The 452,998-nt window shown below is 61.3% G+C and carries 436 protein-coding genes, 9 tRNA genes, 1 pseudogene and 1 riboswitch (2 of these 447 cut by a window edge); of the genes and pseudogenes, 256 read left to right on the top strand and 190 right to left on the bottom strand.

Translation table 11 applies throughout. The annotated features are described in order from the left end of the window. Both GNP00_RS03905 and GNP00_RS03900 read left to right on the top strand, forming a co-directional pair. A protein-coding gene (locus tag GNP00_RS03905) for a SulP family inorganic anion transporter (RefSeq protein ID WP_011580123.1) crosses the window boundary here: on the top strand, positions 1–659 show its end. The gene continues 826 nt to the left of window position 1, outside the view; 659 of the gene's 1,485 nt are visible here — the last part of the coding sequence; its start codon lies off the left edge, out of view; it ends in the stop codon at positions 657–659. A 10-nt stretch (positions 660–669) separates the two neighbouring features. After that, positions 670–1,521, top strand: a complete 852-nt coding sequence (locus tag GNP00_RS03900) for a universal stress protein (RefSeq protein WP_011580124.1) — start codon at positions 670–672, stop codon at positions 1,519–1,521. 53 nt (positions 1,522–1,574) lie between these two features. On the opposite strand, the gene GNP00_RS03895 is transcribed toward GNP00_RS03900, so the two are convergent. From GNP00_RS03895 to GNP00_RS03860, 8 genes are all read right to left on the bottom strand, one after another. Continuing rightward, entirely contained in the window at positions 1,575–3,467 is a 1,893-nt protein-coding gene (locus GNP00_RS03895) for a bifunctional sugar phosphate isomerase/epimerase/4-hydroxyphenylpyruvate dioxygenase family protein (protein ID WP_011580125.1), read from the bottom strand. A gap of 22 nt (positions 3,468–3,489) precedes the next feature. After that, positions 3,490–4,296, bottom strand: coding sequence for a sugar phosphate isomerase/epimerase family protein (locus GNP00_RS03890; RefSeq protein ID WP_011580126.1), 807 nt, complete (start codon positions 4,294–4,296; stop codon positions 3,490–3,492). 25 nt (positions 4,297–4,321) lie between these two features. After that, entirely contained in the window at positions 4,322–5,062 is a 741-nt protein-coding gene (locus GNP00_RS03885) for an SDR family NAD(P)-dependent oxidoreductase (protein WP_011580127.1), read from the bottom strand. 14 nt (positions 5,063–5,076) lie between these two features. Continuing rightward, positions 5,077–5,979 (bottom strand): NAD-dependent epimerase/dehydratase family protein, encoded by a 903-nt coding sequence (locus tag GNP00_RS03880; RefSeq protein ID WP_011580128.1) that lies wholly within the window; start codon positions 5,977–5,979, stop codon positions 5,077–5,079. Positions 5,980–6,015: 36 nt separating this feature from the next. Further along, positions 6,016–6,717 (bottom strand): hypothetical protein, encoded by a 702-nt coding sequence (locus GNP00_RS03875; protein ID WP_011580129.1) that lies wholly within the window; start codon positions 6,715–6,717, stop codon positions 6,016–6,018. A gap of 36 nt (positions 6,718–6,753) precedes the next feature. Next, complete coding sequence (locus tag GNP00_RS03870) at positions 6,754–7,965, bottom strand: TRAP transporter large permease (RefSeq protein ID WP_246259248.1); 1,212 nt, start codon at positions 7,963–7,965, stop codon at positions 6,754–6,756. A gap of 62 nt (positions 7,966–8,027) precedes the next feature. After that, on the bottom strand, positions 8,028–8,498 hold the full coding sequence (locus GNP00_RS03865) for a TRAP transporter small permease (RefSeq protein ID WP_011580131.1): 471 nt from the start codon (positions 8,496–8,498) through the stop codon (positions 8,028–8,030). 2 nt (positions 8,499–8,500) lie between these two features. Beyond that, a complete protein-coding gene (locus GNP00_RS03860; RefSeq protein ID WP_011580132.1) occupies positions 8,501–9,487 on the bottom strand; it encodes a TRAP transporter substrate-binding protein in 987 nt (328 codons plus the stop codon). A gap of 304 nt (positions 9,488–9,791) precedes the next feature. Here GNP00_RS03860 and GNP00_RS03855 point away from each other — a divergent pair, with 304 nt between their 5' ends. The 6 genes from GNP00_RS03855 to GNP00_RS03815 all read left to right on the top strand — a co-directional run bounded on the left by GNP00_RS03855 (position 9,792) and on the right by GNP00_RS03815 (position 27,020). Then, positions 9,792–10,481, top strand: coding sequence for a GntR family transcriptional regulator (locus tag GNP00_RS03855; protein WP_011580133.1), 690 nt, complete (start codon positions 9,792–9,794; stop codon positions 10,479–10,481). A gap of 549 nt (positions 10,482–11,030) precedes the next feature. Next, on the top strand, positions 11,031–19,883 hold the full coding sequence (locus GNP00_RS23270; RefSeq protein ID WP_011580134.1) for a peroxidase family protein: 8,853 nt from the start codon (positions 11,031–11,033) through the stop codon (positions 19,881–19,883). Between the two features lie 62 nt (positions 19,884–19,945). Further along, positions 19,946–21,724 (top strand): type I secretion system permease/ATPase, encoded by a 1,779-nt coding sequence (locus tag GNP00_RS03830; RefSeq protein WP_011580135.1) that lies wholly within the window; start codon positions 19,946–19,948, stop codon positions 21,722–21,724. Then, on the top strand, positions 21,721–24,108 hold the full coding sequence (locus GNP00_RS03825) for a calcium-binding protein (RefSeq protein ID WP_011580136.1): 2,388 nt from the start codon (positions 21,721–21,723) through the stop codon (positions 24,106–24,108). Before GNP00_RS03830 ends, GNP00_RS03825 begins: the two co-directional genes overlap by 4 nt. 10 nt (positions 24,109–24,118) lie before the next feature. Continuing rightward, positions 24,119–25,420, top strand: a complete 1,302-nt coding sequence (locus GNP00_RS03820) for an HlyD family type I secretion periplasmic adaptor subunit (protein WP_011580137.1) — start codon at positions 24,119–24,121, stop codon at positions 25,418–25,420. Positions 25,421–25,535: 115 nt separating this feature from the next. After that, a complete protein-coding gene (locus GNP00_RS03815; RefSeq protein WP_011580138.1) occupies positions 25,536–27,020 on the top strand; it encodes a sensor histidine kinase in 1,485 nt (494 codons plus the stop codon). Between the two features lie 8 nt (positions 27,021–27,028). On the opposite strand, the gene GNP00_RS03810 is transcribed toward GNP00_RS03815, so the two are convergent. After that, complete coding sequence (locus tag GNP00_RS03810) at positions 27,029–27,727, bottom strand: response regulator (protein WP_246259209.1); 699 nt, start codon at positions 27,725–27,727, stop codon at positions 27,029–27,031. A 163-nt stretch (positions 27,728–27,890) separates the two neighbouring features. Beyond that, positions 27,891–28,808 carry a LysR family transcriptional regulator gene (locus tag GNP00_RS03805; RefSeq protein ID WP_011580141.1) on the bottom strand — a complete coding sequence of 306 codons (918 nt, stop codon included), beginning with the start codon at positions 28,806–28,808 and terminating at the stop codon, positions 27,891–27,893. A 119-nt stretch (positions 28,809–28,927) separates the two neighbouring features. Between GNP00_RS03805 and GNP00_RS03800 the strand changes: the two genes are divergently transcribed. Beyond that, positions 28,928–29,800, top strand: coding sequence for a polysaccharide deacetylase family protein (locus tag GNP00_RS03800; RefSeq protein WP_011580142.1), 873 nt, complete (start codon positions 28,928–28,930; stop codon positions 29,798–29,800). A gap of 46 nt (positions 29,801–29,846) precedes the next feature. Beyond that, on the top strand, positions 29,847–30,737 hold the full coding sequence (locus GNP00_RS03795) for a helix-turn-helix transcriptional regulator (protein WP_011580143.1): 891 nt from the start codon (positions 29,847–29,849) through the stop codon (positions 30,735–30,737). Positions 30,738–30,744: 7 nt separating this feature from the next. Here the strand turns inward: GNP00_RS03795 and GNP00_RS03790 are convergent, their stop codons facing one another. After that, a complete protein-coding gene (locus GNP00_RS03790; RefSeq protein ID WP_011580144.1) occupies positions 30,745–32,529 on the bottom strand; it encodes a thiamine pyrophosphate-binding protein in 1,785 nt (594 codons plus the stop codon). 250 nt (positions 32,530–32,779) lie between these two features. On the opposite strand from GNP00_RS03790, the gene GNP00_RS03785 reads away from it, so the two are divergent. From GNP00_RS03785 to hpaR, 9 genes are all read left to right on the top strand, one after another. Next, positions 32,780–33,280, top strand: coding sequence for a thiamine pyrophosphate-binding protein (locus GNP00_RS03785; protein WP_157038019.1), 501 nt, complete (start codon positions 32,780–32,782; stop codon positions 33,278–33,280). Between the two features lies 1 nt (position 33,281). Continuing rightward, entirely contained in the window at positions 33,282–33,851 is a 570-nt protein-coding gene (locus tag GNP00_RS03780; RefSeq protein ID WP_011580146.1) for a thiamine pyrophosphate-dependent enzyme, read from the top strand. Positions 33,852–33,863: 12 nt separating this feature from the next. Beyond that, positions 33,864–35,366 carry an aldehyde dehydrogenase gene (locus GNP00_RS03775; protein WP_011580147.1) on the top strand — a complete coding sequence of 501 codons (1,503 nt, stop codon included), beginning with the start codon at positions 33,864–33,866 and terminating at the stop codon, positions 35,364–35,366. 3 nt (positions 35,367–35,369) lie between these two features. After that, positions 35,370–35,936: a carboxymuconolactone decarboxylase family protein gene (locus GNP00_RS03770; protein ID WP_011580148.1), complete on the top strand. Its 567-nt coding sequence runs from the start codon at positions 35,370–35,372 to the stop codon at positions 35,934–35,936. Between the two features lie 251 nt (positions 35,937–36,187). Next, positions 36,188–37,174, top strand: coding sequence for an ABC transporter substrate-binding protein (locus GNP00_RS03765; RefSeq protein WP_011580149.1), 987 nt, complete (start codon positions 36,188–36,190; stop codon positions 37,172–37,174). 76 nt (positions 37,175–37,250) lie between these two features. Continuing rightward, on the top strand, positions 37,251–38,060 hold the full coding sequence (locus GNP00_RS03760; RefSeq protein WP_011580150.1) for an ABC transporter ATP-binding protein: 810 nt from the start codon (positions 37,251–37,253) through the stop codon (positions 38,058–38,060). 60 nt (positions 38,061–38,120) lie between these two features. Beyond that, entirely contained in the window at positions 38,121–38,897 is a 777-nt protein-coding gene (locus GNP00_RS03755) for an ABC transporter permease (protein WP_011580151.1), read from the top strand. Between the two features lie 8 nt (positions 38,898–38,905). Then, on the top strand, positions 38,906–39,739 hold the full coding sequence (locus tag GNP00_RS03750) for an ABC transporter permease (protein WP_011580152.1): 834 nt from the start codon (positions 38,906–38,908) through the stop codon (positions 39,737–39,739). A gap of 162 nt (positions 39,740–39,901) precedes the next feature. Next, the gene (gene hpaR / locus GNP00_RS03745) at positions 39,902–40,456 is read left to right on the top strand and encodes a homoprotocatechuate degradation operon regulator HpaR (RefSeq protein ID WP_011580153.1); all 555 of its coding nucleotides are present in this window, start codon (positions 39,902–39,904) and stop codon (positions 40,454–40,456) included. A 138-nt stretch (positions 40,457–40,594) separates the two neighbouring features. Here hpaR and GNP00_RS23550 read toward each other — a convergent pair whose 3' ends face one another. Beyond that, positions 40,595–40,717, bottom strand: a complete 123-nt coding sequence (locus tag GNP00_RS23550) for a hypothetical protein (RefSeq protein ID WP_281352113.1) — start codon at positions 40,715–40,717, stop codon at positions 40,595–40,597. On the opposite strand from GNP00_RS23550, the gene GNP00_RS03740 reads away from it, so the two are divergent. Next, positions 40,716–41,474 (top strand): siderophore-interacting protein, encoded by a 759-nt coding sequence (locus tag GNP00_RS03740; RefSeq protein WP_281354943.1) that lies wholly within the window; start codon positions 40,716–40,718, stop codon positions 41,472–41,474. The two genes, GNP00_RS23550 and GNP00_RS03740, sit on opposite strands and share 2 nt — an antisense overlap. Positions 41,475–41,569: 95 nt before the next feature. Here GNP00_RS03740 and GNP00_RS03735 read toward each other — a convergent pair whose 3' ends face one another. From GNP00_RS03735 to GNP00_RS03705, 7 genes are all read right to left on the bottom strand, one after another. After that, complete coding sequence (locus GNP00_RS03735; protein WP_011580155.1) at positions 41,570–42,580, bottom strand: substrate-binding domain-containing protein; 1,011 nt, start codon at positions 42,578–42,580, stop codon at positions 41,570–41,572. Positions 42,581–43,147: 567 nt separating this feature from the next. Further along, positions 43,148–44,281: an FAD-dependent monooxygenase gene (locus tag GNP00_RS03730; protein WP_011580156.1), complete on the bottom strand. Its 1,134-nt coding sequence runs from the start codon at positions 44,279–44,281 to the stop codon at positions 43,148–43,150. A 37-nt stretch (positions 44,282–44,318) separates the two neighbouring features. Then, complete coding sequence (locus tag GNP00_RS03725) at positions 44,319–45,131, bottom strand: ABC transporter permease (RefSeq protein WP_207634017.1); 813 nt, start codon at positions 45,129–45,131, stop codon at positions 44,319–44,321. Between the two features lie 90 nt (positions 45,132–45,221). Then, positions 45,222–46,181 carry an ABC transporter substrate-binding protein gene (locus GNP00_RS03720; protein ID WP_246259210.1) on the bottom strand — a complete coding sequence of 320 codons (960 nt, stop codon included), beginning with the start codon at positions 46,179–46,181 and terminating at the stop codon, positions 45,222–45,224. 56 nt (positions 46,182–46,237) lie between these two features. Further along, positions 46,238–47,014 carry an ABC transporter ATP-binding protein gene (locus tag GNP00_RS03715; RefSeq protein WP_041544513.1) on the bottom strand — a complete coding sequence of 259 codons (777 nt, stop codon included), beginning with the start codon at positions 47,012–47,014 and terminating at the stop codon, positions 46,238–46,240. Then, complete coding sequence (locus tag GNP00_RS03710) at positions 47,004–47,303, bottom strand: hypothetical protein (RefSeq protein WP_011580160.1); 300 nt, start codon at positions 47,301–47,303, stop codon at positions 47,004–47,006. Before GNP00_RS03710 ends, GNP00_RS03715 begins: the two co-directional genes overlap by 11 nt. 178 nt (positions 47,304–47,481) lie before the next feature. Continuing rightward, positions 47,482–48,312, bottom strand: coding sequence for an IclR family transcriptional regulator (locus GNP00_RS03705; protein ID WP_011580161.1), 831 nt, complete (start codon positions 48,310–48,312; stop codon positions 47,482–47,484). A 282-nt stretch (positions 48,313–48,594) separates the two neighbouring features. On the opposite strand from GNP00_RS03705, the gene GNP00_RS03700 reads away from it, so the two are divergent. From GNP00_RS03700 to GNP00_RS03670, 7 genes are read left to right on the top strand one after another with little or no spacing between them, the layout of a single operon-like run. Next, on the top strand, positions 48,595–49,164 hold the full coding sequence (locus tag GNP00_RS03700) for a cupin domain-containing protein (protein WP_011580162.1): 570 nt from the start codon (positions 48,595–48,597) through the stop codon (positions 49,162–49,164). A gap of 59 nt (positions 49,165–49,223) precedes the next feature. Next, complete coding sequence (locus GNP00_RS03695) at positions 49,224–50,072, top strand: alpha/beta fold hydrolase (protein ID WP_011580163.1); 849 nt, start codon at positions 49,224–49,226, stop codon at positions 50,070–50,072. Beyond that, positions 50,069–50,989 (top strand): VOC family protein, encoded by a 921-nt coding sequence (locus tag GNP00_RS03690; protein ID WP_011580164.1) that lies wholly within the window; start codon positions 50,069–50,071, stop codon positions 50,987–50,989. The genes GNP00_RS03695 and GNP00_RS03690 overlap by 4 nt, the downstream gene beginning before the upstream one ends. After that, positions 50,986–51,774, top strand: a complete 789-nt coding sequence (locus tag GNP00_RS03685) for an SDR family oxidoreductase (protein ID WP_011580165.1) — start codon at positions 50,986–50,988, stop codon at positions 51,772–51,774. The genes GNP00_RS03690 and GNP00_RS03685 overlap by 4 nt, the downstream gene beginning before the upstream one ends. 23 nt (positions 51,775–51,797) lie before the next feature. Further along, complete coding sequence (locus GNP00_RS03680; protein ID WP_011580166.1) at positions 51,798–53,471, top strand: thiamine pyrophosphate-binding protein; 1,674 nt, start codon at positions 51,798–51,800, stop codon at positions 53,469–53,471. 5 nt (positions 53,472–53,476) lie between these two features. Further along, positions 53,477–54,289: an aspartate dehydrogenase gene (locus GNP00_RS03675; protein ID WP_011580167.1), complete on the top strand. Its 813-nt coding sequence runs from the start codon at positions 53,477–53,479 to the stop codon at positions 54,287–54,289. Next, positions 54,286–55,785: an aldehyde dehydrogenase gene (locus GNP00_RS03670; protein WP_011580168.1), complete on the top strand. Its 1,500-nt coding sequence runs from the start codon at positions 54,286–54,288 to the stop codon at positions 55,783–55,785. Before GNP00_RS03675 ends, GNP00_RS03670 begins: the two co-directional genes overlap by 4 nt. A 189-nt stretch (positions 55,786–55,974) precedes the next feature. Here GNP00_RS03670 and GNP00_RS03665 read toward each other — a convergent pair whose 3' ends face one another. The 4 genes from GNP00_RS03665 to GNP00_RS03650 all read right to left on the bottom strand — a co-directional run bounded on the left by GNP00_RS03665 (position 55,975) and on the right by GNP00_RS03650 (position 61,283). Then, a complete protein-coding gene (locus GNP00_RS03665; protein ID WP_011580169.1) occupies positions 55,975–57,048 on the bottom strand; it encodes an ABC transporter ATP-binding protein in 1,074 nt (357 codons plus the stop codon). A gap of 19 nt (positions 57,049–57,067) precedes the next feature. Then, positions 57,068–58,783: an ABC transporter permease gene (locus GNP00_RS03660; protein WP_011580170.1), complete on the bottom strand. Its 1,716-nt coding sequence runs from the start codon at positions 58,781–58,783 to the stop codon at positions 57,068–57,070. Between the two features lie 63 nt (positions 58,784–58,846). Beyond that, positions 58,847–59,902, bottom strand: coding sequence for an ABC transporter substrate-binding protein (locus GNP00_RS03655; RefSeq protein ID WP_011580171.1), 1,056 nt, complete (start codon positions 59,900–59,902; stop codon positions 58,847–58,849). A 133-nt stretch (positions 59,903–60,035) separates the two neighbouring features. Further along, positions 60,036–61,283 (bottom strand): M24 family metallopeptidase, encoded by a 1,248-nt coding sequence (locus GNP00_RS03650; RefSeq protein WP_011580172.1) that lies wholly within the window; start codon positions 61,281–61,283, stop codon positions 60,036–60,038. A 171-nt stretch (positions 61,284–61,454) separates the two neighbouring features. Here GNP00_RS03650 and GNP00_RS03645 point away from each other — a divergent pair, with 171 nt between their 5' ends. Beyond that, positions 61,455–62,198, top strand: coding sequence for a GntR family transcriptional regulator (locus tag GNP00_RS03645; protein ID WP_011580173.1), 744 nt, complete (start codon positions 61,455–61,457; stop codon positions 62,196–62,198). Between the two features lie 150 nt (positions 62,199–62,348). Here GNP00_RS03645 and GNP00_RS03640 read toward each other — a convergent pair whose 3' ends face one another. Further along, positions 62,349–63,704 (bottom strand): phosphomannomutase/phosphoglucomutase, encoded by a 1,356-nt coding sequence (locus tag GNP00_RS03640; protein ID WP_011580174.1) that lies wholly within the window; start codon positions 63,702–63,704, stop codon positions 62,349–62,351. Positions 63,705–63,919: 215 nt separating this feature from the next. Between GNP00_RS03640 and GNP00_RS03635 the strand changes: the two genes are divergently transcribed. The 4 genes from GNP00_RS03635 to cysQ all read left to right on the top strand — a co-directional run bounded on the left by GNP00_RS03635 (position 63,920) and on the right by cysQ (position 69,008). Further along, positions 63,920–65,035, top strand: a complete 1,116-nt coding sequence (locus tag GNP00_RS03635) for a DegT/DnrJ/EryC1/StrS family aminotransferase (RefSeq protein WP_041544519.1) — start codon at positions 63,920–63,922, stop codon at positions 65,033–65,035. Positions 65,036–65,353: 318 nt separating this feature from the next. Beyond that, entirely contained in the window at positions 65,354–66,268 is a 915-nt protein-coding gene (gene cysD, locus GNP00_RS03630) for a sulfate adenylyltransferase subunit CysD (protein ID WP_085953089.1), read from the top strand. After that, positions 66,268–68,190, top strand: coding sequence for a bifunctional sulfate adenylyltransferase/adenylyl-sulfate kinase NodQ (gene nodQ, locus GNP00_RS03625; RefSeq protein ID WP_011580177.1), 1,923 nt, complete (start codon positions 66,268–66,270; stop codon positions 68,188–68,190). Before cysD ends, nodQ begins: the two co-directional genes overlap by 1 nt. Positions 68,191–68,207: 17 nt before the next feature. Further along, positions 68,208–69,008 (top strand): 3'(2'),5'-bisphosphate nucleotidase CysQ, encoded by an 801-nt coding sequence (gene cysQ, locus GNP00_RS03620; protein ID WP_041545132.1) that lies wholly within the window; start codon positions 68,208–68,210, stop codon positions 69,006–69,008. A 198-nt stretch (positions 69,009–69,206) separates the two neighbouring features. Here the strand turns inward: cysQ and GNP00_RS03615 are convergent, their stop codons facing one another. Together GNP00_RS03615 and GNP00_RS03610 are read right to left on the bottom strand one after the other, a co-directional pair. Then, positions 69,207–70,127, bottom strand: a complete 921-nt coding sequence (locus tag GNP00_RS03615; RefSeq protein WP_011580179.1) for a carbohydrate kinase family protein — start codon at positions 70,125–70,127, stop codon at positions 69,207–69,209. Between the two features lie 98 nt (positions 70,128–70,225). Continuing rightward, positions 70,226–71,164, bottom strand: coding sequence for a LysR family transcriptional regulator (locus GNP00_RS03610; protein WP_041545133.1), 939 nt, complete (start codon positions 71,162–71,164; stop codon positions 70,226–70,228). Between the two features lie 173 nt (positions 71,165–71,337). Here GNP00_RS03610 and chvE point away from each other — a divergent pair, with 173 nt between their 5' ends. From chvE to GNP00_RS03565, 9 genes are all read left to right on the top strand, one after another. Next, the gene (gene chvE / locus GNP00_RS03605) at positions 71,338–72,405 is read left to right on the top strand and encodes a multiple monosaccharide ABC transporter substrate-binding protein (RefSeq protein ID WP_011580181.1); all 1,068 of its coding nucleotides are present in this window, start codon (positions 71,338–71,340) and stop codon (positions 72,403–72,405) included. A 283-nt stretch (positions 72,406–72,688) separates the two neighbouring features. Continuing rightward, positions 72,689–74,236: a multiple monosaccharide ABC transporter ATP-binding protein gene (mmsA, locus tag GNP00_RS03600; protein WP_011580182.1), complete on the top strand. Its 1,548-nt coding sequence runs from the start codon at positions 72,689–72,691 to the stop codon at positions 74,234–74,236. A 61-nt stretch (positions 74,237–74,297) separates the two neighbouring features. Further along, a complete protein-coding gene (mmsB, locus tag GNP00_RS03595; protein ID WP_049764919.1) occupies positions 74,298–75,461 on the top strand; it encodes a multiple monosaccharide ABC transporter permease in 1,164 nt (387 codons plus the stop codon). Positions 75,462–75,474: 13 nt separating this feature from the next. After that, on the top strand, positions 75,475–76,446 hold the full coding sequence (gene araD1, locus GNP00_RS03590; protein WP_011580184.1) for an AraD1 family protein: 972 nt from the start codon (positions 75,475–75,477) through the stop codon (positions 76,444–76,446). A 278-nt stretch (positions 76,447–76,724) separates the two neighbouring features. After that, positions 76,725–78,470, top strand: a complete 1,746-nt coding sequence (gene araD, locus GNP00_RS03585) for an L-arabinonate dehydratase (protein WP_011580185.1) — start codon at positions 76,725–76,727, stop codon at positions 78,468–78,470. Between the two features lie 79 nt (positions 78,471–78,549). Further along, positions 78,550–79,482: a Gfo/Idh/MocA family protein gene (locus GNP00_RS03580; RefSeq protein ID WP_011580186.1), complete on the top strand. Its 933-nt coding sequence runs from the start codon at positions 78,550–78,552 to the stop codon at positions 79,480–79,482. Positions 79,483–79,521: 39 nt separating this feature from the next. Then, entirely contained in the window at positions 79,522–81,048 is a 1,527-nt protein-coding gene (locus tag GNP00_RS03575) for an aldehyde dehydrogenase (NADP(+)) (RefSeq protein WP_011580187.1), read from the top strand. A 12-nt stretch (positions 81,049–81,060) separates the two neighbouring features. After that, positions 81,061–81,978 carry a 2-dehydro-3-deoxygalactonokinase gene (locus tag GNP00_RS03570; protein ID WP_011580188.1) on the top strand — a complete coding sequence of 306 codons (918 nt, stop codon included), beginning with the start codon at positions 81,061–81,063 and terminating at the stop codon, positions 81,976–81,978. After that, positions 81,975–82,607 (top strand): 2-dehydro-3-deoxy-6-phosphogalactonate aldolase, encoded by a 633-nt coding sequence (locus GNP00_RS03565; RefSeq protein WP_011580189.1) that lies wholly within the window; start codon positions 81,975–81,977, stop codon positions 82,605–82,607. Before GNP00_RS03570 ends, GNP00_RS03565 begins: the two co-directional genes overlap by 4 nt. Here GNP00_RS03565 and GNP00_RS03560 read toward each other — a convergent pair. Beyond that, positions 82,604–83,161 carry an EF-hand domain-containing protein gene (locus tag GNP00_RS03560; RefSeq protein WP_011580190.1) on the bottom strand — a complete coding sequence of 186 codons (558 nt, stop codon included), beginning with the start codon at positions 83,159–83,161 and terminating at the stop codon, positions 82,604–82,606. The genes GNP00_RS03565 and GNP00_RS03560 overlap by 4 nt on opposite strands. A gap of 197 nt (positions 83,162–83,358) precedes the next feature. Between GNP00_RS03560 and GNP00_RS23805 the strand changes: the two genes are divergently transcribed. Then, on the top strand, positions 83,359–83,763 hold the full coding sequence (locus tag GNP00_RS23805; RefSeq protein WP_011580191.1) for a DUF982 domain-containing protein: 405 nt from the start codon (positions 83,359–83,361) through the stop codon (positions 83,761–83,763). A 421-nt stretch (positions 83,764–84,184) separates the two neighbouring features. Next, a complete protein-coding gene (locus GNP00_RS03550; protein ID WP_157038021.1) occupies positions 84,185–84,781 on the top strand; it encodes a phosphoribosyltransferase in 597 nt (198 codons plus the stop codon). A gap of 188 nt (positions 84,782–84,969) precedes the next feature. Here GNP00_RS03550 and GNP00_RS03545 read toward each other — a convergent pair. Further along, positions 84,970–85,046, bottom strand: a tRNA-Pro gene (locus tag GNP00_RS03545). 291 nt (positions 85,047–85,337) lie between these two features. Here GNP00_RS03545 and GNP00_RS03540 point away from each other — a divergent pair. Further along, positions 85,338–86,078, top strand: coding sequence for an SDR family NAD(P)-dependent oxidoreductase (locus tag GNP00_RS03540; protein WP_011580193.1), 741 nt, complete (start codon positions 85,338–85,340; stop codon positions 86,076–86,078). Between the two features lie 89 nt (positions 86,079–86,167). Continuing rightward, positions 86,168–87,175 (top strand): asparaginase, encoded by a 1,008-nt coding sequence (locus tag GNP00_RS03535; protein WP_011580194.1) that lies wholly within the window; start codon positions 86,168–86,170, stop codon positions 87,173–87,175. A 32-nt stretch (positions 87,176–87,207) separates the two neighbouring features. Here GNP00_RS03535 and GNP00_RS03530 read toward each other — a convergent pair whose 3' ends face one another. The 6 genes from GNP00_RS03530 to GNP00_RS03505 all read right to left on the bottom strand — a co-directional run bounded on the left by GNP00_RS03530 (position 87,208) and on the right by GNP00_RS03505 (position 92,960). Then, a complete protein-coding gene (locus GNP00_RS03530; RefSeq protein ID WP_011580195.1) occupies positions 87,208–87,600 on the bottom strand; it encodes a type II toxin-antitoxin system death-on-curing family toxin in 393 nt (130 codons plus the stop codon). Continuing rightward, the gene (locus GNP00_RS03525) at positions 87,597–87,818 is read right to left on the bottom strand and encodes an AbrB/MazE/SpoVT family DNA-binding domain-containing protein (protein WP_011580196.1); all 222 of its coding nucleotides are present in this window, start codon (positions 87,816–87,818) and stop codon (positions 87,597–87,599) included. The genes GNP00_RS03530 and GNP00_RS03525 overlap by 4 nt, the downstream gene beginning before the upstream one ends. 74 nt (positions 87,819–87,892) lie before the next feature. Continuing rightward, positions 87,893–88,300 (bottom strand): GFA family protein, encoded by a 408-nt coding sequence (locus tag GNP00_RS03520; protein ID WP_011580197.1) that lies wholly within the window; start codon positions 88,298–88,300, stop codon positions 87,893–87,895. Positions 88,301–88,351: 51 nt separating this feature from the next. Next, positions 88,352–89,344 carry a magnesium transporter CorA family protein gene (locus GNP00_RS03515; RefSeq protein ID WP_011580198.1) on the bottom strand — a complete coding sequence of 331 codons (993 nt, stop codon included), beginning with the start codon at positions 89,342–89,344 and terminating at the stop codon, positions 88,352–88,354. A gap of 35 nt (positions 89,345–89,379) precedes the next feature. Further along, positions 89,380–91,524 carry a methylmalonyl-CoA mutase gene (gene scpA, locus GNP00_RS03510; RefSeq protein ID WP_011580199.1) on the bottom strand — a complete coding sequence of 715 codons (2,145 nt, stop codon included), beginning with the start codon at positions 91,522–91,524 and terminating at the stop codon, positions 89,380–89,382. Beyond that, positions 91,521–92,960, bottom strand: coding sequence for a methylmalonyl-CoA mutase family protein (locus GNP00_RS03505; protein WP_011580200.1), 1,440 nt, complete (start codon positions 92,958–92,960; stop codon positions 91,521–91,523). The genes scpA and GNP00_RS03505 overlap by 4 nt, the downstream gene beginning before the upstream one ends. Before the next feature lie 286 nt (positions 92,961–93,246). On the opposite strand from GNP00_RS03505, the gene GNP00_RS03500 reads away from it, so the two are divergent. After that, positions 93,247–94,791 (top strand): helicase HerA-like C-terminal domain-containing protein, encoded by a 1,545-nt coding sequence (locus GNP00_RS03500; RefSeq protein ID WP_011580201.1) that lies wholly within the window; start codon positions 93,247–93,249, stop codon positions 94,789–94,791. Positions 94,792–94,983: 192 nt separating this feature from the next. Here the strand turns inward: GNP00_RS03500 and GNP00_RS03495 are convergent, their stop codons facing one another. Continuing rightward, complete coding sequence (locus GNP00_RS03495; RefSeq protein WP_011580202.1) at positions 94,984–95,727, bottom strand: L,D-transpeptidase; 744 nt, start codon at positions 95,725–95,727, stop codon at positions 94,984–94,986. Positions 95,728–95,928: 201 nt separating this feature from the next. Beyond that, on the bottom strand, positions 95,929–96,591 hold the full coding sequence (locus tag GNP00_RS03490) for a haloacid dehalogenase type II (RefSeq protein ID WP_011580203.1): 663 nt from the start codon (positions 96,589–96,591) through the stop codon (positions 95,929–95,931). Between the two features lie 300 nt (positions 96,592–96,891). On the opposite strand from GNP00_RS03490, the gene GNP00_RS03485 reads away from it, so the two are divergent. Beyond that, on the top strand, positions 96,892–97,494 hold the full coding sequence (locus tag GNP00_RS03485) for a superoxide dismutase (protein WP_011580204.1): 603 nt from the start codon (positions 96,892–96,894) through the stop codon (positions 97,492–97,494). A gap of 327 nt (positions 97,495–97,821) precedes the next feature. On the opposite strand, the gene GNP00_RS03480 is transcribed toward GNP00_RS03485, so the two are convergent. Together GNP00_RS03480 and msrB are read right to left on the bottom strand one after the other, a co-directional pair. Then, the gene (locus GNP00_RS03480; protein WP_011580205.1) at positions 97,822–99,924 is read right to left on the bottom strand and encodes a S9 family peptidase; all 2,103 of its coding nucleotides are present in this window, start codon (positions 99,922–99,924) and stop codon (positions 97,822–97,824) included. A gap of 272 nt (positions 99,925–100,196) precedes the next feature. After that, the gene (gene msrB / locus GNP00_RS03475) at positions 100,197–100,607 is read right to left on the bottom strand and encodes a peptide-methionine (R)-S-oxide reductase MsrB (protein WP_011580206.1); all 411 of its coding nucleotides are present in this window, start codon (positions 100,605–100,607) and stop codon (positions 100,197–100,199) included. Positions 100,608–100,811: 204 nt separating this feature from the next. Here msrB and GNP00_RS03470 point away from each other — a divergent pair, with 204 nt between their 5' ends. The 8 genes from GNP00_RS03470 (at position 100,812) to GNP00_RS03435 (ending at position 107,487) form a co-directional block, all read left to right on the top strand. Continuing rightward, a complete protein-coding gene (locus tag GNP00_RS03470) occupies positions 100,812–103,157 on the top strand; it encodes a putative monovalent cation/H+ antiporter subunit A (RefSeq protein ID WP_011580207.1) in 2,346 nt (781 codons plus the stop codon). Between the two features lie 7 nt (positions 103,158–103,164). Then, positions 103,165–103,581, top strand: coding sequence for a Na+/H+ antiporter subunit B (locus GNP00_RS03465; RefSeq protein WP_011580208.1), 417 nt, complete (start codon positions 103,165–103,167; stop codon positions 103,579–103,581). Continuing rightward, positions 103,581–103,958, top strand: a complete 378-nt coding sequence (locus GNP00_RS03460) for a Na+/H+ antiporter subunit C (protein ID WP_011580209.1) — start codon at positions 103,581–103,583, stop codon at positions 103,956–103,958. Before GNP00_RS03465 ends, GNP00_RS03460 begins: the two co-directional genes overlap by 1 nt. 4 nt (positions 103,959–103,962) lie before the next feature. Then, complete coding sequence (locus GNP00_RS03455; RefSeq protein ID WP_011580210.1) at positions 103,963–105,522, top strand: Na+/H+ antiporter subunit D; 1,560 nt, start codon at positions 103,963–103,965, stop codon at positions 105,520–105,522. Beyond that, positions 105,519–105,992, top strand: a complete 474-nt coding sequence (locus GNP00_RS03450; protein WP_011580211.1) for a Na+/H+ antiporter subunit E — start codon at positions 105,519–105,521, stop codon at positions 105,990–105,992. The genes GNP00_RS03455 and GNP00_RS03450 overlap by 4 nt, the downstream gene beginning before the upstream one ends. Next, positions 105,992–106,324 (top strand): cation:proton antiporter, encoded by a 333-nt coding sequence (locus tag GNP00_RS03445; RefSeq protein ID WP_083764575.1) that lies wholly within the window; start codon positions 105,992–105,994, stop codon positions 106,322–106,324. The genes GNP00_RS03450 and GNP00_RS03445 overlap by 1 nt, the downstream gene beginning before the upstream one ends. Then, a complete protein-coding gene (gene mnhG, locus GNP00_RS03440) occupies positions 106,321–106,674 on the top strand; it encodes a monovalent cation/H(+) antiporter subunit G (RefSeq protein WP_011580213.1) in 354 nt (117 codons plus the stop codon). The genes GNP00_RS03445 and mnhG overlap by 4 nt, the downstream gene beginning before the upstream one ends. 393 nt (positions 106,675–107,067) lie before the next feature. Continuing rightward, positions 107,068–107,487 carry a Ros/MucR family transcriptional regulator gene (locus tag GNP00_RS03435; RefSeq protein ID WP_083764577.1) on the top strand — a complete coding sequence of 140 codons (420 nt, stop codon included), beginning with the start codon at positions 107,068–107,070 and terminating at the stop codon, positions 107,485–107,487. A gap of 34 nt (positions 107,488–107,521) precedes the next feature. On the opposite strand, the gene GNP00_RS03430 is transcribed toward GNP00_RS03435, so the two are convergent. Beyond that, positions 107,522–107,890, bottom strand: coding sequence for a cytoplasmic protein (locus GNP00_RS03430; RefSeq protein ID WP_246259211.1), 369 nt, complete (start codon positions 107,888–107,890; stop codon positions 107,522–107,524). 203 nt (positions 107,891–108,093) lie between these two features. Between GNP00_RS03430 and GNP00_RS03425 the strand changes: the two genes are divergently transcribed. Beyond that, positions 108,094–108,519 carry a helix-turn-helix domain-containing protein gene (locus GNP00_RS03425; RefSeq protein ID WP_011580216.1) on the top strand — a complete coding sequence of 142 codons (426 nt, stop codon included), beginning with the start codon at positions 108,094–108,096 and terminating at the stop codon, positions 108,517–108,519. Beyond that, entirely contained in the window at positions 108,516–109,334 is an 819-nt protein-coding gene (locus GNP00_RS03420; RefSeq protein ID WP_011580217.1) for a DUF6456 domain-containing protein, read from the top strand. Before GNP00_RS03425 ends, GNP00_RS03420 begins: the two co-directional genes overlap by 4 nt. Before the next feature lie 16 nt (positions 109,335–109,350). Here GNP00_RS03420 and GNP00_RS03415 read toward each other — a convergent pair whose 3' ends face one another. Then, entirely contained in the window at positions 109,351–109,776 is a 426-nt protein-coding gene (locus GNP00_RS03415) for a SufE family protein (protein ID WP_041545142.1), read from the bottom strand. A 53-nt stretch (positions 109,777–109,829) separates the two neighbouring features. Next, a complete protein-coding gene (locus GNP00_RS03410; protein ID WP_011580219.1) occupies positions 109,830–110,165 on the bottom strand; it encodes a DUF5330 domain-containing protein in 336 nt (111 codons plus the stop codon). 539 nt (positions 110,166–110,704) lie between these two features. Between GNP00_RS03410 and GNP00_RS03405 the strand changes: the two genes are divergently transcribed. From GNP00_RS03405 to GNP00_RS03395, 3 genes are read left to right on the top strand one after another with little or no spacing between them, the layout of a single operon-like run. Further along, positions 110,705–112,351: a sensor histidine kinase gene (locus tag GNP00_RS03405; RefSeq protein ID WP_011580220.1), complete on the top strand. Its 1,647-nt coding sequence runs from the start codon at positions 110,705–110,707 to the stop codon at positions 112,349–112,351. Beyond that, positions 112,326–113,123 carry a peptidoglycan-binding domain-containing protein gene (locus GNP00_RS03400; protein WP_041545144.1) on the top strand — a complete coding sequence of 266 codons (798 nt, stop codon included), beginning with the start codon at positions 112,326–112,328 and terminating at the stop codon, positions 113,121–113,123. The genes GNP00_RS03405 and GNP00_RS03400 overlap by 26 nt, the downstream gene beginning before the upstream one ends. 40 nt (positions 113,124–113,163) lie before the next feature. Continuing rightward, positions 113,164–113,508, top strand: a complete 345-nt coding sequence (locus GNP00_RS03395) for a DUF1491 family protein (protein ID WP_011580222.1) — start codon at positions 113,164–113,166, stop codon at positions 113,506–113,508. Here GNP00_RS03395 and GNP00_RS03390 read toward each other — a convergent pair. From GNP00_RS03390 to GNP00_RS03375, 4 genes are all read right to left on the bottom strand, one after another. After that, positions 113,498–114,379 (bottom strand): DUF2336 domain-containing protein, encoded by an 882-nt coding sequence (locus GNP00_RS03390; protein ID WP_166015722.1) that lies wholly within the window; start codon positions 114,377–114,379, stop codon positions 113,498–113,500. The genes GNP00_RS03395 and GNP00_RS03390 overlap by 11 nt on opposite strands. 456 nt (positions 114,380–114,835) lie before the next feature. Beyond that, a complete protein-coding gene (locus tag GNP00_RS03385) occupies positions 114,836–115,387 on the bottom strand; it encodes a DUF1254 domain-containing protein (RefSeq protein ID WP_011580224.1) in 552 nt (183 codons plus the stop codon). After that, positions 115,380–115,964 carry a DUF1214 domain-containing protein gene (locus GNP00_RS03380; protein WP_011580225.1) on the bottom strand — a complete coding sequence of 195 codons (585 nt, stop codon included), beginning with the start codon at positions 115,962–115,964 and terminating at the stop codon, positions 115,380–115,382. The genes GNP00_RS03385 and GNP00_RS03380 overlap by 8 nt, the downstream gene beginning before the upstream one ends. Before the next feature lie 90 nt (positions 115,965–116,054). Then, a complete protein-coding gene (locus GNP00_RS03375; protein WP_011580226.1) occupies positions 116,055–118,199 on the bottom strand; it encodes a transglycosylase domain-containing protein in 2,145 nt (714 codons plus the stop codon). 425 nt (positions 118,200–118,624) lie between these two features. Here GNP00_RS03375 and GNP00_RS03370 point away from each other — a divergent pair, with 425 nt between their 5' ends. Then, entirely contained in the window at positions 118,625–118,834 is a 210-nt protein-coding gene (locus tag GNP00_RS03370; protein ID WP_343034304.1) for a type II toxin-antitoxin system RelE/ParE family toxin, read from the top strand. 89 nt (positions 118,835–118,923) lie between these two features. Continuing rightward, entirely contained in the window at positions 118,924–119,229 is a 306-nt protein-coding gene (locus tag GNP00_RS03365; RefSeq protein ID WP_041545147.1) for a HigA family addiction module antitoxin, read from the top strand. A 285-nt stretch (positions 119,230–119,514) separates the two neighbouring features. Here GNP00_RS03365 and GNP00_RS03360 read toward each other — a convergent pair. Further along, a tRNA-Asp gene (locus GNP00_RS03360) sits at positions 119,515–119,588 on the bottom strand. A gap of 231 nt (positions 119,589–119,819) precedes the next feature. Between GNP00_RS03360 and GNP00_RS03355 the strand changes: the two genes are divergently transcribed. Genes GNP00_RS03355 through GNP00_RS03345 form a run of 3 tightly spaced genes read left to right on the top strand, consistent with a single transcriptional unit; the run spans position 119,820 to position 120,889 of the window. Further along, the gene (locus GNP00_RS03355) at positions 119,820–119,990 is read left to right on the top strand and encodes a hypothetical protein (RefSeq protein ID WP_157038024.1); all 171 of its coding nucleotides are present in this window, start codon (positions 119,820–119,822) and stop codon (positions 119,988–119,990) included. Positions 119,991–120,036: 46 nt separating this feature from the next. Beyond that, positions 120,037–120,414 carry a hypothetical protein gene (locus tag GNP00_RS03350; protein ID WP_157038025.1) on the top strand — a complete coding sequence of 126 codons (378 nt, stop codon included), beginning with the start codon at positions 120,037–120,039 and terminating at the stop codon, positions 120,412–120,414. Next, positions 120,383–120,889, top strand: a complete 507-nt coding sequence (locus tag GNP00_RS03345; protein WP_011580230.1) for an ImmA/IrrE family metallo-endopeptidase — start codon at positions 120,383–120,385, stop codon at positions 120,887–120,889. The genes GNP00_RS03350 and GNP00_RS03345 overlap by 32 nt, the downstream gene beginning before the upstream one ends. A 45-nt stretch (positions 120,890–120,934) precedes the next feature. Here the strand turns inward: GNP00_RS03345 and GNP00_RS03340 are convergent. After that, positions 120,935–121,916, bottom strand: a pseudogene (locus GNP00_RS03340) (IS1595-like element ISMesp1 family transposase). A gap of 246 nt (positions 121,917–122,162) precedes the next feature. Between GNP00_RS03340 and GNP00_RS03335 the strand changes: the two are divergent. The 15 genes from GNP00_RS03335 (at position 122,163) to GNP00_RS03265 (ending at position 139,399) form a co-directional block, all read left to right on the top strand. Then, positions 122,163–122,660, top strand: a complete 498-nt coding sequence (locus GNP00_RS03335; RefSeq protein WP_011580231.1) for a hypothetical protein — start codon at positions 122,163–122,165, stop codon at positions 122,658–122,660. Further along, positions 122,569–125,007 (top strand): phage tail protein, encoded by a 2,439-nt coding sequence (locus GNP00_RS03330; protein ID WP_425482926.1) that lies wholly within the window; start codon positions 122,569–122,571, stop codon positions 125,005–125,007. The genes GNP00_RS03335 and GNP00_RS03330 overlap by 92 nt, the downstream gene beginning before the upstream one ends. A gap of 31 nt (positions 125,008–125,038) precedes the next feature. Next, entirely contained in the window at positions 125,039–125,245 is a 207-nt protein-coding gene (locus GNP00_RS03325) for a hypothetical protein (protein WP_011580232.1), read from the top strand. 113 nt (positions 125,246–125,358) lie between these two features. Further along, the gene (locus tag GNP00_RS03320) at positions 125,359–125,655 is read left to right on the top strand and encodes a hypothetical protein (RefSeq protein WP_011580233.1); all 297 of its coding nucleotides are present in this window, start codon (positions 125,359–125,361) and stop codon (positions 125,653–125,655) included. A gap of 36 nt (positions 125,656–125,691) precedes the next feature. After that, positions 125,692–126,360: a response regulator transcription factor gene (locus GNP00_RS03315; protein ID WP_011580234.1), complete on the top strand. Its 669-nt coding sequence runs from the start codon at positions 125,692–125,694 to the stop codon at positions 126,358–126,360. A gap of 34 nt (positions 126,361–126,394) precedes the next feature. Next, positions 126,395–127,780, top strand: a complete 1,386-nt coding sequence (locus tag GNP00_RS03310) for an ATP-binding protein (RefSeq protein WP_011580235.1) — start codon at positions 126,395–126,397, stop codon at positions 127,778–127,780. Between the two features lie 85 nt (positions 127,781–127,865). Then, entirely contained in the window at positions 127,866–128,291 is a 426-nt protein-coding gene (locus GNP00_RS03305) for an RT0821/Lpp0805 family surface protein (RefSeq protein WP_011580236.1), read from the top strand. Positions 128,292–128,404: 113 nt separating this feature from the next. Continuing rightward, entirely contained in the window at positions 128,405–129,556 is a 1,152-nt protein-coding gene (gene ccmI / locus GNP00_RS03300) for a c-type cytochrome biogenesis protein CcmI (RefSeq protein WP_041545150.1), read from the top strand. Continuing rightward, positions 129,553–129,987, top strand: coding sequence for a cytochrome c maturation protein CcmE (gene ccmE, locus GNP00_RS03295; protein WP_011580238.1), 435 nt, complete (start codon positions 129,553–129,555; stop codon positions 129,985–129,987). Before ccmI ends, ccmE begins: the two co-directional genes overlap by 4 nt. A 10-nt stretch (positions 129,988–129,997) precedes the next feature. Beyond that, the gene (locus tag GNP00_RS03290) at positions 129,998–131,986 is read left to right on the top strand and encodes a heme lyase CcmF/NrfE family subunit (protein ID WP_011580239.1); all 1,989 of its coding nucleotides are present in this window, start codon (positions 129,998–130,000) and stop codon (positions 131,984–131,986) included. Next, positions 131,983–132,444, top strand: a complete 462-nt coding sequence (locus tag GNP00_RS03285; protein WP_011580240.1) for a cytochrome c-type biogenesis protein — start codon at positions 131,983–131,985, stop codon at positions 132,442–132,444. Before GNP00_RS03290 ends, GNP00_RS03285 begins: the two co-directional genes overlap by 4 nt. Positions 132,445–132,645: 201 nt before the next feature. Then, entirely contained in the window at positions 132,646–134,175 is a 1,530-nt protein-coding gene (locus tag GNP00_RS03280; protein WP_011580241.1) for a Do family serine endopeptidase, read from the top strand. 91 nt (positions 134,176–134,266) lie between these two features. Continuing rightward, positions 134,267–134,941 carry a response regulator transcription factor gene (locus tag GNP00_RS03275; RefSeq protein ID WP_011580242.1) on the top strand — a complete coding sequence of 225 codons (675 nt, stop codon included), beginning with the start codon at positions 134,267–134,269 and terminating at the stop codon, positions 134,939–134,941. 3 nt (positions 134,942–134,944) lie between these two features. Next, entirely contained in the window at positions 134,945–136,351 is a 1,407-nt protein-coding gene (locus GNP00_RS03270) for a sensor histidine kinase (RefSeq protein WP_011580243.1), read from the top strand. Between the two features lie 72 nt (positions 136,352–136,423). Continuing rightward, positions 136,424–139,399 (top strand): bifunctional [glutamine synthetase] adenylyltransferase/[glutamine synthetase]-adenylyl-L-tyrosine phosphorylase, encoded by a 2,976-nt coding sequence (locus GNP00_RS03265; protein WP_041544532.1) that lies wholly within the window; start codon positions 136,424–136,426, stop codon positions 139,397–139,399. Positions 139,400–139,510: 111 nt separating this feature from the next. On the opposite strand, the gene GNP00_RS03260 is transcribed toward GNP00_RS03265, so the two are convergent. Together GNP00_RS03260 and pepN are read right to left on the bottom strand one after the other, a co-directional pair. After that, complete coding sequence (locus GNP00_RS03260; RefSeq protein WP_011580245.1) at positions 139,511–141,835, bottom strand: PAS domain-containing sensor histidine kinase; 2,325 nt, start codon at positions 141,833–141,835, stop codon at positions 139,511–139,513. Positions 141,836–141,971: 136 nt separating this feature from the next. Further along, complete coding sequence (gene pepN / locus GNP00_RS03255; protein WP_011580246.1) at positions 141,972–144,617, bottom strand: aminopeptidase N; 2,646 nt, start codon at positions 144,615–144,617, stop codon at positions 141,972–141,974. 133 nt (positions 144,618–144,750) lie between these two features. On the opposite strand from pepN, the gene GNP00_RS03250 reads away from it, so the two are divergent. After that, positions 144,751–147,063: a xanthine dehydrogenase family protein molybdopterin-binding subunit gene (locus GNP00_RS03250; RefSeq protein WP_011580247.1), complete on the top strand. Its 2,313-nt coding sequence runs from the start codon at positions 144,751–144,753 to the stop codon at positions 147,061–147,063. A gap of 6 nt (positions 147,064–147,069) precedes the next feature. Here the strand turns inward: GNP00_RS03250 and GNP00_RS23265 are convergent, their stop codons facing one another. Beyond that, on the bottom strand, positions 147,070–147,225 hold the full coding sequence (locus GNP00_RS23265; RefSeq protein ID WP_246259213.1) for a hypothetical protein: 156 nt from the start codon (positions 147,223–147,225) through the stop codon (positions 147,070–147,072). On the opposite strand from GNP00_RS23265, the gene GNP00_RS03245 reads away from it, so the two are divergent. After that, on the top strand, positions 147,191–148,093 hold the full coding sequence (locus tag GNP00_RS03245) for a DMT family transporter (RefSeq protein WP_011580248.1): 903 nt from the start codon (positions 147,191–147,193) through the stop codon (positions 148,091–148,093). The genes GNP00_RS23265 and GNP00_RS03245 overlap by 35 nt on opposite strands. Before the next feature lie 64 nt (positions 148,094–148,157). Here the strand turns inward: GNP00_RS03245 and GNP00_RS03240 are convergent, their stop codons facing one another. Together GNP00_RS03240 and GNP00_RS03235 are read right to left on the bottom strand one after the other, a co-directional pair. After that, the gene (locus tag GNP00_RS03240; protein WP_011580249.1) at positions 148,158–149,015 is read right to left on the bottom strand and encodes a uracil-DNA glycosylase; all 858 of its coding nucleotides are present in this window, start codon (positions 149,013–149,015) and stop codon (positions 148,158–148,160) included. 44 nt (positions 149,016–149,059) lie between these two features. Next, complete coding sequence (locus GNP00_RS03235) at positions 149,060–149,647, bottom strand: hypothetical protein (RefSeq protein WP_011580250.1); 588 nt, start codon at positions 149,645–149,647, stop codon at positions 149,060–149,062. Positions 149,648–149,886: 239 nt separating this feature from the next. Between GNP00_RS03235 and GNP00_RS03230 the strand changes: the two genes are divergently transcribed. From GNP00_RS03230 to GNP00_RS03220, 3 genes are all read left to right on the top strand, one after another. Then, positions 149,887–151,593, top strand: a complete 1,707-nt coding sequence (locus GNP00_RS03230; RefSeq protein ID WP_011580251.1) for an electron transfer flavoprotein-ubiquinone oxidoreductase — start codon at positions 149,887–149,889, stop codon at positions 151,591–151,593. 92 nt (positions 151,594–151,685) lie between these two features. Then, positions 151,686–152,816 carry a GDSL-type esterase/lipase family protein gene (locus GNP00_RS03225; protein WP_041544536.1) on the top strand — a complete coding sequence of 377 codons (1,131 nt, stop codon included), beginning with the start codon at positions 151,686–151,688 and terminating at the stop codon, positions 152,814–152,816. Continuing rightward, positions 152,813–153,967, top strand: a complete 1,155-nt coding sequence (locus GNP00_RS03220; RefSeq protein ID WP_011580253.1) for an acyltransferase family protein — start codon at positions 152,813–152,815, stop codon at positions 153,965–153,967. Before GNP00_RS03225 ends, GNP00_RS03220 begins: the two co-directional genes overlap by 4 nt. Before the next feature lie 23 nt (positions 153,968–153,990). Here GNP00_RS03220 and GNP00_RS03215 read toward each other — a convergent pair whose 3' ends face one another. Continuing rightward, positions 153,991–154,998: an endonuclease/exonuclease/phosphatase family protein gene (locus tag GNP00_RS03215; RefSeq protein WP_011580254.1), complete on the bottom strand. Its 1,008-nt coding sequence runs from the start codon at positions 154,996–154,998 to the stop codon at positions 153,991–153,993. 176 nt (positions 154,999–155,174) lie between these two features. On the opposite strand from GNP00_RS03215, the gene GNP00_RS03210 reads away from it, so the two are divergent. Next, positions 155,175–155,795 (top strand): class I SAM-dependent methyltransferase, encoded by a 621-nt coding sequence (locus tag GNP00_RS03210; protein WP_011580255.1) that lies wholly within the window; start codon positions 155,175–155,177, stop codon positions 155,793–155,795. Positions 155,796–155,797: 2 nt separating this feature from the next. Here the strand turns inward: GNP00_RS03210 and GNP00_RS03205 are convergent, their stop codons facing one another. After that, a complete protein-coding gene (locus tag GNP00_RS03205) occupies positions 155,798–157,297 on the bottom strand; it encodes an AMP nucleosidase (RefSeq protein WP_011580256.1) in 1,500 nt (499 codons plus the stop codon). A gap of 47 nt (positions 157,298–157,344) precedes the next feature. Next, positions 157,345–157,527, bottom strand: a complete 183-nt coding sequence (locus GNP00_RS03200; RefSeq protein ID WP_041544538.1) for a hypothetical protein — start codon at positions 157,525–157,527, stop codon at positions 157,345–157,347. A 419-nt stretch (positions 157,528–157,946) separates the two neighbouring features. On the opposite strand from GNP00_RS03200, the gene GNP00_RS03195 reads away from it, so the two are divergent. After that, the gene (locus tag GNP00_RS03195) at positions 157,947–158,213 is read left to right on the top strand and encodes an SEL1-like repeat protein (protein ID WP_011580257.1); all 267 of its coding nucleotides are present in this window, start codon (positions 157,947–157,949) and stop codon (positions 158,211–158,213) included. 183 nt (positions 158,214–158,396) lie between these two features. Here GNP00_RS03195 and GNP00_RS03190 read toward each other — a convergent pair whose 3' ends face one another. Together GNP00_RS03190 and GNP00_RS03185 are read right to left on the bottom strand one after the other, a co-directional pair. Then, complete coding sequence (locus GNP00_RS03190; RefSeq protein ID WP_011580258.1) at positions 158,397–160,349, bottom strand: acetyl/propionyl/methylcrotonyl-CoA carboxylase subunit alpha; 1,953 nt, start codon at positions 160,347–160,349, stop codon at positions 158,397–158,399. Positions 160,350–160,478: 129 nt separating this feature from the next. After that, positions 160,479–160,898 (bottom strand): hypothetical protein, encoded by a 420-nt coding sequence (locus GNP00_RS03185; RefSeq protein WP_157038027.1) that lies wholly within the window; start codon positions 160,896–160,898, stop codon positions 160,479–160,481. 172 nt (positions 160,899–161,070) lie between these two features. Here GNP00_RS03185 and GNP00_RS03180 point away from each other — a divergent pair, with 172 nt between their 5' ends. Further along, positions 161,071–161,679 carry a DUF922 domain-containing Zn-dependent protease gene (locus GNP00_RS03180; protein ID WP_011580260.1) on the top strand — a complete coding sequence of 203 codons (609 nt, stop codon included), beginning with the start codon at positions 161,071–161,073 and terminating at the stop codon, positions 161,677–161,679. 427 nt (positions 161,680–162,106) lie between these two features. On the opposite strand, the gene GNP00_RS03175 is transcribed toward GNP00_RS03180, so the two are convergent. Beyond that, entirely contained in the window at positions 162,107–163,726 is a 1,620-nt protein-coding gene (locus GNP00_RS03175; protein ID WP_011580262.1) for a DUF262 domain-containing protein, read from the bottom strand. A gap of 181 nt (positions 163,727–163,907) precedes the next feature. Next, a complete protein-coding gene (locus tag GNP00_RS03170) occupies positions 163,908–164,432 on the bottom strand; it encodes an O-acetyl-ADP-ribose deacetylase (RefSeq protein ID WP_011580263.1) in 525 nt (174 codons plus the stop codon). 267 nt (positions 164,433–164,699) lie between these two features. Here GNP00_RS03170 and GNP00_RS03165 point away from each other — a divergent pair, with 267 nt between their 5' ends. The 3 genes from GNP00_RS03165 (at position 164,700) to GNP00_RS03155 (ending at position 166,053) form a co-directional block, all read left to right on the top strand. Then, positions 164,700–165,134 carry a curlin gene (locus GNP00_RS03165; RefSeq protein WP_011580264.1) on the top strand — a complete coding sequence of 145 codons (435 nt, stop codon included), beginning with the start codon at positions 164,700–164,702 and terminating at the stop codon, positions 165,132–165,134. A 74-nt stretch (positions 165,135–165,208) separates the two neighbouring features. Further along, positions 165,209–165,595, top strand: coding sequence for a curli-like amyloid fiber formation chaperone CsgH (gene csgH, locus GNP00_RS03160; RefSeq protein ID WP_011580265.1), 387 nt, complete (start codon positions 165,209–165,211; stop codon positions 165,593–165,595). 65 nt (positions 165,596–165,660) lie between these two features. After that, positions 165,661–166,053 carry a hypothetical protein gene (locus GNP00_RS03155; protein ID WP_011580266.1) on the top strand — a complete coding sequence of 131 codons (393 nt, stop codon included), beginning with the start codon at positions 165,661–165,663 and terminating at the stop codon, positions 166,051–166,053. 99 nt (positions 166,054–166,152) lie between these two features. On the opposite strand, the gene GNP00_RS03150 is transcribed toward GNP00_RS03155, so the two are convergent. From GNP00_RS03150 to GNP00_RS03130, 5 genes are all read right to left on the bottom strand, one after another. Then, on the bottom strand, positions 166,153–166,557 hold the full coding sequence (locus GNP00_RS03150; RefSeq protein ID WP_166015720.1) for a DUF2019 domain-containing protein: 405 nt from the start codon (positions 166,555–166,557) through the stop codon (positions 166,153–166,155). Positions 166,558–166,710: 153 nt separating this feature from the next. Then, positions 166,711–167,175, bottom strand: a complete 465-nt coding sequence (locus GNP00_RS03145; protein WP_011580268.1) for a hypothetical protein — start codon at positions 167,173–167,175, stop codon at positions 166,711–166,713. Further along, a complete protein-coding gene (locus tag GNP00_RS03140) occupies positions 167,156–167,875 on the bottom strand; it encodes a hypothetical protein (RefSeq protein ID WP_011580269.1) in 720 nt (239 codons plus the stop codon). The genes GNP00_RS03145 and GNP00_RS03140 overlap by 20 nt, the downstream gene beginning before the upstream one ends. A gap of 87 nt (positions 167,876–167,962) precedes the next feature. Then, on the bottom strand, positions 167,963–169,570 hold the full coding sequence (locus tag GNP00_RS03135; RefSeq protein WP_011580270.1) for a carboxyl transferase domain-containing protein: 1,608 nt from the start codon (positions 169,568–169,570) through the stop codon (positions 167,963–167,965). A gap of 54 nt (positions 169,571–169,624) precedes the next feature. Then, positions 169,625–170,785 (bottom strand): isovaleryl-CoA dehydrogenase, encoded by a 1,161-nt coding sequence (locus GNP00_RS03130; protein WP_011580271.1) that lies wholly within the window; start codon positions 170,783–170,785, stop codon positions 169,625–169,627. A gap of 137 nt (positions 170,786–170,922) precedes the next feature. Here GNP00_RS03130 and GNP00_RS03125 point away from each other — a divergent pair, with 137 nt between their 5' ends. Continuing rightward, positions 170,923–171,162: a hypothetical protein gene (locus tag GNP00_RS03125; RefSeq protein WP_011580272.1), complete on the top strand. Its 240-nt coding sequence runs from the start codon at positions 170,923–170,925 to the stop codon at positions 171,160–171,162. Positions 171,163–171,201: 39 nt separating this feature from the next. Here the strand turns inward: GNP00_RS03125 and GNP00_RS03120 are convergent, their stop codons facing one another. Both GNP00_RS03120 and GNP00_RS03115 read right to left on the bottom strand, forming a co-directional pair. Beyond that, a complete protein-coding gene (locus GNP00_RS03120; RefSeq protein WP_011580273.1) occupies positions 171,202–172,317 on the bottom strand; it encodes a pyridoxal phosphate-dependent aminotransferase in 1,116 nt (371 codons plus the stop codon). A gap of 114 nt (positions 172,318–172,431) precedes the next feature. Beyond that, on the bottom strand, positions 172,432–172,854 hold the full coding sequence (locus GNP00_RS03115; RefSeq protein ID WP_011580274.1) for a DoxX family protein: 423 nt from the start codon (positions 172,852–172,854) through the stop codon (positions 172,432–172,434). Positions 172,855–173,161: 307 nt separating this feature from the next. On the opposite strand from GNP00_RS03115, the gene GNP00_RS03110 reads away from it, so the two are divergent. After that, a complete protein-coding gene (locus GNP00_RS03110) occupies positions 173,162–173,905 on the top strand; it encodes a TIGR02594 family protein (RefSeq protein ID WP_011580275.1) in 744 nt (247 codons plus the stop codon). Between the two features lie 39 nt (positions 173,906–173,944). Then, complete coding sequence (locus tag GNP00_RS03105) at positions 173,945–174,607, top strand: lytic transglycosylase domain-containing protein (RefSeq protein WP_041544544.1); 663 nt, start codon at positions 173,945–173,947, stop codon at positions 174,605–174,607. Here the strand turns inward: GNP00_RS03105 and GNP00_RS03100 are convergent, their stop codons facing one another. The 3 genes from GNP00_RS03100 to GNP00_RS03090 form a co-directional block, all read right to left on the bottom strand. Beyond that, positions 174,608–175,168 (bottom strand): hypothetical protein, encoded by a 561-nt coding sequence (locus tag GNP00_RS03100; protein WP_041544545.1) that lies wholly within the window; start codon positions 175,166–175,168, stop codon positions 174,608–174,610. 233 nt (positions 175,169–175,401) lie between these two features. Next, positions 175,402–176,121, bottom strand: coding sequence for a DUF6790 family protein (locus tag GNP00_RS03095; protein ID WP_343034306.1), 720 nt, complete (start codon positions 176,119–176,121; stop codon positions 175,402–175,404). Positions 176,122–176,243: 122 nt separating this feature from the next. Further along, positions 176,244–176,334: transfer RNA gene (locus GNP00_RS03090), tRNA-Ser, on the bottom strand. Between the two features lie 498 nt (positions 176,335–176,832). Here GNP00_RS03090 and GNP00_RS03085 point away from each other — a divergent pair. Then, the gene (locus GNP00_RS03085) at positions 176,833–177,963 is read left to right on the top strand and encodes a porin (protein WP_166015716.1); all 1,131 of its coding nucleotides are present in this window, start codon (positions 176,833–176,835) and stop codon (positions 177,961–177,963) included. A gap of 101 nt (positions 177,964–178,064) precedes the next feature. On the opposite strand, the gene GNP00_RS03080 is transcribed toward GNP00_RS03085, so the two are convergent. After that, on the bottom strand, positions 178,065–180,107 hold the full coding sequence (locus GNP00_RS03080) for a lytic transglycosylase domain-containing protein (RefSeq protein WP_166015714.1): 2,043 nt from the start codon (positions 180,105–180,107) through the stop codon (positions 178,065–178,067). Between the two features lie 341 nt (positions 180,108–180,448). On the opposite strand from GNP00_RS03080, the gene dapA reads away from it, so the two are divergent. Beyond that, positions 180,449–181,330 (top strand): 4-hydroxy-tetrahydrodipicolinate synthase, encoded by an 882-nt coding sequence (gene dapA / locus GNP00_RS03075; protein WP_011580281.1) that lies wholly within the window; start codon positions 180,449–180,451, stop codon positions 181,328–181,330. A gap of 27 nt (positions 181,331–181,357) precedes the next feature. Beyond that, positions 181,358–181,825, top strand: a complete 468-nt coding sequence (smpB, locus tag GNP00_RS03070; RefSeq protein ID WP_011580282.1) for an SsrA-binding protein SmpB — start codon at positions 181,358–181,360, stop codon at positions 181,823–181,825. 273 nt (positions 181,826–182,098) lie between these two features. On the opposite strand, the gene GNP00_RS03065 is transcribed toward smpB, so the two are convergent. Then, positions 182,099–182,761 carry a uracil-DNA glycosylase gene (locus GNP00_RS03065; RefSeq protein WP_011580283.1) on the bottom strand — a complete coding sequence of 221 codons (663 nt, stop codon included), beginning with the start codon at positions 182,759–182,761 and terminating at the stop codon, positions 182,099–182,101. After that, positions 182,758–183,342 carry a LabA-like NYN domain-containing protein gene (locus tag GNP00_RS03060; RefSeq protein ID WP_011580284.1) on the bottom strand — a complete coding sequence of 195 codons (585 nt, stop codon included), beginning with the start codon at positions 183,340–183,342 and terminating at the stop codon, positions 182,758–182,760. Before GNP00_RS03060 ends, GNP00_RS03065 begins: the two co-directional genes overlap by 4 nt. 308 nt (positions 183,343–183,650) lie before the next feature. Here GNP00_RS03060 and rpoZ point away from each other — a divergent pair, with 308 nt between their 5' ends. The 10 genes from rpoZ (at position 183,651) to GNP00_RS03010 (ending at position 194,353) form a co-directional block, all read left to right on the top strand. After that, a complete protein-coding gene (gene rpoZ, locus GNP00_RS03055; protein WP_166015712.1) occupies positions 183,651–184,046 on the top strand; it encodes a DNA-directed RNA polymerase subunit omega in 396 nt (131 codons plus the stop codon). Positions 184,047–184,240: 194 nt separating this feature from the next. Continuing rightward, positions 184,241–186,478: a RelA/SpoT family protein gene (locus GNP00_RS03050; RefSeq protein WP_011580286.1), complete on the top strand. Its 2,238-nt coding sequence runs from the start codon at positions 184,241–184,243 to the stop codon at positions 186,476–186,478. 178 nt (positions 186,479–186,656) lie between these two features. Next, positions 186,657–187,241 (top strand): DUF2062 domain-containing protein, encoded by a 585-nt coding sequence (locus GNP00_RS03045; RefSeq protein ID WP_041544549.1) that lies wholly within the window; start codon positions 186,657–186,659, stop codon positions 187,239–187,241. Then, positions 187,238–187,639, top strand: a complete 402-nt coding sequence (gene acpS, locus GNP00_RS03040) for a holo-ACP synthase (protein ID WP_011580288.1) — start codon at positions 187,238–187,240, stop codon at positions 187,637–187,639. The genes GNP00_RS03045 and acpS overlap by 4 nt, the downstream gene beginning before the upstream one ends. A 126-nt stretch (positions 187,640–187,765) precedes the next feature. Continuing rightward, positions 187,766–188,515 (top strand): signal peptidase I, encoded by a 750-nt coding sequence (gene lepB, locus GNP00_RS03035; RefSeq protein WP_011580289.1) that lies wholly within the window; start codon positions 187,766–187,768, stop codon positions 188,513–188,515. 6 nt (positions 188,516–188,521) lie between these two features. Then, a complete protein-coding gene (gene rnc / locus GNP00_RS03030; RefSeq protein ID WP_011580290.1) occupies positions 188,522–189,238 on the top strand; it encodes a ribonuclease III in 717 nt (238 codons plus the stop codon). Continuing rightward, entirely contained in the window at positions 189,235–190,152 is a 918-nt protein-coding gene (gene era, locus GNP00_RS03025; RefSeq protein ID WP_011580291.1) for a GTPase Era, read from the top strand. The genes rnc and era overlap by 4 nt, the downstream gene beginning before the upstream one ends. A gap of 17 nt (positions 190,153–190,169) precedes the next feature. Next, positions 190,170–190,916, top strand: a complete 747-nt coding sequence (recO, locus tag GNP00_RS03020; RefSeq protein ID WP_011580292.1) for a DNA repair protein RecO — start codon at positions 190,170–190,172, stop codon at positions 190,914–190,916. Between the two features lie 130 nt (positions 190,917–191,046). Then, positions 191,047–192,285 carry an MFS transporter gene (locus GNP00_RS03015; protein WP_011580293.1) on the top strand — a complete coding sequence of 413 codons (1,239 nt, stop codon included), beginning with the start codon at positions 191,047–191,049 and terminating at the stop codon, positions 192,283–192,285. A gap of 91 nt (positions 192,286–192,376) precedes the next feature. Next, positions 192,377–194,353, top strand: a complete 1,977-nt coding sequence (locus GNP00_RS03010; RefSeq protein WP_011580294.1) for a PhoX family protein — start codon at positions 192,377–192,379, stop codon at positions 194,351–194,353. 80 nt (positions 194,354–194,433) lie between these two features. Here the strand turns inward: GNP00_RS03010 and GNP00_RS03005 are convergent, their stop codons facing one another. Beyond that, positions 194,434–195,330: a mechanosensitive ion channel family protein gene (locus tag GNP00_RS03005; RefSeq protein WP_011580295.1), complete on the bottom strand. Its 897-nt coding sequence runs from the start codon at positions 195,328–195,330 to the stop codon at positions 194,434–194,436. Between the two features lie 289 nt (positions 195,331–195,619). On the opposite strand from GNP00_RS03005, the gene GNP00_RS03000 reads away from it, so the two are divergent. Continuing rightward, the gene (locus GNP00_RS03000; protein WP_011580296.1) at positions 195,620–196,084 is read left to right on the top strand and encodes a GNAT family N-acetyltransferase; all 465 of its coding nucleotides are present in this window, start codon (positions 195,620–195,622) and stop codon (positions 196,082–196,084) included. Continuing rightward, positions 196,081–197,541: a RimK family alpha-L-glutamate ligase gene (locus GNP00_RS02995; RefSeq protein ID WP_011580297.1), complete on the top strand. Its 1,461-nt coding sequence runs from the start codon at positions 196,081–196,083 to the stop codon at positions 197,539–197,541. Before GNP00_RS03000 ends, GNP00_RS02995 begins: the two co-directional genes overlap by 4 nt. Before the next feature lies 1 nt (position 197,542). On the opposite strand, the gene GNP00_RS02990 is transcribed toward GNP00_RS02995, so the two are convergent. From GNP00_RS02990 to GNP00_RS02965, 6 genes are all read right to left on the bottom strand, one after another. Beyond that, entirely contained in the window at positions 197,543–198,154 is a 612-nt protein-coding gene (locus GNP00_RS02990) for a YfbR-like 5'-deoxynucleotidase (RefSeq protein WP_011580298.1), read from the bottom strand. Beyond that, positions 198,154–199,020, bottom strand: coding sequence for a CAF17-like 4Fe-4S cluster assembly/insertion protein YgfZ (gene ygfZ, locus GNP00_RS02985; protein ID WP_011580299.1), 867 nt, complete (start codon positions 199,018–199,020; stop codon positions 198,154–198,156). The genes GNP00_RS02990 and ygfZ overlap by 1 nt, the downstream gene beginning before the upstream one ends. A gap of 71 nt (positions 199,021–199,091) precedes the next feature. After that, entirely contained in the window at positions 199,092–199,826 is a 735-nt protein-coding gene (locus GNP00_RS23095; protein WP_011580300.1) for a hypothetical protein, read from the bottom strand. Positions 199,827–199,899: 73 nt separating this feature from the next. Beyond that, entirely contained in the window at positions 199,900–200,157 is a 258-nt protein-coding gene (locus GNP00_RS02975; protein WP_011580301.1) for a hypothetical protein, read from the bottom strand. 154 nt (positions 200,158–200,311) lie between these two features. Beyond that, entirely contained in the window at positions 200,312–200,683 is a 372-nt protein-coding gene (locus GNP00_RS02970; protein WP_011580302.1) for a TIGR02301 family protein, read from the bottom strand. 15 nt (positions 200,684–200,698) lie between these two features. After that, complete coding sequence (locus tag GNP00_RS02965; protein ID WP_011580303.1) at positions 200,699–201,118, bottom strand: NUDIX hydrolase; 420 nt, start codon at positions 201,116–201,118, stop codon at positions 200,699–200,701. Between the two features lie 78 nt (positions 201,119–201,196). Between GNP00_RS02965 and GNP00_RS02960 the strand changes: the two genes are divergently transcribed. After that, a complete protein-coding gene (locus tag GNP00_RS02960) occupies positions 201,197–201,937 on the top strand; it encodes an SOS response-associated peptidase (RefSeq protein ID WP_011580304.1) in 741 nt (246 codons plus the stop codon). Between the two features lie 71 nt (positions 201,938–202,008). On the opposite strand, the gene GNP00_RS02955 is transcribed toward GNP00_RS02960, so the two are convergent. Further along, positions 202,009–202,197 carry a hypothetical protein gene (locus tag GNP00_RS02955; protein WP_041544553.1) on the bottom strand — a complete coding sequence of 63 codons (189 nt, stop codon included), beginning with the start codon at positions 202,195–202,197 and terminating at the stop codon, positions 202,009–202,011. Between the two features lie 344 nt (positions 202,198–202,541). Here GNP00_RS02955 and cysS point away from each other — a divergent pair, with 344 nt between their 5' ends. From cysS to rarD, 6 genes are all read left to right on the top strand, one after another. Beyond that, positions 202,542–204,035 (top strand): cysteine--tRNA ligase, encoded by a 1,494-nt coding sequence (cysS, locus tag GNP00_RS02950; protein WP_041545169.1) that lies wholly within the window; start codon positions 202,542–202,544, stop codon positions 204,033–204,035. A gap of 277 nt (positions 204,036–204,312) precedes the next feature. Continuing rightward, positions 204,313–204,726: an endonuclease domain-containing protein gene (locus GNP00_RS02945; RefSeq protein ID WP_011580306.1), complete on the top strand. Its 414-nt coding sequence runs from the start codon at positions 204,313–204,315 to the stop codon at positions 204,724–204,726. Continuing rightward, positions 204,723–205,106 carry a VOC family protein gene (locus GNP00_RS02940; protein WP_011580307.1) on the top strand — a complete coding sequence of 128 codons (384 nt, stop codon included), beginning with the start codon at positions 204,723–204,725 and terminating at the stop codon, positions 205,104–205,106. Before GNP00_RS02945 ends, GNP00_RS02940 begins: the two co-directional genes overlap by 4 nt. 21 nt (positions 205,107–205,127) lie before the next feature. Next, positions 205,128–205,619, top strand: a complete 492-nt coding sequence (locus GNP00_RS02935; protein WP_011580308.1) for a GFA family protein — start codon at positions 205,128–205,130, stop codon at positions 205,617–205,619. 82 nt (positions 205,620–205,701) lie between these two features. Beyond that, positions 205,702–207,312 carry a citramalate synthase gene (cimA, locus tag GNP00_RS02930; protein ID WP_011580309.1) on the top strand — a complete coding sequence of 537 codons (1,611 nt, stop codon included), beginning with the start codon at positions 205,702–205,704 and terminating at the stop codon, positions 207,310–207,312. Position 207,313: 1 nt separating this feature from the next. Further along, a complete protein-coding gene (rarD, locus tag GNP00_RS02925) occupies positions 207,314–208,234 on the top strand; it encodes an EamA family transporter RarD (RefSeq protein WP_011580310.1) in 921 nt (306 codons plus the stop codon). Here rarD and GNP00_RS02920 read toward each other — a convergent pair. Further along, positions 208,218–208,817, bottom strand: a complete 600-nt coding sequence (locus GNP00_RS02920) for an LOG family protein (RefSeq protein ID WP_011580311.1) — start codon at positions 208,815–208,817, stop codon at positions 208,218–208,220. The two genes, rarD and GNP00_RS02920, sit on opposite strands and share 17 nt — an antisense overlap. A gap of 160 nt (positions 208,818–208,977) precedes the next feature. On the opposite strand from GNP00_RS02920, the gene GNP00_RS23260 reads away from it, so the two are divergent. Continuing rightward, a complete protein-coding gene (locus tag GNP00_RS23260) occupies positions 208,978–210,618 on the top strand; it encodes an Ig-like domain-containing protein (protein ID WP_246263701.1) in 1,641 nt (546 codons plus the stop codon). On the opposite strand, the gene GNP00_RS02910 is transcribed toward GNP00_RS23260, so the two are convergent. Further along, positions 210,597–211,574, bottom strand: a complete 978-nt coding sequence (locus tag GNP00_RS02910; protein WP_041544556.1) for a DUF4424 domain-containing protein — start codon at positions 211,572–211,574, stop codon at positions 210,597–210,599. The two genes, GNP00_RS23260 and GNP00_RS02910, sit on opposite strands and share 22 nt — an antisense overlap. A gap of 292 nt (positions 211,575–211,866) precedes the next feature. Between GNP00_RS02910 and GNP00_RS02905 the strand changes: the two genes are divergently transcribed. From GNP00_RS02905 to GNP00_RS02895, 3 genes are all read left to right on the top strand, one after another. Next, positions 211,867–212,217 carry an ArsR/SmtB family transcription factor gene (locus tag GNP00_RS02905; RefSeq protein ID WP_011580314.1) on the top strand — a complete coding sequence of 117 codons (351 nt, stop codon included), beginning with the start codon at positions 211,867–211,869 and terminating at the stop codon, positions 212,215–212,217. A 5-nt stretch (positions 212,218–212,222) separates the two neighbouring features. Further along, positions 212,223–214,103 carry an ABCB family ABC transporter ATP-binding protein/permease gene (locus tag GNP00_RS02900; RefSeq protein WP_011580315.1) on the top strand — a complete coding sequence of 627 codons (1,881 nt, stop codon included), beginning with the start codon at positions 212,223–212,225 and terminating at the stop codon, positions 214,101–214,103. Between the two features lie 84 nt (positions 214,104–214,187). Beyond that, positions 214,188–215,132: an aldo/keto reductase gene (locus GNP00_RS02895; RefSeq protein WP_011580316.1), complete on the top strand. Its 945-nt coding sequence runs from the start codon at positions 214,188–214,190 to the stop codon at positions 215,130–215,132. A gap of 78 nt (positions 215,133–215,210) precedes the next feature. Here GNP00_RS02895 and GNP00_RS02890 read toward each other — a convergent pair whose 3' ends face one another. Beyond that, positions 215,211–215,654 (bottom strand): hypothetical protein, encoded by a 444-nt coding sequence (locus tag GNP00_RS02890; protein ID WP_011580317.1) that lies wholly within the window; start codon positions 215,652–215,654, stop codon positions 215,211–215,213. A gap of 194 nt (positions 215,655–215,848) precedes the next feature. On the opposite strand from GNP00_RS02890, the gene GNP00_RS02885 reads away from it, so the two are divergent. Next, a complete protein-coding gene (locus GNP00_RS02885) occupies positions 215,849–216,544 on the top strand; it encodes a phosphatidylserine decarboxylase (protein ID WP_011580318.1) in 696 nt (231 codons plus the stop codon). Further along, positions 216,544–217,356: a CDP-diacylglycerol--serine O-phosphatidyltransferase gene (pssA, locus tag GNP00_RS02880; RefSeq protein ID WP_011580319.1), complete on the top strand. Its 813-nt coding sequence runs from the start codon at positions 216,544–216,546 to the stop codon at positions 217,354–217,356. Before GNP00_RS02885 ends, pssA begins: the two co-directional genes overlap by 1 nt. A gap of 11 nt (positions 217,357–217,367) precedes the next feature. Here pssA and GNP00_RS02875 read toward each other — a convergent pair whose 3' ends face one another. Both GNP00_RS02875 and GNP00_RS02870 read right to left on the bottom strand, forming a co-directional pair. Continuing rightward, positions 217,368–218,084, bottom strand: coding sequence for a 2-acyl-glycerophospho-ethanolamine acyltransferase (locus tag GNP00_RS02875; RefSeq protein ID WP_011580320.1), 717 nt, complete (start codon positions 218,082–218,084; stop codon positions 217,368–217,370). Between the two features lie 167 nt (positions 218,085–218,251). Beyond that, positions 218,252–218,998, bottom strand: a complete 747-nt coding sequence (locus GNP00_RS02870; protein ID WP_011580321.1) for an SDR family NAD(P)-dependent oxidoreductase — start codon at positions 218,996–218,998, stop codon at positions 218,252–218,254. Positions 218,999–219,170: 172 nt separating this feature from the next. On the opposite strand from GNP00_RS02870, the gene sugE reads away from it, so the two are divergent. Beyond that, complete coding sequence (sugE, locus tag GNP00_RS02865; RefSeq protein WP_011580322.1) at positions 219,171–219,488, top strand: quaternary ammonium compound efflux SMR transporter SugE; 318 nt, start codon at positions 219,171–219,173, stop codon at positions 219,486–219,488. Positions 219,489–219,494: 6 nt separating this feature from the next. Here sugE and purF read toward each other — a convergent pair whose 3' ends face one another. The 6 genes from purF to GNP00_RS02835 all read right to left on the bottom strand — a co-directional run bounded on the left by purF (position 219,495) and on the right by GNP00_RS02835 (position 227,300). After that, positions 219,495–220,967 carry an amidophosphoribosyltransferase gene (gene purF, locus GNP00_RS02860; protein WP_011580323.1) on the bottom strand — a complete coding sequence of 491 codons (1,473 nt, stop codon included), beginning with the start codon at positions 220,965–220,967 and terminating at the stop codon, positions 219,495–219,497. A gap of 49 nt (positions 220,968–221,016) precedes the next feature. Beyond that, positions 221,017–221,604, bottom strand: a complete 588-nt coding sequence (locus GNP00_RS02855) for a CvpA family protein (protein ID WP_011580324.1) — start codon at positions 221,602–221,604, stop codon at positions 221,017–221,019. A gap of 67 nt (positions 221,605–221,671) precedes the next feature. After that, complete coding sequence (radA, locus tag GNP00_RS02850; RefSeq protein WP_011580325.1) at positions 221,672–223,060, bottom strand: DNA repair protein RadA; 1,389 nt, start codon at positions 223,058–223,060, stop codon at positions 221,672–221,674. Between the two features lie 79 nt (positions 223,061–223,139). After that, positions 223,140–224,309: an alanine racemase gene (alr, locus tag GNP00_RS02845; protein WP_011580326.1), complete on the bottom strand. Its 1,170-nt coding sequence runs from the start codon at positions 224,307–224,309 to the stop codon at positions 223,140–223,142. Between the two features lie 2 nt (positions 224,310–224,311). Beyond that, positions 224,312–225,802 carry a replicative DNA helicase gene (locus GNP00_RS02840; RefSeq protein WP_011580327.1) on the bottom strand — a complete coding sequence of 497 codons (1,491 nt, stop codon included), beginning with the start codon at positions 225,800–225,802 and terminating at the stop codon, positions 224,312–224,314. A gap of 244 nt (positions 225,803–226,046) precedes the next feature. Then, complete coding sequence (locus GNP00_RS02835) at positions 226,047–227,300, bottom strand: cyclopropane fatty acid synthase (protein ID WP_011580328.1); 1,254 nt, start codon at positions 227,298–227,300, stop codon at positions 226,047–226,049. Positions 227,301–227,699: 399 nt separating this feature from the next. Between GNP00_RS02835 and glpX the strand changes: the two genes are divergently transcribed. Together glpX and recJ are read left to right on the top strand one after the other, a co-directional pair. Next, positions 227,700–228,677: a class II fructose-bisphosphatase gene (gene glpX, locus GNP00_RS02830; RefSeq protein ID WP_041545174.1), complete on the top strand. Its 978-nt coding sequence runs from the start codon at positions 227,700–227,702 to the stop codon at positions 228,675–228,677. A 158-nt stretch (positions 228,678–228,835) separates the two neighbouring features. Further along, positions 228,836–230,620: a single-stranded-DNA-specific exonuclease RecJ gene (recJ, locus tag GNP00_RS02825; RefSeq protein ID WP_011580330.1), complete on the top strand. Its 1,785-nt coding sequence runs from the start codon at positions 228,836–228,838 to the stop codon at positions 230,618–230,620. A 118-nt stretch (positions 230,621–230,738) separates the two neighbouring features. Here recJ and GNP00_RS02820 read toward each other — a convergent pair whose 3' ends face one another. After that, positions 230,739–231,380 (bottom strand): Vgb family protein, encoded by a 642-nt coding sequence (locus GNP00_RS02820; RefSeq protein ID WP_011580331.1) that lies wholly within the window; start codon positions 231,378–231,380, stop codon positions 230,739–230,741. Positions 231,381–231,389: 9 nt separating this feature from the next. After that, positions 231,390–232,610 carry an ATP-binding protein gene (locus tag GNP00_RS02815; RefSeq protein WP_011580332.1) on the bottom strand — a complete coding sequence of 407 codons (1,221 nt, stop codon included), beginning with the start codon at positions 232,608–232,610 and terminating at the stop codon, positions 231,390–231,392. A 102-nt stretch (positions 232,611–232,712) separates the two neighbouring features. Here GNP00_RS02815 and GNP00_RS02810 point away from each other — a divergent pair, with 102 nt between their 5' ends. Both GNP00_RS02810 and GNP00_RS02805 read left to right on the top strand, forming a co-directional pair. Further along, on the top strand, positions 232,713–233,006 hold the full coding sequence (locus GNP00_RS02810) for a hypothetical protein (protein ID WP_041544559.1): 294 nt from the start codon (positions 232,713–232,715) through the stop codon (positions 233,004–233,006). Positions 233,007–233,008: 2 nt separating this feature from the next. Further along, positions 233,009–233,701 carry a DUF899 domain-containing protein gene (locus tag GNP00_RS02805; protein WP_011580334.1) on the top strand — a complete coding sequence of 231 codons (693 nt, stop codon included), beginning with the start codon at positions 233,009–233,011 and terminating at the stop codon, positions 233,699–233,701. A gap of 179 nt (positions 233,702–233,880) precedes the next feature. Here GNP00_RS02805 and GNP00_RS02800 read toward each other — a convergent pair whose 3' ends face one another. The 10 genes from GNP00_RS02800 to folE form a co-directional block, all read right to left on the bottom strand. Continuing rightward, positions 233,881–234,795 carry a TIM barrel protein gene (locus tag GNP00_RS02800; RefSeq protein ID WP_166015710.1) on the bottom strand — a complete coding sequence of 305 codons (915 nt, stop codon included), beginning with the start codon at positions 234,793–234,795 and terminating at the stop codon, positions 233,881–233,883. Positions 234,796–234,826: 31 nt separating this feature from the next. Then, complete coding sequence (locus tag GNP00_RS02795; protein WP_011580336.1) at positions 234,827–235,594, bottom strand: glycerophosphodiester phosphodiesterase family protein; 768 nt, start codon at positions 235,592–235,594, stop codon at positions 234,827–234,829. A 9-nt stretch (positions 235,595–235,603) separates the two neighbouring features. After that, entirely contained in the window at positions 235,604–236,485 is an 882-nt protein-coding gene (locus GNP00_RS02790; protein ID WP_011580337.1) for an ABC transporter permease, read from the bottom strand. Between the two features lie 16 nt (positions 236,486–236,501). Next, on the bottom strand, positions 236,502–237,428 hold the full coding sequence (locus tag GNP00_RS02785) for an ABC transporter permease (RefSeq protein ID WP_011580338.1): 927 nt from the start codon (positions 237,426–237,428) through the stop codon (positions 236,502–236,504). Positions 237,429–237,438: 10 nt separating this feature from the next. Further along, positions 237,439–238,419: an ABC transporter ATP-binding protein gene (locus GNP00_RS02780; RefSeq protein WP_011580339.1), complete on the bottom strand. Its 981-nt coding sequence runs from the start codon at positions 238,417–238,419 to the stop codon at positions 237,439–237,441. Next, entirely contained in the window at positions 238,416–239,429 is a 1,014-nt protein-coding gene (locus GNP00_RS02775; protein ID WP_041544561.1) for an ABC transporter ATP-binding protein, read from the bottom strand. Before GNP00_RS02775 ends, GNP00_RS02780 begins: the two co-directional genes overlap by 4 nt. Positions 239,430–239,532: 103 nt before the next feature. Next, a complete protein-coding gene (locus tag GNP00_RS02770) occupies positions 239,533–241,161 on the bottom strand; it encodes an ABC transporter substrate-binding protein (RefSeq protein WP_011580341.1) in 1,629 nt (542 codons plus the stop codon). Positions 241,162–241,509: 348 nt separating this feature from the next. Further along, complete coding sequence (locus GNP00_RS02765) at positions 241,510–242,436, bottom strand: patatin family protein (protein WP_425482927.1); 927 nt, start codon at positions 242,434–242,436, stop codon at positions 241,510–241,512. A 163-nt stretch (positions 242,437–242,599) separates the two neighbouring features. Further along, complete coding sequence (hisI, locus tag GNP00_RS02760; protein ID WP_011580343.1) at positions 242,600–243,019, bottom strand: phosphoribosyl-AMP cyclohydrolase; 420 nt, start codon at positions 243,017–243,019, stop codon at positions 242,600–242,602. Positions 243,020–243,022: 3 nt separating this feature from the next. Further along, the gene (folE, locus tag GNP00_RS02755) at positions 243,023–243,691 is read right to left on the bottom strand and encodes a GTP cyclohydrolase I FolE (protein ID WP_011580344.1); all 669 of its coding nucleotides are present in this window, start codon (positions 243,689–243,691) and stop codon (positions 243,023–243,025) included. 236 nt (positions 243,692–243,927) lie between these two features. Between folE and GNP00_RS02750 the strand changes: the two genes are divergently transcribed. From GNP00_RS02750 to thrS, 3 genes are all read left to right on the top strand, one after another. After that, positions 243,928–244,374, top strand: coding sequence for an iron-sulfur cluster assembly scaffold protein (locus tag GNP00_RS02750; RefSeq protein ID WP_011580345.1), 447 nt, complete (start codon positions 243,928–243,930; stop codon positions 244,372–244,374). A gap of 4 nt (positions 244,375–244,378) precedes the next feature. Next, positions 244,379–244,705, top strand: a complete 327-nt coding sequence (gene yidD, locus GNP00_RS02745; RefSeq protein ID WP_011580346.1) for a membrane protein insertion efficiency factor YidD — start codon at positions 244,379–244,381, stop codon at positions 244,703–244,705. Between the two features lie 105 nt (positions 244,706–244,810). Beyond that, positions 244,811–246,781, top strand: coding sequence for a threonine--tRNA ligase (gene thrS / locus GNP00_RS02740; protein ID WP_011580347.1), 1,971 nt, complete (start codon positions 244,811–244,813; stop codon positions 246,779–246,781). 225 nt (positions 246,782–247,006) lie between these two features. Here the strand turns inward: thrS and GNP00_RS02735 are convergent, their stop codons facing one another. The 3 genes from GNP00_RS02735 to GNP00_RS02725 all read right to left on the bottom strand — a co-directional run bounded on the left by GNP00_RS02735 (position 247,007) and on the right by GNP00_RS02725 (position 249,979). Beyond that, positions 247,007–247,645: a hypothetical protein gene (locus tag GNP00_RS02735; RefSeq protein ID WP_011580348.1), complete on the bottom strand. Its 639-nt coding sequence runs from the start codon at positions 247,643–247,645 to the stop codon at positions 247,007–247,009. Between the two features lie 13 nt (positions 247,646–247,658). Next, entirely contained in the window at positions 247,659–248,549 is an 891-nt protein-coding gene (locus GNP00_RS02730; RefSeq protein WP_157038028.1) for an ImmA/IrrE family metallo-endopeptidase, read from the bottom strand. Positions 248,550–249,028: 479 nt separating this feature from the next. After that, positions 249,029–249,979, bottom strand: coding sequence for a hypothetical protein (locus GNP00_RS02725; RefSeq protein WP_011580350.1), 951 nt, complete (start codon positions 249,977–249,979; stop codon positions 249,029–249,031). Positions 249,980–250,015: 36 nt separating this feature from the next. Between GNP00_RS02725 and GNP00_RS02720 the strand changes: the two genes are divergently transcribed. Then, positions 250,016–250,654: a nitroreductase family protein gene (locus GNP00_RS02720; protein WP_011580351.1), complete on the top strand. Its 639-nt coding sequence runs from the start codon at positions 250,016–250,018 to the stop codon at positions 250,652–250,654. 105 nt (positions 250,655–250,759) lie between these two features. Here GNP00_RS02720 and GNP00_RS02715 read toward each other — a convergent pair whose 3' ends face one another. Both GNP00_RS02715 and GNP00_RS02710 read right to left on the bottom strand, forming a co-directional pair. Then, complete coding sequence (locus GNP00_RS02715; protein WP_011580352.1) at positions 250,760–251,635, bottom strand: HpcH/HpaI aldolase/citrate lyase family protein; 876 nt, start codon at positions 251,633–251,635, stop codon at positions 250,760–250,762. Beyond that, positions 251,635–252,087, bottom strand: a complete 453-nt coding sequence (locus GNP00_RS02710; RefSeq protein ID WP_011580353.1) for a MaoC family dehydratase — start codon at positions 252,085–252,087, stop codon at positions 251,635–251,637. Before GNP00_RS02710 ends, GNP00_RS02715 begins: the two co-directional genes overlap by 1 nt. 145 nt (positions 252,088–252,232) lie before the next feature. Here GNP00_RS02710 and GNP00_RS02705 point away from each other — a divergent pair, with 145 nt between their 5' ends. Then, complete coding sequence (locus GNP00_RS02705; RefSeq protein ID WP_011580354.1) at positions 252,233–253,375, top strand: DUF2336 domain-containing protein; 1,143 nt, start codon at positions 252,233–252,235, stop codon at positions 253,373–253,375. A gap of 124 nt (positions 253,376–253,499) precedes the next feature. Here GNP00_RS02705 and parE read toward each other — a convergent pair whose 3' ends face one another. From parE to GNP00_RS02680, 5 genes are all read right to left on the bottom strand, one after another. Next, entirely contained in the window at positions 253,500–255,551 is a 2,052-nt protein-coding gene (gene parE / locus GNP00_RS02700; RefSeq protein WP_011580355.1) for a DNA topoisomerase IV subunit B, read from the bottom strand. 193 nt (positions 255,552–255,744) lie between these two features. Next, positions 255,745–258,540 (bottom strand): aminomethyl-transferring glycine dehydrogenase, encoded by a 2,796-nt coding sequence (gene gcvP / locus GNP00_RS02695; RefSeq protein WP_011580356.1) that lies wholly within the window; start codon positions 258,538–258,540, stop codon positions 255,745–255,747. An 11-nt stretch (positions 258,541–258,551) separates the two neighbouring features. After that, the gene (gene gcvH / locus GNP00_RS02690) at positions 258,552–258,920 is read right to left on the bottom strand and encodes a glycine cleavage system protein GcvH (RefSeq protein ID WP_011580357.1); all 369 of its coding nucleotides are present in this window, start codon (positions 258,918–258,920) and stop codon (positions 258,552–258,554) included. A 5-nt stretch (positions 258,921–258,925) separates the two neighbouring features. Then, positions 258,926–260,020, bottom strand: a complete 1,095-nt coding sequence (gene gcvT / locus GNP00_RS02685; protein ID WP_011580358.1) for a glycine cleavage system aminomethyltransferase GcvT — start codon at positions 260,018–260,020, stop codon at positions 258,926–258,928. Positions 260,021–260,165: 145 nt separating this feature from the next. After that, positions 260,166–260,251, bottom strand: a riboswitch (glycine riboswitch). Between the two features lie 112 nt (positions 260,252–260,363). Continuing rightward, positions 260,364–260,816 (bottom strand): YaiI/YqxD family protein, encoded by a 453-nt coding sequence (locus GNP00_RS02680; protein ID WP_011580359.1) that lies wholly within the window; start codon positions 260,814–260,816, stop codon positions 260,364–260,366. A gap of 70 nt (positions 260,817–260,886) precedes the next feature. Between GNP00_RS02680 and GNP00_RS02675 the strand changes: the two genes are divergently transcribed. Further along, a complete protein-coding gene (locus tag GNP00_RS02675; RefSeq protein ID WP_011580360.1) occupies positions 260,887–262,899 on the top strand; it encodes an acetyl-CoA carboxylase biotin carboxylase subunit in 2,013 nt (670 codons plus the stop codon). 266 nt (positions 262,900–263,165) lie between these two features. Here the strand turns inward: GNP00_RS02675 and GNP00_RS02670 are convergent, their stop codons facing one another. Next, on the bottom strand, positions 263,166–264,428 hold the full coding sequence (locus GNP00_RS02670) for a winged helix-turn-helix domain-containing protein (protein WP_157038029.1): 1,263 nt from the start codon (positions 264,426–264,428) through the stop codon (positions 263,166–263,168). 365 nt (positions 264,429–264,793) lie between these two features. Here GNP00_RS02670 and GNP00_RS02665 point away from each other — a divergent pair, with 365 nt between their 5' ends. The 21 genes from GNP00_RS02665 (at position 264,794) to GNP00_RS02565 (ending at position 286,721) form a co-directional block, all read left to right on the top strand. Continuing rightward, positions 264,794–265,159 carry an NADH-quinone oxidoreductase subunit A gene (locus GNP00_RS02665; RefSeq protein ID WP_011580362.1) on the top strand — a complete coding sequence of 122 codons (366 nt, stop codon included), beginning with the start codon at positions 264,794–264,796 and terminating at the stop codon, positions 265,157–265,159. Continuing rightward, on the top strand, positions 265,150–265,722 hold the full coding sequence (locus GNP00_RS02660) for a NuoB/complex I 20 kDa subunit family protein (protein ID WP_011580363.1): 573 nt from the start codon (positions 265,150–265,152) through the stop codon (positions 265,720–265,722). Before GNP00_RS02665 ends, GNP00_RS02660 begins: the two co-directional genes overlap by 10 nt. A gap of 9 nt (positions 265,723–265,731) precedes the next feature. Beyond that, the gene (locus tag GNP00_RS02655) at positions 265,732–266,334 is read left to right on the top strand and encodes an NADH-quinone oxidoreductase subunit C (protein ID WP_011580364.1); all 603 of its coding nucleotides are present in this window, start codon (positions 265,732–265,734) and stop codon (positions 266,332–266,334) included. A 15-nt stretch (positions 266,335–266,349) separates the two neighbouring features. Continuing rightward, positions 266,350–267,540, top strand: a complete 1,191-nt coding sequence (locus GNP00_RS02650) for an NADH-quinone oxidoreductase subunit D (RefSeq protein WP_011580365.1) — start codon at positions 266,350–266,352, stop codon at positions 267,538–267,540. After that, positions 267,540–268,577, top strand: coding sequence for an NADH-quinone oxidoreductase subunit NuoE (gene nuoE, locus GNP00_RS02645; RefSeq protein WP_011580366.1), 1,038 nt, complete (start codon positions 267,540–267,542; stop codon positions 268,575–268,577). The genes GNP00_RS02650 and nuoE overlap by 1 nt, the downstream gene beginning before the upstream one ends. Positions 268,578–268,587: 10 nt before the next feature. Beyond that, entirely contained in the window at positions 268,588–269,892 is a 1,305-nt protein-coding gene (gene nuoF, locus GNP00_RS02640) for an NADH-quinone oxidoreductase subunit NuoF (RefSeq protein WP_011580367.1), read from the top strand. Between the two features lie 54 nt (positions 269,893–269,946). Further along, positions 269,947–272,028 carry an NADH-quinone oxidoreductase subunit NuoG gene (gene nuoG / locus GNP00_RS02635; RefSeq protein WP_011580368.1) on the top strand — a complete coding sequence of 694 codons (2,082 nt, stop codon included), beginning with the start codon at positions 269,947–269,949 and terminating at the stop codon, positions 272,026–272,028. 12 nt (positions 272,029–272,040) lie between these two features. Continuing rightward, complete coding sequence (gene nuoH, locus GNP00_RS02630; RefSeq protein ID WP_011580369.1) at positions 272,041–273,084, top strand: NADH-quinone oxidoreductase subunit NuoH; 1,044 nt, start codon at positions 272,041–272,043, stop codon at positions 273,082–273,084. Positions 273,085–273,118: 34 nt separating this feature from the next. After that, positions 273,119–273,610, top strand: coding sequence for an NADH-quinone oxidoreductase subunit NuoI (gene nuoI, locus GNP00_RS02625; RefSeq protein WP_011580370.1), 492 nt, complete (start codon positions 273,119–273,121; stop codon positions 273,608–273,610). A 121-nt stretch (positions 273,611–273,731) separates the two neighbouring features. Then, the gene (locus tag GNP00_RS02620) at positions 273,732–274,352 is read left to right on the top strand and encodes an NADH-quinone oxidoreductase subunit J (protein ID WP_011580371.1); all 621 of its coding nucleotides are present in this window, start codon (positions 273,732–273,734) and stop codon (positions 274,350–274,352) included. Positions 274,353–274,355: 3 nt separating this feature from the next. Beyond that, positions 274,356–274,664 carry an NADH-quinone oxidoreductase subunit NuoK gene (gene nuoK, locus GNP00_RS02615; RefSeq protein WP_011580372.1) on the top strand — a complete coding sequence of 103 codons (309 nt, stop codon included), beginning with the start codon at positions 274,356–274,358 and terminating at the stop codon, positions 274,662–274,664. A gap of 90 nt (positions 274,665–274,754) precedes the next feature. Beyond that, entirely contained in the window at positions 274,755–276,743 is a 1,989-nt protein-coding gene (nuoL, locus tag GNP00_RS02610; RefSeq protein ID WP_011580373.1) for an NADH-quinone oxidoreductase subunit L, read from the top strand. Next, complete coding sequence (locus GNP00_RS02605) at positions 276,744–278,249, top strand: NADH-quinone oxidoreductase subunit M (RefSeq protein WP_011580374.1); 1,506 nt, start codon at positions 276,744–276,746, stop codon at positions 278,247–278,249. It abuts the gene before it with no gap. Positions 278,250–278,265: 16 nt separating this feature from the next. Continuing rightward, on the top strand, positions 278,266–279,705 hold the full coding sequence (nuoN, locus tag GNP00_RS02600) for an NADH-quinone oxidoreductase subunit NuoN (protein ID WP_011580375.1): 1,440 nt from the start codon (positions 278,266–278,268) through the stop codon (positions 279,703–279,705). A gap of 1 nt (position 279,706) precedes the next feature. After that, the gene (locus tag GNP00_RS02595) at positions 279,707–280,531 is read left to right on the top strand and encodes a biotin--[acetyl-CoA-carboxylase] ligase (protein WP_011580376.1); all 825 of its coding nucleotides are present in this window, start codon (positions 279,707–279,709) and stop codon (positions 280,529–280,531) included. A 73-nt stretch (positions 280,532–280,604) separates the two neighbouring features. Continuing rightward, positions 280,605–282,212 (top strand): ribonuclease J, encoded by a 1,608-nt coding sequence (locus GNP00_RS02590; RefSeq protein ID WP_246259250.1) that lies wholly within the window; start codon positions 280,605–280,607, stop codon positions 282,210–282,212. An 8-nt stretch (positions 282,213–282,220) separates the two neighbouring features. Then, entirely contained in the window at positions 282,221–282,625 is a 405-nt protein-coding gene (gene mce / locus GNP00_RS02585; protein ID WP_011580378.1) for a methylmalonyl-CoA epimerase, read from the top strand. Between the two features lie 147 nt (positions 282,626–282,772). Continuing rightward, positions 282,773–283,042, top strand: a complete 270-nt coding sequence (locus tag GNP00_RS02580; protein ID WP_011580379.1) for a DUF1467 family protein — start codon at positions 282,773–282,775, stop codon at positions 283,040–283,042. A 380-nt stretch (positions 283,043–283,422) separates the two neighbouring features. Continuing rightward, positions 283,423–284,751, top strand: coding sequence for a proline--tRNA ligase (gene proS / locus GNP00_RS02575; protein ID WP_011580380.1), 1,329 nt, complete (start codon positions 283,423–283,425; stop codon positions 284,749–284,751). Next, on the top strand, positions 284,748–286,031 hold the full coding sequence (locus GNP00_RS02570; protein ID WP_011580381.1) for a lipoprotein-releasing ABC transporter permease subunit: 1,284 nt from the start codon (positions 284,748–284,750) through the stop codon (positions 286,029–286,031). Before proS ends, GNP00_RS02570 begins: the two co-directional genes overlap by 4 nt. Further along, the gene (locus GNP00_RS02565; RefSeq protein WP_011580382.1) at positions 286,032–286,721 is read left to right on the top strand and encodes an ABC transporter ATP-binding protein; all 690 of its coding nucleotides are present in this window, start codon (positions 286,032–286,034) and stop codon (positions 286,719–286,721) included. Positions 286,722–286,751: 30 nt separating this feature from the next. Here GNP00_RS02565 and GNP00_RS02560 read toward each other — a convergent pair whose 3' ends face one another. The 3 genes from GNP00_RS02560 to lipB form a co-directional block, all read right to left on the bottom strand. Beyond that, the gene (locus GNP00_RS02560) at positions 286,752–287,105 is read right to left on the bottom strand and encodes a VOC family protein (protein WP_011580383.1); all 354 of its coding nucleotides are present in this window, start codon (positions 287,103–287,105) and stop codon (positions 286,752–286,754) included. 306 nt (positions 287,106–287,411) lie between these two features. Further along, positions 287,412–289,172: a gamma-glutamyltransferase gene (ggt, locus tag GNP00_RS02555; protein ID WP_011580384.1), complete on the bottom strand. Its 1,761-nt coding sequence runs from the start codon at positions 289,170–289,172 to the stop codon at positions 287,412–287,414. 1 nt (position 289,173) lies between these two features. After that, complete coding sequence (gene lipB / locus GNP00_RS02550; RefSeq protein WP_011580385.1) at positions 289,174–289,914, bottom strand: lipoyl(octanoyl) transferase LipB; 741 nt, start codon at positions 289,912–289,914, stop codon at positions 289,174–289,176. 170 nt (positions 289,915–290,084) lie between these two features. Between lipB and GNP00_RS02545 the strand changes: the two genes are divergently transcribed. Further along, positions 290,085–290,169: transfer RNA gene (locus GNP00_RS02545), tRNA-Leu, on the top strand. Between the two features lie 154 nt (positions 290,170–290,323). Here the strand turns inward: GNP00_RS02545 and GNP00_RS02540 are convergent. The 5 genes from GNP00_RS02540 to GNP00_RS02520 all read right to left on the bottom strand — a co-directional run bounded on the left by GNP00_RS02540 (position 290,324) and on the right by GNP00_RS02520 (position 296,255). Continuing rightward, complete coding sequence (locus GNP00_RS02540) at positions 290,324–291,673, bottom strand: chloride channel protein (protein ID WP_166015709.1); 1,350 nt, start codon at positions 291,671–291,673, stop codon at positions 290,324–290,326. 251 nt (positions 291,674–291,924) lie between these two features. Then, a complete protein-coding gene (locus GNP00_RS02535) occupies positions 291,925–292,875 on the bottom strand; it encodes a tripartite tricarboxylate transporter substrate binding protein (RefSeq protein WP_011580387.1) in 951 nt (316 codons plus the stop codon). 300 nt (positions 292,876–293,175) lie between these two features. Continuing rightward, positions 293,176–294,351, bottom strand: coding sequence for a 2-methylaconitate cis-trans isomerase PrpF family protein (locus tag GNP00_RS02530; RefSeq protein ID WP_198139709.1), 1,176 nt, complete (start codon positions 294,349–294,351; stop codon positions 293,176–293,178). Between the two features lie 48 nt (positions 294,352–294,399). Beyond that, entirely contained in the window at positions 294,400–295,284 is an 885-nt protein-coding gene (locus tag GNP00_RS02525; protein ID WP_011580389.1) for an NAD(P)-dependent oxidoreductase, read from the bottom strand. A gap of 14 nt (positions 295,285–295,298) precedes the next feature. Further along, complete coding sequence (locus GNP00_RS02520; RefSeq protein ID WP_011580390.1) at positions 295,299–296,255, bottom strand: peptidyl-alpha-hydroxyglycine alpha-amidating lyase family protein; 957 nt, start codon at positions 296,253–296,255, stop codon at positions 295,299–295,301. Positions 296,256–296,419: 164 nt separating this feature from the next. Between GNP00_RS02520 and GNP00_RS02515 the strand changes: the two genes are divergently transcribed. The 4 genes from GNP00_RS02515 to GNP00_RS02500 all read left to right on the top strand — a co-directional run bounded on the left by GNP00_RS02515 (position 296,420) and on the right by GNP00_RS02500 (position 299,919). Then, the gene (locus GNP00_RS02515; RefSeq protein WP_011580391.1) at positions 296,420–296,947 is read left to right on the top strand and encodes a thiamine pyrophosphate-binding protein; all 528 of its coding nucleotides are present in this window, start codon (positions 296,420–296,422) and stop codon (positions 296,945–296,947) included. Positions 296,948–296,954: 7 nt separating this feature from the next. After that, positions 296,955–297,539 carry a thiamine pyrophosphate-dependent enzyme gene (locus GNP00_RS02510; RefSeq protein WP_041544571.1) on the top strand — a complete coding sequence of 195 codons (585 nt, stop codon included), beginning with the start codon at positions 296,955–296,957 and terminating at the stop codon, positions 297,537–297,539. A 65-nt stretch (positions 297,540–297,604) separates the two neighbouring features. Next, a complete protein-coding gene (locus GNP00_RS02505; RefSeq protein ID WP_343034307.1) occupies positions 297,605–299,041 on the top strand; it encodes an NAD-dependent succinate-semialdehyde dehydrogenase in 1,437 nt (478 codons plus the stop codon). Between the two features lie 95 nt (positions 299,042–299,136). Further along, positions 299,137–299,919 (top strand): SDR family NAD(P)-dependent oxidoreductase, encoded by a 783-nt coding sequence (locus tag GNP00_RS02500; RefSeq protein WP_011580394.1) that lies wholly within the window; start codon positions 299,137–299,139, stop codon positions 299,917–299,919. A 198-nt stretch (positions 299,920–300,117) separates the two neighbouring features. On the opposite strand, the gene GNP00_RS02495 is transcribed toward GNP00_RS02500, so the two are convergent. The 10 genes from GNP00_RS02495 to tcuA form a co-directional block, all read right to left on the bottom strand. Continuing rightward, positions 300,118–301,095 (bottom strand): DMT family transporter, encoded by a 978-nt coding sequence (locus GNP00_RS02495; protein ID WP_011580395.1) that lies wholly within the window; start codon positions 301,093–301,095, stop codon positions 300,118–300,120. Beyond that, positions 301,095–302,081: a peptidyl-alpha-hydroxyglycine alpha-amidating lyase family protein gene (locus GNP00_RS02490; protein WP_011580396.1), complete on the bottom strand. Its 987-nt coding sequence runs from the start codon at positions 302,079–302,081 to the stop codon at positions 301,095–301,097. The genes GNP00_RS02495 and GNP00_RS02490 overlap by 1 nt, the downstream gene beginning before the upstream one ends. Before the next feature lie 23 nt (positions 302,082–302,104). Next, entirely contained in the window at positions 302,105–302,878 is a 774-nt protein-coding gene (locus tag GNP00_RS02485; protein ID WP_011580397.1) for an HpcH/HpaI aldolase family protein, read from the bottom strand. 23 nt (positions 302,879–302,901) lie between these two features. Beyond that, positions 302,902–303,930 (bottom strand): 2-hydroxyacid dehydrogenase, encoded by a 1,029-nt coding sequence (locus tag GNP00_RS02480; RefSeq protein ID WP_011580398.1) that lies wholly within the window; start codon positions 303,928–303,930, stop codon positions 302,902–302,904. A 168-nt stretch (positions 303,931–304,098) separates the two neighbouring features. Then, the gene (locus GNP00_RS02475; RefSeq protein ID WP_011580399.1) at positions 304,099–305,046 is read right to left on the bottom strand and encodes a tripartite tricarboxylate transporter substrate-binding protein; all 948 of its coding nucleotides are present in this window, start codon (positions 305,044–305,046) and stop codon (positions 304,099–304,101) included. 24 nt (positions 305,047–305,070) lie between these two features. Next, the gene (locus GNP00_RS02470; protein ID WP_011580400.1) at positions 305,071–305,469 is read right to left on the bottom strand and encodes a VOC family protein; all 399 of its coding nucleotides are present in this window, start codon (positions 305,467–305,469) and stop codon (positions 305,071–305,073) included. Between the two features lie 293 nt (positions 305,470–305,762). Further along, a complete protein-coding gene (locus GNP00_RS02465) occupies positions 305,763–306,446 on the bottom strand; it encodes a GntR family transcriptional regulator (protein WP_011580401.1) in 684 nt (227 codons plus the stop codon). Between the two features lie 142 nt (positions 306,447–306,588). Further along, a complete protein-coding gene (locus tag GNP00_RS02460) occupies positions 306,589–308,259 on the bottom strand; it encodes a thiamine pyrophosphate-binding protein (RefSeq protein ID WP_011580402.1) in 1,671 nt (556 codons plus the stop codon). Beyond that, entirely contained in the window at positions 308,256–309,020 is a 765-nt protein-coding gene (locus GNP00_RS02455; protein ID WP_011580403.1) for an RraA family protein, read from the bottom strand. The genes GNP00_RS02460 and GNP00_RS02455 overlap by 4 nt, the downstream gene beginning before the upstream one ends. Before the next feature lie 27 nt (positions 309,021–309,047). Further along, the gene (gene tcuA, locus GNP00_RS02450; RefSeq protein WP_011580404.1) at positions 309,048–310,565 is read right to left on the bottom strand and encodes an FAD-dependent tricarballylate dehydrogenase TcuA; all 1,518 of its coding nucleotides are present in this window, start codon (positions 310,563–310,565) and stop codon (positions 309,048–309,050) included. Positions 310,566–310,852: 287 nt separating this feature from the next. Here tcuA and GNP00_RS02445 point away from each other — a divergent pair, with 287 nt between their 5' ends. The 5 genes from GNP00_RS02445 (at position 310,853) to GNP00_RS02425 (ending at position 315,342) form a co-directional block, all read left to right on the top strand. Next, the gene (locus GNP00_RS02445; RefSeq protein ID WP_011580405.1) at positions 310,853–311,980 is read left to right on the top strand and encodes an Ldh family oxidoreductase; all 1,128 of its coding nucleotides are present in this window, start codon (positions 310,853–310,855) and stop codon (positions 311,978–311,980) included. A 155-nt stretch (positions 311,981–312,135) separates the two neighbouring features. Continuing rightward, entirely contained in the window at positions 312,136–312,588 is a 453-nt protein-coding gene (locus GNP00_RS02440) for a tripartite tricarboxylate transporter TctB family protein (RefSeq protein WP_166015707.1), read from the top strand. 9 nt (positions 312,589–312,597) lie between these two features. Further along, a complete protein-coding gene (locus GNP00_RS02435; RefSeq protein ID WP_011580407.1) occupies positions 312,598–314,124 on the top strand; it encodes a tripartite tricarboxylate transporter permease in 1,527 nt (508 codons plus the stop codon). A gap of 67 nt (positions 314,125–314,191) precedes the next feature. Further along, a complete protein-coding gene (locus GNP00_RS02430; protein ID WP_011580408.1) occupies positions 314,192–314,740 on the top strand; it encodes a thiamine pyrophosphate-binding protein in 549 nt (182 codons plus the stop codon). 2 nt (positions 314,741–314,742) lie between these two features. Beyond that, entirely contained in the window at positions 314,743–315,342 is a 600-nt protein-coding gene (locus tag GNP00_RS02425; RefSeq protein ID WP_011580409.1) for a thiamine pyrophosphate-dependent enzyme, read from the top strand. A 46-nt stretch (positions 315,343–315,388) separates the two neighbouring features. On the opposite strand, the gene GNP00_RS02420 is transcribed toward GNP00_RS02425, so the two are convergent. Both GNP00_RS02420 and GNP00_RS02415 read right to left on the bottom strand, forming a co-directional pair. Continuing rightward, positions 315,389–315,760, bottom strand: coding sequence for a DUF4440 domain-containing protein (locus tag GNP00_RS02420; RefSeq protein WP_011580410.1), 372 nt, complete (start codon positions 315,758–315,760; stop codon positions 315,389–315,391). Positions 315,761–315,793: 33 nt separating this feature from the next. Further along, entirely contained in the window at positions 315,794–316,903 is a 1,110-nt protein-coding gene (locus GNP00_RS02415) for a mandelate racemase family protein (protein WP_011580411.1), read from the bottom strand. A 157-nt stretch (positions 316,904–317,060) separates the two neighbouring features. Here GNP00_RS02415 and GNP00_RS02410 point away from each other — a divergent pair, with 157 nt between their 5' ends. The 4 genes from GNP00_RS02410 to GNP00_RS02395 all read left to right on the top strand — a co-directional run bounded on the left by GNP00_RS02410 (position 317,061) and on the right by GNP00_RS02395 (position 321,217). Beyond that, complete coding sequence (locus GNP00_RS02410) at positions 317,061–318,011, top strand: tripartite tricarboxylate transporter substrate binding protein (protein WP_166015705.1); 951 nt, start codon at positions 317,061–317,063, stop codon at positions 318,009–318,011. 84 nt (positions 318,012–318,095) lie between these two features. Continuing rightward, entirely contained in the window at positions 318,096–319,043 is a 948-nt protein-coding gene (locus GNP00_RS02405) for a tripartite tricarboxylate transporter substrate binding protein (protein WP_011580413.1), read from the top strand. Between the two features lie 16 nt (positions 319,044–319,059). Then, the gene (locus GNP00_RS02400) at positions 319,060–320,244 is read left to right on the top strand and encodes a mandelate racemase/muconate lactonizing enzyme family protein (protein ID WP_011580414.1); all 1,185 of its coding nucleotides are present in this window, start codon (positions 319,060–319,062) and stop codon (positions 320,242–320,244) included. A 34-nt stretch (positions 320,245–320,278) separates the two neighbouring features. Then, positions 320,279–321,217, top strand: coding sequence for a 2-hydroxyacid dehydrogenase (locus tag GNP00_RS02395; RefSeq protein ID WP_011580415.1), 939 nt, complete (start codon positions 320,279–320,281; stop codon positions 321,215–321,217). A 258-nt stretch (positions 321,218–321,475) separates the two neighbouring features. Here the strand turns inward: GNP00_RS02395 and GNP00_RS02390 are convergent, their stop codons facing one another. The 3 genes from GNP00_RS02390 to GNP00_RS02380 all read right to left on the bottom strand — a co-directional run bounded on the left by GNP00_RS02390 (position 321,476) and on the right by GNP00_RS02380 (position 324,120). Continuing rightward, positions 321,476–322,258, bottom strand: a complete 783-nt coding sequence (locus GNP00_RS02390) for a 2-keto-4-pentenoate hydratase (protein WP_011580416.1) — start codon at positions 322,256–322,258, stop codon at positions 321,476–321,478. An 82-nt stretch (positions 322,259–322,340) separates the two neighbouring features. Beyond that, positions 322,341–323,294 carry a tripartite tricarboxylate transporter substrate binding protein gene (locus GNP00_RS02385; RefSeq protein ID WP_011580417.1) on the bottom strand — a complete coding sequence of 318 codons (954 nt, stop codon included), beginning with the start codon at positions 323,292–323,294 and terminating at the stop codon, positions 322,341–322,343. A 31-nt stretch (positions 323,295–323,325) separates the two neighbouring features. Further along, positions 323,326–324,120: an HpcH/HpaI aldolase family protein gene (locus GNP00_RS02380; protein WP_011580418.1), complete on the bottom strand. Its 795-nt coding sequence runs from the start codon at positions 324,118–324,120 to the stop codon at positions 323,326–323,328. A 161-nt stretch (positions 324,121–324,281) separates the two neighbouring features. Here GNP00_RS02380 and GNP00_RS02375 point away from each other — a divergent pair, with 161 nt between their 5' ends. From GNP00_RS02375 to GNP00_RS02365, 3 genes are read left to right on the top strand one after another with little or no spacing between them, the layout of a single operon-like run. Further along, positions 324,282–325,184 carry an NAD(P)-dependent oxidoreductase gene (locus GNP00_RS02375; RefSeq protein ID WP_011580419.1) on the top strand — a complete coding sequence of 301 codons (903 nt, stop codon included), beginning with the start codon at positions 324,282–324,284 and terminating at the stop codon, positions 325,182–325,184. After that, positions 325,181–326,113, top strand: coding sequence for a 2-hydroxyacid dehydrogenase (locus GNP00_RS02370; RefSeq protein ID WP_011580420.1), 933 nt, complete (start codon positions 325,181–325,183; stop codon positions 326,111–326,113). Before GNP00_RS02375 ends, GNP00_RS02370 begins: the two co-directional genes overlap by 4 nt. 32 nt (positions 326,114–326,145) lie before the next feature. Next, complete coding sequence (locus GNP00_RS02365; protein ID WP_011580421.1) at positions 326,146–327,249, top strand: NAD(P)/FAD-dependent oxidoreductase; 1,104 nt, start codon at positions 326,146–326,148, stop codon at positions 327,247–327,249. A 40-nt stretch (positions 327,250–327,289) separates the two neighbouring features. On the opposite strand, the gene GNP00_RS02360 is transcribed toward GNP00_RS02365, so the two are convergent. Next, positions 327,290–329,092, bottom strand: coding sequence for an adenine deaminase (locus tag GNP00_RS02360; protein ID WP_011580422.1), 1,803 nt, complete (start codon positions 329,090–329,092; stop codon positions 327,290–327,292). Positions 329,093–329,311: 219 nt separating this feature from the next. On the opposite strand from GNP00_RS02360, the gene mgtE reads away from it, so the two are divergent. Then, positions 329,312–330,727, top strand: a complete 1,416-nt coding sequence (gene mgtE / locus GNP00_RS02355) for a magnesium transporter (protein ID WP_011580423.1) — start codon at positions 329,312–329,314, stop codon at positions 330,725–330,727. Here the strand turns inward: mgtE and GNP00_RS02350 are convergent. Beyond that, positions 330,722–331,552 (bottom strand): TrmH family RNA methyltransferase, encoded by an 831-nt coding sequence (locus GNP00_RS02350; RefSeq protein WP_011580424.1) that lies wholly within the window; start codon positions 331,550–331,552, stop codon positions 330,722–330,724. The genes mgtE and GNP00_RS02350 overlap by 6 nt on opposite strands. A 204-nt stretch (positions 331,553–331,756) precedes the next feature. Here GNP00_RS02350 and GNP00_RS02345 point away from each other — a divergent pair. Continuing rightward, positions 331,757–331,841, top strand: a tRNA-Tyr gene (locus GNP00_RS02345). A gap of 28 nt (positions 331,842–331,869) precedes the next feature. Here GNP00_RS02345 and xth read toward each other — a convergent pair. Both xth and GNP00_RS02335 read right to left on the bottom strand, forming a co-directional pair. Beyond that, positions 331,870–332,649, bottom strand: a complete 780-nt coding sequence (gene xth, locus GNP00_RS02340) for an exodeoxyribonuclease III (protein WP_011580425.1) — start codon at positions 332,647–332,649, stop codon at positions 331,870–331,872. Continuing rightward, complete coding sequence (locus tag GNP00_RS02335; protein ID WP_041544577.1) at positions 332,646–333,278, bottom strand: alpha/beta hydrolase family protein; 633 nt, start codon at positions 333,276–333,278, stop codon at positions 332,646–332,648. Before GNP00_RS02335 ends, xth begins: the two co-directional genes overlap by 4 nt. A gap of 254 nt (positions 333,279–333,532) precedes the next feature. On the opposite strand from GNP00_RS02335, the gene GNP00_RS02330 reads away from it, so the two are divergent. The 16 genes from GNP00_RS02330 (at position 333,533) to GNP00_RS02255 (ending at position 348,095) form a co-directional block, all read left to right on the top strand. Beyond that, positions 333,533–333,606: transfer RNA gene (locus GNP00_RS02330), tRNA-Gly, on the top strand. Between the two features lie 142 nt (positions 333,607–333,748). Further along, the gene (locus tag GNP00_RS02325) at positions 333,749–334,153 is read left to right on the top strand and encodes a hypothetical protein (RefSeq protein ID WP_011580427.1); all 405 of its coding nucleotides are present in this window, start codon (positions 333,749–333,751) and stop codon (positions 334,151–334,153) included. A 171-nt stretch (positions 334,154–334,324) separates the two neighbouring features. Continuing rightward, positions 334,325–334,882 (top strand): DUF305 domain-containing protein, encoded by a 558-nt coding sequence (locus GNP00_RS02320; protein ID WP_011580428.1) that lies wholly within the window; start codon positions 334,325–334,327, stop codon positions 334,880–334,882. A 113-nt stretch (positions 334,883–334,995) separates the two neighbouring features. Next, positions 334,996–335,481, top strand: a complete 486-nt coding sequence (locus GNP00_RS23545; protein ID WP_011580429.1) for a MarR family transcriptional regulator — start codon at positions 334,996–334,998, stop codon at positions 335,479–335,481. A 622-nt stretch (positions 335,482–336,103) separates the two neighbouring features. Beyond that, on the top strand, positions 336,104–337,102 hold the full coding sequence (locus GNP00_RS02310; RefSeq protein WP_011580430.1) for a TAXI family TRAP transporter solute-binding subunit: 999 nt from the start codon (positions 336,104–336,106) through the stop codon (positions 337,100–337,102). A 44-nt stretch (positions 337,103–337,146) separates the two neighbouring features. Further along, positions 337,147–339,093: a TRAP transporter fused permease subunit gene (locus GNP00_RS02305; protein WP_157038031.1), complete on the top strand. Its 1,947-nt coding sequence runs from the start codon at positions 337,147–337,149 to the stop codon at positions 339,091–339,093. A 201-nt stretch (positions 339,094–339,294) separates the two neighbouring features. After that, the gene (locus GNP00_RS02300) at positions 339,295–339,792 is read left to right on the top strand and encodes a TIGR02444 family protein (RefSeq protein ID WP_011580432.1); all 498 of its coding nucleotides are present in this window, start codon (positions 339,295–339,297) and stop codon (positions 339,790–339,792) included. 333 nt (positions 339,793–340,125) lie between these two features. Beyond that, positions 340,126–341,181 carry a LacI family DNA-binding transcriptional regulator gene (locus GNP00_RS02295; protein ID WP_011580433.1) on the top strand — a complete coding sequence of 352 codons (1,056 nt, stop codon included), beginning with the start codon at positions 340,126–340,128 and terminating at the stop codon, positions 341,179–341,181. Further along, on the top strand, positions 341,178–342,482 hold the full coding sequence (locus GNP00_RS02290; protein WP_011580434.1) for an ABC transporter substrate-binding protein: 1,305 nt from the start codon (positions 341,178–341,180) through the stop codon (positions 342,480–342,482). Before GNP00_RS02295 ends, GNP00_RS02290 begins: the two co-directional genes overlap by 4 nt. 91 nt (positions 342,483–342,573) lie before the next feature. Beyond that, positions 342,574–343,419 (top strand): carbohydrate ABC transporter permease, encoded by an 846-nt coding sequence (locus GNP00_RS02285; protein WP_011580435.1) that lies wholly within the window; start codon positions 342,574–342,576, stop codon positions 343,417–343,419. Continuing rightward, the gene (locus GNP00_RS02280; RefSeq protein WP_011580436.1) at positions 343,416–344,249 is read left to right on the top strand and encodes a carbohydrate ABC transporter permease; all 834 of its coding nucleotides are present in this window, start codon (positions 343,416–343,418) and stop codon (positions 344,247–344,249) included. The genes GNP00_RS02285 and GNP00_RS02280 overlap by 4 nt, the downstream gene beginning before the upstream one ends. Before the next feature lie 13 nt (positions 344,250–344,262). Beyond that, positions 344,263–346,353 (top strand): ADP-ribosylglycohydrolase family protein, encoded by a 2,091-nt coding sequence (locus tag GNP00_RS02275; protein ID WP_011580437.1) that lies wholly within the window; start codon positions 344,263–344,265, stop codon positions 346,351–346,353. A 10-nt stretch (positions 346,354–346,363) separates the two neighbouring features. Continuing rightward, positions 346,364–347,422 (top strand): ABC transporter ATP-binding protein, encoded by a 1,059-nt coding sequence (locus GNP00_RS02270; RefSeq protein ID WP_011580438.1) that lies wholly within the window; start codon positions 346,364–346,366, stop codon positions 347,420–347,422. 141 nt (positions 347,423–347,563) lie between these two features. Continuing rightward, positions 347,564–347,640, top strand: a tRNA-Pro gene (locus GNP00_RS02265). Between the two features lie 55 nt (positions 347,641–347,695). Beyond that, positions 347,696–348,001, top strand: coding sequence for an NADH dehydrogenase ubiquinone Fe-S protein 4 (locus GNP00_RS02260; RefSeq protein WP_011580439.1), 306 nt, complete (start codon positions 347,696–347,698; stop codon positions 347,999–348,001). Between the two features lie 17 nt (positions 348,002–348,018). Further along, positions 348,019–348,095, top strand: a tRNA-Arg gene (locus GNP00_RS02255). Between the two features lie 107 nt (positions 348,096–348,202). Here the strand turns inward: GNP00_RS02255 and GNP00_RS02250 are convergent. After that, the gene (locus GNP00_RS02250) at positions 348,203–348,721 is read right to left on the bottom strand and encodes a hypothetical protein (protein WP_011580440.1); all 519 of its coding nucleotides are present in this window, start codon (positions 348,719–348,721) and stop codon (positions 348,203–348,205) included. 43 nt (positions 348,722–348,764) lie between these two features. Here GNP00_RS02250 and GNP00_RS23800 point away from each other — a divergent pair, with 43 nt between their 5' ends. The 3 genes from GNP00_RS23800 (at position 348,765) to GNP00_RS02240 (ending at position 349,935) form a co-directional block, all read left to right on the top strand. Then, positions 348,765–349,049 carry a BRO-N domain-containing protein gene (locus GNP00_RS23800; protein WP_041544583.1) on the top strand — a complete coding sequence of 95 codons (285 nt, stop codon included), beginning with the start codon at positions 348,765–348,767 and terminating at the stop codon, positions 349,047–349,049. Next, positions 348,983–349,237, top strand: coding sequence for a BstA C-terminal domain-containing protein (locus GNP00_RS23945; protein WP_484482082.1), 255 nt, complete (start codon positions 348,983–348,985; stop codon positions 349,235–349,237). Before GNP00_RS23800 ends, GNP00_RS23945 begins: the two co-directional genes overlap by 67 nt. 173 nt (positions 349,238–349,410) lie before the next feature. Continuing rightward, positions 349,411–349,935, top strand: coding sequence for a hypothetical protein (locus tag GNP00_RS02240; protein ID WP_157038032.1), 525 nt, complete (start codon positions 349,411–349,413; stop codon positions 349,933–349,935). Between the two features lie 34 nt (positions 349,936–349,969). Here the strand turns inward: GNP00_RS02240 and GNP00_RS02235 are convergent, their stop codons facing one another. From GNP00_RS02235 to GNP00_RS02220, 4 genes are all read right to left on the bottom strand, one after another. Then, positions 349,970–350,203, bottom strand: a complete 234-nt coding sequence (locus GNP00_RS02235) for a hypothetical protein (RefSeq protein ID WP_157038033.1) — start codon at positions 350,201–350,203, stop codon at positions 349,970–349,972. 500 nt (positions 350,204–350,703) lie between these two features. Next, positions 350,704–351,096 (bottom strand): hypothetical protein, encoded by a 393-nt coding sequence (locus GNP00_RS02230; protein ID WP_011580445.1) that lies wholly within the window; start codon positions 351,094–351,096, stop codon positions 350,704–350,706. A gap of 136 nt (positions 351,097–351,232) precedes the next feature. Next, the gene (locus GNP00_RS02225; RefSeq protein ID WP_011580446.1) at positions 351,233–351,493 is read right to left on the bottom strand and encodes a hypothetical protein; all 261 of its coding nucleotides are present in this window, start codon (positions 351,491–351,493) and stop codon (positions 351,233–351,235) included. Positions 351,494–351,716: 223 nt separating this feature from the next. Further along, positions 351,717–352,466, bottom strand: a complete 750-nt coding sequence (locus GNP00_RS02220) for a DUF4336 domain-containing protein (protein ID WP_011580447.1) — start codon at positions 352,464–352,466, stop codon at positions 351,717–351,719. A 344-nt stretch (positions 352,467–352,810) separates the two neighbouring features. Between GNP00_RS02220 and GNP00_RS02215 the strand changes: the two genes are divergently transcribed. The 3 genes from GNP00_RS02215 to GNP00_RS23795 all read left to right on the top strand — a co-directional run bounded on the left by GNP00_RS02215 (position 352,811) and on the right by GNP00_RS23795 (position 354,283). Then, complete coding sequence (locus tag GNP00_RS02215) at positions 352,811–353,242, top strand: hypothetical protein (protein WP_011580448.1); 432 nt, start codon at positions 352,811–352,813, stop codon at positions 353,240–353,242. A gap of 223 nt (positions 353,243–353,465) precedes the next feature. Beyond that, positions 353,466–353,861, top strand: coding sequence for a hypothetical protein (locus GNP00_RS02210; protein WP_011580449.1), 396 nt, complete (start codon positions 353,466–353,468; stop codon positions 353,859–353,861). Positions 353,862–354,061: 200 nt separating this feature from the next. Beyond that, the gene (locus tag GNP00_RS23795; RefSeq protein WP_083764431.1) at positions 354,062–354,283 is read left to right on the top strand and encodes a WGxxGxxG family protein; all 222 of its coding nucleotides are present in this window, start codon (positions 354,062–354,064) and stop codon (positions 354,281–354,283) included. Between the two features lie 102 nt (positions 354,284–354,385). Here the strand turns inward: GNP00_RS23795 and GNP00_RS02200 are convergent, their stop codons facing one another. Next, positions 354,386–354,571 carry an autotransporter outer membrane beta-barrel domain-containing protein gene (locus GNP00_RS02200; protein ID WP_157038034.1) on the bottom strand — a complete coding sequence of 62 codons (186 nt, stop codon included), beginning with the start codon at positions 354,569–354,571 and terminating at the stop codon, positions 354,386–354,388. Positions 354,572–355,057: 486 nt separating this feature from the next. On the opposite strand from GNP00_RS02200, the gene GNP00_RS02195 reads away from it, so the two are divergent. Next, positions 355,058–355,768 (top strand): hypothetical protein, encoded by a 711-nt coding sequence (locus GNP00_RS02195; protein WP_011580450.1) that lies wholly within the window; start codon positions 355,058–355,060, stop codon positions 355,766–355,768. Positions 355,769–355,781: 13 nt separating this feature from the next. Here the strand turns inward: GNP00_RS02195 and GNP00_RS02190 are convergent, their stop codons facing one another. Continuing rightward, positions 355,782–356,948: a cystathionine beta-lyase gene (locus GNP00_RS02190; RefSeq protein WP_011580451.1), complete on the bottom strand. Its 1,167-nt coding sequence runs from the start codon at positions 356,946–356,948 to the stop codon at positions 355,782–355,784. A gap of 229 nt (positions 356,949–357,177) precedes the next feature. Here GNP00_RS02190 and GNP00_RS02185 point away from each other — a divergent pair, with 229 nt between their 5' ends. The 4 genes from GNP00_RS02185 (at position 357,178) to GNP00_RS02170 (ending at position 361,825) form a co-directional block, all read left to right on the top strand. Beyond that, a complete protein-coding gene (locus tag GNP00_RS02185) occupies positions 357,178–358,203 on the top strand; it encodes an amino acid ABC transporter substrate-binding protein (RefSeq protein WP_425482943.1) in 1,026 nt (341 codons plus the stop codon). Between the two features lie 108 nt (positions 358,204–358,311). Continuing rightward, complete coding sequence (locus GNP00_RS02180) at positions 358,312–359,502, top strand: amino acid ABC transporter permease (RefSeq protein ID WP_011580453.1); 1,191 nt, start codon at positions 358,312–358,314, stop codon at positions 359,500–359,502. An 11-nt stretch (positions 359,503–359,513) separates the two neighbouring features. After that, on the top strand, positions 359,514–361,010 hold the full coding sequence (locus GNP00_RS02175; protein ID WP_011580454.1) for an amino acid ABC transporter permease: 1,497 nt from the start codon (positions 359,514–359,516) through the stop codon (positions 361,008–361,010). Between the two features lie 11 nt (positions 361,011–361,021). Then, positions 361,022–361,825 carry an amino acid ABC transporter ATP-binding protein gene (locus GNP00_RS02170; RefSeq protein ID WP_011580455.1) on the top strand — a complete coding sequence of 268 codons (804 nt, stop codon included), beginning with the start codon at positions 361,022–361,024 and terminating at the stop codon, positions 361,823–361,825. A gap of 47 nt (positions 361,826–361,872) precedes the next feature. Here the strand turns inward: GNP00_RS02170 and GNP00_RS02165 are convergent, their stop codons facing one another. Then, complete coding sequence (locus GNP00_RS02165; protein WP_011580456.1) at positions 361,873–363,072, bottom strand: FAD-dependent monooxygenase; 1,200 nt, start codon at positions 363,070–363,072, stop codon at positions 361,873–361,875. Then, positions 363,069–363,314 (bottom strand): zinc-finger domain-containing protein, encoded by a 246-nt coding sequence (locus GNP00_RS02160; RefSeq protein WP_011580457.1) that lies wholly within the window; start codon positions 363,312–363,314, stop codon positions 363,069–363,071. The genes GNP00_RS02165 and GNP00_RS02160 overlap by 4 nt, the downstream gene beginning before the upstream one ends. Before the next feature lie 259 nt (positions 363,315–363,573). On the opposite strand from GNP00_RS02160, the gene GNP00_RS02155 reads away from it, so the two are divergent. Both GNP00_RS02155 and ppx read left to right on the top strand, forming a co-directional pair. Beyond that, complete coding sequence (locus tag GNP00_RS02155) at positions 363,574–365,778, top strand: RNA degradosome polyphosphate kinase (protein ID WP_041545213.1); 2,205 nt, start codon at positions 363,574–363,576, stop codon at positions 365,776–365,778. A 4-nt stretch (positions 365,779–365,782) separates the two neighbouring features. Next, complete coding sequence (ppx, locus tag GNP00_RS02150) at positions 365,783–367,303, top strand: exopolyphosphatase (protein ID WP_011580459.1); 1,521 nt, start codon at positions 365,783–365,785, stop codon at positions 367,301–367,303. Here the strand turns inward: ppx and rnd are convergent, their stop codons facing one another. Continuing rightward, positions 367,304–368,482, bottom strand: coding sequence for a ribonuclease D (rnd, locus tag GNP00_RS02145; RefSeq protein WP_011580460.1), 1,179 nt, complete (start codon positions 368,480–368,482; stop codon positions 367,304–367,306). Between the two features lie 191 nt (positions 368,483–368,673). Here rnd and aspS point away from each other — a divergent pair, with 191 nt between their 5' ends. After that, positions 368,674–370,458 carry an aspartate--tRNA ligase gene (gene aspS / locus GNP00_RS02140; protein ID WP_011580461.1) on the top strand — a complete coding sequence of 595 codons (1,785 nt, stop codon included), beginning with the start codon at positions 368,674–368,676 and terminating at the stop codon, positions 370,456–370,458. A 48-nt stretch (positions 370,459–370,506) separates the two neighbouring features. Here the strand turns inward: aspS and GNP00_RS02135 are convergent, their stop codons facing one another. After that, positions 370,507–371,697 (bottom strand): AsmA family protein, encoded by a 1,191-nt coding sequence (locus tag GNP00_RS02135; RefSeq protein WP_011580462.1) that lies wholly within the window; start codon positions 371,695–371,697, stop codon positions 370,507–370,509. Positions 371,698–371,912: 215 nt separating this feature from the next. Between GNP00_RS02135 and parC the strand changes: the two genes are divergently transcribed. Beyond that, positions 371,913–374,165 (top strand): DNA topoisomerase IV subunit A, encoded by a 2,253-nt coding sequence (gene parC / locus GNP00_RS02130; protein WP_011580463.1) that lies wholly within the window; start codon positions 371,913–371,915, stop codon positions 374,163–374,165. A gap of 96 nt (positions 374,166–374,261) precedes the next feature. On the opposite strand, the gene GNP00_RS02125 is transcribed toward parC, so the two are convergent. Continuing rightward, on the bottom strand, positions 374,262–375,695 hold the full coding sequence (locus GNP00_RS02125; RefSeq protein WP_157038035.1) for a DUF6600 domain-containing protein: 1,434 nt from the start codon (positions 375,693–375,695) through the stop codon (positions 374,262–374,264). A gap of 315 nt (positions 375,696–376,010) precedes the next feature. Between GNP00_RS02125 and GNP00_RS02120 the strand changes: the two genes are divergently transcribed. Further along, positions 376,011–376,493: an SRPBCC family protein gene (locus GNP00_RS02120; protein WP_011580465.1), complete on the top strand. Its 483-nt coding sequence runs from the start codon at positions 376,011–376,013 to the stop codon at positions 376,491–376,493. Positions 376,494–376,561: 68 nt separating this feature from the next. On the opposite strand, the gene GNP00_RS02115 is transcribed toward GNP00_RS02120, so the two are convergent. From GNP00_RS02115 to hemB, 3 genes are all read right to left on the bottom strand, one after another. Continuing rightward, positions 376,562–377,311: an arginyltransferase gene (locus GNP00_RS02115; protein WP_011580466.1), complete on the bottom strand. Its 750-nt coding sequence runs from the start codon at positions 377,309–377,311 to the stop codon at positions 376,562–376,564. Positions 377,312–377,475: 164 nt separating this feature from the next. Beyond that, positions 377,476–377,934 carry an RDD family protein gene (locus GNP00_RS02110; protein ID WP_011580467.1) on the bottom strand — a complete coding sequence of 153 codons (459 nt, stop codon included), beginning with the start codon at positions 377,932–377,934 and terminating at the stop codon, positions 377,476–377,478. A 71-nt stretch (positions 377,935–378,005) separates the two neighbouring features. Next, positions 378,006–379,013, bottom strand: coding sequence for a porphobilinogen synthase (gene hemB, locus GNP00_RS02105; protein WP_425482942.1), 1,008 nt, complete (start codon positions 379,011–379,013; stop codon positions 378,006–378,008). A gap of 193 nt (positions 379,014–379,206) precedes the next feature. Between hemB and GNP00_RS02100 the strand changes: the two genes are divergently transcribed. The 12 genes from GNP00_RS02100 to GNP00_RS02045 all read left to right on the top strand — a co-directional run bounded on the left by GNP00_RS02100 (position 379,207) and on the right by GNP00_RS02045 (position 391,227). Continuing rightward, positions 379,207–380,256, top strand: coding sequence for an enoyl-CoA hydratase/isomerase family protein (locus GNP00_RS02100; protein WP_011580469.1), 1,050 nt, complete (start codon positions 379,207–379,209; stop codon positions 380,254–380,256). Beyond that, positions 380,253–380,678 carry a DUF6163 family protein gene (locus GNP00_RS02095; RefSeq protein WP_011580470.1) on the top strand — a complete coding sequence of 142 codons (426 nt, stop codon included), beginning with the start codon at positions 380,253–380,255 and terminating at the stop codon, positions 380,676–380,678. Before GNP00_RS02100 ends, GNP00_RS02095 begins: the two co-directional genes overlap by 4 nt. 143 nt (positions 380,679–380,821) lie before the next feature. Next, positions 380,822–381,337, top strand: coding sequence for a transcriptional regulator LdtR (gene ldtR / locus GNP00_RS02090; RefSeq protein WP_011580471.1), 516 nt, complete (start codon positions 380,822–380,824; stop codon positions 381,335–381,337). Positions 381,338–381,642: 305 nt separating this feature from the next. Next, a complete protein-coding gene (locus tag GNP00_RS02085) occupies positions 381,643–382,902 on the top strand; it encodes a L,D-transpeptidase family protein (protein WP_011580472.1) in 1,260 nt (419 codons plus the stop codon). A gap of 187 nt (positions 382,903–383,089) precedes the next feature. Further along, the gene (glyA, locus tag GNP00_RS02080) at positions 383,090–384,403 is read left to right on the top strand and encodes a serine hydroxymethyltransferase (RefSeq protein WP_011580473.1); all 1,314 of its coding nucleotides are present in this window, start codon (positions 383,090–383,092) and stop codon (positions 384,401–384,403) included. Positions 384,404–384,440: 37 nt separating this feature from the next. Continuing rightward, entirely contained in the window at positions 384,441–384,905 is a 465-nt protein-coding gene (gene nrdR / locus GNP00_RS02075) for a transcriptional regulator NrdR (protein ID WP_011580474.1), read from the top strand. Positions 384,906–384,946: 41 nt separating this feature from the next. Beyond that, positions 384,947–386,059, top strand: a complete 1,113-nt coding sequence (ribD, locus tag GNP00_RS02070) for a bifunctional diaminohydroxyphosphoribosylaminopyrimidine deaminase/5-amino-6-(5-phosphoribosylamino)uracil reductase RibD (protein ID WP_011580475.1) — start codon at positions 384,947–384,949, stop codon at positions 386,057–386,059. After that, a complete protein-coding gene (locus GNP00_RS02065; protein WP_011580476.1) occupies positions 386,059–386,673 on the top strand; it encodes a riboflavin synthase in 615 nt (204 codons plus the stop codon). Before ribD ends, GNP00_RS02065 begins: the two co-directional genes overlap by 1 nt. A gap of 24 nt (positions 386,674–386,697) precedes the next feature. Further along, on the top strand, positions 386,698–387,168 hold the full coding sequence (gene ribH, locus GNP00_RS02060; RefSeq protein ID WP_011580477.1) for a 6,7-dimethyl-8-ribityllumazine synthase: 471 nt from the start codon (positions 386,698–386,700) through the stop codon (positions 387,166–387,168). Between the two features lie 3 nt (positions 387,169–387,171). Beyond that, on the top strand, positions 387,172–387,675 hold the full coding sequence (nusB, locus tag GNP00_RS02055) for a transcription antitermination factor NusB (RefSeq protein WP_011580478.1): 504 nt from the start codon (positions 387,172–387,174) through the stop codon (positions 387,673–387,675). Then, positions 387,672–388,889: an MFS transporter gene (locus GNP00_RS02050; protein WP_011580479.1), complete on the top strand. Its 1,218-nt coding sequence runs from the start codon at positions 387,672–387,674 to the stop codon at positions 388,887–388,889. The genes nusB and GNP00_RS02050 overlap by 4 nt, the downstream gene beginning before the upstream one ends. A 199-nt stretch (positions 388,890–389,088) precedes the next feature. Next, entirely contained in the window at positions 389,089–391,227 is a 2,139-nt protein-coding gene (locus tag GNP00_RS02045; protein ID WP_011580480.1) for a sodium-translocating pyrophosphatase, read from the top strand. A 74-nt stretch (positions 391,228–391,301) separates the two neighbouring features. On the opposite strand, the gene GNP00_RS02040 is transcribed toward GNP00_RS02045, so the two are convergent. After that, positions 391,302–391,832, bottom strand: a complete 531-nt coding sequence (locus tag GNP00_RS02040; protein ID WP_011580481.1) for an outer membrane protein assembly factor BamE — start codon at positions 391,830–391,832, stop codon at positions 391,302–391,304. A 150-nt stretch (positions 391,833–391,982) separates the two neighbouring features. Here GNP00_RS02040 and GNP00_RS02035 point away from each other — a divergent pair, with 150 nt between their 5' ends. The 6 genes from GNP00_RS02035 to GNP00_RS02010 all read left to right on the top strand — a co-directional run bounded on the left by GNP00_RS02035 (position 391,983) and on the right by GNP00_RS02010 (position 396,324). Further along, positions 391,983–392,531: a ubiquinol-cytochrome C chaperone family protein gene (locus GNP00_RS02035; RefSeq protein WP_011580482.1), complete on the top strand. Its 549-nt coding sequence runs from the start codon at positions 391,983–391,985 to the stop codon at positions 392,529–392,531. After that, positions 392,531–393,079 carry a DUF177 domain-containing protein gene (locus GNP00_RS02030; RefSeq protein ID WP_011580483.1) on the top strand — a complete coding sequence of 183 codons (549 nt, stop codon included), beginning with the start codon at positions 392,531–392,533 and terminating at the stop codon, positions 393,077–393,079. Before GNP00_RS02035 ends, GNP00_RS02030 begins: the two co-directional genes overlap by 1 nt. Before the next feature lie 105 nt (positions 393,080–393,184). Beyond that, on the top strand, positions 393,185–394,237 hold the full coding sequence (plsX, locus tag GNP00_RS02025) for a phosphate acyltransferase PlsX (protein WP_011580484.1): 1,053 nt from the start codon (positions 393,185–393,187) through the stop codon (positions 394,235–394,237). A gap of 9 nt (positions 394,238–394,246) precedes the next feature. Beyond that, a complete protein-coding gene (locus GNP00_RS02020; RefSeq protein ID WP_011580485.1) occupies positions 394,247–395,218 on the top strand; it encodes a beta-ketoacyl-ACP synthase III in 972 nt (323 codons plus the stop codon). A gap of 113 nt (positions 395,219–395,331) precedes the next feature. Further along, positions 395,332–395,667 (top strand): integration host factor subunit alpha, encoded by a 336-nt coding sequence (locus GNP00_RS02015; protein WP_011580486.1) that lies wholly within the window; start codon positions 395,332–395,334, stop codon positions 395,665–395,667. Positions 395,668–395,814: 147 nt separating this feature from the next. Continuing rightward, positions 395,815–396,324 (top strand): MerR family transcriptional regulator, encoded by a 510-nt coding sequence (locus tag GNP00_RS02010; protein ID WP_011580487.1) that lies wholly within the window; start codon positions 395,815–395,817, stop codon positions 396,322–396,324. A gap of 68 nt (positions 396,325–396,392) precedes the next feature. Here GNP00_RS02010 and GNP00_RS02005 read toward each other — a convergent pair whose 3' ends face one another. Then, complete coding sequence (locus tag GNP00_RS02005) at positions 396,393–396,593, bottom strand: hypothetical protein (protein ID WP_157038036.1); 201 nt, start codon at positions 396,591–396,593, stop codon at positions 396,393–396,395. Positions 396,594–396,932: 339 nt separating this feature from the next. On the opposite strand from GNP00_RS02005, the gene ku (GNP00_RS02000) reads away from it, so the two are divergent. Further along, positions 396,933–397,778: a non-homologous end joining protein Ku gene (ku, locus tag GNP00_RS02000; protein ID WP_011580488.1), complete on the top strand. Its 846-nt coding sequence runs from the start codon at positions 396,933–396,935 to the stop codon at positions 397,776–397,778. After that, positions 397,778–400,315 (top strand): DNA ligase D, encoded by a 2,538-nt coding sequence (gene ligD, locus GNP00_RS01995; protein ID WP_166015703.1) that lies wholly within the window; start codon positions 397,778–397,780, stop codon positions 400,313–400,315. The genes ku (GNP00_RS02000) and ligD overlap by 1 nt, the downstream gene beginning before the upstream one ends. A 3-nt stretch (positions 400,316–400,318) precedes the next feature. On the opposite strand, the gene ku (GNP00_RS01990) is transcribed toward ligD, so the two are convergent. Next, complete coding sequence (ku, locus tag GNP00_RS01990) at positions 400,319–401,131, bottom strand: non-homologous end joining protein Ku (RefSeq protein WP_011580490.1); 813 nt, start codon at positions 401,129–401,131, stop codon at positions 400,319–400,321. 154 nt (positions 401,132–401,285) lie between these two features. On the opposite strand from ku (GNP00_RS01990), the gene GNP00_RS01985 reads away from it, so the two are divergent. Together GNP00_RS01985 and GNP00_RS01980 are read left to right on the top strand one after the other, a co-directional pair. Then, complete coding sequence (locus GNP00_RS01985; RefSeq protein WP_011580491.1) at positions 401,286–401,927, top strand: TerC family protein; 642 nt, start codon at positions 401,286–401,288, stop codon at positions 401,925–401,927. A gap of 142 nt (positions 401,928–402,069) precedes the next feature. Then, positions 402,070–402,146 (top strand) — tRNA-Pro (locus GNP00_RS01980). On the opposite strand, the gene GNP00_RS01975 is transcribed toward GNP00_RS01980, so the two are convergent. From GNP00_RS01975 to GNP00_RS01960, 4 genes are all read right to left on the bottom strand, one after another. Next, the gene (locus GNP00_RS01975) at positions 402,109–403,374 is read right to left on the bottom strand and encodes an O-antigen ligase family protein (RefSeq protein WP_011580492.1); all 1,266 of its coding nucleotides are present in this window, start codon (positions 403,372–403,374) and stop codon (positions 402,109–402,111) included. The genes GNP00_RS01980 and GNP00_RS01975 overlap by 38 nt on opposite strands. A gap of 29 nt (positions 403,375–403,403) precedes the next feature. Continuing rightward, positions 403,404–404,936, bottom strand: coding sequence for an undecaprenyl-phosphate glucose phosphotransferase (locus GNP00_RS01970; protein WP_011580493.1), 1,533 nt, complete (start codon positions 404,934–404,936; stop codon positions 403,404–403,406). An 87-nt stretch (positions 404,937–405,023) separates the two neighbouring features. Beyond that, positions 405,024–406,151 (bottom strand): glycosyltransferase family 4 protein, encoded by a 1,128-nt coding sequence (locus GNP00_RS01965; protein WP_011580494.1) that lies wholly within the window; start codon positions 406,149–406,151, stop codon positions 405,024–405,026. Positions 406,152–406,175: 24 nt separating this feature from the next. Continuing rightward, on the bottom strand, positions 406,176–406,739 hold the full coding sequence (locus tag GNP00_RS01960) for a polysaccharide biosynthesis/export family protein (RefSeq protein ID WP_011580495.1): 564 nt from the start codon (positions 406,737–406,739) through the stop codon (positions 406,176–406,178). A 169-nt stretch (positions 406,740–406,908) separates the two neighbouring features. Here GNP00_RS01960 and GNP00_RS01955 point away from each other — a divergent pair, with 169 nt between their 5' ends. Beyond that, positions 406,909–409,071 (top strand): GumC family protein, encoded by a 2,163-nt coding sequence (locus GNP00_RS01955; RefSeq protein ID WP_011580496.1) that lies wholly within the window; start codon positions 406,909–406,911, stop codon positions 409,069–409,071. Positions 409,072–409,074: 3 nt separating this feature from the next. Here GNP00_RS01955 and GNP00_RS01950 read toward each other — a convergent pair whose 3' ends face one another. Then, positions 409,075–410,277, bottom strand: coding sequence for a GNAT family N-acetyltransferase (locus GNP00_RS01950; RefSeq protein ID WP_166015701.1), 1,203 nt, complete (start codon positions 410,275–410,277; stop codon positions 409,075–409,077). Positions 410,278–410,368: 91 nt separating this feature from the next. Further along, positions 410,369–410,587: a DUF2842 domain-containing protein gene (locus GNP00_RS01945; protein WP_011580498.1), complete on the bottom strand. Its 219-nt coding sequence runs from the start codon at positions 410,585–410,587 to the stop codon at positions 410,369–410,371. A 154-nt stretch (positions 410,588–410,741) separates the two neighbouring features. Between GNP00_RS01945 and GNP00_RS01940 the strand changes: the two genes are divergently transcribed. Beyond that, positions 410,742–411,827 (top strand): COX15/CtaA family protein, encoded by a 1,086-nt coding sequence (locus GNP00_RS01940; protein WP_011580499.1) that lies wholly within the window; start codon positions 410,742–410,744, stop codon positions 411,825–411,827. A gap of 78 nt (positions 411,828–411,905) precedes the next feature. Here GNP00_RS01940 and argC read toward each other — a convergent pair whose 3' ends face one another. The 4 genes from argC to rplM form a co-directional block, all read right to left on the bottom strand. Next, positions 411,906–412,838: an N-acetyl-gamma-glutamyl-phosphate reductase gene (gene argC, locus GNP00_RS01935; protein ID WP_011580500.1), complete on the bottom strand. Its 933-nt coding sequence runs from the start codon at positions 412,836–412,838 to the stop codon at positions 411,906–411,908. Between the two features lie 90 nt (positions 412,839–412,928). Next, positions 412,929–413,876 (bottom strand): agmatinase, encoded by a 948-nt coding sequence (gene speB / locus GNP00_RS01930; RefSeq protein WP_011580501.1) that lies wholly within the window; start codon positions 413,874–413,876, stop codon positions 412,929–412,931. 110 nt (positions 413,877–413,986) lie between these two features. Next, positions 413,987–414,469, bottom strand: a complete 483-nt coding sequence (rpsI, locus tag GNP00_RS01925) for a 30S ribosomal protein S9 (RefSeq protein ID WP_011580502.1) — start codon at positions 414,467–414,469, stop codon at positions 413,987–413,989. A 5-nt stretch (positions 414,470–414,474) separates the two neighbouring features. After that, entirely contained in the window at positions 414,475–414,936 is a 462-nt protein-coding gene (gene rplM / locus GNP00_RS01920) for a 50S ribosomal protein L13 (protein ID WP_011580503.1), read from the bottom strand. 361 nt (positions 414,937–415,297) lie between these two features. Here rplM and GNP00_RS01915 point away from each other — a divergent pair, with 361 nt between their 5' ends. From GNP00_RS01915 to GNP00_RS01905, 3 genes are all read left to right on the top strand, one after another. Further along, on the top strand, positions 415,298–415,741 hold the full coding sequence (locus GNP00_RS01915) for a VOC family protein (RefSeq protein WP_041545218.1): 444 nt from the start codon (positions 415,298–415,300) through the stop codon (positions 415,739–415,741). Further along, positions 415,738–416,175: a CoA-binding protein gene (locus GNP00_RS01910; RefSeq protein WP_011580505.1), complete on the top strand. Its 438-nt coding sequence runs from the start codon at positions 415,738–415,740 to the stop codon at positions 416,173–416,175. The genes GNP00_RS01915 and GNP00_RS01910 overlap by 4 nt, the downstream gene beginning before the upstream one ends. Positions 416,176–416,369: 194 nt before the next feature. Continuing rightward, complete coding sequence (locus GNP00_RS01905; protein WP_011580506.1) at positions 416,370–417,653, top strand: O-acetylhomoserine aminocarboxypropyltransferase; 1,284 nt, start codon at positions 416,370–416,372, stop codon at positions 417,651–417,653. Here the strand turns inward: GNP00_RS01905 and GNP00_RS01900 are convergent. Next, positions 417,616–418,641: a hypothetical protein gene (locus tag GNP00_RS01900; protein ID WP_041544593.1), complete on the bottom strand. Its 1,026-nt coding sequence runs from the start codon at positions 418,639–418,641 to the stop codon at positions 417,616–417,618. The genes GNP00_RS01905 and GNP00_RS01900 overlap by 38 nt on opposite strands. A 402-nt stretch (positions 418,642–419,043) precedes the next feature. On the opposite strand from GNP00_RS01900, the gene GNP00_RS01895 reads away from it, so the two are divergent. The 10 genes from GNP00_RS01895 (at position 419,044) to GNP00_RS01850 (ending at position 430,597) form a co-directional block, all read left to right on the top strand. After that, the gene (locus GNP00_RS01895; RefSeq protein WP_011580508.1) at positions 419,044–419,676 is read left to right on the top strand and encodes an ATP-dependent Clp protease proteolytic subunit; all 633 of its coding nucleotides are present in this window, start codon (positions 419,044–419,046) and stop codon (positions 419,674–419,676) included. Between the two features lie 331 nt (positions 419,677–420,007). Beyond that, positions 420,008–421,282, top strand: a complete 1,275-nt coding sequence (gene clpX, locus GNP00_RS01890) for an ATP-dependent Clp protease ATP-binding subunit ClpX (RefSeq protein ID WP_011580509.1) — start codon at positions 420,008–420,010, stop codon at positions 421,280–421,282. A 250-nt stretch (positions 421,283–421,532) separates the two neighbouring features. Continuing rightward, entirely contained in the window at positions 421,533–423,947 is a 2,415-nt protein-coding gene (gene lon, locus GNP00_RS01885; protein ID WP_011580510.1) for an endopeptidase La, read from the top strand. Positions 423,948–424,141: 194 nt separating this feature from the next. Next, the gene (hupB, locus tag GNP00_RS01880; RefSeq protein WP_011580511.1) at positions 424,142–424,414 is read left to right on the top strand and encodes a DNA-binding protein HupB; all 273 of its coding nucleotides are present in this window, start codon (positions 424,142–424,144) and stop codon (positions 424,412–424,414) included. 146 nt (positions 424,415–424,560) lie between these two features. Beyond that, the gene (locus tag GNP00_RS01875; protein WP_011580512.1) at positions 424,561–425,673 is read left to right on the top strand and encodes an NADH:flavin oxidoreductase/NADH oxidase; all 1,113 of its coding nucleotides are present in this window, start codon (positions 424,561–424,563) and stop codon (positions 425,671–425,673) included. Positions 425,674–426,164: 491 nt separating this feature from the next. Then, on the top strand, positions 426,165–427,196 hold the full coding sequence (locus tag GNP00_RS01870; protein WP_198139710.1) for a sodium:calcium antiporter: 1,032 nt from the start codon (positions 426,165–426,167) through the stop codon (positions 427,194–427,196). Between the two features lie 88 nt (positions 427,197–427,284). Then, on the top strand, positions 427,285–428,070 hold the full coding sequence (locus GNP00_RS01865; RefSeq protein ID WP_166015699.1) for a DUF1206 domain-containing protein: 786 nt from the start codon (positions 427,285–427,287) through the stop codon (positions 428,068–428,070). Between the two features lie 76 nt (positions 428,071–428,146). Then, complete coding sequence (locus GNP00_RS01860; protein ID WP_011580516.1) at positions 428,147–428,965, top strand: LssY C-terminal domain-containing protein; 819 nt, start codon at positions 428,147–428,149, stop codon at positions 428,963–428,965. Positions 428,966–429,219: 254 nt separating this feature from the next. Beyond that, positions 429,220–430,023 (top strand): potassium channel family protein, encoded by an 804-nt coding sequence (locus tag GNP00_RS01855; protein WP_011580517.1) that lies wholly within the window; start codon positions 429,220–429,222, stop codon positions 430,021–430,023. Positions 430,024–430,099: 76 nt separating this feature from the next. Then, positions 430,100–430,597 (top strand): NUDIX domain-containing protein, encoded by a 498-nt coding sequence (locus GNP00_RS01850; RefSeq protein ID WP_011580518.1) that lies wholly within the window; start codon positions 430,100–430,102, stop codon positions 430,595–430,597. 355 nt (positions 430,598–430,952) lie between these two features. On the opposite strand, the gene GNP00_RS01845 is transcribed toward GNP00_RS01850, so the two are convergent. From GNP00_RS01845 to GNP00_RS01775, 16 genes are all read right to left on the bottom strand, one after another. Further along, on the bottom strand, positions 430,953–432,083 hold the full coding sequence (locus GNP00_RS01845) for a hypothetical protein (protein WP_011580519.1): 1,131 nt from the start codon (positions 432,081–432,083) through the stop codon (positions 430,953–430,955). Beyond that, the gene (locus tag GNP00_RS23090) at positions 432,071–432,340 is read right to left on the bottom strand and encodes a hypothetical protein (RefSeq protein ID WP_011580520.1); all 270 of its coding nucleotides are present in this window, start codon (positions 432,338–432,340) and stop codon (positions 432,071–432,073) included. Before GNP00_RS23090 ends, GNP00_RS01845 begins: the two co-directional genes overlap by 13 nt. Further along, positions 432,337–432,687 carry a hypothetical protein gene (locus GNP00_RS01840; RefSeq protein WP_011580521.1) on the bottom strand — a complete coding sequence of 117 codons (351 nt, stop codon included), beginning with the start codon at positions 432,685–432,687 and terminating at the stop codon, positions 432,337–432,339. The genes GNP00_RS23090 and GNP00_RS01840 overlap by 4 nt, the downstream gene beginning before the upstream one ends. Beyond that, complete coding sequence (locus GNP00_RS01835) at positions 432,684–432,905, bottom strand: hypothetical protein (RefSeq protein ID WP_041544594.1); 222 nt, start codon at positions 432,903–432,905, stop codon at positions 432,684–432,686. The genes GNP00_RS01840 and GNP00_RS01835 overlap by 4 nt, the downstream gene beginning before the upstream one ends. Continuing rightward, the gene (locus GNP00_RS01830; RefSeq protein ID WP_011580522.1) at positions 432,898–433,131 is read right to left on the bottom strand and encodes a hypothetical protein; all 234 of its coding nucleotides are present in this window, start codon (positions 433,129–433,131) and stop codon (positions 432,898–432,900) included. Before GNP00_RS01830 ends, GNP00_RS01835 begins: the two co-directional genes overlap by 8 nt. Beyond that, complete coding sequence (locus tag GNP00_RS01825; RefSeq protein ID WP_011580523.1) at positions 433,124–434,317, bottom strand: hypothetical protein; 1,194 nt, start codon at positions 434,315–434,317, stop codon at positions 433,124–433,126. Before GNP00_RS01825 ends, GNP00_RS01830 begins: the two co-directional genes overlap by 8 nt. Next, positions 434,314–434,709: an HNH endonuclease gene (locus GNP00_RS01820; RefSeq protein WP_011580524.1), complete on the bottom strand. Its 396-nt coding sequence runs from the start codon at positions 434,707–434,709 to the stop codon at positions 434,314–434,316. The genes GNP00_RS01825 and GNP00_RS01820 overlap by 4 nt, the downstream gene beginning before the upstream one ends. Further along, the gene (locus GNP00_RS23675) at positions 434,709–435,347 is read right to left on the bottom strand and encodes a DnaJ domain-containing protein (RefSeq protein WP_011580525.1); all 639 of its coding nucleotides are present in this window, start codon (positions 435,345–435,347) and stop codon (positions 434,709–434,711) included. Before GNP00_RS23675 ends, GNP00_RS01820 begins: the two co-directional genes overlap by 1 nt. Continuing rightward, entirely contained in the window at positions 435,344–436,489 is a 1,146-nt protein-coding gene (locus GNP00_RS01810; RefSeq protein WP_011580526.1) for a recombinase RecT, read from the bottom strand. The genes GNP00_RS23675 and GNP00_RS01810 overlap by 4 nt, the downstream gene beginning before the upstream one ends. A gap of 2 nt (positions 436,490–436,491) precedes the next feature. Further along, the gene (locus tag GNP00_RS01805) at positions 436,492–437,478 is read right to left on the bottom strand and encodes a PD-(D/E)XK nuclease-like domain-containing protein (RefSeq protein WP_011580527.1); all 987 of its coding nucleotides are present in this window, start codon (positions 437,476–437,478) and stop codon (positions 436,492–436,494) included. Further along, a complete protein-coding gene (locus GNP00_RS01800) occupies positions 437,475–437,660 on the bottom strand; it encodes a hypothetical protein (RefSeq protein ID WP_041544595.1) in 186 nt (61 codons plus the stop codon). Before GNP00_RS01800 ends, GNP00_RS01805 begins: the two co-directional genes overlap by 4 nt. A gap of 78 nt (positions 437,661–437,738) precedes the next feature. Next, positions 437,739–438,086 carry a hypothetical protein gene (locus tag GNP00_RS01795; RefSeq protein ID WP_041544596.1) on the bottom strand — a complete coding sequence of 116 codons (348 nt, stop codon included), beginning with the start codon at positions 438,084–438,086 and terminating at the stop codon, positions 437,739–437,741. Further along, positions 438,086–438,415 carry a hypothetical protein gene (locus GNP00_RS01790; RefSeq protein ID WP_157038037.1) on the bottom strand — a complete coding sequence of 110 codons (330 nt, stop codon included), beginning with the start codon at positions 438,413–438,415 and terminating at the stop codon, positions 438,086–438,088. The genes GNP00_RS01795 and GNP00_RS01790 overlap by 1 nt, the downstream gene beginning before the upstream one ends. Before the next feature lie 701 nt (positions 438,416–439,116). Then, entirely contained in the window at positions 439,117–439,650 is a 534-nt protein-coding gene (locus GNP00_RS01785) for an ImmA/IrrE family metallo-endopeptidase (RefSeq protein ID WP_011580530.1), read from the bottom strand. Further along, positions 439,647–440,057 carry a hypothetical protein gene (locus GNP00_RS01780; protein ID WP_011580531.1) on the bottom strand — a complete coding sequence of 137 codons (411 nt, stop codon included), beginning with the start codon at positions 440,055–440,057 and terminating at the stop codon, positions 439,647–439,649. Before GNP00_RS01780 ends, GNP00_RS01785 begins: the two co-directional genes overlap by 4 nt. Before the next feature lie 11 nt (positions 440,058–440,068). Further along, positions 440,069–440,761 carry a S24 family peptidase gene (locus tag GNP00_RS01775; protein ID WP_011580532.1) on the bottom strand — a complete coding sequence of 231 codons (693 nt, stop codon included), beginning with the start codon at positions 440,759–440,761 and terminating at the stop codon, positions 440,069–440,071. An 85-nt stretch (positions 440,762–440,846) separates the two neighbouring features. Here GNP00_RS01775 and GNP00_RS01770 point away from each other — a divergent pair, with 85 nt between their 5' ends. Then, on the top strand, positions 440,847–441,089 hold the full coding sequence (locus tag GNP00_RS01770; RefSeq protein ID WP_011580533.1) for a hypothetical protein: 243 nt from the start codon (positions 440,847–440,849) through the stop codon (positions 441,087–441,089). Positions 441,090–441,091: 2 nt separating this feature from the next. On the opposite strand, the gene GNP00_RS01765 is transcribed toward GNP00_RS01770, so the two are convergent. Further along, positions 441,092–441,334, bottom strand: coding sequence for a hypothetical protein (locus GNP00_RS01765; protein ID WP_157038038.1), 243 nt, complete (start codon positions 441,332–441,334; stop codon positions 441,092–441,094). Between the two features lie 196 nt (positions 441,335–441,530). On the opposite strand from GNP00_RS01765, the gene GNP00_RS01760 reads away from it, so the two are divergent. The 5 genes from GNP00_RS01760 to GNP00_RS01740 all read left to right on the top strand — a co-directional run bounded on the left by GNP00_RS01760 (position 441,531) and on the right by GNP00_RS01740 (position 445,988). Beyond that, positions 441,531–442,241, top strand: coding sequence for a hypothetical protein (locus tag GNP00_RS01760; protein WP_011580535.1), 711 nt, complete (start codon positions 441,531–441,533; stop codon positions 442,239–442,241). Between the two features lie 377 nt (positions 442,242–442,618). Next, positions 442,619–443,059 carry a hypothetical protein gene (locus GNP00_RS01755; RefSeq protein WP_041544604.1) on the top strand — a complete coding sequence of 147 codons (441 nt, stop codon included), beginning with the start codon at positions 442,619–442,621 and terminating at the stop codon, positions 443,057–443,059. Next, positions 443,056–443,586 (top strand): ribosome modulation factor, encoded by a 531-nt coding sequence (locus GNP00_RS01750; protein WP_011580537.1) that lies wholly within the window; start codon positions 443,056–443,058, stop codon positions 443,584–443,586. The genes GNP00_RS01755 and GNP00_RS01750 overlap by 4 nt, the downstream gene beginning before the upstream one ends. Positions 443,587–443,688: 102 nt before the next feature. After that, positions 443,689–445,071: a DEAD/DEAH box helicase gene (locus GNP00_RS01745; RefSeq protein WP_011580538.1), complete on the top strand. Its 1,383-nt coding sequence runs from the start codon at positions 443,689–443,691 to the stop codon at positions 445,069–445,071. Further along, positions 445,068–445,988 (top strand): DNA methyltransferase, encoded by a 921-nt coding sequence (locus GNP00_RS01740; protein WP_011580539.1) that lies wholly within the window; start codon positions 445,068–445,070, stop codon positions 445,986–445,988. Before GNP00_RS01745 ends, GNP00_RS01740 begins: the two co-directional genes overlap by 4 nt. Positions 445,989–445,990: 2 nt before the next feature. On the opposite strand, the gene GNP00_RS23790 is transcribed toward GNP00_RS01740, so the two are convergent. Together GNP00_RS23790 and GNP00_RS01730 are read right to left on the bottom strand one after the other, a co-directional pair. Continuing rightward, positions 445,991–446,242 carry a DUF982 domain-containing protein gene (locus GNP00_RS23790; RefSeq protein WP_041544607.1) on the bottom strand — a complete coding sequence of 84 codons (252 nt, stop codon included), beginning with the start codon at positions 446,240–446,242 and terminating at the stop codon, positions 445,991–445,993. Between the two features lie 39 nt (positions 446,243–446,281). Then, positions 446,282–446,533, bottom strand: coding sequence for a DUF982 domain-containing protein (locus GNP00_RS01730; RefSeq protein ID WP_246259333.1), 252 nt, complete (start codon positions 446,531–446,533; stop codon positions 446,282–446,284). A 35-nt stretch (positions 446,534–446,568) separates the two neighbouring features. On the opposite strand from GNP00_RS01730, the gene GNP00_RS01725 reads away from it, so the two are divergent. After that, positions 446,569–447,120, top strand: coding sequence for a crossover junction endodeoxyribonuclease RuvC (locus tag GNP00_RS01725; protein ID WP_166015695.1), 552 nt, complete (start codon positions 446,569–446,571; stop codon positions 447,118–447,120). 8 nt (positions 447,121–447,128) lie between these two features. Here GNP00_RS01725 and GNP00_RS23940 read toward each other — a convergent pair whose 3' ends face one another. After that, positions 447,129–447,941: an HNH endonuclease signature motif containing protein gene (locus GNP00_RS23940; RefSeq protein ID WP_083764436.1), complete on the bottom strand. Its 813-nt coding sequence runs from the start codon at positions 447,939–447,941 to the stop codon at positions 447,129–447,131. Positions 447,942–448,030: 89 nt separating this feature from the next. Here GNP00_RS23940 and GNP00_RS01715 point away from each other — a divergent pair, with 89 nt between their 5' ends. From GNP00_RS01715 to GNP00_RS01685, 7 genes are all read left to right on the top strand, one after another. Beyond that, entirely contained in the window at positions 448,031–449,476 is a 1,446-nt protein-coding gene (locus GNP00_RS01715; RefSeq protein ID WP_011580543.1) for a replicative DNA helicase, read from the top strand. Then, positions 449,473–449,757, top strand: a complete 285-nt coding sequence (locus GNP00_RS01710) for a hypothetical protein (protein WP_041544611.1) — start codon at positions 449,473–449,475, stop codon at positions 449,755–449,757. Before GNP00_RS01715 ends, GNP00_RS01710 begins: the two co-directional genes overlap by 4 nt. Further along, positions 449,758–450,393 (top strand): hypothetical protein, encoded by a 636-nt coding sequence (locus GNP00_RS01705; protein WP_011580544.1) that lies wholly within the window; start codon positions 449,758–449,760, stop codon positions 450,391–450,393. After that, positions 450,390–450,836 carry a hypothetical protein gene (locus GNP00_RS01700; protein ID WP_246259332.1) on the top strand — a complete coding sequence of 149 codons (447 nt, stop codon included), beginning with the start codon at positions 450,390–450,392 and terminating at the stop codon, positions 450,834–450,836. Before GNP00_RS01705 ends, GNP00_RS01700 begins: the two co-directional genes overlap by 4 nt. Continuing rightward, positions 450,836–451,030, top strand: a complete 195-nt coding sequence (locus tag GNP00_RS01695) for a hypothetical protein (protein WP_041544613.1) — start codon at positions 450,836–450,838, stop codon at positions 451,028–451,030. Before GNP00_RS01700 ends, GNP00_RS01695 begins: the two co-directional genes overlap by 1 nt. Next, a complete protein-coding gene (locus GNP00_RS01690; protein WP_011580546.1) occupies positions 451,027–451,686 on the top strand; it encodes a hypothetical protein in 660 nt (219 codons plus the stop codon). Before GNP00_RS01695 ends, GNP00_RS01690 begins: the two co-directional genes overlap by 4 nt. A 497-nt stretch (positions 451,687–452,183) precedes the next feature. Continuing rightward, positions 452,184–452,998, top strand: partial view of a tyrosine-type recombinase/integrase gene (locus tag GNP00_RS01685; protein ID WP_246259330.1) — the 5' portion only. The gene runs 178 nt beyond the window's last position; only the first 815 of its 993 coding nucleotides appear in the window; its start codon is at positions 452,184–452,186; the stop codon falls past the right edge of the window.

Genomic DNA, 452,998 nt, shown 5'->3' with positions numbered 1-452,998 from the left:
GCGCCATGATCGGGCAGTCGGTCATCAATGTGAAATCGGGTGGCCGTGGCCGGCTCTCGGCCTTCGCCGCCGGTGTCTTCCTTCTCATCCTCTGTGTCGGACTCGGCGATTGGGTGTCCATCATTCCCATGGCGGCGCTCGTCGCCATCATGATCATGGTGTCGATCGGCACCTTCTCCTGGGCGTCAATCAAAAACCTGCGGCATCATCCCCGCCGCTCCTCCGTGGTGATGGTCGCTACGGTGGTGACAGTGGTCGCCACGCACAATCTGGCGATCGGTGTGCTGGTCGGCGTTCTCCTGTCGGGCCTGTTCTTCGCTTCCAAGGTCGCGCAGATCTTCCGTGTCACCTCCTCTCTATCGGAGGACCAGAAGGAGCGCACCTATGTGGTCGAGGGGCAGGTCTTCTTCGCTTCTTCCGAGCGCTTCCTGAAATCCTTCGATTTCCGGGAAGCGATTGAAAAGGTGCACATCGATGTCAGCCGCGCGCACATTTGGGACTTGACCGGGGTGGGAGCGCTAGACACGGTCGTTCTCAAGTTCCGCCGCGAGGGCACGGAGGTCGAGCTTGTCGGCATGAACGAGGCGAGCGCCACGCTGGTGGACAAGCTCGCCATTCACGACAAGCCTGACGCCTTGGAGCGTCTCGTGAGCCAATAGGAGGAACAACATGCCCAAGATACTCGCGCTGGTGGACGGTTCGATTTATGCCGAAAGCGTGGCGGGGATTTCCGCCTGGGCCGCACAACGGCTCGGCCTGCCCGTGGAAGCGGCCCACGTGCTTGGGCGAAGGGTTCTGAGTAGCTTCGACTTAAGCGGCAATCTGGAAGCCGACGAGCGCGGCGTGCTCCTGCAGGAACTGGCCGATTTGGATGCGCAGCACGGCAAGATCGCGCAGCAGAAGGGCCGCGCCATTCTCGACGCCGCCAAGACGCTCCTGCAATCCGCCGGCGTGGCGGATGTTTCGACCAAGCTGCGCAATGGCGATCTTCTGGAGATGCTGGCCGACCTGGAAGCGGATGCCGAGATGATCGTCATCGGCAAGCGCGGTGAAGCTGCTGATTTTGCCAAGCTGCATCTGGGCTCCAATGTCGAGCGTGTCGTTCGTGCCGCCAAGAAGCCCGTCCTGGTCGCTGCTCGCGGCTATGCGCCATTCGATCGCTTCCTGATCGCCTATGACGGCGGAAGGAGCGCGAACCGCGCCGTGGAATATGTGGCCTCAAGCCCGCTCCTGAAGGGGATGAAGTGTACGATCCTCACGGTCGGCGCCGACACGCCGGAAAATCGTTCGCGCCTGGAGGCACCGAAGCTGCAGCTTGAGCAAGCCGGTTTCACCGTTAGCGCTGTTCTCGAAAGCGGAGAGCCGGATGAGGTGATCGGACGGCGGGTGGAGACGGACGGGATCGGGCTTCTGGTCATGGGTGCCTATGGGCACTCGCGCATCCGCAGCCTGGTGATCGGCTCCACGACGACCGCCATGGTCCGCCGGTGCAAAATCCCGGTCTTGATGTTTCGCGAATAGGCGGATTTGCTTATCGCGAAATCTCTCGGCCTGTCGCGGCGTGCGAACAGGACTTACCGGCGCGGCATGCCAGCGGGGCGCAAGTGCTTGCGCAGGGCCGCGATGCGGAAGATGGCATTGGCGGCGCCATAGCCTCGATATCCGCCGCGCCGTTCGACAATTTCGATGAAGAAGCCCTCGCCATAGGTTGGCGAATAGAGCTGGAAATATTCGCCGTGCTCGTCACGGTCATAAAGGATATTGCGCAGCTTGATCGCCTCGGTGAGCTCGGGATCGAGACCGAAGCGGGCCTCGACGTCACCGTAATAGTTCGGAGAGATGGTCAGCGGAACGAAGCCGTGCTCCTTCAGTGCATCGGCGGTGGCGAAGATGTCCTTGGTTTCGAAGGCAAGGTGCTGAGTGCTCGAACCGAAGGTCTCGGCGATGAAATGGCCGGCGAGCGTCTTGCGGTTTTCAGCGCCGTTCAGCGTTATGCGCAGCGTGCCCGTGTCGTTTTCCACGACTTGGCTTCGCACAACGCCAGCCGGATCGATGATGTCGACCATCGGCGTCTTATGAGCATCGAGGATCGACGTGTAGAAGAGCAGCCAGGTCAGCAGCTCCTCGGATTTCACCGATTGCGCGACGTGATCGATGCGCGTCAGCCCGGTTGCTGCGCTGGCTGTTGCACCCGGCAGGAATTCGAATTCTTTCTCCCAGATGTCTTTGAGTTCTTCTCCGTCGTCCAGGAAATAGATGACGCCGCCGCCAAGCCCGCGAATTGCAGGAATCGTGACCTCGCCGGGGCCGTTCGACTGCTCGAACGGTTCGGCGCCGAGCGCCATCGCCCGGTCATGGGCGGCGCGGGCGTCGGCAACCTTCAACCCGATTGCATAGGCATTTGCGCCATGGACCATGTAGGAAGAGCTAGGAAAGCCGCTTTCCTCAGTATTGATCACAAGGTTGATGTCACCTTGGCGATAGAGCGTGACACTCTTCCTCCGGTGGTGGCCGGTCGGCGCGAAACCGAGTGAAGCGAGCAGGGCCTCCAGTTGGGGCAGGTCGTCCTTCGCCGCCGCGAATTCGACGAAAGAGATGGCCGTGACCTCGGCGCGCGGCGGCATGTCCGGAACGGCGATAGCAATATCCGGATCGCTGCGCCCCACCTGATCCATCAGATAGACGAGCGAGCGGTGGCCATCGACAGAGATCGCAGTCGGCGAACCGCCGCGGAACTGGTCGTTGAAGATTTCGAGCGACAGATAGCCGTCATAGCCGGTGGCGGCGACGGCGCGCATGAAATCGGTCACCGGCAGATCGCCTTCGCCCGGCATGTTGCGGAAGTGCCGGCTCCAATAGAGCAGGTCCATGTCGATCAGCGGTGCGTCGGCCAGTTGGACGATGAAGATCTTGTCGCCGGGAATGGCGCGGATGGAATTGACGTCGATCTTGCGCGACAGCGTGTGGAAACTGTCGAGGATGATGCCGACATTCGGGTGGTCGGCGCGGCGCACGATCTCCCAAGCGTCGCGATGGTCGTTGATGTGGCGGCCCCAGGCAAGCGCCTCGTAGCCGACCCGCAGGCCGCGGCGCGCGGCGCGTTCGCCCAGCTCGCGCAGGTCGGCGGCGGCACGGTCAATGCCGCCAAGCGAGACAGGTGAGACGTTCGAGCAGACCAGCATCAGATCGGTGCCGAGATCGCACATCAGGTCGAACTTGCGCTCGGCCCGGTCGAAATTGCGGCTGCGGAAAGGCTCCGGCATGCCTTCGAAGTCGCGGAAAGGCTGAAAAAGGTTTACCTCCAGCCCACGGTCCCGCACCATGCGACCCACCTCGTCCGGCGTCCTGTCGAAAGCCAGCAGATCGTTCTCGAAGATTTCGATGCCGTCGAAGCCGGCGCGGGCAATGGCAGCAAGCTTCTCCTCGAACTCGCCGCTGATGGAAACAGTCGCAATCGAAGTTCTCATGGCATGGACCTCCTGCGTGTGATCATCGGGCATGTGCGCCGATCAGATCGGCGATCCGCTGGCGCGATCGGACAAGGGCGTCGACAGCTCCGGCTTCGGGCGCAATCGGCAGTTCGGCCGCATACTCGACATGGCCGGGGAGCGCCGCGACGATTTGTGCAAGCGGCAACGCGCCTTCGCCGATCGGCAACCGTCCGCCGCGCGCTTCGCCGATGACATCCAGATGGGGCGGAATTTGCGCATGGGCGTCGCAGAGCTGAACGCAACGGAACAGCGCCGGATCGGCAGCCGCGATGTGGGCCGGCATGCCGCCGGAACGGTGGAGGTGGAGGACGTCGAGCAGGACAAAGCCGTTCGGCGCTCCGGCGGCCGAGACGACGCCTATCGCGTCTTCAAGCCTGGCGACCGGCCGCCAGCGCATGAATTCCAGATCGACGCTGATGCCGAAGCCGATCGCCAGTTCGCAGAGCCGTGCGAAGGTATCGGCGATACGGACACGGTCCGGATCGTCTCCGGTGACACATAGACCTTTCGCTCCGAGTTCGGCCCCGCAAGCCAGCATCGGCTCGATTGTGGTCACATCGAGAGCGGGGGTGAGCGAAACAATCTCGATGCCGCTCACGCTCAGCCCCGCGCCCGCAATTGCGGCGCGCGCATCGCGCAGGGCGGGACTGCCGGCCCGCAGCGGATAATGGACGGCGCCGGGAGCGACCGGCGCGATCCGCAGAGAAATGCTGTCGAAGCCTGCTTGTGCCGCGTGTGCCGCAAACCGCGCCGGATCGAGGTCTAATGCCGTAAGATGCGCGAGCTCGACGGAATGGGCTTTCATGGTCTTGCGCTTCCTTGTTTAGGCCTCAGTAATCCGCCCGCCCTCCGGAGACGTCGAAGGTGAAGCCGGTGGTGAACGAGCAATCGCGGCTCGCAACGAAGGCCGCCATGGCGGCGATCTCGGGCACGGAGACGAGCCGCTTCATGGGGATCTTCGCCTTGCTGGCGGCAATATGCTCCGGCGTCATCTGCGTCAGCAAATCGGTTTCCGCCATCACCGGGGCGAGGCAATTGACCGTGATGCCGGTCTCGACCAGTTCGCGGGCGAGCGATTTTGAGAAGCCGAGCACGCCGTGCTTAGCCGCCGAATAGGCTGCAATGCCGGGCACACCCTCCTTGCCGGCGATCGAGGCGACGTTGACGATACGACCGTAGCGATTGGCCTTCATGTGCGGCAGCAACGCGCGGCAGCAAAGGAAGACGCCGGTCAGATCGACCGCCAGTACCCTCTGCCAGTCGTCGAAGGCATAGTCCTCGACATTGGCGACCGGTCCGCTGACCCCGGCATTGTTGACAAGGATATCGACCCGGCCGGCGTCGGCGATGGCGCGGCGAGCCGCTGCCTCTACCGACAGGGGATCGGCAATATTGACGGCGTTGACGAGGAAGGGCGTGAAGCCGGCGGTACGGGCGTCGAAGCCCTGCGGATTGATATCCCAGAGAATGATGCGTGCGCCTTCATCGGCGAGCCGCCGAGCGATGCCGAGGCCGATGCCACGCACGCCGCCGGTTATGATCGCGGTCTGGTCTGTGAAACGTTCGGACATGGTTTTTCCTGATTTCAGGTCTGCGCGTGCTGACGATAGAAGGCGATCGTATCGGCGATGCCGCTGTCGAGATCGCGCGGCTTCCAGCCCGGCAGTGCCGCCTGTGCCAGCCCGTCTGGCGCCGGGCAGGCTATCGGCATGGGATCGCCGGAGGCATCGATCCGCGCATCGGATACGCTGCGCAGGATCGCGGCGACGACTTCGTCGGACGAAGTTACGGCGCCGGGCAGGTTGAACACGCGCGCACCCGCCGGCGGAAGCGAAAGGGCGATGACGAAGGCTGCGGCGACGTCCTCGACATGGATCATGTCGAAGCTGCCGGTGAACGGTATCGTGTAGGCTTCACCCTTCGCCGCCGCCCGGCAGGCGAGCGTCGGCCCGGCAGAAAGTCCGCCCTCGCGGCCAGGACCATAGACGACGAAAGGTCTGAAGCCGACGCTGGCAAGCCCGTCGTCATTCCAGAACGCCGCAGCCGAATTCTCGCAGGCGAGCTTGAAGCTGCCATAATGGGTGACCGGGCGTGGTTCGCCGCTGCCGTCGGGGCCGAAGACGCCGGCGCTGCTCATGTAGATGACGCGGGCGATGCCGAGCCTGCGCGCGGCGAGGAAGACGTTGAGCGTGCCGACGAGGTTGACGCTCACGCCCTTCAGCGGATTGGCGCGGCAGGCGGGCGTCAGGAGACCCGCCAGATGGACGATGCCGTCGCAGCCGGTCGCGGCCTGCTCAACCGCTGCCGTGTCGGCGATATCGCCGACGCGCCAATCCATCGCGTCCGCGATTGCGCCACCTGCGATCAGGCGCATGATGCGCCGTTCGTCGACAAGGTCGAAAACGCGGATTTCGTGTCCGGCCTCCAGCAGCTTCCTGGCGATCCAGGCTCCGATGAAGCCGCCGCCGCCGGTGATCAGAATTTTCATTTAGGTTCTCGCTGATGCAATGGCGGGCAGGGCTGTTCAGCCCCGGCCCACGTCCGCATTGGTCAAAACGTGTTGCGTTTCATAAAGGGTGGCGACGCAGGCCGCGCGCGTCGCGTTGTCGAGCCCTTCGAGTGCTGCTTCCATCGCCGCTTGCGTCTCGCCGAGCGACAGCCCGTCGATAAGAAGCGCGAGGGCGACGGTACGGTCCGGTTCGCCCTGGCTTTCACGGAATTTCTTTTCGGTGGTCGGCTGCTGGCCGAGCTTCGGATCGCCCTTCAGAACATGGACGCCGACAATGCCGGTCATCTCGATGAGCTTCTTGACCAAGGCGCTGGCAGAGGTCTCACCCAGAACCGCTGCGCTGCCGGTCGCCCATTGCAGCGTCGCCAGCCACCCACCGGTGCCGCAGCCCCGGCTTTCGATAACCCGGCAGACCGTGCGCGAAGGGGCGAGGTAGAGCGACAGGATGCGCTGCGTCCACGGCGTCGGATCGTTCAGACGCGCCAGATAGGGCTCGGAGACGAAGACCTCGGCATCAACTGCCTCATACATCATGAAGTATTTCAATGTTTCGGGCGTGCCGTCCACCGCGACCGCGCGCCTGCCCCGGCGGAAGCCGGGAACGGACAGGCGTTCAGGCATGTGCTCGAGGCTGTGCCAGGCATTGTAGTCCTGTTCGCCGGAGGCAATGACGCCGCCCCAGTTGACGAGGGCTCCGCGCCCCAGAAGACCAGTCATTTCAAACTCCTTGCGGGAAAGCCGGTGGCCGGCCCGTCAGTAGAAGAGGGATGGGAGGAAGGTGCTGAGCTGCGGCACATAGGTGACCAGCAGCAGCACGAATAAGTTGACCATCAGGAAGGGCAGGCTCGCGCGGATCAGGGAGGAGAGATCGACACGGGCGACCACCGCCCCGAGATAGAGGCAGTTGCCCACCGGCGGTGTCACCAGTCCGACGCCGAGGTTCACCACCATCAACACGCCGAACTGGATCGCATCCATGCCAGCCTCCTGCGCCACCGGCAGCAGGATCGGTGCGAACAGGATCAGGGCGGGAACCAGATCCATCACCATGCCAACCAGCATCAGGAACAAGTTGATGACGAGGAGGACGATTATCTTGCCGAAAGCCATCTCCGAGAAGAAGCCAGCCAGCGCCGCCGGGAATTGCTCGATGGCGATGATCCAGGCCGCAACCGAGGTGGTGGCCAGGACGAAGACCGGAATCGCAGTGCTGATTGCCGCGTCGACCGCGATGCGGAAGAGGTCCGGCAGCGTATGATCGCGGTAGACGAAGCCGCCGAGGATCAGCGCATAAACCACGCCGATAACGCCTGCCTCGGTGGCGGTGGTGAGGCCGGAAACGATCGCTCCGAGCAGGAAGACCGGCAGCAGCAGCGGCAGGATCGCCTGCTTGAACGCTGACCAGAGCTCACCTGCGGGCGCGCGGTGTTCCCGCCGCGGCCAGCCCTTCTTTTTCGACATGAAGAACACGGCCGCCATCAGGAAAACGCCGACCAGTACGCCGGGCACGATTCCGGCAAGGAACAGCGACCCGATAGAGGTGCCGACTGTCACGCCGTAGAGAACCATGGGAATGCTCGGCGGGATCAGCACGCCGATGACGGAAGAGCAGATGGTAATCGCGCCCGCATCGGCGCGTTTGTAGCCCTGCTTTTCCATGGCCGGGATCATGAGGCTGCCGATTGCGGCCGTGTCGGCGACCGCCGAACCCGAAATGCCACCGAAGAACATCGACGAGGCGACGTTCACGTGGCCGAGGCCGCCGCGGATATGCCCGAACAGGGCATCGGCGAAGCGGACGAGCCGACCCGCGATGCTCGTTTCCCCTGCCAGCGCGCCTGCGAGAATGAACAGCGGCAACGCCACCAGCGGAAAGGAATTGACGGCATTCGCCATCTTATGGGGAATGACCTCCATGGGGAAACTGCCATGAAGGGCGATCGCGACCATAGAAGCGAAACCCATGCCGAAGCCGATCGGAACACCGATCAGCAGGCAGGCGAAGAAGACCAGGAATAAGGTCAGGATCATGGAGATACCTTTCCGGTCAGTCGAAGGACGGCTTCCCAGGCTTTGCCAAGCGCACTGATGGTCATCAGCGTGGCCGAAAGCGGCAGGCAGGCGTAGACGTAACCCATCGGAATTTTGAGGGCCTCGGAAAGGCTGTTCATTGTGACGAGCACGAGCTTGGCGCCGAAGACGGCGAAGACGAGCAGGAACGAGATCACGATCAGCGTCGCGATCAGGTCGAGCAGGGCGTTGCCGCGCTGGGGCAGCATTTCCTGGAGGAGGGTGAAGGCAATATGCTGCTTCTCATGGAAGGCGATCACCGCGCCGAGAAACACGATCCAGATCAGCATGAAGTTCGGCACTTCCGTCGCCCAATAGAGCGACTCCCGCAGGGCGTATCGGTAGAAGACGCCCATTGCCACGCTCAAAACGAGCGCGACAATGAGACCTCCGACGGCTACCCTCAGCAATCGGCAGACTTGCGTCATGATCAGTGCGCCTCTTGCACCGCCTTGATAAGGTCGGCGCCGATGATGTCCTGATACTTGGCGTAGGCTTCCTCGGCGCCGGCGCGGAAGGATTCACGATCGACGTCTTCGATAACGACCATCCCCTGTTCCTGCAGCTTTGAGACCAGGCTGCTGTTTGCCTCACGGGTGAGGGCAACCTGGTAGTCCCGGCTGATAGTGGCTGCCTTCATGACCGGTGCCTGCAGGTCTTCCGGAAGCTTTTCCCAGAAGGCGCGCGAGACCACGAACTGGGACGGGATGCTCGCATGCCGCGTCAGGCTGAGATATTTCTGCACTTCATAGAAGCGCGAAGTCTCGATGATTTCCGGAGGATTTTCCTGCGCACTCACGACACCTTGCTGAAGCGCGGAATAGAGCTCGGAGAAGTCCATCGGCGTCGGGTTGGCGCCCCAGGCGCGGAAGGCAACGAGCCACGGCTCGACATTCGGCACGCGGATATCGACGCCTTTCAGGTCGGCGGCCGACTTGATGGGCTTGTCTTTCGTGGTGATGTAGCGGAAGCCGAGCTCGCCCCAGCCTAGGACCTTGAAGCCTTTCTCGTACATGATGTCGTCGAGCTGCTTCTGGATCTCGCCACCGCTGCGCATCACGACATCCTTGTGGGCGTCGTCGCGGAAGATCATCGGCAGGTTCAACACATCGAGGCGCGGGTCGATCTGGCCGTGTCGGCCCATGACGGCGCCGTCGATGGTGCCGAAGGACATGCCTTCGATATATTCGGTCTCCTTACCGAGCTGGGCGTTCGGGAAGATCTGCACGTCGACGCGTCCGGGTACGAGCTTTTCAAGCTCGTCGCGGAACTTCTCGACCCATTTCTGATAGCTGTGGGACTCCGGCATGGCATGCGCGACGCGCATGACAATCTTGTCCTGCGCCGTGGCCGGCGAGAGGAACATCATTGTGGCCGTAGCGCCGGCAACAATGTATTTGGTGATGTTCCGTAGCATCTGGAACGTCTCCTCCATTGAATTGTGTTGACGGTTATTTGAGCGCCATGACCTCCGGTTCCGCGGGCGCTGCGGAGGTGTCCTTGCATACTGAGGTACAGTATGTCAACGATCCTCGGGACTGCTGTGAAAGCGAAAATTTCCAAAAAAAATGGCGAAATTCCAACGATTGTCGGATTTTGTCACAGGGTTGCTGGTATTTTATTCCTCAAAAAAATTTGTTGAGGAAGTGAGAAAAACATATTGTACCTCAGTTGTGGCCGTCACTAGAATATGACGACCGCAGACAGGGAAAGGGCGTTTTATGGCCGCGCGTGGCAGGGGGCAATTGAAAGGCATGACGATCGATCGGCCGAAGTCGCTGGCGGCGATCGTGGCCAATCGGCTGAAAGACGCGATCTGCAAGGCGGAGATCGGTTTGGGCGAGGTGCTGTCGGAAGAAAAGATCGCCTCGGCGATGAAGGTCAGCCGGACCCCCGTGCGTGAGGCGTTCACGCTGCTTCAGGCCCAGGGACTGATCAACATCTATCCGCAGCGTGGAACTGCTGTCTTCAAGCCCGATGCGGAGGATGTCCGTGCGCTCGTCCAATACCGGATGATGATCGAAACGCAGGCAGCGCGGATGACCATGGCGCATGATCCGATCCATGCCCAGGCCAAGCTCACCAAGGCAGTGTCCATGATGACCATCGCGCGTGAGACCGAGGACCCGCTGCTCTATGCGGAGGCGGACAACCTCTTCCACAGCGCCTTCATCGATCACTGCGGCAACCACTATGTGCGCGAGGGATACGAAACCTGCGCCAGCCGGATCGCCGCCCTCAGGGCGCACCTGTCGAGCCCGCTGGAAATGTACCGCAACCAGACCTTCAACGAACATGTCGAAATGCTGGATGCCTTTGGCAAGGGCGATGCCGATACGCTGATCGCGATCCTGCGCGAGCATGTCGCCAACATGGAAGGCAACTATATCAAGGCGCTATCGATCCTTTAGTGGTCGGATCTGGAATTGCCAAAGTCAGAACGGCAAGGCGTCCAGCAAGGCGCGCCGGGTGACGGCGATTACCTTGCGCCGATCGGAGGATTCGGAAAATCGTCCAGAAGCGCTTGCGCGAAATGCCTCACCGTGAGGCCGGATGAGGTCTGGGTCGACGGGCCAGGCGGGTCAACGGCGCTGAGCTCATATAACCGCCGCCGCGGCTGATAAGCCCGGGGTTCCCATACCGACCATTTACTTGAATCCCAGCCTGCGGCCCCGCTGTCCATTTTCGACCAATGGCCAACGATGCGTTGGTCCTTGGTCCGAAGCTGCGTTGGACATTGGTACGCAATTTCGACCGACCATCTGCCCTACCGGTTGGACGGACCATGCTGGATGCTTCCACGTGCAGACTGATGCGTTCCGGCAGGAGAGCAAGTGAGGCTTCTTCCCGGGACGCAGCGACAGTCTGGAGAGATTCGTTGCTGCGGGTAATGCCCGCGGCCGGTTTGGCAGCTCCGAACGAGTTGCGAAGACCGTCGAAACGGTACTGTGGAGGGTGTCATGGCTGTCAAGCTCAACAAGCACGACCTGGAATTCATTCTGAAGCAGATCAAGATCGCCGAGGCACATACCGCCGGCACGCCGCTGACCGACATGATCGTCCAGCCGCACCTGCCCTACGGCCTGCGCACCGTCGACGGCAGTTACAACAATATTCTGCCGGGTCGCGAACTCTGGGGTGCAGCCGACCAGACCATGCCGCGCATGTTCGATCCGTACTGGCGCGATGAGCAAGATGGCGACGAGATGCCGTTCGGACCTCCCGGAGCGCCGGTCGTGGACAACACGAACTACGGCGTTGATGGCGAACAGAATGCGCCCGGCGACATGACGAACGGCGGTCACAGCGGCAGCGTAGCCGATGCCGATCCACGCATTATTTCCAACCTGATCGTTGATCAGACACCTGCCAACCCTGCAGCAATCATCGCGGGACTCCGTCACGCCGGTTTCGAGGGCACGGCGGACGAATTAACGCAGGCCGTGGCGGCTATCTCCGGCCCCTACGCGGTGATCCGAACGGCCGAGATCGCCTATCACCGCGTGGAGTCTTGGCAAAATACGATCCAGAACCTGACCGACGCTATCGCGGCGCTCGACCCGGAAGCCGAGGACTATGCCGCGCAACTGGCGCAACTCAACGGCGCTCGGGACGGAGCCACCGCTGCGCTGGAAATAGCCGAGGGACAGGCAGCGCTCTTTACCCCTGAATTGGTCGCAGCCCAACAAGGGCTGCTGGATACTGCAGCCGCTACCTACGGCCTCGAATTCGAGATGGATGGAAAGACCATCAAGCTACCGAATGTCGCGCCTGATGAAGGCTTGTCCGCGCCATTCAACGGCTGGATGACCTTCTTCGGCCAGTTCTTCGATCACGGCCTCGACCTCATCAGCAAGGGCGGCAACGGCACCATCTATGTACCGCTGGAGCCAGACGATCCGCTCTACGTTCCCGGCGGCCACGCCAATTTCATGGTGCTGACCCGGGCCACGCAGTTCGACGGTCCGGGCCCGGACGGCGTGCTCGGCACCGCCGACGATACCAGCCGCGAACAGATCAACACGACGACCCCATTCGTTGACCAGAACCAGACCTACACCTCGCATCCCTCACATCAGGTTTTCCTACGCGAATATGCCATGGTCGACGGCAAGCCGCTGGCAACCGGACACATGCTCGACGGAGCAAATGGTGGCCTGCCGACCTGGGCAGACATCAAGGCACAGGCGAAAAACCTGCTTGGCATCGAACTTACCGACCGGGACGTCTTCAACATCCCACTCATCCGCACCGATCTCTATGGTGAGTTCATCCGCGACGAGAACGGCTTTCCCCAAGTGATCGTCGGTATCGGGCCTGACGGTATCCCGAACACCGACGATGACATCGTCATGAGCGGCACGCCGGATGCGCCACTCAAGCTCAATCCAGCCGACGGCGGCACGGAGCCTGTGCGCACCTCTCACGCCTTCCTGGACGATATTGCCCACAACGCCGTCCCGGTGCTCGACACTCAAGGCTTTCTGCGGCCGGACGGCGTAGATCTGCCGGTGGATCCCGCCGGCAACGCCGTCCAGTTCGACCCACTGACGGGACACAATCTCGAATACGACAACGAGCTCCTCGACCGGCACTTCATCACCGGTGACGGACGTGGCAACGAGAACGTCGGCCTCACTGCCGTCCACCACGTCTTCCACTCCGAGCACAATCGGCAGGTCGAGGCGCAAAAGCTCGAAATATTGAAGTCGAAAGATCTGGCCTTCATCAACGAATGGCTGCTGACGGATCTGGCGAGCGTTGATGATATCCCAGCCGGCGGGGCGGCTCTTGCCAACTATGCGGCCACGCTCACCTGGGACGGCGAACGGTTGTTCCAATCGGCGCGCTTCGCGACCGAGATGCAGTATCAGCACCTCGTCTTCGAAGAGTTCGGCCGCAAGGTGCAGCCGCTGATAGACCTGTTTATATTCAATACGATCACCGACATCGACCCGGCGATCTTCTCCGAATTCGCAAATGTCGTCTATCGCTTCGGCCATTCGATGCTCACCGAAGACATCGGCCGCATGTTCCTTAACGATGCCGGGGAGCCGGTTACCTATTCCCGCGACGACGAAGGCAACCTCATCGAGACGGTGGTTACCGATCTGACGGCTTGGGGCGATGACATCGGGCTCATCGAAGCCTTTTTGAACCCGATCGAGTTCGACCAGAATGGTCAGATTTCTCATGAGCAGGCCGCAGGCGCGATCTTCCGCGGCATGACGCTCGTCCACGGCAACGAGATCGATGAATTCGTCGTAGACGCCCTGCGGAACAACCTGCTCGGCCTACCGCTCGACCTGGCCGCGATCAACATTGCTCGAGGGCGTGATACCGGTATGCCGACGCTCAATCAGGCGCGGACGCAACTCTATGAGGCGAGCAACTCGACCTTTGTGAAGCCATATGCAAACTGGACGGATTTCGCTGCCAATCTCAAAACTCCGGCCTCGATCATCAACTTCATCGCTGCCTACGGCACGCATGATCTGATCCTGGCTGCCGAAGACGACGTGGCGGCAAGACGAGCCGCCGCCACCCTGATCGTGCTCGGAGGGCAGGACGCGCCCGCGGATCGTCTGGAATTCCTGAATGGTACCGGCGCATGGAGCGGTGTCGAAACCGGCCTGAATCTGGTCGACCTGTGGATCGGCGGCCTCGCCGAGAAGAAAATGCCGTTCGGCGGCATGCTCGGCTCGACGTTCAACGCCGTGTTCGAAGCCCAGCTTGAGATGCTGCAGGATCTGGACCGGTTCTATTACCTCACCCGGACACAGGGCCTCAACCTGCTGAACGAACTGGAAAACAACGCGTTTTCAAAGCTGGTCATGGCCAATACGGACATGACGCTGCCGGGGCCGGATGGTGTCCGTGGCACTGAGGATGACATCGTCAACTATCATGTTGGCGTCGATTCCTTCGCCAAGCACGATCTGGTGTTGCACGTCGATCCGGACAAGCAGATCGGTGACGACCCGACGCATGAGGATCCGGCGCTCAACGCGGTCGGACTGACCAAGGTGCAGCGTGACGACCTCACCACCACCGGTCCCGATGAGAACTACATCCGCTTCCTCGGCGGCGAACACGTCGTCATCGGAGGCACCGAGGGAGACGACACGATCATCTCCGACTTCGGCGACGATGCTCTTTGGGGCGGCGGCGGAAACGATCGCATCGAAGGCGGTGCCGGCGTGGACCTCATCATCGGCGGCTCGGGCGACGACATTATCACCGACTCCGGCGACACCGGCGACTTCATCAAGGGCGAGGATGGCGATGATGTCATCGCCAATGCCAACGGGCTCGATGTGCTGATGGGCGGCGATGGCAAGGACGTGTTTCTGGTCGGCGTCGATGCCACGGAGGTCTTCGCTGGCGAGGGTGACGATTTCGTTCTCGGTGGCGCGGATGCCGACTTTATTCTCGGCAATGAAGGCGATGACTGGATCGAAGGCGGCGACGGTTTCGACGTCCTGAACGGCGACAACTCCGAACTGTTCTTCAACTCCACCATCAAGGGCCATGACGTTCTCTTCGCCGGCGAGAACGAGAACGATTTCGATGCCGAATCCGGCGATGACATCATGGTCCAGGGTGAAAGCGTCATGCGCAATGAAGGCATGTTCGGCTTCGACTGGGCCATCCACAAGGGCAATCGGGTGGCCGCCGACTCGGATATGCGCATCCCCATCTTCACCAATGTCGCCGACGACATCCTGCGCGACCGTTTCGACCAGACTGAAGGCCTTTCGGGCTGGAAGCATAACGACATCTTGCGTGGCGACGACCGTGGCAGCACCGAGGAGATCGAGGTTGAGCTCGGCATGGTCAATCATGAGCTCACCCAGGCAGGCGTCGACCGCATAGACGGGTTGCGCGAGCTGCTAGGCAATTTGGTCGCCGAGATCCCCGAGGGCTTCAACGGCGACCTGGAAAGCCTCGTTGCGTTCGCCGGCGGCAACATCCTGATCGGCGGCGACGGCCACGATGTTATCGAAGGCCGTGGCGGCGACGACTTCATCCATGGCGACGCCTGGCTCAATGTGCGCATTCGTCTCACCGATATCGGCGCTGCGAACACGGCGGAGAACGAGATCGCAACGGTTGACAGCCTGAAGCATGTCTTCACAGCGGAGGATGCAGCGCATCCGTCCTGGGTGGGCAAGGCGCTTTCCGAATTGCTGCTGGCGGGCACGATCAAGCCAAGCCAGATGCACATCGTGCGCGAGATCAAGTACGACGAAGATCCGACCGGCGATGTCGATACCGCTGTCTTCGCGGGAAATATGAGCTGGTACGAGATCACTGAACTGGACGGCGGCATCATAAAGGTGGCGCGGCGCGAGATGGAGGAGGTCGATCCACAGATCGACGAAGGCACCGATACGCTGGTGGGCATAGAGCGCATCCAGTTCGCCGATCAGATCTACACTGTCCGGGAGACCGGCAATGCCGACCCAACCGGCCGGCTGACCATCAGTGGCTATCCTGCGACGGAGAGCAACCCGCTCACCGTTTCGGCGGACCAGATCCGCGATATGAACAATCCCAACGGCGTCGTGAACAACATCACGTATCGCTGGCAGATCGAGCGCAATGACGGCACCGGCGACTATATCGATATTCCCAATGTCTCCGGTACGACCTTCGTTCCGGACGACGAGCATGTCGGCCTGCGCATCCGTGTCATAGGCACTTACATCGACGGCGGCGGCGTAATCGAGACGGTAACCTCGGCCGCGACCGACCCCGTCATCGGGGTCAACGACGAACCCGTCGGTCCGCTGCTGATCAGCGACATGACGCCCACGGAAGGTCAGGAGCTGACTGCCACCGTCGCATTCACCGATCCCGATGGAATGACCGACGCATTCGAGGAGCTCTTGCTGACCTATCAATGGGAATACTCCACGAATGGGATCACCTGGACCCCTGCCGAAGGTGCCAATAGCCGTACCTTCGTACCGGGACAGGAGCATGTCGGAGCCGCATTGCGGGTCGTCGTGACATACACCGACGATGCCGCAAACGTTCATGTTGTCGCCTCTGCGGTGACCACCATCGTTGGCAACAGCGTCAGTTCCAACGAAGCGGTCATCACGGGGGATGCCAAGCCCCTTAACGTCGGCGACAATCTGGTCCAGGCCGGAGACGGAGACAACTCGATCACCGGCCTCGGCGGGAATGATGTCATAAATGGCGGCGGTGGCAGCGATACGCTGAACGGCGGCGCTGGCATGGACACGCTCAAGGGCGGTGCCGGAGCCGACATCGTGAATGGCCAGGCCGGCGACGACACGATCATCTATGGCAGCCTGGACGGCGCCGATATGATCGACGGCGGTGCTGACCACGACACGCTGCGCATCGTCGAATCCGCCGGCGGCGGCAATGACACCGTCCAGATCGGGCTCGACGGCGCGGGTATCATCACCGACGTCAACGGTGCGTCGGTTGCGGGTATCGAAAGTGCCCAGTTGGATCTCGGCAACGGGACCGACACGCTGAGCTATGCCACGCCGAACGCCGTGACGGTCAATCTTCTGGCCGGAACCGCAACGGGCTTCTCCTATATTCGAAACGTAGAGAACGTCGTCAGCGGCGATGGAAACGACACGCTGCTCGGCAATCTTGCCGACAACCTATTGGACGGCGCAGGTGGCGATGACACCATCCGCGGTGGCTTTGGCAATGATACGCTCATCGGCAGGGCCGGCAATGATCTGCTCTATGGCGAGGCGGGCGACGATACGCTGCGCGGCGGGGATGGCGACGATCGCCTTGATGGTGGCCAAGGGGTGGATACGGTCAGCTATGCCGATGCTTCAGCGGCCGTCACGGTCACTCTCGGCTCACAGTCGCCGCAAGATACCGTCGGCGCCGGCAACGACATGCTGGTCAGCATCGAGAATCTGACCGGCAGTGCTTTCAACGACACGCTAACCGGCAATTCCGGCGCTAACGTCATTGACGGCGGCAGTGGCCAGGATGCCATGGCGGGCGGCGGCGGCGACGACACGTATCTCGTCGATGATGCCGGTGACTCGGTGCTCGAAGACGAAGCGGGAGGAACCGACACCGTCAGGTCTTCCCTCGCGGCATACATGCTCGCCGAGAACGTCGAAAACCTGGTGCTTGCCGCTGGAGCGACTGATGGTACCGGCAATGCGCTCGATAACCGCCTGACGGGCAATTCCGGCGACAATGTGCTGGATGGCGGTGCCGGTGTCGATACGGTGGTCCTGGATGGCGAGGTCTCCGACTACGACTTCGTCTACGCTGGCGCCAACACCATCGTCACCAGCCCCGCCGGCGGCAGCGACACTCTCGTCAACATTGAGAATGTCGAGATCGGCGGCGTCGTTTACAACATGGTGCGTGGCACCAATGCCGCAAATGGCATTGGAGGGCCCGTTGTCGGCACCGATGCGGCAGACCTGGTTCTTGGTTTCAATGGAGCCGATTCACTGCTCGGCGGCGGAGGTGACGACTTGCTCGTCGGCGGCGCGGGAAACGACGTCATGGCAGGTGGCGCTGGCAACGACACCTATCTCGTAAACAATGGGGGCGATGTGGTTTCGGAGGACCCCCTGGCCATTCCCGGCAGTGGTGGCATCGACACCATCATCTCCAGCGTCACCAGGAACCTCAACAATACCGCGCAGGTCGTAGGCGACGTCGAGAACCTGATCCTGACGGGGTCCGGCAATATAAATGGCCTGGGCAACGGCCTCGACAACATCATATCCGGCAACTCTGGGAACAACATCCTGACTGGTGCCGGTGGTGCTGACACGCTGATCGGCAATGCGGGGGATGACGACCTTCGCGGCGGCGCCAATGATGATATCCTCGAAGGCGGCGCCGGTTCTGACCTGCTGAACGGTCAGGGCGGCATCGACATTGCGATCTTTGCGGGATCTGCCGGAGATTACAGCTTCAGCCTCGGCGCAAACGGGCTGGCGACCGTCACTGACCTGGTGGGTGACGGCGGCACCGATACGCTGACGAGCATCGAGCGGCTGCGTTTCGGCGACGGCCCAGTGCTGGACATCGCCAGCATTGCTAACGGCATTCCGGATGGCCCTGCGATAATCTTCGGCAGCGAAGGCAACGACACGATCATCGGCGGCCCGGGTGAGGACGTCATCATCGGCGGCCCTGGCAACGATACTCTCAACGGCAGCGACGTCGGCGATGGCGACGACAACACGACGCCGGGAACCCAGGACGATGACACTTTCATCTGGAATGTCGGCGATGGGTTCGACACCATCAACGGTGGCATGGAAGGTCCGAATGGCGACGTGTTCCAGATCATCGGGAACGCCGAATCCGAAACCTACCGCATCTACACCTATGACGAAGCGGTCGCTCGAATAGGCTTTGCCGGGAGCGACGAGACCGAGATCATCGTGACCCGGGAGGGTGAGGACGGGGTCGAAACGACGATTGCTGAACTCACCGAAATCGAAGAGATCATCGTTAACGGCGCGAACGTCGCTGGCAATGGCGCGAGCGCAGGCGACGCGTTCGAGATTTACGGCAATTTCGACGCAACCAACCTGCGTCCCAACACGATCACGATCCGTGGCACAAGCGGCGACGATACCGTGGACATCTCCTCGCTCCAGTCGGCGCATCGCATCGTGTTCCGGTCAAAGGGCGGTGACGATACCATCGTTGGAACGCTGCGCCCGCAGGACGTGGTGGAACTTCCCGATGGCACGACTCTCGACGATTACGATTTGGTCCAGAACGTCAACGGCACGATAACGCTCTCGGGGGAGAGCCACTCCGTCACGTTCTACAGCACGGGCGGGCTGCCTCAATTCAGCTCTGGTGACGATGACGGTGCACATGATGACGATGAGGACGACGATGCACCGCCGTCCGGAAACGACGACGGCGATGATGACGACGGACATGGCTCATGCGACGACGGTGACGAAGCCGGCGATCCAGCGCCTAATCCGATCGGAGCATCTGTAATCCTGGGCACCGAGCAGGCGGATGCGCTGACGGGTACGGCTGATGGCGAGACGATCATGGGTCTTGGCGGTCGTGACGTGGTTTTCGCAGGTTCTGGCGATGACAATGTGATGGGCGGCAGTGGAGCCGACATGCTCTACGGCGATGCGGGCAATGACCGTATCCTGGCAGGTGCGGGCGGCGATCTCGTCACCGGCGGAGCAGGAAATGACACGGTTTTCGGCCAAGGCGGCGACGACATGATCGTGGCGCAAGCCGATGATGGCGACGACGTCTACTACGGCGACGGCATGAGCGGCGGTTCAGGCAACGACACGCTCGACATGTCGGCGATCGGCGCGAACATCACCGCTGATCTGGGCACCGGCTTCATGGGGCGCGGCAGCGTGTCGAGCGCGGCGTCTGGAAGCGATACCATCTGGGGAGTCGAGAATATCGTCACCGGCTCGGGCAATGACACTATCACGGGCAGTAACGCCGCCAACGTGATGGATGGCGGGACAGGCAACGACACGTTCCGCTTCCTGTCCGCAGCCGCCGCCGACGGAGATACGATCATCGGCTTCCAGCCCGGTGACAAGATCGATCTCAGCGGCATGGATGCAAACTGGTGCGAGTCGGGCAATCAGAGCTTCACATTGGTCTCCGACGCCTTCACCGGTGCCAAAGGTGAGCTGCTTGTCACCCACGAAACCCAAGACGGCGAAAGTTACACGGTCGTCCAGGGCAACATCTCGGGTGGAAGCGATGCCGATTTCAAATTCAGCATCAAGGGATCGCACGACCTCACCGCGAGCGATTTCAACCTATAGCGCGAGAGCAGAGGGGCCGGGTACCCGGCCCCTCAATTCACTCCCATGTCGGATGAACTGCCATGCGTTCCAAAGATCAATCGACGGCAACAACGAGACGCAAAAGCGCCGAGAAGCTCACCAGCGGCTTTCGAGCCGTCTGCGTTTTTCTGTTTGGGATGTCCGGCATCATCAACATCCTCGCGCTTACCGGCGCATTCTACATGCTTCAGATCTACGACAGGGCCTTGGCAAGCGGCAGCGTGCCGACTCTGTTGGCGATTTCCGCGCTCGCCCTCGGCCTCTACACTTTCCAGGGTTTGTTTGACGTCCTCCGCTCGCAAATTCTTGTGAGGATGGGCGCACGGCTCGATCAGAGAATCGCGCCACTAGCGCATCAGGTCGCGGTCGATATGCCGCGTTTCGGCTTTTCGACGGCGGAATCGCTAGAACGTGGACGCGATGTGGATACGGTAAGGGGGTTCCTCGGCAGCCAAGGCCCGATGGCCTTGTTCGACCTGCCCTGGATGCCGCTGTTCCTGGCTTTCGTCTACATCCTGCATCCGTTGCTCGGCGCCCTTACGATCGCCGGCGCGTTTATCCTGACCACCCTCACACTCATAACCGAATTGATGACGCGTCGGCTGGCCAGCGCCACCCACAGCGCTGTGGTGTCGCGTAACGCGATCGCCGACTCCAACGCGCGCAATGCCGAAATCCTGAAGGCAATGGGCTTTGCCCGGCGAGCCGTCGAGCGGTTCAACCGTGCCAATGAGGAGCACCTTGAGCTTCAGACGCGGACTAACGACATCAGCGGAACCCTCGGCGCCATCTCACGCGTGCTGCGCATGATCCTTCAGTCTGCGGTGCTCGGGCTGGGCGCTCTCCTGACCATGAATGGCGAGTTGTCGGCCGGGGCAATCATCGCCGCTTCCGTGGCCTCGGCGAGAGCATTGGCGCCGATCGACCTCGCCATCGCCAACTGGAAGAACGTCGTCTCGGCAAGATCGGCCTTCCAGCGCCTGAAGGAAACGGTAGTGGCGCTTGCGTCGGGCGATGAGCCGATGCAGCTCCCAGCGCCCCGGAACTCCCTCAAGGTAGAGAACATCACCGTTGCCGCGCCCGGATCGGGCCGGGTCCTCCTGAGCGATGTCAGCTTCGAGTTGAAGGCTGGCCAAGCGCTGGGTGTCATCGGGCCGAGCGGCGGCGGCAAGACAACGCTTGCGCGGGCGCTTACCGGCATCTGGCCGGTCCTGCGCGGAAGTGTGCGTCTTGACGATGCTGAACTGACGCAGTGGAACGACGAAAAGCTGGGAGCTTTCATCGGTTACCTGCCGCAGGAGGTTGCCTTGCTGGACGCCTCCATCGAAGAGAATATATCCCGGTTCCAGGAAGAACCGGATGCCCGCGCCATCGTCGAAGCGGGGAGAGCGGCAAGCGTCCACGAGATGATCGTGCGGCTTCCGGACGGCTACAGGACCGGGCTGGGCCCGCTCGGCGTGTCTCTTTCCGGCGGTCAGCGGCAGCGTATCGGACTAGCCCGCGCGCTATACGGCAAACCGTTCCTGGTCGTCCTGGATGAACCCAATTCAAATCTCGACGGCGAGGGCGAGGCTGCGCTGACGGCCGCAATCGAGGGCGTAAAGGCCCGCGGGGGGATCGCCGTCGTCATAGCACATCGGCCTAGCGCACTTGCAGCCGTGGATCTCGTTGCGGTCGTGCAGAACGGGCGCCTTACAGGTTTCGGGCCGAAGCATGACATCCTTTCCGGCGTTTCCAGACGCGAGGCCGTTGCAGCCGATGGTTCGTCTGACACGAACGACAAGAAGGAGCGCGCTGTATCGGCGCGGGTGTTGGCATGATTATCGGGGTGAAGGGAACAAGGCAAAAGGATCGGCAGGGCGATCCGGCCACACGCTACGAAACGAAGAACCAGGATCAAAAGTCGAATACACCTTACCTGGTCGGACTGTTTCTTGCTGGCATCGCGCTTTACCTGAAATCAATGATGCCGCTTCTCTCCCGGCCGGAAAAGGAAGGCACGGAATCTGCAAAGGAGCCGGTCGGGCCAACCGAACAGCAGCCGGACCTGGTAGCTGAGTCGGAGCCCGAGCAGGCCCCGGTGAGCGAAGATGAAGATGAAGCCTTGCCGGATAAGCTCCCTCTGGGATCTGGAGAGCAACTGGCCGATTTCATACCTCCGGCGCAGTTCATGCAGATCGAAAGCTCGGCCATCGAGTTCGTCGCCTTCAGAACGCCGCGTGAATGGAATGGATTTTTCGCGCCACCGCCTGTTTCGCTGGCGGCGAACGACAACAGGGCTGCGCCGCCGGGCGGAGTTGCCCCCGCCGAGAACGACATTGGCCGGGAGCAACCCGGCGCCGAGACGCCTGAGCCGGGTGATCCGGATCACCAGCATCCTCACGACAACGACGACGACGATGATGATGATGATGAGCACGAAGGCGAGGATGGAGAAACCGACGTCGATGACGGGGATGACACCTCCCAAAACCGAGCGCCTCGTTTGGCAGGGCCTGTCTACCTCAACGACATATCCGGTTGTGCCGTGCTGGCGATTGCCATGGGCGAACTCCTGCGCAATGCGCAAGATCCTGACGGCGACGCTCTCTCTGTTAAAAATCTGACCGTGTCTTCAGGGATGTTGGTCCAAGCCGACGAAGGCTGGCTTTACCGCGGCTGGCCGACAACGGAAGGCTTGGTCACCGTCAGATATCAAGTGACGGATGGCGAGTTTTCCGTCGACCAGGTGGCATATTTCTCCGTGAGCAAATCCTTCATCGAAGGGTCTCCGGCTGATGATCTCATTCTCGGAACGCCCTGTGCTGACGAAATCGACGCCGGTTGCGGCGACGACAATATCGATTCCCGCGGCGGCGACGACCTCATCTCGGCGGGACCTGGCAACGACCACATCGTTGCGGGAGCCGGCGACGATGTCGTGCACGCTGGATCGGGCGATGACATCGTGTTCGGAGGAGCTGGAAATGATCATCTCGCCGGCGAAAGTGGGAACGACCGGCTCTACGGCCAGGATGGCGACGATTTCCTGTTCGGTGATGCCGGGGACGACACGCTGCATGGCGGCGCCGGACGAGACATCCTGCACGGTGACGATGGCCATGACAGCCTCAAAGGAGGCGAAGACGAAGATATCCTGCTTGCAGGTGCCGGCGATGATACGGCCGATGGGGGAGAAGGCGCGGACCTGCTGGATGGGGCCGAGGGGGACGACTGGCTGCAGGGCCGGGCAGGTGACGATGTCCTGCTGGATGGACCCGGAGCAGACAAGGTGGAAGGCGGTGACGGGAATGACCGGGTCGTTCCCACACATGACGGCACGGCCGACCGCTTTGACGGCGGCAAAGGGCACGACACTCTCGACTACGCATCAACCGAGGCCCGCGTTGCCGTGGATCTGGAAAGCGGTACGGCCAAGATCGGGGAATCCCCTGATGATCTTGTCTCATGCTTCGACGCCGTGGTGGGCGGTGCCGCAGACGACGAATTGAAAGGAAGCGCCGGGGGTGAGAAGCTCGATGGCGGGGCGGGTGACGACATACTCGATGGCAAGGGAGGCCAGGATACACTTCTGGGCGGGGCGGGCGATGATGTGATCGCCGATGGCTCGGGATCGGATGTGATCGATGCCGGCGACGGAAACGACAGGATTTCCGCCGCGGCTGACGGCGACGACGATCATTATGATGGGGCGGAAGGTTGCGACACGCTCGACTATTCGCAAACCAGCCAAGGTGTCACGGTGGACCTCAAGGAGGGACTCGCCTGCGGCGAGGAAACGGGTCGCGATACGATCGTCTCGATGGAAAACGTGATCGGCGGCACGGGCAACGATCATTTCATTGTCGACCACGCCTCCGCGTCTCTCACGGGGGGAGACGGGGAGGATGTTTTCGAGTTTTGTTATAGCCCTTCTTCCCCGCCCGCTGAGACATCTCATCTTATCTTCGATTTCACCGTCGGAGATCGGATACGGATGTCCAAATACGATCTGTTCAAGGAGGTCATGGACGAAGTCGCAGATCATTTCGAAGACATCTACGGCGAACAATCCGACGATGAGATACCGATAAGGTTCAGCCACGATTGGAACGATGAAATGGCGCGCACGATTGTGGAGGCCGACCTGAATGACGACGCGATTTGGGAAACCACGGTTTACCTTCAAGGCTATCACGTTCTGATGATAGTCGAGCAGGCGTAGGGGGGGGGATATGAGCAAGACCGAGACAAGTCACGCTTTCAAGATCGGCCCGCACATATTCATGGGATCCGTCCTGGCTTTTCTGCTCGTAGCCGGGGCAGGAGGGTGGGCTGCGACCGCCCAGCTTTCGGGCGCCGTTATCGCGCAGGGTTCGGTGGCGGTGGATCAGAGGTTGAAGGCGATACAGCACCGCGACGGCGGGATAGTCAGCGAGATAAACGTCAGGGAGGGCGATCTCGTTCGCGCGGGCCAGGTTCTCTTGCAGCTGGAGGATGCGCAGACGAAGGCGGAACTTTCCATCGTGCAGTCGCAACTGCTCGAACTTGCTGCGCGAAGAGCGCGACTTATCGCTGAGCGCGACGACCTGAAAGAGATCGAGTTTCCGCCCGAGCTCCAATTGCCGGGCGAGGAAACAGCCTCCATCGTAAGTGGCGAAACGCGCATTTTCGACGGCAATCGGCTCAATCGGCAGAGCCAGAAGAGCCAGTTAACGCTGGGCATTGAGCAGATCGGGGAAGAGATCAAGGGATTGGAGGCCCAGCGCACCGCCAAAAGTGCGGAGATCGTCCTGGTTGAAGAGGAATACGCAAAGATCAAGAGCCTTGCTGACAAAAAGCTGATCGAACGAAATCGGATATACACATCAGACAGGGAAAGGACGCGGCTTCGGGGAGAACGCGGGGAAGTCGATGCTGCAATAGCTCGGGCCAAGACACGGGCCAGCGAAATACGCCTTCAAATAATCGCTATAGACGAAAATGCACGAACCGAGGCGCAGCGCGAGCTCACAGCGGTGGAAACAAAGATCTCGGAGCTCAAGGATCGCCATATGGCGATCGCTGACCGGCTTTCCCGTACAGATATTCGGGCGCCTATCACCGGCATAGTCAACGAGCTCAATATCCATACGATAGGAGGCGTGATCACGCCCGCGGAGGTGCTGGTCACCATCGTGCCTCATAACGCGAAGCTCAACATCGAATTCAAGCTCAATCCCGCCAGTATCGACCAGGTGGATGTTGGCCGGCCAGCCCGGCTGCGCTTTCCCGCTTTCAACCAGCGCGTCACGCCCGAACTGAAGGGCGAGGTCACGCACGTTTCTCCGGCCACGGCCATCGATCCGGTGAGCGGTGAGGTCTATTATGCCGGTAAGATATCCGTATCGCCCGAAGAGCTTGCCAAGCTGGGTGAAAGTGCCCTCCTGCCCGGAATGCCGGTGGAAGTCTACGTCATGACGCAGGAACGCACCGCGCTTTCCTATCTGGTGAAGCCCGTCACCGATCAGTTCAACAAAGCGTTCAGAGAGAGGTAAGCGGTTCCAGCGTTTTAAGTCGTCGCTGAAGGGCTGCCTGCGCTTTTTCTCCGGCTATGCTAAATTGATCCTGCAGGTGCTGCCGAAGCCGTGCGCGGGAGGTCGCGAAGGCACAATGACAATTTTTAGCCGCAGGGGGAGGGTTGCTGATGGCGCGGAATTTCTGCGGACAGCTATCCGCGGCTGGCGGAAGAACCTGAGCCTTTCGAACCAGTTCCTTCTTGCCGCCGGCCTGGTTCTGTGCGTCTCAATGACCGTCCTCGGCACCTGGGTCAATCATCAGATTACCCGCAGCGTGCTTGCGACCTCCGGTTCGGGCGGGGTCGCATTTATGGAAGCCTTTATCGAGCCTGAGATCCAAGGCATACGCGCCGACGGTACGCTTCCTCCAGAGGCCCATTTGGCACTCGATGCGCTTTTGGTGGAAGCGCCGATCGGCAAGAGCATCGTTTCGGTCAAGCTCTGGAAGCCGGACGGTGCCGTGATCTACAGCAGCATGGCAAAGGACGTGATCGGCGACCACTTTGTCTCAACGGACGTGGCCAAAGCCGCATCGGGGAAGATCGTTTCGGAATTCGAGGATATGGTCAGCGCCGAAAGCGCGTATGAACAAAGCCTCAAAATGTCGCTTATCGAGGTGTATGCACCTCTTTATAGAACCGGAACGGAAGAGATAATCGCCGTCGGCGAGGTCTATGAGAATGGCGAGGCGCTTGCCGCTCAACTGCGGGTGAGCCGGGCGCAGACTTGGCTGGTCGTGTGCCTCACGACATTGCTCATGCTTTCGGTGCTCTATGGCATCGTCCGTCGCGGAAGCCATACCATCGCTGCCCAACGAGCTGAACTGCAACGGCAAATTGCGCAAGTCCGGCGAATGGCATCGCAAAATGAAGAACTTAGGATATTGGCCGAGAAAACTCGCCTGGATGCGAACGAAGCCAATGAGGAACTTATCGGCCGTATAGGCCTCGACATCCACGACGGTCCTATCCAGTTGCTCAGCCTTCTCATGCTGCGTCTGGGCAAGCTCAAGTCAGCCCGGCCGACCGAAAAGGACCGCGCCGCCATTCAGGAATTGACTGCTACCGTCATTCATGAACTGCGCACGCTGTCCACCGGACTTGTGCTTCCCGAAATACGCGATCTCTCCGTGGAAGAGACAATCATGCTGGCGGCCGAAAGGCACGAAAATCTGACGGGCACGAAGGTCGCGATAGAACTGCAGCGGCTGCCGGAGGCTCTGCCTTTGGCCATGAAAATCTGCATCTACAGGATTATTCAGGAATCGCTCAGCAACTCCTTCAAGCATGCAAGAGGCGTGGGACAGAAGGTCCGCGCTGCCTATTCCGATGATTCAATCGAGCTGACCATTTCGGATGCCGGCGGCGGCGTCGCCCCGGAGGAAATACAGAAACGGCAACCCACCAAACTGGGATTGCGAGGGATCCAGAACCGTGTGCAAGCCTTTGGCGGCGTGGCAGAGGTGCGATCGGCGAGTGTGGGCACCAGTGTCGAGGTGCGCCTTCCGCTTAGATCTCCAATGCGAAGGAGCGAAGCCGTTGAAGCCCCTGGTTCACCCGCTCAGGCCTCTCTCCTCTAGGCCGTATTTCAGTTTATGAAGGAATGATCCCGGGCGCTCGACATGCCTTCCGGGCGATAGCTTCCCAGCTCCTGGGCGGCCAGGACGACCTCGACCCGGTTACGCGCCTGCAACTTCTGCATCAGCAGGGACATATAATGCTTGACGGTTTTCTCGCTGATTTTCAGCTTCTGAGCGATCTCCTTGTTCGTACGGCCAAGCAGCAAAAGCCGAACGATCTGATCCTCGCGTACGCTCAAATTGACTTTTCTTGCCATTGATCCTTGCACCGCAACATTGCGAAGCGCAGCAATCACCTTGCTGGCAAAGCCAGGGGTGATGAATGTTTCCCCGGCGACAACGGCATCAATGGCCTGCAACAGTTCCTCGTCGCTGCTGCCTTTCAGCACATAGCCCGTTGCCCCGGCATCGAGCGCGCGTACAGCATGATCTATGGCGGCCGAAGCGGTGAAGGCGAGGATGCGGGTCGTCGGCGACGCTTCACGTATAACTCCGATCGCGTCGAATACGTCTCCGGGCATATTCAGATCGAGTATCAGAATTTGGGGCTGATCTCGATTCGCTATTTCGACGGCGTCCGACGAGTTTTTCCCGCTGGCTACCACCCTGTATTTGCCGGCCTCGGAGATTATACTTTGCAGACCCTCCAATAGGACAGGATGATCGTCCACGCAGGCTACTGATATTTGTTTCATGATTTTCCCCAACCCCTCTGTATTACAAAGAGAATAATGTTATCGGGGCGGCTCGTAAATTCCTGAATCAAGTTTAGTTGACGTGCATCGTTAGGATGCTCTACTCCTATAGTATATCAGTTAAGACGGAAGTAGTAGCGAAGACGAAAAACGGTTTAGGGTGCAATGCGATCATTCAGCTTTCGGTCGAAAACGTCTGTGAAGAATCGACCATCTTGCGGATGCCGTTCTTTACGATCTCTGCCAGCACCTGCACGCTGCGCGTCGCCTGCGTCTCCACATGGGAGACCAGGCACATGCGCCAGGCGATTTCAATATTTTGAAGCCGCTGCGCCGTGAGTTGTCCGGCTCTTACCTGGCGGAAGATCGCGCTATACGGGAGAATCGTATACCCTCCTCCTGCCTCAATCAGGGCCTTGGTGGTGATCAATCCGTCGACCTCCAGGGCCACATTGAGTTGCCGCCCAAGCCGAGACTGTTCCAATGCGAACCGCAGACCGTGCGGAGCCCTTGGCAGAATGATAGGCAATCCCTCCAGCTGAGTTTCTTCGTCTACCGGTGGCAGCCCCTCAGAGTCCTTGGGGGGGCCTACCAGGTACATCGATTCCGGTTCCAGGGGAGTGATGTCCAGGGCCTTGTGCTCGGATGGATTGTGCAGAATGCACAAGTTCAGCTCCTGATTGAGAAGCTGGTCGAGAACAAGGCTGCTGAAGCCTTCCACGAAGCGCAGCTTCATCTGGGGGTATCGCGCTGCGCATTCCCGCAGCAGGACCGGCGCTACGGCCTCGCATGTCGCTGGGCTGACCCCGACTGCGATGGTGCCGCTCAGTCCGGAGCCATAGGTCCGCACCTCCTCGACCGTGGCCGATGCTTGCCGCAGCAATGAATGAGCGCGCACGAGCAATCTTCGTCCGGCATCAGTGAGTTCCAGCCGCCGTCCTGTGCGCACGAACAGCTGGACACCAAGCTCCGCCTCCATCTTTGAGACCTGCCGGCTTAGGGCGGGCTGTGCAATACGCAGGTGCACCGCGGCTTGCGAGAAGCTCCGTGCTTCGGCGATATAAACGAAATAGCGCAACGAGCGAAGCTCCATGCATCCTCCCTCTACCTATGCCTCAAAAGCATAGTAGGAATACCTCTTATATCTTAGACGAATAGGGGCGCAAAAGCTACTTCTTCCCCTGCAAGGCAGGTCTCGAGGGGAGGAAATTTATGCGCGCTTACAGGGCATGGCCAAACGGCAAGAAGGTCGCCGTCTCGGTGACGGTGATGTTCGAAACATGGTCGGACGAAGCAGCACCAAACTACTCCGTCCAGGCGACGAGCCTCAAGTCCGGAACGGTCGACCATGCTGCCAAAGCCTGGTCCACTTATGGCGGGCGCGTCGGTGTGTGGAGGCTCAACAGGCTTCTGACGAAGCATGGCATTCGCGGAACCTTCTTCACCAATGGGCGCTGTGCGGAATTATATCCGGACGCCGTTCGCCAGCTGGTCGCCTCCGGGCATGACCTGGCAGCCCACTCCTACACTCACGATTCAATTCTTGCCTATATGAGCTTGGACGAACAACGTGAAATGATCCGGCGGAGCGTTGGCCTGCTGGAGGACTGCACCGGCAGGAAAGTGAAGGGTTGGGGCAGCCCAGCCGTCGCATTCACTCCAGAAACGGCAGGCTTCCTCGCACAGCAGGGGCTTTCGTGGACCTGCGACATCACCTATGTCGACCTGCCGATCCGAATTCGAACGGCATATGGGGATATTGCGGGCGTGCCGACTACCGATTTTTCGGATAACCGCGTTCTGAAGGCGAATACCTGGGACCTCGCCGACGTCTACAAGGGTATGATGAATTATCTGCGCGAGAACGAGCCGATGAGCATGCTCACCATGGTCATACACTGCCAGTTCGGTGGCCGGCCGCTGGTTTCCGCGGTAATCGACGAGATACTGAAATACTTCAAGAGCTTCGATGATGTCTGGTTCGCCACGCATGATGAGCTGGCACAGTGGGCCCTCGAAGCACAAGCCGACGAGTGCACCTATGCCGATCGGTATTTCAACGAGGAAGCGCGAGCACGCGCCTGATCCGCAATACCCGTGGTGAGGATGGTGCGGCGGATGGAGGCCCTGGATGAGGACCGTAGCGATGCGATTGGCTGCGGAGGGCATGCCCCTGCCGCACGCGGATACGCTTCTTGAAACCGTTGGCACTACGCATTTTCACGAAGCGTTTCTAAAGGCCGCACAGGCTGCTCTTGGCGCGTCCCACGTTGCCGCCTTCGCCGTAGATCCTGCCGGCGCGCCCGAGATTATCATGGTCGCTGAGGAAGAAGAGCCGACACTCGGCGCCTACGCAGCTTCGCGGCGGTACGTGGAACGCTACTGGCGGCACGACGCTTTGAGCGAGCTCAGCCTCGCCGATGCCGAGCTGTCGCGGGGAGTGCTCGTGCATACGGGCACAAGCATGTTCGCGCGACTAGCCCACCGGCGTGCCTGCTACTGCGAAACAGGCTGGTCGCGGAGCGGCGGGCGGCTTGTCGATCGCCTGTCGCTGCTGAAGCGCACCGGCCATGGCCTCGTGCGGATCGACTTTTACAGAACACGGGATCGCGGGGGGTTTACGCCGGCCGACATTGGGACGCTGCGCGAGCAAGGATGGTTCTTTGCTTCGCTTGTGGCCCGGCACCGCCTTGCCGCTGTTCCTGCCAGATGGACGGAAGCGCGACCGGCAATCCAGAATCTCATTGAGCGGATCGCGCCGGATATGCCCCGGCGCGAGGTGCAGGTTTGTGCCGGTATCATCTTCGGTCTGAGCTCGGAGGCAATCGCTCTTGAGATCGGCATCGGTCGCAACACTGTGATGACATACCGCAAGCGGGCCTATGCGCGGCTCAATATATCCAGCCAGCATGAATTGCTGCGTGCCGTCTATTCCGCCGCTGCCACGGTTGGCCCTGTGGCGGCAAACCGTCATGAGGCGCCCGCCCGTTGGGCCCTGCCGCTCGCCAGGGCGGCGGGGTAACGCAGAGTCACGCCGACTTGCGGCCGGCCAGCGAGCGGTTATCGTATTCCGGCCGAACGATGACATCGAGCACATAGCTTCCGCCTGCTTGAACGGCGGCGAATGCACGGCGGAGCGCTTCGGGCAGTTCCGCCGGATCTTCGATCGGACCGGCCGCGTCCAGTCCCTGGCCACGTGCCAGGAAGGCAAGATCAAGCGTGGCGCCTTCGAGGCGCTGTCCGATCGGAGCGTTCTCCTCCGGGCGTCCGCGATAGCGTGCGACATGCTTCTGGTGCTCTTCGTCATTGTAGTAGGATCGATTGTTGGCAATGATGACGAGAAGCGGAATGCGCTCGACCGCTGCAGTCCACAGCGCTGTCAGACCCATCATGTAGTCGCCGTCGCCGAGAATGGCGACGGGCAGCCGCTCGTTGCCCATGTCGCGCAGGGCGAGCGCGGCGCCGACGATCATTCCCGGGCCGGCTCCAATGCCGCCTCCCGCAGCGCGCCCCAGGAAATCGAGCGGATGCTCGATGGGGTTCGCATCGAGCGGCCATCCGATCGGCCGGCTCATTATGCTGAGGGGGAGGCCGGCGCTTGCGATACGAAACGCGCGCGCGAGGTCGGCGATGCCCATGCCGCCGCCCGGTCGCAGGCTATTGGCGGGTTCCCGGTCGGGTTCGGTGGGGCGCGCTGGTGGGAGTGGTCGACGCTCGCCCGCCGGCAAGATCCTGAGAAGGGCGCGTGTCGCAGCGGCGGGCGTGGTCGCGATCCACTGCGATGCGGGCGGCAAGCCCTGGTAATCGGCGCTCCAGCCACGATGCAGATGAAAATCATTGGAGATGGTTACGATGCGGGGCAGCGGACTTTCGGGATCGTAGAGCTGCTCCAGCGTGCCGGCGAGATCGATCCAATCGAGTGCGATGATCAGGTCGGCAGACTTCAATCGCCGGGCAATCTCGGGCTTGAGCCGCACGGTCGTCTCGCCGAGGTGCAGCGGGTGCGAGGTGGAGAAGCTTCCGGGATCCTTCACGTCCGTCAAGACGCGCGCACCGATGCGCTCGGCGAACTCCTGGCGCTTGTTCCAGTCTGAGAGGCTGCGCTCCATTCGCCCCGATAGGATCACGATGTCCCGAGCCTCCCGGATGGCGGTGGCGAGCACGGACAGCTCCTCGCGGCCCGGTTCGGCATCGGCTGGTCTCGCATAGGCGGAAAGATCGCGCTGGGGCGGCCACTGCCGCAGTTCCTCTTCCTGGATCGTGGCGTCGAGGTTGATGTAGACCGGCGCTGCCGGCGAAGTGGTCGACAGCATCATCCCACGACGGATCGATTCCACCGCGGCGGCGGGAGAGGCCGGCTGATCGTCCCATTTGGTATAGTCGCGGACCAGCGCGCCCTGATCCGCAGCCGTGTGAATCCAGTCGATCCATGGCCGGCGTTTGGCAGCATCGACAGGTCCCGTCGCTCCGATGATGAGCATCGGCACGCGCGCGCACCAGGCGTTGAAAATAGCCATGCTCGCATGCATGAGGCCAACCGTGCTGTGAACCGCGACCGCGAGCGGCCTTCCGGTGGCGGCGGCGTAGCCATGGGCAATGGCGGCGGCATGCTCCTCGTGAAGGCAGAGCACGATCTTCGGTCTTTCGTTGCCGAGATAGTTGACGAGACTATCGTGCAAGCCGCGGTAACTGGCGCCCGGATTGAGGCAGATATAGGGGAGCTCCTGCTCACGCAGTGCCGCCGCAATGACGTCGCTCCCGAAGATCGGCGCAGCAGTCTTTTCCCGTGGCTCCACCGTCTCATCCACCGTCATCCGTTCCCTCCTCTTAAGGTGCTCCTTGCGCGCAACCTATGCGGGGAGGAAGGCTCTTGTCTCAAAGCTACGGCGCATTCCTGCTATGCCGGGCAGGCATAAACTTGAGACCTCGCCAACGAATGCAGGGCAAAGCCACTCGCCACCGGGTGCGCAATGTCCCTCTGCGATGTGATTGTGGCGCCGGGGAAGACAACGCATCCTGCTGAAGATCGCTCGTTCAACCGACGGGAGAACTGTGAGGCAGCAGATGAACCTAACCGGGAAAGCCATAATCGAAGCCGTTCTGGAGGCGGGTATCAGAACCGTGCTCTCGGTACCCGATATCTCGACCAGCGATGGACTCCTGTTTCCGATAGCGGCCAATTCCCGCTTCCGCCTGGTGCGCGTTTGCAAGGAGGACGAGGCCATAGGAATAGCGGCTGGGATGTCCTATGCGGGGGAGCGGGCTCTCATCCTTATACAGCACACCGGCTTTCTCGATTCCATCAACGCCGTGCGCGCGGTAGCGGTCGAATACGAGCTTCCGATCTGCATGATGATCGGCCTTCTGAACAAGGAGCCGGAACTGCCTTCACGGCAGTCGTCTGTCTACGGCGTGCGCATCATGGAGCCGATCCTCCGGGAGATGGGCATTGTGCACGACACGCTGAACTCTGATGCGGATGTTGCGCGTGTGGCGCCCACCCTGCGGGCCGCCTATGCGCAATCCCATCCCGTAGCCATCATGACCGGCAGGAGCCCTTCCTGAGATGATGAAACGTGATCAGGTCCTCAAAATCCTCGCGCGTCATCTCGATCGGGAGATCGTCATCGGCGCATACAGCACCGCCTTCGATTGGATCGCCACGCGTCCGGGCCATCCTCTGAATTTCACGTCCGTCGGTGCGATGGGCCTCGCCTCCTCGCATGGCCTCGGCTTTGCCATCGCGTGCCCAGACCGGAAGGTCATCGTTCTTGACGGTGACGGCAGCCTGCTCATGAACCTCGGAAGCCTGGTGACGATCGCCGCCGCGGCACCGGCCAACCTCCTGCACTTCGTTTTCGAGAACGGCACATACGAAGCCAATGGCGGCCATCCCATTCCAGGTCAGGGCCGCGTGGATTTCGCGGGCATGGCGCGCTCTGCAGGCTACGCCGCCGTCTACCGCTTCGAGGATCTCGGCACTTTCGAGACCGGAATAAAAGAGGTTTTGCAACAACCGGGTCCAGTCTTCGCCGACCTCAAGGTCGTACCGGGCGCGGACAGCCCGCGCGATTATGCGGAACTCTACGATCCGGGAAAGCGCGACGCTCTGCGCGCCGAGTTGCGGCGCGGTTAGGGAGAAGAGCCAATGGAATTACAGGATTATGCGCAGCATATCGGCGGCGAAGCCGTGGCGGCGGCGGACGGCGAAACCTACATTACGCACAATCCCGCCAACGGCAGGCCCTGGGGTCGCTTTCCAGCCGGCAAGTCCGCCGACGTGGCGCGGGCCGTCGCGGCGGCGATGGAAGCGCTTCGAGGGTCGTGGGGCAGCATGGCGCCAACGAGGCGGGGTCGTCTTCTGATCGAATGGGCGCGCGCCATCAGTGTCAACGCCGAAAAGATCGCAAGGCTCGAAACGGCGCAGAACGGCAAGATCTTCCGTGATTGCCTCAACCAGGCCCGGGACTTGGAAAACTGGCTCTATTATTACGGTGGACAGGCAGACAAGATCGAGGGAACCGTCGTGCCTCTGCTGCGGCAGTCCATCCTCAACTACACGCTGCGCGAGCCGCTTGGTGTCATCGGCATCATCACTCCGTGGAATTCCCCGGCTTCGCTGACTATGTCGTCGGCCGCCCCGGCTCTCGCGGCGGGCAACGCGATCGTGATCAAGCCAAGTGAGGTGACGCCGGCGTCGATCCTGGAGATTGCGCGGCTCGCGGAAGAGGCCGGTATCCCGAAGGGCGTCATCAATGTGGTGACGGGTGGCCGGAATGCCGGTGAGGCGCTCGTCGATCATCCGGACATCGCGAAAATCGCTTTCACCGGCAGTGTCGAGGCGGGGCGCGCGATCGCTGAACGGGCAGGCAAGCGCTTGATCGGTTGCACGCTGGAGCTCGGCGGCAAGAGTCCGAACATTGTCTTTCCCGATGCCGATCTCGCGCGAGCCGAAGCGGGCGTGCTCGGCGGCATCTTCGCATCCACCGGGCAGACCTGCGTGGCCGGCTCGCGCGCCTATGTCCACGAGAGCCTGTTCGACAGCTTCGTGGAAAGACTTGCAACGCGCGCTCGGCAAATCGTTCTTGGGGACCCAATGGATCCGCGGACCCAGATGGGGCCTGTCTCGACCGAGCTCCAGCTTCAGAAGGATGAGCGCCTGGTCGCAGAAGCGTTGAGCGAGGGAGCGGTGAAGATTGCCGGAGGCGAACGGGTTTCGCCCCCCGGCTGCGAAGATGGCTATTTTTATGCGCCGACGGTGCTCACCAAACTGAATCCCGCGGCTTCTATCCTGAAGACGGAAGTCTTCGGTCCGGTGCTGTCGGTGCTGCCCTTCAAGTCGGAGGATGACGTCGTGGCGATGGCAAACGACAGCCCGTTCGGGCTTGCCGCCGGATTCTGGACCCGGGACTTCGCTCGCGCACACCGACTGGCGAGGCGGCTCGAGGCGGGCACGGTGTGGATCAACATGTATCGCGCCTTCGCTTTCAACTCCCCGATGAATGGGCATAAGCAGAGTGGCATCGGCTGGCAAAACGGCTCGGAAGCGATCTTCCAATACCTCAAGACCAAGAGCGTCTGGTGCGAAACCGATGAAGACTATGGCGACATGTTCGCCCGCGCTCAACCCGCCAGCACCGGAAGGGAGTGAGCCGTGAGCAAGAGACTGCCGCATCTGACCATTGCCGAGATGAGCGACGAACAGAAGCGCATCTACGACCGCATGGCTGCTGGCCGCGCGCGCGGCGTCGCCGGACCGCTGATGGCATATCTGCGCAATCCGGAGCTCGCAGAGATCGCACTGCAGCTAAGCGAGTTCTGCCGCAAGAGGACGAGCCTGCCGATGCGGCTTTCCGAACTGGCGATATTGATTACGGTTGCGGAATGGAGGTCCGGTTTCCAGTGGCACGGGCACGAGAAGCTGGCGCTTGAATCCGGCATCGACCAGGCGGTGATCGATGCCATCCGCCGTGGTGTCGAACCCGCGTTCGCGAAGGCAGACGAAGCGGCCCTCTACCGGTTCGTCACCGAACTGTTGCGGGAGAAATCGACCTCGGACCGAACCTTCAAGAACGTCTCAGAGTACCTGGATCGCCGGGCACTTGTCGAATTAATCAGCATACTGGGTTATTACATCATGGGAGCAATGGAGGTGAGGGCCTTTGCCGAAAAGCCGGGCGGCAAGGCTGACCCCTTTTGCCTGTTGCAAGGTGAGGTTTGAAAGCAACTGCCCTGTATGCCGGCAGGGCATGGGAGGAATGCATACTATATATTAGACGTATGGCAAACGTCCCCTTAGCGTCGCAAGCAAGGAGATGTCCGCCTCAGACCAAGTCGCGTCGACTTGAGAGGGACATGCGGGGAGAGCCAGTGAAGGGGCGGGGGAGGCCGCCCGGCCAGTACATCGGCAGACTTCTCATCGGCTCGCAGTGAAGATCGGGTTTCATTTTCGAATCCAAGGGAGGGATCAGAATGCCTGAAGCTATTGAGATCAGATGTTTGAGAGCGGGGCTGAGGAGCGCCGCGATTGCCGCGGTCACTCTGGCGATGACTACGGTCGCCCAGGCCGAGACCACGGTGCGGGTCGGCAAAGTCGGTACTGACTTTACCTTCTATCCGGCCGATTTCGGCATGGAGAATGGGATTTTTCAGAAGCACGGCATCGAGCTGGATATCTACGAGATCGGCGGCGCCCAGATCGTTCAGACGATGGTCACGGGCAACGCGGATATCGGTCTGATGGGCGGCACGCAGCTGGCCTACATTGCCAATGGCGTGCCGATCAGCGCCGTCGGCGCGCTCTCCAACTCGCCCTATGGCTTCGTTCTGATTGCGCCCAGCGCCAGCGACGTTCATTCGGCTGCGGATCTGAAGGGTGGGACCATCTCGATCTCGCGTCCGAAATCCCTGACCGAATGGGTGGCGAGCAATGTTGCCATCAGTCAAGGCTGGCCGGTATCCGATCTGAGCTTCGTCGGTGTCGGCGGCGACGCCGAGCGTGTTGCGGCAACGGTGACCGGAGAGGCGGACGCAGCTCTCGTCAGCATCGAGGTTGCGCGACCGCTGGTGGAGAAGGGCGATATGAGGATCGTCGCCTCGTTCGGCGAACTGATCCCGGACTTTCACAACCAGATCATCTTCGCGGCAAACGACTTTATCGAGAAGCAGCCCGAGGCGTTGCGAAGTTTCCTTACTGCTTGGTACGAAACCGTTCAGTATATGAGGGACCACCGCGACGAGGTTGTCTCAGCCTATGCCAAAGACATGCAGATCAGCGAAGAGGACGCAGCGTATGTCTATGACGCGCTCATGGCGACCGACTACATGTCGCTGGATGGCCGCTTCAATGAAACCGCCATCAAGCTGATGGACGAGATGTTCGTCCAATACGGCCAGACGGAGAAGCCCTTTCCGAGCGATCAGTACACCAACGAGCAATATCTCCCAAACGCGATGTAGACTGCACGCACGTCGGGGTGAGGGCGCGGGCGCCCCTTGGTCCGCCCGCGCAAGCTTCGCGCAGAGAGGATGCATTATGGATTGCACATCGGCACGGCCCTCCATCCAGGCACTGGATGTCTCAAAGCACTTCGGAACGCCGGGCGACAAGATCTACGTCCAGGCGCTGCTGAAAACCTCTATTGAGATCAGGGCGGGCGAGCTCGTCTGTTTCATCGGGCCGAGCGGCTGCGGCAAGAGCACGATGCTGAACATAATCGGCGGTCTCCTGACGCCTTCAAGCGGCAGCGTCAGCGTAATGGGCGGGCCGATCAACGGCCCGTCACCGCGGCAGATCGCTTATGTCTTCCAGGAGAACGCCTTGTTTCCCTGGTATAATGTCATCGACAACATCAAGCTGGGAATGGAATTTCAGGGGGTTGATCGCGCCGAGCGTGAGGACCGCGCCCACGAGGCGCTGAAGGCGGTGGGTCTGCCGAATTTCGCACACCATTTCCCCGGCCAGTTGTCAGGCGGTATGAAGCAGCGCGTGGCTCTTGCCCGTGCGCTCAGCCTCGATACCGATGTGATCCTCATGGACGAGCCCTTTGGCGCTCTCGACGAGCAGACGCGCATGGTGCTGGGTGAGGACCTCTCCGTCCTCCTGTCGCAGACCGGCAAGACCATTGTCTTTGTCACCCATAGCCTTGGTGAAGCGGTTTTCCTTTCAGACCGCGTTGCTGTCTTTTCTGCCCGTCCGGGCCGTATCAAGAAGATGATCAATGTCGACGAAGCCCACCCGCGTTCTCCCGATTTCATGACCTCGGACAAGTTCGGCGATCTGCGCAACGAATTGTACCGGCAGTTGCACGATGAGATCCGAAAGACGGTCGAGCAGGTAGCCTAGTAAAGATCGTTCGTTTCTAAGACGGGCAGCGGGCTCATTCTCCTGAGGAGCGTACAGCCGATGGCAAGGCAGACAAATGGATCGGCGGTTGCGAGAAATCGCCCTGCGACGGTGGTCCAAATCGGGTTTCTGGTGGCGCTTCTGGCGCTCTGGTTCTTCGCTACCGAGTTCGGCGGCGTCAGTCGGTTCCTATTGCCAAGTCCTGTCTCAGTGGCCGACTCGCTGGTGCAGATGATCGCCGACGGCACGATCGCCGGAGAACTTGCGGTGACGCTGTACGAGGTATTCTCCGCGTTCGGCCTGTCTGCCGTTGTCGGCTTGGGGATCGGGTTCTTCGTTGCCCGTTCGGCCTATTTGGTCGAGGTGTTCACGCCGGTCTTCTCTGCGTTATTTGCCGTACCTGTGATCCTCCTGCTGCCATTGTTCGTGCTGCTCCTTGGTTTGGGTCCCGAATCCAAGATCGCTGCAGGGATCGCAAGCTGCTTCTTTCCGATAGTTCTCAGCGCCATTGTGGGGTTCGGCAAGATCGATCGAATCTACATGCTGGCGGCGCGGTCGATGGGTGCCTCGCACTGGCAGTTATTTGCCAGGATCATGATGCCGGCCGCACTTCCCGCCATCCTTTCCGGCCTGAGGCTCGGCTTCGTTATCTCATTCCTGTCGGTGCTCGGCGCCGAAACCATTGCTGCACGCTCCGGGCTGGGGCGCGCGATCGTCGAAGCATCCGAAAACCTGAGGATCGACAAGATGTTCGCCCTGATCGTGGTTGTCGTGTTCCTTGCGTTCCTGCTCAACCTGCTGGTCTCCTATGTGGAGCGCCGCGGCCGTTGGGAGTGAGGTCCGATATGACGGTGTTGGAAAAGGGAGCGCGCACCAATATGGCTGCATCCGTGCAGAGCGAGGAGGCTGGTCTTCGCCACCTGTGGTCGAAATTCGTTTCGAGTCCCGGTGCGCTGCGTTTGGCTCTTGTGATCGGCTTTTTCGCCGCCTGGGAAATTTACGCCAGTTTCTTCGCCAATCCGCGGTTCCTGCCCCCCATCTCGGAGGTGGTTCTCTCCCTGCCGAAGTTCTTCCAGATCAGAAATATGACCTTGGCGCTCGGCATCACCGCCTTCGAAGTCGCGGTTGCTTTCGTGATGGCCGTTGCCATTGGTGTGGCGGTCGGTATCGCGCTTGGCTTCAGTCGGGTCCTGAACCAGACGTTCATGCCCATCGTTCTTTTGATCTACGCCACGCCGAACGCCGTCTTTCTGCCGTTGTTCATGCTGCTCTTCGGCCTAGGCGTCACGTCTAAGATCGCCTACGGATTTGCGCATGGGGTGTTTCCGATCATCATCACCGTTGCGGCGGGAGTCGCCAACCTGAAGCCGGTACTGCTCGCCAGTGCGCGTTCGATGGGAGCGAGCCGTTATCAGATCCTGCGGCATGTGATCTTCCCGCACATGCTGCCGAACTTCTTCGCCGCGATGCGCCTCGGCATGGCGACGACCCTGCTCGGCGTTATCCTGTCGGAGCTTTTCGTCTCTCAAGCCGGAATAGGCCATTTTGCGCGGCTATTTTCGATGACGTTCCAGACGGTGAACCTGTACGCGCTCATCCTGCTGGTCACGACCATCGCGATTATCATCAACGAGATCCTGAGACGCCAAGAGGCACGACTGAGCAAGTGGCGCGACTGATCGCCGATCGATTTGGCCGTTTGGGTATCAAAAGGATTTCTGTTCCTTCCGACAGTGCATGAAGAATGGTGGGACGATCGTCCCGCAACGAGACTTCGGTTGTCTTGACGTCCAGTGATGGTAACAGTTCCATTACGAAGAGGGACAGGAGACAATCAGAACATGTCATCACCGGCCGACGAGAGCGCCTCAAGGAGCCGGGTAAAGCTGCGCGGGTTCAAACGCTCGCTGCCGATGGCGCTGCTGCGCGCTCGGGAGGCCGTCATGCGGCAGTTCCGTCCCTCTCTGCGCCAGCACGGCATCACCGAGCAGCAATGGCGTATTCTGCGCGCGCTTTCCGCGACCGACAAAATGGAAGTACTGGAGCTCGCCTCTGTAACCTTTCTGCTCGCGCCATCGGTATCGCGCATCCTGAAGGACCTCGAGGAAAGAGGTCTCGTCGTTCGGAGATCCTCAGCCGCCGATCTCCGGCGCGGCCTCATCTCGCTGTCGCCGCGGGGACAGCAGTTGATAGACAAGGCCGGTGAACGCTCCGAAATCATCTATGCCGAGATCACCCGCCGGTTCGGTCAGGAGCGTCTGCAGATGCTATATACCTTGCTGAGCGAGCTCGAGGCCGAACTGGCGGAGCTTGAGGAGCTACCGGATCTTGGACTCAAGGATCTACCCATTGCCGATACGGGGCAACGGCGGCGCGGTCGGCCGAAGGGAAGCTAACGTGTGAAACGCCGTCCTTGAAAGGCTCGATATCGCCAATCGGATCTTGGTTGAGGCACTAGCTGTCTCTTGACGCGCGAAAAGAACTTAATATGTTATGTTCTTGCGCTTTAAGCTGCGTGAACTTATCTTCAACGCTCATCTGGCGCCCGATTTGCCGGCGGCTTCCATCTTCAGGGGATAGTGCCGTTCTTCATAGTCGATCTCCTGAGGCAGTTCGCCCTGATTTCCGTTCCTCCACCAGCCCGTGGCTTTTGACATGAACCCATCCGACACTGGTCCGAAGAGACCGCCGCCACGCCGGGCCGAGGTTCTGGGCCTTGATCAGGTATCACCGAGAATGGTGCGGGTTACCTTCAGCGGAGAAGGCCTCCGTGGCTTCGGCCAGCCTGTACCCAGTGCTCATATCAAGATCTTTTTCCCTGAAGGAAATTGGACGCCGCATTCAGATGCGCCGCGACCGCCATCGAGGACCTACACACCACTTGCCTTCGACCCCGCCAAGAATGAGCTTGAGGTCGAATTCGTGCTGCATGGCGCCGGCCTTGCCGCGGACTGGGTGCGCCGCGCCCGCCGCGGCGACGTGGTCTATATCGGCGGGCCGCGGGGAGGATTCCAGCCCGCGCACGATCTTCGGGAGATCGTCATTCTGTGCGACGACACCGCGCTTCCGGCCGCCACCATGATCGTTCGCGCACTGTCGACGCGCTGCAATGTCAAGCTAGTGGCGGAGGTAGGCGGAGAGGACGAGGCGCGCGACATCGACAGACTGCCCGCCAGCCGGATCGAATGGCTGGTTCGGGACGACCGCCAGCCCTGCGGGACACTGGTCCGGCGTCTCGCCGACCTGACGGCCGCCGACGACGCATTCTGGTGGGTGGCCTGCGAGGCAAAGGCGATGCGAAAAATGCGCAGTATCCTGCTGGAGCGAGGAAATATTGCGAAGGAACGCCTGATCACGCGCGGCTATTGGCAGGCGGGCGAGACCAACCACCCGGACCACGATTACGGGGTTTGACTGCTGAGGAGCGCCTCCGTCGCCGCGGACGGTGGCTGTTCAGTTCGCAGTTGGTATGAAAAGGGCCGGCGCTTCGCACCGGCCTTTCCGGGCTTTCAGGTCTTCGGATCCATAAGAGTGTTTGCCGGGAAGAGTTCTTCAATCGTCACCGGGCGCACTGCCATGTGCTGCTCCATCGAGTAGCGGATCGCGGCTTCGAGCGTGGGCCGGCTCTTCTCGACACCGTAGGGGAAGATATCCTCGCCCATCACCTCCTGCGCCGACAAAGTGGAGCTGACGATCCACGGATGGCCAATTTTGAGGGCGGCGGTCTCCAGCATTTCCTGCTGGCTGATGCGCTTCGCCTCCGAAAAGGCGAGATAGAGGTTGAGAGCGAGCCAGGGGTGCTTTTCGTAGATCTCACGCCGCAATCCGAGCGGATGCATGATCGGAAAAATCCCAGTCTTACGATAGTAGTTCTTCTCGACAGTTTCGAAATCCTCGAAGAGGCGCCGGATCGGGGTCTCGCCGTCGCGATAGCTGCGCGGGGTTCGTGGACCGATGAAGGCATCGAGTTCTCCGTCCTCGAGCATCTGGTTGATGGTTTGCCCCTCGCCGAGGAAGTGCAGCGGAAAGCCTTCGGGCAGATTGTTCGGCCACTTGTCCTTGCGGCCAGCATCGCTCATGCCGCCCTGGTACCAGCTGATGTCTTCGACCTGCACGCCATATTCGTCGGATAGAAAACCGCGCGACCAGACAGCGGCCGTGATCTGATATTCCGGCACGCCAATCTTCTTGCCCTTCAAATCCTCCGGTTTCTCAATGCCGCGGTCCGTGCGGATGTAGATGCCGGATGCGCGGAAGGACCGCGACAGGAATACCGGGATGCCCACATAAGGACTGAGCCCCCCCACCTGGCCGTCGCCGCGCGATGTGGCGATGACATAGCCGGAAAGGCCGATCTCGGTGACATCGAAATCCTGATGATACCAGGCCCTGTGAAAGCACTCCTCCGGCGGCACGGTGATGAAGTTGATTTCGCAGCCTTCCACTTTGACACGACCATCCATGATCGGACGCACTCTGTCATAGTCCCAGGTGGCGACGGTTAGCTCGAGTTTTGCCATTGAAAGCCCTTGTTTGCTTTGGTTGAACCGCGGTGACCGTCAGCTTAAGCGTTGACGGCAGTTTTGCTGGCCCAGGTGATCTGGCGATATTGGGCCGCGATAGACTCGAGCTTCACGCGTGGAATCACGTCGCCAATCCTTCGGGGCTCGCTCATGCAGGAACAGAGCTGCAGCGAGGCCGCCGATCCCACCACCCGCGATGATCACTTTCATTGATGTCTCCCGATAGAAGACGCCGGCGATCCTGGAAAAAATACTAATTAGATAATATGTTATCTACATGCGCTCTGTCAATTGACGTCTATCCGGGATGTTGCCTCATTTGGGGGTAGACGGCGGCACGGTCGGCGCCTTGGCCACGGAGGCCGATGCTGATCCACCCCGGTTGAACGTGTCCACTTAGGAGGCTGCCCGGAGAACGTCTACGCCCTCGCGCCGCTCGATCTTTCATCTTGCGCGGTGTGCCGTGAGCACCTTCGTCATTCCGTGGCACGAACGCGCCTACCGGTCAGATCTGACGCCAAAAAAAGCCCGGTTGTCGACCGGGCCTTTCTTGTCAACTCTGGATCAAGAGGACGGTATGGCCAGCCTCCAGGCGTCATAACCATAGACCCAGTCAGCGTTGCCCTGGCCCTTGAGCCAGTTGTTCGCCCGAGAGCCTTCCTGGACCTGACTGGTGCGGGGCTTGCGCAACTCCTCATAGGTCTTGAGGCGCAGCGGAATTTCGGCCAGCGCAGCGCCCTGGAGCACGCGCGCGAGGACGATGGCATCCTCGATCGCCATGCAGGCTCCCTGCGCCATGAACGGCACCATCGGATGGGCGGCATCGCCGAGGATCGTTGCTCCGCCACGGCTCCACTGCGCAAACGGCTTGCGCACATAGAGGGCCGACTTGGTAACGCTGGTGCAGGCAGCGAGGATCTTCTGGACCTCGGGGTGGAAATCGGCATAAACGGCGCGCAACTCTTCCACCTCCCCAGGCATCGTCCAGCTCTCGGCCGTCCATTCGGGCTGCGAGGTGGTGGCGAAGACGAAAAGCTCTTCTCCGCGAAGCAAGGGGAAGGTGACGATCTGCATGTCAGGCGTCGGGCCCCACCATTTGGTGAAGCAATCGAGATTGGGCACGTCCACATCCTTGCTCTCGATCACCGAGCGGTAGGACACCAGCCCCGTGAACTCGGGCGCGTCGGCGCCGAAAAGGCTCGTGCGCACCGCCGAATGGATGCCGTCGGCACCGATCACCAGATCGAAGCTCTCCGCCTTGCCGTCCGCAAAGGTGACGACGGGCCGCGCGCCGTCCACATTGACGGATTCCGCCTGATGGCCGAGCCGGATGCATGCGGGGTCAATAGCCTCTTCCATCGCCTGCAGCAGGTCGCCGCGATGGATCGTGAGTTGGGGTGCGCCATATTTTTCTTCGGCTGCCACGCTCATGGGCAAGCGCGATGTCTCTTCCCCGGTGTCCCAGGTGCGGCTGATGCGGTAGGCGGGGCGCGCGGCGGTCTTGCGCAGGCGCTCGCCGATCCCCAGCCCGTCCAGCGCCTTCACGGCGTTGGGCGTGAGGTTGACGTCGGCACCGATGCGCAGGAACTTTTCCGCGCGCTCGAAAACCGTCACCCTATGTCCGATTTTGGTCAGCGCCAGCGCCGCGGTCAAACCGCCCACTCCGCCGCCGCAAATGGCAATTTCGAAACGATCCATGTCTTAATCTTGTGTGCTGTCGGCTGCATGCCGGATTTTAGGAAATGTGGGATTTGGGGATGTAGTGCAGCAGCCGTTCCTCGGCCCAGGCCAGGACGCTGTAGAGTGCGATCCCGATGATGGTAAGCAGGATGATGGCATTAAAGACCATCGCCGCATTAGCCTGCCCGCCGCCATAGGCGATCAGGAAGCCCAGCCCCGTGTTGCCGCCCACCAGTTCGCCCACCGTGACCCCGATCACCGCGAGCGTGGAGGAAATCCGCAGCCCCGCCAGAAGGTTGGGGAGGGTGGATGGAAACTGCACCTTGAGGAAAATCTGCCAGCGGCTGAGATTGTAGGCCCTGGCGAGATTGACCATGTCGCGATCCACCGTCTTCATCGCCGCGAGCACATTGACCAGCACGGGGAAGAACACGATCAGCACGGTCACCAGCAGCTTGGGTGTCGCATTGTAACCGAACCACATGATGAACAGCGGCGCGAAGGCGACCTTCGGCGCGATCTGTAGCGCCAGGATATAGGGAGAGAGCACCTTCTCCCAAAAGCGTGATAGGCCCAGCAGATAGCCAATGATCGCTCCGAGCATCCAGCCTATGGCAAAGCCCAGAACCGTATAAAGTGCCGTCGATAAGATATTGGGGATGAGATTTTCGCGCCGGTACATTCGCCCCAGTTCGCCCGCCATATCGCTGATGGTGGGGATGATGAACCGGGGCACGCCGAGGGCGGGCGGCAAGAACTCCCAGATCAGCAGCACGGCCGACAGAATGAGCAGACCGATCAGCACATGAGGCTGGAGCACGGCCGGGCGGGAGGGAGATGCGGGGGCGTTCACCGTGGTGGTACTCATATCTTACGACCATTGGCATGTGTGAGAAGAGGTGCGATACACCACAAAAAGCGCGGCCGGACGAGCCGGCCGGACCACGAAGCCAAGTCTCTATTCGGAGACGACGAACTGGTTGGTATAGACGTCTTGGATCGGCACCGCTGACGTAATGATGTCGTTAGCCAGATAGAAATCCTGGATTTCCAGCAGCTGCCCTTCATTGAAGGCGCCGCGCGGCAGGCCATCCATCTCGACGTAAACGCTTTCCACATAGAAGCGCAGGATGCGCTCGATCTGATCGACGTTTTCGGCGTGCTGATCGATGAAACCGACATATTCCTGCGCGGCCAGGGCCGGGTCGGCGACAATGTCGTCGATCGCGCGCAGCGTCGCACGCACGAAACCAGCCGCCCTTTCGGGATGCTCTGCGATGAACTGGTCGGATGCGATGATCGCCTGCGGCTGGGCAGGGAACAGTTCGCTGACCGGCATCACCGTCAGATCGACGCCTGCGTCCTGAATGCTCACGATCCATTCAGGGACGCCCGACATGGCCTGCACGCTGCCGGCGATCATGGCCTGGATCAGCCCGCCCGAACCCAAAGCCTGGATATCGGCTTCGGGACGGTCGATGCCTTCGCCGGCCAGCACGGCAAGCAAATTATAATAGGCGGTGTCCTGGAAGGTGGTGACGGCGATGGACTGACCTTCCAGATCGGCGACGCTCTCGATGCCGCTGTCGTTGCGCCAGGCGATATGGGTCAGCCCTCTGCCGCCCAGCAGCGCGACCCCGCGCACTTCGAGCCCGTTCGGGCGTACGATCATCGCGGTGTCACCCATGCCGCCGCCCATGTCCACATTGCCCACGGCGACCTGCGTCGCGACGTCGGCGCCGCCCTGGCCGACGCGGAATTCGACGTTCAGACCCTCTTCTTCATAATAGCCTTTGTGATAGGCGAGCTGGAATGGGGCGAAGGCGGGGAGGAAGTCGGGAGCAGGGAACAGATAGGTCAGGTTCTCCTGCGCATGGGCGGCGCTGGCCGAAAGCGCCAGACCACCGGCAAACAGCAACGAGAGTGAGACACGGTTCATTGATGGTCCTTCCTCTGGATTTTGCGTCTGCCCCCTCAGGCAGCCCGCTCATTGAGTTTGAGCAGATTGAAGATCTGCGCGGCATAGCCGTGGACCTGCGGCATCTGCCGCCGGGCCAGAGGCTGTCCTCTGTCGGGAATATCGACGGCAAGCTCGTGGATGATGGTGCCCGGACGCTCGGAGAGCACCAGCACGCGATCGGACATGATGACGGCTTCGGACAGATCGTGGGTGATCAGCAGCGCCGTAATGCCCGCATCCTGAATAGTCTTGGCAAAGCTGTTCTGAATCAAAAGCTTGGTCTGTGCGTCGAGCGCCGAAAACGGCTCGTCGAGCAGGATGATGTCGGGGTCGATGGCGAGTGTGCGGGCCAGCGCCGCGCGCTGGCGCATCCCGCCTGAAAGCTGGTAGGGGTAGTGGTTTTCGAACCCCTTGAGGTGGCAGCGCTCGAGTTCCGCCATGGCGCGCTCGCGCCGCTGCCGGGCCGGAACGCCGCGGGCTTCGAGACCGAACTCGACGTTCTTTATAATAGACCGCCAGGGCAGCAGCAGGTCCTTCTGCAACATGAAACCCACATGCGAGTTGGGGCCGACCACCGTCTCCCCGCTCACGAGGACTTCGCCTTCGGTGGGCTTATAAAGCCCGGCGGTCATGCTCATGATCGTGCTCTTGCCGCATCCTGATGGGCCAACGACCGACACGAACTCTCCTCGGCCGACCGCGAAATTGATGTCCTTGACCGCCGTCAGGACCTCCGTGCCCGAATTTATGTTTCCAAACTGCTTGGCAACCCCGCGAAACTCAAGCGCCATAGCCATTTTCCGCATATGCCCGATCGAGTTCGCCGTGTGTGCTCAGTTCCTGCGCCAGCAAAGCCTCGTCCCAGCCGGTCCGGTGCGAAATCGGCGCCACAATGCGCCGCCGGAACAGTTCCGCGGCAGTCTGGGCGAAACCGGCTTGAGCGGTGGCGATGATGTCTATCATCGCTGAGGTCAGCGCCCGCTCGGCTTCCGAGCGTTCGCGCCCCAAGGACCGGTGCGCCAGTTCCGCCCGCGTGGTGTCCTTGGCTTTGATTGATAATCGGTCCTTGAAAGCGTCCATCGGCTCCCCTCAGGAAGTGTTCAAATATAAACGCAGTGTTCATAATTACGCATCGATGGGTTAGTGTCAAGCTGGCCCTGCGCGTTGCTTTTGTCCGCACGCCAGAGCTGTCGGCACCACCGCCGGGGGTGTCGGGAGATATTGTTGCTGCGTTGGTTGCGCGCGGGGCCTTTATGGCTCAGCCCCGGTAGCCGAGGCCCTTGGAAATCTCGGCCGCGGCCGCCTTGATGGCGCCCTCGATGCGCTGGGCGTTGTTGCTATAGGCGCTGAATTGCTCTTCGGGGCCGGTGACGTTGATGCCCGCGATGGGACGGGATCGATGGTCGAAAATGGCCGCTGCGCAGGAGCCGATTCCCGGCTCGAAATTGCCCTTGCTCCAGGCAATGCCCTGCTTGCGGTCCTCGGCAATCTGAGCGATGAGCTGGGTCAGGGTCGTCGAGGTTTTGGGAGTGTGGGCTTCCAGGTCGGCGTCCCTGTAGAGATCCAGCAACTGTCTTTCCGGCATATAGGCAAGCAGGATGCGCCCGATCGTCGTGGCGTGGGCGGGCAGGCGCGAACCCTCGCGAATATTGCTGATCAGGTGCGAATTGGGCGTTTCGCGCAGCAGATAGACCACGTCGCGCCCGTCGAGCACGCCCAGATGGATCGACAGGTGCAGTTCGTTGACAAGCCTTGCCATGATGGGTTGGGCGACCCTCGTCACATCGCGCGACTTGAGCGCGTCGGCGGCCAGGGAGATCATCCCAACCCCAAGCTGCCAGCTCGCGCCATCATCATCCGATTCGATTATTCCTTCCGCTTCCAGCGTATGAAGAAGGCGGATCAGCGTCGTCCTGTTGATGCCCAATTCGCGCGCCGTGGCCGCTGCGTTGCGGCAGCGTCCACCCGCCGCGATATGCCTGAGAAGCCGGAAGGCGCGGTGGACCGGGGGCACCGAATAGGACGGGCCCTGGGAGGTTTCATCATCGATCTCGATCGTATCGTCGTCCACGCGGGCAACTCCAGCCATAAGTCTCGTACTTTCCCTTAGTCCATAGCGCCAGTGCGGGCAATGTGCGGCCCTTGACACGAGGGTGCTTATGCATAATTATAAACATTGAGTTTATATTTGAACAGTTGGCGTCAAAGAGCGGTTTCCTAAAGTGGTATCGATCACCCTAGCGAAGGATCGAACGAAATCAGCGGCCTGGCTCGTCCCGGTACGCACGCGTGCTCGCTCGTCGCGTCCATTTCTGAGCGCCATCCGTACCCATCCGATTGTCTTTCCGAACCATCAGCACAGGAGTTCTTGATGTCTGTCGTGCCGAAAAAATTCCCATCGATCGAACCGGACGACGTGGTGATCCCCGAGGGAAAGTCTCTCTCCGAGTGGATTGAAAGCCGCGTCGCACGCTACGAGACCCGCACGCTCGATTGGGATGCGTTGAAATTCCAGGCCGATTACGACCCGATCTATCGGCGTGCGCAGATGCGCTATATCGGCACCGGGGCCACCGGCGTGAGCGACGATGAGAATGTCGTTCCGGCAGAAAACTTCACCTTCTCGACCATGGTTCTGCCGGCCGGCTGCGAAGGTCCGCTCCACATCCACCGCGATGCCGAGGAAGTCTTCTTCATCCTCAAGGGGCACAAGATCCGTCTCTTCATCGAGCACAAGGGCGAGCTTGTCGAAACCGTCCTGACCGAGCGCGATCTCATCTCGGTCCCACCAGGGCTTTACCGTGGGCTGCGCAACGAGGGCATCGAAGAGGCCCTTATGTGCGTGATGATCGGCAACCCCAAGCCGGTCACCCCGACCTATCCGGAGGACCACCCGGTTTCCAAGATCCCGCGCCCCGCTGGAAATAAGGCCGCGGGCTGACACCCGCCGGGGGGAGGGGCCGCAGGCCCCTCTCGCTTTGAACACGGCTCTTGTTTTTCATGATGATTATGCGCCAGACCCTCACCAACGGCATAGAATGGCGGGAGCGCGCCGGCGGCGGCGACGTCCTCGTGTGCCTGCACGGCATCGGGTCCACGGCCTCGACCTTCGACGGTCTGATCGGCTATCTGCCCGCCGACTTGCGCGTCATCTGCTGGAACGCTCCCGGTTACGGCGAAAGCGCGCCGCTTGCGGCCGATTGGCCGCTGGCCGCCGATTATGCCATGGCGCTGCTCTCGCTTTGCGAGGCCCTGGAGCTCAAGCGGGTTCATATTCTTGGCCATTCGCTGGGCACGCTCATGGGCGCGGCCTTCGCCGCCGGTCATCCAGAACGGGTCGCCAGTCTGACGCTCGCCGCCTGCGCCCAGGGCCGCGCCACCCCGCGCGGCGGCACGCTTTCCGAAAAGGACGCGCAGCGCCTCGACGATCTTGAACGCGATGGGGCCGAAGCGTTCGCCGCGGCCAGGGCTCCGCGCCTGATCCATGCGCCGGAGCGCAATCCGGACCTCGTCGCCGCCGTGCGTCAGGACATGGCCAAGGTCACCATGCCCGGTTATGGCCAGGCCGTGCGAATGCTCGCCTCGGGCGATCTCGCCGCCGATTGCAGACGGGTCCGCAGCCGTACTTCGGTCATCGTCGGCACAGGGGACGTGGTGACGCCGCCGGACCAGTCCCGCGCCGCCTTTGACGCGCTCGATGAAGCTGTCCGCGGGGACTACGCTCTCGTGCCCCATGCCGGCCACGCCATTCACCGCCAGGCCCCCGCCGCCTTGGCTGCCACCATCGTTTCGACGATGAGGAGTGCTCTGCCTTTGGCAGGCACGATACAATTGGGAGACGTCCGATGAGTGAACCCATCCGCGTTGGTGCCCTGCGCGGCATCGTTATGCGCGCGCCGGGCATAACCGCCACCAGGGGCTTTTACGAGAATAATTGGGGGTTGACCGTCGCCCACGAGGAGGACGGTATCGTCTATCTGCGCGGCACCGGCACCGAGTCCTTCATCTACGGCCTCAAGGACGACCCGGTCTACGGCATCGAATACGTGCATTTCTCGATGCCCGACCGGGCTGCCATGGATGCGCTCTATAGGCAAGTGGTGGCTAGAGGCGCGACGGTGCTCGGCGAGCCCGCGGCGTTCGACGATTTCGTGGGCGGCTACGGTTTCGAAATGCTCGATCCCGATTTGCGCCGCCTGCGTTTCCGCACCGAGGCGAAATCGGTCGAGGCACGGGAAGAATGGGCCCGCCCGCGAAAGGTGAGCCATGTGGTGCTCAACAGCGCCGACATGGACGGGGTCGAGAAATGGTATGTGGACGTGCTCGGATTCCGGGTCTCCGATTATTCGGCCGACCAGATGGTGTTCCTGCGCTGCGCCACCGACCACCATTCCATCGCGCTGGTGCGCAGCCATTACCCTTCGGTCAACCACGTCGCGTTCGAGTTGCCCTCGATCAACGAGTTCATGCGCTCGATCGGCCGCATGAAGGAGAAAGGCATTCACCCCACCTGGGGGCCGGGCCGTCACGGTCCGGGGGACAATCCCTTCGCCTATTATGTTTCGCCCTCGGGCTTCGTCATCGAGTTCACCTCCGAAATCCAGCAGATCGACGAGGAGACACATGAAGCGCAGGTCTGGCCGCGCGACGACCCCGAAAAGATGGACCAGTGGATGACGGCTGGGCCGCCGACCAGCGCGCAGCGCGCCGTCATGCAGGGCCGTCCCGATCCCGGCTTCCCCGAGCTGAGAGGAAGCAACCGATGAAACCGCCTTATGAGGGACGGGTCGCGGTTGTCACCGGAGGCTCGTCCGGCATCGGTCTCGCGACGGTTCAATTGCTGCTTGAGCAGGGGGCGAAGGTCGCCCTTTGCGCGCGCGGGGAAGCGCGGCTCAAGGACGTGGTTTCGGCCCTGGGGCGTGACCACGGCCCGGATCGCTTGCTCTCTCGCGCCTTTTCGGTGCTTGATTCAGATGCCGTCCACGCCTTCGCCGCCGAAGTCGAGGCTGCCTTCGGCCGCTGCGACCTGCTGGTCAACAATGCCGGCCAGGGCCGCATCTCGACCTTCGAGAACACAAGTGACGACGACTGGCGCGCCGAATACGAGCTCAAGCTCTTCAGCCAGATTTACCCCATCCGCGCTTTCCTGCCGATGCTCAAGCGGGCAAAGGGCGCCGTTGTCGCGGTCAATTCGCTGCTCGCCTATCAGCCCGAGGCGCACATGGTCTGCACCTCCTCGGCCCGGGCCGGCGTGCAGAACCTGCTCAAGTCGCTCAGTCTTGAGCTGGCGCCCGACGTTCGGGTCAATTCCCTGCTGCTCGGCCTTGTCGACTCCGGCCAATGGGCCCGCCGCTTTGCCGAACGCGAGGACCAGTCGATGAGCCGGGAGGAATGGTACGGCAATCTGGCCCGCGGCAAGGGCATTCCGCTCGGGCGTCTGGGTGATCCGAGCGAAGCCGCCGCCGCCATCGCGTTCTTGGGCTCTCACGCCGCCAGCTACATCACGGGCGCGCAACTCGATGTATCGGGCGGCCTCGCCCGGCACATCTGACATCCAGTTCATTGGAAGCCGATATGAAACTCGAATCCATCACACGCCACGAGACCGTCGGCGATTTCATTGCAGCCTATCTTGCCGATATCGGCGTCGAGGTGATTTTTGGCGTCATCTCCATCCACAACATGCCGATCCTCGACGCGATCGCCCGCCAGGGGCGGGTCCGGTTCATTCCGGCGCGCGGCGAGGCGGGCGCCATGAACATGGCCGATGCCTATGCACGCGTATCGGGCAAGCTGGGCGTCGTGATGACCTCGACGGGTACGGCGGCGGGCAATGCCGCGGGCGCCCAGGTCGAGGCGCTGACCGCGGGCACGTCTCTGCTGCACATCACCTCGACCGTCGACACCCAGTTCATGGACCGCGACCGCGCGCCGATCCACGACGTTCCGCGCCAGCCCGACATGCTCAAGGGCATCTCCAAGGCCTATTACCGTCTCTGGGATGCAAAGAGTGCCATCGGCACGCTGACCGCTGCCGTCACCGCGGCCATCAGCGCGCCCACTGGGCCGGTCAGCCTTGAAATTCCGGTTGACGTCCAGCGCATGGCTGCGCTGCCCACGACGCGCGTCTTTGCGCCGCAACCGCAGAGCCCCCGCGCCAACGACGCCGCGATCGAGGAGATCGCCCGGCTCGTTGCAGGGGCGCGGCGGCCCATGCTCTGGCTCGGGGGCGGCGCGCGCGGCGCCCGCAAGCAAGCGAGCGAACTGGTCGAGCGCGGCTTCGCCCTCGTCACCTCCACCAATGGCCGCGCCACGGTTTCGGAGGACAATCCCGCCAATCTGGGCGCCTTCAACATGGCGCCCGAATCCCAAGCCCTCTACAAGACCATCGACCTGATGATCGTCGTGGGCTCCAAGCTGCGGGGCAACGAGACGCTCAACAACACCATGCGCCTGCCTCGGCCCACCATCCAGATCGACGCCGACGCCTCGCAGGGCGGACGCAACTATCCGGTGGATTTGTTCGTCCATGGCGATGCCGCCGATACCCTCCAGCGCTTGCTCGATCGCCTGCCGCAAAAGCTTTCCGTCGATCCCAATCTTGTCTTCGACGTCGCCCGTACCCGCGCGCAGGGGGAGGGGACGATGCGCGCCGCCATGGGTCCTTATGGCAGCCTCGCCGACGCGCTGCTCGAACGCGTGGCGCCGGGCCGTCACCCGTGGGTGCGCGATGTGACTATCTCCAACTCCACCTTCGGCAACCGCTACGTCAAGTTCGCCGAGCCCCGCCACGGCGTCCATGCGTTGGGCGGCGGCATCGGGCAGGGCATCGCCATGGGCATCGGCGCCGCCATCGCATCGCCGTCGGCCAAGGCGATCACGCTGCTGGGCGATGGGGGCGCCCAGCTCGGCATCGCAGAAATGATCACAGCGGTCGAGGAGCGAGCACCGCTCGTCTACGTGCTCATGAACGACCAGGCCTATGGCGTGATCCGCAACATTCAGGACGCCCAGTATAATAGCCGGCACCACTATTCCGCGCTTCGCACGCCTAACTTCGCCGCCCATTGCGCCTCCATCGGCTTGCCGCACCGCAAGGTTACGGCGGTCGCCGATTTCGCCGACGCGCTCGACGCGGCGCTGGCGGCAGACGGTCCGCAGCTCATCGAAATCGACATGTTGGCGATCGGCCCCTTCGCCGAGAGCTTTTCCGGCCCCCCGGCCGGCGCCGCGGGCAATAAGGTCTGACTGCCGTGCATCTGGGACTGATCGGCTACGGCAATATCGCTCGCACGCTGATGGGGATACTATCGCGCGAAAGCGTTCCGCTCTCGCAGGTGACCGTCGTTTGCCCACGCGGGTTCGCGGATGAAAGCCGCGTGCGGCTGGCCAGCGACTTCGCAGGGCCGGGGACCGTCGTCTGCGAGACCCAAGCGCTGGTCGAAGCCGCGCCTGACCTGGTTGTCGAGTGTGCCGGCCATGAAGGTGTCCGCCAGCACGCCACGGCCGTGCTCCAGGCAGGAATTGAAACGATTATCGTTTCCATCGGTTCGCTGGCCGACCGGAGCCTGCACGAGGCGGTGATCCAGGCGGCGCGCGCCGGGTCCTCCCGCTTCATCCTGCCCGCCGGCGCCATCGGCGGCATCGATATTCTCTCGGCCCTTAAAGTGTCCGGGATCGAGGCCGTCACCTATACAGGCCGCAAGCCTCCGCACGCGTGGAAGGACACGCCGGCCGCGGCACTTTATGATCTGGATACGCTTGCAACCGAAACCGTCTTCTTTTCAGGCAATGCGCGCGAGGCGGCAACGCAATACCCCAAGAATGCCAATGTTGCGGCAACGCTCGCGCTGGCCGGCCTAGGGTTCGAAAAGACCGATGTAAGGCTCATCGCAGACCCCGCCGCCAAGGGCAATGTGCACGAATACAGCGTGCGCTCGGCCGCCGCCGACTTCACGATGAAGATCGAGGGCAGGCCGTCTCCGGATAATCCGAAAACCTCGGTGACCACCGTTTATTCGATCGCGCGGGAAGTCTTCAACCGATGCCGGGAGCAGGCCATATGAACCGTTTCGAACTGCCCTCTTCGAAGCTCTATATCGGCGGGCGCTGGGAAGAAGGCTCAGGCGCGGAGATCGTCTCGATCTTTTCGGGCGACGGATCGGTCAACCGCGTCATCAAGGGTGCCAGCCGCGCCGATGGCGAACGCGCCATCGAGCGGGCGCTGAAGGCCCAGTCCGATCCGGCCTGGCGCAATCTCAAGCCCCATGAGCGGGCGCGCTTTCTCCATCGCATCGCCGATGGCATCGAAACCAACGCCGCCCGCATCGCCTTTATCCAGACCCGCGACACCGGAAAGACGCTGCGCGAGACCACCGCGCTGGTCGCATCCGCCGCCGGCACGTTCCGTTATTTTGCCGGCGCGCTGGAAAGCCTCGACGATACGCTCACCGCGCCGCGCGGCGATTATCTGTCCATGTCGGTGCACGAGCCCCTTGGGCTGGTCTCCGCCATCACGCCCTGGAATTCTCCCATCGCTTCGGACGCCCAGAAGGTCGCCCCCGCGCTGGCCGCAGGCAACGCGGTGCTGCTCAAGCCCGCTTCATGGTCTCCTCTGGTTTCGCTCGAGCTCGCCCGCATCGTCGAGGCGGCCGGCTTGCCCCAAGGCCTGTTTTCCGTCCTGCCTGGCGCAGGGCGGGAGATCGGCAATCTTCTGGTTGAGCATCCGGCCATCTCGCGCGTGAGCTTCACCGGCGGCACCGCGACGGGCCGTATGCTGGCCCGCCAGGCCGCCGAAAAACTGATGCCCATCTCGCTGGAATTGGGCGGCAAGTCTCCCACGATCGTCTTTGCCGACGCCGATATCGACCTCGCCATCGCTGGCATCCTGTTCGGCGTCTTCTCCTCCAGCGGGCAGAGCTGCATCGCTGGCTCGCGCCTCTTCGTCGAGCGGTCCATATATGAAAGCTTCGTGGACCGCCTCGTCGCGGCCACGAAGAAGCTCGTCGTGGGCGATCCCTTCGATGAGCGCACCCAGGTCGCGCCATTGGTCCATTTCGATCATCGCGACGCTGTTGCCGCCCAGGTCGCAGCCGCCGTCGAAGCGGGCGCGGAGGTCTTGTGTGGCGCCGCGATTCCCACGGGCGCGGATTACGACAGGGGCGCCTATTACCTGCCCACCATCCTCGCCGGGCTTGAAAACGACGATCCGATCTGCCGCGAAGAGGTGTTCGGCCCCGTTCTCTGCGTCCTACCCTTCGACGACGAAGCCGACGTCATCGCCCAATCCAACGCCAACGACTATGGCTTGGCATGCGGGATCTGGACCCGCGATTTTCCCAAGGCATGGCGCACCGCCCGCGCCATCACCACCGGCACGGTCTGGATAAACACCTACAAGCAGTTCTCCATCTCCACGCCCTTCGGGGGCGAAAAGGATTCCGGAATGGACCGCGAGAAGGGCAGGGAGGGCATCCGCGCCTATATGGCCCAGAAATCCGTCTATGTGGACTTGACCGGCAAGCCCCATCCCTGGGCCCGCTGGCCCGAAGCAGGCGCCTGATGCCCGCGATCGCCATCGCGTGATCATGGGTGATGGCAATCCCCCTCTCGATCGGTGCGCATCTTCGCCGAAACCGACGCAGATATGTCCGGCTTCGACCTGACCGAGCCCAATTGAAGGCGAGCGGCGATTTAACCGCCCTACGGCAATTTTGCCTTCAATGCGGTGAGGATAGCGTCCGACCTCCAATCAACGGGCCGGAAATGCCATCCAAGCCTCCGGCCGCGTGGCCACATGCACGCGCTCGCCGACCGGCAGGGCGGCTCCCTCGTGATATATGGTCATCACGCCCTCTCCGATATCGACCTTGTTGCGGTGCATCTGACCTTCGAGATGGCTTTCCACGATGATGCCGGCGATGCCATCCTGCGCGAGGAACTGGCTCGATGGGCGTGCGCCGAGCACCACCTTCTGGCCCAGTTCCATCCATGCGTGCCGCTTTACCGGGAATGGCCGGCTCCCCACCGCGACCACCGCATTCCCGTCCGCGAAGGACGCGACATGCCCATCGAGGGCGTTCATTTCCCCGAACAGACGAGCGATGAACAGCGAGCTGGGATCGTTCATTACCTCCGAGGGGGCGGCCTGCTGCAGGATTTTGCCCCTGTCCATCACCCCCACGCGATCGGCCAGCCCCAGCGCGTCGTCGCGGTCATGGGTGACGATCACCGCTGTGGTTCCCAGGCTCTTGCAGACCTTGCGGATTTCGCCGCGCACGTCGGAACGCAACTGCGGATCAAGATTGGAGAGCGGTTCGTCCATCAGCAGAATCCGGGGCTGCTGGGCCACGGCGCGCGCCAGGGCCACGCGCTGTTGCTGTCCGCCCGAAAGCTGGGTTATGCGACGATCGGCCAGATGGCCGATCTGCATCATGTCGAGCACCTCCCGGGTGCGCGCCATGGCCTCTGCGCGTGAAAGCCGTGTGCGCCCGCGTTCGAGGGTGAACCGGACGTTCTGCATGACCGTCATGGTGGGCCAGAGGGCGTAGGACTGGAACACCATGCCGATGGGACGCCGCTCGGGAGCGACCCATATCCGGTTCGCGCGAGAATAGACCGGGCTGCCATTCAGAGTCATTTCGCCGCCGGTGGGCTCCTCCAGCCCCGCAATCATGCGCAGCGTCGTCGTCTTGCCGCAGCCGGACTGGCCGAGCAGCACATAGGACTCGCCTTCCGCGATCGTAAGGTCGAGCCCATCGAGCACGAGGATGCCGTTCTGGCCGCCGAATCTTTTCTCGATTTTCGCTAGCGCAATAGCTGTCATGGATACACGGAACCGTTCTTTAGCGGGCGCGGGGGCGCCGAGTGAGGTAGAGAAGGCCGGCGAGAAACACCGTCACGACGGCGAACAGCGCCACCGATAGGGCGGCCGATTGCTGGGTTTGGCCCGAGCTGTTGTAGAGGAAGATGCGCGAGGCCAGCGTTTGCAGGTCGTAATTGCTCATTATGAGCGTGATGGGCAGTTCCCGCAGCGTCAGCAGGGCGACCCAGAACCAGGCGAAGATCAGCCCGGTGCGCGCGGCAGGGACGGCGATGGAGAACAGCGTCCGGCCCGAGGTCACGCCCGCCGTCCGGGCATATTCGGCCATTTCTGGGTTTAGCTGGCGGAAGGCGTTGTCGGTGATGCGGTGAGCCGTTGCCACATAGCGTGAGCCTATGGCGATGGCCAGCAGCCAGACTGTGCCGAAGATCGGCACGTAGCGGTGCACGGCCAGCCCGCCGATATTGAAGACGACGGCGATGACGATCGAGGGAACGGCGAGGCTGACCACGGTAACGAGATCGATCGTCCTGCCCAGCGCCGGCATGCGCTTGGACACCCAGGACATGGCGATCGTGAACAGCAGCACACAGGTGGGCACGAAGACCGTGATGAACAGCGTTGTTCCCCCCACATTGGCCAGTTCGGTCCAGAATTGCGGCCCGAACCCGGCCGGCGAAAGCTGCGACACGGCCTTGAGGCTCGGGGGTTGCGGCACGGGCAGCAGCGCCGTCCAGACCAGCATCAGGAAGGGCAGGACGATGCCCAGAAAGCCGTAGATCGAAAAGCCGGTCATCGCGGCCAGTTGCGCGCCCTTGCCAAGCCGCACCGAAGCGACCCGCGCACGCCCGCCGATCGTCCCGGCATCGGCGCTGCGCTTGAACACCAGGATCTGGACGAGGATGAGCGCCAACAGCACCGCCGCCGTCATGGTGCCGATGGCCGAGGCGCGCCCGTATTGGGGCAGGGTCATGGAGGATTGAGTATATTGATAGATCCACGTGGCCACCACGTCGATGCGGGCGGGCATGCCCAGCATACCGGCATAGTCGAAGGTCTCCACCGAGATGACGAGGAAGAACAGCGCCGTACTGATCAGGGCCGGCGCCGTCATGGGCAGAAGGATCTTGAACAGCGCTTCGAACTTGCTCACGCCATGGGCGCTTGCCGCTTCCTCGATGGAGCCGTCCACGTTGGAAAATGCCGGAGCGAGGAAATAGAAGGCGGGACCGACCATGGTGAGGCCCTGGAGCAGGATGATCCATGGCATCGAATAGACGGTGACGAGCGATCCCTGTCCTCCGGCCTCGCGCCACCACAGGTTGATAAGGCCGTTCGAGGGATTTAGCAGGAAGATGTAGCCCAGGGCCACGAGAAATCCCGGAATGGCGATCTGGCTCGTGGCGGCGATCAGGATGGCCCCGCGCCAGCGGAAATCCGTGCGGGCATAGAGCCAGGCCAGAGGAATCGCGATCAGGAACATCACGGCAAGGCTGCCCACCGCGAGGATCGCGGTGTTGGTGATGATGGTGGTGAATTTGCGCGAGTTGATGATGGACTGGTAGTTTTCCAGTCCGAACGCCTTGGTCTCGTCGGAGACAAGGCTGCTCATGATCAGTCCCGCGATGGGCAGCAAAAGCAGGACCACGGCAGTCACCGCCAGGACGACGACGAGCTTGCCGAGTGGATCTTGGCGGCGTCCCGATATCGCGGTTGCCAGACCTACCGAATGCGACATGGGCCTAAACCATCCTCATTTTCGGGCGGCAGGCGAGGACGGTCCCCGCTTGCCGCCCAGCGACTAGATATCCTGCAAGAGCCTGGCTACGGCATTGCCCGCTTCCACGCCTTTGGTCATCCACCATTCAGCGGGGGCCGAATAGACGCCGTCGGTGAGTTTCGACAGCTCGTAGAGATCGGTTCCCGGCGTCGTGTGGCGCGGCCATTCGAGCACTTCGGCTGAAAGAGTTTGGCCGTTCTCGGTCTGGGAGAGCCACCATGCGACGAGGGCGGCCGCGTTCTTGTTGCTCGATTGTTCGAGAACCCCGGCGAAGCGCGGCACCAGCGGCGCCTTGATGGGGGCATAGGCGACCGGGGAATTGTTGGCGATCTGGTCGCCGGAGATGCGGATGCCGAAGCCGATAGGGTATTCGCCGCTTTCGACCAGCGTGCGGATGGCCGCGGGCGCGGGGGCGATGCCCGCGCGCAGGTCGACGAGCAAAGTTTCGACCATTTCCAGAGTCTTGTCCTCGCCCAGCCCGATCGCCCAGGGCGAAAAGACGTCGGGCAGGGCGGCGGTCACGATCCGGCCCGCCCATTTTTCGCTGAGAAGCTCTTCGATGCTGGTGGGCACCTCGTCCGGTTTCAGCAGATTGGTGTTGTAGAAGATCGGACGGGCGAACTCGGCTACGAACAGGCCATGCACCTGTTCGGCGACTTCCTCGGGATTGGCGTCGAGCGCCGCCCAGTCGGTGGCCGCGATCGCTCCGGCTTCGTTAAGGACGCCGAGCAGGGTGGGGACGGTGACGATCAGATCAACGGGAACGCCGACCCCGGCATTGTGCTGCTGCACCAACTGCTGAACGTAGACCGGATCGGGGGCGCCGCCGACCAGACGGATGTCGATATCAATGCCCAGGTCGTTCGCGATCGCCTCCTCGAGACGGGCTTCGTCCTCAGCCGTGCGCGCGTCCGAGCTGACGAAAAGCGAAACGGTGCCTTCGGCCGCCGCGTCATCGAGCAGGGCGCTGACCCCCGCGGGCAAGTCGCTTTGAGCCAGGGCAGGTGCGGCGGCCATCGCGGTCATTACCGCTATGCCCGCGCCTGCCAGTGACAGTCTGAAACGATCGACATTCATGATTTTCCTCCTTTGATCATGTTGCGTCCCCCCGGACGCTTGCAGGCGCCGTGTCGGGATATGCGGGGCAGTTCCCCAATCGCCCCATGAGCTTGACGCAGAGCGTGTGGGGTCGGGGCTAGCGTCCGGCCATTTAGTCGATATGGTTCATGCTGGTGGACAGGGTGTTGTAGCCCTCCACGCCGTTTTCCGTCACTGCGACCACGCCGCCGATCAGCGACCAGTAGCGGCCGAACCGGCAATCGGGCTGGAGTGAGAATGTCATTCCTTCCTTGATTTCATAATCGAAGGGCATGCGCTCCCCGCCGTCGACCAGCGGATATTGCGCGGCCATGTCGGGGAGCTGATCGCGGATTCCGTCGGCGGACGGCCCGCCGCCAAGCAGCGGGTTGAGCGCCGCGATCTGCGGCGTCAGGTGCCAGGCGCCGTTGCGGCGCGTGGGCTCTTCCATCGCCTCGAAGACCTCCCGGAAGCTCGCGCCGGGCCGCAGCATGCCCATCCCGATCTCGAAGCTCTCGCGTGCGATCTCGTGGCACCGCCGCGTCTCGTCGGGAACCTTGCCCAGGGTAAAGCTTGTGTTCACGTGGGTGTTGAGCTCGGCAAAGTTGGGGAGGATTTCCGCGCCCACCATGTCGTCCGCTTCCAGAACGCGGGGCTTGTGGCCCCGAATGAGCCAGGTGGGCTCGCCCCAGGAGGGGTTTTCCAGCCCGGTCTGGAGCATCATCCAGGTGACGCGCATGCCGAGCTTGAGCTGGGCGGCGTAGCCGGCCGCATAGATCTCCGCTTCCGTCACGCCGGGCCGGGCCACCTCCATCATGGCGCGAATGGCCGCTTCCCCAGCTTCGGCGGCGCGGCGCAGATGCGCGCGGTCGGACTTGCTCTTTTGCGCCATCACCAGTCCGTATTCCTGGGTCACGGGCACGATCGTTGCATCGGGCAATCCGGCCTGGACTGCCTCCCAGGCGTCCTTGGGCACCCAGCCATAGCGGAAGAACGGGCCGCCCCAGCCTGCGCCGATTACCCCGATCCGTCCCTTGTCGAGCCCCTTCTCCTTGAGGATTTCGGGTCCCAGATGGGGCACCGCGCCCGTGCGGATATCGGTGATCCAGCTGCTCTGGCCGCGTTCACGGGCCACCATGTTCTGGGTGGCCACCTGCGCGGCGAAGGCGATCATCACAGGCTCCCCCTCGCGCGGGAAGACGAGGTGCTGATAACGGCGGTCATAGGTCAGGTACTGCCCGGCATCGTAGCGGTCGCTGCGGTCCGACCCGAAGATCAGAAGTGCGTCTAGCCCGTGGTCGTCCATGAACTGGCGGGTGCGGCTCCAGCGATACTGGCGCTCTTGCTCTGTTGCTGTGTTGGGGCTGGACAACGTCGTCACTATGGCTCTCCTCTTACGGGCAGTTTCAAATAGAATATCATTGACGCTAAATATGACAATAATAAAATGTTATTGACGTCCGATAACACACTTTCAATGTGCTGCAACTTCCCTCCCACGCTCGGCTTTGGTAATTGCTCCCAGTCGCCACCTAGAGGATTCCCTTGCTCAATGGATGAACATCGTAGCTACAGCGTTCCGACCGCCCTAAATGCGCGGTCATTGGCCGCTTCGGCCAAGACGCTGGCCGATAAGGCTTTTTTCCTGATCAAAGCGGATATCATCGATTGCGTCCTGCCGCCCGGGGAGCTGCTGTCCACCCAGCAGCTCATGGCGCATACCGGACTGGGCTTATCGGCTATCCGCGCCGCCATGGAGCGGCTGGTTGCCGGCCAATGGGTGACGTCCGCGCCCAACAAGGGCTACCGGATCGACGGCATCACGATTAAGGACGTCATCGAGCTCTACGATCTCTCCGAGATCATCTCGCCCCAGCTCTCCCGCATGAGCTGCGGCCGGATCGGCGATGTCTATGACCGATTGATCTCGCTCGCCGAGATAGCTTGCGGGCCGCAGCCGGCCCGGAGCGAAGAGGACGAGCACCGCGTGCTGCTCGCGAGCGGAGAGATCCTGCGCACCATCCGGCTCGCCTCGAACAATTCCTACGCAATCTCCCTCACGCAGCAGATCACCGAGCGGCTCGACCGCGTGGTGGCGGCCCGCCGACACTACTCACAGGCCCCTATCGATTTCCGCCGCGATTTCCGCCCCCTTATCGAAGCCCTGCGGGATAACCAGCCCGATGCGGCCGAGGCTGCGTCCCGGGCCAATGTTCACCGCATGCGTTCGATCGTCATCGATCACATCTTGCGGGCCGAAAGTTTTGCCAATTCGCGTATTCTTGCGGGAATGTAGCAAGTTTGGGCGCAGAATTGCCCTCGCCAGGCTTGGGGGCGGCGTAATGGCTGTGAATCCTGCCGCCCCAGCCAAATCTTGCGACCGGTTTTCTGATTGACGGCAGAGCTCCTATTCGGCGGAGCCGTCTCTGCGACGGCTTCCGATGCGCTAGGCTTCGATCAACCCGCGCAATTCCTGCACTTTCTGCTCCAGGAGCTGCTGGTCGGCGCGGGTTTCCACATTGAGACGCAGCAGCGGCTCGGTGTTGGAGGCGCGCAGATTGAAACGCCAATTGTCGAAGGCCATCCCGAGCCCGTCTATCGTCTCCAGTTCCGGGTTGAAGCGCTGGTAGTGCTCTGCCACGCGCTCCTGCACCGCCTTGGAATCGGCAACGGTGAAATTGATCTCGCCGGAGCAGGGGAAGGCGGCGATGCGTTCCTCCAAGGTCTCGGCCAGGGTTGCGCCGGTTTCTGACAGCTCACAAACGACGTCGAGCCAGGTGAGCATGCCCGAATCGCAATAGGCGAAATCGCGGAAATAATGGTGTGCGCTCATCTCGCCGCCGTAAATGGCATTCTCCTCGCGCATCATGCGCTTGAAATAGGCGTGGCCCGTGCGGCAGGGCTTCGCCACACCGCCGGCTCTTTCCACGACGTCGATCGTGTTCCAGGTGAGGCGTGGATCGTAAAGGATCGTGCCGCCCGGAGCCTTCTTCAGCATCCGCTGGGCAATCATGCCGACGAGGTAGTATCCCTCCACGAACCGCCCCTTGTGATCGTAGAGAAAGCAGCGGTCGAAATCTCCGTCCCAGGCGATGGCAAGGTCGGCGCCTTGCTCCACCACCGCCCTGCTTGCCTTCTCGCGCTTTTCCGGAAGAAGAGGATTGGGCACGCCGTTGGGAAGCCACGGATCTGGATCGTGATCGATCTTTATGAAGGTGAAGGGCAGATGCTTTTCGAGGAGGTCGATGATTGGCCCGGCGCAGCCATTGCCCGCGTGGCAGACGATCTTCAGGGGTCTCAAATTTTGCCCCGCAACCTCCTCGAGCAGGCGCTCGATATAGGTATTGCGGTCGCAGAGCGGATGAAGCGTTCCTCGCTCCTTGTAGCTCGATGCAGTCGGGAACACTTTGTCTGAGCGCATCAGCTCTTCGATGGCGTTGAAGGCGTTGTCGGGCGTGGCGGCCGCAGCGCCCTTCAGCACCATCTTGATGCCGTTATAGTCGGGCGGGTTATGGCTCGCGGTGACCATAAGTCCCGCATCGGCGCCGGAACGGGCGGTATGGAAGTAAACTTCCTCCGTGCCGCATTGGCCGACGGGCAGCACGTCAACGCCGCTGTCGAGCAGTCCCTGCGTGAGCGCGCCGGCAAGAGCAGGACTGTCGAGCCGCATGTCATGACCGATCACGACAGATTTTGGCCCAAGTGCCTCCTTCGTCGCCTGGGCGAAGCGATAGGCGAAGGGGCTGTTGATCTCCTCCGGGATTCGGCCGCGGACATCATAGGCCTTGAAGGGAGCACTCATATAATTCTGTCTCCTGACTGGCACGAACTGATTTGCTGAGTACGAAGATGACTATTTGTTAGAGGCGAACTTTGGGCAACGCAAACGCCAAGCTGTTCGCAGCGGGTCACCGCGTGTAACAATGCCTGCGACAGAGTGAACGTTCCTTTTTGTTGCGAAACTCCCGGCGCACGCCTATTCACCCTCATCCTATCACCACGGACAAGGCATCTGGCATGCAGTTCATCGACCTCGGTAAGCAGCGCGATCGAATTCAGGAAAAGCTTGAGAAACGGCTGGCAAAGGTGCTGGCCGAGGGGCGCTATATCCTTGGCCCCGAGGTCGCCGAGTTCGAGGAGAAGATCGCGGCCTATCTGGGTGTCAAATATGCCATTGCCTGCGCAAATGGCACCGACGCGCTTTTGATCCCGCTCATGGCCAAGGGCATCGGGCCGGGGGATGCCGTCTTCGTGCCGAGCTTTACCTTTGCGGCCACCGCCGAGGTTGTGGCGCTCGCGGGCGCTTCGCCGGTCTTCGTCGATATCGACCCGGAAACCTACAATATTGATATCGACAGCCTGCAAGCGGCGATCGCTGCTGTCCGGGAAAAGGGAGAGCTTGCGCCCAAGGCAATCATACCGGTCGACCTTTTCGGCCTCGCCGCCGACTATTCCGCCATCTCACGGATTGCCGCGCGCGAGGGGCTGTTCGTGATCGAGGATGCCGCCCAGGCCACCGGCGGCTCGCAGGGCAATACCATGTGCGGCGCCTTCGGCGATGTGGCAGGCACCAGCTTCTACCCGGCCAAGCCGCTCGGCTGTTACGGCGACGGCGGCGCCATGTTCACCAATGACGGGGACCTTGCCGAAATCCTCCGCTCCGTCGCGTTCCATGGCAAGGGGCAGAGCCAATATGACAATGTGCGAATCGGCGTCAATTCGCGGCTCGACACCATGCAGGCGGCGATCCTGATCGAGAAGCTCGCCATCCTGTCGGAGGAAATGGAGCTTCGCCAGAAGGTGGCCGCGCGCTACAGCGAGGCCTTGGGGGACGTGGTGAAGGTTCCCGCGATCCCATCGGGCAACCGTTCCGCCTGGGCGCAATATGCGATCGAAACGCCTGCGCGCGACAAGGTGAGGGCGGCGCTCAAGGAAGAGGGCATCCCTTCCGTCGTCTATTATGAAAAGCCGCTGCACCTGCAGGAGGCCTACGCCGCCTATCCACGCGCGCCGAAAGGTCTGGAGGTTTCGGAAACCCTGCCGGAACGTATCCTCTGCCTGCCGATGCACCCCTATCTATCCGAGGCAGACCAGGACCGGGTCGTCGCCACGATTCGTAGCGCGGTGAAGTAAGGGGCGGCTTCTCTCCCTCGTTATCAAAGAGAATACCCAGCCAGCCTCATGGCCGGCGGTGACGCGCTTGTGTTCAGGCATGAACCCTCGGGCTTGACCCGACGAGCCATGCCTGTACGGTCCAGCGGCAAAAGGTCGAAACAAAGGCCCTGGCCATTGCACCGGAACAACTTTCCGTTTTCTTCGCAAATGGCGCAAAACACAGGATTGATCCTGCGGTGCCTTTAGTTTTGGCCACCTTGAGGGGCCTGTTGCTGCAGTGCTATTGCCACTGAAACGGCGTTTTATGGCGAGCGCTGGACAACACACAAGAAGGTCATTGCTCAGATGACGGCAAACCTGACGCATCTTCAGCGCCTTGAAGCTGAATCAATCCACATCATGCGAGGGGTGGCGGCGAATTTTTCCAAGCCGGTGATGCTTTACTCCATCGGTAAGGATTCGTCCGTTCTGCTGCATCTGGCGATGAAAGCCTTTTACCCGGCCAAGCCTCCCTTTCCCTTCCTCCATGTCGACACGACGTGGAAATTCAGGGAGATGATTGAATTTCGCGACCGCATGGCGGCCGAACTGGGTTTCGATCTTCTGGTGCATATCAACGAGGAGGGCGTGCGCGACGGCATCAACCCGTTCGACCACGGCTCCAACGTGCACACGCATATTATGAAGACCGTGGCGCTGCGCCAGGCGCTGGACAAATATGGATTCGATGCGGCGTTCGGCGGCGCGCGCCGCGACGAGGAGAAGAGCCGCGCCAAGGAGCGCGTCTTTTCCTTCCGGACTGCCAGCCACACCTGGGACCCGAAGAACCAGCGGCCGGAGATGTGGAAAATCTACAATACCCGCGTCGCGCAGGGTGAATCGATCCGCGTCTTCCCGCTCTCCAACTGGACCGAGCTCGATATTTGGCAATACATTCTGCAGGAGGGGATTCCGATTGTGCCGCTATACTTCGCGAAGAAGCGGCCGGTCGTGAATCGTGGGGGCATGACGATCATGGTCGATGATGACCGTATGAAGCTTCTTCCCGGCGAGACCGTCGAGGAGCGCATGGTGCGCTTCCGCACGCTGGGCTGCTATCCACTGACGGGGGCCATCGATTCCTGCGCCGCGACGCTGGAGGATATTGTCTCTGAAATGCTGACGGCTCGCACCTCGGAGCGTCAGGGCCGTCTCATCGACCGCGATGAGGCAGGCTCGATGGAAAAGAAGAAGCGCGAGGGGTATTTCTGATGCTGAGCTCCAACGCCGCGGCCGCGGTCGCAGACGCCGAGACGGAAACCGCCGATATTCGCGCTTATCTCTCCTCGCAGGAGAGAAAGACCTTGCTGCGCTTCCTCACCTGCGGCTCCGTCGATGATGGTAAGTCGACGCTCATCGGCCGCTTGCTTTACGACACGAAGCTCATTTTCGAGGATCAGCTTGCCGCGCTCGAGCAGGATTCGAAGAAGCACGGCACGAATGGCGGCGAGATCGACTTCGCGCTTCTGGTCGACGGGCTGGAGGCCGAGCGCCAGCAGGGCATCACCATTGATGTCGCCTACCGGTTCTTCGCAACGCCCAAGCGCAAATTCATTGTCGCCGACACGCCGGGGCACGAGCAATATACGCGCAACATGGCGACGGGCGCTTCGACCGCCGATCTCGCCGTCGTGCTGGTAGATGCGCGACAGGGCGTACTGCAGCAGACCCGCCGTCACTCCATCATTGCCTCGCTGCTCGGCATCCGGTACATCGTTGTTGCGGTGAACAAGATCGACCTCGTCGACTTCGACGAGCAGGTCTTCGCGAAGATCACCGCCGATTACGATGCCTTTGCGAAGGACCTTGGCTTCTCCTCGATCGTGGCGATCCCGATGTCGGCCAGGCACGGGGACAACGTGACCCGTATCTCCGAGCGTACCCCTTGGTACGCCGGCCCGTCATTGATCGAGCACCTGGAGACGGTGGACGTCGCGGGCGAGAGCGTAGCCCAGCCGTTCCGGTTCCCCGTTCAATATGTGAACCGCCCCAATCTGGATTTCCGCGGCTTTGCCGGCACGATCGCCTCAGGTTCCGTGGCTGTGGGCGACGAGGTGGTGGTCGCCAAATCCGGCCGGCGCACGCGGGTGAAGCGGATCGTCACCTATGACGGCGACTTGCCGAGCGCTTTTGAAGGCCAGGCCATCACGGTGGTCCTGGAGGACGAGGTGGAGGTCTCGCGCGGCGAGATTCTGGTGGCGCCGGAGGCGCGGCCGGATGTGGCCGATCAGTTCACCGCCAACATCGTCTGGTTCGATGAACATCCGCTTCTGCCCGGCCGAATGTATATTCTGCGCACCGAGACGGACGAGGTGAGCGCCACCGTCAGCCAGCTCAAGCACCGGGTGAACATCAACAATTTCGCCCATGAGGCCGCGAAGTGCCTTGAACTGAATGCGGTTGGCGTGTGCAATCTGTCGCTCCAGTCGCCGATCGCCTTCGATCCTTTCGGGAAGAACCGCTCGACCGGTTCCTTCATCCTCATCGACCGCGTGACCAACGCCACCGTCGGCGCGGGAATGATCCTGCACCCGCTGCGGCGGGCCGCCAACATCCATTGGCAGGCGCTGGACGTGACGAAGGAATCTCGCGCGACCTTGAAGCACCAGAAGCCGGCGGTGCTCTGGTTCACCGGCCTTTCGGGGTCCGGCAAGTCGACGGTCGCCAATCTTCTGGAGAAGAAGCTGCACGCGGCTGGCCGCCACACCTATATCCTCGACGGCGACAATGTTCGCCACGGGCTCAATCGCGACCTGGGCTTCACCGAGGAGGACCGGGTGGAAAACATTCGCCGCGTGGCGGAGGTGGCCCGTTTGATGGCGGATGCGGGGCTCATCGTTCTCGTCTCCTTCATCTCGCCTTTCCGCGCCGAGCGGCGCATGGCCCGCGACCTGATGGGCGAGGGCGAGTTCATAGAAGTGTTCGTCGATACGCCCTTCGAGGAATGCGCCAAGCGCGACCCGAAGGGGCTCTATGCTCGGGCGCTCAAAGGTGAACTGAAAAACTTCACCGGCATAGATTCGCCCTATGAGGCTCCCGAGAACCCGGATCTTCACCTGCACACCGTGGGCAGGGCACCCGAAGATATGGCGGACGAATTGGAAACCTGGCTGCGGGAGCGCGGATATTGCTGACCTCCGCCCTTCCGTCGATGGCTGGCGAGACAGCCCTTCTGGCGCTCTTCGAGGAGCTGGCGCTTGCGGCCGGCCGTCAGGTCATGGCGCATTATGAAGCCGGCGTGCAGATCGAGCACAAATCCGATGCCTCCCCCGTGACGGAAGCCGATCGTGCCGCCGAGCGCGTCATTCTCGCCGGGCTGCGTGCCACCGTGGCGGGGACGCCGTGCGTCTCTGAAGAGGAGGCCTCGGGCGGCGTGCTGCCGGCCTGCGGCGACGAAGGATTTTTTCTGGTCGACCCGCTCGACGGCACCCGCGAATTCATTGGGCGCAGGCCGGATTTCACGGTCAACATAGCCTATGTGAAGGATGGTGCTCCGGTGGTCGGCGTGGTCTATGCGCCGGCGCGCGGGCTTCTCTATTCCGGCAGGCCCGGCGCGGCCTTCGAAGCCGAATGCCACAACGGCGCAATCACAAGCCGCCGCGGGATCAATACCCGCCCGCGGCGCAATCCTCCAGCGATCGTGGCCAGCCGCTCCCATTCCACGCCGGAAACGGAAGCCTTCATCGCCCGCTATCCCGGCGCGGAAACCGTCTCCGTCGGCTCGTCGCTGAAATTCTGCATGATTGCCTGCGGCCAGGCGGATCTTTATCCGCGTTACGGCCGCACCATGCAGTGGGATACGGCAGCCGGTGACGCGGTGCTGCGCGCCGCGGGTGGCAGCACGCTTACGCTTCAAGGCAAACCGCTTACCTATGGGCCGAAGGAAGGTGAGGGACTGGAGGCTTTCGCCAACCCGTTCTTCATAGCCGAGGGGCGGGCGGCTCAAGATTAGACCGGTTGCACCGGTGCTCCGTCACGCCCCCCTCTGCCCTGCCGGCCATCTCCCCCACAAGGGGGGAGATCAGCATTCATGACGGTTTTCGCTGATCACCGGTCTTGCTGAATAGGTGACGGAGCAAGCTGCAAGCGCAATCTCCCCCCTTGTGGGGGAGATGGCCGGCAGGCCAGAGGGGGGCGCGAAAGGGCGCAATTACACCTCATCCGCCCAGGGCGGATTGGCACCCGCGCGCGAGACCGTAACGGCCGCAACGCGCGTGGCGAAGGAGAGGGCATCCCGGACGACCTCGGTCGTCAGCGAGGCGAGGCGTGATTTCTTGAGATAGCCCGCTTTCCTGAGCGCCGCCAATATGCCGGCGTTGAAGGAATCGCCCGCGCCGACCGTGTCCGCGACCTTCACGTTCACGGCACTGATGACGAAGCTGCCGCCCCGCCAATAGGCGGACGCGCCCTTGCCGCCGCTGGTGACGACCACGAGCCTTGTTCCGGCGGCGAGAAGCACCTGTGCTGCCTCTCCGGCCGAAGCGGGGCCTCCGAACCAGGCAAGGTCCTCTTCCGAAATCTTGATAATGTCCGCGATCGCCATCATGCGCCGCATGCGTGCCTTATGCGCGAGCGGATCGCGGATGAAGGCCTGGCGGATATTTGGGTCGAGCATGGTGACGCGCGTGGGGCTCTCACGCGTCATCAGCGCCTCGAAGGTGCCGCCGCAAGGTTCGGGTGCAAGGCTGATGCCGCCGAAAAGCATGGCCTCCACGCTCTCATCCAGGTCCGGCAGGTCGGCTTCGAACAGCATTCGCCCGGCGGTGTTTTCGTCATAGAAATGGTAGCTCGCCTGGCCCTCGTTGAGAGACACGAAGGCAAGCGTTGTCGGGCGGGTTGAAATGATGGCATGGCTGAGGTCGACGCCACTGGCGCGCAGCGTGTCTTGAAGGCGCACTCCGAAAAGATCCTCCGAGAGGCCGGAAAAGAAGGAGACGGGAACTTCAAGCCGCCCGAGGGCGATCGCGGTGTTGAAGACCGAGCCGCCCACATGTGGCACGAAAGCGGCTTCGCCATCGGCCGTTTCGCGTGGCAGCATGTCGATCAATGCTTCTCCGCAGCACAGGATCATTCTCGCTTCCTTCCAAATCTGCGCGAATCAGGAACGGCGCCGGCTGTCAGCGTATGCGGGTAGACACACGGCGGAAAGAATTTGATGTGCCCAGGGCATCAAGGCCGATCATAACCCCCAAGTTCCAGCAGGATAAGCTCTTTCAGTCTTGAGGCCAGCGGCGATAGAGGCCGGCTCTTGAGCGAAAGCAGGTGGTAAGGAGCGACGACCAGCGCCTCGCGGATGGGCAGAACAGCAAGCCCCAGCCCCCCGCTGTTTCCCCCGAGGAGATCCGAGACTTCCCGCGACAGCGGCGCGATTGCGTCCGAGGTGACGAGCAGCGCAATCATCGCCAGGAGCGAGGTCGTGTTGATGATGTTGCGGGGCAATGTGCCTCCGGCGGCCAGAAACGCCTGCTCCACGACCACGCGCAAAGGTGCGCCGCTTGACTGCAACACCCACTCGTAGTCGCTGAGCTCGCCGATCGAGATGGCATTGGCCCCCGCAAGCGGATGATTTCGCCTCACCACCAGGTCGACGATCTCGTTTCTTCCGCGGGAAACGACAAAACTACGCGGATCAAAAGGCGGTGGCACGCGGCCGAGCACGAAATCGAGATGGCCTGAGACGAGTTCGGGGATCAGGGTGTCGCTCGGTGCCACGTCGATATGCACGTCTGCATTGGGCGAAGTGGCCTTCAGTTTCTGAATCGCGGGCATCACATAGCCCACCGCCGCTCCCGTAACGGCGCCGACGCGCACCCGCCCGCCCTTGCCGAGCTTGAATTCCTCAACCTCAATGACGGTTTCTCGGATTTCGGTGAGCAGCGTTTCGGCATGTCGCGCCAGCAGCCCGCCGACCTCCGTCAGGCTCATGCCCTTGGCGTGCCGCTCGAAAAGAGGGACGCCGATAAGCCTTTCGATCTCCCTCAACATGCGCGAGGCTGCCGGTTGCGTCATGGAGAGCGATGCCGCCGCCGGGCTGAGCTGGCCGTGCTCCGCAACGGCGGCGATAAGGCGGAAATGGCTGAGCTTGAGCCGTGACATGACGTCCTTCATACGGAGCATCATACCAGTTTTGTAATGCAAAAGAACAAAAAATGCATTTGATTGGTATAATCCATCTCCAATAGTTTCGCCAACGGATCAGGTGATCCGGCTTGTTCTTGAACGCCACCAGGGGGAGCGCCTGATATCGCCATGGGGCCGCGCCCTGGCATTGGGAGGAAGAAATGAAAAAGATTGCATCCATATTCGCTTCGCTTGCGCTGGGGGCCACTCTGCTCACCGGAGTGGTCCAGGCACAGGAGAAGGGGCTGATCGGCATCGCCATGCCGACGAAATCTTCGGCCCGCTGGATCTCCGATGGAAATTCGATGGTCGAGCAGTTCAAGGCCGCGGGCTATGAGACCGATCTTCAGTATGCCGAGGACGACATCCCGAACCAGCTCGCGCAGATCGAGAACATGATAACCAAGGGCGTCAATGTCCTGGTGATCGCGGCGATCGACGGCACGACGCTCTCGAACGCACTGGAGAATGCCAACGCGGCGGACATCAAGGTAATCGCCTATGATCGCCTGATCCGTGACAGCGAGCATGTCGACTACTACGCCACCTTCGACAATTTCCAGGTCGGCGTGCAGCAGGCGACCTCGCTGGTGGACGGTCTGAAGGAACGCTTCCCCGACCAGAAGCCCTGGAACATCGAGCTTTTCGGCGGCTCGCCCGACGATAACAACGCCTATTTCTTCTATGATGGCGCCATGTCGGTCCTGCAGCCGCTGATCGATTCCGGCGAAATCACCGTCCCGTCCGGCCAGATGGGCATGGACAAGGTCGGCACCCTGCGCTGGGACGGCGCGGTGGCCCAGTCGCGCATGGATAACCTGCTTTCCGCCTATTACACGGACAAGGAAGTCAACGGCGTGCTTTCGCCCTATGACGGCCTCTCCATCGGCATTCTCTCCTCGCTCAAGGGCGTGGGCTACGGGTCCGGCGACCTGAAGATGCCGATCGTCACGGGCCAGGATGCCGAGGTTCCCTCGGTCAAGTCGATCCTCGCCGATGAGCAGTATTCGACCATCTTCAAGGACACGCGCGAGCTTGCCCGCGTGACCGTCGGCATGGTCGATGCGTTGCTCCAGGGCGGCGAGCCGGAGATCAACGACACGAAAACCTACGACAATGGCGTCAAGGTCGTGCCGTCCTATCTGCTGAAGCCCGTGCTGGTCGATAAGTCCAACTGGGAAGAGGTGCTGATCGGCAGCGGTTACTACACCAAGGACCAGATCCAATAGTGGGAACGAGCGAACTCGGCTTAAAGAGCCGGATTCCGTAAATGGTTTGCAACAGCGACCCCCTCTCTTGCGATTTCTAACACTTAGCTGCGCTAATGTGTTGAAATCGCTTTCTCCCCCGCCGAGGGGGAGATAGGCGCCCCTGCAGGCTTGCCGATGTATTCGCCAGGGTTGGCGATTGGCGGAAGCGGTCACGCCGGCGTCATCTCCCCCTTGGCGGGGGAGAAAGCAAATTCCTGGGCTTAGCGAAGCTAAGTCCTTGGAATTTGCAAGAGAGGGGGCAATGGCATGGAAGTCCATGGAACCCATTCTGGAAATGCGCGGCATCACCAAGAGCTTTCCGGGCGTGAAGGCTCTGGATGACGTCAACCTGAAGGTCGCCCGCGGCGAGATCCATGCGCTGGTCGGCGAGAACGGCGCCGGCAAGTCCACGCTGATGAAGGTGCTTTCCGGCGTCTATCCGCACGGCTCCTACGAGGGGGAAATCTTCTTCGAGGGGCGGCCGGTCGCCTTTTCCGGCATCTCCAACAGCGAGAAGATCGGCATCATCATCATTCATCAGGAGCTGGCGCTGGTGCCGCTCCTTTCCATCGCCGAGAACATTTTCCTCGGCAACGAGATCGCCACGGCGGGTGTGATCGACTGGCCCGAGACGAACGCGCGCACCGAGGCGCTGCTGCGCAAGGTGGGGCTGAGGGAAAAGCCCTCGACGCGCGTCGACACGCTTGGCGTCGGCAAGCAGCAGCTCGTGGAGATCGCCAAGGCATTGTCGAAGGAGGTGAAGCTGCTCATCCTCGACGAACCGACGGCCGCCCTTCAGGAAAACGACAGCGAAAAGCTGCTCGACCTGCTTCTTGAATTCAAGTCGCATGGCATTTCCTCAATCCTCATCTCGCACAAGCTCAACGAGGTGAAGCGCGTTGCGGACACGATCACGGTCCTGCGCGATGGCCGCACCGTCTCCACCCTCGATTGCCAGGCCGAGCAGATCAGCGAAGAGCACATCATTCGCGACATGGTGGGGCGCGACATGGCGCACCGTTATCCCGAACGCACGCCGAAAATCGGCGAGACGCTTCTGGAGGTGAGCGGTTGGAACGTGTGGCATCCGCTTCAGTCGGAGCGGCAGATGATCCGCAACGTCTCGCTCACAGTCGCCGCGGGCGAGGTGGTGGGCATCGCGGGATTGATGGGCTCCGGCCGCACGGAATTCGCGATGAGCCTCTTCGGCCGCAGCTATGGCCGCAACATCTCGGGAACCGTGAAGCTGCGGGGAAGCGAGATCGATGTCTCCACCGTCAACCGGGCCATTGCGAACGGTCTTGCCTATGTGACGGAGGACCGCAAGGCGCTTGGCCTCATCCTGGAAGAGAATGTTCTGCGCAACACCACGCTCGCCAGCCTCATGCGCGTGGCCAGGAACGGCGTGATCGACAATGCCGAGGAGCGTCAGGTGGCCGAGCGCTATCGCCGGGCGCTGGGGGTGCGCACGCCCAGCGTGTTCCAGAAGGTGATGAACCTTTCGGGCGGCAACCAGCAGAAGGTCGTTCTGGGCAAATGGCTCTTTACCGAGCCTGAGGTGTTGATCCTGGACGAGCCCACGCGCGGCATCGATGTCGGCGCGAAATTCGAGATCTACGGCATCATCAATGAGCTTGCGGGGCAAGGGAAGGGTGTTCTCATGATATCCTCCGAAATGCCGGAACTGCTCGGCATGTGCGACCGCATCTATGTCATGAACGAGGGTGCGATCGTCGGCGAACTCGCCGCAAGCGAGGCAAGCCAGGAGAAGATCATGTCCATGATCGTGAGGTCGAAATCCAATGTCTGAGCTGTCCGCCCATCAAAGAAAAACGGCAGAGGGTCTCGGCGAGGCCAAGGCCGAAGCGGCGATGTCCTCGATCGGCAGCCACCTGCAGACCCATGTGCGCGAATACGGCATGCTGATCGCGCTCGTGGTCATCATGGGCTTCTTCCAGGTGATGACGGACGGCACGCTGATGCGGCCGGTCAACCTCACCAATCTGGTCCTTCAGAACAGCTACATCGTCATCATGGCGCTCGGCATGCTGCTCGTCATCGTGGCTGGCCATATCGATCTTTCGGTGGGGTCGGTGGCGGGCTTCGTGGGAGCCGTCGCGGCAGTGATGCTGGTGCAGTACGATATCTCGCCGCTCGGGGTCATTCCGGCCTGCCTGCTGCTCGGCTTTGTTATCGGAGCGGCCCAGGGCTACTGGATCGCCTATTGGCGCATACCCTCCTTCATCGTGACGCTGGCGGGAATGCTGGTTTTCCGCGGCCTCACTTTGTGGGTGCTTGCTGGCCAATCGGTCGGGCCGTTCCCGCGCTCCTTCCAGTTGCTCTCGACCGGATTCATCCCGGATCTCTTCGGCGTCGGCCGGCCCAATGTGACGGCGATCCTGCTCGGCGCGATAACGGCGGCGGCGCTTGTCTTCATGGCCATGCGCAACCGCCAGCGCCATACCAAATACGGCATGGAAGATGAGCCTTTCGCCTTCTTCCTCGCCAAGAACGGGCTGATCGCGGCCGCCATCGTATTCCTTTCCTATCTGCTCTCCACCTATCGCGGCTTTCCGAACGTTCTCATCACAATGGCGGTGCTGACGGTGATCTACACCTTCCTCACCAACTCGACCACGGTTGGCCGCCGCATCTATGCGCTGGGAGGAAACGAGAAGGCGGCGAAGCTTTCCGGCATCCGGACGGAGCGGCTGACCTTCCTCACCTTCGCCAATATGGGCATGCTGGCGGCCCTTGCGGGCCTCATCTTCGCCGCGCGCCTCAATACGGCGACGCCGAAGGCGGGCGTGGGCTTCGAGCTCGATGTGATCGCCGCCGTCTTCATCGGCGGGGCGTCGATGTCGGGCGGCGTCGGCAAGATCACCGGAGCCGTGGTCGGCGCCTTCATCATGGGGGTGATGAACAACGGCATGTCGATCCTCGGCATCGGCATCGATTACCAGCAGGTCATCAAGGGCCTCGTGCTGCTCGCTGCGGTGATTTTCGACGTCTACAACAAGAACAAGGCGGCTTGAGCGAGAAATCGAGATGCATCTTTCGCAACTGAAAAAGGGCGGCGTGATCTGCCGCCGGGGCGCCGACGCGCGGCTCGTAAACGGCGCGCAGAGCACCTATGCGCTGGCTCTCGAAGCGATCGAGGCGGGCGTGTCCCTTTCCGCCACCATCGATCGGCATGGGCTGGGCGAGGCGGTCGATCTGGAGAAATTGGCGGCCGAGGGCGCGCTGGACGTGCCGGTGCGCCATCCCGACCCCGCCCATATGTTCTTGACCGGCACGGGCCTCACCCATCTCGGCTCGGCTACCGCGCGCGATGCCATGCACGCCGCTGCCGATACGGCCGGCATGACCGACTCGATGAAGATGTTCCGCCTGGGCCTGGAAGGCGGGAAGCCTGCGCCGGGCACGGAGGGCGTGCAGCCTGAATGGTTTTACAAGGGTACGGGGGTTGCGGCTGTGGCGTCCGGCGATCCGCTCGTCTCGCCCGACTGTGCGCTCGACGGCGGCGAGGAGCCGGAGATCGCCGGCTTCTACCTTATCGGTAGGGATTGCCGGCCCTCCCGCGTCGGCTTCGCGCTTGCCAACGAGTTCTCCGACCATGTGACCGAGCGCATCAATTATCTCTATCTGGCGCATTCGAAGCTGAGGCCCGCTTCCTTCGGCCCCGAGCTTCTGGTGGGCGACCTGCCTGCCGATATTCGCGGCACCTCCCGCGTCTGGCGCGACGGAAAGGTGATCTGGGAGAAGGAATTCCTCTCCGGCGAGGAGAACATGTCCCACACCATCGCCAATCTGGAGCACCATCACTTCAAATACACGCTCTTCTGCCAGCCGGGCGACCTGCACGTCCACATGTTCGGCACGGCGACGCTCTCCTTCGCGGACGGCATCTCCTGCGGGGAAGGGGACATCTTCGAGATCTCCGCACCCGATTTCGGCCTGCCGCTCAGGAACCCGCACAAGCGGGAGGGCAAGCGCGAGACAAAGGTGGCGGTGCTTTAGAGTGGGATGGCCGGAAATAGACCGATGATTACGCTCATTCGCGCCCCCCTCTGGCCTGCCGGCCATCTCCCCCACAAGGGGGGAGATCACGCCAGCCGTAAGGCCGACCTTTTTTGTGCGACGCTGACGATTGGGAAAAGCACCCATGACAGACAATCTCCCCCCTTGTGGGGGAGATGGCCGGCAGGCCAGAGGGGGGTGTGCAGGGGCGCTTTCTTTCCCATTTTCGAAACATCAAACCCACACTCCGGGCGGCGAACCCGGAAAGGACCTCACGCATGACCACCTTCACCCCAAAACCCTGGCCGCGAAAGCTTCGGTCGCAGGAATGGTTCGGCGGCACGTCCCGCGACCACATCTATCACCGTTCCTGGATGAAGAATCAGGGTTTGCCGGCCGATCTCTTCGACGGGCGGCCGGTGATCGGCATCTGCAATACCTGGTCGCAGCTCACTCCCTGCAATGCGCATTTGCGCGATCTTGCCGAGCGGGTGAAGCACGGCATCTACGAGGCGGGCGGCCTGCCGCTGGAATTCCCGGTCTTCTCGCCAAGCGAAAGCGCGCTGCGCCCCACGGCCATGATGTACCGCAACCTCGCCGCCATGGATGTGGAGGAGGCGCTGCGCGCCAATCCGCTCGATGGCGTCGTTCTGCTTGCGGGCTGCGACAAGACCACGCCGGCGCTGCTGATGGGCGCGGCCAGTGTCGACATTCCGGCCATCCTGGTCTCCGGCGGGCCGATGCTCAACGGCTGGTTCCGCGGCGAGCGCGTGGGTTCCGGCACTGCGCTCTGGCAGATGTCCGAGGCGATCAAGGCAGGCACAATGAGCCAGGAGGATTTCCTCGACGCCGAGCAGGCTATGAGCCGTTCGCCCGGTTCCTGCAACACAATGGGTACGGCCTCCACCATGGCTTCCATGTCCGAGGCGCTGGGCATGGCGCTTTCGGGCAACGCGGCCATCCCGGCCGCGGACAGCCGCCGCCGCGTGGTGGCGCATCTGTCGGGCCGGCGCATCGTCCAGATGGTGAAGGACGAACTGAAACCATCGGACATCCTTACGCGTCAAGCTTTCGAGAACGCCATCCGCGTCAATGGCGCCATCGGCGGTTCCACCAATGCGGTGATCCACCTGCTGGCGATCGCCGGGCGCGTGGGCGTTGACCTGACGCTGGACGACTGGGATCGGCTCGGCCGCGACATCCCCACCATCGTCAACCTGATGCCTTCGGGCAAATACCTGATGGAGGAGTTCTTCTACGCCGGCGGCCTGCCCGTGGTGATCAAACTGCTGGGCGAGGGCGGTAGGCTCCACAAAGAAGCGCTCACCGTCTCCGGCGGCCCGATATGGGACGAGGTTAAGGACGTCAAGAACTGGAACGACGATGTCATTCGCCCGGTGGAAAGGGCGCTCACCCCGCAGGGCGGCATTGCGGTGCTGCGCGGCAATCTCGCGCCCAAGGGCGCGGTGCTGAAGCCGTCCGCCGCCTCGCCGCATCTGATGCATCATCGCGGCCGCGCGGTCGTCTTCGAGGACATCGACGACTACAAGGCCAAGATCAACGACGAAAGGCTCGAAGTCGACGAGACCTGCGTCCTCGTGCTGAAGAACTGCGGGCCTCGTGGCTATCCCGGTATGGCGGAGGTGGGCAATATGGGCCTGCCGCCGAAGGTACTCAGAAAGGGCATCACAGACATGGTGCGCATTTCCGATGCCCGCATGTCCGGCACGGCCTATGGCACCGTGGTGCTCCACACCTCGCCGGAGGCTGCCGCGGGCGGCCCGCTCGCCGTGGTGAGAAACGGCGATATGATCGAGCTCGATGTGTCCAGCCGGCGCATTCACCTCGATATTTCAGACGCGGAGCTGGCGCGCCGGCTGGCCGAATGGAAGCCGAATGTCGCGCGGCCGGAAGGCGGCTACGCTCAGCTCTTTCACGACCATGTGCAGGGCGCGGACACGGGCGCCGATTTCGACTTCCTCAAGGGCTGCCGCGGCAGCCCGGTAGCCAGGGATTCGCATTGACTTAGAATGTGAACGACCCCCTCTGTCCGGCAGGGCAGAGAGGGGATGATCTACGGCGCGCAGTGCTGAAGGGATGCACATGGTAAATGAGGCTGGCACGAAAATCGCAGTCGTGGGCATCGGCAAGATCGCGCGCGACCAGCATTTGCCTTCTATCGAACGCTCGACCGAGTTCGAGCTGGCCGCGGCGGTCAGCCGGCATGGCCAAGTCGACGGCATAGACAATTATTCAAATCTCGAAACCATGCTGGGCGAGCGGCCGGACATTCCGGCGATTGCCCTTTGCGTGCCGCCCGAGCCCCGCTACGAGATGGCGGTGGCGGCGCTGAATGCCGGCCGTCATGTGCTGCTCGAAAAGCCGCCCGGCATGACTGTCGGCGAGGTCGAGGCCCTGATCGAGCTTGCGCGCGAGAAGAACGTCACGCTCTTCGCCACCTGGCATTCGCGCTTCGCGCCATGCGTGAGTCCGGCGCAGCAGTGGCTCGCGGGCAAGACGATCCGCCACGTCGAGATCGTCTGGAAGGAGGATGTGCGGCGCTGGCATCCGGGCCAGGCCTGGATCTGGGAGGCGGGCGGCTTCGGCGTCTTCGATCCGGGCATCAACGCGCTCTCGATCCTCACCGCCATCGTGCCGCCGGTCTTTGTGACCCGCGCGACGCTTGAAGTGCCGGAGAACTGCCAGACGCCGATTGCGGCGAAGCTTGGGATGCGCAGCCTCGCGGGCTTCGATGTCGCCGCCGATTTCGACTGGCGGCAGGAGGGACCGCAGACCTGGGAGATTCGCGTCGAGACCGATCAGGGCCTGTTGGTCCTGGCCGATGGCGGCAGCAGGATGTCGGTGGATGGCGACGATCATCCGGGCGGGCTGGAGGCCGAATATGACAGCATCTATCATCGTTTTGCGGAGCTTCTGAAAATGGGCGCGGGCGATGTCGACCTGGCCCCGCTGAAGCTCGTGGCTGACGCATTTCTGCTCGGTCGAAAGGTCGAGGTGGAAGCTTTCAACGATTAAGAAAGTTCGCATCCATCAGTAGCGTTCTCGGAGTGTGCCATGTCCCGAAATTTCAAACCGCGCGGAAAACACCTGATTGCCGGTGAGTGGGTGGGAAGTGAAGAAACCTTCGCCTCCGATCCCGCGACGGGTCCGTCCCACAGCTTCGCTGCCGGAACGGCGGCGGAAGTGGACCGCGCGGCCAAGGCCGCGGAAGAGGCGTTCTGGACCTATGGCGCCACGAGCCGCGGGAAGCGCGCCGCCTTCCTGGACGCCATTGCGGACGAGATCGAGGCGCGCGGCGAGGCGATCACCGAGATTGCCTCGCAGGAGACCGGGCTGCCGGAGGCCCGCATCAATGGAGAGCGCGGCCGCACCACCGGCCAGCTTCGCCTCTTTGCGGGCCATATTGAGAATGGCGAGTATCTCGACCGCCGGCATGATCCCGCCAATCCCGAGCGCCAGCCGCTGCCCAAGCCGGACCTGAAGCTGATGCAGCTTCCGATAGGCCCGGTCGGCGTGTTCGGTGCGTCGAATTTTCCGCTCGCCTTCTCCACCGCAGGCGGGGATACGGCATCGGCGCTTGCCGCCGGCTGCCCGGTGGTCGTCAAGGGCCACCCAGCCCATCCGGGGACGGGCGAGCTGGTCGCGGAAGCCATCGAAGCCGCGATCAGGAAGACCGGCCAGCATCCCGGCGTCTTCTCCCTCGTCCAAAGCAATACGAACGAGGCGGGCGAAGCGCTTGTAAAGCACCCGCTGATACGGGCCATCGGCTTTACCGGCTCCCTTCGTGGCGGCCGCGCACTCTTCAACCTGGCGCAAGCGCGGCCCGATCCGATTCCGTTTTATGGCGAGCTTGGCTCGGTCAACCCGCAGTTCCTGCTGCCGGCGGCTCTTGCCGCGCGCGCCGAAAAAATTGCCCAGGGCTGGGCGGCCTCGCTCACCATGGGCGTCGGCCAGTTCTGCACCAATCCCGGCGTGGCGATCGCGCTTGATGGCAGCGATGTCGAGAGCTTTCTTGGCGCGGCGCAGACCGCGCTGGAGCAGATCACCGAACAGCCCATGCTGACCGCAGGCATCGCGAATGCCTATCGCAGCGGGCGCGACAAGGTCATCGGCCTGAACTGCGTGCGCTCGCGCCTTGCCTCCAAGGGGGAGGGCCGCAATGCCGGGCCTGACCTTCTGGAGACCACCGGCGAGGAGTGGCTTTCCAACCCGGCCTTGCATGAGGAGGTGTTCGGCCCCTTCGGCATTGTCGTGCGGGCGAGGAGCGAGAAGGAGATGCTTGAGATCGCCCGCCGGGTCGAAGGCCAGCTTACCTGTACTCTTCACATGGACGAGGCGGATACCGCGCTTGCAGCGGCACTGATGCCGATCCTGAGCCGCAAGGCGGGCCGCGTCATCGCCAACGGCTTTCCCACAGGCGTCGAGGTAAGCGACGCGATGATGCATGGCGGGCCATACCCGGCGAGCACCAACGTCTCCACCACCTCCGTGGGCACGCTGGCGATCCGCCGCTTCCTGCGGCCGGTCGCCTATCAGGACATGCCGGAAAGCCTGCTTCCGGCAGATCTGAAGGAGTTGTGAAGGCACGCCGCCATGGAGCCCTTATGCGCTGCCGTTGATTGGGGAACGACCAATTTCCGCCTCTGGCTGCTGGACGCCGAAGGCGGTGTGCTGGCCGAGCGGTCGAGCGGAGAGGGCATGCGCGCCTGCCAGCCCGACCGCTTCGAGAGCGTTGTTGAGGCGCATCTGGCCGAGGCTGGCGCGCCCGCGGACCTGCCGGTAATCATTGCCGGCATGGCGGGTGCGCGCGGCGGATGGCGCGAGGCGGCCTATCGCCAAGCGCCGGCCAGCCTTGAAGGGCTCTATCAGGATGCCGTGAAGATCGATGGGACCGCCCGCGACGTGCGCATCCTGCCCGGCGTCTGCCAGCGTGGGAAGGGCCGCGAGGATGTGATGCGCGGCGAGGAGACCCAGCTAGCCGGCGCCTGGGCGCAAACGCGGCGGTCCGGCCTCTATTGCCTGCCCGGTACCCACTCCAAATGGGCGCTGGTGGAGGAGGGGACGCTTGTGCGCTTCACCACCTATATGACGGGCGAGCTCTTCGCGCTTTTAAGCCAGCATTCCATCCTGCACGACATGGTAACGGCAGGGGAGGGCGACAGCGCCTCTCCTGCCTTTGGCCATGCGATCGGTGAGATGCTGGGTGGCGCTGGGCTTACGGGAAAACTCTTTTCCATCCGCGCAGCCGCCCTTCTTGAGGGCGATGCTGCGCCGGACGCCAAGGCGCGGCTTTCGGGCCTTCTGATCGGGGCGGAAATCGCCGCTGCGCGCCGGGATTTGAAGGCCCCGGCGGAAGTGACGTTGATTGCGGGCGGCGCGCAGGCGAAAGCTTATGAGACGGCATTTGCGATCGCCCGCTTGAAATACCGTATGCTGGATGGACTGGAGCTGGTGCGCCGGGGGCTTCATGGCGCGGCGCTCGCAATCTGGCCGGAAAGGAAAGCCGCATGAACAGGATAGCTTGGCCAAACCTCGAGCGAGATCTCATCGCCATTCTGCGCGGGCTGAAACCGAAGGAGGCGGAAGGCATTGTCGGAGCGCTGATTGAGGCAGGCTTCGAGGCGATCGAGGTGCCGTTGAATTCGCCAGAGCCGTTCCGCTCCATCGAAATTGCCCGGCGGCTCGCACCTGGGAATGTGCTGATCGGCGCTGGCACGGTACTCACGCTCGAGGATGCCGACCGGCTCCGGGATGCGGGCGGCAATCTGCTCGTGAGCCCCAATGTGGAGCCTTCCGTCATCGAGCGCGCTTCCAGCCATGGCATGGTCACCATGCCTGGCGTCTTTACCCCCACAGAGGCATTGGCCGCAGCCCGCGCAGGCGCTTCGGCGCTGAAATTTTTCCCCGCCTCGGTGCTCGGGCCGGGCGGCATCAAGGCCATTCAGGCCGTCCTGCCGCCCGATATTAGGGTCGGCGCGGTGGGCGGCGTCTCGGAATCTGATTTCGCCGCCTATAAGGCGGTGGGCGTGCGCACCTTTGGCCTGGGTTCCAGCCTTTATAAGCCCGGCTCGCTGCCGGAAGATGTGGCGAAGAAAGCGCGAGCCGTGGTGGCGGCCTACGAGGCGGCTTTCGCGGGCTAATCTCTTTCGCCATCCTCGAAACCGGCGTGGAAGAAATCTTCGATTTCCTCCATCGTCACGCTTCCATCGCCATCCTGGTCCACCGCATTGAAGATGCGGCTGTGGAAGTCGTTGACCTCCTCGATGCTCAGGGCGCCGTCTCCATCGGCGTCGACTATCGCGAACATCATTCTCATCCGTGCGCTGTGGAACCCCCTGGAGCCCATGCCCATCCCCATGCCCATCCCCATGTGGCGCTCCCGACCAAACCGCCGCGGCCCGCTCTCTCTCTGCTGGTGCATATTTTGGGGAGGCTGAGCGCGCCTCATGGTTCCATCGGGCGGCATATCGCGCTCCTCTTGCGCTGACGGCGCGCCGCGCATCATCTCTTCCATCATCTCGCGCATCATGTTCCGCATGGAGTCGCGATCGCCCCCGAAATCCTGATCTTCGGGTGAACCCGAGCGCGGCGTTTGATCCGGCCCAGGGGACTGCGGACCGCCTGTTTGTGCCAAGGCCATTCCCGGTGTGACGGCGAGGGCGACGGCCAGGGAAAGAAGTGAGCGCTTGCGCATGGTGGGGCTCCTACGACGCGATGTTCAAGAAGCAAACAGAACCACGGCCGCCTTCAGCTTGTTCCTGAAACCTATCGTTCGCCCGCCGATTCGTTCGCCGATGCTTCTTCTTTGAAGGAACCTTCTCGCGATCGACGAGTTTTCGACCGGGGTTGAATTTCAGCCATTCAGAAAAGAACAGAACGGCCATTCACGTCATGAACGACAAAGCTTTCCCGACGCCGGTGGAATTGAGGCTTGAGCACAATATTCGCAAGGTTTCGACGGTGTTTGAGGCTCTCGAATGCCTTCTAGGGCCGTGGCCCATCACCACTTGCCGCGAATACCGGAGCGCTGTTCGTGCGTGCCGCGACTGCCTTGACGGCCTGCGCAGCCCGGTAGCAGCCTACCGCGCCTTCAAGGCCGCCTCCCGGGTGGCGGAAGCGTTGCTGGCGAAGGCCGCACCTGGCCGCCGCTGGATCCCTGCGGATTCGTTGACGGGTTACAGGTCGTCTGCCGACCTCGAATGCAGCTTAAAAACCATGAGTACACTTGGAAATGGGAAGAAGAATAGGGGGGAGATTCATTCTCCCATTTCATCTGGGGAATCATTCCCCAGGTAGGTCACTCAGCTACTACTGGCTGCTTTCGGCTTGCAATTTCTTAAGCGCTTGAACAATTTCATCGTACTGTATTTGCATTTTGCGGCTGTTTCTGTGGAGAGCTTCCGCCAACGCCTCCAGACCGATCGAGACTGCACAGAGCAACTCATCTGTTTCTCCGTGAGCTATATGCTTACGGCGAAGATCGGCCGCCTTCCGCTTTGCACTTAGGAACATAAAAACCCCCTCTACTTGTTAGCGCGCGAAGTCTTCCTCGTAAGGGTTAACTATAAGCTAAATTTCAATGAGCCGTCCCTTTTCGGGACAAAAAAAAACGGGGTAGTGTTACACGGGCTTGGGGCCCTTAACCTTAACGCAAAACGCGCAGCCAATGTCTGCCTAGGCATTGGGCTGGAGAGTTATTGGAAGAGCGGGGGTATACGTGAGCAAGCATCTAAGTCAGTATGATCAATATAGTATCTACGACAGTCAGCAGCAGGACCCGAACTTTTCATTTCTTAAATCGAGTCTGATTCAAACAAACCGGCGCCGTATTCGGGATAGCGTCAGCTATTTCTCCGTGCGAAGCTGGAGAAAGCAACTCAAACCACTTCAGATTGCGTCGGTTCGAAATCTAAAAGCCAATCCGTCGGAAGCAGCATTGAGGTCTATTGCGGAGGAGATTGCGGAGTGCGCGTGCGCCATTACGAATGGACGCCCCTATAACTTCGTTTGTCCTGTTCCTTCAGGTACGCCGCGCAAGAAGAAGAATTTCTCTCATCTCATAGCGCGTTCTGTGGCGAACTACATGAACATCAACTTTTGTCCCGTTTTGGAAACGGTTTCAGAGGGAGGCGCAGGTTCCAGCCATCCGCAAAAGAGCCTTCGTTTCAAAGCGCGATTGGAAGGCGAAAGGCCTGCCGGGAAAATTGGCCTTATTGTTGATGACGTGGCCACTACTGGATCGCATTTTGTCCAGTGCGTCGAGCAGTTCAGGAGATTCGACGTCCCGGTTGTATGCGTGTCGTGGATTGGATGAATGCGCGCCGCTGGCCGGAAGGCCAGCGGTTTCCTCTTTGAAGCCGCCGATCCCTGGGAACGGCGAAATAGCACAGCGGCGCGGTTCGCGCGCCTAAGCGAGTTCAATATGCCACATCCCGAGAGCAGGGAGCGGCAGCATTCAATCATTGATCGGGATGGTATCTGCGCGCGTTTCTGTGCGCTGGCTGGTCGGAGTGGCAGGATTTGAACCTGCGACCCCCTCGTCCCGAACGAGGTGCGCTACCAAGCTGCGCTACACTCCGTGAACCAGACGGCGGGCTTATAACTGCCGAGCGTACGCTCCGCAAGCCGAAAGGTTATTCAGCTTCGACTTAATCCAGCATCAGTCAGCGCGGATTGGTCCATAGCTGCAGATAAGGAGGCAGGAGCGGCTTTTCCAGAATATGGTCGGCGGCCTTCAGCCATTCCACCCTTGTTACGGCCGGCGCGTCCTCGCATCCCAGGCGACCACCCTCGCTCGATGTGTTATCGTCCAGAGGAAGGAGGAGAGGAATGGGAACAGACGAACTCCAATTGGACGGGGCGGTCGCAAGATGACCCCCGTTGCGGTCGTCACGGGCGGTGCGTCCGGCAGCGGACTGGCAATCGCCGAACGGCTTATGGATGACGGCTGGAAGGTGGCCGTTATCGACACCGACCAGGCTGCACTCGGCGAGGCGGAGGATTTCCTGGGGGGAGCTGACGCGATCTTCCTTGCAGTGGATGTCACGGACGAAGATGAGGTGGCCGCGGCCCTTGATGAGGTGGTGGACGCGCTGGGGCCGATATCCGCACTGGTCAACACCGCGAGCGCCAAGCGCGAAGCGCTTTTCGAAGAAGTGAGCGCGGAGCTTTTCCGCGAGGCGCTGGAGGTGAACCTGATCGGCTCCTTCATTGCCGCCGAAGCCGCGCTTGAACGGATGGGACACAGGCTTTCCGTCGTCAATCTGATATCCGTGAGCGGAGTGCGCGCCAATAGCGGCTGCACCGCCTATGGCGCATCCCAGGCGGGTGTGAAGATGATGACGGAGGTCATGGCCCTTGAACTGGGCAGCCGCGGCGTGCGGGTAAATTGCGTGGCGGTCGGCCCGATGGATACGGCTTCGCCCTTTATTCAGGACGCCGAGCGCCAGCGCCCTTGGCTGGAGCGCACGCCGCTTGGCCGTGCCGTAAGCGCGCGGGAGATGACGGCCGCCATAGCCTATCTCCTCTCGCCCGAAGCTGGCGCAATTACCGGCCATACGCTGGTTATCGATGGCGGCTTTTCCGCCGCAGGGCTGTTGCGCGTCGATTGATCCCTGCGCGCAATTCACAGGAAGCACTTGATATTCAACCCGAGGTCGTCCTAAGGGCTCCCGCACTCGGTTTATGATCTGGCGCGAAAATGGATAATCCGGTTCTGGTTGAGGTGTTGCGGGGCGGGGTCGTGGAAAGCCGCCATCGCGGGGCCGTCGCCGTTGTCGATGACGACGGCAGCACGGTTCTTGAAATTGGCGAAGTCACGCTGCCCGTTTTCTCGCGGTCGGCCGTCAAGGCAATCCAGGCCCTGCCGCTGGTCGAGAGCGGCGCGGCGGATAAGTATGGCTTCGGCGACCGTGAGATCGCGCTTGCCTGCGCCTCCCATTCCGGTGAGCCCGCCCATGTGGAACTGGCGGCGAAGATGCTCGCCAGGGCGGGACTGGACGAGAGCGCCTATGAATGCGGCGCCCACTGGCCGCTCGGGCAGGAGGCGACGATCGGGCTGGCCCGCTCCGGCGCTTCGCCTACGCCGCTTCACAACAACTGCTCGGGCAAGCATGCGGGCTTTCTCTGCACCTGTTGCCATGAGGGTATCGACCGCCGCGGCTATGTTGCCCATGGCCACCGGCTGCAGGAGATGGTGCGCGAGGCGCTGGAAGGCGTAACTGGCGCTGTGCAGGGCATGGACGCCTGCGGCACGGACGGTTGCTCGATCCCGACCTACGCAGTACCGCTGAGGAGCCTGGCGCTGGGCTTCGCGCGCATGGCGACGGGCGCCGGCCTGCCGCGCGGACGCGCCGAGGCAGCAAGGCGCATTTTCTCCTCCTGCATGGCCGAGCCATTCTATGTGGCGGGCACCGGCCGGGCGGATACGGCCATGATGGAGGCGGGCAAGGGCCGCATTTTTACCAAGACGGGCGCGGAGGGCGTCTTCTGCGCCGCCATTCCCGAGCTAGGCCTCGGCATCGCGCTCAAATGCGATGACGGCGCGGGCCGCGCGGCGGAAGTGATGATAGTGGAGACGCTGGCGCGGCTTCTGCCCGCCGGCGATCCGCTGCGTGCCCAACTGGCGGTCATGGCGCGTCCCGTCCTCAAAAACTGGCGCGGGATCGAAGTGGGCGGGCTGCGGCCGACCGAGCTACTGGCCGGATAGGGGCATAGGCCCGATGCCGTCCGGGCTGCCTGTCATTCACCCTCAAGCTTCACCGTGAAATCGCGGAAGAAGGCGGCGGCGCCCTCTTCATTGATTTCGCCGGCGGCAAGCGCCATGGTGAAGGCATAGACGGCGCCATCATCGGCGGTCATGCGGTAGCCGTTCAGCAGGAGGAACGTCGCCGCCGCGACGATTGCCGTGCGTTTGTTGCCGTCAACGAACGCATGGTTGCGGGCAAGACCGAAAGCGTAAGCGGCGGCCAAATCAAACACCTCCGGATCGCCATAGGCCAGTTTATTTTCCGGCCGCGCAAGCGCGGATTCCAGCGCATTCGCATCACGGATGCCGCGCGCCCCGCCGTGACGGCGCAACTGCTCCTCATGCATCGCCTCGATGACGAGCCGGGACAGGAACTCCCAGCTCATTCCGCAAGCTTCTGCAGCGCAACCTTGTACTGGTCCATGATCTCGTGCGCGGCCTTTAACTGCCGCTCGAAGGCATCGTCGACGGGCTTCAGCACGAGATCACTGCCCTCTTCTACAATGGCCAACGCGTCTCCGGTCTTGAGATTATGCCGGTCGAGCAGTTCCTTGGGCAGGATGACCCCTTCCGAATTGCCGATCTTGCGGATGGTGACGTTCATGGCTCTCGTCCTATGTTATAACGCATGATATAACATCGGAACGAGCGAAGACAAGAGCTGGAAAAAGCGACCGCTCAATCCCTTTCGGCGCTCGGCAGGTCCTCGAAGGCTCTGGCCGCCCAAGGCTGCGCGGAGCGGCACCAGATCTGCCGCTTTGGCACGAGTTCCCCGCGCTGATTGATGCTTCCCCAGCGAATGCCCCAAGGGGTGGTTTCGGGATCTTCGCCGCAAACGAATACCGGCGAGCCGCATTCCGGGCAAAAATACTGGCGGCGTGTCCGGCCGCTCTCTGCTACCTTCAGATAGACCTTGGGTGGATTGCCGGTCATGCGGATGTTCTCCGGCCTGGCTGCGACCGATACGCGGTAGGGCGAACCGGTGAGCTTCTGGCAATCCGTGCAGTGACAGACGGAGACCTTTTCCGGATCGATCTCCGCTTCATAACTCACATGGCCGCAATGGCATTGCCCGTCGATCTTCATGTCCTGCCCTCCCGGTTGGAACCATTGATCAACGGTATCCACGACCGCGGCTTAGAACCATCCCTTTTTCCAGAAATAGATGAGGGGCACGACAGCCGAGAGAACCATTGCCGCAAGCGCCATGGGATAGCCCCAGGGCAGGTCGAGCTCCGGCATGAAGCGGAAGTTCATGCCGTAGACGGAGGCGATGAGCGTCGGCGGCATCAGGCCCACCGCGGCGACCGAGAAAATCTTGATGATGGCGTTCTGCTCGACGGAGATCAGGCCGACGATGGTATCGAGCAGGAAAGTCACCTTGTTCGACAGGAAGTCGACGTAGTTTTCCAGCGACCGCGCGTCGCGCTCCAGCGATTCGAGCCGGTTGCGCATTTCATTGCGAGGAGGACCGTCTTCCGTATTCGCCCGCACGTAAGCGAGGAGGCGGCTGATCCCGGAAAGGCTTTCGCGAACCTTGGAAAGGAAGGCGCCCAGGCCGCCGATCTGCGTGAGCGTGTGCCGGAATTCCAGCGTGCTCATCGGGCGCTCTTTCACATGCCGGTGCAGGATCGAATCGGAAGCCGCCTCGATCTCCTCGGTCGCTCCTTCCAAAATGTCGGCGAGCCGGTCCGTAATGGCCTCGATCAGGCCCAGAAGGACCGACATTCCGGTGCAATCGGCCCCAATCAGCCCATTGCCGGGCTTGGTGGTCCGGTTGACGAAAAGGGTAAAGGCTTTGGGTTCGCTGTAGCGGACCGTGACCAAACGCTTGCCCGCGAGCACAAATGAGATTGGCGAGACAGTGCGGTGCTCTCTGCCGGTGGCGTGAAGCACCGGGGTTGTGAGGTACTGAACGCCTTCTTCCATATAGAAGCGGCTGGATTCCTCGATTTCGACCATATCCTTGTCGGTGGGCACGGACGCGCCGATCCAGTCCTCGACGGCCTTGTCTTCCTCGACTGAAGGATTGAGCAGGTCGATCCACAGGGCGTTTGCGGGAAGCCGATCACCGACCTTTACCTCAGCGCCGGTGAGGCGATCGCCATCGAGTGTGTAGACTTGGATCATGGCATTGGAATCCCAGGGAAAGTGCCGGCAAAAGCTTATGCGGCCGAAAGGTTTCCGATCCGTTCAAGCAGCCGGTCGAGGAGCCGGACAGCCGCCTCGGCGATCACCGTGCCGGGCGGAAAGATATCAGCCGCGCCCGCCTTTCGGACCGCCTCGAAATCGCCGGGGGGAATAACGCCGCCGGCAACGATCAGGATATCCTGGCGGCCAAGCTTTTCGAGCGCCTGGCTCAGTTCGGGGATGAGGGTGAGATGCCCGGCGGCGAGCGAGGAGACCCCGACGATGTGCACGTCCTTTTCGGCCGCAAGCCTGGCGACCTCCGCCGGCGTTTGGAACATCGCCCCCACCGTCACGTCGAAACCCAGGTCCGCGAACGCGGTCGCGATCACTTTCTGCCCGCGGTCGTGCCCGTCCTGGCCGATCTTGGCGATGAGGATGCGCGGCGATCCACCGGTCTTCTGGCGGAAGGCGGCCACCTTCCTCTCAGCCTCTTTCACGGCATCGTTCTCGCCGATCTCTTTGCGGTAAACGCCCGAGATCGTGCGGATATCCGCGACGTGGCGTCCAAAAACCTTCTCCAGCGCCAGCGAAATCTCGCCGACGGTCGCCTGCGCGCGGGCGGCGCGGATGGCGAATTCGAGCAGGTTTCCGTCTGTTTTGGCCGCTTTCGTCAGCTCGTCCAGCGCGTTCTCCACCTTCGCCACGTCGCGCGTGCCCTTGAGCTGTTGCAGCTTGGAAAGCTGGCGCGCCCGCACTTGCGAATTGTCGATTTTGAGCACATCCACCTGGATGTCCTCTTCCGGGCGGAACTGGTTTACGCCGATGACCGGCTGTTCGCCGGAATCGATGCGGGCCTGCGTGCGCGCCGCTGCTTCCTCCACGCGCAGCTTGGGCACGCCTTTCTCGATCGCCGCGGCCATGCCTCCGAGGCTTTCCACCTCCTCGATATGGGAGAGGGCGCGGGCAGCGAGATCATGGGTAAGCCGCTCCACGAAGAACGAACCGCCCCAGGGGTCGATGATGCGCGTGGTGCCGGATTCCACCTGCAGCACGAGCTGGGTGTTGCGGGCAACGCGGGCGGAGTGGTCCGTCGGCAGCGCCAGGGCCTCGTCAAAGGAATTGGTGTGAAGCGACTGCGTATGCCCCTGCGCCGCCGCCATTGCCTCGACCATGGTGCGCACGATGTTGTTGTACGGGTCCTGCGCGGCAAGCGACCATCCCGAGGTCTGGCAATGGGTTCTGAGCGCAAGCGAGCGCGGGTCTTTCGGGGAGAAATTCTTCTTGATGAGAGCGGCCCAGAGGAGGCGCGCAGCCCGCATCTTGGCCACTTCCATGAAGAAATTCATGCCGGTGGCCCAGAAGAAGGAAAGCCTGGGCGCGAACTGGTCGATATCGAGCCCGGCAGAAAGGCCCGCGCGCGCATATTCGATGCCGTCGGCGATCGTATAGGCCAGCTCCAGATCCGCCGTCGCTCCCGCTTCTTGCATGTGATAGCCGGAAATGGAGATGGAGTTGAATTTCGGCATGTGCTCCGCCGTATAGGCGAAGATGTCCGAAATGATCCGCATCGACGGCCTGGGCGGGTAGATATAGGTGTTGCGGACCATGAACTCCTTGAGGATGTCGTTCTGGATGGTCCCGGCGAGGTCCTTCTGCGCCACGCCCTGTTCCTCGGCTGCCACGATATAGAGCGCCAGGATCGGCAGCACCGCGCCGTTCATCGTCATCGACACGGTTATCTCGTCAAGCGGGATCCCGTCAAAGAGCTGGCGCATGTCGAGAATGGAATCGATGGCGACGCCCGCCATGCCGACATCGCCGGCAACGCGCGGATGGTCGCTGTCATAGCCGCGATGGGTGGCCAGGTCGAAGGCGATGGAAAGGCCCTTTTGGCCGGCGGCGAGGTTGCGCCGGTAGAAGGCATTGGATTCCTCCGCCGTGGAGAAGCCCGCATATTGGCGGATTGTCCAGGGGCGCTGGACATACATGGTGGGGTAGGGGCCGCGGATGAACGGCGCCAGCCCCGGAAAGGTGTCCAGCCAGCGCAGCTTGTTGATGTCCGCCTTGCCATAGGCGTGGCGGATGGCGATGCCCTCGGGCGTTTGCCACCGGTCCGCCGGCCATTTCTCTTCCGTCTTGGCCGGCGGTGACCAGGCCATGGCGGAAAAGTCGGGGATCATGTGGGCTCTCCAAGCCCTTCGTCGATGCGGGAGGCGGCAAGCGGAATGCAGGTCACCGCCCCGTCCGTCGGGATCGGCTGTCGCGCGGCAGGAAGCGTTGCGAAGGGGCGCTCCTGCGCGGCCTTATAAAGTGTGGTGCCGACGATATTGCGGGCGCCCTGGCGGAATTCGGCGAGGCGCTTGGCGTGAGCGGAGGCTACGCGCCGCTGGATGTGACCGGCGGCGAGGCTGCGCAGTACGCCGCCTTCCTTCTCGATCTGGCGGAACTCCTCCCATGCCTTTTCGCAAAGCCCGTCTGTCAGCGCCTCGATGGCGCCGGAGCCGGCCGCGGGATCGGCCACGAAGTCCAACCGGCTTTCGCCCGCCAGGATGAGCTGTGTGTTGCGCGCGAGCCGGCGCGCAAAGCCGTCGGGCAGTCCGTGGGTGATGGTGTGCGGCAGCACGGAAATCGAGTCGGCGCCGCCCGTTGCCGCGGCAAAGCCGGCGATGGTGGTGCGCAGGATATTGGTCTCGGGATCGCGCGCTGTCATCATGCGGTACGAGGTTTCCGCATGGATCGTCACTGGCGCGGGGTCGATTGCGCAGGCCTCCAGCATCCGCGTCCAGAGCTTGCGCAACGCCCTGATCTTGGCCGTGGAGAGGAACTGGTCCTGATCGACGCTAAGCGCGAATCCGATATGCGGCGCGGCATAGACGAGCGGCTGGCGGGCCTCCTCGAACATTCTCAGATGCGAGACGGCCGAGGCGAGCATGATGCCGAGTTCCTGCGCTTCCGTGGCGCCGGCATTGTGGAAAACGCGGCCATCGGCCTCGAGCAGGACCCCGGAGAGCGAGAGGACGAAATAACCCGCGAGCGACTGCGGCATGGAAGCTTCCAGCGCCTCGATAGACATGCGCAGCCGGCCCGTTCCCGCAAAAAGCGAGGCGGGATCGATGCCGAAGGAGAGGCTGAGCCGCGCCGGATCGGCCTTGTGCTTCTTGAGCACCGCAGCCAGCCAGTCGACGGATGCGCGGCTTTGCGGATGGACGTCGATCCTCAGATGCACGTCTTCGAGCGGCAATCCGGCAAGGGCTGTCTCCAGCGCCTCGGCCGTGGCCGGCAGACCATAGCGGAAGGCGTTAGGAGCACCGGCGAAGATGATGGAAAGCCCCGTCGCGCCCTTTTCCAGATCCTCCCTTGCCTGCGCGTTGGCCCGTGCCGGGTCCGGATCGTCCATGCGCTGGATCAGCTTCCACGAGGAAACGGGATCGACGCGGGTGAGCGCGGAAGCGCCGCTGGCGCGCTCATAGAGCGGCTCGATCGGCAATTCATCGTCCGTATGGCGGATCAGCGACGAGAAATCCGTATCCTTGCCCAAAGACTTGGCGACGAGTTCCAGCCACTGCCGGCGGTCGACCGCCGGGAAGTCCGCATTCTTCAGGATCGACCGATCCATCGTGCCTCCGTTCGCGTCATATGACCCGATGAGTTTAGGATGAGCCGCGGCTTGCTGCAATGCACCTCTGCATCAACCTTGGCTTGAAGAGCAGCCTGTAACTTCTCCTCCTTTCGGCCGCCTCGACACGCTCAGCAGGCCGGAGGAGCAATCCGATCCATTCGACTTGGCAGGATTTCAGCCCCGTGCAGGGGCGAGACCGCGATGACAGGCAGGAGTGCGTGTGAGATATTAACCTGGCGGTTTTACCGTATCCGAGCGGGCGGACTGAAAGCGAGGGAGTGGAATGGCAGACCAGGACAGCAGCATCTTCATTGGCGCGAGCCGGCATAAGGACGACAGCTACCAGCGGGCCGAACAACTGCTTTTGGGGTATGCGAATCGGCATGGCCTCGTCACCGGGGCGACCGGCACCGGCAAGACGGTGACGCTGCAGGTGCTGGCGCAGGGCTTTTCCGATGCGGGCGTCCCCGTCTTCTGCGCCGATGTGAAGGGCGATCTCTCCGGTATCGCAATGCCCGGCGAGGAGAAGGATTTTCTTCTGAAGCGGGCCGCGGAGGTCAAGCTCGATCCCTACACCTTCGAAGCCTGCCCCGTCATCTTCTGGGACATCTTCGGGGAGAAGGGACATCCGATCCGCGCCACCATTTCGGAGATGGGGCCGCTGCTTCTCTCGCGCCTCATGAATCTGACGGAGGCACAGGAGGGAGTGCTGAACATCGCATTCCGCATCGCGGACCAGGAAGGACTGCTCCTTCTCGACCTGAAGGATCTCCAGGCGCTCTTGTCGAATGTCGCCGAGCGGGCGGACGAGATCTCGGCGCAATATGGCAATGTCAACAAGCAGTCCGTCGGCGCGATCCAGCGTTCGCTGCTTATCCTGGAGCAGCAGGGCGGCGAGCATTTCTTCGGCGAGCCGGCGCTTCAACTTGCCGACCTGATGCGCACCACGCGCGACGGGCGCGGCATGGTCAGCGTGCTTGCCGCGGACAAGCTGATGATGAATCCGCGCCTCTACTCCACCTTCCTGCTGTGGCTTCTCTCGGAACTGTTCGAGGAATTGCCGGAAGTTGGCGACCCGGAAAAGCCGAAGCTCGTCTTCTTCTTCGACGAGGCCCATCTTCTCTTTGACGATGCGCCCAAGGCGCTGATCGACCGGGTGGAGCAGGTGGTGCGCCTTATTCGGTCGAAGGGCGTGGGCGTCTATTTCGTCACGCAGAACCCGATCGACGTGCCGGAAACGGTGCTCGCGCAGCTTGGCAACCGCGTCCAGCACGCGCTGCGCGCCTATACGCCGCGCGAGCAGAAGGCCGTGAAGACGGCCGCGGATACTTTCCGCCCCAACCCCGACTTCGATTCTTTCGCAACGATAACCCAGCTCGGCGTGGGCGAGGCGCTGGTCTCCACTCTCGAGGCGAAGGGCATCCCGTCCATGGTGCAGCGAACCCTGGTCCGTCCGCCTTCCTCGCGCTTGGGACCGATCACGGATGCCGAGCGCCAGTCGCTGGTTCAGGGCAGCCCCGTCGCGGGCCAATACGACAAACCGGTCGACCGGGAATCCGCCTTTGAGATTTTGCAGAAGCGGGCACAGGCGAAGGCGGCTGAGGCCCAGCCGGAAGAGGCGCAGCAGACCGGTGGCGGCTGGACGCTTCCGGATTTCGGGGGGCGCAGCCAAAGATCCAGTCCGAGCCGCAGAAGCTCCAATGGCAGCTCCTCCCGCCGCCAGACGGTCACGGAAGCGGCGATCAAGTCCGTCGTGCGCTCCGTGGGCACCACGCTTGGCCGCGAGCTCATTCGCGGGGTGCTGGGCAGCCTGACGCGGAGAAGGTGAGCTAAACGTTGGCGGGTTGACCGGGCGCCCCTTCGCGCCCCCCTCTGGCCTGCGGCCATCTCCCCCTCAAGGGGGGAGATCGACTTTCTTACCTGCTTTCGCCAATCATCAATGTTGCAGAACAGGTGCCGCACGGCCGGCTCAATCTTCCCCTTGTGGGGGAGATGGCCGGCAGGCCAATGGGGCCGTCGCCTAGACCGTGCGAAGACCGCTCGTCACCAGCACAGGCGTGCCCTCCGGAACGCGGTCGTAGAGATCGATCACGTCCTGATTGATCATGCGCACGCAGCCGGAGGACACCGATTTGCCGATCGACCACCACTCGGGAGAGCCGTGGATGCGGTAGAGCGTGTCCTTACCATCCTGATACAGATACATCGCGCGTGCGCCGAGCGGATTCATGATGCCGGGCTCCATGCCGCCCCGCCACTCGTTGGTCGCCTTATCGTATTCGGTCTTGTACTTCTCCAACTCCGGCTGGCGCTCGATCATCTCTGCCGGCGGATGCCATTTCGGCCACATCGCCTTGCGGTCGATCTGCGCGCGGCCCGCCCAGGCGAAGCCTTCACGGCCGAGCCCAACGCCGTAACGCATCGCGCGGCCGCCGCCCCGGACCAAGTATAGGAAATGCTGGGAGGTATCGATCACGATAGATCCGGGAGCTTCGCCCGTTGGATCAACAACTTCCTGCCGCAGATAACGCGGGTCCATCCTGGAGACCGGTACGGCCGGAATTTCGTAGCCGCCGTCGACCATCGCGGCGTACATCTCCGAATTGGAGCGCGGCTCGACCGGAGGAAGTGCGGGCTGGAAGGACACGATCGGAGCGGTGGAAGGCACGTTCACACAGCCTGAAAGGGATGCAGCACCCACCAAGCTGGCTGTCAGGAACGCGCGGCGGGACATGGTGCGGGAAGGTTCAACTGTTGAGGACATGGCCATAGGTCTCGGGAGGACAAGAACAATCAATGCGGGAGGAGGCAGAGATATATGCGTCGGCTAATACTCGGATAACCGGGTAATTCATTGCGGTGCAAATCCAACCTTGTTGCGTCGGAAGCAAGCTGGAAACTTAATCCTGGCCATATTGTTCGCCGCCTATTGCAATTGTGCAACGCACGTCGGGTCACGAATCGGTCATCGGTCGGTCAGCAGACCCTTCAATGACGGAAGGATGAGTTGCGGCGGATATTCGTGGTATTCGTCCGGCTGATCGCTGCGGTTGATCCAGACCGTGCGGAAACCGAAGCTGCCGGCGCCTGCCACATCCCACCGGTTAGCGGACTGGAAGGAGACCGCGTCCGGATAGACCCTGAGCGCGGTGGTAACGAGTTCGTAGACGGCCGGATGCGTCTTGAACTTGCCCACCATGTCAGCGGAAAAGACATCATCCACGACCGTATCGAGCGCGGAGGAACGCAGCGCCGCTTCGAGCATTTCCGGCGAGCCGTTCGACAGGATGGAAATTCTCGCGCCGCTCGATTTCAGGGCCGACAGCACGGCGGGAACCTCCGGGTAACAGTCGAGGCGCCAATAGGCCTCCAGAAGCTTCTGCTTCAGCGCCGGATCAGCGGAGGGCACCTTCTTGAAGGCGAAATCGAGCGCGCGCTCCGTCAGCACCCAAAAATCGGCATAGTCATCCATGAGCGTGCCGATCCACGAATATTCGAGCTGCTTGGCACGCCAGATTTCCGAAAGCGTCTGGCCTGCCGGCCCTATATCGCCCGCATGGCGGCGGACGGCCGAATGCACGTCGAAAACCGTGCCGTAAGCATCAAAGACAAAGGCTGAAAATCGCATTCTGCTATCCTGACCCAGACGTCATCGCGCGGGCACCACGGAGAATTCCGGGAAAAGCTTTCCAAAGGCTGAAGCTTTCCGGAGCGTTGCACATAAAGAGGAATTGGCTCGCCGGGAGGGATCGTCAAGCGGCGCCGGACAAGGTAGCCAAGCCAATTGCGATGGTCTAAATGGGGCTAAGCTTGTTCGACGCTGATTGCGCCGCCTGTTAAGAGATCATCAGGGAACGGTTGCCAAAACGGGCTGCCCGCCCCATCTGCGGTTTGTGGATTTTCAACCACCTTTCTGAGGGAGACGAATATGGCCTTTGAACTGCCGGACCTGCCCTACGACTATGAAGCTTTGCAGCCTTACATGTCGAAGGAAACGCTGGAATTCCATCACGACAAGCATCACAAGGCCTATGTGGACACAGGCAACAAGCTTGCGGCCGAAGCCGGGCTCGACAACCTCTCGGTGGAGGAAATCGTCAAGCAGTCCTATGGCAAGAATCAGCCGCTCTTCAACAATGCCGGCCAGCATTTCAACCACGTTCATTTCTGGAAATGGATGAAGAAGGGTGGCGGCGGCAAGAGCCTGCCCGGCGCGCTGCAGACGGCGATCGACAGCGATCTCGGCGGCTATGACAAGTTCCGCAACGATTTCGTGCAGGCCGGCATGACGCAGTTCGGCTCTGGCTGGGCATGGATTGCGGTCAAGAACGGCAAGCTCGAAATCATGAAGACGCCGAATGGCGAGAACCCGCTGGTCCATGGCGGCGCGCCGATTCTCGGTGTCGATGTCTGGGAGCACTCCTATTACATCGATTACCGCAACGCCCGGCAGAAATATCTGGAAGCCTTCGTCGATAATCTCGTCAACTGGGACTACGTCCTGGAGCTTTACGAAAAGGCGCGCGGCTGAACGGCTGAAAGTCTATGAAAAAGAGCCCGGCTTTCAGCCGGGTTTTCTTTTTAGGGGAGTAGGGCAGTAGGATGAATGTCTCTTGCCCTTGCTTTTGGTGGTCTTGCCAATGGAGGCGTTCAGGCATGGATCCTCGGGTCAAGCCCGAGGATGACGAGGTGGGGAGGCTTCTGCAAATCTCCAGCCCCGGCGACTGGTGAAAACGTTCTTTTGCGCTCGTCATCCTCGGGCTTGACCCGAGGATCCATGCCTGAACATTGCAACGCTGCGGCGTTCCAATAGGCGAAAGATAATCCGGCTGCGTTACTGCCCTACTGCCTTACTCCCTTATTCCTCCATCCCCACCGCCTTCATCATGAACGCATAGCTAAGCGCCGTCTCTTCCAGGCGTGAGAAGCGGCCGGAGGCTCCGGCATGTCCGGCCTCCATATTGACCTTGAGCAGGATGGGATTTTCGCTCGTGTTGTAATCGCGCAGGCGCGCCACCCATTTCGCCGGCTCCCAATAGGTCACGCGCGGGTCCGTCAGCCCGGCAAGCGCCAGGATGGCCGGATAGGGCTGCGCGCGTACATTATCGTAAGGGGAATAGGACGCGATGGTTTCGTAATCCTGCTTGCTCGCAACGGGGTTTCCCCATTCCGGCCATTCGGGCGGGGTGAGCGGCAGCGTTTCGTCCAGCATCGTGTTGAGCACGTCGACAAACGGGACCGCCGCCACCAGGCCGCGGAAATCCTTCGGCGCCATATTTGCGACTGCGCCGATCAGCATGCCACCCGCCGAGCCGCCTTCGGCGACGAGCCGGTCGTGGCTCGTATAGCCCTGCGCCACGAGGTGCCGGGCACAGGCGATGAAGTCGGTGAAGGTATGCACCTTCTTCTCCCGCTTGCCGTCCTCATACCAGGCAAAACCTTTGTCCTTGCCGCCGCGGATATGGGCGATGGCATAGACGAAGCCACGGTCGACCAGCGATAGCGGATTTGTGCGGAAGGAGGCGCTGATGGTGATGCCATAGGCGCCATAGCCGTAAAGAAGGCAGGGCGCCGAACCGTCGAGCGGCAGATCGCGGCGGTGGACGAGCGAGATCGGCACCTGCTCGCCGTCGGGTGCTGTCGCCATCAATCGGCGCGTCACATAGTCTTCCGGGTTATGGCCTGAAGGCACCTCCTGCGTCTTCAGGAGGACGCGCTCGCGCGTGCGCATGTCGTAATCGAACTCCTGCGCGGGCGTGGTCATCGAAGAATAGGAGAAGCGGAAGACATCCGTGTCGTACTCGTAGGCACCGTAAAGGGCGAGCGCGTAGGCCTCCTCCGCGAAGGCGATCACATGCTCTTCGCCGCTGGCGCGCTCGCGAACGACGATGCGCGGCAGCCCATCCTTGCGCTCAAGACGCACGAGGTAGTCCTTGAAGGCGAGGAAGGACATTATGAGCCGGCCAGGCTCGTGCGGCACCAGCTCGCGCCAGTTGGCGGGCGAGGGGTCCGCCGCCGGCGCTGTCATGATCTTGAAGTCCTTCGCGCCGTCGCGGTTGGTCAGGATGAAGAACTCTTCGCCCGCGGGCTCGATATCGTAGCGGATCCCAGGCTCGCGCGGCGCCACGATGCGCGGCTCGGCATGAGGTTCATTGGCGGGAAGGATGCGATACTCGCTTGTCTCATGGTCGTGGATTGAGATGAAGATGAAGTCATCGAGCCGGCTGCCGAACACATTCATGAAAAAGCCGGGGTCGGCCTCCTCATAGACCAGCCGGTCTTGGGCGGAATCCGCGCCTATCGCATGATAGAAAACCTTTGATGGCCGGTGGTTGTCGTCGAGCCGCGTGTAATAGAAGCCGCGGGCGTCGGCCGTGAACGTGCCCGAGCCATTAGTGCCCTCCACGTGGTCGGCCAAGTCGCGCTTGGTCTCAAGATCGCGCACGCGCAGCGTGAAGAACTCCGAGCCCTTGTCGTCGATGCTCCACAACATATAGCGGTGGTCGGGGGAATGCCCGACGCCGCCGATATGGAAATAGCTCTTGCCTTCCGCCTCCCGGTCGCCGTCGAGCAGCACATCCTCCGCGCCGCCTTCCCGCGGCGTGCGGAAGAAGCGCGGGTGCTCACCGCCTTTGCGATAGGCGCTGCCGTAAGCGAAGGGCCCATCCTTCATCGGGACGGAGCTTTCGTCTTCCTTGATGCGCCCCTTCATCTCGGCAAAAAGGAGCTTCTGCAGCTCCTTCGTGTCTTCCATCATGGCTTCGTGATAGGCGTTCTCGGCCTCCAGATGCGCACGGATATCGTCCGCGAGCGCCGCCGGATTCCTGAGCACCTCCTGCCAGTTCCCGGCCCTCAGCCAGCCGTACTCGTCAGTACGGGTGAAGCCGTGCCGGGTGTCGGTGACAGGCCGCTTGTCGGCTTTCGGCGCGGGCAGGGCAGGGAACGGGGAGCGGGGGGACATGGAGAAAACTCCTGAGGTGCTGAAATAAAGCGGCCTTGGCTGGCGCGGTTTTAGGGCTAGTGAGGGATCATGGCTAGCTGCGGACGATAACTTCCTTTCGCGCCCCTCTCTGGCCTGCCGGCTATCTCTCCCATAAGGGGAGATCGGCTGCCGCAACGGCTTCCCCTAATCGTCAGCGCTGCAAGACAGGTGCCGGAGCAAGCCACCGGCGTGATTTCCCCCTTGCGGGGGAGATGGCCGGCGGGCCAGAGGGGGATGCGAGTGGGCTGCGCTCACTTCTCCTCGAAGTTCAAAGCATTGCCGTTCATGCAATAGCGCAGGCCGGTGGGCGCCGGGCCGTCGTCGAATACGTGGCCAAGATGGGAGTCGCACTCCGCGCAGCGTACCTCCGTGCGCGTCATGGAATAGGACTGGTCCTTGTGCAGGCTAACGGCGTCATCGTCCATCGGAGCATAGAAGCTTGGCCATCCCGTGCCGGAATCGTATTTGGTCTCGGAGGAGAAAAGCGGGCGGCCGCAGGCCACGCAGCGATAGACGCCTTCGCGCTTGTTGTCCCAATAGGGGCCGGTGAAGGCACGCTCGGTGCCGTGCTCGCGCGTGACGTGATATTGCTCGGGCGTCAGGTCCTTGCGCCACTCCTCGTCGGATTTCTGGATCTTTGGGCGGGTCTCGCCAGTCATCATTATATCTCCGTTCTGTTTGCCGTTATGTAGGAGCTTACGTGCTCGTTTGTCAGCCCGGTAGCCGCGGCGGCTGACAACTCCGTGAATATCAGGGCCGATTGTCACGCCTGCCTTGCCCGCACGGACATGAACGTCTATGTCACGACCACGTTTGGGGAGCGCGGCGACGCGCTTTCGGGGTAGGATCAAAGCTAAGGGGGACCGATGGCAGCAGACGGGCAATGGTTGACTTTCCTTGCTCTCATCCTGCCGTTTTTGGGAGCTGCTGCCGCTCCCCCCCTGGTCCGTGCTTTCGGCCACAACGCCGCCTGGATACTGGCACTCGTCCCCGCATTCCTCTTTTATCACTTCGCTGGTTTTCTCGGCATTATTGCCGGTGGTCAAGCGGTCAGCGGCGGCTATAGGTGGATCGAAAGCCTGAGCGTAGATTTCTCCTGGTATCTCGACGGTCTGTCGCTCACTTTCGCGCTCCTGATCTCCGGCATCGGCACGCTGATCGTGCTCTATTCGGGCGGTTACCTGAAGGACCACCCGCATCTGGGCCGCTTCTTCTCCTTCATCCTCATGTTCATGGGAGCGATGCAAGGCCTGGTCGTGGCCGACTCCTTCCTGATGCTCTTCGTATTTTGGGAACTCACCTCGATCGCCTCTTTCCTGCTGATCGGCTTCGATCACCGGCGTGAGGCGGCGCGGCGCGCCGCACTGCAGGCACTGATCGTAACTGGCGCGGGCGGGCTGGCGCTGCTTGCCGGTCTTCTGGTTATCACGCTGGCAACCGGCGCGAATTCGCTGTCGGCGCTGCTCCAGTCGGGGGATGCACTCCGGCAGGCGCCGCTCTATCTGACGGCGCTGCTTCTTGTCCTTGGTGGTGCCTTCACCAAGTCGGCGCAGTTCCCGCTGCATTTCTGGCTTCCCAACGCGATGGAAGCGCCGACTCCTGTCTCCGCCTACCTGCATTCCGCGACCATGGTGAAGGCAGGCGTCTACCTCCTCATGCGGCTCAATCCCGTAATGGGCGATACGGTCCTTTGGGAAACGATCCTGCCCATCTTCGGCGGCACGACCCTGATCGTCGGCACGCTGCTTGCGCTGCGGCAGACAGATTTAAAGCTCATGCTCGCCTACACGACCGTGGCCTCGCTCGGCCTGCTCGTGATGCTGACGGGCTTCGGCTCGGAAATCGCCATTGAGGCTGCGGTGCTCTACCTCGTCGCGCATTCCATGTTCAAGGGCGCGCTCTTCATGGTGGCCGGCTCCGTCGACCACGAGACGGGGACGCGCGACATCACGAAGCTTGGCGGCATCGGCCGGGCCATGCCCATCACCTTCGCCGCCGCCGTGCTGGCTGCCCTGTCCATGGGCGGCCTGCCGCCGTTCTTCGGCTTTCTGGCGAAGGAGGAAATCTATGCCGGCCTGGGCTTTGGCAGCAACTGGAGTACACTTGTCACGCTGGTGGCGCTTCTCGGAAACGCGCTGATGTTCGCCATCGGCTTCGCCGTTGCGCTGAAACCCTTTACGGGACGCTTCATTGCCACGCCGAAAACCGCCCACGAGGGGCCGGTGCTGCTGTGGCTCGGGCCGGTGGTGCTCGCGCTCTGCGGTTTGTTGACGGCGATCTTTTCGGAGATCAGCCACCGCTTCATCTCAACTCCAATGGCGAGCGCGGTGGCGGGCGAGAGCGTCTCCGTCTCGATCTCGGTGATCCCGCATGTAGGGCTGCCGCTGCTCCTGTCCCTCGCAACGATCGGGCTTGGCATCATTCTTTATCTGGCGATCGACAGGGGCCGCGCAGCGATGGCCTCGCTTCTGGCCGCGATCGGCTGGGGGCCGGATCGGGGCTTCGATCAGTTCGTGCGTGGAGCGGTCCGCATCTCGGCGGCGATCACGGCCATCGTGCAGAACGGCCGCCTCGACATCTACATGACCGTCACATTCATCTTCCTGGCGGCGGCGCTTCTGGTGCCGATGATCGGCTTTGGAGAACTGCCGGAGATGCCGGCTTTTGTCGCGATGCATTTCTATGAGGCGACGATCCTCGTCATCGCGATCATCGGCCTTGCCGCGGTGGTTTACGCGAGGGACCGGCTGACGGCGATTGTCTCGCTCGGCATTCAGGGATTCGCCGTGGCATTGCTCTTCATGCTGCTCGGCGCGCCGGACCTCTCCTTCACCCAGTTCATGGTCGAGACATTGTCGGTGGTCATCCTTGCGCTGGTGATGACGCGGCTCAGGCTTTCCCCCGCGGATCACCGGCCGCTCGGGCAGAAGACGCTCGATTTCTCCGTCGCAAGCCTCTGCGGCGCGGCGCTCGGCCTTCTTCTCCTGCGCATCACGCAGGTGCCCTTCGACCCGGTGCTCAGCGAATTCTTCGCCGCCAATTCGCGTGTGATCGCGCACGGACGCAACATCGTGAACGTCATCATCGTGGATTTCCGCGGGCTCGATACGCTGGGCGAAATCGCTGTAGTGATGATCGCGGGCCTGGCAATCCTGGCGCTTGTCCGCATTCGCGCCGGCCGGCCAGCCGATAAGCCAGTGAAGGAGGCTTAGGCTTCAGATGCGCACGCTGATCTTCCGAACCACCGCGCCTTACCTGGCGAGCCTGATGGTGCTCTTCTCCATCTTTGTTCTCCTGCGCGGCCACAATGAGCCGGGCGGCGGCTTCATCGGCGGGCTGATCGCGGCTTCCGCCTTCGCAATTTATGGTATTGCCTGCGGCGTTTCGCCGGTGCGCCGCGCCCTTTATTTCCATCCGACGGCGATCTCCGGCTTCGGTCTTCTCGTCTCGGCCTGTTCGGGCCTCCTCTCGCTTTTCGAGGGGGTGCCGTTCCTGACGGGCATCTGGACCGAGATCAATGTGGGCGTGCCCGTGGATATTTCGACCGTCATCGCCTTTGACATTGGCGTCTATCTCGTCGTCGTCGGGTCGATCACCTCGATCGCGCTGGCGCTGGAGGAAAGGGAGCACGCCTGATGGAACCGATCCTGGCGCTTACGGTGGCGATTTTCTTCAGCGTTTCGATCTACCTGATGCTTTCCAAGCACATCATCCGCATCCTCCTGGGTGTGTCTATCTTCGGAAACGCGGTGAACCTTACCATCTTCACCTCCGGGCGGGTTGTACGGGAGATTCCGCCCATCATTCCGCTCGATCTCTCCGTGCCGGACGGGATAACGGCCAATCCGCTGCCGCAGGCGCTGATCCTGACGGCGATCGTCATTTCCTTCTCATTCTTCGCTTTTCTGCTCGTGCTGGCCTTCCGCACTTACCAGGAACTCGGCACCGACGACACCGACGGTATGCGGGTGGCCGAGCCGAAGGGCGAAGAGCTTCCACCGCTGGGGTACTGATCGCATGGCCGTTCCCGGAACCGAAGCCGTCGACCTTTCGGGCGCCATGGTCCTGGCAGCCACGCCGTCGGCCGACTGGCTGGTGGTGGCGCCTGTGGCGATCCCGATCGTCTTCGGCGCGGTGCTTTTGATGTTCCGCCACGAGACGCGGATTCAGGCCAGCGTGGCCATCATCGGGCTCATCGCCACGCTCGCCTGCAACCTGCTTCTGCTTTTGCGCATCATGGACCAAGGTCCCGTGGTGATGACGATGGGGCGCTGGTTGCCGCCCTTCGGCATCTCTTTCACTGCCGATGTGCTGGGCGCCTCACTGGCACTGGTGGCCAGCCTGGTCGCGCTCGTCTGCGCGTTCTACTCCACCGCCGATATCGGCACGATCGGGCGGCGCTACGGCTTCTATCCCTTCCTGATGCTCATGATGGCGGGTGTCGGCGGCTCTTTCCTTACCGGCGATCTTTTCAACCTTTATGTGTGGTTTGAGGTTTTCCTGATCTCGTCCTTCGGGCTGCTGATCCTCGGATCGGAACACCGGCAGCTGGACGGCGCCACGAAATATGCCATTTTGAACCTGATCGGCACCACATTCTTCCTGACCGCAACGGCGCTGCTCTATGGCGCGTTCGGCACGCTCAACATGGCTGACATCGCGCGCAAGGCAGACAGTGTGCGGGAGGTCGCGCCGCTCACAACGCTTGCGATGTTCTTCCTGCTAGCCTTCGGCATGAAGGCGGCCGCCTTTCCGGTAAATTTCTGGCTGCCTGCCTCTTATCACACGCCGCGCATCGTTACGGCGGCGCTCTTCGGCGGCGTTCTGACGAAGGTGGGCGTTTATGCGCTGTTGCGCGTTCTGGTGATGCTCCTGCCGCCGGAGCGCGCGCTCCTTTCGGGCGTGATCGGCTGGGTGGCGGCGGCCACGATGATCCTGGGAGTCATGGGTGCGCTGGCGCAGACGGATATTCGCCGCGCCCTGGGCTTTGTGGTGATCTCCAGCGTTGGCATCATGCTTGCCGGCCTTGCGCTAGGCAATGGCGAGGGGCTCGCCGGAACCATCTTCTACGCGTTTCATTCCATGATCGTCATGGCGGCTCTTTATTTGCTCGCCGGCATCATGAACGGGCTCGGCGGCAGTTATTCCCTACGCACGCTATCGGGCCTATACGCCAATCACCCGTTGATCGCTGCCTTCGCGCTGATCCTGATCCTCGCCTCGGCGGGTCTGCCGCCGGCGTCGGGACTTTGGCCGAAGGTGATGCTGGTTCGGGCCTCTCTGGATGCGGGACAGGGATGGCTGGCGCTGGCCGTGCTCGCCACCGGCTTCTTCACCACACTGGCGCTCGGCAGGGTTTTCATCCTTGCCGTCTGGCGGCAGCGCGATGAAGCGGTGACGGCGGAAAGATATTCTCCGCTGCTCGGCTATGTAACGCTGGGCATCCTCGCCGTGCCTGTGCTTTTCATGGGCCTTTACCCGCAGCCTGTCATCAATATCGCCGAGCAGGCCGCTGGGGGCATTCTCGATGCTTCGACTTACATCGGCACGGTGTTTCCGGAGGGGGCGCAGCCATGACGCTCTACCTGATCAACATCCTGCTCGCGCTCGTCTGGACAGCAATCACCGGTTCCTTCTCGCTTGCCAATATGGTGCTTGGTTTCCTGCTGGGCTCCTTCGCGCTCTACCTCATCCGTGAGCAGGTGGGTTCGCTCGGCTATTTCCGCCGCGGCGTGAAGATTTTCAGCTTGGCCGTTCTGTTCCTTTACGAGCTTGTGCTTTCCGCTTCGCGCGTTGCCAAGCTCGTCCTTTCGCCGAAGATGCACCTGAAGCCCGGCATCTTCTCCTATCCGCTTACCGTCGACCGGGATTTCGAGATCACGCTTCTGGCCAATTTGATCACGTTGACGCCGGGGACGCTCTCGGTCGACGTGTCGGAGGACCGCAAGACGCTTTTCGTCCATGCGCTCGACTGTTCGGATGTCGAGGCGCTGCGGAGCGACATCGCCGAGGGCTTCGAGCGCAAAATAATGGAGGCGTTCCGATGATAACGGGTGAAGCCTATCTGGCCTTCGCAGAGCTTGCGGCTCTGGCTATTTTAAGCCTCTCGTTCCTGCTTACCGTCATTCGCGTTCTGCGGGGTCCGGCGCTGCCGGACCGGGTGGTGGGCCTCGACATGCTCGTGGCGATCGCCATCGGGTTTATCGCGGTGATCGGCATTCGCACCGGCTACACGCTATATCTCGATATAGCCATCGCGCTTGGCCTCGTGGGCTTTTTGACGACGGTAGCCTTTGCACGTTTTATCCTGAGCCGCCGCTACGAGGAGGAGTTCACCTCTCGTGACCCGCTGGGCATCTATCGGGATAGGCATCAATGATCGACTTGCTTCAGAATCTTGTGGTTGGCACCCTTATTCTCATCGGGGCCTTCTTTGCGCTCGCCGCCTCGATCGGTCTCCTGCGGCTGCCCGATCTTTATACGCGAATGCACGCCGCCTCCAAGGCGGGAACCTTGGGATCGGGCGTCATGTTGATTGCGCTTGCGGTCTATGCCCAAGACCATGCAATAGTGACCCGGGCGCTGGCTGCGGTGGCCTTCCTCCTGCTGACGGCCCCCATCTCGGCCCATCTTCTCGCAAAGGCCGCTTATGCCGCAGGCTACCGCCTCTGGGCGGATTCGATCCATGATGATATGAACGTGACCAAGATTTCCGAAGGATCTACATAGTTTGAAGCGTTGTCCCTTTCAGTTTTGGGTGAAACGAAAGCATTTTCCACACTTATGACGTAATCCACAGTCACTGAAAGTTTTATTACCTTACGATTTCACAAGCGGGATCAAAGACGGGGCGTTTTCCCCATTGAAATTATTGTTAACCGCGCTTAATTGCTGTTGAAGGGAACTATGCACAATGGCGTCGACTTCGCTCCGCTAAGTATTAGGCACATAAAATATACCCAGCCTTGAAAGAGTTTGTGAGTTGACGTCCTTAAATAGGTGGTGGATACCCCACACCGTTGGGCACCATGAAAATTAGATTTGAGCGATCGATACATTGGGGGAGAATGAATGTATAGGAATGAGGTTGGGGTACCTTTTATGCTGGGGAAAGATACGGAAATGGATGAACAGAACACAAAAAACGAAGACGTGCTGGTGGAATTGACGGCGGATGTTGTCGCTGCTTATGTCAGTAACAATCCTGTACCGGTCTCCGAACTTTCTAATCTGATTGCCGACGTCCATGCGGCTCTGGGCCGAGTTACTCGCTCCACCGAGCAGGTCGCCACGGAAAAGCAGAAGCCGGCCGTCAATCCGAAGCGGTCGGTGCATGACGACTACATTATCTGTCTTGAAGACGGTAAGAAGTTCAAGTCGCTGAAGCGCCACCTCATGACCCATTACGGGCTTACACCTGAGCAGTATCGCGAAAAATGGGGCCTTGATCCGAGCTATCCGATGGTCGCCCCGAATTACGCCGTGGCGCGTTCCCAGCTTGCCAAGAAGATGGGACTGGGACGTAAGCGCAAGGGCAAGTAAGACTACCGCTATGCTTATGAGACAAGCGGCGCCTTCAGGCGCCGCTTTTATTTTGCGGTTTCGCGGTAATATGGCCTTCTCTCCTCCGCAGCGCTCCTGAAGGAGCCGGACTCCGCCGCTCTTCTCGACGCGGTTTCAGCGAGTCGTAGGCCTCCTTCAACGCAATATGCCGGTTAAGATCATAGCTCCAGTGCCGCCTGATTCCCTTTAGCCGCTCCCGCTCCAAGAGACGGCCAAGGCGAATGAGCAGGGCTGTTCTCTCCTCACCTTTGGTTTCAAGCGCGCTCGACAGATCAATCCCCGAGATCAGAAAGAAGGCAGCGCTTTGTCTGGCTTCTGCAATCCGTTTTGCCTTGTCCTCCTGAAAAGCTTTAGCCTCGCTCCGCGAAATGCCCATGCCCATCTCCATTTTCGGGAGCTCGAGTTTGATCCCGTGGTCAGGGGGTGGGGATAGATTCCACTGAAGAATTCAGCTCCAATATGAAAAAACGGTTTTAGATCAGCCTGTTGGGCCATCTCGCCTACATTTCATGTTCTTCTTTTGTTCACATTCATCTGTGGCCGGGATATAAGGAAAATATTCCTCCAAAAGAAGGATGTTTTTTCGTGCAGTCCATCGCGGCAAGTCAGTTGCAGGAAAAGCAAGACAAGGATGCAGGGGTTGCGGCTCGGCAGGACGCCCTTGGGCGCAAGCTGAGCCCGATATGTGACGAGAGGGTAAATGATATTTGCGAGTGCGTGATGGATATCGTTGCAGCGCTCTTCAATGTCAGCGGGAAGGAGATAAGGAGCTCCGGGCGGAGCTCTACGCAGGTGGCGCGTGTGCGGCAGATCGGGATGTATGTGGCCCATGTGGTCCTGGGTTTGAGCATGAAGGAGATTGGCCGCGGGTTCGGCCGCGACCGCACTACGGTGCAGCATGCCTGCCATTTGATCGAGGACATGCGCGACGATGTGGAATTCGATCAGATCGTGCTGGTCATCGAGCGGGTAACTGCCGCTGCTTTCCGGCATACGGAGGTGCTGGGATGAAGCGGCCGACGACCAAAAAAAGCCTGCCGGAAAAGGAGAGGCGGCGCGTCCTGCGCTTTCTGGCCGGCGGAGAGGCGCAGATACGATCCGCGGCCAAAGAAGGCATGCTGCTGCTGGACGCAGGTGAGCGCGGAATGATCGCCGCCAGCCCGCCCGTCCTTTCCAACCTTGTCACAGAGAGGCTCGTGGTCCGAGCGGACGCGCGGCTTTCCCTTTCCGCCGAGGGACGAGCGGCATTGCGGCGCGACGCGCATCCGGACGCGCCATTTCGCGCTCAGCATATGGAGCTTGAAACGGAGATTGCCGTCGTGGGCAATGGCGAGCAGATCATCTGCAAAAATCTGGCAGAATCCCCGCTCGCCCAGCTTGCCCGCCGCCGGACGCGCGGCGGTGAGCCATTCCTGGCCCCGAGCGAGTTTCGGGCAGGCGAAAGGCTGCGGGCCGACTACACGAGGGGGCAAATCATGCCCAAGATCAGCGCCAACTGGAGCCAAGCGGTCGCAGATGCGAGGCGCGGGAGCAACGAGAACGGGATTGCTGAACTGACGGATGCGGCGCTCGCCGCCCGGCAAAGGGTTGAAAACGCGTTGACGGCGGTGGGGCCGGAACTGGCCGGTGTGCTGGTCGATATCTGCTGTTTCCTGAAGGGACTTGAGCAGGTGGAAATGGAACGCGGCTGGCCGGTACGCTCCGCCAAGGTTGTGCTGAAGGCCGCTCTTGCGGCGCTCAGCCGTCACTACGAACCACCATGCCCTAGACGCGGCTCGAAGGTGCTTCACTGGGGTGCGGAAGGGTATCGCCCGGTGCTGCGGTAGACCTGACGGCGGCCGATCAGGCCACGCTCATAGCCGCGGCCGCCTCCTCCTTCATCCGACGGACCATGGCGCGCAGACCGTTGGCGCGCTGTGGCGTGAGATGCTCATCGAGGCCAAGTTCACGCATCGTGTGCTCGGCATCGATCGCGACGATCTCGCTCGCCCGCTTGCCGCTGAAGAGCGCCAGCATGATCGCCACCAGCCCCCGCACGATATGCGCATCCGAATCACCCATGAAGGTAATGACCGGGTCAGGGCCGCCTTCGATATCTGTCAGGAGCCAGACCTGGCTCACGCAGCCACGCACCTTGTGCCGGTCGTCGCGCGCGGCATCCGGATAATCGGGAAGGTCATTGCCCAGCTCGATGATATAGCGATACCGCTCCTCCCAATCGTCCAGGAAGGCGAAATCCTCGCGGATCGTATCGATGCTCGTGCTCATGGCCCGCATATAGTGGCTCAGCGGGCATGCGTCACGGGAAAAGTCCTGATTTGCTACTGAACGGGCTCCGGAGCCTCACCAGATACCGGTTCGCGAGGCTCGGGATGGGGCGTTTGCGTTTCGGGCTTGGCTTCACCGCTCAAGGACTGGGCCATCCGCACGCTTTCCTTCGCGCGTGCGATGATCGTGGCAATCGCGGCCTTTGCGGTTGCGCATACATCCGGCTGCCGCTCGCATAGGGATGCGATGTCCGCCAACGCGTCACGCGCGGCGAAGATCGTCTGGAGCGGGCTCACCGGCTCCTCGCCCGTGGTTTCGCCGCTTACATCGATCGGCAGCGCCAGGAACAGAAGAGAAAGCCCTGCCACGGAGCGAATAAGCAGTCCCATTTTATAGGTCCTCGAAGTCGCGGTTTCCCCGTCTCGACTTGTAAAATTAGCCTCAAACTGGCGGCAAATGCCTAAGGAAAGCTGAAATAGCGGGATTTGAGGCAAGTTTGACGTGAAGGGCCTGGCTCCGGCAGCCGGCAGCCAATTGTTCGAAGCGCTGGAAAGAATCGGGGGGCAACTTTTCGAACGAAGAACTTGGCTGTCCTTCTCTCTTGGAACGCTCCGCTCCCGGAGACCCTTTGTTAACCATGACCGCATTCCAGAGCTTGGAAAACCTTACCTGTGCGGCCGGGGCGGGCTCCCCGACAGTTTTGTTTATCCTTTCCTTAAATCGTGAATGAGAGGGTCGACCAAAGAACGAGAGCCCCAACGAGCGGACAAGAACAGAGCGCGTCGAGTTGAATACGAGAGCGTCCTTCAGAGCAGACTGGTCCCTTGGATTGAAGGCCGCTTGCGAGCGCCTGCTGCACCCCTCTGTCGAAACCGGAGAGGAGCGGGCGCGGCAAGCGCGCCTCCTCGGGATATTGCTTGCAGCGCCCATGCTTGCAGCGCTCGCGACGGCCGAAATCGCTGCCCGGCAGATGGGCTTGACCAGCGCCCTTTCGGCGGCCGCCCTGGTGTTCGGTGTGGGTCTGTTGCCACCGCTTGTGCTCATCACCACCGCAAAGAGAAGAATTGCCGAGGCTTTGGCGCTATCGCTTGGGGCGGTCACGCTCGGTGCTCTGATCGCCAGGAGCGGGGGCGCGATTTCGCCGCTGGTCGTCATGAGCGCCGGTTTCGTCGTCGAGGCGGCCTGGCTCGGCAGAACGCGGCGGGCAATTGTGTTCGGCTCATCGGCGGCCGCCGTTGCGATCGGCCTCGGTGTTGCGTTGACTGCCTTGAGCGGGACGGATTTGCCCTCTGCCTGGCAATGGCTGGTGCCGCTCGTCTATGCGGCCACTCTCCTTGTGCGCTGGCCTTTTACCGGACCAGCCGAAGGGCAGGTCTCGAGCGAAACGCCGGGCCTGGCGCTGGAGGAGATGATCGGTGCGGCAGTCCTGCGCCTGCAGGTCTCCGGCGATGTCGTCCATGCATCGCCGAAGCTGGAGGAAGTTTTGGGCGTAGCCCCGGAAATGCTTCTGGGAACCGGCTTCTTCGACCGTATCCACGTGACCGATCGTGTCGCCTGGCTTTCGACGCTCGGCGACCTCCGCGAGGGCGCCGGCCCCCGAACGCTTCGTCTTCGCCTCCGTGTCCCGGCCGCGCCCGGGCTTCCGATCCAAGCGGCCTATCGCAGCTTCATATTCGATGTCGCTGCCCTGCAGGATGCGGCCGGCGTGGTCGCCCTGTTGCGCGAAGACGTCAGCACCGCCGCGGCAGAGGAGGCGCTTGCCGAGGCGAGACATGTTGCGGAAGCGGCCTGCCGCTCCAGGGACGAGATGCTTGCCTCCGTCAGCCATGAACTGCGCACGCCGCTCAACGCGATCGTCGGCTTTGCGGACCTGCTGGCGAACGAGATGTTCGGCAAATTCGCCAATGACAAGCAGCGCGAATATGTGGAGGTGATCCGGGAGGCAGGCACTCATCTGCTCTCGGTGGTGAACGCGATCCTCGATGTTTCCAAGGTGCAATCTGGCGCCTATGGGGTGGAGGCCAAACCGTTCCATTTCGAGGACGCGGTGCGCCTTTGCATGGCCATGACGACGCATCAGGCGCAGGCGAAGTCGGTGGAACTGAAAGCTGATATTGCCGGGGATATCGGCACCGTGCGTTGCGACAAGAACGCCGTGCAGCAGGTCCTCATCAATCTCTTGTCCAATGCCGTGAAGTTTACACCCTCCGGCGAGGTGAAGGTCACGGCGCATCGCAGCGGCGACCGTCTGGAGTTTACCGTCAGCGATACCGGTATCGGAATCTCCGCCGAGGATCTGGAACTGGTCGGCACCCCTTTCATGCAGGTGCGCAATGATTATACGCGCAAATGCGAAGGCACGGGGCTCGGCCTTGCGCTGGTGAAGGGCCTGGTCAGGCTGCAAGGCGGCGGCCTGAGCATCGAAAGCGCTCCAGGCCGGGGCACGCGGGTTCACGTTTCCTTGCCCGCCGGCCCGGCCGACGCTTGTCGGGAAGTGGAGGATTCGAGCTTCGCTGCGAGCGGGGCGAATTATAATCGCGAGTGGTATGATGACGCGTTACGCAAAACGGCCTAGGTCGCGGGCTGGCGCGAGGGGAAAGCGCACCGGCTGGCTGCGGGCCGGTATCTCCGGTGCTGCCGCCGCGGCCGGGCGCAATCCGGTGGCCGTCGGCGGCACGACGGCATTCCTCGTTTCTCTGGCCTTCGTTTCGGCCAACGCGCTCTTTTATCAGCCTCAGGTGCATCCGAGCGCCTTTCTGTCGACGCGGATATTGGGTCCGCGCGCGCTGCCGGACCTGACCCAGCATCCGCATCCCCAGTCGGCACCAAGAGAAATCCGCCAGATCGAGCCTGCCGGATCTGCGGTGGAGACTTCGCCGGATTCGACCGGTTCCGTGCCGCCGCCGGCTGGCGGCGACGGGACGGTGCGGTCGGTTCAGACGGTGCTGAATGATCTCGGGCTTTATGCCGGTCCGATCGACGGCATGACCGGACCGCAGACGAATGCGGCCGTGGAGACCTATCGCAGGATCGTCGGGCTGGAGCCGGGCAGCCAGATCGACGGCGCTCTGCTCCATCAGCTTGGCCTGCGCGATGACGGCCAGGCGGCGCAGGAGGCATCCACAGCGCCGCAGACCGCCTCCGCCGAGCCGGGAGACTCAAACATTTCCAAGGTCCAGGCGGGCCTGAAGGCATTCGGCAATGACGGCATCGAGATCGACGGTATGATGGGCGAGCGGACGCGCGAGGCCATTCGCGAGTTCCAGTCGCTCTTCGGCTTGCCTGTCACAGGGGAGCCCGATGCACCTCTGGTGGCCAAGATGCGGGAGATCGGCCTGATCAACTGAGGCGGGCGCATCCGTCGACACCAGCCCTACAGGAGCGCCAATGCGGGTCACCAGCGAATTTTGGGTTTCCCTCCTGATCAGGCGGGTTTTTTCCGACGGCGGGTTTGCCGCCGTAAGACGCAAGGGCTCCACCGAGGCGGGCGCCATTTTCATCCTGCAGCGCACGCGCCTGGGGGAATTAGAGCTCTACGGCCCGGCCGCGCAGACAAGCTATGACGAGGCCAAGCCCACCGACCGGCAGTTCACCCTTCTGACGACCACAGCGGACGAGGCGGAAATCGAAAGCCGGCTGGCGCGCGAAATCCGCTTCGATTCCGATCTATGGGTTGTCGAAATCGAAACAGCCAGAGAGCGCTCGGACTACTTTACGCTGGTCAGCGACTGAGAGCGGAAAGGTGAGACGAACCTTTCTCGATGTCCTGTTCCTGCCAATCTAGAACCTTTTCACGCGCTGCCTCCGGCGTGAGCGCTTCATATCGTACGCAGAAAAGCCGGATGGCGGGAGGGCCCGTGACCTGCGCGGGATAGGCGGCGAGCACGAGCAGCAGCGCCTGCTCGGTGGAAAGTTCCAGTGCCTTCAACGCCGGGAGCAGGTCGGAATAGGTAACGCCGCTGACAAGCGTCCGCGCGCGCGCAATTCGCAGCTCAAGAGCTGCCGCGAGTTGTTCCGCCAAGCGCCGCATCTCTCCGCAAAGGACGGCCTCGCGCAATGCCGGATAGACCTCCGTCGCCGCATGGGGCGAAGGGGAGGGCCGTGGCTCTTCCTCCGGGATGCGCGCTTCATCCATCAGGCCAAGAAGCTGGTTGCGCACTGCTTCCATGGCGCTCTCCTGATCATGCATTTCCAGCGCCGCTGTTGTTTCCGGCTCGACGCGGCTGAGCAGGGCTCGGATGAGAGCGGCCACGGTCGGGTGGAGGCCTTCGCGCCGGGCGATCGCGCGGGCATGGGGAATGCCCCTGCGAGCAATGAGGCCGATGAGATCGATATCGCGCAGTGCTTTCGAGCGGATGAGAATCGGAGCCGCTATATCCGCCGATTCATCCGCCAGGCGGGCAACGAGGTGGCGCGGAGCGGGATCGCAATCGGACAAGGCAGCGGCGGCGAAGCGGCGCGCTTCGCTGGGGACTGAATCGTAGAGGCCCAGCGCGAGATCATCGAGCCGCGCGGCGTCCTCCCGCGTCGGATGCAAAAGGGAAGAGAAGGCCGAAACCGCCGCACGGAACACCCGCTCGCCATGACGCGGTCCCCGTTCCAAAGCGATATCCCTAAAATCGGCGACTGACACGCAGTTATACGCCCTGCACTTAGAAAAGACACGGGGGGAGATAGCCCGCGCCCCCGGTGCGCCGGAAAATCCCCCAAGACCGCAAGCTAACCCGAATGCGTTAGCGAGCCATTAACCGCAAAATTAAGGATTATCTTCACCAAAGGTGAGAAGACGGTAAGGGACTGTTAACCATAACCCGCGTTTTATGGCGCTGGGTGCATTCGCAGATCGTTCCGGCGGAAAGCAAGGAAGCGAGCATGGCGATCATACTGCCCTTAAGGCAACAGCCGGCAAAGCGGACGCAACAACCGCCGCCCACTGGCGGCGCGGAGATCCTCATCTTTACCGGAGTTCGATACGAACGGATCGAAGGAGCGCAGTTGAGGGCGGCGGCCTCTTCCCGGCACGCGCCCAAACGGGGCCGCGGCAAGCGGTAGCCACGCTCTAATCAAGCGCGACGGGGCGGCACGACAGCTCCCTGACAAAGGCAGCGGCCACGCCCTGCCAGGTTTCATCCGGCGCGAAAACCCGCACCAGGGCGATGCCTTCCTCCGCATCTGTTTCAATGAAGACCGATCGCCCAAGCTCGCTGGGGATGCCGCTTCTGATGACCTGCATCTGGGCGGTGGTGAGTATGACGAAATCGAGCACGCGGTCGGTGGCGGTGCGGTCGCTGATGCTGAAGATATTAAGCCCGTCCTCGTTGTAGATGGACACGGACCAGAACGGGACAGTTTGCGGCGACTGCACATGGACCGGCCCATCGGCCAGATCAAATCGGCAGGCCGCAGGGAGGAGAAACGGATTACGAGGCGCTGGAGCGTTGTCGCGAAGGGCCTCCGGCCCAAGGTTCACAACCGCATAGGGAGCGGCAACGGCCGACAGCCTCGACCAGATATCCCGCTCCGAATAGGACGGCAGCATGAAAAGAATTGCAATGTGGACCATGCCGGCGCCCACGAGGCCGAGAAGGATCACGTAAAATAGCCTAAGCATCGCAATTGACCCGGTTGATTTCAGGCAGCGCGAGCTCCGTAATCTCGAACCCCGCGGAAACGGGTGTATCGAGGAGTGTAAGGACCAGCTGCATTGCCTGTTGCCCGGTAACAGGAAGCCAGTTTTCCGGGTGCGGGTGAGGGGAGACGCTGATGACGAGAGCGTTGCCGGGCCGGTGCAGGATCACCTCCGAATTGAGCGCAGCCGGCCTGCGCCCCAGCGGAGGAAGGGGAACGCCAAGCATATCGGACGCGTGAAGAGTCCAGAACCGCGTGGAGGGCATGGAACCTTCAACGCGGTAAGTGCAGGTGCGGCTGAGCGCCTGGCCGGCGGAATCCTGCGTGGCCGTGAAAACGACCCCTTCCGCCCGGCCGAAGGGAATGCCGCCTTCTCGCGCGAAACGGGCCCGCGAATACGGATCGGCAAGCGTTGTTCCAAGATCGGGAAAGGCAATCCAGGGGCCCGCCTCGACGGGGCCGATCGGCGGCGCGGATTTGATGACAAAATAGAGACTGCCGGCGCCCCCGCCAATCGCGATCGAGAGCGTAAGCAGGGTTAGCAGGACAGTTCTTAGCATCGAAACCCATATCGGAAATGAATTTATCGAATACGCAGAGGACCGAGGCGGCGCAACTCGTAACAGTAAAAACCGAGCTGGGTTTTACAATCAAAGAGCCGACAGGTTTTCGGAGACGCGGCGAGGCTTGACGGGGGGCGCCTGGCGGAAGAGCCCGAGCAGATCGTTCAGCACGGTGCGGGTGGCAAGCGGCAGGCTATGCGCCGGCCGGCGCGGACCGGCCTCCACACCCTCGGTTTTGGCAGCCGCCACGGCCTCGTCGCTCTTGGCGGGCAGCGGATTTTCGATGCCCGGAATAGGTTTCAACTCGAGGTTCTGGTGGGCATAGGCCATGAAGCGTTGCCAGACCATGGCCGGCAGCGTGCCGCCGGTCATATTGTCGGTTGGCCTGTAATCGTCATTGCCGAGCCAGACGGCGGCGACATAATTTCCGGTGTAACCGACATACCAGGCATCGCGATAGGACTGGGTCGTGCCGGTTTTCCCCGCGGAGCGGATATTGGGAAGGGCCGCGCGCCGGGCCGTGCCGCGCTCCGGCACCTCAACCAGCATGCTGTTCATGTTCGAAACGGCCGTTTCGGAAAGGACGCGGCGTGGCGGCGGCGCATCGCGCCGCCAATCGTAAACGAGTTCGCCGGTGTGAGTATGCAGTTCCAGGATGCCGTGACGTGTGCCGGCAAAGCCGCCATTGGCGAAAACGCTGTATCCGGTCACCTGATCCAGCACCGTCAGATCGGACGTGCCCAGCACCATGGTCTTATGGCCGTTGAGCGGCGTTTCCACGCCCATATCTTTCACCAGCTTCTGGATGACATCGATGCCCAGATGGTCGCGCGCCAGGCGGACGGGGACCGTGTTGTAGGACCTTGCGAGCGCTGTCGCGAGGTCGACGCGGCCGGCATAGCTGCGCCCGTAATTCTGCGGCGACCAGTTGCCCCAGGATATGGGCGCGTCGGAAACAACGGTCTTCGGCGTCAAACCCGCTTCCATGGCGGCCGCGTAGACATAGGGCTTGAAGGAGGAACCTGGCTGGCGCGCGGCGCGCGTTGCGCGGTTGAACTGGCTCTGGCCGTAGTCCCGCCCGCCGACCAGCGCGCGTACCGCGCCGTCCGTATCCATGAGGATAGCGGCGCCTTCCTCCACGTCGTAATCCTTGCCGTATTGGCGCAGATGAAATTCGATCGATTCCTCGACCGCATGCTGCAGGTCAAGGTCCATGGTCGTGCGCGCCACCAGCGAATGGGTTGCGCCCTCCGGCACGATCTTCTTCACCTCCTCGAACGCCCAATCCAGGAAATAGTCGGGCGCCTCGCGGTCGCCGCGGTCCACCGCAGTCGCCGGATTGAGCCGGGCCGAAAGCACCTGCCCCTCCGTCATGAAGCGGGACTGGACGAGATTGCTGAGCACCTCATTGGCGCGGGCGCGCGCGGCGGGAAGATTGATATGCGGCGCATAGCGCGCGGGAGCCTTGAAGAGGCCGGCGATCATGGCCGCCTCGGGCAATGTGAGGTCCTTGACCTGCTTGCCGAAATAGAAATCGGCCGCGGCGGAGATGCCGAAAGTGCCGCCGCCGAGATAAGCGCGGTCGAGATAAAGCTGCAGGATCTCTTTTTTCGTCAGATTGGCTTCCAGCCAGACGGCGAGAAATGCTTCCTTGATCTTGCGCTCCACCGTGCGCTCATTGGTGAGGAACAGGTTTTTCGCAAGCTGCTGCGTGATGGTGGAGCCGCCCTGCACCACGGAATTGGCGCGCATGTTCTCAGAAAGCGCGCGGAACAGGCCGACGAAATCAATCCCGAAATGCTCGAAGAAGCGCCGGTCTTCCGTGGCCAGGACAGCCTTGACCACATGGTCGGGCATCTCGTCGACCGGCACGGAATCGCGCTGGCGGATGCCGCGCTGGCCGATCTCCTGCCCGTAGCGGTCAAGAAAGGTGACGGCATAATCGTCCTGCGCGCGCCAGTCGCCCGCTGTCTCCTGGAAGGCGGGTATGGCAAGACCCAGCATAACCACCGAGCCCGCGGCCAGCATGGTGACCCCTTCGCTGAAGAATTCGATGACGGCGCGCCTTAAGCCGTAGAAGCGGAAGCGGCGGAAGAAGACGGTGAGGTCTTCCCAGAACTCGGCGGCTTTGAAACGCAGCTCATAGAGGGTGGAATCGATCCACGCATCTATGTCGAGGAAGATCGTGGCCCTCGGTGTATTTCCCTTCTTCGGCGTACGCTTCTCTACCATGACCGAACAGCCCGGCGTCCTTCCTGCTCTCGCTGCACCGCGAAACAACGCGGCTTTAGGTACGCGCGAGCCTACCCCAGCTAAGCTTAACACATTTGGTAGGCAGAAGGTTGATCCCTGTTAAGGGAAAAGCTTATGAAATTTGCGGTGTGGGAAAATGATCCTGACGTGCGGCGCTCAGGATGAGCGGTGTAGAGGGGGCTGAAGACCGTGGGTACAGGCCGAAGATGAGCGTCGGCGTATCGGCGGATAGGTGAAGGCCATACGCCAAGAAGACTCCTCTTTCTGCGAAAAAAGAAGTAGGTTGCCGCCACGACGCGGGAGGGGGCATCCACAGTTGAACGGCGATCGTTGGTATCGGTTCGTGATACGATCCGTATTGCGGAACGTATCGAAGCCTGATACGTTAGATGAAGAGAAGACGCATGATCCGTAGCTTTGCTGACGCGGCCACGGAAAGCGTGTTCAACGGGGTCTGCCCAGCCGGATTCCCGACGAACATAGTTAAAGTCGCAAGGCGCAAGTTGCGGATGATCGAAGCAGCTAGAGAGATAAGAGACCTCAAAGCGCCGCCAGGAAACAAGCTGCATGAGCTGGACAAGGATCGTAAGGGGCAATGGGCTTTGGATAAATAGCCAGTATCGAGTGTGTTTTGTTTGGAGTGACGGTGACGCCTATCAGGTTGAGATCACCGACTATCACAGGTGAGTAAGGAAGAACCATGATGTCTAAGCGGCTTTCCCCTATGCACCCCGGAGAGGTGCTTCGCGAGGAATTTATGGTGCCATATGGCCTTACGGCATACGCACTCGCAAAAGCGTGCCGAGTTCCGAGGACCAGGATTGAACGTATCGTCCGTGAGGAAACCGGCATCACGGTGGACACGGCCCTCAGGCTAGCCCGCATCTTCGGCACAACGCCGGAGTTTTGGCTCAACCTCCAAAACCGCTACGAAATGGAGACAACTGAGCCGGTGATCCGGGCTGAGTTGGAGTCCATCAACCTTGCCGAGTCACGTCTCGCGGCCTGAGCAGCATTAGGTATCATCCGTTTCGGGCGGCGGCTTTTGTCGTCGCCCTTTCTATTCGCACTCCCTCCTTTGTCGGGCTTAGGCGGCGTCTTTAATGTCTGCTTCACGTTGAATTTCTTCTCGTCGGACTTTCGTTGTTAGGAAAAAAGTCCTAATTATATACATGACAAAGTAAGGTCGATTCGAGTATTGTGCTTGGTGCGTGACAGGCCGGAATGTGTGGAACTTTTAAGATGGAGCGCATTTGCCCCATTGGCAAAAAGGCGAAAACGCCTATTGTAGAGATGGTGGAGCCGTCGGGAATCGAACCCGAAAGTCAGGATGACAAGCCGCGACCAAGGTACCAACCTTACGGCCCCACCGATACGACGGAGATCGACGGCATCTCCGAAGGCACCCGTAGCGGGTAGCGCCAGCTAGCGGGCCAAGATGGCGACCGGGAGATTTCTGCGGATGCACCCGCAAAATCCCGGTCCCGTCGCGCCAAGCCTATCAACTAAAAGGCGACTCGCTTTCGGGCGTCAAGCAGTCGTTCCCGATTGCTTCCAGAAACGCTGCATATTGTGTGTCACTAATGTGGATATCGGGGAATGGCCGAAGATAAAGAGCGCCCCCAGAGCGATGAGAAGCGTTTCAACGAGACGCTAAAGCGGATGCTCAAGACGCCACCGAAGCCGCACGAGAAGGCGGCGAAGGATAAACCCCGCAGCAACCGCGCCAAACAGGACTCCAAAAGCAACCCGTCCGCTTCGCGTAGTTGAATAGTAACCTTTCCAGCGTCATAACCGATAGATGGGGGTAATCGGGATGGGCGCAGAGGAAGCTGCAAGAGACGTGATCGAATATGCGTCACAAATAGGACGCCTCGATTTTCTATCGTCCGTGCTAGCTGTGTTGGCGCTGATTCTCGCGTTAGCTGCGTTCCCGCTCTTTTTCTTTGTGCAGCATCGGGCAAAAACGATAGCAGAGAAAGAGGCCAAGGAAGCGCTTAAGGACGCCGCTCGGAGAGTCGAAGATTTGGCGATCTCCAAAATGGAGACGCTGCTACCTACATTAATTGGCGAATACATGGAGCTTGTGAAGAACTCTGTTAGCTCGGAGCAGGCCAACGAGATCGCAGAAGTGACGGCGAAGGAGGTTGTCAGTGACGACGATGATAAGCGCCGTAAAGAGGGCGCAGAGTAGCTATCCGGTAGATCTGGAGGGCCTTTGCCGTGAACTCGGCATCCGCGTTCATTCTGCATGGTTGGCTGATGACGTTTCCGGTGAATTGGTCCCCGTGAGTGAGGGCCGTTACCAGATCAATGTGAACGCCACCCATGGTGAGCGCCGCCGTAGGTTTACGATAGCACATGAGTTGGGGCATTTCTTCCATCACCGCCACCTGATTGGCACCGGGATTGACGATGATCGGGCTTATCGCAGCACGAGCGCGGGGCGCTACCACAACACGAGTATAGGCCCGCGCGAGGAGACGGAAGCAAACCGCTTCGCGGCCAACCTGCTAATGCCCTACGATCTGATCAGTCGCCTGAGGGCGGAAGGGAAAACCACGCCGAAAGCTATGGCGGATGCCCTTCAAGTCTCTCTACCTGCCATGCGAATAAGGCTGGGCCTTGAGCCTTATCCGACAGCGGCTGAGGAATTTGGCCCCGGCTAGAGCTTTGATCGCTTCCTTAGCCGGAGAAGCCTTCGCGCCTTCTGCTTAGGCGTGATCGGCTTCACCAATCCGCCGATAGGTGAGGCGCTTGCCTTCGATCATGGCAAGCAACTGATCGGTGCGCTCCGCATCGGTGATCTTGAGCGCCGTACGGCGATTGTAACGGAAATCGAACTCAGCGAGATACCGGTGCAGATGGGCTTCGCCGCAATGCTGGTAGACGCCAACCATGCCACGCTTGATCACTGAGAACACGCTTTCAATCGTATTTGGAGTGAACAACCACGTCGCCTTCGCGGCGGGCGTACTCGCCAGCGGAATGCTTGGTGGTCTTGTGACCGGCATATTCCTCACCAGTGCGAGTGTAGAGACGGCTTTCGTCAGTGTAGAGGATGGACTTGCGGTCTGCATTACGCACCAGCACGTCGCGCACGGTCTCTTTCGTGGCATCGTTCAGGTGGAACATACGGGACTTGCCGCCGCGCTCCACAAGGCCAACCACGATGCGCTTCTGTGCGCCGCCTGCCTTGCCTGATTTGGTGGGGTTGGCGATGCGGCCACGAGCGAGCTTGCGAGGCGTCTCACGCTTGCCGATGTACATCTCGTCGGCCTCAACGGTCTTGCCTTCGCCGCCGAGCGGGCCGGAGGACTTCACGTCTTCCTTCATGGCCTCACGGATGCGATGCGCCATGAACCATGCGGTCTTGTAGGTGACGCCGAGCATACGGTGAAGCTGGTGCGCGCTCATGCCCTTCTTAGAGGAAGCCATGAGGAACGTTGCCAGCAGCCATTTGTTAAGAGCGATCTTGGAACGCTCGAATACGGTTCCCACGGTGACGGTGAACTGTTCGCGGCATTCCATGCAGTTGTAGAGGCCGGGGCGATGCGCCTTGCCTTCCATCTTCGTGATGCGGGCAGGGTCGGTGTTGCCACAATGCGGGCAGACGGGACCATGCGGCCAACGCTGCGCCTTAAGGTGCTCGCGGGCTGCGTCAACGTTGGTGAAGATCGGATGGTCAAGTTTCATGGGTCTGCCCTCTCTATGGCCAACCCTATGAAATCGGCCGTACTTTGTCAAGTATATAATTAGGAAAAAAGTCCTTGACGCCGTGACGGCGGTCTGGTAGGGTTCAGCTATCGTCGGAAAAGTGGGTCCGGCGGTGAGGGCATCGCGAATGCCCCGAAGCATTTTGGACCTCCTTGGACCTTGAACTGAGCAAGCGCTGCGCCTCCCGGCCAGCGCTTTTTTGTTTCCCGATTTTTTGGAGGATCGATGCGATACGGTTCGGCGGCGACCGCGCGGCGCGCGCAGCGCGCGCTCTTTGAAGGGGCGCCGGTTTCTCTCGGATTGCTGGCACAGGCATGCAGGCTTTCGGAAACCTATCTGGCAACGCTTGCCCGCAGGGAAGGCTGGCGGAAGGCGGACGAGGCGCCGCAGGAGGACACCGAGGCGCTGGAGCGGCGCCTGGTGGTGCTCTCCGATCAATTGGTCAGCGACCTGGAGACGGCAGGCGCCGAGGGCAGGGCCGCCGGCGCATATGACAAGCACCGCATCGACGCGCTCTCGACCATGCTGCGGATGGTCGAGAAGCTTGGCGAGATGACGCGCCTTCCCGAACGCGCAGCAGAAAAGCAGAAGAAAAGCGATGCAGAATTGGCCGCCGCGCTCTCCCTCATCGATGCCCGTATCGTGGAACTCGCTTGTGAACTCGCTGCCACCATGGGCAGCGAGGATGCTGAACGGGGAAGCGGCGCCGCGGATCTTGTCTGAATGGTTCGGGTCCGCCCGCCTGCCGCAATATCCGGCCGGTGCATCGTTGAAGGACACCTGGCTGGTGATGGGCGGCAGGGGCTCCGGCAAGACGAGGCTCGGGGCCGAATGGGTCAATTCGCTGGTGCGCGGACTGCCGCCCTTTGCGGTTCATCGCTATGGGCGCATCGCGCTTGTCGGCGAGACGCTGGGCGATGTGCGCGAGGTGATGATCGAGGGGCCTTCGGGCATACGCAGCATTTCGCGCGGGAACCGTCCGCATTATGAGCCGAGCCGGCGGCGTCTCGTCTGGGACAATGGCGCGGTGGCGCTGGTCTTTTCCTCGGAAGATCCCGACAGCCTTCGCGGGCCGCAATTCGACGCCGCGTGGTGCGACGAACTGGGATGCGCGGCGATCGACAAGGGGCCGAACCAGCCGAATGTCTTTGGCGACCCGAAATCGGCGGAGAGCGCCGTGCCCTATTTTTCGAATGGCGGGCGCTCGGATCTCGCGCAATACCGATTCCTGATGGCCCATTACCGGCATTGGCAAGACGGTGGTCCGGCCGCCAATCCGATTTCTCCGGTCTATGGCGGGCCGATGGTGGATGTGGGGCAGATCAGCATCTGGGCTTGGGACGCGCGGCCCTTTCCGGCCTTTCCGCTGCAGGGCGATGTATGGGGGGACGGCGGCAACTGGTGGAGCGGCCACTGGCTGAACGGACGCTTGAGCGGCGTTCCCGTCGAGGCGCTGATTGCGCAGATCCTGGCCGACAATGGCCTGCCGCCGGCCGATACCTCACGGGCCGATGGCATGGTGGCGGGCTACGCCGTCACGAACCCGGCGACCGCGCGCGCGGCGATCGAGCCGGTCGCCGCGCTCTTCAGCATCGGCGCGGTGGATGGCGAAGAGGGGCTTGTCTTCGCGACCGAGGGGGCAGGCAGGGCGGTCACACTAGATGACCTTGTCCTGCAGGAACAGCATGAGCTTGTGGAGCGCGTGCGCCAGCCGGATCAAGATCTGCCAGCCTTTGTGCATCTGGATTTCACCGATCCGATGAACAGCCATCAGTCGGCGACGGCGGCCGCTGATTTCGTGGGCGCCAAGGGCAGCGGCACGAGCTTCGTTTCCTTCCCGGGCTCGATTGCGACAGGCGAGGCGGAGAGCCTCGTTCGCGACCTGATGAGGCGAAGGTGGGATGGGCGTGAGCGCGTCACCTTTGCGGTGCCCGCAGCCGAGCGGCGCATCGATGCCGGAAGTGTCCTGCGGCTGCCGGGCGAGCTGGAAGGGCCGGACTATCTGGTCGAAGAGATCGAGGAGGGCTTGAGCCGGCTCGTAAGGGCGAGGCGAGTGGTGCGTGTGGCGGCGCCACCGGCAAGAATTGTCGAGAGTCCGGGAAATTCCGGCGGTGTTTATGGACCGAGCAAGCCTTACGCGCTGTTTCTGGATCTGCCGCTGCGTTCTGCGCAGGATACGCCGCAGGATCAGTTCCGGCTTGCCGTGCGGGCAGCGCCCTGGCGCAGGCAGGCGGTGCTTGCTTCCCCGGAACAGGCCGGCTTCGACCTGCGTTCCACCGCGGAAGGCAGAGCGACCATTGGCCTGCTTCGGCAGGCATTACCGGGCGGCACCGTCGAAGGCCGTCTGGACCGTTCGGCTTCGCTCGATGTCCACCTTCTCGATGGAGAATTCCAGAGCATATCGAGGATAAGGATGTGCAATGGCGGGAATGCCGCCGCCGTCCGCTCGTCGGCTGGTGTTTGGGAAATCCTCCAGTTCGAGCACGCTGAGGAAATCGAACCGTCGGTCTGGCGGCTGAGCGGGCTTTTGCGGGGCCAGCTGGGTACTGGCGACGCGATGATGGCGGGCGCCGCAACTGGCGCGCCTTTCGTTCTGCTGGACGAGGCGGTCGCGCCCGCCGGGCTGAAGGCGGAGGAAATCGGTCTTGAGCTCAACTGGCGAGTGGGACCTGCCGGATACGACATTTCGGGGGAGCATTTCCTGCAGGTCTCGGCTGAAGGCGGGATGAGGGCGCTTCTGCCTCTCTCGCCCGTGCATCTGAAGGCGCATTTGCGGGATGGCGACCTTCATTTGTCCTGGATCCGGCGCGGGCGGATCGATGCCGATAGCTGGCTTGGAGAAGATATCCCGCTGGGAGAAGCACAGGAAGCCTATCGGATCAGAGTGGCGGGGCAGAATGGAAGCATTGTGAGAACCGTCGATACGACCGCTCCGGCCTGGATCTATACGGCAACGATGATTGCGGCGGATTTTCCCGAGCCGCCCGCTTCGATCGACATATCCGTCTCCCAAATGAGTGCGGCCGTCGGCCCCGGCATTCCCGCCAGACGGGCGATATCGCTCGCCTGAAGATCTTCACCACAAAGAGGAGCATGCGAAAATGACCGAGACGAAACCGTGGTATCTATCGCGCACGATCTGGGCATCGGCGATCACCATCGCCGCAGCCCTGGGAAGCCTTCTGGGCCTGCCAGTCGAGGAACTTGATAAACAGGCCGTGACGGAAACTCTGCTGCAGGCCATCACCGCCATATCCGGCCTTTTTGCGATTTTTGGAAGGCTGGCCGCAAACACCCGGATCCGCTGAGCTTTCAATCCCCACGCGCCTGACCCGCGCGTGGGCCTATTTTCCGTGCAGAGGTTGCTTTGGCGCAGCAATTGTTCATTCTCCATTCAGCCCTCTTGCGATAGACAGAGAGCATGAAACTTATACGCGACCAAATTTTCGGGCTGATGACTTTGGCGGGGGCGCTCGGACTGCTCGCCCCCAACGCCTACGGCCAGTCTTCCGCGACCGAACAACCGGTTCTCCTCGCTCAAGGCGCGCCGGATTGCTATGCAATCGGGCAGCAGATTGCTGCCCAGCAGGGCGGCACATTGGCGGGGGCCTCGGCCGAATCCCGGGGCGGTACCATCGTGTGCCGGATCGTCATCCTGGTGCCTGCCCGAGACGGCGAACGACCGCGGCGGGTGGAAGTTACCGTGCCGGTGCGATAATCAATTACATTTCTAAGAATTGGGCGATCTGCACTCATGCGCATTCTGGTTGTCGAGGACGACAAAGACCTGAACCGGCAGATTAGCGTCGCGCTGGAAGATGCCGGTTACGTGGTCGATCGCGCCTTTGACGGCGAAGAGGGCCATTTCCTAGGCGATACCGAACCATACGACGCGATCGTGCTCGATATCGGCCTGCCGCAGATGGATGGGATCAGCGTGCTGGAACGTTGGCGGCGCGATGGGCGCAAGATGCCCGTTCTGATCCTGACCGCGCGCGACCGCTGGAGCGATAAGGTGGCCGGCATCGATGCCGGCGCGGACGACTACGTGACCAAGCCCTTCCATATGGAGGAGGTGCTGGCGCGCGTGCGGGCGCTCATCCGCCGCGCAGCGGGACATGCATCCTCCGAGCTTTACTGCGGACCTTTGCGGCTGGACACCAAGGCGTCCAAGGCGGACATGGATGGCGTGCCGCTGAAGCTCACCTCCCACGAATACCGGATGCTTGCTTACCTGATGCATCACAAAGGTTCCGTGGTTTCGCGAACGGAGCTGGTGGAGCATCTTTACGATCAGGACTTCGACCGCGATTCCAATACGATCGAGGTTTTCGTCGGGCGCCTGCGCAAGAAGCTGGGCGTGGACCTGATAGAAACTGTGCGAGGCATGGGATACCGTATGCGCGAGCCGAATGACGGATGAGGCAGATCACGCGGTAGCTCGCCCGGTGGCACGAATGCAGGCTTGGCTTACGAGCCTGCCGCGCCGGCTCACTTTCCGTGTCGTGCTCTTTTCGTCCGTTTGGGCGATAATCGCGCTTGTGGTAATCGCGACGGTTATCTCAACCCTGTTCCGGCAGGTGAGCGAGCGCGGTTTCGACAATGTGCTTTCCGCGCATCTCTTCAACCTGATCGCTTCGGTGAGTGCGACCGAAGACGGCCGCCTGGTGGGGAGCCCCAACCTGGGCGATCTCAGGTTTTCCGAACCGTTGTCGGGCTGGTATTGGTCCGTGGAACCAATCTCGACGGCGTTGCGCAATCAATTGCGCTCATCGTCTCTGGTGATGCCGGTCAGATCCCCTTCCACTGCCGATGTTCAATTCGACCGCAACTTCCAGCGCAGCTATGTGGAGGAAGGCCCGGGCGGGGAGCAGATCGAGGTTCTGGAAGCTGAAGTCGTGCTGGACCAGCTTGACCGCATCGCCCGCTTTCGCGTGATGGGCAATCGCAGCGAACTTGAACGGGAAATTTCGGATTTTGCTGGCCGACTCTATGCGTATCTCGGCATCTTCGGCCTCGGAATGATCGCAATCAACGTCTTCGCTATTCTCATTGCGTTAAGGCCGTTGGGAAGCATCAGGAGCGCGCTTGCGAATATTCGGGCCGGAACGGCCGAACGGCTTTCCGGCCCTTTCCCGGCGGAAATCGCTCCGCTCGCTGAGGAGACGAATGCCCTGATCGAAAGCAATCGGCGCATCATCGAGCGGGCACGCACGCAAGTTGGGAATCTGGCCCACTCGCTGAAGACCCCGCTTGCCGTGCTGATGAATGAGGGCAGGGCTCTCGGGGGGGAGCAGGGCGCACTCATCACCGGCCATACGGAGGCCATGCAGAAGCAGATCGATCACTATCTGCAGCGTGCTCGCGCCGCGGCGCAGCGCAGTACGCTTGCAGCGCGAAGTCCCGTAAACCAGACACTGGCCCGCATGGCGCGCGTCGCCGAGAAGCTCAACCCGGACAAGAAGCTCCAGACGACGATGCCCGACACGGAAGTGGTGTTCGCGGGCGAGCGAGAGGATTTGGAAGAGATCATCGGAAATCTTCTCGAAAACGCCATGAAATGGGCCGATCGGAATGTGGTTCTTTGGTTGCAGCCGCTGCGGCTGGCTGATTCGCGAGGGCTTGGTTTTCGCGTCATGATCGAGGATGACGGACCTGGAATTCCCGAAGACCAGGCGCGACAGGCGCTGAAACGCGGCCGCAGGCTCGACGAAAGTAAGCCGGGCACGGGTCTTGGTCTCGCAATCGCCGCTGATCTGGTGAAGGAATATGGGGGAACGCTCGCCTTGGAGCGTTCCAGGCTTGGAGGACTCCGGGCTGAAGTTGTATTGCCCGCGGCATGAGGTGGAGGCGGGAACGCGTGGACAAAATTCGGTCAAACATGAGCTATAGTCGCGGCGCTGTTTCGGCGGCGGAGGGTGAGAGCGTATGAAGATATCAGCTGTTGTCGCCATGACGGCATTCCTGCTTTCCGGATGCGCCGCCGGCGGCTTCTCCCGCTCTATCGATGTCACGGCGACGTCGGGACAGGGTTCTGTCCGCGCAATCGGAGGCATTGTCGGCGGCGGGCTGATAATGGGAAATTTGGGGACCGACCTCCAGCGCCGTGAGCGTATGGCGGGAGTGGATGCCGAATACAAAGCGCTCGAGTCCGCGCCGGCAGGGCAATCTGTGACCTGGCGTGATGAACGCACCGGACGCAGTGGAACGGTGACTGCTTCGCAGCCCTACCGTGTCGGCTCCCAGGACTGCCGCCCCTACTCACATACGATTTCGGCGTCTGCTGGCGGTACGCGAACCTCGCGCGGCACGGCCTGCCGCAATCCGGACGGAAGCTGGACGCTGCTGGAATAGGCAGTCTCGGGCCTGAATCAGGCAGGGTGCTCTTTGCCGGCAGTGACGGCAGCGGAAAATGCCGCATCGGTCGGCAGTTGGCACCGCGCGGCAAGACGGATATTGAACTCAACATGTTTTTCTGGGTTCTCGCAGCACTGCTAACCCTTGCCGCCGCGCTGGCCGTGATGCGGCCGTTCTTGCGCGGGTTGACCACAGATGTGGCGGGCAGGGAGCACGATCTTTCCGTTTATCGTGATCAGTTGGCCGAGCTGGATCAGGAAGTAAGGCGCGGGCTTGTGGCCGAGACGGAAGCGGCTGAGGCACGCGCGGAAATCGGCCGGCGCATTCTCCGGCTCTCGCAATCTGTCGATGAAAGCGCGGAAGGGTCAGTCAAACCCGGTACGAGGCTGGCGCGCGCGGTGGCCATAGCGGCCGTATTGGCTGTTCCGGCGATAAGTTGGGGCATCTATTCCCTGATTGGCTCGCCCGGCCTGCCGGCCATGCCATTGCAGGCAAGGCTCAACGAGGACCCGGCGCAGGCGCCGGTGGAAGACCTGGTCGCCCGCGCCGAGGCTTATCTGGCGGATCACCCCGAAGACGTGCGCGGCTGGCAGACGCTGGCGCCGGTCTATATGCGGCTGGGGCGCTATTCGGATGCTGTGGCCGCCTATCAGCGGGCAATCGACTTGGCTGGCGCCAACCCCGAGTATGAAGCTGGCTTGGGCGAGGCGATGGTGGCGCGGAGCGGCGGGATCGTCACGGCGGGTGCCGAGGCGGCGTTTAACCGCGCGCTGGCACTTGATGAGAAGAACGCTCGTGCACGCTTCTTCATCGCCCTGGCGAGAGCGCAGGAAGGAAACGGGGGTGCGGCACGGGCTATTTGGGAGGAGATGGCCTCCGGCCTCCCGGAACAGTCGCCATGGAAGGCTGCTGCCGCTCGAGCCATTGCGGGCCTCGCCCAGGATTCGGCGCAGGCTTCCGCTTCAGAAAGCGCTCCATCACAAGACCAGCTCGCAGCAGCTCAGGAGATGACACCCGAAGCGCGCCAGGAGATGATAGAAGGTATGGTGGCGAGCCTCGACGCGAAGCTGCGCGAGAGCCCGGCAGATCCGGAAGGCTGGGGGCGCCTGCTGCGCTCCTATGTCGTGCTTGGCCGAAGGGACGACGCGCTGGGGGCCCTGGACCGGGGACTTTCCGCCCTTGGACCCGACTCGCCGGACGGCAAGGCTTTAAGTGAATTGGCCGGGACGCTCGGCCTCACAGACACGCAGGTGAATAAATGACGCGCAAGCAGAAGCGGCTGGCGGTCATCGGTTCGGGAATGGGCTTTCTCGCCCTGGCCGCGGCATTGACCTTTTATGCGCTGGGGCAGCAGACGTCCTATTTCTACATGCCCTCGGACCTGCTGTCGCAGCCCGCGGCGGCGCAGGAACGCATCCGGCTCGGCGGCCTTGTTCAGCAAGGTTCCGTCGAGCGAGGCCAGGGAACGCATGTGAGCTTTGTGGTGGCCGATGGCCAGAACGGGGTGCCAGTGGTCTATGACGGCATTCTGCCTGACCTGTTCCGGGAGGAGCAAGGTGTCGTAATCGAGGGCAGGATGGGGCCCGACGGGGTCTTTGTCGCGGATACCGTCCTTGCGAAGCACGACGAGACCTATATGCCCCGTGAAGTGGCGGACAGGCTGAAAAAGGACGGCCTTTGGCAGGAACAATGAGAAAGGTCCGATGAGCGTCGAACTTGGCCATTTCGCACTCGTGCTGGCGCTGGCGCTGGCCTTGGTGCAGGCGCTGGTGCCGCTCCTCGGCGCGCGCTTGGGCAGCGCTCCGCTGATGCGGATGGGCGAACCGGTGGCCATTACCGGGTTTGCGCTGATCGCGTTCGCCTTCGCGGCGCTGGTGCTTGCCTATGTCCAATCGGATTTCTCGGTGCTGAATGTGTGGGAGAACTCACACTCGGCCAAGCCGCTTCTGTTCAAGATTACCGGGACTTGGGGCAATCATGAAGGCTCGATGCTCCTTTGGGTGCTGATCCTAGCCTTTTTCGGGGCTCTTGTGGCAGCCTTCGGCCAGAATCTGCCGCCAACGCTCAGGGCCAATGTGCTGGCCATACAGGGCCTGATTGCCAGCGCCTTCCTCCTGTTCATCCTCTTTACCTCCAATCCCTTCATCCGCCTTGAGCGGGCGCCGATTGAAGGCCGTGACCTCAATCCGATCCTGCAGGACATCGGGCTCGCGATCCATCCGCCGCTGCTCTATCTCGGCTATGTGGGGTTCTCGATCTCCTTTTCGTTCGCGGTGGCGGCGCTGATCGACGGGCGCCTGGACGCGGCTTGGGCACGGTGGGTGCGTCCGTGGACGCTCGTTGCCTGGGCCTTCCTCACCGGCGGCATCGCGATGGGCTCCTACTGGGCCTATTATGAATTGGGATGGGGCGGCTTCTGGTTCTGGGACCCGGTGGAGAACGCTTCCCTGATGCCCTGGCTGGCGGGTACGGCGTTGCTGCACTCGGCCATTGTCATGGAAAAGCGCTCGGCACTGAAAATCTGGACGGTGCTGCTGGCCATTCTCACTTTTTCGCTGTCGCTGCTTGGCACATTTCTGGTCCGCTCGGGCGTTTTGACCTCTGTTCACTCCTTTGCGACAGATCCCACACGCGGCGTCTTCATTCTTGCGATACTGGTGTTCTTTATCGGCGGCGCTCTGGCTTTGTTTGCAGTAAGGGGCGCGTCGCTCGCGCCGGGTGGACTGTTCCATCCCATTTCCAGGGAGGGGGCGCTTGTCTTCAACAATCTGATGCTTACGACCGCGGCGGCGACGGTGCTCATCGGCACTCTCTACCCCCTGCTGATCGAGGCCATCAGCGAAGACAAGATTTCCGTCGGCGCGCCGTTCTTTAATCTGACCTTCGTGCCGCTGTTCCTGCCGCTCCTGCTGGCCGTGCCTTTTGGGCCGCTTCTCGCCTGGAAGCGCGGCGATCTGCCAGGAGCTCTCCAGCGCCTGCAATTCGCGTTCTGGGCAGCCGGGGCGGCCGCAATCGCGAGCTATTTCCTGATTGACCGCGCCAACGCCGCAGCTGCGCTCGGCATCGGCCTGGGGCTGTGGCTTGTCTTCGGCGCGCTGACAGATCTCGCTTTCAAATCCGGCATCGGCAAGGTCGGGCCAGCACTTGCCCTTCGCCGGCTCTCCGGCTTGCCCCTTTCGATGTTCGGCACCTGTTTCGCACATGCCGGGCTGGGCCTTACCGTGCTCGGCATTGTCTCCGTCACCGCGCTTCAGGCCGAGAAAATCCTGACAATGCAGCCAGGCCAGAGCACCGAAATCAGCGGCTACACTCTTCGCTTCGTGGATCTGCGGCCCTTCACCGGCCCAAATTACACGGAAGACCGCGCCGAGTTCGCGCTCGGGACCACCCGCGGTGCGTCGCTGGGGGAACTCGTTTCGTCCAAGCGTCTTTATACGGCCCGGGGTATGCCGACGACCGAAGCCGGCATCAGAACGATGGGCCTGAGCCAGCTCTATGTTTCGATCGGTGACCGTACACCGGCTGGGCTCGTCGTGCGGATCTGGTGGAAGCCTTTCGTCACGCTGATCTGGGCCGGTGCGCTGGTGATGATGGGCGGCGGCTTCATCTCTCTCATGGACCGCAGGCTGCGCGTCGGTGCGCCGGCAAGGCGCAAAGCAGCGCTCGCGGCGGACGGTGGGGGAACGCGATGATCTTTCGCGCATTTCTGCTTGTGCTCTGCCTGTTGGGATTTTCGGGCATCGCTGTTGCGGTGCAGCCTGATGAGATACTTGTGGACCCTGCGCTCGAAGCGAGGGCGCGGCAGCTTTCAGCTGAGCTGCGCTGCATGGTCTGCCAGAACCAATCGATCGACGATTCCGACGCGGAGCTGGCGCGAGATCTCCGCGTTCTCGTGCGTGAGCGGCTCAAGGCCGGCGATACCAATGAAGAAGTTCTGAATTATATTGTCTCTCGCTATGGCGAGTTCGTGCTCTTGAAGCCGCGCTTCAATGCGCGCAACGCCATTCTCTGGGCAGCGCCGGTCCTCATCCTTGTTGGTGGGAGCGCACTTGCCTTCTCGGTTCTTCGGCGGCGCGGCAACACCGTTCCCGCTCCTCTCTCGACGGAGGAGGAAGCTGCCTTGCGGGACATTCTTAAGGATGAGAGCTGAAAAGTTCGGGCAATCCGCAGCACCTCAAAACGCATGGCGCGGATGGGCCGGTCTTGACGGCTTCAGAATGGCCGCCGGAAACATTACAAAAGTTTCATGCCTTGGAAATGGCATCGTAAGGTACTCAGTCCTATTTCAATGGCGGAACGGGACGAGGATGCGTCCCCCGAGTGGATCCAAGGTATGAGGAGTTGGTTCGTCATGAGCGAAGAGCAGAACGTAACCTCCAAAAAAATAACTTCCAAGACCCGCAATCGCCTCGTGGCGGCCGTGGCCTCTGCGGCTATAGCCGGTGCGGTCGGTTTTAGCGCAATAAGTTCGGGCACCGTCCCGGTGTTCGCTGAGCCGGTGAAGCTGGACAGGCCCGTTCAGGCGCCCAGTTTTGCCGATGTGGTCGATGTCGTCACACCCGCGGTGGTGAGCGTGCGCATTTCGGGTGAAGCGCCGGAGACGGGCACGGTGGCGACGCCGTTCTTCGACATGCCGGGCTTTGACAATCTTCCGCCGAACCATCCGTTGCGCCGTTTCTTCGATGAGTTCCAGAGGCGTGACGAGCAGCCGCGCGGCCCGCAGCAGCGCCGGCGCACCCGGCCGGTTGCCCAAGGTTCCGGGTTCTTCATCTCCGGTGACGGCTATATCGTCACCAACAACCATGTGGTCGAAGGTGGAAATCAGTACACGGTCGTTCTGGAGGACGGCACCGAGCTGCAGGCCGATCTGATCGGCAAGGACCCCCGCACCGATCTGGCGGTACTCAAGGTTAAAGCCGACCGCGAGTTCACCTATGTGACCTGGGCCAATGACGATGCGGCACGCGTGGGCGACTGGGTGGTTGCCGTGGGCAACCCGTTCGGGCTCGGCGGTACGGTGACGGCGGGCATCGTTTCGGCCCGAGGCCGTGAGATCGGCGCCGGGAATTACGATGACTTCCTGCAGATCGACGCGGCGGTGAATCAGGGCAACTCCGGCGGGCCGACCTTCAACCTCGCCGGTGAGGTGGTTGGCGTCAACACCGCGATTTTCTCGCCCTCCGGCGGCAATGTCGGCATTGCCTTCGCAATTCCGGCTTCCCTTGCCAAGACGGTCGTAGAGCAGCTTATCGAGGATGGTTCCGTCGAGCGCGGCTATATGGGAGTCAGCATCCAGGAGGTGACACCCCAGATCGCGGAGTCGCTTGGCCTGCAGGACGCAAGGGGCGCGCTGATCAACAGCGCGAACAGCGGCGATCCCGCAGCCAGGGCAGGTATTCAAGCCGGTGACGTCGTTATCGCAGTGAACGGCAAGACCATCGCCACCCCCCGCGAGTTGGCTCGCACGGTGGCGGCTATCCAGCCTGGCACCGAGATCGATGTTACGGTGTGGCGCAACGGTAAGTCGCAGGATTTTTCCGTGACGTTGACGGAGATGCCTGACACTGACCAGGTCGCTTCGGCGGCGCCCAGCGCGCCCTCGCAGGATGAGGGCGGTCAGCCGGCAAGCTTTGGATTGACGGTTGCACCGGCCGATGACGGCAATGGCCTCGTCGTCACCGATGTCGAGCCGGGCAGCGTGGCGGAGGAGAACGGAATCCAGCCGGGAGACGTGATCCGCGCCATCAATTCTCAGCCCGTAACAACGGCGGGCGACCTCAAGAAGGCTGCTGATGCGGCATCGAGTGCCGGCCGTGGCGCAGTGCTCCTGCAGGTCGTGCGTGATGACGCTAACCGCTTCGTCGCGCTGCCAATTGGCTGATCGGCACGGGATCAATCGTTATGGGCGGCGGTGAGAAGCTCTCCGCCGCCTTTTCTTGGCATCTGTGCATTTGTGCCCTTATTGTCGCGCCATGAAGATATTGATCATCGAAGATGACCGCGAGGCGGCGAGCTTCCTCAAGAAAGCCTTTTCCGAAGCGGGGCATATCGCGGATGTGGCGTCCGACGGAGAGGCCGGCTTTGCGCTTGCCGATGGGGGCAATTACGATGTGTTCGTGATCGATCGCATGCTCCCGCGCCGCGACGGGCTCTCCGTGATTGCGGGATTGCGAGCGAACGGCAACACGACGCCGGCGCTTATCCTCTCTGCTTTAGGGGAGGTGGACGACCGGGTGACCGGCCTTCGCGCGGGCGGCGATGATTATCTTACGAAACCTTACGCGTTCTCAGAATTGCTCGCCCGCGTGGAAGTGCTGAAACGTCGAGCGGGCACACGCGACGTGGAAACGCTTTATCGGGCCGGCGATCTGGAACTGGACCGGCTGTCACACACGGTGCGCCGAGGCGGGCAGGAGATCACGCTGCAGCCGCGCGAGTTCAGGCTGCTGGAATATCTAATGCGCCATGCCGGCCAGGTGGTCACGCGCACCATGCTTCTGGAGAATGTCTGGGACTATCACTTCGATCCCCAGACCAATGTGATCGATGTGCATGTCTCGCGCCTCAGAGGCAAGATCGAGAGGGGCTTCGACAAGCCCATTCTGCACACGGTGCGCGGGGCGGGTTATATGATCCGGGCGGACTGACCGATGGCCACGCTGTCGGCCGTCATGAAGACAACCGCTGCACGGCTTTCGGCACTTTATCTTGTGCTGTTCGCCGCTTGCGCGGTGATGCTCGTCATCTATGTAAGCTCACTTTCCACTCGCATACTGGTTGGGCAGACCCAGGAGGCAATCTCGGAGGAGGTTGCCGGGCTAGGCCGTGCCTATCAACGCGGCGGACTGATCGGACTCGTCCGGCTCGTCGAAATCCGGGCCAGGCAGCCGGGCGCCAATCTCTACCTTATTACGGATCCGAATGGCCGCATCCTCTCCGGAAACGTGGAGAGCATACAGCCAGGCGTGCTCGACTCACCGGGCTGGACGGAAAACGCTTTCTTTTATCGCCGCTTCGGCGAGCCGGGGCCTGAGGGTGGCGAGAACGGCCATGCGGCGGTGGCCCAGATCATTCGTCTTCCCAATCGGATGATCCTGCTGGTCGGCCGGGATCTGAGCGAGCCTGACAAGTTCGGACGCGTGATGCGCCGCGCGCTCGCCGCCTCTCTGGCGATGATGGGGCTCGGCGCGTTCCTGATTTGGTATTTCGTAGGCAGACGGGCGCTGCGCCGTATCGATAGCGTGACTGAAGCCAGCCGCCAGATCATGGGCGGGGATCTGGCGAGGCGGCTGCCCGTTTCCGGGGCGGGTGATGAATTCGACCGGCTTTCGGAAAACCTGAATGCGATGCTCGATCGAATTGCCGGTTTGAACGAGGGGCTGAAACAGGTTTCCGCGAATATCGCTCACGATCTGAAAACGCCCTTGACGCGCCTGCGCAACCGAGCCGAGGCGGCGCTGAACAGCAGTGGCGGCCCCGATGCAGCGAAGGAAGCGCTGGAGCAAACAATTGCTGAGTCCGATCAACTCATCCGCACCTTCAATGCGATATTGATGATCTCGCGGCTGGAAGCCGGGTATTCAGCGGAAAGCACGACCAAGCTGGATCTTGCAGCGATCCTGTCCGATGTCGTCGAGCTTTATGAGCCAGCGGCGGAAGAACAGGGCGTGGACCTCAAAGCCGAGACTGTTGAAAGTGTTCAGATCGATGGCAACCGTGAACTTATCGGCCAGGCGCTTTCCAACATCGTCGATAACGCCATCAAATATTCCGCGGGCTTTGGCCAGAAGCCGTCTGTTTCCCTGTCCCTCCGGAAGGAGAAACACGCAATCCGCTTGGCCGTGAACGACACCGGCCCGGGCATTCCGGAAAAGGATCGCGAACGCGCAACAGAGCGCTTTGTACGCCTAGAGCCAAGCCGGAGCCGGCCGGGATCAGGGCTGGGTCTCAGCCTGGCCAAGGCGGTGATGACCTTTCACGGCGGGCGTCTTGAGCTTTCGGGGACAAGCGGCGGGTTCACAGTTGCCATGATCTTCCCCGCGGGCAAGAATGGGTGATATTGCTGCCTCTTGCCAACCCCTCTCTGGCCCGCCCGCCAGAGGGCTATAAGGGAAATGCCAGGAAGAAATATGTCCGAACCGTCACCGCAGCATCCGGACGGCTCTGCCTGGTTCGGCATACCCGTGCGGGAGCTGCAGCCACTCGATGCCGAACATGCGCGCGAGGAGCTGGACTCGATTGCCGAAGTCGCGGCGGCGCAGGATTGTCCCCGTCTTGCCGGCCTTCTTCGAGACGGGAGCAGGCTGACGGCCTTTCTTGGCGCGGTGTTCGACCTCGCGCCCTATCTTCGCGATTGCGCCCGGCGCATGCCGAACAGCCTGGAGGCGCTGTTCGACAATGAGCTTGAAGCGCGGCTCGCCCACATCAACGCGCAGATCGAAGAGGCCGCTTCCGCCGGGGATGCCAGCGAAACAGGCGTGATGAAGGCTCTTCGCCGGTTGAAGCAGGAGGCGCATTTTCTGATTGCGCTTGGCCAGCTCTCGGGCGAAGCGGACGCGGCGAAGACGGTCCTCCGGCTGAGCCTTCTGGCGGAGGCCTGCGTGCGTGCGGCGGTAAATTTCCTGCTATGCGATGCGCATCGCCAGGGAAAGCTTCGGCTGCCCGACCTAGCAAGGCCATCGGAGGGCAGCGGCTGGCTCCTGCTTGCCATGGGCAAGCTCGGTGCGCGGGAGCTCAACTATTCCTCGGATATCGACCTCATCGTCCTGATCGATCCGACCGCGCCGGCAATCGTCGATCCTCTGGAGGTCACCGAGCTTTTCGTGCGGCTTACCCGAAGGCTGGTGCGCATCCTGCAGGACCGGACGGAGGATGGCTATGTCTTCCGCACGGATCTGCGATTGCGGCCCGATCCCGGATCGACCCCGCTCGCGCTGCCGGTGGAAGCCGCGCTCCACTATTACGAAAGCCGTGGCCAAAACTGGGAGCGCGCCGCCATGATCAAGGCGCGTGCGATTGCCGGCGACGTGAAAGCTGGGGAGCGGTTCCTGGCGGAACTGCAGCCTTATGTCTGGCGCAAATATCTGGACTATGCGGCAATCGCCGACGTGCATTCGATCAAGCGTCAGATCCATGCGCATAAGGGGCATGGCGAGGTGGCCGTGCTCGGCCACAATGTAAAGCTCGGCCGCGGCGGGATCCGGGAGATCGAGTTTTTCGTGCAGACACAGCAGCTTATTGCTGGCGGACGGTTTCCCGAGCTGCGCGGACGCGAAACGGTCTCGGTGCTCAAGGAGCTTCAGGATCGCGGTTGGATAACGGCCGAGGCAGGCGAGGGGCTTGTTGCCCAATACTGGTTTCTCCGCGACGTCGAGAACGTGGTGCAGATGGTCGCGGACGAGCAGACGCATTTCCTGCCGGACACCGAGGAGGAGCTGGAGCGCATCGCCCGCCTGCTTGGCTATGGGAGTGGAGCGGCTTTTGCGGAAACATTCCGCAAAGCGCTGCACACGGTGGAGCGCCACTATGCCGCTTTGTTTGAGACGGCGCCTCAGCTTTCCCGCGGCATTGGCAATCTGGTCTTCACCGGCGACGTTGACGACCCCGGTACGCTGGAAACGCTTTCCGAATTGGGCTTTGAGCGCCCGAGCGACATCGCGCGCGTCATTCGCGGCTGGCATTTCGGGCGGTATCGGGTGGCGCAGTCGGCGGAAGCACGCGAGCGGCTGACGGAGCTTATCCCCGCATTGCTGGAAGCCTTCGGGCGGACGCAGCGCGCGGACGAAGCGCTTTTGCGCTTTGATGAATTCCTTTCCGGCCTGCCGCGAGGCATTCAGCTCTTCTCGCTGCTCCAATCCAATTCCTGGCTACTCGACCTGATCGCAACCATAATGGGCGCGGCACCCAGGCTCGCGGCGATCATCACCCGCCGGCCCCATGTCTTCGACGGTCTTCTGGACCCGGCGCTTCTGTCGGAGCTGCCCAACCGAGCTTACCTGGCCGAGCGGCTGCAGACCTTTCTTGCCGGTGCAGGAGCTTTTGAAGAGCAGCTCGACCGGCTGCGCATTTTCGCGGCGGAGCAGAAGTTCCTGATCGGCATCCGCCTGCTGACAGGCAGCATCGACCATACGCGCGCCGGCAAGTCCTTCTCCGCTCTCGCGGATCTCACCATCGGCGCGGCATTCGATGCGGTGCAGGAAGAGTTCGCGCTGACCTACGGCCACATCAAAGGCGGCCGGACTTCCATTCTCGGCATGGGAAAGCTCGGCAGCCGTGAGCTCACGGCAGGCTCCGACGTAGACCTGATCCTGCTTTACGACCATGCGCCTGATGCGGAGGAATCGGATGGGGCAAGGCCCCTTGCGCCCTCGCACTATTATGCGCGGCTCACGCAGCGGCTCATCGCCGCCGTCTCGGCTCCGACGGCGGAAGGTGTGCTTTACGACATGGATCTCAGATTGCGGCCCTCCGGCAACAAGGGGCCGGTGGCAACCCATATCGATGCCTTCCGCAAATATCAGCGCAACGAGGCATGGACCTGGGAGCACATGGCACTGACGCGCGCGCGGCCCGTGGCGGGCGATGCCTCGCTCTGCGCCGAAGCGGCGCGGGAGGTGGAGGCGATTGTCGCCATGCCGCGCGATCAAAGAAAGCTCCGACATGACGCAACGGAGATGCGCGCCCTTCTGGAGGAGGAAAAGCCAGCGAGGAACATCTGGGACCTGAAGCTTATCTCGGGCGGCATTATCGACCTGGAATTCATCGCCCAGGTGGCGGTCCTCTCCGGCAAGTGCCCCGCCGAGCCCCGCCCGACCGGGACCGGGGAGGTGCTCGCGTCGCTATCGCCGGACTTCGCTGACGATCAAACCCGCTCGGAGCTTCTCGACGCACACCGGCTATATATGACGCTGACGCAGATTGTGCGCCTCTGCATCACCGGCCCGCTGGACTCCGAGGATATTCCGCCCGGCCTTGCCGATATTCTGCTGCGGAGCGTCGACCTGCCGGATTTCGGCGTTTTGGAGGCTCATATAACGGAGACGGCCGGGCGAGTGCGGGGGCATTTCGACCGGTTGTTGAAAACGGCGTCAAAGAGTGGGGGCTGACGCAATTCTGACAGGTTTGTGCCGGTCGCGCCCCCCTCTGGCCTCTGCCGGCCATCTCCCACACGAGGGGCGCGAAGGGGAGCGCAAACATATCGGGCAGTTTGAATGCCGCTACGCCGCCATCCTGCGCGCCATCTGCACGGGTAGCCGGATGGAGACGATCGTGCCCACGCCTTCGGTGGAGCGGATGCGCAGCGCGCCGCCATGAAGCTCGGTGAGCGAACGCGAAATCGCCAGGCCGAGGCCGGAGCCGTTGTGACTGCGCGAATACTGGTTCTCCACCTGCTCGAATGGCCGGCCGAGCTTCTTCAATGCCTCGCGTGGAATGCCGCAGCCGGTGTCCTTGATCGTCAGCATCAGTGAGTTCGAAACCACGCGGGCCCGAAGCGTCACGCGTCCACCTTGGCCGGTGAATTTGACGGCGTTGAAGAGGAGATTGATGAGGATCTGCTTCACCGCGCGACGGTCCGCGTGAAGCGAGAGAGAGGCTGGAACGTCGCTTGTCAGTTCTATGTTCTTCTTTCCCGCCTGCAGCGTCACCACGCGCATGGTTTCGCGGATGACCTCGGAAAGGTCGATGCTCTCCCGGTGGATTGAGAACTGGCCTGCCTCGATCTTCGACATGTCGAGGATGTCATTGATCACGCCGAGCAGATATGTGCCGCTGGAGTAGATGTCGTTCACATATTCCTGATAGCGCTCCGAGCCGAGCGGACCGAACAGTCCCTGCTGCATCAGTTCCGAGAAGCCGATGATGGCGTTGAGCGGTGTCCGCAACTCGTGGGACATATTCGCGAGGAATTCCGATTTCGCGCGGTTGGCGGATTCGGCGCGCTCGGTCTCGCGCATATATTTGCGGTTGAGCTCCACGAGCTCCTGGCCGCGCTCCTGCTCCGCGCGGCGCGCGAGGGACAGATCATGGATCGTCGCCATCAGCCGGCGTTCGCTCTCCACCAGCTTTTCCTGGTGCTGCTTGAGCTGGGTAATGTCGGTTCCCACGGAAACCGTGCCGCCGTCACGCGTCTTCAGCTCCGTCACCTGCAGCCAGCGGCCGTCCGCCAGCTGCCGTTCATAGGTGATGCCCTCGCTGGCGTTGTTCGATCCCGTCAGCCGCCGCTCATAGCGCGTGGCCTTCATGCGGGATTCGATTTCCTGGCGGGGCAGGCCCGGAACGATCTCGCTTGGATCAAGGCCCGTGTCCTGCAGATAACGTGAATTGCACATCACGAGCCGCTCGGACGCGTCCCAAAGCACGAAGGATTCCGTGATGTTCTCGATCGCCGTGCGCAGCCTTTGGTCCGCGGCCTCCGACTGCTGCACCAGCGTGCGTTGTTCCGTCACGTCCACCGCAATGCCGATCAGGTGAATCTCCGGCGCATCCGGGTCCACCACCTGCGCTCTGGCCCGGATCCAGATCCATTGGCCGTTGGCATGGCGCATCCGGAACACCTGGTCGACCTGCTCGACCTCGCGTGCGACGATCCTGTTCGCGACGGCGAACAGATCGCTGTCATCGGGATGAAGCAAGCTCGCCACATCGCCGAAGGAAAGCATCACATCGGCGGCCTCGTAGCCCAGCATCTCGTACATGGAGGCGGACCAGTACATCTTGCCGCGCGCCATGTCCCAGTCCCAAAGGCCGCACTTCCCGCGCACAAGGGCGAGGTCCACCCTTTGATGTGCTTCGCGGTAAATGCGGTCGGCTGCCTGCGCGCGTGCGGCCTGGCTGAAATAGGCGTAAAGGATCGCCATCAGCACCCCGGCGGTCAGGGCAAAGAGCGTCACATTGAGCGAGACGGTGCTGCGCCACGCGCCGAACACCTGGTCCTGGGGCGCAAGTGCGACGGCGGCGCCGTCACCACCGGGAAGCAGGCTCACCGCGGCATACCATGTCGCCTCGCCGATCTGCACCTCCAGCACGCCGGCTCTGTCGCCAAACATGAAGAGCGGCTGCCCGCCCGAAACGACGGTTTCGAGGGATTGCCCCTTCATCTTCTGCGCGCTCGCGGAAACGGCAGTGACAGCGAACCGGGAATCGGTGAGCGCGAGCACCCAGCCGGCATCCATGCTGGCACGCAGGATCGTCTCGTCGATCAGCACTTCGGCTTGACCCACCTCAGCGAGCGACTCCACACCCGCAATCTGCACCGCCTGGGCAAGGTTGCTGGCGACCATGCCGAGATGCCGTTTGGTATCCTTCTCGATGTCGCCGTGCCAGTTGAGCAGTGTCACCAGGCGCGCCGCCGCGAGGATCAGCAGGAAAATGACGATCAGGATCGGAATGGCCCGACGCAGGTAGGGCTCGATTGCGAGCAGGCGCTCATAAGCCGGCGCGGCAATGATCTTCGCATTGCCGGCGACCTCGGTTTCCGCCTTAGGCCTTCCGCCCCTGGAGAACAGGGCGGTAGGCAATGCCCACGCATACGCGCTCGCCATCCCGACGGGCCCTTTCTTCCTGCTGGATTCTGCTTGACCGATCCGCGAACGCGTACATGCGAATCATCCATAAAGAATCAAAGCTGATTCGCCTTGTCTAGGGGGCGGATGCAAAATTGATTCGGGTGCATGCGGATTACGCCAGAGTGCGCTCCACGATGTCGCGCAGGTCCCGCGAGAGATCGGGCTGGCGCGCAATCTCGGAAAGCGCCGCGCGGGCCAGGTTCTGCCGCTTCTTCTCCAGCGAGCGCCATGAGCGGAAGGCGATGGCGAGCCGCGCCGCAACCTGAGGATTGTTTTCCTCCACCTTTAGGATGGTCTCGGCCAGAAAGCGGTAACCCTCCCCGTCCTCCCGGTGGAAGCCGGTCTGGTTGCTGGAGGCAAAGCCTCCCACGAGCGAGCGCACGCGGTTGGGATTGGTGATCGAGAATGCCGGATGCAACATCAGCCTGCGGACGAGGCTGACGGCTTCCGGTCCCGGTATCGTCGCCTGCACGACGAACCATTTGTCCAGCACCAGGGGATTGTCGGCGTAGCGCCGCTCGAAGCTCGAAAGGGCTCTGTTTGCGGCCTCGCTTCCAGCGAACTGATGCGCAAGCACGGTAAGCGCTGCCGCGCGCTCGGTCATGCTGCTTGCATCGTCAAACTGTTTGGCGGCGAGTGCCGGGTCGCCGGAGCTTGCCGAAAGATATTCGAGGAGCACATTGCGGAGCGCTCGCCGCCCGGCGCTCTCTGCGTCTGGACTGAACGCGCCGTCGTTTGGCGTCTCGCCATAGACCGTTGCGAAGGTCGCTTCCGCCTCCCTCGCAATGGCGCTGCGCAGCAGATTTCGGGCCGCGCCGATCGCGTCGGGATCGATATTGCTTCCAATCTCGCGCGCGATATCGGACTCCGCCGGAAGTGTCAGCGCAAGTGCGCGATAGGCAGCTTCCAGATGCTCGTCGGCTGCGATCTCGGCCGGATAGCCGAGCAGCGTTTTGTCGAAGCTGGGGCTTCTGCCGCCGCGGATGCATGCGGAAGCATTCACCAGCGCCTCGGTGAAAAGCGTGTTGAGTGCCTGCCAGCGTGAGAACAGGTCGCTATCGTGCCGGGCAAGAAAGAGCCGGTCTTTCGAGGGCATCTCCAAGGAAAGGGTGATCGGCGCCGAGAAGCCGCGATTGAGGGAAATGACGGGCCGCGCGCTCACCCCCTTGAATTGTACGGTATGCCGCCTCTTGTGCAGGTGGATCACGCCGTTCTCGATCGGTGCGCCCTCTGCAATGTCATAGTCCATGTCCTGTCCGTTCGGTCCCACGAGGCCGAAGGCAAGGGGAATGTGCATCAGGCGCTTTCGAGCCTCCGAGGGCGTGGGCGGGACGGTCTGCTCGATCTCGAGCGTGAACTCCTTCGATCTTTCATTGTAGCTCGTGGATACGGTGACATTCGGCGTGCCCGCCTGATGATACCACAGCGAAAATTGCGAGAGGTCCATGCCTGATGCCTCTTCGAAGCACAGCAGGAAATCCTCGATGGTGACAGCCTGGCCGTCGTGCCGCGCAAAATAAAGATCCATGCCGGCCCGGAACTTGTCAGGTCCCATGATCGTATGGATCATTCGCACGACCTCCGAGCCCTTCTCATAGACGGTCGCCGTGTAGAAGTTGTTGATCTCGCGAAAGCGGCGGGGCCGTACCGGATGGGCAAGCGGGCCCTGATCCTCAGGAAACTGGTGTGCCCTCAGCGTGCGCACCTCGGCGATGCGCTTGACCGCGCGTGAACGCTGGTCGGCGGAGAATTCGTGGTCGCGGTAGACGGTCAGCCCTTCCTTCAAGCAGAGCTGGAACCAGTCGCGGCAAGTGATTCTATTGCCTGTCCAATTATGAAAATATTCGTGGGCGATGATCGCCTCGATATTGGCATAGTCGATATCCGTCGCCGTCTCCGGATCGGCCAGCACATATTTGTCGTTGAAGACATTGAGGCCCTTGTTTTCCATCGCGCCCATGTTGAAATCCGAGACGGCGACGATGTTGAAGACCTCCAGGTCATATTCGCGGCCGAATCGCTCCTCGTCCCAGCGCATGGAGCGTTTCAGCGCGTCCATAGCATAGGTGGCGAGCGGCTCCTTGCCGTGCTCGACAAAAATACCGAGCTTCACATTGCGGCCGGATGAGGTGACGAACGCATCATGGATGCCGCCCAGATCTCCCGCCACGAGCGCAAAGAGATAGGACGGCTTGGGGAACGGGTCGCGCCAGACGGCATAATGCCAGCCATCCTCCAGATCGCCTGCCTCGACCGGGTTGCCGTTGGAGAGAAGCAGCGGCGCTTCGTCCTTCCTTGCCTCGATCCGCACGAGATACGTGGAAAGTATGTCCGGCCGGTCGAGATAATAGGTGATGCGTCGAAAACCTTCCGCCTCGCACTGGGTGCAAAAGACCCCGTTCGAGACATATAGGCCCATGAGGGCCTTGTTTTCCGCCGGCGCGACGCTCGTCACAATTGTGAGCTCGAAGCGTTTCGCCCGCGGCAGGTCTTTTATGGTCAGGCTGTCGGGAGTGGCGTCATAAGCTTCACCGGCAATCGGTTTCCCGTTCACCAGAAGCTCTTCGAGGATAAGTCCGTCGCCGTCGAGCACGAGCGGGATGCTCTTGGCCGATTCGTCGCGCCTTTCCACCACGAGCTTTGCCGTGATCCGGGTTCGCTCGGGGTTCAGGCGGAAGGTAAGTTCCGTTTCAGGGATGAGATAGGCGCTGGGGCGGTAGTCCTCGAGGCGAAACACCTGGCCGGTGTCGGTGCGCATAGTTCACTCCTGAGAGGGCGGAAAAGAATTGGCCCAAGAATTTCGAAGCTGGCTCTTTACACGATGCAGCCCGTCGACAAAACTGCTCAGGCCACTACGTTCAGACTTTCCATTCACTCGCAAGGAATTCGTTATGACGGTTCTCACACCGAAATTCGGCATGGGCGCTTCCGTGCTGCGCAAGGAAGATGAGAGCTTTATAACGGGCAGGGGCCGCTACACCGATGACATCACTCCGCCCGGAACCCTTTGTGGATATGTCCTTCGTTCTTCTATGGCCAAAGCGCGCTTCACGGTTTCGTCCACCGAGGCGGCCCGTGCAGCTCCCGGCGTTCACCTGGTGCTCACCGGAGCCGACACGGCGCATCTGGGCGACCTCATATCCGGCGGCATGCCTAAACAGCCCGATGGCAGCAAAGCCCCGACCCGCGATATCCCGATCCTCTGCCGCGATCGCGTCCAATATGTGGGCGACGCCGTTGCATTCATCGTCGCCGATACCCGTGAGCAGGCGCAGGATGCGGCGGAACTGATAGAGGTCGATTATGAGGACGAGGAGCCGGCGGTCGACACGGCTGCCGCGCTTCAAGACGGCGCCCCGCTCGTTTGGCCCGAACTGGGCACAAACCAGGCATTTCTCTATCATGTCGGCGATAAGAGAAAGACCGATGCGGCCTTCGCCAGCGCCGACCGGGTTGTAAAGATCGCCTTCATCAACAATCGCCTTGTCGCCAATTATATGGAGACACGCTCTGCCATCGCTGAATGGAAGCCGGATGAGAATCGCTTTGTGCTGACCACCGGTTCGCAAGGCGTGCATTCCCTGCAGGAAATTCTCACCCGCGTCTTCGGCATCCCCACATCGCAATTGCGCGTGGTCACGCCCGATGTCGGCGGCGGTTTCGGAACCAAGGCCTTCGCCTACCGCGAATATGCCCTTGTCATGGAGGCGGCAAAGAGGCTCGGCCGGCCGGTCAAGTGGACCAGCGATCGCAACGAGCATTTCCTGACCGACAGCCAGGGCCGCGACAATGCGGTGACCGCCGAAATGGCGCTCGACCAGACAGGCCGTTTTCTTGCCATGCGCGTGGAGCTGCTCGCCAATATGGGAGCGTATATCCATCAGTTCGGGCCTTATATTCCGGTCGGCGGCGCCTCGATGACCACCGGTGTCTATGACATTCAGGCGATCGACGTGACCGTGAGAGGCGTCTACACCAACACGGCTCCGGTAGATGCCTATCGCGGGGCAGGGCGGCCCGAGGCGGCCTTCCTCATCGAAAAGCTGGTGGAGGTATGCGCGCGCCAGATGAAGCTGCCGCGGGAAGAGATCCGCCGGCGCAATTTCATCGGGGTGGAGCAGTTCCCCTACCGCACGCCGACGGGGCGGCGCTACGATCGCTGTGAGTTCGATGGGCACATGACGCTTGCGATGGAGCGCGCGGGATGGGCCACATTCGAGGAGAGATTCGCGGAGGCGAAGAAGCGCGGGCGCATCCGTGGCATCGGCATGTCGACCTATATCGAGGCATGTGCCTTCGCCGGCTCGGAGCCCGCTTACCTCACCCTCAACGGCGACGGCTCGGTGACGCTTGCGATCGGCACGCAATCCAACGGGCAAGGCCATGCGACCGCCTATGCCCAGTTTGTGGCCGAAAAGCTGAACCTAGAAATTGCGAAGATCCACGTCCATCAGGGCGATACGGATGTGCTGAAGACGGGCGGCGGAACGGGCGGTTCGCGCTCGATCCCACTGGGTGGGGTCTCAGCGGCACGGGCGGGTGAAGATCTTGCCGAAAAAATCAAGAGGATCGCGGCGGAGGAAATGGAAGCTTCGCCCGCCGATATCGAGCTGGTCGATGGCATCGCCAGAATCGTCGGCACCGACCGGATGATGGACTTCGCCTCGATCGCCAGGGCCGCGAAAAGCCCGGAAGACCTGAAGGGCTTCGGCAATTTCGAACAGCCCGAGCCAACCTATCCGAATGGAACGCATATCTGTGAGGTCGAGATAGACCCGGCGACGGGAAGGACGGACGTCGTTGCCTATACGATCGTGGATGATTTCGGAGCGACGGCAAATCCGATTCTCCTGGCCGGTCAGGTTCACGGGGGCGTAGCCCAGGGTGTCGGGCAGGCTCTGTCCGAGGAGGTGATCTATTCGGAGGACGGGCAGCTCGTGACAGCCACCTTTATGGATTATTCGATGCCGCGTGCCGATCTGTTGCCCTTCATCCAGTTCGAGACCCGCAATGTGCCGTCCAGCACGAATGCGTTGGGGATGAAGGGTGCGGGCGAGGCAGGCACGGTCGGCTCCACGCCGGCCGCCCTGAACGCCGTTGTCGACGCGCTTTACCGTGCCTACGGCATCTCGCATATCGAGATGCCGGCGACGCCGGCGCGCATCTGGCAGGCGATCGCCAGCGCGAGTGCTGAGCAAGCATAATTTCACTCAGGCCCGGCTGATCGTGTTGGCCGGGCGTTTTGATTCCTCCTTTTTCTGATCCGGTAAAACCATGACCGTCGCTGCGAGCGATTTTGGCACTGAGCATAAACCGCTTGTCGGGATCACCATGAAAATTGCTTCGGTCTCGATTTTTTTAGCCATGTCCGCGCTCATAAAGGCGGCCGGAAATGTTCCTGCTGGGCAGATCGTCTTTTTCCGCTCCTTCTTCGCCATTTTTCCAATCGTGGTTATGCTCGCCTGGCAGCGTGAGCTTGGGACGGCCTTCCACACCAAGCATCCGATGGGCCACGTGTTGAGAGCTATTGTGGGCGTGGCCTCGATGGGTTTTGGCTTTTTCGGATTGACGCGTCTGCCACTGCCCGAGGCGGTCACCCTCAGCTATGCCCAGCCGCTGCTGGTGGTGGTTTTTTCCGCCATCTTCCTCCATGAAACGGTCAGGATCTATCGCTGGAGCGCTGTCCTCATTGGATTTGTCGGGGTGGTGATCATCGCCTGGCCCAATCTTACCCTGTTCGCGGGCGATGGCCCGGGAATGGAAACTGAACAGGCGATTGGGGTCATTGCCACCTTGGTTGGTGCCGCATTCTCCGCGGTTGCCATGCTCCTCGTGCGGCGGCTGGTGCACACGGAAAAGACTTCAACGATTGTGATGTGGTTTTCCGTCACGGCGACGGTGATTTCTCTCGGCACCATCCCCTTTGGGTGGGTCTGGTTGTCTTTCTGGCAGTTCCTGTTCCTTGCCGGTGCGGGCATCTGTGGCGGCATTGCGCAGATCTTTATGACCCAGTGCTACCGCCACGCAGAACTGTCGACCATCGCGCCCTTTGAGTATACCTCGATGGTCCTTGCGATCGTCGTCGGCTATTTCGCCTTCAGCGACATTCCGACCATTTATACGCTGGTCGGCGGCTTGATTGTCGTGGTGGCGGGGCTCCTCATCATCTGGCGCGAGCGGCGGCTGGGCCTCAAGCGTGTGGCGGCACGCAGGTTTGTCCCGCCAAGCCCGTGAGATGCGAATAGACAATAGGGAGCAGCGAATAGGGCGCTTGAAAGCGCAGTCTTTGTTCGAGCCCTTATTCGCTGTTCGCTAATCTCATCTTCACCGCCAGGAAGTCGCGCCAGGCGAGCTTCTTGTGTGCGGGATTTCGCAGCAGATAGGCCGGATGCAAGGTCGGCATCGTGGGTATTTCCAGCCCGCCCGCCGTGCGGTGGACGGACCATGTGCCCCTGAGCCGCATGATCCCCGTTTGCGTTCCAAGAAGGAGCTTCGTCGACGGATTTCCCAGCGTAACCAGCAGCTTTGGCGCAACCAGCTCGATATGCCGTTCTATGAAGGGACGACAGATTTCGGTTTCGAGCGGCGAGGGGTCACGATTGCCGGGCGGCCGCCATGGAATGACATTTGCGATATAGGCCGTCGACCGGTCCCGGCCGATTGCCGCCAGCATACGATTGAGCAACTGGCCCGAGCGTCCGACGAAGGGCAAGCCTTGCAGATCCTCGTCCCGTCCCGGCGCCTCTCCCACCAGCATAAGGTCGGCTTGCGGGTTGCCGTCGGCGAAGACGAGGTTTTTCGCGGTGAGGCGCAGATTGCAGCCCTCGAATCCCGCAAGGATTTCCTTCAACTCATCGAGTGTCCGTGCCTGCCGCGCCACCTCGCGGGCATGCGCGGCCTGTGCCTCGTCCGGAACGGCTGCCGGTTGCGCGGAGATCGGGGCTGGCTTCGGCTGAGTTGCACGGTTTTCCGGCTGCGGTGCCGCGGCATCCGATTGAGCGGGACGGACAGTCTCCGAAAAGGTTTGCGCGCTCGCCTTCGCCTCGGCGAAACGATCCTGCGCTTCCTCCCACAGCGCCTCGTCCGCCCCGGCCTCTGAATAAAAGGCAAGCAGTTCACGTATCCCGGCGAAGTCGAGGGGCGTCGTCGAAGTCATGCCTCTATGTCGCCCGCCGACGCGTACAATGCAAGCACCGCCGATCAGGAGAAGGGGATCCGGGGATCCGCGACCAGATAGAACTGGTATGTCGGCGTGAGGTCGGTGATCAGCATGGAAAATGTGGCCGTTTCCTTGGGATCGACCTTTCCGTCACGGAAGAGCAGACGGTCGTAGGGTTCGAAATCGCGGCTGAAAGAAGTGAAGGCATCTGCTGAAATTGTGCCATCTTCCGCCTGGGCCTGATCGAAAGAGAGACCGTCTCCATAGACGCTGGGTTGGCCGAGATGCATCTGCAGCTCATAGGAAAACTCGACCCATGCGAGCTCGCTCCCATTCACGGTTTCGAGCTGCAGGTAAAGGGCAGTGCCAGGCCGATCGGCGGCCATGGAAGGCGGGCGCGGGCCATCCTGCCGGATGACCAGGATCACCTCGCTGGCCGAATAGAGTTCCTTCGTCAGCACCACTGGGTCGGCCTTGGTTCCGCTGCCGCGGATTTCCAGGATGCGGAACCCGCCAAGCTCGTCGGAGAAGGAAAAGCCCCCGGCAAACCAGCGACCGTCATCCGCCGGTCCCGCGCCCATCACGAAGGCTGCGGAAGCAAAGACGGACAATCGCGCGATGCTTGCCATGCGATTTTTCCACCCAAGCGCCATAAGCGCCCGCGCCAGCAACCTTTATTGTACGGCAGAGCCTCTCCCCATCCTAGCGAATACTTGGCGCGGATTACCGGTTGCCGCGTCTTCTGCCCGAACCTTCCGAAACCGCGGCTCTTGGTCTTATCCTGATCATCCTAAAGTGGTTTCGCTGCCTGTGGCGATACGCTATAGCCGGGCCGGCAGGAAGAAATCGTGGCGCTTTGGAGGACTGGATGAGCGAACGGGAAAGTATGGAGTTCGATGTTGTGATCGTCGGCGCGGGGCCGGCGGGCCTTGCAGCATCGATCAGGCTGAAGCAGCTCAATCCGGAGCTTTCCATCGTAGTGCTCGAGAAAGGCGGGGAGGTCGGCGCGCATATTCTCTCCGGCGCAGTCGTCGATCCCATCGGCATCGACCGGCTTCTGCCAGGCTGGCGGGAAGAGGAGGGGCACCCGTTCAGTACGCCCGTGACCGAGGATCATTTTCTGGTGCTGGGGCCGGCGGGCGCTCTGAGGCTGCCCAATATTTTGATGCCGCCGCTTATGAACAACCACGGCAACTACATCGTCTCGCTCGGCAATGTCTGCAAGTGGCTGGCCGAAAAGGCTGAGGCGCTGGGCGTGGAGATCTATCCCGGCTTCGCCGCCGCCGATCTCCTTTATAACGATGCGAATGCGGTGATCGGCGTCGTCACCGGCGATATGGGCGTGGAGCGCGACGGCACGCACGGCCCTGCCTATCAGCCGGGCATGGCTCTTCTGGGCAAATATGTGCTGATCGGGGAGGGCGCGCGCGGCTCGCTCGCCAAGCAATTGATCGCCCGCTACCAGCTTGCCGACGGGCGCGAGCCGCAGAAATTCGGCATCGGCCTGAAGGAGCTCTGGGAGGTGAAGCCGGAGAACCATAAGCCGGGCCTTGTGCAGCACTCCTTTGGCTGGCCTCTCGACCGGCAGACGGGTGGCGGCTCGTTCCTTTATCATTTCGGCGAAAACCTAGTGGCCGTCGGCTTCGTCGTTCATCTGAATTACAAGAACCCCTATCTGGCGCCTTTCGAGGAGTTCCAGCGTTTTAAGACGCACCCAGCGATCCGGCGCACATTCGAGGGCGGCAAGCGCCTCTCCTATGGCGCGCGGGCTATCACGGAGGGCGGCTGGCAGTCCGTTCCGCGCACCAGTTTCCCCGGCGGGCTCCTCATCGGCTGCTCTGCCGGCCTCGTGAACGTGCCGCGCATCAAGGGCTCGCACAACGCGGTTCTGTCGGGAATGCTGGCCGCCGAGCATGTGGCCGAGGCTATAGGAGCCGGCCGCGCTAACGACGAGCTTTCCTCCTATGAGGAGGCTTGGCGCGGCTCTGAGATCGGCAAGGACCTGAAGCGGGTGCGCAATGTGAAGCCGCTCTGGTCGCGCTTCGGAACGATCCTCGGCATTGGCCTTGGCGGCATGGACATGTGGCTTAATACGCTATTGGGCTTCTCACCCTTCGGCACGCTGCGCCATGGGAAGCCTGATCATGCAACGCTGGAGCCGGCGGAAAAGCATGCGCCGATCGATTATCCAAAGCCCGATGGCGTGCTTACATTCGACCGCCTTTCCTCGGTGTTCCTGTCCAACACGAACCACGAGGAAGACCAGCCGGTGCATCTGCAGGTGAAGGATATGGAACTGCAGCAGGCATCCGAATACGGCGTCTATGCCGGCCCATCGACGCGGTATTGCCCGGCCGGCGTCTATGAATGGGTGGATGCGGAGGGCAATTCGCTCGCCGGTGGCCCGGGTGCGGCGGAGAAGGGAGGGGCTGCGGCCAGGAGCGCGGACGCCCGCTTCGTTATCAACGCGCAAAACTGCGTGCACTGCAAGACCTGCGATATCAAGGACCCGAACCAGAACATCAACTGGGTGCCTCCGCAGGGCGGCGAAGGACCGGTTTACCAGAACATGTAAGGCAAAGGCGCGCGGCCCAGGCCGCGCGCCTTCACGATCTCTGCTGCAGCGCAAAAAAAGTTATTTTGCGCGAGCGAGGGAAACTCACTTTAGTGGTCGCCGCAATCTGGGATGCAGCGACCATGGGAATCTCCAGCGTCAGGAAACTGCCCGTTGCCGGCCGCCTTCGAGCTGTCGTTGCGGCGTTTGCCGCCGCGGCATTCTTCCTTGGCTCTTTTCCTTCCGGCGCTCTCGCCCAGCAAAAGCTGGCCGAGCAGTTTCGCCTTGTCGGCCGGTTCGTCCAGCCCTCGCCCTCGGCCGCGATCTTCGCCTGGCCGGGCAGCGCGATCGAAATCGCATTCACCGGTTCGCGGCTCGACATCTCCTTGCGCGATACCGGGCAGAACAGCATGGTAGTCGAACTCGACGGCAAGCCTTCGCGGCTCGATCTCAGGCAAGGAAAGCACGACTACCGAGTGGTGGACGGTGCTCCGCATGGGCCGCACCTCCTGCGGCTCATCCGACGAACGGAGCCGATGTTCGGGCCTACTGTCTTTATGGGCGCTGAGACTGACGGCTCCTTTGCCAGGCCTCATGAAAAGGAGAAAAGCCTTTTCGTGATTGGCGATTCCATATCCGCCGGATATGGCGTGGAGGGCGAGACGACCTCGTGCAAGTTCAGCGCCGATACCGAAAACCAATACCTGACCTATGCCGCACTGGTCGCGCGCGCTTTCGAGGCGGATGTGATAACCGCCGCCGTTTCCGGCAAGGGACTCGTCCGCAACTATGACGGGGGCGCGAAGAACACCATGCCCGAAATCTATCTGCGCGGGCTGCCCGACAGGCCGGGCGATCTTCCGTTTCCCCGGTCCGATGTGATTATCGTCCATCTCGGCACAAATGATTTCGGCAACGGTGCCCGTCCGCCCGGTTTCGAGGAGCGCTACGCGGCCTTTCTGGAGGAGCTCAGAAAAAAGGCTCCCGACGCGATGATCTATGCAGCAATGGGGCCATTGCTCTTCGGCGAGGATCTTAAAGCAGCAGCGGGGGCGGTGAAGCGGGCGGTGGAGGCGCGTGCGGGCGCCGGCGACGACAAGCTCTCCTTCATCGCGTTCGAGGACCCTGAGGGCAGGGAAGTGCGGGGCTGCGACTGGCATCCGAACGCTGCCGGACAGGAGCATATGGCCGATATCCTGGGTGCGAGGCTGGAGGCGGATCTCGGCTGGGAGCGGAGAGAATGAGATCCATGCGGCGAGGTCCTCAAGACGCTCCCGCAGCGGATGCGGTATTTGTCCCGCCGGAGAAAGCCCGGTTGGCGAGTGAAAACAGGGGTGGCAGGACTAAGCTCTACAATTTGCAGATCCTGCGCTTCGTCGCGGCCTTTGCGGTCGTGCTGTTCCATCTCGGCGCCGGTTACCAGGCCGAATTCGGCATGGCGCGGAACGTCTTCGGCATCGGCGCGGCCGGGGTCGACATTTTCTTCGTCCTCAGCGGCTTCATCATCGCCTACACAGCCGATCCCGACCGGGGACTCCTGTACTTCATCTGGCGCCGCATCGTCCGTATCGTGCCGCTCTATTGGACATTGACCTTTGGCCTGGCCGCGATCGCCCTCATCTTGCCGGGAATGCTCAATTCCACCGTGGTCGACGGCGAAAGCCTTCTGAAATCTCTTTTCTTCATTCCCTATGAAAGGGATGGCGGCGGTGTGAAGCCAATCCTGTTTCTGGGCTGGACGCTCAACTACGAGATGTTCTTCTATGCTCTTTATGCGGTTTGCATCGGGGCGGGTTTCCGCACCGGCCTGGCACCGCTGATCCTTGTTCTCATCATTGTGGCAGTAGGGCAGGTCGCCGGCTTCGAGAATGTGGTTTGGAACTTCTATACCAATCCGATCCTGCTGGAATTCGCTATGGGCATCGCCCTATGCATCCTCTATCGCCAATATGCGGATCTTTTCACCAAGTCCGCACGCTATCTGGTCCTGGCGCTCATCGCGGCGTTCACGGCAAAGCTCGCTTTTCCGGGCGTCACCTCCATCTGGGCGACCGCAATTCCCGCGGCGCTTCTTGTTGCGGCGGCGTTGTCCCTGCCCACGGCCAAAACGCCGCTGGTCGCCTTTCTGGTGCTGCTGGGCGACGCCTCCTATTCGCTCTATCTTTCCCACCCCTATATTCTTCAGCTTTGGGTGAAGGCTTCGCCCCCGGGATTGGGTATCGGGGTGCATTTGGCTATGGGCATGGTCATGTGCGTGGTAGCGGTCGCCGTATCGGTTGCCATGTACCGGCTGATCGAACGCCCTTCGCAAAGGCTCCTTCTCGGCCAAAACCGGCAAGCGATGGCGCCGCCTGCCATTTCCGCCACGGCAACGAACGGCAGCAGGCCAGGCTGAACCGACGCCGCTGCGAATGCTCCTCAGAGCCCTGCCTGGAATACAGGCTCCTGCTGCGGTCCGGGCAGAAGGCTGAACTCCACCAACAGCGGCAGGTGGTCGGAGCCGACGCTTTCCAGCCGTTTCGTTTGGAGCACCGCCACGCGGCCCTTCACGAAGATATTGTCGATGGGCAACCCGGCGGTTCTGCGCAGCCAATCGGGCAAGTTCCGTGCGAGCCAGGTCGGCCCGATATGCCGAAGCCTCGTGAATCCGCCCGCCTTCGCAAGCCGCTCGGCAGTAGCGCTCCAGGGAGCCGCATTCAGGTCGCCGGCAAGGATTGCGCTCGAGCCCAGTTTGGTTTCGAGGGTCTTCGCCACCGGACCGATCTGCTGGGACTGCTCGAACGGCCAGGGCCAGCCCAAATGGAGCGCTACGACATCGACGGCCGCACCGCCGAAATTGATGGTGGCGATGGCCAATGCGTGCCGATTGAGGCATTTCGCGGTGGACGGGTGCAGAAATGGCCGCCGCGAGAGGATCGCTACGCCGCCGACACCCGGCCGGGGGCAGAACTGACGATAGGGATAGGCTTTTTCGATGAAGGACAGCTCCCGCCGCCACATGCCTGACACCTCCTCAAGCGTCACCACATCGGCGTTGCTGCGGCCGATCAGGGAAAGCACCTCCTTGGGCGTGAGGTTGTCAAAGCGCAGGTTGAGCTGCAGCAGGCGATAATATGGCCCTGGCGGAGCGGAAGCCTCGGCCTTGCTGCCGGAAAACCGGTGCAGAAGAGATATATCCAGCACGCTCGTGAAAGCCATTATTGCAAGCGCGAGTGCAAGCGCTCCATAGGCGCGCCATCTTGCAAGAAGGAGCAGGGGAAAGGCGGTGAGGGCTAGGAGAACGGCAAGATGCGCGCGCAGATGCGCAAAGGAGTCGAAGGCAGGGTGAACATATTTTAGTAAACCGAGAACCAGCGGAACCGATAGAAGCAATGCGGCCACCCATATGGCTGCGGCAAAAAGGTTGGATCGGCGATGCTGGGTCATGCTTCGGCGTTATTGGTTTCGGTATGGACGCTGTAGCGGCGCAATTGTGGCATGGGTAAGGGGCGAAATGCATGCGGGCAAGGCAAATCAAAAGCTGGTGTTAAAGATGTATCGCCGGCGAGTTGCCGAATTTCGGTAATAGCAGTAGCTTCCGCCGGCCTTTTTGAGGGTGACCAATGGCACGATGCAATGATGAAAGACCCGGCACACCGGATGTGGTGCCCTTCCTGCGCGCATGGCTTGCGCATCCACTCCGGGTCTCGGCCATCGCCCCTTCGAGTTCCGCTCTTGCGGATCTCATCACCCGCGAGTTAACCCCGTCATCCGCCCCCGTGCTTGAGCTTGGCGCCGGTACGGGCGTTTTCACGCGTGCTCTCCTGAAACGTGGACTGTCGGAGGAGGATCTGACAGTTGTCGAGCTTGGCGCGGACTTCGTGTCCATATTGCGCGAGCGATTCCCCGGCGCGCGAGTTCTTCCTGTGGATGCCTCCCGTCTTCCCCAGGCCAATCTTTATGACGGCAGCCCCGTCGGCGCGGTGGTCAGCGGTCTGCCGCTTCTGTCGATGAGCCCGCGCAAGGTGATGGCGATCGTGGCCGGAGCCTTCTTCTATATGCGGCCGGGCGGGGCGCTTTATCAGTTTACCTACGGCCCTCGCTGCCCTGTGCCGCGGCCGATTCTGGACCGTCTCGGGCTCAAGGCAACCCGCATAGGCCGAACGATGCTGAACGTACCGCCGGCTGCGGTCTATCGCATCACGCGCCGCAGCCCGTTTCACGCGCGGTCCGGCCGGGCGTAGGGTTACTGAAAGGCTGTTTCAGAGAAGCTGCGCAGCTTTCTTGAATGGAGTCTTTCCGGCGGCATTGCCGCCAGCTTTTCCACCGCGCGGATTCCGATCTTCAGATGCTGCGCCACCTGCCGCTTGTAAAAATCCGTCGCCATGCCGGGCAGTTTCAGTTCCCCATGCAGCGGCTTGTCGGAAACGCAGAGCAACGTGCCATAGGGCACGCGGAAGCGGAACCCGTTTGCCGCGATGGTCGCCGATTCCATGTCGAGCGCGATCGCGCGCGATTGCGAGAGGCGCTGCACGGGACCGCGCTGCTCACGCAGCTCCCAGTTGCGATTGTCGATGGTGGCCACCGTGCCGGTGCGCATGATGCGCTTGAGCTCATAGCCCGACAGGCCCGTGATCTCGGCGACCGCCTCCTGCAAGGCCACCTGAACTTCCGCAAGCGCCGGCAGCGGCACCCAGACTGGCAGGTCCTCGTCGAGGACATGGTCTTCGCGCACATAGGCATGCGCCAGAACGTAATCGCCTAGGGCTTGCGTATGGCGCAGACCGGCGCAATGGCCGAGCATGAGCCAGGCATGGGGGCGAAGCACGGAAATATGGTCCGTGATGGTTTTCGCATTTGAAGGCCCGACGCCGATATTCACCATGGTTATGCCGCCGTGGCCCGCCTTTTTGAGATGGTAGGCGGGCATCTGCGGTTGGCGAGAAACGGTCATGTGGGGAGAAGTGCTTTCGCCGGGCATGGTAAGTATGTTTCCAGGCTCGACGAAGCACTCGTAACCCTCACCGCCCCTGGCCATCAGATCGCGCGCAAGGGCGCAGAACTCATCGATGTAGAACTGGTAATTCGTGAAGAGCACAAAGTTCTGAAAATGCTCCGGCGACGTTGCCGTGTAGTGCGAAAGGCGATGCAGCGAATAATCGATGCGCTGGGCGGTAAAGGGTGCAAGCGGCATAGGCTCGCCCGGCCCGGGTTCATAGGTGCCGTTGACGATGTCGTCGTCCAGGGAATTGAGGTCCGGCACGTCGAACAGGTCGCGTAGCGGGCGCTTCAATTCCGCGATAATGGCGCCTTCGACATAAGTATCCTTCAGGAATGCGAAGTGAAGCGGGATCGGCGTTTCCGATTCCGCCACTGTGACTTTGACACCGTGATTGCGCATGAGAAGCCCGAGCTGATCGACAAGATAACTTTCGAAAAGGTCGGGCCGCGTTATCGTCGTCGCATAGGTGCCGGGTGCGGCTACGTGGCCATAGGCGAGCCGCGTATCGATCTGGGCGAAGGTTGCGGTGGAAAGGCTCACCTCCGGATAGAACGCCCGGTATCGGCGGTCGCTTTCCCCTGTCTGTCCGACACGGAAAAAGGCATCACGCAGGAATGCGGTGTTGCGCTCGTAGATTTCCTTCATCGCCTGCACCGCCTGCAGCGCGTCGCTGAAAGATCGCCGCGCGACCGGTTCCGGGCTGGAGATGGTTTCGATGGGGCGGTGATAGATTCTTTTGTCCATACCCCATTATAGGGATTCTGCGCAGCCTTTTCGAGACATTCGCCGCATCAGCGGCTGCGCTGAAGGCTCACCAGCAACACGAACCCGGCGCCCGCGGACTGCTTCTTGTAGACGCTGTTCGCGCCCTCCACCGCATGAAGACCGCCCACCGCCATGAGGGGAAGAAAGATCACGGACAAAGCCATGACCGCTCTTGCCATAAGGGACCGCAGTTCCGAAAGATTCGTCATGATTTTTCCCCACCGCCACGCTTAATTGCCTTCGTCGGGCAGCCATCTCTGCCTTCATCGTGGGCGCATACTGTCTGGAGAGCACTGAACCGATGCTGAGACCGGCGTTCATCTGCCGTTTAACAATGATCGATCCCCCGCTTGGCCACCGAGCCTTCACCAATGGGTGTGAGCGTGGTTAGAAAAGGGTTTCCTTTTCGCATGCCGGCCGTGACGCCAAAAAGCGGGAAAGGCCCGCCATTCCGGCATTTCCATGCTTAACGAAATCTAGCCATTTACTTATTGTTTTAGCTTTCTTTTCCGCGCGTTAAGCAAGCCGCTTAACGGCCATTTCAAGGCTCTGTGGCATTCTCCTGAACCATCAAAGCACCGCAAAAAAGAAACGGCGGGCAGCTCTCAGGACGAACAGGGATTTCGAAATGGCACGTTTCAACATTGAGGAGGCAGGGACAGGCGCCATGGGCGCCGGCGCTCAGGCCGATATCCTCTTCCAGCTTGGTGTTATGTACGCGACCGGCCGCGATTGCGACGTTGACATGATCGCCGCCCACAAGTGGCTGAACATTGCGGCCATCAAAGGTTCGGAGAAAGCGGCGAGAATGCGCTCCGAACTCGCGGCCATGATGCCGAAGGCCGACATCGCCCGCGCGCTGCGCGAAGCACGCGAATGGATGACGGTCCACTAATTCCGGAAAGTGAGGGGGCGCGGCGCCCCATTGGAGCAATTCCAGGAAAAGTGGAAACCGGTTTTCCGTCCGGAATTGCGTAAGATCAAAAACTTAGATCATTCAGTGTTTTCACGACACTGAAAAGGATCTAGCGCCGAAACGACGCCGCGGAGGCCTGAGGCCGCCCGCGGCGTTTCGGTTCTACTGCCCTTCCTCCTCAAACCGCACCAGCACTGCCCCGTCATTCACCTGCATCCCCTCGGCGGCGATTTCGGCGATCAGGCCGTCATGGGGGGCGGTGATGGTGTGCTCCATCTTCATGGCTTCGAGAACGAGAAGCGGCTGGCCTTTCTTGACGGCTTGGCCCGGCGCTGCCCGCACAAGCTTGACAAGCCCCGGCATCGGCGCGCGCAGGCTTTCGCCTGCGGCAGCCTGCTCCCCGGCGAGGGACAGGGGATCGCGCAGCCGGAAGGTGTGGCTTGCCGCACCGTCAAAGACGGTGAGATGTCCCGGCCAGCGGGTCATGCGCGGGGCGTCGCGGGCCGATAGCTGGAAGGCCTCGCCACCTTCCTGCTTTACGCCGAAGCTGCCGTCGCCCTTGCCCGTGATCGCAAAGGTCAATGCGCGCTCGCCGTGATCGAGGGCTATCCGGTGGGTGAGGGGGTGAAAGTGCCCATAGGCCGAGATCGCATCGAAGGGATCGGGCGCATCCGGTGAATATCCGGCGCCGGAGGCCGCGAGCGCAGCCATGGCGGCCAGGCGAGGGGCAGGCTCGGCCAGCGCCGTCAGTGCCTCCTGCTTGCGTGCGATAAGGCCGGTGTCCAGCTGCCCCGCCGCGAAATCCGGATCACGCGCGAGCTTCGCAAGAAAGCCTGTATTGACCGTCGAGCCCGCCACCTCCGTCTCGTCCAGGGCTGCGGCGAGGACGGCAAGCGCGGTCCGGCGGTTTTCCGCATGCACCGCCAGCTTTGCGATCAGCGGATCATAATAGGGTGTGATGACATCGCCCTCCCGCACGCCGGTTTCCACGCGCAAGGCCGCGCCCGGCGTCCCGTCTGGAAAGCGCAGATGGTGGAGACGGCCGGTCGCGGGCAGGAAGTCCCGCGCCGGGTCCTCGGCGTAAATGCGCGCCTCAAAGGCGTGGCCGGAAAGCGCGATCTCTTCCTGGTTTTTGGGAAGCGCCTCGCCGGCCGCCACGCGGATCTGCCACTCCACAAGGTCGATCCCCGTCACCATCTCGGTCACGGGATGCTCCACCTGAAGGCGGGTGTTCATTTCCATGAACCAGAAGCGGTCTGGCTTGAGCCCTCTGGCCGCATCCACGATGAACTCGATGGTGCCCGCGCCGCAATAGCCGATCGCCTGCGCGGCTTTGATGGCGGCCTGCGTCATGGCCGCGCGCATCGCTACGGTCATGCCGGGGGCGGGAGCTTCCTCGATCACCTTCTGGTGGCGGCGTTGGGCGGAGCAGTCCCGCTCGAAGAGGTGAACCACATTGCCGTGCTTGTCGCCGAAGACCTGCACCTCGATGTGGCGCGGCTTTTCGATCCACTTTTCGACCAGCACATGGGCATCGCCGAACGCAGCCTTGGCCTCACGCCTGGCGGCGGCGAGCGCATCGGCGAACTGGTCCGGATCGTCGACGCGGCGCATTCCCTTGCCCCCGCCGCCCGCCCGCGCCTTGATAAGCACGGGATAGCCGATCTCGCGCGCCTTTGTGGCGAGCACCACAAGCTCCTGCGCCTCGCCGTGATAGCCGGGCACCACGGGAACGCCCGCCTTCTCCATCAGGCGCTTGGCGGCGTCCTTGTGGCCCATGGCGCGGATCGCCTTTGCCGACGGGCCGATAAAGGCGAGGCCCGCCTTCTCCGTCGCCTCCGCGAATTCGGGGCTCTCCGAGAGGAAGCCGTAACCAGGATGGATCGCCTCGGCGCCGCTGGCCTTAGCCGCCTCGATGATGCGTGCGCCGTCAAGATAGCTTTCGGCGGCGGGCGCGGGGCCGATATGCACCGCCTCGTCGGCCATGGCCACATGCATCGCCTGCGCGTCCGCATCGGAATAAACAGCGACCGTGGATATCCCCATCCGCCTGGCCGTGCCGATGATACGGACGGCGATCTCGCCGCGGTTGGCGATCAGGATCTTTGCGAACATCCCGCCTCCTCTGCGCTTGCCGCTCCATGAGCAAATCTATAGCTCACCGTTCCGGTCGGGGGGAACCCGCAATGCTGGAGGCGGGCCGGAACAACCGGCAATCCGCCCCGCCGCAACGGCTCGGGCAAATCACTTTCCGTAATACTGCCGGGCCGCCTGGATCACGTCCTCGATTGTCCGATCGATTGCATCGGCATTCGCGGCTCGCGCGGCGTAGGCGCGCGCTGCCTGCACCACCTCTTCTATCGTCTGATCGATTGCATCAGGAGACATGGCGGGCGTTTCGCCTTTGGGCGGCGTGGCGGAGCCGGCGGGGATTCGTCCTTCCCTGAAGGCATGTTGGACGGCATTTCCTGCGCCCTCTGCTGCCGGCGTTCCGGCCCTGGGCGAGGGGAGCGGCGAGCCAAAGGGCGTGTCTGGCGGAGTGTGTCCCATTTCATGGATGAAATCCGGGGCGCGCGGGATTCGAACAAGTCGCGGATAATCGGAAATTGGCGCCCGCTGCGCGGCGCCGAAAGGCGAGTTGGATAAGCTGCTATAATCGATCATCAAAATTTCCATAGGTATGAACAGCTTAGCATAAGCTCCCCTCCCGTTATGGCGTTATCGGAATTTCCATGGGCGGCGAAAGCGCCGGCAGCGGCTCGACAGTGGGCAATTCCACTTGCGCACGAAATATTCTAAACGCTTGGCTTCCCCGGCGGAGCGGCGAGGTGCAGGAATGAAACTGGTGTGGCTGTTGGCGATCGCTTCTGTAAGTGCGCTTTCGCCGGCCATCGCGCGTGCGGACTGGAAGCCCGCCGAGAAGATCGTGACCTATCCCGTCTCCGGCAAGACCGGCATCGAGCTTTACCGCTCGATCGGGGAAAACGGGCCGAAGGTCGGCGTCGGCCGCGTGATCGCCTATACGGATTTTGATCTCAAATGGTCGCGCGACTACCAGCCGCGAAACGGCGGCTGCGTACTCGCCTCCGCAAAGCCCTTCCTCACCATCACTTACCGGCTGCCGAAGGTTTCAGGAAAGCTGCCGCCCGAAACGCAGCCGCTGTGGGAGGCCTTCATCGCAGGCGTGGAAAAGCACGAGCGGGTGCATGGCGAAATCATCCTCGACATGGTGAAGAAAATTGAGGCCGTGTCCGTCGGGCTCACGACCTCGGACGATCCCGCGTGCCAAAAAATCCGCGAAGTGCTGACGCAAAAGCTCGGCGAACTGTCACAGGAGCAGCGGCGCAGAAGCCGCGAGTTCGACAAGGTGGAAATGAGTGACGGCGGAAACGTGCACCAGCTGGTGTTAAGGTTGGTGAATGGGCAAACGGAAATGTCGGAGTGACGCTGCTCCCATTGTTTGACAGTCTGCTTCAGCGCAAAAGAAAAAGCCGGCACATGCCGGCTGAATTTGCAATGAATTTACTGCCATCAAGTCCGGCTCCGGGCTCGGCATCATGTCTTTCCGTCAATCCCACATGCAGCACATCGCCAACGACCGCGCTGATCACCCCAGGTATTCCCAGGAAATTGCGAGAGAGCAGGAACCAAACCGTCGCCATCGAGATGCCGTAGACCGGTGCAGGGCGGCACCGGGCGTAGAACGAAGGCGATGACCAGCACTCGCTTAGGAATGGCAAAACCCGCGACTTTGATAGAGGAGATGACGATGTGCGAGAATGCCGGCCGGTGCTAGTCTGTTAGACCAGGAGCACGGTTCTAGCGGCATATCCTCCGAAAGCATCGGCTCGGCGATGGTCACCCTTTCCAACTCAAGCCTCGCTTGCTGCCTGAGCTTCGGACCCATTTGAATGGGGATGCGCCTGCAAAGCGGAGCCGCCCTTTACGGCAGTATTACAGTAGGGGTGAACCAGTTGAGCATTCTCTAGATTCCCGAGCCCACCGGAATTGATTGGCAGCGAATGATCATAGGAAACCGACTTTATCGTGTGTAATAGACCGCCGCATATTGGACAACGTAGAGCACTGGTGATTGCGGTCTGCAGAAATGCAGATGATTTTACATCTGTAGTAAATCCTTGAGGGGCATCGATTATATTCAAGTTTCCCGCCGAGCCCTTTAGTCCAAGTGAGTTCAAAATCAAGGAATCATCGACTTTGTTTCCAGATTTTATTGCAGAAACAAGATCTTTTATGAGGGTTGATACGCGATTTATCCGGTGGATACTGTTTACATTGGCCAATCCTTGGTTTATAAGAGATTTTCTGCCAATTAGTATTTCTTCTAGTTTGCCTCTCGCGTTCGTAAAATCTTTAAACCATTGCTTGTTGTTATCCCTGACGGCATCCGCAATAATCTTGACAACTCCCAGGAACAAAAAGCGGCTGTGCTTTCCTCTCTCTGTATAAAAGTATACCGCTGGATGGAGTCCAAGACTTGCTGCATCATTGCCGGATATGCGCGAGACAACCCTGAGGCTGCGTCTTAATAATTCTAGAGTCTCAGATCCATCTTGGTCATCGCCGAGATTTTCTAGGCTCTTCTTTGCGGCTGTAGAACCGTCAACCAACGTGAAAACGTCGATTAGTATCTTCAAGGCCTCGACTGGGGAACTAGTCCCTCCAAGTGGTAAATCTAGCGTCTTGATTGGTTCAGAAACATTTGGTTGGAACAGCAGATCGTTCTGTCTGAGTGCTAGCTGCTCTATATTTTTCTGGACGTTGTCATCAAATTTTGACCAATACTTATGCCCCGTTCCAGCTCTTACTATCGATCGTGCGCCAATAGCGTATGATTTGTGCCGGTTTTTCAGAAGTAGTTCCTCGGTTTGATCGAGCACAGTGCCTTGCGAATTGATTTTGAAGAAAGATGATTCTGCGACCTCCTGATTCCCTTGAATCCACTGGACATGGAGAGATCTGGAGAAAATAGTTGAGTGTATTTTGGCTTTTTCAGGGTTATTTGATAATTCTTCTTCTGTCATATTGTAAAAATCTGAGTAACGTCCAACCAGATCTTCCACCTGTCTTCGCGTAAAATTCGCGACAGCTCGTTGGTCCGCAGGAATGCTTTTTTGATAAAAAGAATAGGATAGCCCGCCATCGCCATAGTCGTTTTCCACCCAAGCCTTAAGTGCGCTCAGCCGATGACCTCCGTCGATTACGAACACAAAGGACTCTGATTTCCACAGAATCAGTGCGGGGATAAGCTCCCCTGAAACAAAACTCTTAATGAGGCCCGCTACCTGCTGCGGTGACCAATGGTTTGTTTCTCGTTGAAAGTCAGGCTTTCTGAGAAACTTTGCCACGGGGCTGCTACCTGCAATTTCCTCAAGCTTGAGGGTGCTGCTGAGCTCCAAAGACACCGACTCAGCTTGTTGAGCGAAGTCAGCTCTCTTTATCATGGCATCTAGAACAACACGCTTCGCCAACTCATTCTCCCGCCCAAAGTTTCGAGCGAGATTGGCGTGTGAAAAGAGTGCTTGTCAACGGAGCAACACAGACGATGCTCCGCCCTAGTTACTCTATCCATCACTTAATCCCCGCGTAATCAGACGACCAAATTGCCGAATTGCCCAGATAGTATGCGGCTTAGAAAACGCTCGGAACCTGTCAGCGTCTGTACGCCGCAACCATCCAAGAATACCCCCGCGTCGTCTCCTCATCGAACCCGACAAACACCACCCTCTCCGGCATCTCATTCCCTTCCAAAAACTCCGCCACCGTTTGCACCGCGATGCGGGCGGCTTGGTCCTTCGGGTAGCCGTAGACGCCTGTTGAAATTGCCGGGAAGGCGACGGATTTGCAGCCGTGGTCTCGCGCCAGCTCCAGTGAGCGGCGGTAGCAGGAGGCGAGGAGGTCCGCTTCGCCTTCATGGCCGCCATGCCAGACGGGGCCGACCGTGTGAATGACGTGGCGGGCGGGAAGGCGATAGGCCTTGGTTATCCTGGCGTCGCCCGTCTCGCAGCCGCCGAGCTTGCGGCATTCTTCCAGAAGCTCCGGGCCGGCGGCACGGTGGATCGCGCCGTCCACGCCTCCGCCGCCGAGCAGCGAGCGGTTGGCGGCATTCACGATGGCGTCGGCTTCGATTTTCGTGATGTCGCCGGTGATGGCAGTCATGCGGCCTGTGACGGGCATGGCGTTTTTCCTCCGGGCAGTTACCCGCTTCCGTTTTTTACAATTAGCCTCCGCTTCGCTCCAGCCAAGATGTTGAAATCGCTTTCTTGCCGCCAGGGAGGAATAACGCGCCTGCAAAGGCCCGCGGGGAAGCTGAAGCGGGGGATCTCGCCTGCCTCAATGGTGAACGGCGGTTGAACGGGCGGTTCAGCAACGGTTCCGGACAGCGCCATTAGAACTGCGATCGTTGAAACCGCGGGGACACCCGCCCCACCAGGAGGACGTTCAATGATCCGCAAGCTCATTATCACCACCGCGACCGCTGCTCTCTTCGGCTTCACCGTGCTGCCCGCTTCGGCCGACAGCATTCATATCGAGCAGTATGGCTGGGCCAACGCCGCCGGCGGCGATCAGCACGGCTCGCGCAACCGGATCGGCATCTATCAGAACGGCAAGCGCAACGGCGCCGTCGTTCGGCAGCAGGGAAGGAACAACACCGCCGCCATCGGCCAGCAGGGCCGCCGCAACGCCGCCGATATCTGGCAGCGGGGCAAGGGGAACGCCGCGGGCGTCGGCCAGTTCGGCCGCGATCACAACGCCGTCGTCACCCAGGACGGCAACGGCAACATCGCCGCTGGCGTGCAGGTCGGCAAGGGTTGCGACGGCGAAGTCAGCCAGTCCGGCAGCGGCAATGTCGCAGCCTTCGTGCAGACCTGCCGCTAGAATGAGGGCTCGGGAGAAGCGCCGGGGCGGTTTCGTCCCCCGGCCTTCGCTCCCAAGCGACTGAGGAGGTTTCCATGTTGCGTAACTCAAAGCATCTCGTCCCGGCGGCGGCCGGGCTCGCTCTGGCGCTCTCGGCCACGGCCCTGATGGCCGGCTCGGGGACTGCCCAGTCCGGCCCGCTGCGCTGCGAAGTGCAGACCACCGCCAGGGGCGGCATGACGACGCTCGAAGGCGTCGTGCATTCCGAAAGGGCCGTAAGCGGCTCCTACACGTTCCGCGTCGAATCCGTTGGTGGCGCGGGCAGCTCGAACATCAGGCAGGGCGGCGACTTTTCCGCGGCTCCCGGTACGCCGGCGAAGCTCGGGCAGGTCACGCTCGGCGGTTCCGGCTCGGTCTACGAGGCCACGCTGGAGATCGAAACACCCGACGGCAGGCTCACCTGCAGCAAACGCACCGGCTGAGCCGGCACGGCAAAAGCTTTTTTATCCGGCCAGGGGCCGCATCGCTTTTCAAAGGGAGACAAGTCATGATCCGCACCATTCTTTCCGCCGCCGTGCTCGGCGCCTGCCTCGCCAGCGCTCCGGCCCATGCCGGCGGCTCCGTTTCGCTGAGCTACCAGCCCACCAATCCGCACGATGCCCATATGCTGCAGACGGGTCTGCGTCTTTATGCGCTCGCCGAAGGCATCAAGAGCGGCCGCATCAAGCAGAAGGGTTTTGGCAACGCGGCCGGGCTGGCCCAGAACGGGCGCGGCAATCTCGGCATCGTGCATCAGGAGGGCAGGGGCCACGAAGGCACGGTCACGCAGAACGGCGACGGCAACGCCTACGGCCTGTTCCAGTTCGGCAGGGGCACCTCGGGCCATGTGGTGCAGAACGGCAATTATCAGTCCGGCGCCACCTTCCAGTACGGCTGGTAGGAAAGGCCTTGGCGGGGGGAGAAAATGGCTCCGCTCCCGCAGAAAAGAAATATGGCGCGCTCCAGGCCTGGCCGCGCCATCGCCATTCGCTCGGCATCGTCAAAGCCAAGGCTGTTCGGAGCGCCGCGGCACGTCGATCCCATAGGCTTTCAGCGGCTCGATCAGCTCATTGCGGTCATGGTTTTTCACCCCAAAATGCTTCTCGAGATAGGAACTGGCCCCCATGCGGATAGTGACCCGTTCCATGGCGGCCGTTTCATCCGGCAGCTTGTCCACTATGAGATGGCCCAGGACGGGAATAGCCTTATCTGGATCCCATTTCATGACCTGCCCCGCAGCCCACATGCGGACCTGCGGCGTTTCGTGGCTCAAGAGATTTTCCAGAACGTCGCGCCCCCGTGGGCCGGCACCGAGGATCGCGTTCAGGGCTTCCACAACCTTCTTGTGCAGCTTGTTGTAGGTGGGGACGTCGTCCGCGCGATCTGCCTCTGCCTGCTTTTTCAACCTGCGGACAAATTCCTCGGTCCATTGTTCCAACGTTCTGCTTGATCGCATCGAAGTCATAGCCGAGTTCCTCGTAAGCTTCCTTGATCGGGCTGAAGGACGCCGGTCGAAGTTGCCCCATCCCCGGGTAGGGCTTGGTACGAGTAACCGTCTCTACTGCCACTTCGCGTGATCCCGATATGGCAGCTCAACACCATATGCCCTGAGCGGTTCGATCAGATCGTTGCGATCAAAACTGCGTATGCCGAAGTGTTTGTAGAGCCAGCCTTTGGCTTCCGTTCGAATATCCAGACGCTCGTCGGGTGAACGCGTCGGCCCTAGGTCTTCAAAGAGGAGGCGACCCAGCACCGGTATAGCCTTCTCCGGTGACCAGCTAAGAACAGAGCCGGCCGCCCGCAGACGCAAATATGCGTCCGGATGCGTCAGGAGGGTTTCAATCGTCTCCCTTCCCGCGGGATTGAGAGCAGCTAATGCATTCAGGTATTCTGATGCCTTGAGGATGTGACGGTTGGCTGTAGGAACATCTTGCCGCCGAACGGCAAGTCGATACAGTTCCTGATGCTTGTGGAAGCGTTCAAGCAGATCGCTGACGGAGATACTAAAATTTTGTCGGGTCATAGCCCATCTCCTCAAGCGTTTCGGCGATCAGATCGAGCCCGAGGTTATACTGTTCATCAAACGGCAGCTTTTCCATCCAGAGACGACGAACGACATTACCATGCTCCGGGCTTCTTGAACTCATTTTTGCGGTAACCCGCCGATGTACCTCCACCGGCAGGCTGATGATATTGTCGGTGCTGTGGATGAGTTCAGCCGGAAAGCCATCTCGGCCGGCCAACCGCTTCTCCGCAATATGATGCCATTCGCGCCCAGAGCCCGCCGGGCCCAAGTAACGCCGCAATTCAACTTCTGTACGGAAGCGGATCGTCGGATAGCCGAACCGTTGCCAAGAGGACCGGCTTATGCGCCGGGTCTCATCATCGAAGCTTTCCTCATCAGGTTGCGACGTGTCGTCCCAGCGCCGGGGAAGCCTTCGCAGGATCGGCGCAAGTCGGCGTGCTTCCTCCCTCAGCCTCCGGAGGGCAGGGACGGCGATACGTTGCAGCGCAGGCAGTATAGAACCCGCCGCGCCCAGCCACGTGATCCACTGTCCGCCGATTCCGTCAGAACTGCCGGCCGGAGCCCGGGGCTGGAGGTGCCAATACGGGTTGTATTTGACCGCGTTTCGCAGTCGCAGGCAGGAAAGCAGCACGCGGTTCGCCGCGAGGCTGTATTCGATCCTGCGAAGTTCAATATTCTCGGTTGTATCTTCCATCATCCTTCCCGCCACGCCCGTTGCGTGGCGGGAAGTGTAAGCGGGCGGAAAAGAGTGGGGATAAAACTAGGAAAATTTTCTTGTTACATCTCACATCCTGAACACACCGAACCGCGTCTCCCCGATCGGCGCGTTGAGGGCGGCGGATAGGGAGAGCGCAAGGACGTCGCGTGTCTTCGCCGGATCGATGATGCCGTCGTCCCACAGCCGCGCGGAGGAATAGAGCGGGTGGCCTTCGCGCTCATATTTTTCGAGGATCGGCTTCTTGAACTCGGCTTCCTCCTCGGCAGTCCATGAGCCGCCCTTTCGCTCAATGCCCTCACGCTTGACGATGGCAAGCACCGTCGCGGCCTGCTCTCCGCCCATGACGGAGATGCGCGCGTTGGGCCACATCCATAAGAAGCGCGGCGAGAAGGCGCGGCCGCACATGCCGTAATTCCCAGCCCCAAAGGAGCCGCCGATGATGGCTGTGATCTTCGGCACCTGGGCCGTGGCGACGGCGGTGACGAGCTTGGCGCCGTCCTTGGCAATGCCGCCCGCCTCGTATTTCGCCCCGACCATGAACCCCGTGATGTTCTGGAGGAAGAGGAGGGGGATCTTGCGCTGGCAGCAAAGCTCGATGAAGTGCGCGCCCTTGAGCGCGGATTCGGAGAACAGCACGCCGTTGTTTGCGATGATGCCGACGGGCATGCCGTGCAGATGGGCAAAGCCGGTCACGAGTGTCGCGCCGTAGTTCTGCTTGAACTCGTCGAGCTCCGAGCCGTCGACGATGCGCGCGATCACCTCTCGCACATCGTAGGGCTGGCGCACATCGGCCGGGATGATGCCGTAGATCTCGCGCGGGTCGTAAAGCGGCGGAATCACTTTCTGAAGATCGAGCCCGATCGTCTTCTTCCGATTCAGGTTTTTGACGATGCGTCGGACGATGGCGAGAGCGTGTTCATCGTTCACCGCGTAGTGGTCGGCGACGCCTGAAAGGCGCGTGTGCACTTCGGCGCCGCCTAATTCTTCCGCCGTCACCACCTCGCCGGTGGCTGCCTTCACGAGGGGAGGGCCGCCGAGGAAGATGGTGGCGTTGCCCTTCACCATCACGGTCTCGTCGGACATGGCTGGCACATAGGCGCCGCCTGCCGTGCACGAGCCCATAACGCAGGCGATCTGCGGGATGCCCCGCGCCGACATCGTGGCCTGGTTATAGAAAATGCGGCCGAAATGGTCGCGGTCCGGGAAAACCTCGTCCTGGTTGGGCAGGTTCGCACCGCCCGAATCGACCAGATAGATGCAGGGCAGATTGTTCTCGAGCGCGATCTCCTGCGCGCGCAGGTGCTTTTTCACGGTGAGGGGATAATAGGTTCCGCCCTTCACAGTGGCATCGTTGACGACGACCATCACCTCGCGGCCCTCGACGCGGCCTATGCCGGCAATGAGCCCGGCCGACGCGATGTCGCCCTCATACAGGCCGAAGGCGGCGAACTGCCCGATCTCCAGGAGGGGCGCCCCCACATCGAGGAGCTGCGCTAGGCGCTCACGCGGCAAGAGCTTGCCGCGCGCGGTGTGCCGGGCACGGGCTTCGTCGGAGCCGCCGCGCTCGATGGCTGCAGCCTTCTCGGCCATTTCGGAGACCAGCGACTTCATACGCGCTTCGTTGGCGCGGAAAGATTCGGCAGCGGTGGAGAGCTGGGAGGGGATGACGGGCATGGTTTCCTTCTCTCGCGGGTGAGTGTTCCTCGATAGGGCGTTTCGGGCGCGCGATCAGTTCTCCGCCACGATCTCCCGGCCGATCAGCCATCGTCTGATCTCGCTCGTTCCCGCGCCAATCTCGTAGAGCTTGGCGTCGCGCAGCAGCCGGCCGGTGGGGAACTCGTTGATATACCCGTTCCCGCCCAGAAGCTGGATGGCGTCGAGCGCCATGCGGGTGGCGCGCTCGGCGGCGTAGAGAATACAGCCGGCGGCATCCTTGCGGGTGGTTTCGCCGCGATCGCAGGCAGCAGCGACGGCGTAGACGTAAGCGCGGCAGGCATTAAGCGTTGTGTACATGTCGGCGAGCTTGCCCTGCACGAGCTGGAAAGAGCCGACGGGCTGGCCGAATTGCTGGCGCTCGCGCACATAGGGCACGGTGGCGTCCAGGCAGGCGGCCATGATGCCGAGCGGCCCGCCCGAGAGCACCACGCGCTCATAGTCAAGGCCGGACATGAGGATCTCCACGCCGTGCCCTTCCTCGCCAAGCATATTTTCGAAAGGCACCTCGACATCCTCGAAAACCAGCTCGCCCGTGTTGGAGCCGCGCATCCCCAGCTTATCTAGCTTTTGCGCCACCGAGAAACCGGGCATGGAGCGCTCGACGATGAAGGCGGTTATGCCACGCGGCCCGACCGCGAGATCAGTCGTGGCGTAGACCACGAGCGTGCCGGCATCCGGTCCGTTGGTGATCCACATCTTAGAGCCGTTGAGCACGAAGCGGTCGTTTTTCTTTTCTGCCCTGAGCTTCATCGAGACCACGTCTGAGCCAGCCCCCGTCTCGGACATGGCGAGCGCGCCGACAGTTTGGCCGGCGCACAAGGCCGGGAGATAGTTCTGCTTCTGCTCGGGCGTGCCCCAGCGGCGGATCTGGTTGACGCAGAGATTGGAATGCGCGCCATAGGAGAGCCCGACTGAGGCGGAGGCGCGCGAAATCTCCTCCATCGCAACCACATGGGCAAGATAGCCGAGGCCTGAGCCGCCAAACTCGGGCTCGACGGTGATGCCGAGCAGGCCAAGATCACCCATTTCCTTCCAGAGATGGGCAGGGAACTCGTTTTCGCGGTCGATCTCGGCCGCGATGGGCCCGATCCGCTCGCGGGCGAAGCGGCCCACCATGTCCCGCAGCGCGTCGATGTCCTCGCCGAGCCCGAAATTCATTGTGTTCGTGTACATCACTCCTCCCACGCGCTCTGGCCTTTCCATAGGTATTCTGCGTCGGCGGGTTCGGAAAGAGCCACTCCAATGATGTGAGGGAACCCAATGCCGCTCCGCATCATTTTGAAGGAGTCCCACCTGCGAAGGAGTTTTCCATGCCGACGCTGACCAGGGAAGGGGTGCATCGCATTCTTGGGCCGGTGGACAACGCGCTTCTGGCTGAAATTGCCACCACCGGGGCAGATGAACGCGAATTGGCCGAGGCGCATGCCTGGGTTATGAACGACGAGGCGCTGGTGAATGAATTCCGCCCCATGCCCAAGGGCAAAGTGGCCGAACTTGTCGAGATCCTGAACCGCGGCTTCGGCCCCGGCGGGGAGGACGATTTGATCTGAGCGACGGCGAAGGAGCCGCCGCGCCATGGGCTTTGCCTGTCAGGCGCCTTGTCGGGCCCTCTCCAGCGCAGGCCCAAGCTCTGCCTCGAATATTGCGATCTCGGCTTCCGGTCCTACGCTGACGCGGATGCATCGGTCGAGGACCGGCGCCATCGGCTTGCGCACGAAAACGTCCCTGTCTGTAAGCGCCTTCAGCAGGCGCGATGCGAAAGAACCGTCGCTCCCGCAGTCTATCGTCACGAAATTCGTGGCCGAGGGCAGGGGAACGAGCCCATGCGCTTCCGCAATGGCCGAGATACGCCGCCGGCAGACATCCACTTGCTCGACCACCCATCTCAGATGTGCCTGGTCGGAAAGGGCAGCAAGCGCGGCCGCCTGGGCCATGCGCGTCATGCCGAAATGATTGCGCACCTTGTCGAAAGCGCCGATGGCCGTTGCCTCGCCGATCGCATAGCCGCATCTAAGCCCGGCCAGCCCGTAAGCCTTGGAGAAGGTGCGCATGCGCAGCACATTGGGCCGTAACGGTTCGAGAGGCGGAATTGCAGAGGCCGGCGCGGTCTCGCCATAGGCCTCGTCCAGAATGAGGAGCGTGGTCTCTGGCAGGCCCGCGATAAAGCGTTCGATCTCGTCGGCCCCCCACCAGCTACCCATGGGATTGTCGGGATTGGAGAGATAGACCACGCGGGCATTCTCCCGCCATGCGGCATCGAGCAGGCCTGAAAGGTTTTCGCGGTCCCCTTCATAAGGAACCGTGACGAGCCGGCCTCCGAAACCGGCCACATGATAGTTGAAGGTGGGATAGGCGCCCAGCGATGTAACCACCGCATCGCCGGGCCGAACATATTGCCGGACTGCAAGGCCGAGCAGGCCGTCGATCCCTTCGCCGATTGTGATGTTTTGCGGCCCTAGGCGAAGATGAGCAGAGAGCGCCAGCTTGAGATCGTGGTTTTCGGGATCGCCGTATTTCCACATCTCCGGCGCTGCCTCCCGCATCGCGGCCACGACAGCCAGCGAAGGTCCGAAACCGTTTTCATTGGCGCCAAGGCGGGCACGGAAAGATCTGCCGCGGGCGCGCTCCTGCGTCTCGGGGCCAACAAACGGAACGGTGGCGGGCAGGCTTTCAACCAGTGGGGTAAGGGAAGGGCGCTCGGGCATCGCGAAACTCTCGGCTTACGGCGCTGTTATGCACCGGCACGAGTATGCTCCGCAACATGTGCAGGCGCCGGACGCTATCCGCGATCCGGCGCTGCCGACTGAATGAGCCGCCGGCTATACCTTCTGCGTGGCGGGTTCACCTGCCTCGGCTCGCTGGCCGGAAAGGCTCCAGGCGCCGGGGCCGGCAAAGACCAGATACAGGAAAATGAAACAGAAAAGGATTGCGGTCTCTCCGCCGTTAAGGATGGGATAGAAATCTCGCGACGCGTGCGCCATGAAATAGGCGACCGCCATTTCGCCGGACAGAATGAAGGCGACCGGCCGCGTAAAGAGACCAAGAACAAGGAGAATACCGCCGACCAGCTCAAGCGCGCCGGCAAACCCTGCCAGTGAGAAAAGCGGCGGTGACATCCCTGTATCGGGAAAGCCAAGGAGCTTCGCAGTGCCATGCGCCATGAACAACAGCGCGGTCATGATCCTGAGGATCGCAAGCACATAGGGCGAGAGTTCGGTGAGCCGAGCTTCCAGATTGTTCACGTCAAGATTCCCTTTCCAATACGGGCCGTTGATCCTGTTGCACGCGCAAGGCAATCAGATGCACTTGCGCCACTCAAGCGCCTGCCGATCAAAAAACCGGGTTAATCAGTCACAAGCCGGTGAGCGGGCGCGGGGGCTGCGAAACGCGTTTATGGCGGAATCGCATTATGCTCAAATTGCCAGAAGCCGCGATGCGCTATACCCGCGGAAGTTAGGAAGATGTCGGATCAAATTACGCGATTCGGCCATTGACTTTTCCCGTCATGGGTGTGTTCCTTGACAGGCAGCATAGCTGTGGGAGGGGCAAATGGTGAGGAAAGCAAGAACCGCTAGTCGGGCCAAAAGGGCTGCGTCAAAACAGAAGGACGTTTCCCGAGCAGAGTCGATCGCGACCGCGTTGAATAACGGCAGTGTGGAAGCGGCGCTTCTCGGGACCATCTACACTGCACCGGGAGACACTTTTGAATCGCTGGGCGGTGAACTTGGTTTCGATCGCGGCGGACTTCTCTTACTAAATCCTCATATTCACGCGCTTGAGGAACTCGAGCCCGGCATACCGCTCGATGTGCCGCTGTTGGCGCGCAAGTCCATCATGCAAGCTCGCGTTTCGGCACGAGGTGGTCTTAGCGCCTACGAAGTCGCCGAGCGTGAACTGTTGTTCGACGTTTGTCAGGACAACAGACCAGGCAGAGACAATCCGCGGATACGTATGTATCACGCAACCACCATTGGCGGGGCTGAACCGGACGAGGTCGCTTGGTGCTCATCCTTCGTCAACTATTGTGTGGAGCAGGCCGGCGGCATCGGCACAGACAGCAAAGCCGCTCGCTCATGGCTGAATTGGGGATCGGAAGTCAGGGCCGGTGACTGGCGGGTGGGCGACATCATAGTGTTCTGGAGAACCAGTATAAACTCCTGGAAGGGGCATGTCGGCTTCCTTGTTGGATATGACGGTGATCGGTCCCTTGTACTGGGCGGTAACCAAAGCAACCGCCTTTGCGTCGACGATCCTTACCCGTTTAGCCAAGTTCTTTCCGTTCGTCGGGGGTAGTCACTGGTGCAAAGACCCGGCTCAATATGGATTCTCCTCATGGCCCTGGTGCCCGCCGCAGTTCTCGCGAGTTGCGCGGGCGGCTCAGAAAAGGCTCAGACGGTGTCGGAAGGGCAGCAGGCAGCCACCCCGCCAGCACGCGTGACAGTTGCGCGATGGGATGGGGTAGCCGGAGCCGACGGCTACACTCGTCTCGCTCTCGATGCAGTGCGCCGTAACGGCAGCGCCCTGGTCAGCAATGTACCCGAAGATGTGAGCCGGTACTGTCCCGGCTATGAGAAAGCCAACGCTGATGATCGAGCCTCCTTCTGGGTGGGGCTGCTTTCGGCGCTTGCAAAATGGGAGAGTAATTTCAAACCCGCCGTAACGTTTACCGAGCCGGACATTTATGACGCTTCGGGCAACAACGTCATCAGTCGTGGGCTCCTCCAGCTTTCATTTGAGAGCGCCAATGCATACGGATGCGGCTTGCGCACCGCTGATGACCTGCACGATCCGGGCACGAATCTCACCTGCGGGGTAAAGATATTGTCGAGATTGGTCACGCGCTCCGGGGTGATAGCCAGCGACGGCCGGCCTTGGAGGGGCGCCGCCGCTTACTGGAGCCCCTTCCGCGACCAAGCGAAGCGAGCGGACATTCAGTCCTGGACGTCGCGCCAGAGCTATTGTTCTCAGGTCGTTGCCGGCGAAGGCGCGCTTTGATCAATCAACTCGTTGAGCCAGAATGCCGAAGACGACGTTTGTTCTGGTCGTAACAGGCGTTTCCTGAGGAGGTGTTCGATACCTGATGGGTCCTAAATCCGCGCTGTCGATTGGCCCACGGGCAAAGATCTGAGCTCGATTGGCCACTGCCACGGCGGATGTGACGTAGTAGGGCTTATTGCGGGGGAGAATTTGGCTTGGGCAATTTGGACCGAGATTTCCCAAGATGAAGCTATACGGATTGCCTTCCGCGACCCGCGAAACCTGAAAGCCGGTCACCTGCAGGTGGCGATAGGGAACCCTCAAGTTGGTGCCGAGAAAGCCAAATGTGGCACCGTCCAGGACTGTCCAGTCTCGCAATACATCCGGCGAGGGATCGTCGGTAACGACGCGCATGGCTTGCAAGGCATTCTGGTCCTTGAAATCGTCCTGGCAGATTTCGTGAAAATTCCCCTGCTTGTCCTGGTGGTATATCCTCCCGGCCTTCAGCGCCGAAGGACTTATCAGCGCCGTAGAGTAGGCGCCTTCACCGAGTGCTTGCTGAGCAGCGGTTTGGCCCAAAACTCCCGACGGCGAAGTTGTGCACGCCGCGACTGCAAGACAGCAGGCGGAGGCCAGCAAAGTAGATCGGATATGCATTGATTCCCCCCAAAGAATGCCAGCGGGAAAATACTAAATATCCTCAGGGTTGAAAACTGGCGGGATTGCAAAAGTTAAACGCGAATGCCGGCAAGCACCCTTCCAGGCGCTGTACACTTACTCACCGCGATTTGAGGCTCCAATAACGCCGCCGCTTAGCTGCTCAATGCGGGGCTGCGGCTGGTCCTGCCATAGCGCATCCAAATCAGAAGACCGCCCAGCAGGGGCACCAGGATGTCCGTATAAAAAATTATGCCGGCATTTCCGGGTGCGAAATTCCCGGCGGTTATCATTTGGTAAACATGGCCTGCCGCCGCGCCGAGTAAAAAGGAGGCCGGGCCGACAACTGCGGCAAGCCGCATTTCGAAGCCGCCTTTGTAGGCAAGGAAGCCGACTATGGCGAAGCCCAAGCTGGCCCAGCCAACCTCAGCCTGGAAGGGGCTGTTCTCCCAACCGATAAAGGATGCGGCCATATCGCCGAAAAAGACGTGCATGACGAAATTATAGAGGAAGGTGAAGCCGATCACGAATAACGCGTAGAAGGCGAGTGCCTTCTCTGGAAGCTGATGCTCTCTGGAGCCGCGAGCCCGAGCAAGCGAAATCACTGTCGCAATAGCGGCAATGATCAGGAAGGTCAGTGTGAAGTTGCTTAGGAAAAATGCGATCAGCTGTGCCATGTCGCGATGTCCACCAATAATGCGGCCGCTACCGTTGTTGAGGCTTTGCAGCCTCTTGCCCACATTTACCGCAATATCGAGATGCTTGTCATAGATGATCGCAGCTCCCGCTTGGCCTGCGGTGCTCGCGGGCAGTTCCGAAATCGTCCGCTCGCCGTAGCAAGCGCTAGCTTGGCCTTGAACTCGGCCGAAAGGCATCTGCGTGTCTGATGCTGTTGGCAGGCAGTCGACTTTGAGCCGTGTAGTCAACAGATATGGGGAAGAATTTGGGACGCCGATCAGAGTCAGAACCTGATCAGGCGAAATCGGTGAGAAACCGGTGGCGGAGAGAGCGGGATTCGAACCCGCGAGGCCCTTTTGGAGCCTACTCCCTTAGCAGGGGAGCGCCTTCGACCACTCGGCCACCTCTCCGTTGCTCCGCACATAGCCGCATGCCCTTAGGATTGCAAGGCAGGCAAACGTCAATCCAAGCCAAGACGCCGTCCGACATGACTAAGCTCCCGCCTTATTGGACCATCATGCCGAATCCGGCGGATTTTCGGCGAAACACGCGGATCACCTCGAATCGGCTCAGGCAGCCGCGTCGGCGCATGATTCGCACCTGCAGGAGGTCAAAGGGAGCCGCTTCAAAGCCTAAGGAAAGGAAAACCGGGTTCACATCGTTACCGAATGGTAAATTCGGACGGTCAGATCGTGGCTTTTGTGCAACAGATCCCGCGCATAGCGCTGCGCGCGCTCGTTCTGCCGGTTATGATGGTTGAACGCTGCTGCGTCCTGGGTAATGTCAACCGCGGAGAAGGGGCGCCAGGGGGCGCAACTTTTCACACGTTGGGGATGGGGCAGGGAAAGCTGTCCTTCAGCAAAAAATACCCAGACCCTTTCTTTAGAACCTTTGACTGGAGGTCAGAAATGAACATTAAGAGCCTTCTGATTGGCTCCGCGACTCTTTCAGCAGTCGCGACGGGCGCCCAGGCGGCCGATGCCATCGTCGTTCCGGAGCCGGAGCCGATGGAATACGTGCGCGTCTGCGACGTCTATGGCGCAGGCTTCTTCTACATTCCGGGGACCGAGACCTGCCTCAAGATCGGCGGCTATGTCCGTTACGAGATGGGCTACTCCGATGGCGACATTTCCGAGCAGGACGGCTGGAGCAAGCTGGCCCGCGCTACGGTGACCCTCGATGCCCGTTCCGAGACCGAGTACGGCACGCTGGGCGGCTTCATCGAGCTGCGCTTCGAGAGCCGTGGCGGCACCGTGACGGAATTCGCTGGCGGCGTTAACGAGGAAGAAGCCCTTTCGAATGGTATCCTGGACACGACCTCGCGCGTGCAGCAGGCGATCATCTCCCTGGGCGGTCTCTCCATGGGTGTCGCGGACACGCTCTATGACGCCGGCCTTTCGGCTGAGTTCGATCGTGGCGGCGGCGACCGTGCGCACTTCATCCGCTACACCTTCGACGGCGGCAGCGGCTTCACGGCTGCGGTGGCTCTCGAAGAGGTCGATCGTGGCCATGACTGGACGCCGAATGTCGTCGGCAAAGTCGGCTTCACCCAGGGCTGGGGTGGCGTAAACCTGTGGGGCGCCTATGACGCCACTGCCGGTGAGTTCGCCCTCAAGGCCATTGCCAAGGCTGACCTGACCGAGGCTGTGTGGCTCGAAGCCATCGGCACCTATGAAAGCGGCATCAACTTCTACTCGGTTGACCCGGACAACAGCACCGGCGGCGACTTCTTCGGCGGCACGGCACTCGCTGGCTACCGCGAAGGTGCCCAGTGGTCCGCTGGTGGCTTGATCGGCTACAAGTTCAACCCGCGCTTCAAGGCCTCGATCGGTGCTCAGTACTTCAACGAGGTTGGGCATGAAGCCGGCACCGCGCTTTACGGCGGTGAGGTTGATGCGCTCCGCGCTGGCGCCACGATCGACTACGCGATCGTCGAGAACTTCAACGCCAAGCTGGCCATCAACTACACCACCTTCGACACGCCGGCTGGCGATCTCGACCAGTGGCACGGCTTCCTGCGGTTCGACCGCAAATTCTAATCTGATTTAGAAGAAAGCCTAAAAGACCCGGCGGGCTTGCCCGCCGGGTTTTTCTTTGAAGAACGCTTTGTTGTCGCGATAAATGATCTGCTCTTCAGCGGCTATCCGCGCCCGCTCACCAGGTCTTCCACGATATCGAACCGGCCCGTGAGCCGCATCTTGTAGACTTGGTAATTCTCCATCACGCGCTGCACATAATTGCGCATTTCGGTGAAGGGGATGCGCTCGATCCAGTCGACCACCTCCTCGATTGGCTTTCCGCGCGGATCGCCATAGCGCTCCATCCATTCGTTGGCGCGGCTGGGCCCGGCATTGTAGCCGATGAAGGTGAGAATATAGGAGCCGTCGAAGCGTTCGAGCTGGTCGCTCAGATAGGCCGCGCCGAGCGTGGCATTGTAGCCGGCATCCGAAGTAAGCTTCGCGGCCGAGTAGGGCAGGCCTTCCTTTTTCGCCACCATTTTGGCCGTCGCCGGCATGAGTTGCAGGAGGCCGCGCGCTCCGGCGTGGGAGACAGCCTCTGCATTGAACTCGCTTTCCTGGCGAGCGATCGCATAAGCGAGTGCCTTGCCGGCGCCTTCTATGGACGCCTTTTCCGGGATGGCGCCGATCGGATGCGCCAGGGCGCCGATTTCGAGGCCGCGCGCGGCGGCTATCTTGCCCACACGCAATGCGAGATTATGGTCGCCTTTCCGCTCTGCGAGCTGTCCAAGCAGCGCCAGCTCTCCCGTGCTCGAAAGTTCTTGTGCGAGATCGCGGTAGAGAATGCCGGCGAGGCGTATTTGGCCGGCTTTTTCCAGCCGGGCGATGGCAAGAACAGGTTCCCGCGCCGAGAAATTCTTCCGGTCCGTTGCGCTGGGATCCGGGCTCCCGGCGATGATCTTGCGTCCGAGGCGGGCTGCTGAAAGCTGGCCGTAGAAGGTCGCTCCATAGGCGGCGGCCTGCTCGTAAAAGCGGGTGGCGTCTCCCGGAGCGCCCGCGTCAGCCGCGCGGCCAAGCCAATAATAGGCGCGTGCCTTGGAAATCGGACCATCGGCGATCTTCGCGATGCGGGCAAAGTGAGGCTCCGCCAATTTGGCGTCGTTCAGGCTCCGCAGCGCATACCAGCCGGCGTGGAACGCGGCATCGGCCATGCTGGCCTTGCTGCCGCCCAGATGAGCGGCGGCAATGCGATAGGCAAGGCGTGCATCGCCGTGATCCAGAAGCTCCCGCGAAAGAACCCGCCGTTCGAACCACATCTCATCGGCATCGATCAGCATGGAGGCGTCGCGCGGGGCAGCAAGCATCGCCTCGGCCGCTTCGCTGAATTTCTCCGCCCGGCGCAGGTGGCGTGCCTTGGCGAAATAATACCCGGCAGACCGCTGCGCGGCGGGCACCGCGTCCAAAAGCTCTCCGGCCTTGGCTTCGCCGCGAATAACGGCTGCCCAAGCCTTTACCAACGCCTCGGCTCCCGCGCGCTCGGCGACGCGCTCGGCGGAACGGATGCGTTCCTCATAGAGCATGCGCTCTATGCGGTGCCGGTGATCGGAAACGGGAATCACATCGCCGAATTCATTGAGGATTGCCACTTCCTGCTTGGGGTCCAGCGTCTCCTCCCGCCACAGGGGAGAAAGCGCCGCCTGCGCGGCATCGGTGTTCCCGAGTTCCAGATGGGCGCGGGCGAGCGCAACCGCTCCTTGATAAGTGCTGGGCCGCGAGCGGCCGAAGGCTGCGATCACCTGTTGCGCCGTCGGCTTTTCCCAATAAAGGGCGCGTTCGCTGTTCTCCCGCAGCCGTGATTTCCCCGGCCAGCCGGAAAGCATGTCGGCAATGTCGGCGATCTCCGCGCTTCCGGTACCGCCCGACATGGCGATAGCCCAGGAAAGGATCCGGTAATCGAGGGAATCGGGTGCCAGCGCGCTGCGCGCCTGCTTTGCTCCGGCGATATCGCCGCTCTCCAGGGCATCGAGCCCTTCCTTCAAGCTTTCGAGGTGCTCTTCCAGAAGAAGTCCGGCCGTAAAGGGGAGAGAGGCCGCGGCAGCCGCCTTGTCCATGGGGGCATAGGGTCTGGATTGCGGCAGGGGAGCGTCCGCCGGCAATTCAAATGCGTACGCAGCGCTTCCGTTGGAAAGCACGATCGCTAACGCCGTGAGCGCAGCCTTTTTCATGGAACAACCCCGTATGTTCGGGCTCTTGATGGCGAAGATGCCCGCCCCCTTTTACCCGCCCGAGAGGTGAAACGCTTGCTGACGAGCGTAATCGCAAAGGGTAGCATTTATCCAAATTAACCATTTGCAATCGAGCGTGGCGAGAATTGGGCGCGGTTCTACTTGGTAAAAACCAGTGGTGCGGCGGGCGCGGATGAGCTAGAAGCGCCGGCAGAGATTGCGCCATTGCGGAAGGAAACCTTTTTCCTGCAATTTCGCACGAATGTGGCTAAGCAAATTCGGCGCGGCTGCCCGGGCTTTGCCTGGCGGAAGCCGCCCAAAAGGAGATCGGAGTTTTCTCGATGTTCAGGGGTTCCATCACAGCGCTCGTGACGCCTTTCCGTCAGGATGGAAGCCTGGACAAAAAGGCTTTCGGTGCGCTGGTAGAATGGCAGATCGCGGAAGGCTCGAGCGGCCTTGTTCCGGTCGGCACGACCGGTGAATCTCCAACACTCACCCATGATGAGCATCAGGAAGTGATCCGCCTCTGCGTAGAGGCGGCGAACAAGCGCGTGCCTGTGATTGCCGGCGCCGGCTCCAATTCCACGCGTGAGGCGATCAGCTTCGCAGAACATGCGGAGAAGGTGGGCGCCGATGCGCTTCTGGTCGTCACGCCTTACTACAACAAGCCCAATCAGCGCGGGCTCTACGAGCATTTTGCAGCCATTGCACGGTCCACCAGCCTGCCGATCTTCATCTACAACATACCGCCGCGTTCGGTGGTCGACATGCTGCCCGAAACCATGGCCAGACTCGCAGCAGACTTTAAGAACATCGTCGGCGTGAAGGATGCGACCGCCAAGCTCGACCGGGTGTCGGAGCAGCGGGAGGCCTGCGGGCCCGATTTCATCCAGCTCTCGGGCGAGGATGCTACGGCGCTGGGCTTCAACGCCCATGGCGGGGTGGGGTGCATCTCGGTGACGGCAAATGTGGCGCCTCGCCTGTGTGCGGAGTTCCAGGCCGCTTCGCTCCGCGGCGACGGTGCGCGCGCCATCGAACTTCAGGATCGGCTGTTTCCGCTTCATAAGGCGCTCTTTCTGGAGCCCAACCCCGCCGGCGCAAAATATGCATTGTCCCGACTGGGCAGGCTTGAGAATGTGCTGCGCTCGCCGCTGGTCACGGTCGAGGCATCGACGGCCGAGAAGATTGATGCGGCGATGAAGCACGCGGGGCTCTTGAACTGACGCGCCGATGCAGGCATTCCCTTCCTCATGGCCAAGAACACGAACATCACGACGGTTGCCGACAACCGTAAGGCGCGTTTCTCCTATGAGGTGATCGACACGCTGGAAGCGGGCCTCGTGCTTTCGGGCACGGAGGTGAAGTCGTTGCGCGAGGGGCATGCGAACATCCAGGAATCCTATGCGGCGGTGGAAGGCGGCGAGATCTGGCTGATCAATTCCCATATCCCCGAATACTTCGCCGGTAACCGCTTCAATCACGAGCCGCGCCGCCGCCGGAAGCTCCTCCTTTCCAAGAAGGAGATGGCCCGGCTGGCGCAGGCCGTGGAGCGGGAGGGGATGACGATGGTGCCCCTGAAGCTTTATTTCAACGAGCGCGGCATCGCCAAGCTGCTGCTTGCGATCGCACGCGGCAAGAAGCTTCACGACAAGCGCGAGACCTTGAAGCAGCGCGATTGGAGCCGGGAGCAGGCGCGGCTTTTGAAGGAAAGAGGGTAGGGCAGTAGGCCAGCGACTACAGCCCACAACAATGCTCCCGCTTGACCTTCAGTACCGGAAACGCGTCGATATTCAGGCATGGATCCTCGGGTCAAGCCCGAGGATGACGAACGCAGAGGCGTTTCCGCCAATCACCTGCGTTGGAGATTTGCCAGAATCTCATCACCTCGTCATCCTCGGGCTTGACCCGAGGATCCATGCCTGAACGTTGTTGAAGGGCACAGGCCAGCAGGGCTTGTGGCGTCCGGGCCGGGAACGCTGTCCCATTTTGCCTTACTGGCTTAAAAACTCCCTCGCTCTCCGAAACACCTCCACGAACATCTCTTCGGTCAAGACGCCGGTGTTCGTGTTGTAGCGCGAGCAGTGATAGCTGGAAAAAATGCGCAGATCTCCGGCCTGTTCCTCGGCTCCGTGGATGAAGGGAATGGCGCTCACGCGATGGCCGAGCGCCCGCACGGTGGAATCATGCGCGATTTTACCGAGCGTCACGATGCCCTTGAGGTTCGGAAAGCGTTTGATCGTCGGTGTCAGGAAATAATCCCGGCAGGTGCGGATTTCGCTGGTCTCCGGCTTGTTTTCGGGCGGCACGCAGCGGACGGCATTGGTGATGGCTACGTCCGTGAGGCTCAGCCCGTCGTCCGGCCGGGCCTCGAACCGGCCGCTCGCGAATCCGAAGCGAATGAGCGTTCCATAGAGGAGCATGCCTGCATAATCACCGGTGAAGGGACGCCCGGTCCGGTTTGCGCCACGCAAACCCGGCGCAAGGCCGACGATCAGAAGCCTGACAGCCTGCTCGCCGCCGGTTGGAAGAAAAGTGTGAACGGGCGCGTTGAACCACTCCGGCTCCTTCTCGCGCCAGCCGGCGATGAAACTATGAAGACGTGGACACAGCGGGCAATCGCGCGGCGGATCTCCAGCCGCAAGGGGGAAGCTCATTCAGGCTCGTCTTGGTCAAGTTCCGTGGGGTCCGGGCGGCGCACGGGCCGCTCGCTTGGATCGCGTCCCACCTCCGTCTGCAGCGTGGCCAAATCAATGAAGTGATCGGCCTGCCGGCGCAACTCGTCCGAGATCATGGGCGGCTGCGACTGGATGGTCGAAACGATGCTCACTTTGCGGCCCCTGCGCTGCAGCGCTTCCACAAGCGTCCGGAAATCCCCGTCGCCGGAGAAGATCACATAATGGTCGACCACATCGACAAGCCCCAGCGCATCGATGGTGAGCTCGATATCCATATTGCCCTTGATCTTCCGCCGGCCAGTCGAGTCGGTGAATTCCTTTGCCGGTTTGGTGACCACCTTGTAGCCGTTATAGTCGAGCCAATCGATAAGCGGCCGGATAGAGGAGTATTCCTGGTCCTCGACAAGAGCAGTGTAGTAGTAGGCGCGCAGAAGGTAGGCGCGTTTCTGAAAACTCGCCAGAAGCTTTCTGTAGTCTATATCGAAACCCAAGGATCGCGAAGTGGCGTAAAGATTTGCGCCGTCTATGAACATCGCGATCTTTTCGCGGGGGTCAAACATTCTCAAATATCCTTCATGGCAAACGCAGGATGCGAATAGCCGCAATGCGCCATTTCATCGCGGCGATGCCGCTCTCACTCCGTGACATAGTGCGGACTTGTTTTGATGCCAATGCCAATTAAATTGTGGAGGAAAAAAAACTGCAAATAACGGGTCTAAGTTCCCGGTGATGTCGCGTTAACCGTCTAAAGCTCTGTCGATGAGGAACGGTTAGAGGCCGACGGCCGTGGGGTGTTGTATTTTTCACGTGGAAAAGCTATGGACCCAGCAGTTTCCGAAAATTTCGCGCGAATGAAAGGGGCGAACATATGGCCCGTGTGACCGTTGAGGACTGCATCGACAAGGTCGAGAACCGCTTTGATCTGGTGCTTCTCGCAAGCCATCGTGCGCGCCAGATCTCCCAGGGCGAGCAGATCACCATAGATCGCGACAACGATAAGAATCCTGTGGTGGCGCTTCGCCAGATCGCTGACGAGACTTTGTCTCCGGGCGACCTCAAGGAGGCTCTGATCCACTCGCTGCAGAAGCATGTGGAGGTGGACGAGCCCGAGGCAGACCTGCCGCAGATCGCCAGCCAGGCGGAAGAAACTCCGGATGCCGAACTTGCGCCGGAGGAGAACATCGCCTTCGACCGTATGAGCGAGGAAGAGCTGCTGGCCGGCATCGAAGGACTGGTCCCCCCGGAGAAGAACGACGATTTCTGATCGGCGTTCTTGCGCGGCCGCCTGGCGGCGCAAGTCAACTCCTCCGGACGAATTTCACATGCGCCGCATGCCTGATGCGGCGCATGATTCATGTTATAGGCTGCATTGCATTGGCCCTAGAAGCACGATGCGTGGGTTCAATTATTTACAGCGTCCGTCCTAATGAACGCATGGCGTTGTAGGAGAAGCCGCCCATGATGCGTCAGTACGAGCTTGTCGAGCGTGTACAACGCTACAAGCCTGACGTGAACGAGGCGCTTTTGAACAAGGCCTATGTCTACGCCATGCAGAAGCATGGTCATCAAAAGCGTGCTTCGGGCGATCCCTATTTTTCCCATCCGCTCGAAGTGGCCGCTATCCTGACCGACATGCACCTGGACGAGGCCACGATCGCCGTTGCCCTGCTGCACGACACGATCGAGGATACGTCCGCCACGCGCGATGAAATCGACGAGCTCTTCGGCTCCGAGATCGGAAAGCTGGTCGAGGGGTTGACCAAGCTGAAGAAGCTGGACCTGGTTTCCTCCAGGGCCGAGCAGGCGGAGAACCTGCGCAAGCTGCTCCTGGCCATATCCGAGGATGTCCGCGTACTTCTCGTGAAGCTTGCCGACCGGCTGCACAATATGCGCACGCTCGATCACATGCCGTCTCATAAGCGCCTGAGGATCGCCGAAGAGACCATGGAGATCTATGCACCGCTGGCCGGCCGCATGGGCATGCAGGACATGCGCGAGGAGCTGGAGGAACTGGCCTTCCGCTACATAAATCCCGAGGCCTATCATGCCGTGACCGAGCGCCTTGCCGATCTGACGGAGCGGAACCGCGGCGTCATCGGCGAGATCGAACAGGCGCTCCAGCATCTGTTCGAGAATTATAAGATAAATGCGGCAGTGAAGAGCCGGCAGAAAAAGCCGTGGTCCGTTTTCCGCAAAATGGAGGCAAAGGCGCTCTCTTTCGAGCAATTGTCGGATATCTTCGGCTTTCGCGTGATCGTAGAAACCGTTGAGGATTGCTACCGCGCCCTTGGCGCCATTCACACCACATGGTCGCTCGTTCCGGGCCGCTTCAAGGACTATATCTCGACCCCGAAGCAGAACGACTACCGCTCCATCCACACGACGATCGTCGGTCCCTCGCGCCAGCGCGTGGAGCTGCAGATCCGCACGCGGGAGATGGACCGGATCGCCGAATATGGCGTGGCGGCACATTCGCTCTACAAGGATTTCGGTCCCAAGCTGAACGGCACCGGTCACCAGATCTCCAAGGACACCAACGCTTATGCATGGCTGCGTCATACGATCGAGCAGCTTTCCGAGGGCGACAATCCTGAAGAGTTCCTGGAAAACACAAAGCTCGAGCTTTTCCAGGATCAGGTCTTCTGCTTCACGCCCAAGGGACGGTTGATCGCGCTGCCGCGCGGGGCCACGCCCATCGACTTTGCCTATGCCGTCCATACGGATGTCGGCGATACCTGCGTGGGCGCCAAGGTCAACGGCCGCATCATGCCTTTGATGACTGAATTGAAGAACGGCGACGAGGTGGAGATCATCCGCTCCAAGGCACAGGTGCCGCCCGCCGCCTGGGAATCGGTCGTGGTCACGGGCAAGGCGCGATCGGCCATCCGTCGCGCCACGAGAAACGCCATCCGCAGACAATATTCAGGGCTCGGCGCGCGCATTCTCGAACGTGCCTTCGAACGGGCGGGCAAGGTCTTCAACAAGGATCTGTTGAAGCCGGTGATGCATCGCCTTGCCCGAAAGGACGTTGAGGACGTGCTGGCTGCCGTCGGCCGCGGCGAGATAACGTCACAGGACGTGCTGCGCGCCGTCTTCCCCGATTACAAGGATGAGCGCGTAACGGTGCAATATCCCAAGCGGCGGGAAGAGGGCTGGTTCAACCTGCGCAACGCGGCGGGCATGCTTTTCAAGATTCCCGGACGTGCATCCCGCCGGAAGGGAAAGGAAGCAGTGTCCAGCGAGAATGGGGCGATTCCCATCCGCGGCGTTTCCGGCGACCTTCCGGTGCGCTTCGCGCCCGAAGGGGCGGTGCCGGGAGATCGCATTGTAGGCATCCTCTCACCGGGAGCCGGCATTACGATCTATCCGATCCAGTCGCCATCGCTGACGGCCTTCGACGATCAGCCGGAGCGTTGGATCGACGTTCGCTGGGACATCGACGAAAACATGAAAGAGCGGTTTCCGGCGCGCATCCGGGTGACCGCCATCAACGAACCCGGCTCACTTGCCACCATCGCCCAGGTGATGGCCTCCAATGATGCGAATATCCACACCCTTTCGATGCAGCATACCGCCCCCGATTTCACCGAAATGGTGTTTGATATCGAGGTCTGGGACCTGAAGCATCTCAACCGTTTGATTTCACAGCTAAGGGAAACGAGCTGCGTGGGCAATGTCCACCGGGTGAACGGATAGACGTCATTACCCGCCCTGCAACCTCCATATTTGTGTAGAGAGACAAACCGGGGTTTGCTGTTGCCGGTTTGCGGCGGCGCGGTCGAGGCTTACATAGTGAGTACCGCCCGGCGGAAGATGATGTTGATATAAGTAGGACGATGCGGACGCGGCGGCCGCAAGAGTGCAGCACGAAGGCATGTTGTTCAAGCGCAGGACAAGGGTATCACTTTGGGAGAGGCTGAGGACGATGGTCTGGCCTCGCCGTTCATATCAGCGGTCAGCGACCTACCTGGTCAAGCGCGCCCTGAGGCTTAGTGCCACGCCGCATGCGATCGCCGCGGGCGTTGCCGCCGGGGTGTTTGCCTCATTCACGCCCTTCATGGGATTTCACATTATCATCGCAGCAGCGGTAGCGTGGGTGATCCGCGGCAATCTGGTCGCTTCCGCCTTGGGCACCTTTGTCGGCAATCCGCTGACCTTTCCCTTCATTTGGGGAGCCACGCTCGAGACGGGCAAGTTTATCCTGCGCGGCGAACATCCGGCAGGAATAGGACCTAAGGATATCGGACACATGCTCTGGCATCTGGAATTCGAGAAGCTTTGGGAGCCTTTGCTGAAGCCGATGGCGATCGGTTCGCTGCCGCTTGGCTTGCTGGCGGGATTGATCTTCTACTTTGTGACTCGCGGAGCGACGAATGCCTTTCGCGAGGAACGGCGAAAGCGGCTGGCGGAAAGGGCGCGGCGCCGGGCCGCGGGCGGCGCGGACGCGGTGGCATCATGATCGTCGGAATCGGCAGTGACCTCATCGATATCCGCCGTGTCGAGAAAGCGCTTGAGCGGCATGGCGAGCGCTTCACTCATCGCGTTTTCACAGAGGTCGAGCGCGTCAAATCCGATCGGAGGCGCATGCGCGCCGCTTCTTATGCGAAGCGTTTTGCAGCCAAGGAGGCTTGCGCCAAGGCGCTAGGGACGGGACTGGCTCAAGGCGTATTCTGGCGCGATATGGGCGTGGTGAATTTGCCGGGCGGCAAGCCTACCATGCATTTGACGGGCGGGGCGGCCGAGCGGCTGAATGCATTGATTCCGGCAGGTCACCGGCCGCTTATCCATCTCACCATTACAGATGATTTTCCTCTTGCCCAGGCATTCGTCATTATCGAGGCAGTGTCCGTAGAATAGCCTTGGATCCATGGTGAACAAAGAAGCTGCGAATGCCGCAGGTCGGTGCATTGCCGTAAAGGCCGCAAGCCGATAAGACGAATTGCAAAATGGGTCGCCTGGCGAGGCGGCCGAACCGAGGACGAAATGAGCGTGGCGGATAGATCCAAAAGAAAATCAGGCGGGGTGGGCGAGACCATTAGCGTCGTCGTTCAGGCACTGCTGATTGCCCTTGTTATCAGAACCTTTTTCTTTCAGCCCTTTTCAATTCCCTCCGGCTCCATGCGCCCGACCTTGCTGGAGGGTGATTATCTCTTCGTGACCAAATGGGCCTATGGCTATTCGCGCTATTCGTTTCCGTTCTCGCCGCCGCTGTTTTCGGGCCGGATCTGGGGAGCGGAACCGGAGCGCGGCGACGTCGTCGTCTTCAAATATCCGCCCGATCCTTCACTTGATTACATCAAGCGCGTCATCGGCCTTCCGGGTGATCGCATCCAGATGCGCGACGGCCAGCTCTACATCAATGGGACAGCCGTTCCGCGTGAGAAAATCGGGCAGATAGAGGATCAGGACATTACTGATCAGGCTCGGCCGGTGGATGTCTATCGCGAGACGCTTCCCAATGGCGTCTCTTATGAAACGCTCGACCTTTCGCCCACAACGGTCGGTGACAATACGCGGGAATTCATCGTCCCCGAGGCGCATTATTTCATGATGGGCGACAATCGCGACAATTCCGCCGACAGTCGTTTCTCGGTCGGTTTCGTGCCGGTGGAGAACCTGGTGGGCCGCGCCAATATCATCTTCTTCTCGATTGCTGGCGGGGCCAGCCCCCTGGAGCTTTGGCGCTGGCCATCCGAAATCCGGCTGTCGCGTATGTTAAGCTGGATCGATTGAGGAGTGATGACGCGGAGGCGTCCAAAAGGGCATGAACTGGCTGAGGCCGTGAACGAGCGGATCGGCCTTTCCTTCCGTGATGCCGAGCTGCTTGAACGCGCGCTCACCCATTCGAGCGCGCGCGGCAAGGGAGGGGACTATCAGCGCCTGGAATTCCTTGGCGACCGGGTGTTGGGGCTCGCTGTCGCCGAGATGCTTTACGAAGCCTATCCAGACGCTTCCGAGGGCGAGCTCTCGCTGCGCCTCAATTCCTTGGTCAACGCCGAAACACTGGCGGAAATCACCGAAGAACTCGGCCTCGACACGCTGATCCGGACCGGCAGCGACTTGAAGGCCCTCGCCATGCGCAAGCAAGTCAACCTGCGGGCCGATGTGCTTGAAGCGCTGATTGCCGTGATCTACCTGCAGGACGGGTTGGACGGCGCGCGCCAGTTCATCCGCACCCACTGGACGGAGCGTTCCACCGCCGAGGGGGCGGCCCGCGCCGATGCGAAGACCGCGCTTCAGGAATGGGCGCACCGGGTATCGAGCGCCACGCCGGATTACGTGATCGAGAGTCGCGAGGGGCCGGACCACGATCCTGTGTTCACCGCCGTGGTGCGCATCGCCGGCTTCCAGGAAGGGCGCGGCCGGGGGCGCTCCAAGCGTGAGGCGGAACAGGCTGCTGCGACCGAGGTTTTGATTCGCGAGGCCGTATGGACGCCGATGGAAAGCCTGCCATGACCGAAACCGGAGAGCCTTCGCCGGGCACACGCTCCGGCTTCGTCGCGTTGATCGGTGCGCCGAACGCTGGAAAATCGACGCTGCTCAACCAATTGGTAGGCGCGAAGGTGTCGATCGTCACGCACAAGGTGCAGACGACCCGAGCACTGGTCCGCGGCATAGCCACGCGCGACAGGACGCAGATCGTGTTTGTCGACACGCCCGGCATCTTCAAGCCGCGGCGCCGCCTGGACCGGGCCATGGTGACGACGGCCTGGGGCGGAGCCAAGGACGCGGATATCGTGGCGTTCCTTCTCGATGCCGAGCGCGGCATCAGGGGAGATGCCGAAACGATCCTCGATAACCTTTCCGAAGTGCGGCAGCCGAAGATCCTGATCCTCAACAAAGTCGATCGTATAAAGCGCGACAAGCTGCTTGTGCTGGCCGCGGAGGCGAACGAGCGTGTTTCCTTCGACCGGACTTTCATGATCTCGGCGCTGACGGGGGACGGCTGCGATGACCTGCTGGGCTATCTGGCCGAGGCGCTGCCGGAAGGTCCCTGGTACTATCCTGAAGACCAGATCTCCGATTTGCCGATGCGCCAGCTCGCAGCCGAGATAACGCGCGAAAAGATTTATATGCGGCTGCATCAGGAGCTTCCCTATTCCGCCCATGTCGAGACGGAGAAATGGGAGGAGAAGAAGGACGGCTCCGTGCGCATAGAGCAGGTGATCTATGTGGAGCGCGAAAGCCAAAAAAAGATCGTGCTTGGCCACAAGGGATCGACGATCCGCGACATCGGCCAGGCCGCACGCGAGGATATTGCGCAGATCCTGGAGCAGAAGGTGCATCTGTTCCTCTTCGTGAAGGTCCGCGAGAATTGGGGCGACGATCCAGAGCGCTACCGCGAGATGGGGCTTGAATTCCCCGGATAGCGGCGCGACAAGCGGCCATGGAATGGCATGACGAAGGCATTGTGCTCGGCACCCGCAGGCACGGCGAGTCCAGTGTCATCCTGGAGGCGATAACCGCCGCCCACGGCCGGCATCTGGGCCTCGTTCGCGGCGGACGCTCGAAACGCATGCAACCGGTGCTGCAACCGGGCAACAGGGTGGATCTCACCTGGCGCGCGCGGCTCGACGAGCATCTGGGCCTGTTCCAGGTGGAACCGCTGGAGCTCAATGCGGCGCGGCTTTTGAACTCTGCCGTTGCGATCTACGGCATCCAGCTGCTCGCCGCTCACCTGCGCCTGCTGCCCGAACGTGACCCGCATCCTGGATTGTTCGAGGCGCTGGGCGTGATCGCGGCCCATCTGGACGAGCCAGAGACGGCGGGCGTTCTGGTGGCGCGCTTCGAGCTCGCCGTGCTGGATGCGCTGGGTTTCGGGCTCGATCTTGCCCGCTGCGCGGTGACGGGCAGCCGCGAAGACCTCGCTTATGTCTCACCGAAAACGGGAAGGGCGGTAACGCGGGAAGCGGGAGCACCCTGGGCTGACAAGCTGCTTCCGTTGCCGACCTTCCTGACCGCCGGAAACGAGGCCCTCTATGATCGGGCGATCCTCTCGCAGGCTTTCGCGCTGACGGGCTTTTTCTTCGCACGCCATGTCTACGAGCCGCGGGGACTTACCGAGCCGGAGGCGAGGGCAGGCTTTCTCGCCGCAGTGATGCGCAATCTCCCGGAGGGAGAGAGCGCGCCGTGAGTCTGCGCTCGCCAGGCGCAGGCGCTTTACGAGTAAGCATCAAAAATATTGAAACTACAGTGCTCATCTATTCATTTGAATCAATGATTGCTTTGGCTAAGTCTATGGCTACGCAATCAAGGGCACTCCCATGACCAAGACCGTTTCGACCCGCGCCGCTTCCCCATCCTTTCCGTGGCTGATCGTGATCTGCGGCTGTCTTATCGCTGCGCTCACCTTCGGCCCGCGCTCGGCCATGGGTTTCTTCCAGCTTCCCATGCTCGCGGAAAAGGGCTGGGACCGCACGACCTTTGCGCTCGCCATGGCGATCCAGAACCTGCTCTGGGGCGCCGGCCAGCCATTCTTCGGCGCGATTGCCGACCGTTTCGGCACCTGGCGGGTGCTCGCCATGTCCGGCATTCTCTACGCGCTTGGGCTTTTCCTGATGGCCACCGCCGACAGCCCGGCGATACTGCACATCGGCGGCGGCGCTCTGGTTGGCCTCGGCGTTGCGGCAGGCTCCTTCGGCATCGTTCTGTCAGCCTTCGCGCGCAACGTGCCTTCGGAAAAGCGCAGCCTGGTCTTCGGCATCGGAACGGCGGCGGGCTCGGCGGGCATGTTCCTCTTCGCTCCCATCAGCCAAGGCATGATCGACAGTTTCGGCTGGTCTGACACGCTCGTCTATATGAGCATCGCCATGCTCATCGTGCCGGTGCTCGCCATTCCGCTGGCCGGCAATTCGTCGAGCGGCGTGGCGCGCCAGGCCGAATATGAGCAGACTTTCGGCGCGGCGCTGCGCGAGGCCTTCGCCCATCGCGGCTTCGTCCTGTTGAACTCCGGTTTCTTCGTCTGCGGTTTTCAGGTCGCCTTCATCACGGCGCACTTTCCCGCCTATCTCGGGGATATCGGCATCGATGCCAGCTATGCGGTGATCGCGCTCGCGCTCATCGGTTTCTGCAACATCATCGGTTCGCTCGCTTCAGGCTTTATTGGCCAGCGCTATCCGAAGCCGGCCTTTCTGGCCTTCATTTATCTCGCACGCTCCGTCCTTGTGACCGCATTCCTCCTCCTGCCGCAAACTCCCATCACGGTGGTGATCTTCGCGATTTTGATGGGGTTCCTGTGGCTTTCGACCGTACCGCCCACCAATGCGCTCGTGGCCGTGATGTTCGGCACACGCCATCTCGGCATGCTCGGCGGCGTGGTCTTCTTCTCGCACCAGATCGGATCGTTCCTCGGCGTTTGGCTCGGCGGCTATCTCTATGATCGGTTCGGCTCGTATGACCCGGTGTGGTGGCTGGGCGTCGCACTCGGAATTTTCGCCGCCATCGTCCATTGGCCGATCCAGGAAAAGCCGGTGGAGAGGCCCGCGCTCGCCGCGGCGGGGTGAAGTTGTCGCCGGCGCCAAGATTCTGTCATCTGGCTGCAACACGGGTTTGCTTTAGCCCTTCTGGAGACTTCCCACCCACCAGGAGGCAGGCATGAACCAGACCATCGATCCGAAGGCGATCAAGACACTTACCGAAATGCGCGAGGAGCGTGAGGATGTCGGGCGCAACGAGAGCGCCAACCCCACCATGGGCGACATTATCCATCGCCGCTATTCGCGCCGCGGCTTCCTCCGCGGTTCTCTGGCCGTCGCCGCCATCGGTGCCACAGTCAGCCCTCTGGCGCTGCTTGCCGCCAGGGACGCGAAAGCCGAAGGACCCGCCTCCCAGTTCACGTTCGCGGAGGTGGAGGCCGGCGTCGACGAGACGCATCATGTGGCCGAAGGCTATGATGCGCAGATCTTCCTGCGGTGGGGGGACAAGGTCTTCGCCGACGCGCCGGAATTCGACCCCGCCAACCAGACGGCCGAGTCGCAGTCCAGGCAGTTCGGCTACAACAACGACTTTGTGGGCTTCATCCCGCTCGATGGCGCCGATGACCGCGGCATCCTGGTGGTCAATCACGAATACACCAATGCCGAGCTGATGTTCCCCGGCTTTGCCACGGTGGAAGGCGACGAGGTGAAGCTCGGCGAGTACACCAAGGACCTGGTGGATATCGAAATAGCGGCCCATGGCGGCACTCTCATCGAAATCCGCAAGGTGGATGGCCGTTGGGAGCCGGTGCTGGACAGCCAGTACAACCGGCGCATCACCGCCGACACGGAAATGCAGCTCTCCGGCCCCGCGGCCGGCCATGACCGCATGAAGACGAATGCCGATACCTCCGGGACGAAGGTGCTGGGCACCATCAACAACTGCGCAGGCGGCGTTACGCCGTGGGGCACCTACCTGATGGCGGAAGAAAACTTCCATGGCTATTTCATGGGCGAATTGCCGGAAGGCCATCGCGAAGCGGACAATTACCAGCGTATCGGCGTGCCGGGTGGCGAATACAGCTGGGGCCAGTTCCACGACCGCTTCGATGTCTCCAAGGAGCCGAACGAGCCCAACCGCTTCGGCTGGGTGGTCGAGGTCGATCCGCTCGACCCGAACTCCGTGCCCAAGAAGCGCACGGCGCTCGGCCGCGTGAAGCACGAGGGGGCCGAGAGCATCGTCAACAGGGACGGGCGCGTGGTTGCCTATTGCGGCGATGACGAGCGTTTCGACTATGTCTACAAATTCGTGACCGCCGGCACCTACAGCGAGCAGGATCGCGCCGCCAATATGGACCTCCTGGACGAGGGCACGCTTTATGTCGCCCGCTTCAACGAGGACGGCACGATGGAATGGATGCCGCTCGTCCATGGCCAGGGCCCGCTCACGGCCGAGAACGGCTTCGAAAGCCAGGCGGACGTCCTGATCGAGACCCGCCGCGCCGCAGACCTGCTCGGCGCCACCAAGATGGACCGGCCCGAGGACGTGCAGCCCAATCCGAAGACCGGCAAGGTCTATGTGATGCTCACCAACAACACGCGCCGCACGGAAGAGCAGGTGGACACGGCGAATCCGCGCGCGGAGAACGCCTTCGGCCATATCATCGAGATCACCGAGACCGACGGCGATTTCGCCTCCACCAAATCGACCTGGGAAGTGCTCTTGAAGTGCGGCGATCCCTCCGTTGCCGAGGTGGGTGCGAGCTTCTCCCCGGATACCACGCGCAACGGCTGGTTCGGCATGCCCGACAACTGCGCGATCGATGCCGATGGACGCCTTTGGGTGTCTACCGATGGCAACAATCAGAAGGCCACCGGCCGCACCGACGGTCTCTGGGCTGTGGACACCGAAGGTGAGGCGCGGGGAACCTCCAAGCTCTTCTTCCGCGTGCCTGTTGGCGCGGAAATGTGCGGCCCCTATTTCACGCCGGACGGTGAGACGCTGTTCCTCGCGGTGCAGCATCCGGGCGATGAGGGCCTTGCCACTTTCGAGCAGCCCGCCACCCGTTGGCCCGACTTCCAGGAAAACATGCCGGTGCGCCCGGCCGTGGTGGTTGTCACCAAGCAGGGCGGCGGCAAGATTGCCGCTGCCTGATGCCAGTCTGATCTGATGGATTGGTGCGGGGCCTTCGGGCCCCGCATTGCTTTTCGGCTAGCCTGCTGTTGGGCAGGCGATCAGCCTGCCGCGGCTTTCTGGCTGGTATTGGCGCGCGGAGGCGTATCCTCGCCCTGCACGAAATGTATCTGCCGTTGGGGGAAGGGGATGGAGATGCCGTTGGCGTCAAATGCCTGCTTGGCGGCCTTGGTGATATCGAAACGCACCGCCCAGTAATCGGTGGTCGCGGTCCAGTAGCGGACCGTTACCATGACGGCGCTGTCGCCGAGCGCGCCGACGAAGGTTTCCGGTGCTGGTACAGCGAGGACCCTCTGGTCGCCTTGCGCCAATTTCAGCAGGAGCTCCTGGGCGAGGTCGATATCGTCCTCATAACCGATGCCAATGGCAATATCGTTCCGGCGTAGGGCATTGCGCGAATAATTGGTGACGGCCTTGTTCCACAGCTCACTGTTCGGCGCCATCACATAAACCCCGTCGGCAGACTGCAATTCCGTGGCGAAGAGGCCGATTTCCTCCACCGTGCCGGCGATTCCGCCCGCGTCTATATATTCGCCCACCCGGAAAGGCTTGAGCGCCAGCAGCATGATGCCGGCGGCGATGTTCTGCAGCGTGCCCTGAAGTGCAAGGCCGATGGCGAGGCCGACAGCGCCGAGGGCAGCGATGATGCTGGCCGTCTGAACACCGAACTGCGCGAGAACGGTGACGCCAACGAGGATGAGCACGGCATAGCGGACGATCTTGGAGAGGAAGCGCCGCAGCGTCTCGTCGACGCCCGGCAGGCGACCAAGCGCGGCCCGCGTCCAGCGCGCCAGGATGCCAGCTGCGATAAAGCCGACGAGAATGAGAATGATCGCGCCGAGGATGGAAAGGGCGTAGGAGACTGCAAATTCCTGAACCTGGAGCCACGCAGCTTCGGCAGTCGTGAGGATGTTGTTTTCTGCAGCATCGAAGTCCATGCATCCCTCCGTATCTTAGCGGCGGTATACACAATGCGGAAAGGCAGAGTCGAATCAGCCGCGTGTATGGTGCCAATAAGGATCAGGTTAATGGTCCGGCCGCCACCGGCGCCGCGAATAAGCCATGATTAAGCTCTTTGCCGGACCGGGAAAATTGGAGGTCCGATATATGCCGCAGCGGACAAACTTCTTTTCCACTGGAACTGTCCGAAGGCGGTGATATGACTCGCAGCCTTGCGACCACGCGGGCGACCTCCCGCGGGCCTTACACGAGGTGATCCGCACACCCATGCATGCCGACATTCGTCCGGCTCGCGCGACCGACATCGATACGCTTGTTTCTATCGAGAACAGCGTCTTCGACACTGACCGCATTTCCCGCCGCGCCTTCCGCAGCCACCTGGCGAGCGGCACGGCCTCGCTCCTCGTTTCCGAAAAAGATGGCGCGATTGCCGGCTACGCCCTTCTGCTCTACCGCAAGGGCGGCAAAACTGCCCGGCTATATTCGATTGCCGTCGCCAACGGCCATGCTTCGGCCGGCGTCGGGCGAGGGCTGCTCGCGGCGGCGGAAAAGGCTGCCGCCGCGCGCGGCCGCCCTATTCTTCGCCTGGAGGTGCGCGAAGACAATGCGCGCGCCGTCGATCTCTACCGGCGCTCGGGCTTCCGCCCCATCGGGCGCCGCGAAAACTATTACGAGGACGGTGCCCCGGCACTGCGTTTCGAAAAGCATCTGGGAGGCTCCAAGGAGCAATGAGCTGGGTCATTCTCACCGGCAGACAAAGCGACCTCGACCAGGTCGCAACCCCGCACAAGATCATAACCAGCCGCGATTACCTGGCACATCCGGCCCTTTTCCGGGGACAGCGGCCCAAGATCATCAACCTGTCGAACAGCTACGCCTATCAGAGCCGCGGCTATTATGCCTCGCTGCTGGCGAGCTCGCGCGGCCACAAGGTGATTCCCTCGGTCGAAACGATGATCGATCTTTCCGGCCGCAAGCTCTACGAAAACGCGCTGCCGGAACTCGAACAGGCGCTCAACAGGTGCCGTAAGGAGCTGGGAGGAGGCTTCCCGTCCACCGTGGCGGTGTTTTTCGGCATCGGCCCCTCCAAAGCCTGGGACCGTTTCGCGCGCCTGCTATTCGATTGGTTCCGCGCGCCGGCGCTGGAGGTGGCGATCGAGGAAGGCGAATGGGCGACCATCAAGAAGATCGGCTTCCTGCCGCTGGCGCGCATGAAGAACGACGAGAAGGCGCGGTTCCTCGCCAGCCTCGACAATTACACGAACCGGCAGTGGCGGGACACCAAAACGCGTACGCCCTCGCGCTATACCTTCGCCACTCTGGTGGACCCGCAGGAGGTGCTGCCGCCTTCTAGCATCGGCTCGCTCAAGCACTGGTCGCGGATCGCCGAGAAAATGGGCGTGGAGGTGGAGCCGATCACGAGAAAGGACCTGCCGAAGCTCGCCAACTATGATGCGCTGTTCATCCGCGAGACGACCTCCATCTCCACTCACACCTACCGTTTCGCCCGCCGGGCGCAGCAGGAGGGCATGCCGGTCATCGACGATCCGCTGTCAATGATACGCTGCACCAACAAGGTCTATCTGAACGAGCTGATGCTCTATAACCGCGTATCCGTGCCGCCGACGGTGATGATTTCCGGGCCGGGGGATCTGGAGACAGCCGCCGACACGCTTGGGTTTCCACTCGTGCTCAAGATCCCCGACAGCGCTTTTTCACGCGGTGTGAAGAAGGCGGGGAATCTGGCGGAGCTGAAAGAGCTCGCCACCAAGTGGCTGGAGGATTCCGATCTGCTAATCGCGCAGAAATTCCTGCCTACCGAGTTTGACTGGCGCATCGGCGTGCTGGGCGGCGAGCCGCTTTTTGCGGTGCAGTATCTAATGGCGAAGAAGCATTGGCAGATCGTCAATCACGAGCGGCGCGGCAAGCCGGACGAGGGCGGATTCCGCACCTTTACCCTGCAGGAAACCCCGCGCGAGGTGATCGATATCGCCGTGAAGGCTGCCCGCTGTATCGGGGACGGGCTCTACGGCGTCGATATCAAGGAGACGCCGGACGGGATCTACGTGATCGAGGTGAACGACAATCCCAACCTGGACCACGGCTGCGAGGATTCGGGCGAGAAGGACCAGGTCTGGATGCGGCTCACCCAATGGTTCATCGACCGGCTGGAACGGCAGGGGAGATAAATCACGCTGCCTTGCGTCGCGACTTCTCGACGGCCTCGAAGCGGGCGAGATATGAAGCCTGGGCGCGCCGGGCGGGTTTCGGCTCAAGATCAAGCGTTTCCGCCGTGAATCCGCGCGGACGGCCGAAGAAGCGGGACGCTTCGCCATGGGCAAAGCCCGCAAGCTCCGTCGCTTCGAAATAGGCGGCGATGCAATCGGCCTTCTTGATTTCGGCCTTGAGCTTCGGCGGCGTGTCCGCCGGCAATCCGAAGCGCAGGTGGATTGCGCCATGCAGCCGCTTCTCCACGGACTTGTAGTCTTCGCCGAGCGTCGCCTTGAAAGGCGAGATCATGTCACCGATCACATATTCCGGGGCATCGTGCAGGAGGGCGGCAAGCAACCAGTCGGCGGGCGCCTCCACATGCATCGTGCGGAAAATGTGCTCTACGAGCAGCGAATGTTGCGCGACGGAGAACGCATGGTCGCCCTTTGTCTGGCCATTCCAGCGCGCCACGCGTGCAAGCCCGTGTGCGATGTCCGCGATCTCTATGTCGAGCGGCGAGGGATCAAGGAGATCGAGCCTGCGGCCCGAGAGCATGCGCTGCCAGGCGCGCGCGGCGGTCTGGCCCGCCATCAGGCGGTCTCCGCCGGGCCATCGGGAACGGAAATGGTGAACTTCGCGAAAGCCGGCACTTTCAGCGAAAGCGCGGCCTCGCCCGCGAGGATTGGATTGCCTGCCTGAATGGCCTCCGCCGCGCGGTCGATGCGCAGGATCGCCAGCCCGTCGGCGTCGCAAACGGTGCCGAGCGCGCCGATTGCGCGGCCATCCGCTGTGATCTGGCTGCCGGAAGCGGGCAGGGCCTTGTCACCTCGCACGATCACAAGTCGCCTGCGCGCCGTGCCGCGGTGATGCATGCGCGAGACGACCTCCTGTCCCACATAGCAGCCCTTCTTGAGTCCTACGCCGCCGTTCTGGTCGAAGAGGATTTCATGGGGGAAAGCATCCCCAAGATCGTAATCCCTGCCGCTTTCCGCAACTCCGTGTTCGACGCGCAGACGGTCCCACGCGGAGATGTCGGCGCTTCCCTCATCAGCACTGCCATAGCGGCGCGCAACCTTCAGCGCTTCTGGAAAGCGCCGGTCCACGACGGACATTGAATCAGTTTGTGAGCTTAGTGAATCATTTCCCCAGGAAACGGAGATAACCGCATTGTTATCGATGGATAATTCCGCCTTTGCCCGCAGCCGGTACAACATCAGGCGCTTCAGAAAATCCTGCGCCAGATCGCTGCGGCAGTCGAGACGGAACCCGTCCTGTCCGGTGCGCGAGATCAGGAAATCGAAAAGGATTTTTCCCTGCGGCGTCAGCAGCGCACCGGGCCGCGCTTCGTCTTGTCCGAGCGCGGAAAGGTCGGTGGTTATGATATTCTGCAGCAGCGCCTCGGCATCCGGCCCGGCGGCAAGGAGAACGGTGCGGTCGGAAAGCTCAACACTCGGCATGGCATCGAATCCGGTCTCGGCGGCTTTCTGCTACGTAAGCCTCCCTGGCGTGCGGAGCAAGCGGACCCGTATCAGTCTCCAGCCACGAAGAACAGCCAGCGCCCGTCCGGCGTGATGGCCGAGCGATAAAAAATGTAAGCGCCGAAATTCTTCATCTCTTCATAATCGCTCGCCGTCAGCAGCGTGAAAAGCTCCACCTTCTGCTGCGGTGACAGCTCATCGAGCGGAAAGGCGAAGAAATAGGGCCAGACATAGTATTCGTTCTCCGCACCGGCATTGAGATGCACGAAGCCGGATTCCATGACCTCCAGCAGAATGGCCATGATCTCCTGGCCTTCTTCGTCGCCTGAGATCTGGCGGAGGAAATCGATCGGATCGCCTTCGAGATTGCCCAGCAGCAGTTGGGTGGCGCTGTCGCCGCTGCCGATAAGCGGCCTCAGCTTTTCAATGTCACCGCTCTTGCAGGCATCGATGATGAGCTGCCGCATGCGGCGCACTGGCTCGGGCAGGCGGCTGAGGTCGTAAATCACCTCCGGTGGCTCCTCGCCGGGAGTGGTGTCGGGGCGCGCTACATCTCCCGACCTTTCCTCGGCGCCGACTGTGGAGTCCTCACCCGATTCCTCTGAAAGCGTGGGCGCGGACAGAAGGTCGGGATTCCCTTCGGATGCTCCTCCAGGCTGTTGCTGCACTGGCCGGTATTCAGGGAAAGTATCGTTCAGCGCGAGGGATTTGCCTGGCAGCCAGAAAAGCGCGGCCAGGGCCAGCGCCACCGCGTAAGCTCTGCAGGAAGGGGGAGGGGTCGGCATTCGCGCCACCTTTGTTGACGGTTTCGAGCCGTAGATGGCCCGGCCCCACGAATAGCCAAAGTGGGCCGCAAGCTCAATGGCGGCTCTGTTGCGGCAGGAAATCACCCAGGAGCACTCGCCGGCGCATGGTGTCGAGCAGTTCGAGAAGCTTTTCTTCTTCTCCGCTTTTCCCCAACTCTCCGAGCGCGGTGGCAAGCGCGGCCTCCGCGATAATCTCCGGTTCTATGCCCGCCAGAAGCCCCTCGGCCCAGGCAGCACTGTGGCATTCAGCACAGGTCGTGCGCTTTTCTTCCTCGATCAGCGCTTCGATATCGGCAACAGTCATATGCATGAAACACCACCCGATCCGAGGCGCCGGGATCTCCGCGCCTGTCCCAATCTATCCCTAGTCTATAGCGGTAACATGAAAAATGCGGCGGGACGGAGACAGTGTTCGAGGTGGTAAAGGAAAGGTAAAAGTTTAATGATCGGACAAAAGCGCAGGCTTAATTTCCGTAGCGGCGCGTAATTTCGTCCGTCAATGTCTCACCTTCCTTCATGTAGCGATCGATTGCCTGCACGGCGGCGTCGGTACAATTCGTATAGACGCCCGCGAATGCGCGATATCCTCGATTGAAGCTTGCGGTCAGCTTAGCCCTGCGTTCTTCCGAGGGCGCTTCCGCCTGCAGCAGGGACTCCATGCGTTCCCGCCAGACCGGTTCCTCCTCCCCGCAAAGCCCGCGCAGAAAATGGACGGAGCCCAGGATCTCGGCAAGCCGCATGAGCTGCGGATCGTAGGGCACCTGAGCGGCCGCTTGTGAGAGCGAAAAGGTGGAGGCCAGGACGGCGGCCGAAAGAAGCTTCAAAATGGTTTTCATGAAAGGATCTTGTTTCTAAATTCCGGCAGCGCTCACAGTCGACCGGGCGAGGATATCTTCGGCTATTTCCAGTGTGCTCTCGGTTATGGGGAGGCTTCGCATTTCCTCGATCCTGTACCAGCCGACGAGGTCTGCATCGTCTCCGGCTCGCGCTATGCCTTCCACCTCGTGGGCTTGAAACACCTGGAGACGGTAGCGCCGCCCATTCTCAGTTCCGAACGTAACCTCCCGAAACAAGGTGACTTCCCCGGCGGTAAGCCCCGTTTCCTCATAAAGTTCCCGGCGCACGGCAGCGGCTGTTGCCTCTCCGCCTTCCACACGCCCGCCCGGAAACGCGAAGAGCCCTTTCGCGGGCTCGTTTCCTCGACGCACGAGCAGAAAGCGGCCGTTCGACAGCACAGCCAACGAAACAGCTTGGATTTCGCCTTCGTCCATCGTTACATCCCCGATCTCGGATTCTACTCTAAGCACATCTGTGGCGAGAATGCCGCCCAGATCTGGGCGAGGTGAAAAATGTGCGGACGGTTTGCGCTGACGGCACAAACAAAGGAAGTGGAGATGTTCCTCGGCCTTGCCGGGCTGGAGGATTTCCCTCCCCGGTTCAACATCGCCCCCACCCAGCCGATTTTGATGGTGATCGGCGCATCGCGGCCGGAAGGCTCGAACCTGCCGCCCCGGAAATCGGCGTTGGTGCGCTGGGGGTTTCTTCCGGGCTGGGCGAAAAATCCCAGGGACATGCCGCTTCTCATCAATGCGCGTTCGGAAAGCGCGGCGGAAAAGGCCGCCTTCCGCGCCGCGATGCGGCATCGGCGGACACTTGTTCCCGCATCAGGTTTTTATGAATGGCGGCGGGAAGGCAAAGGCCGGGCGCAGCCTTTCTGGGTTCGGCCGAGGAGCGGCGGGATCGTGGCCTTCGCGGGGCTCATGGAAACCTGGTCCGAGCCTGGCGGCAGCGAGCTCGATACGGGAGCCATACTGACGACGGTGGCGAATCGCGACCTCGCTTCGATCCACCCGCGCATGCCGCTTGTGATTCGTCCCGAGCATTTCTCAAGATGGCTCGATTGCGTAAGGTACGAGCCGCGCGACATGGCGGACCTGCTGGCGCCAGTTGAGCCGGGCTTCTTTGAGGCCATTCCCGTTTCCGAAAAGGTCAACAGCGTCTCCAATGTGGGGCCGGATCTGCAGGAAAGGGTGGAGACGCAGGCGGAAGATGAGCCGGCCAGGGAGGATGGGCAGCTAAGCCTTTTTTAGGCTGTAGCGGCCACTTTTTTCCGGGGCGCGTTCTTGACGCGTTGATCGGCGGCATTGCGGCCGCGCTTGGATCAGATCTCGTCCTCGCGCGGCTCGTATGAGGGCTTCGGCTCTTCTTTCTTCTGCTTCGGCTTGCAGAGCAAGGCCGCGTTGATCGCGGCCGGGCCGACCCGCCGATACTTTCGGACGAGTTCGGGCTTCGCCGCCTCTTCTTCCTCGGACTTCTGTGCTCGGTTCTCTGTGGCGCTATCAATGGCCATGACACTGCCTGACTGGTTCACGTTTGCTCGTTAACTGGGAACGGATTCCGACGAAATCATGTTCCATGAGCGTGCGACCCATCGCCCGATGAGAGTCTCGCGGAAGGCTTAATACTTCCTTGCGGTGGTGTTGCGCGCGAACCACAGCTGATCGCGCTTGACGCGGGCATCGGTCGAGGCGATAAGAGCGGCGATGAAAACGCTGTTCGCCATTATCGGCATTTGCATTATCGGCTAGCGCTTCTCCGCTGGTCCGGTCGTTTTCGCCTTCCTTTCCCGATACGAAAAACGCCCAGGCCAGCCGGCCGGAGCGCCGCATGGATGTTGTTATCACAGGATCGGGCATGTCTGACGGGTTCAAGGCACTGAAGCTCTACAACACGCTGACGCGGCGCGACGAGGAGTTCGTGCCCCTCGATCCGGCGAATGTGCGCATGTATGTCTGCGGGCCCACGGTCTACGACTTCGCCCATATCGGCAATGCGCGACCGGTGATCGTCTTCGACGTCCTCTTCAGGCTCCTGCGCCAACTCTACGGCGATGACCACGTCACCTATGTCCGCAACATCACGGACGTTGATGACAAGATCAACGCCCGCGCATTGCGTGACTTCGGCGAGGACATTACCGCGGGCAGGCTCACGCTCAACGAGGCCATCCGCCGCGTGACCGAGCGCACGGCGGCGCAATTTCATGCGGATGTGGCCGCACTCGGCTGCCTTGCTCCTACCCATGAGCCGCGCGCGACGGAATTCGTGCTGCCGCGGACGGATGGCAAGGCCGATATGGCAAGCTTGATTCAAACTCTCATCGACCGCGGCCATGCCTATGCGGCCAAAGGAGAAATCCTGTTCGATACGGCCTCCATGCCGGATTATGGCCAGCTTTCCAAGCGCCGGCTGGAAGACCAGCAGGCAGGCGCGCGCGTGGCCGTGGACCCGCATAAGAGGAACCCGTCGGATTTCGTTCTCTGGAAGGAATCTTCGGCCGAGGAGCCGGGCTGGGAAGGGCGCTTCACCTTCGAGGGAAAGCCGCTCGTCATCCGCGGCCGCCCCGGCTGGCACATCGAATGCTCCGCCATGTCGGCGGCGTATCTGGGCGAGGTGTTCGATATCCACGGCGGCGGGCTCGACCTGATCTTCCCGCACCACGAGAACGAGATTGCCCAATCGCGCTGCGCCCATGGCACGCCGGTGATGGCCAATTACTGGCTGCACAACGGCTTTGTGCAGGTGGAGGGCAAGAAGATGGCCAAGTCCGAAGGCAACTTCGTCACCATCCACGACCTGCTGGCGACGGAGAATTTCGGCGGCCGCAAATGGCCCGGCGAGGTGCTGCGGCTCGCGATCCTCATGACCCATTACCGCGAGCCGCTCGACTTCTCATTGCGCAAGCTTGAGGAGGCGGAGGCTGTGCTCGACGGCTGGTACCGGGTGGTGGGAGACGCCAAGCACCAAGAGGGCGATAGCGGCGCGGTACGGCGCGCGCTTCTTGATGATCTCGGAACGCCCGCAGCGATCACGGTTCTGCACGACCTGCGGGCGCAGGCGGCGAGGGGAAGCGAGGCCGCAAAGGCGGACCTTAAGGCGAATGCCGTGCTTTTGGGATTGCTGACGCAGTCTCAGGACCAGTGGTTTTCTGGCAAGGCGGCGGATGCGGCGATTGATGAGGCGGCGGTGGAAGAGCGCGTGGCTGCTCGCCTCTCCCTCCTTCGCGCGAAGAATTTCCCTGAGGCCGATCGCATCCGGGAGGAACTGTCGGGCCGCGGGATCCAGCTCATGGACTATAAGGATCCCGAAACCGGCGAGCGCCGGACGAAATGGGAGGTGAAGCGGTGAGCGCGGAGCTGGCGACCCCCCTCTGCCCTGCCGGGCACGCTCTCAAGGGGCGTATGCTGGCGGAACAGCGCCCCCCTCTGGCCTGCCGGCCATCTCCCCCACAGGGGGGGAGATCAGCCTTCAGGATCGTCCACGCCAATCTTGAAGAAGCGGATCGTAGGGAGCCAGCATCGCGATTATCCGATCTCCCCCCTTGTGGGGGAGATGGCCGGCAGGCCAGAGGGGGGCAACACAGTGCACCGGCCTTCACGATTTTTCCTGCGCGGGAGGGCTGGTGATGCCGCATACGCCGGTCCCTGGACGCAATCGCCGCAACGCGAAGGCGATGCGCAACGCGATGACGGACGCCGAGCTGAAGCTCTGGAATTCTCTACGTGCGCACCGGCTCGCAGGTCTTGGGTTCCGGCGCCAAATGCCAATCGCCGGCTATATTGCTGATTTCGCATGTCCAGCCGAGGAATTGATTGTGGAAGTTGATGGTTCGCAGCACGGCGAGCCGAATACCGCGCGGCGAGATGAACTACGAACCGCGCGCCTGAAAGCAGATGGCTGGACCATCCTTCGCTTCTGGAATGACGAAATCCTGCGCGATATTGACGGCGTCTGCCGCCACATCGTGGCCGCAGCGGGATTGATCGCAGGAGATGCGGCCAGGGCCGGAGTGCTGCATGAGAAGGAGCTGACGCAATGATCGATCACATCGGCATCAAGGTTGCGAATTTCGATCGCGCGAAGGCATTTTACGATCAGGCGCTCGCGCCATTGGGTGCAAGCCTCATGATGATGGTGCCCACGGAATATACCGGCGGGGTGAAGGTCGGCGGCTATGGCCGCGACCGGCCGGTCTATTGGCTGCACGAGACGGGCAGCTCGGGCGAGGCGAAGCATGTCGCCTTCACCGCCCGCACGAGAGATGAGGTCGACGCTTTCCATCAGGCGGCAATCGCCGCCGGAGGCAAGGACAATGGCGCGCCGGGCCTGCGTCCGCATTACCATCCCAATTACTACGGCGCATTTGTTCTCGACCCGGACGGCAACAATATTGAAGCGGTCTGCCACGCGCCGGCATAAGCGGCGGCAAGGAGCTTTGCGATGAGCCTCGACAATCAACCGGTCTACACCGGCGGCTGCCAGTGCGGCGCGGTGCGCTTTCGCATCGAAGGCGCGCTGGGCGAACCTTCCATCTGCCACTGCCGCATGTGCCAGAAGGCGTTCGGCAATTTTTATGCGCCGCTGGTCTCCGCGCGCAAGGCGAAGCTGGAGTGGACCCGCGGCGAGCCGAAACGCTTCCAATCCTCCAATCACGTAAAGCGCGGGTTCTGCGCGGAATGCGGCACCCCGCTGACCTATGAGGCGCCGGACGGGATCGCGCTTGCCATCGGCGCTTTCGATCATCCGGAAGAGGTCGCCCCGCGCATCCAGTGGGGAATCGAGGGCAAGCTGCCCTATGTCGACACGCTCCATACCTTGCCGGGTCATGCGACGATGGAGGATACCGGCGCCACGGAATTTCTGGCCGATCTCGTTTCCTATCAGCATCCTGACCACGATACCGATCAATGGCCGCCATTGAGGACGAAATGACCACGTTGCACCGCTTCCATCCAGAATTGAGGTCCGGTGAGACCGGCAGGCCGGAGGGGGATGCTTGCGCATCCAGCCTTAGATGAAAGAACGCATCTATCTCTTCGATACCACCTTGCGCGACGGACAGCAGACTCCGGGCGTGGACTTTTCCGTTGAGGACAAGATCGCCATCGCGCAGCTGCTCGATGAGCTCGGCGTTGATTATGTCGAGGGCGGATATCCCGGCGCCAACCCGACCGACACGGAGTTTTTCTCCAAAAAGCGCACGCGACGCGCCGCCTTCGTGGCGTTCGGAATGACAAAGCGGCCGGGGATCTCTGCCGCCAACGATCCGGGCCTTGCGGCGCTTACGCAAGCTGAGAGCGATGCGGTCTGCTTTGTCGCCAAAAGCTGGGATTATCACGTGCGGGTCGCCCTCGGCGCGACCAATGAAGAGAATTTGGAGTCAATCCGCTCTTCCGTGGCTGCTGCGCGCGCGGCCGGAAGGGAAGCCATAGTCGACTGCGAGCACTTCTTCGACGGCTACAAGGCCAATCCGGACTACGCGCTCGCCTGTGCGCTAGCCGCCTATGAGGCGGCGTGCCGCTGGGTGGTGCTATGCGACACCAACGGCGGAACGCAGCCGAGGGAAGTGCGCGAGATCGTGTCGGCGGTCATCGCAGCCGGCATTCCCGGCTCGCATCTTGGCATCCATGCCCATGACGATACCGGCCAGGCGGTCGCGAATTCCCTGGCCGCGGTCGAGGCGGGCGTAAGGCAGATCCAGGGCACCCTTAACGGCATCGGCGAGCGGTGCGGGAACGCCAATCTCGTCACGATCATTCCCACGCTGATGCTCAAGCCGGTCTATGCCGAACGCTTCGAGGTGGGCATAGCCGAGGACGAGCTGAAACGCATCTCGCGCATTTCGCATGCTTTCGACGAGCTCCTGAACCGGGCGCCCGATACGCAGGCGCCCTTTGTGGGCACGTCCGCCTTCGCGACCAAGGCGGGAATCCACGCCTCGGCGATCCTGAAAGACCCGCAGACCTACGAGCATGTGCTGCCTGAGCGGGTAGGCAACACGCGACGGGTGATGGTCTCTGACCAGGGAGGAAAGTCCAACTTCATCGCCGAGCTTACACGGCGCGGGATTCAGGTGGAGAAGGCAGATCCCCGGCTCGACACGCTGATTGCGCTGGTGAAGGAGCGCGAGGCGCAAGGCTATGCCTATGAGGGCGCGGATGCGAGCTTCGAGCTTCTGGCGCGCCGCATACTTGGAAAGGTGCCCGAATTCTTCAAGGTGGATGGCTTCCGCTGCATGGTGGAGCGCCGGTTCGACGCCAATGGCAACCTGAAGACCGTCTCCGAGGCTGTAGTGCGCGTGACGATCGACGGGGAGACGCGGCTCTCGGTCGCGGAAGGGCACGGCCCCGTGAACGCGCTTGACGTCGCGCTTCGGAAGGACCTCGGCAAATTTCAGTCGGAAATCGAGGATATGACCCTTACGGACTATAAGGTGCGGATCCTCAATGGCGGCACCGAGGCCGTCACGCGCGTTTTAATCGAATCCCATGACGCTGCGGGGGACCGCTGGTGGACCGTGGGCGTTTCCGACAACATCATCGATGCGTCCTTTCAAGCGCTGATGGATTCCATTGTCTATAAGCTGGTGAAGAACCGGGAAAGGACCGGCCTCGCGGCCGAATGACATGACCGAGACAGTGGCAGTTCCACCGCCAAGCAAGGGCGACTCTGCCCAAGGTTTTCTGTTTGCCTTTTCGGCATATTTCTTATGGGGCCTGCTTCCCATCTTTCTCAAGATGGTTGCGCATATTCCGCCTATGGAAGTGGTTGCGCATCGCGTTGTATGGTCCGTGCCGATCGCGGCCGTGGTGCTGCTCCTCCTTGGCCGCACCGCCGATGTCCGCAAGGCTCTCCGCTCGCCGCGGACCTTGTTGCTGGCCGCTTTGACCGCTTCGCTCATTACAGCCAATTGGGGCCTTTATGTCTGGGCAATTGCAACAGACCGTGCGCTCGACACCGCCCTCGGTTATTACATCAACCCGCTTGTTTCCATCGCCATGGCGGCGGTGTTCCTGGGCGAGAAATTCACCCGGCTGCAGCTCGCCGCAGTTGCGCTTGCGACTGCTGCGGTGGCGGTGCTGACAATCGAAAGCGGCGGATTGCCATGGCTATCGCTGATGATCGCCATGACATTTGCTGTCTACGGCTTCCTTAGAAAGACCCTGCCAATCGGCCCGAGCCAGGGTTTCTTCCTCGAAGTGCTCATTCTCAGCGTGCCGGCTCTTGCCTATATCGCCTGGCTGCAATGGACGGGGCAGGGACACTTCGGCCTCGGGCAGCCGGAGAATATGGTGCTGCTTCTGGCCTGCGGGCCCGTAACCGCATGCCCATTCCTTCTATACGCCTTTGGCGCCAAGGCTTTGCGCTACGCGACGATCGGCATCATGCAGTATATCGCGCCAAGCATGGTTTTCATTACGGCCGTTTTCATTTTCAAGGAGCCTTTCAGCCGCGTCCAGGCCTTCACCTTCGCCCTCATCTGGATCGCGCTGGCGCTTTACACCTGGCCGATGCTCCGTGGGGCAAAGGTCAAAGCCGTTCAATAATCGCGGGGTCACCCTCGGAAGGGGAGCCGGTGCCCATAAGTGCCGGCACGATTTCGTCCACGTGATCGATGACGAGCGGTTTCACGCGGTGTCCGGTATGGATGAAGCCTTCCGCTCTCATATGTTCCAGAAGCGACATAAGAGGCGCCCAGAAGCCGTCGATATTGGCGAAAACGATGGGTTTCTCGTGCCGGCCGAGTTGGGCCCAGGTCATGATCTCGACGATCTCCTCCACCGTCCCGATGCCGCCCGGAAGTGCGATGAAGGCGTCGGAATGGTCGAACATCAGATGCTTGCGCTGGTGCATGTCCTCGGTGACGATGAGGTCGTCGAGGCTGGTATGCGCGTTTTCGGTCGCTTCCCATTTTATCAGGAAGCGCGGAATGATGCCCGTGACCTTGCCTCCCTTTTCCAGGCACCCGGCGGCGACCGCCCCCATGATGCCTTTGGTTCCTCCGCCATAAACGAGACGGATGCCTGCTTGCGCAAGCGCATTGCCGAGCCTTCGGCCGGCGGTGAGATAGCCGTCGCCGCGGCCCGTGGAAGAGCCGCAGTAGACGCAAACGGATGTGATCGCTTTCATGTGAGCATTGGTGATTGGCTTGGCGAGCCGGGTCAAGTGACTATTGTCATCTGTCGAGGGAGCAACAAAGCCGGGTGAATGCCGGGACTTCAAGGGACCTCGCCTTGTCCTTGGCTGCAAAAAGAGATAGACCGGCTGGTAACGACAAAGAGTTTGAAACATGGTTCTCACTCCGCTTAAAGCGTTGCTTGTCATCGCGGGAGTCTTGGTCGCCGGGGGTCTCGTTTATTTCACCGGCATTTTCAATTCGCAGACCGAGCAATCGCAGGCGGTGGTGGATTCTCACGCCCCCACAGAGGCTGCGGAAGGCGCAACCGCAACAGGTGGCGAGCCTGGCGATGCTCCGATCGTGGCCGAGGCGGGCGACCAGCGGGCCGCCACCGACGAGCAGGTGATCGTTCCTGCCTTCGATCTCCTGCGCGTTGAGCCTGACGGCTCGCTCGTGATTGCCGGCAGGGCCGTTGCCGGGGCCGAAGTGGAAATCGTCAGCGGCTCCTCCTTGCTTGCCAAGACGACCGCCGGTCCCACCGGGGATTTCGCGGCGGTCCTCGACAAGCCGTTAAAACCCGGCGAGCACAATATCGTGCTGCGTGCCACGTCGAAGGACAATGTGGCCGCGACGTCCCTTGAAACCGCGATCGTTTCTGTTCCCACCGCGGAGAATGGCCAGGTGGTCGCTCTCGTCCAGCAGCCGGGCGAGCCCAGCCGGCTAATCACAACGCCTGAGGCTGAGGCGCCGCCGTCTGGCGAGACCGCGGGATTGGACGAGCGGCAGAAGAATGCGCCAGCTTCAGGCCAGGACGGAGCGGTGCAGGCCGGCGGTGCCACGCAATCGATGGGGCCGGAAAGCGGTGCCGGCAGCATCCCCCAGTCTTCCGAGATCGCGGAGGCCAAGCCGGGCGAGACATCCGGCTCGCATGCCAGCGGGGAGGCTGCCCAGGAAGGCCCGGCTCAGGCGGAAATGCCGTCTGACACGCCGAACAAGGACGAGCCCTTCATCGAAGCGGTGGAGATCGACGGGCGGAACGTTTTTGTTGCCGGGCGGGCGGCGCCCGGGCGCACGATGCGCATTTATGCCAATGACATCCTGCTCGGTCAGGCCACCGTATCGCCGGAGGGTCGTTTCCTGATTGAGGCCGAGCGCGATTTGCCGGTGGGGGACTATATTATTCGAGCGGATGTGCTCGCGGACGATGAAGGTACGGTAATCGCGCGGGCGGCGGTACCGTTTGAGCGCCATGAAGGCGAAAAAATCGCCGCGGTGGCGCCTCGGTCGCTGGCGCAGACGCCCCCCGCGCAGGGAGCTTCCCATGCCGGAGAGACGCGGCAGGATGCCCGCGCGGCGGGTGAGGGACTGCCGGACGGCGCCACCCGCCCGGACGCTCGCGAGCTGGCGGAAACTGGGCCAAACGCCGGCAACGGCAACATGTCCCGGTCCGGCGCTGTTGAAGATCGACTGGGTGACCGGGTCGCGTCGGCCGGGGGAAACGAATTGCGATCCGATGACCGCAATCTCGGTCGGGATTCCTCTGAAGTCACTTCGCCGCCTCTTGAGCCGGTGGGCGGCTCCGTCATCATTCGGCGCGGTGATACGCTCTGGCAAATCTCGCGCCGTATCTATGGACGCGGCATCCGCTACACCACGATCTATCTGGCCAACCAGAGCCAGATCCGGGATCCGGACCGGATTTGGCCCGGCCAGGTTTTCACCGTCCCCAATCAGACGCGGGAGGGGGAGCGGGCGGATATGGATGCTGCCGGTGCCGAGGAGCAAAGGGATTATTCAACGAGTTCTCGCTGATCGAACACGACAAAGCCGATGTCCCTTGTCGGTGTGAAGTTGTCCCGCTCGACCTTGAACGTTGTTGTTCCCGTTTTCCTGACCCCGTCTATGCAAAGCGAGAGGATCGCGTCGGGCCTGATCTTGTCGATCGTCAACTCGAAATGACCGATCGGCCCCTTCCAGTTTGCTCCGGTCTTTAGGATGTAGCTCACCTCATAGGCGAACACGTAAGACTTATAATCGCCGTTTGAGTTGGCCTTTGCCGCGCTTTGGAGGAGGCGCCGCACTCCAGCCTTTGTCGTGTCGTCCAGACAATATGACGTCCCATATTCCTCCGATAGCCGATCCAATTCGCCATCGTCCCCGACAAAGAATGAAGAGCCGACGACCGGCTGGTATTGATGTTCCACCACGACTGCCTTTTGAGCCGGGAAGGTCTGCTCCCAATGAAAGGTCGCGTGCAGATTCCAGGACGGGGAAACGTCATCGGCCGTTTCAACCGTATCGCTAAGCTGTTCGAGAACGCCCTGTTCCACGAGCCGTCTTAAAGCCTCGCGCGGCACGGCTTTGATCTTCTCTTCCCAGGAGGGAAGATACGCGTTAAGCGGCAGGCCAATCGCTCGCACAGCCGCCGTGACATCGGTGCCGTTATCCAGGACGGCTCGCTGCTCGAGCGCCGGCGCCAGGCGCTGGCCATCGACCGTTACAGTAAAGCCGACGAAGTTCTCGTCCTGGGAATCCGGCAGTTCAAAATTGTCAGCGGGACCAAAGGAAACGATGGGTAGCGGGAAGGCAACACGCGTCGTAACGTCCTTGTCTGTATCGTTTCGGAAAACGTAGCGAACACGGATTTCCTCTGGCGACAGGAAGAGCTTCTCTTCCTCCATGACGATATCGTCGGATGTAGTGATCTCCAATCCGCCGGCGCCGAGCACGGCGGTGCTGTCATTTGCCGACGCCGGGAAGGCAATCATGAAAGCGCAAAGAAGCAGTATGGGTTGAAATACTAAGGATCGTATTTTCATGTATTGTTCGTTCGAATTTGAGGCAAAAGACAACATTCATTTTACATGACGATAACTGTCCTAATCAGATTGTAAAACCATCGGCGGTGTAAGCCAAGTGAACATTCGTAACAAGTTGAGAGGCAAGCGTGCGATCCGGCCGATGCCCGACTCTTTTCCGGTCCGCTGAGGAGGCAATTGTGCGAAAGTTGGTCAGCGGAGTATTGCAAGATTGGCTTGCATCGTATATCGACGATGAACGATGAACGAACGCCAACCAAAGATTGCATTTGAATGCTGCTCGCCGGAAGCGCTGGCGCGCGGCCTAGCCGCTCTTTCCCACCCTGTACGCATCGAGATTCTTCGCCAGCTTTCTGGCGCCGAGGCGTGCTGCTGCAAGGATGTCGCAGGCCGGCTGCCGCTGGCTCAATCCACAGTGTCGCAGCATCTCAAAGTGCTTCTTGAGGCAGGTCTGTTGCGGGTACGCCCTCAGGCGCAGCGCTCCAATTATACGGTGGACCGCGAAGCGCTACGAGCGCTTTCCGCTGCCATCAGCAATCTTCTGTCCGAATGCACCGCCGCCGCGGACGCATCGCAAATCGAGAAGAATTGAGCCCTATGCCTTCCAAGACCGTTTCCGCCGACTCCGGCTCCCTGCTGAGCACGCTCGCCAATTTGTGGCCCTATATCTGGCCGTCCAGCAGGCCGGATCTCAAGGCGCGGGTGGCTATTGCCGGCGTTTTCCTTTTGCTCGCCGAGGTGGTGCTGGTCCTCGTACCCTTCTTCTACAAATGGGCAACGAACACCCTGTCTGGCAGTAGCGCGCTGCCGGCCTATCTGCCAGCCTTTCTCGCTGCGCCGCTGATGCTTGTGGTTGCCTATAATCTCATGCGCATCACCAACATTGGCCTGGAGCAGTTCAACAGCGCGCTATTTGCGCGCGTCGGGCAGAACGCCGTTCGCCAGCTTGCGCATCGCACCTTCGTTCATATGCATTCCCTGTCGCTGCGCTTCCATCTGGAGCGCAAGACGGGAGGACTCTCGCGCATCATCGAGCGCGGCGTGAAGGGCATTGAGGCCATCGTGCGGCTGGCGCTGCTGAGTGCGGTGCCGACGGTCATCGAGTTCTCGCTCGTCGCCATCATCTTTGCACTGAATTATGGATGGCAATATGTGGCGATCATGGCGGTGACCGTCTGGCTCTATGTCTGGTTCACGATCAAGGCGAGCGACTGGCGCATCCATATCCGGCGCCAGATGAACGAGTCCGACACGGAGGCGAACACAAAGGCGATCGACTCGTTACTGAATTTCGAGACGGTGAAATATTTCAACAACGAGGCGATGGAGGCACGCCGCTTCGACGCTTCCATGGCGCGGTACGAGGAGGCGGCCACCAGGACCTGGACCTCCCTTGGCTGGCTTAATTTTGGCCAGGGCGTGATCTTTGGGCTGGGCATGATGGCCTCCATGGGCCTTTCCGCGTGGGAAGTTACGCGGGGTACGCAAACCGTGGGCGATTTCGTATTCATCAATGCCATGCTGATGCAGCTCTCCGTGCCGCTCAATTTCATCGGCTTTATGTACCGGGAGATCCGCCAGGGGCTGACGGACATCGAACAAATGTTCGATCTGCTCGACGTGCCGCCGGAAGTGAAGGACAAGCCGGGCGCCGGGCCGCTGAAGGTCGGGGAAGGCCGGGTGCAATTCGAGAACGTCTCCTTCGCCTATGATGCGAACCGGCCGATTCTGAAGGGCATCAGCTTCGAGATCCCGGCGGGTAAAACGGTTGCCGTGGTCGGACCGTCGGGAGCGGGCAAGTCGACGATCTCCCGTCTGCTTTTCCGGTTCTACGACATAAATCAGGGACAGATCCTGATCGACGGCCAGAATATACAGGATGTGACCCAGGAAAGCCTGCGCGCGGCAATCGGCATGGTGCCGCAGGATACGGTGCTCTTCAACGACACGATAGCCTACAACATCCGCTACGGCAGGCCCGACGCCAGCGATGAGGAGATGCGCCGCGCCGCCGAGCTTGCCCAGATCGGCGCTTTTGTTGAAAGCCTGCCCAACGGCTATGACAGCATGGTGGGCGAACGCGGCCTGAAGCTCTCAGGCGGGGAGAAGCAGCGCGTTGCGATCGCTCGAACCATTCTCAAGGCGCCGCCCATCCTCATCCTCGATGAGGCGACCTCTGCGCTGGATACGCATACCGAGCAGGAGATTCAGGCCGCGCTCGACCTGGTAAGCAAGGGGCGCACCACACTCGTTATCGCTCACCGTCTATCGACGGTCATTGGCGCCGACGAGATCATCGTCTTGAAGGATGGCCGCATTTCCGAGCGGGGCACGCACCGCACCCTGCTGAAGGCCGGCGGCCTCTATGCCGATATGTGGGCTCGCCAGCGCGAGGCAAGCGAGGCGGAGGAGCGGCTGCGCCGGGCGCGCGAAAGCGACGAGATGGGTGTCGTGGCGCGTGGGGTGCCGGCCTACTAGAGCAATTGCAGGAAAAGTGGAAACACTAAGCGGATCTAACATCGCGTGAATACCGCCTCCCCAGGCAATCACAGGAGACCAGAGATGAAACTTCGCAGGCTTGGACGGACGGATATTCAGATCGCTCCCCTGATCCTTGGAACCAACGTGGTTGGCTGGACCGCGGACGAAAAGACGTCCTTCACGATTTTGGACGCCTTTGTGGCGGAGGGCTTCTCTGCGATCGATACTGCAGATTCCTATTCGCGGTGGGTGCCGGGAAACGACAGCGACAGCGAAAAGATCATCGGGCGCTGGCTCAAGGAGCGCGGCAACCGGGACAAGGTACATATCTTCACCAAGGTCGGCTCGGACATGGGCCAGGGCAAGAAGGACCTTTCGGCGAAGTGGATCGAGCAGGAAGTGGACACCTCGCTCAAGCGCCTGCAGACCGACTATATCGATCTTTATCAGAGCCATTGGCCCGATCCCACCGTCACCCACGAGGAGACGCTTTCGGCCTATGACCGGCTGATCAAGGCCGGAAAAGTCCGCTACATCGGCACCTGCAACTATGATGCGAAGCTGCTGTCGGCGGCCTTGGCGGCATCGAAGGAAAAGGAGCTCCCACGCTACGAGACGCTGCAGAACGAGTACAATCTGTACACGCGCGGCCAGTACGAGGGCGAGGTTCAGGAACTGGTGCTGCGCGAAGGGCTGAGTCTCATGTCCTACTTTTCGCTAGCTTCCGGCTTCCTCACCGGAAAATATCGTTCCGAAGCCGATTACGGCAAAAGTCCCCGTGGGAAGGGTATGGCGCGATATCTCGATTCCAAAGGAGTGCGCCTCCTTGAGGCGATGGACAAGGTGGCCGCAAACACCGGCGCAGCACATGCCGAGATCGCGCTGGCCTGGATCAATGCACAGCCGGGCGTTGCCGCCCCGATTGCCTCCGCCACGTCCGTGGGGCAGCTTCAAAGCCTCATCCGCGGCGCGCGGCTCGCTCTCAGTGAGGACGATCTGGGATTGCTCCGCCAGGCTGGCAAATAGGCGCCCGCCACTCCACCATTGAAAAAGAGCCGCTGTTTCCAGCGGCTCCAATCTAGCATGAGTATGCGAACGCTTGGGTCAAGCAAAACGGAAGAAACGACTTACGACGTTTAGCAGCCTTGAGCGGCGTTCCTTCCTTTCCATATGCTGGCGCAAGCGGCTGGCGAGGAGCGAGCCTGTCATAGTGCCTTGATAGCGGCAATCGCACAAAAGAAGGTGCGTATCGTGATCGTTCAGCTCGAAGAAGTCCATCGCGTCGCCGAGCCGGTCGCTTTTGAGGCCTTCCTCGCGCAGAACAGGATCATCAAAGGCGACCGTGAGTGGGGTGTTGAGGCCCCGATATTCCCTACGCTCCTCAGGTGAGAGATATTCGACGCGCCTGAGCGCGTTCAATCCCCCTCCATGGCGCTCTAGAAGCGTTGCCCAGCGCTCGATGCGCTCGCGACGTGATAGCCTTGGCTGCGGCGGTGCCGGAAAGGTTGTTGCCGCCGCTGCCAATTGTTGCTGGCTCTGGTGTTTCATGAAGGCCTCCCTGCAAACGCACCGTGCATAAAGGTGCATAAAAGCAGGTAGAGCACGCTGCCGAACCCGACAGGGCGAGGCTTCCACTTGCATCGATCACAATTTATTACATCACCCGATCGGGGTCCGCGTTGCAGGAGGCCGCCCTTTCCGATAGGAAGCCCACATTTGATCTGCCGGGGATGCGGACGACCATGAGCCTAGCTGACACAATCCGAAGCAGTTTGGTGCCGATCCACCGGGAGGGGTATCGCTTCATTGCCGCTTTTGGGATCGGCTCGGTAATCCTTGGGCTTTTATGGGAGCCGCTTTTTTGGATCGGCTTGCTGCTAACCGCCTGGTGCGCCTATTTCTTCCGCGATCCGCAGCGCATTACCCCGGTCGACGATCGGCTGGTGATCGCACCGGCTGACGGGATCGTCTCCTCGGTCGGGCCTGCGCTGCCGCCGCCTGAGCTGGGGCTTTCCGGAGAGTTCACGCGGGTTTCCGTTTTCATGAACGTCTTTTCCTGCCACATCAATCGTGCACCGGTGCGTGGCCGCATTTCGCTGATAGAGCATCGGCCGGGCAAGTTCCTCAATGCTGATCTCGACAAGGCGAGCATGGAGAACGAACGCAACAGCCTCATAATCGAAAGCCCGTATGGTCCCGTGGCAGTGGTGCAGATCGCCGGTCTCATTGCACGCCGCATTGTCTGCTGGGCGGAGGCGCCGGGAGAAATTTCCGTCGGCGAGCGCTTCGGACTTATCCGCTTTGGATCGCGTGTCGACGTCTACCTGCCCAGGGAAGCACGCCCGCGTGTAGCAGTGGGGCAGGTCTCCGTGGGCGGCGAGACAATCATCGCCGAATTCGGCAGCAACGCACCTCCTCCTCTGGTAAGAGTTTCCTGATGTCGGGTCCTTTTCCTCCCTTCGAGCCTCATGGCGGAGGCGGACGCCGCATCCGTGAAATCCCGCTGCGCCTGATGGTCCCGAACTTGATCACAGTGCTTGCCATATGCGCGGGGTTGTCCGGCATCCGGCTCGCATTCGAGCACCGCATGGAACTGGCGGTGATCATGGTGCTGATCGCCGCCTTTCTCGACGCGGTCGACGGGCGGGTGGCGCGCGTGCTGAAGGCATCGTCCAAATTCGGCGAGCAGATGGACTCGCTCGCCGATATCGTCAACTTCGGCGTGGCGCCCAGCCTGGTGCTCTACGCCTCTCTTCTCGATAGGGCAGGGGCCATCGGATGGATCGCGGCGCTTCTCTTCGCAATCGCCTGCGGCTTGAGGCTTGCGCGCTTTAACGTGATGCTGGACGACCCCAATCGCCCTGCCTGGCAAATGGACTATTTCGTAGGCGTTCCCGCCCCGGCGGGGGCGGTGCTGGTCATGCTGCCGGTCTATCTGGGCTTTCTTGGGCTGGAGGCGAGCCGCCCGGTGGCTTTGGCCGCCTGCGCTTATACGCTTGCCATCGCGTTTTTGATGGTAAGCCGCTTGCCCGTCTATTCGGGCAAGGCTTCGGGCAGCCGCGTGAGGCGGGAGTTTGCCATTCCACTGATGCTGGGCATCGTCTTCTATGCGCTGCTGCTTGCCAGCTACACCTGGCTTACAATGGCGATTTCAGCGATCATCTATCTCGTTTCGCTCATCTGGAGTGCCCGCGCCTATTCGCGACGCGTTGAACTCGAGGAGAAAGCCGCTGCGAAAGAGGGTGGCTGAGCGCGTCCTGATCAGGCTGGCTCGTGCACTTCTTCCCGCGCAACGCCCTGACGGCGCACCGCAAGCATCCGATCGAAGAAGGCGTTCGCCCCCCTCGGCTTTTCATCATCGGCAAGGGCCACCATCTGCGCGATCGTCAATGGTTCGAGAGCGGTGATCCGAAATCGCGGCGCAAGCCGGCGTCTCATCCCCGGTGTCAGTGAAAAGGGCGAATGTTCCGCACCTTCCACATGGATCGGCTGGATCTTCGCTTCCGCATTCGTGGCGATGCGGGCGATGGCCCGGAAAAGCCTGAACGCTTTGGGATCGGGCGCTTCGTCATCGGGCAGGTAAACGGCAAGACGTCCCCGGCCTCTCAACCGGCGCACAAGTCTGCGGCTGACGAAAACATGGTGCGCATTGAAGGCGATGGTGCGGGCGAGCGCCCGCCACGGGTCGAGCCATAAGCTGCGCGCGGACTCCTCGTCGAGAATGTGGAGCGTGTCGTGAGGAAGCAGCGACAGCATCAGGGCAGGTTCAAGATGGGAGCGGTGCCATATGGCATAAATGATCGGCGGCTCCGTGCTGTGCGCCTGGCGTATCGGTGTATCGCTGATACGAAAGAACAGTTTCAACGGCACATACAGCATCGCCTGATGCAGGTTGATGCCGAGACGCATCATTAGAAAAAGTGCGACTGCCAGCCAGATGGCTGCGATCGCGCATAAAATTGTGACGGCAGTCAGCATTGCTCAGCTCTCTTCACTGGGCATCCTCCAAAAGAATTGAAGCATCATCCTAATTATGAGGCGAGGGGGGACCGTCGCCGATGCAATACAGTCCTTAAATGGCTTCTTCTGACCACTTGCGAGCAGGGTAGCGGAAGGACAGACAAGGTCAATCCGATCCGTGGATGCTATTCGGGCATACTATAACGTGTAAAGCGCCCGAGACGCACGTTATAGATGAGCCCGGTTTCTGTAATAGACGGGCTTGCCAGCGGCAGGATCTTTTCCGCCACGTCGCGCGGATGGGGCAAGGTGTCGGGGTCCTCGCCGGGCATCGCCTGAGCGCGCATGGCGGTGCGCGTGGCGCCCGGATCTACCGCATTGACACGAATTGGCATGTTTTTCGTTTCATCCGCCCACGAGCGCACCAGCGCCTCCACGGCGGCTTTAGAGGCCGCGTAAGGCCCCCAAAATGCGCGCGCGGAATGCGCAGCGCCTGAAGACATGACAATGGCGCGCCCGGCATCCGAAGCTCTCAGCAGCGGGTCGACGGAGCGGATGAGCCGCCAGGTTGAGGTGACGTTGACCGCCATCACCTTTTCGAACGTCTTGGCCTCCACATGGCCGATGGGTGAGATCACGCCGAGGATACCCGCATTGGCCACCAGAATGTCCAGCTTGCCCCAGCGCTCGTGGATTGCGCCGCCGAGACGATCGATCGCCGGCATGTCGGTTAAGTCGAGAGGCACAAGGGTCGCCTGACCTCCCGCCGCCTTGATCTCGTCATCCAGCTCTTCCAGACCGCCGACAGTGCGGGCAACGGCGATCACATGGGCGCCGGCGGCCGCCAGCCCCTTGGCGAGGAAATAGCCGATGCCGCGGGAGGCGCCGGTAACGAGGGCGATGCGTCCGCTGAGGTCCATTGAATTGGGCATGCGTCTTTCCCTGAGAGTGCTTTGGGCCGGTATTAGTATGAATTGCGCCGGGGGGAAACCCGCTGGTCCGTGTTGCGGCCACCGGCCGGTACCTTTATATCGGCGGTGCAGGGACGGCCTTGCTTTCTTCTATCCGGATGAGGACGGCCTCATCGCTATTGTGGAGATCAGCATGGCCTGGTTTGCACTGTTTGCCGCTGGCCTCTTTGAAGTGGGATGGGCGGTCGGACTGAAATACACGGACGGCTTCACCCGGCTTTGGCCGACGGTCTGGACCATCCTCTCCATGATCGTCAGCCTTGGCCTTCTCGGGATCGCGCTTCGCACCCTCCCGCTTGGGACGGCCTATGCGATCTGGACCGGCGTTGGCACGATCGGCACCGTCATTCTCGGCATTATGCTTTTCGGCGAGTCGGCCGAGGCCATCCGGCTCGCCTGCATCGGCCTGATCGTGGCCGGCATTATCGGCCTGAAGCTCGTCACACCTTGAATGTCACTATTGCCCGCCCGCCGCGAGCAGCGACAGCTGGCGTACATTGTCGGTACCATGGTGGTCGGTAAGCTGGGTCGGATATTCGGCGGTGAAGCAGGCATCGCAGAATTGCGGTGCCTCACCGTTACGCGCCGCTTCACCGACCGCCCTGTAGAGCCCGTCGATCGATAGAAAACCCAGAGAATCGACGCGAATGAAGTCGGCCATCTCCTCGACGGACATGCGCGAGGCCAGCAGCTTCGCCGTTTGTGGCGTATCGACCCCGTAAAAGCACGAAGCGCGTGTCGGCGGTGAGGCAATGCGCATATGGACTTCCCTCGCGCCCGCCTCGCGGACCATCTGCACAATTTTCTGGCTCGTCGTGCCGCGGACGATCGAATCGTCGACCAGCACGACGCGCTTGCCTTCGATGGAACGCCGGTTTGCATTGTGCTTGAGCTTCACGCCCATGTGGCGGATGGCATCCGTCGGCTGGATGAAGGTGCGGCCGACATAATGGTTGCGGATGATGCCGAGCTCGAAGGGAATTCCAGCTTCCTGCGAGAAGCCGATAGCGGCAGGCGTGCCGGAATCGGGCACCGGAATGACGATATCGGCCTCGACCGGGTTTTCCCGCGCGAGCTCCGCGCCAATGCGCTTGCGCACCTCGTAGACATTGCGCCCTTCGACGGAGGAATCCGGCCTGGCGAAATAGACATATTCGAAGATGCAAAACCGCTGGCGTACGGGTTCAAAGGGAAAGTGGCTTTCAATGCCGTGCTCGGTGATGACTACCATCTCGCCGGCATTGAGGTCGCGGACGAAACGTGCGCCGATAATGTCAAGCGCACAGGTCTCGGAAGCCAGTATATAGGCGCCGTCGAGATCACCCAGCACCAGCGGGCGGATGCCCAGCGGATCTCGGCACCCGATCATCTTTTTGGATGTGAGCGCCACGAGCGAGAAAGCGCCTTCCAGCTGCCGCACCGCATCGATGAACCGTGTGTTGAGATTGTTCTCCTTGCTGCTCGCCACCAGGTGGAGGATCGTTTCGGTGTCGGAGGTGGAGGAGAAAATTGCGCCCTGCTTTTGCAGCCGGCGCTGCACAGTCATCGCGTTGGTGATATTGCCGTTATGGGCGAGCGCCAGCCCGCCGTCGGAAAGCTCGGCAAAGAAGGGCTGCACATTGCGCAGGCCCGAGCCGCCGGTGGTGGAATAACGGGTATGGCCGATTGCACGCGAGCCCTTGAGGCGCTCAAGGACCGCAGGCTTTGTGAACGTATCGCCGATCAGGCCGATATGGCGTTCGACATGGAATTGGCTGCCGTCGAATGACACGATACCTGCCGCTTCCTGGCCGCGATGCTGGAGGGCATGCAGTCCCAGGGTGACGATAGCAGCCGCATCCTGGCGCCCGAAAATGCCGAACACCCCGCATTCGTCGTGGAAATGATCGTCGGCTTCGCCCATCAGAGGCAAATTCTCACGTTCCGCCATCACTGGCCGCCTCGTTTCAGTTGGTGTGCTCGGCGGCCATCACAGACCGTCAGTTGCTTGTTTCAGCTCCGTCCGCCGCTCCCTGTTGAGGCGATCCCGTGTTAGGCGCAGGATCGGCTTCGGGCGCATTCGGCGACAGACGGTCGAATATGGTGGTCTCGGGATCCTCGGGCAATAGGCTCTGCAGCCAGCTTCCCACCCCTTCGAGGAGCGGGCGGGACTTTGCTTCCGTGATCCATGCGGGCGGGTTTGATCCCAAAAGCCAATTCAGGAACAAAAGCGCCACCGCCACCACCAAGACACCACGCGCGGCACCATAAAGGAAGCCAAGCGTGCGGTCCAGCGCACCGATTCGCGAATCGACGATAAAGTCGGCGATCTTCATGGTGATGATCGTGACGATAATCAGCGCAACGAAGAACACCGCCGCAGCCGACGCGACAACCGCGAGCATCGGATTGTCTATATAGGGCGTCAGGTAGGGCAGTACCACCGGGTAAAGGAAATAGGCGGCTATCGCCGCCAGCACCCACGAGGCGATGGAGAGGACTTCGCGCGAGAAGCCGCGCACCATGGCGAGCATCGCCGAGACCAGCGTAAAGCCCACGAGAATGCCGTCAAGCAGCGTGATTGGCATCAGCACCCCAGTTTTTCTTCACGGCAGGATCTTTTTCACTGCTCCTGACGCGGCGCAAGGCTATTCTTTACTCCCGTACCCGCGACCCCGCTATACGGGCTACGAGATCGGCCAATCCCTCGGGTTTGAAAGCGTTGGCTGCAATCCCGCCCGCCAGCTCTTCATTGGCCGGCGGCATGACGGCTTGCGTGAAGCCCAGCTTTTCGGCCTCTTTGAGCCGGCTCGCTGCATGCGCAACGGGCCGGACCGCACCCGAGAGACTGATTTCGCCGAAATAGACGCAATCCGAGGGCAGGGCAAGCCCGGTGACGGAGGAGACGAGCGCGGCCGCCACCGCCAGGTCCGCCGCGGGCTCCGATATGCGGTATCCGCCCGCCACATTCAGATACACGTCATGGGTGGAGAAGCGCACGCCGCAATGGGCCTCTAGCACGGCGAGCACCATGGAAAGCCGGGCGCCGTCCCACCCGACGACAGCGCGCCGCGGCGTGCCGAGCGGGGAGGCGGCGACGAGCGCCTGGATTTCCACAAGCACGGGCCGCGTCCCTTCGATTCCGGCAAAAACGGCAGCTCCCGGCGCGGCGGCGCTGCGTTCTCCGAGGAAAAGTTCCGAAGGGTTCGGCACCTCGCGCAAGCCCCGATCCCCCATTTCGAAGACGCCGATCTCGTCGGTGGGGCCGAAGCGGTTCTTCACGGTGCGCAGGATGCGGTAATGGTGCCCGCCTTCACCCTCGAAATAGAGGACACCGTCCACCATGTGCTCGACCACGCGCGGGCCGGCGATCTGGCCTTCCTTTGTCACATGGCCGACGAGCACGATGGCCGCACCCGTGGATTTTGCGTAGCGAATCATCGCCTGCGCGGCGGCGCGAACCTGCGTTACGGTGCCGGGCGCGGATTCCACCATGTCCGTCCAGAGCGTCTGGATGGAATCGAGGATCACGAGGTCTGGGCGCTTGCCGTCCTCTATGGTGGTAAGGATGTTTTCCACATTGGTTTCCGCAGCCAGTTCCACCGCGGTGTTCGCCACGCCGAGCCGCTGCGCCCGCAACCTGATCTGCGCGACCGCCTCTTCGCCGGAAACGTAGACGATGCGGTGGCCTCTGGAGGCCAGTGCCGCGGCCGCCTGCGTGAGAAGCGTGGATTTGCCGATGCCCGGATCGCCGCCGACCAGAAGGGCAGAGCCGCGCACGAAGCCCCCTCCGGTCGCCCGATCCAGTTCGCCGATACCGGTGATGATGCGCGGCGCATCCTCGATATCGCCGGCAAGCGTGGTAAGCGCGACGGGCCGCCCGGGGCGTGCCTTCCTGAGCGCCTGCGGTCCGGTGCCTATACCGCTCGCGGTGCCTTCCTCGACAAGCGTATTCCACTCGCCGCAGCCGTCGCATTTCCCGGCCCAGCGCGCATGGACGGTTCCGCAATTCTGGCAGACGAACTGAAAGCGAGATTTGGCCATTATTTGCTGACCATCCGGCGGCTGGCCCTGGTCCTAGCCCAGAGGAGAGCGTGCGGGGAGCAGGATATGAGGATTGCCGTCACACGACCCCTCCGACATATTCGCGATAATATCTCCGTCCCAGCGAGGTCAGCAGCTCGTAGGCGATCGTACCTGCCGCTTCGGCCACCTCATCGATCGGCATATTCGGTCCGAAAAGCTCGATGTGATCGCCCGGCGCAATAACATCCATGCCGACTTCAGTAACGTCGAACAGCGTGAGATCCATAGTGACGCGACCGACCACCGGCACGCGGCGCCCGTGAATGAAGCCTTCGGCAGCTTTGCGGACGGCACGCCTGAGCGGCACCCTGTCGCCGGAGCCGGCGAGGTGGTATCCATCCGCATAGCCTGCCGAACAAACGGCGATGACGCTATCGCGCGCAAGCGGCGTCGCCCCATAGCTCACCGTCTCCCCCGCGCGCACGTGCCGAACCTGAACCACACGGGCCTCCACCGTCGCCACCGCTCGCATCGGATTTGCGATGCCTTTCACGGGCGCGCCTCCATAAAGAGCGATACCGGGGCGGGTGAGATCGCAAAGGAAATCGCTCCCGAGAAAGATGCCTGCGGAGTTGCAGAGACTTGATTCGCTTTGTGGGAAAAGCGTCCGAACTGCTTGAAACAATTCGAGTTGCCGACGGTTCAGCGGGTGGTCGGGAGTATCCGCGCAAGCAAGATGGCTCATCAGCAGGATGGGGGTAAGGGCGCCGGTCAGCGCGTTCTCCTCCGCGAGCGAGCGCGCCCGTTCGGGGGTAAGGCCAAGCCGGTTCATGCCGGTGTCGACATGAACAGCGCAGGGGCGAGAACGCTGATCATTCCAGCCATGTGCTTCCCAAATGGAGATGTCGCTTTGGGAGTTAAGGACCGGGATCAGTCGAGCCTCGCGATAGGCTGCGGCTGATTCAACGGCGAAAAGGCCGGTAAGAACGAAGATCTCCGCCTCGGGAAGGATGGCGCGCAGCTCAATTCCTTCCTGCGGCAGCGCCACGAAAAAGCGGCGGCACCCGGCTGCCCAAAGCGCCGAGCCAACAGGTTTCAGCCCCAGCCCATAGGCGTCTGCCTTCAGGACCGCCGCCGCTCCGGCGGGCGCGGACCGCCGGGCAAGAAGCTGGTAATTCGCCACAAGCGCGGAAAGGTCGACCGTCAGTCGCCCGCCCGCCAGATGAGGCGGCGGGCCTGTATCCGATATATGCGACGGAACAGGCACCGCTATTCGAAACGCTCCGGCAGGTGCGAATCCTCCGCAAGGTCGAAGAAGCGCGTGAACTCGCCCTGGAAGCCAAGGGGCACCATTCCCGTAGGCCCGTGGCGCTGCTTGGCAATGATCACCTCGGACTTGCCGCGCACCTCGTTCATATCCGCTTCCCATCTCAGATATTCTTCCGAGCCTGGCTTGGGCTCCTTATTCTTGAGATAGTATTCTTCGCGGTAGACGAACAGCACCACGTCGGCGTCCTGCTCGATGGAGCCCGATTCGCGCAGGTCCGAAAGCTGCGGCCGCTTGTCGTCGCGGCTTTCCACCTGACGCGAGAGCTGGGAGAGCGCGATGATCGGTACGCCAAGCTCCTTGGCGAGCGCCTTAAGGCCGGTAGTGATCTCCGTGATTTCCTGCACGCGGTTCTGCTGCGACTTGGCGGAGGAACCCTGCATGAGCTGCACATAGTCGATGACCAGAACGTCGAGCCCGCGCTGACGCTTGAGCCGCCTCGATCGCGCGGCAAGCTGCGCAATGGAAATGCCGCCGGTCGCATCGATAAAGAGCGGGATCTTCTGCATCGTCTGCGCGCAAGCCACAAGCTTCTCGAACTCCGCTTCCGTAATCTCGCCACGGCGGATCTTGGAGGAGGGGATCTCGGTCTGCTCGGAGATGATACGCGTGGCGAGCTGCTCTGACGACATTTCGAGCGAGAAGAAGCCGACGACGCCACCATTGGCGGCCTTAAAGGAGCCATCCGCCTGTTGCGCAGGCTCATAGGCGGCAGCGATGTTGAAGGCGATGTTGGTGGCGAGCGAGGTCTTTCCCATGCCCGGACGCCCGGCGAGAATGATCAAGTCGGAGGGCTGCAGCCCGCCCATGCGCCGGTCGAGATCGCGCAGGCCCGTTGAAATGCCGGAAAGGCCTCCATCGCGCATGAAGGCGGCGTTGGCCATGTCGATGGCCGTCTTGGTGGCGTCCCCGAAGCTTTCGAAGCCGCCATCGTAGCGGCCGGTCTCCGCCAGTTCGAAAAGCCGGCGCTCCGCGTCCTCGATCTGAGACTGCGGGGCCATGTCCACGGGGGCGTCATAGGCGATGTTGACCATGTCCTCGCCAACGGTGATCAGCGCCCTGCGGACGGCAAGATCATAGATGGCGCGGCCGTAGTCGGCGGCGTTGATGATGGTGACGGCCTCGGCGGCAAGACGCGCCAGATACTGGGCGACCGTCAGTTCGCCTACTTTTTCTTCCGCCGGCAGAAATGTCTTGATGGTGATGGGGCTTGCGATCTTGCCCATGCGGATGAACTCCGCCGCGATCTCATAGATCCGCCGGTGCAGGGGCTCATAGAAGTGGTTTGGTTTCAGGAAATCCGAAACCCGGTAGAAAGCATCATTGTTGACCAGGATCGCTCCGAGCAAGGCCTGTTCGGCCTCGATATTGTTCGGCGGCTCCCGATAAAGCGGCGTCTCCGCCGGATTCAACTTGCGGACTGCGTCGGCCATAACATTTCCATCTTACGAATGGCGGCCGGAAAACAGCTGATACGGTCCGGCGCCCCCCTTGAGCATTCTCATAACCTCTCGGGGGCGGTGATGTAAGTGAGGGCGCTCCCCGATCTGGCCATAGAAGCAAACAATCCGATCATTGAGCACGATATCCACACCAACCCACGGAACGAATCACTGTCGAGGCTGCAAAGCTCTCTTACGGCTTGACAGTGACCTGATTCGTTTCCGGATTATATTCCTATTCGGCGGCGTCGGGAATTGCCGTTCCGTTTTCGCGTGCGGTGAGCCGCCTTTCGGTCTCGGTCATGTAGTCGCGGGTTATTGGCAGCGCATCGCGTCGCTTGGTGATCTGGATCTGGAAATTCACCATGTCCTGCCAGCGGAAAGATGCTTCGGAGCCTGCAAGGTAGAATTCCCACATGCGCGCGAAGCGCTCGTCATAAATCTGCACTGCCTTGGCGCGGTTGGCCATGAAGCGCTCTCTCCAGCCTTTCAGGGTCTCGGCGTAGTGGAGTCTGAGGATTTCGATATCGCTGATGATAAGGCCGGCTTTTTCGATGGCCGGCACGACCTCCGACAGGGCAGGGATGTAGCCGCCGGGGAAGATGTATTTGCGGATGAAAGCGTTTGTCACCGACGGGCCGGAGGTGCGGCCGATCGTGTGGAGAAGCATCACCCCGTCATCGGCCAGAAGCTGCGCACATTTTTTAAAGAAGGTGCGGTAGTGATTGATGCCCACATGCTCGAACATGCCGACCGAGACAATTCGGTCGAAGGGACCCTTGAGCGCGCGGTAGTCGACGATTTCGAAACGCGCCCTGTCGGCTAGGCCTGCCTCCTTCGCGCGCCGCTGCGATACCGCGTGCTGTTCCTCCGAAAGCGTGACGCCCAGCACATTGGCATCGAACTGGCGAGCAATATCGAGGCCAAGCCCGCCCCAGCCCGAGCCGATATCGAGCACCTTCTGGCCGGGCTCAAGCGCCAGCTTTGCCATGATGTGACTCTTCTTGAGCTTTTGGGCCTCCTCCAGAGAAATGTCCGGATCAGGGTAATAGGCGCAGGAATACTGCATGTCCTCGTCGAGGAAGAGCTTGTACATCTCGCCGGAGAGGTCGTAGTGGCGCGCAACATTGCGCTTGGAACGGCCGGCTGGATTGAATTGATGCAATCTGCGGAAGAGGTAGCGGATACCCTCGCCGACCTTCATCGCGAGGGCTTCCGCGCCGCCGTGTTCGAAATTCTGGTATGCCACCTTGAGAAGACGCAGCGGATCGCCTTCGAGGAAGTCGACTTCGCCCCCCATATAGCTTTCGGGAACGGACAGCATGGGATCAAGGGCAATGGCGCGCTCGGCGCGACGGGAATGGATGACGATATGAACAGGCTCGCCCGATCCGTCACCGAACCGGTGCACCCCCCCATCCGCATCCGTGATCGTAAGCGATCCGCTTTGTATCAGGCTGGACGCCAATTTTTGGAGCAGAGGATTCATCGTGGCCTCCGTCTTGGGAAGGCGCGATTATGTACCAGATCGCCTGCGGATGAAAAGACTTGGGCCTTTTCGAGGCAATCCCGTGGCAGCCTTGGACCCGGCATTTGGTAAGTATCGGAAACAAAATCGGAATTTCGCAAAGAAAAGCACGCATAAACGAGACGCGGGACGGGCTGGTTCAAAATTTGTTCAACAGTGGTTCAGTCGCGCGAGCCCGGGACGGCCAGGACGCATGGCCGATAAGCAAATTGCCCGCCATAATTATTCAATCGATTCATATTGCTAGGCGGGGTGGTGGGGGACTTGCCGTCCTTCGATGTCTTTGCCAGAACAGTTGACAAGCATTTGGCGCGGGTGGTCTTTCCGCGCCTATTTTCCGGGAGAACAGGGATGACCTTCATGCCGAAAAGCCCACAGGCCGGCCTCGATCGAATCTTGACGCTCGAACTCGTCCGCGTGACGGAGAGGGCGGCGGTCGCCGCGGCAAGGCTGCGCGGGCGCGGTGATGAGAAAGCCGCCGATCAGGTGGCCGTGGACGCGATGCGTTCGGAACTGAACCGTTTGCCGATCCAGGGTACGGTCGTAATCGGCGAGGGCGAGCGGGACGAGGCGCCGATGCTTTACATCGGCGAGGAGGTCGGCCTTGGTGAGGGCCCGGCTGTCGATATCGCGCTCGATCCGCTCGAAGGCACCACAATCTGCGCGAAGAACCTTCCCAATTCGCTGGCGGTCATCGCGATCGCCGAGCGCGGCAGCCTGCTTTACGCGCCGGACGTTTATATGGAGAAGATCGCGGTCGGACCCGGCTATCCGGAAGGCATTGTGAACCTGGATGCGCCGGCAGCCGAAAACATCGAAAATCTTGCCAAGGCGAAGGGCGTGCCGGTCTCGGAGATCACCGCCTGCATTCTTGATCGCCCGCGCCACGCGCGCCTGATCGAGGAGGTCCGCGCCACCGGAGCCGCCATCCGGCTTATCGGTGACGGCGACGTGGCAGGCGTCATCCACACCACCGATCCGGACAATACCGGCATCGACATTTATATGGGAATCGGCGGCGCCCCCGAGGGGGTTCTTGCCGCGGCGGCGCTGCGCTGCATCGGTGGCCAGATGCAGGGCCGGCTCCAGCTCAACACCGAGGAAAAGGTGGCGCGCGCGGCCAATATGGGAATTTCCGATCCCAACAAGATCTATCTCATGGAGGAGATGGCGAGCGGGGATGTGCTCTTCGCCGCGACGGGTGTGACAGACGGCAATCTGCTCGCGGGCGTGAAATTCGGCCGCGATTCGATCCAGACCCATACGATCGTCATGCGCTCTTCCTCACGCACGGTCCGTGAGATCAAGGCGCGGCATCAAGATTTGGAAAAGTTCTGAATTTTTTCCAATTCCGCCGCTCAAACGTCTATCGTCCCGACAGCGCCATGCGTCCTTTTAGGACGCACAAAGGACGCTGTTATTGATTCTACGCATCGTGCTTTCCGAAAACCGATCCCGGTTTTCGAGCCGATGCGCTAGAACGGACGGAGACTGGTTTGAGCGGCGAGAAGCGATATTTCCTGGGCGTGAGACAGTCCGCGCGGGGTGTGAGCTGGGAACACCGGCTCGACTCGCGCGGTGAGAACGTCGCGCTTGGAATTGCGCAGAGCCACGGCGTGCCTGAGATCGTGGCGCGCGTGCTCGCAGGCCGCGGCGTCGCGCTTGAGGAGGCGGAACGTTTTCTGACTCCTTCCATCCGCGACCTGCTGCCCGACCCGGCCGGACTGACCGATATGGAGAAGGCGGCCCGCCGCATAGCGGACGCGGTGCATGCCGGGGAGCGCGTGGCGATCTTCGGAGATTACGATGTCGACGGCGCGGTCTCCTCTGCCATCCTGAAGCGCTTTCTGGCCCACTACGGCGTCACGGCGGAGATTTATATCCCCGATCGCCTTTTCGAGGGATACGGCCCCAATCCCGATGCCATGCGCGAACTGATCCGTCGTGGCGCAAAGCTGATCGTCACCGTGGACTGCGGCACCAACAGCGCTCCTTCCATAGCCGCCGCCAATGAAATGGGCGCGGAAGTCGTCGTGCTGGATCATCATCAGGTGGGAGGCGACCTGCCCGAGGCCGTTGCCATCGTGAATCCGAACCGCGAGGATGACCTTTCCGGCCAGGGACATTTGTGCGCCGCGGGGGTCGTCTTCCTCGCCCTGGTACAGACCACCCGCATCTTGAGGGAGGAGCTGCGCGCCACGCCGCCGCCGGATCTTCTTTCCATGCTCGATCTGGTGGCGCTTGCCACAGTCTGCGATGTGGTGCCGCTGGTCGGCGTCAACCGCGCATTCGTGGCAAAGGGCCTGCTTGCGGCGCGGCAGATGAGAACGCCGGGCCTTTCCGCGCTCGCCAGGGTGGCGCGTATCGGTGAACCGCTCAATTGCCATCACCTGGGTTTTCTTCTGGGGCCGCGCATTAATGCTGGCGGGCGCATCGGGAATGCGGCCTTGGGCAGCCTGCTGCTCGCCACCGTGGAGCCGGGCGAAGCGGAATCGATCGCCGCCACGCTCGATCGTCTGAACCAGGAGCGCCAGGCGATGGAGACGGCCATGCTGGCCGAAGCGCGGGCGGAGGCGGATGCCGAACTGATGAGCGGAGATGGACCCGCCGTGCTGGTGACGGCAAGCGACACCTGGCACCCCGGAATTGTCGGGCTGATTGCCTCGCGGCTCAAGGACCACGCGCGCCGGCCCACATTTGCGATCGCCTTCGACATGAATGGCATGGGCACGGGCTCCGGCCGGTCCATTACGGGCTTTGATCTCGGCCGGCTGGTGCGCGACGCGGTCTCCGAGGGACTTCTCGTCAAAGGCGGCGGACATGCCATGGCGGCGGGGATTACGGTCGAGCGGAAGAAGCTCGGCGCCTTGCGTGCATTCTTTGAGGAGAAGGCCGCCGGCGCCGTTTCGCTTCTGCGCCAGTCCGAAAGCCTCAGGATCGATGCCGCCCTTTCGGCGGAAGGCGCAACGCTGGAGCTTCTGGAGACCTTGGAGGCAGCCGGCCCGTATGGTTCCGGTCATCCGGCTCCTGTGTTGGCTTTGCCGCGCCATCGGCTGGCCGATGCGAAACTGGTCGGCAACGGCCACATCCGCGCCGATCTAAGGTCGCTCTCTGGCGCTCGCCTCCAGGCGATCGCCTTCCGTGCCGCCGAAACGGATCTGGGGAATTTTCTTTTCGCAAGCCGCGGAGCTTCGGTCCATGTGGCCGGAACGCTCGCCGTCAACCACTGGAATGGCAGCCGCTCCGTGCAATTCCGCATCACGGATGCGGCAAGGGATTAGCCTGCGAATCCAAAAACGCGAACGGCTGAGATGGGTGGTTTTCTGTCGGTCGGCTTCTTGAGGGGCACCACCAAAAAGCGGCCATTCGTCGGATCATCATTTGGCCGTAAGTCCACGCTCAAAGGCTCTGCCGGGGCCGACGAACGGCTCTTAGTTTTCCGCTGCTTCCGCCTCCGCAGAAAAAGCGGTCGCCGCCATCGGATTCCAGCCCTGAAACGCCGGTTCCCGGCGGCATATCCAATCGCTCGAGCACTTCACCTGTCTCGGGGTCGATATGGCGGAGTTCGCTCCCGCTGTCTTCCCATGTGCCGTGCCAAAGCTCGCCGTCTACCCAGGTGACGCCGGTGACGAATCGATCGGATTCGATCGTGCGCAGCACTTCTCCGGTCTCGGGGTCCACCTGATGGATCTTGCGCCCGCGATGCTGCCCTACCCAGAGCGAGCCCTCCGCCCAGGCCAGCCCCGAGTCACCACCACGCCCGGGCGCGGGTATTGTGGCGACAACCTCGCCGGTCTTGGGATCGATTTTTCGGATCACGGCATCGGCAATCTGGAACAGGTGCTCGCCATCGAAAGCGGTCCCTGCATGGGCGGCGACATCGAGCGATCTCAAGATTTCCCCGCTTTCGGGATCGAGAGCGTTCAGCCTTTCGCCGGCTGCGAACCAGATCTGACTGCCGTCGAAGCTGACGCCGGCCACGTCGTCCACATCGGGAAAGGGACCATATTCACGGATGATTTCGACAGCTGAATGTTTCATGTCTTTATCCTAGCTGGAAATTCCCGCGGCGGGGAGTAACAAGCTTGTCGGGAATCCCGGCACGCTCGAAGCGATCCAGCGGCGGGCCCGCCCGCGCCCGAAGGCCTCGACCTTGTTGTCCTGGGCAAGCTCTTCGAGTGCCCGCTGTACCGTTCGCGAGCTAACGCTCAGAGCCAGTGCCAATGCGGAACTCGACCAGGCTTCGCCGTCGCCGAGCAGAGCGAGCACTTCTGCATGATCGCCTTCGATGGGCGGGGCCAGCACGGCAACACTGCCCGCAGCGTGAGGCCGCAGGACAAAGCCCCGCTTGGTTGCACTCAGCGCCGCCAGCGGTTTGATCGCCTCACGCAGCCGGGCAATTTCGACACGCAATCGCGCGCGATGCGACTCGTCGGAATGCCGTGCCCGGAAAGCACGTTGGAGAAGCGTTTCGCGCGGTACATCCTCCGGCCATGCCTCCGCAAGGGCACGGATGAGTGCGAGCAGCACCGGACGGGCGGCGAGCGGAACGATCTTTGTCCCCGCACGTACGATGTTGCGGCAGGCATCCACAATGAGCGTATCGGAGCCAAATAGCCTTTCGACCTCTTCGAGATGGAGCAACCGCTCGACGTCGCGTCTCACGAAGCGCGCCGCCGGGGCCCCGAACGCCCGCACTGCCTGGTCGACCTCGGCCAAAAGCGCTGGAATGCGCGCGTCTTCCGCTGCCCGTCTTGCCCGTTCCAGAGCGGTTCTCGCTGGCTCCGTCCTGATGCGACGGATGGCTATGCCCGCCACCACCAATTCGCGCCCGACCAGCGAAGCGGGTGGCAGAGCGCCGGCATCGAACGCATCGAGCACCTTTTCAGCTTCATCGAGACGGCCGATCAGGAGAAGATGCCGGGCTTCGAGATAGGCAGCGTGCGCTGCGTTCCATCGGTCGCCTGAAGCTTCGAGCACCGCCCGCGCTGCGTCGAGCGTTTGCAACGACCGGCCAAGATCGCGCGTAACAAGGGCGATTTCGGCTTCGGCGACGGCACAACGCGCACGGGCCACAGGCTCTTTCGGGCCGAAGGCACGTGCCGCGCTTCGCAGAAGCTCCCTGGCGCGCGTGAGGTCGCCGAGCTGCGCCATCGCGATGCCACGCAACGCCAGTGCGGGCGGGTCATCGCGCAATGCGACCCTCTTCAGCGCAGCGAGGGGGTCGCCAGCCGAGAGAGCGCGTGCAGCGGCGGTGATCAGCGAGTCCATTGAAATCCCGTCACACTTGTAACTCTCACCAGGCCCTCTGCCCGAGCTACCGTCTTGGTATCGCAACCGCTGCAAACGGCGAATACGATGAGAGGACCGGAAATGACAATGCGCACAGCAACAGAAGTGGTCGCTTCGTCGCCCAAGCCGGCGCTCGATGCGGCAGGCCGGCTAGGACTTGCCGCCACCCCGACCTTCGCGCTGATGGCCTGGATTTCTGCCGTCGGCTCGCCCGGCATGATGATGTGCGCTGCCGCCTCGCCTTTCGTGCCGATCAACGACATGGCCCTCATGTACGTGCTGATGAGCCTCTTTCACCTATCGCCGTGGATGAAGCTCCTTTCCGCCCGTTCGCAGCGCCCCAACACGCCCGTCACTCAAACCGAAGGAGACTGACAATGCAACACGCTGTTGTTTCACGCGATGACTGGCTGACAGCCCGCCGGGACCTTCTGAAAGCCGAGAAGGAACTCACGCGTTTTCGTGACAAGGTCGCTCGTGAGCGGCTCGCCCTGCCTTGGGTGCGCATCGACAAGGAATACGTATTTGACACGCCGGAGGGCCCGCGCACGCTGGCCGATCTCTTCGACGGTCGATCGCAACTTCTGGTGCAGCATTTCATGTTAGCGCCGGGATGGGAGCAAGGCTGCCCGAGCTGTTCCTACATGGCCGATCACACAGATGGCATGAACAAGCACCTGGCGCATCACGACGTCACCATGATCGCGATTTCGCGCGCGCCGCTTGCCGACATCGAGCGCTACCGCAAGCGCATGGGCTGGCAGTTCAAATGGGTGTCGTCCTTCGGCACCGACTTCAACTACGACTTCCGCGTCAGCTTCACTCCCGAGGAGGTGGCCAGCGGGCACATCGACTACAATTTCGGCGAATGGCAGGAAACCGGCGAGGAATGGCCCGGCGTCAGCGCCTTCTATAAGGACGACGCGGGAGAGGTCTTCCGCACCTATTCCACCTACGGGCGCGGCGTCGAGGTGATGATGGGCACCTACAACATGCTCGATCTCGCTCCGAAGGGCCGCAACGAGGCCCGGGGAATGGACTGGGTGCGCCGCCACGATCGCTACGAGTAGCCGCCCCCCGAGATATGGCACGATGACCAAGGTGATCGCCGGACTCTGACGGGATTCCGGCGATTGCCTTTCGTTTCTATGAATCCGAAGCTCCGCCTCGTGTCCTGCCGCCAGAGCCTGCCAGGCGGCAGGTTTGCAAGGCTCGTCACCCTCGCTTGCAAGGTGGCACTAGCACTCTGTCATTCCGCTGCGATTGAAATGCGTCGGGCGTTCAACGCCATCAGCTGCTGGGCGCGTTCGAGACTAGCGGGTTGCTCGCTGCGATAGCGATGATTGATCTCCATCATCATCACAGTGCCCGGCAGGAACTCCAGCTCGCTGAAGATGTCTTCCCAGTCCATATCTCCCCAGCCAAGCGGCAGGTGCAGGACGCCCAGTCCCAGCGCGGTGGCTTCCTGGAGATGGTACGGCTTGTAAAAGCCGATCGGGCGGCCGAAAGAATCGTGCACGTGCAGGTGCCCGGCAACCGGCGCCATGGCCCGCAGCTGCTCGCGGAAATCCAGCCCGCGATAGGTGGACTCGATGTAGGCGTGGCTGAAATCGATCAGCGCCACGAGATTGGGGTGGTTGACCGCCTTCACCGTGGCCGCAACCTCGGCCGGCGTCTGGCGGTATTGCCCCGGCTCGGTGGTGAATATGTTCTCGAACGCAATGCGCACATCATAAGGACGGGCGAACTCGGCAAGCTCGAACAGCGCCTCGCGTTCGCGCTCATCCGCCGCCGCGCGGTCGAAGAGCTGGTCCGCGCGCAGATGCCCGCCATGCTGGACGATTATCCGGGCATCGATCTGGTCACAGATCTCGATCAGCGCCTTGGCGGCATCCATCTGGTAGCGCAGGGTCGCAGGATCCATGAAGTTCGAGGAAACCAGGCCGTGAACGGTATAGCGGAAGGGAAATTGCGCCGTGAGCGCCTTCAGCCTCTCCGCCCGTTCCCTGATGATGCGGCCGCCGCTGATGAGGTCGATGCTGGTCAGCCCCAGCTCGACCGTGTCAACGCCGATCTCGGCCAGCCGCCGCAGCTCTGCCTCGAGGCTGAAGAGCTCCCCGTCGATAGAACCGGCATTGAAGCCCGTCGCGATGATATTGGCCATTGTCTGTCTCCGATGGATTAGGGAGGCTGGCTTATCCAGCCATTGCGGGGTTGGATGACTTCTGAAGCGAAGCCCGTAGGGAGAGCGCAAGGTCGGGCTGGTCCGAGGTGAGGTGGCCGATGCCGCGCTCCAGCCACTGGCGGATGAGCGGCTCATCGTTGAGGGTCCAGACGCAGAGACGCTCCAGCGGCAGCCGCTTGCGGATCAGCGCCCACTCGGCCTCCATCAGTTCGTGATGGATCGCGACGGTTTTGACGAGCGGTTCCACATGATCGAGGAATGCAGCAAGCCCGCCCTGCTTTTGCGCCCAGGCGGCATTGACCGAGACGAGGCGGGAGACCTGCGGCGCATGTCTTCGGCAGTCCTCCAGGATCGACGTATCGAAGGAGGTGAGGACAGCACGCTGGTCCACTGCAAAGCGGGAAAGCTCCCGCGCGACAAGACCGGCAATGCCCGGATAGGGCAGTCCGGCTTCGTCCACCTTGATCTCCACGTGCAGCGTCGGCCCGTCCGAAGGCTTGAGAATTTCGAGCACATCGGCAAGCGTGGGTATGCACTCGTCGGTGTCTTTCAGCTTCGTTTCAAGACGCGCTTGCGGCGTCAGATCCCGGACGGGTCCCGAGCCTTCGGCCGTTCGGTCAAGAGTCGCATCGTGAATGACGACGAGCTCGCCGGAACGCGTCAGATGAACGTCGAACTCGATGGCGTCGACGCCAAGCTGAAGCACGTTACGAAATCCGGTCAGGGAATTTTCAGGCCAGAGGTTGCGGGCTCCGCGATGGCCGGTGATCAGTGTCATGGCTACCTCTTAGCGGATGGTTGGGTCGAGCTTGTCGCGAAGCCAGTCCCCGACAAGCGATATGGAAAGCGTTGTCACCATGATCACGGCCGCAGGCGCGAGCATGATCCATGGTGCGCTGGTGAGATATTCACGCCCGAACCCGACCATGTTGCCGAGGCTCGATTCCGGCGGCTGCACGCCGAGGCCGAGGAAGGAGAGCCCGCTTTCCATGAGAATGATCTCGGGAAAGGTGAGTGTCATCGAGACGATCAGCGTCGAGGCGACGTTGGGCAATATGTGCCGGAAATAGACGCGGGCGGGGTTGGCCCCAAGCTGGACCACAGACGCGGCATAGCCCTGCGCCCCGGCCGAAATCGCAAGCCCGCGCGCTATGCGCGCATATCTCTCCCAGCCGTAGAAGCCCATGAGGCAGACCAGGAGCATCATGGAGGAGCCAAAGAAGGCCAGAACTGCCAGCGACATGATGAGAAAGGGCAAGGCGGCTTGAAAGTCTGCAAGCACGAGCACCAGATGCTCGACCGTGCCGCGGAACTGGGCGGCCAGAAAGCCGAGCGTAGTTCCAAAGACGGCGGAGATGATGGTCGCGCCGAAGGCGATGACCAGCGAAACGCGGATTGACTGGATGAGGCGGGAGAGCACGTCCCGGCCAAGCTCGTCGGTACCCAGCCAATGGCCGGGGGTTCCCGGCGGGGAGAGGCGGCTGGTCAGATCCATGGCGGTGATGCCGTAGGGACGCAGCCAATCGGCCAGGATCGCAATCAGCACCATGGCAGCGAGCCACAAGATGCCAAACCCTACGGAAGCCGGCACCTGACGGCGAATGCGGGCCAGAATGCCGAAAGCCGGGCGTGGCGTCTGTTGCGTTTGGGTCAGATCTGCCGAGGACATGCCTTCTTCCTGTTACCTAATGCGCGACATGCGCGCGCAGTCGCGGGTCGAGCCAGCCGTAGAGGAGGTCCACAACCAGGTTGGAAATCACCATGGCGGCTGCGATGATGAGGAGGATACACTGCACGACGGCGAGGTCGCGGTTCGTGACAGATACGACCAGCAGCCTGCCGATCCCCGGCCATGAGAAGATCGATTCCACCACCACGGCGCCGGCGATGAGCGAACCAACCATGAAGCCCACTATCGTGACGATCGGGATCGCGGCATTGGGCAGCGCGTGCCCCCAGACGACCTCGCGCCATTTCAGGCCCTTGGCCGAAGCCGTGCGGATGAATGGCTGGCCCATCACCTCGATCATGGCGCTACGCGAAAAGCGGGCGAGAATGCCGATGCCGCCGATGCTCAAGGTAAGCGTCGGGAGGATGCCGTGCATCCAGGTGTCCTGTCCTCCTGACGGCAGCACGCCGAACGTCACCGAGAAGATCAGCACGAGGAGCAACCCCAACACGAAGGACGGTATCGTGAAGCCGATGATCGAAGCCAGGATCACGCCGCGATCCGTGACGCTCTGCCGGTGCAGGGCGGCATAGACGCCGGCCGGAATGCCAATCAGGAGCTTCAGGAAGAGGGCTGGAAGCGTCAGCTGCAGCGTGGCAGGCACGCGTTCCAGCACCAGTTGGATGGCTGGGGCCTTGTCGCGCATCGAGACGCCGAAATCGCCTGTGAGGATCGATTTGAGATAGGCGAAGTATTGTACCCAGAGCGGCTGATCGAGCCCCCAGGCGCGGCGGAAAGCGTCGACCGACTCCTGCGGCACGTCGGGGCCGAGCATCACCTGTGCCGGATCGCCCGACATGCGCAGCACGACAAATGCGAAGGTGACGACGGCGGCAATCGTGATGACAGCCCGGAGGAGCCTCGTGAGGACGAACTGAACCATTTCTGTTTCCTTAGGCTGCCACGGCGAGGTCATTCGCCAAGAGGTGGCAGGCGGCCGTGCGGCCCGTCTCGATCCGGCGCAGCTCAGGCGTTCTGGTGCGGCAGATGTCGGTTGCCAGCGGGCAGCGGGGATGGAAGGCGCAGCCCGAAGGGCGGGCGGCCGGATTGGGCGGCTCCCCCTGGAGGATGACCCGGCCCTGCAGCCGCTTGCCGGGGACCGGCACGCTTGAGACCAATGCCTTCGTATAGGGATGACGCGGGAACTGGAAAATCGTGTCGGAGGAGCCTTCCTCCACGATCTTGCCGAGATACATCACCGCCACGCGGTCGGCGATGTTGCGCACGACCTTGAGGTCATGGCTGATGAAGACCATGGCGATGCCGTTCTGCTCCTGGAGATCGCGCAGCATATTGACGACCTGCGCCTGGATCGAGACATCCAGAGCCGACACCGGCTCGTCACAGATCAGAAGCGAGGGGCGGGCGGCGAGCGCGCGCGCGATGACGGCGCGCTGGCGTTGCCCTCCGGAAAGCTCGTGCGGATAGCGCCCGGCTTGGTCGGGCCTGAGGCCGACGGCACCCATCAGCTCGCGCACGCGCTCTTTGCGTTCCTCTTTGCTGCCGATCCCATGAATATCCAGCGGCTCGCCGATCTGTGCCGAGATCGTTAGGCGCCGGTCGAGCGCGGCAAGCGGATCCTGATAGACCAGCTGCATCTTCGCCCGCAGAGCGCGCCATTGCTGGCTGTGCAGCGGCGGCATCTGCCGCCCGTCGAAGATGACCTCACCCGCCTGCGCCCGGTCTATCCCGAGAAGCATGCGCCCGAGGGTCGATTTTCCCGAGCCGGATTCGCCCACAATGCCCACAGTTTCGCCTGGCATAACCGACAGGGAAAGGTCGTCGACGGCGCGCACCGGTTGCGGGCGGCTGAAGGGCCCCTTGCGAATCTCATAGATGCGGACGAGCCCTCTCGCCTCGATCAAAGGTATCATTGCATCACTTCTTCGAAAATGCGGGCCTTGCCCGCGCCGGTTCCGGCGACCTCGACTGGATGCACGCAGGCAAGGCTGCTTCCGTCGGGCTGAAGAAGCAGCCGCGGGCTGTTTGTGTGGCAGAAGTTGCTCGCCTTGGGGCAGCGCGGCGAGAACGCACAGCCGCGCGGCAGCTCCCTCGGGTTCGGCACCGTGCCGGGAATGGGGATCAGCCTTTCGCGAGTACCGTGGAGGCGGGGAATGGCGTCGAACAGGCCCCGCGTATAGGGGTGCCGGGGTTCGGAAAACAGCTGATCGACCGTGCCCTGTTCGACGATGCGGCCGGCATACATCACGCAGACGCTCTCACAAACCTGAGAGACCGCACCGAGATCGTGGCTGATGAAAACCAGCGCCATGCCGGTCTCCCTCTTCAGTTCTGCCAGTAGGTCGAGGATCTGCGCCTGGATAGTCGCATCGAGCGCCGTCGTGGGCTCGTCGGCAATCAAGAGATCGGGCTCGCCGGCAAGCGCGATGGCGATCATCAAGCGCTGGCACTGCCCGCCCGAAAACTCATGCGAATACTGATCGAAACGGCGCCTGGGATCGGGGATACCCACCATATCCATCAGACGCAGCGCTTCGGCTCTGGCAGCCTCGCCGGTCAGGCCGCGATGGATGGCAAGCGCCTCCGTTATCTGCCGGCCGATGCGCAGGACCGGATTGAGCGAGCTCGACGGATCCTGAAATATCATCGCAATCCGCTTGCCGCGCACTTTCTCAAGGACCGGCCGTGGCGCGGTGGAAAGTTCCATTCCTCCAAGACGAACGGAGCCGGTGACGCTGGCTTTGCCCGGCAGCAGGCCAAGGGCCGCCAGCCAGGTTACGGATTTGCCACAGCCCGACTCCCCGACAAGGCCAAGCGCGTCTCCATGCGCCACGTCGAGATTGATCCCGTGCAGGACCTGAACGCCATCGAAGGCCACTTTCAGATCCCGCAGTTCCACGAGGTTAGGTGTTTGCGTGCTCATGCCTCTTCCGCGGTTTGCAGGCCCATCGCGAGCGACGCCCATGGACGCTATTGGAAAAGAGCTTGGCTCCGGCGGCCGAAGCGCCGGAGCCTGCCTGTGGCGTTCAGCTCGTCCAGTTGGAACTGCGGAAGTCCATTGCGAAGGCGGGAGCCGCCTTCCACTTCAGGGAAGACTTCATGCCGGTGAAAACGGCGTTCTGGTGCAGAACCGTATAGGCGGGGTCCTCGCGCTCGCAGATTTCCAGCATGCGGGCGAAAGCCTGCTTGCGCTTTGCCTTGTCGGTCGAGGTTTCCATCACGACGGAAAGCTCGTTCACCTCGGCGTTGGTCCAGTCCTGCTTCTGCTGGACCTCGCCATTGGGGCCGAACTGCACCACCATCGGGGTGATCGGGTCGTTGATGGTGTTGGACGCCGACCAGTCGCGTACACCCTTCACCCCGGCCGGCTCATGGATCTGAGCCCAGTTCTCCTTCATCTCGATCTCGACATTGAGGCCCACCTGCTTCCACATCTCGACCAGGATCTGCGCCGTGGGTGTCTGGTTCGTATAATAGTTGTTCAGCAGGCGATAAGGGATCGGGTCGCCCTTGTAGTTCGCCTGCCGCAACAGATCGCGCGCCAGTTCAGGATTGAATTCCGGAACAGTCCAGCCCTGTACAAACATGTCGCCGAATGATTCGAACTGCAGCCCGGCCGGGATGACCGTCTGGCCGCCCCAGAGCGAATCGACGATGGCCTGACGGTCGATCGAATGCGTCATGGCGCGGCGCACAAGCGGATCGGCCAGTATCGGGATCTGCGTGTTGAAGACGGAAATGCGGTGATTCCAGATCGTGGAGTTCTGGACCTCGAAACCCGGAGCGGATTGCACCGCGGCGATCTGATCCGGCGGCAGGTCGCAGGCGAAATCATATTCGCCCGACAAGAGGCCGTTCACGCGCGAGGATACTTCCGGCACCTCGACGAAGCGGATCTGCTCCAGCGGCGGCCGCCCGCCCCAGTAGTCGTCGAAGGCAACCAGCGTCAGCGAAACGTCGGGCCGGTATTCGCCGACCATATAGGGGCCAGTGGTGATGGGCTTGCGCGCCCAGTCGTTGTAGGAGGAAGCCTCATCCCAGGCACGACGGTTGGCGATCTGGCTGCCGTGGGAATAGAGGCGCCCTTCGAGCGTCACATCCGGCGTGGCATTGTGGAAACGCACCGTGTATTTGTCCACCGCCTCGACGCCGGCCAGAGCCGGCCACAGACGGCGGCCGATGCCCGGCACGCTCGCGGGCAGCTCTTTGACCGTGGTTGGTTTGTGATCGGTCTCGAAGATGGTTCTGCCGCCAGCGGGCTGCGTGTCGCCAAAGACGCGCTCTGCCGAGAAACTGAACACCACATCCTCGGCGGTCAATTCGTCCCCATTGTGGAACTTCACGCCCTGGCGCAGCGTGAGCTCGAGCGTCTTGTCGTCGATGCGCCGCCATTCTGTGGCAAGCCCGGGAACGGGGCCCTGGTTGCCCATCCAATCGCGCAGGATCAACCCTTCCCAGAGGTTGGGGAAGAATACACGCTCGCCGACATTGGACTGCTCATACCAAATGTCGAGCGTGTTGTTGTTGGTGATCTTTTGCACCGCGATGGTGACGGACGGGCGAGCCGTCTGGCCGATCGCGAAACGTGGCAGGGCGATGCTGCCCGCGGTGGCACCAAGCAAGCCGAGCGCTCGCCGTCGATTGAGCGTAAACATCCAGAACTCCTTTCAATGGCGGAGATAATTCAACTCCACATGCGCCGCACATTAGGGTTCCGAGTGTGTCACGCTCATAAAATCCATATGAAATATCTATGACATTCACAGCCCTTGCTTTTGTTCCGAGATTATGGCCGGAGGCTGGGGTTTTTACTTTCAATCAGCCGCAATGAAAGAAGGTCAATTGCCGGCGCGATCTCTCGCATCACCTGCAGTTTCGCTATACGAATGGTGGATACGCTTCGGCAAAAACCTGAAGTGGCGCGTCCGGCATTCTGCCTTGCTCACCCTGCAGGCATTTGCAGAAGAGGGCACGCGCGCAACTCCGCGCCTTTCACTCTACGGCTAGGTCAAGACGCTCAGCATGCGTTCCAGATCGGCAAGCTGGGACTTGGTCGTCTCATAGCCGACATCGATCGCTTCGCCCGCACGGTAGAACTCCGTCAGCCCGATGTGGCCAAGCTTCGGCTGGAGCGACAGGTCCGGCGGATCGCCCGCCAGACGCGCGCGGGAAATGCGGTCCTGGATGATGTTGAAGGCCTCGACCATCACTCCGGTAATGCCAAGCCGCATTTCGTGCCGCCGTGGACCTTTGTCGACAAGCAGAGGCGCCTTTTCGCCGTCCAGGGGCTTGCCTTCCTTTTCCGGCAGGTCGGCGCTGTGCCGGATGACTGCCGCCCGGCCAAAGACGTCGTAATGGAGATTGACGGCCACGACGAGCGGCTGCTCGTGCGCCCGGCAGACTGTTACGGGAACGGGATTGACAAGCGCGCCGTCGATGAGCACGCGGCCGTTGCAGACCACCGGCTCGAAAACGCCCGGCAGGGCGTAGGAGGCCCGCATGGCCGTGATAAGGGAACCACTGGAAATCCAGATTTCATGCCCGGTGCGGATTTCCGCCGCGACGCAGACGAACGGTTTCGGCAAATCCTCGAAGGTGAGCCCGTTGAGGTGCTCCTGCATTCTCTGAGTGAGCTTCATGCCGCCCAGGAGCCCGCTGCCGCCGAAATTGAGATCGAGCAGACCCAGGATGCGGCGGCGGGTCAGCGAACGCGCAAACTCTTCGAGCGCATCCAGCTTACCGGCAAGATAACAGCCGCCCACAAGCGCGCCGATGGAGGTGCCCGCGATCATGGAAATTCGAATACCGGCCTCGTCCAGTGCGCGCAGCACCCCGATATGGGCCCAGCCGCGCGCGGCGCCTCCGCCGAGCGCCAGTGCGATAGCTGGTCCTTGGTCGGCGGCGTGAAGCTGCTTAGCCGGAGGCTTCATGGCGTTGTTGTCACTGCCCTCGGATTTTCCGCGGAGCGGTCCCCAATCGAGCATCGCAATCTCCTACGCCCCAGGCAACAATGCCAAGGGACCGTAATAAATTCATGAATCCGGGACGGCAAAGATCCGAATTGGTGACTCCGCTCACCCGAAAGCGAGAATTTCACCCGTTTTCGGTCAGAATTGGGCGGCCGTCCTCAACTTTCACGTTCCTATAGAAGCAGGAACGTCGGCCGGTATGACAAGTTGCACCCTCGCCCCCGACGCGCACCTTGAGAAGAACAGCATCCTGATCGCAGTCGGTGCTGATCGACTCCACATGCTGCAGGTTGCCGGAGGTTTCCCCCTTCTTCCAGAGGCTTGAGCGGGAACGCGACCAGTAATGGGCGATGCCCGTTTCTAGTGTCTTCGCCAGCGCCTCGGCGTTCATATGCGCCACCATGAGGAGCGTGCCGTCCCCGGCGTCGGTGACAACCGCCGTGATAAGGCCGTTCGCATCGAAGCGCGGCGTAAAAAGCCTGCCTTCCTCCAGCGCGCTTTTGTCGGCTGAGGGAGGCGCGAAGCGAAGTTCCGAGGCTTGCATGGCTTAACCGCTGCGCGAATCGCGGACCATGGTGATAAAGCGCGCCTGGTCTTCAGGTCGCGTCTTGAAGGCTCCGGTAAATGTTGTCGTAAGCGTGCTGGCGCCCTGCTTGCGGACGCCGCGCATGGCCATGCACATGTGCTCCGCCTCGACCATCACGGCGACGCCGAGGGGCTGGAGCACGTTCTGGATCGCGCCGGCGATCTGGGCCGTTATCGCTTCCTGGGTTTGAAGCCGGCGGGCGAAGATGTCCACAACGCGCGCGATCTTAGACAGGCCGACGACCTTTCCGTCCGGCAAGTAGCCCACATGGGCCTTACCGACGATCGGCACCATGTGATGCTCGCAGTGGGAGTGAAAGGGGATGTCCTTCACGAGCACCATGTCCTCATAGCCGGCGACCTCCTCGAAGGTGCGCCCGAGTTCCTCGGCCGGACAGAGATCATAGCCGCCGAACAATTCCTGGTACGCTTTCACCACACGCGCTGGCGTCTCCTTGAGGCCCTCGCGGTCCGGATTGTCGCCGGCCCAGCGCAGAAGCGTTCGCACGGCGGCCTCGGCCTCCTCCCGGCTGGGCCGGTCCGTGATCGGCTTGTCGAGATAGCCGGCCTGTTCCGCCGGTACGGAGGTCTGGTCAGGACGAGGCGGGAAGCTCTTGATGATCGCGTCCATGTTAAGGCGTCTCCCGTAGCCCCTGTCGCGCAGGAGCGAGTTAAACGGTCACTGCCTTTTGCGGGTTGTTGGGAACTGCAATCAGTCCCGCCCGAAAGCGGCATAGCGGCACCGGCGGGTGGAACACACCATCTTGCCCTCCGCCGGATACCCTCACTATATAGTTTTTGGGCGGCGCAAATGAAAGCCATTTGCGCGACATCCTGTCCCGAGTTGGCGCCGACAGGCGGAATTTCATGATCGACGACGTCTATAATGCGAAAATTCTTGGCTTTGCCGGCAATATCGGCCGCATCGGCCGGCTGGCGGATCCTGACGCCACCGCCACGGCTCATTCCAAGCTCTGCGGCTCGACTGTAACGGTCGATCTGAAGATGGCGGACGGCGTGGTGACTGACTTTGCCCATGAGGTGCGCGCCTGCGCGCTTGGCCAGGCGTCGTCCTCCATTATGGCGCGAAATGTCATTGGCGCGAGTGCCGGAGAGCTTCGGGCCGTACGGGAGAAGATGCGCCTGATGCTCAAGGAGAACGGTGCTCCGCCCGACGGCCGCTTCGCGGATCTTAAATATCTGGAGCCGGTGCGCGACTATAAGGCTCGCCACGCCTCCACCTTGCTCACTTTCGACGCGGTGGTGGACTGCATAGACCAGATCGAGCGCAAGGCGGCGGAGAAGGCCGCCTGATCCAATGGCCTTGCCCGCAGGATATTCCCGCAACTGGTCCGGCCCGTGGCCGAAGACGCCGGGGAGGGTGCTGGGCACCGCTTTCGTGCGCCTCTATCAGCTCACACTCTCTGGATTTATCGGCAATTCCTGCCGGCACTTCCCGACCTGCTCGGAATATGCCTATGAGGCAATCGCGCGGCATGGGCTTTGGGCGGGCGGCTGGATGGGCCTCTTTCGCGTCATGCATTGCGGGCCTGGGGGCACCCATGGCATCGATCCGGTGCCGGAGATCTTGCAGCCGCGCCACGCCTGGTGGGCCCCTTGGCGGCTTTGGAAATTGAAGCCCTAGATTCCACTGGGGGCTTGCCGATCCCCCTCTATCCCGCTAGATGCGACAGCCTTGATTGTCTTTCACCACCCGCGCTCGTTGGCGGGACTGGATAAGGAGATTCCAATGGCTGAAGCCGCTTCCCTGACATTCCCCGATGGCTCCGTCCGCAATGTCGATGCGGCGATGACCGGAGCCGACATTGCAGAATCCATATCGAAATCGCTGGCCAAGAAGGCCGTCGCCTATGCCATGGACGGCTCCCTGCGCGATCTATCCGATCCCGTTGAGCGCAGCGGCAAGATAGAGATCATCACGCGCGAGGACCCGCGCGCGCTGGAGCTTATCAGGCACGACGCGGCGCATGTGCTGGCCGAAGCCGTGCAGGAATTGTGGCCGGGCACCCAGGTGACCATCGGCCCGGTGATCGAGAACGGCTTCTATTACGATTTCGCCCGCAATGAGCCCTTCACGCTGGATGACCTGCCGGTTATCGAGAAGAAGATGCGGGAGATCGTCGACCGCAATAAGCGGTTTTCCAAGGAAGTCTGGCCGCGCGACAAGGCGAAGAAGGTTTTTGCCGACAAGGGCGAGAGCTACAAGGTCGAGCTGATCGACGCCATCCCGGAAGACCAGGACCTGAAAATCTACTTTCAGGGCGATTGGTTCGATCTCTGCCGCGGCCCGCACATGGCCTCGACCGGCCAGATCGGCAAGGCGTTCAAGCTGATGAAGGTTGCCGGCGCCTATTGGCGCGGCGATTCCAACCGCCCGATGCTGACGCGCATCTACGGTACTGCCTGGGCGGACCAGCAGCAGCTCGACTCTTATCTGCAGATGCTGGAGGAGGCGGAAAAGCGCGATCATCGCCGCCTCGGCCGCGAGATGGACCTGTTCCATTTCCAGGAGGAGGGGCCGGGCGTCGTCTTCTGGCACGCCAAGGGCTGGCGCATGTTCCAGAACCTTGTCTCCTACATGCGCCGCCGGCTCGACGGTGTGTATCAGGAGGTGAATGCGCCGCAGGTGCTCGACCATTCCCTGTGGCAGACCTCAGGCCACTGGGGCTGGTACAAGGAGAACATGTTCAAGGTCGAGTGCGCCGACGAGGAGGCGGAGGACAAGCGCACCTTCGCGCTGAAGCCGATGAACTGCCCCGGCCATGTGCAGATCTTCAAGCATGGCCTGAAGTCCTACCGCGACCTGCCGATCCGCCTTGCCGAATTTGGCGCCGTTCACCGCTATGAGCCTTCGGGCGCCTTGCATGGGCTGATGCGCGTGCGCGGCTTCACACAGGACGATGCGCATATCTTCTGCACGGAAGATCAGCTCGCCGAGGAGTGCCTCAAGATCAACGATCTGATCCTCTCCACCTATGCCGATTTCGGCTTCGAGGAGATTCAGGTCTTCTTCTCCACGCGGCCTGAGAAGCGCGTGGGCTCCGATGCGCTCTGGGATCACGCGGAAGAGATCATGGGCGGCGTCTTGGAGCAGATTGCGGAACGTTCGGGAGGACGCATCAAGACCGCGATCAATCCGGGAGACGGTGCCTTCTACGGTCCGAAATTCGATTACGTGCTGAAAGATGCCATTGGCCGCCAGTGGCAGTGCGGCACGACACAGGTGGATTTCAACCTGCCGGAGCGCTTCGGCGCCTTCTACATCGACAAGGATTCGGAGAAGAAACAGCCGGTGATGATCCATCGCGCCATCTGCGGCTCGATGGAGCGCTTCCTCGGCATCCTGATCGAGAACTATGCGGGACACTTCCCGCTATGGTTCGCGCCGTTGCAGGTGGTGGTGGCAACGATCACGTCGGACGCCGACGACTATGCCCGGCAGGTGACCCAGCAACTGAAAGCGGCAGGCCTTACCGCCGAGGCCGACTTGCGCAACGAGAAGATCAACTACAAGGTCCGCGAGCACAGCCTCGCAAAGGTGCCGGTCATCCTCGTTTGCGGCAAGCGCGAGGCGGAGGAAGGCAGCGTGAACATCCGCCGGCTCGGCAGCCGGGATCAAGCGTCATTGCTCCTGGCGGAAGCGATTGCCCAGCTGATCGACGAGGCTACCCCGCCCGACATTCGGCGGGCCAAGGCTTAGTGAGGGCGCCGGCAAAGCCGGCGCTTTCATCACGCCGTAGAGTCATAAGCCGCAGAATGTGCCGGTCGGCGAGCGACCGCATTATCGCCGTTCGTATTGCTTACGCCCCACCCAAAACCTGCCGTTCGTTCAGTCCCGCCAGACGGCAGAGCCGGGGCCGGCCAGCTCTGTGCACCCTTGTGATGAACCTTCCATTCAGCGACCGCCTACTTAAAGTACGTAGCCCTATTCCACGACGACCACTTGTTCGACTACAGGCTCAACAATCCGGCACGGATTGAATGACGCCATCGCCTCGCGAAATGTCTCTGCGGTTGGCTCATCGCCAACGGCTAGTCTGAGGCTGCCATCGCAGTGCTTCACCGCGTGAACACGCTCGCGCAGATAGTCAAATCCATATCTTTCTTCGATGGCAAGCATGCATGCTTCGAAGGAAATGATCGAACCGCCGAGCGCATCCCAGCGCTCTGGCAGGTTTTCACGAAACGCCTGAACGAACCGCTTGTCCCCGGAGAGCAGAACCCGACCTTCTGGGGCAGCGATCAGGATCGCAGCCAGAACTTGTTCGCCGCCATCAATACCGTCGATGTCCGACAGTTCTTGGAAACTCTGAGCCGCGTAGATCTCTTCAACCCACTCATCCGGCAAGACCGGCACGGTATGTACGATCTCTTGTGTTCGCAGGAGGGCCTCCTCAGGATCCATGTCGCGGAGCATCTGAGTGATCTTCTTGCGATTGGACTTCTCGCTGCTTGTCGCGGCAAGTCGGAACGGATCAGTTATCCCGAGCGCTTCGACCGCCTCAAACCAAAGATTGCAGCAGCAGAGCTTGAGAAATACGTCACGGTCGAACAGCCCTATCACGATGAGGAAGTTCCTAGAGCAATTCGAGTTTCTCTAGGAATTCGATACTGTCGTCGCGAAGCAGGTCTATATCTATATTGTCGCGCAGAGCAATCTTGCAGAACTCGGCCGCACTCGGACCTCCATCTGGCGGCAGTAGCTTGAGCGCGGCCTGGCCGAGTGCATACGGCTTCCTTCCGTTGATGAGCGAATTGTGAACGGCGTTCAGGATGACGTAGCCAGGTGCCATCCCATTATCGTGACCATATTTCTGGGCAAGCGCGGCAAACCGCGCAGCGACAGGCAAACGGCGCCCAATGGTGACCTCTTTGCCGCCCGGAGCAAGAAGATGGGTCGCAAACCCATTAGCCTCCCGTTCCTGCTGGTCGCGGTCGTCGCCAGTCTTCACTTCTACCGTGTCGTCCACGATAGCCTGGCCTTCGTCCTCAGGCAGGTGCCCCTTGGCCAAGTGTCCGATCTCGTGCGCAAGGATGAATAAGAGCCAGTCCGGGTGAGGCACTTTTTTCGTAAGGATGATCACAGGCCGATCACTTACGTACGTGACCATGCCCTCCATCTTCCGCCCCTGAACCGGCAGAGACGGCAAGAAAAGGACAGGGACTCCGTGCGCCCAGCAAGCGGACAGCAGCATCGACAAGTCGATCCACGGTTTACTGTTCTGCCGTAGAACCTGCTCGCGGAAAGCGTCTGCAGCGTCAGGCAGTCGCGTGTATGGGATCTTTGTCGCCTTTGCGACCAAACGGGCACAAGCGGTCGCCATGCTTCGGGCGGCAGTTACCTGCTCGACTGATGTTGCAGCATTGGTCTTGAAGCAAGCAGCAGGGAGATCCTTCGGCGCGAGATGGCCGTCAGACGTTATCTGCAAACCGGTGTTGCGCGACAGAAAGGTCTTCAGCTCGACCATACCGGATTTGCTGTCAAAGGCCGTCTCGATCCAGTCCGGGAGCACAAGCTTCAACGACCGCCAAGCCACTCCGAGTTCGGCAAGCTCTGAGCGTAGTTCCCGTTCAAGTTTAGCGGCCCTATCGGCGATCGGATTCAGTGCGGCAACCTCCCACGGTCTGATCAGAGATATAAATAGTGTGCCTTACTGTGAAGGCCAAATGATGAACATGCACAACAATTGTTCTTATCTTCTCAACCTCGAATCTTGCAGCTTCATAGGATGCACTCGTGTCGCCGCCCTCGTCTATACCGTTCTCGCGCGCGGCCATTCTGGCGACGTCTAGCCCCAGATGTTACGCGCAGAGACCGGAATGGGGCGCGTTGCGGTCGAAGTGCGGCGATCACCTGAACGGCCTCTTTCTCAACTTCAGCCCCCAGAAGCTGACCGTCTGCTTCACCACCCCCAAGTCGGTCATGCTGCCTTTATGGGTTCACGGCCTAATCCGTAAATTCTTCATCGGGCGGAATGAGGTCCTCGGGCAGAAGCTCCACGTCTTGCTTCTGGCCGGGTGTCACCGTGAAATCGCGCTGATAGATGCGCTCTCGGTTCTTCGCCACAATCGTATAGTCGCCCTCGGGCAGCACGATCGAGGCATAGGCGCCGACCGTATCGAGCACGATCTCGCCCGTCTCCGTAAGGATAGACCACGCCGTGTCGGCGATCGCTTCGCCTCCGGTTTCACGCACCAGCTTCAGCGTCATCTCGGCCGCCCTATGCTCGACCGTTGCTTCCGTCAATTGGCCCGCCTCCACGCGAATGTCGGAGCGGATGACTGCGATCGGGCCATAGTTGGAGACGACGTGATATGTGCCTGCATTGAGCCGCACGATCGCGTTCGGCCGCACATCCGGTACAATCAACGGGCGCTCTCCGGTAGCGTCCGGCTCTGCCTCATAAATGGAAAAGCGCAGTTGCTTCTCGGGAATCCGGATGTCGCCGGGAAGCACAGCGTCAAGCTTGAGACCTCCAGCATCGAGCACGAGGCTCTCGTGCTTGGCTTCTCCCGCGACCGTTATTCGCTTGGTCGCGCCCGCTCGCCCGTAAGCGGCATGGACCAGATAGCTGCCGGGCGCGAGCGAAAAGGCGCTCGTTCCGCCCTTTGCTGTCGCCACGAGCGGCAATTTGCCATCGGGCCCCGGTTCCGGGCTGAAGACACGCCATGTCAGGCCGCCCGGAATTTCCGGCGCATCCTTGGTAAGCTGTGCTGCAAGCACCACCTGCGACGCTTTCGCCTGGGCAAGGGGAGACTGGGTTTGCGGCGCGGCAAATTCGGTCAGGCCGGGCAAATTCCGGCTGTCATCCTGGGCCAGGGCAGGGGCTGCTGGAACCCCCGCTGCAAGGAAGGATATCACTATGATTCGTTTGGCCACCAACCACATGCTTGCCATGAAGCCCAAGCCGGTGGCAATTTCAAGACTGCAGCCATGCGAGCTTTGCCTCGCGAAGGTTTCGGCTGCCCTTCCACCACAGGAGATGTGTTCTTGAGCAATGCAGTGATCGACCTTTTGCTTGAGCGCCGTTCGGCGCCGATCCACGAGCTTGCCGCGCCCGCCCCGTCGGATCGTGAGCTCGATATCATTTTGCGGGCCGCCACCCGTGTGCCCGATCATGGCCAGCTCACGCCATGGCGTTTCATTCTTTATCGTGGCGAGGCACGCGAGCGCGTCGGTCATTTGCTCGCAGAGCTTGCGGAAAAGCGCGAAGGACCGCTAAACGATGCGCGCCGACAGCAGGAACTGACGCGTTTTTCACGCGCGCCGCTCGTCATCGGAGTGGTCTCGAGCCCCAAGGAAAGCATCAAAATTCCGCAATGGGAGATGTTTCTTTCGGGCGGCATGGTGGCCATGAACCTCATGATCGCCGCGAGAGCAGTGGGTTATCACACCAACATGATCACCAACTGGTACTCGGATGTCGAGGAGGGCCGGCGGATTTTGGGGATCGCGCCGCACGAACGGGTGATCGGCTTCGTGCATATCGGCAAGCACCATGGAAATACGCCAGACCGACCAAGACCCGATGTGGCGAGCCTGGTCAGCGATTATCAAGGGCCGTGGGAGTAGCGGAGTAAGGTAGTAAGGGAATAGCGCAGTAAGGCAGTAGCGGAAAATTTTTCGCAGCTGCTGGCGACCGTTGTGACCCCACTTACTGCCTGCTGCCGTATTGCCCTATTCCCCCAGTCCGGCAAGGCGCGCGCGTTCCAGGATGCGCGTTGCCCGGATGAAATGGGGCCGATCGACCATTTCACCATCGAGATTCACAACGCCGGTTTCCCCGGTTTCGGCGAAGGCCGCAACAACCCGGCGCGAATGATCGATCGCCTCCTCGGAAGGGGTGAAGGCGGCATTGATGAACGGCACCTGCGAGGGATGGATGGCCATCTTTCCCGTAAAGCCGTCGCGTTCCGCCTCTCTGCAATCGCGTGCGAAGGCATCGAGATCCCGGAAGGCGGGGAAGACAGTGTCGATCGCCGGCACGCCGGCATCGGCGGCGGCAAAGAGGGTGATGGAGCGTGCAAGCGCGAAAACACTCGTATATCGGCCTGCATCATCGCGGGTAGCCCGCGCTCCGATTGCGGCGGAAAGGTCCTCCGCTCCCCAGGTGAGAGCGGAAAGCCGCTCGCTTGAGCCAGCGATCGTCTGGGCCGAAAATATGGCCTTTCCGGTTTCCGTGATAATGGGAAGGATGTGCGTTGCGCCATCCTCAATCCCGTTCTCGGCCTCACAAACGCGGAGCTTAACGGAAAGGAGGGAGATGTCCTGCCCCCCTTCGGCTTTGGGCAGCATGATCCCTGCCGGTCGGCCCGGCATGACCGCCGCCAGATCCTCATCGGTCAGTCCCGTCGAGAGCGCGTTCACGCGCACATATATTAGGGTTGGCGTCTCGTGCCGCGCGAGAAAGTCGGCCGCAAGCCGGCGCGCTTCTTCTTTTCGGGAAGGGCCAACCGAATCCTCAAGGTCCAGGATCAGCACGTCGGCCCCGGATTGAAGCGCTTTCGTCATTTTGCGCTCCGAATCAGCGGGAACGAAAAGCAGCGAGCGCATCAGGCGTTCCTTTTCACGATCATCGCTTGCCGCAGGCACCGGGCCACCAGCACATCGTGTTGATTGAAGCCGCGATGCTCGAATTCGACGATGCCGCGGTCAGGTTTGGACCGCGATGCACGCAAATTCTTCACTTCTGTTTCCACACGCAGCGTATCTCCGTGGAAAACCGGGTGGGGAAACACTGTTTCTGTCATCCCGAGATTGGCAATCGTCGTGCCAAGTGTAGTATCGTGAACTGAAATGCCGATCATGAGTCCAAGCGTGAAGAGTGAGTTCACGAGTGGCTTGCCCCATTCAGTCTTCTCGGCGAAGTCGAAGTCGATATGGAGGGGCTGCGGGTTCAGCGTCATCACCGAAAAGAGAACGTTGTCGCTCTCGGTGATTGTCTTGCGCAGAGTATGACGAAAAACCTGTCCCGGTTCAAAGTCCTCAAGGTAAAGACCCGGCATCATCACCCCCTTTTGTTGAGTGTATTTTAGCGGAGCGGGTCCCACCCGCAAGTTGCGTCGGTACACGACTTTCGAACGGCAATTATGGTCAACGAATTCTAAACGAACAGCGCCTAACCTGAGGTTTATCAGGGGGAGAAAAATTGTGGCTGTCATCCAATACTTTCTCCGTTGGGTCGCAACGGCAAAGGTGTCACAGCGCGCGCAGGCCGCCGCTGCTTTGGCGCGAGCCTATCTTCATAGAAAGTTCCCCTTTGAGGAGCGGGTGGCCGCCGAGGCCGCGATGACCCTTCTGGCGGAAGATCCTTCGCCGCAGGTTCGTCTTGCGCTTGCCGAAGTGCTTTCACTCAGCCACACGGCGCCGCCGCAGGTCGTCGCGGCGCTGGCAACCGATCAGCCGGAAGTGGCAGCACCCGTGCTCGTTCGCTCGCCTCTCCTCACAGATATAGACCTCATCGATTGGGTGGCCACGGGCGAGGTGCGGATCCAGGTTCTGATCGCCTCACGCCCCTGGGTTTCCATGGCGCTTGCGGCTGCCATCGCCGAAGTGGGGGAAGCACCGGCCTGCCTGGCGCTTCTGCGCAATGGAGGCGCACAGATCGCGGCTTTGAGTTTCCGCCGAATGATAGAGCGGCACGGCGCTCACTCCGGGGTTCGCGCCGCCCTTGCAGCTGACCGCCGCCTGCCATCCGACTGCCGTCACCTGTTGCTTGTCCATGTGGGGGAGGCGCTTTCCTCCGCCCGTTTCGTCCAGGCGCTCATGGGTTCCGAGCGCGCGGAAAAGCTGACACGGGAGGCCTGCGTGAAAGCCTCGCTCACGCTTATCGAAACGACGGAGCCTCGGGAGCACGCGGCGCTTGTGGAGCACTTGCGGCTTCGAGGGGATCTGACCTCCGCCTTCCTCGCCCGCTCCGTGGCTCACGGTAAAATCGACTTCTTCGGCGCGGTCCTCGTAGCCCTCACAGGGACAAGCGAAGCGCGTGTGCGCTCCACCCTTTCGCGCGGCAGGGATGGCGCGGTAACGGGCTTGCTCGCCAAGGCCGGCCTCAAGCAGATCACGCACGCGCCGATTCTCGCCGCGCTGAAGATTTGGCGTCAGGTCGCGAACGGAAAGCGCGCCGCGGGCCCGCAGGAGGCTTCCTGGCACATGCTGAAGGCCCTGGAGGGCAATCCGAGGGCCTTCGAAGACCCGGCAGGCACTGCGCTCGCCGGCTTGCTGCGGCGCATTCATCTTGAAGCGATGCGCCAGAACGCGCGCCAGCAGGCGCTGGCATTGGCGGCGGCGTGATGAGAGCGAATAGGGAATAGCGAGTAGCGAATAGAAGAGCAGGAGACAGGAAGTCGCCGCTGTCGCTGCCGCGACGCTATTCACTAACTCCCCTATTCGCTACTCGCTATTCCCTATTCGCTCTTCAAATATCCAGCTCTTCCACGAATTCCGCGTTTTCCTGGATGAAGCGGAAGCGGGCTTCCGGCTTGGTGCCCATCAATGCATCGACAGCGCTGCTCGTGGCTTCCGGCGTGTCCAGGACCTCAACGCGCAGAAGGGTGCGGTATTTCGGATCCATGGTCGTTTCCTTGAGCTGCGCCGGCATCATCTCGCCGAGACCCTTGAAGCGGCCGATCTCTACCTTGCCGCGGCCGGTGAACTCGGTTTTCAGCAACTCGTCCTTATGGGCGTCGTCGCGGGCATACATGGTCTTGCCGCCCTGGCTGATGCGGTAGAGCGGCGGCACGGCCAGGAACAGGTGCCCGCCGGTGATGAGCTGCGGCATCTCCTGATAGAAGAAGGTGATGAGGAGGGAGGCAATGTGCGCGCCGTCCACGTCGGCATCCGTCATGATGATCACGCGCTCGTAGCGCAGATCCTCCTCGCGGTATTTCGATCGTGTGCCGCAGCCAAGTGCCTGGATCAGGTCGGTGATCTGCTGGTTGGCGGCGAGCTTGCCAGAGCCCGCGCTGGCCACGTTGAGGATCTTGCCGCGCAAAGGCAGCACCGCCTGTGTGGCGCGGTTACGCGCCTGCTTGGCCGAGCCGCCGGCCGAATCACCTTCGACGATGAAGATCTCGGCACCCGCGGCAGCGCCCACGGTACAATCGGCGAGCTTGCCGGGCAGGCGCAGCTTGCGCACCGCCGATTTGCGGCTGACTTCCTTTTCCTGCCGGCGTTTCAGCCGTTCGTCGGCGCGGGCGATCACCCAGTCGAGCAGCTTGGAAGCCTCGGCCGGGTTGTCCGCCAGCCAATGGTCGAAGGGATCGCGCACCGCGTTTTCGACAATGCGCATGGCTGCGGCGGTGGCGAGCTTGTCCTTCGTCTGGCCGACGAATTCGGGCTCGCGCACGAAGACCGAGAGCATGCCGGCGGCCGAGATCATCACGTCCTCGGCGGTGACGATGGAGGCGCGCTTGTTGCCCGTGAGGTCGGCGTAGCCGCGCAGGCCCCTCAGGAGCGCGTTTCGGAAGCCCTGTTCATGCGTGCCGCCCTCGGGCGTCGGGATGGTGTTGCAGTAGGAATTGAGGAAAGCGTCGCCGCCATACCAGGTGACCGCCCACTCCACTGCGCCGTGGCCGCTTTGCTTCTCGGTCTTGCCGGCGAAGACTTCGCGGGTGACTTGGAATTCGCCGTCGATGGAGTTTGAAAGATAGTCCTTCAGGCCGCCGGGGAAATGGAAGACGGCCTTGTCCGGCGTTTCGTCCTTCTCCTTGAGCAGCGAAGGCGCGCAGTTCCAGCGGATCTCGACACCTCCGAAGAGGTACGCCTTTGAGCGCGTCATGCGGTAGAGCCGCGCCGGCTCGAATTTTGCCCCCGCGCCGAAGATCTCCGGGTCCGGCTTGAAGCGTGTGCGCGTGCCGCGCCGGTTATGCACCTCGCCCACGCTTTCGAGCGGGCCGAGCGGTTTGCCGCGCGAAAAGCGCTGGCGGAAGAGCTGGCGCCCGCGCGCGACCTCCACCTCCAGCAACTCGGAAAGCGCGTTGACCACAGAAACGCCCACGCCGTGAAGGCCGCCGGAGGTCTCATAGACCTTGGAATCGAATTTGCCGCCCGAATGCAGCGTCGTCATGATGACTTCCAGGGCGGACTTGTCCTTGAATTTCGGGTGCGGGTCGACCGGAATGCCGCGGCCATTGTCGGTGACGGTGAGGAATCCGTCTTCGGAGAGCTCAACGTCGATGAAGGTCGCGTGGCCGGCCACGGCCTCATCCATGGAATTGTCGATCACCTCGGCAAAGAGGTGGTGCAGCGCCTTGTCGTCCGTGCCGCCGATATACATGCCAGGCCGCCGGCGCACCGGCTCCAGGCCTTCCAGAACCTCGATGTCGGCCGCGCTGTAGCTGTCGCTTGCATCGCGCGCAGGGGATGGCGCACGCTGCGCCTTGCGCGCAGTCGCAATCGGTTCCGGCTGCTTGACGCGCTCTGCGCTGGAGGAGCCAAGCGTTGCAAAGAGGTCGTTGGTGTCGTCCATCGAAATTCTTTTCCCCTGCGCACCCCGCGAATCACATCCAGTTTGCCATGGTTTCCATGGCAAAGCGAAGGCCGTTCCGGTTCCGTTCGGTGGTTGTGGACGGCTCTTAACCGAAGAACCGCTTTTAGCCAACCGGATAATGCGGTGCACCCGTTAACGGGAGTGCACCGCATTTATTAACTATTTCCGGACGTCAGCTTGCGAGCGCCTCGATAGGCGGGCAGGCGCAGACAAGGTTGCGGTCGCCCGCCACATTGTCGACGCGGGAGACGGGCGGCCAGTATTTCGCCGCCCAATCCATGCTTCCCGACGGGAAGGCCGCTTCCGCGCGGGAATAGGGATGCGACCAGGTATCGGCCATCAGCTCCGCGGCGGTGTGGGGCGCGTTGACAAGCGGATTGTCGTCTTTCGGCCACTCGCCTTTTTCCACGCGTCCCGCTTCTCCCGCAATGGAGATCATCGCGTCGCAAAAGCGGTCGAGTTCGCTCTTGGGCTCCGACTCGGTCGGCTCGACCATGAGCGTGCCGGCCACCGGCCAGGACATGGTCGGCGCATGGAAGCCATAGTCGATGAGGCGCTTGGCGATGTCCTCGACGCCTATGCCTGCCCGTTCCTTGAAGACGCGGGTGTCGAGAATGCATTCGTGCGCGACCCGGCCGTTGCGGCCCCGGTAGAGTACCGGATAGTACGCCTCAAGCCTGCCGGCGATGTAGTTGGCGTTAAGGATCGCCATTTCCGTCGCGCGCTTCAGCCCCGCCGCGCCCATCATGCGGATATACATCCAGGTGATGGGCAGAATGGACGCACTGCCGAAGGGGGCAGCCGCCACGGCGTGGGCCGAGCCCAACTCCACGTGGCCGGGCAGGAAGGGCTGCAGGTGCGCCTTCACGCCAATCGGGCCGATGCCCGGCCCGCCGCCGCCATGCGGAATGCAGAAGGTCTTGTGCAGGTTCATGTGGCATACATCGGCGCCGAGATCGCCCGGACGCGCGAGGCCAACGAGCGCATTGAGGTTGGCGCCGTCGAGATAGACCTGTCCGCCATGCTCATGGATGAGGGCGCACATGTCGCGCACGCCTTCCTCGAACACCCCATGCGTGGAGGGATAGGTGATCATAAGGGCGGCAAGGCGGCTCGAGTGCTCCTCGGCCTTGGCCTTCAGGTCCTCAGGATCGATATCGCCTTGCTCAAGGCAGCGCACGACCACCACGCGCATGCCGGCCATCGCAGCGGACGCCGGATTGGTGCCATGGGCCGAGGAGGGGATAAGGCAGACATCGCGATGGTCCTCGCCGCGCTCGCGGAAATAGCGGCGGATAGCGAGAAGCCCGGCATATTCGCCCTGGCTGCCGGCATTGGGCTGCAGCGACACGGCATCAAAGCCGGTGATCTCGGCAAGCCAGCCTTCAAGCTCGCCGACCATGCGGCGATAGCCCACCGTATGGGCATCCGGCGCGAAGGGGTGGAGGCCGTTTACCTCCGGCCAGCTCACCGGCATCATTTCGGCCGCCGCATTGAGCTTCATGGTGCAGGAGCCGAGCGGGATCATCGCCCGGTCAAGCGCCAGATCCTTGTCGGAGAGCCGCCGCAGGAAGCGCATCATCTCCGTTTCCGAGCGGTGCTCGTGGAAGACAGGCTGCGTGAGGAAGTGCTCGCCGCGAGGCTGCGACGGCGCGATTGCCGGGGCTGCGGCGGGCACGGTGATGCCGAAGAGTTTGGCGATCGATTCCAGATCGGCCTCGGTCGATATCTCGTCGAAGGTGATCCCGACACGGTCCGCATCAATGACACGCAGCAGGCTGCCGGTTTTCTCGGCCTCAGCCGCAATCGCCGCGGCCTTGCCGGGAACGGTGACCGTCACCGTGTCGAAAATCTTCTCGCCGGCAAGCTCCAGGCCCGCCGCCTTGAGACCCGCATGGAGGCGCGCGGCAAGGCCATGCACATGCGTTGCGATGGCCTTCAGCCCCTCAGGCCCGTGCCAGATTGCATAAGCCGCCGCCATATTGGCGAGCAACGCCTGGGCGGTGCAGATATTTGAGGTGGCCTTGTCGCGGCGGATGTGCTGCTCGCGCGTCTGTAGCGCCAGGCGATAGCCCGGGCGGCCATGGGCATCGACCGACTGGCCGACGAGCCGGCCCGGCATCAGGCGGGTCAGCCGGTCGGAAACCGCGCAATAAGCCGCATGCGGGCCGCCAAAGCCCATGGGAACGCCGAAGCGCTGCATCGGGCCGACGGCAATCTCCGCGCCAAGCGCGGCCGGCGTGTCGCTGAGCAGAAGACCGAGCGGATCGGCCACGAAGATGACGATCGCGTCCTTCGCTTTTGCCTCGCCGATGAGGGCCGAGTGATCCTCGTAGGCACCGTAGGTGTCGCCCCACGGAACGATAAGGGCAAAGGTGTCGCCATCGAGCTCAATATTCGTTGCAATCTCGATACCGAGAGGCTCCGCGCGTGTTTCCACGACATCGCGCGTCTGCGGATTGAGCGCGCCGGCGATCACTATTCTGTTGCGCTTGCTCTTGTGATGCCGCCAGGCGATTCCGACAGCCTCGGCGACAGCCGACGCCTCATCCAAAAGGGAGGCGGAGGCAACGGGCAAGCCGGTAAGCTCCGTCACCAGCGTCTGGAAGTGGAAGAGCATTTCCAGGCGGCCCTGGCTTATCTCGGACTGATAAGGCGTATAGGCCGTGTACCAGGCCGGGTTCTCGAACAGGTTCCGCTGGATGACCGGCGGGACATGGCAGCCATGATATCCGGCGCCGATAAAGCTCTTCAGAACCTTATTCTCCCGCATATAAGCCTGCAGCTCTGCCAGGGCTTCGGCCTCGCTCGCCGCTTCCGGGAGGTTGAGAGGGCGGTCGAGGCGGATTGATTTCGGCACCGCCTGGCTGATCAGCGTCTCGAGCGAGGGGAGACCGAGAAAGGCGAGCATCGCCTTGGTCTCGTCGCTGCGCGGGCCGATATGGCGGGTGGAGAAAGTTGCAGTCATAAATGATTCTCCTAGGCGATCGTCGCCTTGTAGCCTGCCTCGTCCATAAGGCCTTCGAGCTGGCTTTTGTCGGAAAGCTTCATCTTCCACAGCCAGCCGCCATCCATCGGGGCGCCGTTGACGAGAGCGGGTTCGCTGGACAGCGCTTCGTTCACTTCGGTCACTTCGCCGTCCACTGGAGCATAGACATCGGAGGCGGCCTTCACGGATTCAACCACCACCGCCGCGTCTCCCTTCTTGAGCGTCTTGCCCGTTTCGGGCAGCTCGACGAAGACGAGATCGCCCAGTTGCTCCTGGGCATAATCGGTGATGCCCACGGTCGCCGTCTCTCCTTCGACGCGGATCCACTCGTGGTCTTCTGTGAAATAGGTCTTGCTCATTCTTTTTATCCTTTGCGATAGCGATGGGGCGTGAAGGGCAGGGGGTGAACGGCAATCGGCAGGCGGTTTCCGCGCACCTCCGCCACGAGCATGGTTCCCGGCTCGCGATAGCCGGGCGCGACAAAGCCCATGGCGATCGGGTGGCCGACAGAAGGACCAAAGCCGCCGGACGTGACCTTGCCAACCGTCTGGCCCTCCTCATTCAGAAGCAGGGCGCCCGTGCGGACGGGCTGGCGTCCATCGGGCTTGAGGCCGACGCGCACTCGCACGGGGCCTTCGGCGATAGTACGCCGCAAGGCTTCCGCACCGATGAAATCTCCGCTCTCGCGTATTTTTTTCGGGATCGCCCAGAGGATTGCGGCGCTCGCCGGGTCGATCGTCTCGTCAAGGTCCTGCCCGTGCAGGCAGAGCCCTGCTTCAAGCCGCAGGCTGTCGCGTGCGGCGAGCCCGATCCATATAACTCGCTCGTCGGCGAGAATTTTCTCCGCAAATCTCCGCGCTTCCTCCTCTGGAAGCGCGACTTCGAAGCCGTCTTCGCCGGTATAGCCCGAGCGCGCGGCGAACCAGTTCTCTCGCGGCTCGGCGGCGGTCATGAAGGAAAGATCGGCAAGATCGAGGCCCGCGCCCAGCAGAATGCTTTCAGCTTCCGGACCCTGCAAAGCCAGGAAAACGCGGTCTAAAGCATCGATTTTTACGTCAAAATCGCGTGCAACGAAGCGGAAATGCGCTTCATCCTTTGCAGCATTGCCGGCATTGGCGACGACCATAAAGCGGTCGCTCCCAAGGCGGGTGACGATCAGATCGTCAATGATGCCCGCCTTTTCGTTGAGCAGCACGGTGTATTTCGACTTGCCGGCCTCGAGCGCCGCCGCGTCGAGCGGGCAGGCGCGCGAAAGGAAGGCTGCGGTATTCGCGCCCTCTATGGTAAAGAGCTGCATGTGGGAAATGTCGAAAAGGCCCGCCTTCTCGCGGGTGTGAAGATGCTCCTTCATCACGCCGGCGGGATAGGTAAGCGGCATGCGCCAGCCGGCAAAGGCGCCGAAGCGCGCGCCGGCTTCCTCATGCAAGGATTCAAGGGGAAGATGTTTCAGGTCGCTCATCAAGCCTCCAAAGATGCACGCACGCTGCCTTCGCAACGTGTCCGTGCCCCTCTGTCTGAAGCCTGAGAGACTCGCGCGCCGGAACCCTGTCGGCCACGCTTACACCTTCGGCGCGGGGCAAAAGCCCCGACTTTCCAGAGTGTCTAACCCATTCGCGGTTCTTTTGCCTGAGAGATTTCGGGCGATTTCCCCTTCGGCGGCAGCCGGGCTGCTCTCTCCCACGGACGGGCAGGATTTCTCCTATGACGGCGTGATACCTAGCGTAGGCGCAGGGCTTTGTCACCTGCCCGCAGCGAGGGAGCAAACACTTCTTTGTGCAGAACCCCCGCGGGCAACTCAAGCCTCAGCCGCCGCGCAGAGCCCGCCTGACTGCCATGTCGAGACCTTGAAGGAAGCTGCTGCGATCTTTCGCCGTGAAACTGGCGTTGTAGCCCCGGATCTCGCCCGCCTCGCGCAGATCCTGCTTCAGGTTGCGCATGGCCACATCCATGCCGATGCTTTCGCGGGTGAAGGTGCGGCCGGTGGGACCCAGCACCTGCAAGCCCTTCTCCACCAGCCTTGCCGCAAGCGGCACGTCAGCGGTGATGGCGATATCTCCTTTTGACGCATTCTCCACGATCCAATCGTCGGCCGCGTCGGCTTTGCCAGGCACCACAATGTGACGAATCATCGGATCGCGGGAAGGCCGCAGCCCTCCATTGGAGACGAAGACAACCGGGAGCCCATGGCGCTCGGCCACGCGGGTGACCTCCTCCTTTACCGGACATGCGTCAGCGTCAACATAGATCGTGGCCACGAATTGGTCTCCCGCTTGAGCAGAGCGCTACGAAACCATAGAAAAGATTGCCGGGGAGGGGAAAGGCCGCATGTTCAAAAAGATACTCATTGCCAATCGTGGCGAGATCGCCTGCCGCATCATCAAGACCGCCCGCCGGATGGGAATTGCCACGGTCGCGGTCTATTCGGAAGCCGATGCGGATGCCTTGCATGCGGAGATGGCCGACGAAGCCGTGGCGATTGGCCCTGCTCCGGCAAGCCAGAGCTACCTCGTGGCCGAGAACATCATTGCGGCCTGCAAGCAGATCGGAGCCGAGGCCGTGCATCCCGGTTACGGATTTCTCTCCGAGAACGCGGAATTCTGCGAGCGGCTGGAATCGGAGGGCATTGTCTTCATCGGCCCGAAATCCAAGGCCATCCGCGCCATGGGCGACAAGATCACCTCCAAGAAGATCGCGGCGGAAGCGGGCGTATCCACCGTGCCCGGCCATATGGGGCTGGTGGAGGATGCCGGCCATGCCGCCAGGATTGCCGCTGAGATCGGCTACCCGGTGATGATCAAGGCCTCCGCCGGTGGCGGCGGAAAGGGAATGCGGATCGCCTGGAACGATGCGGAGGCTCGCGAAGGCTTTGAGCGCTCGCGCTCGGAAGCCGCCTCGTCTTTCGGCGACAACCGCATTTTCATCGAGAAATTCGTTGAGGAGCCGCGCCATATCGAAATCCAGGTGCTGGGGGACGGCTTCGGCAACTGCATCCATCTGGGCGAGCGCGAATGCTCGATCCAGCGGCGCAACCAGAAGGTGGTGGAGGAGGCGCCTTCGCCCTTTCTCGACGCGAAGACCCGCGCGGAAATGGGCGCGCAGGCCATCGCGCTGGCCAAGGCGGTGGATTATCAGAGCGCGGGCACGGTCGAGTTCATCGTCGACAGCGAGCGCAACTTCTATTTTCTCGAAATGAACACGCGCCTGCAGGTCGAGCATCCAGTGACGGAGCTCGTCACGGGTATCGATCTCGTCGAGCAGATGATCCGCATCGCCGCCGGAGAGAGATTGGAGATCGCGCAGGACGACGTAAAGCTCAAGGGCTGGGCCATCGAGAGCAGGCTTTATGCCGAGGACCCGACGCGCAACTTCCTTCCTTCGATCGGGCGGCTTGCGCGGTACCGTCCGCCGGAGGAGGGGCGGAGCGGAGAAACTGTTTTGCGCAATGACACTGGCGTGACCGAGGGGTCGGAGATCTCGATGTTCTACGATCCCATGATCGCCAAGCTTTGCACCTGGGCACCGGATCGCCTCGGCGCGATCGATGCAATGTCGCAGGCATTGGACCGGTTCGTCGTGGACGGCATCGCCCACAACATTCCCTTCCTTGCCGCGCTCATGCGCCATCCCCGCTGGCGTGAGGGGCGGCTTTCAACCGCCTTCATCGCGGAGGAATACCCTGACGGCTTCTCGATTCCCGCGGCCGGGAAGGCAGAGCGCGCGGTGTTCTGCGCAGTGGCGCTTGCAATCGAACTTATCCGGCGTGACCGCCTCGACCGGCTTCCCGGTCGGCTCGCGCCGCATTCAGGCGTTATGCGGCGCGATTGGGTGGTGAAGCTGGACCGCGAATATATTCCGGTATCGTTGGTCGAGGGGACGGGATCCATCCCGACCGATTTGAGCATTTCGATAGATGGCGCTGCTCCGGTAACGCTCTCCTCGTCCTGGCATCCGGGCGAACGGATATGGACGGGGCGGGTAGGGCGCAAGGAAGCGGCCGTGCAGATCCGCCCTGTGCTGAATGGTCATGAGCTTTCCTGGCAGGGGGTGGCATCGGTCGTGAAGGTCATGACCCCGCGCATAGCCGAGCTCGACAGGCTGATGCCCGAACGCAAAGCCGCCGACATGTCCAAAAAGCTGCTCTGTCCAATGCCTGGCCTCGTGGTCTCCATCGCCGTGAGCGAGAATCAGGAGGTAAAGGCAGGCGAGGTGCTGGCAATCGTGGAAGCGATGAAGATGGAAAATGTGCTGCGCGCGGAGCGTGATTGCACGGTGGCCGCCGTCCTGGCGGCGCCGGGCGATAGCCTCGCCGTCGATGCGGTCATCATGGAATTTGCCTGAAGCGTGGTGACGGCGAGCAGCCGCAGGTTCTCCCCCTCTCTTGCGATTTCTAACACTTAGCCTTCGTTTTACTTCGGCTAAGATGTTGAAATCGCTTTCTCTCCCACAAGGGGAGAGATAGGGCGCATGCACCGACAGAGAGTTTTGCGGCAAGGTGGATGCCGACGTTATCTCTCCCCTTGTGGGAGAGAAAGCAAATTCCTGGGCTTAGCAAAGCTAAGTTCTTGGAATTTGCAAGAGAGGGGCCGGTGAAGCGAACGCGCCGGTTACTCCTGCGGCTCGGTGAGGGCAGCCTCGGCCACTTGGCTCGACTCGATAAGGCCAACTTTGCCGGCGGCGGCCAGTGCCGGGGCAAAATCTCCGGTGCGGGAAATCTCCACCTTCTCCAATCCGAGCCATTCCGCCATGGAATTGAGCGCCTGCCATAGTTCCGGCGCGGTGTGGCGCGGCGCGTCGGGCTCCGCATGCGCCGCCTGCACGCGCAGAACGCGGTTTTGACGGTCGGCCTTGAGATCGACGCGCGCGACGATGCTTTCGCCGAGCAGGAGGGGATAGACATAGTATCCGTAGACGCGCTTGTGCGCGGGCGTGTAAATCTCGATACGGTAGCGGAAGTTGAAAAGGCGCTCGGTGCGCGAGCGCTCCCAGATCAGCGGATCGAAGGGCGCGAGCAGTGCCCCTGCCTCGATCCTGCGCGGCATTTTCGCGTCGCGGTGCATATACGCTTTCTGCGGCCAGCCCTTTACGCTCACGGGCAGGAGCGTGCCTTCCTCGACGAGTTCCTCCACGCGCGGATAGGCATCTTCCGGTGACAAGCGAAAATAGTCCCGCAGATCGCTCGCGGTCGCGACGCCCAGCGCACGGGCGGAAATCTCGATCAGCTTTCGCTTTGCATCCTGAGGCGCAGGTGTGGGCGCTTCGTGGATCGCCGGTGGCAGGACGCGCTCCGGCAAATGGTAAAGCCGCTCAAAACTCGCCCGCCGCGAATGCGTGGTGATGAAGCCGGCCCAGAACAGCCATTCGAGCGCGCGCTTGGCGTCGCTCCATTGCCACCAGCCGGACGTGCCCTTGTGGCCCTCGATATCGGAAGCGGCAAGGGGGCCGTGCGCGGCGACTTCGGCATAGACCTGATCGATGAAGCTGCGTTGCTCGCGGCCGAACCGGGCAAGCCCGCCATAGATGCCCAGGCCCTCCCGCGCGCGCTCCATGCGCCACCGCATCAGCGGCTGAATCTCCACGGGCAGGAGCGAGGCTTCGTGCGCCCAATATTCAAAGAGGGAGCGCGGCTTTCGCGAGGCGGCACGCTCGAGAAGCTCGACGGGATAGGGGCCGAGACGGGAAAAGAGCGGCATATAATGCGCGCGTACGACCACATTGACGGAGTCGATCTGAAAGAGACCGGTGCGGCCTATCACGCGGGAGAGATGCCGGCGTCCGATAGGGCCGGACGGCGGCCGGTCCGCGAAGCCCTGAGCGGAAAGGGCGATTCGCCGCACCTCCCTTATCGTCAACTTTTCACGTGGCTTCATCTGGCCTCGGGATTTCACATTGGCGTGCGAAAGGTAGAGCCTGAATGCGCCGCGCGCCACCCGCATTGACGATCATGGCGCGGGCTCCTGACATTTTTGTCGCGGTAGCGAAATCGGTGCTTCAAAAGAAGCCTCGGCCTTCTTAAATGATAGCTGTCATCACGCCGGACAGGCGAACGGTTCCAGCAGAAAACCTGGTATTGGCAATCGGATGCCTCATTCCGGCCAAGGTTTGACTTGCGTCACCGAACCGGCTGCGCTAACCGTCGCCGCGTTGCAACAAGGGCTTTGCCGCACTGCTTATAAGCAGGCGCTCGCACTTGCCCGGTACGGAGCCCGTTCGTCGGGCAACGGAAAGTCGGAACATGAACGATCTCTTGAGTTCATATCTACCCATCATCATCTTCATGGGCGTGGCGCTGGCCATTTGCCTCGTGCTCCTCATCGCTCCGTTCATCGTGGCCTACAGGAATCCGGACCCCGAGAAGCTGTCGGCTTACGAATGCGGCTTCAATGCCTTCGATGACGCGCGCATGAAGTTCGACGTGCGGTTCTATCTCGTCTCGATCCTCTTCATTATCTTCGATCTCGAGGTCGCGTTCCTGTTCCCCTGGGCGGTGTCCTTCGGCGAGATCGGCTGGTTCGGCTTCTGGTCGATGATGATCTTCCTCGGCGTGCTGACCATCGGCTTCATCTATGAGTGGAAGAAGGGAGCGCTGGAATGGGATTGAACGATACCCTCGTTGCGCCCAGGTCGCGCGGTATCATTGACCCCAACACGGGCAACCCGGTCGGTGCGAATGATCCGTTTTACGGCGCGATCAATGAAGAGCTTTCCGACAAGGGCTTCCTTGTCACCTCCTCCGAGGCGCTGATCACCTGGGCGCGTACGGGCTCGCTGATGTGGATGACCTTCGGTCTGGCCTGTTGCGCGGTGGAGATGATGCACACCTCCATGCCGCGTTATGATGCAGAGCGTTTCGGTATCGCGCCGCGCGCCTCCCCGCGCCAGTCGGATGTGATGATCGTCGCCGGCACGCTCACCAACAAGATGGCGCCGGCCCTGCGCAAGGTCTACGACCAGATGCCGGAGCCGCGCTACGTGATCTCCATGGGATCCTGCGCCAATGGCGGCGGCTACTACCATTATTCCTATTCGGTGGTGCGCGGCTGCGATCGCATCGTGCCGGTGGATATCTATGTGCCCGGCTGCCCGCCCACCGCGGAAGCGCTGCTATACGGCATTCTTCTCCTTCAAAAGAAGATCCGCCGGACCGGCACCATCGAGCGCTAGGAGCGGACCATGAATGAAGCGCTGAGGGATCTCGCGGGCTACATCAAGGAAAAGCTGGACGGCCGGGTCCAGGACTGGATGGTCGCCTATGACGAGCTGACGATTTTCGTCGAGCCAGGCGATATCGTCGATGTCCTGACTTTCCTGAAGAGCGACGTGCAGTGCCAGTTCTTCGCCTTTGTCGATATTTCGGGCGTGGATTATCCGGCACGTGAGAGGCGCTTCGAGGTTGTCTATCACCTGCTCTCGCCGCGGCAGAACCAACGCATCCGCGTCAAGGTCTCGACCGACGAGGAAACGCCGATCCCCTCCGTGATCGAGGTTTTCCCGGCCGCGAACTGGTATGAGCGCGAGATCTATGATCTTTACGGCGTGCTTTTCACAGAGCACCCGGACCTGCGCCGTATTCTCACGGACTATGGCTTCGAGGGGCATCCGCTCAGGAAGGACTTCCCGCTCACGGGCTTTGTCGAGGTGCATTATGACGACGAGGCCAAGCGGGTCGTCTACCAACCGGTGAATCTGCGGCAGGAATTCAGAAATTTCGACTTTTTGTCTCCATGGGAGGGAACCGATTACGTCCTTCCTGGCGATGAAAAAGCAAAGCAGTGATCGGGAAGGTGTCGCGTGGCTGAAACCTCCATCCGCAACTTCAATATCAATTTCGGCCCGCAGCATCCGGCCGCGCACGGCGTGCTTCGTCTTGTTCTGGAGCTCGACGGCGAGGTGGTGGAGCGCGTGGATCCCCATATCGGGCTGCTCCACCGCGGCACCGAAAAGCTGATCGAGTATAAGACCTACCTGCAGGCGATCCCGTATTTCGACCGGCTCGACTATGTCGCGCCGATGAACCAGGAGCATGCCTTCGCGCTGGCGATCGAGCGGTTGCTGGGCATTGACGTGCCTATCCGTGGCCAGCTCATCCGTGTTCTCTATTCCGAGATCAGCCGCATCCTGAACCACCTGCTCAACATCACCACGCAGGCGATGGACGTCGGTGCGCTCACCCCGCCGCTGTGGGGGTTCGAGGAGCGCGAGAAGCTGATGGTCTTCTACGAGCGGGCTTCCGGCGCCCGCATGCACGCGGCCTATTTCCGGCCCGGCGGTGTGCACCAGGACCTGCCGGAAAAGCTGGTGGAGGATATCGGCAAGTGGATCGATCCGTTCCTGAAGACGGTCGACGATCTCGATGAACTCCTGACCGAGAACCGGATCTTCAAGCAGCGCAACGCCGATATCGGAATCGTGTCGCTCGAGGATGCCTGGGCCTGGGGCTTTTCGGGCGTGATGGTGCGCGGCTCCGGCGCGGCCTGGGACCTGCGCAAGAGCCAGCCCTACGAGTGCTACCCGGAGATGGATTTCGACATCCCTGTGGGCAAGAATGGCGACTGCTACGACCGCTATCTCATCCGCATGGAGGAGATGCGCCAGTCGGCCAAGATCATGCGGCAATGCGTTGAGCGTCTGCTCGGCAAGGAGCGCGTTGGCCCCGTCTCGAACATGGACGGCAAGGTCGTGCCGCCGAAGCGCGCCGCCATGAAGCGATCGATGGAATCGCTCATCCATCACTTCAAGCTCTATACGGAAGGCTATCACGTGCCGGCCGGCGAGGTTTACGCGGCCGTCGAGGCGCCGAAAGGCGAGTTCGGCGTCTATCTCGTGGCCGACGGCACCAACAAGCCCTACCGCTGCAAGCTGCGCGCGCCGGGCTTCGCTCATCTTCAGGCCATGGATTTCATGTGCCGCGGCCATCTTCTTGCCGACGTAACCGCCGTGCTCGGCTCCCTCGATATCGTGTTTGGTGAGGTAGACAGATAATGGCAGTCCGCCGTCTCGCAGACGAAGCCGTCCAGCCCCAGGGCTTTGCCTTCACCAGGGAAAACGAGGCCTGGGCGCATCATACGATCCGCAAATACCCCCCTGGGCGCCAGCAGTCGGCGGTGATCCCGCTTTTGATGCGCGCGCAGGAACAGGAAGGCTGGGTCACGCGCGCGGCGATCGAGCATGTCGCCAAAATGCTCGACATGCCGTTGATCCGCGTCCTGGAGGTCGCGACCTTCTATACCCAGTTCCAGCTGGCACCGGTCGGCACGCGCGCCCATGTGCAGGTCTGCGGCACCACGCCCTGCATGCTGCGCGGGGCAGGCGACCTGATCGAGGTTTGCAAGAGCAGGATCCATCCCGAGCCCTTCCACACCAATGAGGGCGGCACGCTCTCCTGGGAAGAGGTGGAGTGCCAGGGCGCCTGCGTGAACGCGCCCATGATCATGATCTCCAAGGATAGCTACGAGGATCTGACGCCAGAGCGGCTGGAAGAGATCATCGATGCGTTCGAGGCGGGCAAGGGCGACACGATCAAGCCGGGCACGCAGATCGACCGCCTGACCTCGGCGCCTGCTTCCGGTCTGACCTCGCTCACCGACGAGAGCGTTATCCTGAAGTTCCCCAATGGTGGCAAGAAGGTTGCCAAGCGCGCGGCCAAGGCCGGTGACAGCGCGGCCGTTCCCCCGACGCGGGCCGGCAGGCCGAAGACCGATGCCCTGGAGACCGATGCGGCAATCAAGTCGCCCTCGCCCGTCAAGGCGCGTAGCGGCGGCGAGAAGCGCGTCAGCGTGCGAGGGCCAAAGGAAAACCCCGTGCAGGCGGATCGTGTGGCCGAGGAGACGGAAGTTGCCTCCCGCACACGCCGTCACAGCGATGCGCCAAAGACCGAGGAGCCGTCGCTGCGCTCGCCGGAGCTGAAAAAGCGCAAGGCGCCACGCAACAAAATGGATGTCGGGCCGGAATCGCCCGAGCGCGGCGTCGACCCCGCGGGACCTGCGGGCGGTCCGGGGTCGGGCAGGAAGCGGCGCTGAGGAGAGATAGATGCTTCAGGACAAGGACCGCATCTTCACCAATATTTACGGCCAGTTCGACCGGTCGCTCCACGGTGCCATGGCGCGCGGCCACTGGGACGGCACAAAAGCCATCCTGGAAAAGGGCCGCGACTGGATCATCAACGAGATGAAGGCCTCCGGCCTGCGCGGACGCGGCGGCGCCGGCTTTCCGACCGGCCTGAAATGGTCCTTCATGCCGAAAGCGCCGACGGACCGGCCGCATTACCTCGTCGTCAATGCCGACGAGTCGGAACCCGGCACCTGCAAGGATCGCGACATCCTGCGCCACGAGCCGCACACGCTGGTGGAGGGCTGCCTCATCGCCGGCTTCGCCATGGGCGCGCATGCCGCCTACATCTATGTGCGCGGTGAGTTCATCCGCGAGCGCGAGGCGCTGCAGGCGGCCATCGACGAGTGTTACGCGCATGGTCTGCTGGGCAAGAACAACATCCATGGCTGGGACTTTGACGTAATCGTCCATCACGGCGCCGGCGCCTATATCTGCGGCGAGGAGACCGCGCTGCTCGAAAGCCTGGAAGGCAAGAAAGGCCAGCCGCGCCTGAAGCCGCCATTCCCGGCGAATATGGGTCTCTACGGCTGCCCGACCACGGTGAACAACGTGGAGTCCATTGCCGTGGCGCCCACGATCCTTCGCCGCGGCGCCGCCTGGTTCTCCTCATTCGGGCGCGAGAACAACAAGGGCACGAAGCTCTTCTGCATCTCCGGCCATGTTAACAACCCGTGCACGGTGGAGGAGGAGATGTCGATCCCCTTCCGCGAGCTCATCGACCGCCATTGCGGCGGCATTCGCGGCGGCTGGGACAATCTGCTTGCTGTGATCCCCGGCGGCTCCTCGGTGCCGCTGGTGCCGGCCGAGCAGATCATCGACGCGCCGATGGATTTCGATTCGCTGCGCGACCTGAAATCGGGTCTCGGCACGGCGGCGGTGATCGTGATGGACAAGTCCACCGACATCGTGAAGGCCATCGCGCGGCTTTCCTATTTCTACAAGCACGAAAGCTGCGGCCAATGCACGCCGTGCCGTGAAGGCACCGGCTGGATGTGGCGCGTCATGGAGCGGCTGGTGCGCGGTGAGGCGCACAAGCACGAGATCGATATGCTGCTCGACGTCACGAAGCAGGTGGAAGGGCACACGATCTGCGCGTTGGGTGACGCGGCCGCGTGGCCGATCCAGGGCCTGATCCGGCACTTCCGCCCGGAGATCGAGCGGCGCATCGACGAATTCACCCGCAACGCCCACCGCGCGGAGCCCGCGCTGGTGGCTGCGGAATAGAGTAAAACGAAAACGGATCTTGCTTCACAGGCAAGCAGTTAGCGGACGGCGATAATGGCAAGGTTGAAAGTCGACGGCACGGAGATCGAGGTACCCGATCACTACACGCTGCTGCAGGCTGCCGAGGAGGCGGGGGCGGAGATCCCGCGTTTCTGCTTCCACGAGCGGCTCTCCGTTGCCGGCAATTGCCGCATGTGCCTGGTCGAGGTGAAGGGCGGTCCGCCCAAGCCGCAGGCCTCCTGCGCCATGGGCGTGCGCGACCTGCGCCCCGGCCCCAATGGCGAACTGCCGGAAGTCTTCACCAAGAGCCCAATGGTGAAGAAGGCGCGCGAAGGCGTGATGGAGTTCCTGCTCATCAACCACCCGCTTGACTGCCCGATCTGCGATCAGGGCGGCGAGTGCGACCTGCAGGACCAGGCCATGGCCTACGGCGTGGATTCCTCGCGTTTCTACGAGAACAAGCGCGCCGTTGAGGACAAATATATCGGCCCGCTCGTCAAGACGATCATGACGCGCTGCATCCACTGCACGCGCTGTGTGCGCTTCACGACCGAGGTGGCGGGCGTCTCCGAGCTCGGCGCCACTGGCCGCGGAGAGGATATGGAGATCACCACCTATCTGGAGCGGGCGATAACGTCCGAGCTTCAGGGCAATGTGATCGACCTCTGCCCCGTGGGCGCGCTGACTTCGAAACCCTATGCCTTCCAGGCTCGCCCGTGGGAGCTCGGCAAGACGCAGTCCATCGACGTAATGGACGCGGTAGGCTCCGCCATCCGTGTCGACACGCGTGGCCGCGAGGTGATGCGCATTCTGCCGATCGTCAATGAATTCGTGAATGAGGAGTGGATCTCCGACAAAACCCGATTCGTTTGGGATGGTCTTCGCACGCAGCGCCTCGACCGGCCTTATGTCCGCAAGGGCAAGCGCCTGCAGCCGGCGACATGGAGCGAGGCGTTCGATGCGATCGCCAAGGCGGTGAAGAAGGCAGCGCCCGAAAAGATCGGCGCGATTGCCGGCGACCTCGCCAGCGTGGAAGAGATGTATGCGCTGAAGAAGCTCATGCAGTCGCTCGGCTCGCCCAATATCGACTGCCGGCAGGACGGCACGGCACTAGACCCGAAATTCGGCCGCGCAAGCTACCTCTTCAATCCGACGATCGAAGGGATCGAGCGCTCCGACGCGCTCCTCATCATCGGCGCCAATCCACGCATCGAGGCGGCGGTGCTCAACGCCCGCATCCTCAAGCGCTGGCGCATGGGCGAGTTCCCCATCGGCGTCATCGGCGAGGGTGGAGAACTGCGCTACGGCTACACCCATCTCGGTACCGGACCCGAAACGCTTTCGGACCTGGCCGAAGGCAAGGGAAGCTTCCTGTCGGTGCTCGAGAAGGCAGAGCGTCCGATGGTCATCGTGGGGCAGGGCGCTCTGGCCCGGCCGGACGGCGCGGCGGTGCTCGGCCGCGCGGCGAAGCTTGCAAACGATATCGGCGCGGTCACGCCGGAGTGGAACGGCTTTGCCGTGCTTCACACGGCAGCGGCGCGTGTGGGGGGTCTCGATCTCGGCTTCGTGCCGAATAAGGGCGGGAAGGCCGTCGCCGGCATGATGGGCGCAATGGACGTGCTCTTCCTGCTCGGCGCCGACGAGATCGATATGAACCAGATCGGCGATGCCTTCACGGTTTATATCGGCACTCATGGTGATGCCGGCGCCCATCGTGCCGACGTGATCCTGCCGGGCGCGACCTATACGGAGAAATCCGCCACTTACGTGAACACGGAAGGCCGCGTTCAGATGACCAACCGCGCCGGCTTCGCTCCGGGCGACGCCCGCGAGGATTGGGCGATCCTGCGCGCGCTCTCGGATGTGCTCGGCCACAGGTTGCCCTTCGATTCGCTTCAGCAGTTGCGTGCGAAGCTTTATGCGGAGCATCCGCATTTCGCGGGCCTCGACGCGATCGAGCCCGGCAGCGCGGACGAGGTGCTGGCGCTCGCCAGACTCTCCGGCAAGCTGAATCCCATGCCGTTCCTTTCGACGGTGACGGATTTCTATCTCACCAACCCGATCGCGCGCGCATCCGCCATCATGGCGGAATGCTCCGCGCTTGCGCGTGGCGAATTGAAACAGGCGGCCGAGTAGGGGCGAGAAACGATGGAATCCTTTGTCACGCTCTACGTTCTTCCGGGGCTTCTGATCCTGCTGAAGTCGGTCGCGCTGATCGTCATCCTGCTGGTGGGGGTCGCCTATATCCTTTACGCCGACCGCAAGATCTGGGCAGCGGTGCAGCTGCGCCGCGGTCCCAATGTGGTGGGGCCGTGGGGCCTGTTTCAGGCTTTTGCGGATCTATTCAAGTTCGTGTTCAAGGAGCCGGTCATTCCTTCCGGCGCCAACAAGGGCGTGTTCCTGCTTGCGCCGGTGGTCGCTGCTGGCCTAGCGCTTGCTGCCTGGGCCGTTATTCCAGTCAGCGAAGGCTGGGCAATAGCGAACATCAATGTGGGCATTCTCTATGTCTTCGCCATCGCTTCGCTCGAGGTCTATGGCGTGATCATGGCCGGCTGGGCGTCGAACTCGAAATACCCGTTCCTGGGCGCGCTGCGCTCGGCGGCGCAGATGGTGTCCTACGAGGTTTCCATCGGCTTCGTCATCGTGACGGTGCTGCTCGCGGTGGGTTCGCTCAACCTGACCGATATTGTGCTCTCCCAGCGTGACGGGCTCGGAACCATGGTGGGCCTGCCCAACTCCTTCCTCGACTGGCACTGGCTGGCGCTCTTCCCGATGTTCATCATCTTCTTCATCTCCGCCCTGGCGGAGACGAACCGCCCGCCATTCGATCTCGTGGAGGCCGAATCGGAGCTGGTCGCCGGCCATATGATCGAGTATTCCTCGACGCCCTTCCTGCTCTTCTTCCTCGGCGAATATGTCGCCATCGTGCTGATGTGCGCGCTCACCACCATCCTCTTCCTCGGAGGCTGGCTGCCGCCTTTCGACTTCGCTCCCTTTACCTGGGTGCCAGGCGTGGTGTGGTTCGTGCTCAAGCTGGTGGCCGTGTTCTTCATGTTCGCCCTGGTGAAATCCTTCGTGCCTCGCTACCGCTACGACCAGCTCATGCGGCTCGGCTGGAAGGTCTTCCTGCCGATCTCGCTCTTCATGGTGGTTGCGACGGCGGCATTCCTGAAATTTACGGGGCTGGTATGAAGAGCCGCCCGTCCAGATTCGCCGGAGAATGACGATGTCAGCTCTTGCTCAAGCCGCCAAATCCCTTCTCCTGAAGGAGTTTTTTGGTGCAGTCGTGCTTTCCATGCGGCAGTTCTTCGCGCCGAAGGCGACGCTGAACTATCCGCACGAGAAAGGACCGCTATCGCCCCGCTTCCGCGGCGAGCACGCGTTGCGCCGCTACCCCAATGGCGAGGAGCGCTGCATCGCCTGCAAGCTCTGCGAGGCGATCTGCCCGGCGCAGGCCATCACCATCGAGGCCGGGCCGCGCCGCAACGACGGCACGCGCCGTACCGTGCGGTACGATATCGACATGGTGAAGTGCATCTATTGCGGCTTCTGCCAGGAGGCCTGCCCTGTGGATGCCATCGTGGAAGGACCGAATTTCGAGTTCGCGACGGAAACGCGCGAGGAACTCTATTACGACAAGGACAAGCTGCTTGCGAACGGCGACCGCTGGGAGCGCGAGCTTGCGCGCAACATCGCGCTCGACGCGCCCTATCGCTGATAGGGGCGGCGGTGTCGCAGGAGTAGACGAGGGCGGGGCGCTCCTTTAAGAGAGCCGGCAATCAGGGCGGAACGGAAGGCTGGGGCGGCAGCTCCGGCAACGGGAAAAATCGAGGGAATCGATGCTGACAGGACTCGAGGCGATCTTCTTCTATCTCTTCGCCTTCATCGGGGTTGCGGCGGCCTTCATGGTCATTTCCGCGCGCAATCCCGTGCACTCGGTTCTTTTTCTGATCCTGACCTTCTTCAACGCGGCGGCACTCTTCCTGCTGACCGGGGCCGAGTTCCTGGCGATGATCCTCCTCATCGTCTATGTGGGCGCGGTGGCGGTGCTCTTCCTCTTTGTGGTCATGATGCTCGATGTGGACTTTGCCGAGCTGAAGCAGGGCGCACTTCAATATGCGCCGGTCGGCGCTATCGTGGGCATCATCCTTGCGGTGGAGCTTATCGTGGTGCTTGGCGGCTACGCCTTCACGCCGGAGATCGCCGCCGAAATCGCCCAGCCCGCGCCGGCAATCGCGGAACGGCACAACACGGCCGCATTGGGCGATATCCTTTACACGAACTACTTCTACTTCTTTCAGGTCGCGGGCCTGATCCTGCTCGTGGCCATGGTCGGCGCCATCGTGCTCACCCTCAGGCACAAGCCGAATGTGAGGCGGCAGAACATCGCCGCCCAGGTGGCGCGCACGCCTGCGACCGCGATCGAGATCCGCAAGGTGGAAACGGGCGAGGGAATCTGAGCAATGGAAGTCGGTATCGCGCATTATCTCACCGTTTCGGCCGTGCTCTTCACGCTCGGGATTTTCGGCATTTTCCTGAACCGCAAGAACGTCATCATCATCCTGATGTCGATCGAGCTCATCCTGCTTGCCGTGAACCTGAACTTCATCGCCTTCTCGGCGGTGCTGGGCGATCTGGTGGGGCAGGTTTTCGCGCTTTTCGTTCTTACCGTTGCCGCGGCCGAGGCGGCCATCGGTCTTGCCATCCTGGTGGTGTTCTTCCGCAATCGAGGCTCGATCGCGGTGGAAGACATCAACATGATGAAGGGCTGAGGCGACTGCCTTGGTTGGATTTGCACCTATGGAAACGATCACGCCCGGCACCATGCCTGAACACAAGATGCTTTAGAGGTCGGCGAAAACATGTATCAAGCAATCGTCTTCCTTCCGCTTGCGGGCTTCCTGATCGCCGGGCTCTTCGGCCGCTCGATCGGCGCCAAAGGGTCGGAATACATCACGTCCGGCCTGCTGGTGGTCTCAGCCTTCCTGTCATGGATCGCTTTCTTTCAGGTGGGCCTGGGCGACGGCGAGGCAATCACCATACCGCTTCTGCGCTTCATCTCATCCGGCGCGCTGGATGTGGACTGGGCGCTTAGGATCGACACGCTGACGGCAGTGATGCTGGTGGTGGTCAACACCGTCTCGGCGCTGGTGCACATCTATTCCATCGGCTACATGCACCACGACCCCGACCGGCCGCGCTTCTTCGCCTACCTGTCGCTCTTCACTTTCGCCATGCTCATGCTGGTGACATCCGACAACCTGGTGCAGATGTTCTTCGGCTGGGAAGGCGTGGGCCTGGCCTCCTATCTGCTTATCGGCTTCTGGTACAAGAAGCCCTCCGCCAATGCCGCGGCCATGAAAGCCTTTATCGTCAACCGCGTGGGCGATTTCGGCTTTGCGCTCGGCATTTTCGGCGTGTTCGTCCTCTTCGGTTCGATCAATTTCGACACGATCTTTGCCAACACGGCGGCCTTCATGCCGGGTGAAGGCGGGGCGGAAGCGGCCCAGCCGGTGCTGACCTTCCTGGGCTATGCCCTCGATCCGCATTCCGCGCTGACGGTCGTCTGCCTGCTCCTCTTCCTGGGCGCGATGGGCAAGTCGGCGCAGGTGCCGCTCCACACCTGGCTTCCCGACGCCATGGAAGGCCCGACGCCGGTCTCCGCCCTCATCCACGCCGCGACGATGGTGACGGCGGGCGTGTTCATGGTGGCGCGGCTGTCGCCCATTTTCGAGCTGTCGCAAACCGCCCTGACGGTGGTGACGGCCGTGGGCGCCTTCACGGCCTTCTTCGCCGCGACCGTCGGCCTCGTGCAAAACGACATCAAGCGCGTTATCGCCTATTCCACCTGCTCTCAGCTCGGCTACATGTTCGTGGCGCTCGGCACGGGCTTCTATAGCGCGGCGATCTTCCACCTCTTCACGCACGCCTTCTTCAAGGCGTTGCTCTTCCTGGGCTCAGGCTCGGTTATCCATGCGGTCTCCGACGAGCAGGACATGCGTAAGATGGGCGGCCTGAGGAAACTCATTCCGCAGACCTACTGGATGATGATCATCGGCACGCTTGCGCTGACGGGTGTCGGCATTCCCGGCACGCTTATCGGCACGGCGGGCTTCTTTTCGAAGGACGCTATCATCGAAGGCTCCTTCGTAGCCCACAACGCGGTGGCGCCCATCGCCTTCACATTGCTGGTGGTGGCCGCCGTCTTCACCAGTTTCTATTCCTGGCGGCTGATCTTCATGACCTTTCACGGCAAGCCGCGCGCCTCTTCGGACGTCATGCACCATGTGCATGAATCACCCTATGTGATGCTGGTGCCGCTCTTCCTGCTGGCGATCGGCGCCATCTTCGCCGGTCTCGTTTTCGAAGGCTTCTTCGTCGGCCACGAATACGACCACTTCTGGAAGGGCGCACTCTTTACGCTGCCAGACAATCATATGGTGGAGGAGTTCCATCATGTGCCGCTGTGGGTGAAGCTCTCGCCATTCGTGGCGATGCTGTTTGGGCTTCTTGTTGCCTGGCAGTTCTACATCCGCTCGCCGGAAAGCCCGAAGCGGCTCGCCGAACGGCACCGCGCTCTTTATGCCTTCCTGCTGAACAAGTGGTACTTCGACGAAGTATACGACTTCCTGTTCGTGCGCCCGGCGCAGCGCCTCGGCCGCTTTCTTTGGAAAAAGGGCGACGGCTGGTTCATTGACGGCTTCGGCCCCGACGGCATTTCTGCGCGGGTGGTCGACGTTGCCAATCGCGTGGTCAAGCTGCAGACCGGCTATCTCTATCATTACGCCTTCGCGATGCTGATCGGCATCGCTGCCTTCGTGACCTGGATGATGCTCGGGAGCTCCTTCTAAATGACCGACTGGCCCATTCTTTCCACGGTCACTTTCCTGCCGCTCGTCGGCGCATTCCTCATCCTGCTTATCAGGGATGACGGGCAGGGCGCGCGCCGCAACATCCGCAACGTGGCGCTGCTGACGACGGTCTTCACCTTCATCCTGTCGCTCTTCATCTGGATCGGCTTCGATTACACGACGCCCGGCTTCCAGATGGTCGAAAAGAGGGAGTGGCTGGACTCCGGCATTTCCTACCATATGGGGGTGGACGGCATTTCGATGCTGTTCGTGATCCTCACCACTTTCCTGATGCCCTTCTGCATCCTGGCAAGCTGGGAGGCGATCGACAGCCGTGTCAAGGAATACATGATCGCGTTTCTGATCCTGGAAACGCTGATGATCGGCGTCTTCTGCGCGCTCGATATCGTGCTCTTCTACGTGTTCTTCGAGGCTGGCCTCATTCCGATGTTCATCATCATCGGCGTGTGGGGCGGCAAGCGCCGGGTCTATGCGAGCTTCAAGTTCTTCCTCTATACGCTCGCCGGCTCCGTGCTCATGCTACTGGCCATGATGGCCATGTTCTGGCAGTCCGGCACGACGGACATTCCGACGCTGCTCACGCATGCCTTCCCCGTCCAGATGCAATATTGGCTTTGGATCGCCTTCTTCGCCTCCTTCGCGGTGAAGATGCCCATGTGGCCGGTGCACACCTGGCTGCCGGACGCCCACGTCGAGGCGCCGACGGCAGGCTCCGTGATCCTGGCGGGCATCCTCCTGAAAATGGGCGGCTACGGTTTTCTCCGCTTCTCCTTGCCGATGTTCCCCGAGGCGTCGGCGGAATTCGCTCCATTCGTCTTCACGCTCTCCGTTGTCGCCATCATCTACACCTCGCTGGTGGCGATGATGCAGGATGACATCAAGAAGCTCATCGCATATTCGTCCGTGGCCCATATGGGCTTCGTCACCATGGGCATTTTCGCCATGAACGAGCAGGGCGTGCAAGGCGCCATCTTCCAGATGCTCTCCCACGGCCTCGTCTCAGGCGCGCTCTTTCTGTGCGTGGGCGTGATCTACGACCGTATGCACACCCGCGAGATCTCTGCCTATGGCGGCCTCGTCAACAACATGCCGAAATATGCGGTGGCCTTCATGGTCTTCACCATGGCCAATGTGGGCCTGCCCGGTACGAGCGGCTTCGTCGGCGAGTTCCTGACGCTTTTTGCCGCCTTCCAGGTGAACACATGGGTGGCATTCTTCGCCACCACCGGCGTGGTGCTCTCTGCCGCTTATGCGCTATGGCTCTACCGCCGCGTGATTTTCGGTGCCCTGACCAAGGAGAGCCTGAAGGGACTGACGGACCTTTCGCTGCGCGAGAAGACGATCCTCTATCCGCTGGTGGCGCTGGTCATCTTCTTCGGCGTTTATCCCTCCGCACTCATCGATACCACCACGGCCTCGGTGAGCGCGCTGCTTGACCACGTCAGCGCATCGCTTTCCACCGCGCAGGCCGCGGCGGCCAATTGAACGGGAAGACTGGCAAATGAACTTTGATCTCGCATCGAGCCTGGCCCTCGCTTTTCCCGAAGTGGCGCTTGCCGTCGGCGCCATGGTGCTGCTGATGATCGGCGTCTTTTCTGGCGAGAGGGCGAACGCCACTGTGACGGGCCTTGCGGTGGCGCTGTTCCTCGCTGCCATCGCCTGGATCGTGGTCTTCCCGGCCGATGGAGAGGCTTTCGGCGGCGCCTTCATCAGCGACCCCTTCTCCCGCTTCATGAAGCTATTGACCCTGATCGGCGCGGCCGTGACTCTCGTCATGTCTGTTGGCTTCGCCAAGGCGGAGAAGTTCGACAAGTTCGAGTATCCGGTCCTGATCATGCTGTCGACGCTCGGCATGCTGCTGATGATTTCGGCCAATGACATGATCTCGCTCTATCTTGGCCTGGAGCTTCAGTCGCTTGCGCTTTACGTCGTGGCCGCGATTAACCGCGACAGCGTGCGCGCGACGGAGGCGGGACTGAAATATTTCGTCCTCGGCGCTCTCTCCTCGGGCATGCTGCTCTACGGCGTCTCGCTGGTCTACGGCTTTACCGGCAACACCGGCTTCGAGGCTATCGCCACTGCCCTTTCGAGCGGCGGTGAGAGGCAGCTGGGCCTCGTCTTCGGGCTCGTGTTCGTTCTGGCCGGCCTGGCCTTCAAGATCTCCGCCGTGCCGTTCCATATGTGGACGCCGGATGTCTACGAGGGTGCGCCAACGCCGGTGACGGCCTTTTTCGCCGCCGCGCCCAAGATGGCTGCCATCGCCCTGCTCATCCGCGTAACGATGCAGGCGTTCGAGCCCATCGCCGTCGATTGGCAGCAGATCGTGGTCTTCATTTCGATCGCGTCCATGCTTCTCGGCTCCTTCGCGGCCATAGGCCAGCGCAACATCAAGCGTCTGATGGCCTATTCCTCCATCGGCCATATGGGCTTCGCTTTGGTCGGGCTTGCCGCCAATTCAGAGGCCGGCGTGCGCGGCGTCATCATCTATATGCTCATCTACCTTGCGATGACGCTCGGCACCTTCGCCTTCATCCTTGCGATGCGCCGCAACGACACCAATGTCGAGCAGATCGACGATCTCGCTGGGCTTGCCTCCACAAATCCCATGATGGCCACCATCATGACGATCCTGATGTTCTCCATGGCCGGCATTCCGCCGCTCGCGGGCTTCTGGGCCAAGTGGTACGTCTTCCTCGCCGCCATCAATGCCGGGCTGGTGGCGCTGGCGGTCATCGGCGTCCTCGCCTCTGTGGTGGCCGCGTACTACTACCTGCGCATTATCAAGGTGATGTGGTTCGATGAGTCCGTCGGAGCCTTCCAGCCGATGGCGGGCGAACTGCGTCTTGTGCTTACTCTATCGGGCGCTTTCGTGCTTCTTTACGTGTTCTTCGGCGGCCCTGTCGGCCGGCTGGCGGAAGCCGCAGCGTCGACGTTCTTTTAAGATGTTCGCGCTCGCGGCTTCGGCTTCTGCCGCAGGGTACCGGCTGGAGGCGCATGAGAGCGTCGGGTCGACAAATGTCTTGGCGCTCGAAAGGGCTGTGAGCGGCGATCCCGGAAAGCTTTGGGTCGTCTCGAAAAACCAGACAAGTGGGCGCGGCAGGCGGGGCCGGACCTGGGAAACGCCTGCGGGCAACCTCGCCGCCACGCTGCTTCTTGCCGACCGGATTGAACCGGGCGCTGCCGCAACGCTCGGCTTCGTGGCCGGATTGTCACTTTCGGATGCTCTGCGTCAGGCCGCGCCGTCGGCGCGGCTCGGCATCGGGATCGATGGCGGCGAGGGGAAGGCAGAGCGCACCCGCTTCGAGCTCAAATGGCCAAATGATGTGCTTGCGGATGGCGCCAAGCTCGCGGGCATCCTGCTTGAATCCTCCGTGCTGGGGGAGGGCCGGTTCGCGGTGGCGATCGGCATCGGCGTCAACATCGTCTCGCATCCCGTCGACACGCCTTACCCGGCGATCTCCCTGCAGGGGCTTGGGGCGGATTGCGATGCCGAACGTCTATTTGAGGCGCTGTCGGCCGCGTGGGTCGAAAATTTTGCTCTTTGGCAAGGGCCGCGCGGCATGTCGGCCATCCGCGACCGCTGGCTGGAAAACGCCGCGGGCCTCGGTTCCACAGTTTCGGTGCGTGCCGATGGAAGAGTGGTGCGCGGGATTTTCGAAACAATCGACGAACAATGCCGGTTCGTCGTAAGGGAGGATAATGGATCGCGGCTGTTGATCGCCGCGGGCGATGTGCATTTCGGCGCCGTGGCGTCGGCAAGGGATTAGAAGAGGAGAGGGCGTGGCGTCCGACGAAGCGGAACTGGTTTTTTGCCCTTTGGGTGGTGTCGGCGAGATCGGCATGAATTTGGCCCTCTATGGTTACGGGCCGCGCGACAATCGCACCTGGATCATGATCGATTGCGGTGTGAGCTTTCCAGGCGAGAACCTGCCGGGCGTCGATCTCATTCTTCCGGATGTCAGCTTCATCGAGGACCAGCTTGAAAATCTCGCGGGCATAATCATCACCCACGCGCATGAGGACCATTACGGCGCGTTGCTGGACCTTTGGCCGCGCCTCAAGACCAATGTGTGGATGACGCCGTTCACGGCAGGCCTTCTCGAGGCCAAACGGCAGGGTGAGGTGAACGCGCCGAAAGTGCCGGTGACGATCTACAAGGCCGGCGAGACCTTCACCGTCGGCCCCTTCGCCATCGAGGCGATCGCCGTCGCCCACTCGATCCCCGAGCCTGTCTCTCTCGCCATCACCACGCCGGCGGGAACGGTGATCCATACCGGCGACTGGAAGATCGATCCCGCGCCCGAACTCGGCCCCAAAACGGACGAGGCACGCTTCCGCGCCCTGGGAGAGAAGGGCGTTCTGGCGCTCATCTGCGATTCCACCAATGCCATGCGCGAGGGTGTTTCCCCCTCGGAGCAGGATGTCGGCCGGGGGCTGAGGGAGGTGATCGAGAAGGCGCCGGGTCGCGTGGCCGTTACCACCTTCTCCTCCAATGTCGGGCGCATCCGCTCGATAGCCGAAGCGGCGCGCGATGCAGGCCGGCAGGTGCTGGTGCTCGGGCGCTCGTTGCAACGCGTCATCGATGTCGCCGACGAGCTGGGATATCTGGACGGATTGCCACCCTTCCTCGTCGAGGAGGATTTCGGTTATATCCCGCGCGAGAACGCGGTGATCCTCTGTACCGGCAGCCAGGGCGAAGCCCGCGCGGCATTGGCAAAGCTTGCGCGCGACGAGATGCGCAATGTGGCGCTCTCGCCGGGTGATACGGTCATCTTTTCCTCGCGCACCATTCCGGGCAACGAAAAGGCGATCCTCACCATCAAAAACCAGCTGATCGAACAGGGGATCAGGGTTGTCGAGGATAGCGACGCGCTCGTTCATGTTTCCGGCCATCCGCGCCGCAACGAATTGAAGCAGATGTATGAATGGGTAAGGCCGCGCATCCTGGTGCCCGTCCATGGCGAGGCCGCCCATCTGGTTGCGCAGGGATCGCTCGGCGCCATGTCCGGAATCCCCGAGGTGGCCCAGGTGAGGAATGGCGGCATGCTGCGCCTGGCTCCAGGTCCGGCCGAAATCATCGACCAGGTTCCGTTTGGCCGCATCTACCGGGACGGCAAGGTGATTGGCACGGACGATGAAGTGGGCGTGCGCGACAGGCGCAAGCTTTCCTTTGCCGGCCATGTGGCTGTCAATGTCGTGCTCGATGACCGCTATGATCTGGCGGGCGATCCAGATCTGGTGGCAATCGGCCTGCCGCAGGCGGACTCTGCGGGTGAGCCGATGGAGGATATCATGCTGGATGCCGCGGTGGGAGCCGTGCGCAGCATCCCGCGCGGCAACCGCAGGGACCTTGATCTCGTGGGCGAGGCGGTGCGGCGCGCGGTGCGTGCGGCCGCCAGTGACGCCTGGGGCAAGAAGCCGATCGTGACGGTCTTTGTCACCCAGTAAGGAGGGAGATGCTCAAGCGGCTCAATCACGTTGCGATCGCTGTGCCCGATCTTGAGGCAGCCGCCGCCACCTATCGTGACGTGTTGGGCGCCACCGTCTCGCCGCCACAGGCCCTGCCTGAGCACGGGGTCACGGTCGTCTTCGTCGAACTCGGCAACACGAAGGTGGAGCTGATCGAGCCGCTGGGCGAAAATTCACCGATCGCCGGTTTTCTCGAGAAGAGCCCGGCGGGCGGCATGCACCACATATGCTACGAAGTGGACGACATCATCGTTGCCCGCGATCGGCTGGTGGCTGGCGGCGCCCGTGTGTTGGGCGATGGCGAGCCGAAGACAGGCGCTCACGGCAAGCCGGTGCTTTTTCTGCATCCCAAGGACTTTTGCGGCACGCTCGTGGAGCTTGAAGAAGTGTGACGGCACGCCGCGCCGTCGGTGGTTTCAAACCGCCGGCTTAGGCGCTATTTATAGAACGGCAGTTTTATAGCTGAACGGCGTAGCCGGGCTCGAAGTGTCGAACCTCCTCACTTGCGAGTGAGTTAGTCCCCACGCATTGGAAAATGAATGACCTGGATTTCGCTCGCGGCAGTTTTCTTCATCGTCTGGTGGATGATGCTGTTCGTTTCGCTGCCTTTCGGCTTGCGCACGCAGGACGACGATCAAGAGGTGGTGTTGGGAACGACGTCCAGCGCGCCACGCGGCCCGCATATGCTGCGCGCAGTGATCCGCACAACGATGCTGACAGTGGCCGTCATCGGTATTTTCTATGTGGTCACGCGTGTGCTCGGATATTCGTTCGACGATATCCCGCAGATCGTTCCTAAACTCCGTTGATCGGGAGTTCTGGGTCAAAAAAAAAGCAAGGCAGAAGCCTTGCAACTAGAACGCGTCCGATCCGCTTCCGTTTTTTTTAAACGGCGGCGGCGAGTAACCGCGCCAGGACCGTATCCTCCCAAGACTTTTGACCGCGTAATGAGAGCGGATTCATTGTTCCACCCTCTTATTTTGTGTCGATAACTTTAGACCAAGTTTTGACTCAATGTCACGCGAAATTTTTCAATTTATGGCCGGGTTTGACGGTATGGTTGATGGCTCTTGCGGGGCAGCTTGCCCATGGATGGTGCGGGTTTTCAATTTGCCTCGAAACCGATAAGAAGCGTCACCGCTCTGGCGGGCAAGACTGATTCCGCCGCCCTCTCGTCACGGATAAACTCATGCGTGTATCGCGTTACTTTTTGCCCATATTGAAGGAGACACCCCGCGAGGCTGAAATCGTCTCGCATAGGCTTATGCTCCGCTCCGGCATGATCCGGCAGCAGGGGGCGGGCAGTTTCTCGTGGCTGCCTCTCGGCAAGCGCGTTCTCGACAAGGTGTGCCAGATCGTCCGCGAGGAGCAGGATCGCGCGGGCGCCCAGGAAATCCTGATGCCCACCATTCAGTCGGCCGATCTATGGATCGAGAGCGGCCGTTACAACGATTATGGCAAGGAGATGCTGCGCATCCGCGACCGGCAGGATCGCGCCATGCTCTACGGACCCACCAATGAAGAGATGGTGACGGATATCTTCCGGGCCTATGTGAAATCCTACAAGGATCTGCCGCTCAATCTTTATCACATCCAATGGAAGTTCCGCGACGAGGTGCGGCCGCGTTTCGGCGTCATGCGCTCCCGTGAGTTCCTGATGAAGGACGCTTACAGCTTCGACCTCGATTACGAGGGCGCCAAGGCGGCCTATAATCGCATGTTCGTGGCCTATCTTAGAACTTTCGCCCGCATGGGCCTGAAGGCTATTCCCATGCGAGCCGATACGGGCCCGATCGGCGGCGATTTGAGCCACGAATTCATCATTCTCGCCTCAACGGGCGAAAGCGAGGTTTTCTGCAATAAGGACTTTTTGGACCTTCCGGTGCCGCCGGCCGATGTCGATTTCACCAATGATGCGGAGATCGGCGGCGTGGTTTCGGAGTGGACCACACCCTATGCGGCGACGGACGAGATGCATGACGAGGCCGCATGGGCCGAGGTGCCGGCGGAAAAGCAGCTTGCCGCGCGCGGCATTGAAGTTGGCCATATCTTCCATTTCGGCACGAAATATTCCAAGCCGATGAACGCGAAGGTGACGGGGCCGGACGGGCAGGAACACTTCGTTTCCATGGGTTCCTATGGCATCGGCCCGACGCGGCTTACCGCCGCGATTATCGAGGCGAGCCATGATGATGGCGGAATTATCTGGCCGGAAAGCGTGGCTCCCTTCGATGTGGCGCTCATAAATATGAAAGTGGGCGATGCGGAATGTGACCGCGTTTGCGAGGAGCTATACGCCGGGATGACGGCGGCCGGTCGCGAGGTGCTTTACGACGACACGGATCAGCGCGCCGGCGCGAAGTTTGCGACGGCTGATCTCATCGGTCTTCCCTGGCAGGTAATCGTCGGCCCGCGTGGAATAGCCGCCGGAGAAGTTGAAGTGAAGAACCGAGCCACGGGAGAGCGTGAGAATTTGCCTATTTCGGCAGTACCCGGGCGGTTCGGCGCGCGTCGATGAGCGGAGCCGAGGCGGCAAAAGGGGGTATTAAACCCTTCTCCTATTTCGAGCGCCTCGTCGCTTGGCGCTATCTGCGCTCGCGCCGCAAGGAAACCGTCGTTTCCGTGATCGCGCTGATTTCATTTCTGGGCATCATGCTCGGAGTCGCCACTCTTATTGTGGTGATGGCGGTGATGAACGGCTTTCGCGGCGAACTCCTGACACGCATTCTGGGCGTGAACGGCCATATCATCGTGCAGCCCGTCGATTCACCATTGAGCGACTATGATGCGGTCGCCGGACGCATCGCCCAGGTGCCAGGCGTGCGTGACGCAATGCCGATCGTGGAGGGGCAGGTGCTTGCCTCCGGTCGCAGCGGAGCCGGTAGCGGCGCGCTCGTCCGTGGTGTGCGTGCTGAAGACCTCACCAAGATCGATCTGGTGGCAAAGAACATTCGTGTCGGCTCGCTGGTCGATTTTGCCGCGGGGCAGGGGGTCGCAATCGGGTCTCGCATGGCGCAGAGCCTCGGACTGGCGGTGGGTGATTCCATCACCCTTGTTGCGCCGGAAGGCGATGTGACGCCCTTTGGCACGACACCCCGCGTGAAAAGCTATCCCGTCACGGCTGTCTTCGAGATCGGCATGTCGGAATATGATGCCTCCATCATATATATGCCGCTGGAGGAGGCGCAGCTCTTCTTCAATGTCGAAGGCCTGGTACAGTTCATCGAAGTATTCGCTGATCATCCCGACAATGTCGGCACCTTGCGTCCACTGGTGGAGGAGGCGGCCATGCGCCCGGTCTCCATTAGCGACTGGCGCCAGCGAAATCAGGTGTTCTTCTCCGCCCTTCAGGTCGAGCGGAACGTTATGTTCATGATCCTGACCATGATTGTGCTGGTGGCGGCGCTCAACATCATTTCCGGCATGATCATGCTGGTGAAGGACAAGAGCCACGACATAGCCATTCTGCGCACGATGGGAGCCACCAGCGGCTCTATCATGCGCATCTTCCTGATGGCGGGTGCTTCGATCGGTGTGGCGGGAACCTTCGCCGGCCTTGTGCTCGGGTCGATGCTCTGCCTGAACGTGGAATCCATCCGGGAGTTCTTCACCTGGTTATCAGGCACGGTGATCTTCGATCCGGAAGTGTATTTCCTGAGCCAGTTGCCCGCCGATATGGAAAGTGGCGAAACCATTTCCGTGGTCTTGATGGCCCTCATCCTTTCCTTCCTTGCAACTCTGTTTCCGGCCTGGCGCGCTTCGCGCCTCGATCCCGTGGACGCCTTGAGATACGAGTAGATGCCGACAAGCGTATTGGAATTGAAGTCGGTCGACCGGCACTATGTTCAGGGACAGAACACGCTCACCATCCTGAAAGCTGCCGATTTCACGCTCGCGCCCGGCGAAATGGTCGCGCTGGTGGCACCTTCCGGGACCGGCAAATCGACGCTGCTCCACATCGCCGGCCTGCTGGAACATCCCGACGGCGGCGATGTCATTGTCAACGGGCAGCCCTGTGCCGGGCTTGCGGACGACCGGAGGACGGAGATACGCCGGAAGGAAATCGGCTTCGTTTACCAGTTCCACCACCTCCTGCCTGAATTCACCGCAATCGAAAATGTGATGATGCCGCAGCTCATCGCCGGTTTGAGCCCTGCGGAAGCCAGGGAGCGCGCCGGCCAGCTTCTCGCTTATATGAAGCTTGGTTCCCGCACCGAGCATCGTCCTTCGGAGCTGTCAGGCGGCGAACAGCAGCGCGTCGCAATCGCGCGTGCAGTGGCCAATGCCCCGCTGGTGCTTCTTGCCGACGAGCCGACGGGCAATCTGGATCCTGTGACCGCGGGCTATGTCTTCGAGGCGCTTGAGGCCATCGTCCGGCATTCGGGCTTGGCGGCGCTTATCGCGACGCATAATGAAGAGCTTGCTGCCCGGATGGATCGCCGCGTGACCCTCTCCGACGGGCGCGTGGTGGAGCTTCCGGCAAAATAAGCTGCCTCCTTGCCCGCCGGCTAATCGCGCTCATTCCGCGTGGACGAGGATGTTGACCAGCTTCCCAAAAGGATCCCGCACGTAAAAGCGGCGCACGCCCCACGGCTCGTCCGCCGGGCCATATTCAATCGGAACGCCTGCTTTTTGCACCCGCTCCAGCGCCGCCTCAAGGTCGTCTACTTCAATAGACAAATCCGGTACTGGCGTGGATGAGCCTCCTTCCGAGGCAAAGCTGACCTGCACCCGCATCTGCTCGTTCGAGCCATAGGTGGTGATCCAGCCATGGTCCATCACCACCTCCAGCCCGAGTATGTCGCCGTAAAAACGTCTGGCCGCGTCAAGCTCGGGCGTGGAAATGTTGGCAACAATGCGCTTGACCCTCATTCATCACCTCACAGCCAATGCTTTCTCCAACCGAGCCCACCTGCACAGCCGGTCCAATGCGGCATCAATTTTGATGCAGTTCGGCACCTGGCTGCAAATCCAGGGTTGACCGGAACATTATCAGAACATATAAGGATCATATCAAGATCTGTTCTGCATTTGTGCACAGGAGAAATCCCATGGCCGACATCATTCATGATATCGCTTCGCTGGTCGCAGTCAGCTCCTTCGTTCTTGTTGCCGTCACCTGGATTCTTGCCCTGTAGCCGCCGTTATTTGCGCGGTGCTGCCCTGCGGATGGACGGCTTAGTCACCTAGCGCCACGCCCTCTCGCCGCGGGTCGGCGCCGCCTTCAAGCCCTTCTGATGTGAAGGCGATGCCGTGCAGGCCGGAATTGAGTTCGCCGGCTTCAACCTCAAAGCCCAATGCTGTGAGGTCATCGGCAAGTTCCTCGGCCGGCGTGCCGGCTTCCAATATATAGGTGCCGAAGCGGTTCGTCAGATGGGGCAGCGAGATGGCCTGCTGCATGTCCATATCCCAGTCGATAAGCGCGATGAGGGTGTTGGCGACATAGGGAATGATGTTGCTGCCGCCGGGCGAACCGAGGGCGAAGACTGGCCTGCCGTCCTGCAACACGACAGTGGGCGACATGGAGGAGCGGGGGCGCTTGCCCGGCTCCACCCGGTTGGCGACGGCCTTTCCGTCCTCCTCCGGGGTGAAGGAGAAATCGGTGAGCTGGTTGTTGAGCAGGAAGCCTGCCGCCATCTGCCGCGAGCCGAAACCATTCTCGATGGAAGTGGTCATTGAGGCGATGTTGCCTGCCTCGTCCACAATGACGAAATGCGACGTCGAGGGCTGCTCCATGTCGATACCGGGGATGCGCAGCTCAGCCTTGTCCCACGGCGGAGTACCGGCCTTGACCTCCTCCGCGGGAAGGGCGGTCGGGCGGCGGATAAGGGACGCGCGGTCTTTTAGATAATCCGGGTTCAGCAGCCCCTGCGGCATGGAGACGAAATCGCTGTCGGCCATGTAAAGCTCCCGGTCGGCGAAGGCGAGCCGGGTCGCGTCTCCGATAATGCGCCAGCTCTCCGGATCGTCCGAGCCGAGCCCTCCAAGGTCGAAATGCGAGACCATGCCAAGGATCTGCCCGATCGTGAGTGCACCAGAGGAGGGCGGCCCCATGCCGCACAGTTCGTAGCCGCGATAGGGCGCGCAGACCGCCGGGCGCTCCCTGACTTCGTATGCGGCGAGATCTTCAAGGCTGAGGAGCCCCGCATTTGTCGGGTGGTTCTGCACGGCAGCGACGATCTTCTCGGCGATCTCTCCGGTATAAAAAGCATCCGCGCCCTTTTCCCCGATCGCCCGCAATGTCTGCGCGTAGTCAGGGTTTTTCAAAAGCGTGCCCTCGTCCAGCGGCTCGCCGTCCGCATCATAGAAGTAGGCGCGCGCAGCTTCCTCCTTATCGAGCTTGCCTTTGTCGGCGGCGATCAGCGCATGAAGCCGTGGCGAGACTTCAAAGCCGTTCTCGGCCAGCGTAATGGCAGGCTGGAAGAGTATGTTCCAATCAAGCGTTCCGTAGCGCTCGTGCGCCTTTTCCATCAGCCGCACCACGCCCGGTGTCCCGACGGAGCGTCCGCCCACGACGGCATCGAAGAAGGCAAGCGGCTCGCCCTTCTCGTCGAGGAAGAGCTCTGCCGTCGCAGCTTCGGGCGCGGTTTCACGGCCGTCGAAGGTGGTCAGCGTTCCATTTTCAGCGTCATACCAGACCAGGAAGGCGCCACCGCCGACGCCGGAGGATTGTGGCTCGACGAGACCGAGCACCGTCTGCACGGCAACGAGCGCGTCGGCCGCGCTGCCGCCCTCGCGCAGGATTTTCAGGCCCGCCTCGGCGGCAAGCGGATTGGCTGCGACGACCATCTGGCGGCGCGCCTTGACGGGCGCCTTTTCCTCCGTACCGCTGGCGATCTCGGGAGCAAGCGTGTCGGCCGCCTGCTGGGCCAGGGCGGGTGTGGCAAGGAGAAGGCCGAGAGCCATTGCGCCCTTGGCGAGTGTTTCTCTTACACCCATGTCAGGCACTCCTTTTCAGGGAATCCGTTTCGAAAAGCGGCTCTGCTGCCCCGAAGACCTCCTCGAACGCTTCCTTTAGCGCAACGTCGAAATCGGCCATGGTGACGGGCAGGCCGAGATCGACGAGGCTGGTGACGCCGAAGCCCGAGATTCCGCAGGGCACGATGCCCGAAAAATGCGCAAGCTCCGGCTCCACATTGACGGCAATGCCGTGAAAGCTCACCCAGCGCCGTAGACGGATGCCGATGGCTGCGATCTTGTCTTCCATGATCGTTCCGTCCGGCAGCGGGGATTTTTCCGGGCGCGCCACCCACACCCCGACGCGTCCCTGCCGGCGCTCGCCACGGATGTTGAAACGGGCGAGGCTGGCGATGATCCAATCCTCCAGCGCGGTGACGAAGGCGCGCACGTCCTCGCGCCGGCGTTTCAGGTCGAGCATGACATAGGCCACGCGCTGACCCGGACCATGATAAGTGTATTCGCCGCCGCGGCCGGTCTGGTAGACGGGCAGGCGATTCGGATCGAGCAGGTCGCCCGGGCTGGCGCTCGTGCCGGCTGTGTAAAGGGGAGGGTGCTCGACCAGCCACACCATCTCACCCGCCGTGCCGGCGCGGATGGCGTCTGCGCGCTGTTCCATGAAGGCAAGCGCCTTTTCGTAGGGAGTAAGGCCCGGTTCGATTCGCCATTCAACCGGTGGCGAGGGGGAATGCGGGATGAAGCGGGTTTGGCTTGTCTGGCTCATGGGCTGATGCTCCGCACTTTCTATGGCCCTGCGACGGCGCGAAGTCGAGAGGGCGGGGGCGCGCGCTGCGGCTTTGTTTTCTTTTTGCATATTTGCATTCGGCAGGCTTGTTTCGCCAGGGGTGATTTGCTACATGCGCCCGTGCCGGTCGTTACCGGCCTTCTTTCCGTGCGGTCGTGGCGGAATTGGTAGACGCGCAGCGTTGAGGTCGCTGTGGGGCAACCCGTGGAAGTTCGAGTCTTCTCGACCGCACCATCTTGTTTTATCAGCCTGTACAACGTTTTTGCTTTTCCCCGCGCCTGGTCGCCTAGGTGCGGGCGGTGGGCGTTCTTGACCTTTTTCGAAGCAGCTGCCGGCTAAGTGAATGAAACACCTGCTGATGACGGACCTGGCAGGACGCGGCTGATATTCAGGACCTGTCATCAACCGCCTTGTTTGCTCTTTGCCGCCGCAGCACGTCGGCAATGAACAGGCGCGACAGTGCATGGTAGAGCGGCTCCGGCGAAACAAGCCGTGCGGTTCCATAGCCGAGCATCGAGGCGGTCATAAGGGGAATCACATTGGCATGGTTGCCTGTCATTTCCAGGATGATGACGAATGCCGTCATCGGCGCCTGGACAACCCCGGCAAAATAGCCTGCCATTCCGAGGACGGCTGCCAGACCGATGTCAGCGCCCAGAATCACGCCGAGAGTTGATCCCAAGCCTGCCCCGACCGAGAGCGAAGGCGCAAAAAGACCTCCTGGAATACCCGAAACGGTCGAGGCAAGCGTCACGACGAGCTTTGCGGCAAAAAACGATACGGGCAGGGCGTTTCCTTCCACCGCGTCGCGAGCCTCGGCGTAGCCGGTGCCGAAGGTCAACCCTCCGGTGGCCACCCCTATGACGGCGACAAACATGCCACTTAGCGCTGCTACGATAAGCATGCGTCGGAAAGGATCATGCGGTTGCCAGCGCCGGATGCGCCTTGTTAGGCGCAGCGTGAGGTAGGAGAAGCTTGCCCCAAGCGCACCGCCGATCACGCCGCAGGAGACTACAATCGGCCAGTCGCCGGGGAATGTCGCGCTGCTGTGAGCGACGCCGAAATAGGTGTAGTTTCCAAGGATCCCCAGGGACGCCACGCCCGCCAGGATGACCGCCGAAAGCACGAGCCCGTTGGTTCGGGACTGGTAGGTCCGGCTCATCTCCTCGATTGCAAAGACGATGCCGGCGAGGGGAGTGTTGAACGCAGCAGCGATCCCGGCCGCCGATCCGGCCAGAATGAGGCCGCGTGCCCGCGCCATGCCGCCCCAACGCGCCGCCTGGAGCATCAGCGATGCACCGACTTGCACCGTTGGCCCTTCGCGTCCCACGGAAGCGCCGCAGAGCAGCCCTGCAACCGTCAACAGGATTTTTCCCGCGGCCGTTTTCAGAGACAGGATTTGACCGACCTCAACTTCCTCACGCAGGTGCCGGGCGGCGATGGTTTGCGGAATGCCGCTACCTTGCGAACCCGGAAAGAAGCGCCAGGCCATCCATGCGCATATGACGAAGCCGCATGGCGTCACGAGGATCGGCAAGAAGCGAAGCCATCCCTCTACATTGATGGCATGGGCAAAAATTGTTTGGGCTTCGTCGGCAAGCCTGGCAAAACCCACACTGATGATGCCGATCGCAATGGCGCCGGTCCAGAAGACCAACCGTGGCTTCCAAAGACGTGGAGAAGCTACGAGTACGGACGAACGCCTTATCAGGCCAGTCCTTGATATGCGTCGTCTCACATTTTCTCCAAGGGAATGGAGCTTGGCTGAATGAATGGGGCGGGTACTCAGCTTGTATCCGGATGCTGCCCGGGTTGGAAGAGTTAGATGCACTCCCCCGGTCTCGCCCCATCCATGATGGCGACGCGAAAATCTGTTGGCGCGCGCGCGCGTTCTAAACCGCCAATGGCCTCGCCGCCGAGATGAGGGCGATGCGGGAAATACTGCAGCGACTAGAAGCGACACACAAACGCTTTGCGCAAGGATAGCCACTATTTGATCCAGGGATCCTCCGCCCAAAGTGCCCGCAGGAAAGTGTCGTCCTTTGTAATGTAGTTCCTGGTCTCGTCCGCGCTCATGACGACCAGGGGAACGGATCGCTTTTTGGCATCGGCGATGAAATCCGGGTTCTTTCCCACCTCCTGAAGGCAGGAGGACCATTTCTGCTCCACCTCCTCGGGAATGCCCTTGGGCGCGGAGATCACATGGTTGGAACCGGAGACGACGTCATAGCCCTGCTCCTTCAGGGTCGCCACCTCGGGCCAAAGCTCGACCCGCTCCTCGCTGGCGACCGAGATCGGCCGGATCGAGCCCTTGAGCGTCGCCGCTTCGGCGTGGGACATGGCGGTAATGTCGATATGCCCGCCCATCAGGGCGTTGCGGACCGTGGGCGAGTCGTTCATGGGAATATAGGTAAAGTTCAGCCCCGTTGCCTTCGCCACCTGGATCAGCATGAAATGGTCGTCGCCGCCCAGCGCCGACATCCCCACATTGACCGCGCCGCCCTTGTCCTTTGCCATCTGCACGAGGTCGGCCACCGATTGCAGAGGGCTGTCTTCGCGCACCACGATCGTGCTTCGGCCGCCGACCAGCGCCCCGAGAAAGACGAAACTGTCCAACTGCCACGGCACCTCCCCGGAAATCGCGTTCGTGTAGACATTGGGCGTGTTGGTGCTGCCGAGCGTGTAGCCGTCCGGGTACGATTTTGCGAGCTCGGCCATGCCCAGGATCGCGCCGCCTCCCGGCTTGTTCTGCACGACGATCGTTCCGCCCAGGCACTGTTCCATATAGGGTTGCCAGGTGCGTACCCCGATATCCGTGCCCCCTCCCGGTGAATAGGGCACAATGAAGGTGATCGGGCCTTCAGGATACTCGGCATGGGCGGGAAGGACGAGAAGTCCGGCCGCCGCCACGAAAGACGCCATTGCACATATTGCTCGCATCGGTTCCTCCCAAGAAGCGAGTTGACCCTCCCTTGCCGGGCCGATTCTTCGGCCCGTGCGAAAACCTCTCCGTGACCGCGCGCTGTGGCGGCGGCCTATCGAATCTCTTTCGTATTTTATTGTAGACGTTTGTATACTATTGTAGTCTGGCGCAAGTTCGCAGGCCGCGCAAGTGGTAGTTTCGATCTTGCATTGCGCGGCGACGACCAATCAGCCGCTGGACGGTAGGTTCACCGTCGCATTCACCGCATCATCACGAATGGGACCCCTGCATTGCGCTTTGGGGGCGCCGAAGCCGGGCTATTCTCGCGGAACCAGCACTTCGCCCTGGAAGAGCCGGCGCGCGGTCATGATGGTACCCGCCATCTCGGCATAGGGCCCATCCGGCGTTTCCCGAACCGTCGCGGCAATCGACCATGCTCCGCTGGGATGGCCAACGATGATATCGCCGCCGTCCCTTGCTTGCCCGCTCAACATCCTGTTCGGCACGCTGCCAGGCAAGCGGCAGGCGACGGCAAGGCAAAGCGCCGTCGTTATCGGAACGGCGCGGTGTGGCCGGCCCCTGCCGATCATGCGGATAAGAATATCGGTCTGGTCGGATCGGAAGGGCTGGCCCGAAAGGGCCGTATACGCTTTGGGCGGCGCGACGAAGGCGATGCGCGGCAACGATACGGCGCCGGCGGCCGCAAGATCGGGTGCGGCACCGGCCTTGACCGTCACATGACGGCGGATCGTCTCGACCCGGTCGAGGAAGCCGGGTTTGGCTTCGATTTCCTCCGGCAGTTCCGTCCCGGTGAGCCCAACCGCCTCCGCATCCACGAACATGACCGGATTGGCCGCATCGACGAAGCTGAAGTCGATCCGGCCGATGCCGGCCACCTCAACCGTGTCGGTGATGCCGCCCAAGGGCAGCAGGCTTCCGGTATGCGCTCCGCCTGGCGCCTGGAACTCCAGCCTGACCGGAGCGCCCGTGCCGGCAATGCCGTCCACGGCAAAGTCTCCACGGACGGCCGCCTTGCCGCCGCGCGTTGGAAACCGCGAAACAATGATCTTGTTGGCGTTGACGTCGCGGATGCGCACGACCGCCTCGCCATCGGCAGGCGCCTCGACGAGCCCTTCGTCTATGGCAAAGGGGCCCATGGCGGAAGCCATGCTGCCGCAACTGCCGTTGTAGTCGACGCGTGCTGCAAGGACCTCCACCTGCCCGAAAGTGTAGTCGATATCGGCGCCCGGAGCCTTGGAACGCTCGATGATGCAGACCTTCGACAGGGAGGAAAGCCCGCCGCCCATGCCGTTCAACTGCCGCTCATTGGGGTCGGGCGAGCCCATTGCTGCCAGGAAAATCCGATCCCGCGCTTCCCGGCTCTCCGGCAGGTCGCGCGCGTGGAAGACGATCGCCTTCGATGTGCCGCCGCGCATGAAGACGGCGGGGATCGCGATCTGATCCGGCGTGCGGATTTCCTGCATCCTGTTCATGACCTCCTCCTTGGAGCACGGTCTGGGCTCAACCATTGACGGTGAACGTCACGTTCCGCCCTTGTCCGTCAGCACTTTCAGGAGTTCGGGGTATTGCGCCTTTGGATCATAGGGCACTTTGGAGAGCTTGGCGTAGCCGTCCGCGATCCTCTCCGAGATGGCGGTCGACATATAAGGCTCCAGCCCAAGGCCCTTTACCGTCGCGGCGGATTCCTTCATCTCCGATACACGGCGCGCGCCATGCTCATGGGTCCGCTTTAGGTAATGCGAGGTGAGCTGGCGCCAATCGAGGCCTTTGAAGGTGGTGTTCACCGAATCGAGAATGCGCTCCGTGACACCCGCCGTTTCCGCCGCGACCATGCTTTCGAGGATGAGCGCTTCCACGCCCTTCATCATCACGCTGCGGATCATCTTTACGGCACAGGCCTGCCCGATATTCTCGCCGATCGCCTCGCTGTTCATACCGGCTGCATTCAGCTTGTCCGCCGCTTCGCCCGCGCGGGGGCCGGCAAGCAGGATGGGCACCTTATGGTTCTTCGGCCGGACGGCATCCATGATCGCGCCTTCGACACAATCTCCGCGGCCTCCTCCAGCGATGACATCCGCCACGCGGCGCTTGGTATCAGGGGAGACGGAATTGAGGTCGATATAGATCTGCCCCTCGGCAAGAAGCGGCGCCACCGATTCAGCCACCTTCACCGCCACTGAACCCTGCACGAGCGAGAGCACGATGGGCGATTCGTTGATTGCCTCGGCGGCCGACGGCGCCAGGAAGACATCCAGCTCCGCTGCCTTGGCCTCTAATACCGGCGCCTGCGCCGGATCATTGGAGCGAATATCGTAGACGGAAAGCCGCTCGAGGCTCCTTTCGGCTTTGAAGCCGAGCGCCATCGCCTGCGCGGCCTCGCCGAAACCGATGAACGCAAGTTTCATATCCGTTTCCTCGTCTAGAGCCTGGTCAATTTGCTGAGAACGTGGATCGGCTCGGGCACGGGCTTGCCGGGATTCATATGGCCCCAAGCCGTACGCGCGACCTCGCCGACATAGATCGATCCTTCCGAATCGACCGCGATCCCGTGCGGAGACATGAATTCGCCCGGACCGTTGCCGGCATGCTCCCCGCCGAGCTGGGCCAGCGGATTGCCCTTGTTATCGAGGATGCTGATGCGTGCGCCGAGATTGGGCACGTTGCGGATGACGCTCATGGTCGGCCCTGTCTCACCCACATAGCAAAGGGGGCACCGTCCGGGCGGCATGTAAAGCGCGCTCGGGCGATGCAGGTTGTTCCACTGGGTCTCGTAGCGGCCTTCGCTGTCGAAGACCTGAATGCGGTGGAGCTCGCGGTCCGCCACATAAACCCAGCCGTCCGCATCGCAGGTGATGTTGTGCGGCAGGCTGAACTGCCCAGGACCCGTACCCGGCGAGCCCCAGCTTTTCAGATAACGGCCGTCGGGCGTGTATTTGTGCACGCACGCATTGCCATAGCCGTCCGAGACGAAAATGTCCCCATTGGGCGCGCAGGCCGTGTGGGTGCAGCGGCAGAACGGCCTTAGACTCATATAAGGGGAGGGAGCGCCGGGCACGCCGATCGTCATCAGCACCTTGCCATCGAGCGTGCATTTGCGCACGGTATGGTCGCCGTCGTCGGTGCAGAAGATCGTGTCGTCCGGCCCGATATGCACCGCATGCGGGCGGGTGAAAACGCCTTCGCCCCAGGAGGTCAGGAAATTCCCCTCGCGGTCGAACACGACCATCGGGTGTTCGCCGCGATTGAAGACATAGACGCGGTCCTTGGCGTCGACGCCCACGCCGGCGACTTCGTTCAACGACCACCCGTCCGGCAAGCGGCCCCAGCCGCGCTCGACCTTGAAGCGGTATTCTCCGTTTCCCAAGACGACTGTCATTGCTCCTCCCGCTACCGCTCGCCAATACTTGTATTTTATAGTCGACGCGCGTATACAATCAATCGCGAAAATGGGATGCGGGCCGAAGGAGCGGCGTTCAGGGGCCGAAGAGCGACCGGACGCATCCTGTTGCATAATTTTGACTGAGGAGGACCGGGGCAGGAATGTCGGACGAACAGAGCCAGGCGGCATGGCCGCACACGATCTACCGCCTCCTGAAAGAAGCGAAGGTGGCGCAGGTCTCCTTTGTGCCGGACGGCGGCCATAAGCAGCTCATCCAATACTGCATCGACGATCCCGATATGCGCACGATCTCGCTCACCACGGAGCAGGACGGCGTCGGACTTGCGACCGGAGCCTGGCTCGGCGGCGTGCGCAGCACGCTCCTCATGCAATCGAGCGGTGTGGGCAACTGCATCAATGCGCTGTCGCTCCTGAGGAACTGCCAGATACCCTTCATCACCTTCGTCACCATGCGCGGCGATTTCGGCGAGACAAACGCCTGGCAGATCCCGATGGGGCAGAGCGTGAAGCCGGTTCTGGAGGAGATGGGCATGATCTGCCTGCGCGCCGAAACGGCCGGGGACGTGGAGGAGACCGTGCGTGCCGGCCTCGCCATGGCCTTTTCCGCTCAGCAGGCGATTGCCGTCCTGTTGTCTCAGCGCCTGATCGGCGCCAAGGTTTTCAAGTGAGATGCCCATGACCGAGAACACCCTCAACCGCCGCGAGGCCGTGAAGCGCATCCTGGCTGATCGTGGCGATACGCTCACCGTCTCTTCGCTCGGCGGGCCCTCCTACGACGTGGCTGCCATCCAGGTGGACTTCGAGCAGGATTTTCCGCTGGGCGGAGCCATGGGGCAGGCGACGATGACCGGCCTGGGCCTCGCGCTTTCGCAGCCAAAGCGCCGCGTGATCGTGTTCGCGGGGGATGGCGAGATGCTGATGAGCCTGGGTTCGCTCGCCACCATCGGAGCGGAAAAGCCGGACAATCTGGCCATCGTGGTGATCGACAATGAGCACTATGCCGAGACCGGCATGCAGCGCACCCACACCGGCCGCGGCATAGACCTTGCGGGTGTGGCGATCGGCTGTCAATTTCCTGTTGTGCGCACGATCCGCACATCGGCAGAATTGGAAGAGGCGACGCCACTGATCCGCAGGGCGCCCGGTCCGGTCTTCGCGCTGCTTAAGGTCAGCAACGAGGTCGGTCCGCTCTTTCCCCGCAACCGAGACGGCGTGTTCCAGAAGATGCAGTTCCGCCGCGCCTTGCTTGGCAGGAGCTGAAGGCCGATCGAAAGCATGATGTTCCATTTCCGCCGTCCGGCGGCACGAAACGAGGAGAAGACGACGTGGCGACGTACAAGGCACCCTTGATGCTGATCGGCGGTGAATGGACCAAGGGGTCCGGTGAGCCGAAGGAGGTCATCAATCCTGCGACGGAAGAGGTGATTGCGATGCTGCCCTCGGCAACGGAAGCCGACCTCGACCGCGCCCTTCAGTCGGCGCAGCGCGGTTTCCGGGAATGGCAGGAGCTCTCCGCCGAGCAGCGCTGCGACATCATCATGCGCGGCTGCCGGATCCTGCGAGAGCGGGCAGCCGAAATCGCGCCGTTGATCACGATCGAGCAGGGAAAGCCGGTCGAGGAGGCGAGGCTTGAGATCATCCGCGCTGCCTCGATCATCGAATGGGACGCGAATGAGGGCCGGCGCGCCTATGGCACGATCGTGCCGAGCGATCCCGGTTTCAATCGCTACGGCATCAAGCTGGCGATCGGCCCTGTGGCCGCGTTCACGCCATGGAACTTTCCGATCTCGTCGCCCGGTCGCAAGCTCGGCGGCGCGCTGGGTGCGGGCTGTTCCGTCATCATCAAGAGCTCTGAAGAAACTCCGGCCGCGACCTGCGCGCTGGTCCAGTGCCTGCTCGACGGCGGACTGCCGCCCGAGGTCATCAACATCGTCTCCGGCAAATCCTCGATGATCTCGGCCTATCTGATCGCTTCGCCGGTAATCCGCGCCATTACCTTCACCGGCTCCACGCCGGTGGGCAAGCACCTCGCCAAGCTCGCGGCGGAGGCGATGAAGCCCGTGGTGATGGAACTCGGCGGTCACTCGCCGGTCATCGTGTTCGACGATGTCGATGCCGACAAGATCGCCAGGCAGGCAGTTGCCGCCAAATTCCGCAATGCGGGGCAGATATGCACGGCGCCGACCCGGTTCATCATCCAGGAGAAGGCGCACGACGCTTTCGTCGAAAGCTTCGTCAAGGCGGCGAGTGCCATCAAGGTCGGCAACGGGCTCGAAGCGGACACGCAGATGGGACCACTTGCCAATTCGCGCCGGCTGAGGGCGCTGGAAGAGCTGGTGGCCGACGCCAGGGCTAAGGGCGCGACGGTGGCAACGGGCGGAAAACGCATCGGCAATCGCGGCTATTTCTTCGAGCCGACCGTTCTGACGGACGTTCCGGACGATGCCGACGTGGTAAATGTCGAGCCGTTCGGGCCGATTGCCCCCGTGGTCCGTTTCCGTGAGTTCGAGGAGGCGATCGAGATCGCCAACCGTCTGCCCTACGGGCTCTGCTCCTATGCCTTCACCAACTCCCAGGCCTATTCGCACGAACTGGCCCATCGGGTGGAAAGCGGTATCATGTCGCTCAACCATTTCGGCACGTCGCAGGCCGACACGCCCTTTGGCGGCGTGAAGGAAAGCGGCTATGGCCGGGAGGGCGGGTACGAAACTCTCGACGCCTTCATGATCACGAAATTCGTATCTCAAAAGATCACCGCATAGAGCGCACGCGCTCTATGCATTCGGTTTAGGTGCATGACCTTATCCGAAAAGTCTGCAACTTTTCGGGATCATGCTTTTAGGAAAGGCAAGCCGCCATGGAAGTCAGCCTCGCAGGACGCGCCGCTGTCATTACCGGAGGCTCCAAGGGCCTGGGGTTTGCCACGGCGAACCGCTTCGCCGCATCGGGCGCCGATGTGGCGATCCTGGCGCGGACGCAATCCACCTTGGACGAGGCTGTCGCGGAGATCAGCAAGACCGCCAAAGGCCGGGTGCTCGGCGTATCCTGCGACGTTGCAAAGGCGGCAGAGACGCAAGCCGCCTATGACAAAGTGGTGTCGGCCTTCGGCAAGGTCGACATCCTCGTCAACAATGCGGGCGAATCCCGGCTGGCGCGATTCGAAGAGATCACCGATGCCATGTGGCACGACGATCTCGAGCAGAAGCTGATGGGCGCGATCCGTATGACGCGCCTGGTCTGGACGCAGATGAAGGAACGGCGCTGGGGCAGGGTGATCAATGTCTTGTCGATCAACGCCAAGAACTCAAGACCTGGCGGCGCGCCCACGACCGTATCGCGCGCGGCGGGCCTTGCGCTCACCAAGGTGTTGGCAGGCGAAGGCGCGCCTTATGGCGTGCTCGTCAATGCGCTGATGGTGGGCAATATCGTCTCGGACCAGACCTTTCGCCGCCACAGGATGAGGACCGACGGCATAACGCTGGAGGAGATGGTCGCGGAGATCGGGAAGGATATTCCGCTCGGGCGCATGGGGCAGCCCGAGGAATTCGCGAATATGGCCTGCTTCCTGGCGTCGGACCTAGCGTCCTACGTGACCGGCGCCGCGATCCCCGTGGACGGCGGCAAGGCGCCGTTTATTTGATTGCCCTAATCCCGTGCGCGCCCCTCTTGCGATTTCTAACACTTAGCTTCGCTTCGCTTGGCTAAGCGATTGAAGTCGCTCCCCCTTGCGGGAGAGAACGCGTTTCCTGCGCTTGCAAGCGGGCTTGTCCCCGAGCAAAGTGCTTGGAAACGCAAGAGAGGGGGCAACTCTATCGAGTGGGTACACCCCGGACAAACATCACGGCCAGTGCCATTGCGCGGCCTGTTCCAGCCAGTCCGGCAGCGTCAGGTGATTCAATACGAACTCTGTGCTGAGCGACAGGAAGATCGCGCCCAGAAGCCCTAAGCCGGTGGCCACCCAGATCCGCCCGCCGATCACCTCGTGCTCCCGGTTGAGCATCGAATTGGCCAAGACGCGAAAGACCAGCGACAGGCGCTGAATGGGCATGACCACGGAAACCGGGGCGAGAGCCAGCGCCATATAACTCGTCATCTGCGACAGGCTGACAAGCACAGCCGCGGTGGAAAACCATTTGCCGGAGACGGGCTTGACTGCCGCGATGTGCGCCGCCAAGCCCGGCTTGAGCAGCGCCAGCGCCATGATCGCGGTCGCGGCGAGATAGGCGATGAAGCCTCCGGCGATGCTTTCGACCAGACCTCCTCCGTCCAGCGCAACTTTGACGAAGATCGGGCTCACCCCGAAGCCCAGTGCGGAAAGGAAAGCGAAATAGTAGCCCTCCACATAGTTCGGCTGGAATGTCGGCTTCGGGGCGTCGGGGCCTTGCGTGGCCATACGGGCGCGCAGCGATATGGCCGGCCCCAGGACCACGAGAAGGATGCCGAGGATGCGAAGCGGCGTCAGCGTCTCCCCGAGCACGATAATGGCAAGCACAAGCGATACGATGATGCCGAGCTGCTGTGGCGGCCCGACGAGATTGGCGCCCATAGCTTTGGTTGCACGGTAGTTGCAGTAGCGGCCCCAGGCGAAGTGCAGGAGACCGGCCGCGCAAAACAGCCAGAACGAGAAGGAAGAGAAGGAGAAAATTGCTTCGAGGCCGCCGATCAGGATGCTTGCGGCAAAGAAGATCAAAACGCCCAGCGAAAGCGACACCGCCATTCCCTGCGCCACGCTGCCGGTCAGCGCGCCGCGCCGGTAGGCAGCGTTGTTGAGGGCGAAGGTGACCGCTGCGAAAAGAGCGAGCAGGCTGCCGAGCATCAGCGGTCCGCGCCTGCCGCAGGGTCCGTGATCTTGGTCAGCCGGTGCATGCGGTGCAGATTGTCGGGTAGGGGCTCTCCCGGAAAGAGCGAGGGCCAGGCGCGGGTGCTCACTTCCCCCACGTAAAGATTGCCTTTGGAATCCACCGCAAGGCTGTGGGGAGAGAGGAATTGGCCTGGATTGCGTGGCCCCGTCGGCAATTCGCCGAAGCGGGCGAGCAGTTGTCCGTCATTGCTCATGATTGAGATGCGCGGGCCTAGATTGGGATTCTTGCGATTGACGTTCATATAGGGGCCGATCTCGCCCACATAGCAGATTGGGCATTTGCCGTGGCCGAGAAGCAGAGCGCTTGGGCGGTGCACGTTGTTTATCTGCGTTTCGTATTTCCCGTTTCCGTCGAAGACCTGGATCCTGTGGTTCTCCCGGTCGGCAACATAGACCCAGCCGTCTTCATCGCAGCAGATATTGTGCGGGAAATTGAATTGGCCGGGGTCGATGCCGGGCGCGCCCCAGGAAAGAATGGGTTTCCCTTCGGGGCTGTATTTATGAACCCGCGCATTTCCATAGCCGTCGGAGACATAGAAATCGTTCTCGGGCGAGACGGCGGTGTGCGTGCAGCGATGAAAGGGGATGCCGGACATGTAAGGAGACGGCTTGCCGGGCACGCCGAGCGTCAGGAGCACTTTTCCGTCCAGCGTGCAGCGGCGCACCGTGTGATCGCCGTCATCCGTGCAGAAGATCGTGTCATCAGGTGCGATATGCAGACCATGCGGATTGGAGAACACGCCTTGGCCCCAGCTATCCAGAAAATTGCCCTCGCTATCGACGACGATCATGGGATTGGGGCCGCGATTGAAAAGGTAGGTTCGGTCTCGCCGGTCGACGGCGAGCGCGGCGACGTCCCCCATGACCATGCCGGGTGGAAGCTTCACCCATTGCTCCTCGACCCGATAGGTGAAGTCGCCGCTACCAAGGATTACCCCCATGACCTGCCCTCCGGATCCCGGCTTCAGATGAGACTGCGAAGCGATGCCGTCCGCCGCTGGCCGGCATCGACCAGCATGGTGACGTCGTTTGCCGCAAGGATGAAACGGTATCCCATGTCAAAATAGACCTTGAGGTCTTCCGGTCTGCGCACCCCGCCGAGCCCGGCATAACGACCGTGCTTCCGGCAGGCTGCCGCGACGCGTTCGAACGCCTTTATGACGCGCTCGTTCATGACGTCGCCCGCTATACCCATGTCGAGGCAGAGATCGTTCGCGCCGATCATGACGACATCGATGCCGTCCACAGCCGCGATTGCCTCGCTATTCTCAATCGCCGTGATGGTTTCGAGCATGACGGCGATCAGAAAATCCTTGTCGAGTTGGGCAGTAAGCTCGCCCACCGGCACGGAGCGGAAATCGACATGCACCTGCATGGAGGAAATGGAGCGCCTGCCGGCCGGCGGATAGCGGAGTTGCCTGACGGTCTCGCGCGCCTGCTCCTCCGTATCCACATGCGGCAACACGATGCCCTGCGCACCGCCGTCCAGCGCCCGCGTTGCCATCCAGTACTGGTTTTCCGGTACCCGAACCAGCGGCGCTATTCCTGTCCCGAGGCAAGCGACGGAGATTTCGCAGGCCGTTTCGATCGACATCGAGTTGTGCTCAAGATCGAGGAACAGCCAGTCGAAACCCGCTGTTTGAAAGATTTTTCCCGTTTCCACGCTACGCGCCTGGCGCAGGACGACGCCGAGGGACAGCTCCTGCCGTCTTAGTCTTTCCAGAGCGAGGTTCGCCATCGTGGAATGCCTCTCGTTTGGGATTACACCGCCACCGGGCCCGCACCGGCGAACTGGCGCGGCTTGTCGGGGACCACAACGAGATCGGATTTGGGCAGCGCCTCGCCCCGGATCATGCGCAGCATGTTGCCGAAGGCGTGCTGAGCCACGGGCGCGACATTGTCCAGCACGCTGCCCGCCGTATGTGGCGTCAGCACCACGCTCGTCAGCTGGGTGAGCTTGCTTGAAGCAGGCAGGGGCTCGGGCTCGAACGCATCGAGGCCAGCCGCGAGCAACTGGCCGGACTGAAGTGCGGCCACCATCGCTTCCTCGTCGACCACGTCGCCGCGCGCGCAGTTCACCAAGACCGAGCCGCGCTGCATCTTGGCGAGCGCCGACGCATTGATGATGTGGTGATTGGCCGCTCCGCCGGGGCAGTGGAGCGTGAGAATGTTGCTCCTCTTTATCAGCTCGTCGAAGGAGACATAGGTAGCCTTGAGACGATCCTCGACCTCCGGCGGCGCGCGGAAGGGATCGTGGTAGATGATCTCGACATCAAAGCCCTGCAGGCGTTGCGCGACATTGCGGCCAATATTGCCGAAACCCAGGATACCGACCGTTTTGCCCGAAAGCTTGCGGCAGAGGGGGCGCAATTCGGTATAGATCCACTTGCCCTCGCGCATCGACTGGTCTGCGAGTGCCAGCCGCCGCAGCGCGGCCAGGATGAGCATGATCGTATGTTCGGCCACCGCGCCGGCATTGGAGCCGGCCGTAATCGCCACGTAGACACCTTGCCGCTCGGCGCCTTCGAGATCGATCTTGTCGATGCCGATGCCCCATTTGTGGACGAGCCTGAGCTTTGGCGATTCCTGCAGCAGCTTCTCGGTGATCGCGGTCGTCACCAGGCAGAAATCGCTCTCACGGATGAGCGGATGAGCTTTCTCTGTCGTATCCACCGAGAAGGAGAGATCGAATTCCGGCGGCGCCACTTCCTGTATGATGGCTTGGGCCTCCGGCCCGAAAGCACGGCCGACGACGGCGACTTTGAATTTGTTGGACGAGCTCATGGGCATGGTCTTCTCCGTCAGGTCTTCGGTCGTTAGCGGCACGCGCCGTTATCAAAGCGGCCCGGCAAGCCGGGACGCCCGTGGCCTCTGTTGCGATGCGGGGTGGGTGCCTGCTCCCCGCCGCCAAGGCGAAGACGTCTTTAGAACGGACGCCTTCGCCCTGCCTTGGAGGCGTCATTTGGTCCAGGGATCGCTTTCCCAGAGCGCCTTGATCGTTGCGGACTCCTTCTCGACCCACTCGGTGGTTTCTTTGGCGTCCATGACATTGAGGAGAAGCGACCGCTCCTTGGCGGCCTTCTGGAATTCCGGATCGGCCGCCACCTGCGATAGGCAGCCGGCGAGTTTATCGACAGCCTCCTGCGGTGTCCCTGCCGGAGCGCCGATCACGTGGTTCGATCCCCCGAGGACATCGTAGCCCTGCTCCTTGAAGGTGGGAACGCCGGGCAACTCGGGGCGTGGCTCCGCCGAGGCGACCGCGAGCGTCTGGAGTTCATTTTGGAACGACGCCACTTCGGTCATCGAATTGCCGGACACATCGACATGGCCGCCCATTACCGCGTTGCGCGAGGTCGCCGCGTCAGTCATCGGAATGAAAGTGAACTTCACCCCGGCCTGTTTCATGAAGTCGAGCATCTTGATGTGGTCGTCAGCGCCGAAATTGCTGACCGCCATGTTGATGTTCGTGCCGGACTTCGCGGCTTCCACCAGCTTTTCGAGCGTATCGTATTGCCCGCCTTTCTTGGCGTTGATCGTGACGATCGAGCCATAGATGTTGCCGAGGAACGCAAAGCTGTCGAGCTTGTACTTGGCGTCCGGCTTGGTGATCGTCCCTGCCGGGAAATTCGGCACGTTCAGCGCGCCGATCGTGTAGCCGTCGGGCGCCGAGGCGGCCAGTTCCGTGAAGCCTAGCTCGCCGCCCGCGCCGGGCTTGTTGACGAAGATGATCGGCTGTCCCAGGCACTCTTCCATGAAGGGGCCCCAGGTGCGGGCGCCCACGTCTGAAGTGCCGCCGGGACCGTAGGGAATGATGAAGGTGACGGGCTTTTCCGGGAATTCAGCCCAGGCCGGCGCCGCAATGGCGGAGAGCATAAGGCTGGCGACTAGAACTTTCAGTTTAGGCACGGATTTCCTCCCTTGGATCTGATCTTATTTCTTGGGCTGCTGCATCAGTTCGATGCGGAAGCCGTCCGGCGATTGCATGAAGGCGACCATCTGGCCGCCGCGCCCGGTGCGCGGTCCCTCGTTGAGGATGGCGCCCAGCGCGGACAAGCGCGCGACGTCGGCATGGATATCAGCGGAGTCGATGCCGAAATGCTCGAGCCCGAGATGCGGTCCGACAATAGCTTCGGGCAGCTTTTCGCCGTTCCGCTCACCGGAGAAATTCACCCGGAGAGCGTTGTCTTCCGTCATGCAGCGAATGAAGCGGTCACCGGTCTGCCGTACCTCGTCGGTGAGGATCATGAAGTTGAAAGCCTTCACGAACCAATCCGCCGATTGCTTCGGGTCGCGCGACTTGAAGTGAATGTGGTTGATGCGGAACGCCATGCTCTCCCGCCTTGTTCACAATTGCATGCAATTGTATACGACAAAAAACCGCAGGGGTGCAAGCGGGCTTTTGGGCCTTTATTTTATTGTTGGGCCGCTAATTTAGGATGGCACCTTCTGGTGTCGGGAATGCCGGCAATTTCAGCGGGCAGGCACTGTCGGTTTCTCTCTTAGTGGAGGAAAACCGGCTTCAAGCTTGTCACTGATGGGGCACGAATGGCTGACGGCAAATGCTCATGCCACGGCACCTTCTGATGCCAGGCTCGTTTTCTACAGATGGAAATCAGGGCCGCTTATCTGTCCATCAGCATGCGAAGGCGTGCGCGCTGAGCCTCGCGAATGTGTTGACGGCTTTCGGTTTCCGCCTTTTCGGCGTCGCGGGCCTCGATCGCCGCGATGATGGCGCGATGTTCCTTCGAGGCGGAGGAGTGACGTTCCGGCAAGCTGAAGGTGGTGTTTTGAAGCAGCGAGAGCGCATCCTCTAGACTGTTCAGCGCCTCGTGCATGTAGCGGTTACGCGCCGCCTCATAGATGACCCGGTGAAGGTTGTTGTTGATGCGGGCGAGCTTTGCCGGGTCGCCCTTCGACGCATCGAACTCATCCGCCAGCTCATGCATGATGGCGATCTCGGCCGGCAGGGCATGCTGGGCGGCGAAGCGGGCCGCCGCACCCTCCAGCACTTCGCGCATGGCATAGAGCTCCATCACCTGCTGGGTGTTCAGCTCCACGACAACAATGCCCCGGCCGGGCGCCAGCTCCACGAGCCGGCGGGCTTGAAGGTGCTGTAGCGCCTCCCGAACCGGCGTCCTGCTGACGCCGAGGGACTGCGCCACGTCCTCCTCGCGAATGCGGTCACCAGGCAGGATGCGCCCGGCGCGGATGCCTTCGAGGAGAGCCCGGTACACGAATTCGCCACGAGGTCCTCCGCGCGACGACAATGCATTCATCGTAGCTTCCTTGCCGCCAGACTTCGCCATCCGCCACCTGCACTCCGATTCCAAGGACAGAACGTTCTTCGTGGACCGTTGTATGCGATGTGGAGGGAAGCGGACCACATGTCAACTGGATGGCCGGGCGCAGCACGTTCTTTCTTGTCTTGCTTGTGGAATTCCCTTTTGTTTATTTGCGTGGATTGGCGGCCATCATGGCTTCAATATCTATCCTGAGTTCGAGCAGCGCCGGCTTTCCTGATTCCTTTGCTCTCTCAAAGGCCGCAGGGAAATCCGCGGTCCGCTCGACCAGCTCGCCATAGGCGCCATAGGCTTTCGCCAGCGCAACGAAATCCGGGTTGTTAAGGCCGGTCGCGAACACGCGTCCTGGGTATTCGCGCTCCTGGTGCATGCGGATGGAGCCATAGCTCGAATTGTTCACCAGTATCACGACCATCGGCAGATCATACCGGATCGCCGTGGCAAGCTCCTGGGAAGCCATGAGGAAACAGCCGTCGCCCGCAAAGCAGACCACCGTGCGGTCGGGATGAACGAGCTGCGCGGCGATCGCCGCCGGGAAGCCGTAACCCATCGCGCCGCTGGTTGGCGCAAGCTGCGTCCGGAATTTCCGGAAGACGTAGTAGCGGTGGACATAGCCCGTGTAGGTTCCGGCGCCATTTGTGACGATGGCATCGTCTGGGAGCGACTCCCTGAGATATTTCACCACCTCCGCCACGTCGATGGGCAGGCTGTTCGGCTTGGGCGTGATTTTCCGCTCATATGCGGCGCGTCCGTTGGCGATCCACTGTTCGCGGGTCTTCGAACCGGCCTTGATGTCGCTTACCGCCTCTGCGAAGTCGCGTGGCGTCGCACCGATCGCAAGATCGGCGCGGTAGACCATGCCGAGCTCTTCCGGCCCGGGATGGACATGCACCAGTTTCTGCGCGGGCTGCGGAATGTCGAGCAGGGTATATCCCTTGGTCGAGGCGTCGCCCAGGCGCTCCCCGACGGAGATGATCAGGTCCGAGGCTTTCACCATCTCCGCCAGCGCCGCATCGATGCCGAGGCCGAGATCGCCCACATAGTTCGGATGGGTGTTGTCGAACAGATCCTGACGGCGGAAGCCGACGGCGGCGGGCAAATGGTGCTTTTCGGCGAAGGCCTGCATTTGAGCCACCGAATGGGCATCCCAGCTGCCGCCGCCGAGCACCAGAAGCGGCCTTTCCGCCGCGGCCAGCATCTTCTCCAGCTCATCGAGCGCCGCTTTGCCTGGCGCGGCGCGGACAGGGGTGAAGGGGGGCGCCGGAGGATTCGGGCAGGGCTTTTTCAGCACGTCCTCGGGAATAGCAATGACCACCGGGCCCGCCCGGCCATTCACCGCAACATGGTAGGCGCGGCTGATGATTTCCGGGATGCGAGCCACGTCGTCGATCTGCACGGCCCATTTGGCGAACTTGGAATACATCGCCACATAGTCGACTTCCTGGAACGCCTCGCGCCCCAGGTCGCCATAGCTCACCTGGCCGACGAAATAGATGAGCGGTGTCGAATCCTGCTGCGCCGTATGCACGCCGACAGATCCTTGGGAGGAGCCCGGCCCGCGGGTGACGAAGCAGATGCCAGGCCGGCCGGTCAGCTTTCCGCTCGCTTCCGCCATATTCGCGGCGCTTGCCTCATGCCTGCACACGATGAGACGGAATTTATCCTGCACGTCGTGCATCGCGTCGAGCGCGGCCAGATAGCTTTCGCCGGGAACGCAGAAGGCAAGGTCTGCCCCTTGAGCGATAAGTGAATCGATCAGCACCTGCGCGCCCGTGCGTTCTTTCGTTCCCTGGGCGCCCTGATATTGATCCATGTTCATTTCTGCTTGTCCTGTGTGGGCATGGTGAAGGCGCCGGCGCGATTGGCAAGATCGGGAACAGGAACGCCGGCGGAGATATCCTTGTGCCGGCTTGCCTCGGCCGCCATGATTTCCTGGCAGCGTTTCAGCACCGCGGCAGCTTTATCCGGCGGAATGAAACAGATGCCCGTTTCGTCGGCAATGACAATGTCGCCCGGCGTGACCTGCACGCCGGCGATCTGCACCGGGAAATTAATCTGTACGGTCTGGATGCGCCATTTCCCGGTGAGCGGGGTCACGTCGCGGCTCCACATCGGATACCCGAGGGAGCGGCAATCGCCCACATCGCGCACGCCGCCGTCCACGATCGCGCCGATCTCGCCCTGCCGCTTGCCGATTGCCGCGGAGATGCCGCCGATATTCGAAACACCATGCACGCCTTCGATGACGAGCACGTCTCCCGGCTCGGCGAGATTATGGGCCTCAATCTCCGCCAGGCGGGAGATCTTTTCCGAGGCTCCTTTGTAGGGGCTGTCCTCCTGGACCACGTTGCGCAGCGTGAGCGCGCGGCCGACGATCGCGGCGGGCGCATAGATGGGGCGAAGCACCGATGCGCCGATGGCCTTCGCCACGCCCATTTCGTCCATCGCGTCAGAGACCACGCTCGAAGCATCCGCGCCAAGTGCGCGAAATCCTTCCAGAATATCCGCGGGGACTTTCGGCAGCTCGATTGCTCCGATCCCGGACGGATGGATTTTGCCGGTCAGGCGGCGGTCAGACATTGTGCACCTTCGTCTTCTCGGGGTTCGTCAAAGCGCAGTGGAGCGGACCTTCTCGCCGCGCGCAAGCGCTGCCCGCGCCGCGCTGCGCCCCGCCGTTCGGCCGAAGACGGCGCCGGCCATGAGGCCCGTTCCGCCCGGATAATTGAAGTAGAAAAGCCCGCCCACAAGCTCGCCGGCCGCGAAGAGGTTCGGCATCAGCTCATTTTCTGAGTCGATCACCTGCGCATCGGTATCAACCTTGAGCCCGCCGAAGGTGAAAGTCAGGCCGCATGTGACCTGGAACGCCAAGAACGGCCCCTGATCGAGCGTGTTGGCCCAGTTGGACTTGTTGATCTTGAGTCCCTGAGTGCACCGTCCGTCCTTCACGTTCGGATTGAAGGGCGTTTCGGTCTTGATCGCGGCATTGTATTCCTCCACCTCGCGGATGAAACGCTGGGCATCGTCGCCTTCCAGTTTCCCGGCAAGCTCCTCGATCGAATTGGCCTCGGCCTTTGTGACCTGCCTGATGCGGTACTCGTCGCGAAGAAGATGCACCACTTTCTGGTCGAAGATCTGCCAGGCGAATTGTTGGGGCTGATTGAGGATGATGCCGCCATATTTGGCATAGGTGTAGTTGCGGAAATCCGCGCCTTCGTCCACGAAGCGCTCGCCATTGGCATTGACCATGATGCCGAACGGGTAGCTGTGCTTCTGGAACCCGTCTCCCACATCGAGGTCGCCGAAGGGCGGCGCGTTGCGGTCCCATCCCACGGCGTGACCGCCCGACCAATGGCCCCACGGCATGGCGCCGGCGTCCAGCGCCATCCGAATGCCGTCGCCGGTGTTGAAGCGTGTCCCGCGAACCTTGGCCAGTTCCCAATTCTGGCCGAGATAGCGGCTGCGCCACTCGGAATTGGCCTGGAAACCGCCGCAGGCGAGCACCACTGCGCCGCCATGAAGCTTCGTAGTGCGCCCATTGATGCGCGCGACCACTCCGTGAACGCCGTCGTCGTCATGGATAAGCGACATCGCGCGGGCATTATGGAGCACCTTGATGCCCTCCTTGGCCGCGCGGCTATGGAGCGCCTCCACAAGGCCGGGGCCGCCGCCCCAGGATTCCACCGTCATGCCGCCCCAGAACTTGAACTTGCCGTCCACCTTGAAGGCCTGCCTGCCATAGATCGGCTGGAAACGCACACCTTTGGAGCGCATCCAGACCATCGTGTCGAGGCTCTTGGTAACAAGAAGCTCGGCCATGTCCGGGTCGGTCCTGTACTCGGTGATCCGGCCCATATCGTCAAAGAACTGGTCTTCTGTGAAGGTGCCGAAATCGGTGCGCGCGATTTCCTCTTCGGTCAGGTCCGGCATGACCTTCAGAAGATCGTCCAGCCCGGAATAGGCAAAGCGCATTCCGCCTGCCGTGAAGCGGCTGTTGCCGCCCCGTTCCGCTTCAGGAGCCCGTTCGAGCACCAGGACCGTGGCCCCGTTTTCGCGAGCGGAGAGCGCGGCGCACATCGCAGCGTTGCCTGCTCCAACCACAATCACATCATGAAAAATTTCAGTCATTGCCGCCTGCTGTGTTTTCGTCTTGCCATGCGCAATCTATCGTATACAAATGTATGCGCAAGTGTTTTTCTGCTTTTTCCTTTGGATGGTGGAGGAAGGGGAGGGAAGGGTTGAATGTCCGGGTTCTTCTGTATACGATTGTCGACATTACTATACGAGGCTGGCGGATGCGGCAAGCCGCTCACGCCTGACCGGAAAGGCGAAACAGCGCTCGGGGCGGGCTTTGCCATTCAGCGCGGCCCGTTCCCAATCTTCCCGCGCTGGATAATTGGAAGGAGTCGAGGCTGATGGCGTGCCCTTATCCTCAACACCGCCGGCAGATCGAAACCATTCTCCTGGCCTGGGGGATGCCCGAAGCCCAGGCCGCGCGCACCGCCGATATTCTTGGCTGGGCCGATCTCCACGGCGTTGAAAGTCACGGCATCTCCATGCTGGTGGAATATGACATGCGCTTTCGGGCTGGCCGCCTGAAGATGAATGCCGATTTCAAGGTGGTCCGCGAAACGCCGGTTTCGGTCCTGATCGACGGCGATGGCGGTATGGGGCACATTGCCTATGCAATGGCAGCCGACGCAGCGATAGAGAAAGCGAAGGCGAGCGGCATCGCCGTGGCTTCGGTACGCAATTCCTCGCATTTCGGCGCCGTCGGCTATTTCACCGAGCTTGCGGCCCGCGCGGGCCTGATCGCCATGGGCGCGACGAGCGCAGCCGGCATCCGCGTGGCGCCGACCAATGGCGCGGAAGCGAAGCTGGGCACGGATCCGCTGTCCTTTGCCGCGCCAAGCACCGACGAGAACCCTTTTCTGCTCGATATGGCGACTACCACTGTCGCCTATGGCAAGATTCGTAATAAGATGAACGAAAACGCTTCGATGCCGATCGGTTGGGGCACGGATAGCAATGGCGAGCCCACCACGGACCCCCTCGATGTGACGCGGCGTGGCGGCTTCATGTCCCCGCTCGGCGGCACGCCGGAAGGCGCGAGTTACAAGGGGTATGGTCTTTCTGTGATGGTCAATATCCTGTCCTCCTGCCTCTCGGGCTCAACCCTTATTACGGACCCGATGCACACGAAGAAGCCGAAGGGTTTCGACATTGGCCACTTCTACCTTGCGCTCGATCCGAAGCTTTTCCGGGATGCCGGCGAATTCGAAACCGATGTCGGCACGTTCTGCGCCGCCCTGCGCAACACCAAGCCGGTGGAGGAGGGAACGCCGGTCATGGTTGCCGGCGACCCGCAATGGAAAATGGCGGAGGAGCGGCTGCGCGAAGGTGTCCCGATAGGCAAGGGCCTGCGCGCGAAGCTTATCGCGGTGGCTGAGGCAGCGGGCGTGGAATGGCTGCTCGACGGCGCCGATGACGGCCCGAGCGGGCTGGCACCGGCGGGCAAACTGGAGCTTGCACGCTCAAAATGAGTGACGGGCCGCCATGCGGCGGCCGAAGTGAAAATCGTTCCCGTTGGGAACAGTCGGACCGCCCGGCAAAACAGGCGGAGCGTTCAGGGAGGAAGAATGCTGGGTATTTGCGCGATAGGCTCGGGATCGCCGTCGGCTTCACTGGGGAGGTTGCCATGATCGCTAAAGATACGGTCAGCTCGGTCGTTGTCTTTTTTTTCTCGCTGGGCGCGTTCGTGCTGGCGCAAAACTATGGCGGAGGCGCCGAACTGTTTCCCCGCGGCCTGGCGGTGATCATGATGATCGCTGCCGCGGGTATGTTTCTGCGCGCCGTCTTTTGGCCCGCTGCCATCCCGGAAGGCACCCCGAAAATGGAGCGGTCGGAGAGGGACGTCATCACGTTCTGCGTGATCGCGACGATCGGCTATGTAGCGCTGATCGTGCCGCTCGGTTTCGTGACCGCGAGCGTCGCATTCGTCATCGTGATGTCCTACGCGCTGGGGATGCGCAACCACCTGGTGATCTGGCTGACGGCCTTCTGCTTCGTCGGCGCGCTCTATTACCTGTTCGCCCACGTTTTTCACACCCCGCTGCCGAGGGATCTGATCCTCGAGCTGTTCGGGATCTAGGTGGACATCATGTTTCACGACATCTTCACCGCGCTGATCGAAATGATGACGATCGGAACGATCGTCGCCATGATAGCCGGCACCTGCCTCGGCATTTGCCTTGGCGCGCTTCCCGGCATCGGCGCCACCCTGGGCATTGCGCTGGCGATTCCCTTCACCTACGGCATGGGCCCGCTGCCTGCGCTGGCGCTGCTCGCCGGCATTCACAACGGCAGTTCGCAAGGGGGCGCCATTCCGGCGATCCTGCTCAACATGCCGGGTACGCCCGGCGCCATCGTGACGACGTGGGATGGTCATCCGCTGGCGCAGCAAGGCAAGGCTGGCGGCGCGATCAACCTTTCGGCGATGTCCTGTGCCGTGGGCGGCAGCCTGAGCGCGCTGTCGCTGATTCTGCTCGCGCCGCCGCTCGCTAAGGTGGCGCTGGCCTTCGGCCCGCCAGAGATTTTCTGGGTCAATGTCTTCGGCATCGCGACGGTCGCGGCCCTTCTTGGCAATGATCTGTTGAAGGGCTTCATAGCGGCCTGCTTCGGTCTGCTGATCGGCACCATCGGGCTCGACAATGTGTCGGGCCACGAGCGATACACCTTCGGCATGCTCGAACTCGTCAACGGCGTCGCCACGGTGGCGGTCATGGTGGGCATGTTCTCGCTCCCGCCTGCCTGGAACCTGGTCCGCCACGCCCGCAAACGCCAAAGCGCGGCCGCATCGATAAACAAGATCCGCATCGTCTCGGAAAAAATCTGGACCATCGCCGGCGTGTGGCGGGCCTGGTCGGTTGCGTCCTTCATCGGCATCATCAACGGCATCCTGCCGGGCTCGGCGATCGCCTCATTCATCGCCTACAACGAGGCAAAGCGCGTCTCCAAAAACCCGGAAAAATTCGGCAAGGGTAGCATTGAGGGCCTCGCAGCCGCCGAATGCGTGAACGCCGCCGACAATGCTTCCGCGCTGATTCCCACGCTGACCCTCGGGGTGCCCGGCAGCAATGTCGCAGCGCTGATGCTGGGCGCGCTGCTGATCCAGGGCTTCCAGCCCGGCCCGCAGCTTTTCCGCGACGCACCGAATATCGTCTACGGCTATTCGTGGGCGCTGGTGATCACCGCGCTTTTATTGGTACCGCTGGGTGGAGCGCTGGCGAGCCGCATCTTCGCCAATGTGCTGCGCATCCCGACGACGCTGCTGCTGCCGCTCATCATCGTAATTGCGAGCGCGGGCGTGTTCGCCTCGCAAAATTCGATGTTCGATGTCTATGTGGCGGCCTTCTTCGGCGTGGTGGGCCTGGCGATGATCCGCTTCGACTTCCCGATCGCGCCGGTAATCATCGGCCTCGTGCTCGGGGCGAAAGCGGAGTTCAACCTGCGTGTCTCGCTGATGATGTCGGCCGGCGACTACGGCATTCTCATCTTCCGCCCGATCTGCATCATTCTCATCATCCTGACCATTCTGATCGTTACGTTTCCGCTCTACCGCGCCTATCAGGATTGGCGAAAGCGCAGGGAAAGCGGCGGTGAGCGTCAGGTCTCGGCTGAGCAGTAACACACGGGAAGGCGGCGGCTTGCCCGCCTCCTGCTTGCATTTTGTAGAATAGATTGAGGAGCAAAGAATGAGTTCCGCGGAACCGGACGGTCAGCGCGCGTGGCATGAGATCATCAGGGACGTGCTTAAGGAAAACAATGTCAGGCTCGCCACCTATGTGCCGGACAATGTGCTTTCACCCTTGATCAGAGGGCTCCACGCGGACCCATTTTTCACCACCTTCTGCTGCGCGCGGGAGGAGGAGGCGGTCGGCGTCGCGACAGGGGCGTGGCTGGGCGGCACGCTCGGCGTGGTGCTGATGCAGACGAGTGGGTTTGCGACGCTGCCGAACGTGCTCGCCTCGCTTGCCGTGCCCTACCAAATCCCGCTTCTCATGATCATTTCCGAGCGCGGCACGCTCGGCGAGTTCAATCTCGGCCAGGCGATGGTCTGCCGCACAATGCGCCCGGCGCTTGAATCGATGGGCATCGAGAACCATACGCTGCGCCGGTTGGACGAGGTCGCCTTCGTCGTCGACCGGACCGTCAGCCAAGCCGTCTCCACCCAGGCTCCGGCCGCCATCATCCTGAACGCGCTGCTCACCGGCGGCAAGGTCGAGAAGAAGAGGGAGGTCTGATCATGCCGGAAAGCAACGAACGCAAGGTGATGAGCCGGGCCGACCTGACGAAGCGACTGGTCAGCAAACTCAGGAACGAGGAAGCCGTCGTCGGCGGTATCGGCTGGACGAATTTCGAGCTCTGGGGCGCCGGCCAGCGGCCGCAGAATTTTTATATGCTTGGCTCCATGGGCCTTGCATTTCCCATCGCGCTCGGGGTCGCGATCGCGCAGCCGAAACGCCGCGTCATCGGGCTCGAGGGCGACGGCTCGCTTCTCATGCAAGTGGGCGCGCTTGGGACCATCGCCAGCCGCAACCAGAGGAACCTCGTCATGATCGTCTGGGACAACGGCGCCTATCAGATCACCGGCGGGCAGCCTGCCGCCACCGCCACGGTTGTCGATGTGGTGGGGCTCGCCCGCGCCTCCGGCCTTGAAAAATCGTTTTGGGCGAAGGACGAGGCCCACTTCGAACAGCTGGTCGACCGCGCGCTTTCGGAGGAGGGGCCCTTCTTCATCGCCGTCAAGATCGATAGTGCCAAGCCGGCGGCCACCACGCACCGCGATCCCGTGCAGATCCGCGAGCGTTTCATGCGCGGGCTGGGCGTGAGGGAAGCGATTTAGCGGGGTTCCCACCCTTCCCACAAGGGGGAGGGTGGGCGCCTTTTCCTCAAATCTTCGTATGCTTCCAATAGAGCAGGCGCCAGCTTTCCGCGCTTCTGCTCCAGACGCCGAGAAATGCAAACTCGGTTACGCGCGTGTTCTGCCCTTCCTCGCGGGTGACGGAAATTTCACCCGACATCACGGCCGTGTTCTCCGTTTTCCGGACCAGCACGTTGCGCCGCTCAAATGCCTTCAGCTGGAATGCACCGGACGTTATGGAGCCGATATACGCCTTCTTGTCCTCCGTTCGTCCGCTGGCGTGGACGTAGAGAAAGTCGTCGGCCAGCAATGAGCCGAGCGCGGCCGCGTCCGCATTCGTAAGCGCGTTGCAGCGGGTGGCCTCAGCCTCCAGGATTTCATCCGCGATATTGTCCGCCACGTTCCCTCTCCTTTGTTCGGGTGCGCGTCCAGCTCAGGAAAGCAGCCCGATCTTTGATTTTTCGATCAGATCGAAGTCGATCTCGGCGCCGAGTCCCGGCCCCTTCGGCACATGGACGAAGCCGTCAGAGCCGACGGAAAGATCCACGACCAGCCCGCACTTCTGCGCTTCGTCCGGCAACACGACCTCGAAAAATTCCGTGTTGGGGATGGCGCAGAAGACATGCAGGTTTGCGACATTGTTGAGCGAATTCCCGCCGTGATGCAGCTCGTAATTGAGGCGGAAGGCTTCGGCGAGATGCGCTGTCTTGAGGCAGGCGGTGATGCCGCCCTTCAATGCTACGTCGCCGCGCAGCGCATCTGTCGCCTTTTGCGATACCCATGGCTCGTAAGCATGGAACGCGCCGGGTGAAAGCTCGGTCGCCATGATCTGGATTTCGAGCTTCTGCTTGAGCTTGGTGTAGTTGTAGATGTCTTCGAAGGGGAGGGGGTCCTCGAACCAGTAGTAGCCGAGTTCCTCCAGCTCCCTCCCCACCTTCAGTGCTTCGGCATAGGTGTAGACGCCGGTCGAATCGAACATCAGCCGATAGTGGTCGCCGACCACCCGGCGCACCGCGCGGGCAACTTTCAAATCCATTTCCCAGCCGAGGCGAGGCGGATGCACTTTATAGGCGGCGTAGCCATGTGCCTTCACCGTCTGGGCTTCTTCGACATATTGCTCCACCTCCGCCCAGCCGGGCGAACTGGCATAAGCCGGCGCCTTTTCCCTGAAGCCGCCGATCAGCTGATAAATCGGCAGCCCCGCCACCTTGCCTGCGATGTCCCACAACGCCACGTCGATGGCGCCGACGCAGCGCCAGGTGGAAAGTCCCGCGCGGCGGGCGAGATCCTTGTAAATTGCTTCGCGCTGGAGCGGGTCGCGCCCGACCACGACGGGCTTGAGCGCGATGATAAGCGAGGCGGCGTCGAGTTCCGCGGTGCGCACGGGCGATCCGAGGAAGGCATGGCCGTCGACCCCCTCATCGGTCGAGACCTTCAGCAAACCCATTGTCAGCTTGCCGGATCCGGGCAGGGTGTGCCGCCCGTACGAAGCCGGGGGGATCGGCTTCTCGAACATGGTGATCGTGACGTCGGTGATCTTCATGCGCTCCTCCTCAGAAACCCTCCTGAAACCTATTTGCATATCCTTGCATATTTCTGTATACAAAAGCAATTGACCGGAGCCTTTGGAGGAGGTTCCGCGATCTTTTGGGTTCAGGAGGCGGCGAAAGCCGGGAACCCGCAACAATGGGAGGAAGGTCATGAAATCGGCAGGAATCTGTCTTTTGGCCGCAGCCGTGCTGGGTGGCGGCATCGGTGTCGCGGCGGCGGAATATCCGGAGCGCCCCATCATTTTCCAGGTCCCGTTCGGGGCCGGTGGCGGCACAGATGTGGCGGCGCGCACCTATGCGCCTTATCTGGCAAAGTGCATTGGCAACAATGCCGAGCTTGTGGTCATCAACAAGCCTGGCGCCAGCGGTCAGCTCGGCTTTGCCGAGCTCGCAACTTCAAAGCCCGACGGCTACATGATCTCTACGCTGAACGCGCCGAATTTCGAAATTGGCGCGATCACGGGCACCGCCTACAAGCTCGACCAGTTCGAGCTTCTGGGCAATATCGTCGGCACGAATGTCACGCTGGTCGTACGCAAGGACAGCCCGATCAAGACACTCGCCGATCTGATCGAGGCGGCGAAGAGTTCGTCGACGCCGATCAACATCGGCACCTCCTCGCTCGGCGCGGAGGATCATCTCACCGGCCTGCGTTTCGCCAAGATGGCGGGCGTCAAGTTTGCGACGCTGCCGCTCGAAAGCGCCGGCAATGTCCGCAACGAGGTGATCGGCGGCCACATCCAGGTGGGCAGCCTCTCCAACAACGAAACCGCGCCTTTCCGCGACCAGCTGCACGTGCTTGCGACGGCAACGCCCGAGCGGCTGCCGGAAATGCAGGACGTGCCGACCTTTCGCGAGCAGGGCTTTGACCTCGTCGCGGGCTCCAATCACGTGCTCGGCACCCGTGCCGGCGTACCGGAGGAAATCCGCGCCAAGCTTGCCGGCTGCGTGGAGCAGGTCGTGAAGGACCCGGCATTTCTGGAGGATGCGAAGAAGCGCTCCGTAAGCTTGAATCCGATGAACGCTGAAGAAGTGAAGGCATTCATCGCCAAGGAGTATTCCGACTTGGAGACGCTCTGGAAGACGGAGCCCTGGCAGTAGGCTCGCTGCATCATGCGGGTTCCCGGCCCCGATCGGGAGCCCGCCGAAGTGCAATCCTCCCGATCCTGACTGGAGATGACCCGCATGCGATATTGCGCCCTTGTACTTGCCCTTGCCCTCGCGGGGGGAGCCGCAACGGCCGCGCTGGCCGAATATCCCGAAAAGCCGATCACCTTCATCGTGCCCTTTGCTCCGGGCGGCGGCGCCGATGTCGGCGTGCGGATCATGGAGCCGTTCATGGAGAAGTGCCTGGGCGGCGAGCTGGTCGTGGTAGATAAGCCCGGCGCGGGCGGTGCGATCGGCATGTTCGACATCGCCAATGCCGCGCCGGACGGCTACACGCTCGGCAGCATCATCACGCCGAACCTGCCGGTGAACACCATTGCGACGGAAAATCCGCGCTTCACTATGGACAGTTTCGATTATCTGGCCAATCTGGTGGGAACGCGGGTAGCAATCAGTGCCGGCAAGGGCGGCCGCTTCACGACCATTCAGCAGCTGATCGAGACCGCGAAGGAAAAGCCTGTTCAGGCCGCGATCACCCAGCCTGGCGCTGATGACCATCTGGTGCTGCTCCGCCTCCTGCAGGAAACGGGCGCAAAATTCGACTTCATTCCAATGGTGGAATCGCCGCTCGCGCGAAACGCCGTGATGGGCGGGCATGTCGAAATCCTCGGCCTCTCGGTCACGGAGAGCGCCAATTTCAAGGACCAGCTTCAGACGCTGGCGATAGCGGGTTCAGAGCGCTTTGCCGGTCTGCCGGACGTGCCGACGCTGAAGGAGCTGGGCTGGGACATCACCGCCGGCAATACTTTTCTGATGGGAGCGCCGGCCGGGTTGCCAGCCGACATAAAGGCCAAGCTGGACCAGTGTTTTCAGACCGTCGCGCAGGACCCCGAATACCGCAAGCAGATCACCGAGCGGAACTTTATCCTCACGCCGATGAATGCTGCCGAGACGGAAGCCTTCGCGCGCGGCGAATATGAAGCATTGAAGAAGCTTTGGGACCAGGATCCCTGGATCAAGGACTAGGAGGCTGGCGAGTACGATGAAGATTACCGCGGTCGAAACCCTCTATTGCAACGCAGGATGGCGCAACCTTTCCTTCCTGAAAATTTCCACCGACGAGGGGCTGGTCGGCTGGGCGGAGTTTCCGGAAAATCACATCAACAATGTACTCTCTCCGCTCGTCCGCCACATGGGCCAGCAGATCCTCGGCGAAGATCCGCGGCGCATACATCCGGTGATCGACCGCCTCCGCCGCGCGGCCTGGGGTGTGCCCTTCGGTGCGGTCTCGCGCGCGATCGGCGCGATCGAGAACGCACTGGTCGACATCAAGGCAAAGGCTATCGGCGTGCCGGCCTATGAACTTATCGGCGGCAGGATGCGCGATGATATCCGTATGTACTGGTCGCATTGCGGTTCCTATCATGTGACCAACTGGAAGGATCTCGGCGTTCCGCGCATCACCTCGCTCGATGATGTGAAGTCGCTGGGGCGGCAGGTGCGGGAGTCCGGCTATCACGCGCTCAAGACCAACCTCATGATGTTCGACAGGCCCGAACCTTACATGTACCGTCCGGGCTTCGCCGGCGGTTCGGGTGACCCCGACCGCAATCCGCTTCGCTCCGCCATCTCGGCGGCGGTCGACCAGATGACAGCCTTCCGCGAGGGCGCGGGGCCCGATATTGGCCTTAAACTGGACGTGAATTTCAATTTCCGCCCCGAGGGCTATATCCGTCTCGCCCATGCCCTGGAGCCCGTGGACCTCGACTGGCTGGAAATCGACAATTTCGACGCCAAGGCCGTCGCCCAGGTTCGCCGGGCCAGCCGCATCCCCATCGCCTCCTGCGAGACGCTGAGCGGCAGGCGCCAGCTTCGGCCCTATCTGGAGGAGCAGGCGGTCGATGTCGTGATCATCGATGTGCCGTGGAACGGCATCTATGAAGCAATGCGGATGGCCGCCTTGGCCGACAGTTTTGAGGTCAATGTCGCAACCCATAATTTCTGCGGGCCGATCGCCACGCTCATCAGTGCGCATTTCTGCGCCGCCGTTCCCAATTTCCGCGTCATGGAAATGGATGTGGTACAGGTCCCGTGGACGAACGACCTCATTACCAATCCGCCCACGATCGAGAGGGGCTATATGCGCCTGCCCGACGGGCCGGGTTGGGGCGCGGATGTGAACGAGGAGGCGCTCCGGGCGCATCCGCCCGTAGCCGCCAAGCATTGATTTTGCTCAGTTATTACGCAGTTGGGGAATGCTCATGAAACCCGAGGTGATTGTCCGTGTGCCCTTTCCGCCCGAAAGCATCGCGCTTTTGGAGGAGGATTTCACTGTCTATTATGCGCCCACGCTTCCAGAGCTCGAAAAGGCAATCCGCGAGCATGGCGCCACGACACGAGGCGTTGTCACCAACGGGTCCATCGGTCTCACCGGTGATCAGATTCGCGCGATTCCCCATCTGGAAATGATCCATACCGTCGGCGTCGGCTACGAAAAGATCGACATGGAAGCGGTAAGGGAGAAAAAGATCATCGTCGCCAACAATGCCGGCACGAACGCGTTTTCGGTGGCAGAGCAAGCTCTGGGGTTGCTTTTGGCGGTCCTGCGCGACATTCCGGCAGCGGAGCGGGCGGTTCGCTCGGGTATCTGGGAAGAAGCACGCTATCCCCGCCCTCTGATCTTCGAAAAGCGTGTCGGCATTGTCGGGCTCGGGGAGGTCGGTCTGGGCGTCGCCAAACGCGTCCAAGCCTTTGAAGCCACCGTGCTCTACCACAATCGCAGGCCCCGCGAAGGCGCCCCCTACGAATACTATTCCACAACCAGGGAACTCGCCGCAGCCTCCGACATCCTCATCATCTCCTGCCCGGGCGGAGAGGAAACGCGCCACCTGGTCAACCGCGACGTGCTGGCAGCGCTGGGCCCATCCGGTGTTCTCATCAATGTCGGCCGCGGCAGCGTGGTCGATACGGCAGCACTCGTCGAGGCGCTGCATGGAAAGGTTATCGCCGCCGCCGGCCTGGATGTCTGGGAAGGCGAGCCGGTGATTTCGCCGGAGTTGGCCGGCGCACCGAATGTGATCCTCAGCCCGCACATCGGCGGCCGCTCCCCGGAAGCGGTGGTCTTTGCCAGGCGGCAGATATCCAAGAACCTGAAGGCGCATTTCTTCGGGAAGGGAGATATCGTGCACCGGATAGCGTGACCAAAATTCCCCTCTCTTGCGTTTCCAAGCACGTGCTCGGGTAAAAGCCCGCTCGCAGATGCAGGAAAACGCTTTCTCTCCCACAAGGGGAGAGATAACGCTGGCATTACCCTCGCTGCCAGTCGCTGATCTTGGCGGCTTATGGAAGCGTAGGCGACCCATATCTCTCCCCTTGTGGGAGAGAAAGCGATCTCAACATCTTAGCCGAAGGCTAAGTGTTAGAAATTGCAAGTGAGGGGACGGCCAGCCACTAGCCACTCACCTCGCAAACCGGATATGAATGCTCCCCAGCCGCGTGAACTCGGCGCGCACGTCGTCGCCTGCCTCGATCGGCACCGCGGCGATGATTGAGCCGGTCATCAGAATCATACCGGCTGTGAGCATCCCGCCATTCGCAAGCACGGTATTGGCGATAAAGGCGGCGGCATTGTAAGGATCGCCCATTACTTCCGCGCCCGTGGCAGACCCGGCCGGGCTGCCATTGATCGTCATCACGCATCCTTCTAGCCTGAGATCGATCCCGTCCGGCGCGCGGCCCGGCCCGCCGACGATAACGCTGCCGGCGGTTTTGTTGGTGGCAATGACCATCTGTCGGCTGCGCTTCAGATCGCCGGGCGCGCCGACCGCCACTTCGATGGCCGGCAGCAGGAGGGCGGCCGCCCGCCGGACATCGAGCGGCGTCACCTGCGGCCCGGGAAGATCGGCGCCGAGAAGGATCGCCACTTCCGGCTCCACCGCGTTGCGACGCTCCGGAACGATGGCGATCGGCTCGCCTTCCGGCAGAAATCCCGACTGCAGGAAAGCGCCGGCAATGGGGCCGCCATTGCCGCGTTGAGCCTGGACGGCGGCGCTTGTATAGGCGGCCTTGTAGCCTACTGCGCGATCTCCTGCGGCGGCAAGCCGGCGGATCAGCGCGAACTGGATGCGGTAGGCATCCTCGTCGCTGAGGCCGGGCTGGTCCTCCAGCACGTCCTTCCAGGGCTCTCGGCCTGATATCCGGCCCTGAATCCGGTCAACGAGTGTTTCGATTTCGCTGTCCATTGTAACCTCTGCGAGAAAAAGGCCGCCGCTGGATCAGCCAGCGGCGGCTAACACCTCATCGAAGGACCTCGCCCAAGCCGGGTTACTTGATCCAGGGGTCGCTTGCCCAAAGCTCAGAAAGGGCCTTGTGCTGGGCGCGAATGAAGGCTTCGGTTTCCTCGGCCGTCATCACATTCAGCGAGAGCGAGCGCTTCTCTGCGTCTTCAAGGAACTTCGGGTCCTTGCCGGCGACCTGAATGCACTCACGCCATTTTGCCAGCGCCTCCTCGGGGAAGCCCTTCGGTGCGCCGATGACGTGGGTGGATCCACCCACCAGGTCGATCCCTTGTTCCTTGAATGTGGGAGCCTCCGGGAAGAGCTCGGAGCGCGTCTCCGCGGCAATTGCGAGCGGACGGATTTCATCGCGGAATCCGGCGGCTTCCACGTTCGACATCAGGGAAAACTCGACCTGGCCGCCCAGAAGGGCGTTGCGCGAATCCGCCCCCGAGCCGAAGGGAATGAAGTTGAGCTTGGCGCCGATCAGCTTTTGGAACTGGAGACCCGCAAGGTGATCGTCTGCGCCCACGCCGCCCATGCCGACATTAATCGGGGTGGAACTGCCCTTGATGTAGTCGATCGCTTCCTGGAGTGTCTGGAACTTGCTGTCCTTGCGCACATTGAGCGTTGAATTCACGCCGATGATGTTGCCGAGCCACTCAAAGTCCTCGAAGGACGGTTGATCCGGCTTGGAGAGATTGTTCGTCACCAGGTTCGGCATGTTCGCCATTCCGATCGTGTAGCCGTCCGGCGCGGCCTTGGCGAGCGCGGTGATACCCACCGCTGAGGCAGCGCCGGGCATCGCCGTCGGCACGAGCACGGCGCCCTGGCCGAGGCAGGCTTCCACATAGGGCTGCCATGTGCGGATGCCGACATCGGTGCCGCCGCCTGCCGAGTTCGGATTGACCACGGTAATCGCACGCTCGGGATATTCGGCGGAAGCCGCGGTCGCAAAGAGTGCAAGCGCCGCGGCGCCTGCAGCCAAGAAAATCGTTTTCATCAGTTCCTCCCGGTCATGTTTGTCGTGATGTTCAGCCGACGATCGCGGCGTCGGCGGCTTTCGCCTCGGCCATGAATTTCATTGCCCCCTCGATCAAAAAGTTGGTGTCCGCGCCGGTAAAGTAGCAGCGCGAGGCACCCATCCGCACATATGGCTCCAGTTCATCGCTCTTGCGGATGCCGCCGATGATCAGGGGTTTTCCGGCGGCCTTGCAGGCGGCGATAACCTTTCCATAGACTGTCTGGACCCGATCGTGCTTGTATTGGCCAGGTATGCCCATGGAGGTGGTGAGATCATTGCTGCCGATCTGGATTGCGTCGATGCCGTCGACGCCGATGATTTCCCCAGCCCTCTCTGCCGCCTCCTCGGTTTCGATCATGGCGATGAGCAAGGTAGCATCGTTGATGGCGGCGGCCAGTGCGCCACCCGAAAGGCCTTTGAAACGCGGATTGGGGATGCCGCTGCCGACGGAGCGGTCGCCCTTGGGCGCAATCAGCGCTGCCTGGACCAGTGCCTTTGCCTCGGCGGCCGAGCGGATATCGGGAGCGAGAATGCCCTGGGCGCCCGCATCGAGCACGCGTGATACCAGCCCCGGCTCCAGGCTCGGCACGCGCGCGAAGGCCGTCACCTCGCTGTGCAGGGCGGTGGAGAAGATCTGCGCGGCAGTGTCGATCGAGATCGAGCTGTGCTGCAGGTCCACATAAAGCCCGTGATAGCCCGCCGCCTGCGCCATCGAGACGATGTTGACCGTGCGCGCCATGCGCACCGAGAAAACGAATGTCGGCTCGCCAGAGCCGAGCCTGTGCTTCAAAAGATTCGCATGCATTCGTTCCTCCCTCGGCGCCGACGCACTTTTCGCCAGCCGCAATCTTGCAGGCCTGTCTTTCTTTGAATACAAAGGTCGACAGAAAAATACAAGAGTGGATGCGGGGCTTGGTCGGCCGGATTGACGGGCCCAGGAACGGTCGTTGAAAAACAGGAGCATCAATGACGAACATCGCTTTCATCGGCTTCGGCGAAGCCGCGCAGGCCATGGCAATGGGCCTGAGCAAGGAGCCCTCGGTGGAAGGGCTTTCCGCCTTCGACCTCCGTTTCGCGGATGCCGCTCAAGCGCCTGATCTCAAGAGCCGGGCGGAGGCGCGGAAAGTAAAGGCCTGCACCAGCCTGGTAGAGGCGGTCGCGGGTGCGGACGTCGTGCTCTCCCTCGTAGTGGGGTCGGCGGCGGTTAAAGTGGGAGAGGATGCGGGCAAGCATCTGAGGAAGGGACAGGTCTTCATCGACCTTAACTCCATCGGGCCGGACGCCAAGAAGAGGGTGGGCGAGGCGCTGGCCAGGGGAGGCGATGCGGACTTCGTCGAAGGCGCCGTCATGGCGCGCGTGCCGCCTTACGAGCACAAGGTGCCGATCCTCCTGGCCGGAGGGGAGGCGGAGCGCGCGGCAAGGATCCTGACCGGCGCGGGAATGGATATCGAGGCTGTCGGGACCGAGATCGGCCAAGCTTGTGCGGTGAAGATGATCCGCTCAATCCTCGTGAAGGGCATCGAGGCGCTCCTGCTCGAAAGTCTTACCGCGGCGGAGAAAGCGGGGGTGCGCGAGCGCATAATCGATTCGATCTCGCAGACCTTTCCCGGGCTCGACTGGCGGCAGACGGCCACCTATTACATCGGCCGCACGCAGCAGCACGGCGCCCGCCGGGTGACGGAGATGAAGGAAGCCGCCGCCACTCTCGAAAGCCTTGGGCTCAAGCCCATTTTGTCGACCGCGATCGCGCAGACGATCGGCGGCTCGTATGAAAAGCTCAAGGCGTCGGGCCTCCCGTTCGATAAGGAGTATCCGGAGATGTTGGCCGCGCTTGCGGCAGGCGGCAATGCGGGAGAGAAGGCGGCATGAGACCGGAGGTCATGGTGCGGATCCCATTGCCTTCCGCCGGGCTGAAGCTTTTGGAGGAAGATTTTGTCGTCCACTATGCGCCTTCGCCTGAGGAGTTCGAAAAGGCGATCGATGCGTATCCCGCCACGCGCGCCCTGGTCACGAATGGCTCGATCGGTGTGACGGGAGACCAGCTCCGCCGGCTCAGAAAGCTGGAATTGGTGCACACGCAAGGGGTCGGCCATGAGAATGTCGACCTTGCGGCGGTGAAAGAGCTCGGATTGATCCTGTGCACAGGTAAGGGGACGAATGCGTCCTCCGTCGCGGACCACGCGATGGCGCTTCTCCTCGGGATCGCGCGCAACCTATCCTGGGCGGACCGGCAGGTCCGCAACGGGTTGTGGCTCAAGTCCCGCGGGCCGCGTGCGCTTGCCTATCAAAAGCGTCTGGGCATTTTGGGGCTGGGCGAAATCGGCCTGCAGATCGCGGAGCGGGCCCTAGGCTTCAACATGGAGATCCGTTACCACAACCGAAACAAGCGAAGCGATGTGCCGTATGAATATAAGGCCTCGCCGCTCGAGCTCGCGCGCGACAGCGATTTCATCGTGATCGCCACGCCTGGAGGACCAGGCACGAAAGGCATCGTGAACCGCGAATTCCTGGATGCGCTCGGGCCCAAGGGATTCCTCATCAATATAGGCCGCGGTTCCATCGTGGATACGGACGAGCTGGTCAAGGCGCTTCATGAGCAGCGGATCGCGGGCGCTGCCCTCGACGTGGTGGCGGGCGAGCCGAACGTCACCCAGGAATTGCTTGAAGCGCCAAACCTGATCATCACACCGCACATGGCGGGCCGCTCGCCGGAAACCGTCTCGGCGGCGATGCAGCGCATTTCGAATAACCTCAAGGCGCATTTTGCCAATGGCGAGCTCGTTTCCCGGGTAGCCTAGCGCTGCGTCCAATCCCGCGCTAGGGGACCCCCATGGAGGAAGTTCAGTGTGTCGTTGCCGGTGCGGGTGTGATCGGGCTCGCAGTCGCGCGTGCTTTGGCGTCGATGGGGCGCGAAGTCATCATTCTTGAGGCCGCAGGCTCAATCGGCAGCGAAACCTCATCGCGAAACAGCGAGGTCATCCATGCCGGGATCTACTATCCGGCCGATAGCCTCATGGCGCGCCTCTGCGTGGAAGGGCGGCAACTGCTCTACGCCTATTGCCGAGAGCGCGATATACCGCACCGGCAATGCGGAAAGCTGATCGTCGCGACGTCCAAGGCCGAACTGGAGCAACTGCCGGCAATTGCCGCAAAGGCGGAACGGAACGGCGTTGCAGATTTGAGGCAGCTCACCGAATCCGAAGCCTGCTCCCTCGAACCGGCGCTGGCGACGGCCGGAGCATTACTGTCCCCGTCGACGGGCATCATCGACAGCCATGCCTATATGGTGTCGCTGCTGGGAGACGCGGAAAGCGCCGGCGCCGTCCTCGTTCTAAACAGCCCGGTCGAGCGGGGGAGAGTGACCGATAAGGGCATCGTGCTCGATATCGGCGGGTCCGATCCCACAACGCTCTCCTGCCGCCTGTTCGTGAATGCCGCGGGGCTTTCCGCGCCGAAGCTGGCGCGGAGCATCGAAGGAATGCCCGCGCAGCTTGTGCCGAAGGAATACCTTGCCAAGGGCGACTACTTCTCGCTTGCCGGCAAGGCGCCTTTCTCGCGGCTCATCTACCCTGTTCCGGTCAAAGGCGGCCTTGGAATCCACCTGACGCTCGATCTTGCCGGACAGGCGCGTTTCGGCCCGGACATCGAATGGGTAGACAACCTCCACTACGCGGTCGACCCCGCCAAGGCCGAGCTGTTCTATGCCGGGGTGCGCCGGTATTTCCCCGACCTGAAGGATGGAGCGCTGCTTCCGGCCTATTCGGGTATCCGGCCGAAGATCGTGCCGCCGGAGGTGGCGGTTCAGGATTTCCTCGTTCAAGGTCCACGGGCACACAGCGTCACCGGATTGATCAACCTCTTCGGCATCGAGTCGCCCGGCCTGACATCCTCTCTCGCCTTGGCGAAGTTCGTTGCAGAAAGCCAGGCTGTGTAAGGGCCGAAATGCCGGACCTAGCCTATCTCGCATCTATTGCTCAAGCCGCTTCGAAAAGTTGCACGATCTCCATTTCAGGCACGAGGACGAGCCCTTTGTCCGTAATGCGGATTTCCGGGATTACTGAAAGCGGGATGAGGTTGAAGCCCATATAGGGGATGGAGCAGCCTGCCTTCTCCCACTCAACCTTCAAGGCTTTCACCTCCTCCGCCACTTCCGTCACCCGCTTGTCAGACAGGAGACCGGCGATGGGCAGGGGCACCATCGCAGTCACCTTTCCATCCATGACCACGCAGACGCCGCCTTGCGCCTCCTCGATGGCGCGCAGCGCCACCTGCATGTCCGCCTCGTTGGTTCCGGCCACGATGATGTTGTGGCTGTCATGGCCGACAGAGGAGGCGACGGCGCCGCGCTTCAGGTTGAAATTGCTCAAGAGCCCGTGAGCGACATTGCCGGCTGACTTTCCGTGCCGTTCGACAACGGCCACAAAGCAGAGCCCGTGCCGGTCGAAATGATCCTGCCAGTGGTTCGAAGGCTCCAGCGTGATCCGCTCGTGGCCGAGCGTGATGCCGGGAAGCTCGGTGCGGATCGTATGGGCGACGACTCTTGCCGTAGGAAGTTCCGGCGTAAGCTTCACGGCCTTCGGCAGTTTGACCGTGTGATAGGCCGCTTCCGGATAGCGGTAGCGGTTGGAAAGAGCGGTATCGAGCAGAGGCGTGATCTTCCTGTTCTCAACCACGAGCTCGCCGCCATACCAGGTGTTGACGGGCTTAAAGCCGTCGTCGAGGAGCACGAGATCAGCCCGCCGCCCGCCTCCAAGGCCGCCGATATCGCCCTCCAGGCCAAAGCGTGTCGCCCCGTGCAAAGAACCCATTGCCCAGGCCTGTTCGGGTTTCATCCCCGCCTTCATCGCCTCGCGCGTCACCCAATCGAGGCCGAAGAGCAGCAGGTCGTCCGCGTCCCTGTCGTCGGTGCAGACCGCAATGCGCTTGTGCGAGGCGCCAAGCTCCGTGATGGTCTTGATGGCCTGCGGCAGGCTGTGCCAAGGCGTCGTGGGCGGCCCGCCGCGCAGGAAAAGCCAGATGCCGGCTTCGAGCAGGTCGTCCGCGATCTCGCGATCGATCGCCTCATGCGTGTCGGTCACGCCCGAGGCAGCATAGGCTGCGACGAACTCCCGGCCATAGACATGGCCGGACACTGGGCGCCCGCGCTCCAGCGCCGCGGCCAGGATTGCATGGCTGCGTTCGTCACCCATGGCAACCTGCACGAAATCCATTTTTTCGCCCAGCGCAACGGCCTCCGGCCATTTGTCGAATAGGGCTGCGATCTTTTCGGCCGTGAGGTCGCCGCCTGCCGTTTCAAGTTCGGGAGACGTTGCGGGGACCGTGCTCGGAACGGTAAGGAAAATCGACGATGGTGCCTGGCGGGCATCCTCAAGCATTGCCTCGACTCCCGCCACATCCATGACATTGCCGATTTCGTGGCTGTCGCAGAAGATCGTGGTGGTGCCGTTGAGAAGGGCCGCCTCCGCATAGGAGCAGGCGGTGACCATGCTTGATTCGATATGAATGTGCGGGTCCACCAGCCCCGGCGCGATCAGTCCGCCCGCCGCGTCGTAAATGGTCGCCGCGCTGCCGCGATAGCTGCCCGCGGGCTTTACCGCAGCGATTCGCCCGCCCGAGATCCACACTTCGCGATCCGGCAGGATACGCTCGGAATAGGTGGAGAGCACCCGTGCGCCCTTGATGACGAGGTCGGGTTCTGCGCGGCCGGAAGCCACATCGGCAAGATGCCGTGTCATGGTTGCCAGCGGGCGCACGGAAAAGCGGGTGAGGGTGCTCATGGATGACCTCGGATATGGAGACACATGCTTCCTTGCAGAATGACCCTGGCGCGGCGACGGATCAAGCGGCGTCCAAATTCACCTGCGCCTTCTTCGGCGGCAATAAGCCGTGTGACTTTCGTTGAACTTTGTCTTTCCAGCGCTTTTGTTCCTGCCGAAGGCGCGCTAGAGGTGGCGCGACGCGCGTAGTCGTGGCCGGATATTCGGTAGGAGGCGTCCTTGAGCGAGCCGGAGACGCAGGAAAGAGACGGCAATCCGGCCGCGACGCCGGAGCATGGCATTTATGGCGAGGATGGCTCCGTCTCGGCGCATTTCCTCGCCCATATCGGTGCCGCTATTGCAGATCGCGACACGCTGACGCTGCGAAGGGACGTAGGCGGCCTGCACCAATCCGAGATCGGTGATCTGCTGGAGGCTCTCCAGCCCGAACAACGCCGCGCGCTCGTGCAGCTCATGGGCGACGAATTCGACTTCACGGCCCTGACGGAGGTGGACGACGCGATTCGCCTCGACATCGTCGAGAGCCTGCCCAACACGCAGATCGCACAGGCCGTCCAGCAGCTCGATTCGGATGATGCGGTCTACATCCTTGAGGATCTCGATCCGGAAGACCAGGACGAGATCCTGGCGCAGCTTCCATTCACCGAGCGGGTCCGGCTGCGCCGGTCGCTGAGCTATCCGGAAGAGACTGCCGGCCGGCGCATGCAGACGGAGTTCGTCGCCGTGCCGCCCTTTTGGACGGTCGGCCAGACCATCGACTACATGCGCGAGGACCAGAACCTGCCGGACAGCTTTTCGCAGATCTTCGTCATCGATCCGAGCTTTCGGCTGGTCGGGGCTGTCGACCTCGACCGCATCCTCCGCACGAAGCGGTCCGTCAAGACCGAGGAGATCATGCGCGAGACGCGCCATGCCATCCCGGCCACGATGGACCAGGAAGAAGCGGCCCGGATTTTCGAACAGTACGACCTGCTTTCGGCGGCCGTGGTGGACGAGAACGAGCGTCTGGTGGGCGTGCTCACCATCGACGACGTGGTGGACGTGATCACCCAAGAGGCCGAGGAAGATCTTCTCCGGATGGGCGGTGTGGGCGACGAGGAGCTTTCCGACTCGGTGCTTGCCGCCGGGCGTTCCCGCGTGCCCTGGCTGATGGTCAATCTCGTCACCGCCTTCATCGCGGCCTCCGTCATCAGCCTTTTCGATGCGACGATCGAACAGGTGGTCGCTCTCGCCGTTCTCATGCCCATCGTGGCGGGCATGGGTGGCAATGCCGGCTCCCAGACCATGACCGTGACGGTACGGGCGCTCGCCACCGGCGATCTCGATATCTACAATGCGGGACGCATTATCCGCCGCGAGGTCGGCGTGGGCCTTCTCAACGGCGTCATTTTCGCGACGCTGATCGGGCTTGTCGCCGGCGCCTGGTTTCAAAGCCCTACGATCGGAGGGATCATCGCCGCGGCGATGGTCATAAACATGTTCGTGGCGGCGCTTGCCGGGATATTGATTCCGCTGTTGCTCGATCGGGTTGGCGCGGACCCCGCGGTGGCTTCATCCGTTTTCGTGACGGCGATAACGGATGTGGTAGGCTTTTTCGGCTTCCTCGGCCTTGCCACCTGGTGGTTTGGTCTATGAGCCCTCGGCAAGCGATCGGCGCGCTATATAGAGAGCGACAGCGGCCGCGTTCGAAACATTGAGGGAATGAATGGCTCCCGGCATGTCAAGGCGCGCGAGCGCCCGGACCGTTTCGCGCGTTTTCTGACGCAGGCCCTTGCCCTCTGATCCCAACACGAGGGCAATCTTCTTGCCCTGCAGCGTCTTTTCCAAGCGCTGCGGGCCTTCCGAGTCGAGCCCGACCGTGAGGAAGCCGGCCGCATGCAACTCCTCGATCGCGTTGGCGAGGTTGCGCACCTCGATATGATCAATATGCTCCAACGCGCCGGATGCGGCCTTGGCGAGAACGCCGGATTCGGCGGGGCTGTGCCGCGCGGTGGTCACCAGCGCATCGGCACCGAAGGCCACCGCCGAACGCATGATCGCACCGACATTGTGCGGATCGGTCACCTGATCGAGAACCAGGACCAGCGAGGCATCCTCAAGGCCGGAGAATGGCTTTGGGGTGCGGGCCGTGGCTTCCACGAGCACGCCCTGATGCACCGCATCGGCCCCCACCAATGCGTCGATGGCCTTGGGTTCCACAATTTCCACCGGAAAGGGCAGGGTGCTGGGATCGGCAATCCCCAGCCTTTGAGCTGCGTTGCGCGTCACCAGCATTTGACGGATCGAGCGAGCAGGATTGTCGATGGCCGCGCGCACGGTATGCAAGCCATAGAGGCGCACGATTCCTTCCGGTAAATCCGCTCCCGCGCGTTCATTGGGCGCGGTGCGTTCGCGATGAGCCCTGCGTAGCCGCGCATAGTGGCTATCCTTGGGCGTTCCTGTCTTCTTATGGTCGCTCATGGCGCCTCCTATAAACGAGAGGAGGCCGAACGCCTATGGCCGCAGGGGCGGGTTCTTGCGATTTTCCGCTGTGATGCGCTTTGACGCTGTTGACAGGCGGAAATGACGTGGCCATAAGGCGCACACGAAAACGGAGCGGCGTTGATCTGCCCGATCGGTTTTCCCATATAAGTCCTGCGCGTTGCTTATATAAGCAGCAGGCGCGGAGGGGTGTCCGAGTGGTTAAAGGAGACGGACTGTAAATCCGTTGGCTTCGCCTACGCTGGTTCGAATCCAGCCCCCTCCACCATCCTGCCCTAAATGCCAAAGCCGAAGGGTCACCGGCGCAAATTCAGCTCTATCCATGCGGGCGCATGATCGCTCGCGCCTTCCCTGCCTCTCACATCGCGGTCTACACCTGCTTTCACGATAGCTCCGCGTAAATTCTCGCTGAGCAGCAGGTGGTCGAGCCGCAGCCCGGCATCGCGCTGCCAGCGCAGGCGTTTGTAGTCCCAGAACGTGTATATGCGTTGTTCCGGATGCAGGAGTCGGATGCCATCCGTCCAGCTTCGGCCGAGAAGCCGCCTGAATGCTGCCCGGCTCTCCGGCTGAATGAGCGCGTTATCACCCCATGACTTGGTGGGATAAATATCGATATCCGTGGGGGCGACGTTAAAATCGCCCGCCAGCACAATCGGAGCGCCGGTTTTCCGGAGCGCGGTCGCATGCTTTCTCAGGCGTTCCAACCAGGCCAGCTTGTAGTCGAATTTCGGTCCCGGCTGCGGATTGCCATTCGGCGCGTAGATCGAAGCGATAAGTACCCCCCTTACCGCCGCCTCGATATATCGGGCCTGCGTGTCGGCGGCGTCTCCGGGAAGACGCGTCCTGGTCAGAACAGGCTCGCCTACCCTCGATAGGATCGCCACGCCATTCCAGGATTTCTGGCCTTTCCAGACCGCTCTATAGCCGAAGCTCTCTATCGCGCTTTTCGGAAAGGCGTCGTCCGTGGCTTTCAATTCCTGCAGGCAAACCACGTCCGGCTTTGATAAATGAAGCCATTCGAGAAGGTTTGGCAGCCGCTTGTTGATATTGTTGATGTTGAAGGTGGCAATCTTCATCGTGCGATGCGTCTTGCCCACGCCGAGACGGTCTTGGCGACAGTTCGCAGATGGTCGGCGGTGGAGTATCCGGAGACAGTTTTTCGCGGTTTCAGGTCGTGATCGCCGTCCTCTAGCCAGAGCATTTCGATCCGATCCGACAAGCCGTATGTGGCCACCTCGTCGCGCGTGCCGAATTCGTCTCTCGTCCCCTGGCAGATCAGGGTAGGGGTCTTGATCCCGATCAGATGTCTTGTCCGCAATTGGGTCGGCTTGCCGGGCGGGTGGAATGGATATCCAAGGCATAGAAGGCCCGCGATTTTCTGACGCTCATAAAGCGCATCGGCTATCATCGATGCAACGCGGCCGCCCATCGATTTGCCGCCAATGATCAGGGGACCTTGAGCGGCCAAGGCATCGACCGCCGCCAAATATTCCGGCTCAAGGGTTTCGGCTCGCGGAGGCGGCTTTCTCTGTCCGCTTCGGCGAGCCGCCATGTAGCCGAACTCGAAACGGACGATGCGCAGGTTCTCTGCCGCAAGCGCTTTTGCGATGGCGTTTAGCGACGCAGAATCCATGGGGGCTCCGGCCCCGTGCGCGAGCAGAATCGTCGCGTCTCCACCTTCCGTGCCGTCGACAAGAATGTTCATGGATAATCTTTCGTCTGGATCGTGGCGTTCGCTCGCCAATGTAGCTCCAGACATTGTCCACGGCGATGCCATCGCACCTCGATAGCCACGTTCTTGTTCCTGTGTGAATGATCATCTGGCCCAAGATGCAATCGCCAGCGGCGCATGGTGCTGTATGGATCTGCATTCACTCTCCGCACAGGTGAAAAGCTCACAAGTGTTCAAGCGCGGCGGGCTTGACCTCCGCGATCCGCTCGAATAGGTGTGCTTCGGTCGCGGGCATGGTGAAATGGTATCACAGGAGCCTTCCAAGCTCTTAGTGCGGGTTCGATTCCCGCTGCCCGCTCCAGCCTCTCTTCTTCAATAGCTTGCGAGCCGGGGACGACCGCCGGGCGTTTTGCGCCCGTTGCTTGGCGGCGCGCGAAGTAAAGAGGAACTTCCGCCGAGCTCTCTGGTTTGGTTTTCGAAAAACCTATCTGGAAGGAGAGTATATGCGCAGCAAAATTCTAGTGACATCTGCTCTACTGCTTGCCGTAGCGGCCCCGGCAGCCGCGCAGGACACGACGGGCACAATGCGGGTGTGGAGGCTTGTCCCTCAAGGGGAAGCCTATATCTCGGGAGATTGCGTCGAGCTTCAAGAAGGAACCCAGCAGTTCCACCCCTCGGGCCAGGATACGCCCTCCCAACAGGGTGGTCCCGGTGCCTGCCCTCCCGGAATGGCGCCCGCCGATGACCTGACGACAGGATCGACGAGCGACGAGCAAGATTCCGTTACCGGGGATCAGGACGACGCGTCCGGTTTGCCAGATGAAACTGACGACACGGGAGGTGCCGATGAAACTGACACCGGAGGTGCTGGCGAAACTGACGATACCGGAGGTGCCGCCACAGAGTGATTGACCTGAAATAGGATATCCAGCCCCGGTTGCTGCCCTGCTGCCGGGGCTCTCTTTTGCTCAGCTCAAAGATCAGTAATGCGCCGCAGCGCGGCCCCGGTGTCGTTCTGCTGCCGAACCAATGGCAGCCGGCTACGTTAGTCGGTTGTCGAACTGGCGAAGGAGGGGATCATGGACCCCCGGCAGCACGTTATGAAAATGGGATGGGGGCGGTTCGCGCTGGTGATCGCCACCTCTACGGTCATCATGTTCTTCCTGATGTACCAGCTTGTATTCAGCCTCGATCATGCGACGTTCAGCGTAAATCGGCTGGTAGCTTCGCTTGTGATGGGGTGCGTGATGGCGGCCGTGATGCTTGGCTTCATGTGGGGTATGTATGAGGGCACTGGCATCAAGATAACGGTCCTGCTCACCGCGATCATCGCTGGCGGCGTATTGCTGTACTTGAACCGAAACCAGGCCTTGGTGCGGGATACCGCCTTTATGAGATCGATGATTCCCCATCATTCCATTGCCATCAACAACGCAAGAAAGGCGGAGATAAGCGACCCCCGCGTGCGAGAACTCGCCGACGAAATCATTTCGTCCCAAGTGCGCGAAATTGAAGTGATGAAGCGGCTCATTGAGGATATTGAAGCTAACGGAGAGCGCGCAGAACAGCCGCTTCCGGCGCGTCCTGCCGTGGTGACCCCCGACATGGAGCCGCGGATCAGCGAGGCTGTCCGATAGCCTGCTCACGGCAGGCCCGACTATATGCCGCAATCGAAAGCCCCAGCCCATCGCCTTGTCATTCACTAGATGTTGAGGCTACCTTTCTGCCCGAGTTGCGGGGAGGCGGACCGGTGGCAGATGAAACGAGCAAGCAAGAAGAGCCGATCGAACTCGGCCAACTCGACCACACGACGGGCTTTCTGGTACGGCGCCTGCACAATTCGCTCGTGTCGAGCTGGAAGGCGGATATCGTCGGGCCAGCATCGCTGATCACGCCGGTTCAGGCCGGTGTTTTGATCCTGATCGCCGAGAACCCCGGCGTGATGCAGGCACGCCTCCTTAAGGTACTCGACGTCGAATCGGCGACGCTGGTGAAGTCGATCACCCGGCTCGCGGAGTTCGGCTACATCGAGAGGGTGCGAAATCCCGACGACAAGCGCGCCTTCCATCTCTACCTCACGCCTTCCGGACAAGAGGCGCTAAAATTCGTCGCTGCCAAGATGCGCGAGCGCGAGGAAGGGCTCAGGACCAGCATCGACCCTGCCGAGTACGAGGTGTTCCGAAAGGTTCTGCTGCAATTGATTCGATCCCGATTGAAGACGGCAACCTGGCTCTAGATCTCACGCCACAGCCGGTTTCTCGTGGCGAGGAAGACGTGTTGAGTCTCCAGCATTTATGTAGCTTGCCTAGCTATTTTAGTTGCAACTCCCCGGTCAAATCGAATACTGTGAGCGTCATCCTGCCGCGAAACGCGTGAAAACGCTGAGCTTGGCGGGAGGGAGGAAACCGAAATGGCAGACGGGCCGAAACAGGGCTGGTGCCATCAAAAGCTGCGTGCCCCGATCGGGCGGTTCGGGGAACTCACGCACCTTGAGGGAGCAGACCGCGGTCGCGAAAGCGGCGCGTTAACGCCGAGACGGTCGCCCAGCTCAAGCCTGGCCATTCGTCGCCCGCTGTCCTGTTTGACAACGTCAACGGATTTGAGTGCCCGGCGTCCGCATCCTGTCGGGCGCAGCGAACTCCTCTGCCAGCCTCGCTACGGTTCTCGGCGGGCCAGTGCCGCCCGACGGGGGCACTTGCTGCGAACGAGCCCTGTCCCGTGCCGATTTCCTGCGGACAGTCGCAGCGGAGGCAGGACCGAACTGCGCGGGCCCATCTGCTCGCATGATCGCCAACGGGCGCGGAGGACGATGCGATTACTGATATCCGCGGAGCGGACAATTAGGGAGGAGGGGAATCATGACTTTTGCCACTATCACCAGGCGCGCAGTGCTCGGCGGACTCGCCGCCGGAACTGCCACGCTTTGGCTGCCCGGCGTGAGCTTCAGCCAGGCCGCTTCCGTGCGAATCGGCACTTCGAGCGCGGGCTCGGTATTTTACACCCTCGCCGTCGGGCTCGGCGAGATGATCCGCGAAAGCTCGGGGATCAATAGCACCATCGAGCCGGTGGGCGGCTCTGCCGCTAACGTCAACGGCATCGCCAATGACAATGTCGATCTGGCGATCTCCAACTCCTTCGCTTCCTATTCGGGCTATAACGGCGAATTCGGCTTTCCCGCCCCGATCGATTTGCGTCTCGTCATCCAGGGCCAGGCGAGCAATCGCTGGCTGTTCGTACGCGAAGGCTCCGGCATCTCGTCGCCTGCGGACCTCGTGGGCAAGACCGTGATCGGCAAGCGCCGCTCGCTGCCGGAGCTCGAACTCGTCACGCACGCCTTTCTTCACCCGTCGGACGTCAACATCGTCGGCACGGTGGAATCGAACGAAACCATCGACGCGATCCGCGCCGGCAGCGTGGACGCGATCATGATGCCATTCAGCCGCCGCGCCGGCCAGATCGAGGAACCGATGCACGACGGCGTGATGACCGCGCTAAAAATCTCGAAGGAAGACCGTGACGGCATCCTTGCCCGCCTGCCGAACGGCTTCTACGGCCTAGACATTCCGGCCAACGACTTCTCGAACCAGCCCGAGGAATTGCCGGCTGTCGCGCTGAACACCTACCTGATCAGTTCGCCTGAACTCGACGAAGAAACCGTCTATCAGATCGCCAAGTCCGTGTTCGAGAACATCGAAAAGTTCCGCAGCTATCATGCGACGGGCGGGCAATGGACCGTCGAGAATACGCTGATAGCTCCTGCGCTGCCCTATCACGATGGCGTTGTGCGTTACTTCAAGGAGATCGGCGTTTGGACTGACGAGATCCAGGCCAAGCAGGACAAGCTCCTCACCCGTTGATCTTTCACCCGTTCCAGGCTGCCGCGCGTGGCCCGGAACCTCGCGTGTCCACGGGTTCAGCACTGATGTCCAGCCAAGCTAAACCGGTCGTCCCTCCCATATTGCTCGTCCTCACGACCCTTACCGTGCTCTGGCACGTCGTGACGATAGCGCAGTTGCCCACTTGGTTCGGCATCTTCATTCCTCAGGCGTCGATCCGGGCCACGAGCCTCGTGCTTGCCGCTGTGCTGATCCTGCTCACCTCCCATGCCGCGAGCGGCCATGAGGGCGAACCGCTTAAGGACGGCGTCCGCTTCCGCTGGCTCGACCTTCTGGTGTTCGCGCCGCTTGCCGCAGGCTGCAGCCTTGTCATTTTCAACTACGACAAGGTGCTGGACTACGGCTTCTTCGGTGCGCTCGACACCACCGGCGTCATTCTGGCGCTCTGCGTCGCCGTTCCCCTCCTGGAACTCGTGCGCCGCAAGACTGGGATCGTATTGCCGATCATCATCCTGAGCTTCGTCGCCATTGCGATGTTCCAGGCCTATCTGCCCGGAGTCCTGCACGGCCGAGGCTATTCGCTCGACCGGCTCCGTTACTCTTCCTATGTCGGCGAATCCGGGATATTCGGCGCGCCGCTCGGCATCGCCGTCAATATCGTAATGGTCTACTTGCTGTTCGGCGCTCTGATGGAGAGGGCAGGGGCCAGCCGCTGGTTTATGGATCTCGCGCTCTCACTCACCGGCCGGTCGAGCGGCGGTCCGGCCAAGGCGTCCGTCGTCGCTTCCGCTATGTTCGGCTCCATCTCTGGCTCGCCCTCGGGCAACGCCGCCACCACTGGCGTGTTCACCATTCCGATGATGCGCGAGGTGGGCTATAAGCCGAGCTTCGCCGCTGCCGTTGAAGCGGTGGCATCGACCGGGGGCATGATCCTGCCGCCGGTGATGGGGGCCATTGCCTTCCTCATGGCCGAATGGATCGGCCGCACCTATCGCGAAGTCGTCATCGCGGCGCTGATCCCGGCGATCCTCTACTTCATCGTGATCTTCGCGTCGGTGCATTTCGAGGCAAAGCGCTCGGGTATCCGTGCTATGGCGCGCACCGACCTCCCTGCCTTCTGGAAGACGCTGCGCAGCGGCTGGTACTACGCGCTGCCCATGCTGGCGCTGATCTGGTTCCTGATCATCGCCGCGTTGCCGCCGGGAATGGCAGGGATTTATTGCTGCGGCGTGGTTCTGCTCTGCTCGTTCCTGTCGCCCGATCGCTCGCGCTGGCTCCTGCCAAGGCCTCTGCTTCTCGCGATGAAAGACGCAGTGATGCGCTGGCTCGTCATCGTCGTCATCACCGCTTCCGTCGGCATCATGATTGGCGCGATGGAACTCTCGGGCGTCGGCCTCAACGTCTCGCGCTTCATCGTCGATATCGGCGGCGGCAACCTTGTCGTCACGCTGGTCCTCGTCGGGGCTGTCAGCCTCCTGATCGGCATGGGACTCGACGCGACCCCGGCCTACGTGACGCTCGCCACGCTCATGGCCCCTGCGCTGATTCAGATGGGCGTTCAGGACATCGCAGCGCACCTGTTCGTGGTCTATTGGGGCCTTGCCTCTTTCTTCACACCGCCAACCTGCATCGCGATTTTCGTTACCGCTCCGATGGCCGGCGCGAGCGTCTGGGCGGCGGGCTGGCAGGCCGTGCGCCTTGGCATCGCGGCCTTCCTTGTGCCGATGAGCTTTGCGCTGAACCCCGCCCTGCTCATGGAGGGGGCCGTCAGAGAGATCATCCTCGCCACCGGCACCGCGCTGGTTGGTGCAGTCGCACTTTCCGCGGGTCTTCGCGGCTTCGCATTACAGCGGCTCAGCGGAGCTGAGCGCGCGCTGATCTCACTCGGCGGTGTTCTCCTGATTGCACCGGGCATCGCGCCCGCCCTCATTGGGCTGGGCCTCGTCGTCGGAGTGGTGGTCTGGTCGACCTGGCTTCAATCCGTCCGTCCAGTGCGGGAGGGGTCGCCGTGACGACTCTCGCATGGGGTGACGCTCAGGAACATCGCCGTCGCGAAAGATGCAGGACCAAGCCGCGATGACACGCGAGATGGTCCGCTAGGCGAGCTGCGCAACCGCCGCCAGCTCGTCGCGGTGGTCGACCGCGCCCTCGCAATGACTATGGCCTGACCGCTCCCGTACGGCTAGTCTGACCTCAGTCGATTTGGAGGCCGCATGTCGAACCCATTCTGGGATTTCTCCCTCGCCTTATATGCCGATCCGGAGGTGCAGGCGGCTTCTCTTGCCCTACAGGATCGGGCCGGCTGCGACGTGAACCTTGTTCTCTATGGACTTTATCAGGCGCGGAACGGCCGGACGCTCGACGTAGCGGCCTTCGCCGGACTTGACGCGATGATTAAGCCGGTGCGCGATCTTGCCGTAATCCCCCTGCGCTCAATACGGCGCGAGATGAAGAAGCACGGCTTTGCAGCCGACAGCGACGGCTTCGAGCGTCTGCGGACCGAGGTGAAGACGGTTGAACTGCATGCCGAGAAACTCATGCAGTCGCTCCTTGCCTCCGCCCAGCCCGCCACTGGGGAGGCGGAACCCATCACGGCGGCACGCGCCAATCTCGCGGCCTATGGCCGGTCGTTGGGACGAGACCTTCCGGCAGCGGAGGCGAACGTGCTCATCGTCAGCCTTGCCAGGATGATCTCGGCCGTCGACTCATGAGCGCGGCGCCTCATTGAGGCGAGCTGAACCATAGCGAGAAGCTGGCGGCTAGCTCGTCGTATCGGATCGCCGCACGGCGGGAGTGCGTGAAAGCAGCCAGTCGGAAAACGCCCACCGTTCTGGACGGTTAAGGACCACCGCGCGTTCCCCATAAGCTTCCCTTCTTGCAGCAACTGAGTGCTACAGGATCTGGAGCAGTTGCTGACCGCCCCGGTTTGGATGTTTGAGCTCGAAAAGCTGACATTTAACGAGAGCAGACTGGCCTGAAAGGCGCCAGGTTGACTCCGTTGTTACGTATCAGTATCCATTGCTACGTAGCAAAAAAGAGATCGGATGTCTCAAAGAGCCACGCAAAAACAAGTCGCCGAGAGGGCAGGCGTCGCGCAGGCGACGGTCTCGCTTGTCCTCAATGGCGGCCGCGACAAGGTGGCGCCCGAAACAGCAGAGCGCATCGAGGCGGCGATTTCCGAGCTTGGCTATCAGCCGAACCGCTTCGCACAGGCGCTTCGCACCAAGCGGACCCATGTCATCGCCTGTGTCGTGCCCGACCTTACAAACCCTTTTTACCCCTCGCTCGTGGTCGCAGTGCAGAAGATCGCCCGCGCTGCAGGCTACGAGGTGGTGACCATCGACACCGAGGGAGAGCTTGCCAACGAACTGCAGGTGATCCTCGCCGCCCAGCAGGGCCGGTTCGACGGAGTCGTCGGCGTGTTCTTCAAGGCCAACGCCCGGGATCTCGCTCCGCTCGGCAAAAGCGGCGTGCCCGTGGTCCGTATCGAGGTCAGCCGCAAGGCCGGCGGCCCGCTGCCGATTGACGATCTGTTCATCGACAATGTCGCCGCCGCCCGCGCATTGACGCTCCACCTTCTCGAGCTCGGCCATCGGTCGATTGCCATGATCGCCGCCCCCGGCGGACCGCAGCAGGTGCGCCTGCAAGGTTATCTCGAGGCGATGGCGACGATCGGGGCCGAGCCGATTGTGCTCGAAGCCGCTCATTTCACGCTGGAGGCTGGACGCGAAGTCGCCGACCGGCTGATCGAAAGCGGCCGCTCCGTCAGCGCCATTATCGCCGCCAACGACCTGATGGCCATCGGCGTCATGCAGGGGCTGGCGGCCAATGGGCTCTCGGTGCCTGGCGACGTTTCGGTGGCCGGCTTCGACGACATACTCGCCGCAGCGCTGGTCACCCCGGCCCTGACGACCGTGGCGCAGTTTCAGGATCGGCTCGGCGCCCGCGCCGCGGAAAAGCTGATCAAGCGCCTGGCTGGCGAGCCTACGGCCCCGGGCCAGGCGGAGGAAATGGCCTACGAACTTATCATCCGCGCTTCGGTCGCACCGTTTACGGCGCGGCCGGACCAAACGCATCGAACAGGGGAGGAAATATCATGATCAGGCTGAAGCTTTTGGCAGCCACCGCATTGATCGCCGGCACCGCGCAGATGGCCGCCGCACAGGAAAAGGTATCCTGGTGGTATGAGCAGGCGACGCCGGACCAGCAGAAGCTGATCCAGCAGCACATCGTCGAGCCCTTCGCAAAGGCGAACCCGGACTACAACCTTGTCATCGATTATCGCGGCAACGAGCTGGACAAGCAGTTGCGGGTCGCGATGCTGTCTGGCAACGGCCCTGACGTCGTCTATACCGCTGGCCCGAGCTATGTGGCGCCGATGGCCCAGTCCGGCCAGCTGATGCCGCTCGACGACTATGCCGCGAAGTACAAATGGCAAGACCGAATCCTTCCGGTCTTCCTGAAGATGGGCGAATATAACGGCAAGATCTACGCGCTCCCCAAGACCTACGAGACGCTCGGCCTGTTCTACAACAAAACGCTTTTTGCCCAGAAGAACTGGCAACCGCCGAAGACGCTCGACGAGCTGGAAACCCTGGCCGACGCCATGCTGAAGGATGGCATTACGCCATTTGCCGCTGGCAACGCCAATTGGCGCGGCGCCAACGAATGGTTTGTGACGCTAGCGCTCAACTCGGTCGCCGGCCCCGAAAATCTCAACAAGGCCCTGCGTGGCGAGATGCCCTGGACGTCCGAGCCTTTCGTCAAGGCGATCGACCGGCTGAATTCCTGGTGGCAGAAGGGCTATTTCGGCAAAAATTACTTCTCGCTCACGAGCAGCGAAGATACCGCCGATGCTATGGCCACAGGCAGGGCCGGCATGATGCCGACCGGCACCTGGCAATTCCAGAATGTCGCTACTTACGGTAAGAAGGCAGGCAGCGATGCCGGCTTCGTTGGTTTCCCGAGCGCTTCGGGCGATCCGGTTTTCCCGCTCGGCATCGGCTCGACCTTTTCAATCGCCGCAAAGGCCAAAAATCCGGACGGCGCCGCTGCCGCCATCAACTTTGTTTTCTCGCCCGAGGTTTACGGCACGATGAACTCGGCCTGGCAGGGTGAGTGGAACATCCCGCTGAAGGACATCTCCAACGTCAAGATGGCGAGCGAAGTCACGCCGCTGTTCACGGAGACGATGAAGAGCCTCTCAGCCGCCGTGAATGACGGCAAATACGGCTACTCGACCTGGACCTTCCTGCCGCCGGCGACCGACAGCTATCTCATCAACGGCATCGAAGAGGTCTGGCTGAACAAGATCACGACTGCCGATTTCCTCGCCAAGATAGACGAGTCCTTCCAGAAGGAAATGAAAGCCGGCAAGACTCCCGCCGTTCCGGCCCGCTGATCCGCAGATCTTAGGGGCCTGGCCTGCCCAGGCCCCCACATTCCCGCTTTTCCTGGTGGCGCAGGGCGCTCGACGCCTTGAAAGGTACGCTATGCACCGACTTTATGTTTTGCCGACATTGATCATCAATGCCGTCATAATTGCCATTCCAGCGCTGCTCACCGTCGCTCTCGCCTTTTTTGAATGGGACGGAATCAGCACGCCCGTCTTTGTCGGCCTCGACAACTTCCGGGCGCTCTGGGACGACAGCGTCTTCTGGACGGCGCTGACCAACAACATCATCTGGACGCTGATCTTCCTGACGGTGCCGATCGCCATGGGGCTGCTTGCGGCAACCATGATGCTGGTGGCGCGCCGCGGCTCGAAATTCTTCCAGGTCATCTATTTTCTGCCCGTCATCATCGCCACCGCCATCACTGGCCGCGTCTGGCAGGCCATGATCTATTCGCCTGTAACGGGCGTTACCGGCCTCTTGCAGCGCATGGGCATCGATATCTCCAACCCGCTCACCGAGACGTCGAGCGCACTTTACGGCATCGCCGTCGTCGACCTCTGGCACTGGTGGGGCTTTCTCTGCGTGATCTTCTTCGCGGCGCTCCGCCAGGTGCCGGCAGAGCAGATCGAAGCCTCGCGCATCGAAGGCGCGACCTTCTTCCAGACGATCCGCTACGTGCTTCTTCCAGGCATCATGCCGACGATCACGCTGATGATGATCATGACAGTCATCTGGTCGTTCCTGGTCTTCGACTTCGTCTACATCCTGACCCAGGGTGGTCCCGCCTATTCCTCCGAAGTGCTGTCGACCTTCGCCTACCGTTCGGCCTTCTACGATCTGGCGGTCGGAAAGGCGGCAGCGATCTCCGTCGTCATCAGCCTGTTCGGTCTGGCGGCCACCATCTTCTATATCCGCGCCCAGGCGACGGAGTTCGAAAAATGAACATTTCCGAAAGCCGCCTCACCTTCGTGATCGTCTACATCACGCTGTCGCTGCTGCTCGTCATCACGCTGTTTCCGATCGCGCTGACGGTGCTCAACGCGCTGAAGCCTTCTGCCGAGATCGTCCAGAACCCGCTGGCGCTGCCATCGATCATCCGCTGGGATAACTTTACCCGCGCCTGGACGGACGCGAATTTCGGCACGACGCTCGTCAATTCGGCCGTGCTCACGGGCCTGACGATTATTCTCGTCTGCACCACGGGCTCGCTGACTGGCTATGTGCTGGCACGCCAGAAGATCAAGCGCTGGAAGATCCTGACCTTCTATCTTCTGGCGAGCACCACCGCGCCAATCCAGCTGTTCCTCTTTCCGCTCTACTTCGGCTTTGCCCGCTTCGGGCTGGTCAACAATCCGGTTGCCGTTGCCTTCATCTACACGGCGGTCTATTCGCCCTTCGCGATCATGCTGCTGCGCACCTATTTCCTCGCCGTTCCGAAGGAGCTGGAGGAATCCGCACTAATCGACGGGGCCACGCATTGGCAGGTCTTCCGCCGGGTCTTCCTGCCGATCGTCTCGCCCGGAATTCTCACCGTCGCGCTGATCGTAGGCCTTAATGCCTGGAACGAATTCCTGATCGCCACGACCTTCCTTCAGGGGCAGGACAGGCTCACCGCCGTGGTCTCCTTCTTTCTGCTCTCCGGCCAATACTCGTCCGACTGGGGTGAGATCATGGCCGCTGCGCTCATCATCATTCTTCCCATCGTAATCCTCTTCGTCCTGCTGCAGCGTCACTTCATCGAGGGAATGGCCGGCGGCTCGGTGAAGGGCTGACAAGGAGTTTTGCATGTCCATTCCCGCAGATTATACGAACCGCGTCTATGCAGGCGTTCTCGGCAAGCTGATCGGCGTCTATCTCGGCCGCCCGTTCGAGAACTGGCGCTACAAGGATATTCTCGAAAAGCTCGGCCCGATCACCTACTATGTCCACGACCGCCTCGGCGACCCGCTCGTCGTCACAGACGATGACGTGGCCGGTACCTTTACCTTTCCGCGTGCCCTCGACGACTATGGTATTTCGCCGGATCTTTCGTCCGAAGACATCGGCAAGGCATGGCTCAACTACATCATCGAGGAGCGCTCGATCCTGTGGTGGGGTGGCGCGGGCAATTCGACCGAACACACCGCTTGGCTCAATCTGAAGCGCGGTATTCCGGCCCCGGCCTCCGGCTCGATCGAGGTCAACGGCCCGACCGTCGCCCAGCAGATCGGCGCGCAGATCTTCATCGACGGCTGGGCGTTGATCTCGCCGGGCAACCCGGCGCAGGCCGCAAAGCTGGCGCGGGCGGCAGGCTCCGTCAGCCATGACGGCGAGGCCGTCAACGCCGCCGTGCTCTGGGCGGCGATGGAGGCGGAAGCCTTCGTCAGCAAGGACGTCGATCACCTGCTCGACACGGGCCTTGCCCATATCCCGAAGGACAGCTTGATCGCCAAGCTGATCGCCGACATCCGCGAATGGACGTCCGGCAATGATGACTGGGAAGCGACGCGCCAGAAAATCGAAGACAATTACGGCTACGACAAATATCCGGGCATTTGCCATGTCGTACCGAACCATGCGCTGATGATCATGGCGCTGCTGCATGCCCCGCACGATTTCCAGCGCGGCCAGATGATCGTCAACACCTCGGGCTGGGATACCGATTGCAACGCCGGCAATCTCGGCTGCCTGTACGGCATCATGCTCGGTCTCGACGGTCTGGATGCCGGTCCGGACTGGCGGGGCCCGGTCGCCGACCGCCTCTACATGTCGACGGCCGATGGCGGCCGGTCGATTGCGGACGCGGTCGAAGTCTCGCTGTGGCTTGCCAATCTCGGCCGCAAGCTCGCCGGTCAAGCGGCAGACCCGGCGCCGAAGAATGGCGCGAAGTTCCATTTCTCGCTGCCCGGCTCCGTCCAGGGATTTCGCGCGCAGCCCGGCGAGACGGCAATCGACGGCCTCAAGGTCACCGGCACCGGCTCGGCTCTGGCGATCGATTATCTGGCGCTTGCGCCCGGCCGCGAAGCGGCAGCGACCACGCCCGTCTTCACGCCGCTCGAAGTCACCAAGATGCGTACCTACGACCTGATGGCAAGCCCGCGCATCCATGCGGGGCAGACGCTGCGCGCGACGATCAGCGCCGATGCCGCCAACAGTGGCGCGGTCGAAGCCAAGCTCCGCATCCGCCACTATGACGGCAGCGACAATCTCGTCGATATCGATATGTCCAACGGAAAGCTGCTCGGTCCGGGCGGCACCGGCACGCTGGAATGGACGGTTCCGGCAACCGGTCATCAGCCGATCGCCGAAATCGGCATCGTGCTGACCGCGCCGCAGGGTCGCGCCAACGGCCGCGTCCTGGTCGACGCGCTGACCTGGGACGGTTGCCCCGATGTGACCTTCAAGCGACCTGACGATGGCGGCGATTTCTGGCGCCGGGCCTGGGTCAGCAACGTCCATTTCTTCTCGAAGAAATTCCCGCAGGATTTCCGCATCAGCCAGAACCGTGGAGAAGGCATGATCCTGCAGGGCACGCGCGATTGGACCGACTACGCCATCGAAGCCGACATGATGCTGCATCTCGGCGATCATGGCGGCCTCGTCATCCGGGCAGAGGGCCAGCGCCGCTATTATGCGGCCCTGGTGACCCGGAAGGGCGAACTGCAGATCGTCTGCCGCAAGGACGAGAAGCAGACCGTGCTCGCTTCCGCTCCGCTCCGCGTCGAGTTCGAAACCCGCTTCACCATGAGGTTCGCCGCCAAGGGCGGCGAGCTTTTGGCCAAGGTCGGCGAGACCGTGGTCGAGGCCGATGACCAGACGTTCGGCGGCGGCTCCGGCGGCCTGATCATCCATGAGGGTGCCCTGTCGGCCACGCGCATCCACGTCGGCGCCGCGTAAGGAGAACTTCATGGCAAGCGTTACGATCGACAAGGTCGTCAAGCGGTTCGGCAGCGCCGAGATCATTCACGGCATCGACGTGGCGATCGCCGACGGCGAGTTCGTCGTCCTCGTCGGCCCGTCCGGCTGCGGCAAGTCAACCCTGCTCAGGATGATTGCAGGTCTCGAGCATATTTCAGGCGGCACGATCTCGATCGGGGGAAAAGTGGTCAATAACCTGCCGCCGAAGAGCCGCGATATCTCGATGGTGTTCCAGAACTACGCGCTCTACCCGCATATGACGGTCGAGGAGAACATGGCCTTTTCGCTGACGCTTGCCGGCGCCAGCAAGGCGGAGAAGGAAAAGAAAGTCCGTGAAGCAGCCGAGATCCTCGGCTTGGAAAACCTGCTTCAACGCAAGCCGAAAGCGCTTTCCGGCGGTCAGCGCCAGCGCGTCGCCATGGGCCGTTCGATTGTTCGCAATCCGCAGGTCTTCCTCTTCGACGAACCGTTGTCGAACCTGGATGCCAAGCTTCGCGTGCAGATGCGCGGTGAGATCAAGAGCCTGCATCGGCGGCTTGGAACGACGATGGTCTATGTCACCCACGATCAGGTGGAGGCAATGACCATGGCTGACCGCATCGTCGTCATGCAGAGCGGCCGGATCGAGCAGATCGGCTCGCCGCTGGAACTCTACGACCGCCCGGCCAACGCCTTCGTCGCGCAGTTCATCGGCTCGCCTGCCATGAACCTGTTTGCCGCCACGGCAGGGAATGGTCAGCTGATCCTCCAGAACGGGCAGCCGGCGGGGCTTGCCGCTCCGACTGGCGTTCGCGATGGCCAGAAGGTGCTGATCGGCAAGCGGCCGGAAGAGATCGTCCTGAGTTCTGACGGCAATCTCGAGGCTGTCGTGGAAAACATCGAACCGACCGGATCGGAGACATTCATTGAGCTGAAGCTCGGCGAACAGATCGTCTCGGCGGTTCTGCGCGAGCGGCCCTGGTTCGAGGTTGGCAGCCGCCAAAAGCTGTCGCTCGCAACGGGCGCGGTCCACATCTTCGATGCCGAAAGCAGGAAGACCCTGACTTGATGGGGATGGGCACGTAACGAGGCGTCAACCGCTGGCGCAGGTTACCCCTTACCAAGGGACGCCGTTTGCCCCACATATGCCGTGAAGCGACGATTTCACGCTTGCATGCCATGTCTTGAGACTATAGGGGTTTTTCCGCTTCGGAGCGTAGCGCAGTCTGGTAGCGCATCTGGTTTGGGACCAGAGGGTCGCAGGTTCAAATCCTGCCGCTCCGACCAAGCTTTAGGCAATCGGTGCCGGCTCTGCCGGTTACCGGAATTGGGGAAATTGTCAGTGTCCGCGCGCATCTATCGCCCTTCGCGAACCGCCATGCAGTCCGGCACCGCCAAGACGGGCCAATGGGTGCTGGAATTTGAGCCGGAAACGCCGCTCAAGATCGATCCGCTGATGGGGTATACAAGTTCATCTGACACCAGGAGACAGGTGCGGTTGAGCTTTGCCACCGAGGAGGAGGCGATCGCCTATGCTCAGCGTAACGGCATCGCCTATCAGGTCGAGCCTGAGAAGCCGGTGCACCGGCGCCAGGTTTCCTACGCGGAGAATTTCCGCTATGACCGCAAAATTCCGTGGACGCACTGAGTTCGCGTTCCGCGCTCGGCCCCGTAGCTCAGTCGGATAGAGCACCGGCCTTCTAAGCCGATGGTCGCAGGTTCGAATCCTGCCGGGGTCGCCATGGAATCAATGAATTAGCCTGGACCGCCGGGCAAATCCGGAGCTACCAGCCGCGTGGAAATGAAGCCGGGCCGAGATGCGCGGCCCGACAATATTAATCGACCGCTATTACTGGGCGTAGAGAATAAGCTCGCCATTGGCGCCGAGATCGGCAGCCACCACGCTGTCGATATCGCTCTCGTCCAGTTCGGAAAGACCCAGGCTTTCAAGCTCTTGTTGGAGGCTATCAATGGAGGACTGACTTTCAGAAATTGCGCTTTGCAACTCCTGTCGCTGCTCCTCATTCAGATCGGAAAGGTTCACTATCGAAACCCTGGTGTCGGGGGAGACTTCGCCGAGGTTGGAGTTACCCGACCTGAGAAGCGAGAGCACGGAGGCAAACTGATCATCCCCGATGCTGGCGGTTGTCTCCTCATCGACCTGCTGTCCCGGAGCATAGTCGCGAGCACTCTCGCCGTCTGCCTTCATCTGACCGGGGGCAAGATCACGAGCGCTTTCGCCATCTGATTTCATTTGCCCCGGAGCATTCTCGGAAGCACCCGGCGCGGAATCGGAATTATTCTGTGCCACGGCTAGAGCAGTTGAGGCAAGTAGACCAGCTGCTGCCAAAGCGATGAGTCTTTTCATTTTCACACTCCTGTTGTGAGATCCCGTCCCGGGTCCACGAACAATGACCTGCGACGTCATGTTCCCATCGGCTGCTGCTATTCAGGCCGCCGTCGGAATTACCGACGTCATCGGGCGTCAGCAAAAGACGACCATCATCAACGAGTCAGGGCTGTATTCGGTGATCCTTCAATCATCGAAACCAAAAGCGAAGCGCTTCAGAAAATGGATCACTTCCGAGGTATTGCCTACTATCGGAAGACCGGTTCTCACTATGGGCGCATGCCCGCCTTCATTCGGCGCTACAATGCCAATTGGGACCGCATTGATCCGGGTTACTTCTCTGTGATTTCGGAACTGGTCATACGTCTCTGGAGCCGGACTGTGCGCGCCGGATTGTGTCCTGGCCGGCTTCATCATGGACATCATCACGCCAACGTCATGCGCGCTAAGATCCCAGGCAGTGTGACCTTGCAAAACAGATTCAGTCTGTTAATGCGGATGCGGGCAAAATGGGGAAGCTTGGGGGCGGGCTAATGAGCCATCCAATAATCGTGTCCTACTATACGCGGAATACAGCGTACGAAGGTCACGCGGCTGAGCTAAGGAGATCAATAGATAAGCTTGGCTTAGACTGCAGAATTGAGCCGCGTGAGGCAAAGTCCTCTTGGGTTGAGAACTGCGCGCAGAAGGCTCAGTTCATCAGGGAAATGCGAGAACGCGAAAGTCGCCCCATTTTGTGGATTGATGCCGACGCCGTTCTACGGCGACCCTTGCATGAATTGGTAGATTCCGATGCCGACTTTGCGACTGTCCGGCGTAGGGGATGGGAGATCAGTAGTGGACAAGTATACTTCGGCACTGGCTCGAAAGCGGAAGCCCTAATCGACACATGGTGCAAATACTGCCGCGACTATCCATACATCTGGGACCAAGTATCCCTCGGCTATGCCTGGTGGGATACGTCTCTGCGACTGAATCTGAACACGCTCTGGTTAGATGAACGCATTCTGCTCATCCTGAACCGAAAGTCATTCAAGCGCTTCTTCCAGATCGCATTCAATCAGGCAGCGATCATTCACAAACAAGAGAGCCGCCGCTCGAAAAAGAATCATAGAAAGATCCTTCCAGAGTATCGCAACGATATGCTGCCTGAATGGTGGAAGGAAGCGGCGAGGAAGAATGCGCCTTTCCCCGTAGGGCAAGAACGATTAGATGAGCTCGGCTTAGGTTAGCGCGCGTTGAACGTGTGCGTGCTATTTTGCGCTCCTATATGTTGGGAAAGATTGCCTGGAAGCCGATCCAGAGGAGCCAAAGGACGCCCGAGACGATGGCCAAGAGGACAGCGCCGCCGACCTTTGAGGTGGCACCGTCCATGGCTAAGCGAAGTCTTCTCAAAAACCGGAAATCCTCGCGCGCCTCATCCTGTAGCTTGGCGTCACGACCTGCACCATCATTTCGATGCCTGCGGAAAAACCAATGGCGCAGATCCACGACCGACACCGGCTATCCTGCACCCGCGGCCTATGATCAGTGGCTGGACCCGGCTTCCACGATCGAACGGCTCAAACCGCTCCTCCGCGAACACAATCTGGATGGTCAGCTTCAGTTCTACCGCGTGGGGCGCGAGATCAACAGCTCGCGCATCCAGGGCGATGCGAGCTGCATCGCACCGGTCGATTCGCTCTGATGCAAAAAAAACCGCCGGCCGGAGCCAGCGGGGCGCAAATTAGGGGTGAAAGTTCACTCAGGTACAGAATACTTCATCATGCATCTGTTCCGCGGCACCCGCAGCGGCTGCCAGAAGGGATTTTATCTCGAAATCACCTTCTTGCTTTGCTGTTTCTTCCAAGTTCCGAATAGCCGTTTCAATGGCTTGAGCTATCGTTATTCGCCATTGCGAGTCCCACGTCACCATGGTTCTCAGCAGTTCCGCCAAGACCACATATTGTGCAATCGTGTAGGCCCGAATTGAGCGTTGTTCCCGTCCATAGTTCCTTCCTTCAAGTCGACAATTCATTTTCCGCCAAGGGCGGAAAACGCCAATTGAAGGTTTGAGGTGGTGGCGTGATCAGTTCCGTGAAGTGCGAAAAGGACGAGGCTTTCGCCGCCACCAGAGCCGAGGCTTTCGCCGCCACCAGAGCCGAGGCTAATTCCCCGCAAGGCCGGGGCAGAAGCTGAGTTTGAATGGCCTTCGCGATATGGCATCCTGTGCTTTCGTCTTCCTCTGACCCAAGCACATCAGATGAAGCGTGGATCAGGCCATCATGCGAGGAGGCGTGGGAGTGGCCCTGCAATCCCTTTTGGTGGGGCGCTTCGGTATGGACCTGCAGAGACAAGAGCACGATCATCAACGCGATGAAGTCGGGGCGGCAACGCAGAACCCCTAGACGCATTTTTCGCAATCCAAACCCTCGTGCTCCACGACCGTCAGAGCTGCCGTGCTTCTAGTTTCGCCCTCTGCGACAAGACCCCTCATTAAGTCAAGACGAAAACTGCGGCGATTTTGCTCATCTTGCATGAGGGGGTGCTTCAATAACCAGTGTTGGCCCTTTTTCGTTTTCCAACGTAAGCCTCCGCCTTATCGAGGGCTGCAATCACCTTCTCGGTGTCGGCCGCCTCGCCCTTCGCCATCTCCCGGTCTGCTATTGCCAGGTGAAACCGCATCTTGCGGATCATCACTTCGAGCGGGGTTGCCCCTGTCGCAGCAACCTTAGCCTGACGCTCCTGCGTTGCCTTGTTCGGTGCGCCGCGTTTACGCCCAGCGCCTTCCCGCTTGCCACCGCGAGACATGTTTGATTTCCTCAGGTGGGGTTTGATTGTTTTTCAAATGGAGGATGCGTGCGGAGCCGCGAAGGTCTTCGCGCTTCTGATGGCGCCGACATCTGCTTGAGCCGCCGCGCCTCTCATTGGCACTGATCAGCCGAGCTCCCGCAAGAGTTGCACTTCCTGATCAAGCACCTGGGCGATTTCCTCTCTCCCCCATGTGGGTGAGCATCAGTGAGATCGCATCAAGCTAATCAAGAAGCCAGCCAAAGGACCGTTTCAACTCGGCAGCGCCATCGCGTTCGATCCACTTCCCATGCGCAAGAATGATGCGCTCTGGGTTCCACCCGATCATGGTCTCAACGGCGGCCTTGAGCTGTGGCTTCTGCCTTGAATAGGTCAGCCGCATGTCTCGCGGCATACCACCATTTGGGGCCAGCACGCCGCCGGCCCTGGCGAGCCACCGCCACCACCATGAAAGCTTCTTCGGCTCAAAATTCTCAATGAAGTCCGTGAGCACCAGCGTCCGGCTGGCGGGGTGGAAAAACTCTACCTCGGTCATGAAGCTGCCCGCGACCGGCAACGTCTTTATTTCTTCGTCCCACGGATAGCCGGTCTCTTTTGTGAGTTCCGGGGCGTCGAAGTCGATCCTGCCCTTGGCCTGTTCGCGGATGCGCGGTGCGAGCCAGACCTCCGCTTTTGGGAACGCAGTGCGCCACTCAGGGATCCACCAGTAATGAATTCTATTCGGACCAACAATATGCCGTACTTCCCCAATGTTTGCGATTTCAGCCTTCAAGCTATCCGTCAGTGGTGTCGGCGAGTGAATGAACAGTGCCCTCCTCTTCGATCGGATCACGGTCATCCGCGTCGGGAACTGCATTTTCAAGGGCGCCATACCGAAGCGGATCATCGGGCCGTCTACGATCCAGACGTCCTTCGCTACAGGCTTGAGCGTGTCGAGCGGCGCGTATGTTACGCTGTTGCATCCTTTAGACATGCCCCAATGTGCAGGCAGATGCGTGTAGAAGAGCTTAACCCCTCGCAGAAGCCGCGTGGAATACAACCAAACCAGACTAAACAAATTCAACTCAAAGTTTGCGCACTTCTCTGCGCGCGAACCGGCAAAAACTGCTTTATTTCTGATGCCCTGCCTGCGCTTGATCTCGACCCAGCCCACCACGCACCGCGTGCGCTGTCGCGCATCTCGATCACAGGACGCTCGTCCGTGCGCGCTCGCGTACGACATTTATGTTTCTTCCTTCAACGGTTCACATACGTGTCGCCATCGGTTACGCTCAGGTTGCAAACGGAAATCTTCCGTGAATAACAAGGGGAGAAAAAATGTCGAAATTCATGCAAAGCTGGGAGGCTTATCAACCAACGAAGACGCTTTGGTTTTGGTCGTGCGTGGGCACGGCTGTCGCAACGATGGTAATTGGATTTACCGTTGGCGGCTGGACCACCGGCGGAACGGCGACAGAAATGGTAGAAGAAGCACGGTCGAAAGCTCGCGCTGAACTCGTCGCCAACCTGTGTGTCGATAACTTTCTGTCTGCCGCAAACGCCGAGAAGAACCTGGCCCAACTGAAAGAAGCGAAATCCTGGGAGCGCGACGACTTCATCAGCGCCGGCGGCTGGTCTCAATTCACCGGCCTAAAGGAACAAGTCGCGTCTGCCGACGATCTATGCGCAGCCCAATTGGTGGCAATGGAAGAGGTGCCAGCACGTGTGGTTGAGCCAGAACCTTCCGAGGCGACGAGCACCGAGGGCTGAGCTCGCAGAAAATTAGCTACACGTCGTGAACGGGGGAAGGGTTGAAGCATAAGCATCTCCTTCCTCCCACTTTAGATGGGTAGCGACGCTGTCTGGATCTGATTGCACCGGCGTGTTGAACGAACAGCCTGGCTTCTGAGGCCGAGCGGTCCTCATCGCCCCGTCCTTGTCGGTCAGTGGCATCCATGCTTTCCTGATGAGATGACCAATTAGGACCTAGCTGATGCAACCGAGTACGACTTTAATTCTTGGGGCGGTCGCGGCGATAATTGCTTCGATATCTCCAGCTTCGGCAGACTCCCGGAAGTGGGTCGCAGTTGACGACCTGAGAAGATACACCTGCCCCTCGGTAAAGTGCGGCGTCGTCGGCCGCTTCTTCTTCCGGGAAACGCTACAGATTTTTGAGGCCGCGGATGGATGGTCGAGGATATCAAACTACAAGACGGCCGGGTGCTTTGATGGAAAGTCATTGTACGTGGAGACTGGCCCCAGCGATTGCTCTGCCGAGAATGGCGTTGCGAACGGCAAGTTTGCTGAGTGGGTGAAGTCAAAGTTCCTGGTAAGCGAGCCGCCAATCGAGCCGATGAAAAGAGGTCCCGAGGATATTGGCGAGGGGTGATTCCAGCAACCGCCCTCTTCCTACTTTCTGCTCCTACTGTCGGCTGTTGCTGGGGGCTGAGATGCCGTCCCGGCCATTCCTTTAGCCCCTGCCGTCGGAAGTAGCCCGGCGACTGGGCCGAGTTTGCCGCCCCGATAGCCCCACAGGAACAACAGTCACACCCATCTGTTAGGCCCGCGCTTGAACAATGGGAGAATGCAATGCTTACCAAATCTCTATTCGCCCTAATGGTAGCTGCCAGCTTAACCGCAAGCGCAGCACCTGCCTTTTCGCAAGAGACAACAACACCACCTGCCGGAGCCGAGGACACTGGCGAAGACTTCGACTGGGGCTGGTTGGGCCTTCTTGGCTTACTGGGCTTAGGAGGTTTAATGGGTCGCAGCCGGCGTAACGACACTGTAGGTCGCACGAACGTCAGGTGATGGGCTACGGCGTGGGGAGCACCGCACCCCCGCCACCCTCGCCGAAAGTTGAGCGTATGGACTCCGGCAAAGGCCGCACCGCCGCAAGCCGTTTCTATTTCTTCAAAGCATCCCGAGGCTGAGTGCGTAGCTAACGCCATCATTGCCATCCGCAAGCAACAGGCCTGCTGTGCTGGAACTTAGATCGCTGTCGAACCAAGTGACCTGCGCCTGACCATCGAGATAGAAGCCGTTATTGGCATACCATGTCAGCGTGCCGCCCACTCCCGGACTGACAAAATGCAACAATTCAAATACCTATAGAATCTGTGGGACAATTCCTGACTCTTGTTTCACTATGCTTTTGAAATCGATCTTCCCACCTGATTGTCTCCCTTAACCCTCACTACCTGCTTCACACAAAAGCGATCCATGAAAATGTGCGCCGGCGCATTGGGATTTCCAATAACGGCGCGGCGACACACTTGTAAGTTGATGAAGAAGAGGCCATGTGGGGAGGTTATGGGTCTATGGCCCATAAAGCAGCGGCCCGGTCGGTGTTGGTAGCACGCCAACCCCCCGCGATGCAGCAGCCCGGCTAGATGATGACGAAAAGGATGCCCAGCACGGCACCGCGCCGCAGGGGCGCTGCGTTGCATTGCAACGCGCTCGGCCCCACGGGTTCACCGCTACGGCGCGTCGGAGAACTATAGAGGCCCGCAGCTGCCAATCTCTGGCTTGTGCAACCGGCAATTCTGTAGGAGAGGGAGATCCTCCATCAGGATCGCACCCATTATGAGAAATTTCCGCGCTTCACTTTTCGCAGCCTTTGTTGCGATGCCGCCTCATGCTGCTGCCGACGATGCCGTGCAGAAGGAGGATCCGGCTGCGGCTTTTGAAATGCCTGCCGCGGAGGAGGTGGTGAAGGCGGATGGGCTTCCTCCTGTCGGAAAATGGATGATTGACCCAAACGGCCATCTGGCCAGCTGGCTTGGCGCCAGCTATGAGGGCAAGCAGCTGCAGGAGCCGATTAACGTCATCATCGTCGACCGGCTGTCAACCTCGCCCGAGGAGGCAAAGACCCAGCTTGTTCAGGCGGCTGCTTCCGCGGGCTATCCGAGCCGGAAGGGCCATTCCAACGGCTATAGCGGCTTCATTGGGGACAGATTTTATTCCCAGCTTCCCGAAGAAAAGGATCACGCGTTCTCGAATGCACCCTACGAGTTCGACAACAATCACGGCCGGATATTCGGGCCGCATTCGTATGATGACGCTTACGTGTTCATCGGCGCCTTCAGTCGCGAGCGCATCGTTGCATTCGCTAAGCTCAAGCACCAATACGCCTCGTTCGATAGGGCGCGCGACGACTTCTCACAAAGCCTCGACAGGGCAACCCGTTACAAGATCTCCGGCTTTGTCGACATGGGGAACGCAATTGTCGGAAATGCCCATCTAACAACGGGTGATCATGACGGCCAGGCGGTGCTGATCGAACGGAGCGAGTAGCGCGCCAAAGGCTCTAGCGTAATCCCGTTGCTCTAAGCCCATTTTCGATATCGGCCTTGAGGTCAGCCGCGTCTTCCAGCCCAATCTGAAGCCGGATCACCGGCCCTGGAAAATTGCCCTTTGCAACCCTGCGATCGGCCAGCGAAACATGGACCGCGAGGCTTTCAAATCCGCCCCAGGAATAGCCGAGCCCAAAAATTTTCAGCGTATCGAGAAATGCGTGCGCCTCCTTCTCTCCACCGCCAGAGAGAACGAAGGAAAAAAGGCCGCTCGCGCCCGAAAAATCTCGTTTCCAGATTGCGTGTCCCGGATGCGAGGGGAGGGCGGGATGGAGCACCCTTGCCACGCCTGGCATGCCTTCCAGCCAACGCGCGATTTCGAGCGCGCTTTCCTGATGGCGCTCAAGCCGGATGCCCATCGTGCGAAGCCCCCTCAGCACCTGGTAGACATCGTCGGGCCCAGCGCAGGTGCCGAGGGTAATGAAGGCATCGTGCAATCGTTCCCAGGAGCTTTCGTTGGCGGAGACCGTGCCGAGGAGAACGTCCGAGTGCCCGCCGGGATATTTGGTGGCTGCGTGGATCGATACGTCGACTCCGTGGTCCAGCGGGCGGAAAAGGAGCGGCGTCGCCCAGGTATTGTCCATCATCACAATGGCGCCGCGTGCACGCGCCGCGGCGGCTATGGCTGGAATATCCTGAATCTCCATTGTGTTTGAACCCGGGGATTCGGTGAAGACCACCCTCGTATTGGGCTTCATCAGGGCTTCGATCTCCCCGCCCACGAGAGGATCGTAATACTCCACCTCCACGCCGAAACCCTTGAGCATCGTGTCGGCGAAGCGGCGTGTCGGATGGTAGACGGAATCGACGATGAGCACGTGGTCGCCGGCTGATAAAAAAGCGAGCAGCGGGACTGTCACCGCCGCCAGCCCCGACGGCACAATGATCGTACCGGCAGAGCCTTCGAGTTCGTTGATGGCGGTTGCCAGCGCATCTGTTGTAGGCGTCCCACGCGTCCCGTAGGTATATTTCTGGCTCCGCGAAGCCATTGTCGCACTGTCGGGAAAAAGCACCGTCGAGCCGTGCACTACAGGCGGATTGACAAAGCCGTGGAACGACAAGGGATCATTGCCCATATGGGCAAGCCTGGTGTTTATGCCGCCGCTTTTATCCGAGGCCATTTCAACACTTCTCCCTCAATCCCTTGCGGTATGATTTCGGGCTTAATTCCTAAAGCGTGCCTTAACAAGGCGGGAATGTACCTCATATGCGCGTAAGCTCTTGACCGGCGTCGATTTATTAAATTTGATGGGGCGTGCTTGGGAGAAGAAGCCGGTGCTTGCGAGGGCAGAACCTCGGCTTCTGCACGCAATTGGGGATAAGCCCTGCCTGCTAAGAAAAGGGTCAACAATCATGAACAATCTCATCAAGGCGCTGCTTGGCACAGTCGTAATCGCCTCCGCCGTCATTCCGGCCTCAGCAGCAACTCTGGACGACGTGAAGAACAGGGGTGCGCTGCGTTGCGGCGTCAATACCGGCCTACCGGGGTTCGCATTTCAGAACGATCAGGGAGATTGGCAGGGCCTGGATGTCGATTACTGCAAGGCCGTTGCTGCTGCGGTATTCGAAGGCGATGCGACCAAAGTTCAATATTCGCCCCTGTCAGCAGTGCAGCGCTTTCCTGCCCTGCAGAATAACGAGGTGGATCTTCTTGCCCGCAACACGACCTGGACGATGAACCGGGACACGGCGCTGGGTCTGAATTTCGTAGGCGTGAACTACTATGATGGGCAGGGCTTCATGGTGCGGCAGGACCTGAACGTGACCTCCGCCCTGCAGCTTTCTGGCGCTACCGTATGCGTTCAAAGCGGCACGACGACCGAGTTGAATCTGACCGACTATTTTCGCGCTAACAATATGGAGTTCAATCCGGTCGTCATCGAACAGCAGTCGGATGTAAACTCCGCTTACGAGCAGGGACGCTGTGATGTGTTGACGACCGACGCATCGGGCCTCTATGCCAGCCGCCTCGAACTTTCCAATCCCGACGACCACGTCGTGCTGCCTGAGATCATTTCCAAGGAGCCGCTTGGGCCGGTCGTACGCCAGGGTGACGAGCAGTGGTTCGACATTGTGAAATGGGTCCACTTCGGCCTGATCAATGCCGAGGAACTGGGGGTGACCCAGGATAATGTCGAGGACATGGCCGCAAATTCCGAGAACCCGGACGTTCGCCGGCTTTTGGGAGCTGATGGCACTTTTGGTCAGGATGTTGGTCTTACGAATGACTGGATGGTCAACGTAATCAAGGCCGTGGGCAATTATGGCGAGATATTCGACCGCAATGTCGGGCCAAATACGCCGCTCAAGATTCAGCGGGGCCTGAATGCATTGTGGACCAAAGGCGGCTTGCAATACGCGCCACCGGTTCGCTGAGCAGATGAGCACAAGCCGCGGCGCGGCTGAGTTCGCGGCTTCCCTGTAAGCCAAAGCGTGAGCCGCCGTTTCTTTTGGATGGCTCACGACTCGGCGTAGGCAAATCGCATGACGATCGATACCTCGAGTATTTCGTTGTCGCATGAGCGCATAGGGCTCATGCGAAACCCCAGAACGCGTGGCCTCATTATCCAGACCGTGTTGATCATCGCCATTTTGGCCTTTGCCGCATGGCTCATCAACAATACGGTGAACAACCTAACGCGCGCGAATATCGCCTCCGGATTCGACTTTCTTTCCGCCCGCGCCGGTTTCGATATCGGGCAAGTGCCGATCGCTTATTCCGCCAATTCCAGTTATGGGCGCGCATTGCTGGTGGGCATCACCAACACCGTGATTGTCGCGGGGGCCGGTATCGTGCTTGCCACGATCGTTGGTTTCGTCATCGGCATCGGCCGCCTGTCGCGCAATTATCTCGTGCGGGGCCTGAGCACCATTTATGTCGAGACGTTCCGCAACGTGCCGCCGCTTCTGGTGATCCTGTTCTGGTATTTCGGCGTCCTTTCCGTGCTGCCATTGCCGAGGGAAGCGCTGGAACTGCCATTCGGTGCATATCTCTCAAACCGTGGCCTGCAGATGCCTGCCGCGCGGTTTGAGCCGCTGGCGGTGTGGACGCTTGCCGCCTTCGCACTCGGTATCGCCGCTGCAGTCCTCCTGTCGCGGCGGAATAAGCTTCGCCAGATGCGGACGGGTGAGCGGCAATCGATTCTGTGGCCGGTTCTCGGCCTTATCTTCGGGTTGCCGCTGATCGTTTTTGTGGTCACCGGCCTGCCTGTCAGCTTCGAGGCGCCTCAAGCAACGCGTTTCAACCTGGTGGGCGGATGGCAGATCAGGCCGGAATTCCTGTCGCTTTTCCTGGCGCTCTCCTTCTACACCGCCGCTTTTATCGCGGAGATTATCCGCGCCGGCATTCTGGCCGTTTCCAGAGGGCAGACGGAAGCAGCATCGGCGCTGGGGCTCACGCGGCGGCAATCGCTTAGGCTCGTTGTTGTCCCGCAGGCCTTCCGTGTCGTGATCCCGCCACTGACGAGCCAATATCTCAACCTGACCAAGAATTCCTCGCTCGGTCTGGCGGTCGGCTATCCCGAACTCGTCGCGGTCGGCTCGACCGTATTGAACCAGACCGGCCAGTCCGTGGAGGTCGTGGCGATCTGGATGGTTGTCTATCTGGGGCTGAGCGTCGCCACCGCGGCCTTCATGAACTGGTTCAACGCCCGCGTGGCGCTTGTGGAGCGATAGGGGGCCGCGCGATGGAAGAACAGGTAGCAGCCTATGTCGCCCGTGAGCAGAAACAGCCGCTGCCGCCGCCTCCGAGCGAATTCGGCATCGTGGCCACTTTCAGGAAAAACCTTTTTGCCACCCCGCTCGATTCAGTGATCACCATCGTGCTGGGGCTCTTCACCGCCTGGGCAGCCTGGCGGCTTATCCAATGGGGAATTTCAGCAGCGGTTTTCACGGGTGGCAATCGGGAGGCCTGCCTGGCGACCGAGGGCGGGGAAGTTGGCGCGTGCTGGGCGTTCGTTCGCGCCAAGCTTGGTCAATTCCTCTACGGAATTTATCCTTTGTCGCAGCGCTGGCGTGTGGATCTTGTCTTTATCCTTCTCGTCGCCCTGATGTTGCCTCTTGCGATCCCGACTGCCCCCTTCAAAAGGCTGAACGCCGTTCTGCTCGTACTCGTGCTTCCTTTTGTGGCGCTGGTTCTGCTTACCGGCGGCAATATCGGGATCAATGGTGGATGGGTGGCATTTCTTTTCACCCTGGCTGCCTTCGCCTCGCGTGTATTGGCTGCCGGCAATGTGAAGGCATCACCGAACCTGTTGAAGACGGCGGGCAGTCTCGCACTGCTCGCGCTGGTCGTGCTCCTGGCCGCAAATTTCGTTTCGAGCGGTCGAGTGACGCTTCTGGATTTCCGTTTCTCCACCCTTTCGCTTCTCGCTTTCCTGCTGGCGATCGGCTCCATCGCGGCGAGCATCCTTTCGGCACTCCGCGCGGGAGAGCCGCGCCATGCTTCGCCCCTGCGGGTTCTTGCGCCGCCGCTCCTATCGGCGGTTTTGATAGCGGTGCTTGCTGCTGATTTCGGTCTCCAGCATGTTCCCACAAGTCAGTGGGGCGGGCTGATGCTTACCTTGGTGGTGGCGCTTACCGGAATCGCCGCCTCGCTGCCGCTCGGCATCCTGCTGGCGCTGGGCAGGCGCTCGCATCTTCCCGCCGTGCGGCTCTTCTCGATCATCTTCATCGAGTTCTGGCGCGGTGTTCCCCTGATTACCGTTCTCTTCATGTCGGCTTTCATGATCCCGCTGCTTCTGCCGGAGGGCGTGACCTTCAACCAGTTGCTCAGGGCACTGATCGGCGTCGCGATCTTCTCCGCGGCCTATATGGCGGAGGTCATTCGCGGGGGGCTGCAGGCTATTCCGAAGGGCCAGTATGAAGGCGCGGAGGCGCTGGGCCTCGGCTATTGGCAGATGATGCGGCTCGTGATCATGCCGCAGGCGATCAAGCTCGTGATACCGGGGATAGTGAATACCTTTATCGGCCTCTTCAAGGACACGAGCCTCGTTTACATCATCGGCCTTGCCGATCTTCTGGGAACAGTGCGCCGCGGCTTCTCGGATCCGAACTGGATCACGCCGACAACCGCAGCGACGGGCCTCGTATTTGCAGGTTTCGTCTATTGGCTCTTCTGCTTCGGCATGTCGCGCTACTCTATGTTCATGGAACGCCGGTTCGACACCGGTCACAAAAGATGAGGGAGAACACGATGTCGGCTGAAAATCTCACCGCTGCCGAGGGCATCCAGTTAGACCCTTCCAAGCTCAAGGTTTCGGACACGGAGGTCGCGATCGAGATTGTCGGAATGCACAAGTGGTACGGCGACTTTCACGTGCTTCGCGACATAAATCTCAAAGTGATGCGGGGCGAACGTATCGTGGTCTGCGGACCGTCCGGTTCAGGCAAATCAACGATGATCCGCTGCATCAACAGGCTCGAGGACCATCAGAAGGGCAAGATTGTCGTCGATGGCATCGAACTCACCAATGATTTGAAGAAGATCGACGAGGTGCGCCGCGAGGTGGGCATGGTTTTTCAGCACTTCAACCTGTTCCCGCATCTGACGATCCTCGAAAACTGCACGCTGGCGCCGATCTGGGTGCGCAAAATTCCGCGCAGGGAGGCGGAAGAGGCCGCCATGCACTATCTGACGCGCGTGCGCATTCCAGAGCAGGCGAACAAATATCCAGGACAGCTTTCAGGAGGGCAGCAGCAGCGTGTCGCGATTGCGCGCGCGCTTTGCATGAACCCGCGCATCATGCTCTTCGACGAGCCCACCTCTGCCCTCGACCCCGAAATGATCAAGGAGGTGCTCGACACGATGGTGGACCTGGCGCAGGAAGGCATGACCATGATCTGCGTCACGCATGAGATGGGCTTTGCTCGCCAGGTGGCAAACCGCGTGATTTTCATGGATCAGGGGCAAATCGTCGAACAGAATACCCCGGAACAGTTTTTCGAACACCCTCAACACGAGCGCACGAAACTGTTCCTCTCACAAATCCTTCACTGAAGCAGGCTTCTTTGAGGGCTCAGGCGTTTCGGAGCAGACGGCGGCCATTATTGCTGCCTGAGGGCATCATATCCGTAAAGCCAGTCCAGATCGGCAGCCAGGCTGCTTTCGCTCTTGAGCCGCAGCACGAGGTTGCGGGCGCGGGCGATCAGGCCGCCAGCGTGCCAGACAAAGCGGTTGAACTCGCCGCGTCTTGCCACGCGCAGCATGCGCCGTTTCCGCCGGTGCTCGAAAGCGGCAAGTGCGGCCGGCTGATTGCCGCCCGCCACGAGAGCTGCGAGCGTGGCGGCATCCTCGATAGCCATTGCCGCGCCCTGTGCCGCATATGGGCTTAGCGCGTGCGCGGCATCGCCGATGAGGGCCAACCCGCGCGGATCAATCCAGCGGCTTTCGCTCTGCACTTCATGTATCGGCCAGGCGGTCCAGGCGCCGGCCTCCCGGATTAACGCCGAGAGGGCGGGGGCAGCTTTCACTGTCTTCCCCAAAAGGTGGTCCGTGTCGGCGGCATTCGCCCAGCCGCGCCCGACCTCCTCGCCGCGGGCCACCAAAACCAGATTGGTTACGGCACCGCCGCGCAGGGGATAGGAGATAAGGTGAAAATCGGGGGAGAGGAAAGCCGTGACCGCGTTGGGTGCCAGCACCGCTTTGATTGGATGAGAAATCACGGCGCGATAGGCCACGTAGCCGGTGAAATTGCTGGGCTTGCCGCCGGTTAGCTGCCGCAGTCCAGACCAGACGCCATCGGCGCCCACCAGGAGATCGCCTTCAACCTCGTGCTGCCTTTCCTGTTCCTGCACCAGAGCGGTTACGCCACCGGGACGGAAATGCGCGTCGCGCAGCTCTGCGCCCGTCCTGAGGGTGACTTCCGGTATCTGCTGGACCCTTTCAACGAGCACGCGTTGCAGGTCTGCCCGGTGTATGACCAGATAGGGCGCGCGCCAGCGCATTTCGGCAGCAGATCCAAGCGGCACTTTCGCCTGGATGGAAAGATTTGCCGCATCCTTGAGAAGGATCGCCTCCGGCCGGACGGCATATCGCTCCAGATCATCCAGCACGCCAAGGCTGTGCAGGATGCGGGTTGCATTGGGCGAAAGCTGCAGGCCCGCGCCCACTTCCTCCAGCTTCTCCGCACGTTCGAAGACGACGACGGAAAACCCCTTGGCGGCAAAGGCGAGGGCAGCCGTCAACCCGGCAATGCCTGCGCCGGCGACAAGAACCTTACGGTCATCCGCCGCCTTTTGGATCACGCCACCTCTGAGGTGTAGAGACAGTCGGCCGGCACGCTTTCCTCGCCCTTCAGGGCCGGGTTGTAGCGATAGAGCGTGGAGCAATAGGGGCAGACGCGCTCGTTGTCATCGCCCATATCGAGGAAGACATGCGGATGGTCGAAAGGCGGCTTGGCTCCGACGCACATGAATTCCTTGGCGCCGATCTCGATCGACGGGTATCCATTGGTGTTGTGAAAATGCGGTGTCGCGTGGCCGGCCATGATAATCTCCGCAGGCGCTTCAAAGCTGTCGCGCTGGGTTTGTAGGCATAATTGCCGTCTTTGCAAGCGGTGCTTTGACGGCAGTTCCTAGAATTTTGCCTCTCCTGGCCCGCATTTTGCGACCATTGTTCCACGGAGCTTCGGGGCTGCGGGAGAAAAGGGAAGCGTGAAGCATTCTGTGATATGAAACTGTCGTAAAATGCTGGCAACACATTATGTGTCGCGGGAGAAGACCGCATGGGTGGAGCAGCGGAACGCCATGAACGAGTTAAAGCCGGTTAAAACTGAATTTCCCAAAGTGCCGGAAGGCGAGGGGCAGATTGCGCTCACGAGCCCGGATCGCTTCGTCAACCGCGAGTTTTCATGGCTGCAGTTCAATCGCCGTGTGCTTGAGGAATCACAGAACCCCAGCCACCCGCTTCTGGAGCGCGTTCGCTTTCTTTCTATCTCGGCCGACAATCTCGACGAGTTCTTTATGGTCCGAGTGGCGGGACTTGCCGGCCAGGTTCGTCAGGGCATCCTCGAAAAGAGCGCGGATGGCCGCACGCCCGAAGAGCAGCTGGAGCATATCCTGCGTGAGGTGAGCCGGCTGCAGATCGAGCAGCAGCAAAGTTTCGCTCATCTTCTGGAGCTGATGAAGAAGCAGGGGATCGAGATCGTCGGGCCGGGCGCCTTGTCCCGGGAAGACCGTGCCTGGGTCGAGCAGCATTTTATGGATGAGATCTACCCGGTGCTAACGCCGCTTTCCATCGACCCGGCGCACCCGTTTCCCTTCATCCCCAATCTCGGCTTCTCGATAGCGCTCGACCTGCAGCACCTGTCGAATAAGGAGACCATGACGGCGCTGTTGCGCCTGCCGGTGACACTCCAGCGCTTCATCGCCTTGCCCGAGCGGCCGAGGCGCGTGCGCTTCATCGCGCTGGAAGACGTGGTGGAGATGTTCACCGGCAAGCTCTTTCCGGGCTATAAGGTGAACGGCTCCGGCACCTTCCGCATTATCCGCGACAGCGATATCGAGGTGGAGGAGGAGGCCGAGGACCTTGTCCGCTTTTTCGAAACGGCACTGAAGCGCAGGCGCCGTGGCTCCGTGATCCGGATTGAGTTCGAGCGCTCGATGCCGGAGGATTTGCGTGGTTTCGTGGCGACGCAACTGGGAGTGCCGGGATCGCGCATCAGCGTGCTGGAGCGGCCGCTTGCGATCAATCAGATTTCGGAGATCGTCAGGCTCTCCAGGGACGACCTCAAATTCCAGCCCTACAATCCGCGTTTCCCTGAGCGCATCCGCGAGCATGGCGGGGATTGCTTCGCCGCCATCCGCGAAAAGGATATGATCGTCCACCACCCCTACGAATCCTTCGACGTGGTGGTGCAGTTTCTGCGTCAGGCCGCGCAGGACCCGGATGTTGTGGCGATCAAGCAGACGCTCTATCGCACCTCCAATGACAGCCCCATCGTGCGCGCGTTGATCGACGCCTCGGAGGCGGGCAAGTCCGTGACGGCGTTGGTGGAGCTTAAGGCCCGCTTCGACGAGGAGGCCAATATCCGCTGGGCGCGCGATCTGGAGCGTGCCGGCGTGCAGGTCGTATTCGGCTTTTTGGAACTCAAGACACACGCCAAGATGTCGCTTGTGGTGCGCCGGGAAGATGGCCGCTTGCGGAGCTATGTTCATCTAGGCACGGGCAATTATCATCCGATTACGGCGCGGATCTATACGGATCTGTCGTTTTTCACCGACGATCCGGTCATCGCTCACGATGTGGCCAAGGTCTTCAATTTCATCACCGGCTATGCCGAGCCGGACGTGAAAATGAAGCTTGCCGTTTCTCCCTTCACGCTGAGGGACAGGATTCTGGAGCATATTCGGGCCGAGATCGAGCATGCGAAAGCCGGCAGGCCTGCGCAGATCTGGATGAAGATGAACGCGCTTGTCGATCCGCAGGTTATCGATGCCTTATACTGGGCAAGCCGAGCGGGCGTGGAGATCGATCTGGTGGTGCGCGGCATATGCTGCCTGCGTCCTCAGGTAACGGGGCTCTCTGAAAACATCCGCGTGAAATCCATTGTCGGGCGGTTCCTGGAGCATAGCCGCATTTATTGCTTTGGAAATGGTCACGGCCTGCCGTCGGACGAAGCGGTCGTGTACATTTCGTCGGCTGACATCATGCCGCGCAATCTCGACCGCAGGGTGGAGTGCATGGTGCCGATCACGAACCCGACTGTGCATGAGCAGGTTTTGGGTCAGATCATGCTGGGCAATATCATGGACAACCAGCAAAGTTTCGAAGTATTGCCTGACGGTACCTCCCGGCGGATGATGCCTGAGGAGGGTGAGGAAGCATTCAACGCCCAGGAGTATTTCATGACCAATCCCAGCCTGTCGGGTCGAGGAGAAGCTTTGAAGTCTCATGCGCCAAAGCGGATCGCCGCCTTCAAGCGGCGAAAAAAGGCTGTAGCCGTCGGCTAACAGCGTGGGCATTAAGACTTCGCAAGGTCGGCTTCAGGACCGGCGTCCCGTTTCGGTCATCGATATCGGCTCGAACTCCATCCGGCTTGTGATTTATGAGGGGATCGCACGCGCGCCGACCGTCCTGTTCAACGAAAAGATGCTCGCCGGCCTGGGGCGGAGGATCGTCACCACCGGGGAACTCGATCCTGAGGGCGTGAGCCGCGCAGTGGAGGAATTCCGCCGCTTCCGTGCGCTTTCCGATCAGGCAGGCGCCCAATCTTTGCATGTGGTGGCAACGGCCGCCGCCCGTGAGGCGAAGAACGGCCCGGACTTCATTCGCCGTGCCGAGGAGATCCTGGGGACCAGCATCAAAGTCTTGTCCGGTCGCGAGGAGGCCTATTATTCGGCGCTCGGCGTAATTTCCGCCTTCTATAAGGCTGATGGCATCGTGGGAGACCTGGGCGGGGGCAGCCTCGAACTGGTCGATGTGAAGGACCACTGCATCGGCGAGGGTATCACCCTGCCATTGGGCGGTCTCAGGCTTCGCGACATGGCGGGCGCGTCGTTGACGGCGGCATCTGATATCGTGCGCCAGGAGATCGCGCGCGCCTCGTGGCTCGACGGTGGGCAGGGCCGGGCCTTCTACTGCGTTGGCGGTACCTGGCGAAACCTCGCTCGGCTCCACATGTGCACCTCGCATTATCCGCTTGAGGTTATGCACAACTACGAAATGGACCCAGCCGGCTCCACTGCTTTCCTGAAGCGTGTCGCACGTGGCGATATCGAGAATATGCGGGGGATCGAAAGCGTCTCGAAAAGCCGCAGGGCCTTGCTTCCCTATGGAGCGACGGTGCTTTTGGAAATCATCCACGCCGCCAATCCGTCAAAGATCATCATCTCTGCCAATGGCGTGCGCGAAGGTTATCTCTATTCTCTTCTTTCCAAGGAGGATCAGGCAGCCGACCCGTTGATTTCCGCGGCGGAGGAACTGGCGCTTTTGCGCTCACGCTCCTTCACCCACGTCCATGAACTGGCCGAATGGACAGGAGAGGCATTCGCCGCACTCGGCATCGATGAGACTGAAGTCGAGGCGCGTTATCGTCGCGCCGCCTGCCTGCTGGCGGATATCGGCTGGCGCGCGCATCCGGAATATCGTGGCACCCAGTCCCTCAATATCATAGCCCATGGCTCCTTTATCGGCATCGATCATCCCGGTCGCGCTTTTATCGCGCTCACCAGCCTGTTTCGCCACGAAGGGCTGTTTGATGATGCGCTTTCACCGGAGATGCGCAAGCTTGCCACGCCTCTTTACGCCGAGCGGGCGCGCCTTCTCGGCGGCTTGATGCGTGTGGTTTATCTGCTCTCGGCTTCCATGCCGGGTGTCATTCCGCGGCTCAAATGGGAAAAAGGGACCGACGGATCCTTGGCACTCCTCATTCCGCGGGACTGTGCCAGCCTGATGGGCGAACGACCGCAAGGCCGCATGGCGCAGCTGGCCAAGCTCACGGGCAAGAGCCTCGTGCTGAAGGTGGCGAAAGACTAGCTATTCCGCCGCGCTGCGCATCTGGTCCGCGGGCGCGAAGGTTTCAATGCGACGGTTGGCGAAGCGCAGTGCGATCTCCCCGCGCAGGAGCTTGAGCGCCTCTTCGCCGAAAACCTCGCGGCGCCAGCCATGAAGCGCCGGAACCTGGGCCTTCTCGCCTTCAGCCGCGATCTTTTCGATGTCGTCGGTGGAAGCGAGCATTTTGGGAGCCACGCCTTCCTTCTCCGCCACGAGCTTGAGCAGCACCTTGATGAGCTCCGCCGCGGCCGCTGCTCCCTCCGGCGCGTGATGCGGCCTCGGCAGTTTTGGCAGTGCCTCCTTCGGCAGCGCCAGCGCGTCGTTCACCGCTTTGAGCAAGGCGGCTGCAGAGCCCGAACGTTCCCAGCCCCTGGGAACCGCTCTAAGGCGACTCAAGGCCGCGATGTCCCGAGGCTGCTGCTGGGCCACCTCGTAGAGGGCATCGTCCTTCATAATGCGGCCGCGCGGCACGTTGCGCTCACGTGCTTCGCGCTCGCGCCAGGCGGCGATGCGCTGGAGGATAGCCAGTTCGACGGGCTTGCGCGCGCGCATCTTGAGCCGTTTCCAGGCGTCGTCCGGGTGCGGGTCATAGGTCTCCCGCGCCGTCAGGACATCCATCTCCTCCTTCAGCCACCCCTCGCGCCCTCCGCGCTGGAGCTCGGTTGTCAGATGCGCATAAACAGGGATGAGATGCGTGACATCCGCCAGGGCGTAGCGAAGCTGTTTCTCCGACAGGGGCCGGTGCCGCCAATCGGTGAAGCGGGACGTCTTGTCGATGTGCTCGCCAGTGATCCTGAGCACGAGTTGGTCGTAGGAGATGCTGTCCCCGAACCCGCACACCATTGCGGCAACCTGCGTGTCGAAGATGGGGTGGGGAATGAGGCCGCCGCGATTGTAGATGATTTCGATATCCTGCCGCGCGGCGTGGAAAACTTTGACGACCTGCTCGTTCCCCATGAGACGGAAGAACGGGGCAAGATCCATTCCATCGGCTAGCGGATCCACCAGCGCCGTGACACCGGGGGCGGCCATTTGGATGAGGCACAGCTCCGGCCAGAATGTGGTTTCGCGGATGAACTCAGTGTCAACAGTGACGAAATCGGAGTTCTCGAGCGCGGCGACCGCATTTTCCAGCTCTGAGCGCGATTTGATCAGGTCCATGCATCTTCTTTAGGCGCTGGCGGCGCAAATGTGAAGAATTCCCTACAGCTTTCTTGCCTCGTCTGCCAGATGTGGCGGAGAATGGCTTCTGCGCCTTGACAAAAGTGGGCGCACATGCGCTTTTCGCGCGGTTTTTGGACGGGCAATCGGGCCCGCTTCCGGTCACCCTTTCAGGATACGGAATCGAAATAATGCACCGTTACCGCAGCCACACCTGCGAAGAACTGAGGCCATCGGATGTGGGCGGGACCGTCCGGCTATCCGGCTGGGTCCACCGCGTGCGCGATCATGGGGGTCTGCTCTTCATCGACCTGCGTGATCATTACGGCATCACGCAGATTGTCGCCGACCCGGATTCGCCCTCATTCAGCACGGCCGAGAAGCTGCGTAGCGAGTGGGTGATCCGCGTTGACGGTGAGGTCAAGGCACGCACGCCGGAAACGGTCAACCCGAATCTGGCCACTGGCGGTGTGGAGGTTTTCGCCCGCGAGATCGAGGTGCTGAGTCAGGCCAAGGAGCTCCCGCTGCCGGTCTTCGGCGAGCCGGACTACCCGGAGGACATCCGCCTCAAATACCGCTTTCTGGATCTCCGCCGCGAGACGCTGCACCGGAACATCCTCGCCCGCACGAAGATCATCGCGGAAATGCGCAAGCGGATGGCGGAATCCGGCTTCACCGAATTCTCGACGCCCATCCTGACCGCCTCATCGCCTGAGGGAGCCCGCGACTTTCTGGTTCCTTCGCGGCTTCATCAGGGCAAGTTCTACGCGCTGCCGCAGGCGCCGCAGATCTATAAGCAGCTCATCATGGTCTCCGGTTTCGATCGCTATTTCCAGATCGCGCCCTGCTTCCGCGATGAGGATCCGCGCGCCGATCGCCTTCCGGGCGAGTTTTACCAGCTCGACCTGGAGATGAGCTTCGTCACGCAGGAGGATGTGTTCTCCACGATGGAGCCCGTGATGCGCGGGATCTTCGAGGCGTTCGCCGAGGGCAAGCCGGTCACGCAGAAACTCCCGCGCATTCCCTATGACGAGGCGATGCGCAAATATGGCTCCGACAAGCCGGACCTGCGCAACCCGATCGTGATGGAGGAGGTTTCGGAGCATTTCCGCGGTTCCGGCTTCAAGGTTTTTGCCAATATCCTGGCAAATGACCCGAAAGCGGAAGTCTGGGCCATTCCCGCAAAGACCGGCGGAAGCCGTGCATTCTGCGACCGGATGAACTCCTGGGCGCAAGGGGAGGGGCAACCGGGCCTCGGCTACATCTTCTGGCGCAAGGAGGGCGATACGCTCGAAGGCGCTGGTCCGATCGCCAAGAATATCGGCCCGGAGCGCACGGACGCGATCCGCACCCAGCTTGGTCTCGGTGATGGGGATGCCTGTTTCTTCGTCGCGGGCGATCCCAAGAAATTCGTGGCCTTCGCGGGCGCCGCGCGTACGCGCGCCGGCGAAGAACTGAACCTTGTCGACCGTGATCGTTTCGAACTCGCCTGGATTGTCGACTTCCCGTTTTACGAGTGGAACGAGGACGAGAAGCGCATCGAGTTCGGCCACAACCCCTTTTCCATGCCGCAGGGCGGCATGGAGGCGTTGGAAAACCAGGAGCCATTGTCGATCAAAGCCTTTCAGTACGACTTGGTCTGCAACGGCTTCGAAATTGCGTCTGGCGGCATCCGCAACCACATGCCCGAACTGATGGTGAAGGCTTTCGAGGTTGCGGGCTTCGACCGGCAGATGGTGGAGGAGCGCTTCGGCGGCCTATACCGTGCTTTCCAGTATGGCGCGCCGCCCCATGGCGGCATGGCGGCGGGCATCGATCGCATCGTCATGCTGCTCAGGGGGGCCAAGAACCTGCGCGAGATCACGATGTTCCCCATGAACCAGCAGGCGATGGACCTGCTGATGGGGGCGCCTTCGGAAGCCACTCCGCAGCAGCTCCGCGAGCTGCACATCCGGCTCGCGCCGAAGCAGGATTGAGCGGACAGCCTGCGGTTTGAGAAATCCGCAGGCTCGTCCGAACGGGCGCTACTGGTTTGCCTTCACCGCGAGCCCGATCTGCTTCACGAGCATTTCCGGCGAGGCCATCGCGGCTGCGGCCAGCATCGCCAACGGCACCGGGTTTTCCGGTTTTGCACTGATTTCGATGTTTTCCGGGTTCTCCAGGAAGGTGCCGACTGCCTCGGCCACCGATTCGGCGGCCTCAGCGCCGAGATAGGGGCCGAGCTGCGCCGGAATGATGGCCTTGGCTTGTCCGATCAGCGCATCGGGCGTGCTGCCCATTTGTTCTGCCTGGTAGTCAAGCAATTTGCCAGTGAGCGAATTGTCGGTGAAGCGGATCGCCGTCCCATGGAAAGTGAGCTGCTGCAGGAGCCCCAGCATGGCCATGCCTTGTGCCGCCTGCTGCTGATCGCCCCGAGACTGGTCCATCTCCTTGGCAATCTCGGCGGCCGCCTGGATGAATTGCGGCGTATAGCCGCTGAGATCGAACAGGAAGCTTAGCGTTCCGGCATCATCGATGACCGCTTCGTAGCGGGAAAGCGTCAGACGCCCGTCCGAAGGCTGCCAGCGCCCCTCCATGGACGCGCTGCCGGTGATCTGCTGATAGCCGATATCCTCCAGCAGGCCGGCTGCATTGCCGCTTTCGACCATCGCCTGAAGATTGAGGCTGAAGGACTCCGCCGTCCCGTTGAAATCCACCGCGCTGTTGTCATCGGCGATCGTCAGGTCAGCGACGAGATTTTCGACGGTGGCGAGAGGGCCGTCTTCGTTCTCCACATCGATGCGAGCCACTGCCGCATGGTCGTAACGCATGAATCCGCCGAACGGATCGGACGCCTCGTCCCTTGGCAGCACCAATCCTTCAATCGTTGCCTCCTCCATGGAGATCGTCAGATCGCCTTCCTGCTGCTCGAAGGCGTCGAGCGCCAATCTGCCGACCCGGTATGTTCCGTCCGGCTCTTCCGTCACATCTTCCAGCGTGAGTTCGCCAAGGTCGAGACCGTCTCCACCTTCCGGGCCCTTCACAGCGGTCCCGCTGAGCGCCACATCATTCCCGTCCATGCGAGCATCTGTGTAGGTGAATTCGATCCCCTGCTTCGAAAGCAGCGCTTTTAGGCGTTCTCCGACAGCCTGCGCCTCGACAGCGAAGACATGGGAGGAACTCACTGTAACCAGAAGACTGGCGAGAAAGAGAGGGCGAAGGCGATGGGGTTGCATGGTGGTTCTCACATTTCATGGCTGCTCAGGAGCCAGCCTTATTGCGCGAAATTTGCGCCAGAAGATGACGGCGGCCTGAACCGCTGTCAATTTAGCCGCTTGAATATGATGAAGATCTTGCAACCGGCGGGGATCGGCAACCCGACCGTGGAAAGCCCCCTCTCGTGCCACAACGCGCACTTGTCCTGGGCGGCGATGTCCGTTAACCCCAACTCATGGGAAAAGAGGTACTTCCGCCCGGCAATGGTGATTCGGCGTCCCCGGTCGACCTGAAGAAGGCGCTCGAGGAGCGCTACCTGGCCTATGCGCTGTCAACCATTATGCATCGCGCGCTGCCCGATGTGCGCGATGGCCTCAAGCCCGTGCATCGGCGCATTATGCACACGATGCGGCTTCTGCGCCTCAATCCCGAGCAGGGTTTCGCCAAATGCGCCCGCATCGTGGGCGATGTGATGGGTAAGTTCCATCCGCATGGCGACCAGTCGATCTATGACGCGTTGGTGCGCCTCGCACAGCCCTTCGCCATGCGATATCCGCTGGTGGACGGTCAGGGCAATTTCGGCAATATCGACGGCGATAACGCCGCCGCCATGCGCTACACCGAAGCGCGGATGACGGAAGTGGCGGCGGAATTGCTCTCCGGCATCACGGAAGACGCGGTCGATTTCCGCCCGACCTACAACGAGGAGGACGAGGAGCCGATCGTGCTCCCCGGCGCCTTCCCGAATCTGCTGTGCAACGGCTCCTCCGGCATTGCCGTGGGCATGGCGACCTCCGTGCCGCCGCACAATGCGGCGGAGGTCTGCGACGCGGCACTCGCTTTAATCGACGATCCGGACGTGCCGGTCTCCCGGCTTCTCGATTTCGTGCAGGGGCCGGATTTCCCGACCGGCGGCATCATTGTGGAGGGCCGCGCCTCGATCCGCGAGGCTTATGAGACCGGCCGCGGCGGCTTCCGGCTGCGCGCGCGCTGGCACAAGGAGGACCAGGGCCGCGGCACGTGGAACGTGGTTGTTACCGAGATCCCCTATGGCGTGCAGAAGTCGCGGCTGATCGAGAAAATCGCCGAACTGATCCTGGCGCGCAAGCTGCCGCTTCTGGAAGACGTGCGCGACGAGAGCGCGGAGGACATCCGCGTCGTGCTCGTTCCCAAGAGCCGCGCGGTCGAACCCGAGCTTCTGATGGAATCGCTCTTCCGCCTGACGGATCTTGAGACGCGCTTCCCGCTCAACATGAACGTCTTGTCGCGCGGCAAGGTGCCTTCGGTGCTGTCGCTCAAGGACGTGCTGCGCGAGTGGCTTGATCACCGTCGCGAGGTGCTTGTCCGTCGTTCGCAGCATCGGCTGGCCGAAATCGAGAAACGGCTTGAGATACTTGCCGGCTATCTCGTCGCCTATCTGAACATCGACGAGGTGATCGGCATCATCCGTGAAGAGGATGAGCCGAAGCCGGTGATGATGGAGCGCTTCAACCTGACGGACAATCAGGCCGAAGCCATCCTCAACATGCGCCTGCGGGCCCTGCGCAAGCTCGAAGAATTCGAAATCCGCACCGAGTTCGACAAGCTTTCGGAGGAGAAGACGCAGATCGAGGCGCTGCTCGCCTCCGAGGCGAAACAGTGGAAGACCGTGCGCTGGGAGGTGGCGAAGGTTCGCCAGACCTTCGATCCGGAGAAGAATCCTGCTCTCGGCCGCCGCCGCACAACCTTTGGCGATGCGCCGTCGCACGATCTGGAGGACGTGCAGCAGGCCATGATCGAGCGCGAGCCGATCACGGTGATCCTGTCGGAGAAGGGTTGGCTGCGCGCCATGAAGGGCCATCTGACGGATCTTTCCACGGTGGTTTTCAAAGAGGGAGACAGCCTGAAGCTCTCTTTCCATGCCCAGACCACGGACAAGATCCTGCTCTTCACCACCGGCGGCAAGTTCTACACGATCGGCGGTGACCGTCTGCCAGGCGGGCGAGGCCACGGTGAGCCCGTGCGCATCATGGTCGACATGGAGAACGATCAGGCCGTCGTCACTGCCTTCGCGCATGATCCCGAACGCAGGCTGCTGATCGCCTCCTATGCCGGCAATGGCTTCATCGTTCCGGAGAAGGAAGTGGTGGCCAACACCCGTAAGGGCAAGCAGATCATGAACGTCAAAACGCCGGACGAGGCGCGGCTTTGCATTCCGGTTTCGGGCGATCATGCGGCGATCGTCGGTGAGAACCGCAAGCTGCTGGTCTTCCCGCTTGAGCAAGTGCCCGAGATGGTGCGTGGCAAGGGCGTGCGCCTGCAGCGCTATAAGGACGGTGGCATCGCCGATCTCAAGACTTTCGCGATCGCCGACGGCCTTACCTGGCAGGATTCGGCTGACCGCACCTTCACGCGCAGCAAGGACGAACTTGCCGAATGGATTGGCGATCGCGCTGCCGCGGGGCGAATGGCGCCCAAGGGCTTTCCGAGAACAGGCAAGTTCGGCTGAGCGGGAGTAAGCGAAAGACGGCCCGCCGTCCGGAACCGCCTGCACGGCTGAAATAAGAACCCCCGCTGCAGCGGGGGTCCTGGAACTATCGTTATTTTAACATTCGCCGGCTTCCCGCGCCTCCGGCGCGCATTCTTCCGCGGGAGCCTGTTCACCTTCGGCAGGAGCCTCCTCGGCGCCTTCCACTGGCGCCTCTTCGGCGCCCTCAGCAGGAGCCTCTTCGGCGCCCTCGGGAGCCTGCTCAGTCTCGCCAGCGGGCGCTTCCTGTTCGCCTGCTTCGGCGGGCTGCTCTTGCTCTGCCGGCGCTTCCTCAGCCTCGCCTGTAGGTTCCTGCGGGGCAGGCGCTTCTTCTGCGGGGGCTGCTTCTTCGGCCGGTGCCTGCTCCGCCTCCGGCTGGCTCTCTGCCGGCTGCTCCTCGGCGGGTTGTTCCTCGGCAGGCTGTTCTTCAGCGGGAGCTTCCTGCTGGTCGGCAGGGGCCTCCTCTTCGGCGGGCTGCTGGTCGGAAGGCGCTTCGGCCGTGGGTTCTTGGTCGGCAGGCTGCTCCGTGGACTCCTGATCCGCCGGTGTCTGCTCTGTTTCCTCGGCCGGTGCCTGCTCGGTTTCTTGATCCGTCGGCTCCGCGCCTTCAGCGGGCGCTTGTTCCGTCTCTCCGGCCGGAGCCCCCTCGCCTTGCTCCGATGTCGCCTCGCCGGTTGCCTCGATCTCCTGGCCTCTGGTCGGCGATTCCACCTGTGCGGCCTCAACCGCTTCCGCAGGGGCTGCATCCTGCTCAGCGGCGATCTCGCCGGTGAAGGCGACTACACCATCGCTTTGGGCAGCTTCAGCCGGGTCCTGGACCTCCTGAACCTGTGTGACCTCGATGTCCTCGTCCACATGCTGCTCGATGTAATCGATATCGATCACGTTGTTGACGACAATATTGTTTTCAACCTCGACCGGCCCCACCAGCTCGGTCCGCTGATAGATAACCGGCACCTCGTCCCGCGCGATGATCACGACGGCGAGATCCGGGGCAACGAACTCATTGACGGGCACGAATACCCAATAGCCTTCGGGCGGTTCGGCAGAAATTTCCACGCTGACGGCGATTCCATCGCCTTCGGGGGGCAGCGGCGCCCAGCCGACATGGTCATCTCCGCGCCGCCAGGAAACCCAGGCGGGTGCCCAGCGGGTTCCCGGTACCCAGAACCAGCCGATTTCCGGATCATAGCCCCAGCGGCCGTAGTGATAAACCGCCCAGGCAAAGGGTTCATCCGAAGCGAAATACCAGCCATACTGCTCCGTATAGACCCAGTGGCCATGGGAGTAGGGCACCCAGCTTGCATCGACATCAGTCGGCACCCAGACATATTGATGCCGAGGATGGCTGACCCAGGAACCATGGTCGGCCAAGCGGTCATAGAACACGCTGATGCTGACCTCAGCACCCTGCGCATGCGCCTCCTGGACGCCTGGAAAGACAATTTGGGGTGCAATCGATGGGGAAGATAAAAGCGCGACCGCAGCCACGCCGATAAGAAGCTTCTTCACGGCAGTATCCTCCAAAATTCTTCTGCCAGCCAACTAGGGAGAAGAAGATTTGTTCCAGCTCCTGCGCGTTTGGATGAAGATTGCGAACACAGAAAAAGAAGAGATGATACGGAAATTAGATTTGTTGAAGCCGTTGCGGAAATATAGAGGAATCAGATCAGATTTAGAAGGAAACTATGGTGGATGTGCTTTGAAAGGAGTGGGGTAGCCATTCGTGATGCCGCTTGGCGTCTCGGCGATGAATTTTTTTACGGCAGTTGTCGGGCCGGCCGTGAGAGTATCGTCCTTAGGGCCTAACCCATTTAGGAGTGTTTCATGACCGCCCAGCAAAATGTGAATCCCGCTGATGAGCGAGAGCTCGTGCTCACCAGGCTTTTCGATGCGCCGCGCGAGAAGGTTTTCCGCGCCTGGACTGACCCGGAGCTCATGAAGCAGTGGTTTGTGCCAAAGCCGTGGACGATCGCGTCAGTCGAGACGGATCTTCGGTCAGGCGGTGCAAGCTGCATCGTGATGCGCGATCCTGACGGCAAGGAGTATCCCAATAACGGGGTCTATCTGGAGGTGATCGAGAACGAGAAGATCGTCTTCACGGACGCCTATACGGTGGGCTGGGAGCCGACGCAGAAGCCGTTCTTCACCGCTATCGTCACCTTTGAGGATGAGGGCGGCAAGACGCGGTATACCGCGCGCGCTCGCCATTGGCGGATGGAGGACAAGAAGGCCCATGAGGAAATGGGCTTTCATGAGGGATGGGGCCAATGCGCCGATCAGCTGGCGGAACTTTTGAAGACGATATGAGGAAAGAATGAATGGTCAATAGTGAATGGTTGACATCGTCCTCTCCCGACGTTTGTCACTATTCACTATTACTCCACCCGTTCCCAGCCATTCGGCCCCAGATGCTCCTGCGGCGTGAAGCGCACTTTGTAGGCCATCTTGCGCGAGCCGTTGACCCAATAGCCGAGATAGACGTGGGGAAGGCCGGCGGCAGTCGCCCGCCGGATATGATCGAGGATCATGAACGTGCCGAGCGAGCGCTCCTGCATATCGGGATTGTAAAAGGAGTAGACCATCGACAGCCCATCGGCCATCTGGTCCGTCAGCGCGACGGCGATCAGCTCCCCTTCGCCCTTGCCGGTTATGAAGGAGTCGGGGCCGCGCCGGCGGTACTCGATGACTTTGGTATCCACATGGCTGTCCTCGACCATCATCGCGTAATCGAGCACCGTCATGTCTGACATGCCCCCGCGCCGATGGCGTGCATCGAGATAGGTGCGGAACAATGAGTACTGCTCGGTCGAGGGTTCTGCCCGATGGGCCGTGCCGATCAGATCGGAATTGAGCTTTAAAACCCGCTGCATGTTCTTCGACGGCTTGAACTGCTGGGCAAGGATGCGCACGGAAACGCAGGCACGGCAGGTTTCGCAAGCGGGCCTGTAGGCGATGTTCTGCGACCGCCGGAAACCTCCCTGCGTCAGCAGGTCATTGAGCTCCGAGGCCTTTGGCCCCACCAGATGGGTGAAGACCTTCCGTTCGAACTGTCCTTCGAGATAGGGGCAGGGAGACGGCGCGGTGAGAAAGAATTGCGGCGACTGCGTGGGATGATGCTGTGTCATGGTTGGCGGGCGTTTCTCCTGTGCCCCTAGCTATGGACCCGTGGCCAACTTGCCGAAAACACCGAACGCGGCCCCTCTCACTACAAGATCAATATAACCATGAACCGAAGATGAAAAAGGTCAATGGGATTGTTGTGGCGGCAGATCCCCGCCACGACTCCCCATTAATTCGTGCGCACGACTACGGTTCCAAGCAGAAGATCGTGGAGTGTCCGCTTGTAGCTCAGGAACCATGCAGCCAAAAGGATGAGCGGCGTGAGAATCGCGTTGCCGGCCCAGAAGAGAACCGTGTGGGCGACGGCAAGCATCCAGTCCACAGGCGCGCCGTCGAGCCGCTCCAGCCGAATGCCCATTACCCGCATCCCGATCGTTGCCTGCCGCGGCCCTCCCAGGGTCCAGGCGACATAGCAAAGCGCAGTCAGCGGGCCGAGAATGCCGAAGAGAAGCCAGCCAAGGCCGACCGTGAAGATGCCGAGAATAAATACGAAAAGCCCGACAGGAATAAGAAGCAGCCCGATCAGCAGGTAATCAATGAAGAATGCGATCACGCGCCGCGTCAGCACGCCGTCGAAGCTCCGCGCGCTGAAACGGTCCTCGCGGAGATCGATCGTTTTTGCAACCATAACAACGCCTTTCAAAAACGGGTCAAAGCTCAGCAGATGGGGACCCTACGGGCGTTTTCAAGTGAGTGCCGCTAAGCGCGTAAAAGTTGAGCTGCCTCCGGAGCGAAATACGTAAGGATGCCATCGCAACCGGCACGCTTGAATGCGAGCAGGGTTTCGAGCATGGCCTTCTCGCCGTCGAGCCAGCCATTGGCTGCCGCGGCCTTGATCATCGAATATTCGCCCGAAACCTGATAGGCGAAGGTGGGCATGGCGAACTCATCCTTCAGCCGCCTGATGATGTCGAGATAAGGCAGGCCTGGCTTCACCATCAGCATGTCGGCGCCTTCGAGCAGGTCCTGCTCGGCTTCGCGCACCGCTTCGTCGGAATTGGCCGGGTCGACGTAATAGGTTTTCTTGTCGCCCGTAAGCAGGGTTCCAGTGCCGATCGCCTCCCGGTACGGCCCATAAAAGACGGAAGCGAATTTGGTCGCATAGGACATGATCGCCACGTCCTGGAAGCCGTTGGCGTCGAGCGAGTCGCGAATTGCGCCGATCCTGCCATCCATCATATCCGATGGTGCGATTATGTCCGCGCCGGCTGCCGCTTGAAGCACGGCGGCCTCCGCCACTTGCGCCACCGTCTCATCATTGAGGATGACACCGTCGCGCAGGATGCCGTCATGGCCATGGCTGGTGAAGGGGTCGAGTGCAACATCCGTGATGATGCCGATCTCCGGCACGGCAGCCTTGATGGCGCGGCTGGCCTGATTGATGAGATTGTCCGGATCGAGAATGGCCGATCCGGTCACGTCCCGTTTTTTGATACCGATATTGGGAAAGGTCGCTATGGCCGGAATTCCAAGCTTCGCGGCCCGCTCGGCTTCGCGCACTGCAAGGTCGACCGAGTAACGGTAGACGCCGGGCATGGCTTCGACCGGGTCCTTCCGGTTTTCACCTTCCACCAGGAAGATCGGCCAGATGAGATCCTCCACCCTGAGGTGGTTCTCCTGCACCAGACGCCGCGACCAGGAAGCCTTGCGCATTCGCCTCAGACGCCTGCTGCCGGTGATCTCGTCGACACTGCGGATCGGGTCCATTTTGAGGCGGCTGAACTTATTCAAGGCAATACTCCTGTTCGTTGCGTTTTATCACGCTCGTGCGCCCGCGAACAACTGCGGGCGACCGAACGTTTTCGCCGCAGGAGATGAAAGGGAGAGACCGGATTGACGCGACTCGGCCTCACACCTAATCACCTCTTTATGGTAACCCGGTTTTGCGGGAGGAAGCGGTTTGGTCCAGGACATGAGCAGCGGCGGCGAGGTGCGTTTCGAGCGGCGCGGTGGAGCGGGTCTGATCGCGCTCAACCGGCCCTCGGCGCTGAATGCGCTGAACCACGGCATGATCCGGGCTCTGAGCCGGACGCTTTCGCAGTGGGAGGCGGACAGCTCCATTCGCTTCGTCGTCATCATGGGCGAGGGCAGGGCTTTTTCTGCAGGCGGAGATATTGTCGACGTCTATAGGGCCGGGCTCGCCGGCAAGGCATCTCCCGCCTTCTTCGCTGACGAATATCGGCTGAATGCCCATATCGCCCGCTTCGGCAAGCCATACATAGCCTTGATGGACGGCATTGTGATGGGCGGAGGGGTCGGCGTGTCCTGCCACGGTTCCCACCGGGTGATGACGGAAAAGGCAGTCTTCGCCATGCCGGAGGTTGGTATCGGCTTTTTCCCCGATGTGGGGGGCAGCTATCTGCTCTCGCGCCTGGGGGCCTACGGAATGTATCTCGCGCTTACCGGCAATCGGATCGGCCATGGCGAGGCCCTGCGAACCGGTATCGCAACCCACGCGGTGGATTCGGCCGATATGCCGGCCCTGCTTGAAAAGCTGGTCGAGGCGTCAGACCCGGACGAGGCGCTGGCCGGCTTCACGAAAGACGTTCCGGCCGGAGGCGATGAGGCGAGCTTTCACGCCATCGAGAAGCATTTTTCGCTGGGGAGCTTGGAGGATTGCATTCTGAGCCTCGAAACCGCCGCTGGCGAAGGGGACGATTTTGCGAGTGAGACACTTCGCACGATCCGAACGCGTTCGCCGACCAGCCTTCATGTGACCTTTCGCGCAGTAAGCTATGGCGCCATGCTCTCCATGGATGAATGCATGCGAATGGAGTTCAGGATCCTGAACCGTATGCTCAAAAACCATGATTTCTATGAAGGAATCCGCGCAGCTGTCATCGAAAAGACCAAGGACCCGGCCTGGAAGCCGACCTCCATTGACCAGGTTCAACCGGCGGCGGTCGAAGCCTTTTTCGCTCCTCTGCCCGAAGGAGAATTGGAACTGTGAGCGACGACGTCGCTACCCGGTTGCCCATCCGTCCATCTCCCTATGAGCATGCGTTGGAGTTGCTCCAGCGCGGCGTGGCGCTGGCTTGCCTGGTGGAAGGTGTAAGCTATTGGGTGCGGCTGCTCGGCTTTTTCGACGGTGCTGCCTGGCGCTTCGACCTGATGCCGTTTTATTGGCAAGCGGCTGCCGCGCCGCTGGCGGTGCTCTTTCCGTTTGCCGCGGTCGGGCTCTGGATGCTCGCATCCTGGGGACCTGTGGTGTGGTTTGTTTGCGCTGCCGCCGAGATAATTATGTATGGCGTTTTTCCCGAACTTTACGGGCGGCATTACCTGGTCCTTGCGCTCCACGCCTCAGTAGCGATCGGCTACGTCACGCTCCGCGTCCTCCTTCATTTGGACCGGAGGCGGATTAACCCAGGTTAACGTCTTTTTAGCCCTATATGCAGGCTTTCCAGTGTAATGCGTTGTTAAGCTTGGCGTTTAAGTCGAATTTTAGGTGCCCGCGATACGGTGGCCTCAGGTGAAAACAAAAAAACTCACCGGCGTCAAAACGAAAGGCACCACTCATGATCAACTCGCGATCCATGGCCCAGGACGGGTCTATTCATGAAGAGCGCGAAACGGGTCTGCGCTCGCTTTATCTGGAAGCGCTTCATCTCGTCGAGAAGCTGCACCGCCGACTTCTTGACGTTATCAAGGACGAGTTCGAGCGGCAGGGCCGCAGCGACATCAACGCGATCCAGGCATTGCTGCTCTTCAATATCGGCGACGCAGAGCTGACGGCGGGCGAGTTGCGCTCGCGCGGCTACTATCTGGGCTCGAATGTCTCCTACAATCTGAAGAAGCTCGTCGATATGGGTTTCATTCATCATCAGCGCTCGCGCGTCGACCGCCGCTCCGTCCGCATCAGCCTTACTCCCAAGGGGCAGGAAATCGCGGATGTCGTCTCGCGGCTTTATGACCGTCATATCGGCTCGATCGAGCAGGTTGGCGGCATCAAGGCGGAGGAATTCCTTCAGATGAACCGGGCCCTGCAGCGGCTCGATCGCTTCTGGAACGACACGATCGCATACCGCATGTAACCGGCTGCTTTTTTTGACGGCCGGGGGCGACCGGTTTTTGCGAACTGCGATTACGAATATGGCCGGCGCACCGAAAGGGGCGTCGGCTTTTTGATTGTTGCAGAAATAGCGCAGGGGCGAAGGAGTCGGCCGGCGCGTCACGTTAATAACACAATTGAACGAAATGAAGATTGCGCAACGCCAATGGGGGGACCGTCTCCACGATAATCCCGCGGAGCGACAAACTGCAATCTATTGGCGAAAAATTAACCCTGTGTCGGCGAGTTTCGGCTGCAGGCCATAGCCCTGAGTGTAAAGGATCGGAGATGAAGACCAGTCGCCGTATTTTCCTTGGTGGAGCGGGCGCTGCTGCTGCGGCGGCCTTCACGGGTGCTGCCAAGGCGCAGAACGCGTTCGATGCCATTATCAACGCTCCCCGCCGAGGTGTTTGGGACGATCAGTTCGACGCCCAGATCAGCAGCGGCAGGGATAGGGTCATCTCCTATCTCCCGGTTCTAAACCCGCAGACCGCGGTTCACGTCGAGCAGGCAATAGCCGGCTATTCCAACATCGTGGCAAGCGGCGGCTGGCCGCAGGTGCCGGCGACGAAGAAGCTGCAACTCGGTGTCATCGATCCTGATGTGGAGGCGCTTCGCCGCCGCCTGATGGTATCTGGGGATCTTTCGCCGCGGGCAGGCATGTCTCCCGCCTTCGATTCTTATGTTGATCAAGCCTTGAAGCGTTTTCAGGTTCGCCATGGCCTTCCCGCCGATGGCGTGACCGGGCGTTACACCTTCTCGGCGCTCAATGTTTCAGCGCCGGTCAGGCTTGGCCAACTCCAGACCAATCTTGGCCGCCTGCGCGAGATGACCTCGAAGCAGCTCGGAAACCGCTTCGTGATGGTCAACATCCCGGCTGCGCAGATTGAGGCGGTCGAGAATGGCCGGGTGGTATCGCGGCATACGGCCGTTGTCGGTAAGATCGATCGGCAGACGCCGGTCCTCAGCTCCAAGATCAACGAGATCATCCTCAATCCATATTGGAACGCGCCGGTCTCGATCGTGCGTAAGGACATCATTCCGCTGATGCGGAAGGATCCCAATTATCTCACCGACAACAATATCCGCATGATCGCGCCGGACGGTAGCGAAGTCGATCCGCTGACGATTGATTGGTCGACGGAAGAAGCCGCCAAGTACCGTTTCCGCCAGGATCCCGGCAAGATCAATGCCATGGCTTCGGTGAAGATCAATTTCCCGAACCAGCATGCGGTTTACATGCACGACACGCCGCAGCAGAGCCTGTTCCGCGATCAGGAGCGCTTCCATTCCTCCGGCTGCGTGCGGGTCCAGAACGTCCGCGATCTTGTGGCTTGGCTGCTGCGCGACACGCAAGGCTGGGACCGCCGGCGCATCGAGACCACGATTCAGAGCCAGGAAGACATTCACATCAACGTGGCGGACCCGGTGCCGGTGTACTTCGTCTACGTCTCCGCCTGGTCGACCGGCGACGGCGTCGTCCACTTCCGCGACGACATCTACGGTTTTGATGGTGCGGAGGAATTGCAGATTTCCACCGCGATCTGACGGCGAAGCACCAGCAATACCCTCAAGAAGACCGCCTTGATGGCGGTCTTTTTTTGTGCGTCCCGCAGGGGGCTTGCCGCAACATTTGGCCCACCTGCAAAAAATCCTCTCAAGGCGTGGTGACAAGCGCGGAAAAATGGTAATGCGCTGGCTCCGCCGATAGAGAGCCTCACAAAGGGTGATTGCAATGGCACAAGCATCGACCGTCGCGGCCGAGACCGAGACCTTTTTCTCCCGGCCGCTCGAGGAAACCGATTCCGAGATATTCTCGGCAATTCGCAGCGAACTCGGCCGCCAGCGGCATGAGATTGAGCTGATCGCCTCCGAAAATATCGTCTCGCGCGCAGTGCTCGAGGCGCAGGGTACGGTGCTCACCAACAAATATGCCGAGGGTTATCCGGGTAAGCGTTATTACGGCGGCTGCCAGTTCGTCGACGTGGTGGAGCAGCTTGCGATCGACCGCGCCAAGAAGCTTTTCAATTGCCAGTTTGCAAATGTGCAGCCCCATTCGGGCAGCCAGATGAACCAGGCGGTGTTCCTGGCGCTGCTCCAGCCGGGCGACACCTTCATGGGGCTCGACCTGAATTCGGGCGGCCACCTTACCCACGGCTCCCCCGTCAACATGTCGGGAAAGTGGTTCAACGTCGTTTCCTATGGCGTGCGCCGCGACGATAACCTCCTCGATATGGACGAGGTGGAGCGGCTCGCCACGGAGCACAAGCCGAAGCTGATCCTGGCCGGCGGCACGGCCTATTCGCGGATTTGGGACTGGAAGCGCTTCCGCGAAATCGCCGATAGCGTCGGCGCCTATCTGATGGTCGATATGGCGCATATCGCGGGCCTCGTGGCAGGCGGCGCGCATCCTTCTCCGCTGCCGCATGCGCATGTGGTCACCACGACGACGCACAAATCGCTGCGCGGCCCGCGCGGCGGCATGGTCCTCACCAATGACGAGGATATCGCCAAAAAGGTGAACTCCGCCGTGTTCCCGGGCCTGCAGGGCGGGCCGCTGATGCATGTGATTGCCGCCAAGGCGGTGGCGCTCGGCGAGGCGTTGCAGCCCGAATTCAAAGCCTATGCGCACCAGGTGGTGGCGAATGCCCGCGCGCTTGCGGCAAGCCTTCAGGAGACAGGGCTGGAGATCGTCTCCGGCGGCACGGACAATCACCTGATGCTGGTGGATCTCAGGCCCAAAAACGCCACGGGCAAGCGGGCGGAGGCCGCCCTTGGCCGCGCCAACATCACCTGCAACAAGAACGGCATTCCCTTTGATCCCGAGAAGCCCTTCGTGACCTCTGGCATCCGGCTTGGCACGCCCGCTGGCACCACGCGCGGCTTCGGCGTAGCCGAATTCAGCCAGATCGGCCAGCTTATCGCTGAGGTCCTGGATGGGCTGCGCGCCGTCAACTCCGACGATGGCAATATCGCCGTCGAGGAGGCGGTGAAGAAAAAGGTGATTGCCCTTACCGAACGTTTCCCGCTCTATTCATATCTGGACTGAGCGCTGAGAAGCGCGGGTTTGACGAGCGGAAGCTGAGATGCGCTGTCCCTATTGCCAGTCGGAAGACACCCAGGTGAAGGATTCGCGGCCCGCCGAAGATGGCGCCGCGATCCGCCGCCGCCGTGCCTGTCCCGTCTGCGGCGGCCGCTTCACCACCTTCGAGCGCGTGCAGCTGCGCGATCTGGTCGTGGTGAAGAGGACCGGCCGCAAGGTGCCTTTCGACCGCGATAAGCTGCATCGATCCTTCGAGATCGCGCTTAGGAAGCGTAATGTCGATCCTGATCGGGTTGAGCGTGCCGTAACCGGCATCGTGCGGCAGCTCGAAAGCTTCGGGGAGAACGAGATTAGTACGGACGATATCGGCCTGCTCGTCATGGAGGCGCTGAAGTCGCTCGACGACGTTGCCTATGTCCGCTACGCCTCGGTCTATCGGAATTTCCGCGAGGCGAAGGATTTCCAGGACGTGCTCGGCGAGCTGAGAGGCGAGCCGGAGCTGGAGTAGACGGGGTGAACACCCTAGATAGCCACATTGAGACGGTTTAGATGCCTAGCGCCCCAATTTCCGCGCACGACCGCCGCTTCATGGCGGCGGCGGTCCGGCTTTCGCGACGGCATCTCGGCCTGACCGGGGCCAACCCATCGGTAGGCTGCTTGATCGTGCGCGACGATGGCGAAGGGCCTTATATCGTTGGGCGCGCCGTTACCGCCATCGGCGGACGGCCCCACGCCGAGAGCCAGGCGCTTGAAGAGGCTGGCGAACTGGCGCGCGGCGCCACGGCCTATGTCACGCTCGAGCCATGCGCCCATCATGGCCGCACGCCGCCCTGTTCGCTGGCACTGATTGCTGCTGGCGTGGCGCGCGTGGTGGGCGCTGCTAGCGATCCGGACCTGCGGGTCAGCGGCAAAGGCTATTCGATGCTGCGCGCCGCCGGAATTGAAGTTGTCGAGGGGCTCCTGGCTGCCGAAGCGGCGGACCTTCTTGCGGGTTATCTCACCCGATCCACGAAGAAACGTCCTGAAGTGACTTTGAAGGTTGCTCTTTCTGCTGACATGAAAATCGGCCGCGAAGGGCAGGGGCAGGTCCGTATTACAGAGGCGATTGCCCGCCGGCAGGTTCATATGATGCGCGCCGAGGCCGATGCGATCCTGATCGGCAATGGCACCGCACTTGCCGACGATCCCTTACTCACCAGCCGTCTGCCGGGGCTGGAGGCGCGATCGCCCGCGCGCATTGTGCTGGACCGCCATTTGCGCCTGCCGCCGGACTCCGTACTCGTGAGTACGGCGCGCGAAGTGCCTCTTTTGGTGACGGCGGCTCAGGATGTCGACAGCGAGCGCCGGGCGGCGCTGGCGGCTGCCGGCGTGGAGCTCATTGGCGTGGAGGCCTTTGACGGCCACATCGCCTTGCCGGAATTTCTGGAGGATCTCGCCGCCCGAGGCATTTCGACGCTGATGGTCGAGGGCGGTGCCTTCACCGCCAGGGAGTTTCTGTCGGAAGACCTAGTGGATCGCTTGTGTCTTTTTGTCGGTCGGGGGAAAATCGGGGATGAAGGCATTGCCTCGCCGGTTGACCTCGACCATATCCCATCGGGTTTCGCCAAGCGGCGCGAGGCGCGCTTCGGCGAAGATCTCTATTTCGAATATGTGAGGGCGTAATGTTCACGGGCATCGTGACGGATGTGGGCGCGATTCAGCGCATTGTGCCGCTTCCCAAGGGGTTGCGGCTGCGGATCGGGACCAATTACGACCCGCAGAGCATCGATATCGGCGCATCAATCGCCTGTGCCGGCGTGTGCCTGACGGTTGTGGCCCTGCCCGAGGGCGGTTCGAACCAGCGTTGGTGCGAGGTAGAGGCATGGGATGAGGCCCTTCAACTCACGACCGTTTCCGAATGGCATGACGGCACGCGCATCAATTTGGAGCGCGCGCTAAAGATCGGCGACGAGCTGGGTGGACATATCGTCTCGGGCCATGTGGACGGCACGGCCACCATCGTCGAGCGCAGGGAAGAGGGCGAAGCCGTGCGCTTTGTGCTCGAAGCGCCGCGGGAACTCGCAAAATTCATCGCCCCCAAAGGCTCCGTAGCGCTGGACGGCACGTCTCTCACGGTGAACCGCGTCGATGGCAATCGTTTCAACGTGCTGCTTATCCATCATTCGCTCGACGTCACGACCTGGGGGGAGCGGCAGGTGGGTCAAAAGGTCAATCTTGAGGTCGATACCATGGCCCGCTACGCCGCGCGTCTTGCGGAGGCGGCGAAAGAGGCCTAATCGGCTGCTCTCCCGGAGATAAAGATGACAGACAAGACGAAACTCCTCATCGTCGAAGCGCGCTTTTACGATGACTTGGCCGATGGCCTGCTGAATTCCGCGAAGGAAGCCTTGGACGAGGCGGGCGCCTCCTTTGATCTCGTGACCGTCCCCGGCGCACTGGAGATCCCCGGGGCGATCGCTCTCGCGCATCAGGCTGCGCAGAAGAATGGCCGTCGCTATGACGGTTTTGTCGCGCTCGGCTGCGTCATTCGTGGTGAGACCTACCATTTCGAGATCGTTTCGAACGAATCGGCGCGCGGCCTCATGGACCTGACGGTGAAGGAGGGGCTTGCTATCGGCAACGGCATCCTCACGGTCGAGAATGAGGAGCAGGCTTGGGAGCGGGTGAAAGGCCGTCCCGAGACCGGGACAATCGAAGGAGCCGGGAAGGGGCGTGCGGCCGCCGAGGCCGCGCTTCGAATGATTGAACTCAAGAAACGCCTTGGAGCGTGAACCTTGACCACCCCCTCTAAAAGCCCTGCCGAAAACTTCCGCCCCGCCAACAAGCGCGGCGCCGCACGACTTGCTGCGGTGCAGGCGCTTTATCAAATGGATGTTGCGGGCACCGGTCTCCTCGAGACCACAGCCGAATATGAGGCTTTCCGGCTCGGCAAGGAGATCGACGGTGATCTCTACCGGGAAGCAGACGCGCAATGGTTCCGCGCGATCCTGTCCGGCGTCATCGAGAATCAGACCTTTATCGATCCGGTCATTCGCCAGTCGCTGACGGAGGATTGGCCGCTCTCACGCCTCGATTCGACGCTGCGTGCGATCCTGCGGGCCGGCGTCTATGAACTTTCAAAGCGCTCCGACGTGCCTGTCCCCGTCGTTGTCTCTGAATATATCGATATAGCCAAGGCATTCTACGGCGAGGAGGAAGAGCCTAAGCTGGTGAATGCCGTTCTCGACCGTGTGGCACGTCGGATGCGTGGCGAGGGCAAGGGCAAGGATCCTTCGTGACGGCTGAAGCGCTTTATCGTGAGGCGAAACGCACCGCGCTGATTCTCGCGGCTGCACAAGCGGTCGTCGGTGCGTCGGCACCCATAGCGATATCCATGGGCAGCCTCGCGGGAAGCTATCTGCTCGGCTCCGACAAGTCGCTCGCCACCGCGCCCCTCACCGGGTTCAACATCGGGGTCGCCCTTGCGACTCTTCCGGCAGCGATGCTTGCCGGGACGTTCGGCCGCCGGAACAGCTTCATTTCGGGCACCGGCGTTACCGCCATAGGAGGCGTCATCGCAGTAGTGGCATTGTTCCAGGCCAATTTTTGGCTTTTTGCCCTCGGTCTTCTGCTCGTGGGCGGTGGCAATGCGTTTCTTCAGCAATACCGCTTTGCGGCAGCCGACAATGCCCCGGCGGACTTCAAGCCGCGCGCCATTTCCTGGGTGCTTGGGGGAGGGGTGATCTCCGCCATTCTGGGGCCGCAGGTGGCAATCCACACGCGCGAACTCTTTGCGCCGGTGATGTTCGCCGGCGCTTTTGCCTCCATTGTCGGGCTTGCGGTGGTAGGTGGTTTAATCCTTTCGCTCCTGCGGCTCAGGAAGGATGAAGTCTCCGTAGCGGCTTGGCGCGAGGAAGATTCCGCCCGTCCATTGGGAGAGATCCTGTCGCGCCCGCGCTTCATCACCGCTCTTTTCTGCGGCGTCAGTTCCTTCGCGTTAATGAGTTTTGTGATGACCGGCGCGCCGCTCGCCATGGTGGGCTGCGGCTTTTCGCCGGACGAGGCGACGCTCGGCATTTCCTGGCACGTGCTTGCCATGTTCGCGCCGAGCTTCTTCACTGGAAATCTGATCGCGCGATTCGGCAAGGAGCCGATTGTTGCTGCCGGCCTCATTCTCCTGATCGGCTGCGGCTTGGTGGCGCTCTCCGGCATCGCGCTGTGGCAGTTCTGGCTGGCGCTCGTGCTGCTTGGCGTCGGCTGGAATTTCGGCTTCATCGGTGCGACCGCCATGGTGGCGGAGTGCTACCGCCCCTCCGAGAAGAACAAGGTGGAGGGCGTGCACGATTTCCTGCTGTTTTCCACCGTCGCCTTCGCTTCTTTCATGTCGGGCCGTGTCTATCACGGCTTTGGCTGGGAGATGCTGAACTGGGTGATCTTTCCGGTGGCGGGCCTGTGCCTGGTGATTCTGAGTGTTCTGGCCTTGCAGCGCAGAAGGACAGCCCGCCCGGCGTGAAACCGGGGCATATCGCTTCTGGCTGGGTGCGGCGTTTTGTCCTCATGTGCCTGCTGCGTATATTCGTCGCACGAAAACCTTGACGCAGACCGGCGTCTTTCACAAAGTCGCGCCCTGGGCTGCGGCATTTCTTCGCTGCGGCCTTTCTCCAGGCCCGGGGAGGGGTTCCGGCGGGCCGAAATCAAGGGATTGTTTTGGCATGACCATGCTTTACGTTGTCATCGCCTGCGGCCTGCTTTCTGTCCTTTATGCCATCTGGGCTACACAATCGGTGCTCGCCGCCGATCAGGGCAATGCACGCATGCAGGAAATCGCCGGTGCCATTCGGGAGGGCGCACAGGCTTATCTCACTCGGCAATATACGACCATCGCCATTGTCGGTGTCGTCGTTTTCCTCCTTGCCTGGTGGCTGCTGAATGCCGCCGCGGCGATCGGTTTTCTCATCGGTGCCGTGCTCTCGGGGGCTGCCGGCTTCATCGGCATGCATGTTTCCGTCCGCGCCAATGTGCGCACGGCGCAGGCGGCCTCGAACAGTCTTTCCGCCGGGCTCGAGATCGCCTTCAAATCGGGCGCCATCACCGGCATGCTTGTGGCTGGTCTCGCGCTGCTCGGCGTCTCCGTCTATTATTGGGTGCTGATCGGCCCCATGGGCTACGGGCCTGCGGATCGCGGCGTTATCGACGCGCTGGTTGCGCTTGGGTTCGGCGCCTCCCTCATCTCCATTTTCGCCCGTCTGGGCGGCGGCATCTTCACCAAGGGTGCCGATGTTGGTGGCGACCTTGTGGGCAAGGTGGAAGCGGGCATTCCGGAAGACGATCCGCGCAATCCGGCTACCATCGCCGACAATGTCGGTGACAATGTGGGTGACTGCGCCGGCATGGCTGCCGACCTGTTCGAGACCTATGCGGTGACGGTCGTTGCCACCATGGTTCTTGGCGCCATTTTCTTCGGCGGAAGCGAGATTTTGGGGAGCGTGATGCTCTACCCGCTCGCCATATGCGGCGCCTGCATCATCACATCCATCATCGGCACCTTCTTCGTGAAGCTTGGCACGAACAACTCCATTATGGGCGCGCTCTACAGGGGTTTGATCGTAACCGGCCTGCTCACGATCCTCGGCATCGGTGCCGCCACGTCGCTTACGGTGGGATGGGGCGACCTCGGAACAGTCAACGGCATCACCGTCAACGGCACGAGCCTGTTCGTCTGCGGCCTGATCGGCCTCGTCGTGACCGGCCTGATCGTGGTGATTACGGAATACTACACCGGCACCAACAAGCGCCCGGTGAATTCGATCGCGCAGGCCTCCGTCACGGGCCACGGCACGAATGTGATCCAGGGGCTTGCGGTGTCGCTGGAAGCGACCGCGCTTCCCGCCATCGTGATCGTGGGCGGCATTATCGCCACCTACCAGCTCGGCGGCCTTTACGGCACGGCGATTGCCGTCACCACCATGCTTGGGCTCGCCGGCATGATCGTGGCGCTCGACGCTTTCGGTCCGGTGACGGACAATGCCGGCGGCATCGCCGAAATGTCGGGCCTGCCGCCTGAGGTGCGCCAGTCCACCGATGCGCTCGATGCTGTCGGCAACACCACCAAGGCGGTGACCAAGGGTTATGCGATCGGCTCGGCAGGTCTCGGCGCGCTGGTTCTTTTCGCGGCCTATTCCTACGACCTGCAATATTTTGCCGCCAATGCGACCGAGTTCCCCTATTTCGCGGATATCGGCGACATCTCCTTCTCCCTGTCCAACCCCTATGTGGTGGCCGGCCTGATTTTCGGCGGCCTCATCCCCTATCTCTTCGGCGGTATCGCCATGACGGCGGTGGGGCGTGCTGCGGGGTCGATCGTGGAAGAGGTGCGCAAGCAGTTCCGCGACGATCCCGGCATCATGCAGGGTACGAGCAAACCAAACTACGCGCGCGCCGTGGATATGCTCACAAAGGCGGCGATCCGCGAAATGATCATTCCGTCATTGCTGCCGGTGCTGGCGCCGCTGGTCGTTTATTTCGGCGTGCTGCTCATTTCAGGCTCGAAGGCCTCGGCCTTCGCTGCGCTCGGTGCCTCGCTCCTGGGCGTGATCGTCAACGGCCTCTTCGTCGCCATCTCCATGACTTCGGGCGGCGGCGCATGGGACAACGCCAAAAAGAGCTTCGAGGACGGTTTCGTCGACAAGGACGGTGTGAAGCACATGAAGGGGTCCGACGCCCATAAAGCATCGGTGACGGGCGACACCGTGGGCGATCCTTACAAGGACACCGCCGGCCCCGCCGTGAATCCGGCCATCAAGATCACCAACATCATGGCATTGCTGCTGCTCGCCGTACTCGCGCACTAGCGCTTTAGGCAAAGAGCATCAAAAGCAAAAAGGCCCGCATTTCTGCGGGCCTTTTTCGTGGGATCGATCGCTCTTTACTGACCGCCGCCGCCAGCGGCGCCCAGCGGATTGGCAGGCGGCGCGCCGCGCGCGACACCCGCAATCATCTGTGCAATGAAATTCTGGTCGCGGCCGCCGGTCGGCGTGGTTCGCGAGATGAAGTCGAACACCTTCCCGTCCTGCAGCCCGTAATGCGCGATCTGCGTCACGCGCTGGTCTGGCCCGAAATAAACGGCAAGCACCTGCTGGTCGACCAGCTTCGCGTTCATGAAAGCCGCGCCGCGCACTCGCTTTTGAGAGATGTAATAGAAAACCTCGTTATCGAAGGTGGCTGTGGTCGACGGCGTGCCCAATGCCAAAAGCACCTGCTCGCGGCTTGATCCCACCGGCACCAGCTCCAGCGCCTGCGGGTCGATCACATAGCCCTGCGTCAGGGTTTCCCGCGCGTTGAGCGTGGAGGCCACGTTGCCGCAGCCTGAAACCGCCAAAGCGGCGCCACCGACCGCCGCGGCGAGAAGCGCCCGGCAGGCATGGCTCCCATTGATTTTCCGTACCCGCAACGACATCTCCCTGATTTGCTGGCCTGTCTGGAGAAAGGCCGTCACCTTGCACAGGTCGGCAAAACCGGTAAACCAGCTTTCGCGCCGATGCAACTGGACCTGGCTATGGATCAGCCGCATTGGTCATGTTAACCCCAGCCGAAGGAGGCGACCTTCATGTTCCAGTGGCCGTTCGGCGCGCAGCGGCGCGCTCGCCAACGTGTGGTGGAGGCGCTGTATGGGGAAATCGTGGCGGCAGCACGGCGGCCCCGGCTCTATTCCGAGCTGCAGGTGCCCGATACCCCTTTAGGCCGGTTCGAAATGCTGTCTCTCCACCTTTTTCTCCTTCTCCATCGGCTGCGCGGCGAAACCGGTGTACTGGCCGATCTGGCGCAAGAGCTCACCGATTATTTCTTTCGCGAGGTCGATCATTCTCTGAGGGAATTGGGCATCGGCGATCTCGGCGTTCCCAAGCGCATAAAAAAGCTTGCGCGGATGTTCTACGGCAGACTTTCAGCCTATGGCCAAGCTGTGGACGCTGGAAATGAAGCGGAGCTTGCGGGCGCTTTGAGGCGGAACATCATGCCAGATCGCGCGGTCTGGGATGAGTCGGCGGTACTGGCTGCCTATATGTTGGAGGCCTGTCATGTACTTTCCGGGCTTGCCAATGAGGAACTCCTGGCCGGAAAGCTGACATTCCCGCCTTTGCCGCAGGAGAAATCGTGATGGAAACCCGACCTGAGAAAAGCCCTGTCTCTTACGAGGTCAATGTGCGGAATCTCCCGGCCAAGGGCGTTACCGTGACATTTGCGGCTGATCCGAACCAATGCGGGGAATTGGCGCGGCTGCACGGTCTTCTGTCGGTGGAGCACTTCTCGGCGGAACTGGCCGTTCGGCCATGGAAGAAGGACGGGGTGCAGGTCTTGGGCCGCGTTCAAGCGGATATTACCCAGGCCTGTATTGTGACGCTTGAACCCTTGCCTGCACGAATAGACGAAGAGGTTTCCGCCATCCTGGTGCCGGAGGGATCGCGCCTCTCCCGAATCGATGACGAGACCGTCGAACTGGTTATCCAGGCCGAGGGTGACGATCTGCCCGAGGTTTTTTCGGGCGATTCGGTCGATGTCGGGGCGCTGGCGGAAGAGTTTTTCGAGCTTGCCATTGACCCTTACCCCCGCAAGGAGGGATCGGGACTGGAGCTTCCAGTGCAAGGCGAGGAGATAGATGCTGGCCCGCTTTATGAAGCGCTCAAGAAACTCAAGGGAAATGGCTGACAAAGTGAAAAGGATGGAAATCAAGGTTGTGCGGGCGCGCAAACACGCTATTTTCGCCGGGCTTTTCTGGGGGCTCCGCTCCGTTCGACAGCTGAGGCACGCCGCGTGATACGCATATCGATCGATGCAATGGGCGGAGACCACGGTCCCGAGGTCACGCTCCCCAGCCTTCTTCGGGTGGCGGAGCGCCGGCCCGATGCGAGGTTTCTCATCTTCGGCCGCGAGGACGAGGCACGGCCCGTTCTGGATCGGCTTCCGGCCCTTGCCGACGTCAGCGACTTCACCCATTGCGAAGTGGCCGTGCGCATGGACGACAAGCCCAGCCAGGCGCTGCGCAATGGCCGGTGGAAGTCCTCCATGTGGAAAGCCATAGAGGCGGTGAAGGATGGAGAAGCTGATGTCTGCATCTCCGCCGGCAATACCGGCGCGCTCATGGCCATGTCGAAATTCTGTCTTCGCACGATGGCCGATATCGAGCGGCCGGCGATAGCCGCCATATGGCCCACGATCCGCGGCGAAAGCATCGTCCTCGATGTGGGCGCCACCATCGGCGCGGACGCCCAGCAACTCGTCGATTTCGCAATTCTTGGGGCGGCGATGGCCAATGCCCTTTTCGACATAGAACGGCCGACCGTGGGCCTTCTGAATGTCGGCGTGGAGGAGATCAAAGGCCAGGAGGAAGTCAAGGAGGCGGGGCGTATGCTGCGTGAAGCCGCCCTCGAAACCATGCAATACCACGGTTTTGTCGAAGGAGATGATATCGGCAAAGGCACCGTGGATGTGGTGGTAACGGAGGGCTTCTCCGGCAATATAGCGCTCAAGACGGCCGAGGGAACGGCGCGCCAGATCGCGGAATATCTGCGCGCGGCGATGAGCCGGACGCTGATGGCCAGAATCGGCTATATCTTTGCGCGGGATGCGTTTCAGCGCTTGCGCGAGAAGATGGACGTACGCCGGACCAATGGCGGCGTATTCCTCGGCCTCAAGGGGATCGTGGTAAAGAGCCATGGCGCTGCCGATGAGGAAGGCTTCGCAGCGGCCGTGGAACTCGGTTACGAGATGGTGAAGAGCGGACTGTTGGATAAGACGCGCGCCACGCTTGATCTTTATCATGCGCGCCGCCCTGTGGCACCTGCCGGAGCTGTCTCCAATGCATAGGGAAACAGAATGATCAGATCCACCGTGCGTGGTGTAGGCGCGGCCCTGCCACGCCGAGTCGTGACGAACAAGGACTTGGAGACGCGGCTGGAAACGTCCGACGAATGGATCGTTCAACGGACCGGGATCCGCCAGCGACATATTGCATCGGACGACGAGACGACAGCCTCGCTCGGCGAGGCTGCGGCACTCCGCGCCTTGGATGCCGCGGGTCTTGCCCCTGCTGATATCGATTTGATCGTGGTGGCGACGTCGACGCCCAACAACACCTTCCCCGCCACCGCGGTGGAAATTCAGGAGCGGCTCGGTATACGCCAGGGCTTCGCCTTCGACATGCAGGCGGTCTGCAGCGGTTTCGTCTACGCGGTCACCACGGCCGACCTTTACATTCGCGGCGGTATGGCCAAGCGCGCGCTGGTCATCGGGGCGGAAACGTTCTCGCGCATCCTGGACTGGACGGATCGTACGACCTGCGTTCTGTTCGGCGATGGAGCCGGGGCTATCGTCCTGGAAGCGGAGGAAGGGCAGGGGGACATAAGCGATCGCGGCATACTTGCCGAGGCGTTGCGCTCCGACGGATCACACAAGGAAAAGCTTTATGTGGACGGGGGGCCCTCGACCACACGTACCGTGGGGCACCTGCGGATGCAGGGGCGTGAGGTGTTCAAACATGCTGTCGGAATGATCACGGATGTGATCGAGGACGTTTTCGGTCAGGCCGGAATCACGGCCGAAGACATCGACTGGTTTGTCTCCCACCAGGCAAACAAGCGAATCATCGACGCTTCCGCGAAGAAACTGGGCATTGCGGAAGAAAAGGTGGTTATCACCGTAGATCTCCACGGCAACACTTCCGCAGCTTCCGTTCCGCTGGCGCTCAACCACGCGGTATCACAGGGCAAGATCCAGAAGGGGGATCTGGTGCTTCTGGAAGCCATGGGGGGCGGCTTCACCTGGGGCGCGGTGCTGCTGCGGTGGTAGCTTTTTTGGATGCATGAGCGCGTTTTCTGGTTCTTGACCTCGCCCGTCCAATTTCTTAACGTTCCGGCCGCACTAGTATTTTCAATAGTTTCGATTGGATTGGGAAGAGCCGGATGGGGGGAAAGACGGTGACACGAGCTGATCTCGCCGAGGCCGTTTACCGCAAGGTCGGCCTCTCGCGCACTGAGTCGGCCCAGATCGTCGAGATGGTGTTGCAGGAAGTTTGCGACGCCATTGTGCGCGGCGAGACGGTCAAGCTGTCGTCTTTCGCCACCTTCCAGGTGCGAGAGAAGAACGAGCGGGTCGGCCGCAATCCGAAAACCGGCGAAGAGGTCCCCATTTCTCCGCGCCGGGTGATGACCTTCAAGGCATCGAACGTGCTGAAGAGCCGTATTCTGCGCGCGCACCAGACCCGGAAGCCGAGCAAGGAGGCGACTGCTTCATCCTAGCCGCCGGTCTCGCTGATCGGGGCGCCGATTAAGCCGATATTGCTCGCCGGGCACATTGGAAACCGTGCATCGGCGATCTCTTTCCCTTGCGTTTCTGGCCCAAGCCGCGAAAAAATAACGGTCTGAGTCGCAGGAGGTCGATACCGAATGGACAAAAGCCCGGACGCATTCCGCACCATCAGCGAGGTTGCCGAGGAGCTGGACCTGCCCCAGCACGTGCTGCGCTTTTGGGAAACGCGATTCTCGCAGATCAAGCCGCTCAAGCGCGGCGGCGGGCGCCGTTACTACCGTCCCCAGGACGTGGAGCTGATCAAGGGCATTCGCCACATGCTTTATGATCAGGGCTATACGATCAAAGGCGTGCAAAAGCTTTTGCGTGAAAACGGCAACCAGTTCATGGCCGCTGTTGGGCGTGGCGATTTGGCCGCCGTCGAAGTCATTCATCAGAAGGCTGCCGAAAAAGCATCCGAAGAGGAACTCGTGGTTGGCAAGCCCAAGGTGAAGCCCAGCCTGCGCTTCTTCGGCCTCAATCGTGGCGATGAGGACGGCCCTGTTTCAGCCGATGATAATCGTCTCTCGCGCGACAACAGGGCACTGCTTCAGGAAGCCCTGTTCGATCTGCTGGAATGCAAGCGCCTGCTCGACCAGGTACGTTGAGCCGGTCCTGCTGGAACGAAAAAGGGGCACTCAGGTGCCCCTTTTCTGTTTGACCTTCGTCAGTGGTGTCACTGTGCCGTGGTCGTACCCCCGGTGCTTGGGGGCGTGGTTGCCGTACCCCCTCCGGCACCGGTGTCGCCGGTGGCGGGAGCAGGTGTAGTGGTCGTAGCGCCGGTATCTGCGCCGCCGCCCTGCGTGCCCTGCTCGTCGCATGCCGCAAGTGCGAGAAGGGCAACGGTGGAGATCGAAGCAAAGATCAGTTTTCTCATTGGTCATGTATCCTTGGTCGACACCAGGCTGAATCCGCCCGGAAAATACCCCGCCCAGAAACTTCAGCAAGCTTACCAAAAATAGCAAGATCCTTGTTATAGTAAAGTTAAATACAGACTTCAAAAATCTTTAAAAGCGCACGATGATGGTGCGCATTTTGTGATATTCAATTTTAGATTTACGCAATAAACCGTTTTGTGATGTAAGGGATGCATCATGATTTCGGAGTTATAGTACCCAAAATGGGTATGCTGCATCCGCAAGGAGAGAGCTGAGCCAAAGCCGGAACCTTCTCGTTACCCGTCGCGTTTGTTTTTGTCTTGACAGGGGAGAATCAGTTGGCGCCGCGTGCTTCCTGGAAGGGTTTCCTGAAGATATCCGAGTTGGCGCTGCCGGTGGCGCTTTACGCGGGGGCAACCACGTCCGCCCGCGTGTCATTTCACATCCTCAACAGGAAGACCGGGAATAGGGTCCACCGCCAGTATTTCGACGAGGAAACGGATGAGGCGGTCGAGCCGGAGCAGCAGGTCAAGGGCTACGATACGGGCGACAATCAATTCATTATCCTCGAACCGGAGGAAATCGCGCAGACGGTTCCCGAAAGCGACAAGACTATCCGCATCGAGGCTTTCGTTCCTCTCGATAAGGTTGATGCCGTCTATTTCGACCGCCCCTATTATCTGGCGCCCTCGGGCGCGGTTGCGACGGATTCCTTCGCGGTGATACGCGAGGGTATGCGCCGCAAGAAGGTGGCTGCCCTTGCCCGCGCCGTGCTCTTCCGCCGCGTTCGCACGCTCCTGTTGCGCCCGGAAGGACCGGGGCTCGCTGCCAACACGCTGAACTTCGACTACGAAGTGCGGCCTGCCTCGGAGGTCTTCGACGATCTGCCCGACATCAGGATCGAAGGCGAAATGCTGGATCTGGCCAAATACATCATCAAAACCAAAAGCGGCGAGTTCGACCCCCACACGTTTGACGACCGTTACGACCAGGCATTGGCGGAACTCGTGCGGGCCAAGATGGAGGGCCGCGAGATCAAGCCGCCGAAACCGCCCAAGGAAACCAAGGTGGTCAACCTGCTTGAGGCTCTGCGCCAAAGCGCGGGAGCAGGCAAGGCACCGAAGAAGACGCGCGCCGGCACGCGCAAGAAGAGTGCTTCCGGCGAGCGCCGCAAGGCGGGCTGATGGCGCTCACCACCTATCGCAGGAAGCGGAACTTTTCAGCTACGCCCGAGCCTCCGGGTGAGGAGAAGGCTTCGCCGCGCGGCGATAGTTTCGTGATCCAAAAGCACGCCGCGCGCCGCCTTCATTACGATCTTCGGCTGGAGATGGATGGGGTTCTCAAGAGTTGGGCGGTCACGCGCGGGCCGAGTCTCGTGCCGGGCGAAAAGCGGCTTGCCGTCCATGTGGAGGATCACCCGCTCGATTATGGCGATTTCGAAGGGACCATTCCCAAGGGCGAATATGGCGGCGGGACCGTTATCGTCTGGGACCGCGGAAGCTGGTCTCCGATCGGTGATGCGAAAAAGGGTTATGCCAAGGGCCATCTGGAATTCGAATTGCACGGCGAGAAGCTGACGGGCCGCTGGCATCTGGTGCGCATGGCGAAGAAGCCGCGCGAGAAGAAGGAAAACTGGCTGCTCATTAAGGGCGAGGACGATGCCGCGCGCAGCGAGGCTGATCCGGATATTCTGGAGGAGCGCCCGGAGTCGGTGAAAACCGGACGGGTGATCGAAGAGGTGGAAGGCGAGGCGCCGGGCTGGTCGTCGAAGACCGGGCGGATCGAGCAGCCGGCGGAGGCAAAACCGGCGCGGAAGAAGCGCGCGACCAAGGCCGGTAGCGAGAAATCCGCTGGCGAGAAAATTTCGGTACCCAAGCGGGCGAAGAAAGCGGGCTATCCCGGCTTCATAGAGCCGGCGCTCGCCACATTGCGCAGCACGCCTCCGCCCGGCGGCAGGTGGTTGCACGAGATCAAGTTCGACGGCTATCGGCTGCAAGCGCATATCCGCGACGGCAAAGCGCGGCTATTGACGCGCAGCGGCCTCGACTGGACCGAAAAATTTGGGGACGCGATCGTGACCGCCTTGGGCAGCCTTCCCGTCCGGCAGGCCATTATGGACGGAGAACTGATCGTGGAGGGAGCGGGCGGCGCTTCGGACTTCTCCGCCCTCCAGGCAGCGCTATCCGAAGGTCGCGTCGACCGCATGGCGCTCTATCTGTTCGACCTGCTCTATCTTGACGGCTACGACTTCCGCCCCGTTCCGCTGGCTGAGAGAAAAGCCACCCTCCAGAAGCTCCTCGATGGCGCGCCACCAGTCCTGCGCTACAGCGAGCATTTCGAAGAGGATGGCGAGCTTGTTTTCCTCCATGCCTGCCGCCTGAGTCTTGAAGGCATTGTCTCGAAGGCCGGCGATGCGGCCTATCGTTCCGGGCGCGGCAAGGATTGGATCAAGTCGAAATGTTCCATGCGGCAGGAGTTCGTCGTCGCGGGTTACGTGCCATCCACCACCTCCAACCGCGCCATCGGTTCACTGGTGCTGGGCTATTATGAAAACGAGCGGTTGATATATGCCGGCCGTGTCGGCACCGGCTTCAGCCATGCGCTTGCGCAGGATCTTTTCAAGCGTCTGGATAAAATGCGCATCGCGAAAAGCCCCTTCGCAAAGAAGCTGACGTCTGAAGAAGCGCGCGGCGCGAAATTCGTGCGGCCCGAGCTCGTGGCGGAAGTGGAGTTTCGGACTTGGACAGCCGACAACTTGATCCGCCATGCCTCCTTCCGGGGTCTGCGGGAGGATAAAAGCGCGACGGATGTCACCCGCGAGACGAACCAATCCAAGCCCGCCGAGCGCGCGGCGCCTGCAATCAGGCTTACGCACCCGGACCGGATTTACTGGAAGGATGCCGGTGTCACCAAGCAGGGGCTCTCGGACTATTATGCGGAAGTCTGGCCGCGCATGGGTCCTTTCATCGTCAATCGTCCGCTGGCGCTTGTGCGCTGTCCCGATGGTGTTGAGGGCCAGTGCTTCTTTCAGAAGCATGCCTGGCGCGGTCAATCCCACGAGATCATGAAAGCCGTAGACCCGGAGGACGACGAGCCCATTATCGCCATCGATGGTCTGCCGGGCCTGATAGGGCTTGTGCAGGGCGGCACGCTGGAGATCCACCCGTGGGGATCGCAACTGGAGGATCTGGAGCGCCCCGACCTCATTAATATGGACCTTGATCCTGGCCCGGATGTCACCTGGCAGGACGTGATCGATGCCGCAAGGGAGGTGCGCGAGCGGCTGGCGCAAGCGGGCCTTGAAAGCTTTGTGAAGACGTCCGGCGGCAAGGGCCTGCATGTTGTGGCGCCGCTGAAGCCGCGCGCGGATTGGCCTGAGGTGAAGGCCTTCGCAAAGGGCATCGCCGATGCGATGGCTTCCGACACACCCGAGCGCTTCGTTGCCACCGTGACGAAAGCCAAGCGCAAGGGAAAGATCCTTGTCGACTATCTTCGCAACGGCAGGGGGGCGACGGCCGTCGCACCCTATTCCACACGGGCGCGGGCGGGGGCGGCGGTGTCGATGCCGCTGTTCTGGGAGGAACTGAGCCCCGCCATCACCGCCGATTATTTTACCGTGGCCAATGCTCCAACACGTTTGGCCGCCATTGGGAAGGACCCGTGGGAGGATTTTTGGCGGGCGGCGGTGCCGCTTGGCAGGAAGGCGCGCCGCGCCGCGTGAGTTTCACCTGCTCCGCTTCTTCTCCTCGGTGATGGAGCGCTTAAGCGCATCCATGATGCTGATGACGTTATCCGGTGGCTCCGGCTCATCTTCCTTCGTCTTCTTCCGCTGTGCAGGCTTTTTCCGCTTCTTCTGCTTGCTTTCTATGATTTCCTTCAGGCGCTCCTGAACCGGATCTTGCACCATTTCCGGGTCCCAGGTTTTTGTGAGGTCCTGGATCAGCGTTTCGATGAGGGAAACGAGACGCGACTCCACCTTCTTGTTCTCGAGATTGCCGAAAATATCCTTCGCATCGCGCACTTCATCGCCGTAGCGCAGCGTCCAGAGCACGATCCCCTTGTCCCGCGGCTGCAGGAGCACGGCTCTTTCGCGCCGGGAAAGCACCAGCCGGGAGATGCCGACCGTGTTTGTCGCCGCCATAGCCTCGCGGATGACGGCAAAGGCCTCCTGCGCTACCTCGTCATCCGGCATCAGGTAATAGGGTTTGTCGAACCAGACCCAGTCTATCGAATCGGCGGGCACGAACTCGTCGATGTCGATTGTGCGGGTACTATCGAGGCCTACGGCTTCCAACTCCTCATCTTCGAAGGTGACATATTTGCCTTCTTCGGTTTCATAGCCGCGGACCTCGTCCTCATCGGAAACCGGTTTGCCCGTTTCCGCATCGACATATCGGCTGCGAACCCTGTTTCCGGTTTCGCGGTTGATCGTATGAAAGCGGATTTTTTCACGGTCGCTCGTGGCCGGCGTCAGCGACACGGCGCAGGTGACGAGCGAGAGCTTCAAATAGCCCTTCCAATAAGGTCGTGGCGCCATAGGGCCCTCCAGAGGCACCTGACGGAAACGCATTTTGCTCAAGATGGTTTCGTGAGCGGCAGATCACTTCGTCCTCACCCGGCCGTCATCGACAAGTGAGGGTTCGCCAGCTAAGAACCTGTCTTCCAAAAGTCAGCTGCAGGCGCAGGACATAATGGAGATTTTTACGGGTCCAGGCCTCGTGGCGTTGCTGCAGGTCGTCGTGATCGACCTTGTTCTTGCCGGCGACAATGCGGTTGTCATCGGCCTCGCCGCAAACGGACTGGCTCCATCGCTAAGAACCAGGGCGATACTTGTCGGCATCCTTGCCGCCACCACGCTTCGCATCCTTTTTGCAACGATCGCGATAGAGCTTCTCCAGATCGTCGGGCTCGTTCTGGTGGGCGGCTTCCTGCTTCTTTGGGTTTGTTGGCGAATGTGGCGGGAAATCCGGTCCCATGCGAGCCTGCCGCAGGCGGAGCCCGGCGAAGGCAAGGCGGGCGGCAATCCAGGGGAGGCCCTTGTGCGCAAGACCTTTGCCCAGGCCGCGACCCAGATCGTGGTTGCCGATGTTTCCATGTCGCTCGACAATGTGCTCGCGGTTGCTGGCGCTGCGCGGGAGCATCCCACGGTTCTCATCGCGGGCCTGGCGCTCTCAATCGCGCTCATGGGGCTTGCGGCTTCCTTCATCGCGCGGCTGCTCGATCGCTATCGCTGGATCGCCTATATCGGTCTCCTGATCATCCTTTACGTGGCCCTGGAGATGATCTACCGCGGCTCGATGGAGGTCTCGGGACCGCTTGCCGCCGTTCTATGAAAACCTCGCGTGCAGTAGATCCCGGCCGCTCGATGACCGCGCCCCTTAACGCCATCGCCGCACCAGATTATCCGCTTTTTGTTCGAGGTGATGATTTTGCCCTTGCACCTGAACCTTGGAGCTTATAGGGCTTTCCGCGGTTCGGAGCGTAGCGCAGCCCGGTAGCGCACTTGACTGGGGGTCAAGGGGTCGTGGGTTCGAATCCCGCCGCTCCGACCATTTTCCTTTCCCTCAGTATTCCTGCCTGGTGCCTTTGCTCCAGCGCCATCATCCCCCAGATAATGCCCAGCAGCATATAGAAGTGCCGCCAGTGATCGGTGTCGATCACCCATCCGAGCAGAATATGGCCGAGGAAGACCACGAATGCGCAGAGGAGGTAGGGCTGCCACGGGCGGGCGCGAAAAAGGATCCGGAATGCGCCGGCCACTGTCCACGCAACGAGCGTAAGAAGCGCGGCAAAGCCCAACCACGAATAGTCGAGCAACGCCTTCAGCCAGATATTGTGCGTATCGACACCGTAAAGGACGCCGAACTGTAGCGGGCCGATGCCGAGCGGGTGTTCGGTCGCCAGCATGAAGCCGAGCGCGTGGCGCGCGAAGCGGCCAACCCGGTTGGCGTCATAATCCTGCACCAGCTGCGCGCGCTCGGAAAAGAGCTCGGCCACGGTCGGAATATTGACAATGATGATGAGTGCGACCGCCGCAATGGCAAAGGCGGCGATGCTCATGCCGAAGATTCGCAACCGCACAGCGCCGCGCCTGTTATGGATGAAGAGCGCGAGTGCAAGCATGACGGCTGATATTACAAAAAGCCCCCACGCCCCGCGCGAGAAGGAAAGAAAGATCCCCAGCGTGATGATGAGGAAAGGAGGGATCGCAAGCAGGACCGTGGCCGGCCGGCCGGTCAGGATGCGCTGAAGAAGATAGATGCCCGGCAGTGTGAGAAACGGGCCGAATACGTTCGGGTCCTCGAATACACCCGCCGCGCGGCCATATCGCGTGAACATCTCGGAGCCGGGAAATGCTTGGAAATAACCGAGAATGCCCACCAATGCGGTAATCACCGCCGCAGCAAACCACGAGCGGAAGATGACGGTCAGCACGCTTGGCTGCTGCTCCACCACCGCCGCGAAGAAGACGGAGGTGAGGGCGAGAAACAGCGAGACGGCCAGATAGAGCGGCACATCGCGTAGCCCCGGATCGGGAACCTGGCTGGCGGCCACGAGCCCGCCGAGATTGAAGAGAAGCAGAAGCACGAGAAGCGGCATCACGTGCCGGGAAAGCCTGAGCCCGAAAAGCGCCCATACCCCGATGAGGCCCACCATATAAATCTCGTAAGGCGCAGGCTCGCGAACCACAAAACCGGCAAGAAAGACACCCACCGCCAGCGCGCCCGCACGAATGAGTTCTTTCAGTCGCGCATCGATGGCAGCACGGGAAAGAGACATGCCCTCAGGTCTTGCTTGGCCGGGCGTGCTCAATAGGCGTTTCTCGTATCCAGAAGGCGAATCGGCGTCAGGAGCAGGATCTTGAGATCGAACCAGAGCGACCAGTTTTCGATGTAGTAAAGGTCGTATTCGATACGCTTGCGGATTTTCTCCTCCGTATCGAGCTCACCGCGCCAGCCGTTTATCTGCGCCCATCCGGTCACGCCTGGTTTCACGCGGTGCCGGGCGAAATAGCCGTCCACCACCTCGTCGAACAACCGGTTATGCGCCTCCGCCGCCACCGCATGCGGCCGAGGTCCTACCAAGGACAGGCTGCCGAAGAGCGCGTTGAAGAATTGCGGCAGCTCATCGATCGAAGTCTTGCGAATGAACCGGCCGACGCGCGTCACGCGCGGGTCGCCCCTGGTGACGGGCTTTCGCGCGGTGGGATCGCTGGCTTCCACATACATGGAGCGGAATTTGTAGACCTCGATCTCCTCGTTGTTGAAGCCATGCCGCCGCTGCTTGAAGATCACTGGGCCCTTGCTGTCGAGCTTGATGGCGATCGCCGTTGCAAGCATTACCGGCGAAAAGACGATGATGCCCATCAGGCTGAAAACGATATCGAAGGCGCGCTTGGCGACCGAATCCCAGTCGTTGATCGGCCTGTCGAAAATATCGAGCATCGGCACCGCGCCGATATAGGAATAGGCGCGGGGCCGGAACCGCAGATGGGTCGAGTGGGCCGAGAGCCGGATATCGATCGGCAGCACCCAGAGCTTGCGTAACAGCGTTAGCACGCGTGCCTCGGCAGTGATCGGCAGAGAGACGATCAGCATGTCGATGCGTGCAATGCGTGCAAATTCGATGAGCTCATCGATATTGCCGAGTTTCGGATAGCCCGCAACGACCGGCGGGGAGCGGGTTTCATCCCTGTCGTCGAAGATGCCGCAGATGCGGATATCATTATAGGGCTGTTGCTCGATGGAGCGGATAAGGTGTTCGGCATTCTTGCCGCCGCCCACAAGCACAGCACGCCGTTCCATCCGCCCGTTGCGCGCCCATCTTCGGATGAGCCGCGACGCGATAAGGCGAAGGACAAGCAGAAGTGCCAGCCCGCTGAGATACCAGATGCCGAGCCAGAACCGCGAAAATTCCTCGGAAATCTTCAGGAAGAAGAGCGCGAGCGTAAGCAGCGCGAAGGTCGCCGACCAGATGAGCAGGATGCGTCCTGCCTGTGTGACGGGGTTGCGAAGCGCCGGCATCTGGTAGCAGTCGGAGAACTCCATAAGGATGACTGCCAGAAGCGACACGGCGAGGATGACGATGGGATAATGCCAGGAAAGGTGAGTGCCGAGCCCCACATGCACCGCATAGATTTGAAGCCCCGCAACAAGCAGTGCCCCAAATTCGATGAGGCGCATGACACCGCTCACCATGACGGGAGACATGGTGTCGCGACGATATTGCTGGGCCACCTGCCGTGCAATTTTGCTCAGCACGGGGCGTGGGCGCCGCTGATGCGGCTCCTCGGTCGGCCCGCCCTCGGGCGTAAAACGATGCTTTCGTTCGGCGTTGTTCATTTCCCCACGCCCAATTTAGCTGTCGTTAACATCCAAGGCTAAAGAAAACCTTGAGAATTCGCCGGGCAGTCTAAGTTCCTTAGCAGATTAGACGCTCTCGGTCTTAAGCGTCTTGCGGTATATGGTCTCGATATGCTCCGCCATGACGTCCACACCAAAGCGGGCCCTGAGATCGCTCGCGCTGGGCATGAAGCGGCGGTAGGCTGCTTCGTCGGCAAGCGCGGCGGCCATCTTCGCGGAAAGCGAGGAAACGGACGGCCAGACGAGGGCAGGGGAGCCCTCGCCGAAGACCTCGGGAATGCCGCCGACCGCGGTTGCGATCAGCGGCTTTCCAGCCGCCAGCGCCTCCAGCACGATGTATGGCATCGCCTCCGCGCGCGAGGGCACCACCATCGTGCGGCCGAGTGCAAATGCCTCGCGGGCGGGCATGGCCGGGTGGAAGGTGATCCGCTGTCCGAACCCGAGCGCCTTCGCCTGGGCCATGTATTTGGGGAGATCGTCGCCGTCCCCCACCATCACCGCCTTTAGCTGCCGGCCTGTTTTGCTCTCGGCCTCCTTGAGCGCATTGATGAAGAGATCCGGCCCCTTAAGGTCGCGCATCATGCCGATGTAAAGGAAGTCCGCGGCGTCGGGGACATCGATCACCGGCGTGAATTCAGCGGCTTTGAGCCCGTTATAGACCAGGCTTGATGGCGCGCGCGGCTTGCCGATCTTCTTCTCGTAGGCCCGCTGCTCGTAAAGTGAAACGAAGAAGATGTGGTCCGTGATGTTCCCCATCAGCCGCTCGAGGCCGAAGAAGAATCGCCCGGCGGGGCTCCTGGCGTCATAGTGGAGGCTTCCGCCATGGGGAGAATAAATACGGGCGACCTTGCGCCCTGACGCCCGCAGCGCGGTGCCGAACAGCCGGGCATAGGCGCCGCCCTTTGCCCCGTGCCCGTGCAGCACGTCCGGACGCAACCGCCGAATGATTTTCAGCGTCTGGAGTGCCGCCGTAACGTCGCCGGGACCAAGATGCCTCTGCATGGGTGTGCGGGAGACCCCGAGGGGTAGTTTTGCTGAAATCTCGGCGAAAAGCCGGTCCTCATAAGCGCCGCCGGTTGTGGAATCGCAAACGATTCCGACGTCGTGGCCAGCAGCAACCTGAGCCTCGCTGAGATCTCTCACGTGGCGGAAAATGCCGCCGACCGGCGAACGAAAGCAATGGACGATGCGCAAGAGCTTAGCGTGGGGCCAAATGCATCAGAACAGCCGCTCTCTGATATAGATGGTATCGCCCGGAAGCAACGGGTCGGAGATAAGCACCCTGCCGGTCATGACGCGTCCGTTGATCTCGCGTGTGATATCGACGGTGCCTTGATAAGCGCGTGGGGTGAAGCCGCCCGCGGCTGCGATTGCCTTTTGAACCGTCATGCCCGGCACATAGGAATATTGGCCCGGCGCGCCGATCTCGCCCATGATGAAGACCGGACGATAGCGGTCGACCTCTACGGTCACATTCGGATCGCGGAGATAGCCGGCACGCAGCTTTTCAGCGATCGTCTGCTCAATCTGTTTCAATGTGCGCCCGCGCGCTGGAACCGAGCCGATAAGGGGAAAGGCGATATAGCCGGCCTGGTCGACGCCGTAGGTATTGGAAAGATTCTCCTGATCGAAAACGGTGATGCGCAGGCGATCGCCCGCATCAAGAATATAGGGTTGGTAGAGCGCCTTGTGGAAGGCTGGTGGGGCTGGACGATAGCCCGAACATCCCGCCAACAGGCCTGCGGCGATCAGCATCGTCAGGAGTGGGAACTGAGTCTTCATAAGCAACGGGCCAAATCCAACAATGCTCGCCTATTAGCAAGCCTCCATACTTCCTCCTTATCCGATGATTAGGGTTAATGGCCGGTTAAGCGGATTCTACTCCCTGCTTAACCTTGCAGTTACCATAGACATTTACCATTCGCGCATTGGCGAGGCCGGAGTTTTGTGCATGAAGAGGGGTGAAATCTTGGCCGACGACGTTGACGTCGATCTTCCACGGCTGTTCACGAGCCTCCGCCGTGACTGGGTGCGCATTTTATTTATCTCGCTCGCCATCACTGCCGTGGTCTTCTTGCTCCTCTTGCTGGCGACCCCGCTCTACCGGGCGGAGACGCGCGTCCTGATCGAATCGCGTGAATCGGTCTACACGCGGCCCCAGGGGGTGGCGGCAGATGAGCGCGCGATTCTCGATCAACAGGGTGTCGCCAGCCAGGTGCAGGTCATCACCTCCACGGATATCCTTACCCAGGTTGCGCGCGACCTTGATCTTGCGAACCACAGCGAGTTTGCCGGCACCCAGCCAACGCTGCTGGATCGGCTGTTGATGTCAGTGGGCGCAAAGAGCGGGGCCGAAACGCCGCCGGAACAGAGATTGCTATCGCAGTTCCGCAAAAACCTGACCGTTTACCAGGTGGAGAATTCGCGTGTCATCGTCATCGAATATTCCTCAGCCTATCCAGAGCTTGCCGCCAGCGTGCCCAACGCTATCGCGGATGCCTATGTGGCGAGCCTGAAGGCCGCCGAGTCGCAATCGAACACGGATGCCACGCGTTGGCTGGAGCCGGAAATCGAGGATCTGCGAGAGAGAGTAAGGGAAGCCGAAGCCAGGGTTGCGGAGTTCCGCGCCAACTCCGATCTTCTGATCGGGCAGAACAACACGGTGCTCGCCACGCAGCAGCTGGCCGAGCTTTCGAGCGAGCTCTCCCGTGTGCGGGCCAACAGGTCGGCGACGGAGGCACGGGTAGAGAGCGTCCGCGCCGCGATTGAAGGCGGCGGTTCGATCGACACCATCCCGGAAGTGCTTGCTTCTCCCTTGATTCAGCGGCTGCGTGAGAGGCAGATCGAGCTTCGGGCACAGATTGCGGACTTGTCCACCACCTTATTGGGGGGGCATCCGCGCATCCGTGCGCTGCAATCGCAACTCGCAGACCTGGATGGCCAGATTCGGGCCGAAGCCGGCAAGGTGCTGGATGGTTTGGAAGCCGAAGCCGAAGCCGCGCGGCGCCGCGAGGTGGATCTTACGGCTGAATTGAACAGGCTGAAGGTCGAGTCCGCCCGCGCTGGCGAACAACAGGTGGATCTGCGCGCCCTGGAACGGGAGGCAACAGCCCAGCGCGAACTGCTTGAATCCTATCTGACGCGCTACAGGGAGGCCGCGGCCCGTGGCGAACGTGATTATCTGCCGGTCGATGCGCGGGTGTTCTCGCGTGCGGTGGTCCCGCAGGAGCCTTATTTCCCGAAAGTCCTCTCTCTCACGATTGCCGCTTTCGCCGCCTCTCTTCTGGCAATGATAATCTTTACCTTGCTAAGGGAATTGTTCAGCGGCCGTGCCATGCGGCCGGCCGAGGCTTATGTCCAGACTGGCAGCGAGGTAGTTGCCGAGCCGGCCGCGCCCAGATCGATCGAACGCCCATCAGTTGGAACAACGGCTTCTCAGCCCGCGCTCTCTGAATCGGCTCCGGTGCGCATGGCGGCGCGGATGGCAGCCACGGCAGCAAAGAGCACCCCGGCCAGGCTTGGTGAGGTCGATATCGCGGCGGCCGCCGAGGCGCTTATTTCAAAGGGCATCATTCGAGCCATCTTCGTTTCTCCCGAGGGGGACGAAGCTGCGGCCACCGCAGTGCTCGTAGCGCGGGAAATGGCCGATGCGGGCCTACGTGTCATCCTTCTCGATCTGACTGTCTCCGGCGCTGCCACGGCCCCCATGCTGGAGACCAGCTCATATGCGGGGATCACCAATCTTCTGGCGTCGGAAGCACAGTTTGCCGACGTCATCCATGCCGACCTTTATTCCAGCTGCCAGATCATTCCGGTGGGTACGGCCGATCCGGAAAAGGCCATGCGCGCCTTTGACCGGCTGCCCATCATCATGAATTCACTCGCCATCGCTTACGACGTGGTGGTGGTTGAATGTGGGGCGGCTGAAGCCGGCGTGGTGCAAACGCTTATGGATGAGGATGCGCAGGTGCTCGTGAGTGTCCTCGACCCCGGGGAAAAGCGTGTTGCGGACGCGGCCGCTCAGATCAGGGAGAAAGGGCTCGGAAAGCCCATTCTCGTGTCTCCTGTCGGGTATGTACCCCCCGCTGCCCCGCCGGACCGGGATGTTGCCTAGGCGCTAATTTTCCTGAGCCTGGGATTTGGCCGACATCTGCCGCGCGCGCCGCGCAAGCTTTGCTAGCGTCGGGTTTTGCTTGATCGCGCGCTTGACCCCCGCCACCGCAAAATTTGCTTGTGCTGCGGCGCGTCCGAGCGGCGTCAAACCGATGAAGACATCCGCATGTCTGGTTTCAACGTCACACCAAAGGCGTTTGTAAAGCTCGTCTCCAACGCCAAAATCGTAGAAGGCAAGCCCTTCTGCGGCAGCTTCCGCGATGTTCTCATAGAACAGGAAGTCGCCCGGGCTGGCATAGGCAAGCTCGTCTTCGCAGAAGGTGCTGATTTCGCAGATGATGCTTTCGGCCGTCCGGCTCGAGCAGGTAATCGCGCGGATTTTCCCCCCCACCTCAAGGGCATGGAGGAAGAATGAAGGCTGCGGCTCTTCAAGCGCGGAGACGAAAAGCCGACGGAAGCTCGCGCGGACCTGGTCCGAGCCGAAAATATCATGAACTCCCATGCGGTTGAGGCGGACGCTTTTCCAGGCGAATAAGAGCTCGAGGACTTCTTCCACCTCCTCCTTGGAGGCGGCTGTTAGGCGGCGGTAACCGCCTGCTGCTTCCATTTGCCGAAGTTGGCGCCTTCTGCGCCGGCGCTTGTCTCTGAGGAGCTTATCGAACCCTTCGGAAAGGTCGACGGCCAGCGACACGTTGGGGCTGGCGCTGTGGGGAAACGCCAGCAGTGGGTTGGCGCATTGCTGAAAAGCCTCCCGCTGCCGCTCGAAGGCAAGCATGTCTATTTCTGGGCGGCCTGATTGAAGTGCGCCGATCAAGGCGCGCACCGCCGCGGCCTGGTCTGCGCCATCGGCAAAGGCATTTGGGTTGACGGCGGGAAAATTGCCGTTGGCATGCCGCCCTCCGGCAAAACGCGCGATGCGCAGAGGGCCTATGGCAACCACTTCCAATGCGAGCGCTAACGCAGGTGCGCCCCTGCGCTGGATGAGCGCAATCAAGCCGTTACGGCCCTGACCCCGAAGCCAGGCTCTTGCCCAAAGAGGACTTTGCGGAGGCGCAAAGACGGCGCCCTGACAGGCAGATCGATAGGCCTCCAGCGCCTCTTCTTCCGCAACCAGAATCCGGGCCGAATAGCCGCCCAACCCGGCCGCGGATCTCTCCTGAGCGGCAGGCTGCGCATCTTTCCGTGGTTGGCTTTCGCCCTCAACCATCCTCGATCCTGACAATCCGGTTGCACCCCAACGTGCCAGCAAATGACCAGAAAATGGTGAACAGCGGCGTGCGGATTGCTCCAGTTGGCGCTTAGTTCCCGCGCCGCCTGGGCTTTCCTTCCATCCACTTAACCAGCGCCATGGCGGGAAGCACCCAAAGCAGCCCCGTAACCAGATAGAAGGCGAGGTGAACGAGCGCGCTTTTGTCCGCAAGCTGCGCCACGGCGAAAGCCGTCGAGACGATGGCGTAAACGACCACCAGCAAGACCAGAAGAAGCATGCCGATCAGTTTTTTCAGTCTTATTGGCATCGCGATTACCTTTCGAGAGGTCGCAATAACGCAAACAACGGCCCTTCGACAGGCCTATAATGCCGCATCCCGCAGGGCGACCGCATGTCGCGCGGGGAAAACTTGCAAGCGGGGCGACTTTGGTCCACCTAACGGCAAACCGCCGGACACACAAATGGTCGCCGCTACCGAGTTTCCTGTTTCTCCTATGCTGACCGATGCCGCACGCCGCAACCGCCTCTGGGTTCGGATCTGGCTTTACTGCGTCATCGTCACCCTCTTCGCGATAGTGCTCGTCGGCGGTGCCACGCGCCTCACCGATTCCGGCCTTTCCATCACGGAGTGGAAGCCTATTCACGGAGTCATCCCGCCGCTTGGCGAGGCGGAATGGGCGGAAGAGTTCGCCAGATATCAGCAGATCCCGGAATATGAGCAGATCAACAAGGGCATGAGCCTGGAGGAGTTCAAGGGCATCTTCTGGTGGGAGTGGGCGCACCGCTTGCTCGCGCGCGGCGTGGGCTTCGTCTTCGCCCTGCCGCTCCTCTTCTTCTGGGTGACCGGTCGGCTGGAACGCCACCTAAAGCCGAAGCTCCTGGGCATCCTGGCCTTGGGCGGGCTGCAGGGGGCAGTGGGATGGTGGATGGTGGCCTCCGGGCTTTCCGAGCGCGTTGATGTCAGCCAGTATCGGCTGGCCACGCACCTCACCATTGCCTGCCTCATCTTTAATGCCACCATGGCGGTGGCGCGCGGCCTGGCACCGCACAGCGGGAAACCCGCGCTCGATTCGACCCGCCGCTTCGCCTTCTGGCTCGTCGTCGCCGTGCTCGTGCAGATCTATCTTGGAGGGCTTGTCGCGGGGCTGGACGCCGGCATGGCCTATAATACCTGGCCGCTCATGGATGGGGCCTTGGTACCCCAGGGCCTGTTCGAGCATCGTCCAGCTTGGGTGAACCTCTTCGAAAATCCCAAAACCGTGCAGTTTGTGCACCGTCTTGGGGCCTATGTCGTCCTCCTGCTGGCTTTGTGGCATGCGATTGCCACTTTGCGCGCCGAGCCCGACTCAACCCATGCGCGCAGGGCTGTCCTTCTCTTCCTTTTGGTATGCGTGCAGGCAGCGATCGGAATCGCGACGCTTCTCATGGTGGTGCCAATGGATGTGGCGCTTGCCCATCAGGCGATGGCGTTGATCGTGCTTGGCTTTGCCACCGCCCACTGGCGTGCAACCAGGGGCGCCTATCCGTTCATGCAGGCGGCCGCTTAGTTCTTTAGCAGCAGAATTCGGCTTTCGCCGCTGAGGCGCATACCGACGAAGCGGGCGCGAGCGGCCGCGGAGCATTCGTCAGCGGAGCCCGGAAAGCATCAGGTCGAGATTCTGCACGGCAGCGCCCGACGCGCCCTTGCCGAGATTGTCATAGACAGCCAAGAGCAGCGCCTGCGCCCGCGCATCATTGGCGAAGACGTAGAGCCGCATGGTATTCGTGTCGTTGTAGCGCTCGGGCTCGATTTCCGGCGAACGCTCGATGGCCTGGAACGGCGCAACCTCGACGGCGCTCCCCTCGATGCCCGCATAGTGATCGGCTATGGCCGCATGCAGCTCCTCGCCTTTGGGCACGCGGGGAAGGTGGCCGAGCTGAAGCGGCACCATAGTGATCATGCCCTGGGCAAAATTGCCGACCACCGGCTGCATCAGCGGGTCGCGCGCAAGCTTGGCGTAGGTGCGCAGCTCCGGCAGGTGCTTGTGGCTGAGTGTGAGGCCGTAGGGGAAGAATTCCGGCGCGTCCTCGCCCTTGCCCTCATAGTCCTCGATCATCGAGCGGCCGCCGCCGGAATAGCCGGTAATGCCGTTGATCGTGACCGGGAAATCCGCTGGCAGCAGACCGGCGGAGACGAGCGGACGCAGAAGGGCGATTGGACCCTGCGGCCAGCAGCCGGGATTGGCGACACGCTTCGCCTGCGCAATGGCCTTGGACTGGCTCTTGTCCATTTCGGGAAAGCCATAGGCCCAGCCTTCGCTCACGCGGTACGCGGTGGAGGCGTCGATCACGCGCGTCGTGTCGTTCGCGATGAGCGAGACGCTTTCGCGCGCCGCATCGTCCGGCAGGCAGAGAATGGCTATATCGGCCGCGTTCAGGAACTCTGCGCGGGCGGCTGGGTCCTTACGCCGCTCCACGGGGATCGAGAGGAGTTCGATATCCCTGCGCTCTCCAAGGCGGGCGCGGATCTGGAGCCCCGTGGTGCCGTGTTCGCCGTCGATGAAGATCTTTGCCGTCATATTGTTCGCGCCCGAAAAAGAGTCAGCCTTCAAATGGTTGAGAAGCGTTCCGGAATCAATCCGAAAACTTCTTGAACCATAACTTGAGGATTATGGCCGTCGCTTCTCCGCCAGAAGCCCCAGATAGTGCATGGCGATGGAGGCCCCGGCAATGGCCGTGACATCGGCATGGTCATAAGGGGGCGAAACCTCCACCACGTCAGCACCCACGATGTTGAGCCCGCCGAGCTGGCGAAGGATGGAGAGCATCTTCGCTGTCGAAGGCCCGCCCGCAACCGGCGTGCCCGTGCCCGGCGCAAAGGCGGGGTCCAGGCAATCGATATCGAAGGTGATATAGGCCGGCGCGTCGCCCACCCGCTCGGCGATCATGCGCGCGATTTCGGCGGCACGAATTTCCTCAAGGTCGTAGCCATGCACGATCTTGAGGCCGCAATCCTCCGGCGCATGGGTGCGGATGCCGACCTGGATGGAGCGGGCGGGATCGATCACGCCGTCCCGTACCGCCCGCCCGACGAAGGAGCCGTGGTCGATACGGTTGCCGTCGTCCCACCAGGTGTCCTGATGCGCATCGAACTGGACGAGGGCGAGGGGTCCGTGTCGGGCCGCATGTGCCCTGAGCAGCGGCCAGGTGACGAAATGGTCGCCGCCGAGTGTGACGAGGAAGGCGCCCGATTCCAGGATCTTCGAAGCCTCGGTCTCTATGGCCGCGGGAGTAAGGTCGTGACGGCCATAGTCGAGCAGGCAATCGCCATAGTCGACCACGGCGAGCGTATCGAACAGATCGAGGTGAAACGGGTATTGCGGGTCGTTGTCGAAGATGACGGAGGCGCGGCGGATCGCCTGCGGCCCGAAGCGCGCGCCCGGCCGGTTCGAAACCGCGGCATCGAACGGTATGCCCCACACCACGGCATCCGCGCCCTTCACATCCTTTGTGAATTTGCGGCGCATGAAGGAGAGGGCGCCCGCGTAAGTCGGGTCGCCGGCGGCTCCCGTGATCTGCCGCGCGGTGAAGGCGTGGTCGATGGTCTTGGATGGCATCGCGGTAACTCCCTCCGAAAAGGCCGCCTATGGCTATGGGGGGCTTTGCGTGCGTGCAACAAAAAAGCGGGCCGAAGCCCGCTTTTTCCGTCCTGTACTGGTAAAGCGCCTTAGCGCTTCGAGAACTGGAAGGAACGGCGAGCCTTGGCGCGGCCGTACTTCTTGCGCTCCACCACGCGGGAATCGCGCGTAAGGAAACCACCCTTCTTCAGCACGGCGCGAAGCTCCGGCTCGTAGAAGGTGAGGGCGCGGGAAATGCCGTGACGCACGGCGCCCGCCTGGCCGGACAGGCCGCCGCCCACCACGGTGGCGACGATGTCATACTGGCCGTTGCGGTTCGTCGCGACGATCGGCTGCTGCAGGATCATCTGCAGCACCGGACGGGCGAAATATTGGGTGAACTCCTTGTCGTTCACCAGGATCTTGCCCGAGCCCGGCTTCACCCACACGCGGGCGATGGCGTTCTTGCGCTTGCCGGTTGCATAGGCGCGCCCATGGGCATCGAGCTTCTGCACGTGCACCGGAGCGGCCGGCTGCTGCGTTGCTTCACGCGTCGCTGCACCGAGCTCCTGGAGGGAATTGATTTCAGCCATAGGGGCTAGCCTCTCGCATTCTTCTTGTTCAGAGCGGCGATATCCACCTTCTCGGGATTTTGCGCGCTGTGGGGATGTTCGCTGCCTGCATAGACGCGCAGGTTCTTCATCTGGCGGCGTCCGAGCGGCCCGCGCGGGATCATGCGCTCCACTGCCTTCTCGACCACGCGTTCGGGAAACCGGCCTTCGAGGATCTGGCGCGCCGTGCGCTCCTTGATGCCGCCGGCATAGCCCGTATGCCAGTAATAGGTCTTGTCCTGATACTTCTTGCCGGTGAAGACCACCTTGTCGGCATTGATGATGATGACGTTGTCGCCATCGTCCACATGGGGGGTGAAGGTGGGCTTGTGCTTGCCGCGCAGGCGGTTGGCGACGATGGTTGCGAGACGGCCGACGACGAGACCCTCGGCGTCGATCAGCACCCACTTCTTCGTCACTTCCGCAGGCTTCTGCGAGAAGGTTTTCATGGTTCTTTCCGCTTCTGTTGGACCTTGCCGCACGGACAAGGCGTTTCTTGTTGCTTGCCGATGGCCGAATGGCCCTCGAAACCCGGCTGATGCCATGGTCGCGCGCTTATACGGGGGCCATCTCAGGAAGTCAAGTGAGGGTAGCTCCACTTCACCATGAATAGTCTTGTAAGATCAATGGCTTACAAAGGAGGTAATAAGATACCGCAACAATTTGGCGCTGTGGAACGGAAATGCGGCCGCAGTTTTGCGGCCTATCAGCCCGCTCATGGTCCGGCAGGCTGTGATCTGGCCTTTTCCCGGCTGATCTGCACGCAGCCCTATGTTAGGGAAAAGGCAAAGAGGAGAAAGCGCAATGAAGATGGAGCCGCGCATTTCCGTTATTACCCTCGGCGTGGACGATCTGGATCGCGCCGCCCGTTTCTATGAGGCGATGGGGCTGGAGCGAAACGGGAAGATTACCGAAGGCGTGGCCTTCTTCCAGATGGGCGGCATGATCCTGGCGCTATGGCCGCGCGAGGAGCTTGCAGCCGATGTCGCCAACGAGAATTATCGCCGCGGGAGCGGGGCAAAGCCGGATTTTTCTGGCGTCGCGCTCGCCTACAACACGCGTTCGGAAGCGGAGGTGAGGCTCATCCTGAAGCAGGCAGAGAAGGCGGGCGGTCGCATCCTCAAGCCCGCCCAGCGCGCTTTCTGGGGCGGCATGCAGGGCTATTTCGAGGATACCGAGGGCAATCTCTGGGAAGTGGCGCATAACCCGGATTTTCCGCTCGACGCAGAAGGGCGTATCACGCTTCCGGAATGAACCACGATTCCTACGACGACAGCTACATCGCCGGCATTCTGGGCAGCGTGAAGACCATCGCGGTGCTCGGCGCATCCCCTAAACCCGGCCGTCCCAGCCACGGCGTCATGAATTTTCTCGGGAGGAATGGATATCGCATTTTCCCCGTTAATCCGGGTCAGGAGGGCAAGGAGATCGCGGGTGCGATGACCTATGCCCGGCTGGCCGAGCTTCCTGAGCCGGTGGACATGGTCGATGTCTTCCGCGCGCCCGCCGCCATTCCCGGCGTTGCGGAGGAAATTCTGGCCATGGACCCGCTGCCCAAAGTGGTCTGGATGCAACTCGGGATCCGTGATGATTCCGCAGCCGCACGGCTTGAGGAAAGGGGCATAAAGGTGGTGATGAACCGCTGCCCGGCCATCGAAATCCCGCGTCTTGGGCGCAAGCTCGGCTGAAAGGAGGGTTTGGGCATTTCCTCGCGCGGCCCAAATGTCCGTTCGTTCCAATCAGCCCGGCAACACACGGCCATCACCGGGGCAATCCGGCATCTTATTTCTCCGCCTGCCCGATATTCGGGCAAATCTTCTTTGCCCAGCTCCGGGCTCTTTGTATTGATTACGTAACGAGCATGCTCAACGAAGGAAACGCCATGACCGAACGCACCCCCGGCTTCAACACGCTTGCGATCCACGCTGGCGCTCAGCCCGACCCGACCACGGGCGCCCGTGCAACGCCGATCTATCAGACCACCTCCTATGTCTTCAATGACGCGGAGCATGCAGCATCGCTGTTCGGCCTGAAAGCTTTCGGCAACATCTATACGCGCATCATGAACCCGACGCAGGCGGTGCTCGAGGAGCGGGTGGCTGCGCTCGAAGGCGGCACCGCGGCGCTAGCCACCGCATCGGGCCATGCGGCGCAACTTTTGGTGTTCCACACGCTCATGCAGCCGGGCTGCAACTTCATCGCAGCCAGAAAACTCTACGGCGGCTCGATCAACCAGTTCGGCCATGCCTTCAAGAATTTCAATTGGGAAGTCCGCTGGGCGGATCCCGACGACATCTCGTCCTTCGAAAACCAGATCGACGGCAACACCCGCGCCATTTTCGTGGAAAGCCTGGCCAATCCCGGCGGCACGTTCGTGGATCTGGAGAAGATCTCCGAAGTGGCCAAGCGCCACGGCCTGCCCTTCATCGTCGATAATACCATGGCCTCGCCCTATCTCTTGCGGCCGATCGAGCACGGGGCCGATATCATCGTCCACTCGCTCACCAAATTCATGGGAGGCCATGGCAATTCGATCGGCGGAATACTGGTGGATTGCGGCACATTCGACTGGTCGAAATCCGGCAATTATCCGGCGCTGTCCCAGCCGCGGCCCGAATATGGCGGCATGGTGCTGCACGAAACCTTCGGCAATCTTGCCTTCGCCATCGCGGCGCGCGTGCTGGGTCTGCGCGATTTCGGCCCTGCGATTTCGCCCCAGAACGCCTTTCTGATCCTCACCGGGATCGAGACGCTGCCGCTGCGCATGCAGCGCCATTGCGACAATGCCCTCAAGGTGGCCGAGTGGCTGCAGAAGCATCCCGCTGTGGCCTGGGTTTCCTATCCAGGGCTGCCGGAGGATCCGAACCACGCGCTCATGCAGAAATATTCCCCAAAGGGCGCCGGCGCGGTCTTCACCTTTGGCTTGAAGGGGGGCTATGAGGCAGGCGTGAAGGTGGTTGAGGGTGTGGAGCTCTTTTCACACCTCGCCAATATCGGTGACACCAAGTCACTCATCATTCATCCGGCCTCGACCACCCATCGCCAGCTCTCCGACGATCAGAAGATCGCGGCCGGCGCTGGACCTGATGTGGTCCGGCTCTCGGTCGGTATCGAGGATGTGGAGGACATCATCGCCGATCTGGAGCAGGCGCTCTCAAAGCTTTGATACCGGGGCGCTTCCTCCCGCTCCCACACGGCCGGGAGGAAGCGCTGCGAACTTCAATCGAGGCGAGCGGCCGCTTCCGTCGCAGGCTCTTTCTAAGAGAGATCAAATCGCCGACACGCGGAAATTCGATCCTGTCGCGTCCCATGAACTTCGTATTGAGAGCGATGTGGAGGCCCCAGAAACTATTGTCGTTGATGGAGGTGCGCTCAGGCCCGTCCAGGACGGCTGTCGACTTGATCTCATCCCCGGCAAGCGCCGTGATGATTTGCAGGGGCCGATTGTCGCTTGGCACGAAGATGCAAGGGCCGGATTTCAACGCTTCTCTTATCATGGGCTTGACCACCTCATAGAATTCGGCCTGCCGCATGAACTGCACCCGTTCCGCTATGTCTCCCGGCCCCCAGAACTCGGCCGGAACAGTGCCCGAGCGCGGAAGGGAAGTGGCTTCGGGGCGGTGGCCGCTGAGCTCTTGAAGAAGGTGGCGTACGGGAATTGTCCGATCCGAGCTGAGGTCTTCTCTCAGCCTGGCAAATATATGCCCAGCACTCTCCGGGTGTTGCACCTCACTGCCGTTTACGACGAGGACGGCCGCGCGGATGGGATCGGATAATGCGTCTTTATATCTGAGCGCCGATTCTATATTCGCCCTCTCCCCGGCGGAAAGAACGGCGCTTGAAGACGCCAATAATTTTCCGGCTTGGGTCTCAAACCTGTTGAGCGCTTCCAAAAGGGCATGGCAAGTGGCTCTGCCGGTAATTCTGGGTGTCAGGATCTTCAGAATGTCTGCTCGGGCGGTAATAGGAAGTTGTTCCGCTTCCTGCAGCACTCGGTTAAATTCATGGGCGGTCCGAACGCTCCGTGCGCCGTGCTCAATCCTGTCGACCTCCAGCAGGGAAGTGACCTTGCCGCGGATCTGCTTGTTCGTGAGCGCCAGCGCGCTCAAGTTGCCTGCATAGCGGCCAATTTTCTGCAGGGCCTTGGCAGGCATATTTTCCAGGCTGGGACCAGGAGGGCTCGCCGCGGCCGCCGAAGAACGAGCGGGAACATGCATATTGTGACCTCGAAAAAATTAAGTTCGAAATATTGCTTAAATCCTGAGGAGATCTGCCTGTGGATCCTGCTACTTGTCACGCAGACTGGACGAAATCTGATCCGCCGGGCATCGCCTGTTCCCCAAAACGCCGGAGATTTCCTATCATGCCATCTGATTGGAGCAATTCCGCTTTTCTTATGGTCCGATAGCGGCAGCCGGCCGCGCCTTGCTGCCTCTCCCCAAAAGTCCGCGAGCTTGCGTTGCTGCCGGTCTTGCGCAATAGCAAGTTGCCATCCTATCTAGGGGCATCAAGACTCCATCACTGGAGTGATGGATACCAGCTTCGAAGGAACCCCCATGAAGAATCCCGTCGAGACCGCGATGAATCTGGTGCCCATGGTCGTCGAGCAGACGAACCGCGGCGAACGGGCTTATGATATCTTTTCGCGCCTTTTGAAGGAGCGAATCATCTTCATAACCGGGCCGGTCGAAGATGGCATGGCCACTCTCGTATGCGCACAGCTTCTGTTCCTGGAGGCGGAAAACCCGAAAAAGGAGATCGCGCTTTACATCAATTCGCCGGGTGGCGTCGTGACCAGCGGGATGGCGATCTACGATACGATGCAGTTCATTCAGCCGCCGGTCTCGACGCTTTGCATCGGACAGGCAGCCTCCATGGGCTCGCTCCTGCTCTGCGCCGGGCACAAGGACATGCGCTTCGCTACGCCGAACGCCCGCGTCATGGTGCACCAGCCCTCCGGCGGCTTCCAGGGCCAGGCCTCCGATATCGAGCGCCATGCCCAGGACATCATCAAGCTGAAAAGACGCTTGAACGAGATCTATGTTAAGCACACGGGACAGGACTACGACACGATCGAGCGGACGCTCGACCGTGATCATTTCATGACCGCTGACGAAGCACAGGCCTTTGGCTTGGTGGACAGGGTGATAAGCGAGCGCGAGGCGATCGAGGCTCCACGAACCTCGTGATCGCCCGCAAACGTGACGCAGCGTAGGGCGGAGGCTGTCCAGCCCCTCCTGGAATCGCAAGACCCCATTTATCAAAATCGGTGGCTTTGCGTCATTTCTGTCACATTTTCCTGTTCCCTAAGCGCCGGCAACCGCCTAGGTTAAGGCAATGTTGAGTTTCAACAGCCTAGGTTTTTCTGGGAACCAGAATCGTTGCCGCGCCTTCGGATTTGTGTTTCGTTCGGAAGATGCGGATGGGAGGGATGACGGAGCGACCTTGCGGTCTGCCGTCGCCTGCTCCCCCCGGTGTCACCGAGGGTGGATGCCGGCAGTACTGAAAGGAAAGTGAAGCATGAGCAAGATCAGCAACAGCGGCGGTGATTCCAAGAACACGCTGTACTGCTCGTTCTGCGGCAAGAGCCAGCATGAGGTCCGTAAGCTGATCGCCGGCCCGACCGTCTTCATCTGCGATGAATGCGTCGAGCTGTGCATGGACATCATCCGCGAGGAGAACAAGTCCTCGATGGTGAAGTCGCGCGAGGGTGTTCCCACCCCGCAGGAGATCATGGAGGTTCTGGACGATTACGTGATCGGCCAGACCTACGCCAAGCGCGTGCTCTCGGTAGCCGTTCACAACCACTACAAGCGGCTTGCCCACGCGGGCAAGAACGCGGATGTGGAGCTGTCGAAGTCCAACATCCTGCTGATCGGCCCGACGGGGTGCGGAAAGACGCTGCTCGCCCAGACGCTGGCCCGCATTATCGACGTTCCCTTCACGATGGCCGACGCCACTACGTTGACCGAGGCAGGCTATGTCGGCGAGGATGTCGAGAACATCATCCTGAAGCTGTTGCAGTCGGCGGATTATAATGTCGAGCGCGCGCAGCGCGGCATCGTCTATATCGACGAGATCGACAAAATATCCCGCAAGTCGGACAACCCCTCGATCACCCGCGACGTGTCGGGCGAGGGGGTGCAGCAGGCGCTCCTGAAGATCATGGAAGGGACGGTTGCCTCCGTGCCTCCCCAGGGCGGTCGCAAGCATCCGCAGCAGGAATTCCTCCAGGTGGATACCTCGTCGATCCTGTTCATCTGCGGCGGCGCCTTTGCAGGGCTGGAGAAGATCATTTCCGATCGCGGCAAGAAAACCTCCATCGGCTTCGGCGCAAGCGTATCCTCTCCGGAGGACCGCCGCGCGGGCGAGCTCCTGCGCCAGGTGGAGCCGGAAGACCTGTTGAAGTTCGGTCTGATCCCTGAATTTGTCGGGCGCCTGCCCATCCTTGCGACATTGGAGGATCTGGACGAGGAAGCGCTCGTGCAGATCCTCACCGAGCCCAAGAACGCGCTGGTGAAACAGTATCAGCGCCTGTTCGAGATGGAGAATGTGGAACTTACCTTCCATGAAAACGCGCTGCGGGCGATTGCCCGCAAGGCGATCGAGCGCAAGACGGGCGCTCGGGGCCTGCGTTCGATCATGGAGGCGATCCTGCTCGACACCATGTTCGAGCTACCGGCGCTGGAAGGCGTTCAGGAGGTTGTTATCTCCGAAGATGTGGTCGCCGGCAGTGCCAGGCCCCTCTACATCTACGCCGAACGCGAAAAGGAAAAGGGTAGCGTCAGCGCGTGATCGAGAATGGCCCACTCATTCGGAAAAGAGCGGCGGCGGCGGCCGCCGTGTTCTCCCTTCCGTTGGGCCTCATCCGCTCCGTACCGGGGTTGATATTGACCCCGCATGCCTCCACTTAAGGAGCAAGCGGTGGCGGATTTCGTATTCTGGAGCGGTGTTGCGGTTGACAAGCCCATCCTTGCGGAAAGATGCCCCATAACAGTATGGTCCGGCCGGCTCCCAAGCGGTCGCGGCCAGAAAGGCTGAAAAAATGACAGAAGCTCCGAAAACTCCGAGCGAGGCCGTGTTCCCGGTGTTGCCTTTGCGCGACATCGTCGTGTTCCCGCACATGATCGTGCCGCTTTTTGTAGGGCGCGAGAAGTCGATCAAGGCTCTCGAAGAAGTAATGGGCGCCGAGAAGCAGGTTCTTCTGGCGACCCAGATGAACGCGGCCGACGACGATCCGGATCCGAGCAAGATCTACGACATCGGCACGCTCGCAAATGTGCTGCAGCTGCTAAAGCTTCCCGATGGCACTGTGAAAGTGCTGGTGGAGGGTGCTTCGCGCGCCCGCATTTCCGGCTTCACGGATCGGCAGGATTTCCATGAGGCTCGTGCCGTGGCGCTGGCCGAGCCCGAGGAAGACGAGGTCGAGATCGAGGCGCTCGCGCGCTCTGTGGTTGCCGACTTCGAGAACTATGTGAAGCTCAACAAGAAGATCTCGCCCGAGGTCGTCGGCGCGACGAGCCAGATTGAGGATTATTCCAAGCTGGCGGACACGGTTGCCTCGCACCTGGCGATCAAGATCCCCGAAAAGCAGGAGATGCTTGCGACGCTTTCCATCCGCGAGCGGCTTGAGAAGGCCATGGGCTTCATGGAAGCCGAGATCTCCGTGTTGCAGGTGGAAAAGCGCATCCGCTCGCGCGTCAAGCGCCAGATGGAGAAGACGCAGCGCGAATATTACCTCAACGAGCAGATGAAGGCGATCCAGAAGGAGCTCGGCGAGGGCGAGGACGGCCGCAACGAGGTGGCCGAGCTTGAGGAGCGCATCAAGAAGACCAAGCTCTCCAAGGAGGCGCGCGAGAAGGCGGAAGCCGAGCTCAAGAAGTTGCAGACCATGTCGCCCATGTCCGCAGAGGCGACGGTCGTGCGCAACTATCTCGATTGGCTGCTGTCGATCCCGTGGAAGAAGAGTTCCAAGGTCCGGCGCGACCTCGGTTTTGCCGAGGAGGTGCTCGACGCCGATCACTTCGGCCTGGAGAAGGTGAAGGAACGCATCATCGAGTATCTGGCCGTGCAAAGCCGGCAGGATAAGATCAAGGGTCCGATCCTCTGCCTCGTCGGCCCTCCCGGCGTCGGTAAGACCTCGCTTGGCAAATCGATCGCCAAGGCGACCGGGCGCGAGTTCGTGCGCATGGCGCTGGGCGGCGTGCGTGACGAGGCCGAGATTCGCGGTCACCGGCGCACCTATATCGGCTCGATGCCCGGCAAGGTCATCCAGTCGATGAGGAAGGCCAAGAAGTCCAATCCGCTCTTCCTGCTCGACGAGATCGACAAGATGGGCATGGATTTCCGCGGCGATCCTTCCTCGGCGCTGCTTGAGGTGCTCGATCCGGAGCAGAACGCGACCTTCATGGACCATTACCTCGAGGTCGAATACGACCTGTCGAGCGTGATGTTCGTGACGACGGCGAATACGCTCAACATCCCGCCGGCGCTTATGGACCGCATGGAGATCATCCGCATCGCCGGTTACACGGAAGATGAAAAGGTGGAGATCGCAAAGCGGCACCTTCTGCCGAAGGCCGTTCGCGAGCATGCGCTGAAGCCCAGCGAGTTCTCCGTCACCGATGAGGCCCTGCAGACCGTCATCCGCACCTACACGCGGGAAGCCGGTGTGCGTAACCTCGAGCGCGAGTTGATGAAGCTGGCGCGCAAGGCGGTCACCGAGATCCTCAAGACCGGCAAAACTTCCGTCGAGGTGACCGAGGCCAATCTGGCCGATTATCTCGGTGTGCCGCGGTTCCGCTTCGGCCAGGTCGAAGGCGAGGATCAGGTCGGCGTGGTCACGGGCCTCGCCTGGACCGAGGTGGGTGGCGAGCTGCTTACGATCGAAGGCGTCATGATGCCCGGCAAGGGCCGCATGACGGTTACCGGCAACTTGCGCGACGTGATGAAGGAATCGATTTCCGCAGCGGCCTCTTATGTTCGTTCAAGGGCTGTCGATTTCGGCATCGAGCCGCCCTTCTTCGACAAGAGGGACATCCACGTGCACGTGCCGGAAGGCGCGACACCCAAGGACGGTCCGTCGGCTGGTGTCGCGATGGCGACGGCGATCGTGTCGGTGCTCACCGGGATTCCGGTCCGCAAGGATGTCGCGATGACGGGTGAGATCACGCTGCGCGGCCGGGTCCTGCCGATCGGCGGGCTCAAGGAGAAACTCCTCGCAGCCCTTCGCGGCGGCATCAAAAAGGTGCTGATCCCGGAAGAGAACGCCAAGGATTTGGTGGATATCCCGGAGAACGTGAAGAGCGGCATGGAGATCGTTCCCGTCAGCCGCGTGGGCGAGGTTCTGGAGCATGCGCTGGTACGCTTGCCCGAGCCGATCGAGTGGGTGGAGCCCGTCACCACACCCGCCACGGCGGACGTGTCTGAAGACGCAGGCCAGCCCGCGGTTGCCCACTAAGCTGCCATTTCCAGCAAAAAGATAAAAGCCGGCCCCGTCAGGGCCGGCTTTTTTCGCTGAAAACCGCAGAAATGCGGGGATTTTTTGAGAATCCCCAGCATTTGCCGCTTGGTGGCGCGGCGAGTTCTTCATAAAGTGCGGACCTTGCCGGTTGAGTCGCTCTCCGGCCATGACAAGGAAGGGGTTTGTTGTTTATGAACAAGAACGAACTGGTATCCGCCGTCGCCGAGAAGGCCGGCCTTTCGAAGGGTGATGCTCAGTCGGCTGTCGACGCGGTGTTCTCTGTGATCACGGGTGAGCTCAAGAGCGGGGGCGATGTCCGCCTCGTCGGCTTCGGCAATTTCAGCGTGTCGCGGCGCGAAGCCTCCACTGGGCGCAACCCGCAGACCGGCGCCGAGGTCAAAATCCCGGCCCGTAACGTCCCGAAATTCTCTGCGGGCAAGGGCCTGAAGGACGCGATCAATTAAAATCATTCCTTTATTCCGAAAGGCCGGGCTCTGCCCGGCTTTTCTGTTGTGCCGCGAAGCTGCCTTATAATTGGCAGAGATTTTCCAATCGCGCCAAAGAGGCTTAAGGAAAGCTCCAGCCTTTTACCTCAAGGAAGTCCCGGAGAATGAGTTCCAAGCTTTTCACCCCGATGCGCGTCGGTTCGCTTCAATTGGACAACCGCATCGTGATCGCGCCGATGTGCCAGTATTCGGCCGAGAATGGCTGCATGACCGACTGGCACACCATTCATCTCGGTGGCTTGGCCCTATCCGGCGCGGCATTGCTCACCATCGAGGCGACCGCCGTAACACCCGAGGGCCGGATCTCCTACGCCGATGTCGGGCTTTACTCCGATGAAAATGAAGCTGCGATGCGCCGTGTGCTGGAAACGGTCCGCCGCTGGTCGGATATGCCCATCGCCATCCAGCTTGCGCATGCGGGACGAAAGGCGTCCTCCGAGATCCCATGGAAGGGGGGAGGGCAGATACGTCCCGGCCTTCCGGGCGGCTGGCAAACCGAGGCCCCCTCGGCGGTGCCTTTCAAGGAGAGCGAGAATCCGCCGATCGCGCTTGATCGCGCCGGACTCGCCCGCGTGCGGGATGCCTTTGCCGAAGCCACGCGGCGATCTGCCCGCCTCGGGCTAGACGCGGTGCAGATCCACGCGGCGCATGGCTATCTTCTGCATGAGTTTCTTTCGCCGCTGTCGAACCGCCGAGACGATGAATATGGCGGTTCGCTCGAAAACCGCATGCGCTTTCCCCTTGAGGTCTTTGATGCGGTCCGTGCCGCCTTCCCGGCCGAGCAGCCGGTGACCGTGCGGGTTTCCGGTACGGACTGGGCCGAGGGCGGCTGGACCATCGAGGATACCGTGGCATTCGCCAAGGCGCTCGAAGCGCGGGGGTGCGGCGCGATCCACGTTTCGAGCGGCGGGCTTTCGGCCGCGCAGCGGATTCCGATCGGGCCCAACTACCAGGTTCCGCTCGCCCGGGCGGTCAAGGCTGCTGTCCGCATGCCGGTCGTCGCCGTCGGGTTGATCACCGAATTCGAGCAGGCCGAAGCGATCATCGGCACGGGCGATGCTGATTTCGTCGCGCTTGCCCGCACCATTCTCTATGACCCGCACTGGCCCTGGCATGCCGCCGCCCATCTGGGTGCACGGGTCAAGGCGCCCAAACAGTATCTCCGTTCCCAGCCGCGACGGTACAAGGACTTGTTCGCTGTTCGCGCGGATGATTGACCTTCTCTCGCGCGCACAACGCTTCGTCGGACAGGTCGGCCGCTAACGTGCATTCCCGCCGATATGACCGGCGTTCCCATCGGCATTTCCCGCATTATTCGCCTGATGGCCCTGCAGGACTGGCGGCTGCTGATTTTGTTGTACTCCCGGCGTAGTGATACCTCGCCTCCACGCATCGAGTCGCGCGTCAAAGCTGCTGACCGGCAACCACGAATTCGGCCAATGGCCCGTCATCGGGCTTATTTTTCCGTTCGGCATTCCGTGTTTCTCCATTGTTCAACGTCATCTGGTTCCTTCCCAAACGGGTCGGCGCCTCGGCCTCCTGTTTCAACAGCGGCAGGCTATTGCAAAATCCGATTTATTGATTGCGCTTGACGACCCTGAACGCCGGGCGGGTCCGTCAGGTCCGCCGTGGATCAGCTCGAAATAGGATCGATCGGCCCCCTTACGCATTTCGTTCAGATTAGCGGTGCGGAATGGATGGGCTGCCGGTGAATACTCAAGACTTTCCGATATGGGTCAACGCGGCTGTCTTCCTGGCGGCAAGCATCGTTGTTTGGAGCGGCGGCGTCAGGCTCACCATCTATGTGGACAGGATCAGCACGCTTACGCGGCTCGGTCAGGTCTTCGCCGGAATGCTTCTGCTTGGCTGCGTCACATCGCTGCCGGAAGTCGCAAATGTCATTACCGCCTCGAGCGCAGGTATCCCGGCTCTGGCGGTCAACAATCTGCTCGGCAGTGCGGCCATCAACGTGTTCTTCCTCGCGATCGGTGATGCCGTTGTTCGCCGGGATGCCCTGACGTCGATCGTCGCGAGTCCGGCAACCCTCATGATGAGCGTGCTCTGCATGCTGGTGCTGATCGCCGTTGCCGTCGCGATCACCACCGGAGATATTCTCCTTTACGGTGTCGGCGCTTGGGGGCTCGCACTTGCTGCAGTAAGCGTCGTGTCTTTCTGGCTCTCCTCCGGCTACGCCGATCGGAGCCCCTGGAAAGTTTCGGACAAGAGAGAAGAATCCAAAGCAGAGGCCGAAACAGGCGAAGAGCGGGGCCCGCTTTCAGAAGCGGTCTGGAAGGCGGCTCTGGCCGGAGCGGTTATCTTCGCTGCAGGCTACGTGCTCTCGCAGACCGGCGACGCGCTTGCCCAGCAAACGGGCCTGGGCGCCGGGATGGTGGGATTCGCGCTCATCGGAGTTGCAACCTCGACTCCCGAACTCAGCACCATCATCCAATCGATCCGGCTGCGTCGCTATGAGATGGCATTTGGCCAGGTTCTCGGCACAAATTTCGTGAACCTCTCGCTAATCGTCCTCGCGGATGCCGTTTTTCCGGGCGCCGCGGTCATCAACGAGCTGGGCCGGTTTGAAGTTTTGTCCTCTCTCCTCGCGGCGGGCTTGATCGGCATATTCATTGTTGGTCTCCTGGAAAGAAGAGACGCAGCGGTTTTGCGCATGGGCTACGATTCCCTTGCCGTGGTCGTCCTTTTTCTGGGCGGCCTTGCGGCGCTGGCCTTTGTTCAGTGATATGGCTGGCAAAGATGCAGTTGCCCGCGGAACGAGCTTGCTGCCTCGGGCATTCTTCCGCCGGAGATTGCAGCGCGAGGAGGGCGGAGTGGCTGGCAAAATGAAACGGTGGTTCCGCCCGCTGGCGCGCATCGGCTATGCCGCAAGGGGCCTGATCTATGCTGTGATCGGCTTCTTCGCGGCCTTGGCTGCGATTGGAACGGGAGAAGCATTGGGCTCGCAGGATGCGTTGCTCGTGCTCCTTTCCAGCAAAGCAGGAACCGCCATTGCCTATGTCCTTATCGTCGGTTTCGGCTTCTATGCGCTTTGGCGCCTTATCCAGGCCTGGTCCGACGTCGACCGCCATGGGAAGGAGGCGCAGGGCATAGCAATTCGCCTTGGGCTCGCCGTGAGCGGTGTCATCTATGCGGCCCTTGCCTCCTACACCTGGTCGCTTGCCCGCGGCGGCGGTGGTGGCGGTAGCGGTGATTGGGCGAATATGCTTGCCGGCTTCGTCGGAGCGCGCTGGGTGGCTGCCGGGCTGGCGCTCGCACTGGCCGGCGCTGGCCTCGCCCACATCGTAAAGGCGGTGCGGGAAAGATACACCCGCTACATCGACACGGACCAGAGCAAGATGAAGATCATTCACCCGGTCGCGAAAACCGGGCTGATAGCGAGGGGCGTTGTTTTCCTGGTCCTGGCTTTTCTTCTCGCAACCAGATCCGTCAGAGGTGGCGAACAGGCCAGCTCCAAAGCAGCGCTTGAGTTCATTCAAAGCCTCCCACTCGGATGGCTGCTGCTGACGCTCATGGGTTTGGGCCTGATCGCATTTGCCCTCTATTCCTTCGCCGAGGCGGTCTACCGTCGGATCAATGTGGAGGATGCACGCCTGTGATCCGGCTGCCGCGCCTAAATGGGCTGTGTGCCCGCTGGCTACTGTCGGCAGGGGTTTTCCATTTATTCTGCGCTCCATGACCCGCCTCGGCCGATGGATCCAACGCGTCCTCATCCTGCTGATCGCCTCGGCGACGCTGTGGTTCATTGTCACCCAGATTTTCGATCGCATCGAGCAGCGGGTTCCGGTCTTCGCAGCGTTGCTGCTCACTTACGCCCTTGCAGCCTATGTGGTCCTGCCGCCGGTGATCCGCGCCAGCGTGGCGATTCTGCGCCGCAACCGTATCCCGAGAGTCACGCGCGCAGCGGACGGCCTTCCGGCAGATCCCGTCAATATCGTCCTGATCGGGACTGAGAAGCAGCTCCGCTCAGCATTTGCCGCAGCAGGCTGGCACGTTGCGGATCCGCTCACAATTCGCTCCGGCGCGAGAATGGCGGTCAGCTTCCTGCTGAATCGCTCCTATCCCACGGCCCCTTTCAGCGCGCTATATCTGTTCGGCCGCAGGCAGGACATCGGCTTTCAGAAGGACGTCGGCGACAGCCCCAGGAAACGGCATCACATCCGCTTCTGGGCGACGGACATCGACCCTCAGGACGGCGACCTTGCTTACTGGATACGCAGGCAGAATATCGATCCGTCGCAATCGAATGTCTGGGTCGGCGCCGGCACGACCGATACCGGTTTCGGCTTGCAATCGATGACGTGGCAGATCTCGCACAAGGTGGACCGCGATGCCGATTCCGAGCGCGAATATATCGTGGCCGCGCTTCGTGACTCCGAGGGCATCACGGAGGAACGCTATATCGAAGCCGGCGAGCCGGTGGGAACCCGTTTCATAACCGATGGCCGGATTTTCCACGCCCGCCTCACACCTCGCCGGTTGTCACGGGAATGATCCGCTGGTCCTCTAGGGCAGTCGGCCTGTCAGGGCTACTTGGCGCCGGCTGGCAAGCCTTGTTGGTTTAGAACATCCCTTCAGAGCAGCCGTTTAGATGAGCTATGTCGGATTGTTCAGAGGCAAATTGCGTGCTGCATCCAAGGTGATCGCACGAATCGATCCGTTGTTCTGCATCGGTTTGGAACCCTTTGAGGTCTGAAAAGGGCCGTTTATTCATTGACAAGGAAAGTTGACTTGCCCGATTGAACACTATGGATGACCGCCCCGCCACAGAAACGCAGCGCCCCATCGGTATCGATGGCCTGCGGGATCGCCTCCGTCTGCTCTATCACGGCCGATCTCCACATGCTCTGCGCTTCCAATATTCCGTCATGGCAGTCGACCTGCTGATCGTTGCCTTCTTCATCGCCAGCCCGGTGATCCGTGAAGGGCCTTACTTCCTTTGGGTAGACTACTCCATCGCGGCGCTGCTGGCGCTCGACATCACGGCCCGCGCGATGGCTTCGAATGATATTCCGCGCTGGCTGCGGCAGCCGACGAGCATCGTCGATATCTTCATCATGCTGACCCTGCTCTTTCCGCTCTGGCTCGCGAATCTCGGATTTCTCCGCGTTTTGCGGCTGTGGTCTCTGTCACGCAGCGGTGTGTTCTGGCAGCCCCTGATCAGGCGCGGTTACGCCCAATGGCGCGAGGTCGTGCAGTCGGTCGTCAATCTGGTGACGTTTCTCTTTGTCGTAACGGGCTTTATCTACACCTTCTTCTTCCGCGAGGGCTCCGGCTTCACCGGCTATATCGATGCCCTCTATTTCACCGTTACGAGCATGACCACCACGGGCTACGGAGATATCCTTTTACCCGGCCCTTGGGGGAAGCTTACCGCGGTTGCAATCATGCTGGCCGGGGTCACGCTTTTCATTCGGCTGGGACAGGCGATTTTCCGGCCGCAAAAGGTATGGCATCCCTGTCCGCGCTGCGGTCTGCAACGGCATGATCCTGACGCGGTCCACTGCAAAGCCTGCGGTTATCTGCTGAAGATTCCGGATTCGGACGATTAGGGCCGGTTGGCGACTGGCGCTGAGCGCCACAGGGCCTGCTGCCCGATAGGCTGGCGCTAAAGGGTGAGAGCTCGAAATGACCGACCAAGTCTCTGACGAGGAATATTGTCTAAGATACAAGGAGACATGGGGGCCTGGTCCTCATGTTACCGCCGACGCAGTGGTTCTCTGCCGCGATGCGCGGGTCCTGCTTGTTCGCCGCGGCCGTCCGCCGGGGCAGGGCCTCTTGGCAATACCGGGTGGCTTCATCAATCTCGATGAGCGCCTTCTCGATGCAGCGCTTCGCGAATTGAAGGAAGAGACGGGCATCTCCGATGAGAAGGGCCTGTTATCGGATGAGACACTTCGAGCCGCGCTGCGGTCTAGCCAGGTCTTCGACGATCCGCACCGGTCGGGCCGTGGACGAATCATTACAAACGCATTTCTCTTCCGGCTGCCAGGCACCTCTGAACGCTACCGGGTGGCGGGATCCGATGACGCGGCTGACGCAGGCTGGTATTCGCCGAACGAGCTTGAGCCGCGGCAGATGTTTGAAGACCATTGGCACATCCTCAAGGCTTTGGGGGCGCTCTAAGGCATTTTGCAGCCTGGTGGATCACGTCGCACAGTTGCTGCGAAGGTTGGAGGGGCACACGCATAGCTGCGCATTCCCCGCCAAGCATCGATCGCGGCGACAGCGGCGGAGCTCACGAAAAATCTGGGGGAAGGCTGGGGAGAGGACGAAAGAAGTCAAAGCCGGATTGCCGGCTGGAGTTCCAGCTTTTTCGGAAGAACTTCATCTAAGTCACTGAAAAATGGCGCGAGTGACGGGGCTCGAACCCGCGACCTCCGGCGTGACAGGCCGAGAGGATAGCCAGCAAAAACAACAGGTTCCAAATTTCTGAGAGCAACGATTTGACCTTGGACAAACCGTGAAACTTGGAACGATTTCACCCTGTCTTTTTTCCCCTCAGTTTCTCTCGGCCAAGCTTCCGCGCCGCATCGGCCGCGCGCACCATTTCGACGTGCACAGGCACATATGTCTGTTCGAGCTTTTTCGATTGGCTGAGCGAGTTAGCAAGCTTGGCCGAAAGTGCTGTCCCCTCTACGCCTCCGGCCACGGCCTCGACCGATCCCGAGCGCCGGAAGTCCAGCATTTTCCGCGTATCACCGGGGAACTCGGCATTCCTGATATCCCGAAAATCCTCTGCGAAGCTGTTCTTGGTATAGGCAGCCCCGCGGCGGGTCCGAAAGATGCACATGCTTCCGATCGGCTCGGCCTCACCGAACTGCTTCTCCAAATACCAGTTCAGAAGTCTTTCCGTGCGGCGCGAAAGCGTAAGAACGGCATCGCGGCCTGTCTTTGCTCGACCAAGCTCGAACCATGTTCCCAGGTCATCCTGCTGGCGTTGGGCCAGCGTCAGTTTGCGTGCATCGACCGGGGCGACTGCGCCGTCCCACATGCAGGCAAGGGCGGCCGCGAGCCCGAGATACTTCATTCTAATCGCGCGCTTGACCAATCGGACGGCCTCGCCTTCCTTCCATGTCTCCCGGCGCCCTTTGGGCTCTGTGTTTCTAACCCCGAATGAGGGGTCGGCATCTGGAGTGCAATAGCGCATCGCCGCCATTACCTTCCAGAGCGCGCGCCAGATCTTCATGGCCCGGTGCGCCTCCCTGAGGCTTACCTGATCCTCGATCCCCTGCCTCCATTCCGATATCACCGGCATGGTGACCAGGAGGGGTGAGAAACGGCCGAACACGGGGCCGATATACTTCCAGCCGCGCTCCCAATCTTCCCGCGTTCTGACTGCCTTCTTGGCCCATTCCGGCGTTTGACGGTAAATGTCGAAGGCTTCTCCGATCGAGCCCGCCGGCCATTTCTGGATATCGGGAATGGCTGGGGCTGCCTGCGATAGGCGCGCGTCCCATGCCGTATTCAGCTTCTCTGCTTTCGCCCAGGCGGCGGGACCATCTGGTCCGCATGAAACCGGGTTGAACCCGAGAGAGCGCATGGCCTGGGTGGGTTGCCAATACCCGCGCCCCTTCTTCACGGTGTAGTAGCGGATTTTCACTTTGCCCATGCCCGTTCCCGAACTGACCGCAACATCGCAGCCTGAGCGGAAACCGGATCGTCCTCGGGAAGCAAGCCAGCCTTTTGATCAATCCATCTGTCCACAGCTTGCAAACAGAAGTTGCCGAGGATGGAATCTGGCTTTGGGAAGCCATCTGCCAAGAGGGCGGGCAGCTTTTCTCTAAAGGTTGCAACCGAAACGCCCAGCCGCCTTGCGACCTTCTGGGGCGGTATCATCCGCGGGTCGACAGGGAAACGGACGCTCATCCCCGCCCGTCCCCTTCTAGTGCGCGGCGGTCTGCCTTCAGGGGACGAATTGCGTTCGCTGCCTTTTCGAAGCACCATGCGGTGACGGCGTCATCCTTCTCGCCCTCAGGAGGGCGTTCCCATCCATCGGCTGGCCGCTTCGTCTCTGCCCGATCCCACATGGCTTGCGAGATTTCGAGGAGGTGCACCACCGCCCTTTCCAGGGTCTCATCGTCTAGCTCGCCGGGGGCGACGAGGCGGTAGCCTGCGGCGGCGAGTTCGTTGAGCACGGCGCTAGCGTATGTCTGGTCGCAGAACTGGTTGCACCTGACGACTGCCTGCTGAATGATTTCCCGTGCGCTCATCATCGCCCGCTCTCCTGTGCTTTGGCGCGGAGGGTGGCGAGCCGATTAGCGTCGTCGTCGCCCCACCATGCACCGTTGGCGGTATCCGCTTCGCCCCAAGTGCAAGGACCGCAGAGTTCCGTGGCACGAACCACCGGTTTCTCACCGCACACCTCACACTTGCGGTTCCAGACTGGCTCGAATGCTTCAAGGTTCTCGATCTCCGAATGCAGATCACCCATCGCAGCCCTCCATTTTGAGGGCGGCGCGGCCTGCTTCGGTGATAATCCACTGCCTTGACATCGCGCCGGACAGGCATTTAGCGAGTCCTCGTTCTTCAAGAGCGTGCAGGGTCGAGCGAGATCTAACCGCCTCAGGTAGCGGGCCGAGTAGATCCAATCCCCACTCCATGTAATCAAAAGGCATCGCCTTGAGCGCGCGCATCTGCGCTTCCGTCAGCCTACGCATCGCCACCTCCTGCCGTAGGGGCGGCGGGGAGAGTGTCGAGCGGCAACCAGTATCGCGGTTGCGTTGGGAAGGGGTTGAATCCCCAGTCGAAGCCTAAAAATCCCCATTTGCCGTATTCAAAGCGGCCCGATAATGGATGGTATCCTAGGCCCCAGGAAAGCAACACAGGTGTTCCGTCCTTCGGCGCGGTCTCCATCGGTTGCCACCCGCTCGGCATCTCCTGCTCCGGCTTGCCTGCCGGGATCGGCTCGCCCTCATAAAGCTCTTCGAGGTTGTCGAAGATTGCCGCTTCGAAATCATGGCGTAGACGCTCCTGCTTCTTGGCAAATTCCGCGAAGACCGCTTCGACCGGCTTGCCTGCCGTGAGGGCGGAGATAGCCTCGTTGTGCGCAAGTACGATTGCCGTAACCTGCTTGCCGTCAACTTCAGGACCCAGGTAAGCGACAAGTTCGCGGTCTTGAACGATGCTCCACCCCCGCATCGGTTCCGAACCATACCAGCGTTCGCGCCACTCCAGGGGCTTGACCTCCACCGGCCCGCTCGGCTGCGGGGCTGCATCGGGCATCATGCAGTCGTTGCATTCTTCTACGGTGCATTCCCCGCACTCGCAGGACTCATCGCCGCGAAGCAGGCCAGCTTCTATAAGCTCCCGCGTCGGCCTGCTCGGCTGCGGGACGTGATTTCGGCAATCCTTTTCTGCGTCGGCGTCTGTGATGGCCCACCATTTAGGGCACTGCCCCCTGGCGGCATCCGCCGCAGACATTGCTTTCTCTCGACCGCAATCTGGGCACAGGCGCTTTGCCAGGCTGCTGATCTCGTCGCGCGTTAGATCGTCCAGCGCCTCCACCGGCCCGCTCGGCTGCGGGGCGGGGTGGGCTGCTAACCTGTCCCGAGCAAGGCCGCGCGTTCTTGGATCATCTCCCCAAGCGCCATCTGCGACCTCCTGAAGATAATTCTCATCTTCTGGCGACAACTCCCCGGCATTGGCTTCCGCTCTGGCAAGGGCGGCGGCTTCGAGGGCCGTTCGCATTCCCTTCATCCCAAAGTTATACAGTTCAGGACGCGCCGCCTTTTCCGTATCGAAGTCCCGATATTGCTCCTCACCGTCACGAAATTGGCAAGCATCGCAAAATGCTCGGAACGCCGCCTCGACTTCCTTCTCGCTTATCTCTGAATTGCTCGTCATGAAATTACCTCGCCTGTCCGACGGTCTACGACCTCGCCGGTGATGAGCTTCTTGAACCTGGTGGATTTGGATCCTGGGATTGGCCGCGCCGACTTTTTCTTGCCGAGCAGATGGCGCTTGGCGTTGACCTTCACCTTCGCGCGCACCGTGGCCTCTGCCTTGGTCTTGCGTTTGTGGGCGTCTGCCGTGACGGCCTGCAGGTTGCTTTCGCGGTTTTCGCCGCCCAGCCATAGCGGCGTGATATGGTCGAACTCTGGCCGGTTCGCCGGCGAAAACTCCATGCCCGTCAGAGCGCAGCGATATCCCTGCCGGTCCAAGATGCGCAGTTTGCATGCGTCGGTGGGCTGGCTATCGTCGGTGCGGCCGACCCATTCAGAGACGGTGCGCGCCATCACGCCATCCCACGCACAGCTCTAAGAGCAGCATCCCGAGCGGCGTTCAATTCGGCCATGGCCGCAGCCGATCCGCCCGGCCGGTCAGGGTGAAACTCCACAGCGCGCTTGCGATACGCCGCTTGGATCTGGTCCTCGCTTGCGGTTGGCTCGACACCCAGCACTTTCCACCACAGTTGGCTTTCTGCCCCGCCAGGAGGAGGTAAGGCAGCAAAACCAGCAAACATCTCCCTGATGCTGGCAACCCCGTATCGCTCGATCGCGCGTGTCGCCTCGATGTGCTTGGCAATTGCGGCGATGTTGTCGGCAACGCGGGTATAGGTATCGCAGGGCAGGCAATGAGGTTCGCCCTTCAGGTCGAAGTAAAGCGCTACACCAGGATCGACCGGCTCCGGCTGACCGGAGCGCGGCAAGCCATCAAGGCGCGGCTCCAAGTTCGTCGATATAACTGGATAACGGGCGCCGATGCGGTCGAGCTCATCCTGAAGTCTGCCTAAGGCGTCGGCTACGCTTAGGCTCTTGGTCTCGTTCCAGCGGCCGTTGTGCTGCTTTTTGTTGAAACGACCGTACTGACGAGCGCTGGGTGAAGTGCGCGGCCGGCCGGTGGGCCACTGGAGGGGGTAGGCTGAAACGCTCACAGCAGCCCCTCCAAATACTTCATTGCCGCGTTGGCATTCAGTTCGCCCTTGGCAACCTTGTCGGCCGTCTGCAGGCAGGCCTTCACGAACTCCTGATCGTGGGGCAGTTCGACCTTCCAGGCGTCCTTGATCTTCCCGATCTGCTCGCGTCGGTCCTGAGGCGATTTGGTCACATCGCTCGCAGTGGTCAGGAACTTGTCCAAGCACTCACGCTTGAGCTCTTGCCTGACAGGATCGGAGGCCGGCGCCGACGGCTCACCATGAGCCGCCTTCTCAGTTGGGACAGTGGCGCCGGCCTCCTCATCGCCACCGGTATCGGCAGCGGAAGGGTTTGCGGCGGCATCCTGGGCTTGGGGGGCGGAGTCGGATGCCGCCGCGTCGTCGTCGGCGGGGGGAGCCGACGGTTTGTCATCGTTTTCCTCGAATTCAGCTTCGCCCTGATCACTGGCGAGCGTTTCCATCTCCCGGGTCACATGGGCCTGATTGAAACCCTCGCGCGTCTCTGAGGTTGCCTGCGGCTGCTGCTGAGCCTGAAGGCGCTGCATTACGGTGGGCGTCACGTCCTTGGCATTTTCTGGGCCGCGGAACTGCTCGGCCTCGTCCCGGTCATAGACGCCGAGGATTACTTCGGGGCAGTGGCGGCGCGCCCAGGAGCGGGCAGCGTAATAGCCGAGCTGCTGTTTCGGGTCGGTCTTCCAAAGCGGCGAGTTCTTCGGGTTAATCGAGCCCATGGGCGGGGTCTCATATTCGCACTCCTCACCGTCGAGAATGCCCACCACCTTGCAAACGAGCTGATCGCCCTCGCCGGAGTAGTGATACTTCAGCCGGCCCTTGATGCCCGATCGCGTGTTGACGACTGCCGCGATCAGCTGCGCCTCATAGGCGATCTGCCCATTGACTGAATAGGACTTGGAGGCGACCGCAAACGGGCTCATCTGCCATTCCAAGGCCTGGAGTGCCACGGCCATGCAGGCGCCGGCGTTCCCGCGCAGATGCTTCGGCAGAGCTATATCGGCCTTGCACATGACTTCGGCGAACCGGACAACCTCGCCGAGGTTCTGCGGTGCTATGCTCGATCCACCGGCTCCGGTGGCAATGCCGACCTGAGTTATGGACGCTTCACGAGTGGCGATCTGGTTCATGGTTATGCGGCCTCCGCATTGAGTTCGTTGTCAATCCGGGTCTTCGCCCAGGAAGGCATTTCGATGTACGAGATGTGCTGATCGAAGCCGTCATATCCGGGCCATTCCTGGCGCCGCAGGCACTCACGCAGGAGCTTCAGACCTTGCCGCGCCTGGCGCTCACCAATATCGATGTCAGCGTCCTTGAGCTGCATCACCCGCACGTCATAGGGCGGGGCCTTCTCGACAAAGACGAAGGTGAATGAGGTGAAGGCGTCGGGCCCAAGAATCTCCCGCACGATCACGCGCAGGAGACCGGCTTGGACGTGGTAGCCGTGGGCGAAGATGGCCCGCGACAGGGTTTCGTCATCGACCGATGCCGCGGTCTTCAGATCCACGAAGTCACCAGACGATATCGGGATTACATCGGGGCGGCTCTTCAGCCAGATATCCCGGTCCTTGTGAAAGATGGATCGCTCAATCTTGCCATTGAGGATACCAAGCCGGATTGCCTCTTTGCGCGAAAGCGCGTCGGCCATGTGCCGGATATGGGCAATATCGGTTTCGGTGATGACCGTCCGGCCGGCTTTCGCCTGCTGGGCAAGCCAGTCCTTGCACGACGTGGCGTTGCCGTTCCAAGGCTTCTCATCGCCCTTGCTGTCGGTGTAGGTCGCAGGGCGGAGGGAGTACTGTCCGGCAAAGCCATCCTCTCCCAAGAGAAGCATGTGAGCGGCCTTGCCGAAATCGAGCGCGGGCTTGCTCTCGGGCTCCTGGCTGCTTGGATTGTATGGGCTCGACCACCAATATTCGGCCGGCCGGCGCAACAGGGCGCGCAGGCCAGAGCTCGAAATTGAGAACCCGTCGAACAGGTCGGGGTCATGGTGATAACGCTCTATGTCGACGCCGGCATAGACGCCCGGCTCCGCGATCTTGCCGCCACGCCAGTACCGCTCGTTTCCGATACCGTCGACAAGGTTTCCGACGACATCGCCCAGGCTTTGCATCGTCATGCGAATTGCTCCTGCTGAAAGGCTTCCACCACGCGGATTGCCGCCTTGGCTTCAGCTTCAAATTGATCGCGGATGGCTGGTCTCAGTGCCTCAAACCGGCGCCGGGCTCGATCTGGATCACGCTCGCGGCTCCATGTCTGGTAGATCGCGAAGGCGGTTTCTGAGACCAAATCCGCCTGCATCACAGCGCCCCGAGATAGGCGCCGGCGACCAGTACGAATGCCGTCACGGCAATGAGGCTGGAAATGTCTTGGAGGAGGTCACGCATCGGAGCGGCCCTCCGCCTTGGCGATGGCGGCGTCTATGTTGTGCAGAAGCTCGGCTTGGATTGGGTATGGGTCCGATAATCCGCCATGATCTGCAACGCCGAACGTCTCAACGGCGACCGATGCTATGGCATCTCGAGCCGTCTTTAGAGACTCCAGCAGGACAGGCGCGGTGGCGATCAGGCGGGCGTTAGCGGCGTGCTTTGGGCCGTATGTGTGTGCAACCACGAACCCACCGTTTTCTGAATGGGGATCAGGTGAGAGAACGGCGCTTTCGTTGATGACGTGATGGCGCGGCTTCCAGTTCCACGGCCCCGGCGTGTGCTTCGCTTCGGTCGCCATCACGCAGCCCTCGCATGCCGCTGCTCGAACGCCTCGATGTGCGCGAGCTGCTGTTTGGCCGCGATGAGGCGATTTGCGTCGAACTTCCAATCACCGGCAGCCCGGCGGATTTCGTCGCGGGCAATGACCTTTTGCAGCCGCGCCTTCGCCGTGCTGACCGTAACGTCGGGCTTGAGGAGCGCAGTAGCTTCGATGGCCCAGAGAAACCGAGGGTAAGGGTTGGCTTCCTGCTCCCAGCCCCAGCGATGGACATCACGGAGCGTGGGTTCGGTGGTGAACGCGGTAAGCGCACGCGTCAGGCCGGCGGTGGTGATTGCGAGGGCGTTCATCTTCATCCCCATCAGTTCCCGGCAGATCGGCGGTCGCTTCTTCGTGCCGGCGGTGTTCGATGAAGAAGAAGATATCGGGAAAAAAACCGATATGCAACAGAAATCGGGAATAAAACCGAATAATGTTGACGAGCTTCGGGAATCGGACCTAAAAGAAAGCCCCGGCGGGATGATCCGACCGGGGCGAGAGCGCGGCAACAAAGTCGTGATTGTTATACCGTTACATAACTGCGGATGCAATCGAAATTGCTGCCTCTCGGCACTGAAATCGCAAAATCTTGTGTCTGCTCGGAGGTTCCCGGCAAGATGAAGCGGTCAAGGTGCCAAAGCGGCGGTCTTCACGGACGATTGCCCCGCCACGCCGATCATCCGGTGCATGAATTGCCCAAACGGTGCCGGTGCCGCGAATCGCCGGACGAAGCCAGACGGGGTTGATGGCCCGCCCGAGAATGGCCTTGCAAGCCACGGGATAACGACAGGACTGATGTGAAGACGAGTTGGACGGCGCGTACCTTAAGACCACCTGACCGGTGCGAGGATGCCGTCACAGCCCGGTAGGGTCCGGGAAAACAAAACTACCTGTCGGTTCAAATCGGCTTTACGGATGCTTGGTCGAGACGCGGATCTCGACAGGGCAGGGTGGCCTTCACAGGACCATCCTTTTCGAGGCTTATGGGTTTGTCTCAGTATGGAACTCCACGCTACAATTCCGCTGGTGCTCGATCTGGATCGTCTGCGAGTTGTCTCTCTAGCCGCAATGATTTGATGCGGTATTCCATAGCCGAACGCGACACATCGAACTTGCGGGCGAGACCTTCGATGGTGTTGTTGCCAGAGGCTATCTCTTGTTCGACAGTTTGCTTCGGCATCAGCAGCCGAGCCGCAAAATTGTTGGCCTGCACTTCGTGCCAATACTCGAGCGGTGCCGCAGTGTTTCTGTTTGCGGCCTCGTCAAAGAGGCGATCCAAGTGCTTTTGTTTTCGGAGCAAATCCCTGTGCATTAGAAAATGACCGAGCTCATGTGCGGCCGTGAACCGTTTTCGTTGAGGGCCCTCGTTCGCATTGACTGCAATCGTGCACGTCCAGCCGTCATACTCTATGTAGCCGGATTCGCCGGGAGGCATGTCTCGCTCGACATACGTGAGGCCGATGTCGCGGATGATCGCTTTTACATCGACCGGAGCGACAACCGCATACTTGCGGATAATTTCGTCCTCGACTTCGTAGCGTATCATGTCGGCTCTCTATCCAGGGTGCTGGCTGGTACTCTTTCTGTGAGATCGTCCGGATCTCCTAAAACGCTGTCGGTGCGATGTTGATCCGCTAGTTCCCGGCGCACCAGAGCCGGCAACTCCGATCGTACCAGATTCTCTGCGGTTTCGCGCGCGATCTTCTTCGCCAGCTCCCGCGCCTCGTCTTTAGCCGCTTCCGGAGCAGCGCGCCTGGCCACGCGATCAGCGACAATGGTGGCTACACCGAACCCGACCAAGCCCAACACGACGAGTGTAACCTCGACCGCTGTCATCGACATGGAGAGGGTGTCTAGGTCGACGTTTGATGCTCCCCCTTGGTTCCAAATATAGATTGCAAGCGAGATCCAGGCGACGTGGAGAAGACCGTTTACCACCCAAAGTATGGCCATTCCGGGTGCCCCTATGCTCTCAGCTTTAGCTGCCCTTGTATGCCGCCCTGCTTTTCAACGGATCTTCCGACACTTCGGAGTGCGCCTGGAGGGATGACGGCGAATATCTCACCGATCCATTCCAGGCGCACACCCTCAATTGGGCTCGCATTGTGGGAGAGCAGGTTCACCGTATCATCGGGGCCGCGCATGATCGTCTTGATGAAGCGTCGGCCGTCGCTGGTCCGCACGGCGGCTTCCTCCCCGTAAAACGAATGCAGCGGCTTCTTCTGCTCGCTATAGACGATGATCACGGCGCCATCCTTGTAGACCGGCAGCATTGAATCACCGCGGACTTTGAAGGCAATCATCTCGTCCGGGACTGAGAAGGGAACATCCACCTGGTCGAGCCCTTCCGGTGGCACTTGCTCATATTCTGGTTCGACCTCGGCGCCCGCTCCAAGATAGCCCATTATCGGAACAGTTCGGGAGCGAATACCCTCAGGGCCTCCCGTTAGTAGCCACTCTGCGCTGGTTTGCAGAACCGGAGCCAGCTTGGCGAGGGTGCGCGTCGAGACGCCTGCATCCTCTTTTCCCGACTTCACCGCACGCCGCATATCGCGGATAGCAGAGTCACTAAGGCCGGCCATTTTGGCTGCGCGCGACTCGGTGAGCCCGACTTCGGCAAGCCTTTCATCAATGCGTTCCAGAATGTCTCTCAGCATGCCGGTATTATTCCCGATTTAAGATCTAGAAGCATTCGGGAATAAAACCGTTGACATATTCGGGAAAAAGACCGAATATCGGCGTATGAACGATGTTTCGCACCTGATCTCGATCGCCGACGAATTCATGCGAGCCACCAGCACCAAGGAGGTGACGGTTAGCTTTTGGGTCTTCAACGACAGCAAGAAGCTCGCGGCACTGCGACGTGGAGCAGACATCACCGTTGGTCGCTATAACGCGGCGCTTCAGTGGTTCTCCGATCAATGGCCTGAGAATGCTGTCTGGCCGTCTGGGGTAGCGCGACCAGCAACGGAGCAGGCGGCATGATCTCAATGCGCTCCCCGGTGCAGGCTTTTGCGCAGCTCACGAAGCAGGGCGCGAGCGGAATCTTTGGTCATCGCCCATCGGCCGACAATCCGGCATTCGCCTCCATCATAGCCGACGATCTGAACTTCATCAAACGCGACCAGGCGCACATGGTCGCTGCCGAGTTCTATGCGAACGGCAGTGCAGAAAGGCGTTTGAACCGTCTCCGGTTCGGTAATCTTCGGCGGTTCGGCTTGCACAGCCATGGGGCACATTCCTCATGAAAAGCATCAATTCCCATCACCGCGCTAGCCCCCTTTGCGTGGTGCCGCGTCCTGGGGAGGCGAACTCCTCCCCGTCTCCCCAGGATCTTTATCCCGAAACCAGAAGCCAGTGGGCCTGGCGCGTGGTGTGTCTCGGCTGTGCCGCTTTCTGGCTCGTCGCCATCGTGTGGTGGGCAGCATGAATTCAGACGCTCTGGTGCATGACCGCCGCCATGTTGCGGCCAGTAGTGAGAGAACGCCCACCTTGGTCCAGGGCCAGCCGGCCGGCAGGGGGGATGGCAGGTCTCCGAACGGGGCTCGCCAGCATCGTGATAAAGCCCGGCCGGCGCGGGTATCGTGGACGGCAGAGGAAGACCGAATCCTTGCCGAGATGGCTGCAGAGGGGCGCACCGGCAGCGAAATCGGAGCGAGGCTCGACAGAAGCCGCAATTCCATCCTCGGCAGAGCAAACCGGCTCGGCATCCGTTTGATAACGCCGGGAACCGGCAACAAAAACGCCGAAAAAGGACACAGCAGCGTTGGCCGGAATGCCACGGTAAGGGCTTCCGCAGTGTTCAGGGGCGAAACACGCCGGCATTGGCAGCGTGAACCGCAGCCAGACGACAAGGCAGCTCTCCACGTCATCAGCAATGAGCAGAAGCTCATAGAGGAATTCATCGCCCGAAACGGCGTGCGTCGGTTCGATGCTGGGCAGACAACGGATCGCTATTCGATACAGAAGTTCCTCGAAGAGCGAGGTTACACGCTCAGCGGTTGGCAGGGGAAAATCAAGATCTCCAGCGGCCGCGGCCGGCCAAGGAAGCTGACCTGGGCTCAGGTGATCAAGCTCGTTGATGAGCTGCGCGCCGCGGAAGGTCTCCCGACATTCCTGAGGAGTGTCGACGCATGACGGCATTAGCCATGCTCCTAAGCGCGCTGGTTGGATCTGCCATTGGCTGGTTTGCGGGCTATGCCTGCGCCACGCTTCGGCATCATTGGCATCATGCCGGTCGAGAAGGGGCGCCAGTCCGGATTCCAGATGAATTCCTTCCTCGGCTTTCGCCCGAGGATTTGGCGCGGCGAGGGGGACTGTGATGCCCCACTCGCGCCCGCATATCCGAAGAGATCGAGTTGCGCATTCGCATGAGCTTGCCGGTTCCTTCGAGTGCGCATTCTCCATTCCTTTCCTTCCATTCGAGATTGAGCCGCTTCGGCTCTTTGGCCAGCACGGCGCTGGCTCAGTCGCCGACTTCGACCGTCACGAAGATAGCGAGCGAGAAATTCCAAATGACGGAAAAACAGGGGCGCGCCACGGAAATCTCACGGCGCGAGACGGAAATCATGCGTGCTGAGTTGATTGCCGATGAGATGGCGTCTGCCGTCCGCCTGCTGGGCGGCACGGGGACAGCCAAAGAACAGAACTGGAGGGCGGCCCGCGCCACCGGGCTCACGCAAACCATCATCGAGCGGCTTCGCTGGAAGAAGATCAAACGAATTCCAGCGGACATCGCAGACACCGTGCGCGAGGCCGTTCACCAGCACAACGAGGGAAGCCTGACCCGTGCCAAACATGAGCTCTTCATCGCGCAGCAGAAAAACGCCGTCCTCGCCGCGAAGCTTCGGGCGATCGATCCTGATCTTTACCGGGCAGAAATTGATCGCCTTGGGCGGCCGCTTTCAGGCCTGGGGCGCGATGCTGATTTTCCGAGCCGAAAGGACGCAACATGACTGATATCGGCCACAACAGCGAGTTGACAACTGAGCAGAAGAGCGCCTTGCGCATGCACCATGTGCGCCGGCTGCTTGAGCTTGAGGAGGAAATGCAGCCGCTCCGAGAACGCCGGAAACAGATCCGTGCCGAAGCTAAGGGCGACGGCTTCAAGCTTTCCGAGATCGATGCGGCGATCCGGCTCTCCACGATGGAAGACACGTCCATTTTCGTGGCCGAGATCAAGGAATTGATCGAGATTGCCAAGGCCTTCAACGCTCTGCCACCCGGTGAGCAAGGCGATCTGTTCCCCGACCGGCGCCCTGCTAACGAGCGCTGTTTCGATGAAGGCAAGGTCGCGGGCCTCGCCGGCAAGAACCCCGAGCCGCCTTACGGAGCCGATAGCAAGCAGGGCCAAGCCTGGATGAAGGGTTGGCACGAGGGTCAGCGCATCATGCGCGAAGAGCTCCAGGCCGCGATGGAAAAGCGGAACGCCATGAAGGCGGATGAGACCGAAGACGAGCCTTTCCCCGAAGCCGCCGAGTAAGCGCAATCATGTCCGTTCAAGCAAAATGGATGCTGGTGATTTGGGCCATGGCGATCCCGGCGATCGTCGGCTTCGTCGCCGTTCTGGTGGGGGCAGGGTGATATGCAAGACTATCTCGAGCTTCTCCGCCGCCGAGCCGTAGAGGCACCTAAGCGGGGCCTGACGAGTATCCCGCCGCTCCACGACGGCATGTTCGGGTACCAGCGCGCCGTCACTGAATTTCTTCTCTCTGTCGGTTCCGGTGCCGCATTCCTTGATACCGGACTCGGCAAGTCTCTGGTGTCTCTGGAGTGGGGCAGGGTTGTCTCCGAGCATACCGGGAAGCCTGTACTAATGCTCGCTCCTCTCGCCGTCGCGCCGCAGCATGTGCGCGAAGCGAAGAAGTTCGGCCTGGAAGCGCGCGTTGTGCGTAATCAATCCGAGATCGGCCCCGGGGTGAACGTCACAAATTACGCCAAGGTGGACAATTTCGACCCGTACGCATTCGGCGGCGTGATACTGGACGAGAGTTCCATCATCAAGAACTTCACCGGCGCGACCTCGCGTAAGCTCATATCGATGTTCGCGCAAACACCGTTCCGGCTCGCGTGCACGGCCACGCCGGCGCCAAACGATCATATGGAGCTCGGACAGCATTCCCAATTTTTGGGCGTAATGCCATCGAATGAGATGCTGTCGCGCTGGTTCATTGCTGACCAGACGAATATGGGGCGGTATCGTCTCAAGGGGCACGCGGTAAAACCGTTCTGGAATTGGGTGGCGAGCTGGTCACGCTGCATATCCAAACCGTCGGATCTCGGGTTTACCGATGAGGGCTTCATCCTCCCAAAGCTGAACATCCATCGGCATGTGGTCGCGGCCGACATCTCAATAGGCGCAGATGAAACGCTATTTCGTATCCCCGAAACTTCGGCAACGTCGATTCATCGCGAGAAAAGACTGACGGCCGACCAGCGGGCAGAGAAGATTGCCGAAATCGTCTCAGCCGAGCCGAATGAGGCTTGGGTGATCTGGTGCGACACCGACTATGAGGCCGATGCGCTGACCGAGCGTATTCCCGATGCGGTCGAGGTTCGCGGTTCGATGCCGGACGCCATGAAGGAGGAACGTCTCGTCGCTTTCTCCGACTGCAGTCTGCGCATCATTGTAAGCAAGCCTTCGGTGGCCGGCTTCGGCCTTAATTGGCAACACTGCGCCCGTGTGGCGTTTGTCGGCCTCTCCTTTTCCTACGAGCAGTTCTACCAGGCGGTCCGTCGCTGCTGGCGCTTCGGTCAGTCGCGCGAAGTTGAATGCCATATTGCGATGGCTGACACGGAGCGCAACATCTGGGACGTGGTGATGCGCAAAAGCGCCGATCACGAAGCGATGAAGGCGGAGATGCACGCCGCCATGCGCCGCGCCCACGAGAGCCGGCAGATCAAGATCGATTACCAGCCAACGCAGCCCATGCAGTTGCCCGTATGGATGAGGGGGGAAGCCGCGTGACGAATGTCATCGACCAGGCCGCAGGCCGAAGCTTCAATGCTTATTGCGCTGACTGCGTGCCGTTCACCGCGGCTCTGCCTGCCAACAGTATAGATTTCAGCGTCTACTCGCCGCCGTTCTCCTCGCTGTACATCTACAGCGAGAGCGTCGCTGACATGGGCAACTGCGCGTCGGATGATGAATTCTTTGAACAATACCGGTTCCTTGTCCGCGAGAAATTTCGTGCAACGCGCCCGGGGCGCCTGACGGCTATTCACGTCAAGGATCTCGTTTATTATCAGAACTCCAGTGAGCGAGGCACGGCGGGGCTCCGGCCCTTCTCTGATGATTGCACTCGGCTCCACATCGAAGAGGGATGGGACTTCCATTCCAGGATCACGATCTGGCGCGATCCCGTTCGCGAGATGCAAAAGACGAAGGCGCACGGTCTGCTTTGGAAGACCCTACGCGCCGACTCCACTTTCTCCCGCATGGGATTGCCAGAGTATTTACTCGTGTTCCGGAAGTGGGCGAGTGATGGTGAGGAAGTCCGACCGGTTACCCACACCAAGGAAACCTTCCCCGTCGAAGAGTGGCAGCAATACGCCTCACCGGTGTGGAACTATCCGCGCCAAGACCTTCCTGAGACGGACGTGCTGAACGTCAAGGTTGCTCGTAGCGACAAAGACGAGAAGCACCTTTGCCCAATGCCGCTTAACATCACGCGGCGCGCGCTGCGCATGTGGTCGAACCGGGGCGATGTCGTCTATTCCCCCTTTATGGGTATCGGGTCTGAGGGCGTTGTATCGATCGAGGAAGGCCGCAAGTTCATCGGTACAGAGCTCAACCCGGCCTATTTTCGACAGGCGATCAAGAACCTGATCGATGCAGAGGCCTCGGGTGTCTTCGGTGACCTCTTCGCGGAGGCGGCCGAATGACGCTACGCCAGGATATTTGCTTCCTCCGCAGCCTCAACAAATGCCTGTCTCGCCTGTCCGGGATCGCACTTCCCTTCCAGGCAGCGCAGCAAAACCTTTCTCGCTTTCAGGTGCTTCCGGCCTCTTGGCGCGTTATCCGGCCAATCATGCAGGAGTACGTCTGCGGCCTTCGCCGCATCGGTGATGACGTAATTCCTGCCGCCGTGCCGCCCCGCATGAACCGAAACAGCCGGCTTCCATCCACCAACAACCATAGCGCTGCCGAACCGCAGGCGAGGGGGCTTGTTCCCGCCTCAATGCAGAATGCCGGCTTCCTCTGCGGCCTTGATGAACGCCTTCCGAGCTTCCTCAGGATCGCATCTGCCCACCATGCAGAGATGACACCGTTCCTGAGCCTCAAGATGCTTCGGGGTCAGCATTGCCTGCTCGGGCCAGCCGTGGAAAAGGAGCACCGCAGCACTCAGCGCATCATTGACAAACGTAAGCACGGTGCCCCGCTGTCCGGCGCGTATTCTGATGGGCGTTCTCCACGATCCAATAGTCATACCCGGCCAAATCGCCCCGCATGGAGGCAGGTTCCATGCTGATCCTGGCGCTCGATGTGGCTTCCAAGCTCGGCTGGGCCATCCACGATACGGATAAGACGCCATCCGCCATACTCTCCGGCTCGATCAAGCTGGAGGGCTCCAACGCCTTCGAGAAGACGCAGGATATGCGCCGGAAGCTGCCTAAGCTGATCCGCCAGCATCAGCCGGCGTTCGCGGCCATGGAAGCGCCTCTGACCTTCATCCCGCAGTTCAAGAAGAAAACCCGCACCCTCATGGGCGTTGAGGAGGAGACCAGTACCATCAACGCCAACACGATTATGCAGCTCAACTGGCTCGCCGGCGCGGCTGAAATGGTGGTGCTTGGGCAGAACGTACCCTGCACGCTGGTTTCGCCAAGGACGTGGCAGAGCATCATCCCGTACCATATCCGCGGCGCGCCCAAGCAGCGCGCCAAGGCGTACTGCGACATGCTCCGCATTGACAGCCCGAACGCCGATTCGCGGGATGCCGCCGTAATAGCTCTCTGGTGCGCTGGCCACTGCCAAGAACTGAAATTGCTGCAACGGGTGAGGGCGGCGGCGTGAGCTTTCGTTCAAACCTCAACCGGCGGCTCAATGAGTGCCATTCGGTCCAAAAGCTCTGTGTTATAGGCCTGGCCGTCCATCCCATGATGAACTCGGCGATGGCAGTTCGGGCAAAGCGCAATAACGAAACGCGGATCATCCGGGCCGCCATCACTCAGTCTGCGCAAGTGGTGTGGCTCCAGATAAGGAGTGCCGTTAGCGCGCATGAATGGAGCTGGACTCTCGCACCCCTCGCACCGGCCGTTCCCACGGGCCACGACATAGTCCCTCACTGCTCGGCTTCGTTCGATCGCGGCTCCCTGTACCGGGCGGCGATCGGGGGCGAAGTTCGCCGCTCGAAAAGCAGCGGCCCGCATGAGTGCGAGGTTAGGGTGAGCGATGGCTTCAGGCTCGCCTATAGCCTCTGCTATTCCATCCAGGGGACGAAGCTCAAAAACGATTGCATTACGAAGATCGCCTTGTCGGTCAGGTGCACGTTCGATGTGGTGTGCCTCGTAGACCAGCTCATCGATGAATCGGAGACCGCTTCGCTCCTTCCTGAAGAGAAGAAGGTCTTTGCCACGCTCGGAATGTCGCGCGATCGCTTCGTTCCCGCGGAGCATTTGCATATCACCGATCTGTCCTTCACCGAAATATTCGAACGCACCATCATCTCGCCAACGGTCGGCATAGCCGTGCTCCAGGCCCTCTTCTCCTGTAATGATGATCACCAGGGGGTGAGCGGCTGGTGTGATTATGCCTCCCTGTTGTTGACCCCGAAATCTTGCGTGAATGTCACGCCGGCGGTTGTAGATGCGGTCGCGCTCATAACCCCACGCCATCTGTGGATTCTCCCATCCCTGCCCATTTCGGAAAGGGAACAGGCAATCGGGATCTCAGTCAACGGCTTGGTACTTGGGAGGGCGATCGGATGAACGCGCTCGCCGATCCCATCCGCGAAGTCCCGCACAACATCGAAGCCGAGCAAGCACTGCTCGGCGCCGTGATGGTGAACAACGCCTGCTACGACCTGGTCTCGCGTATAGTGCGGCCTGAGCACTTCTTTGAGCCGCTGCACCGCGACATCTTCAAGGCCTCGGGGGATCTGATCACCGTCGGCCGCAGAGCGGACCCGATCACCCTGCGCGATTTCCTCCCGGCCGATGCCAAGGTCGGAGAGATGACCGTCGCGCAATACCTCGCCGCGCTCTGCGCCGATGCTGTGACGATCGTCATGGCACGGGATTATGCAGCCTCGATCTTCGACGCTTGGATGTCCCGGCAGATCATCGTCGCCTGCGAGGACACGGTTGCCAAGCTCTACCAGAGGCGCCCGGGCATGGACCCGCTGACGGAGGCGGGCCCGGTCGAGGATATGCTTGCCAAGCTCCGCGCCGAGCGCGTGAGCGCCAGCGGAACAGCTTCCCATGGCCGGCAGTACCTTCAGAGCCTCACAGAGGCCCGCCAGCGGGGCAAGGTGCTCGGCGTGCCGATCTGCCTGCCGGAGATTGCCGCGGTCATCTCCGAGCCGTCATTCGAGGCAGGAAACCTCTACGGGCTTCTTTCCTCATCAGGCGAGGGCAAGACCTCGCTCACCCTGCAGATCATCATGCACGCGCTAAAGAAGGGGCATCCTGTCCAGTTCCTGAGCTTCGACCAATCCGCGGAGCAGTGCATCCGGCAATTGGTGGCGCAAGAGCACGGTATAGAGGCGCGCCGGCAGCGGGCAGGCGACCTCTCCGAAAAGGAATGGGAGACGGTCGTCGACTTCTCCAACTGGATGGATCGGGAGCCTTTCGAGGTGGTCAAATGCACAGATCATAGCGCGCCGCAGCTCCTCGCCTTCGCCCGCGCCTTCGTGAAGCGCTTCGGCAACGGAAATGTCCCGCTGATCGTCGTTGACCATATCGGCGCCGTGAAGCCGGAAGACAGGCGCGCGGACGAGGGCACCAAGGCCAAGGACATCAACAAGGTGTTTAAGGCTGGTGCCGAGCAGACGGGCGCCGCCTGGCTCATCCTCAATCAGCGCAACAGCTACGGCATGAAGCGCGACAACCCCCGGCCAATCTCAGCGGACCTTTTTGGCGGTGATCCGGCCAAGCAGGCCTACGACGCCATCTTCTATGTCTATCGCTACCTGAAATTCCTTGAGGAGCGGAAGGCCATCGCCTCGTCTGAGAGCGACTGGAAGAAAATTGCGAAGGTGTTCCCATCAGCTGTTCGCGAGGGTGGTGAGGACATTGCCCAGATCGGGGCCATTAAGGTTCGCTTCGGCAATGCCGCCATCACCCGGAATCTCATCTTCGAGGCTCGTTTTACCCGCTATCGCAGCGAGCAGATGAACGACCAGCCCGAGCTTATGGAGGCGATGCTTTGAATCACTCCACGGCATTCGCGGAGACGACCATAGGCGGCGCCTATATCGGACGCTTCCGAGTAGCGTGGCGCTCCGAGGCCTTCCTGGTGAGAGAGCATAGGGAAGGGCGCGTACTCTATTTCGGTACGGCGGAGGAAGCCGAGCTCGCGGCCTGTCGCATCAAACACAAGATCGAGGAGCGGAAATACCGTCGCCACGGTGAGAAGGTCTCAGTAGCCAAAATCGCCGCCGAGAAGCTTTTCAGGCCTGGCAAGAAACCAGTCGAGGTTGAGGTGCGGTAGATGAAGCACACACGATCCTCCTCCGAATGGGAAATTCGGGACGCTGTGGTGAAGCGCTTCCGCGAGTTGTGGCCCGATGCTCGCATCATTCATGAAATGAACGTGGAACACGGCAGTTCCCGCGCCGATGTCGTAGCGGTCCAGCCCGATCGGATATGGATATGCGAGATCAAAAGCGAGCGTGACAAGCTCGACCGTCTTGCGGGACAGATCAAGGACTTCGGTCCGACCTGTCACGGGCTCATCGTGGCAGCACATGAGAAGTGGACAAAGTCGCCCGGCATGGAGCCAACCAAATACGGAATGCGTCAGATCCCGTCGCCATTGCGGGCTGCAACGGCGGAAAGCAGGCGGTTCACCATATGGGAATATCCGACATCGGGAACATGGTGGCAACCAGGCGTCAGTATTCCTTGGTTCCACCGCATGCTCTTGCTGCTCTGGACCGACGAACTGCGGTTCGTGGCTTCGCGCCACGGGATATCGTGCAGCAACCGCACTCCAGCCTACAAGTTGGCTCCCGAAATGTCGCGCCTCATGACCGGCCGCGAAATCGAGCGCGCTGTCTGCCGTATGTTGCGAGCTCGGGAGTTCGCCGAGGCTGATCCGGCCATCGTGGAGGCGAAGGCAGCATGATCATCCCCAGCCACATCCAGAGCCTATGCGACGAGTACGGCATCCGCATCATAGACAAGCACCGCTACCCGGAGCCCGGCGAAACGCGCGCAGTGGAAACGCTCGCCCGCATATATCGACGTCATGGGGAAGGGCACTTGCGGCTCGTGCTGTCGACGCTCATGGAAGCAGGCAATCACAAGCTCTTGCTCGATGAGGTGGGGCTCTGGATGGTCTCGGATATGGTTCGCGCGTGTCAGGCGCTCATCGAGCGAGAAGCCGGCGCTTGGCTGGAGACGTGGGACCGCATCCCGGCCGGTGAACTGCAGTTCATGTGCCAGGATTTGAGGGGCCTCATCCCTCAGCGTTTTGCCTTGGGCGGTATGGTCTACGAGCGGTTATACCGTAGGTTTGGCCCGAATGCGGATCAGCTCGATCTGCTGGATGATCGGAGGAGGATCTAATGGTCAGGGTTCCTCGAATTCCGCGCGGCGGCATAGGTGACATTCTGTTCTGCGGCGTGTGCGGAAAGGATGTTGAGGAATTCACGCCTGAGATTGCCGACACGAACCGGGAAACTGGCGAGGGGATATTCGTCATCAAGTGCCACGGTGAGACCTGGCGCGCATCCACCACGCGAGGAAAGCTCGATCCATGAACCCAGGCGAGATTTCAGAGCGCCTGATTCAGGCAGCGGAAATCGCCATCTTCAGTGGCGGTCAGGTGGGGCCGTCGCATGCCCGATCGCTCAATCTCGGCTATGCCCATTCCTGGGCAGACGTGAACGGCTGGGGCAAGGAGCGATTAGAGGAAGAAGCACGCTTGCTCTGGGAGCGGATATTGCGCCGGCCGACACCGCAGCAGGTCTCCCACGCGGAGGAAGCACTGGGCTGGCTGGCACTGGTCGACAAGGAACAGGACCGTGCTGCGCTCTCGGCCTGGGTCTGGGCCATGGCCAACCCGAACCTGCACTTCAAGGACTGGTGCTTCGAAAAAGCAGGCATTCACCCTGAAACAGGAAGGCGTCGCAAAGACCGCGCTCTTGCATGCATTGCGCGAAAACTCCTCGGCAGGGCATCGCAGAATAACGAAAATGCGGGTTTCGGGGTGTTGCCTGAGGAGCCTGAAATCGAGGATACTTTGGATAGCCTCGCGGTACCTGTGCAGGAGACATCCAGCATCGTTTCATGGGCCGCTGATGATGCATTCAGCTCTTTCTTCTCTGATCGGTCAGCTGATTTTTCGTGGGCCAGAAAGCGCAATGAGCGCAGGCGCCGGAGAGGACTAAAGCAGAAGGAGCGGGAAGTTATTTAGGCGACAGCGCCACGCGAGCGTGTGATCCTTACGGCCATGCAGGCCTGGAGGATCAGCGGATGGCAAAGTACGATCTTACGTCACAGCAGATCAGAGACAGTCTCGCTCCTAGGAGGGCTCCATATTGGTACGAACTTGGCCCGGGCCGCCACGTCGGGGTTCTCTGTAAGGGCAATACCAAAGCCATCTGGAAGGCGCGCTACCGAGCCAGGAATGGTCTCTATCATGAGACTTCGCTGGGGCCGATGGAAAGCGCCCGCTATCCCGGTCTCACCTTCGAGGGGGCAGTTAGGGAAGCCGAGCAATGGTTTGCCTCGACTTCAATTAGCGCGAAGGCCATTTCGCGCCATATCGTCCGGTACAACGGCCAACTGATCTACTGCCCTATCGGGCCGGTCTATACGGTTGGGCATGCGCTCCGCGACTATCTTGAATGGAAGCGACTGGCTGCAGCGCCGACAACCTTCTATTCGGTCCTTACCATGATCAATCACCACTTGGCGGGCCGCGTTGCGAGCGTGCCATTGGCTGATTTCAATGGGCGGCACTTTCACCAGCTATGCGTCGACGTTCTGGAAACGCCCCCAAAATACGGGAATCGTGCCATCGGTGCGCGTCGCGATATCAGCGATTTGGATCCCGAGGCGCTGCGCAAACGAAAGAAGACGATGAATGCGCTGACCAGCACCCTGCGTGGTGCATTTGCGCTAGCTTGGGACAATGGCGAGATTGATACTGATCGCCCGCAACGGTGCCTGAGGCATCTTCCGAACGTCGACCGTCCACGCATGGTCTTCCTCAGAAGAGAAGAATGCAAGCGGCTTATAGAGGCGGCCCGTCCGGACCTCCGGGAGCTTATTCTTGGCGCCCTTTATACCGGCTGCAGAGTGCGAGAATTGGTCTATCTCAAAGTTGCAGACGTTGGCCGTGAGGGTTTCGGAATCTACGTTTCTCCATCGAAAAACTATAGGCCGCGGTTCGTCCTCCTGCCGGAAGAAGGGATGGCTTTCTTTCTTTCACTCTGCCGTAAGCGGCAGGGCCACGAATATGTTTTCCGAAACCAGGACGGGCGCCCCTGGAGCGAGCGTTACAAACACCTGTTTCGCGATCTGACCGATGCCTGCGGGCTCCCGAAGAGTACGGTGTTTCACAGTCTCAGGCACACTTATGCCAGCCAACTGGTGCAGGCTGGAATGCAGTTGTCCATTGTGGCAAAGCAGCTTGGCCACGCCGACATTGCCACGGTGGATCGGACGTATGGTCACCTAGCACCGCAGCTTTCGGAGGCTGAAGTTCAGCGGCGGTTTTCGCC

This window comes from Chelativorans multitrophicus, assembly GCF_011317445.1.
Taxonomy (GTDB): domain Bacteria; phylum Pseudomonadota; class Alphaproteobacteria; order Rhizobiales; family Rhizobiaceae; genus Chelativorans; species Chelativorans multitrophicus.
The sequence above is the reverse complement of the archived record's forward strand: the minus strand, read 5'-3'. Positions and strand labels throughout refer to the sequence as shown.

Bases quoted from the DNA above. Each gene is read 5' to 3' on its own strand.
- GNP00_RS03900 (WP_011580124.1), top strand. From the start codon at position 670: ATGCCCAAGATACTCGCGCTGGTGGACGGTTCGATTTATGCCGAAAGC.
- GNP00_RS03895 (WP_011580125.1), bottom strand. From the start codon at position 3,467: ATGAGAACTTCGATTGCGACTGTTTCCATCAGCGGCGAGTTCGAGGAG.
- GNP00_RS03890 (WP_011580126.1), bottom strand. From the start codon at position 4,296: ATGAAAGCCCATTCCGTCGAGCTCGCGCATCTTACGGCATTAGACCTC.
- GNP00_RS03885 (WP_011580127.1), bottom strand. From the start codon at position 5,062: ATGTCCGAACGTTTCACAGACCAGACCGCGATCATAACCGGCGGCGTG.
- GNP00_RS03880 (WP_011580128.1), bottom strand. From the start codon at position 5,979: ATGAAAATTCTGATCACCGGCGGCGGCGGCTTCATCGGAGCCTGGATC.
- GNP00_RS03875 (WP_011580129.1), bottom strand. From the start codon at position 6,717: ATGACTGGTCTTCTGGGGCGCGGAGCCCTCGTCAACTGGGGCGGCGTC.
- GNP00_RS03870 (WP_246259248.1), bottom strand. From the start codon at position 7,965: ATGGGTTTCGCTTCTATGGTCGCGATCGCCCTTCATGGCAGTTTCCCC.
- GNP00_RS03865 (WP_011580131.1), bottom strand. From the start codon at position 8,498: ATGACGCAAGTCTGCCGATTGCTGAGGGTAGCCGTCGGAGGTCTCATT.
- GNP00_RS03860 (WP_011580132.1), bottom strand. From the start codon at position 9,487: ATGCTACGGAACATCACCAAATACATTGTTGCCGGCGCTACGGCCACA.
- GNP00_RS03855 (WP_011580133.1), top strand. From the start codon at position 9,792: ATGGCCGCGCGTGGCAGGGGGCAATTGAAAGGCATGACGATCGATCGG.
- GNP00_RS23270 (WP_011580134.1), top strand. From the start codon at position 11,031: ATGGCTGTCAAGCTCAACAAGCACGACCTGGAATTCATTCTGAAGCAG.
- GNP00_RS03830 (WP_011580135.1), top strand. From the start codon at position 19,946: ATGCGTTCCAAAGATCAATCGACGGCAACAACGAGACGCAAAAGCGCC.
- GNP00_RS03825 (WP_011580136.1), top strand. From the start codon at position 21,721: ATGATTATCGGGGTGAAGGGAACAAGGCAAAAGGATCGGCAGGGCGAT.
- GNP00_RS03820 (WP_011580137.1), top strand. From the start codon at position 24,119: ATGAGCAAGACCGAGACAAGTCACGCTTTCAAGATCGGCCCGCACATA.
- GNP00_RS03815 (WP_011580138.1), top strand. From the start codon at position 25,536: ATGACAATTTTTAGCCGCAGGGGGAGGGTTGCTGATGGCGCGGAATTT.
- GNP00_RS03805 (WP_011580141.1), bottom strand. From the start codon at position 28,808: ATGGAGCTTCGCTCGTTGCGCTATTTCGTTTATATCGCCGAAGCACGG.
- GNP00_RS03800 (WP_011580142.1), top strand. From the start codon at position 28,928: ATGCGCGCTTACAGGGCATGGCCAAACGGCAAGAAGGTCGCCGTCTCG.
- GNP00_RS03795 (WP_011580143.1), top strand. From the start codon at position 29,847: ATGAGGACCGTAGCGATGCGATTGGCTGCGGAGGGCATGCCCCTGCCG.
- GNP00_RS03790 (WP_011580144.1), bottom strand. From the start codon at position 32,529: ATGACGGTGGATGAGACGGTGGAGCCACGGGAAAAGACTGCTGCGCCG.
- GNP00_RS03785 (WP_157038019.1), top strand. From the start codon at position 32,780: ATGAACCTAACCGGGAAAGCCATAATCGAAGCCGTTCTGGAGGCGGGT.
- GNP00_RS03780 (WP_011580146.1), top strand. From the start codon at position 33,282: ATGATGAAACGTGATCAGGTCCTCAAAATCCTCGCGCGTCATCTCGAT.
- GNP00_RS03775 (WP_011580147.1), top strand. From the start codon at position 33,864: ATGGAATTACAGGATTATGCGCAGCATATCGGCGGCGAAGCCGTGGCG.
- GNP00_RS03765 (WP_011580149.1), top strand. From the start codon at position 36,188: ATGCCTGAAGCTATTGAGATCAGATGTTTGAGAGCGGGGCTGAGGAGC.
- GNP00_RS03760 (WP_011580150.1), top strand. From the start codon at position 37,251: ATGGATTGCACATCGGCACGGCCCTCCATCCAGGCACTGGATGTCTCA.
- GNP00_RS03755 (WP_011580151.1), top strand. From the start codon at position 38,121: ATGGCAAGGCAGACAAATGGATCGGCGGTTGCGAGAAATCGCCCTGCG.
- GNP00_RS03750 (WP_011580152.1), top strand. From the start codon at position 38,906: ATGACGGTGTTGGAAAAGGGAGCGCGCACCAATATGGCTGCATCCGTG.
- hpaR (WP_011580153.1), top strand. From the start codon at position 39,902: ATGTCATCACCGGCCGACGAGAGCGCCTCAAGGAGCCGGGTAAAGCTG.
- GNP00_RS03740 (WP_281354943.1), top strand. From the start codon at position 40,716: ATGAACCCATCCGACACTGGTCCGAAGAGACCGCCGCCACGCCGGGCC.
- GNP00_RS23550 (WP_281352113.1), bottom strand. From the start codon at position 40,717: ATGTCAAAAGCCACGGGCTGGTGGAGGAACGGAAATCAGGGCGAACTG.
- GNP00_RS03735 (WP_011580155.1), bottom strand. From the start codon at position 42,580: ATGGCAAAACTCGAGCTAACCGTCGCCACCTGGGACTATGACAGAGTG.
- GNP00_RS03730 (WP_011580156.1), bottom strand. From the start codon at position 44,281: ATGGATCGTTTCGAAATTGCCATTTGCGGCGGCGGAGTGGGCGGTTTG.
- GNP00_RS03725 (WP_207634017.1), bottom strand. From the start codon at position 45,131: ATGAGTACCACCACGGTGAACGCCCCCGCATCTCCCTCCCGCCCGGCC.
- GNP00_RS03715 (WP_041544513.1), bottom strand. From the start codon at position 47,014: ATGGCGCTTGAGTTTCGCGGGGTTGCCAAGCAGTTTGGAAACATAAAT.
- GNP00_RS03710 (WP_011580160.1), bottom strand. From the start codon at position 47,303: ATGGACGCTTTCAAGGACCGATTATCAATCAAAGCCAAGGACACCACG.
- GNP00_RS03705 (WP_011580161.1), bottom strand. From the start codon at position 48,312: ATGGCTGGAGTTGCCCGCGTGGACGACGATACGATCGAGATCGATGAT.
- GNP00_RS03700 (WP_011580162.1), top strand. From the start codon at position 48,595: ATGTCTGTCGTGCCGAAAAAATTCCCATCGATCGAACCGGACGACGTG.
- GNP00_RS03695 (WP_011580163.1), top strand. From the start codon at position 49,224: ATGATGATTATGCGCCAGACCCTCACCAACGGCATAGAATGGCGGGAG.
- GNP00_RS03690 (WP_011580164.1), top strand. From the start codon at position 50,069: ATGAGTGAACCCATCCGCGTTGGTGCCCTGCGCGGCATCGTTATGCGC.
- GNP00_RS03685 (WP_011580165.1), top strand. From the start codon at position 50,986: ATGAAACCGCCTTATGAGGGACGGGTCGCGGTTGTCACCGGAGGCTCG.
- GNP00_RS03680 (WP_011580166.1), top strand. From the start codon at position 51,798: ATGAAACTCGAATCCATCACACGCCACGAGACCGTCGGCGATTTCATT.
- GNP00_RS03670 (WP_011580168.1), top strand. From the start codon at position 54,286: ATGAACCGTTTCGAACTGCCCTCTTCGAAGCTCTATATCGGCGGGCGC.
- GNP00_RS03665 (WP_011580169.1), bottom strand. From the start codon at position 57,048: ATGACAGCTATTGCGCTAGCGAAAATCGAGAAAAGATTCGGCGGCCAG.
- GNP00_RS03660 (WP_011580170.1), bottom strand. From the start codon at position 58,783: ATGTCGCATTCGGTAGGTCTGGCAACCGCGATATCGGGACGCCGCCAA.
- GNP00_RS03655 (WP_011580171.1), bottom strand. From the start codon at position 59,902: ATGAATGTCGATCGTTTCAGACTGTCACTGGCAGGCGCGGGCATAGCG.
- GNP00_RS03645 (WP_011580173.1), top strand. From the start codon at position 61,455: ATGGATGAACATCGTAGCTACAGCGTTCCGACCGCCCTAAATGCGCGG.
- GNP00_RS03640 (WP_011580174.1), bottom strand. From the start codon at position 63,704: ATGAGTGCTCCCTTCAAGGCCTATGATGTCCGCGGCCGAATCCCGGAG.
- GNP00_RS03635 (WP_041544519.1), top strand. From the start codon at position 63,920: ATGCAGTTCATCGACCTCGGTAAGCAGCGCGATCGAATTCAGGAAAAG.
- nodQ (WP_011580177.1), top strand. From the start codon at position 66,268: ATGCTGAGCTCCAACGCCGCGGCCGCGGTCGCAGACGCCGAGACGGAA.
- cysQ (WP_041545132.1), top strand. From the start codon at position 68,208: ATGGCTGGCGAGACAGCCCTTCTGGCGCTCTTCGAGGAGCTGGCGCTT.
- GNP00_RS03615 (WP_011580179.1), bottom strand. From the start codon at position 70,127: ATGATCCTGTGCTGCGGAGAAGCATTGATCGACATGCTGCCACGCGAA.
- GNP00_RS03610 (WP_041545133.1), bottom strand. From the start codon at position 71,164: ATGAAGGACGTCATGTCACGGCTCAAGCTCAGCCATTTCCGCCTTATC.
- chvE (WP_011580181.1), top strand. From the start codon at position 71,338: ATGAAAAAGATTGCATCCATATTCGCTTCGCTTGCGCTGGGGGCCACT.
- mmsA (WP_011580182.1), top strand. From the start codon at position 72,689: ATGGCATGGAAGTCCATGGAACCCATTCTGGAAATGCGCGGCATCACC.
- mmsB (WP_049764919.1), top strand. From the start codon at position 74,298: ATGTCCTCGATCGGCAGCCACCTGCAGACCCATGTGCGCGAATACGGC.
- araD1 (WP_011580184.1), top strand. From the start codon at position 75,475: ATGCATCTTTCGCAACTGAAAAAGGGCGGCGTGATCTGCCGCCGGGGC.
- araD (WP_011580185.1), top strand. From the start codon at position 76,725: ATGACCACCTTCACCCCAAAACCCTGGCCGCGAAAGCTTCGGTCGCAG.
- GNP00_RS03580 (WP_011580186.1), top strand. From the start codon at position 78,550: ATGGTAAATGAGGCTGGCACGAAAATCGCAGTCGTGGGCATCGGCAAG.
- GNP00_RS03575 (WP_011580187.1), top strand. From the start codon at position 79,522: ATGTCCCGAAATTTCAAACCGCGCGGAAAACACCTGATTGCCGGTGAG.
- GNP00_RS03570 (WP_011580188.1), top strand. From the start codon at position 81,061: ATGGAGCCCTTATGCGCTGCCGTTGATTGGGGAACGACCAATTTCCGC.
- GNP00_RS03565 (WP_011580189.1), top strand. From the start codon at position 81,975: ATGAACAGGATAGCTTGGCCAAACCTCGAGCGAGATCTCATCGCCATT.
- GNP00_RS03560 (WP_011580190.1), bottom strand. From the start codon at position 83,161: ATGCGCAAGCGCTCACTTCTTTCCCTGGCCGTCGCCCTCGCCGTCACA.
- GNP00_RS23805 (WP_011580191.1), top strand. From the start codon at position 83,359: ATGAACGACAAAGCTTTCCCGACGCCGGTGGAATTGAGGCTTGAGCAC.
- GNP00_RS03540 (WP_011580193.1), top strand. From the start codon at position 85,338: ATGACCCCCGTTGCGGTCGTCACGGGCGGTGCGTCCGGCAGCGGACTG.
- GNP00_RS03535 (WP_011580194.1), top strand. From the start codon at position 86,168: ATGGATAATCCGGTTCTGGTTGAGGTGTTGCGGGGCGGGGTCGTGGAA.
- GNP00_RS03530 (WP_011580195.1), bottom strand. From the start codon at position 87,600: ATGAGCTGGGAGTTCCTGTCCCGGCTCGTCATCGAGGCGATGCATGAG.
- GNP00_RS03525 (WP_011580196.1), bottom strand. From the start codon at position 87,818: ATGAACGTCACCATCCGCAAGATCGGCAATTCGGAAGGGGTCATCCTG.
- GNP00_RS03520 (WP_011580197.1), bottom strand. From the start codon at position 88,300: ATGAAGATCGACGGGCAATGCCATTGCGGCCATGTGAGTTATGAAGCG.
- GNP00_RS03515 (WP_011580198.1), bottom strand. From the start codon at position 89,344: ATGATCCAAGTCTACACACTCGATGGCGATCGCCTCACCGGCGCTGAG.
- scpA (WP_011580199.1), bottom strand. From the start codon at position 91,524: ATGATCCCCGACTTTTCCGCCATGGCCTGGTCACCGCCGGCCAAGACG.
- GNP00_RS03505 (WP_011580200.1), bottom strand. From the start codon at position 92,960: ATGGATCGGTCGATCCTGAAGAATGCGGACTTCCCGGCGGTCGACCGC.
- GNP00_RS03500 (WP_011580201.1), top strand. From the start codon at position 93,247: ATGGCAGACCAGGACAGCAGCATCTTCATTGGCGCGAGCCGGCATAAG.
- GNP00_RS03495 (WP_011580202.1), bottom strand. From the start codon at position 95,727: ATGTCCTCAACAGTTGAACCTTCCCGCACCATGTCCCGCCGCGCGTTC.
- GNP00_RS03490 (WP_011580203.1), bottom strand. From the start codon at position 96,591: ATGCGATTTTCAGCCTTTGTCTTTGATGCTTACGGCACGGTTTTCGAC.
- GNP00_RS03485 (WP_011580204.1), top strand. From the start codon at position 96,892: ATGGCCTTTGAACTGCCGGACCTGCCCTACGACTATGAAGCTTTGCAG.
- GNP00_RS03480 (WP_011580205.1), bottom strand. From the start codon at position 99,924: ATGTCCCCCCGCTCCCCGTTCCCTGCCCTGCCCGCGCCGAAAGCCGAC.
- msrB (WP_011580206.1), bottom strand. From the start codon at position 100,607: ATGATGACTGGCGAGACCCGCCCAAAGATCCAGAAATCCGACGAGGAG.
- GNP00_RS03470 (WP_011580207.1), top strand. From the start codon at position 100,812: ATGGCAGCAGACGGGCAATGGTTGACTTTCCTTGCTCTCATCCTGCCG.
- GNP00_RS03465 (WP_011580208.1), top strand. From the start codon at position 103,165: ATGCGCACGCTGATCTTCCGAACCACCGCGCCTTACCTGGCGAGCCTG.
- GNP00_RS03460 (WP_011580209.1), top strand. From the start codon at position 103,581: ATGGAACCGATCCTGGCGCTTACGGTGGCGATTTTCTTCAGCGTTTCG.
- GNP00_RS03455 (WP_011580210.1), top strand. From the start codon at position 103,963: ATGGCCGTTCCCGGAACCGAAGCCGTCGACCTTTCGGGCGCCATGGTC.
- GNP00_RS03450 (WP_011580211.1), top strand. From the start codon at position 105,519: ATGACGCTCTACCTGATCAACATCCTGCTCGCGCTCGTCTGGACAGCA.
- mnhG (WP_011580213.1), top strand. From the start codon at position 106,321: ATGATCGACTTGCTTCAGAATCTTGTGGTTGGCACCCTTATTCTCATC.
- GNP00_RS03435 (WP_083764577.1), top strand. From the start codon at position 107,068: ATGGATGAACAGAACACAAAAAACGAAGACGTGCTGGTGGAATTGACG.
- GNP00_RS03430 (WP_246259211.1), bottom strand. From the start codon at position 107,890: ATGGGCATGGGCATTTCGCGGAGCGAGGCTAAAGCTTTTCAGGAGGAC.
- GNP00_RS03420 (WP_011580217.1), top strand. From the start codon at position 108,516: ATGAAGCGGCCGACGACCAAAAAAAGCCTGCCGGAAAAGGAGAGGCGG.
- GNP00_RS03415 (WP_041545142.1), bottom strand. From the start codon at position 109,776: ATGAGCACGAGCATCGATACGATCCGCGAGGATTTCGCCTTCCTGGAC.
- GNP00_RS03410 (WP_011580219.1), bottom strand. From the start codon at position 110,165: ATGGGACTGCTTATTCGCTCCGTGGCAGGGCTTTCTCTTCTGTTCCTG.
- GNP00_RS03405 (WP_011580220.1), top strand. From the start codon at position 110,705: ATGCTTGCAGCGCTCGCGACGGCCGAAATCGCTGCCCGGCAGATGGGC.
- GNP00_RS03400 (WP_041545144.1), top strand. From the start codon at position 112,326: ATGACGCGTTACGCAAAACGGCCTAGGTCGCGGGCTGGCGCGAGGGGA.
- GNP00_RS03395 (WP_011580222.1), top strand. From the start codon at position 113,164: ATGCGGGTCACCAGCGAATTTTGGGTTTCCCTCCTGATCAGGCGGGTT.
- GNP00_RS03385 (WP_011580224.1), bottom strand. From the start codon at position 115,387: ATGCTTAGGCTATTTTACGTGATCCTTCTCGGCCTCGTGGGCGCCGGC.
- GNP00_RS03380 (WP_011580225.1), bottom strand. From the start codon at position 115,964: ATGCTAAGAACTGTCCTGCTAACCCTGCTTACGCTCTCGATCGCGATT.
- GNP00_RS03375 (WP_011580226.1), bottom strand. From the start codon at position 118,199: ATGGTAGAGAAGCGTACGCCGAAGAAGGGAAATACACCGAGGGCCACG.
- GNP00_RS03370 (WP_343034304.1), top strand. From the start codon at position 118,625: ATGATCCGTAGCTTTGCTGACGCGGCCACGGAAAGCGTGTTCAACGGG.
- GNP00_RS03365 (WP_041545147.1), top strand. From the start codon at position 118,924: ATGTCTAAGCGGCTTTCCCCTATGCACCCCGGAGAGGTGCTTCGCGAG.
- GNP00_RS03355 (WP_157038024.1), top strand. From the start codon at position 119,820: ATGGCCGAAGATAAAGAGCGCCCCCAGAGCGATGAGAAGCGTTTCAAC.
- GNP00_RS03350 (WP_157038025.1), top strand. From the start codon at position 120,037: ATGGGCGCAGAGGAAGCTGCAAGAGACGTGATCGAATATGCGTCACAA.
- GNP00_RS03345 (WP_011580230.1), top strand. From the start codon at position 120,383: ATGATAAGCGCCGTAAAGAGGGCGCAGAGTAGCTATCCGGTAGATCTG.
- GNP00_RS03335 (WP_011580231.1), top strand. From the start codon at position 122,163: ATGCGATACGGTTCGGCGGCGACCGCGCGGCGCGCGCAGCGCGCGCTC.
- GNP00_RS03330 (WP_425482926.1), top strand. From the start codon at position 122,569: ATGCCCGTATCGTGGAACTCGCTTGTGAACTCGCTGCCACCATGGGCA.
- GNP00_RS03325 (WP_011580232.1), top strand. From the start codon at position 125,039: ATGACCGAGACGAAACCGTGGTATCTATCGCGCACGATCTGGGCATCG.
- GNP00_RS03320 (WP_011580233.1), top strand. From the start codon at position 125,359: ATGAAACTTATACGCGACCAAATTTTCGGGCTGATGACTTTGGCGGGG.
- GNP00_RS03315 (WP_011580234.1), top strand. From the start codon at position 125,692: ATGCGCATTCTGGTTGTCGAGGACGACAAAGACCTGAACCGGCAGATT.
- GNP00_RS03310 (WP_011580235.1), top strand. From the start codon at position 126,395: ATGCAGGCTTGGCTTACGAGCCTGCCGCGCCGGCTCACTTTCCGTGTC.
- GNP00_RS03305 (WP_011580236.1), top strand. From the start codon at position 127,866: ATGAAGATATCAGCTGTTGTCGCCATGACGGCATTCCTGCTTTCCGGA.
- ccmI (WP_041545150.1), top strand. From the start codon at position 128,405: ATGTTTTTCTGGGTTCTCGCAGCACTGCTAACCCTTGCCGCCGCGCTG.
- ccmE (WP_011580238.1), top strand. From the start codon at position 129,553: ATGACGCGCAAGCAGAAGCGGCTGGCGGTCATCGGTTCGGGAATGGGC.
- GNP00_RS03290 (WP_011580239.1), top strand. From the start codon at position 129,998: ATGAGCGTCGAACTTGGCCATTTCGCACTCGTGCTGGCGCTGGCGCTG.
- GNP00_RS03285 (WP_011580240.1), top strand. From the start codon at position 131,983: ATGATCTTTCGCGCATTTCTGCTTGTGCTCTGCCTGTTGGGATTTTCG.
- GNP00_RS03280 (WP_011580241.1), top strand. From the start codon at position 132,646: ATGAGCGAAGAGCAGAACGTAACCTCCAAAAAAATAACTTCCAAGACC.
- GNP00_RS03275 (WP_011580242.1), top strand. From the start codon at position 134,267: ATGAAGATATTGATCATCGAAGATGACCGCGAGGCGGCGAGCTTCCTC.
- GNP00_RS03270 (WP_011580243.1), top strand. From the start codon at position 134,945: ATGGCCACGCTGTCGGCCGTCATGAAGACAACCGCTGCACGGCTTTCG.
- GNP00_RS03265 (WP_041544532.1), top strand. From the start codon at position 136,424: ATGTCCGAACCGTCACCGCAGCATCCGGACGGCTCTGCCTGGTTCGGC.
- GNP00_RS03260 (WP_011580245.1), bottom strand. From the start codon at position 141,835: ATGGCGAGCGCGTATGCGTGGGCATTGCCTACCGCCCTGTTCTCCAGG.
- pepN (WP_011580246.1), bottom strand. From the start codon at position 144,617: ATGCGCACCGACACCGGCCAGGTGTTTCGCCTCGAGGACTACCGCCCC.
- GNP00_RS03250 (WP_011580247.1), top strand. From the start codon at position 144,751: ATGACGGTTCTCACACCGAAATTCGGCATGGGCGCTTCCGTGCTGCGC.
- GNP00_RS03245 (WP_011580248.1), top strand. From the start codon at position 147,191: ATGAAAATTGCTTCGGTCTCGATTTTTTTAGCCATGTCCGCGCTCATA.
- GNP00_RS23265 (WP_246259213.1), bottom strand. From the start codon at position 147,225: ATGGCTAAAAAAATCGAGACCGAAGCAATTTTCATGGTGATCCCGACA.
- GNP00_RS03240 (WP_011580249.1), bottom strand. From the start codon at position 149,015: ATGACTTCGACGACGCCCCTCGACTTCGCCGGGATACGTGAACTGCTT.
- GNP00_RS03235 (WP_011580250.1), bottom strand. From the start codon at position 149,647: ATGGCAAGCATCGCGCGATTGTCCGTCTTTGCTTCCGCAGCCTTCGTG.
- GNP00_RS03230 (WP_011580251.1), top strand. From the start codon at position 149,887: ATGAGCGAACGGGAAAGTATGGAGTTCGATGTTGTGATCGTCGGCGCG.
- GNP00_RS03220 (WP_011580253.1), top strand. From the start codon at position 152,813: ATGAGATCCATGCGGCGAGGTCCTCAAGACGCTCCCGCAGCGGATGCG.
- GNP00_RS03215 (WP_011580254.1), bottom strand. From the start codon at position 154,998: ATGACCCAGCATCGCCGATCCAACCTTTTTGCCGCAGCCATATGGGTG.
- GNP00_RS03210 (WP_011580255.1), top strand. From the start codon at position 155,175: ATGGCACGATGCAATGATGAAAGACCCGGCACACCGGATGTGGTGCCC.
- GNP00_RS03205 (WP_011580256.1), bottom strand. From the start codon at position 157,297: ATGGACAAAAGAATCTATCACCGCCCCATCGAAACCATCTCCAGCCCG.
- GNP00_RS03200 (WP_041544538.1), bottom strand. From the start codon at position 157,527: ATGACGAATCTTTCGGAACTGCGGTCCCTTATGGCAAGAGCGGTCATG.
- GNP00_RS03195 (WP_011580257.1), top strand. From the start codon at position 157,947: ATGGCACGTTTCAACATTGAGGAGGCAGGGACAGGCGCCATGGGCGCC.
- GNP00_RS03190 (WP_011580258.1), bottom strand. From the start codon at position 160,349: ATGTTCGCAAAGATCCTGATCGCCAACCGCGGCGAGATCGCCGTCCGT.
- GNP00_RS03185 (WP_157038027.1), bottom strand. From the start codon at position 160,898: ATGATCGATTATAGCAGCTTATCCAACTCGCCTTTCGGCGCCGCGCAG.
- GNP00_RS03180 (WP_011580260.1), top strand. From the start codon at position 161,071: ATGAAACTGGTGTGGCTGTTGGCGATCGCTTCTGTAAGTGCGCTTTCG.
- GNP00_RS03170 (WP_011580263.1), bottom strand. From the start codon at position 164,432: ATGCCCGTCACAGGCCGCATGACTGCCATCACCGGCGACATCACGAAA.
- GNP00_RS03165 (WP_011580264.1), top strand. From the start codon at position 164,700: ATGATCCGCAAGCTCATTATCACCACCGCGACCGCTGCTCTCTTCGGC.
- csgH (WP_011580265.1), top strand. From the start codon at position 165,209: ATGTTGCGTAACTCAAAGCATCTCGTCCCGGCGGCGGCCGGGCTCGCT.
- GNP00_RS03155 (WP_011580266.1), top strand. From the start codon at position 165,661: ATGATCCGCACCATTCTTTCCGCCGCCGTGCTCGGCGCCTGCCTCGCC.
- GNP00_RS03145 (WP_011580268.1), bottom strand. From the start codon at position 167,175: ATGACCCGACAAAATTTTAGTATCTCCGTCAGCGATCTGCTTGAACGC.
- GNP00_RS03140 (WP_011580269.1), bottom strand. From the start codon at position 167,875: ATGATGGAAGATACAACCGAGAATATTGAACTTCGCAGGATCGAATAC.
- GNP00_RS03135 (WP_011580270.1), bottom strand. From the start codon at position 169,570: ATGCCCGTCATCCCCTCCCAGCTCTCCACCGCTGCCGAATCTTTCCGC.
- GNP00_RS03130 (WP_011580271.1), bottom strand. From the start codon at position 170,785: ATGTACACGAACACAATGAATTTCGGGCTCGGCGAGGACATCGACGCG.
- GNP00_RS03125 (WP_011580272.1), top strand. From the start codon at position 170,923: ATGCCGACGCTGACCAGGGAAGGGGTGCATCGCATTCTTGGGCCGGTG.
- GNP00_RS03120 (WP_011580273.1), bottom strand. From the start codon at position 172,317: ATGCCCGAGCGCCCTTCCCTTACCCCACTGGTTGAAAGCCTGCCCGCC.
- GNP00_RS03110 (WP_011580275.1), top strand. From the start codon at position 173,162: ATGGTGAGGAAAGCAAGAACCGCTAGTCGGGCCAAAAGGGCTGCGTCA.
- GNP00_RS03105 (WP_041544544.1), top strand. From the start codon at position 173,945: ATGGCCCTGGTGCCCGCCGCAGTTCTCGCGAGTTGCGCGGGCGGCTCA.
- GNP00_RS03095 (WP_343034306.1), bottom strand. From the start codon at position 176,121: ATGCCTTTCGGCCGAGTTCAAGGCCAAGCTAGCGCTTGCTACGGCGAG.
- GNP00_RS03085 (WP_166015716.1), top strand. From the start codon at position 176,833: ATGAACATTAAGAGCCTTCTGATTGGCTCCGCGACTCTTTCAGCAGTC.
- GNP00_RS03080 (WP_166015714.1), bottom strand. From the start codon at position 180,107: ATGAAAAAGGCTGCGCTCACGGCGTTAGCGATCGTGCTTTCCAACGGA.
- dapA (WP_011580281.1), top strand. From the start codon at position 180,449: ATGTTCAGGGGTTCCATCACAGCGCTCGTGACGCCTTTCCGTCAGGAT.
- smpB (WP_011580282.1), top strand. From the start codon at position 181,358: ATGGCCAAGAACACGAACATCACGACGGTTGCCGACAACCGTAAGGCG.
- GNP00_RS03065 (WP_011580283.1), bottom strand. From the start codon at position 182,761: ATGAGCTTCCCCCTTGCGGCTGGAGATCCGCCGCGCGATTGCCCGCTG.
- GNP00_RS03060 (WP_011580284.1), bottom strand. From the start codon at position 183,342: ATGTTTGACCCCCGCGAAAAGATCGCGATGTTCATAGACGGCGCAAAT.
- rpoZ (WP_166015712.1), top strand. From the start codon at position 183,651: ATGGCCCGTGTGACCGTTGAGGACTGCATCGACAAGGTCGAGAACCGC.
- GNP00_RS03050 (WP_011580286.1), top strand. From the start codon at position 184,241: ATGATGCGTCAGTACGAGCTTGTCGAGCGTGTACAACGCTACAAGCCT.
- GNP00_RS03045 (WP_041544549.1), top strand. From the start codon at position 186,657: ATGTTGTTCAAGCGCAGGACAAGGGTATCACTTTGGGAGAGGCTGAGG.
- acpS (WP_011580288.1), top strand. From the start codon at position 187,238: ATGATCGTCGGAATCGGCAGTGACCTCATCGATATCCGCCGTGTCGAG.
- lepB (WP_011580289.1), top strand. From the start codon at position 187,766: ATGAGCGTGGCGGATAGATCCAAAAGAAAATCAGGCGGGGTGGGCGAG.
- rnc (WP_011580290.1), top strand. From the start codon at position 188,522: ATGACGCGGAGGCGTCCAAAAGGGCATGAACTGGCTGAGGCCGTGAAC.
- era (WP_011580291.1), top strand. From the start codon at position 189,235: ATGACCGAAACCGGAGAGCCTTCGCCGGGCACACGCTCCGGCTTCGTC.
- recO (WP_011580292.1), top strand. From the start codon at position 190,170: ATGGAATGGCATGACGAAGGCATTGTGCTCGGCACCCGCAGGCACGGC.
- GNP00_RS03015 (WP_011580293.1), top strand. From the start codon at position 191,047: ATGACCAAGACCGTTTCGACCCGCGCCGCTTCCCCATCCTTTCCGTGG.
- GNP00_RS03010 (WP_011580294.1), top strand. From the start codon at position 192,377: ATGAACCAGACCATCGATCCGAAGGCGATCAAGACACTTACCGAAATG.
- GNP00_RS03005 (WP_011580295.1), bottom strand. From the start codon at position 195,330: ATGGACTTCGATGCTGCAGAAAACAACATCCTCACGACTGCCGAAGCT.
- GNP00_RS03000 (WP_011580296.1), top strand. From the start codon at position 195,620: ATGCATGCCGACATTCGTCCGGCTCGCGCGACCGACATCGATACGCTT.
- GNP00_RS02995 (WP_011580297.1), top strand. From the start codon at position 196,081: ATGAGCTGGGTCATTCTCACCGGCAGACAAAGCGACCTCGACCAGGTC.
- GNP00_RS02990 (WP_011580298.1), bottom strand. From the start codon at position 198,154: ATGGCGGGCCAGACCGCCGCGCGCGCCTGGCAGCGCATGCTCTCGGGC.
- ygfZ (WP_011580299.1), bottom strand. From the start codon at position 199,020: ATGCCGAGTGTTGAGCTTTCCGACCGCACCGTTCTCCTTGCCGCCGGG.
- GNP00_RS23095 (WP_011580300.1), bottom strand. From the start codon at position 199,826: ATGCCGACCCCTCCCCCTTCCTGCAGAGCTTACGCGGTGGCGCTGGCC.
- GNP00_RS02975 (WP_011580301.1), bottom strand. From the start codon at position 200,157: ATGCATATGACTGTTGCCGATATCGAAGCGCTGATCGAGGAAGAAAAG.
- GNP00_RS02970 (WP_011580302.1), bottom strand. From the start codon at position 200,683: ATGAAAACCATTTTGAAGCTTCTTTCGGCCGCCGTCCTGGCCTCCACC.
- GNP00_RS02965 (WP_011580303.1), bottom strand. From the start codon at position 201,118: ATGGACGAAGGCGAAATCCAAGCTGTTTCGTTGGCTGTGCTGTCGAAC.
- GNP00_RS02960 (WP_011580304.1), top strand. From the start codon at position 201,197: ATGTGCGGACGGTTTGCGCTGACGGCACAAACAAAGGAAGTGGAGATG.
- GNP00_RS02955 (WP_041544553.1), bottom strand. From the start codon at position 202,197: ATGGCCATTGATAGCGCCACAGAGAACCGAGCACAGAAGTCCGAGGAA.
- cysS (WP_041545169.1), top strand. From the start codon at position 202,542: ATGTCTGACGGGTTCAAGGCACTGAAGCTCTACAACACGCTGACGCGG.
- GNP00_RS02945 (WP_011580306.1), top strand. From the start codon at position 204,313: ATGCCGCATACGCCGGTCCCTGGACGCAATCGCCGCAACGCGAAGGCG.
- GNP00_RS02940 (WP_011580307.1), top strand. From the start codon at position 204,723: ATGATCGATCACATCGGCATCAAGGTTGCGAATTTCGATCGCGCGAAG.
- GNP00_RS02935 (WP_011580308.1), top strand. From the start codon at position 205,128: ATGAGCCTCGACAATCAACCGGTCTACACCGGCGGCTGCCAGTGCGGC.
- cimA (WP_011580309.1), top strand. From the start codon at position 205,702: ATGAAAGAACGCATCTATCTCTTCGATACCACCTTGCGCGACGGACAG.
- rarD (WP_011580310.1), top strand. From the start codon at position 207,314: ATGACCGAGACAGTGGCAGTTCCACCGCCAAGCAAGGGCGACTCTGCC.
- GNP00_RS02920 (WP_011580311.1), bottom strand. From the start codon at position 208,817: ATGAAAGCGATCACATCCGTTTGCGTCTACTGCGGCTCTTCCACGGGC.
- GNP00_RS23260 (WP_246263701.1), top strand. From the start codon at position 208,978: ATGGTTCTCACTCCGCTTAAAGCGTTGCTTGTCATCGCGGGAGTCTTG.
- GNP00_RS02910 (WP_041544556.1), bottom strand. From the start codon at position 211,574: ATGATTGCCTTCCCGGCGTCGGCAAATGACAGCACCGCCGTGCTCGGC.
- GNP00_RS02905 (WP_011580314.1), top strand. From the start codon at position 211,867: ATGAACGAACGCCAACCAAAGATTGCATTTGAATGCTGCTCGCCGGAA.
- GNP00_RS02900 (WP_011580315.1), top strand. From the start codon at position 212,223: ATGCCTTCCAAGACCGTTTCCGCCGACTCCGGCTCCCTGCTGAGCACG.
- GNP00_RS02895 (WP_011580316.1), top strand. From the start codon at position 214,188: ATGAAACTTCGCAGGCTTGGACGGACGGATATTCAGATCGCTCCCCTG.
- GNP00_RS02890 (WP_011580317.1), bottom strand. From the start codon at position 215,654: ATGAAACACCAGAGCCAGCAACAATTGGCAGCGGCGGCAACAACCTTT.
- GNP00_RS02885 (WP_011580318.1), top strand. From the start codon at position 215,849: ATGAGCCTAGCTGACACAATCCGAAGCAGTTTGGTGCCGATCCACCGG.
- pssA (WP_011580319.1), top strand. From the start codon at position 216,544: ATGTCGGGTCCTTTTCCTCCCTTCGAGCCTCATGGCGGAGGCGGACGC.
- GNP00_RS02875 (WP_011580320.1), bottom strand. From the start codon at position 218,084: ATGCTGACTGCCGTCACAATTTTATGCGCGATCGCAGCCATCTGGCTG.
- GNP00_RS02870 (WP_011580321.1), bottom strand. From the start codon at position 218,998: ATGCCCAATTCAATGGACCTCAGCGGACGCATCGCCCTCGTTACCGGC.
- sugE (WP_011580322.1), top strand. From the start codon at position 219,171: ATGGCCTGGTTTGCACTGTTTGCCGCTGGCCTCTTTGAAGTGGGATGG.
- purF (WP_011580323.1), bottom strand. From the start codon at position 220,967: ATGGCGGAACGTGAGAATTTGCCTCTGATGGGCGAAGCCGACGATCAT.
- GNP00_RS02855 (WP_011580324.1), bottom strand. From the start codon at position 221,604: ATGCCAATCACGCTGCTTGACGGCATTCTCGTGGGCTTTACGCTGGTC.
- radA (WP_011580325.1), bottom strand. From the start codon at position 223,060: ATGGCCAAATCTCGCTTTCAGTTCGTCTGCCAGAATTGCGGAACCGTC.
- GNP00_RS02840 (WP_011580327.1), bottom strand. From the start codon at position 225,802: ATGGCCGACGCAGTCCGCAAGTTGAATCCGGCGGAGACGCCGCTTTAT.
- GNP00_RS02835 (WP_011580328.1), bottom strand. From the start codon at position 227,300: ATGAATCCTCTGCTCCAAAAATTGGCGTCCAGCCTGATACAAAGCGGA.
- glpX (WP_041545174.1), top strand. From the start codon at position 227,700: ATGCCGAAAAGCCCACAGGCCGGCCTCGATCGAATCTTGACGCTCGAA.
- GNP00_RS02820 (WP_011580331.1), bottom strand. From the start codon at position 231,380: ATGAAACATTCAGCTGTCGAAATCATCCGTGAATATGGTCCCTTTCCC.
- GNP00_RS02815 (WP_011580332.1), bottom strand. From the start codon at position 232,610: ATGGACTCGCTGATCACCGCCGCTGCACGCGCTCTCTCGGCTGGCGAC.
- GNP00_RS02810 (WP_041544559.1), top strand. From the start codon at position 232,713: ATGACAATGCGCACAGCAACAGAAGTGGTCGCTTCGTCGCCCAAGCCG.
- GNP00_RS02805 (WP_011580334.1), top strand. From the start codon at position 233,009: ATGCAACACGCTGTTGTTTCACGCGATGACTGGCTGACAGCCCGCCGG.
- GNP00_RS02800 (WP_166015710.1), bottom strand. From the start codon at position 234,795: ATGGCCAATATCATCGCGACGGGCTTCAATGCCGGTTCTATCGACGGG.
- GNP00_RS02795 (WP_011580336.1), bottom strand. From the start codon at position 235,594: ATGACACTGATCACCGGCCATCGCGGAGCCCGCAACCTCTGGCCTGAA.
- GNP00_RS02790 (WP_011580337.1), bottom strand. From the start codon at position 236,485: ATGTCCTCGGCAGATCTGACCCAAACGCAACAGACGCCACGCCCGGCT.
- GNP00_RS02785 (WP_011580338.1), bottom strand. From the start codon at position 237,428: ATGGTTCAGTTCGTCCTCACGAGGCTCCTCCGGGCTGTCATCACGATT.
- GNP00_RS02780 (WP_011580339.1), bottom strand. From the start codon at position 238,419: ATGATACCTTTGATCGAGGCGAGAGGGCTCGTCCGCATCTATGAGATT.
- GNP00_RS02775 (WP_041544561.1), bottom strand. From the start codon at position 239,429: ATGAGCACGCAAACACCTAACCTCGTGGAACTGCGGGATCTGAAAGTG.
- GNP00_RS02770 (WP_011580341.1), bottom strand. From the start codon at position 241,161: ATGTTTACGCTCAATCGACGGCGAGCGCTCGGCTTGCTTGGTGCCACC.
- GNP00_RS02765 (WP_425482927.1), bottom strand. From the start codon at position 242,436: ATGAAGCCTCCGGCTAAGCAGCTTCACGCCGCCGACCAAGGACCAGCT.
- hisI (WP_011580343.1), bottom strand. From the start codon at position 243,019: ATGCAAGCCTCGGAACTTCGCTTCGCGCCTCCCTCAGCCGACAAAAGC.
- folE (WP_011580344.1), bottom strand. From the start codon at position 243,691: ATGGACGCGATCATCAAGAGCTTCCCGCCTCGTCCTGACCAGACCTCC.
- GNP00_RS02750 (WP_011580345.1), top strand. From the start codon at position 243,928: ATGATCGACGACGTCTATAATGCGAAAATTCTTGGCTTTGCCGGCAAT.
- yidD (WP_011580346.1), top strand. From the start codon at position 244,379: ATGGCCTTGCCCGCAGGATATTCCCGCAACTGGTCCGGCCCGTGGCCG.
- thrS (WP_011580347.1), top strand. From the start codon at position 244,811: ATGGCTGAAGCCGCTTCCCTGACATTCCCCGATGGCTCCGTCCGCAAT.
- GNP00_RS02730 (WP_157038028.1), bottom strand. From the start codon at position 248,549: ATGGTCGAGCTGAAGACCTTTCTGTCGCGCAACACCGGTTTGCAGATA.
- GNP00_RS02725 (WP_011580350.1), bottom strand. From the start codon at position 249,979: ATGGCAAGCATGTGGTTGGTGGCCAAACGAATCATAGTGATATCCTTC.
- GNP00_RS02720 (WP_011580351.1), top strand. From the start codon at position 250,016: ATGCGAGCTTTGCCTCGCGAAGGTTTCGGCTGCCCTTCCACCACAGGA.
- GNP00_RS02715 (WP_011580352.1), bottom strand. From the start codon at position 251,635: ATGCGCTCGCTGCTTTTCGTTCCCGCTGATTCGGAGCGCAAAATGACG.
- GNP00_RS02710 (WP_011580353.1), bottom strand. From the start codon at position 252,087: ATGCCGGGTCTTTACCTTGAGGACTTTGAACCGGGACAGGTTTTTCGT.
- parE (WP_011580355.1), bottom strand. From the start codon at position 255,551: ATGGACGACACCAACGACCTCTTTGCAACGCTTGGCTCCTCCAGCGCA.
- gcvP (WP_011580356.1), bottom strand. From the start codon at position 258,540: ATGACTGCAACTTTCTCCACCCGCCATATCGGCCCGCGCAGCGACGAG.
- gcvH (WP_011580357.1), bottom strand. From the start codon at position 258,920: ATGAGCAAGACCTATTTCACAGAAGACCACGAGTGGATCCGCGTCGAA.
- gcvT (WP_011580358.1), bottom strand. From the start codon at position 260,020: ATGAGCGACCTGAAACATCTTCCCCTTGAATCCTTGCATGAGGAAGCC.
- GNP00_RS02675 (WP_011580360.1), top strand. From the start codon at position 260,887: ATGTTCAAAAAGATACTCATTGCCAATCGTGGCGAGATCGCCTGCCGC.
- GNP00_RS02670 (WP_157038029.1), bottom strand. From the start codon at position 264,428: ATGAAGCCACGTGAAAAGTTGACGATAAGGGAGGTGCGGCGAATCGCC.
- GNP00_RS02665 (WP_011580362.1), top strand. From the start codon at position 264,794: ATGAACGATCTCTTGAGTTCATATCTACCCATCATCATCTTCATGGGC.
- GNP00_RS02660 (WP_011580363.1), top strand. From the start codon at position 265,150: ATGGGATTGAACGATACCCTCGTTGCGCCCAGGTCGCGCGGTATCATT.
- GNP00_RS02655 (WP_011580364.1), top strand. From the start codon at position 265,732: ATGAATGAAGCGCTGAGGGATCTCGCGGGCTACATCAAGGAAAAGCTG.
- nuoE (WP_011580366.1), top strand. From the start codon at position 267,540: ATGGCAGTCCGCCGTCTCGCAGACGAAGCCGTCCAGCCCCAGGGCTTT.
- nuoF (WP_011580367.1), top strand. From the start codon at position 268,588: ATGCTTCAGGACAAGGACCGCATCTTCACCAATATTTACGGCCAGTTC.
- nuoG (WP_011580368.1), top strand. From the start codon at position 269,947: ATGGCAAGGTTGAAAGTCGACGGCACGGAGATCGAGGTACCCGATCAC.
- nuoH (WP_011580369.1), top strand. From the start codon at position 272,041: ATGGAATCCTTTGTCACGCTCTACGTTCTTCCGGGGCTTCTGATCCTG.
- nuoI (WP_011580370.1), top strand. From the start codon at position 273,119: ATGTCAGCTCTTGCTCAAGCCGCCAAATCCCTTCTCCTGAAGGAGTTT.
- GNP00_RS02620 (WP_011580371.1), top strand. From the start codon at position 273,732: ATGCTGACAGGACTCGAGGCGATCTTCTTCTATCTCTTCGCCTTCATC.
- nuoK (WP_011580372.1), top strand. From the start codon at position 274,356: ATGGAAGTCGGTATCGCGCATTATCTCACCGTTTCGGCCGTGCTCTTC.
- nuoL (WP_011580373.1), top strand. From the start codon at position 274,755: ATGTATCAAGCAATCGTCTTCCTTCCGCTTGCGGGCTTCCTGATCGCC.
- GNP00_RS02605 (WP_011580374.1), top strand. From the start codon at position 276,744: ATGACCGACTGGCCCATTCTTTCCACGGTCACTTTCCTGCCGCTCGTC.
- nuoN (WP_011580375.1), top strand. From the start codon at position 278,266: ATGAACTTTGATCTCGCATCGAGCCTGGCCCTCGCTTTTCCCGAAGTG.
- GNP00_RS02595 (WP_011580376.1), top strand. From the start codon at position 279,707: ATGTTCGCGCTCGCGGCTTCGGCTTCTGCCGCAGGGTACCGGCTGGAG.
- GNP00_RS02590 (WP_246259250.1), top strand. From the start codon at position 280,605: ATGAATTTGGCCCTCTATGGTTACGGGCCGCGCGACAATCGCACCTGG.
- mce (WP_011580378.1), top strand. From the start codon at position 282,221: ATGCTCAAGCGGCTCAATCACGTTGCGATCGCTGTGCCCGATCTTGAG.
- GNP00_RS02580 (WP_011580379.1), top strand. From the start codon at position 282,773: ATGACCTGGATTTCGCTCGCGGCAGTTTTCTTCATCGTCTGGTGGATG.
- proS (WP_011580380.1), top strand. From the start codon at position 283,423: ATGCGTGTATCGCGTTACTTTTTGCCCATATTGAAGGAGACACCCCGC.
- GNP00_RS02570 (WP_011580381.1), top strand. From the start codon at position 284,748: ATGAGCGGAGCCGAGGCGGCAAAAGGGGGTATTAAACCCTTCTCCTAT.
- GNP00_RS02565 (WP_011580382.1), top strand. From the start codon at position 286,032: ATGCCGACAAGCGTATTGGAATTGAAGTCGGTCGACCGGCACTATGTT.
- GNP00_RS02560 (WP_011580383.1), bottom strand. From the start codon at position 287,105: ATGAGGGTCAAGCGCATTGTTGCCAACATTTCCACGCCCGAGCTTGAC.
- ggt (WP_011580384.1), bottom strand. From the start codon at position 289,172: ATGGGTGTAAGAGAAACACTCGCCAAGGGCGCAATGGCTCTCGGCCTT.
- lipB (WP_011580385.1), bottom strand. From the start codon at position 289,914: ATGAGCCAGACAAGCCAAACCCGCTTCATCCCGCATTCCCCCTCGCCA.
- GNP00_RS02535 (WP_011580387.1), bottom strand. From the start codon at position 292,875: ATGCGAGCAATATGTGCAATGGCGTCTTTCGTGGCGGCGGCCGGACTT.
- GNP00_RS02530 (WP_198139709.1), bottom strand. From the start codon at position 294,351: ATGAACAGGATGCAGGAAATCCGCACGCCGGATCAGATCGCGATCCCC.
- GNP00_RS02525 (WP_011580389.1), bottom strand. From the start codon at position 295,284: ATGAAACTTGCGTTCATCGGTTTCGGCGAGGCCGCGCAGGCGATGGCG.
- GNP00_RS02520 (WP_011580390.1), bottom strand. From the start codon at position 296,255: ATGACAGTCGTCTTGGGAAACGGAGAATACCGCTTCAAGGTCGAGCGC.
- GNP00_RS02515 (WP_011580391.1), top strand. From the start codon at position 296,420: ATGTCGGACGAACAGAGCCAGGCGGCATGGCCGCACACGATCTACCGC.
- GNP00_RS02510 (WP_041544571.1), top strand. From the start codon at position 296,955: ATGACCGAGAACACCCTCAACCGCCGCGAGGCCGTGAAGCGCATCCTG.
- GNP00_RS02500 (WP_011580394.1), top strand. From the start codon at position 299,137: ATGGAAGTCAGCCTCGCAGGACGCGCCGCTGTCATTACCGGAGGCTCC.
- GNP00_RS02495 (WP_011580395.1), bottom strand. From the start codon at position 301,095: ATGCTCGGCAGCCTGCTCGCTCTTTTCGCAGCGGTCACCTTCGCCCTC.
- GNP00_RS02490 (WP_011580396.1), bottom strand. From the start codon at position 302,081: ATGGGGGTAATCCTTGGTAGCGGCGACTTCACCTATCGGGTCGAGGAG.
- GNP00_RS02485 (WP_011580397.1), bottom strand. From the start codon at position 302,878: ATGGCGAACCTCGCTCTGGAAAGACTAAGACGGCAGGAGCTGTCCCTC.
- GNP00_RS02480 (WP_011580398.1), bottom strand. From the start codon at position 303,930: ATGCCCATGAGCTCGTCCAACAAATTCAAAGTCGCCGTCGTCGGCCGT.
- GNP00_RS02470 (WP_011580400.1), bottom strand. From the start codon at position 305,469: ATGGCGTTCCGCATCAACCACATTCACTTCAAGTCGCGCGACCCGAAG.
- GNP00_RS02465 (WP_011580401.1), bottom strand. From the start codon at position 306,446: ATGGCGAAGTCTGGCGGCAAGGAAGCTACGATGAATGCATTGTCGTCG.
- GNP00_RS02460 (WP_011580402.1), bottom strand. From the start codon at position 308,259: ATGAACATGGATCAATATCAGGGCGCCCAGGGAACGAAAGAACGCACG.
- GNP00_RS02455 (WP_011580403.1), bottom strand. From the start codon at position 309,020: ATGTCTGACCGCCGCCTGACCGGCAAAATCCATCCGTCCGGGATCGGA.
- tcuA (WP_011580404.1), bottom strand. From the start codon at position 310,565: ATGACTGAAATTTTTCATGATGTGATTGTGGTTGGAGCAGGCAACGCT.
- GNP00_RS02445 (WP_011580405.1), top strand. From the start codon at position 310,853: ATGGCGTGCCCTTATCCTCAACACCGCCGGCAGATCGAAACCATTCTC.
- GNP00_RS02440 (WP_166015707.1), top strand. From the start codon at position 312,136: ATGATCGCTAAAGATACGGTCAGCTCGGTCGTTGTCTTTTTTTTCTCG.
- GNP00_RS02435 (WP_011580407.1), top strand. From the start codon at position 312,598: ATGTTTCACGACATCTTCACCGCGCTGATCGAAATGATGACGATCGGA.
- GNP00_RS02430 (WP_011580408.1), top strand. From the start codon at position 314,192: ATGAGTTCCGCGGAACCGGACGGTCAGCGCGCGTGGCATGAGATCATC.
- GNP00_RS02425 (WP_011580409.1), top strand. From the start codon at position 314,743: ATGCCGGAAAGCAACGAACGCAAGGTGATGAGCCGGGCCGACCTGACG.
- GNP00_RS02415 (WP_011580411.1), bottom strand. From the start codon at position 316,903: ATGAAGATCACCGACGTCACGATCACCATGTTCGAGAAGCCGATCCCC.
- GNP00_RS02410 (WP_166015705.1), top strand. From the start codon at position 317,061: ATGAAATCGGCAGGAATCTGTCTTTTGGCCGCAGCCGTGCTGGGTGGC.
- GNP00_RS02405 (WP_011580413.1), top strand. From the start codon at position 318,096: ATGCGATATTGCGCCCTTGTACTTGCCCTTGCCCTCGCGGGGGGAGCC.
- GNP00_RS02400 (WP_011580414.1), top strand. From the start codon at position 319,060: ATGAAGATTACCGCGGTCGAAACCCTCTATTGCAACGCAGGATGGCGC.
- GNP00_RS02395 (WP_011580415.1), top strand. From the start codon at position 320,279: ATGAAACCCGAGGTGATTGTCCGTGTGCCCTTTCCGCCCGAAAGCATC.
- GNP00_RS02390 (WP_011580416.1), bottom strand. From the start codon at position 322,258: ATGGACAGCGAAATCGAAACACTCGTTGACCGGATTCAGGGCCGGATA.
- GNP00_RS02385 (WP_011580417.1), bottom strand. From the start codon at position 323,294: ATGAAAACGATTTTCTTGGCTGCAGGCGCCGCGGCGCTTGCACTCTTT.
- GNP00_RS02380 (WP_011580418.1), bottom strand. From the start codon at position 324,120: ATGCATGCGAATCTTTTGAAGCACAGGCTCGGCTCTGGCGAGCCGACA.
- GNP00_RS02375 (WP_011580419.1), top strand. From the start codon at position 324,282: ATGACGAACATCGCTTTCATCGGCTTCGGCGAAGCCGCGCAGGCCATG.
- GNP00_RS02370 (WP_011580420.1), top strand. From the start codon at position 325,181: ATGAGACCGGAGGTCATGGTGCGGATCCCATTGCCTTCCGCCGGGCTG.
- GNP00_RS02365 (WP_011580421.1), top strand. From the start codon at position 326,146: ATGGAGGAAGTTCAGTGTGTCGTTGCCGGTGCGGGTGTGATCGGGCTC.
- GNP00_RS02360 (WP_011580422.1), bottom strand. From the start codon at position 329,092: ATGAGCACCCTCACCCGCTTTTCCGTGCGCCCGCTGGCAACCATGACA.
- GNP00_RS02350 (WP_011580424.1), bottom strand. From the start codon at position 331,552: ATGAGCGACCATAAGAAGACAGGAACGCCCAAGGATAGCCACTATGCG.
- xth (WP_011580425.1), bottom strand. From the start codon at position 332,649: ATGAAGATTGCCACCTTCAACATCAACAATATCAACAAGCGGCTGCCA.
- GNP00_RS02335 (WP_041544577.1), bottom strand. From the start codon at position 333,278: ATGAACATTCTTGTCGACGGCACGGAAGGTGGAGACGCGACGATTCTG.
- GNP00_RS02325 (WP_011580427.1), top strand. From the start codon at position 333,749: ATGCGCAGCAAAATTCTAGTGACATCTGCTCTACTGCTTGCCGTAGCG.
- GNP00_RS02320 (WP_011580428.1), top strand. From the start codon at position 334,325: ATGGACCCCCGGCAGCACGTTATGAAAATGGGATGGGGGCGGTTCGCG.
- GNP00_RS02310 (WP_011580430.1), top strand. From the start codon at position 336,104: ATGACTTTTGCCACTATCACCAGGCGCGCAGTGCTCGGCGGACTCGCC.
- GNP00_RS02300 (WP_011580432.1), top strand. From the start codon at position 339,295: ATGTCGAACCCATTCTGGGATTTCTCCCTCGCCTTATATGCCGATCCG.
- GNP00_RS02295 (WP_011580433.1), top strand. From the start codon at position 340,126: ATGTCTCAAAGAGCCACGCAAAAACAAGTCGCCGAGAGGGCAGGCGTC.
- GNP00_RS02290 (WP_011580434.1), top strand. From the start codon at position 341,178: ATGATCAGGCTGAAGCTTTTGGCAGCCACCGCATTGATCGCCGGCACC.
- GNP00_RS02285 (WP_011580435.1), top strand. From the start codon at position 342,574: ATGCACCGACTTTATGTTTTGCCGACATTGATCATCAATGCCGTCATA.
- GNP00_RS02280 (WP_011580436.1), top strand. From the start codon at position 343,416: ATGAACATTTCCGAAAGCCGCCTCACCTTCGTGATCGTCTACATCACG.
- GNP00_RS02275 (WP_011580437.1), top strand. From the start codon at position 344,263: ATGTCCATTCCCGCAGATTATACGAACCGCGTCTATGCAGGCGTTCTC.
- GNP00_RS02270 (WP_011580438.1), top strand. From the start codon at position 346,364: ATGGCAAGCGTTACGATCGACAAGGTCGTCAAGCGGTTCGGCAGCGCC.
- GNP00_RS02250 (WP_011580440.1), bottom strand. From the start codon at position 348,721: ATGAAAAGACTCATCGCTTTGGCAGCAGCTGGTCTACTTGCCTCAACT.
- GNP00_RS23800 (WP_041544583.1), top strand. From the start codon at position 348,765: ATGACCTGCGACGTCATGTTCCCATCGGCTGCTGCTATTCAGGCCGCC.
- GNP00_RS23945 (WP_484482082.1), top strand. From the start codon at position 348,983: ATGCCCGCCTTCATTCGGCGCTACAATGCCAATTGGGACCGCATTGAT.
- GNP00_RS02240 (WP_157038032.1), top strand. From the start codon at position 349,411: ATGCGAGAACGCGAAAGTCGCCCCATTTTGTGGATTGATGCCGACGCC.
- GNP00_RS02230 (WP_011580445.1), bottom strand. From the start codon at position 351,096: ATGCGTCTAGGGGTTCTGCGTTGCCGCCCCGACTTCATCGCGTTGATG.
- GNP00_RS02225 (WP_011580446.1), bottom strand. From the start codon at position 351,493: ATGTCTCGCGGTGGCAAGCGGGAAGGCGCTGGGCGTAAACGCGGCGCA.
- GNP00_RS02220 (WP_011580447.1), bottom strand. From the start codon at position 352,466: ATGTCTAAAGGATGCAACAGCGTAACATACGCGCCGCTCGACACGCTC.
- GNP00_RS02215 (WP_011580448.1), top strand. From the start codon at position 352,811: ATGTCGAAATTCATGCAAAGCTGGGAGGCTTATCAACCAACGAAGACG.
- GNP00_RS02210 (WP_011580449.1), top strand. From the start codon at position 353,466: ATGCAACCGAGTACGACTTTAATTCTTGGGGCGGTCGCGGCGATAATT.
- GNP00_RS23795 (WP_083764431.1), top strand. From the start codon at position 354,062: ATGCTTACCAAATCTCTATTCGCCCTAATGGTAGCTGCCAGCTTAACC.
- GNP00_RS02195 (WP_011580450.1), top strand. From the start codon at position 355,058: ATGAGAAATTTCCGCGCTTCACTTTTCGCAGCCTTTGTTGCGATGCCG.
- GNP00_RS02190 (WP_011580451.1), bottom strand. From the start codon at position 356,948: ATGGCCTCGGATAAAAGCGGCGGCATAAACACCAGGCTTGCCCATATG.
- GNP00_RS02180 (WP_011580453.1), top strand. From the start codon at position 358,312: ATGACGATCGATACCTCGAGTATTTCGTTGTCGCATGAGCGCATAGGG.
- GNP00_RS02175 (WP_011580454.1), top strand. From the start codon at position 359,514: ATGGAAGAACAGGTAGCAGCCTATGTCGCCCGTGAGCAGAAACAGCCG.
- GNP00_RS02170 (WP_011580455.1), top strand. From the start codon at position 361,022: ATGTCGGCTGAAAATCTCACCGCTGCCGAGGGCATCCAGTTAGACCCT.
- GNP00_RS02160 (WP_011580457.1), bottom strand. From the start codon at position 363,314: ATGGCCGGCCACGCGACACCGCATTTTCACAACACCAATGGATACCCG.
- GNP00_RS02155 (WP_041545213.1), top strand. From the start codon at position 363,574: ATGAACGAGTTAAAGCCGGTTAAAACTGAATTTCCCAAAGTGCCGGAA.
- rnd (WP_011580460.1), bottom strand. From the start codon at position 368,482: ATGGACCTGATCAAATCGCGCTCAGAGCTGGAAAATGCGGTCGCCGCG.
- aspS (WP_011580461.1), top strand. From the start codon at position 368,674: ATGCACCGTTACCGCAGCCACACCTGCGAAGAACTGAGGCCATCGGAT.
- GNP00_RS02135 (WP_011580462.1), bottom strand. From the start codon at position 371,697: ATGCAACCCCATCGCCTTCGCCCTCTCTTTCTCGCCAGTCTTCTGGTT.
- parC (WP_011580463.1), top strand. From the start codon at position 371,913: ATGGGAAAAGAGGTACTTCCGCCCGGCAATGGTGATTCGGCGTCCCCG.
- GNP00_RS02120 (WP_011580465.1), top strand. From the start codon at position 376,011: ATGACCGCCCAGCAAAATGTGAATCCCGCTGATGAGCGAGAGCTCGTG.
- GNP00_RS02115 (WP_011580466.1), bottom strand. From the start codon at position 377,311: ATGACACAGCATCATCCCACGCAGTCGCCGCAATTCTTTCTCACCGCG.
- GNP00_RS02110 (WP_011580467.1), bottom strand. From the start codon at position 377,934: ATGGTTGCAAAAACGATCGATCTCCGCGAGGACCGTTTCAGCGCGCGG.
- hemB (WP_425482942.1), bottom strand. From the start codon at position 379,013: ATGGACCCGATCCGCAGTGTCGACGAGATCACCGGCAGCAGGCGTCTG.
- ldtR (WP_011580471.1), top strand. From the start codon at position 380,822: ATGATCAACTCGCGATCCATGGCCCAGGACGGGTCTATTCATGAAGAG.
- GNP00_RS02085 (WP_011580472.1), top strand. From the start codon at position 381,643: ATGAAGACCAGTCGCCGTATTTTCCTTGGTGGAGCGGGCGCTGCTGCT.
- glyA (WP_011580473.1), top strand. From the start codon at position 383,090: ATGGCACAAGCATCGACCGTCGCGGCCGAGACCGAGACCTTTTTCTCC.
- nrdR (WP_011580474.1), top strand. From the start codon at position 384,441: ATGCGCTGTCCCTATTGCCAGTCGGAAGACACCCAGGTGAAGGATTCG.
- ribD (WP_011580475.1), top strand. From the start codon at position 384,947: ATGCCTAGCGCCCCAATTTCCGCGCACGACCGCCGCTTCATGGCGGCG.
- GNP00_RS02065 (WP_011580476.1), top strand. From the start codon at position 386,059: ATGTTCACGGGCATCGTGACGGATGTGGGCGCGATTCAGCGCATTGTG.
- ribH (WP_011580477.1), top strand. From the start codon at position 386,698: ATGACAGACAAGACGAAACTCCTCATCGTCGAAGCGCGCTTTTACGAT.
- GNP00_RS02045 (WP_011580480.1), top strand. From the start codon at position 389,089: ATGACCATGCTTTACGTTGTCATCGCCTGCGGCCTGCTTTCTGTCCTT.
- GNP00_RS02040 (WP_011580481.1), bottom strand. From the start codon at position 391,832: ATGTCGTTGCGGGTACGGAAAATCAATGGGAGCCATGCCTGCCGGGCG.
- GNP00_RS02035 (WP_011580482.1), top strand. From the start codon at position 391,983: ATGTTCCAGTGGCCGTTCGGCGCGCAGCGGCGCGCTCGCCAACGTGTG.
- GNP00_RS02030 (WP_011580483.1), top strand. From the start codon at position 392,531: ATGGAAACCCGACCTGAGAAAAGCCCTGTCTCTTACGAGGTCAATGTG.
- GNP00_RS02020 (WP_011580485.1), top strand. From the start codon at position 394,247: ATGATCAGATCCACCGTGCGTGGTGTAGGCGCGGCCCTGCCACGCCGA.
- GNP00_RS02015 (WP_011580486.1), top strand. From the start codon at position 395,332: ATGGGGGGAAAGACGGTGACACGAGCTGATCTCGCCGAGGCCGTTTAC.
- GNP00_RS02010 (WP_011580487.1), top strand. From the start codon at position 395,815: ATGGACAAAAGCCCGGACGCATTCCGCACCATCAGCGAGGTTGCCGAG.
- GNP00_RS02005 (WP_157038036.1), bottom strand. From the start codon at position 396,593: ATGAGAAAACTGATCTTTGCTTCGATCTCCACCGTTGCCCTTCTCGCA.
- ligD (WP_166015703.1), top strand. From the start codon at position 397,778: ATGGCGCTCACCACCTATCGCAGGAAGCGGAACTTTTCAGCTACGCCC.
- ku (WP_011580490.1), bottom strand. From the start codon at position 401,131: ATGGCGCCACGACCTTATTGGAAGGGCTATTTGAAGCTCTCGCTCGTC.
- GNP00_RS01985 (WP_011580491.1), top strand. From the start codon at position 401,286: ATGGAGATTTTTACGGGTCCAGGCCTCGTGGCGTTGCTGCAGGTCGTC.
- GNP00_RS01975 (WP_011580492.1), bottom strand. From the start codon at position 403,374: ATGTCTCTTTCCCGTGCTGCCATCGATGCGCGACTGAAAGAACTCATT.
- GNP00_RS01970 (WP_011580493.1), bottom strand. From the start codon at position 404,936: ATGAACAACGCCGAACGAAAGCATCGTTTTACGCCCGAGGGCGGGCCG.
- GNP00_RS01960 (WP_011580495.1), bottom strand. From the start codon at position 406,739: ATGAAGACTCAGTTCCCACTCCTGACGATGCTGATCGCCGCAGGCCTG.
- GNP00_RS01955 (WP_011580496.1), top strand. From the start codon at position 406,909: ATGAAGAGGGGTGAAATCTTGGCCGACGACGTTGACGTCGATCTTCCA.
- GNP00_RS01950 (WP_166015701.1), bottom strand. From the start codon at position 410,277: ATGGTTGAGGGCGAAAGCCAACCACGGAAAGATGCGCAGCCTGCCGCT.
- GNP00_RS01945 (WP_011580498.1), bottom strand. From the start codon at position 410,587: ATGCCAATAAGACTGAAAAAACTGATCGGCATGCTTCTTCTGGTCTTG.
- GNP00_RS01940 (WP_011580499.1), top strand. From the start codon at position 410,742: ATGGTCGCCGCTACCGAGTTTCCTGTTTCTCCTATGCTGACCGATGCC.
- argC (WP_011580500.1), bottom strand. From the start codon at position 412,838: ATGACGGCAAAGATCTTCATCGACGGCGAACACGGCACCACGGGGCTC.
- speB (WP_011580501.1), bottom strand. From the start codon at position 413,876: ATGCCATCCAAGACCATCGACCACGCCTTCACCGCGCGGCAGATCACG.
- rpsI (WP_011580502.1), bottom strand. From the start codon at position 414,469: ATGGCTGAAATCAATTCCCTCCAGGAGCTCGGTGCAGCGACGCGTGAA.
- rplM (WP_011580503.1), bottom strand. From the start codon at position 414,936: ATGAAAACCTTCTCGCAGAAGCCTGCGGAAGTGACGAAGAAGTGGGTG.
- GNP00_RS01915 (WP_041545218.1), top strand. From the start codon at position 415,298: ATGGAGCCGCGCATTTCCGTTATTACCCTCGGCGTGGACGATCTGGAT.
- GNP00_RS01910 (WP_011580505.1), top strand. From the start codon at position 415,738: ATGAACCACGATTCCTACGACGACAGCTACATCGCCGGCATTCTGGGC.
- GNP00_RS01905 (WP_011580506.1), top strand. From the start codon at position 416,370: ATGACCGAACGCACCCCCGGCTTCAACACGCTTGCGATCCACGCTGGC.
- GNP00_RS01900 (WP_041544593.1), bottom strand. From the start codon at position 418,641: ATGCCTGCCAAGGCCCTGCAGAAAATTGGCCGCTATGCAGGCAACTTG.
- GNP00_RS01895 (WP_011580508.1), top strand. From the start codon at position 419,044: ATGAAGAATCCCGTCGAGACCGCGATGAATCTGGTGCCCATGGTCGTC.
- clpX (WP_011580509.1), top strand. From the start codon at position 420,008: ATGAGCAAGATCAGCAACAGCGGCGGTGATTCCAAGAACACGCTGTAC.
- lon (WP_011580510.1), top strand. From the start codon at position 421,533: ATGACAGAAGCTCCGAAAACTCCGAGCGAGGCCGTGTTCCCGGTGTTG.
- hupB (WP_011580511.1), top strand. From the start codon at position 424,142: ATGAACAAGAACGAACTGGTATCCGCCGTCGCCGAGAAGGCCGGCCTT.
- GNP00_RS01875 (WP_011580512.1), top strand. From the start codon at position 424,561: ATGAGTTCCAAGCTTTTCACCCCGATGCGCGTCGGTTCGCTTCAATTG.
- GNP00_RS01860 (WP_011580516.1), top strand. From the start codon at position 428,147: ATGACCCGCCTCGGCCGATGGATCCAACGCGTCCTCATCCTGCTGATC.
- GNP00_RS01855 (WP_011580517.1), top strand. From the start codon at position 429,220: ATGGATGACCGCCCCGCCACAGAAACGCAGCGCCCCATCGGTATCGAT.
- GNP00_RS01850 (WP_011580518.1), top strand. From the start codon at position 430,100: ATGACCGACCAAGTCTCTGACGAGGAATATTGTCTAAGATACAAGGAG.
- GNP00_RS01845 (WP_011580519.1), bottom strand. From the start codon at position 432,083: ATGGGCAAAGTGAAAATCCGCTACTACACCGTGAAGAAGGGGCGCGGG.
- GNP00_RS23090 (WP_011580520.1), bottom strand. From the start codon at position 432,340: ATGAGCGTCCGTTTCCCTGTCGACCCGCGGATGATACCGCCCCAGAAG.
- GNP00_RS01840 (WP_011580521.1), bottom strand. From the start codon at position 432,687: ATGATGAGCGCACGGGAAATCATTCAGCAGGCAGTCGTCAGGTGCAAC.
- GNP00_RS01835 (WP_041544594.1), bottom strand. From the start codon at position 432,905: ATGGGTGATCTGCATTCGGAGATCGAGAACCTTGAAGCATTCGAGCCA.
- GNP00_RS01830 (WP_011580522.1), bottom strand. From the start codon at position 433,131: ATGCGTAGGCTGACGGAAGCGCAGATGCGCGCGCTCAAGGCGATGCCT.
- GNP00_RS01825 (WP_011580523.1), bottom strand. From the start codon at position 434,317: ATGACGAGCAATTCAGAGATAAGCGAGAAGGAAGTCGAGGCGGCGTTC.
- GNP00_RS01820 (WP_011580524.1), bottom strand. From the start codon at position 434,709: ATGGCGCGCACCGTCTCTGAATGGGTCGGCCGCACCGACGATAGCCAG.
- GNP00_RS01810 (WP_011580526.1), bottom strand. From the start codon at position 436,489: ATGAACCAGATCGCCACTCGTGAAGCGTCCATAACTCAGGTCGGCATT.
- GNP00_RS01805 (WP_011580527.1), bottom strand. From the start codon at position 437,478: ATGACGATGCAAAGCCTGGGCGATGTCGTCGGAAACCTTGTCGACGGT.
- GNP00_RS01800 (WP_041544595.1), bottom strand. From the start codon at position 437,660: ATGCAGGCGGATTTGGTCTCAGAAACCGCCTTCGCGATCTACCAGACA.
- GNP00_RS01795 (WP_041544596.1), bottom strand. From the start codon at position 438,086: ATGGCGACCGAAGCGAAGCACACGCCGGGGCCGTGGAACTGGAAGCCG.
- GNP00_RS01790 (WP_157038037.1), bottom strand. From the start codon at position 438,415: ATGAACGCCCTCGCAATCACCACCGCCGGCCTGACGCGTGCGCTTACC.
- GNP00_RS01785 (WP_011580530.1), bottom strand. From the start codon at position 439,650: ATGATACGCTACGAAGTCGAGGACGAAATTATCCGCAAGTATGCGGTT.
- GNP00_RS01780 (WP_011580531.1), bottom strand. From the start codon at position 440,057: ATGGCCATACTTTGGGTGGTAAACGGTCTTCTCCACGTCGCCTGGATC.
- GNP00_RS01775 (WP_011580532.1), bottom strand. From the start codon at position 440,761: ATGCTGAGAGACATTCTGGAACGCATTGATGAAAGGCTTGCCGAAGTC.
- GNP00_RS01770 (WP_011580533.1), top strand. From the start codon at position 440,847: ATGAACGATGTTTCGCACCTGATCTCGATCGCCGACGAATTCATGCGA.
- GNP00_RS01765 (WP_157038038.1), bottom strand. From the start codon at position 441,334: ATGGCTGTGCAAGCCGAACCGCCGAAGATTACCGAACCGGAGACGGTT.
- GNP00_RS01760 (WP_011580535.1), top strand. From the start codon at position 441,531: ATGAATTCAGACGCTCTGGTGCATGACCGCCGCCATGTTGCGGCCAGT.
- GNP00_RS01755 (WP_041544604.1), top strand. From the start codon at position 442,619: ATGACGGAAAAACAGGGGCGCGCCACGGAAATCTCACGGCGCGAGACG.
- GNP00_RS01750 (WP_011580537.1), top strand. From the start codon at position 443,056: ATGACTGATATCGGCCACAACAGCGAGTTGACAACTGAGCAGAAGAGC.
- GNP00_RS01745 (WP_011580538.1), top strand. From the start codon at position 443,689: ATGCAAGACTATCTCGAGCTTCTCCGCCGCCGAGCCGTAGAGGCACCT.
- GNP00_RS23790 (WP_041544607.1), bottom strand. From the start codon at position 446,242: ATGGTTGTTGGTGGATGGAAGCCGGCTGTTTCGGTTCATGCGGGGCGG.
- GNP00_RS01730 (WP_246259333.1), bottom strand. From the start codon at position 446,533: ATGACTATTGGATCGTGGAGAACGCCCATCAGAATACGCGCCGGACAG.
- GNP00_RS01725 (WP_166015695.1), top strand. From the start codon at position 446,569: ATGCTGATCCTGGCGCTCGATGTGGCTTCCAAGCTCGGCTGGGCCATC.
- GNP00_RS23940 (WP_083764436.1), bottom strand. From the start codon at position 447,941: ATGGCGTGGGGTTATGAGCGCGACCGCATCTACAACCGCCGGCGTGAC.
- GNP00_RS01715 (WP_011580543.1), top strand. From the start codon at position 448,031: ATGAACGCGCTCGCCGATCCCATCCGCGAAGTCCCGCACAACATCGAA.
- GNP00_RS01705 (WP_011580544.1), top strand. From the start codon at position 449,758: ATGAAGCACACACGATCCTCCTCCGAATGGGAAATTCGGGACGCTGTG.
- GNP00_RS01700 (WP_246259332.1), top strand. From the start codon at position 450,390: ATGATCATCCCCAGCCACATCCAGAGCCTATGCGACGAGTACGGCATC.
- GNP00_RS01695 (WP_041544613.1), top strand. From the start codon at position 450,836: ATGGTCAGGGTTCCTCGAATTCCGCGCGGCGGCATAGGTGACATTCTG.
- GNP00_RS01690 (WP_011580546.1), top strand. From the start codon at position 451,027: ATGAACCCAGGCGAGATTTCAGAGCGCCTGATTCAGGCAGCGGAAATC.